This window comes from Streptomyces polygonati, from assembly GCF_042650325.1.
GTDB lineage: Bacteria > Actinomycetota > Actinomycetes > Streptomycetales > Streptomycetaceae > Actinacidiphila > Actinacidiphila polygonati.
In genome coordinates this window covers 194,715-629,742 of the sequence record NZ_JBHSBB010000014.1, presented here as the reverse complement: position 1 = coordinate 629,742, position 435,028 = coordinate 194,715, and the positions used below count along the sequence as shown (strand labels likewise).

Annotated in this window: 364 protein-coding genes, 6 tRNA genes and 7 pseudogenes (1 of these 377 running past the window's edge); 160 read left to right on the top strand and 217 right to left on the bottom strand. The window is 71.4% G+C overall.

Features of this window, described 5'->3' with window-relative positions; translation table 11 throughout:
- Positions 1–52: 52 nt before the first annotated feature.
- Positions 53–775 (bottom strand): aspartate/glutamate racemase family protein, encoded by a 723-nt coding sequence (locus tag ACFO3J_RS23375; RefSeq protein ID WP_386432442.1) that lies wholly within the window; start codon positions 773–775, stop codon positions 53–55.
- 11 nt (positions 776–786) lie between these two features.
- On the bottom strand, positions 787–2,289 hold the full coding sequence (locus tag ACFO3J_RS23370; RefSeq protein ID WP_386432439.1) for an NCS1 family nucleobase:cation symporter-1: 1,503 nt from the start codon (positions 2,287–2,289) through the stop codon (positions 787–789).
- Positions 2,290–2,526: 237 nt separating this feature from the next.
- Between ACFO3J_RS23370 and ACFO3J_RS23365 the strand changes: the two genes are divergently transcribed.
- Positions 2,527–3,213, top strand: coding sequence for a GntR family transcriptional regulator (locus ACFO3J_RS23365; protein WP_386432436.1), 687 nt, complete (start codon positions 2,527–2,529; stop codon positions 3,211–3,213).
- Positions 3,214–3,484: 271 nt separating this feature from the next.
- Here ACFO3J_RS23365 and ACFO3J_RS23360 read toward each other — a convergent pair.
- A pseudogene (locus ACFO3J_RS23360) lies at positions 3,485–4,282 on the bottom strand (aminoglycoside phosphotransferase family protein); the annotation flags it as partial.
- Between the two features lie 184 nt (positions 4,283–4,466).
- Here ACFO3J_RS23360 and ACFO3J_RS23355 point away from each other — a divergent pair.
- Positions 4,467–4,607: a hypothetical protein gene (locus tag ACFO3J_RS23355; RefSeq protein WP_386432433.1), complete on the top strand. Its 141-nt coding sequence runs from the start codon at positions 4,467–4,469 to the stop codon at positions 4,605–4,607.
- 238 nt (positions 4,608–4,845) lie between these two features.
- On the top strand, positions 4,846–6,519 hold the full coding sequence (locus tag ACFO3J_RS23350; RefSeq protein ID WP_386432430.1) for an esterase-like activity of phytase family protein: 1,674 nt from the start codon (positions 4,846–4,848) through the stop codon (positions 6,517–6,519).
- Between the two features lie 57 nt (positions 6,520–6,576).
- Here the strand turns inward: ACFO3J_RS23350 and ACFO3J_RS23345 are convergent, their stop codons facing one another.
- The 12 genes from ACFO3J_RS23345 to eccD all read right to left on the bottom strand — a co-directional run bounded on the left by ACFO3J_RS23345 (position 6,577) and on the right by eccD (position 32,090).
- Positions 6,577–8,409: an ABC transporter ATP-binding protein gene (locus ACFO3J_RS23345; protein ID WP_386432427.1), complete on the bottom strand. Its 1,833-nt coding sequence runs from the start codon at positions 8,407–8,409 to the stop codon at positions 6,577–6,579.
- A gap of 168 nt (positions 8,410–8,577) precedes the next feature.
- On the bottom strand, positions 8,578–9,834 hold the full coding sequence (locus ACFO3J_RS23340) for a ricin-type beta-trefoil lectin domain protein (protein ID WP_386432425.1): 1,257 nt from the start codon (positions 9,832–9,834) through the stop codon (positions 8,578–8,580).
- On the bottom strand, positions 9,831–10,427 hold the full coding sequence (locus ACFO3J_RS23335) for a type VII secretion system-associated protein (RefSeq protein WP_386432422.1): 597 nt from the start codon (positions 10,425–10,427) through the stop codon (positions 9,831–9,833). Before ACFO3J_RS23335 ends, ACFO3J_RS23340 begins: the two co-directional genes overlap by 4 nt.
- 488 nt (positions 10,428–10,915) lie before the next feature.
- The gene (locus ACFO3J_RS23330; RefSeq protein ID WP_386432419.1) at positions 10,916–24,202 is read right to left on the bottom strand and encodes a hypothetical protein; all 13,287 of its coding nucleotides are present in this window, start codon (positions 24,200–24,202) and stop codon (positions 10,916–10,918) included.
- 4 nt (positions 24,203–24,206) lie between these two features.
- The gene (locus ACFO3J_RS23325) at positions 24,207–24,554 is read right to left on the bottom strand and encodes a hypothetical protein (RefSeq protein ID WP_386432416.1); all 348 of its coding nucleotides are present in this window, start codon (positions 24,552–24,554) and stop codon (positions 24,207–24,209) included.
- A 69-nt stretch (positions 24,555–24,623) separates the two neighbouring features.
- Positions 24,624–25,088 (bottom strand): YbaB/EbfC family nucleoid-associated protein, encoded by a 465-nt coding sequence (locus ACFO3J_RS23320; RefSeq protein ID WP_386432413.1) that lies wholly within the window; start codon positions 25,086–25,088, stop codon positions 24,624–24,626.
- A 5-nt stretch (positions 25,089–25,093) separates the two neighbouring features.
- Positions 25,094–27,712 carry an AAWKG family protein gene (locus tag ACFO3J_RS23315; protein ID WP_386432410.1) on the bottom strand — a complete coding sequence of 873 codons (2,619 nt, stop codon included), beginning with the start codon at positions 27,710–27,712 and terminating at the stop codon, positions 25,094–25,096.
- 45 nt (positions 27,713–27,757) lie between these two features.
- Positions 27,758–28,207 carry a type VII secretion system-associated protein gene (locus ACFO3J_RS23310; RefSeq protein WP_386432407.1) on the bottom strand — a complete coding sequence of 150 codons (450 nt, stop codon included), beginning with the start codon at positions 28,205–28,207 and terminating at the stop codon, positions 27,758–27,760.
- A 35-nt stretch (positions 28,208–28,242) separates the two neighbouring features.
- The gene (locus ACFO3J_RS23305; protein ID WP_386432404.1) at positions 28,243–28,566 is read right to left on the bottom strand and encodes a WXG100 family type VII secretion target; all 324 of its coding nucleotides are present in this window, start codon (positions 28,564–28,566) and stop codon (positions 28,243–28,245) included.
- Between the two features lie 100 nt (positions 28,567–28,666).
- Positions 28,667–29,005 carry a hypothetical protein gene (locus ACFO3J_RS23300; protein WP_386432401.1) on the bottom strand — a complete coding sequence of 113 codons (339 nt, stop codon included), beginning with the start codon at positions 29,003–29,005 and terminating at the stop codon, positions 28,667–28,669.
- Between the two features lie 183 nt (positions 29,006–29,188).
- Entirely contained in the window at positions 29,189–30,670 is a 1,482-nt protein-coding gene (eccB, locus tag ACFO3J_RS23295; RefSeq protein WP_386432398.1) for a type VII secretion protein EccB, read from the bottom strand.
- A gap of 19 nt (positions 30,671–30,689) precedes the next feature.
- Positions 30,690–32,090 (bottom strand): type VII secretion integral membrane protein EccD, encoded by a 1,401-nt coding sequence (gene eccD, locus ACFO3J_RS23290; protein WP_386432395.1) that lies wholly within the window; start codon positions 32,088–32,090, stop codon positions 30,690–30,692.
- 316 nt (positions 32,091–32,406) lie between these two features.
- Here eccD and eccCa point away from each other — a divergent pair, with 316 nt between their 5' ends.
- Complete coding sequence (eccCa, locus tag ACFO3J_RS23285; protein ID WP_386433069.1) at positions 32,407–36,315, top strand: type VII secretion protein EccCa; 3,909 nt, start codon at positions 32,407–32,409, stop codon at positions 36,313–36,315.
- A 39-nt stretch (positions 36,316–36,354) separates the two neighbouring features.
- Here the strand turns inward: eccCa and ACFO3J_RS23280 are convergent, their stop codons facing one another.
- Together ACFO3J_RS23280 and ACFO3J_RS23275 are read right to left on the bottom strand one after the other, a co-directional pair.
- Positions 36,355–37,551 (bottom strand): S8 family serine peptidase, encoded by a 1,197-nt coding sequence (locus ACFO3J_RS23280; RefSeq protein ID WP_386432392.1) that lies wholly within the window; start codon positions 37,549–37,551, stop codon positions 36,355–36,357.
- A gap of 643 nt (positions 37,552–38,194) precedes the next feature.
- On the bottom strand, positions 38,195–39,541 hold the full coding sequence (locus ACFO3J_RS23275) for a hypothetical protein (RefSeq protein WP_386432389.1): 1,347 nt from the start codon (positions 39,539–39,541) through the stop codon (positions 38,195–38,197).
- Positions 39,542–39,888: 347 nt separating this feature from the next.
- Between ACFO3J_RS23275 and ACFO3J_RS23270 the strand changes: the two genes are divergently transcribed.
- Complete coding sequence (locus ACFO3J_RS23270; RefSeq protein ID WP_386432386.1) at positions 39,889–40,770, top strand: sigma factor-like helix-turn-helix DNA-binding protein; 882 nt, start codon at positions 39,889–39,891, stop codon at positions 40,768–40,770.
- A gap of 9 nt (positions 40,771–40,779) precedes the next feature.
- Here the strand turns inward: ACFO3J_RS23270 and ACFO3J_RS23265 are convergent, their stop codons facing one another.
- Together ACFO3J_RS23265 and ACFO3J_RS23260 are read right to left on the bottom strand one after the other, a co-directional pair.
- Entirely contained in the window at positions 40,780–41,211 is a 432-nt protein-coding gene (locus ACFO3J_RS23265) for a DUF6924 domain-containing protein (RefSeq protein WP_386432383.1), read from the bottom strand.
- A gap of 113 nt (positions 41,212–41,324) precedes the next feature.
- Positions 41,325–41,705: a MerR family transcriptional regulator gene (locus ACFO3J_RS23260; RefSeq protein WP_386432380.1), complete on the bottom strand. Its 381-nt coding sequence runs from the start codon at positions 41,703–41,705 to the stop codon at positions 41,325–41,327.
- A gap of 121 nt (positions 41,706–41,826) precedes the next feature.
- Between ACFO3J_RS23260 and ACFO3J_RS23255 the strand changes: the two genes are divergently transcribed.
- Complete coding sequence (locus ACFO3J_RS23255; protein WP_386432377.1) at positions 41,827–42,900, top strand: alkene reductase; 1,074 nt, start codon at positions 41,827–41,829, stop codon at positions 42,898–42,900.
- Between the two features lie 32 nt (positions 42,901–42,932).
- On the opposite strand, the gene ACFO3J_RS23250 is transcribed toward ACFO3J_RS23255, so the two are convergent.
- The 3 genes from ACFO3J_RS23250 to ACFO3J_RS23240 all read right to left on the bottom strand — a co-directional run bounded on the left by ACFO3J_RS23250 (position 42,933) and on the right by ACFO3J_RS23240 (position 47,842).
- The gene (locus ACFO3J_RS23250; protein ID WP_386432374.1) at positions 42,933–43,577 is read right to left on the bottom strand and encodes a TMEM175 family protein; all 645 of its coding nucleotides are present in this window, start codon (positions 43,575–43,577) and stop codon (positions 42,933–42,935) included.
- Between the two features lie 108 nt (positions 43,578–43,685).
- Positions 43,686–46,064, bottom strand: a complete 2,379-nt coding sequence (locus ACFO3J_RS23245; protein ID WP_386432371.1) for a HelD family protein — start codon at positions 46,062–46,064, stop codon at positions 43,686–43,688.
- A 269-nt stretch (positions 46,065–46,333) separates the two neighbouring features.
- Positions 46,334–47,842, bottom strand: coding sequence for an arabinofuranosidase catalytic domain-containing protein (locus ACFO3J_RS23240; protein WP_386432368.1), 1,509 nt, complete (start codon positions 47,840–47,842; stop codon positions 46,334–46,336).
- A gap of 252 nt (positions 47,843–48,094) precedes the next feature.
- Between ACFO3J_RS23240 and ACFO3J_RS23235 the strand changes: the two genes are divergently transcribed.
- Positions 48,095–49,000 carry an oxygenase MpaB family protein gene (locus ACFO3J_RS23235; RefSeq protein WP_386432365.1) on the top strand — a complete coding sequence of 302 codons (906 nt, stop codon included), beginning with the start codon at positions 48,095–48,097 and terminating at the stop codon, positions 48,998–49,000.
- 255 nt (positions 49,001–49,255) lie between these two features.
- On the opposite strand, the gene ACFO3J_RS23230 is transcribed toward ACFO3J_RS23235, so the two are convergent.
- Positions 49,256–50,278: a DUF4331 family protein gene (locus ACFO3J_RS23230; RefSeq protein ID WP_386432362.1), complete on the bottom strand. Its 1,023-nt coding sequence runs from the start codon at positions 50,276–50,278 to the stop codon at positions 49,256–49,258.
- Positions 50,279–50,839: 561 nt separating this feature from the next.
- Here ACFO3J_RS23230 and ACFO3J_RS23225 point away from each other — a divergent pair.
- A complete protein-coding gene (locus tag ACFO3J_RS23225) occupies positions 50,840–51,631 on the top strand; it encodes a LysM peptidoglycan-binding domain-containing protein (RefSeq protein ID WP_386432360.1) in 792 nt (263 codons plus the stop codon).
- A 74-nt stretch (positions 51,632–51,705) separates the two neighbouring features.
- On the opposite strand, the gene ACFO3J_RS23220 is transcribed toward ACFO3J_RS23225, so the two are convergent.
- The 4 genes from ACFO3J_RS23220 to ACFO3J_RS23205 form a co-directional block, all read right to left on the bottom strand.
- Positions 51,706–52,542 carry a lysophospholipid acyltransferase family protein gene (locus tag ACFO3J_RS23220; protein ID WP_386432357.1) on the bottom strand — a complete coding sequence of 279 codons (837 nt, stop codon included), beginning with the start codon at positions 52,540–52,542 and terminating at the stop codon, positions 51,706–51,708.
- The gene (locus ACFO3J_RS23215) at positions 52,539–53,276 is read right to left on the bottom strand and encodes a GNAT family N-acetyltransferase (RefSeq protein ID WP_386432354.1); all 738 of its coding nucleotides are present in this window, start codon (positions 53,274–53,276) and stop codon (positions 52,539–52,541) included. Before ACFO3J_RS23215 ends, ACFO3J_RS23220 begins: the two co-directional genes overlap by 4 nt.
- A gap of 660 nt (positions 53,277–53,936) precedes the next feature.
- Positions 53,937–55,052, bottom strand: a complete 1,116-nt coding sequence (locus tag ACFO3J_RS23210; protein WP_386432351.1) for a response regulator — start codon at positions 55,050–55,052, stop codon at positions 53,937–53,939.
- Between the two features lie 151 nt (positions 55,053–55,203).
- The gene (locus tag ACFO3J_RS23205) at positions 55,204–56,460 is read right to left on the bottom strand and encodes a S53 family peptidase (RefSeq protein ID WP_386432349.1); all 1,257 of its coding nucleotides are present in this window, start codon (positions 56,458–56,460) and stop codon (positions 55,204–55,206) included.
- A gap of 165 nt (positions 56,461–56,625) precedes the next feature.
- Between ACFO3J_RS23205 and ACFO3J_RS23200 the strand changes: the two genes are divergently transcribed.
- From ACFO3J_RS23200 to ACFO3J_RS23185, 4 genes are all read left to right on the top strand, one after another.
- Positions 56,626–57,369 (top strand): response regulator transcription factor, encoded by a 744-nt coding sequence (locus ACFO3J_RS23200; RefSeq protein WP_386432346.1) that lies wholly within the window; start codon positions 56,626–56,628, stop codon positions 57,367–57,369.
- Positions 57,356–59,428 carry a sensor histidine kinase gene (locus tag ACFO3J_RS23195; protein WP_386432343.1) on the top strand — a complete coding sequence of 691 codons (2,073 nt, stop codon included), beginning with the start codon at positions 57,356–57,358 and terminating at the stop codon, positions 59,426–59,428. The genes ACFO3J_RS23200 and ACFO3J_RS23195 overlap by 14 nt, the downstream gene beginning before the upstream one ends.
- Positions 59,429–59,529: 101 nt before the next feature.
- Entirely contained in the window at positions 59,530–59,946 is a 417-nt protein-coding gene (locus tag ACFO3J_RS23190) for a sortase-dependent protein (RefSeq protein ID WP_386432340.1), read from the top strand.
- Positions 59,947–60,033: 87 nt separating this feature from the next.
- Complete coding sequence (locus tag ACFO3J_RS23185; protein ID WP_386432337.1) at positions 60,034–60,714, top strand: class F sortase; 681 nt, start codon at positions 60,034–60,036, stop codon at positions 60,712–60,714.
- A gap of 41 nt (positions 60,715–60,755) precedes the next feature.
- Here ACFO3J_RS23185 and ACFO3J_RS23180 read toward each other — a convergent pair whose 3' ends face one another.
- The 3 genes from ACFO3J_RS23180 to ACFO3J_RS23170 all read right to left on the bottom strand — a co-directional run bounded on the left by ACFO3J_RS23180 (position 60,756) and on the right by ACFO3J_RS23170 (position 62,906).
- A complete protein-coding gene (locus ACFO3J_RS23180) occupies positions 60,756–61,580 on the bottom strand; it encodes an SAM-dependent methyltransferase (RefSeq protein WP_386432334.1) in 825 nt (274 codons plus the stop codon).
- 139 nt (positions 61,581–61,719) lie between these two features.
- A complete protein-coding gene (locus ACFO3J_RS23175) occupies positions 61,720–62,037 on the bottom strand; it encodes a DUF397 domain-containing protein (RefSeq protein ID WP_386432331.1) in 318 nt (105 codons plus the stop codon).
- On the bottom strand, positions 62,034–62,906 hold the full coding sequence (locus tag ACFO3J_RS23170) for a helix-turn-helix domain-containing protein (RefSeq protein ID WP_386432329.1): 873 nt from the start codon (positions 62,904–62,906) through the stop codon (positions 62,034–62,036). Before ACFO3J_RS23170 ends, ACFO3J_RS23175 begins: the two co-directional genes overlap by 4 nt.
- 350 nt (positions 62,907–63,256) lie before the next feature.
- On the opposite strand from ACFO3J_RS23170, the gene ACFO3J_RS23165 reads away from it, so the two are divergent.
- Positions 63,257–63,724: an ATP-binding protein gene (locus ACFO3J_RS23165; RefSeq protein ID WP_386432327.1), complete on the top strand. Its 468-nt coding sequence runs from the start codon at positions 63,257–63,259 to the stop codon at positions 63,722–63,724.
- A gap of 180 nt (positions 63,725–63,904) precedes the next feature.
- Here the strand turns inward: ACFO3J_RS23165 and ACFO3J_RS23160 are convergent, their stop codons facing one another.
- Positions 63,905–64,258, bottom strand: a complete 354-nt coding sequence (locus ACFO3J_RS23160) for a hypothetical protein (RefSeq protein ID WP_386432324.1) — start codon at positions 64,256–64,258, stop codon at positions 63,905–63,907.
- 212 nt (positions 64,259–64,470) lie between these two features.
- Here ACFO3J_RS23160 and ACFO3J_RS23155 point away from each other — a divergent pair, with 212 nt between their 5' ends.
- Both ACFO3J_RS23155 and ACFO3J_RS23150 read left to right on the top strand, forming a co-directional pair.
- Positions 64,471–64,863: a TraR/DksA family transcriptional regulator gene (locus tag ACFO3J_RS23155; protein WP_386432322.1), complete on the top strand. Its 393-nt coding sequence runs from the start codon at positions 64,471–64,473 to the stop codon at positions 64,861–64,863.
- A gap of 100 nt (positions 64,864–64,963) precedes the next feature.
- Entirely contained in the window at positions 64,964–65,530 is a 567-nt protein-coding gene (locus ACFO3J_RS23150) for a cysteine hydrolase family protein (RefSeq protein ID WP_386432320.1), read from the top strand.
- 15 nt (positions 65,531–65,545) lie between these two features.
- On the opposite strand, the gene ACFO3J_RS23145 is transcribed toward ACFO3J_RS23150, so the two are convergent.
- The 3 genes from ACFO3J_RS23145 to ACFO3J_RS23135 all read right to left on the bottom strand — a co-directional run bounded on the left by ACFO3J_RS23145 (position 65,546) and on the right by ACFO3J_RS23135 (position 70,376).
- On the bottom strand, positions 65,546–65,974 hold the full coding sequence (locus tag ACFO3J_RS23145; RefSeq protein WP_386432317.1) for an OsmC family peroxiredoxin: 429 nt from the start codon (positions 65,972–65,974) through the stop codon (positions 65,546–65,548).
- Between the two features lie 210 nt (positions 65,975–66,184).
- Positions 66,185–67,351, bottom strand: a complete 1,167-nt coding sequence (locus tag ACFO3J_RS23140; RefSeq protein WP_386432314.1) for an ATP-grasp domain-containing protein — start codon at positions 67,349–67,351, stop codon at positions 66,185–66,187.
- A gap of 421 nt (positions 67,352–67,772) precedes the next feature.
- Positions 67,773–70,376: a DUF7617 domain-containing protein gene (locus tag ACFO3J_RS23135; protein ID WP_386432311.1), complete on the bottom strand. Its 2,604-nt coding sequence runs from the start codon at positions 70,374–70,376 to the stop codon at positions 67,773–67,775.
- A gap of 568 nt (positions 70,377–70,944) precedes the next feature.
- Between ACFO3J_RS23135 and ACFO3J_RS23130 the strand changes: the two genes are divergently transcribed.
- A complete protein-coding gene (locus tag ACFO3J_RS23130) occupies positions 70,945–71,964 on the top strand; it encodes an LLM class flavin-dependent oxidoreductase (RefSeq protein ID WP_386433066.1) in 1,020 nt (339 codons plus the stop codon).
- A 244-nt stretch (positions 71,965–72,208) separates the two neighbouring features.
- Positions 72,209–73,780 carry an NCS1 family nucleobase:cation symporter-1 gene (locus ACFO3J_RS23125; RefSeq protein WP_386432308.1) on the top strand — a complete coding sequence of 524 codons (1,572 nt, stop codon included), beginning with the start codon at positions 72,209–72,211 and terminating at the stop codon, positions 73,778–73,780.
- A 37-nt stretch (positions 73,781–73,817) separates the two neighbouring features.
- Here ACFO3J_RS23125 and ACFO3J_RS23120 read toward each other — a convergent pair whose 3' ends face one another.
- Positions 73,818–76,145, bottom strand: coding sequence for an ArnT family glycosyltransferase (locus tag ACFO3J_RS23120; RefSeq protein ID WP_386432306.1), 2,328 nt, complete (start codon positions 76,143–76,145; stop codon positions 73,818–73,820).
- Between the two features lie 229 nt (positions 76,146–76,374).
- Here ACFO3J_RS23120 and ACFO3J_RS23115 point away from each other — a divergent pair, with 229 nt between their 5' ends.
- Positions 76,375–76,998: a DUF998 domain-containing protein gene (locus ACFO3J_RS23115; RefSeq protein WP_386432303.1), complete on the top strand. Its 624-nt coding sequence runs from the start codon at positions 76,375–76,377 to the stop codon at positions 76,996–76,998.
- Positions 76,999–77,084: 86 nt separating this feature from the next.
- Here ACFO3J_RS23115 and ACFO3J_RS23110 read toward each other — a convergent pair whose 3' ends face one another.
- The 7 genes from ACFO3J_RS23110 to ACFO3J_RS23080 all read right to left on the bottom strand — a co-directional run bounded on the left by ACFO3J_RS23110 (position 77,085) and on the right by ACFO3J_RS23080 (position 82,691).
- Complete coding sequence (locus ACFO3J_RS23110; RefSeq protein ID WP_386433063.1) at positions 77,085–77,252, bottom strand: FG-GAP repeat protein; 168 nt, start codon at positions 77,250–77,252, stop codon at positions 77,085–77,087.
- A gap of 2 nt (positions 77,253–77,254) precedes the next feature.
- Positions 77,255–77,779, bottom strand: coding sequence for a trypsin-like serine protease (locus ACFO3J_RS23105; protein WP_386432300.1), 525 nt, complete (start codon positions 77,777–77,779; stop codon positions 77,255–77,257).
- A gap of 179 nt (positions 77,780–77,958) precedes the next feature.
- Positions 77,959–78,501 carry a DUF6907 domain-containing protein gene (locus tag ACFO3J_RS23100; protein WP_386432297.1) on the bottom strand — a complete coding sequence of 181 codons (543 nt, stop codon included), beginning with the start codon at positions 78,499–78,501 and terminating at the stop codon, positions 77,959–77,961.
- The gene (locus ACFO3J_RS23095; protein WP_386432294.1) at positions 78,498–78,824 is read right to left on the bottom strand and encodes a hypothetical protein; all 327 of its coding nucleotides are present in this window, start codon (positions 78,822–78,824) and stop codon (positions 78,498–78,500) included. Before ACFO3J_RS23095 ends, ACFO3J_RS23100 begins: the two co-directional genes overlap by 4 nt.
- A 209-nt stretch (positions 78,825–79,033) precedes the next feature.
- Positions 79,034–80,233 carry a helix-turn-helix domain-containing protein gene (locus ACFO3J_RS23090; RefSeq protein WP_386432291.1) on the bottom strand — a complete coding sequence of 400 codons (1,200 nt, stop codon included), beginning with the start codon at positions 80,231–80,233 and terminating at the stop codon, positions 79,034–79,036.
- A gap of 181 nt (positions 80,234–80,414) precedes the next feature.
- Positions 80,415–81,476 (bottom strand): sulfite oxidase, encoded by a 1,062-nt coding sequence (locus ACFO3J_RS23085; RefSeq protein WP_386432288.1) that lies wholly within the window; start codon positions 81,474–81,476, stop codon positions 80,415–80,417.
- A 150-nt stretch (positions 81,477–81,626) separates the two neighbouring features.
- Positions 81,627–82,691, bottom strand: coding sequence for a cobalamin-independent methionine synthase II family protein (locus ACFO3J_RS23080; protein WP_386432285.1), 1,065 nt, complete (start codon positions 82,689–82,691; stop codon positions 81,627–81,629).
- Positions 82,692–82,934: 243 nt separating this feature from the next.
- On the opposite strand from ACFO3J_RS23080, the gene ACFO3J_RS23075 reads away from it, so the two are divergent.
- Together ACFO3J_RS23075 and ACFO3J_RS23070 are read left to right on the top strand one after the other, a co-directional pair.
- A complete protein-coding gene (locus ACFO3J_RS23075; protein WP_386432282.1) occupies positions 82,935–83,480 on the top strand; it encodes a carboxymuconolactone decarboxylase family protein in 546 nt (181 codons plus the stop codon).
- A gap of 178 nt (positions 83,481–83,658) precedes the next feature.
- Positions 83,659–87,621 carry a tetratricopeptide repeat protein gene (locus ACFO3J_RS23070; protein ID WP_386432279.1) on the top strand — a complete coding sequence of 1,321 codons (3,963 nt, stop codon included), beginning with the start codon at positions 83,659–83,661 and terminating at the stop codon, positions 87,619–87,621.
- Between the two features lie 9 nt (positions 87,622–87,630).
- Here the strand turns inward: ACFO3J_RS23070 and ACFO3J_RS23065 are convergent, their stop codons facing one another.
- Positions 87,631–88,413 (bottom strand): hypothetical protein, encoded by a 783-nt coding sequence (locus tag ACFO3J_RS23065; RefSeq protein WP_386432277.1) that lies wholly within the window; start codon positions 88,411–88,413, stop codon positions 87,631–87,633.
- Between the two features lie 50 nt (positions 88,414–88,463).
- A complete protein-coding gene (locus ACFO3J_RS23060) occupies positions 88,464–89,885 on the bottom strand; it encodes an NAD(P)/FAD-dependent oxidoreductase (protein WP_386432274.1) in 1,422 nt (473 codons plus the stop codon).
- A gap of 452 nt (positions 89,886–90,337) precedes the next feature.
- On the opposite strand from ACFO3J_RS23060, the gene ACFO3J_RS23055 reads away from it, so the two are divergent.
- Entirely contained in the window at positions 90,338–91,201 is an 864-nt protein-coding gene (locus tag ACFO3J_RS23055; RefSeq protein WP_386432271.1) for a lysozyme, read from the top strand.
- 14 nt (positions 91,202–91,215) lie between these two features.
- Here the strand turns inward: ACFO3J_RS23055 and ACFO3J_RS23050 are convergent, their stop codons facing one another.
- Positions 91,216–91,731, bottom strand: a complete 516-nt coding sequence (locus ACFO3J_RS23050; RefSeq protein ID WP_386432268.1) for a hypothetical protein — start codon at positions 91,729–91,731, stop codon at positions 91,216–91,218.
- Positions 91,732–92,051: 320 nt separating this feature from the next.
- Here ACFO3J_RS23050 and ACFO3J_RS23045 point away from each other — a divergent pair, with 320 nt between their 5' ends.
- A complete protein-coding gene (locus tag ACFO3J_RS23045; RefSeq protein WP_386432265.1) occupies positions 92,052–94,034 on the top strand; it encodes a S53 family peptidase in 1,983 nt (660 codons plus the stop codon).
- 145 nt (positions 94,035–94,179) lie between these two features.
- Positions 94,180–94,488: pseudogene (locus ACFO3J_RS23040) on the top strand (ANTAR domain-containing protein); the annotation flags it as partial.
- A gap of 148 nt (positions 94,489–94,636) precedes the next feature.
- Here ACFO3J_RS23040 and ACFO3J_RS23035 read toward each other — a convergent pair.
- On the bottom strand, positions 94,637–95,329 hold the full coding sequence (locus tag ACFO3J_RS23035; protein WP_386433061.1) for a chaplin: 693 nt from the start codon (positions 95,327–95,329) through the stop codon (positions 94,637–94,639).
- Positions 95,330–95,708: 379 nt separating this feature from the next.
- Here ACFO3J_RS23035 and ACFO3J_RS23030 point away from each other — a divergent pair, with 379 nt between their 5' ends.
- The 3 genes from ACFO3J_RS23030 to ACFO3J_RS23020 all read left to right on the top strand — a co-directional run bounded on the left by ACFO3J_RS23030 (position 95,709) and on the right by ACFO3J_RS23020 (position 100,128).
- Positions 95,709–97,643, top strand: coding sequence for a SpoIIE family protein phosphatase (locus ACFO3J_RS23030; protein ID WP_386432262.1), 1,935 nt, complete (start codon positions 95,709–95,711; stop codon positions 97,641–97,643).
- Positions 97,644–97,765: 122 nt separating this feature from the next.
- Positions 97,766–98,077, top strand: coding sequence for a zinc-ribbon domain-containing protein (locus tag ACFO3J_RS23025; RefSeq protein ID WP_386433058.1), 312 nt, complete (start codon positions 97,766–97,768; stop codon positions 98,075–98,077).
- Between the two features lie 173 nt (positions 98,078–98,250).
- The gene (locus ACFO3J_RS23020; protein ID WP_386432259.1) at positions 98,251–100,128 is read left to right on the top strand and encodes a CASTOR/POLLUX-related putative ion channel; all 1,878 of its coding nucleotides are present in this window, start codon (positions 98,251–98,253) and stop codon (positions 100,126–100,128) included.
- Between the two features lie 27 nt (positions 100,129–100,155).
- Here ACFO3J_RS23020 and ACFO3J_RS23015 read toward each other — a convergent pair whose 3' ends face one another.
- From ACFO3J_RS23015 to ACFO3J_RS22990, 6 genes and pseudogenes are all read right to left on the bottom strand, one after another.
- Positions 100,156–100,566, bottom strand: a complete 411-nt coding sequence (locus ACFO3J_RS23015) for a VOC family protein (RefSeq protein ID WP_386432256.1) — start codon at positions 100,564–100,566, stop codon at positions 100,156–100,158.
- 70 nt (positions 100,567–100,636) lie between these two features.
- The gene (locus ACFO3J_RS23010; protein ID WP_386432253.1) at positions 100,637–101,065 is read right to left on the bottom strand and encodes a helix-turn-helix domain-containing protein; all 429 of its coding nucleotides are present in this window, start codon (positions 101,063–101,065) and stop codon (positions 100,637–100,639) included.
- 22 nt (positions 101,066–101,087) lie between these two features.
- Positions 101,088–101,243, bottom strand: a pseudogene (locus ACFO3J_RS23005) (protein phosphatase); the annotation flags it as partial.
- A 171-nt stretch (positions 101,244–101,414) separates the two neighbouring features.
- Positions 101,415–101,609 (bottom strand): DUF397 domain-containing protein, encoded by a 195-nt coding sequence (locus ACFO3J_RS23000; protein ID WP_386432250.1) that lies wholly within the window; start codon positions 101,607–101,609, stop codon positions 101,415–101,417.
- A 101-nt stretch (positions 101,610–101,710) separates the two neighbouring features.
- On the bottom strand, positions 101,711–101,911 hold the full coding sequence (locus ACFO3J_RS22995; protein ID WP_386432247.1) for a DUF397 domain-containing protein: 201 nt from the start codon (positions 101,909–101,911) through the stop codon (positions 101,711–101,713).
- Positions 101,912–101,934: 23 nt separating this feature from the next.
- Positions 101,935–102,777, bottom strand: coding sequence for a helix-turn-helix domain-containing protein (locus ACFO3J_RS22990; protein WP_386432244.1), 843 nt, complete (start codon positions 102,775–102,777; stop codon positions 101,935–101,937).
- Between the two features lie 141 nt (positions 102,778–102,918).
- Between ACFO3J_RS22990 and ACFO3J_RS22985 the strand changes: the two genes are divergently transcribed.
- On the top strand, positions 102,919–103,581 hold the full coding sequence (locus ACFO3J_RS22985) for an ATP-binding protein (RefSeq protein ID WP_386432241.1): 663 nt from the start codon (positions 102,919–102,921) through the stop codon (positions 103,579–103,581).
- Positions 103,582–103,623: 42 nt separating this feature from the next.
- Complete coding sequence (locus ACFO3J_RS22980) at positions 103,624–103,914, top strand: hypothetical protein (protein WP_386432239.1); 291 nt, start codon at positions 103,624–103,626, stop codon at positions 103,912–103,914.
- Between the two features lie 45 nt (positions 103,915–103,959).
- Here ACFO3J_RS22980 and metE read toward each other — a convergent pair whose 3' ends face one another.
- Positions 103,960–106,317 (bottom strand): 5-methyltetrahydropteroyltriglutamate--homocysteine S-methyltransferase, encoded by a 2,358-nt coding sequence (gene metE, locus ACFO3J_RS22975; protein WP_386432236.1) that lies wholly within the window; start codon positions 106,315–106,317, stop codon positions 103,960–103,962.
- Between the two features lie 209 nt (positions 106,318–106,526).
- Between metE and ACFO3J_RS22970 the strand changes: the two genes are divergently transcribed.
- The 3 genes from ACFO3J_RS22970 (at position 106,527) to ACFO3J_RS22960 (ending at position 109,068) form a co-directional block, all read left to right on the top strand.
- The gene (locus tag ACFO3J_RS22970; protein ID WP_386433056.1) at positions 106,527–107,420 is read left to right on the top strand and encodes an isocitrate lyase/PEP mutase family protein; all 894 of its coding nucleotides are present in this window, start codon (positions 106,527–106,529) and stop codon (positions 107,418–107,420) included.
- An 18-nt stretch (positions 107,421–107,438) separates the two neighbouring features.
- Positions 107,439–107,840, top strand: a complete 402-nt coding sequence (locus ACFO3J_RS22965; protein WP_386432233.1) for a hypothetical protein — start codon at positions 107,439–107,441, stop codon at positions 107,838–107,840.
- A gap of 226 nt (positions 107,841–108,066) precedes the next feature.
- A complete protein-coding gene (locus tag ACFO3J_RS22960; RefSeq protein WP_386433053.1) occupies positions 108,067–109,068 on the top strand; it encodes a bile acid:sodium symporter family protein in 1,002 nt (333 codons plus the stop codon).
- A 162-nt stretch (positions 109,069–109,230) separates the two neighbouring features.
- Here the strand turns inward: ACFO3J_RS22960 and ACFO3J_RS22955 are convergent, their stop codons facing one another.
- Both ACFO3J_RS22955 and ACFO3J_RS22950 read right to left on the bottom strand, forming a co-directional pair.
- Complete coding sequence (locus ACFO3J_RS22955; protein WP_386432230.1) at positions 109,231–110,916, bottom strand: hypothetical protein; 1,686 nt, start codon at positions 110,914–110,916, stop codon at positions 109,231–109,233.
- A 78-nt stretch (positions 110,917–110,994) separates the two neighbouring features.
- Positions 110,995–112,014 (bottom strand): Ppx/GppA phosphatase family protein, encoded by a 1,020-nt coding sequence (locus ACFO3J_RS22950; protein WP_386432227.1) that lies wholly within the window; start codon positions 112,012–112,014, stop codon positions 110,995–110,997.
- Between the two features lie 278 nt (positions 112,015–112,292).
- Here ACFO3J_RS22950 and ACFO3J_RS22945 point away from each other — a divergent pair, with 278 nt between their 5' ends.
- Positions 112,293–114,347, top strand: a complete 2,055-nt coding sequence (locus ACFO3J_RS22945) for a TerD family protein (RefSeq protein WP_386432225.1) — start codon at positions 112,293–112,295, stop codon at positions 114,345–114,347.
- A gap of 145 nt (positions 114,348–114,492) precedes the next feature.
- The gene (locus tag ACFO3J_RS22940) at positions 114,493–114,933 is read left to right on the top strand and encodes a hypothetical protein (protein ID WP_386432222.1); all 441 of its coding nucleotides are present in this window, start codon (positions 114,493–114,495) and stop codon (positions 114,931–114,933) included.
- 28 nt (positions 114,934–114,961) lie between these two features.
- On the opposite strand, the gene ACFO3J_RS22935 is transcribed toward ACFO3J_RS22940, so the two are convergent.
- The 6 genes from ACFO3J_RS22935 to ACFO3J_RS22910 all read right to left on the bottom strand — a co-directional run bounded on the left by ACFO3J_RS22935 (position 114,962) and on the right by ACFO3J_RS22910 (position 121,916).
- Positions 114,962–116,602, bottom strand: coding sequence for a sensor histidine kinase (locus tag ACFO3J_RS22935; RefSeq protein ID WP_386432219.1), 1,641 nt, complete (start codon positions 116,600–116,602; stop codon positions 114,962–114,964).
- 4 nt (positions 116,603–116,606) lie between these two features.
- Complete coding sequence (locus ACFO3J_RS22930) at positions 116,607–117,356, bottom strand: response regulator transcription factor (protein WP_386432216.1); 750 nt, start codon at positions 117,354–117,356, stop codon at positions 116,607–116,609.
- Positions 117,357–117,531: 175 nt separating this feature from the next.
- Positions 117,532–118,374, bottom strand: coding sequence for a hypothetical protein (locus ACFO3J_RS22925; protein ID WP_386432213.1), 843 nt, complete (start codon positions 118,372–118,374; stop codon positions 117,532–117,534).
- 31 nt (positions 118,375–118,405) lie between these two features.
- Positions 118,406–119,626 (bottom strand): ABC transporter permease, encoded by a 1,221-nt coding sequence (locus ACFO3J_RS22920; protein ID WP_386432210.1) that lies wholly within the window; start codon positions 119,624–119,626, stop codon positions 118,406–118,408.
- A complete protein-coding gene (locus ACFO3J_RS22915; protein WP_386432208.1) occupies positions 119,623–120,549 on the bottom strand; it encodes an ABC transporter ATP-binding protein in 927 nt (308 codons plus the stop codon). The genes ACFO3J_RS22920 and ACFO3J_RS22915 overlap by 4 nt, the downstream gene beginning before the upstream one ends.
- On the bottom strand, positions 120,546–121,916 hold the full coding sequence (locus ACFO3J_RS22910; RefSeq protein ID WP_386432205.1) for an efflux RND transporter periplasmic adaptor subunit: 1,371 nt from the start codon (positions 121,914–121,916) through the stop codon (positions 120,546–120,548). The genes ACFO3J_RS22915 and ACFO3J_RS22910 overlap by 4 nt, the downstream gene beginning before the upstream one ends.
- 339 nt (positions 121,917–122,255) lie before the next feature.
- Here ACFO3J_RS22910 and ACFO3J_RS22905 point away from each other — a divergent pair, with 339 nt between their 5' ends.
- Entirely contained in the window at positions 122,256–122,993 is a 738-nt protein-coding gene (locus tag ACFO3J_RS22905; protein WP_386432202.1) for a hypothetical protein, read from the top strand.
- Between the two features lie 83 nt (positions 122,994–123,076).
- Here the strand turns inward: ACFO3J_RS22905 and ACFO3J_RS22900 are convergent, their stop codons facing one another.
- The 3 genes from ACFO3J_RS22900 to ACFO3J_RS22890 form a co-directional block, all read right to left on the bottom strand.
- Complete coding sequence (locus ACFO3J_RS22900; RefSeq protein ID WP_386432199.1) at positions 123,077–124,429, bottom strand: ricin-type beta-trefoil lectin domain protein; 1,353 nt, start codon at positions 124,427–124,429, stop codon at positions 123,077–123,079.
- Between the two features lie 422 nt (positions 124,430–124,851).
- Positions 124,852–127,380 carry a CehA/McbA family metallohydrolase gene (locus ACFO3J_RS22895; protein ID WP_386432196.1) on the bottom strand — a complete coding sequence of 843 codons (2,529 nt, stop codon included), beginning with the start codon at positions 127,378–127,380 and terminating at the stop codon, positions 124,852–124,854.
- Between the two features lie 646 nt (positions 127,381–128,026).
- Positions 128,027–128,512 carry a prevent-host-death family protein gene (locus ACFO3J_RS22890; RefSeq protein WP_386432193.1) on the bottom strand — a complete coding sequence of 162 codons (486 nt, stop codon included), beginning with the start codon at positions 128,510–128,512 and terminating at the stop codon, positions 128,027–128,029.
- A 550-nt stretch (positions 128,513–129,062) separates the two neighbouring features.
- Between ACFO3J_RS22890 and ACFO3J_RS22885 the strand changes: the two genes are divergently transcribed.
- Entirely contained in the window at positions 129,063–129,884 is an 822-nt protein-coding gene (locus ACFO3J_RS22885) for a GOLPH3/VPS74 family protein (protein WP_386432190.1), read from the top strand.
- Here the strand turns inward: ACFO3J_RS22885 and uvrA are convergent, their stop codons facing one another.
- From uvrA to ACFO3J_RS22855, 6 genes are all read right to left on the bottom strand, one after another.
- Positions 129,885–132,353, bottom strand: coding sequence for an excinuclease ABC subunit UvrA (gene uvrA / locus ACFO3J_RS22880; RefSeq protein ID WP_386432187.1), 2,469 nt, complete (start codon positions 132,351–132,353; stop codon positions 129,885–129,887). It abuts the gene before it with no gap.
- An 82-nt stretch (positions 132,354–132,435) separates the two neighbouring features.
- A complete protein-coding gene (locus ACFO3J_RS22875; protein WP_386432185.1) occupies positions 132,436–132,669 on the bottom strand; it encodes a DUF6126 family protein in 234 nt (77 codons plus the stop codon).
- A 60-nt stretch (positions 132,670–132,729) separates the two neighbouring features.
- Positions 132,730–134,415 (bottom strand): SulP family inorganic anion transporter, encoded by a 1,686-nt coding sequence (locus ACFO3J_RS22870; protein WP_386433050.1) that lies wholly within the window; start codon positions 134,413–134,415, stop codon positions 132,730–132,732.
- Positions 134,416–134,489: 74 nt separating this feature from the next.
- Entirely contained in the window at positions 134,490–134,840 is a 351-nt protein-coding gene (locus tag ACFO3J_RS22865; RefSeq protein ID WP_386432182.1) for an ArsR/SmtB family transcription factor, read from the bottom strand.
- A 5-nt stretch (positions 134,841–134,845) separates the two neighbouring features.
- A complete protein-coding gene (locus ACFO3J_RS22860; RefSeq protein WP_386432179.1) occupies positions 134,846–135,037 on the bottom strand; it encodes a hypothetical protein in 192 nt (63 codons plus the stop codon).
- A 176-nt stretch (positions 135,038–135,213) separates the two neighbouring features.
- Positions 135,214–135,924 (bottom strand): TetR family transcriptional regulator, encoded by a 711-nt coding sequence (locus ACFO3J_RS22855; protein ID WP_386432177.1) that lies wholly within the window; start codon positions 135,922–135,924, stop codon positions 135,214–135,216.
- 105 nt (positions 135,925–136,029) lie between these two features.
- Between ACFO3J_RS22855 and ACFO3J_RS22850 the strand changes: the two genes are divergently transcribed.
- The 5 genes from ACFO3J_RS22850 to ACFO3J_RS22830 all read left to right on the top strand — a co-directional run bounded on the left by ACFO3J_RS22850 (position 136,030) and on the right by ACFO3J_RS22830 (position 140,853).
- Complete coding sequence (locus tag ACFO3J_RS22850) at positions 136,030–137,556, top strand: aldehyde dehydrogenase (protein ID WP_386432175.1); 1,527 nt, start codon at positions 136,030–136,032, stop codon at positions 137,554–137,556.
- A 114-nt stretch (positions 137,557–137,670) separates the two neighbouring features.
- Positions 137,671–138,069, top strand: a complete 399-nt coding sequence (locus tag ACFO3J_RS22845; protein ID WP_386432172.1) for a phage holin family protein — start codon at positions 137,671–137,673, stop codon at positions 138,067–138,069.
- Positions 138,066–138,533 (top strand): DUF3618 domain-containing protein, encoded by a 468-nt coding sequence (locus ACFO3J_RS22840; protein WP_386432169.1) that lies wholly within the window; start codon positions 138,066–138,068, stop codon positions 138,531–138,533. The genes ACFO3J_RS22845 and ACFO3J_RS22840 overlap by 4 nt, the downstream gene beginning before the upstream one ends.
- Before the next feature lie 7 nt (positions 138,534–138,540).
- Positions 138,541–138,810 carry a DUF4235 domain-containing protein gene (locus ACFO3J_RS22835; RefSeq protein WP_386433047.1) on the top strand — a complete coding sequence of 90 codons (270 nt, stop codon included), beginning with the start codon at positions 138,541–138,543 and terminating at the stop codon, positions 138,808–138,810.
- 363 nt (positions 138,811–139,173) lie between these two features.
- Positions 139,174–140,853 (top strand): hypothetical protein, encoded by a 1,680-nt coding sequence (locus tag ACFO3J_RS22830; RefSeq protein ID WP_386432166.1) that lies wholly within the window; start codon positions 139,174–139,176, stop codon positions 140,851–140,853.
- A 93-nt stretch (positions 140,854–140,946) separates the two neighbouring features.
- Here ACFO3J_RS22830 and ACFO3J_RS22825 read toward each other — a convergent pair whose 3' ends face one another.
- The gene (locus ACFO3J_RS22825) at positions 140,947–142,719 is read right to left on the bottom strand and encodes a purine-cytosine permease family protein (protein WP_386432163.1); all 1,773 of its coding nucleotides are present in this window, start codon (positions 142,717–142,719) and stop codon (positions 140,947–140,949) included.
- 428 nt (positions 142,720–143,147) lie between these two features.
- Positions 143,148–144,203 (bottom strand): substrate-binding domain-containing protein, encoded by a 1,056-nt coding sequence (locus ACFO3J_RS22820; protein ID WP_386433044.1) that lies wholly within the window; start codon positions 144,201–144,203, stop codon positions 143,148–143,150.
- Positions 144,204–144,395: 192 nt separating this feature from the next.
- Here ACFO3J_RS22820 and ACFO3J_RS22815 point away from each other — a divergent pair, with 192 nt between their 5' ends.
- The gene (locus ACFO3J_RS22815; RefSeq protein WP_386432160.1) at positions 144,396–144,881 is read left to right on the top strand and encodes a MarR family winged helix-turn-helix transcriptional regulator; all 486 of its coding nucleotides are present in this window, start codon (positions 144,396–144,398) and stop codon (positions 144,879–144,881) included.
- 28 nt (positions 144,882–144,909) lie between these two features.
- Here ACFO3J_RS22815 and ACFO3J_RS22810 read toward each other — a convergent pair whose 3' ends face one another.
- The 6 genes from ACFO3J_RS22810 to ACFO3J_RS22785 all read right to left on the bottom strand — a co-directional run bounded on the left by ACFO3J_RS22810 (position 144,910) and on the right by ACFO3J_RS22785 (position 150,336).
- On the bottom strand, positions 144,910–145,362 hold the full coding sequence (locus tag ACFO3J_RS22810) for a type II toxin-antitoxin system PemK/MazF family toxin (protein ID WP_386432157.1): 453 nt from the start codon (positions 145,360–145,362) through the stop codon (positions 144,910–144,912).
- A gap of 422 nt (positions 145,363–145,784) precedes the next feature.
- Positions 145,785–146,768: an aldo/keto reductase gene (locus ACFO3J_RS22805; protein WP_386432154.1), complete on the bottom strand. Its 984-nt coding sequence runs from the start codon at positions 146,766–146,768 to the stop codon at positions 145,785–145,787.
- Between the two features lie 36 nt (positions 146,769–146,804).
- A complete protein-coding gene (locus tag ACFO3J_RS22800) occupies positions 146,805–147,818 on the bottom strand; it encodes an acetamidase/formamidase family protein (RefSeq protein ID WP_386432151.1) in 1,014 nt (337 codons plus the stop codon).
- Between the two features lie 44 nt (positions 147,819–147,862).
- Positions 147,863–148,426 carry a hypothetical protein gene (locus ACFO3J_RS22795; protein WP_386432148.1) on the bottom strand — a complete coding sequence of 188 codons (564 nt, stop codon included), beginning with the start codon at positions 148,424–148,426 and terminating at the stop codon, positions 147,863–147,865.
- 188 nt (positions 148,427–148,614) lie between these two features.
- Positions 148,615–149,964, bottom strand: coding sequence for a diaminopimelate decarboxylase (gene lysA / locus ACFO3J_RS22790; RefSeq protein WP_386432145.1), 1,350 nt, complete (start codon positions 149,962–149,964; stop codon positions 148,615–148,617).
- A gap of 15 nt (positions 149,965–149,979) precedes the next feature.
- On the bottom strand, positions 149,980–150,336 hold the full coding sequence (locus ACFO3J_RS22785) for an SAV_915 family protein (RefSeq protein ID WP_386432142.1): 357 nt from the start codon (positions 150,334–150,336) through the stop codon (positions 149,980–149,982).
- Between the two features lie 394 nt (positions 150,337–150,730).
- Between ACFO3J_RS22785 and ACFO3J_RS22780 the strand changes: the two genes are divergently transcribed.
- Positions 150,731–153,313: a sensor histidine kinase gene (locus ACFO3J_RS22780; RefSeq protein WP_386432139.1), complete on the top strand. Its 2,583-nt coding sequence runs from the start codon at positions 150,731–150,733 to the stop codon at positions 153,311–153,313.
- Entirely contained in the window at positions 153,310–153,987 is a 678-nt protein-coding gene (locus tag ACFO3J_RS22775) for a response regulator (RefSeq protein WP_386432137.1), read from the top strand. Before ACFO3J_RS22780 ends, ACFO3J_RS22775 begins: the two co-directional genes overlap by 4 nt.
- 298 nt (positions 153,988–154,285) lie before the next feature.
- Here ACFO3J_RS22775 and ACFO3J_RS22770 read toward each other — a convergent pair whose 3' ends face one another.
- Together ACFO3J_RS22770 and ACFO3J_RS22765 are read right to left on the bottom strand one after the other, a co-directional pair.
- A complete protein-coding gene (locus tag ACFO3J_RS22770) occupies positions 154,286–156,202 on the bottom strand; it encodes an amino acid transporter (protein ID WP_386433041.1) in 1,917 nt (638 codons plus the stop codon).
- A gap of 355 nt (positions 156,203–156,557) precedes the next feature.
- Positions 156,558–157,334 (bottom strand): hypothetical protein, encoded by a 777-nt coding sequence (locus ACFO3J_RS22765; protein ID WP_386432134.1) that lies wholly within the window; start codon positions 157,332–157,334, stop codon positions 156,558–156,560.
- Between the two features lie 220 nt (positions 157,335–157,554).
- Here ACFO3J_RS22765 and ACFO3J_RS22760 point away from each other — a divergent pair, with 220 nt between their 5' ends.
- Complete coding sequence (locus ACFO3J_RS22760; RefSeq protein ID WP_386432131.1) at positions 157,555–158,142, top strand: sigma-70 family RNA polymerase sigma factor; 588 nt, start codon at positions 157,555–157,557, stop codon at positions 158,140–158,142.
- Entirely contained in the window at positions 158,139–158,885 is a 747-nt protein-coding gene (locus ACFO3J_RS22755; protein WP_386432128.1) for an anti-sigma factor, read from the top strand. Before ACFO3J_RS22760 ends, ACFO3J_RS22755 begins: the two co-directional genes overlap by 4 nt.
- 85 nt (positions 158,886–158,970) lie before the next feature.
- Here ACFO3J_RS22755 and ACFO3J_RS22750 read toward each other — a convergent pair whose 3' ends face one another.
- The 3 genes from ACFO3J_RS22750 to ACFO3J_RS22740 form a co-directional block, all read right to left on the bottom strand.
- Entirely contained in the window at positions 158,971–159,336 is a 366-nt protein-coding gene (locus tag ACFO3J_RS22750) for a hypothetical protein (RefSeq protein WP_386432125.1), read from the bottom strand.
- A gap of 96 nt (positions 159,337–159,432) precedes the next feature.
- Entirely contained in the window at positions 159,433–159,858 is a 426-nt protein-coding gene (locus ACFO3J_RS22745; protein ID WP_386432122.1) for an RbsD/FucU family protein, read from the bottom strand.
- Positions 159,859–160,019: 161 nt separating this feature from the next.
- Positions 160,020–160,937, bottom strand: a complete 918-nt coding sequence (locus ACFO3J_RS22740; RefSeq protein WP_386432119.1) for a chitosanase — start codon at positions 160,935–160,937, stop codon at positions 160,020–160,022.
- Between the two features lie 159 nt (positions 160,938–161,096).
- Here ACFO3J_RS22740 and ACFO3J_RS22735 point away from each other — a divergent pair, with 159 nt between their 5' ends.
- Together ACFO3J_RS22735 and ACFO3J_RS22730 are read left to right on the top strand one after the other, a co-directional pair.
- A complete protein-coding gene (locus tag ACFO3J_RS22735) occupies positions 161,097–161,339 on the top strand; it encodes a DUF2277 family protein (protein ID WP_386432117.1) in 243 nt (80 codons plus the stop codon).
- Positions 161,340–161,368: 29 nt separating this feature from the next.
- Positions 161,369–161,809 (top strand): PPOX class F420-dependent oxidoreductase, encoded by a 441-nt coding sequence (locus tag ACFO3J_RS22730; RefSeq protein WP_386432114.1) that lies wholly within the window; start codon positions 161,369–161,371, stop codon positions 161,807–161,809.
- A gap of 76 nt (positions 161,810–161,885) precedes the next feature.
- Here ACFO3J_RS22730 and ACFO3J_RS22725 read toward each other — a convergent pair whose 3' ends face one another.
- From ACFO3J_RS22725 to ACFO3J_RS22715, 3 genes are all read right to left on the bottom strand, one after another.
- A complete protein-coding gene (locus tag ACFO3J_RS22725; protein WP_386432111.1) occupies positions 161,886–163,343 on the bottom strand; it encodes an LCP family protein in 1,458 nt (485 codons plus the stop codon).
- A 322-nt stretch (positions 163,344–163,665) separates the two neighbouring features.
- A complete protein-coding gene (locus ACFO3J_RS22720; protein WP_386432108.1) occupies positions 163,666–164,064 on the bottom strand; it encodes an anti-sigma factor antagonist in 399 nt (132 codons plus the stop codon).
- Positions 164,065–164,235: 171 nt separating this feature from the next.
- Complete coding sequence (locus ACFO3J_RS22715) at positions 164,236–165,102, bottom strand: helix-turn-helix domain-containing protein (protein WP_386432105.1); 867 nt, start codon at positions 165,100–165,102, stop codon at positions 164,236–164,238.
- A 201-nt stretch (positions 165,103–165,303) separates the two neighbouring features.
- Between ACFO3J_RS22715 and ACFO3J_RS22710 the strand changes: the two genes are divergently transcribed.
- Positions 165,304–165,765 carry an ATP-binding protein gene (locus tag ACFO3J_RS22710; protein ID WP_386432102.1) on the top strand — a complete coding sequence of 154 codons (462 nt, stop codon included), beginning with the start codon at positions 165,304–165,306 and terminating at the stop codon, positions 165,763–165,765.
- Between the two features lie 99 nt (positions 165,766–165,864).
- On the opposite strand, the gene ACFO3J_RS22705 is transcribed toward ACFO3J_RS22710, so the two are convergent.
- On the bottom strand, positions 165,865–166,101 hold the full coding sequence (locus ACFO3J_RS22705) for a DUF397 domain-containing protein (RefSeq protein WP_386432099.1): 237 nt from the start codon (positions 166,099–166,101) through the stop codon (positions 165,865–165,867).
- Positions 166,102–166,380: 279 nt separating this feature from the next.
- Between ACFO3J_RS22705 and metG the strand changes: the two genes are divergently transcribed.
- From metG to ACFO3J_RS22690, 3 genes are read left to right on the top strand one after another with little or no spacing between them, the layout of a single operon-like run.
- Complete coding sequence (metG, locus tag ACFO3J_RS22700; protein ID WP_386432096.1) at positions 166,381–168,129, top strand: methionine--tRNA ligase; 1,749 nt, start codon at positions 166,381–166,383, stop codon at positions 168,127–168,129.
- A gap of 59 nt (positions 168,130–168,188) precedes the next feature.
- The gene (locus tag ACFO3J_RS22695; protein WP_386432094.1) at positions 168,189–168,455 is read left to right on the top strand and encodes a hypothetical protein; all 267 of its coding nucleotides are present in this window, start codon (positions 168,189–168,191) and stop codon (positions 168,453–168,455) included.
- On the top strand, positions 168,452–168,847 hold the full coding sequence (locus ACFO3J_RS22690) for a type II toxin-antitoxin system VapC family toxin (protein ID WP_386432091.1): 396 nt from the start codon (positions 168,452–168,454) through the stop codon (positions 168,845–168,847). Before ACFO3J_RS22695 ends, ACFO3J_RS22690 begins: the two co-directional genes overlap by 4 nt.
- A gap of 35 nt (positions 168,848–168,882) precedes the next feature.
- On the opposite strand, the gene ACFO3J_RS22685 is transcribed toward ACFO3J_RS22690, so the two are convergent.
- The 4 genes from ACFO3J_RS22685 to aspS all read right to left on the bottom strand — a co-directional run bounded on the left by ACFO3J_RS22685 (position 168,883) and on the right by aspS (position 173,095).
- Positions 168,883–169,674 (bottom strand): L,D-transpeptidase family protein, encoded by a 792-nt coding sequence (locus ACFO3J_RS22685; protein WP_386432088.1) that lies wholly within the window; start codon positions 169,672–169,674, stop codon positions 168,883–168,885.
- Positions 169,675–169,688: 14 nt separating this feature from the next.
- Complete coding sequence (locus tag ACFO3J_RS22680) at positions 169,689–170,597, bottom strand: hypothetical protein (RefSeq protein ID WP_386432085.1); 909 nt, start codon at positions 170,595–170,597, stop codon at positions 169,689–169,691.
- Positions 170,594–171,106 carry a SigE family RNA polymerase sigma factor gene (locus ACFO3J_RS22675; protein ID WP_386432082.1) on the bottom strand — a complete coding sequence of 171 codons (513 nt, stop codon included), beginning with the start codon at positions 171,104–171,106 and terminating at the stop codon, positions 170,594–170,596. The genes ACFO3J_RS22680 and ACFO3J_RS22675 overlap by 4 nt, the downstream gene beginning before the upstream one ends.
- 222 nt (positions 171,107–171,328) lie before the next feature.
- Entirely contained in the window at positions 171,329–173,095 is a 1,767-nt protein-coding gene (gene aspS, locus ACFO3J_RS22670) for an aspartate--tRNA ligase (protein WP_386432079.1), read from the bottom strand.
- A 227-nt stretch (positions 173,096–173,322) separates the two neighbouring features.
- Here aspS and ACFO3J_RS22665 point away from each other — a divergent pair, with 227 nt between their 5' ends.
- Positions 173,323–175,356, top strand: coding sequence for an ATP-binding SpoIIE family protein phosphatase (locus tag ACFO3J_RS22665; RefSeq protein WP_386432076.1), 2,034 nt, complete (start codon positions 173,323–173,325; stop codon positions 175,354–175,356).
- A 31-nt stretch (positions 175,357–175,387) separates the two neighbouring features.
- Here the strand turns inward: ACFO3J_RS22665 and ACFO3J_RS22660 are convergent, their stop codons facing one another.
- Together ACFO3J_RS22660 and ACFO3J_RS22655 are read right to left on the bottom strand one after the other, a co-directional pair.
- Positions 175,388–176,350 carry a pirin family protein gene (locus ACFO3J_RS22660; RefSeq protein ID WP_386432073.1) on the bottom strand — a complete coding sequence of 321 codons (963 nt, stop codon included), beginning with the start codon at positions 176,348–176,350 and terminating at the stop codon, positions 175,388–175,390.
- Between the two features lie 120 nt (positions 176,351–176,470).
- Entirely contained in the window at positions 176,471–176,911 is a 441-nt protein-coding gene (locus ACFO3J_RS22655) for an SseB family protein (protein WP_386432071.1), read from the bottom strand.
- A 226-nt stretch (positions 176,912–177,137) separates the two neighbouring features.
- On the opposite strand from ACFO3J_RS22655, the gene ACFO3J_RS22650 reads away from it, so the two are divergent.
- From ACFO3J_RS22650 to ACFO3J_RS22640, 3 genes are all read left to right on the top strand, one after another.
- The gene (locus ACFO3J_RS22650; protein ID WP_386432068.1) at positions 177,138–178,964 is read left to right on the top strand and encodes an acyl-CoA dehydrogenase; all 1,827 of its coding nucleotides are present in this window, start codon (positions 177,138–177,140) and stop codon (positions 178,962–178,964) included.
- Between the two features lie 102 nt (positions 178,965–179,066).
- A complete protein-coding gene (locus ACFO3J_RS22645; protein ID WP_386432065.1) occupies positions 179,067–180,350 on the top strand; it encodes a M18 family aminopeptidase in 1,284 nt (427 codons plus the stop codon).
- A 175-nt stretch (positions 180,351–180,525) separates the two neighbouring features.
- Positions 180,526–180,771 carry a hypothetical protein gene (locus ACFO3J_RS22640; RefSeq protein ID WP_386432063.1) on the top strand — a complete coding sequence of 82 codons (246 nt, stop codon included), beginning with the start codon at positions 180,526–180,528 and terminating at the stop codon, positions 180,769–180,771.
- Between the two features lie 33 nt (positions 180,772–180,804).
- On the opposite strand, the gene ACFO3J_RS22635 is transcribed toward ACFO3J_RS22640, so the two are convergent.
- A complete protein-coding gene (locus ACFO3J_RS22635) occupies positions 180,805–182,682 on the bottom strand; it encodes an NHL domain-containing thioredoxin family protein (RefSeq protein WP_386432060.1) in 1,878 nt (625 codons plus the stop codon).
- Between the two features lie 39 nt (positions 182,683–182,721).
- Between ACFO3J_RS22635 and ACFO3J_RS22630 the strand changes: the two genes are divergently transcribed.
- Positions 182,722–183,240 carry an LURP-one-related/scramblase family protein gene (locus ACFO3J_RS22630; RefSeq protein ID WP_386432057.1) on the top strand — a complete coding sequence of 173 codons (519 nt, stop codon included), beginning with the start codon at positions 182,722–182,724 and terminating at the stop codon, positions 183,238–183,240.
- 91 nt (positions 183,241–183,331) lie between these two features.
- Here the strand turns inward: ACFO3J_RS22630 and ACFO3J_RS22625 are convergent, their stop codons facing one another.
- Positions 183,332–184,153, bottom strand: a complete 822-nt coding sequence (locus tag ACFO3J_RS22625) for a carbon-nitrogen family hydrolase (protein WP_386432054.1) — start codon at positions 184,151–184,153, stop codon at positions 183,332–183,334.
- 138 nt (positions 184,154–184,291) lie between these two features.
- Here ACFO3J_RS22625 and ACFO3J_RS22620 point away from each other — a divergent pair, with 138 nt between their 5' ends.
- From ACFO3J_RS22620 to ACFO3J_RS22595, 6 genes are all read left to right on the top strand, one after another.
- Positions 184,292–185,116 (top strand): maleylpyruvate isomerase family mycothiol-dependent enzyme, encoded by an 825-nt coding sequence (locus tag ACFO3J_RS22620; protein WP_386432051.1) that lies wholly within the window; start codon positions 184,292–184,294, stop codon positions 185,114–185,116.
- A gap of 382 nt (positions 185,117–185,498) precedes the next feature.
- Positions 185,499–187,433, top strand: a complete 1,935-nt coding sequence (locus tag ACFO3J_RS22615) for an ATP-binding protein (protein ID WP_386432049.1) — start codon at positions 185,499–185,501, stop codon at positions 187,431–187,433.
- Positions 187,430–187,903 carry a roadblock/LC7 domain-containing protein gene (locus tag ACFO3J_RS22610; protein WP_386432046.1) on the top strand — a complete coding sequence of 158 codons (474 nt, stop codon included), beginning with the start codon at positions 187,430–187,432 and terminating at the stop codon, positions 187,901–187,903. Before ACFO3J_RS22615 ends, ACFO3J_RS22610 begins: the two co-directional genes overlap by 4 nt.
- Positions 187,900–188,259: a DUF742 domain-containing protein gene (locus ACFO3J_RS22605; protein WP_386432043.1), complete on the top strand. Its 360-nt coding sequence runs from the start codon at positions 187,900–187,902 to the stop codon at positions 188,257–188,259. The genes ACFO3J_RS22610 and ACFO3J_RS22605 overlap by 4 nt, the downstream gene beginning before the upstream one ends.
- The gene (locus tag ACFO3J_RS22600; protein WP_386432040.1) at positions 188,240–188,881 is read left to right on the top strand and encodes a GTP-binding protein; all 642 of its coding nucleotides are present in this window, start codon (positions 188,240–188,242) and stop codon (positions 188,879–188,881) included. Before ACFO3J_RS22605 ends, ACFO3J_RS22600 begins: the two co-directional genes overlap by 20 nt.
- 359 nt (positions 188,882–189,240) lie before the next feature.
- On the top strand, positions 189,241–190,503 hold the full coding sequence (locus ACFO3J_RS22595; RefSeq protein WP_386433038.1) for a cytochrome P450: 1,263 nt from the start codon (positions 189,241–189,243) through the stop codon (positions 190,501–190,503).
- A gap of 43 nt (positions 190,504–190,546) precedes the next feature.
- Here ACFO3J_RS22595 and ACFO3J_RS22590 read toward each other — a convergent pair whose 3' ends face one another.
- The gene (locus tag ACFO3J_RS22590; RefSeq protein WP_386432037.1) at positions 190,547–191,881 is read right to left on the bottom strand and encodes an MFS transporter; all 1,335 of its coding nucleotides are present in this window, start codon (positions 191,879–191,881) and stop codon (positions 190,547–190,549) included.
- A complete protein-coding gene (locus ACFO3J_RS22585; protein ID WP_386432035.1) occupies positions 191,878–192,534 on the bottom strand; it encodes a GntR family transcriptional regulator in 657 nt (218 codons plus the stop codon). The genes ACFO3J_RS22590 and ACFO3J_RS22585 overlap by 4 nt, the downstream gene beginning before the upstream one ends.
- 265 nt (positions 192,535–192,799) lie before the next feature.
- On the opposite strand from ACFO3J_RS22585, the gene ACFO3J_RS22580 reads away from it, so the two are divergent.
- Positions 192,800–193,384, top strand: a complete 585-nt coding sequence (locus tag ACFO3J_RS22580; protein ID WP_386432032.1) for a COG4315 family predicted lipoprotein — start codon at positions 192,800–192,802, stop codon at positions 193,382–193,384.
- Positions 193,385–193,527: 143 nt separating this feature from the next.
- Here the strand turns inward: ACFO3J_RS22580 and ACFO3J_RS22575 are convergent, their stop codons facing one another.
- The 5 genes from ACFO3J_RS22575 to pdhA (ACFO3J_RS22555) all read right to left on the bottom strand — a co-directional run bounded on the left by ACFO3J_RS22575 (position 193,528) and on the right by pdhA (ACFO3J_RS22555) (position 197,962).
- Positions 193,528–193,752, bottom strand: a complete 225-nt coding sequence (locus ACFO3J_RS22575; protein WP_093736080.1) for a hypothetical protein — start codon at positions 193,750–193,752, stop codon at positions 193,528–193,530.
- Positions 193,753–193,940: 188 nt separating this feature from the next.
- On the bottom strand, positions 193,941–194,135 hold the full coding sequence (locus ACFO3J_RS22570) for a hypothetical protein (protein ID WP_386432030.1): 195 nt from the start codon (positions 194,133–194,135) through the stop codon (positions 193,941–193,943).
- 171 nt (positions 194,136–194,306) lie between these two features.
- Positions 194,307–195,806 (bottom strand): dihydrolipoamide acetyltransferase family protein, encoded by a 1,500-nt coding sequence (locus tag ACFO3J_RS22565; protein WP_386433035.1) that lies wholly within the window; start codon positions 195,804–195,806, stop codon positions 194,307–194,309.
- 19 nt (positions 195,807–195,825) lie between these two features.
- The gene (locus ACFO3J_RS22560) at positions 195,826–196,812 is read right to left on the bottom strand and encodes an alpha-ketoacid dehydrogenase subunit beta (protein ID WP_386432028.1); all 987 of its coding nucleotides are present in this window, start codon (positions 196,810–196,812) and stop codon (positions 195,826–195,828) included.
- Position 196,813: 1 nt separating this feature from the next.
- Positions 196,814–197,962, bottom strand: a complete 1,149-nt coding sequence (gene pdhA, locus ACFO3J_RS22555; RefSeq protein WP_386432025.1) for a pyruvate dehydrogenase (acetyl-transferring) E1 component subunit alpha — start codon at positions 197,960–197,962, stop codon at positions 196,814–196,816.
- 470 nt (positions 197,963–198,432) lie between these two features.
- Here pdhA (ACFO3J_RS22555) and ACFO3J_RS22550 point away from each other — a divergent pair, with 470 nt between their 5' ends.
- Positions 198,433–199,449 (top strand): phosphotransferase, encoded by a 1,017-nt coding sequence (locus ACFO3J_RS22550; protein WP_386432022.1) that lies wholly within the window; start codon positions 198,433–198,435, stop codon positions 199,447–199,449.
- Positions 199,450–199,515: 66 nt separating this feature from the next.
- On the opposite strand, the gene ACFO3J_RS22545 is transcribed toward ACFO3J_RS22550, so the two are convergent.
- From ACFO3J_RS22545 to ACFO3J_RS22530, 4 genes are all read right to left on the bottom strand, one after another.
- Complete coding sequence (locus ACFO3J_RS22545) at positions 199,516–201,105, bottom strand: protein kinase domain-containing protein (protein ID WP_386432019.1); 1,590 nt, start codon at positions 201,103–201,105, stop codon at positions 199,516–199,518.
- A 228-nt stretch (positions 201,106–201,333) separates the two neighbouring features.
- Complete coding sequence (locus ACFO3J_RS22540) at positions 201,334–201,924, bottom strand: bacterial proteasome activator family protein (RefSeq protein ID WP_386432016.1); 591 nt, start codon at positions 201,922–201,924, stop codon at positions 201,334–201,336.
- A gap of 148 nt (positions 201,925–202,072) precedes the next feature.
- The gene (locus ACFO3J_RS22535; protein WP_386432012.1) at positions 202,073–202,225 is read right to left on the bottom strand and encodes a hypothetical protein; all 153 of its coding nucleotides are present in this window, start codon (positions 202,223–202,225) and stop codon (positions 202,073–202,075) included.
- A gap of 1,051 nt (positions 202,226–203,276) precedes the next feature.
- Positions 203,277–204,245, bottom strand: a complete 969-nt coding sequence (locus ACFO3J_RS22530; RefSeq protein ID WP_386432009.1) for an NAD(P)H-quinone oxidoreductase — start codon at positions 204,243–204,245, stop codon at positions 203,277–203,279.
- 198 nt (positions 204,246–204,443) lie between these two features.
- Here ACFO3J_RS22530 and ACFO3J_RS22525 point away from each other — a divergent pair, with 198 nt between their 5' ends.
- Complete coding sequence (locus ACFO3J_RS22525) at positions 204,444–205,919, top strand: MFS transporter (protein WP_386432007.1); 1,476 nt, start codon at positions 204,444–204,446, stop codon at positions 205,917–205,919.
- Between the two features lie 147 nt (positions 205,920–206,066).
- On the opposite strand, the gene ACFO3J_RS22520 is transcribed toward ACFO3J_RS22525, so the two are convergent.
- From ACFO3J_RS22520 to pdhA (ACFO3J_RS22500), 5 genes and pseudogenes are all read right to left on the bottom strand, one after another.
- Positions 206,067–207,845: a molybdopterin molybdotransferase MoeA gene (locus tag ACFO3J_RS22520; protein ID WP_386432005.1), complete on the bottom strand. Its 1,779-nt coding sequence runs from the start codon at positions 207,843–207,845 to the stop codon at positions 206,067–206,069.
- Positions 207,842–208,885, bottom strand: a pseudogene (locus ACFO3J_RS22515) (DUF6457 domain-containing protein). The gene ACFO3J_RS22520 and the pseudogene ACFO3J_RS22515 overlap by 4 nt, the downstream one beginning before the upstream one ends.
- 106 nt (positions 208,886–208,991) lie before the next feature.
- On the bottom strand, positions 208,992–210,491 hold the full coding sequence (locus ACFO3J_RS22510; RefSeq protein WP_386432002.1) for a dihydrolipoamide acetyltransferase family protein: 1,500 nt from the start codon (positions 210,489–210,491) through the stop codon (positions 208,992–208,994).
- Positions 210,491–211,522 carry an alpha-ketoacid dehydrogenase subunit beta gene (locus ACFO3J_RS22505; protein ID WP_386432000.1) on the bottom strand — a complete coding sequence of 344 codons (1,032 nt, stop codon included), beginning with the start codon at positions 211,520–211,522 and terminating at the stop codon, positions 210,491–210,493. The genes ACFO3J_RS22510 and ACFO3J_RS22505 overlap by 1 nt, the downstream gene beginning before the upstream one ends.
- On the bottom strand, positions 211,519–212,619 hold the full coding sequence (gene pdhA / locus ACFO3J_RS22500) for a pyruvate dehydrogenase (acetyl-transferring) E1 component subunit alpha (protein ID WP_386431997.1): 1,101 nt from the start codon (positions 212,617–212,619) through the stop codon (positions 211,519–211,521). The genes ACFO3J_RS22505 and pdhA (ACFO3J_RS22500) overlap by 4 nt, the downstream gene beginning before the upstream one ends.
- 182 nt (positions 212,620–212,801) lie before the next feature.
- On the opposite strand from pdhA (ACFO3J_RS22500), the gene ACFO3J_RS22495 reads away from it, so the two are divergent.
- Positions 212,802–213,284: an Lrp/AsnC family transcriptional regulator gene (locus tag ACFO3J_RS22495; RefSeq protein WP_386431995.1), complete on the top strand. Its 483-nt coding sequence runs from the start codon at positions 212,802–212,804 to the stop codon at positions 213,282–213,284.
- Positions 213,285–213,389: 105 nt separating this feature from the next.
- On the opposite strand, the gene ACFO3J_RS22490 is transcribed toward ACFO3J_RS22495, so the two are convergent.
- Both ACFO3J_RS22490 and ACFO3J_RS22485 read right to left on the bottom strand, forming a co-directional pair.
- The gene (locus ACFO3J_RS22490) at positions 213,390–213,977 is read right to left on the bottom strand and encodes a TetR/AcrR family transcriptional regulator (RefSeq protein WP_386431992.1); all 588 of its coding nucleotides are present in this window, start codon (positions 213,975–213,977) and stop codon (positions 213,390–213,392) included.
- Entirely contained in the window at positions 213,974–215,497 is a 1,524-nt protein-coding gene (locus ACFO3J_RS22485) for a 3-hydroxyacyl-CoA dehydrogenase (protein WP_386431989.1), read from the bottom strand. The genes ACFO3J_RS22490 and ACFO3J_RS22485 overlap by 4 nt, the downstream gene beginning before the upstream one ends.
- Before the next feature lie 161 nt (positions 215,498–215,658).
- On the opposite strand from ACFO3J_RS22485, the gene paaN reads away from it, so the two are divergent.
- Complete coding sequence (gene paaN / locus ACFO3J_RS22480; RefSeq protein ID WP_386431986.1) at positions 215,659–217,335, top strand: phenylacetic acid degradation protein PaaN; 1,677 nt, start codon at positions 215,659–215,661, stop codon at positions 217,333–217,335.
- Positions 217,336–217,356: 21 nt separating this feature from the next.
- Here paaN and ACFO3J_RS22475 read toward each other — a convergent pair whose 3' ends face one another.
- Genes ACFO3J_RS22475 through ACFO3J_RS22465 form a run of 3 tightly spaced genes read right to left on the bottom strand, consistent with a single transcriptional unit; the run spans position 217,357 to position 220,116 of the window.
- Positions 217,357–218,127, bottom strand: coding sequence for a TrmH family RNA methyltransferase (locus ACFO3J_RS22475; RefSeq protein ID WP_386431983.1), 771 nt, complete (start codon positions 218,125–218,127; stop codon positions 217,357–217,359).
- 58 nt (positions 218,128–218,185) lie between these two features.
- Positions 218,186–219,523 (bottom strand): HTTM domain-containing protein, encoded by a 1,338-nt coding sequence (locus ACFO3J_RS22470; protein ID WP_386431980.1) that lies wholly within the window; start codon positions 219,521–219,523, stop codon positions 218,186–218,188.
- Positions 219,520–220,116 (bottom strand): DUF5819 family protein, encoded by a 597-nt coding sequence (locus tag ACFO3J_RS22465; RefSeq protein WP_386431977.1) that lies wholly within the window; start codon positions 220,114–220,116, stop codon positions 219,520–219,522. The genes ACFO3J_RS22470 and ACFO3J_RS22465 overlap by 4 nt, the downstream gene beginning before the upstream one ends.
- A gap of 279 nt (positions 220,117–220,395) precedes the next feature.
- Between ACFO3J_RS22465 and paaA the strand changes: the two genes are divergently transcribed.
- From paaA to ACFO3J_RS22440, 5 genes are read left to right on the top strand one after another with little or no spacing between them, the layout of a single operon-like run.
- Positions 220,396–221,367 (top strand): 1,2-phenylacetyl-CoA epoxidase subunit PaaA, encoded by a 972-nt coding sequence (gene paaA / locus ACFO3J_RS22460; RefSeq protein ID WP_386431974.1) that lies wholly within the window; start codon positions 220,396–220,398, stop codon positions 221,365–221,367.
- Entirely contained in the window at positions 221,364–221,672 is a 309-nt protein-coding gene (gene paaB, locus ACFO3J_RS22455; RefSeq protein WP_386431971.1) for a 1,2-phenylacetyl-CoA epoxidase subunit PaaB, read from the top strand. The genes paaA and paaB overlap by 4 nt, the downstream gene beginning before the upstream one ends.
- A complete protein-coding gene (gene paaC, locus ACFO3J_RS22450; protein ID WP_386431968.1) occupies positions 221,669–222,469 on the top strand; it encodes a 1,2-phenylacetyl-CoA epoxidase subunit PaaC in 801 nt (266 codons plus the stop codon). Before paaB ends, paaC begins: the two co-directional genes overlap by 4 nt.
- Entirely contained in the window at positions 222,463–223,065 is a 603-nt protein-coding gene (locus tag ACFO3J_RS22445; protein WP_386431965.1) for a PaaD-like zinc ribbon domain-containing protein, read from the top strand. Before paaC ends, ACFO3J_RS22445 begins: the two co-directional genes overlap by 7 nt.
- A complete protein-coding gene (locus ACFO3J_RS22440) occupies positions 223,065–224,141 on the top strand; it encodes a 2Fe-2S iron-sulfur cluster-binding protein (protein WP_386431963.1) in 1,077 nt (358 codons plus the stop codon). The genes ACFO3J_RS22445 and ACFO3J_RS22440 overlap by 1 nt, the downstream gene beginning before the upstream one ends.
- Before the next feature lie 100 nt (positions 224,142–224,241).
- On the opposite strand, the gene ACFO3J_RS22435 is transcribed toward ACFO3J_RS22440, so the two are convergent.
- Positions 224,242–224,574, bottom strand: a complete 333-nt coding sequence (locus tag ACFO3J_RS22435) for a rhodanese-like domain-containing protein (protein WP_386431960.1) — start codon at positions 224,572–224,574, stop codon at positions 224,242–224,244.
- A 137-nt stretch (positions 224,575–224,711) separates the two neighbouring features.
- Complete coding sequence (locus ACFO3J_RS22430; RefSeq protein ID WP_386431957.1) at positions 224,712–225,530, bottom strand: J domain-containing protein; 819 nt, start codon at positions 225,528–225,530, stop codon at positions 224,712–224,714.
- A 403-nt stretch (positions 225,531–225,933) separates the two neighbouring features.
- Here ACFO3J_RS22430 and ACFO3J_RS22425 point away from each other — a divergent pair, with 403 nt between their 5' ends.
- Positions 225,934–228,765, top strand: a complete 2,832-nt coding sequence (locus tag ACFO3J_RS22425) for an ATP-binding SpoIIE family protein phosphatase (protein WP_386431954.1) — start codon at positions 225,934–225,936, stop codon at positions 228,763–228,765.
- Positions 228,766–228,866: 101 nt separating this feature from the next.
- On the opposite strand, the gene ACFO3J_RS22420 is transcribed toward ACFO3J_RS22425, so the two are convergent.
- From ACFO3J_RS22420 to ACFO3J_RS22410, 3 genes are all read right to left on the bottom strand, one after another.
- Positions 228,867–229,442 carry a TerD family protein gene (locus ACFO3J_RS22420; protein WP_386431951.1) on the bottom strand — a complete coding sequence of 192 codons (576 nt, stop codon included), beginning with the start codon at positions 229,440–229,442 and terminating at the stop codon, positions 228,867–228,869.
- Positions 229,443–229,584: 142 nt separating this feature from the next.
- Positions 229,585–230,151 (bottom strand): helix-turn-helix transcriptional regulator, encoded by a 567-nt coding sequence (locus ACFO3J_RS22415; RefSeq protein WP_386431948.1) that lies wholly within the window; start codon positions 230,149–230,151, stop codon positions 229,585–229,587.
- 181 nt (positions 230,152–230,332) lie between these two features.
- Positions 230,333–230,416, bottom strand: a tRNA-Leu gene (locus tag ACFO3J_RS22410).
- Positions 230,417–230,911: 495 nt separating this feature from the next.
- Here ACFO3J_RS22410 and ACFO3J_RS22405 point away from each other — a divergent pair.
- The 6 genes from ACFO3J_RS22405 (at position 230,912) to pknB (ending at position 239,034) form a co-directional block, all read left to right on the top strand.
- Positions 230,912–231,820 carry an FhaA domain-containing protein gene (locus tag ACFO3J_RS22405; protein ID WP_386431945.1) on the top strand — a complete coding sequence of 303 codons (909 nt, stop codon included), beginning with the start codon at positions 230,912–230,914 and terminating at the stop codon, positions 231,818–231,820.
- 10 nt (positions 231,821–231,830) lie between these two features.
- Positions 231,831–232,349: an FHA domain-containing protein FhaB/FipA gene (locus tag ACFO3J_RS22400; RefSeq protein WP_386431942.1), complete on the top strand. Its 519-nt coding sequence runs from the start codon at positions 231,831–231,833 to the stop codon at positions 232,347–232,349.
- 87 nt (positions 232,350–232,436) lie between these two features.
- On the top strand, positions 232,437–233,975 hold the full coding sequence (locus tag ACFO3J_RS22395; protein ID WP_386431939.1) for a Stp1/IreP family PP2C-type Ser/Thr phosphatase: 1,539 nt from the start codon (positions 232,437–232,439) through the stop codon (positions 233,973–233,975).
- Between the two features lie 19 nt (positions 233,976–233,994).
- The gene (locus ACFO3J_RS22390; protein WP_386431936.1) at positions 233,995–235,392 is read left to right on the top strand and encodes an FtsW/RodA/SpoVE family cell cycle protein; all 1,398 of its coding nucleotides are present in this window, start codon (positions 233,995–233,997) and stop codon (positions 235,390–235,392) included.
- Positions 235,389–236,849, top strand: coding sequence for a peptidoglycan D,D-transpeptidase FtsI family protein (locus ACFO3J_RS22385; protein ID WP_386431933.1), 1,461 nt, complete (start codon positions 235,389–235,391; stop codon positions 236,847–236,849). Before ACFO3J_RS22390 ends, ACFO3J_RS22385 begins: the two co-directional genes overlap by 4 nt.
- Before the next feature lie 154 nt (positions 236,850–237,003).
- Positions 237,004–239,034, top strand: coding sequence for a Stk1 family PASTA domain-containing Ser/Thr kinase (gene pknB / locus ACFO3J_RS22380; RefSeq protein WP_386431930.1), 2,031 nt, complete (start codon positions 237,004–237,006; stop codon positions 239,032–239,034).
- Between the two features lie 130 nt (positions 239,035–239,164).
- On the opposite strand, the gene ACFO3J_RS22375 is transcribed toward pknB, so the two are convergent.
- The 5 genes from ACFO3J_RS22375 to ACFO3J_RS22355 form a co-directional block, all read right to left on the bottom strand.
- Positions 239,165–239,887, bottom strand: a complete 723-nt coding sequence (locus ACFO3J_RS22375; RefSeq protein ID WP_386431928.1) for a class E sortase — start codon at positions 239,885–239,887, stop codon at positions 239,165–239,167.
- A gap of 85 nt (positions 239,888–239,972) precedes the next feature.
- Positions 239,973–241,655, bottom strand: a complete 1,683-nt coding sequence (locus tag ACFO3J_RS22370) for a class E sortase (RefSeq protein ID WP_386431926.1) — start codon at positions 241,653–241,655, stop codon at positions 239,973–239,975.
- Positions 241,652–242,308 carry an aminodeoxychorismate/anthranilate synthase component II gene (locus ACFO3J_RS22365; protein WP_386431923.1) on the bottom strand — a complete coding sequence of 219 codons (657 nt, stop codon included), beginning with the start codon at positions 242,306–242,308 and terminating at the stop codon, positions 241,652–241,654. Before ACFO3J_RS22365 ends, ACFO3J_RS22370 begins: the two co-directional genes overlap by 4 nt.
- Positions 242,305–242,571 (bottom strand): hypothetical protein, encoded by a 267-nt coding sequence (locus ACFO3J_RS22360; RefSeq protein ID WP_386431920.1) that lies wholly within the window; start codon positions 242,569–242,571, stop codon positions 242,305–242,307. Before ACFO3J_RS22360 ends, ACFO3J_RS22365 begins: the two co-directional genes overlap by 4 nt.
- A gap of 48 nt (positions 242,572–242,619) precedes the next feature.
- Positions 242,620–243,402 carry a DUF881 domain-containing protein gene (locus ACFO3J_RS22355; protein WP_386431917.1) on the bottom strand — a complete coding sequence of 261 codons (783 nt, stop codon included), beginning with the start codon at positions 243,400–243,402 and terminating at the stop codon, positions 242,620–242,622.
- Positions 243,403–243,571: 169 nt separating this feature from the next.
- Here ACFO3J_RS22355 and crgA point away from each other — a divergent pair, with 169 nt between their 5' ends.
- Positions 243,572–243,829: a cell division protein CrgA gene (crgA, locus tag ACFO3J_RS22350; protein WP_093736880.1), complete on the top strand. Its 258-nt coding sequence runs from the start codon at positions 243,572–243,574 to the stop codon at positions 243,827–243,829.
- Between the two features lie 252 nt (positions 243,830–244,081).
- Here the strand turns inward: crgA and ACFO3J_RS22345 are convergent, their stop codons facing one another.
- Together ACFO3J_RS22345 and ACFO3J_RS22340 are read right to left on the bottom strand one after the other, a co-directional pair.
- Positions 244,082–244,948 (bottom strand): rhomboid family intramembrane serine protease, encoded by an 867-nt coding sequence (locus ACFO3J_RS22345; protein WP_386431914.1) that lies wholly within the window; start codon positions 244,946–244,948, stop codon positions 244,082–244,084.
- A gap of 134 nt (positions 244,949–245,082) precedes the next feature.
- Positions 245,083–245,616 carry a peptidylprolyl isomerase gene (locus ACFO3J_RS22340; RefSeq protein WP_386431911.1) on the bottom strand — a complete coding sequence of 178 codons (534 nt, stop codon included), beginning with the start codon at positions 245,614–245,616 and terminating at the stop codon, positions 245,083–245,085.
- Between the two features lie 214 nt (positions 245,617–245,830).
- On the opposite strand from ACFO3J_RS22340, the gene ACFO3J_RS22335 reads away from it, so the two are divergent.
- The 4 genes from ACFO3J_RS22335 (at position 245,831) to ACFO3J_RS22320 (ending at position 251,274) form a co-directional block, all read left to right on the top strand.
- Positions 245,831–246,649, top strand: a complete 819-nt coding sequence (locus tag ACFO3J_RS22335; protein WP_386431909.1) for a DUF5324 family protein — start codon at positions 245,831–245,833, stop codon at positions 246,647–246,649.
- A 715-nt stretch (positions 246,650–247,364) separates the two neighbouring features.
- Positions 247,365–248,111 (top strand): IPT/TIG domain-containing protein, encoded by a 747-nt coding sequence (locus ACFO3J_RS22330; RefSeq protein WP_386431906.1) that lies wholly within the window; start codon positions 247,365–247,367, stop codon positions 248,109–248,111.
- A 173-nt stretch (positions 248,112–248,284) separates the two neighbouring features.
- On the top strand, positions 248,285–249,586 hold the full coding sequence (locus tag ACFO3J_RS22325) for an IPT/TIG domain-containing protein (RefSeq protein WP_386431905.1): 1,302 nt from the start codon (positions 248,285–248,287) through the stop codon (positions 249,584–249,586).
- Positions 249,587–250,437: 851 nt separating this feature from the next.
- A complete protein-coding gene (locus ACFO3J_RS22320) occupies positions 250,438–251,274 on the top strand; it encodes a hypothetical protein (RefSeq protein ID WP_386431902.1) in 837 nt (278 codons plus the stop codon).
- Positions 251,275–251,304: 30 nt separating this feature from the next.
- Here the strand turns inward: ACFO3J_RS22320 and ACFO3J_RS22315 are convergent, their stop codons facing one another.
- Positions 251,305–251,757, bottom strand: a complete 453-nt coding sequence (locus tag ACFO3J_RS22315) for a hypothetical protein (RefSeq protein WP_386431900.1) — start codon at positions 251,755–251,757, stop codon at positions 251,305–251,307.
- A gap of 713 nt (positions 251,758–252,470) precedes the next feature.
- Positions 252,471–252,671, bottom strand: a complete 201-nt coding sequence (locus tag ACFO3J_RS22310) for a hypothetical protein (RefSeq protein WP_386431897.1) — start codon at positions 252,669–252,671, stop codon at positions 252,471–252,473.
- Between the two features lie 128 nt (positions 252,672–252,799).
- Here ACFO3J_RS22310 and ACFO3J_RS22305 point away from each other — a divergent pair, with 128 nt between their 5' ends.
- Together ACFO3J_RS22305 and ACFO3J_RS22300 are read left to right on the top strand one after the other, a co-directional pair.
- Positions 252,800–253,615, top strand: a complete 816-nt coding sequence (locus ACFO3J_RS22305) for a hypothetical protein (protein WP_386431894.1) — start codon at positions 252,800–252,802, stop codon at positions 253,613–253,615.
- 89 nt (positions 253,616–253,704) lie between these two features.
- On the top strand, positions 253,705–254,256 hold the full coding sequence (locus tag ACFO3J_RS22300; RefSeq protein ID WP_386431891.1) for an HD domain-containing protein: 552 nt from the start codon (positions 253,705–253,707) through the stop codon (positions 254,254–254,256).
- On the opposite strand, the gene ACFO3J_RS22295 is transcribed toward ACFO3J_RS22300, so the two are convergent.
- Together ACFO3J_RS22295 and ACFO3J_RS22290 are read right to left on the bottom strand one after the other, a co-directional pair.
- On the bottom strand, positions 254,244–254,711 hold the full coding sequence (locus ACFO3J_RS22295; protein WP_386431888.1) for an NUDIX hydrolase: 468 nt from the start codon (positions 254,709–254,711) through the stop codon (positions 254,244–254,246). The genes ACFO3J_RS22300 and ACFO3J_RS22295 overlap by 13 nt on opposite strands.
- Positions 254,698–255,471: an XRE family transcriptional regulator gene (locus ACFO3J_RS22290; protein ID WP_386431885.1), complete on the bottom strand. Its 774-nt coding sequence runs from the start codon at positions 255,469–255,471 to the stop codon at positions 254,698–254,700. Before ACFO3J_RS22290 ends, ACFO3J_RS22295 begins: the two co-directional genes overlap by 14 nt.
- Positions 255,472–255,568: 97 nt before the next feature.
- On the opposite strand from ACFO3J_RS22290, the gene ACFO3J_RS22285 reads away from it, so the two are divergent.
- From ACFO3J_RS22285 to ACFO3J_RS22260, 6 genes are all read left to right on the top strand, one after another.
- Positions 255,569–256,261 carry an HAD family hydrolase gene (locus tag ACFO3J_RS22285; RefSeq protein WP_386431882.1) on the top strand — a complete coding sequence of 231 codons (693 nt, stop codon included), beginning with the start codon at positions 255,569–255,571 and terminating at the stop codon, positions 256,259–256,261.
- 107 nt (positions 256,262–256,368) lie between these two features.
- Complete coding sequence (locus tag ACFO3J_RS22280; RefSeq protein WP_386431879.1) at positions 256,369–257,271, top strand: radical SAM protein; 903 nt, start codon at positions 256,369–256,371, stop codon at positions 257,269–257,271.
- Positions 257,264–257,902: an AAA family ATPase gene (locus ACFO3J_RS22275; protein ID WP_386431876.1), complete on the top strand. Its 639-nt coding sequence runs from the start codon at positions 257,264–257,266 to the stop codon at positions 257,900–257,902. The genes ACFO3J_RS22280 and ACFO3J_RS22275 overlap by 8 nt, the downstream gene beginning before the upstream one ends.
- Positions 257,820–258,488, top strand: coding sequence for a class I SAM-dependent methyltransferase (locus tag ACFO3J_RS22270; protein ID WP_386431874.1), 669 nt, complete (start codon positions 257,820–257,822; stop codon positions 258,486–258,488). Before ACFO3J_RS22275 ends, ACFO3J_RS22270 begins: the two co-directional genes overlap by 83 nt.
- 7 nt (positions 258,489–258,495) lie before the next feature.
- Positions 258,496–259,083 (top strand): class IV adenylate cyclase, encoded by a 588-nt coding sequence (locus tag ACFO3J_RS22265; RefSeq protein ID WP_386431871.1) that lies wholly within the window; start codon positions 258,496–258,498, stop codon positions 259,081–259,083.
- 16 nt (positions 259,084–259,099) lie between these two features.
- On the top strand, positions 259,100–259,456 hold the full coding sequence (locus ACFO3J_RS22260) for a hypothetical protein (RefSeq protein WP_386431868.1): 357 nt from the start codon (positions 259,100–259,102) through the stop codon (positions 259,454–259,456).
- 114 nt (positions 259,457–259,570) lie between these two features.
- On the opposite strand, the gene ACFO3J_RS22255 is transcribed toward ACFO3J_RS22260, so the two are convergent.
- The 4 genes from ACFO3J_RS22255 to ACFO3J_RS22240 all read right to left on the bottom strand — a co-directional run bounded on the left by ACFO3J_RS22255 (position 259,571) and on the right by ACFO3J_RS22240 (position 263,955).
- On the bottom strand, positions 259,571–261,277 hold the full coding sequence (locus ACFO3J_RS22255; RefSeq protein WP_386431866.1) for a relaxase/mobilization nuclease domain-containing protein: 1,707 nt from the start codon (positions 261,275–261,277) through the stop codon (positions 259,571–259,573).
- Positions 261,267–262,055 carry a plasmid mobilization protein gene (locus ACFO3J_RS22250; RefSeq protein ID WP_386431863.1) on the bottom strand — a complete coding sequence of 263 codons (789 nt, stop codon included), beginning with the start codon at positions 262,053–262,055 and terminating at the stop codon, positions 261,267–261,269. Before ACFO3J_RS22250 ends, ACFO3J_RS22255 begins: the two co-directional genes overlap by 11 nt.
- A 167-nt stretch (positions 262,056–262,222) precedes the next feature.
- Positions 262,223–263,605 (bottom strand): DUF3631 domain-containing protein, encoded by a 1,383-nt coding sequence (locus tag ACFO3J_RS22245; RefSeq protein WP_386431860.1) that lies wholly within the window; start codon positions 263,603–263,605, stop codon positions 262,223–262,225.
- Between the two features lie 137 nt (positions 263,606–263,742).
- Entirely contained in the window at positions 263,743–263,955 is a 213-nt protein-coding gene (locus ACFO3J_RS22240) for a helix-turn-helix transcriptional regulator (RefSeq protein WP_386431858.1), read from the bottom strand.
- A 487-nt stretch (positions 263,956–264,442) separates the two neighbouring features.
- On the opposite strand from ACFO3J_RS22240, the gene ACFO3J_RS22235 reads away from it, so the two are divergent.
- On the top strand, positions 264,443–265,681 hold the full coding sequence (locus ACFO3J_RS22235; protein WP_386431855.1) for a tyrosine-type recombinase/integrase: 1,239 nt from the start codon (positions 264,443–264,445) through the stop codon (positions 265,679–265,681).
- A gap of 81 nt (positions 265,682–265,762) precedes the next feature.
- Here the strand turns inward: ACFO3J_RS22235 and ACFO3J_RS22230 are convergent.
- Positions 265,763–265,835: transfer RNA gene (locus ACFO3J_RS22230), tRNA-Ala, on the bottom strand.
- A gap of 110 nt (positions 265,836–265,945) precedes the next feature.
- On the opposite strand from ACFO3J_RS22230, the gene ACFO3J_RS22225 reads away from it, so the two are divergent.
- Together ACFO3J_RS22225 and ACFO3J_RS22220 are read left to right on the top strand one after the other, a co-directional pair.
- Positions 265,946–266,491 (top strand): helix-turn-helix domain-containing protein, encoded by a 546-nt coding sequence (locus ACFO3J_RS22225; RefSeq protein ID WP_386431852.1) that lies wholly within the window; start codon positions 265,946–265,948, stop codon positions 266,489–266,491.
- Positions 266,492–266,524: 33 nt separating this feature from the next.
- Positions 266,525–267,916, top strand: a complete 1,392-nt coding sequence (locus ACFO3J_RS22220) for a serine/threonine-protein kinase (RefSeq protein WP_386431849.1) — start codon at positions 266,525–266,527, stop codon at positions 267,914–267,916.
- 36 nt (positions 267,917–267,952) lie between these two features.
- Here ACFO3J_RS22220 and ACFO3J_RS22215 read toward each other — a convergent pair whose 3' ends face one another.
- From ACFO3J_RS22215 to dnaA, 11 genes are all read right to left on the bottom strand, one after another.
- Positions 267,953–269,407, bottom strand: a complete 1,455-nt coding sequence (locus ACFO3J_RS22215) for a hypothetical protein (protein WP_386431847.1) — start codon at positions 269,405–269,407, stop codon at positions 267,953–267,955.
- 182 nt (positions 269,408–269,589) lie between these two features.
- A complete protein-coding gene (locus tag ACFO3J_RS22210; RefSeq protein ID WP_386431844.1) occupies positions 269,590–269,730 on the bottom strand; it encodes a DLW-39 family protein in 141 nt (46 codons plus the stop codon).
- Positions 269,731–269,864: 134 nt separating this feature from the next.
- Positions 269,865–269,938 (bottom strand) — tRNA-Ile (locus ACFO3J_RS22205).
- A 48-nt stretch (positions 269,939–269,986) separates the two neighbouring features.
- Positions 269,987–270,643, bottom strand: a complete 657-nt coding sequence (locus ACFO3J_RS22200; protein ID WP_386431841.1) for a DUF3566 domain-containing protein — start codon at positions 270,641–270,643, stop codon at positions 269,987–269,989.
- A 3-nt stretch (positions 270,644–270,646) separates the two neighbouring features.
- Entirely contained in the window at positions 270,647–273,277 is a 2,631-nt protein-coding gene (gene gyrA / locus ACFO3J_RS22195) for a DNA gyrase subunit A (RefSeq protein ID WP_386431839.1), read from the bottom strand.
- Positions 273,278–273,374: 97 nt separating this feature from the next.
- A complete protein-coding gene (gyrB, locus tag ACFO3J_RS22190) occupies positions 273,375–275,375 on the bottom strand; it encodes a DNA topoisomerase (ATP-hydrolyzing) subunit B (protein ID WP_386431836.1) in 2,001 nt (666 codons plus the stop codon).
- Positions 275,376–275,667: 292 nt separating this feature from the next.
- Positions 275,668–276,153, bottom strand: a complete 486-nt coding sequence (locus ACFO3J_RS22185; RefSeq protein WP_386433032.1) for a DUF721 domain-containing protein — start codon at positions 276,151–276,153, stop codon at positions 275,668–275,670.
- 158 nt (positions 276,154–276,311) lie between these two features.
- Positions 276,312–277,445: a DNA replication/repair protein RecF gene (gene recF / locus ACFO3J_RS22180; protein ID WP_386431833.1), complete on the bottom strand. Its 1,134-nt coding sequence runs from the start codon at positions 277,443–277,445 to the stop codon at positions 276,312–276,314.
- Between the two features lie 122 nt (positions 277,446–277,567).
- Positions 277,568–278,446 (bottom strand): phosphogluconate dehydrogenase (NAD(+)-dependent, decarboxylating), encoded by an 879-nt coding sequence (gnd, locus tag ACFO3J_RS22175; RefSeq protein WP_386431830.1) that lies wholly within the window; start codon positions 278,444–278,446, stop codon positions 277,568–277,570.
- A gap of 87 nt (positions 278,447–278,533) precedes the next feature.
- Complete coding sequence (gene dnaN / locus ACFO3J_RS22170) at positions 278,534–279,664, bottom strand: DNA polymerase III subunit beta (protein ID WP_386431827.1); 1,131 nt, start codon at positions 279,662–279,664, stop codon at positions 278,534–278,536.
- A gap of 874 nt (positions 279,665–280,538) precedes the next feature.
- Entirely contained in the window at positions 280,539–282,311 is a 1,773-nt protein-coding gene (gene dnaA, locus ACFO3J_RS22165) for a chromosomal replication initiator protein DnaA (protein ID WP_386431824.1), read from the bottom strand.
- A gap of 412 nt (positions 282,312–282,723) precedes the next feature.
- Between dnaA and rpmH the strand changes: the two genes are divergently transcribed.
- The 9 genes from rpmH to ACFO3J_RS22120 all read left to right on the top strand — a co-directional run bounded on the left by rpmH (position 282,724) and on the right by ACFO3J_RS22120 (position 289,455).
- Entirely contained in the window at positions 282,724–282,861 is a 138-nt protein-coding gene (gene rpmH, locus ACFO3J_RS22160) for a 50S ribosomal protein L34 (protein ID WP_003975051.1), read from the top strand.
- 18 nt (positions 282,862–282,879) lie between these two features.
- The gene (rnpA, locus tag ACFO3J_RS22155) at positions 282,880–283,278 is read left to right on the top strand and encodes a ribonuclease P protein component (protein WP_386431820.1); all 399 of its coding nucleotides are present in this window, start codon (positions 282,880–282,882) and stop codon (positions 283,276–283,278) included.
- On the top strand, positions 283,275–283,592 hold the full coding sequence (yidD, locus tag ACFO3J_RS22150) for a membrane protein insertion efficiency factor YidD (RefSeq protein ID WP_386431817.1): 318 nt from the start codon (positions 283,275–283,277) through the stop codon (positions 283,590–283,592). Before rnpA ends, yidD begins: the two co-directional genes overlap by 4 nt.
- Positions 283,593–283,594: 2 nt before the next feature.
- Positions 283,595–284,809 (top strand): membrane protein insertase YidC, encoded by a 1,215-nt coding sequence (yidC, locus tag ACFO3J_RS22145; RefSeq protein ID WP_386431814.1) that lies wholly within the window; start codon positions 283,595–283,597, stop codon positions 284,807–284,809.
- A 25-nt stretch (positions 284,810–284,834) separates the two neighbouring features.
- Positions 284,835–285,353, top strand: a complete 519-nt coding sequence (locus tag ACFO3J_RS22140; RefSeq protein WP_386431811.1) for a Jag family protein — start codon at positions 284,835–284,837, stop codon at positions 285,351–285,353.
- 183 nt (positions 285,354–285,536) lie between these two features.
- Positions 285,537–286,277 (top strand): 16S rRNA (guanine(527)-N(7))-methyltransferase RsmG, encoded by a 741-nt coding sequence (gene rsmG, locus ACFO3J_RS22135; RefSeq protein ID WP_386431808.1) that lies wholly within the window; start codon positions 285,537–285,539, stop codon positions 286,275–286,277.
- Positions 286,278–286,537: 260 nt separating this feature from the next.
- Entirely contained in the window at positions 286,538–287,653 is a 1,116-nt protein-coding gene (locus tag ACFO3J_RS22130) for a ParA family protein (protein ID WP_386431806.1), read from the top strand.
- Positions 287,650–288,747 (top strand): ParB/RepB/Spo0J family partition protein, encoded by a 1,098-nt coding sequence (locus ACFO3J_RS22125; protein ID WP_386431804.1) that lies wholly within the window; start codon positions 287,650–287,652, stop codon positions 288,745–288,747. The genes ACFO3J_RS22130 and ACFO3J_RS22125 overlap by 4 nt, the downstream gene beginning before the upstream one ends.
- Before the next feature lie 90 nt (positions 288,748–288,837).
- Entirely contained in the window at positions 288,838–289,455 is a 618-nt protein-coding gene (locus ACFO3J_RS22120) for a GNAT family N-acetyltransferase (RefSeq protein ID WP_386431802.1), read from the top strand.
- A 90-nt stretch (positions 289,456–289,545) separates the two neighbouring features.
- On the opposite strand, the gene trxA is transcribed toward ACFO3J_RS22120, so the two are convergent.
- The 7 genes from trxA to ACFO3J_RS22085 all read right to left on the bottom strand — a co-directional run bounded on the left by trxA (position 289,546) and on the right by ACFO3J_RS22085 (position 299,590).
- The gene (gene trxA, locus ACFO3J_RS22115; protein WP_386431799.1) at positions 289,546–289,875 is read right to left on the bottom strand and encodes a thioredoxin; all 330 of its coding nucleotides are present in this window, start codon (positions 289,873–289,875) and stop codon (positions 289,546–289,548) included.
- Between the two features lie 54 nt (positions 289,876–289,929).
- Positions 289,930–290,880 (bottom strand): thioredoxin-disulfide reductase, encoded by a 951-nt coding sequence (gene trxB / locus ACFO3J_RS22110; RefSeq protein WP_386431796.1) that lies wholly within the window; start codon positions 290,878–290,880, stop codon positions 289,930–289,932.
- A gap of 109 nt (positions 290,881–290,989) precedes the next feature.
- Positions 290,990–291,847, bottom strand: a complete 858-nt coding sequence (locus tag ACFO3J_RS22105; RefSeq protein ID WP_386431793.1) for an anti-sigma factor family protein — start codon at positions 291,845–291,847, stop codon at positions 290,990–290,992.
- On the bottom strand, positions 291,844–292,515 hold the full coding sequence (gene sigM / locus ACFO3J_RS22100) for an RNA polymerase sigma factor SigM (RefSeq protein ID WP_386431790.1): 672 nt from the start codon (positions 292,513–292,515) through the stop codon (positions 291,844–291,846). The genes ACFO3J_RS22105 and sigM overlap by 4 nt, the downstream gene beginning before the upstream one ends.
- 33 nt (positions 292,516–292,548) lie before the next feature.
- Positions 292,549–294,486, bottom strand: coding sequence for a protein kinase family protein (locus ACFO3J_RS22095; protein WP_386431787.1), 1,938 nt, complete (start codon positions 294,484–294,486; stop codon positions 292,549–292,551).
- Between the two features lie 140 nt (positions 294,487–294,626).
- Positions 294,627–297,143, bottom strand: coding sequence for a murein biosynthesis integral membrane protein MurJ (gene murJ / locus ACFO3J_RS22090; protein WP_386431784.1), 2,517 nt, complete (start codon positions 297,141–297,143; stop codon positions 294,627–294,629).
- Positions 297,144–297,211: 68 nt separating this feature from the next.
- Positions 297,212–299,590 carry a DUF6049 family protein gene (locus ACFO3J_RS22085; protein ID WP_386431782.1) on the bottom strand — a complete coding sequence of 793 codons (2,379 nt, stop codon included), beginning with the start codon at positions 299,588–299,590 and terminating at the stop codon, positions 297,212–297,214.
- A gap of 230 nt (positions 299,591–299,820) precedes the next feature.
- Between ACFO3J_RS22085 and ACFO3J_RS22080 the strand changes: the two genes are divergently transcribed.
- On the top strand, positions 299,821–301,287 hold the full coding sequence (locus ACFO3J_RS22080; RefSeq protein ID WP_386431779.1) for a CCA tRNA nucleotidyltransferase: 1,467 nt from the start codon (positions 299,821–299,823) through the stop codon (positions 301,285–301,287).
- Positions 301,288–301,453: 166 nt separating this feature from the next.
- On the opposite strand, the gene ACFO3J_RS22075 is transcribed toward ACFO3J_RS22080, so the two are convergent.
- From ACFO3J_RS22075 to ACFO3J_RS22065, 3 genes are all read right to left on the bottom strand, one after another.
- Entirely contained in the window at positions 301,454–302,749 is a 1,296-nt protein-coding gene (locus ACFO3J_RS22075) for an MFS transporter (RefSeq protein ID WP_386431776.1), read from the bottom strand.
- Positions 302,750–302,851: 102 nt separating this feature from the next.
- On the bottom strand, positions 302,852–303,934 hold the full coding sequence (locus ACFO3J_RS22070; protein WP_386431774.1) for an inositol-3-phosphate synthase: 1,083 nt from the start codon (positions 303,932–303,934) through the stop codon (positions 302,852–302,854).
- Positions 303,935–303,957: 23 nt separating this feature from the next.
- Positions 303,958–304,599, bottom strand: coding sequence for a PadR family transcriptional regulator (locus ACFO3J_RS22065; protein WP_386431771.1), 642 nt, complete (start codon positions 304,597–304,599; stop codon positions 303,958–303,960).
- A 389-nt stretch (positions 304,600–304,988) separates the two neighbouring features.
- Here ACFO3J_RS22065 and ACFO3J_RS22060 point away from each other — a divergent pair, with 389 nt between their 5' ends.
- Together ACFO3J_RS22060 and ACFO3J_RS22055 are read left to right on the top strand one after the other, a co-directional pair.
- Positions 304,989–307,790, top strand: a complete 2,802-nt coding sequence (locus tag ACFO3J_RS22060; protein ID WP_386431768.1) for a transglycosylase domain-containing protein — start codon at positions 304,989–304,991, stop codon at positions 307,788–307,790.
- Positions 307,791–307,848: 58 nt separating this feature from the next.
- Positions 307,849–309,300 carry a glycosyltransferase family 87 protein gene (locus ACFO3J_RS22055; RefSeq protein ID WP_386431765.1) on the top strand — a complete coding sequence of 484 codons (1,452 nt, stop codon included), beginning with the start codon at positions 307,849–307,851 and terminating at the stop codon, positions 309,298–309,300.
- A gap of 19 nt (positions 309,301–309,319) precedes the next feature.
- Here ACFO3J_RS22055 and ACFO3J_RS22050 read toward each other — a convergent pair whose 3' ends face one another.
- From ACFO3J_RS22050 to ACFO3J_RS22040, 3 genes are all read right to left on the bottom strand, one after another.
- A complete protein-coding gene (locus ACFO3J_RS22050; protein WP_386431763.1) occupies positions 309,320–310,360 on the bottom strand; it encodes an alanine racemase in 1,041 nt (346 codons plus the stop codon).
- Between the two features lie 36 nt (positions 310,361–310,396).
- Positions 310,397–311,518, bottom strand: a complete 1,122-nt coding sequence (locus tag ACFO3J_RS22045; RefSeq protein ID WP_386431761.1) for a lipid II:glycine glycyltransferase FemX — start codon at positions 311,516–311,518, stop codon at positions 310,397–310,399.
- A gap of 164 nt (positions 311,519–311,682) precedes the next feature.
- Entirely contained in the window at positions 311,683–311,982 is a 300-nt protein-coding gene (locus ACFO3J_RS22040; RefSeq protein WP_386431759.1) for a hypothetical protein, read from the bottom strand.
- Between the two features lie 275 nt (positions 311,983–312,257).
- Here ACFO3J_RS22040 and rpsF point away from each other — a divergent pair, with 275 nt between their 5' ends.
- The 4 genes from rpsF to rplI all read left to right on the top strand — a co-directional run bounded on the left by rpsF (position 312,258) and on the right by rplI (position 314,021).
- Positions 312,258–312,548: a 30S ribosomal protein S6 gene (gene rpsF, locus ACFO3J_RS22035; RefSeq protein WP_386431756.1), complete on the top strand. Its 291-nt coding sequence runs from the start codon at positions 312,258–312,260 to the stop codon at positions 312,546–312,548.
- A 123-nt stretch (positions 312,549–312,671) separates the two neighbouring features.
- On the top strand, positions 312,672–313,277 hold the full coding sequence (locus ACFO3J_RS22030) for a single-stranded DNA-binding protein (protein ID WP_386431753.1): 606 nt from the start codon (positions 312,672–312,674) through the stop codon (positions 313,275–313,277).
- A gap of 40 nt (positions 313,278–313,317) precedes the next feature.
- Positions 313,318–313,554: a 30S ribosomal protein S18 gene (gene rpsR, locus ACFO3J_RS22025; RefSeq protein ID WP_031512678.1), complete on the top strand. Its 237-nt coding sequence runs from the start codon at positions 313,318–313,320 to the stop codon at positions 313,552–313,554.
- A 17-nt stretch (positions 313,555–313,571) separates the two neighbouring features.
- Positions 313,572–314,021 carry a 50S ribosomal protein L9 gene (rplI, locus tag ACFO3J_RS22020; RefSeq protein WP_386431750.1) on the top strand — a complete coding sequence of 150 codons (450 nt, stop codon included), beginning with the start codon at positions 313,572–313,574 and terminating at the stop codon, positions 314,019–314,021.
- Between the two features lie 95 nt (positions 314,022–314,116).
- On the opposite strand, the gene ACFO3J_RS22015 is transcribed toward rplI, so the two are convergent.
- The gene (locus tag ACFO3J_RS22015) at positions 314,117–315,463 is read right to left on the bottom strand and encodes an MATE family efflux transporter (RefSeq protein ID WP_386433029.1); all 1,347 of its coding nucleotides are present in this window, start codon (positions 315,461–315,463) and stop codon (positions 314,117–314,119) included.
- A gap of 500 nt (positions 315,464–315,963) precedes the next feature.
- Here ACFO3J_RS22015 and dnaB point away from each other — a divergent pair, with 500 nt between their 5' ends.
- From dnaB to ACFO3J_RS21975, 8 genes are all read left to right on the top strand, one after another.
- Entirely contained in the window at positions 315,964–317,424 is a 1,461-nt protein-coding gene (gene dnaB, locus ACFO3J_RS22010) for a replicative DNA helicase (RefSeq protein ID WP_386431747.1), read from the top strand.
- A gap of 292 nt (positions 317,425–317,716) precedes the next feature.
- A complete protein-coding gene (locus ACFO3J_RS22005) occupies positions 317,717–318,361 on the top strand; it encodes a TnsA-like heteromeric transposase endonuclease subunit (protein WP_386431744.1) in 645 nt (214 codons plus the stop codon).
- Positions 318,358–320,454, top strand: coding sequence for a transposase (locus tag ACFO3J_RS22000; protein WP_386431741.1), 2,097 nt, complete (start codon positions 318,358–318,360; stop codon positions 320,452–320,454). The genes ACFO3J_RS22005 and ACFO3J_RS22000 overlap by 4 nt, the downstream gene beginning before the upstream one ends.
- Complete coding sequence (locus ACFO3J_RS21995) at positions 320,451–321,617, top strand: TniB family NTP-binding protein (RefSeq protein WP_386431738.1); 1,167 nt, start codon at positions 320,451–320,453, stop codon at positions 321,615–321,617. The genes ACFO3J_RS22000 and ACFO3J_RS21995 overlap by 4 nt, the downstream gene beginning before the upstream one ends.
- Positions 321,568–323,931, top strand: coding sequence for a TniQ family protein (locus ACFO3J_RS21990; RefSeq protein ID WP_386431735.1), 2,364 nt, complete (start codon positions 321,568–321,570; stop codon positions 323,929–323,931). The genes ACFO3J_RS21995 and ACFO3J_RS21990 overlap by 50 nt, the downstream gene beginning before the upstream one ends.
- Before the next feature lie 159 nt (positions 323,932–324,090).
- Positions 324,091–325,584 carry a S1 RNA-binding domain-containing protein gene (locus ACFO3J_RS21985; RefSeq protein ID WP_386431732.1) on the top strand — a complete coding sequence of 498 codons (1,494 nt, stop codon included), beginning with the start codon at positions 324,091–324,093 and terminating at the stop codon, positions 325,582–325,584.
- A gap of 239 nt (positions 325,585–325,823) precedes the next feature.
- Entirely contained in the window at positions 325,824–326,498 is a 675-nt protein-coding gene (locus ACFO3J_RS21980; RefSeq protein WP_386431729.1) for a hypothetical protein, read from the top strand.
- Positions 326,499–326,655: 157 nt separating this feature from the next.
- Positions 326,656–327,780: a DUF6183 family protein gene (locus tag ACFO3J_RS21975; RefSeq protein ID WP_386431726.1), complete on the top strand. Its 1,125-nt coding sequence runs from the start codon at positions 326,656–326,658 to the stop codon at positions 327,778–327,780.
- Positions 327,781–328,536: 756 nt separating this feature from the next.
- On the opposite strand, the gene ACFO3J_RS21970 is transcribed toward ACFO3J_RS21975, so the two are convergent.
- Positions 328,537–331,785, bottom strand: a complete 3,249-nt coding sequence (locus tag ACFO3J_RS21970; protein ID WP_449343650.1) for a discoidin domain-containing protein — start codon at positions 331,783–331,785, stop codon at positions 328,537–328,539.
- A 494-nt stretch (positions 331,786–332,279) separates the two neighbouring features.
- On the opposite strand from ACFO3J_RS21970, the gene ACFO3J_RS21965 reads away from it, so the two are divergent.
- Positions 332,280–333,635, top strand: a complete 1,356-nt coding sequence (locus tag ACFO3J_RS21965) for a serine hydrolase domain-containing protein (protein ID WP_386433026.1) — start codon at positions 332,280–332,282, stop codon at positions 333,633–333,635.
- Here ACFO3J_RS21965 and ACFO3J_RS21960 read toward each other — a convergent pair.
- On the bottom strand, positions 333,568–335,127 hold the full coding sequence (locus ACFO3J_RS21960) for an MFS transporter (protein ID WP_386431722.1): 1,560 nt from the start codon (positions 335,125–335,127) through the stop codon (positions 333,568–333,570). The genes ACFO3J_RS21965 and ACFO3J_RS21960 overlap by 68 nt on opposite strands.
- A gap of 150 nt (positions 335,128–335,277) precedes the next feature.
- Positions 335,278–335,838 carry a MarR family winged helix-turn-helix transcriptional regulator gene (locus ACFO3J_RS21955; protein WP_386431720.1) on the bottom strand — a complete coding sequence of 187 codons (561 nt, stop codon included), beginning with the start codon at positions 335,836–335,838 and terminating at the stop codon, positions 335,278–335,280.
- A gap of 111 nt (positions 335,839–335,949) precedes the next feature.
- Between ACFO3J_RS21955 and ACFO3J_RS21950 the strand changes: the two genes are divergently transcribed.
- Complete coding sequence (locus ACFO3J_RS21950; RefSeq protein WP_386433023.1) at positions 335,950–337,200, top strand: globin domain-containing protein; 1,251 nt, start codon at positions 335,950–335,952, stop codon at positions 337,198–337,200.
- A 27-nt stretch (positions 337,201–337,227) separates the two neighbouring features.
- Here ACFO3J_RS21950 and ACFO3J_RS21945 read toward each other — a convergent pair whose 3' ends face one another.
- The 3 genes from ACFO3J_RS21945 to ACFO3J_RS21935 form a co-directional block, all read right to left on the bottom strand.
- On the bottom strand, positions 337,228–337,731 hold the full coding sequence (locus tag ACFO3J_RS21945; RefSeq protein ID WP_386431719.1) for an NUDIX domain-containing protein: 504 nt from the start codon (positions 337,729–337,731) through the stop codon (positions 337,228–337,230).
- 95 nt (positions 337,732–337,826) lie between these two features.
- Positions 337,827–338,999: a cystathionine gamma-lyase gene (locus ACFO3J_RS21940; protein WP_386431716.1), complete on the bottom strand. Its 1,173-nt coding sequence runs from the start codon at positions 338,997–338,999 to the stop codon at positions 337,827–337,829.
- A complete protein-coding gene (locus ACFO3J_RS21935; protein WP_386431713.1) occupies positions 338,996–339,373 on the bottom strand; it encodes a phage holin family protein in 378 nt (125 codons plus the stop codon). The genes ACFO3J_RS21940 and ACFO3J_RS21935 overlap by 4 nt, the downstream gene beginning before the upstream one ends.
- A 111-nt stretch (positions 339,374–339,484) precedes the next feature.
- Here ACFO3J_RS21935 and ACFO3J_RS21930 point away from each other — a divergent pair, with 111 nt between their 5' ends.
- Positions 339,485–339,802 carry a cupin domain-containing protein gene (locus ACFO3J_RS21930; RefSeq protein ID WP_386431710.1) on the top strand — a complete coding sequence of 106 codons (318 nt, stop codon included), beginning with the start codon at positions 339,485–339,487 and terminating at the stop codon, positions 339,800–339,802.
- 211 nt (positions 339,803–340,013) lie between these two features.
- On the top strand, positions 340,014–340,229 hold the full coding sequence (locus ACFO3J_RS21925) for a DUF5326 family protein (RefSeq protein ID WP_386431707.1): 216 nt from the start codon (positions 340,014–340,016) through the stop codon (positions 340,227–340,229).
- A 59-nt stretch (positions 340,230–340,288) separates the two neighbouring features.
- On the opposite strand, the gene ACFO3J_RS21920 is transcribed toward ACFO3J_RS21925, so the two are convergent.
- Positions 340,289–341,707 (bottom strand): YibE/F family protein, encoded by a 1,419-nt coding sequence (locus ACFO3J_RS21920; protein ID WP_386431704.1) that lies wholly within the window; start codon positions 341,705–341,707, stop codon positions 340,289–340,291.
- A gap of 199 nt (positions 341,708–341,906) precedes the next feature.
- On the opposite strand from ACFO3J_RS21920, the gene thiC reads away from it, so the two are divergent.
- Positions 341,907–343,700, top strand: coding sequence for a phosphomethylpyrimidine synthase ThiC (gene thiC, locus ACFO3J_RS21915; protein ID WP_386431701.1), 1,794 nt, complete (start codon positions 341,907–341,909; stop codon positions 343,698–343,700).
- An 88-nt stretch (positions 343,701–343,788) separates the two neighbouring features.
- Here thiC and ACFO3J_RS21910 read toward each other — a convergent pair whose 3' ends face one another.
- From ACFO3J_RS21910 to ACFO3J_RS21895, 4 genes are all read right to left on the bottom strand, one after another.
- Positions 343,789–344,154 carry a hypothetical protein gene (locus ACFO3J_RS21910; protein WP_386431698.1) on the bottom strand — a complete coding sequence of 122 codons (366 nt, stop codon included), beginning with the start codon at positions 344,152–344,154 and terminating at the stop codon, positions 343,789–343,791.
- 80 nt (positions 344,155–344,234) lie between these two features.
- Entirely contained in the window at positions 344,235–345,083 is an 849-nt protein-coding gene (locus ACFO3J_RS21905) for a hypothetical protein (protein ID WP_386431695.1), read from the bottom strand.
- Positions 345,084–345,303: 220 nt separating this feature from the next.
- On the bottom strand, positions 345,304–346,413 hold the full coding sequence (locus tag ACFO3J_RS21900) for a metallophosphoesterase (RefSeq protein WP_386433020.1): 1,110 nt from the start codon (positions 346,411–346,413) through the stop codon (positions 345,304–345,306).
- Positions 346,414–346,660: 247 nt separating this feature from the next.
- Complete coding sequence (locus ACFO3J_RS21895) at positions 346,661–347,767, bottom strand: LacI family DNA-binding transcriptional regulator (protein WP_386431692.1); 1,107 nt, start codon at positions 347,765–347,767, stop codon at positions 346,661–346,663.
- Positions 347,768–348,092: 325 nt separating this feature from the next.
- On the opposite strand from ACFO3J_RS21895, the gene hisC reads away from it, so the two are divergent.
- The 4 genes from hisC (at position 348,093) to cydD (ending at position 355,492) form a co-directional block, all read left to right on the top strand.
- Positions 348,093–349,184, top strand: a complete 1,092-nt coding sequence (gene hisC / locus ACFO3J_RS21890) for a histidinol-phosphate transaminase (RefSeq protein WP_386431689.1) — start codon at positions 348,093–348,095, stop codon at positions 349,182–349,184.
- Positions 349,185–349,353: 169 nt separating this feature from the next.
- On the top strand, positions 349,354–350,871 hold the full coding sequence (locus ACFO3J_RS21885) for a cytochrome ubiquinol oxidase subunit I (RefSeq protein ID WP_386431686.1): 1,518 nt from the start codon (positions 349,354–349,356) through the stop codon (positions 350,869–350,871).
- Between the two features lie 18 nt (positions 350,872–350,889).
- Complete coding sequence (gene cydB, locus ACFO3J_RS21880) at positions 350,890–351,894, top strand: cytochrome d ubiquinol oxidase subunit II (RefSeq protein WP_386431683.1); 1,005 nt, start codon at positions 350,890–350,892, stop codon at positions 351,892–351,894.
- Between the two features lie 64 nt (positions 351,895–351,958).
- Positions 351,959–355,492: a thiol reductant ABC exporter subunit CydD gene (cydD, locus tag ACFO3J_RS21875; RefSeq protein WP_386431680.1), complete on the top strand. Its 3,534-nt coding sequence runs from the start codon at positions 351,959–351,961 to the stop codon at positions 355,490–355,492.
- Between the two features lie 52 nt (positions 355,493–355,544).
- On the opposite strand, the gene ACFO3J_RS21870 is transcribed toward cydD, so the two are convergent.
- From ACFO3J_RS21870 to mptB, 6 genes are all read right to left on the bottom strand, one after another.
- Positions 355,545–356,435: an HAD family hydrolase gene (locus tag ACFO3J_RS21870; protein ID WP_386431677.1), complete on the bottom strand. Its 891-nt coding sequence runs from the start codon at positions 356,433–356,435 to the stop codon at positions 355,545–355,547.
- Positions 356,436–357,036: 601 nt separating this feature from the next.
- The gene (locus tag ACFO3J_RS21865; RefSeq protein ID WP_386431674.1) at positions 357,037–357,570 is read right to left on the bottom strand and encodes a DUF6344 domain-containing protein; all 534 of its coding nucleotides are present in this window, start codon (positions 357,568–357,570) and stop codon (positions 357,037–357,039) included.
- A 247-nt stretch (positions 357,571–357,817) separates the two neighbouring features.
- On the bottom strand, positions 357,818–358,819 hold the full coding sequence (locus ACFO3J_RS21860) for an Ig domain-containing protein (protein WP_386431671.1): 1,002 nt from the start codon (positions 358,817–358,819) through the stop codon (positions 357,818–357,820).
- A gap of 191 nt (positions 358,820–359,010) precedes the next feature.
- Positions 359,011–359,952: a hypothetical protein gene (locus ACFO3J_RS21855; RefSeq protein WP_386431668.1), complete on the bottom strand. Its 942-nt coding sequence runs from the start codon at positions 359,950–359,952 to the stop codon at positions 359,011–359,013.
- Positions 359,953–360,050: 98 nt separating this feature from the next.
- Positions 360,051–360,710, bottom strand: coding sequence for a hypothetical protein (locus tag ACFO3J_RS21850; protein WP_386431665.1), 660 nt, complete (start codon positions 360,708–360,710; stop codon positions 360,051–360,053).
- A gap of 134 nt (positions 360,711–360,844) precedes the next feature.
- A complete protein-coding gene (mptB, locus tag ACFO3J_RS21845; RefSeq protein ID WP_386431662.1) occupies positions 360,845–362,452 on the bottom strand; it encodes a polyprenol phosphomannose-dependent alpha 1,6 mannosyltransferase MptB in 1,608 nt (535 codons plus the stop codon).
- A 265-nt stretch (positions 362,453–362,717) separates the two neighbouring features.
- Between mptB and ACFO3J_RS21840 the strand changes: the two genes are divergently transcribed.
- The gene (locus ACFO3J_RS21840; RefSeq protein ID WP_386431660.1) at positions 362,718–363,602 is read left to right on the top strand and encodes a DUF72 domain-containing protein; all 885 of its coding nucleotides are present in this window, start codon (positions 362,718–362,720) and stop codon (positions 363,600–363,602) included.
- A gap of 72 nt (positions 363,603–363,674) precedes the next feature.
- Here the strand turns inward: ACFO3J_RS21840 and ACFO3J_RS21835 are convergent, their stop codons facing one another.
- The 6 genes and pseudogenes from ACFO3J_RS21835 to ACFO3J_RS21810 form a co-directional block, all read right to left on the bottom strand.
- Entirely contained in the window at positions 363,675–364,580 is a 906-nt protein-coding gene (locus ACFO3J_RS21835) for an LLM class flavin-dependent oxidoreductase (RefSeq protein ID WP_386431657.1), read from the bottom strand.
- Between the two features lie 242 nt (positions 364,581–364,822).
- The gene (locus tag ACFO3J_RS21830) at positions 364,823–365,215 is read right to left on the bottom strand and encodes a type II toxin-antitoxin system VapC family toxin (protein ID WP_386431654.1); all 393 of its coding nucleotides are present in this window, start codon (positions 365,213–365,215) and stop codon (positions 364,823–364,825) included.
- Positions 365,212–365,493 (bottom strand): hypothetical protein, encoded by a 282-nt coding sequence (locus ACFO3J_RS21825; protein ID WP_386431651.1) that lies wholly within the window; start codon positions 365,491–365,493, stop codon positions 365,212–365,214. Before ACFO3J_RS21825 ends, ACFO3J_RS21830 begins: the two co-directional genes overlap by 4 nt.
- Positions 365,494–365,576: 83 nt before the next feature.
- Positions 365,577–365,870, bottom strand: a pseudogene (locus ACFO3J_RS21820) (transposase); the annotation flags it as partial.
- A 44-nt stretch (positions 365,871–365,914) separates the two neighbouring features.
- Positions 365,915–366,856, bottom strand: coding sequence for a MerR family transcriptional regulator (locus ACFO3J_RS21815; RefSeq protein WP_386431648.1), 942 nt, complete (start codon positions 366,854–366,856; stop codon positions 365,915–365,917).
- Between the two features lie 33 nt (positions 366,857–366,889).
- Complete coding sequence (locus tag ACFO3J_RS21810; RefSeq protein WP_386431645.1) at positions 366,890–368,839, bottom strand: alpha/beta fold hydrolase; 1,950 nt, start codon at positions 368,837–368,839, stop codon at positions 366,890–366,892.
- Between the two features lie 199 nt (positions 368,840–369,038).
- Between ACFO3J_RS21810 and ACFO3J_RS21805 the strand changes: the two genes are divergently transcribed.
- The 5 genes from ACFO3J_RS21805 (at position 369,039) to ACFO3J_RS21785 (ending at position 373,648) form a co-directional block, all read left to right on the top strand.
- The gene (locus tag ACFO3J_RS21805) at positions 369,039–370,028 is read left to right on the top strand and encodes an ABC transporter ATP-binding protein (protein WP_386431642.1); all 990 of its coding nucleotides are present in this window, start codon (positions 369,039–369,041) and stop codon (positions 370,026–370,028) included.
- 1 nt (position 370,029) lies between these two features.
- Positions 370,030–370,953 (top strand): ABC-2 transporter permease, encoded by a 924-nt coding sequence (locus tag ACFO3J_RS21800; protein ID WP_386433017.1) that lies wholly within the window; start codon positions 370,030–370,032, stop codon positions 370,951–370,953.
- Entirely contained in the window at positions 370,950–371,867 is a 918-nt protein-coding gene (locus tag ACFO3J_RS21795) for an ABC transporter ATP-binding protein (protein ID WP_386431640.1), read from the top strand. The genes ACFO3J_RS21800 and ACFO3J_RS21795 overlap by 4 nt, the downstream gene beginning before the upstream one ends.
- A gap of 13 nt (positions 371,868–371,880) precedes the next feature.
- Positions 371,881–372,756: an ABC transporter permease subunit gene (locus ACFO3J_RS21790; protein WP_386431637.1), complete on the top strand. Its 876-nt coding sequence runs from the start codon at positions 371,881–371,883 to the stop codon at positions 372,754–372,756.
- Between the two features lie 145 nt (positions 372,757–372,901).
- Positions 372,902–373,648: a rhomboid-like protein gene (locus tag ACFO3J_RS21785; RefSeq protein ID WP_386431634.1), complete on the top strand. Its 747-nt coding sequence runs from the start codon at positions 372,902–372,904 to the stop codon at positions 373,646–373,648.
- Here the strand turns inward: ACFO3J_RS21785 and ACFO3J_RS21780 are convergent.
- From ACFO3J_RS21780 to ACFO3J_RS21740, 9 genes and pseudogenes are all read right to left on the bottom strand, one after another.
- The gene (locus ACFO3J_RS21780) at positions 373,581–374,417 is read right to left on the bottom strand and encodes an HAD family hydrolase (protein ID WP_386431631.1); all 837 of its coding nucleotides are present in this window, start codon (positions 374,415–374,417) and stop codon (positions 373,581–373,583) included. The genes ACFO3J_RS21785 and ACFO3J_RS21780 overlap by 68 nt on opposite strands.
- An 80-nt stretch (positions 374,418–374,497) precedes the next feature.
- Positions 374,498–375,766: pseudogene (gene serS / locus ACFO3J_RS21775) on the bottom strand (serine--tRNA ligase); the annotation flags it as partial.
- 543 nt (positions 375,767–376,309) lie between these two features.
- Entirely contained in the window at positions 376,310–377,239 is a 930-nt protein-coding gene (gene pheA / locus ACFO3J_RS21770) for a prephenate dehydratase (protein ID WP_386431628.1), read from the bottom strand.
- Positions 377,240–377,317: 78 nt separating this feature from the next.
- Positions 377,318–378,613, bottom strand: coding sequence for an iron uptake transporter deferrochelatase/peroxidase subunit (efeB, locus tag ACFO3J_RS21765; protein WP_386431626.1), 1,296 nt, complete (start codon positions 378,611–378,613; stop codon positions 377,318–377,320).
- Positions 378,610–380,778 (bottom strand): copper resistance CopC/CopD family protein, encoded by a 2,169-nt coding sequence (locus tag ACFO3J_RS21760; RefSeq protein ID WP_386431623.1) that lies wholly within the window; start codon positions 380,776–380,778, stop codon positions 378,610–378,612. The genes efeB and ACFO3J_RS21760 overlap by 4 nt, the downstream gene beginning before the upstream one ends.
- Positions 380,779–380,785: 7 nt before the next feature.
- Positions 380,786–381,286, bottom strand: a complete 501-nt coding sequence (locus ACFO3J_RS21755; protein ID WP_386431621.1) for a copper chaperone PCu(A)C — start codon at positions 381,284–381,286, stop codon at positions 380,786–380,788.
- Positions 381,283–381,948 carry an SCO family protein gene (locus ACFO3J_RS21750; protein WP_386431618.1) on the bottom strand — a complete coding sequence of 222 codons (666 nt, stop codon included), beginning with the start codon at positions 381,946–381,948 and terminating at the stop codon, positions 381,283–381,285. The genes ACFO3J_RS21755 and ACFO3J_RS21750 overlap by 4 nt, the downstream gene beginning before the upstream one ends.
- Before the next feature lie 206 nt (positions 381,949–382,154).
- Positions 382,155–382,946 carry a YcnI family copper-binding membrane protein gene (locus ACFO3J_RS21745; RefSeq protein WP_386431616.1) on the bottom strand — a complete coding sequence of 264 codons (792 nt, stop codon included), beginning with the start codon at positions 382,944–382,946 and terminating at the stop codon, positions 382,155–382,157.
- A gap of 175 nt (positions 382,947–383,121) precedes the next feature.
- A complete protein-coding gene (locus ACFO3J_RS21740) occupies positions 383,122–383,985 on the bottom strand; it encodes a hypothetical protein (RefSeq protein WP_386431614.1) in 864 nt (287 codons plus the stop codon).
- Between the two features lie 244 nt (positions 383,986–384,229).
- On the opposite strand from ACFO3J_RS21740, the gene ACFO3J_RS21735 reads away from it, so the two are divergent.
- Complete coding sequence (locus ACFO3J_RS21735) at positions 384,230–384,670, top strand: ATP-binding protein (protein WP_386431611.1); 441 nt, start codon at positions 384,230–384,232, stop codon at positions 384,668–384,670.
- 92 nt (positions 384,671–384,762) lie between these two features.
- Here the strand turns inward: ACFO3J_RS21735 and ACFO3J_RS21730 are convergent, their stop codons facing one another.
- Together ACFO3J_RS21730 and ACFO3J_RS21725 are read right to left on the bottom strand one after the other, a co-directional pair.
- The gene (locus ACFO3J_RS21730) at positions 384,763–386,220 is read right to left on the bottom strand and encodes an aminopeptidase P family protein (protein ID WP_386431608.1); all 1,458 of its coding nucleotides are present in this window, start codon (positions 386,218–386,220) and stop codon (positions 384,763–384,765) included.
- A gap of 140 nt (positions 386,221–386,360) precedes the next feature.
- On the bottom strand, positions 386,361–387,956 hold the full coding sequence (locus ACFO3J_RS21725) for a PP2C family protein-serine/threonine phosphatase (protein WP_449343649.1): 1,596 nt from the start codon (positions 387,954–387,956) through the stop codon (positions 386,361–386,363).
- Between the two features lie 698 nt (positions 387,957–388,654).
- On the opposite strand from ACFO3J_RS21725, the gene ACFO3J_RS21720 reads away from it, so the two are divergent.
- On the top strand, positions 388,655–389,344 hold the full coding sequence (locus ACFO3J_RS21720; protein ID WP_386431602.1) for a bifunctional DNA primase/polymerase: 690 nt from the start codon (positions 388,655–388,657) through the stop codon (positions 389,342–389,344).
- A gap of 242 nt (positions 389,345–389,586) precedes the next feature.
- Complete coding sequence (locus tag ACFO3J_RS21715; RefSeq protein WP_386431599.1) at positions 389,587–389,793, top strand: hypothetical protein; 207 nt, start codon at positions 389,587–389,589, stop codon at positions 389,791–389,793.
- A 440-nt stretch (positions 389,794–390,233) separates the two neighbouring features.
- On the opposite strand, the gene ACFO3J_RS21710 is transcribed toward ACFO3J_RS21715, so the two are convergent.
- The 3 genes from ACFO3J_RS21710 to ACFO3J_RS21700 all read right to left on the bottom strand — a co-directional run bounded on the left by ACFO3J_RS21710 (position 390,234) and on the right by ACFO3J_RS21700 (position 393,287).
- A complete protein-coding gene (locus tag ACFO3J_RS21710) occupies positions 390,234–391,205 on the bottom strand; it encodes a DUF5926 family protein (protein WP_386431597.1) in 972 nt (323 codons plus the stop codon).
- A gap of 261 nt (positions 391,206–391,466) precedes the next feature.
- On the bottom strand, positions 391,467–392,030 hold the full coding sequence (locus tag ACFO3J_RS21705) for an ATP-binding protein (RefSeq protein ID WP_386433014.1): 564 nt from the start codon (positions 392,028–392,030) through the stop codon (positions 391,467–391,469).
- A 354-nt stretch (positions 392,031–392,384) separates the two neighbouring features.
- Positions 392,385–393,287 carry a glycerophosphodiester phosphodiesterase gene (locus ACFO3J_RS21700; protein ID WP_386431594.1) on the bottom strand — a complete coding sequence of 301 codons (903 nt, stop codon included), beginning with the start codon at positions 393,285–393,287 and terminating at the stop codon, positions 392,385–392,387.
- 565 nt (positions 393,288–393,852) lie between these two features.
- Between ACFO3J_RS21700 and ACFO3J_RS21695 the strand changes: the two genes are divergently transcribed.
- Both ACFO3J_RS21695 and ACFO3J_RS21690 read left to right on the top strand, forming a co-directional pair.
- Positions 393,853–395,475 (top strand): S1C family serine protease, encoded by a 1,623-nt coding sequence (locus tag ACFO3J_RS21695; protein ID WP_386431591.1) that lies wholly within the window; start codon positions 393,853–393,855, stop codon positions 395,473–395,475.
- A gap of 62 nt (positions 395,476–395,537) precedes the next feature.
- A tRNA-Ser gene (locus ACFO3J_RS21690) sits at positions 395,538–395,624 on the top strand.
- A 676-nt stretch (positions 395,625–396,300) separates the two neighbouring features.
- On the opposite strand, the gene ACFO3J_RS21685 is transcribed toward ACFO3J_RS21690, so the two are convergent.
- From ACFO3J_RS21685 to ACFO3J_RS21645, 9 genes are all read right to left on the bottom strand, one after another.
- Positions 396,301–397,719, bottom strand: a complete 1,419-nt coding sequence (locus tag ACFO3J_RS21685) for a tyrosine-type recombinase/integrase (protein WP_386431588.1) — start codon at positions 397,717–397,719, stop codon at positions 396,301–396,303.
- A gap of 65 nt (positions 397,720–397,784) precedes the next feature.
- Positions 397,785–397,955: a helix-turn-helix transcriptional regulator gene (locus tag ACFO3J_RS21680; RefSeq protein WP_386433011.1), complete on the bottom strand. Its 171-nt coding sequence runs from the start codon at positions 397,953–397,955 to the stop codon at positions 397,785–397,787.
- 159 nt (positions 397,956–398,114) lie between these two features.
- The gene (locus ACFO3J_RS21675) at positions 398,115–398,381 is read right to left on the bottom strand and encodes a DUF6303 family protein (RefSeq protein ID WP_386431585.1); all 267 of its coding nucleotides are present in this window, start codon (positions 398,379–398,381) and stop codon (positions 398,115–398,117) included.
- Positions 398,382–398,443: 62 nt separating this feature from the next.
- Positions 398,444–398,680, bottom strand: coding sequence for a hypothetical protein (locus tag ACFO3J_RS21670; protein ID WP_386431582.1), 237 nt, complete (start codon positions 398,678–398,680; stop codon positions 398,444–398,446).
- Between the two features lie 17 nt (positions 398,681–398,697).
- Entirely contained in the window at positions 398,698–398,886 is a 189-nt protein-coding gene (locus tag ACFO3J_RS21665) for a hypothetical protein (protein ID WP_386431579.1), read from the bottom strand.
- A gap of 26 nt (positions 398,887–398,912) precedes the next feature.
- On the bottom strand, positions 398,913–399,134 hold the full coding sequence (locus ACFO3J_RS21660) for a hypothetical protein (protein WP_386431576.1): 222 nt from the start codon (positions 399,132–399,134) through the stop codon (positions 398,913–398,915).
- 163 nt (positions 399,135–399,297) lie between these two features.
- Positions 399,298–401,406, bottom strand: a complete 2,109-nt coding sequence (locus tag ACFO3J_RS21655; protein WP_386431573.1) for a cell division protein FtsK — start codon at positions 401,404–401,406, stop codon at positions 399,298–399,300.
- 95 nt (positions 401,407–401,501) lie between these two features.
- Positions 401,502–402,662 carry a hypothetical protein gene (locus tag ACFO3J_RS21650; RefSeq protein ID WP_386431570.1) on the bottom strand — a complete coding sequence of 387 codons (1,161 nt, stop codon included), beginning with the start codon at positions 402,660–402,662 and terminating at the stop codon, positions 401,502–401,504.
- Positions 402,659–402,943, bottom strand: coding sequence for a hypothetical protein (locus ACFO3J_RS21645; RefSeq protein WP_386431567.1), 285 nt, complete (start codon positions 402,941–402,943; stop codon positions 402,659–402,661). The genes ACFO3J_RS21650 and ACFO3J_RS21645 overlap by 4 nt, the downstream gene beginning before the upstream one ends.
- A gap of 434 nt (positions 402,944–403,377) precedes the next feature.
- Here ACFO3J_RS21645 and ACFO3J_RS21640 point away from each other — a divergent pair, with 434 nt between their 5' ends.
- Positions 403,378–404,166 carry a GntR family transcriptional regulator gene (locus ACFO3J_RS21640; RefSeq protein WP_386431565.1) on the top strand — a complete coding sequence of 263 codons (789 nt, stop codon included), beginning with the start codon at positions 403,378–403,380 and terminating at the stop codon, positions 404,164–404,166.
- A gap of 5 nt (positions 404,167–404,171) precedes the next feature.
- Positions 404,172–404,930, top strand: a complete 759-nt coding sequence (locus ACFO3J_RS21635) for a glycosyltransferase family 2 protein (protein WP_386431562.1) — start codon at positions 404,172–404,174, stop codon at positions 404,928–404,930.
- A 59-nt stretch (positions 404,931–404,989) separates the two neighbouring features.
- On the opposite strand, the gene ACFO3J_RS21630 is transcribed toward ACFO3J_RS21635, so the two are convergent.
- On the bottom strand, positions 404,990–406,900 hold the full coding sequence (locus tag ACFO3J_RS21630; protein WP_386431559.1) for a restriction endonuclease, SacI family: 1,911 nt from the start codon (positions 406,898–406,900) through the stop codon (positions 404,990–404,992).
- Positions 406,901–407,269: 369 nt separating this feature from the next.
- The gene (locus tag ACFO3J_RS21625) at positions 407,270–408,025 is read right to left on the bottom strand and encodes a GntR family transcriptional regulator (protein WP_386431556.1); all 756 of its coding nucleotides are present in this window, start codon (positions 408,023–408,025) and stop codon (positions 407,270–407,272) included.
- Positions 408,026–408,104: 79 nt separating this feature from the next.
- Here ACFO3J_RS21625 and ACFO3J_RS21620 point away from each other — a divergent pair, with 79 nt between their 5' ends.
- The 4 genes from ACFO3J_RS21620 (at position 408,105) to ACFO3J_RS21605 (ending at position 410,645) form a co-directional block, all read left to right on the top strand.
- Positions 408,105–408,386 carry a hypothetical protein gene (locus tag ACFO3J_RS21620; RefSeq protein ID WP_386431553.1) on the top strand — a complete coding sequence of 94 codons (282 nt, stop codon included), beginning with the start codon at positions 408,105–408,107 and terminating at the stop codon, positions 408,384–408,386.
- Between the two features lie 278 nt (positions 408,387–408,664).
- Positions 408,665–409,360 carry a GntR family transcriptional regulator gene (locus ACFO3J_RS21615; protein ID WP_386431551.1) on the top strand — a complete coding sequence of 232 codons (696 nt, stop codon included), beginning with the start codon at positions 408,665–408,667 and terminating at the stop codon, positions 409,358–409,360.
- On the top strand, positions 409,360–410,112 hold the full coding sequence (locus tag ACFO3J_RS21610) for an ATP-binding protein (protein WP_386431548.1): 753 nt from the start codon (positions 409,360–409,362) through the stop codon (positions 410,110–410,112). Before ACFO3J_RS21615 ends, ACFO3J_RS21610 begins: the two co-directional genes overlap by 1 nt.
- 14 nt (positions 410,113–410,126) lie before the next feature.
- A complete protein-coding gene (locus tag ACFO3J_RS21605; RefSeq protein ID WP_386431545.1) occupies positions 410,127–410,645 on the top strand; it encodes a DUF6907 domain-containing protein in 519 nt (172 codons plus the stop codon).
- Between the two features lie 78 nt (positions 410,646–410,723).
- On the opposite strand, the gene ACFO3J_RS21600 is transcribed toward ACFO3J_RS21605, so the two are convergent.
- Complete coding sequence (locus ACFO3J_RS21600; protein WP_386431543.1) at positions 410,724–411,644, bottom strand: FkbM family methyltransferase; 921 nt, start codon at positions 411,642–411,644, stop codon at positions 410,724–410,726.
- A gap of 150 nt (positions 411,645–411,794) precedes the next feature.
- Between ACFO3J_RS21600 and ACFO3J_RS21595 the strand changes: the two genes are divergently transcribed.
- The 3 genes from ACFO3J_RS21595 to ACFO3J_RS21585 all read left to right on the top strand — a co-directional run bounded on the left by ACFO3J_RS21595 (position 411,795) and on the right by ACFO3J_RS21585 (position 414,995).
- Positions 411,795–412,370, top strand: coding sequence for a hypothetical protein (locus ACFO3J_RS21595; RefSeq protein WP_386431540.1), 576 nt, complete (start codon positions 411,795–411,797; stop codon positions 412,368–412,370).
- A 194-nt stretch (positions 412,371–412,564) separates the two neighbouring features.
- On the top strand, positions 412,565–413,992 hold the full coding sequence (locus ACFO3J_RS21590) for an AAA family ATPase (RefSeq protein WP_386431537.1): 1,428 nt from the start codon (positions 412,565–412,567) through the stop codon (positions 413,990–413,992).
- A gap of 43 nt (positions 413,993–414,035) precedes the next feature.
- Positions 414,036–414,995, top strand: a complete 960-nt coding sequence (locus ACFO3J_RS21585; protein ID WP_386431535.1) for a hypothetical protein — start codon at positions 414,036–414,038, stop codon at positions 414,993–414,995.
- 576 nt (positions 414,996–415,571) lie between these two features.
- Here ACFO3J_RS21585 and ACFO3J_RS21580 read toward each other — a convergent pair.
- The gene (locus ACFO3J_RS21580; protein WP_386431532.1) at positions 415,572–415,958 is read right to left on the bottom strand and encodes a hypothetical protein; all 387 of its coding nucleotides are present in this window, start codon (positions 415,956–415,958) and stop codon (positions 415,572–415,574) included.
- A gap of 268 nt (positions 415,959–416,226) precedes the next feature.
- Between ACFO3J_RS21580 and ACFO3J_RS21575 the strand changes: the two genes are divergently transcribed.
- Positions 416,227–416,673 (top strand): DUF6086 family protein, encoded by a 447-nt coding sequence (locus ACFO3J_RS21575; protein ID WP_386431529.1) that lies wholly within the window; start codon positions 416,227–416,229, stop codon positions 416,671–416,673.
- 121 nt (positions 416,674–416,794) lie between these two features.
- Here ACFO3J_RS21575 and ACFO3J_RS21570 read toward each other — a convergent pair whose 3' ends face one another.
- A complete protein-coding gene (locus tag ACFO3J_RS21570; RefSeq protein ID WP_386431526.1) occupies positions 416,795–417,574 on the bottom strand; it encodes an alpha/beta fold hydrolase in 780 nt (259 codons plus the stop codon).
- A gap of 261 nt (positions 417,575–417,835) precedes the next feature.
- Here ACFO3J_RS21570 and ACFO3J_RS21565 point away from each other — a divergent pair, with 261 nt between their 5' ends.
- From ACFO3J_RS21565 to ACFO3J_RS21550, 4 genes and pseudogenes are all read left to right on the top strand, one after another.
- Positions 417,836–418,144: a hypothetical protein gene (locus ACFO3J_RS21565; RefSeq protein WP_386431524.1), complete on the top strand. Its 309-nt coding sequence runs from the start codon at positions 417,836–417,838 to the stop codon at positions 418,142–418,144.
- 360 nt (positions 418,145–418,504) lie between these two features.
- Positions 418,505–419,524 (top strand): glycoside hydrolase domain-containing protein, encoded by a 1,020-nt coding sequence (locus ACFO3J_RS21560; RefSeq protein WP_386431521.1) that lies wholly within the window; start codon positions 418,505–418,507, stop codon positions 419,522–419,524.
- A 232-nt stretch (positions 419,525–419,756) separates the two neighbouring features.
- A pseudogene (locus ACFO3J_RS21555) lies at positions 419,757–420,266 on the top strand (SigE family RNA polymerase sigma factor); the annotation flags it as partial.
- Positions 420,267–420,536: 270 nt separating this feature from the next.
- The gene (locus ACFO3J_RS21550; protein WP_386431519.1) at positions 420,537–422,186 is read left to right on the top strand and encodes a long-chain fatty acid--CoA ligase; all 1,650 of its coding nucleotides are present in this window, start codon (positions 420,537–420,539) and stop codon (positions 422,184–422,186) included.
- Between the two features lie 119 nt (positions 422,187–422,305).
- Here ACFO3J_RS21550 and ACFO3J_RS21545 read toward each other — a convergent pair whose 3' ends face one another.
- The gene (locus ACFO3J_RS21545; protein ID WP_386431516.1) at positions 422,306–426,616 is read right to left on the bottom strand and encodes a PAS domain-containing protein; all 4,311 of its coding nucleotides are present in this window, start codon (positions 426,614–426,616) and stop codon (positions 422,306–422,308) included.
- 363 nt (positions 426,617–426,979) lie between these two features.
- A complete protein-coding gene (locus tag ACFO3J_RS21540; protein ID WP_386431513.1) occupies positions 426,980–427,471 on the bottom strand; it encodes a hypothetical protein in 492 nt (163 codons plus the stop codon).
- Between the two features lie 188 nt (positions 427,472–427,659).
- On the opposite strand from ACFO3J_RS21540, the gene ACFO3J_RS21535 reads away from it, so the two are divergent.
- From ACFO3J_RS21535 to ACFO3J_RS21520, 4 genes are all read left to right on the top strand, one after another.
- A tRNA-Ser gene (locus tag ACFO3J_RS21535) sits at positions 427,660–427,750 on the top strand.
- A gap of 249 nt (positions 427,751–427,999) precedes the next feature.
- Positions 428,000–428,209 carry a hypothetical protein gene (locus ACFO3J_RS21530; RefSeq protein ID WP_386431511.1) on the top strand — a complete coding sequence of 70 codons (210 nt, stop codon included), beginning with the start codon at positions 428,000–428,002 and terminating at the stop codon, positions 428,207–428,209.
- Between the two features lie 143 nt (positions 428,210–428,352).
- Positions 428,353–428,425 (top strand) — tRNA-Arg (locus tag ACFO3J_RS21525).
- A 200-nt stretch (positions 428,426–428,625) separates the two neighbouring features.
- On the top strand, positions 428,626–429,108 hold the full coding sequence (locus ACFO3J_RS21520) for an NUDIX hydrolase (protein ID WP_386431508.1): 483 nt from the start codon (positions 428,626–428,628) through the stop codon (positions 429,106–429,108).
- Between the two features lie 141 nt (positions 429,109–429,249).
- Here ACFO3J_RS21520 and ACFO3J_RS21515 read toward each other — a convergent pair whose 3' ends face one another.
- On the bottom strand, positions 429,250–429,552 hold the full coding sequence (locus ACFO3J_RS21515; protein WP_386431505.1) for a hypothetical protein: 303 nt from the start codon (positions 429,550–429,552) through the stop codon (positions 429,250–429,252).
- A 329-nt stretch (positions 429,553–429,881) separates the two neighbouring features.
- Positions 429,882–431,006, bottom strand: a complete 1,125-nt coding sequence (locus ACFO3J_RS21510) for an MEDS domain-containing protein (protein WP_386431503.1) — start codon at positions 431,004–431,006, stop codon at positions 429,882–429,884.
- Between the two features lie 198 nt (positions 431,007–431,204).
- On the opposite strand from ACFO3J_RS21510, the gene ACFO3J_RS21505 reads away from it, so the two are divergent.
- The 3 genes in view from ACFO3J_RS21505 to ACFO3J_RS21495 are tightly spaced (at most 41 nt apart) and all read left to right on the top strand, a layout consistent with a single transcriptional unit that may run on beyond the window.
- A complete protein-coding gene (locus ACFO3J_RS21505; protein ID WP_386431500.1) occupies positions 431,205–432,101 on the top strand; it encodes a response regulator transcription factor in 897 nt (298 codons plus the stop codon).
- Between the two features lie 41 nt (positions 432,102–432,142).
- On the top strand, positions 432,143–433,786 hold the full coding sequence (locus ACFO3J_RS21500; RefSeq protein ID WP_386431497.1) for a sensor histidine kinase: 1,644 nt from the start codon (positions 432,143–432,145) through the stop codon (positions 433,784–433,786).
- Positions 433,787–433,811: 25 nt separating this feature from the next.
- Positions 433,812–435,028: the 5' portion of a glycosyltransferase gene (locus ACFO3J_RS21495; RefSeq protein ID WP_386431494.1), read on the top strand. The gene runs 205 nt beyond the window's last position; 1,217 of the gene's 1,422 nt are visible here — the first part of the coding sequence; it begins with the start codon at positions 433,812–433,814; its stop codon lies off the right edge, out of view.

Here is a 435,028-nt window from a genome sequence, read left to right as displayed (position 1 = left end):
CCGCCGGTCTCCCCGGCGGCCCCGCGCCCGCCCCCGCTCCGGGCGGCGCCGCCTACCCGGCGCCCGGCGGGTGCCAGGTGCGGTGCTTCGGGAGGGGTTTGGCGTAGCCGCCGACCCGGCTGGTGGTCAGGCCGAGCGACACGAGTGACTCGGCGAGCCGGACGGCGGCGCCGACCCCGTCGACCACCGGGGTGCCCAGCGCGGCCGACACGCCGCGCTCCAGCCCGGTCATGCCCGCGCAGCCCAGGACCAGGACCTCGGCGCCGGCCGCCATGGCCCGGCGGCCCGCGGCGACGAACGCGCTCGTCGTGCGGTCGCTGTCCTCGTCCAGGTCCAGGACGGACAGCCCGGTGCCGACCACGGCGGCGCAGTTCTGACCGACGCCCGCGGTGTGCAGGCTGTCCTGGATCTGCCCGGTGGTCCGGTCCAGCGTGGTGACGACGCCGAACCTGCGGCCGAGCAGGCAGGCCAGGTGGGCGGCCGCCTCGGTGATGTCGACCACGGGTACGTCGAGCAGTTCGCGGGCGCCCTCGCGCCCGTGCTCGCCGAATCCGGCCATCACCACCGCGTCCACCGGGCCGTCCAGCCGCCGCAGCAGGTCCAGCACGGCCGCCGCGGACAGATAGCTGTCCAGCCAGCCCTCGGCCGATTCGGGCCCCCAGTCGGGGGTGTGGCCGGTGATCAGGGTGCCCGGTCCGGCGGCGGACCGGGCACCCCGCACGATCTGCTCGGTCATCGCCGGCGTGGTGTTGCAGTTGGTCACTGCGATCCGCACGGCCCGCGGCCTCAACCCGCGGCCGGGGTCGCCGTCGTAGCCGCCGGGGGCGCCGCCTCCGCCGTCGCCCGCTCGGCCGACCGGCCGCGGTTCAGGGCCAGATAGAGCGCCGCCGCGCTCGCCGTCCCGATGAACCACGAGTACGGCGCGGTCTGCGAGAACGTATGCACCAGGGCGATGACGGCACTGACCGCCGCCGTCGGCACGAAGGCGCCGACCGCCCGGAGGTTGACCCCCTTGTGGTAGTGGTACGGGCCGTCCGGACCGGCGTCGAAGAGTGCGGGGACGTCGATCCGGCCGCCCTTGACCAGGTAGTAGTCGACCATGATGATGCCGAACAGCGGGCCCAGGAAGGCGCCGAGGCCGCCGAGGAAGTAGTTGACGACGTTCGGGTTGGAGTAGAGGTTCCAGGGCGTCACCAGCAGCGCCGCCACCGTGCTGATCAGGCCGCCGGCCCGGAAGGTGATCCGCTGCGGCCAGACATTGGCCAGGTCGTAGGCGGGCGAGACGAAGTTGGCCACGATGTTCACGCCCATGGTGGCGATGGCGAAGGTCAGCGCGCCCACGACCAGCACCGCGGTGTTGCCCACCTTGGCGATGAGCAGCGCCGGGTCGGTGATCGCCGAGCCGTAGACCTTGATGCTGCCGGCGGTGACGATCACCGAAAGCAGCGCGAACGCCGATGAGTTGATCGGCAGCCCCCAGAAGTTGCCGCGCCGCACGGTGCGTTCGTCCGGGGCGAAGCGCGCGAAGTCGCAGAAGTTCAGCATCAGCGTGCCGTAGGTGGCCAGGATCAGGCCGATCGCGCCGAACCACTGGCGGACCTGCTCGGCGGTGGACACCGGATGCGGGGTGCGGGTGAGCGGGATGCTCCAGTGGGCCTTGGCCAGGATCCACACCGCCAGGGCGATCATCACCACCCAGATCGCCGGACCGCAGAAGTCCTGGAAGCGGCGGACCGACTCCATACCCCGGCTGATGATCAGCGCCTGCACCACCCACAGGGCCAGGAACGACGCCCAGCCGAGCGCGTTCAGCCCGAGGAAGCTGTGGTGCGTCCAACCGGCCAGCCCCGGCCGGGCGGTGAGCAGCAGTACGTCGATGGCGACGGAGGCCAGATAGGTCTGGATGCCATACCACATGATGGCGATCACGGCCCGGATCAGCGCGGGGATGTTCGCGCCCCAGACGCCGAAGCTGATCCGCGCCACGACCGGGAACGGCACCCCGGTGCGCTGGCCGATCCGGCCCATCAGATTCATCCCGACGAAGATGACGGCGAAGCCGACGAGCAGCGAGGAGAAGATCTGCCACGCGCTGAGGCCCAGCACGAGCAGGCCCGCGGCGAAGGTGTAGTTGCCGAGGTTGTGCACGTCGGACATCCACATGGCGAACAGGTCGAAGGAGTGCCAGTTGCGCCGGGTGGCCGGCGCGAGGTCTTCGTTGGTGAGCCGGGGGTCGGGCGAGCCGGGCAGACCGGCGCCGGGCGGGTCGGTGAGGTCGGTGACGGACACGAGTACCTCCGCGGGGTGAGCGGGAAACGGGGGAGGAGTACCAGCCGACGCGGCTTTGGTATACCAAAACCGTGTCGCTCAGGATTGCCCGCCGGAGGACTACTGGGGTGTCGTGCACGCAACAAGCGTGTTACGCGTCCCGGGGCCTCGCCGGCCGAGGTGCGGGGCGCGATACCGCCCGGCGGCCCGGATAGGCTGGTCACGCCTCGGGCGGGGCGCCGACCAGGGAGTGTGCGGATGGGGGCGGGGCGACCCGGGGGTTCACTGGGCGCGGCGCGTGAACGCGTACTCGCCGAGCTGCGCCGCGCCATCGTGGCCGGCGAACTGCGCCCCGGCGACCGGCTGGTCGAGCGGGACCTCGCCGAGCGCTTCGACGTCTCCCGGGTGCCGGTCCGCGAGGCGATCAGGGCGCTGGTCGCCGAGGGTTTCGTGGTGGCGGAATCACCCCGGCGGCTGGCGGTACGACGGCTGGCACGCGCCGACGTCGAGGAACTCTTCGAGCTGCGCGAGGCCCTGGAGGTCTACGCCGCCGGCCTCGCCGCGGAGCGGGCCAGCGCCGCCGACCTCGCCGAACTCACCGACATCCTCGGGCGGGCGGCCCGGGCCACCGCCGCGCTGGACGCCGAGAAGATCGTCGAACTCAACACCCACTTCCACGATCGTGTCCTGGCGATGGCGGGCAACTCCCTGCTCACCGCCGCCCTGGAGCCGGTCGAGGGCCGGCTGCGCTGGCTGACCCGGCAGAACGACGCCTGGCCCCAACTCCTCGCGGAACACCGCGAACTGGCCGCGGCCGTCGCCTCCCGCGACCCGGCCCGGGCCCGCGCCCAGGCCCTCGCCCACGTCCGCGCCAACCGCCTGGTCACCCTGCGCGCCCTCTTCGGCGCGGCGCCCCCGCCGGGCGGGCCTACAGGTGCTCCGTGAGCAGTGCGGCCAGGTGGTCGGCGCATGGGACGAGGGGGTCCGGGTGGGGGCCGCCGCCGAGGTGGCGGCGGTGCCAGAAGGCGGTCTGGACGGCTTGGAGGTGGGCCCAGGGTCTGTCGTTTGGATCTCCGTGGGTGGAGGAGCGGTGTCCGGTGCGTGCAGCTGCAAGGCGGAGGAGGGAGGCGACGCGGAGCGTCGTCGACCGACGAGAACGCGGCAGATGTGCGTGCCGGGCGCCGCGACGCCGCGGAGATCCGAACGACAGACCCTAGCGGTAGGTGCGGGCGGGGTCGAGGTCGGCGGCGGCGGGGAAGACGCGCAGGGTGCGGTGGACGGCGGCGGGGAAGTCACCGGCCCGCAGCAGGGCCGGGGCGCGGGACTTGAGCAGGGTGCCGGCGTCGTAGGCGGGGTCTCCGGCACAGCCCTTGGGGTCGACGGCCAGCCAGGGTTCGCGGTCGGCGGGCAGGATGTTGCCGGGGTGGAGGTCGCCGTGGACGAGGGTGTCCGGCTGGAGGCGGCCCAGCTCGCGGACGGTGGCCAGCGCGGCGGCCACCGTGCGGGGCGAGAGGGGGTGCGGCAACTCCGCCGCGTCCTTGCGGAGTTGCGCCTCCCAGGCGTCGGCCTGGTCTGCCAGCCTGGGTAGATGGGGCGGCGCGGGGACGGCCAGCCGGTGATTGAGCCGACCCGCGACGGCCGCGACCTCGTCGGCGTCCTCGACCTCCGCCAGGGTCGATGTCCCGGCCCGTTCCAGCAGCATCGCGAAACGGTCGTCGGCGCGTTCGTACAACCGGACGGCGCCGCGCCCCTCCCAGGCCGCGAAGGCCTCGGGCTCATGGACGTTGCCCGGGTGCGGGAAGGACACCTTCAGCACGGCGGCGCCCTCGGCGGACCGCCGCAGCACCGGGACGACGACGCCGACAGCCCCGTGGGTGACCCGGCCGTCCGGCACGCATCCCCAGCGCTCCATCAGGCCGTCCACGACGGCGGGCAGCTCGGCGAGCCACGCGGCCCCGCGCTCTCCCTCGCGCTCGACGGTGCTCCGCGCGAACGCCTCCGGTATCGCGATCATCCCGGCACCCTACGCGCCCACCGCGTCCCGGCGACCCGCGGCCGACCCCCATCGGCATCCTGATCCGTCGGCTACGATTCCAGCTATTTAGCCACGACAACAAGGTTGATGTAAATTGAAGAGCGAATCACAGGGCGCTATTACGGCGCGTCAATGCGTGGCGGCCGTGCTGCTCATAAGCGGCATGATCTCCATTGCGAAAAGCTCCGACACCCAGACCGCTTTCAAGGTGATCTGGATAACGGTAGGCGTCCTGTCCATGGCCTGGGAAGTCCAGCTGCTGGTCCGCCGGACGACCGTCAAGCGCCGCAGCCGCAAGAAGTAAGGCCAGGCAGACGGACATACGGCCCGGAATCGTCCCGGCCCGCGGCACCGCGCGGGCCGGGGGCGGGCGCCCGGTCGCCGCGCCCGGGACAGCTCCCCGCCATCACCCATCCCAGCGACCCCACGCTTACCAATGAAGACGCCGAAAGTCGAGAGCAAACGAAGAGCCGGTGCTTTGTGAACCGAGGGTTCACCCGGGATCGACGCGAAGTTCACCCGTGAGAGACAGGTTCAGAGGCATGACTTCACGACCCTTCTCCCGCAAGCGCACCCGGATCGCCGTCGCGATCGGTGCCACCGTCGCGGTGGTGGGCGCGGGCACCGCCGCCGCCCAGGCCCACGGCTGGCTCTCGGCCCCCTCGCACGACTTCGGCGCGACCGCCGACTCCTTCTCCGGGCACGGCACGGTGACCGGCGATGTGCTGCGGAACGACTCCGGCGCGACCGCGGTCGTACGGCACACCGACCCGTCCGACGGCACCGCGACGGTCAACGCGGACGGCACGTTCACCTACACCCCGAAGGCCGGCTTCAAGGGCACGGACACCTTCACCTACACGACGACCGACGCCGTACAGCTGTTCAAGGACACCCAGGCGAACGGCGCCCCGCTGCCCCCGCTCGGGAAGGTGGCCGGCCCGGGCGGCACCACCACGGAGATCTCCGGTGAGGGCTTCGGCTCCTCGCTCGCCCCGGTACCGGGCAAGTCGGGCTACTTCTACGGCCTCACCGACCGCGGCCCGAACGCCGACGCCCCCGACGGCAACAAGTCCGAGATGGTCACCGACTTCACGCCGGAGATCGGTGAGTTCAAGCTGGTGGGCGGCAAGGCCGAACTGCTCAAGAAGGTCACGCTCAAGGGACCGAAGAGCCTCGGCGGCGTGAACTACAGCGGCCGCCCGCCGCACGACACCAGCGAGGTGATCGACGACGTCGCCGCGACGAACGCCAACGGCGGTACGCCGACGCCCGTCGCCAAGGACCCGTACGGCTACGACTCCGAGGGCCTGGTGGCGCAGCCCGACGGCACCTTCTGGGTCTCCGACGAATACGGCCCGTACATCACGCACTTCGACGCGAACGGCTACGAGCTGGGCCGGCTCACCCCGTACAAGAACAGCCCGGACAACGCGTACCACAAGATCCTCGGCTACCTGCCGGCCGAGTTCGCCGACCGCCTGAAGAACAAGGGCATGGAAGGCCTGACGATCACGCCGGACGGATCGACGCTGGTGGGCATCATGCAGTCCGCGCTGCAGCAGCCGGACCTCGGCAGCACCAAGGCCGGCAACGTCTCGCCCACCCGGATCATCACGATCAACCTGCGCACCTACCAGTCCAAGCAGTACCTCTACCTGCTGGACAACCCGGCGACCACGGGTGACGCCAACAGCGAGATCACCGCGCTGTCCAGCACGAAGTTCCTCGTCGACGAGCGCGACGGCAACTTCGAGCCGTTCGCCCAGAAGACGCTCTACGAGGTCGACACCAATGGCGCCACCGACGTCAGCGGTCTGACCGTCGGCGGCAAGTCGCCCGAGGCCTTCGTCGGTACGGACGGCACCAACGCCGCGCTGGCCGCGCTCACCGGCGCCGGGGTGCATGTCGCGCAGAAGCAGCCGTACCTGAACGTCGGGACGCTGGTGAGCCAGCTCGACCCGACCGGCGCGTTCTTCGCGCACGACAAGGTCGAGGGCGTCGCCACCGCCGACGCGGGCAAGACGGTGTACCTGTCCAACGACGACGACTTCGCCATCGACACCATCGCGGTCGACCCCGACGGGAAGTGGACCGTGCACCAGAAGGTGCTGCCGCCCACCGGCCGGAGCGACAACGGCGAGATCCTGAAGGTCGACACCACGAAGCTGCCGGCGGTCCTCAAGACCGTCACGGTGACGATCCACGTGCGCTGACCCGCCGAGCGCCGTCGGGCCGTCCACCGCAGTGGGCGGGCCCGGCGGAGGCGCGGATCACGGGCCCTTGACCGGGCTTTCCACGCCCTGAGCGCCCTCGGTGCCGTCGAGGAAGCCGCCCGACTGGTGCTGCCAGAGTTTCGCGTAGGCGCCGTCCGACGCGAGCAGCTGCCGGTGGGTGCCCTGCTCGACGATCCGGCCCCGGTCGAGGACCACCAGCCGGTCCATGCTGGCCACCGTGCTCAGCCGGTGCGCGACCACCAGCGCGGTCCGCCCCTCCATCAGCCGCCACAGCGCCTGCTGGACGAGGATCTCGCTCTCCGAGTCCAGCGCGCTGGTCGCCTCGTCGAGCAGCAGGATCGGCGCGTCGCGCAGCACGGCCCGGGCCAGCGCCACCCGCTGGCGCTGACCGCCGGAGAGCTTGACCCCGCGTTCGCCCACCATGGTGTCGAAGCCGGCCGGCAGCGCGTCGGCGAACTCCGTGACATGCGCGACCTCGGCCGCGCGGCGGATCTCGGCGGCGGTGGCGTCCGGCCGGGCGAAGGCGATGTTGTCCCGCAGGGTGCGGTGGAACATCGCCGGGTCCTGCGGCACATAGGCGATCATGCTGCGCAGGTCGGCCTGGCGCAGCCGGCTGATGTCCTGGCCGCCGATCAGGATCCGGCCGGCGTCCACGTCCGTCATCCGCAGCAGCAGCCGGGTGAGCGTGGTCTTGCCGCCGCCGGACCGGCCGACGAAACCGATCTTCGCGCCGCTGGGCACGGCCAGTTCGAGATCCTCGAAGAGCGGCTCCGCGCCGTTGTGGGCGAAGGTCACCCGCTCGAAGCGGACATCGGCGCTCCGGGACAGCAGCGGCTCGGGCAGCGCCGGGTCGAGCACGGTCGGCGGTCTCAGCAGCAGCTCGGTGAACTGCGCGGCCTCCGTCATCGAGCTCTCCAGCCGGCGGTAGATCTGGTTGAACTCGAACATGACCCGGGTCGCGTTGGTGTAGTACGTGAACGCGACCACGACCTCCTCCACGCCGTGCCGGCCGCCGCCGAGCGCGATCGCGAGCAGCAGGCCCAGCGCGTTGGTCAGCACGGACAGCGGTGCGACCAGCGTGTCGATCCGCAGATTGCCGTAGTCCCACGACCGCAGCGTGAGCCGCCGCGACTCCGCGACACGGGACCGGTGTTCGGCGGCCTCGGCCTCCTCGGCGGCGAACGCCCTTACCGTGTCGATGTTCAGCAGGCTGTCCGCGACATGGCCCGCCACCCGGGCGATCGCCTCCTCGCGCCGGCCGACGAGCGCCTGGCGGCGGCGGATGAGGGGCGTCACGCCCAGCGCCGTCAGCCCGATCATCGTCAAGAGCCCGACCACGAGCAGCGGTTCGTACTGCCACAGCACCACCGAGCCGAACGCCAGCGGTACGAAGCTGCCCACGACCGAGAACGTCAGCGTGTCGATGAACTCCTCGAAACGGGACGCGAAGCTCAGCACCCGCTTGGTCAGCGACCCGGCGAAATTGTCGTGGAAGAACGCGGCGTCCTTGGCGAACAGCTCGTCCATACCGATCACGTACAGGTGCTCGATGCCGAGCGCGTCGAGGCGGTTCAGGCAGTGCAGGCCGAGCCGCCAGAACGTCTCGGCGAGCAGCAGGACGGCGGCGAAGCCGATGACGTACGGCAGCGCCGGGCCGACGGCGATGCCGGCGTCGCCGGCGATCCGGCCGACGAGCTTGGCGACGACCAGCGGCGCGATGTAGCCGATGCCGATGTTGCCCAGGGCCGGCAGCAGCATCGCCGGCACGGTCAGCCGGCGCAGCCGGGTCAACTCCCGCCCGTAGTACCGCAGTGCGAGGAACACCGAGCCCCGGCCCGGCGGCCTCCCGCCCCGTTCAGGTGATCCCATGCCGTCCTCACCCCGCGTGGTCCGAACCCCCGCACGCTGGGTGGCGAGGCACCCGTGTTACGGGTGGGGCAGGAACGGCAGTGTCCCGTGCGGGCGTGGGCGGCGTCCAAGCGTTTTCGCTTGATGTGGGCGTTTCCGGTCATGCCGGGGGCCGGGACACCCGTGGGGTCAGGCGCTGGCCCACTTCTGGTTGGAGGTGCCCTCGCAGGTCCAGAGCTGGAGGCCGGTGCCGTTGGCGGTGAGCTTGTCCTTGACGTCGACGCACATGCCGATCGCGGTGTTGACCAGGTCGTGGGCCTTGTTGAGGTTGAACTGCTGGGCCCAGCCGCCGTTGCAGTTGGCGAGCTGGATCACGGTGCCGCTATCGGTGGAAGCCCCGGCGATGTCCAGGCACTTGCCCATCGAACGGACCGAACCGTCCGAGGCGAACTGCCACTTCTGGCTGGCGGAGCCGTCGCAGTCCCAGATGTCCAGCGGGGTACCGTCCTTGGACTTGCCGCCGGTGACGTCGAGGCAGCGGCCGGCCGAGTAGCTGCGGATGCTCACCCCTTTGACGACCGGGGTCGTCGCGGCGTGGGTGGCGACGGTGCCGGTGCCGGTGCCGGTGCCGCCGGCGGCCGGCTTGGGCGGCGGAGCCGCGGTGGTCGCCCGGCTGCGCGGGGTGGCCGGTGTCGCGGCGTGCGTCGCCGGCGGCCGGGCCGCTCCGCCGGCCGGCTGCGCGGGCGGCGCACCGCCCGCGGCGGGCGGCAGCGCGGGCTTCGGGTGGCCGCCGGTCGCGGGGCTGGGCGGGGCCGGGACCGGCTTGCCGGGCAGGTGGGCGGGGCTGCTCGCGGCGGGGTGGCCCGGGGTGGGCGCCGCCGCGTTGAAGGAGCCGGGCGGGCCGGAGCCGTTGTCGGCGCCGAGGACGGTGTCGGCGGAGGTGCCGGACCCGGCCGTATTGGACCGGCCGCCTCCGTCCCCGCCGGAACCGGCCAGCACCAGCAGCGGCACGGCGATCAGCAGCGCGCCGAGGAAGGCGGCTCCGGCCAGCAGCTTCTTGGTCGGCCGGCCCGGCCGGGCGAGCAGCGCGGCGGCCGGGCGCGCCTCGGTCGCGGTGGCGGTGGCCGTGGCGGTCCGGGTCTCCGTCTCGGCGGTGGCGGCCGTAGCGGCCGCGGTGTCGGTGGCGGTGTCGGTCTCCTCGGGTCCGTCGTCGTCGGTCGCGGCTGCGTCGGTTCCGGCGGCGTCCGCTGCGGCCTCGGCGTCGGCCTCGACCGCCTCGGGCTCCTCGTCGGCGCCGGGCCCGCCCAGGACGGCCGGGGCGAGCGGCGGAGCGACAGCCGGGGCGACAGGCGCCGCGGGCTGGGGCGGTGCCGCCGCGGGTGCGGCGGTGGCAGCGGCTTCGGATGCTGCGGCGGTGACCGCCTGATCGTTCCGGGCGACCGTCATGATGTCCTTCCAGTGCCGGGGTTGAGGTGATCGGTGATGAGGGAGGTGGCCCCGGCCGGCGGTCCCGCCGGGGCCGCCGCGGCCAGGACCTCGTCAGGTGTGACCACCAGACGTGCCGGGCCCGCGGGATTGACGCAGATGGGGGTGCCGGACGCCGCCAGGTCGCGGGCGAGCGCGAGCACGGAGACGGTGTCGTGGGCGAAGCCGCCGGCGAACACCTCGTGCGGCGCCGCGGAGAACACCGGCACCACCGGCAGGCCGTCGGCCCCGGCCGGCGCGAGCGGCCCGCCGTCCGCCGACCGCAGCACGGTGACCTCGGCGGCGGCCAGCGCTCGCAGCGCGGCGGCGGGCGGACCGTACCCGGTGACGGCGGACTGCACCGCCGCGTCCACCGGGTCGGTCGGCGCCGCCCAGCCCAGGGCCCGGGGTGACGGCCGGTACTCCTCGTTCGGCTGCCACTCCTCGACCTCACCGGTCGGCCCCGACCGCCACTCCCCCACCACCGCCCACACGGGCGGAGCCGCATCGGCCGTCCACGCCGGATCCACCACCCCCAGCCAGTGATCGGGCGCGAGCCGCGCGGCGTCCCGCACATCGTCCGGAGGCTCCGGAGCATCGGTGCGCTCGGCTCCCCCCGAGCGCCGGGAGGACCGGACGGGGCCGGCGGGGCCAGCGGCTCCGGCCAACCCGGCCAGCTCGGCCCTCCCGCCGAACTCGGCAGCTTTGGCGAACTCAGCGGCCTCAGCGGACCTGGCGCCTCCGGCAGACCCAGCCGAGCCGCCGGCTCCGGCGAACTCAGCGGCACCGGCCAACCCGGTGGGCTCAGCGGCACCGCCGAACTCAGCAGCTCCGGCCGATCCGGCCCACCCGGCGGGCTCAGCGGGCTCAGCCAGCGCGGCGGACCCCGACCCGGTCGGCTCGGCCGACCCTGCGGGCTCGGCAGCTCCGGCGGCTTCAGCCGGCCTGACCGGCGCAGCGAAACCGACCGACCCGACCGACCCGGCGGGTCCCGCCGGCCCGGTGGGCTCAGCGGGTCCCGACCCGGTCGACTCGGTTCGGGGGCGGGCCCCCGGCGGGATCATCACAGCGCGGCCTTCCGCAAATAGGCGAGGATCTTGGTCAGGTCGTCGGCGGTGAAGCCCTTGTCGAGCTTGCGGAGATCCGCCGGTTTGGGCTCCGTCCGTCCCCGGCCGAACAGCCACGGCGGTCGTTCGTGACCCTTGGCGGTGTTGGCGCGGCCGGCTTTCTCGGTGGCCTCGTCCCTTTCCGTTCCTGATTTCTCCAAGGACTTGTCCGGTGACTTGGGGAAATCGCGCAGGAACTTGCCCGAGCGGGTCGGCGGGGAGTCGACCACGAGCCGTTCGTAGCCGGGCGCCAGGCCGCCCAGCCGGGTGTGATCCGTGTTGTTGTGGCGGTGCCACTTCTCCATCCGCTGCGCTCCCACGCTGCCGGGCTCCTCCATGTAGCGGACGGTGTGGCCGGCCATCGCCAGGGCCTCCAGGTTGCCGCTGCGGAAGCCCAGGTGGCGCAGGTCGCCGGAAGCGGCGTGCAGGTACTCGTACAAGCGCAGTTGGCCGATCCGGGTGTCGCCGCCCCAGGTCGCGATGCCCTGCGGGTCGTCGTTCCAGAAGTCGGTGAGATCATGCACGTCGAGCCCCTGCCCGGACAACTCCCGCACCATCTCCGGGTACTTGGCGGCGTGCGCGGGGTCGGCGTGCCGGTCGCCGGCGATCAGCACCAGCGGCCGGGCGGCCGGGTCGTCGCCCGCTGAACCGCCGTCCGCGCCCGCCTGGTTGAGCGCTTCGAGGATCTGCCGTACGCCGTGGTAGCTGGTGTCGTGCTCGACATGCACGTCCCCGCGCTTGCCGCTGAAGCGGGACCACACCACGATGGTCCGCCGCCCCTTGGTCACGGTCACCCCGCGCGCGGCCAGCCAGTCCTGTACGCGCTGGTGGTCCTCCGGGCCGAAGTGGGCGCCGTCCAGTCCCCAGCCGGACCGCACCAGCCCGCGCACCTCGGGCGAGAACCGCTCGGCGACCCAAGTCGTGCCGGAGCCGACCGGGATGAGCAGCCTGGTCTCGATCTGCTTGTCGTTGAGCCCGGCGGCCTCGGCCGTCAGCAGCTCCTTGGTCTTGGTGAGGGCCGCCGCCTTCATCGCGGTGTTGTCCAGCGACGGCGCCTGGACGACATGGACCCGGCCCGAAGGGACCCCGCTCTCGCGGTAGAAACGGGCCATGCCGTCGCTCTTGTCCCGTGTGTCGCTGCCGGAGCCGCCCACCAGCACGACGTGGAGCGCGGGGTCGCCGAGCAGCGCGGCGGCGATGCCGAACTGGTCGCCGGTGGCGTAGCCGGGCTGCCACAGGACGCGCGGCTTGCCGTGCCCGGAGGTGTTCGCCGCGGGCTGGCCCTGCTCCTTGTGGCCGCCCTTCTGCTTCGTGTCCTTCTGCTCCTTCTGCCTCGTGCCCTGCTGGTCGCCGCCCTGCTTCTTGTTCTTCTGCTTCTTGGCCTTCGGGTCCTCCGCCAGCTTGGCGAACAGCGCGGCGCGGTCGGCGGCGGGCAGCTTCAACTCCCCTATTTCCACGGTCGCCTTGGGGTTCAGCTGCCAGGTCGCCCCCGCGCCCGCCTCGTACGCCATCCCCTCCACGTCCGCCAGCCGCACCTTCCGTTTCAGGAACGCCGGGTCGTCCTCGGGGGCGGCGGGCGGGCGGCCGGGGCGGGTCTGTCGGGCCGCCAGGTAGTCGCCGCCGCGGCGGAAGACCACCACGTCGGCGCTGGCCGGCCCGGTGACCGGCCGGTGGGTGCGGAAGGTGCCGTCCTCGCCGACGACGGTGACCGAGATACGGCGGCGGTCGGCGGTGAGCGCCACCGCGGCGGCCTCGGCGGCGCCGTCCCAGAGCCGGGCGGTACGCAACTGGGCGCGGATCAGGGCGCGTTCCTGACGGTCGGTGAGCGCGAGGCCGGGCGGCAGCAGGCCGCCGCTGTCCTGGAAGTGGTCGGCGTCCGCGCCCTTCAGCGTGACGCCGGCCTGCTTGACCTCTTCCACGGTGAAAGGGGCGGTCCGGTTCAACCGGGCGCCTTCGGGCGGCGCGTATCCGCTCACGAGGCGATCCGGGTCGGCGTCGGCGCCGAGAACCGCCCCCCAGAAGCCGTTGCCGTCGCCGGCCGGCTCGACCAGCTCGTACTCCGCGCCGTCCGGGCCGGTCAGCCGCGCCGGGTCGGGCCCGCGCCCGAAGTGGTCGGCGTCCGGCTCGGCGGCGCCTTCCTCCCAGGGCGCTGTGCGGTACGCGGGGCGGGCGCCGGCGGGTGCGGGTTTCGCGGCGGCTTCGGCGGCGGCGGGCGGGGGCAGCTTGCGGTCGTCCGGCAGGTCGGGGTCGCCCTTGGGCACCGCCAATACGTAGTGCCGGTCCTTGACGTGCAGCACCAGGTGCGGACGCGACGCCTCGTCGTCGGCCGGGGCGGCGGGCCCGGCGCCGTCACCGAGCGGATCGGGCCCGAAGACCTGGAACGAGCCGTCCGCGCGGACCACGCTGACCGTGACCCCGTACGTCCTGGCCGCCAGCGCCGGGAGCAGGTCGGCGGCGCCGTGGTCCCAGCCGCCGCGACCGTCGGTGCCGCCGGGCCGCCGGATCTGGAGCGCCGCCAGCTCGCCGCGTTCGCCGTCGCCGAGGACCTGGTGCAGCGGCATATGGCCGCCGGAGCCGACGAACTCCCGCAGCTCCGGCGACCCTTCAAGAAGCGGCACGCCGGCCGCGACGGCCTCCAGGGCGCTGAAGGTGTCCGTGGTGTCGGGTGCGGTGAAGGGGATCAGGTCGGCGTTCTCGGCGGAGTCCAGGGCGGTCGCGAGCCGCCCGCGCAGCCCGGTGACGAGGGCGGCCCGTGAGGTCGTGTCGAGGTCGTCGGGCAGGCCGTCCGGGGTGCGGGCCAGCCCCTCGGCGAGCGCGTGGAAGAAGCCGTCGCCGTCGGCGGGCGCGGCCAGCAGCTCGTACTCGGTGCCGTCCGGGCCGGTCAGGGTGCCGGCGCCGCCCGCGTATGTGTCCCGTTGAGGGGCCGGCTTCTTCGCCGCGGGCTTGAAGTCGACCGCGGGCGGCTCCGGCACCGCGTCCCGGCCGTGCGGCCCGGGCGGCAGCCGGTGCCAGCGAGTCAGCCGGTCGGCGCCGGCCCGCACCGCGTGGAAGGTGGCCGCGGCGGCCTCCGCGGTCGCGAGCAGCGCCGGGAGCGACTCGACGGCGAGGCGGTGGGCCTGCTCGGCGGCTTCCCGGTCGGCCTGGGCGCGGGCGACGGGCGCGGGGATCTCCGGCGGATCGGAGGCGTCGCCGTCGGCGCGGCCCGGCGCCGCGCCCGCGCCGTCGAGCCCGGCGGCCTTCCTGGCCTCCGTCAGCGCGCCCTCGCTCGCGGCGAGCCGGGCGCGCAGCTCCGGCACCGCGCGCCGCTTCTTCCAGTACGCCTTGTCCGCCTCGACCCATGCCTTGCTCGCGGCGACGCTGTGCTTCCAGGCGTCGGCGACCCTCGGCGGGAAGCCGTCGTCCGTGATGAGGCCGAGCTGCCGGGCCACGTCCTCGCGCACCCAGGCGAGGACCTGGGTACGGGTCTCGACCGCCTGCGGGCCGGGCTTGACGTAGCCGAACGGCCCGAGGGCGCGGCCGAGCCAGGAGCCCACCGCGCTGTCCTTGAAGGACCGTTCGATCTCGGCGACGCCCAGCCAGTCGGTGGGGATCGCGAAGAGGAAGGACCGGCCGGTCTTGGGCTTGATGTCGAGCTGGGAGCCGTCGGCGCCGGCGTACTTCACCGCGTTGGTGTCGGTGGCGTTGGCCAGGGTGCTCTGGCCGCCGGGCAGCGCGTAGCCGGCGTCGGGGGAGTAGATGACCGGCTGGGCGCCGAGGCCCGAGTCCTGGCCGCCGCTGCGGCCGGCGGTGACATCGCTGCTGTCGGTGGTGCGCTCCGCGCTCTCCATCGAGCTGTCGGGCGCGACCGTGAGCAGCGTCGCGCCCGCGAAGTCCGGGCGGGAGTAGAGCCGCAGCTCGCCGTAGGCGCCGCCGGCGAAGCTGTCCTCGGTGAGGCCGGCCACCTCGTAGCCGTCCGTACCGCTGCTGTCGGCGAAGAACGCGGCCAGCGAGGCGTCGGAGGTGCCGTCGCGCAGGGCGAGCGCGGCGGCGGTGCCGGGCCGGGTGAGGCCGGTGTCGCGGGCGTGGGCGAGGGCGTCGTCCAGCGGCGAGGCGCCGGCGGCGCCGTCGGGCGCGGCGGCGGTACGGGGCCGGGTGGATCCGGGGCCGCCGGTCGCGGCCGGCGGCCGGCCGGTGAGGGAGCGGTCCCGGTCGGGGACCGGGAGGCGGGAGTGGCCGTACGACGTGGCCACGGCCAGGTCGGTCGCCTCGTGGATGTGCGTCAGTCCGGCGATCCTGCGGACCTGGAAGCCGTTGACCGGCGCGGTGAAGGCGCCGCCCTTGGCGGTGCGCCAGGCGGCGATCGCCCGCTCGTCGACCCTGCGGCGGTCCCAGAGGGTGACCCGGCGGGGTCCGGGGTCCACCACGGGGTCGCCGAGCGGGTCGGCGGCGGGCGCCGGGGCGGGGGCGGTGCCGTCGGTGGCCGTCGTGGCAGGCGCGGCCGGAGCGGGCGGGGCGGGCGGCGGGAGTTCCGGGGTGACCAGGCTCAGCGGCACCTGCTCGCGCAGCGTGCCCACCACGCCCTCCTCCCGCAGCGGCTCGTCGTCCCCCACGGTCAGCGTCAGCCGCAGCCGGTAGTCGGTGAGGAATTCGGCGTGCGGCTCGTTGGGGTAGAAGATGTGGGACTTCAGACGGGCGCTGCCCCGGGTGGTGGCGGTCTGCCGGGTACTGCTGCCGGACTCGCCGTAGACCGGTCCGGCGCCGCGGACCACCTCCTGGCCGGTGCGCACCATCTCGTTGACACCGACGCCGACCGCCTGGGTCACTGCGGTGCTGACACCCTCGTCGCGGACCTCGTTCGCGGCCCGGTTGTCCTTGAACACCACACTGTGGTCCAGGCCGTCGAACACCGTCCCGGTCTCGATGAGTTCGATCCTCAGCGCGCCCGTACGGCCCCCGATCCGCACGCTGCGGCGGCCGATGCCGCCGAGCCGGGTCCGGCCGGCGGCGCCGGTCGAGGTCATCTGGCCGCGCAGCGCCTTCAGCACCCGCGGGGTGACCATCGCCTGCACCCGCTCCCGGCCGGCCTCGTCCACGCCCTGTTCGCGCAGCCGCGCGTCGAATCGCGCCAGTACGGCGGTGGCGTCAAGGGTGTTGACCGGATACGCGCCGAACGGGTTCTCCCGCAGCCAGCGCGGCCGGCTCCAGCCGTGCGCGGTGTAGCGGGGGACCTCGCCCAGGCCGTCCTTGAGCAGGTCCAGCCGGTGCACGGCCTTCTCCGGCAGATGGCCGAGCCAGTCGGCGGCGAAGCGGATGCGCCGGCCGGCCCAGCTGGCACGGTTCCAGGTGAACACCGAGGCCAGCGGCGCCAGCAGGCCCTCGGACCGCACCGAGCCGAGCACGTCGTGCTCGGTGTCGCCGACGATCAGCATCTTGTAGCCCTCGTCGACCCGGTTGATCTCATTGGTGACGGTCCGGGTCACGTTCTGGGACGTGGCCCGCGCCCGCCCCCAGCGGCCGAGCAGTCCGTAGGAGCCGGCCAGCGACGGCCCGACCGGATGCGAGTGGCCGTAGCTGGCGCCGCCCTGCAACGTGAAGGTCTGGGTGGTGGTGACGGTGCCGGACGCCTGGGTGTCGGACCCGAGGGGCTGCTCGGTCTCGATCTTGACCGCCGGGGAGGCCACCCGCGGGTCGCGGACGCGCATCCGGTGGACCAGGGCGCCGAGCCGGTTGCGGTAGGGGCCCTTGCCGAAGAGCCCGGCGATCCGGGTACCGGCCGGTCCCGACGCCTGGTCGAAGTCGGCGGTCAGATACGGCGGTTCCAGGGGACGCAGCATCGCGTCGTGGGCCGGGGCGCCGCTCTGCGCGAAGTGCCAGGAGGAACCGGAGGCGTCGGCCATCACCTCTTCGGCGATCTCCCGCAGCTCCGGGTGGCCGCCGACACTGAGGGTGGCCACCGGCTGGTCGCCGAAGACGTCGGGCGGATGGTCCTCGTTCGCCCCGCCGGTCTTGCCCCGGGCCAGCGCCCGGACCCACCCGGCGTCGAGCCGGGTGCGCGGCGGGACGGGGCGGGGGTGCGGCGCCGGGCTGTCCGGGGTGTGCTCGTCGGGCACCGCCAGCACCACCCGGCCGGTCACCGGGGTCCCGGCGGACCCCCCGATCAGATCGGCGGCCGGCTCGGGCCGGACGAAGAGACCGGTCCCGAGCAGGCCGAGCGTGGCCAGTCCCCGCCACAGGTTCCGGGGCCGCGAGTAGCCGCCCAGCTGCGCGGTCAACTCCAGCTTGTAGCTGTGCAGATGGGACGGCGCGGCGCTGATGGTCAGCGGCTCGAACGAGGCGGTGGAGCCGTAACCGGTACGCCGCGCCCGCTGCCGGCCCCAGCGCGGACCCGCCTGGACGGTGCCGAGGTGCAGCGGCGCCTGGGCGGCGTCGCGGTGGCTGTCGCGGACGGACACGCTCACGTCGAAACCGGCGTCGTAGCCGCGCACCACGTTCTGGCTGCCGTCCAGCCGGTCGGTGCCGGGCGCGCCCGAGCGCAGGATGAGGTCGTTCTGCGTGCCCTCGTAGCGCCGCTCGGTCAGGCGCGCGTCGACCCAGATCCAGCGGTGCGCGCGCCGGAGGAGGCCCGGCCCGGTGAGGTTGATGCGCAGCCCGGTGGTCATCGTCCCTTCGAGGTTTCCCGCCATGCTGTGGTGGGCCAGGGTGTTGACGATGTTGAGCACGTTCTGCAGCGCGATCCTGCGCAGTTCGGGGTCGCGCCAGCGCGGGTTGTTCGCGTCGCCGAGCTCCTCCAGCGGCGCGATCATGTCGGGGTGGCGGGCCGCCGCGGCGCGGATCACCTGGTCGGTGAACTCGTCGAGCAGCGTGCGGGGTTCACCGCCTTTCGGGCCGCCGCCGGAGGCCGCCGTCTTGACCCGGGACCCGTCCTCGTAGGTGAACGCCTCGGGGCGGGCCATCCCGAGGACCGCGGGGCGGTCGGGGGTCAGATAATCCGGGGCGTTGGGCGGCACGCCCTGCTTGCGCAGCGCCGTGCCGTCGTCCCAGCCCGCGTGGCGGCGTGCCTCGGTCCGGGTCATCCGGTCCAGGCTCCAGGTGTCGAACTCCCGGGCCTCGGCGTCCCCGGTCATCCGCACCCAGACCTTCTTGCGGACCAGATACAGGTCGGTCGGCACCTTCTTGGCCCGGCCGACGATCTTCCGGCCGCCCGCGCCGCCGAGCACCGTGCCGTGCGCGACGCTGTGCAGATAGCGGCCCGACACACCGATCAGACCGCGCAGGGTGATCGGGAAGTTCGGGCCGAACATCTCGAAGCTCGGCCCGGCGGAGGCGCTGATCTCCTGGCTGTAGGTGGTGGTCAGGGTGCGCTCGCCGCGGACCGTCTGCTGGAGGGTGTTGCGCATCTCCGCCGCGGTGGTCTCGGTCAGCAGCACGGCCGCGCCGGGCTCCACCCGCTCCACCACGAAGGCGCCGAGCGGGGTCCGGCCGGCGTCCTCCTTCAGCAGCTGCCGGGTCGGCACCTTGCCGCGGTGCAGCCGCTCCGCCATCCGCCCGAAGCTCTCGGAGGTGAAGAAGCCGGAGATCTCGGCGTGGGCGGTACTCCCGGGCTCCGCCCCGGCCCGCTTCAGCGCCCACGCCCGGATGCCGGCCACCGGGCCGTACCCCTCGGTGTGCACCAGCCGGTAGTCGGTCTGCGGCCCCATCGACAGGCGCTCGGGCGCCCGGCCGGGGGTGCCCGGCTTGGTCTCGCTGTCCGCGAGCCGCGCGGTCAGGCCATTGCGCACGGCGAAGGCGAAGTGGGACTCGCCGTCGGTGAACGGCCGGTGCAGCTGCCCGGCGGGCCTCCTGCCGGGCAGCCCCTCCATCCACACGTCGTACTGCACGTCGTCAAGGTGCAGATGGGAGCCGTCGCCCATCCGCGTCTCGACCTGCGTCTGGGTCTGGTTCTGCAGGTTGTACTCATAGGTGCGCGTCCGGCCGGCCGCGCCACCCACCCTGCCGTAGCCGGCCACGCCCGAGGGCGGTCCGATCGGTACGTTGACGCCCGCCTGGCGCGACTGGCCGGCCGTCATCGAGGACCCGGCGGTGGTCTGACTGCGGTGCCCCGCCTCGACCTTGACCGGGTGCACGCTGTCGTCGGTGAAGCGCTGCCAGCGTCCGTGCGGCCGGGTCCGCACCCGCAGCACCCGGATGTTGCCGGCGGTGTCGGTGAAGGGCGGTGAGGAGTAGCCGTCGCCGTGGAAGGACTCGGGCCGGGTGCGCAGCGCGCGGGACAGGTGCTGCTGGATCTCCGTCGGCGCCGATGTCCGGTCGGCGACCTCCCGGACCACCAACGCCCGGCCGCGCAACGTCACTTCGCTGTGTCCGTAGCTGAAACCGTCCAGGGTGCCGGTGTCGTCGCCGGTCAGGTAGGAGGGCAGCCGGCTGCCGTCGTTGAAGACCACGGAGGCGCCGGCGGCGGGCGGCGGGCGCAGCGAGCGGTCCATCCGCGGCGGGCGGTGGATGTCGAGTTCGTCCTCGACGCGGGTGGGGAGGTCGGCGAAGTGGACGCGTTTGGCGGGCTTTTCGGCGGGCTTGGGCGGGGTGTCCTTGGGTGAGGTGTCTTTCGGTGGGGTGTCCTTCGGCGGGGTGTTCTTCGGCGGGGTGTTCTTCGCCGCCCCGTCCTTGGAGCCTTCGCCCTTCTCACCCTTCGCGCCCTTCGCGGGACCCTCTTTCGAGCCGTCCTTGGAGCCGTCCTTCGACGGCTCACCCCCTGCCTTCACCCGGGAGGCCGGGTCGGTCAGCCAGGTCAGCGTGGCGGGGGAAATGCCGCTCAGGGACGCCACATACCCCTCGCTGGAGTTCGGCGAGAGCCTGCGGACGAGGTCGACGAGTCGCCGGCCGCGCGGGTCGGCGGGCGGCGTCGCAAGGTCGGGCGCGTTCGGGGTGGGAGTGACCGCGGTGGCGCGGGTGACGACATCCACCGCCGAATAGTGGTCGCGGCCGTTGTAGTGCACGTAAAGGGTGTCCCGCGCGCCCTCGTTGAGTGCGTAGTCCGCGCCGCGGAGCTGGTCGACGACCGTGATGTTCACTCCGAGGTGCAGGGCCAGCGCGTCCGGGACACGGTCGTAGAAGGGGGTGACCCAATAGGAGCTGTCCCGCAGCGCGTTGGTCACCATCTCGCCCACGCGCCGGCCCCGCACCGCCGACAGCTCGGGCCCTCGGCCGACGCCGGGCCGGGCCCAGCGCGGGTACGCCGTCTCCAGCAACCGCCGCCACAGTTCGTCGGCGTCCCGGCCTGGCCGGTTCAGCTCGTCGACGAGGCGGGTCCGCTGCTGGGCGGCGAGGTTCTGCTGCCGCCGCCGCAGGAAGGCGCTCATGACGGCCGGGTAGTCGACATCGGCCCGGGCGGCGGCGATGAGTTCGGGGAACAGCTCACGGACGACGGACACCGGCAGGTCGGCGACGGCCGCCCGGTCCCGCGCCGGGAGGGGCTGGCGCAACAGGCGCCTGCGCAAGGCGGTGTTGACCAGCGTCTCCACGACGGCGGCCTGGTCCGCCTCGCTGAGCTCCGGCAACTCCTCGGCGCCGAAGAGGGTGGTGAGCTGGTCTCCGCCGAGATCCTCGGCCAGGACTTCCAGGGCGAAGGGCTCGTGCTCGTCGGGGTGCTGATCCCGGTGGGCCGCGAACGCGGTGGCCGCCGCGTTCCGCAGCTCGCTGATCGTGGACGTCCGCACGGGTGAGCCCGGCAGTTGGCGGCGCGCCCCCGCGATCACGGCGGTGAACAGGCAGTCGCCGTCGCCCGCGACGTTGAGCACGTCCAGCCGCTGCCCGCCGGGCCGGTTCAGCGTGGCGACGACCGGCCGCTCCTTGGCCGCGACCTCCGAGTCCCGGTGTTCGCGCAGGCCGTCCGACGTGGTGCCGCCGTCTTCCTCCGGTGGGGCGGGTGCCGGGGTGGGGGTCGCCCCGGCGGTGCCGGGCGGGCCGGACCCGGCCGGTGGTGTGACGGTGAGCCGGTCCAGCGCGGCCCCCGGATCGCCGGTACGGGCGGTGTCCGCCGCGTGCAGGACCGCGTCGAAGTGCGCGGGGCCGGGGGTGGCGGTGCCGGGCGCGCCGAGCAGGTCCCGGGTCATCCGGCGCAGCAGCTCGGCGGTCATCCGGCCGTCCGCGTAACGGGGTCGGCCGCCCTCGGTGCCGTTCCAGCGCAGGGCGTCCAGCGCCGCCAGGCCCCGCAGCCGCGCCGTGTGCTCCGGCGCGGCCTCGGCACCGGTCCCGTAGGTGTCGCGCAGGGTCCGTACCAGCTGGAGCGTCCGGTTGGCCGTCCAGGGGTCGGCGGAGCCGTCGCTCTCGTGCAGTCCGGCGGTCCTGGCCAGCGCGTCCAGTGCGGCGCCGGCCGGCTCCGGGGTGAACGTCCGCCAGGCACCGGGCTTTCCGTCGCCGTCCGGGTAGAGGACCGGCCGCATCCGGCCGGTGCTGTCCAGGGCGGTGCCGGCGTCGGTGGTCGGCGCGTAGACGGTCCGGCCGCTGAGGTTGGCCACGTGCTGGGCGACGGGCAGCCCGCCGTGGACCGGACTGCCGCCGGTGGAGCAGGAGTAGAGCACGACGGGCCGGTCCGGCTGGCCCAGCGCGGCCTCGCGCGCCAGATACCGGGCCAGTTCCCTGCCGCTGACCTCGGCGGTCGTCCCGTCCCGCAGCGCCAGGGTCACCCGGGTCGCCGACCCGTGGCCGGCGAAGTACGTCACGGCCCGGCCCCGCCATGGCACGTCGCGCGGCCCGCCGGCCAGCGCGTTCCGGTCGGCGCGGTGGTCGGAGTACGTCGTCCCGGCCGTCACCGCGCCGAACCGGCCCTGCCGCACCGCCCAGTCGGCGTCCCGGTACGAGCCCCGCCCGGCCTCCTGGCTTCCGTCCTCGGTCCGCAGCGGCTGCCGCGCGACCAGGTCGTCCGGGACGGTGGTCCCGGTGAGCGTCCGCAGGGAGTTCTCCCGGCCGACGGCAGCGTCGACGGAACGGTCGACGGGACGGGTGACCAACCGGGTGGGCGGCGGGGCGGCGGGCAGCGGCGAGGAACTCGTCGTCGACGCGGGGCCGTTGCTCAACAGGCTCGCCGTCGCCAGCGGGAGAGCGGGTTCAGCCGCCAACTCCCGCCTGGGGAGGGGCTCGACGGCGGCAGCGGCATCGCCGGTCCCGGGACCTTCGGCCGGTCTAGCGTCCGCGTCCGGGTCCGGCTCCGTCACCCCGGTCGAGGAGACCGTACGCAGCGGCCCGGGCGCCGGGGACGCAAGGGGCTCCTCCGGCGGCGCTGTTGCCGTCGTGGCCGCGGTCGGCTCCCGCTCGCCGCCGGTGGTCGGCAGCGGGGCCGGGAGGTCGGGGCCGGGGGCCCGGAGGGTCTGGTCGGGGCCGGTTTCGCGGGTCGGGCCGTCGCTCGTGGCCCGGGGGAGGGGACGCGGTCCGCCGGGCGCCGGCGGCTCCGGCCGCGCGTCGAGCCGGGGGGCCGGGCCCGGTCCCGGCGGCCGGGGCGCGTCAAGAGGGTGCGGCGCGCTCGGTGGGACCAGCCCGCCGTCGGCGCCGCCGTTCGTCGCGCCGTCCGTGTCGGTCGGGTGCTGCTCCGTACCGTCGCCGCGGGCCCGGGTGCCGTTGTGCTCGGGCGCCGGCTGCGGAGCGGCGGTGTGCGGGGACGCCGGGCCGGTGGCCGCCGGGTCCGCGCCCTCGGTGGGGACGTCCGAGCTGGCGCGGTCCGGGTCGGTGCGGGTGCGGTCGTGGGTGGTGGCCCGGGTGGTGGCGTGGGTGGTGTCGGTGTCGCCGTTGGTCCCGCCGCGCCCGGTGGCGGGGTGCGTGGCGCCGCCGCCGCTCGTCGTGGGGCGGCCGGTGAGCGGATCCGGGGTGCCCGGTCCGGAACCGGCCCGCGGGTCCTGCGGGTTCGGCTCGTCACTCGCGTCGCCGTTCGCCTCGGAGGAGGACCCGTCGGCGGTCCCGTGCGCGGTGCGGCTTGTGCTCCCGTTCTCACGGCCGACGCCGGCGCCGGCGCCCGCCCGCACACCGCTCCCACCGCCCGTGCCCGTACCCGTACCCGCGCCCGTAACCACCCGCGCACCCGCACCCACACCCGCACCGACACCCAGCCCGGCGCCCGACTCCGTCACGTCGCGGGAGCCGCCGTCGTGCCGGCTCCCCGTGCCGCCGCCTCCCGGGCCGTCCGCGCCGCCGTCCTCCGTGGTGTTCCGCTCGGAGGGCGGCAGGTCGGTGGCGTTCTTGAAGCCGAGCCCCTTGCCGATCCCGTCGCCGAGGTGCTCGGCGCCCTCGTGGAGGTGCGACTCCACCGCACCGCTGAGGCCCGCGCCGAGGAACGTACTCCAGCTCGTCGACCAGTTGCCGGTGAGCAGACCGCTGGTGACGAACTCCCCCATCGCCTCCGCGCCGCCCTCGACCACGAAGTCCCCGCCGTCGTGGGCGGCATCGCGCGTGATGTTCCGGACCGAGAAGCGCGACGGGTTGGTGACGCTGCCGGTGATCTTGCCGCTGACCGTGTCGGTGACCTTGGTGGTGACATCGCGGGTGATGTCCTTGGTGACCGCCGAGTTGAAGAAGTCCTTGCCGAAGAACTTCGCGATGTTCTTGGTGATGTCGGAGAAGGCGCCGTGGAAGAGGGCGGTGACCGCGCCGAAGAGGCCGTCCTGGGCGATCTGGCCCCAGTCGAAGTGGTTGGGGCGGCGTCCGTCGGGGCCGAAGGCGATCATCGCGAGCCGGACGGCGAAGGTCTGGAACGCCTCCTCGAACGCCTCGCTCAGCGTGGGCAGCACATGGGTGCGGCTGAGCAGCGTGTCCAGGATGGTGAGCACCACCACCCGGCTGCGGGCCTTGGCCGTGGCCACCTGCGTCTCGCTGGCGCCGCCGGTGAAGATCGACAGGATGGTGGCGATGGCGAGTTCGATCAGCAGCCGGACGACCTCGGCGATGATCTGCCACTTGGACTCGGTGATCTGCGACGAGGTCTGCACCCTGCCCTGGGCGATGGTGTCGAGCTGGTCGGCGAACTCGCGCAGGTAGTTGGTGCCGCCGTTGTCGACGAACAGCCGCATGGAGCGTACGTAGTTCTGGCCGACCTGCGGCGGCAGGGAGCGGCCGACCGAGACCACGGACGTCTCGATGAGGTCGGTGAGTTCACTGACCCGCCGGCCCAGCCGCTGGTACGGCAGCCTGCTGGCGTACGCCATGTCCTCGTCCGCCTGGATCATCCGTTCGCCGATCAGCACGAACAGCAGGTTGTTGACGGCGGTCGAGGCGTGGATGGCCATCGGATCAGTGCCTTCCGGATGACCCGTTCGAGGACTGGCTGTGGATGGCGTCCAGCACGTTGTTCTGGGTGCCGAGGATGTTGTCGAGGTTCTTCACCGTGCCGGCCGCGACCTCGCTGACCGCGTCGGACAGCGCCTGGCCGGTCTCACCGGACAGCTGGCGCTCCTTCTTCTCCTGCGGGATGGTCTGCTGGGCGAAGCTGTCGTCGGTGCCGGGCCAGTCGCGGGTGAGATTCACCTCCGCCGCGAAGTCGCGGACCATCTCCTGGGCCAGGGTGCTGATCTGGTCGATCTGCCGGACCCCGGCCGCGATCCGGGCGGGTTCGGCGAAGTACGCGTCCGAGTCGGTCATGGGAGCCTCCTGTCGGTGGGGCGTGTCGGTGGGCGCCTGCCTGGGTGGTGCCGCCGGTGCCGGTCGGCGTCAGTCCTCGTGGATCTCGTCGCGCAGCCGCCGGCCGCCGGGCCGCCGGGCGGGCGGCCCCCCGTCGGCGGCGTCCGGGCCGTCCTCGTCCAGCACCCCGGGGCCGAAGATCCGGGTCCAGTCCACGCTGAAGCCGGGGAGCTCCGGCACCGACGGGCTGGCCCGGGTGAGCGGGTCCAGGACGCGCATCACCCGCCGGGCCATCCGCTCCCGTGCCTCGGCGGCGGCTTCCAGCACCGCGGACGCCAACTGGGCGGCGCTCATGGTGCGGTGGCGCTCGTCGAGGAAGCGCAGGCCGGCCAGTTCGCCCTGCGGACCGAGGGTCACCTCCACCGAGCGGTCGCGCGACCGTACGGTGTAGGTGGCGGCGCGCAGTTCCTCCTCGGCGGCGGCCGCCGCGGCCTCGGTGGCCTCCAGCTCGGCCATCGCCTGGGCCAGGCGGGCCGACACGGCCTCGCGGTCCATGGCCATCAGCCGATCACGGCCGGGGCGCCGCCCTCCTCGCTGCCCCAGACATCCTCTTCCTCGGCCACCCAGCTCGCCCGTACGGGCTGCGCCGCGCTCTCGGTGGCCGGCCGCTCGCGGTCGCCCCGGCCCCGGCCCCCGGAGCCGGTGGTGGCGATACCCCGCGGCAGCACCATCTCGGCCTCGTCCTCGGCGGACGCACTGGTGCGGGGACGCCGGCGGGCCCGGGCGGTGCCGTCGCCGTCGGTGAGCACGTTGCGTACCCGCTCGCCGCTGCCGCCTCCCTGGCCGCCGCCGGTCCCTCCTCCGCCCATGCCGCCCATCCCGCCGCCCATCGGGTTGAGCGGTGTGGCCCCACTGGCGGGGCCCGCGGTGGCGGCGGCGCCTTCCAGCAGGGCGCTGGGCGAGCCGAGCGCGCCGTCGGTGCTCAGCGGGTTGTCGTAGGTGTCGAAGGGCGTGATGGCGGCCGGTCCGCCCTCGGTGGCGAGGGTGTTGAGGGCGCCGGGGCCGGCCGAGACGGTGTCGAGCGGGTGCGGGAATCCGGTCGGCAGGTCGGGTACGTGCAGCGTGGTGAGCTGGTGCTGGAGGTTCGACAGGCCGTTGTTCAGGTTCCCCAGATTGCCGAGGTCGCCGAGGTCGTTCAGGCCGGTGAAGGGATCGCTCGCACCGGGGTTGAGCTGCGAGCTGGTCACGGTGCCGTCGGGGTGGGTGGTGGTGGTCGCCCCGGTCACCGGGTTCACCGTGGTGACGGTGCCGTCGGGGAACTTCGTGGTGAGGGTGCCGTCGGCGTTGAGCGTGGTGGTGCTGCCGTCCGGATTGGTCACCGTGTCACCGGGGTTGAGGTTCTTGGTGGTGGTCTTGCCGCCCGGCGAGGTGGTGGTGAACTGGCCGGTCGCCGGGTTGAAGGTGCTGGTGGACCCGTCGGGGTAGGTGGTGGTGAGCGAGCCGTCGGGGTTGAGCGCCGTGACGCTGCCGCCGGGGTTGCTCAGCGGGCCGGTGAGGTCGCCGAGGTTCGGGTTGAGGCCGCTCGGGGTCAGGTCGCCGAGGTTCCCGCCCGGGTCGTTCGGGCCGCCGCCCGGACCGTTGAGATCGCTCAGGTTGTTCAGGTTGCTCAGCGCGCCGAGGTCCGGGTTGAGGTCCGAGGGATCGCCGCCGCCGGGACCGCCGAGCAGGTCGTTGAGGCTGTTCCCGAGGTCGCTGCCCAGGTCGTTGCCGAGATTGTTGAGACTGTTGAGGTTGTTCCCCAGGTTGTCGCCCAGGTTGTTGAGATTGTTGCCGAGGTTGTTCAGATTGTCGTTCAGGCCGTTGTTGAGGTTGTTGAGCGCGTCGTTGAGGTTGTTCTGGTTCTGGTTGGCCTGGTCGTTCTGGACGTCGAGCTCGTCGCTCTGCAGGAACTGCGTCAGCGACTCGGTGTTCTTGGTCTCCAGCGGGCTGTCGAAGTCGTCGGCGATGGTGCCCCAGTGGTTGCCCAGGTCGGAGATCGCGGTCTGTGAGACCAGCTTCAGGGCGTTGTCGAGGTAGGTGTTCCACTGGGTGACGGCGTTCAGCCCGACGGTCTTCCAGGTGGTGCCGATGTCGTTGATGCTGCCGCCGTAGCCGGGAGCGTCGACGGTCTCCTTGAACTGGGCGGTGGTGCTGTAGGAGTCGCCGTCGCCGGTACTGGTGACCATCACGTACGGGATGTTGTTCTGCAGCACCCACGCGGAGAGCTTGTCGAGCTCCTCCAGCAGCGCCCGGTGCGGGTCCTGCTCGCCGTTGGCCGCCCAGGTGGTCCAGCCGCTCTGCAGATTGACGGCCTGGGTGGCGAGCTGGCTCTGCGCCTGCACCACCGAGTCGCCGAGCTTGGACGTCGGGGTGTAGCCGAATCTGCTGGTGTGGGTGGAGGTGAAGTTCAGCCCGCCGAGCTGGGTGACGTAGCTGTCGTAGTTCTTGTGCAGCTGGTCGATCAGGTGCCAGAAGAGCCCGGCCGCCTCGCCGCGCCAGGAGGCCTGTTCGGTGCCGAGCGACTGCTGCCAGCCCTTGAGGGTGTTGGCGTGGTCGGCGAAGAACTTCTTGGCCCGGTCGAAGGCCATCGCGGTGCGGTCGAAGGACTTCAGGTCGACGGCGTCCGCGTCGGCGACACTCGCCCCGCTGTAGGAGACGCCCTGGGTGGTGCCCGAGGAGAGCAGCGTGTCGATGGCCACCTTGGAGCCGCTGATGTACTGCGACATCGGGCCGGAGTCCCACTCGTCGCCGTAGTGGCCGGTGAACGGGCCGCCGGAGGAGAGCTCGCCGCCTCCCAGCAGCCTGGCCCGGCCGTTGCCGTCCACGGGCACCCCGATGAAGACGATCCGGGCGCGGTGCATGGTGAGGCTGGCGTAGTCGTGCCGGCCGTCTCCGCCCGCGGTGTAGAAGACGAGGTCGTAGTCCTCGCCGTCGTGCTTCATCCAGCCGCTGAGCGCGGAGAAGTCGTCCGCGGTGACCGCGCGGACCGCCTCGGTCTGGATGTCCATCCGGAACAGCGGGATGCCCTCCTTGCTCTTCAGCTTGTCGAAGAGCGTCTTGCGGCTGGGCATCGGGTAGCCGGTGAACAGCGAGACCGCTTTGCCGAAGTAGTCGTCTGCGTCGTACGTGTTGGCGGCCATGCAGGTGTCTCCGCGGGTGTGCTGGTGGGCCGGCGACCGGTCGCGTCAGCTCGGCTGGTTGTTGGCTCCTGAGGTGCCCAGGTCGCCGTCGACGTCGGAGAAGATGTCGAGCAGCTTCGCGCCGGCGATGCTGTCCAGGCTGCCGCCCTGGGTGTCGAGCAGGGTGGTGATGGTCGTCCGCAGATCGGTGTCGATGTCGGCGAACAGCGTGCCCTGGTCCTTCAGCACCTTGTCGACGGCTGTCGCGTTGGTCTTGATCTTCCCGATCAGCGTCTGGCCCTTGGTGGTGTCGTCGGCCGCCATCGTGCCGATCGCGAGGATCGGGTTCTGCTGCAAAGTGGTCGGGGTGGTCTCGCCCTCGACGAGACTGCGCAGCGCCCAGGCACCGTTGGGGTCGTCCTGCCGGATCGCCGTCAACTGGGTGATGAAGTCGTGCAGGTCGCCGTCGACGAAGGCCTGCAGCGCCGCCTTGTCGAGGTGGGTCAGATCCGCCATCGCTGCCTCCTGGGATGTCCGTGACCGGCGGGCGGTCAGCGGCCGATGTTGACCTCGGACCACATCTGCGAGAGCTGGTTCTCGCTGTACTGGTACTGGCCGGAGATGTCGGTGAGCAGACCGGCGTGGCTGCTCAGCAGGGTCTCCATGTTCTTGACCGCCTGGTCCCAGGCCGCCTGCTTCTGGCGGTAGGTGTCGGCGTCGTTGCCGTACCAGGTCTTGATCAGTTCGTTGAGCTCGGACTCCAGCGACGACAGCGTGTTGGCGATCGCCTTGGTCTGCTGGACCATGTCGTCGGCGGCGTTGTTCATGTGGTTGTAGTCGACGTAGATGTAACCGTCGCTCAGGTTGTCGGACACGGTGCGCTCCTGGTCTCGTCGGCTGCTGCTGGGCGGGTGTGCTGCTCGGGACGGGTACGCGTACGGGGGCTCTGGCGGTCGCGGTGGCGGTGGCGCCGGGTCAGCCGGAGAGCTGGTCGAAGGCCGACTGGGACGAGTTGTAGGCCTGGTTGATGGCGTCGTTGGACGAGCCCTGCTGCTTGTTGTGCTCGGTCAGGCTGGTGTTGAGCTTGTCGATCACGTCTTCCAGGTTGCGCAGGATGACGTTGGCCTGGCTGTCCCACTGCGTCAGCAGCGCGCCGAACTGGCCGCCGTCGCTGCCCTGGTAGCCCTGGCCGAGGGTGGCCCGGGTGTTGTCGACGTCCTGGCGCGACTTGAGGATGCCGTTGAAGGCCATCTCCAGTGCCTGGATGCCGTTGCGCGTGGACTGCTCACTGGACTGCTGGCCGTTGCCCGCCATGGTTCCCGCCTTTCGTGGGTGAAGCGTGGACGCGGATGGTGCCCGGAGAAACGTTGAGAACGTGGAGAACTCGGCGAAGGGGAGAGTCGGGGAAAGCGTAGGTCGGCTGTGTTGCCGTACCATCAACTCGCCTTTTTTATAACCCGGTTGGCGATGAAGCGTCGTCTTCGGTCAATGTCCCCTTCACCGTTTCGCCGCCGACGGGCCGCTGACCGGCGCCGCGCAGGCCGGTCCGGTGGTGGCGGCGCCCGCGCCGGCCGCGCTCTGCGGGCTGAGGTCGGGGCCGCTGGGCAGCATCGCCAGCAGGGGGGACGGCAGCGCGGTCGCCTCGGCGCCGGAGAAGCCGAGCGCGGCGACGGCGGCGCGGGTCGGCAGCCGGTATTTCTCCCCGTTGTCCGCGACGAAGTAGGTGGTGTCGCCGGCCGGGGCGCCGTCGGCGCCCAGTGCCCGCACCAGCGCGCCGCGCCCCGGGGTGACGACCACGCCGTCCACCGGCAGGCAGGCCGCCGAGGCGGGTACGTCGCCGCTGACGGCCACCGGGCCCAGCGCGGCCAGCGGCAGCAGCACCGTGGACACCCGGGTGCCGTCCGGCCCGGGAAGCGCCTGCGCGCAGGCCGCCTGCCCGTCGGGGACCGCGGCCGCTTTCGGCGGGGTGGCCGGAGCGCCGGTGCTGGCCGGGGCGCGGCCGGCGGCGCCCGGGGCGAGATGCTGCCGTACCTGGTCCGCGCCGATGGCGACGGCCGACGGCGAACCGTCCCGATAGGCGGCCCGGGTCGCCGGGTCGCCCAGCGCGAGCGTCGCGTCGGTGGCGGTGACGGGCACCAGGCCCTCCCGGCGCAGCTGGTAGTAGGTGGGCGCGCCGGAGCCGGACACGCTGTAGCGGAAGACCTGGCCCACCCGGCCGGGCGCGGAACCCAGCGCCGGACCGGCCGTACCGAGCCCGGGCACCCGGGGTGCGGCCAGGTCGGGGCCGGCCACCAGCGTGTCGAGGAAGGCCGCCGACACCGGGCGCGGGGTCACCGCGCCGTAGCCCAGCGAGATGGCCGCGCCGCTCTTCTCGTCCAGCCGCAGCCTGCTGCCCTGCCAGACCAGGTACGTCGTCCGGTCGGGTCCGCGCACCAGCAGCCCCTGCCGGACGCCCACCGGCACGCCGTCCGCGCTCCGCGCCACCCGCAGCGTGGTCACCGCGGCCCCGGACGCCGTCAGGGTGGAGCACACCTGCCAGGGTCCCCGGTCCAGGTCGCCGGCCGGCGGCACCGACTCCGGGGCGCCGGGCACGCCGAGCGGCGGCCCGATCGGCGTGCCGCGCAGCGATGTGCCGCGCAGGTCCCGCACCTTCAGCTCGGAGCCGGCGATCAGCAGCGCGGAGGCGTAGTTGCGCACCGGCCGCAGCGCGCCGCCGGCGTACAGGTAGCGGGCGCCGGTGTCCTTGTTCACCACGAGGGTGCCGGCCGACCGCCAGGAGTCGTTGCCGCCCGGGACGATCAGCCCGTAGACCAGCGCGCCGGCGGCCACCAGGACCGCGACGATCACCCCGGCGAAGGCGCCGCGGGTGGTGCGGCCCAGCGGGGTCTCGGGTGCGTCGGGGTCGGCCAGCAGCATGCCGGCGGCCAGCCGGCTCATCACGAAGGAGTGGGCCTGGACCTGGTCCCGCTTGCTCTGCATCGCGGTGCGCCCCTTCCCGTCAGCCGTTGATGGCGCGCAGCGCGGCCAGCGCGCCCAGCAGCCACAAGGTGAGCGGCAGCAGCGCCGCGGCCAGCAGGTACTGGATCATCTCGGCGGCCCGGCCCCAGTAGGGGACCATCCGGCGGCCGGGCACCGTCCAGGACGCGATGATCAGCGCCGCGGCCAGCGCCAGCAGCAGCGCCACCAGCAGCTGCCGGTCGCCGCCGCCGGTGCGCGCGCCGGCCGCCAGGCACAGCGCCACCGCCCCGATCGCGCCGGGCACCACGAGCGCGAGCCGCTGCCAGACGTGCACCATGCCCCGGCCGTGCAGGAGCAGCAGCGCGGACAGGGCCAGCGCGGTGAGCAGTTCGGGCAGGCTGGGCCGGATCGCCAGCGGGAGCAGGCAGCCGGCGCAGATCGCGCCGATCGCCCCGTACAGCGCGGTCATCCAGTGGCCCGCCAGCTCCGCGCGGACCTCTATCTCACGGCCCTCGTACGGCTCGATGCCCTCCTGGAGCTGGTGCGGCCCGGTGGGCAGCGGCGGCATCCGCAGGCCGGCGAACCAGAAGGCCAGCATCGGTACGAAGCCGCCCAGCACCACCACCGCGGCGGCCACCACGCAGGCGGCGCTGTCGGCGGACACGTCCGCCGCCACCATCAGCGTCCCGGCCAGGGCGGCGGCGAGCGCGACGACCGCGGCCGACAGGAACATCGGTACGGCGACCGCGGCCACCGCCAGCGCGAGCACCGCGGCCCCGGCGCCGGCCGCGCCGGCCGCCAGCAGCCGGGCGCCCAGCACATGGTTGGCCTGCGGGCCGCCCAGGTCACCGCCGGGCAGCAGCCAGCCGGTCAGCGCCAGCGCGGGGACGGTCAGCACGCCGAGTGTCGCCGCGGCCCCCGCGTCACCGGCCGCGCGGCTGGCGGAAGCCGCGCCGGCCAGCAGCAGCAGCCCGGCGACGGCGGCCACCGCGGCCCGCCGCTCCGGGTCGGCGCCTGGCCAGGCCAGCAGCACCAGCGCGGTGATCACGGTGGCCGCCGCCAGGCCGCGCAGCAGCCGGCGGCCGGCCTCCGGGCTCCAGCCGTGCAGCCGTTCCCTGGTGATGTTGGCGATGCCGTCCACCAGGTCGTCCATCCGCACCTCGGGCAGCGCGTCGCGGTGCGGCCGCAGATAGAGCACCTCGCCGTCCCGCAGGTCCAGCGAGGCGAGGGTGCCCTCGTCGTCCAGCGGCGCGCCGCCGAGGCGCTGCAGCACCCAGCCGCCGTGTTCGAGGCCGCTCTCCTCGGTCTCCTGCCCCGCGTACCGCAGCAGGGTCGGCAGCAGGTCGGAGACCGGCACGTCGGCCGGGGCCGCCAGATCGATCGACCGCGCGGGTGCCCGCACCGTGAGGCGGCACAGACCCGCCACCGAACTGTCAGCCATCGTGGTCGCTCACGCTTCCCGCCGTCGTCACTCGCCCTTTGGGCAGGGGCCCTGGTCCGGGTGGCACACTACTGATCGCAGATGGATCGTGCGTTAACTGCTGGTGCCCGTATGCCGGTTGAGTCCGGCGGTGGGCGCCGATTCCTGTTCGTCCCGTCGTTCCGTCGTACCGCCGTCCGGCTGTCCCCCCCGCGGTCCGGCGGTCCGGCTGCTCCCGCCGTCCGGCTGTTCCCGCTGTCCCGCTGTCATGAGACCGAGGTACGCGTCTGTGAGCGTGGTCCTGTTCCGCCGCCCGGCGCGCCGTCCCGGTCCCGAGATGCCCGGCGGCGAGATGTCCCTCCAGGAACCGCCGACGCTGCCGGAGACCGTGCCGGACTCCTCGGGCGTCTGGACGTATCTGCCGATGGCGATGATGTCGGTGTCGATGATGCTGGTCATCATCCGGCCCGGCGGCACCGGCAACTCGCTTGGCTATCTGGCGCTGGGCATGATGGTGATGGCGTCGGCGGCCATGCTGGTCGGCCAGCTCGTCCGCAAGGGCAGCGACCGCAAGCAGCGGCTGCGCGGCGAACGCCGGGACTATCTGCGGTACTTGACGCAGACCCGGCGCAAGGTGCAGCGCGCGGTGATCGACCAGCAGCTCGCGCTGGCCTGGCGCCACCCCGACCCGGCCACCTTGCGGTCCATGGTCCGCACCACCAGGCTGTGGGAACGCCGGCCGGAGGACGACGACTTCGCCGAGGTCCGGGTCGCGGTCGGCGACCAGCAGCTGGCGATGCGGCTCACCCCGGTGACCACCAAGCCCGTCGAGGACCTGGAGCCGCTGTCCGCGCACGCGCTGCGCCGCTTCCTGCGGGCGTACAGCACGGTCCCCGACCAGCCGATCGCGGTGTATCTGCGGTCCTGGTCACGGGTGCTGCTGCGCGGCGACGAGGACGCGATCCGCGGCGCGGTACGGGCCATGCTGTGCCAACTGGCGCTGTTCCACCCGCCGGAGGAGCTGTGGATCGCGCTGTGCGTGTCCGACGGGCGGCGCGCCGACTGGGACTGGGTGAAGTGGCTGCCGCACACCCTGCACCCGCACGACAGCGACGGCGCCGGGCCGGCCCGGATGGTGACCGCCGCGGTCGGCGAGCTGGAAGACCTGATGGGCCCGGATCTCACCGACCGGCCGGACTACGACCCGGAGGCGGCGCCGGCCCGCGACGAGCCGTTCACCGTGATCGTGCTGGACGGTGCCCCGGTGCCCGGCGGCCACCGGATGGACGGCCCCGGCTACCGCAACACGGTCGTCCTCGACCTCTCGCAGGCGCTGAGCTGGCGCCCCGGCCGCACCACGCTGCGACTGGACATCGAGGCGGACGCGGTACGGCTGGTGCGCACCGACCGCAGCCGCAAGGAGCAGTCCACCCGGCTGGGCCGCCCCGACGCGACCGGCCCGCGGGCCGCCGAGTCGCTGGCCCGCACCCTGGCGCCGTACCGGATGAGCCTGACCACCGACGCCGAACCGCTGTCCACCGACGTGCAGTTGACGACGCTGCTGGGCATACCCGACCTCTACCGCCACGACCCGGCGGCGCTGTGGCGGCGCGCGACAGGCTCGGCCCGGTTGCGGGTGCCGATCGCGGTGGGTGCGGACGGGCGGGCGGTGGAGCTGGATATCAAGGAGTCGGCGCAGGGGGGTATGGGTCCGCACGGGATGCTGATCGGTGCGACGGGTTCGGGCAAGAGCGAGCTGCTGCGCACGCTGGTGCTGGGGCTGGCGTTGACGCATTCGTCGGAGACGCTGAACTTCGTGCTGGTGGACTTCAAGGGGGGTGCGACGTTCCTGGGTCTGGACGAGCTGCCGCACACGTCGGCGGTGATCACCAACCTGGCGGACGAGGCGGCGCTGGTGTCGCGGATGCAGGACGCGCTGCACGGTGAGCTGATCCGGCGGCAGGAGCTTTTGCGGGCGGCGGGGAACTACACCTCGGCGCTGGAGTACGAGCGGGCCAGGGCCGGCGGGGCGGCGCTGGCGCCGCTGCCGAGCCTGTTCGTGGTGGTCGACGAGTTCAGTGAGCTGCTGGCGGCGCACCGGGAGTTCATGGACCTGTTCGTGATGATCGGCCGGCTGGGCCGCTCGCTGGGGGTGCATCTGCTGCTGGCCTCGCAGCGCCTGGACGAGGGGCGTATGCACCAGCTGGAGTCCCACCTGTCCTACCGGGTCGGCCTGCGGACCTTCTCGGCCATGGAAAGCCGGGGCGTCCTGGGCGTGCCCGACGCCTACGAACTGCCCTCCCAGCCCGGCAGCGGCTTCCTCAAGAGCGGCATCGAAGCCCTCACCCGCTTCCGCGCCGCCTACGTCTCCGGCACCTACCGCCACCGCGCGGCGGCGTCGTCGATCGTCGCCAGCCAGGTCGTCCCCTGGACCACCGACTGGGTGGTGCCGCGGCTCCCGTCGGCGGTCCCCGAGCCGGTGGCGGAGGACGACGGGGCGACCCTGCTGTCGGTGGCGCTGGACCGGCTGCGCGACGCCGGACCGCCCGCCCACCAGGTGTGGCTGCCGCCGCTCGGCCTGCCGCCCGCGCTGGACACCCTGCTGCCCGGCATCGCCCCGGCCGGCGACCTCGGCCTGCGGGCCGCGGACCGGCCGGGCGCGGGCCGGCTGCGGGTCCCGGTCGGCATCGTCGACAAGCCCTTCGAGCAGCGCCGCGACCCGCTGGTGGTGGACCTGTCGGGGGCCGGCGGCCATGTCGCGGTCGCGGGCGGCTCGCAGAGCGGCAAGTCCACGGTGGTCCGCAGCCTGATCTCCGCGCTGGCGCTCACCCACACCCCGCGCGAAGTGCAGTTCTACTGCCTGGACTTCGGCGGCGGCACCCTGTCCGGCCTGGCCGGGCTGCCCCATGTCGGCGGGGTCGCCGCGCGGATGGACAGCGAGCGGATCTCCCGTACCGTCGCCGAGGTCGGCGCGGTGATGGCCCACCGCGAGCAGCTCTTCCTCGACCACAACATCGACTCGATGGCCTCCTACCGGCGCCGCCGCGCCGCCGGGGAGTTCGCCGACGAGCCGCACGGCGACGTCTTCCTCGTCATCGACGGCTGGTCCACCGTCCGCCAGGACTTCGACACCTTCGTGCCCGTCTTCAACCAACTGGCCGCCCGGGGACTGAACTACGGCATCCACCTGGTGGTCACCACCACCCGCTGGGTCGAGTTGTCGGCGCAGGTCCGCGACCAGGCCGGTACGAAGCTGGAGTTGCGGCTCGGCGACACCATGGACTCGGTGGTCGACATCCGCAAGGCGGCCTCCGTACCGCGCAGTCCCGGCCGCGGCCTGACCACCGACGGCAAGCTGCACTTCCTCGCCGCCCTGCCCCGCATCGACGGCCGCCAGGGCGCGGAGGACCTCAGCGAGGGCGTCACCGCGCTGGTCGAGCGGGTCCGGGCGCACTGGCACCACCCGGTGGCGCCGCAAGTGCGCATGCTCCCGCACCGGTTGCCGGCCGCCGAGCTGCCCGCCCCCGAACTCACCGACGGGCTGCGGCTGCCGCTCGGCCTGGACGAGGAGGGGCTGGCCCCGGTGTGGCACGACTTCAGCCGCACCCCGCACCTGATGGCCGTCGGCGACACCGAGAGCGGCAAGACCAATCTGCTGCGGCTGATGGCCAGGGCGATCACCGACCGGTACGCGCCCGAAGAGGCACGCATCCTCGTGGTGGACTACCGCCGCGACCTCCTGGACGCCGTCCCGGCGGAGTACCGCCTCGGCCACGCCGTCTCGCTGGACGCGCTGCGCGAGCTCGTGTCCGGCTCCGCCCGCGCCCTCAAGACCCGTGTGCCCGGCGCCGACATCTCCCCCGCCCGGATGCGGCTGGCCGACTGGTGGTCGGGGCCGCAGCTCTTCGTGCTGGTCGACGACTACGACATGATCGGCGGCGGCAACGCCTTCGACCATCCCTTCAGCCCGCTCTTCGACCACCTCGCCCTCGGCCACGAGGTCGGCCTGCACATCGTGGTCACCCGCTCCGCGACGGGCGCGGGCCGGGGCCTGAACGACCAGCTCCTGCGGCGCCTCGACGAGGTCAACACGCCCGCGCTGCTACTGTCCTGCCCGCCGTCCGAGGGATACGTCTTCGGGAACATCAAGCCGCGGAACCTGCCGGCCGGCCGGGCGCTGCACATCGCGCGGCGCAAGGCGCGGCTGATGCAGACGGCCTTCCAGGAGCCGCCGGAGCGCGGCTGATCCCGGGCCGGCGGCCGGCCCAGACCACTGGCGGCCGGCTCAGGCCACCGGTGGCATCCGCCGCAGGCGGGTGCGGGCACGGGCGCGCGGGAAGGTGGCGGCGATCCACGCCGTGGCCAGGACGAGGGCCAGGGCGAGGCCGGCCAGGAGTTCGGCGCGGTGGGCGGCGCGCGCCGGGCCGGGGTCGGTGGACAGGACCACGGCGGGGGCGGCGGGGGCGGTCGGCGCGCCCGCGGCCCGCGGGCGGACCGCGTTGACCGCCGCGTAGGGGTCGAGCCGCGGGATGTCGTCCGGGTAGGCGGTGGCGGTGAGCCGGGCGGCGGTCTGCGCCGCGCTGAGCTCCGGGTGCAGGGAGCGGACGAGCGCGGCGGTGCCCGCGACATACGCGGCGGCGAAGGAGGCGCCGGAGCCGAGGTAATGGCCCTTGCCCGCCGGGCCCACGCCGACGACACCGTCACCGGGGGCGGCCAGGTCCGCGCTCAGCGGTACGACCGCGCCGCGCGGCCGGGCCAGGGCGGCGTCGTCGTCCACGACGGACAGCACGGCGGGGAGCGCGGCCGGGTAGTAGGCGCGAGGGGCGGCGGGCGTGCTCCCGGCGCCGCTCGCGGTCGGGTCCGGCGCCGCGGCGGCGACCACGAGCGCGTCGTGCCGCCCGGCCTCCGCGACCGCCGAGGCGAGCGCGGCGGAGGAACCCTCCAGCGCCAGCGACACCTCGATCACCTTCGCGCCGGCCCGCGCGGCGGCCCTGATCCCGGCTGCCACGGACGCCGCGGTCGCCGCACCGCGCTCGTCGGTGCCGCGCACCGCCAGCACACGCGCGCCCGGCACGACCCCGGCGAACCGCACCCCGGCGGTCGGCGCCGCCGCCACGATGCCGGCCGCGAACGTCCCGTGCCCCACGCAGTCGTGCCCGGCGCCGCCGACCGCGGTGACGCGGCCCTTGAGCGCGGGCGCCGCCGTCGACACCCCGGTGTCCACCACCGCGACCAGCACCCCGGCGCCGTCCCCCGCCCGCCGTACCAGGTCGAGTCCCAGCGCCCCCTGCTCCCACGGCATCGCGGCGGCGACCGACTTCGACGCCCCCGTGCACGCGGCCCCGTCGGCCAGCCGCGCGGGCACCACCGGCAGACTCACCCCGCCCTGCGGCACGGCCGTCACCGGTCCCGCCGCCACCAGCACCGCGACCACCGCACCGAGGACCGCCCCGGCCCCCCGCACCGCACCTTCGCCCGCCACCGACCCCGCCTCTCCCCGCACCACCACCCCCGGCCGCCCCCATCATGCCGCCCCCTCCCCCTCCCCGGGCCCACCAACCCCATCGCGCCATGGGCTCGTTGGGAGCCGTTCGCACGAAGGCGGCCGGCCGAGCGGCCGGCCGGGATCAACGGCTCCGGAAAGCGCGGCACCCGCTGACCGGGGCCCGGCAGGGGACATGGAGGGGCACGGTTCAGCGGCTGAGGGCGGCGCCGAGGCCGGTCGGGGCGCCGGTCGGGGCGCCGGTCCTCCGGTGCGCACCCGCTGCCGGCCGGGGCGGCGGAGTCCGCGTTCGCCACCCGGTACCTGCTGCCCGACAGCGCGGTGCGGCCGCGCGAACGCCGAGCGCGGCGCGGACGGGCAGCCCTGCCCGCTGGCCACCCGGGGGATGGGGCGGGGCGGGTGGCGCCAGCAGTCCGGCGGGAGAACCGCCGCGCCCCCCGACGGCCGGAAGCGCCTGGGTGACGCCGTGTTTGCTGGGGGCGCTTCGGAGTCGCCCACGAAGACTCCGAGTTCATGGGGAGTTCTTCGACACCTGTGTCCCGCCACCCGGCGGCGCGCGCGACGGGTGGCGGGACACGGGCGGTGGCCGCCCCCGCCCTGGAGGGGCGGGGGCGGCGGGGAGTTACTTGGTGATGGTGACCGACGCGGTCGCGGAGGCCGCGCCGTGCACGGCGTCGCCGGCGTAGTCGATCCGGTAGACGGCGGTGCCCTTGACCGTCGGGATGTCGGCGGCCTTCCAGGCGCCGTTCGCCTTGACCGGGACGGTGGTGACGACCGTCCCGCCGGGGTTGGCGGAGTCGGTCCGGGTGAGGGTCACCGTGCTGCCGGCCGTGATCGCCGTCTGCGAGGTGAGCTTGCCCTTGAGGGTGAGCGCCTTGCCCTTGCGCGCGGTGGCGGGCGCGGTGATCGTGACCGTGCTGGGCGAGTCGGGCGCCCCGATCACCTGGAGGGAGATCGGGCCGTCGAAGCCGTTCGTGGTCAGGGCGAAGAGCACTGTGCCGGTCGGGTCCCAGGCCAGGCCGGCCGGCAGCAGTTCCTGCCCCAGCTCGTAGCTGTGCTCCGGAGTTCCCTGCCCCTGGGCGAAGACGTAGACGTCGTCGTCGTAGTACGCGTCGACGCCGGCCGCCACCGTCCCGTCCGGGGCGACGGCCACCGCGTCCGGGTAGGGCCCGGTCGGGTAGGTGCCGTCCGCCGACAGGTCCGCGAGCTTGAAGACCTGCTGGAAGTACGGCGCCCCGCTGGCGGTGATCAGGTCCTTGCCGTCCGGGGTGATCGCCATGTCGGCGATGTCGCCGGTGCCGCCCGAGGCGGTGCCCGGATCCCAGACGGAGACCTTGGTGACCTTCGTGCCGGAGGAGACGTCGTAGACCGTGACGGTCGGCGGGCTGACGCCGTCGTCCGCGGCCACGAGCACGCCGGGCGCCGACGGCGAGGCGGCCAGCCGGGGCGCGTTGTAGTACTCGTACGCCGTGGTGGGGTCCAGGGTGACCCGCGGCTGGGCCGCGGACAGGTCGATCGAGCCGATCCGGCCGCCGCCGGACTGGCCGTACCCGAACCACAAGGTGTTGCCGACCAGCGCCAGGTGGGCCGGGTCGGTGCCCGCCCCGGTGGCGTAGCGGGCGGACTCGGTGAGTGTCGCGGTGTCGATCGCGGCGATCGCGTCACCGCTCTGCAGCGCCACGTACAGCGTGCCGGAGTCGGACGACAGCGCCAGCCCCTCGGCGCCGTACTCGCCGGTGATCTGCCCGACGACCGTGCCGGCGAAGTCGGTCACCACGATCTTGCTGGCCTGCGGGTCGCTGATCAGCAGATGGTGGTGCACTCCGTCGACGACGACGCCGGAGTAGGAGCTCAGCGGCAGCACCGCCGTCCCGTCTGCCGAAGCGGGTGCCGCTCCGGCGGCGAGCAGTGAGCCCGCGGCCGCCGCTACCGCGACAGAGACCCCCAGGAACTTCCGTTGCAAGGACATGTGTGTCCCCGCCCCCTTCCCTCACAACGCGGCGGAGGGTTCCCCCGCGCGACCCACAACGTAACCCAGGCCACCGACAACTCCCTTATGAATAAAAGGAGTTGAGCATTCCGTCGACGCCCGGGAACGTTCGGGCGGACGGTCGGTGACCGGCCGCGGCACGCTGCGCCGCGCGCCGGGGCGCCCGCGTGTCACAAAAGGCCGGGCGATCGCGTCACTAGGTCGGGAAACACGTTCGGGACGCGGAAGGTGATGGGCATGCGGGTGTTCGTGACGGGCGGGACCGGGGCGCCGGGGCGGCGGCCGGTGCCCCGGCTCGTGGCGCGGGGCTTCGAGCGGGCATCGGCGTGACGCGCACCGAGGAGTTCGAGGAGCTGCGGCCGCTGCTGTTCTCGATCGCGTACCGGATCGTCGGCAGTGCCGGCGAGGCCGAGGACGCGGTCCGGGAGACCTGGCTGCGTTACGAGATGTCCGCGAGCCGGCCCGTCCCGGCCAGGGCGTTCCTCTCGGCGGTGGTGACCCGGGTCTCGATCGACGTGCTGCGCTCGGCCCGGCTCCGGCGTGCGGGGCATCAGGAACATCAGGAACATCAGGAATACGGCGGACCCCGGTCTCCCGACCCGCTGCCGGCGGCGGCGCTGCCGCTGCTCGACCGGCTCAGCCCGCTCGAACGCGCGGTGTTCGTGCTCCGGGAGGTGTTCGGCTTCGGCTTCCCGGAGATCGCCGCCGCCGTGGGCCGGCCTGAGGAGGCGTGCCGCGGGCTCGCGGTGCGGGCTCGCCGCCATATGGCGGCGGGCGGGCGCCCGTTGAAGGCCGACGGCGAGGAGCGGGAGAAGCTCGCCGAGCGGTTCTTCGACGCCTTCCGGGCGGGCGACATCGACGGGCTGCGGGACCTCCTGGCCACCGACGTCCGGCTGGTCGACGACGGCGGCGGCACGGCGCCGCGGCCGGCCGGGTACGTCACCGGTCCCGAGCACGCGGCCCGTGCGCTCGCCGCGCTCCATCCGCTGTTGACCGGGGCCGGCGTGGCGGCGGAGCCGCACGAGGTGGACGGCCGGCCGGGCGCGGTCTTCCACCACCCGGACGGCCAGGTTCTCGGCGCCCTGGTGCTCGACATCCTCGACGGCCGGGTCCGGACGGTCCGTACGCTCGTCCACCCGGGCGGGCCCGGGCGCGGGGGTCCCGTCGCCGACGCCCGGGCAGGCGACCGCGGGGCGGACCGCGGGTGAGGCGCGGGATCAGAAGAACTCGTGGGGGGCGAAGTCCTCGAAGTCCATGTTGCCGAGCGAGAGATTGCAGTGGATGTCGTGCGGGGTCTGCCGCGGCTCGGTCCGGAACTCGCGGCAGTCGTCCTCGGGGTCGGTGTTCACCGCCAGCAGTTCCCGCAGGTCGCTCTCCATCGTGACCCGGTCGGCCAGGAACACGACCGACCAGCCGCTCTCGCCGCCGTCCTCGCCGCCGGTGAGGGCGGCCAGCACGTCTTCCGCGCTCGCCTCCGCCCACTCCGGGTCGTCGACGTACACGACCTGCTGGACGGACTCCTCGCCCTTCGGGCCCCAGGGCTCCGCCAGCGCCGCCCGCACGGCGTCCCAGGCCCGCTGGTCGCGGTAGTCGGTCCTGACGACCAGGAGATCGGGGTAGTACTCGTCGGTTGTCGGCAAGGTCCGCATGGCTCCGCTTCCCTGGACGGGCGACCACCCCGCGGTGGTCGTTCGCCGGGGAGTCTACGAGCGGGGTCCGACAGTGCTTCCGGGCGCGGTCATCCGCTCGGCCCGCGCCGGGTTCACGAGCCGGCCGCCGCGGTCGTCAGGCTCTCCCGGTAGGTGCGGGCGATCGCCATGAGCCCGTCGAGGGCGTCCCGGGTGCGGACGAGGTCGGCGATGTGCGCCGAGAGCCGGTCGCGCTCCTGCGCCATCCGCTCCAGCGCGGCGTCGGAGTTCGCCTGGCTGGGCGCGTCGGCGCACGGCAGCAGTTCGGCGATGATGCGGCTGGACAGACCCGCGGCGTACAACCGCTGGATGAACCTGACCCGTTCGACCTTGTCGTCGGTGTAGTGCCGTTGCCCGCTGGAGCTGCGGACGCTGAAGATCAGCCCCTGCTCCTCGTAGTAGCGCAGGGACCGGACGCTCACCCCGGCCCGCGACGCGAGTTCCCCGATGCGCATGGTGTCCTCCCGGCGGTGGTTCGCGGCACACAGAGCTTGCCTCTGACGTCAATGTCAGGTTCTAGCGTAGCGCTGTGCCCGGGATTCCGGGCGCGACGGACCACCAAAAAGGAGTCCTGCGGTGCCAACCCTTTTCCAGAGCCTGCGACTTGGCGAACTGACGCTGCCGAACCGGGTCGTGATGGCCCCGATGTCACGGGTGCGGGCCGCCGCCGGCGGCCTGGCGACACCGTCGATGGCGACGTACTACGCGCAGCGGGCGACGGCCGGGCTGATCGTGACCGAGGGGGTGCAGCCGAGCCTGATCGGGCAGTCCAACCCGGGAACACCGGGGCTGCACACCGATGAGCAGGTCGCCGCGTGGCAGCCGGTGACCGCCGCCGTACACGCCAACGGCGGGCGGATCTTCGCGCAGATCATGCACGGCGGACGTGTCTCCCATCCCGACACCACCGGCATGCGGCCGATCGGACCCTCCGAAGTCCCCGCCGTCGGCGATGTGTTCACCCCCACCGGCCCCCAACCGGCCCCGACACCGCGCGCGCTGACCACCGCCGAGGTGCCCGAGCAGGCCCGGTCCTACGCCGAGGCCGCCCGCCGCGCGATCGAGGCCGGCTTCGACGGGGTCGAGCTGCACGGCGCCAACGGCTATCTGATCTCGCAGTTCCTCTCCTCCAACGCCAATCTGCGCGAGGACCGCTACGGAGGCCCGGTCGCCCACCGGATCCGGTTCGCCGTCGAGGCGGTGGCCGCCACCGTGGACGCCGTCGGCAAGGCCAGGACCGGCATCCGCCTCTCGCCGGGCGGGGCGTTCTGGGGCGTGGAGGAGACCGACATCCCGGAGCTCTACGCCGCGCTGCTGGCCGAGCTGGCCCGGCTCGACGTGGCCTATGTCCATCTTGAGGCCACCGTCGACGAGCAGCTGCTGCTCGGGCTGCGCCGGGCGTGGCCGGGCGTGCTCGTGATGAACCCGGTGTTCCCGATGGGACCCAAGCAGACCGGCCGGGCCGAGGCCGATCACTGGCTGGGGCTGGGGGCCGACCTCATCAGCTTCGGCCGCGGCTTCATCGCCAATCCCGACCTGGTCGAGCGGCTGCGCATCGGACTGCCGATCGCCCCCGTGGACGAGGCCACCTACTTCCAGGGCGGTGACACGGGCTATCTGACCTACCCCGCGTATCAGCACGCGGGCTGACACCGGGCCCGCGCAATTCCCCTGACGGTAAGTCAGGCGTCCTGGACGCCCTGGCGGCGGGCGCGCAGCGGGCGGTACACCCGGTTGGCCAGCAGCGGGCCGGCGATCCACAGCACCCAACCGTAGGGGGTGGCGAAGAAGACCGGGATGGACAGGCCGAAGCCGAGGATGATGCCGTACAGCTCGTCCTCCCGGCGGGCCGCGGCGGGCGGGCGGAATCCCTCGGCGCGCAGCTGGCCGGTGGTCAGGTGGTACGAGATCGCGAGCAGCGCGAGCCCGGCCAGCACCTGGAGGAGCGCGTAGAACCCGTACCGCAGGGCGTGCGCGCCGAGGCTGTCGCCGCCCTCCGTGGTGAGCATCTTCGTGGCGAGGGGATTCACCACGATCGTCAGCAGCCAGAACATGTTGATCAGCCGCAGCGGCGTATCGACCCGCTCGACGGCGCGGAATATGCGGTGGTGCCCGCCCCACGACGCGGCGATCACCATGAAACTGATCAGGAACGCCAGATAGTGGCCGTCGTTCTCCCGGACCGACTTCCAGAACTCCGAGGCGTCGCGCCCGGCGGGAACGGGGAGTTCGAGCGCGAGCAGGGTGATGGCGATCGCGACCACCGCGTCGGAGAAGAGGATCAGCCGATCGGTGCCGCGCGCCTCGAAGGCCTCTTCGTTGTCCACGGTGCGTCTCCCCTGGTGGCGTGGTGGGTGGGAGCCGCTCGTCCGGCTCCCACCGACGGCGGCCCAGTAGACCACCGCCCGCCTCGCCGGGTACAGCCGGGGTTTCGTTCAGCGGGGGTCCAGGCCCGCCAGCATCGGCGGCAACTCCCGGCTGTGGATGACCCCCAGGCTCTTCGTCCCCCGGGTGAGGGCGACATAGAGGTCGTTCACACCGCGGTTGTGCGCCGCCAGGATCTCCGCGGGTTCCACGACGAGGACCGCGTCGAACTCGAGTCCCTTGGCCTGGGCGGCCGTCATCAGGGCGACCGGCGAATCCAGCGCCGACGGACCGTCGGCGCGGGTGACACCGTCCAAGGCGGCGAGCCGGTCGATCAGTTCGGGCCGCCAGCCGGGGGCGTGGACGATCACCATCCTGCCACCGCCAAGCACCGCGATCTCCTCGCGGACGGCGCCGAGCAGCGCCGGTCCCGGGTCGTCCTCGGGGATCAGCAGGCTCCAGGGGCGGGTCCCGCCGTCGCGCACCGCGCTGGGAGCGGTGAGCGCCGGGTCGATCGCGCGCAGCACCCCCTCGGTGACTCGCATGATCTCGGCCGGGGTCCGGTAGTTGATGGTGAGCTCGACCGTGCGCCAGCGGCCCGCGGTGTATTCGTCCAGCGCCTCGCCCCAGGAGCTGAGCGCGGCCGGGGCGCCGCTCTGCGCCAGGTCGCCGACGATCGTCATCGAACGGCCGGGGCAGCGGCGGGTCAGCAGCCGCCAGGCCATGGGGGACAGCTCCTGCGCCTCGTCCACGATCACATGCCCGAAGCCCCAGGTCCGGTCCTCCGCCGCGCGCTCGGCCAGCGGGCGCAGCGACTCCTCGCCCCGGTACTGGCTCGCCAGCATCTCCGCGTCGATCTCGACCAGCCCCGCGCCGAAGTCCTCCAGGACGACCTTCGCGAACTCCAGGTCCCTGGCCTCGGCGGCGGCGTCGGCCCGCCGGGACGCGGTGCTGCCGGGCAGCGGGCCGAGCAGTTCGGCGGCCTCGTCGAGCAGCGGGACGTCGGCGACGGTCCAGACGGCGGCCGGCCCGTCCGGGCCCGGGCGCTCGCGCAGCAGCGCGGCGCGCTGCTCCTCGGAAAAGCCGGGCATGGCGCTCGCCAGCAGCTCCGGGGAGCCGAACAGGGCGGTGAGCAGCTGCTCCGGGGTCAGCAGCGGCCACAGCTTCTGGGCCAGCGCCTGGAGTTCGGGCTCGTGGACGAGCGCGTCGGCGAGGTCGGCCACGTCGTCCAGGTCCATGGTCCCGCCCCGGCTCCTGGCGATCCGCAGCGCCAGCTCCGAGGAGAGCCGCTCGACCAGATCGGACCGGGCCGCGTTGTGGGTTTCGCCGGAGCGGCGCGCGGCGGCCTGGGCCCGCTCGCACAGGGCCCGGCCGACCTCCAGCTCGTCCGGGTGGGCCGACCTCCTGTTCACGGTGATGGTCCACGACGTCTCCGGCAGCAGCCGCGAGTCCTCCAGCGCGGCGGCGAGCACCCCGGCCATCCGGGCGTCGCCCTTGACCGCCTCCGCCTCGGGCGTCTCCGTGTCGGCGCCGGTCACACCCGGGTAGAGCGCGCCGATGCTGCTCAGGACGACCTCGCTCTCGCCGAGCGCCGGGAGCACCTGGTCGATGTAGCGCAGGAAGGTGGTGTTCGGCCCGATGACCAGCACACCGCGCTTGGCCAGCCGGTCGCGGTGGGTGTAGAGCAGGTAGGCGGCGCGGTGCAGGGCGACCACGGTCTTGCCGGTGCCGGGACCGCCCTGCACGACCAGCACGCCGCCGAGCGCCGAGCGGATGATCCGGTCCTGCTCGGCCTGGATGGTGGAGACGATGTCGCCCATCCGCCCGGTCCTGGCCGCCGTCAGCGAGGCGAGCAGCGCGGCCTCGCCGCTGAGCTCGGAGTTGTCCCGGCCTTCCAGGGCATTCACACCGAAGGCGTCGTCGTCGAAGTCGACGACGGTCCGGCCCTTGCTGCGCAGGTGCCGCCGCGCCACCACCCCGTCGGGCGCGGCGGGCGTCGCCCGGTAGAACGGCTCGGCGGCCGACGCCCGCCAGTCGATGAGCAGCGGCTCGTGGTCCTCGTCCGCCAGCGCGATCCGGCCGATGTACCGCCGCTCGCCGTCGGCGCCCTCGATCCGGCCGAAGCAGAGCCCGTACTCAGCGGCGTAGAGCTCCGACAGCCGCCGGGTGTGGTGGATCTCCAGCATGTCGCGCTCCATCCGGGACTGGAGCGTGCCGCCCCGGTCCTGGAGATGGATCTCGCGCAGCCGGGCCGTGGCGAGTTCGCGCTGGGCCTCGAAGCGGTCGTACAGCCTGCCGACGTAGGCGTTCTCCGCCCGCAGCTCCGCGGCCCGCCAGTCCTCGGCGGACCCGGCGCCGGACGGCGACGAGGGTGACGAGGGTGACGAGGAGGACCGGGGCGACGACGGGGACGACGGTGACGACGACGGAGGGGCCAACGCTTGCTCCATGGACTCAGGACCCTCAATTGACCGGGCAATTGATCGGGCACTCGATCGGACAACGGGGTGAGGAGGACAGCGGGACGCGGCAGTGGGCGGCTTCCGGCCTCGGCCAGCGATTCTGCGGTACGACGGGGGTCTTGCCGCAAGCCCCCCACTACGATATATATTTATTCTGGCGAGGAGTGAGTACACCTCCGTTCCCGGGAACAGCACCGCGAGGGGCCGCCGCGGTGCGACGGCCCCGCAGGGCTCGGTGAGAGGCCCTCAGCAGCGACTCAGTGCAGAGCGAACTTCTGGGCCGCCGTGCCGTTGCAGTCCCAGATCTGCAGCCGCGTGCCGTTGGCGGTGGCGCCGCTCGGTGAGTCCAGGCAGCGGCCGGACTGCGGATTGAGCAGCGAGCCGTCCGACTGCTGGTTCCAGACCTGGCCGCCGACCCCGTTGCAGTCCCACAGCTCGACCTTGGTGCCGGCCGCGGTTCCGTTGCCGTTGATGTCCAGGCAGCGGCCGATCGTGCTCAGCGAGCCGTTGGCGTTGTGCGTCCAGAACTGGTCCTCGGCCCAGGACTGGCAGTTCCACAGCTGGACGGCCGATCCGTTCACCCCGGTGTCGTCGGCCGCGACGTCGACGCACTGGCCGCCCGGGCCGGTGATCTGCCCCTGCGGGCCGTTGGGGACGTTGGTCTCCCCGGAGTAGCCGACCGAGACGACATTCGCCTGGACGGAGTTCTCGACGGCGTCGGTCGGGTAGCCGGCGACCATCACGCCCTCGAAGAACGTCCCCATGTTCCAGTTGCTGTTGTCACCGCCGGTGCCCAGGATGATGCCGCCCTCCTGATGCATCGGCTGGTAGCCGCCCCGCGTCGGCAGCGCGCCGTTCCACCAGGTGGACAGCCCGCCGGACTGGGAGTTGCCGCCCTTCAGCGCGTACGTCGTCTGCCCGTTGTTCTTGAGCACCGCCGTGACGAACGCGCTCTTGTTGCCGGCGTTGGCGGTGTTGGAACCGTTGTCGCCCTGGAACATGCCGTTCTCCATGTCGGCCTCGACCCATGGACCGGTGCCGTTGCACGGCGCGAAATAACAGGTGGTGGCGATGCTCACCGCGTCCATGTGGCCGTTGCCGGTGTCGGCGGGCGTGCTCTCGGCGTTGCCGTAGTCGAAGCAGCAGGCGGAGCCGACATGGGTGCCGCTGGCCACCATGTAGGCGCCCTCGGCCTGGCCGTTCACCGCCACGCCGGAGGCGGCCCCGGTGGAGCGGTAGCCGACTCCCGGCGAGATCCAGATGCCGTAGACCTTGTGGCCGCCGGCGGTGACCGAGAGCTCGCTCGCGTCCGCGCCGCGGTCGGCTCCCATGCCGGCCGTGCCCGCCGGCCCGGGGGTGAGGTTGTTGTGGCGGGCGGTCTGGTCGTAGATCTTCGAGATACGGCAGGTGGTGTTCGCGCAGAAGGAGTCCTGCTGCGCGGCGTTCGCGTAACCGCCCTGGGCCAGCAGCCCGATGTCGGCGGTCCCGCCGTTCGAGGCACGGGTGACCTGGTACAGCGGGCCGTTGTAGGAGGAGAAGAGCGCGCGGGTGGTGCTGTGCGCGGCCACGCAGGGGGTGCCGGCCGCGGCGTAGAGGTCGCAGGGCAGCGAGCCCGCTGCCTGGGCCGCGTTCGGGAGGCTGAGGATGGCGCCGAGGAGCAGCCCGAGGGCCGCGACGGCGGACAGTAAGGCCCGTCGGTAGCGAAGAGCGGGTGGTGCCGCGGCGCCCTGGGCGTCTGGTGCGGCGGCAGATCTCGTTGCGCGCATGGTGTGCTCCTGGATGGGGGGAGGGAGCTGTGACTCGTCCGGGCGGCAGTGCCGTTCCACTGCCCGACGACTGGCACGGAAGCTACGCGCGCTGGTCGATTGCGTCAATATTTGTTGCTTTCATTTTTTCCAGCCTCCCGATGCTGTCTGGATCTGTTGCTTTCCCGGCGCCAACGCGGTCGACTCCTCGTCCGGACACCGCTGTTGCGCTAGCCTCGCGCTCACACCGTCCGCGGGAGAAAGCGGAATTCCGTGCCCGAGCCACTCGGCCCCACGTCGCTGGCCTGGCGGTATTTCAGCGACTGGCGGGGCATGCTGCTGAGCCTGTGGGCCGGGTCGATGCAGAACATGCATCCCGGACTCGGCGCCGGCGTCGAGGAGCACTCGCGGTTCTTCGACGAACGCTGGGAGCGGCTGTTCCGCTCGCTCTACCCGATCGCCGGCGTGGTGTACGACGGCCCGGACGCGGCCCGCACCGCACGCGCGGTGCGGGACTACCACCGCACCGTCAAGGGCACCGACCGCCATGGCCGTCCCTACCACGCGCTCGACCCCGACACCTTCTTCTGGTCGCACGCGACCTTCGTCATGGTGCCGGTGCTCGTGTGCGAGTACTTCGGCCGCCCGCTGACGGAGGGCCAGAAGGAGCAGCTCTACGCCGAGAGCCTCCAGTGGTACCGGCTGTACGGCGTGAGCGACCGCCCCGCCCCGGCGGACTGGCGCGGCTTCCGTGCCTACTTCGACCGGATGTGCGCCGAGGTGCTGGAGGACAACTGGGCCACCCGGGCCGTGCTGGACCTCCGGCGCATCGGCAAGCCGCCCGCGCTGGGATGGCTGCCGGACGCCGGGTGGCGCGTGGTCCGCGTCCCGGTCACGCGGTCCTTCGTATGGCTCACCGTCGGGATGTACCCGCCGGTGGTACGGGCCCGGCTGGGCTACCGCTGGTCGCGGCGGAGCGCGCTGGCGCTGCGGCTGCTGGGCCGTACGGTCGCGGCCGGCTGGCGGCTGGTGCCGTTCGAGCGGCGCTACCACCCGCGCGCCCGCGCCGCCTGGCGACGGGCGCGCGGCCTGTCCGTCCCCCCGGTGGAGACGCCGCGGCGGAACCTGCCGCCGGTCGGACGCCGCGACGACCCCCGGCACTACGCGCCCGGGGGATAAGCGGCACACCCGCAGGCGCGTCCGGCCCGGGACCGGCTCCCGCAGGTGAATAGCGGTGTGAATAGGGGGACATGCCGAGCGCACCGTGGGCGAGTGTCCACCGGCACCGGGGAGGACATCCCGAATTCCGGTCCGGACGCGGCCGGTTCGATTCCCGGCATGCGCCGCGCGGAAAAGGCCCGGGTCGTGGACCCGGGCCTTTGTCTTCGTCCGGCAGGGCCTTTCGCGGGCCTCACTCGTGTTCGCCGGCCACGCTCATTCGGGGACGACGTAAGGGAATTCCCCGGTCCGCGCCTGTTTGGCGACGGAGGGGGTGAGCCCGGAGGGGACGGCCATGTTCGTCACGAGGGAGAGCATCGCCTCGGGGGCGTTGTCCGCGTGGGTGCGGCCGTTGCGGGTGGCGAAGCCGTAGCTGGCGGGGGTGGCGACGACGTAGGGCAGCACGTCGGGGAACAGCTGACGGGACACGGTCTCGCCGTAGCCCTGCGGGTCGGCCGAGGTGCCGGTGGCCGCGACGACCGCGGCGACCTGGCCGGCGATGAGCCCGCCGACCGCGGCCAGGTCCTCGGAGGGGTGCCGGGTGTTGGCGGGGTTGGAGAAGTCGGTGTCGCCCGGCCAGAAGATCGGCCACATCATCGGGTGCCCGGCGCGGTTGATCTGCCGCCAGCCGCCGGCGTCGGTGGCCAGCTTCGTCGCGCACCACACTCCGGTACGGGCGCCGGGCCGCAGCTGCGGGTGGTCGTGCGGGATCTCCAGCACGATCGTCTCGACCGAGGTGCCCTTGAAGGTGTTCTCCGCTTTCTGCGGGCGCCAGGACGACAGGTCCACCGCGGTCCCCTTCGCCACCGCCTCATTGATGATGCCCAGCAGGTTCAGGTCGATGTAGAAGGGGTCCGCGATCCGCCCGGCCCAGACCCGGGTGCCGCCCGCGGCGACCGTCTCGCCAGTACGGCCCTCCAGCACCGCCTCGCCCTCGGCGGAGTCCCCGCGCGCCTCGTCACCGGTCAGGACGTGCAGGCGCAGGGCCTGCCGGCCGCCGACGCCGGGCTCGCCGAAGGAGAACCGGTAGGTCAGGGTCTCGACGTCGGCGCCGTCGAAGTGGACCTTGAACTCGTAGCGGGCCTCGGGGTGGAAGCCCGGCTCGGCGAAGACGCCGGTGATGTTGGAGTTGACGTCCATGACGAACACGGTGCTGCCCTCGCCGGGGAACACGAACAGGTCGTCGATGTACAGCTGGCCGTTCTGTGCCGCCAGAGGCGTGTCGAGATGATGGGACATGAAGGGTCCGTTCGTGTCGCGGTCTCGGTTTTCGGGGGCTGGTGGTCCGGTGCCCGTGCAGAGAGATCCTTCCCAGCGGGGCGGGGCCGCCGTACCGGCCAATCAGGTACGCCCGCCCGGGGCGGGGGCCGGGCAGGCCCGGGGGGCGGGGCGCGCGGCCGGAAAACCGCACGCTTTATGTCCGATTTATTCAGGTAAAAGATAAATGGGCACCCGGCGTACCGCTGCCTTCCGAGGGCTTTTCCGGCCCTTGTCCGCCGTTTCCACGACCCCTGGAGCGTCCTTTTCGGGCCGTTGGGTGTGATGCGCGGCATAGGACGTACATCACCTACGAAGGCGGGTAGTGCCGTATCGGCTCGCCGACCGCCCGGATTTCCAGCCGGAATTGGGCAGGGCGCAAAGGCGGCTACTAACCGGCTTAGCACAGAGGGCAATTGTCCAGGCATTTATGGGCTGCTAACAATGTGCTCGCCGCAGAACACCGCTAAACGAAATGCGGGTCGGATTGACGAGGGGGGGGCCGGCACCTGCGGACAAGCAATCCTGGAAGAGGTCCGCACCATGTCCAAGCACGTCTCCAGCCGCTCGATGAGGCCGCGCCTGCTCTCCACCCGCAGCGCCGTCGTCGTCGGCACCTTCGCCGCCCTGACCTGTGCGGTCGTGACCGGCACGGCGCAGGCCGCGAGCGCCCCGCCGAGTTCGCCGAGTTCGCCGTCGACGGCGGGCACGAAGCCCGCGTCGACCACCACCCCCACGTACAGCGTCGTGTCCGGCGACACCCTGTTCGGCATAGCCCGGTCCCACAAGACGCCCGGTGACTGGCCGGCCATCGCGTCGGCCAACAAGATCTCCAGCCCGTACACCATCTACCCGGGCGAGGTCCTGACGCTGCCGACCGGTTCGCCCGCCGCGTCGTCCGGCACGTCGTCCGCCACGTCCGCCGGCACGACGGTCTCCACGGCCTCGGCGAAGACGTCGGCCGCGCCGACCACCGCGTCGACCAGCACGTCCGCCGCGAGCAGCCAGTCCTACACGGACGACCTGGACGGCTGGATCAAGCACTCGCTGGCGATCATGGCGCAGAACGGCATCCCGGGCAGCTACGACGGCATCCAGCGCAACGTCATGCGCGAGTCCGGCGGCAACCCGAACGCCATCAACCTGTGGGACTCCAACGCCGCGGCCGGCCACCCCTCCATGGGCCTGCTGCAGACGATCCAGTCGACGTTCGACGCCTACCACGTGCCGGGCACCTCGATGAACGTCTACGACCCGGTCGCCAACATCACCGCCGCGTGCAACTACGCGTACCACGTCTACGGTTCGATCGACAATGTGAACGGCCCCTACTAAGCCGGCCCTGGCACCCACGAGCCGTACGTCCGCCGACCTGCGTCAGCAGGTCGGCGCACGTCGTGTACGGGAGATCACCGGGCGCCCTCCGACCGCGCCCCGGAGGCCGGGTCCGGCCCCGACACCGCGGCGTAGGCCAGAGCCGCCAGCGAGCGGCGGTCGTGGCCGGCCGGGAGCAGCGCGGGGTGCGGGGTGACCCGCACCGACAGGCCGCGGGCGGCGGCGACGCGGCGGAAGGACGCCACGAAACTGCCGTCGCCGACGTAGGCGGGGAGCGTGCTGGGGGCGCCGTCGCACTCATAGCTGAGCGTGACCGGCCGCACCGGGGCGCCCGCGTCGATCGCCGCCTGGAAGGTGGCCCGGCGGAAGGGTCCCCCCGGCGCCGAGCACCAGGTGGTGCCCTCCGGAAAGACGACCACCGACTCCCCCGAGCGCAGCAGCGCGCCCAGTTCCCGCACGGTGTCCGGCAGGCCCCGCAGGCCGTCGCGGTCGATGAAACGGGTGCCCGCCCGGCGTACCAGCTCTCCTATCACCGGCCATTGCCCCACCTCCCGCTTGGCGAGCAGCGTGGCGGGCTGCACCGCCAGCAGCGCGAGCGCGTCCAGCCAGGAGATGTGGTTGGCCACGACGAGCGTGCCGGTCCGGCCGTCGGGCGCCGGCGCCGAGAGCCGCTCCGTGTCGCACCGCAGCGAGACGTCGAGGTCGGCCAGCAGCGTGCGGGCGCGCCGTCGCAGTTCCTCCCCCTCCCCCAGCCGCTTCCCGGCCGCCGCCGCTCCGGCGAGGGTGGCGACGAAGGCCGCGTAACGCCGTCCCGTCACGGCCCGGCCCACCCCGGCGCCCGCCGCCGGCCGGTCGTCGGTGACGCACGCCTCCGTGCAGGGGGAGACCGCGGCCCAGGCGCTCGCGCTCACAGGTCCTCGCCGAGGTAGTACCGCCGGTAGCGCTCGTTCATCCGCTCCAGGTCCAGCAGGACGAAGAAGTCCGCGTCCCCGAAGTCCCGGTCGTGCGCGGGCGCCCCGCACATCCAGGCGCCGACCCGCAGATAGCCGCGCAGCAGCGGCGGCAGCGAGGAGGGACTGGCCGCGCCGGTCAGCGTGCGCGGGGGCGTCCAGGGGTCGCGGGGGCGGACCCGCAGCTCGGGCGGGCATGCGTATTTCGTGGTGCCCAGCAGCCAGGCGTTGGCGGCGGTCTGGCCGCCGTCGTCCAGCGGCACCGAGGCGCAGCCGGCCAGGTAGCGGTGGCCGGACAGCAGGACGTAGCGGGCCAGCCCGGACCACATCAGGTTGATCACCGTCCCGTCCCGGTGGTCCGGATGGACGCAGGCTCTGCCGGTCTCGACCAGGGAGTGCCGCAGGCCGTTCAGCGCGCCGAGGTCGAACTCGCCGTCGGAGTAGAGGCGGGGGGAGCGGCCGGGCGGCAGCAGCCGGTAGGTGCCGACGACTTCCCCGCTGGTGCGCTCGGTGACGACGAGGTGGTCCACGAACTCGTCGAACTCGTCGATGTCGTGGCCGGGGAGCGGGGTGTGCAGGACGGCGCCCTTCTCCTCGGCGAAGATCTGGTAGCGCAGCCGCTGGGCGGCGCGGATCTCCTCCTGGGTGGAGGCGATGGAGGTGACGTAGGAGCGGGTCGGCAGTGAGGTGTCCATGACAGAGTCACAACTTCCGGTGGTCGGATCCGGCGTGGCGGGAAATCGCGGGCGGAGCCCGCGCCCATTGATGCCCGGGCCCGGTGCCCACCCGCCGACCGCCCGATGTCCGTCCGATGAACGCCGCAAGGGCGCCGTCCTTCGCGGCGCCGCCGCTCCCGCGGACCGGCCTGTCGACCGGGTGCCGCGCCCTCGGAAAACGGGGGAACGCCCCGCGCCGGCGGCCATCCGCTGCCTCGCCGGCGACGCGGCGGATGGCCGCCGGGCGAACATCGCGCGAACGCCACGGGCTCCGCCTCGCGGCTCCGTCCCATCAGGCGCGGGGCGGCCGCGCTGACCGACTCACCCCGTCGCGGCCCTCTCCCGCCTGGCGGCAGGTCGGCCGAGCCCACGCCTCACCGCCTCGCAGCTTCATCCCAGCAGACGCGGAGCCGCCGCACCGGCCGGCTCACCCCGTCGCGGCCCTCTCCCAACACGCGCAGGGGCCGTCGAACAGGCAGGCTTTCTCCGTCCCGGCTCTCTCCCGCCAGGCGCGGAGCCGCCGCACCCACCCGCTCACCGCATCCCGGCCCCCTCCCAGCAGGCGGCGGGCCGCCGCACGAGCGCCTTACCGCGTCGCGGCTCTCTCCCAGCAGGCGCGGAGCCGCCGCACCCACCGCCTCACCGTGTGCCGCGGGCCTCCAGGTACAGCTGGACGAACGCTTCGACCTTGGCCCGGATGATCCAGGGGTCGTACGGCTTGACGAGGTAGTCGACGGCGCCGGCCGTGTAGCCGCGGAACATGTGCGAGGGGTCGCGGTCCATCGCGGTGAGGAAGATGATCGGGATGTTGCGGGTGCGGGCCCGGCGTTTGATGTGGATGGCGGTCTCGTAGCCGTCCATGTCCGGCATCTGCACGTCGAGCAGGATGACGGCGAAGCCCGTGCTGTCCAGCAGCACCTTGAGCGCGGCCTCGCCCGAGTCGGCGGTGACGACCTCGTGGCCCAGCCCGGCCAGTACGGCGCCCAGCGCCAGCAGATTGGGCCGCTGGTCGTCAACGGCCAGGATTCGCGCCGGAGTCCGGCCGGGCGCGACCGCCACCGCCGCGGCGCCGGAGTCGTCACCGTCCGGCGGAAGCGCGGTCAGCGGCTCGTCGACGAGGGCGAGTTGGCGCTCCAGGACGTCGCAGCGGGACTCGGCGAGCATCACCCGCAGCCTGGCCTCCTCCAGATCGGCCTCCAGCGTCTTGACCTGGTCCTTCAGCCGCTGGCGCTCGGCCCGCAGATCCTCGGCGCTGTCCGGTTCGGTCATCAGCGGTTCGTGGCGCGGGCGTTCGGCCGCCCACCGGGTCTCCAGCACGTCCAGCCGTACTTCGAGGTCGGCGATACGGTGCTGGCGGTCCAGCAGCGCGCCGCCCAGCCGGTCCTCCCGTTCGGTGGCGCGGCGTGACTCGCGGTCGGCCTCGGACAGTTGGCGCCGCAGGATCTCCACTCCGTGCGCCGGGCGGATGGTGGCCCGGACCGCGCGCCGGTGCAACTCGCCGACCCGGTCGACGGTCAGGGGTGTGGCCGGGGCACCGTGATCGGTGGCGAGGTCGGCGAACAGGTCGGCGACGAACTTCCACGGCGGTACGCGAACGCCGCTCAGATAGCGCGAGACCGTACCGGCGTCGCGGTAGTGCCGGGCGGCGTAGCGGCGCACCGACACCTCCAGCCCGGCGAACAGCGTACGCAGCGCCTGGGCGAACTGCCGGCAGTCGTCGTTCAAGTCCTCGGCCAGCGGCCGCAGTTCGCCCATCGGGCCACCTCTCACCGGCGGCGGTCGCCGCGCGTGACTGCCGCGGCTGATCACCCCGGCGCCCACCAGAGTGCCCGCCCGCGCCACCGTTGCGGCGCCGCAACGGCACGACGGCAGCGGACGGGCAACGGCGACGACGGCCGCCCCCGGCTCAGCCCTGGAAGGCCGTCACACCGTTGGGGGTGCCCAGTCCGGTCGGGCCGTCGTAGCCGGGACCGGCGTTGCAGAGATACGTGCCGCAGGAACCGTTGGACCCGCTGACCACGTCGTTGAGCGCGCCCGGGTGGGCGTAGGGGAAGGACGCGGGGGAGGAACCCGCCGACGGAACGCCGGCCAGCGCGTAGACCGCCGCGATGATCGGCGCGGAGACGCTCGTACCGCCGAAGACCTCCCAGCCCGGGTCGCCGCCGTAAGTGCCGTACACCGCGACCCCGGTGTCCGGGTCGGCCACCGCGGCGACGTCGGACACCGTCCGCCGGGCGCACAGCGGGTCCGTCTGCCAGACCGGCTTGGCGTCGTAGGACGAGCAGCCCGAACCGGTGCCGTACCAGGCCGTCTCGGACCAGCCGCGCGGCAGCTTGGACCTGATCAGCGTGGTGCCGCCGACCGCGGTGACATACCGCGAGGCCGCCGGGTACTCGACGCCGGCGCTGCCGTCACCCGAACTGGCGGTGATCGCCACGCCCGGGTGGTTGAAGTAGGCGCTGTCGTAGGAGGGGTCGGCGGACGACTCGCCGCCGCCGTAGCTGTTGGAGACGTACTTCGCGCCGAGCGAGACCGCGGTGTTGACGGACGCTCCGAGATTGGCCACCGAGGCCGAGTTCGCCTCCACCAGCAGGATGCGGCACTGCGGGCAGATCGCGCTGACCATGTCCAGGTCGAGGGCTATCTCCTCGGCCCAGCCGGCGTCGGGTCCTGGCAGCGGGCCGTTCTGGCCGATCTTCCGGAAGCAGCCGTTGGCCGTGGTGCAGGCGGGCAGGCCGAAGGCGAGGCGGTACGTCTTCAGGTCCGCTTCGGCGTCGGGGTCGTCGTAGGCGTCGACGATCGCGACTGTGGCGCCGGCACCTCCGGTGGTGGGCAGGGCGTAGGCGCTGTGCAGATCGGCCGGACCGTAGCCGGCCGGGGCCGCCGCCGGACCCACCGAACCGGTCGACCGGGCAAGCGTGTTGACGCCGCCGGTGACCTTCAGCGCCAGGCAGGCCATCATGCCCGGTCGGGTGGCGCGGGCGCAGGAACGCGCGGTGGTGAGGGGGCCCGCGGCGGTGGCGCCGCCTGCCGCGGGGCCGCTGTGCGCCGTGGGCGCGGCGCCCGCCGCCGGCGCCAGGGCGAAGCCCGACAGGGCCAGCCCCGCCACGGCGGTGAGGGCGAGTGCGCCGCGGCGGACCGCCGGGGAGAAGGGGATGCGCAAGCTACTGCCTCCTGTAACGGGTGGCGGAGACGTGCGAGTTGCGTGATCGCTTCGCCGCCTGCTGTGCGCAAAGCGGTGAAAGCGACGGTATTCTGACAAGCTCACGTCAACAAGAGGGCCTGCGGGCCGCCCCGTCCGGAGCCCGTGCTGGCTACGATCGTCGGCGTGTGCGCAGACATCATGGTCGCCGAAGACGACGCGAAACAGGCCGAATTGGTGCGCCGCTATCTGGAGCACGAGGGGCACCGGGTGACGGTCGTCGAGGACGGCCGCGCGGCGCTGGACGCGGTCCGGAGCGCGGAACCCGACCTCCTCGTCCTCGATGTGATGATGCCCAGGGCCGACGGCCTCGACGTGGTGCGGATCCTGCGCGCCGAACGCCGGGAGGTGCCGGTGCTGATCCTGACCGCCCGCAGCGCCGAGGACGATCTGCTGCTCGGCCTCGATCTCGGCGCCGACGACTACATGACCAAGCCGTTCAGCCCGCGTGAGCTGATGGCCAGGGTGCGTACGCTGCTGCGCCGCAACCGGCGGTCGGGCGGCGCGGCTCCGGGCCCCGGGTCCGCCGCCGCCGAGGACACGGCACTGGCGGTGGGCGCGCTCCGCGTCGATCCGGCCCGGCACGAGGTGTCGGTGGGGGGAAGACCGGTGGTGTGCACACCCGGCGAGTTCCGTATCCTCGCCGCGATGGCGGCCGAGCCCGACCGGGTCTTCACCCGGCAGCGGCTGCTGGAGGAACTGCACGGCTTCGAGAAGTACATCAGCGACCGCACCGTGGATGTGCACATCCTCAATCTGCGCAAGAAGATCGAGCACGTACCGCGGCGGCCGGCCCGGCTGCTCACCGTCTTCGGCGTCGGCTACAAGCTGACCGACCCCGCGAAGAACGTGCGCCGTGCCTCGTCGTGACGCGCGGGCGCGGCTGCCGCTCCGCAAGAGCCTGCTCGGCCGGCTGCTGACCATCTCGGCGCTGGTGGCCTCGTGTTCGGTCGCGGCCACCGCCTGGCTCGCGGTGCAGACCACCTCCGGCGCGATCCGCCAGGAGCAGGGGCAGAATCTCAGCGCCGACGCCAAGATCTACAACACCCTGCTGGGCTACGCGGCCACCCACCCCGGCTGGGAGGGCATCGGCGACGAGGTACGGAAGCTCGCCCGCCAGTCCCAGCGCCGGATCGCGCTGACCACCCAGGACCGGCGGCCGATCTTCGACTCGGCCGCGGACCCCGCCGGCTCCGGTGCCGGCGGGGTCGCGGCCGCCGCCCCGCTGCCGTCGCAGGCCTCGGCGGTCGTCGACCCGCTGTCCGTGGACACCGCGCTGGTGCCCGACGCCGCCTCCGCCGGCGCGGACCGCGTCGATCCGCGCGCCGTCGGGCCCTTCCTGCTGCCCGCCAAGGAACGCGCGGACCTGCGGCAGGCCACCGCCAGGAGCGTGGACTGCCTCAACAGCGAGGGCATCGCGGCCGACATCGTGCAGAGCCCCAGCGGGCGGCCCGACATCACGTTCGTCAGCAACTACACCGACCGGGCGATGGAGGTGAAGTGCCTCGCGAGCGAGCCGGTCACTCCGACCCCCACCGAACAGAAAGCCCTGCACGCCCTCGACCAGCTCGCCGACGCCTGCCTGAAACGGCAGGGCCGTTCGGGCGTGAAGCTGAATGTGGACCTGTCCTGGGACCGGGGCTACGGGCAGACGGCCGCCGAACTCGCGTGGCCGGGTGCCTCCCCCGGCTCGCCGGGCTCCGCCGGGCCCCCCGGGTCCTCCCGGTCCGCCGACGCCGCGGCCGAGAAGGCGGCCTCGCTGCGGCAGATGGCCGCGGCGAGGATGGCCAAGGAGAAGGCCGCCGGGCAGCTCGGACAGCTGCCGGAGGCCCGCAACAGCGCCGACGACCGGGCCGTCGCCGCCTGCGTCGACAGCGCCCGCCGCGAACAGCTCACCGCCTATGTCGCGCCGCCCGCGCTGCTGTTCATCGACTACTCCAGTGCCGTCAGCGTGCCCGGATTCGATCTCTCCCCGGCCAACACCGCGCGCATCGCCGCCGTCACGGCGCTGGTCCTGGCGCTCACCGTCGGCGCCTCCGTGATCGCCGGCGTCCGGCTCGTACGCCCGCTGCACGCGCTCACCGGCGCCGCCCAGCGGATGCGCGACGGTCTGGACTCGGCGCCGGTGCCCGTCGGCTCCGACAACGAGATCGGACGGCTGGCCGCCACCTTCAACGACATGGCCTCGCACCGCGCCCGGCTGGAGGAGCAGCGCAAGGTCATGGCCAGCGACGTCGCGCACGAACTGCGGACCCCGCTGAGCAACATCCGCGGCTGGCTGGAGGCGGCGCAGGACGGTCTGGCCGAGCCCGACCCGGCCTTCGTCTCCTCGCTGCTGGAGGAGGCGGTGCAACTCCAGCACATCATCAACGACTTGCAGGACCTGGGGGCGGCCGACGCGGGGGTGCTGCGCCTGCACCGGGAGCCGGTACGCGTCGACGACCTCCTCGGCCAGGTCGCCGCGGTCTACCAGGGGCCGGCCGAGACCGCGGGCGTCACGCTGACGGTCTCCCGGCCGGCGCCCGGCAGCCCCCGGCCGCCGCTCTTCGACGCCGACCCGGTGCGGCTGCGCCAGGCGGTCAGCAATCTGGTCTCCAACGCGCTGCGCCACACGCCGCCCGGTGGCAGCGTGACGCTGCGCTCGTACGCCACCGAGGCCGGTGACGAGGTGGTCGTGGAGGTCGCCGACACCGGCAGCGGTATCGCGGCGGACAGCCTCCCGCATGTCTTCGACCGCTTCTGGCGGGCGGAGAAGTCCCGCAGCCGGAGCACCGGCGGCAGCGGCCTCGGCCTGGCGATCGTCCTCAAACTCGCCGAGGCCCACGGCGGCACGGCGGGCGTGGTGAGCACCGAGGGGGAGGGATCGACCTTCACCGTACGGCTGCCGACCGCGGCCGGCGGCCCTGATGCGATCACCACGACTTCCTGACAGCTTCTTCATATCCGGTCGCCAGTCTTGGGCCGTGCCCGGAACCTGGTGTGCGTCGGCATCCAGGTACCACCAAGGCCGGGCCGGAACTGGAGCCGTACATGTCCCGTCATCTCCGCCTGCGTCTCGCCGTCCTGACCGCTGTCGCGGTCGGCACGCTGCTCGCCCCGGCCACCGCGGCCATCGCCTCCGACACGACCCCGACGCCGGGCTCGACGGCCGCCGCCGCCCAGCAGAGGGCGGACGCCGAGAAGAAGGCCGAAGCCGCGAAGAAGGCCGGGAGCGGCGAGAGGACCAAGGAAGCGGCCCTGCGGGCCAAGGAAGTGGCCGCCGCCCAGGCCGCCAAGAAGGGCTTCCCACGGGGAGCCGTCGCCGCGGGTGAGGAGCCCGCCTCGGACAACGGCGGCGGCACCGGCGTCGGCGCACTCGCCGGTTCGGCCACCGCCGCCCTGCTGCTCGCGGGCGCCGGCACCACGTTCGTCCTGCGCCGCCGCTCGGCGGAGCGGGGCAACGGCTGACCAGGCCGTCCGACCCGGCGCCGGTGGCGCCGCCCGCCGCCGGGCGGCGCCACCGCGTCCTCATCCCGTCCCGCTCTGGAGCCCGCCGTGTCCCCTGCGCGTCATCCGGTACGGCGCTTCGGCACCCTGCCGACCCTCGCCCGCCTCGCCCTCGCCGCCCCCGCGGTCCTCACCGCGCTGGCCGGCTGCTCGGCCGCCCCCGAGGCGACCACCGCGACGACCCCTCCGGCCGTCGTCCGGGCCGCGGCCGTCCCGCCCGGCACCCCTTCGTCCGCGACAGCTCCGCCCGGGACACCCTCGCCCGGGGCCTCCGCGACCCGACCGCCCGCGGACCCGACCCGGGTCAGCATCCCCTCGGTCGGGATCTCCAGTCCGCTGATGAGGCTCGGCCTCAACGCGGACGGAACCGTCCAGGTCCCACCGGCCGACAAGGGCATGACCGCCGGCTGGTACACCGGCGCCGCCGTCCCCGGTGAGGTGGGCGCCGCCGTCATCATCGGCCACAACGACACCCGCTTCGGCAAGGCCGTCTTCCACGACCTGCGGAAGATCGCCGAGGGCGCGGACATCGACGTCACCAACACCCGCGGCGTCACCGAGCACTTCACCGTCACGGCCACCGAAAGCGTCAGCAAGAAGTCCTTCCCGACCCCGCAGGTCTACGGCCCCACCACCGCCCGCGCTCTCCGCCTGATCACCTGCGACGGCGACTTCGACGCCAACGGCCACCCGGTGAACAACCTCATCGTCTTCGCGACCCTGACCTGACGGCCGGCCGGCGGTGCTGCCCGGACGGAATGCCCCCTCGGCTACGGCTTGATGCCCACCCCGGACCACAGACTGACCGTCGCGTCCGTGATGACCTCCTCGTCGACGTTGTTCACGGCGACGTCGGGGCGCCAGCGGTGGCCGACCGATATGCCGGGCTCCAGCAGGTCGAGGCCCTCGAAGAAGCGGCTGACCTCGGTCTTGGAGCGGAACTGGACCGGGGTTCCCGCGCCGTTGTAGATCTGGGCGACCTTGGCCCAGGTCGGCGCGTCGAAGTCGGGGGTGCAGTGGCTGATGGCCAGGGCGCTGCCGGAGGGGAGGGCGCTCATGAGGCGGCGGACGAGGCCGTACGGGTCCTGGGCGTCGGTGATGAAGTGCAGCAGCGCGTTGAGGCTGAGGGCCACCGGCTGCGTCAGGTCCAGGACCTCGGCCAGTTCGGGGGCGTTGAGCAGCACATCGGGGTCGTTGGCGTCGGCCTCGATGTAGGTGGTGCGGCCCTCGCGGGTGCTCCGCATCAGGGTCTCGGCGTACTTGAGGACGAGCGGGTCGTTGTCGGCGTAGACCACCCTGGCCTGGGGGACGACGGCCTGGGCCACCTGGTGCAGATTGGGCTCGGTGGGGATACCGGTGCCGATGTCGAGCCACTGCCGGATGCCGTGCTCCCGGGCCAGGACACGGGTGGCCCGGTGCATGAAGGCGCGGTTCTCCCGGGCGCACACGAAGATGCCCGGATAGACCGACGCGACGCGCTCGGCCGCCTGCTTGTCGACGTCGAAGTGGTCCTTGCCGCCGAGGTAGTAGTCGTACATACGGGCCGAATGCGGCTTGCTGGTGTCGATGTCCCGTGCGGCGTGGGAACCGGTCATCGTGTCCCTCCAGTCCTGGTGCGTCGATCTGCGCGGAGCCGCCGTCCGTGCGGCGGGCGGCTCGTGGGGTGCGTGGAGCAGGCGGTGTTACGTCGAGCAGGCGGTGCTTCGTGGTACCAGTGGTGCCGGTGGTGCCGCGTCAAGCGGGCGGGTGCTGCGCCGCTTGACGGTGCGCTCTTCGTTTCGCCGTTCTGCCGCCGCACGGCTGGGGGACGGTCATGTGGTCGGCGAGGCCGTTCTTGACCCCGGTGACGAAGGCCCCGATCTCCTCGGGCGTGTAGATCAGCGCGGGGCCGGCCGGATCGGTCGACTGCCGCACCGCGACCCGGCCGTCGGCCAGCCGCTTCATCTCCACGCACTGGCCCCCGCTGGTCCCGCTCCAGGGGCGTTCCCAGCCTGTCTCGCCCAGCTCGGAGGCGGGCATTCCGTTGTAGACACCATCGTCGATGATCGTCATGTGTACTCCTTCCGCATGCGGTTCAAGAGCGTCTTGCTGTCACTTGACGAGGTCAGCAGGGACATCCGGTTGTGCGCTTCGAGATGGGCGACCACGTCGGGACGCTGATCGAGGTAGACGGCCCCCGACAGGAGCTCGGTGTAGACGACGTCGGGCAACTCGGGGGCGTCGAACCGGAAGTAGGTGAAGGAGGCGAACGCGCCCACATGGGCGCCCACCGAGAACGGCAGGATGTCGATGGTGACATTGGGCAGTTCGGCCGCTTCGAGGAGCCGGTCGATCTGCTCGCGCATCGTGTCGGCGCCGCCGATCAGCCGGTGCAGCACGGCCTCTTCCATCACCACCCACAAGGTGGGCGCGTCCTGCTTGTCCAGCAGGCTCTGGCGGCGCAGCCGCAGCTCCACCCGGCGCTGGAGCTCCTCCTCGCTGTCGCGGGGGAAGCCGGCCCGCAGGATGCCGCGGGCGTAGGCGTCCGTCTGCAACAGCCCGGTGACGTAGTGGGGTTCGTAGGTGCGGACCGTCCTGGCGTCGCTCTCCAGGCTCACATAGGCGGTGAACCATCCCGGGACGACATCCCGGTAACGGTGCCACCAGCCGGGCTGGTTGGCCTGCTCGGCCAGGTCGATGAACTCGTCGATCTCCCGCTGGTCCGCGCCGTAGATCTGCAGGAGCTTCTCGACGTAGGGGATCTTGAGACCGACCTCCGCCTTCTCCATCCGGCGGATCGTCAGGGACGTCACCCGCAGGACCTTCGCGGCACCCTCCAGTGACACCCCGGCGCCCTCCCGCAGATCCGCCAGCCGCCGGCCGAGGATCATGCGGAGGACGGTGGGAGCGCTGGTGCCGCCGACCGGACGGGCTTCGCTCACGACCTACCTCCTGAGTGTCTGTCACCAGCACAGAACCATAGGCGAACTGCCGTATGGCAACAGGCAGATACGTACGAGATGAAATTATCAGAGAGACGGTTGCGGGTTGAAGAGCCCAGCTAGCATAGTGTCAGCTTGATAGATCCCGTGGGCCACAGCCATGGACTCCATCACCAGTAGCAACAATGCCCCCAGGGTTCGGCGCGGTTCGCGAGCGGGCCGGCCTCGGCGGCATCCGCACGCCCTCGCACCGACCTGCACCGCCCCAGCACCGCTCCGCGCCCGACCAGTACCGCCCCGCTCCGAACTCCCCACGCCCAGCACGCCCGTCCGCTGACGGAAGGCGAACCGTGCCCCTTGCCGCGTCGTATCCCCTGCCCTCCCCGCAACTCCCCACTGGGGCACCCCGGGACAGAGTCCACTGGCTCGAACTCCCGGCCAGACGGGAGAGCGTGAGCGCCGCCCGCGCCGCGGCGGCCGCGCTGCTGCGCGCCTGGGAGGTGCCCGAGGAGACCCGCGACGACGCGGTCCTCGTCCTGTCCGAGCTGGCCACGAACGCCGTGTGCCACACCCGCAGCGCGCGGTTCCTCTGCTGCGTCGGGCTCACCCCGGACAGCTCCGTGCACCTGGAGGTGCACGACCACGACACGGTCAAGCACAGCCTGGTCCCCGGCAGCCCGGCGGTGGACGACGAGGGCGGACGGGGTCTGTTACTCGTCCAGCACATGGCCGCCGGCTGGGGCGTCGAGCGATCGCTGCTCACCGGGGGCAACGCGGTGTGGGCCAGGCTCGGGGGACCGCGGTCCGTCCGCCGCTGACACGCGGCGCGCGGGCGGCACGGGGGTGCCCGGCGAGCGCGGCACGGACGGGCGGGACGGCCGGGTACGGGCGGGGACGGCCCGGTCCGGCCGGGACGGCGTAAAGCGAGGGCGCGGCGGCTGCCGGCGGCGTCGCTGGCCGCCGCCGGCGCCGGAACATCCGGTACTACGGGGCGGGTGCTACGGAGCCGCCACCACCGGCGCCTCGGCGGCCTCGGCCGCGGCGGGGGCGGGCTCGTCCGCGGCGGGCTCCTTCTCCAGGTTGGCGATGAACTCGTCGCCGAGCACCTCGCGGGCCGCCTCCAGGTGGTCCAGGTCCATGTCCCCGTGCTCGGCCGCGTGACCGTCCAGGGCGAGCAGGATGCGCTCCACCGGCACGTGCGACCCGTTCAGGCGCTGCTCGGCGTAGACGGCCACACCGAGCTTGAGGAAGAGTTTCGCGGCGCGGCGGTGCTCGGCGAACTCCTCGACGGCCTCCTCGCTCGCCTCCCAGCCCTTCGCGGTGACCTCGACTATCTTGCTGATGAAGCTCATGGCGCACTCCTGAACATGCTGGTTGGATGCCTCGAAAGCCTGCTGCCGGGTGGCCCGCTCAGCGCCGCCGGTCCCGTACGCGGCGACCTTATGGCAAGCGGGCGGCGGCAGGGATCTTCGGCACGGCCGACTTCCTGATTCCTGCTTCCTGATTCCTGACGCGAGGCACGGAACGCGGAATGCCGACCCCCGGCGCCGACGTTGATGTCCCAATGAGCGATTCATCCCGTGATGACGGTTTTCCGGAGAGCGAGCGCGCGTCCGTCCGCGAGCGGCTGGCGGCCGAGCGTGCGAGTACGAGCACGCGGATCGCGGCGCTGGATCACGACTTCGAGTCGATCGTCGAGGCGAACGCCCTGGTGGCGGTCGACGACGAGCACGACCCGGAAGGATCGAGCACCGCCTTCGAGCGGGCCCACGTGGCCGCGATGCTGGCGCGGGCGCGCGAGCACCTGGCCGAGCTGGATGTGGCGCTGGAGCGGCTGGAGCGCGGTGACTACGGCCGCTGCGAGGTGTGCGGCGAGCCGATCCCGGTGGAGCGCTTGGCGGTGCGCCCGGCGGCGACCACCTGTGTGAGCTGCGCGGCGGCGGCCCGGCCCGGCTGAGCGCCGGGCGGGGCGGGGCGGGCGCGGTTCCCGGAGCCCGTTGTCAGAGGGGCCGCATAGCATCGTCGGCACGACGATCCGGACCCGCTGGGAGGGACCCATGACCACGCTTGCCGGCCGACCGAAGACCGCCGTGCTCGTCATCGACGTGCAGAACGGCGTGGTGGAGAAGGCCTACGACCGGGACCGGGTGGTGGCGAACATCGGCGAGCTGGTGGCGAAGGCGCGGGCCGCCGGGGTCGAGGTGGTCTGGGTGCAGCACAACAGCGAGGAACTCCCGACCGGGAGCGAGAGCTGGCAGTACGTACCCGAGCTGGTCCGGGGCGAGGGCGAGGCGCTGGTGCAGAAGGCGTACGGCGACTCCTTCGAGGAGACCGAGCTGGAGTCGGTGCTCGCCGCACGCGGCGTCGGACGGCTGCTCGTCGCGGGCGCGCAGACCGACGCGTGCGTCCGCTCGACGCTGCACGGCGCGATAACCCGGGGCTACGACGCGACGCTGGTGGACGACGCGCACACGACCGAGGACCTGTCGGCGTTCGGGGCGCCGCCGCCCGGCCAGGTCATCGCGCACACCAATCTCTACTGGCGCTATCAGCAGGCTCCCGGCCGGACCGCCAGCACGGTCAGCACCGCGGACGTCGACTTCGCGGGGGACTCCCGCGCCTGAGCCGGGGGCGGGGGCTCAGGAGGAGAGCGCCGAGCTGACCGTGATCGTCGTGCCGGTGAGGATCTGGCTCACCGAGCAGTTGACCCGCGCCTCCTCGGCGGCGGCGTTGAATCCGGCCTCGTCGATGCCCGGCACCTGGCCCTCCGCCGTGAGGTGGATGCCGATGATGCCGCTGCCCGGCTGGAAGCTGACCGCTGCCGAGGTGTTGAGCCGGGTCGGCGGGGTGCCGGCCTTGCCGAGCTCGCTCGACAGATGCATCGCGAAGCAGCTGGAGTGGGCGCCGGCGATCATCTCCTCGGGGCTGGTCTTCCCGTGCGGGTCCTCGGTGCGGGAAGACCAGGTCACGGGGTAGTGGCCGACTCCCGAGGAGTCGAGGGTGATCTCGCCGGAGCCCTGGAGCAGGTCGCCTTCCCACTCGGTGTGCGCGGTGCGCGTGGTGGCCACGAGGAATCCCTTCGCTGTCCGGATGACGTCCCCCCGATCGTCCGCCCCCGCGCCGCTCCCGGCATGCCGGAGCGAGCGCCCCGGCCCGGGCCGGGAGACGGACGGCGGCGGGACGGGCCGAGCCGTCCGGACCCGCGCGTCGAATACGGCGGGCGCCCGCCGGTTCCGCCGCCCGGGTGAGCGCCCCGCACCGGGGCGTCCGCGCCGGGCTCATCCCACCGTCGCCGTCGCCTCCTCCACCAGAGCCTCCTGCACGAGCGCTTCCCCCACGAGCGCCTCGGCCGGCGCGGGCTGGCGTTGCGGGCTGAGGCGGCTCCGGTCGAGTCCGGTGAGCGCGCGCACGGGCTCGTGGGGCGGGATCGGGTCGGGGAGCGGGACAGGGCGGTCGGCCCGGGGCGGGACCGGCGTGACCTCCACCTCGGTGGCGGATTCGGTGACCGCTATCCGCAGGCCCAGCCGGGGCTGGGGCAGCGGGCCGGTGTCGCCGCGCAGCAGGAGGCGTACGGCGGCCCAGGGCAGGTTCATCCCGGTGAAGGCGGTCTGGAAGATGCCCGCGGAGGCCCTGGGGTTGGCCTCCAGGAGTACGGGCTCACCGTCGCGGTGCCGGAGCTGGACATTGGAGAGGTAGGCGAGTTCGAAGTGGGCGACCAGGCGACGGGCGATCGCGGTCACCGCGGGGTCGTCGAGCAGCAGCCGGTAGCGGCCCTGCTTGGACCGCGCGACGGCGGCGAGCGTGGCGCCGCCGGGCGCGGACAGGCAGTCGACGCTCACCTCGGGCCCGTCGAGGTAGGGCATCACCAGGAACTCGGGTATCGGCTCGCCCTCGTCGGCGGCCCGCTTCAGCGCGTCCGTCACCGCTCCCACCGAGGCCAGCGGTACCGGCGGCGCCAGCAGGTCGCGGATGCGCAGCGGCCGGTCGTCCAGGATCCGGAAGCCGAAGGCCGAATACTCCCCGGCCGGTTTGAAGCAGACCCGCTCCCCGTCCGCCGACAGCTCGGCGACCGCGTCCCGGAAGCCCTCGGCGTCGGAGACGAGCCGCCACGGCGGTACGGGCACGCCGGCCGCCCGCGCCGCCTCGTACGTACGGCTCTTGCTGGTCAGTACGTCGATCGCGGCCGGGGGTGAGCACATCAGGCTCGTGCCGATCTCGGCGAAGGCCCGGGTCCGTCCGGCGAGCGCGGCCAGGCGTCTGGGCGGGATGAGGACGTCGATGCCGTGCCGGCGGCAGAAGTCGAGGGCGAACGCGGCGTACTCGTCGTCGCCGACGTGCCGGGGCTCGACCTCGCGCACCTCGCACGCCGAGAGGGCCGGGGCGTCCCGGTCCACGTTGGTGCCGTAGATGTGGACGCCCACGGCGTCCGGGTTCTCGCGCAGCATCCGCATCACCTGGGTCGAGGCGACCCCGGCGCTGCTGAGCCATATCCGTAGCGCTATCGCGAAGCTCCTTCGTCATCGGTGCGGACCGGGGAGGCGGTGCGAAGCCATGCCGGCGAGGACCGCCGAGTGCCCCCGGGAACCGTCCCGGGACGGTCGGGAACCGACACGGCGACGAAGCGCCTACGGTCATTGCCGATCATGTGTGGAGCGGATCGTAGCCTGAAACCATGACGGGGGGATTTCATGGACGTTCGGGGAGCGTCGCGAAACGACGCCCCGCCGTTCTTCCTGGTCGGCGGCCCGGCCGTTTCCGTCCGCCGGCCGGCTGACCGGGACCGCCGGACGCGGGACCACCCGCCCCCGGGGAGAGCCGGGGACGGGTGGTCGTCGGAGGGGCCGGATCAGCGGGGGCCGGGGAGGGTCAGGAGCGGTCGCCCCCGACCAGGACGCAGAGCAGCGAGCAGGCGACGGCCGAGGAGGGGGCCGAGGTGGTCGGCGGTGTGCCCTGCGGGGAGTGGGCCGCGGTGAAGGTGGCCGTGGCGGTGTTCTTCAGCGGCAGGGCGAGCAGGAACGCGTTGCAGTAGACCTGCCGGGTGGCTCCCGCCGGGAGGGTGAAGGTACCGGCCGCCGTGTGGCAGGCCGGGGTGTTGTGGTCGTCGACGGTGACCTGCGCGGCGTCGACCGGGCCCGCGTTGGTGACCGTGATGCGCCAGTAGGCGGTGCCGAGGAGCTGGAGCAGGCCGACCGGGCTGGTCTTGGCCCAGGGTCCGGCGCCGCCGGGCCCGCAGGCGTGCGGCGAGGAGACAGTGCAGATCTCCTTGTTCACCGTCACCCGGGGCTGGCATGCCGCGCCCGGGTCGATGTCGAGGGAGACGGTGCCGGAGGTCAGCGCTCCCGTGCTGTCGGCGCCGGTCGCGGTGTCGGCGACCGCGGTGGTGGCGCAGTCGGGGGCGACGACCGTGCGCAGGCAGACCTGCGGGTCGTCGCCCTGGAAGGAAGCCGTCAGGGCGGGGTGGTTGGTGGCGGTGAAGTCGCCGGTACCGGTGAGGACGAGCTGGACGGTGACGGTGATCGCCGGGTGGTCGGTGGCGGAGACGCCGGACAGGTCGATGACGCCGGACGGCGGCAGCGCGGGAGTCGCGACGACCCCGCCGCCGGGATCGGTCACCGACACGGTCGAGGCGGTCAGGTCCGCGTGCGACAGGTCGAAGTCCGTGAGCCGGGCCCGCGTGTAGCCCTGGACGTGTCCCGGCCCGCCGTCGCAGTAGAAGGCCGAGGGCCGCAGCTCGACCGTGGCGCCGCTGTGCACACAGGGCGAGGCGCCGGTGGCCGGGTCCATCGAGAACAGGACACCGGCGTCGCCGAGGCCGATGAGGCACCGGGTGGTGGCGTCGTAGGAGTAGCCGTAGTCGCGGGTGACACCGCCGTTGACGGCCGGGTGGCCGGCCGCGGCGGGGAATCCGGCGCACGGCTGGGCGTGGGTCCAGCTGTAGCAGACGGTGTTGCCGGGCAGCGGTCCGCCCCAGACCGCGAAATAGCTGCGGGTGTCGCCGGCCGCGGTCACCACTTCGGGGTCGAAGACGAGGACACCGCCGGGCAGACCGTCCAGGCCGGTCGCCGCGGCGGGCGCCGGGCCGCCGTCGAGCGCGTAGCAACGGGTGGCGGGCGCCGCGCCGCTGCTGTCGGCGCTGCACACGCCATTGGGGTCGCCGGCCGTGTCGTAGGAGGCGAAGGCGTTGTACGTGTAGGAGTTCGCGTCGGGGCCCGCCGGGTGGGGCGTGGTCCAGCCGGCGCACGCCTGGCCGGTGGCCGGGTCGAAGCAGCCGAGCGCGGGCGGCCCGGTGATCGTCGAGCCCGAGGTCTGCGGCGCCGACGAGGCGTAGACCCTGCCGCCGATCAGCACCAGGGAGCCCATGTAGAGCGAGTACGTGGCGCCCGGCTGGTCGTGGTTGGGCGGCACGATCGCCGCGTAGGGCTGGCCCGCGCAGGGCGTCCGGGTGGCGACGGTCAGGCACAGCACCTGGCCGGTGCTGGCGACTCCGTAGAGATCGCCGCCGGTCATGACGAGGCCGGCCAGGCCGTTGGCGCTGGACGGCGCGCCGCCGGAGGCGAGCAGCGCGGTGAAGCCGCAGTTGGCCCGCGCGTCCAGGTCGAGGCAGCCCACGCCGACGGCGCCGGCCGCGACCGCCGGGTAGTAGACGACGCCGGGCCGGGCGGGATCGACGACGTACTGCGGGGTGAGCGTGGTGAAGATGTCGCCGGTGGCGCCGCTGCCCAGCGGCCCGGACGCGGTGTTGAGCGGACGCGGCCAGGGTCCTCCGGCGCAGGGCTGGCCGGCCGACAGGTCGTTGCAGACCACGAGCGGGGCGGCCGGCCCGGTGTGGTGGTAGATGTTCCAGGCCTCCACGTCCCCGGCGGCCGTGCGGTGCAGGATCGGGGTGAAGCCGTCGCCGCCGGTGGAGCGGGCGCCGGCCTGGACCGGTGGCAGCAGGTCAGCGCGCACGCTGGTGCCGTCGGCGGTCGCCTCGGGGTTCGACGCCCGGACGGCGGTGGTGGCGGCGCCCTGGTCGACCGGGGTGAAGTCGCTCCCGTCGCTGGACCACGAGGGCGTCCAGCCGGGCGGGACCTTCAGCGAACCGGGTACGTAGGACTGCGCGGTGCCGGCGCCCAGTACGGGATCGGTGATCGTGGCGGGGGCCGGGGCGCCCTGCCCCGCGTTGTGGTAGCTCACCGCCCAGTTGACGGTGTCGCCGTGCTCGGCGGGCGACTGGCCCGGGTGGGTGAGGTTCCGCGCGGTCTTGGAGAGGGTGGACGTACCGGCCGCCGCGGTGATGGGGGTGACGGCCGCGCGGGCGGCGGCAGGCTGGGCGACGGTACGGGCGGTCGCGGGTTGAGCGGCGGCGCTGCGGGCGGTCGCGGGCTGGGTGGTGCCGGCCGCGACGGCCAGCAGGACGGCGGTCGCGGCGAGGGCCGCCCGGCGCGAGGACGGCCGGGATAATCCACCGGAATGCAAAGGTCGGGCCATAGATTCTTCCTACCTTCATCTCGGGGCAGGTGGGCGTCATCACCAGCACGCCGCGCAATTACCGTAGAGACGGCCATCGGATTAGTCATCAGATACGACCACACCGATGAAGCACTGATCGACATTGGATCATTTCTGCAACAACCCTTTGCCCCGTGAAGCTTCCTGGCATTCCGCTGGCGATTCCTGCCGCCCGCCACCGGCACGCGCGGGGCTCGCACCAGCGCGCTCCGGCATTTCCGCGCGCTTCCGGCCGGGGTTTCAGAGAACGACGCAAAGGGTAATTCCCGCCCCGGAGCCGGAAACCCCGCCGAATTCAATACCGGGTACCCGGCATGCTTTCGGGGGCCACGGAGGCCTCAGCGGAGGCCTCCAAGGCAACGCACGGCCCGGATCACCCGGACGGCCCGGACAGCCGCGCCCGGCGGAATCCCCCGGTCCGGGTCGGCAGGTCGGGCCGGGGAGCGACCTGCCATCATCTGGACTGCTCATCCGGGCCGGTCGTCCAGGCCGTTCGTCCCGGGCTGCCGGCATGCGGCGGAGGACGCCGTGGACGATGGAGGATCCTGTGCCGCTGACCTCGCGACCCCTGCGGAAGCTGGGGTTCCTGACCATCGGGCTGTTCGACGAGGCCGATCCCCGGCGGGGGCACGAGTCGACGCTGGAGATCATCGAGCTGGGTGAGCGGCTCGGCTTCGACAGCGCGTGGGTGCGGCACCGCCACCTGCAATACGGCATCTCCTCACCGGTCGCCGTGCTGGCCGCGGCCTCGCAGCGCACCAGCCGGATCGAGCTGGGCACCGCCGTCATCCCGCTGGGCTGGGAGAATCCGCTCCGGCTGGCCGAGGACCTGGCGACAGTCGACATCCTGTCCGGGGGCCGGCTGAATCCGGGGATCAGCGCCGGCCCGCCGATGCACTACGACCGGGTCAAGCACGCGCTCTACCCCGAGACCGCCGACATCGAGGACCTCGGCTACGAACGGCTGCGGCGGCTGCTGGACTTCGTACGCGGCCAGGCCGTCACCGACTTCAGCGGGACCGAGGGCTTCGAGGTGTTCTCCGACCGGGTCCAGCCGCACTCGCCGGGCCTGGGCGGCCGTATGTGGTACGGCGGGGCGAGCCTGCGGTCGGCGCAGTGGGCCGGTGAGCACGGGATGAACTTCCTGACCAGCAGCGTGGTCAAGGCCGAGGAGGCCGAGGACTTCGCCGAGATCCAGCTCGCGCACATCCGTACCTTCCGCGGCTATCACCCGGACGGCGACCGCGCCCGCGTCTCGCAGGGGCTCGTCGTCATCCCGACCGACACCGCCTCGGCGGAACAGCGCTCGAAGTACGAGGAGTTCGCCGCCCGCCGGCTGCCGCGTACCGCCACGCCGCAGGGGCCGGCCCGGATGCTGTTCGCGCCCGACCTCGTCGGCCCCTCCGAGCTGATCGCCGAACGGCTCCACGCGCACGCCGCGTTCCGGGAGATCGACGAGGTCGCCTTCGCGCTGCCCTTCACCTTCGACCGCGAGGACTACATCCAGATCCTCACCGACATCGCCACCCGGCTGGGTCCGGCCCTCGGCTGGCGGCCCGCGGCCTGACCCTCGCCGCCGTCCCGCTCCTGACGCGGCGACAGGAGACGGACGGCGGGCGGGAGGCGGGCGGACCGCGGGCGGACGGGCGACGGCGGCGGCGGCGACGGCGGCGGCGACGGCGGCAAGAGGAGGAACGGGCGCCGGTCGTGCGTGCGGGAGCTGGGCGATGGGAAGACCGAAGGGATCGAGCGGCCCCCCGCACGGCACCGTTCACCCCTTTCGTCCCCGCCTCGTATGAAGGGACTGTGCCATGTCCGCCATCACGACCCCGACCGACCGGCCCGGAGACCCCGACGACCGCGTCGAACTCCCCGACGGTGCCGCTCCGGCAGGCCCCTACGCCAACAAGGACCTGCTGCCCGTCCCGCTCGCCCAGCGCCGCTGGACCACGTACAACTTCGCCGCCCTGTGGGTCGGCATGGCCCACAACATCGCCTCCTGGACGCTCGCTTCGGGCCTGGTCGCCCTCGGCATGGACTGGAAGCAGGCGGTGCTGACGATCGCCGTGGCGAATGTCGTCGTGCTGCTGCCGATGCTGCTGACCGGGCACGCCGGGCCCAAGTACGGCATTCCCTTCCCGGTCTTCGCCCGCGCGGCCTTCGGAATCCGCGGCGCCAACCTGCCCGCGCTGGTCCGCGCCGCGGTCGCCTGCGCGTGGTTCGGCATCCAGACCTGGATCGGCGGCTCCGGCATCTTCCTGCTGGCCGGGAAGCTCTTCGGCGACTGGTGGGCCGGCGCCGGGCACATCGGCGGCTACCCCTGGACCCAGTGGCTGTCGTTCCTGCTCTTCTGGGTGGTCCAGATCGCCATCATCGCGCGGGGCATGGAGACGGTGCGGCGGTTCGAGAACTGGGCCGCCCCCTTCGTCCTGGCCGGCGCGCTCGCCCTGCTCGCCTGGATGACCGTCAAGGCCGGCGGCTTCGGGCCGCTGCTCGACCAGCCGTCCCAGCTGGGCTGGGGCAGCGGCTTCTGGAAGGTCTTCTTCCCCAGCCTGATGGGCATGATCGGCTTCTGGTCCACCCTGGCGCTGAACATCCCGGACTTCACCCGCTACGCCGCGACCCAACGCGCCCAGCTGTGGGGCCAGTCGCTGGGCCTGCCCACCACCATGACCGCCTTCGCGCTGCTGTCGGTCCTGGTGACCTCCGGCTCCCAGGCGGTCTACGGCACCGCCATCTGGGACCCGGTGGCGCTGGCGGCGAAGCTGGACAACTGGGCCGGGGTCCTCTTCGCCCTGGTCACCATCCTGATCGCCACCTTGTCGGTGAACATCGCCGCGAACACCGTCTCCCCGGCGTTCGACCTGTCCAACATGGCGCCGCGCAGGATCAGTTTCCGCACCGGCGCGCTGATCACGGCGGGCGTCGGCGTCGTCATCCTGCCGTGGAAGCTGATCGCCAGCCCGCAGGCGTACATCTACACCTGGCTCGGCACGGTCGCCGGTCTGCTGGGCACCGTGGCGGGCGTGCTCATCGCCGACTACTGGGTGATCCGCCGCACCCGGCTCGACCTGGCCGACCTCTACCGCGCCGAGGGCCGCTACTGGTACGACGCCGGCTGGAACTGGCGGGCGGTGCTGGCCTTCGCCGTGGGCGGCGTCCTCGCGATCGGCGGCTCCCACTCGGCCCCCGGCACCGGCCCCTTCCCGGCGGACGGCCTGATCCCCGTGCTCAAACCGCTCGCCGACTACGGCTGGGCGGTCGGCCTCGCCACCGCCCTCGTGCTCCACACCGCGCTGACCCGGCTCGCCCCTGACCCGCGCGCCCGGGCGGCGGAGGAATCGTTGTCCCGCGAGCCGGAAGGCCTGAGCCCGAGCAGCTGACGGCGCGGGGCGGCGGCGGGAGGCCGGGACGGACGCGTCAAGCGTGCTGGTCCGCGCCTCCCGCCGTCGCCCGGGAGCAGACGTAGAGCTGGGCGGGCCGGAATCCCGCACGGGAGCAGTGCGCGCGCACCCAGGTCGCGGCGGCGTGCCCGGCGGCGGTGGCGGGGCCGCCGAGCAGGAAGAAGCGGAGCCGGCCGGTGGCGACCAGGTGACGTACTCCGTCCGGCGTGGGCGTGGGCGCCGCGCCGGTGAAACCGCCCATGGGCAGGACCGGCGCCCCACTGAGCAGGATGAAGGGCGAGGCCTCCCGCCAGCTCGTCGTCGCGAAGAGGAAGGCGGCGCCGTCCCGGTGGGCCCGGGTGTAGGCGAGCAGGCGCAGCTGGTCCGCGCTGAGGGCCCGGGGCGTGGTGTATCCGGTGACCGGCCACCGTGCTTCCGCCAGCCAGGAGGCCAGGGAGCGAGCGCGGGCGGACCGCGCCGCCCGTGCCGCCGCCGCCCGCCGGCCCGACCCGGACCCCGATCCCGACCTCAGCCCCGCCGACGGGTGGCCGCTATGCCGCCCGCGCCCCGTCCTCCCGGCGCCGCGCCCGTCCGACGAACTCACCACCGGGCCCGGCGAAGAAGCCGCGACCCCCTTCGTGGACCCCTCGGCGAGGGCGCTGCCCGCGCCCGGCCGGTGGTGGTGCCCCGCGACCTCCGCCGGGGTCAGCGGTCCGGCCGCGCCCATCCCGGAGTGCCCGTACGTCGTGTCCAGCACGGAGGACGCCCAGGACGCGGACGGCAGCAGCATGCCCACGATCGCCACCCCGAGTCCCAGCGCCGCCAGTCGCCGCCGCCGGGCTCCGTCGCGGAACAGCAGCAGCGCCGTCCCGGCCACCCCCAGCGCGAGGGCGACCGGGGCCAGCCACGGAAGGAACGCGGGGAACCGGTGCGCGATGAACGCCGACCAGGCCACCGTCGCCAGTACGGCCGCGGGCAGCGCCCACGCCCGGGCCCAGGTCCGGGCCCGCCGCCGGACGCCCTCCCGTTCCTCCGCCGGGGAGTCGGCACGCCAGCCGCGCCACAACTCCGCCGTCCCGCCGCCGAACAGCGCCGCGACCGGCACCGCCAGGATGCCCAGGTAGTAGATGTGCGTGCCGACCGCCCCAGCGCTGAACACCAGGAAGAACGCCGCCGCCCACGCCCCCCACAGCAGGAAGCCGGCCCGCACCGTGTCCGTACGCGGTCTGCCGCGCCGCCGGACCGGTCCGTACACCGCCGCCAGCGCCGCCGCCGGATACAGCCACCCGGTCTGCGAGGCCAGCGGCGCGCGGAGCATCTTCGCCCAGTCGCCGGTGGGCGCCGCGGCTCCGCCCTGCGACGCCGGCATCCCGGCCATCGAGGACGTGCCGACGCTGCCGGTGGACGCGGCGCTGATACCGAGGGAGGAGAAGCGGTTGAGGAAGTTGTAGCCGACCACCTGGCTGATGGCCGAGTTGTCGGTCGTACCGTCCACATACGGGCGGTCCCCGGCCGGGGTCAGGGTCACCAGCAGCACCCAGGACGCCGATACGGCCACGCAGACCGCGCCCGCCACCGCCAGGTGCGCCAGCCGGCGGCGCGCGGTGGCCGGAGCGGCCACCCCGTAGGCCAGTGCGAGCGCCGGCAGCACCGCCCACGCCTCCAGCATCTTGGCCTGGAAGGACAGTCCGACCCAGATCCCGGCCGCCACCAGCGACCGCAGCCGGGCCTCGCGCGCCGCCCGCAGGGTCGCGTCGGCGGCCAGCAGCAGGAGCAGTGTGAAAGCCGGGTCCTCGACGTCGGTACGGAACATCCCGGTGATCACCGGTGTGGCGGTGAAGGCGAGGGCCGCGAGCAGCCCGGCCCGGAAGCCGGCCCAGCGCCGTACCGCGCGGTGCAGCACCGCCACGCTCAGCACGCCCTCGACCACCTGCGGCAGGGTCAACGCCCAGGGATGGAAGCCGAAGAGCCGTACGGACAGCGCCTGCGGCCACAGGAAGCCCGGCACCTTGTCGAGGGTGATGGAGTTCCCCGGGTCGAAGGAGCCGTAGAAGAAGCCCTTCCAGCTCAGGCTCATGCTCCGGGCGGTCTCGGAGTAGAAGGAGTGGTAGGTGCTGTGCTGGATGTCCCAGACGAACAGCAGGGCCGCCACCGCGAGGATGACCAGCAGCGCGGGCCGTGCCCAGGCCGGCTCCCCCTCGGGCGACCGCCAGGGGCGGGGCCGGGGCCGTCGCCAGGATCCCCGCCGGGACTTCTGCCACCGGCCTCGCCACGGCCGCCGCCAGGGCCGTACGTCCCGGGCGGGAAGCGGTTCACGGCTGCGCCCGGCCGCCTCCGGGGAGGTGGGCGCGTTGGTGCTGGCCATCAAAAAAGTCCTTCCGGGCTCCGTTCTCCGTACCAGATGGACTAGATGGCGGAATGGCCCGCCGGGATGCCCGCCGACCGGTATCCGGCCAGTGGTCGGCCGAGATGTGACCTCCCCGTTGCTTGCGCCGGGCCCCGCCGAGGCCGCCGCCGGACCGCTTCGGCTTCCGCTTCCCTCCCGCCTGCGTGTGCGCGACCGGGGAAGGAGCGGGGCGATTTACGGTGGTTCGATGCGACTCGTAGCGTGGTGGGCCCTGGTCTCTTCGCCTTGCGCCCCCGTCGTACTGGTCGTGGGCTGGGAGACCGGCGCGACGCTCGAAGGGTCCCGCTACGACCCCGTCACGCAGACGATCAGCGTGCTGGCGGCCGAAGGCCGCACCGGCTACTGGGTGCTGACCGGGACGCTGGTCGCGGTGGGCACCTGTTATCTGCTGACCGCCTGGGGCCTGCGCGCCGCCGGGCCGCGCGGCCGCCTGGCGATGGCCGGCGGCGGACTGGCGGCGATCCTGCTGGCGCTGTTCCCGGCGCCGCGCTCGGGGGGCTCGCTGCCCCACGGCTTCGTGGTCGGGATCGGGTTCTCGCTGCTGGCGCTGTGGCCGGTGCTGGGCCGGGACGGCCGGGAGAACGCGCCGTGGGGGCTGCGGCCAGCAACGTCGATCACGGCGAGTTCGCTGATATGGGTCGGCGCGCTGTGGTTCGGGATCGAACTGTGGACCGGGGGCGCCGTCGGCGTCGCCGAGCGCGCGCTGACCACCGCCCAGGCGCTGTGGCCCGCCGTGGTCGTCGGCACCTGCGTGGCCCGTCAGCGGTCCGCCGAACAGCCGGGCGAGCGGTCGGACGAACGCGCGACGTGAGGGGGCGGTCGCTCCGGGCGGGCCGCCCGGCCGCCGCCGCGTGCGGCGGCGGACGGGCGGCCTGGGTGGTCCGGGGGTCCGGCCGGTCAGCCCAGCAGGTCGTACATGTTCCAGTCGGTCCCGATCCGGACCGGGGCGGCGAGCGTTCCCGGGCCGGACCGGCCGGTGCCCTTGAAGAGGTAGAAGGACCCGGAGGGCACGCGGGCCAACAGGTCCGGGTGGCCGTCGCCGTCGTAGTCGCCGACGGCGACCAGCTTTAAGCCGTGGCCTGGGTGCCGGACTGGTAGAGGGCGGCGTCGTTCGCGGTGGCCACCGGCAGGTTCAGGAAGTTGTCGGCGAAGGTGAAGGGCGTGCTCAGCGTCAGCACCGCAATGTCGTTGTCGGCCGTGACGGCGCCCTGGTGGTAGGACGGGTCCACCCACACCGAGCTGATGTCCGAGTGGTAGCCGGTGCCGTAGGCGTTCGTACCGCTGACCCCGGTCAGCGAGCCGTCACGATCGCAGTAGGCCGAGGTGAGCACCTTGTCCGGCGCGATGAGGACGCCGTCGCACGGATAGACCGTGGAATGCGGCTGACCATCACTCAGGCCCACCAGCCACGTATGCGCGTCCAGGCTGGGCGGACTCCCCCCGATGACGCGCGGCTCCGTGCTGTCGCCGGCGCCGGCGTCCGCGTGCGCCGGCCCGGCCACGACCAGCCCTGCGGCGCACAGGGCAACCACGCCGAGCGGGACGACAGCGCCGAGAGCTGACCGACGTCCACCCCTGCGTAAGACTTTCATGGGACTCCTGTCATGCGGGCCTACGCCCGACACCGCCGCGATCCAACGGCCGGGCTCGAACAGGTGCGTGGCCACGCAATGACAGGACTCCCCGCCACGCCCGGAGGTTGTACGTCACCCGCCCCGCCCAACGCGCCCCGGCCGACGGATGGTTGTGGTCGGCCGGGGCGACTGGGGGGTCAGGCGGTGTGATGCTGAGCCCAGTCGCTACGCGCGGCGATGAGCGTGGGCCGGATCTCGTGGTCGAGGCGATCGGCCTGAGCCCGTAACGCGGCTGCCAGTCCGGTGATGCCGTCCGGGGTGAGGCCGTCGATCATGTACTCCGGCAGGACTTCGATGTTGACCACCGGCAGGCGCAGGGCCGCGTCATCGTCGTACGGGTTGCAGGTGATGGAACCCCGGAACGCTTCGAACTCGTGGTCGCGGTAGCCTCCTTCGCCCAACGCGGTGCAGACCCGCAAGGGCTGACCGGCGAAGTCGCTGTGGTGGCTGAGGTCGGCCAGCCGCAGGGAGAGCTGATCGACGGGTACCCCCGTCTCGCTCGGATCGTCCCCGGCCCAGCCGGGCAGATAACCGGTCAGCGTGAGTCCGCTGGCGGTGGTGATCGTCCAGGTCCGGCCGGGCGGCACCGGCTCCCGAGAAGCGGCGAACGGCTCGGGCACCGCGCGGCTCGCACGCGGCGCCCCGGCCTCCACGGCACGGTGATCCGTCGCGGCCGTCACCGGCGGATCTCCCGATCGATCGCCGCTTCAGCCGCAGCAGACACCGCATCGTCATCCAGTTGGGGGAGACGACCACCCCGGCTCCGGGCAATCCGCAGGACGTCCCACAGCGCCTCGCTCATCCGCGTGACGATCACCCGAAGCTCCGTCTCGGCGGGCCCGTCCTCCTCCAACATCTTCCGCACGAAGCCCAGAAGATCCTCCGCCATCCCGAGCTGCACCGCCTCAAGATTGTCCGCCAGCCGCGACAGGTACGAACCCTCGCCGTCCGTGCTCAGGTAACACGCCTTGCCGTCTTCTCCGGACCACGGGAGCAACCGCATCAGCACCCCACCCCAGCCGCTGCCCCCGGCCGTCCGAACCCGCGCCCGATAAACTCACGCATGTCAGCCTGCTTTCCTCAGGTCGGCCACGCCCCCGGGCCGGTCACACGGTCGCGGGGGACTGTCAACCCTCAGCCTGCCAACGCAACAAGGCCCCGATATCCCTCAGGTAGGGACGACCAGGGCCTTGACTCTGCGCACTTGTCCCGCTACACACCGCTCCACAAGGCGAACTCACGCAAAGGATCACTCGCCCGCTGCCGGAACCGCAGCAGCGTCCCCACCGTCTCGCGCACCGAGTGGTGATAACGGACCAACTGCGGAGAGGCATCCCGCGCCTCCACAAGCGATGCGAACGCCTCATCCGGCCGCGCCGTCCACGCCTGGGCATGCGCGCGGTCGATCCAGAAATGAGCTGCGCGCGTCGGAGGGTAGTCATCCGGCAGACGGACCCTGTCGGCGACATCGAGCGCGACGTCGTAGTCGTTCTGGTCAGCGGCGGCCGAGATCTCGTGCAGCCGGACGTTGAGCGGACCGAAGGCTAGGGCGTAGTCCCGGGTCTCTCCGGTCACTTCGGCCAGCTCGGCCGCCTCACCCAGCCAACTCGCAGCGCCAGTCTTGTCGCCCTGCCGCGCCGAGAGCGTCGCAGCGCGCAGTTGCAGAGTGCCACGGACCGCTCTGGTCGCGCGGTCACCGTCGTCATCCAGGTCCCGCAGAGCGTGCCTCATCAGGGACACACCCCGGTCCAGGCGCGAACTGTCCGCAGCTATCTGCGCGCGCTCGTACCTTTCCACGGCGACTTGCCGAGGATCGCCGGACTGCGGAGCCGCGACAGCCATACGGGCCAGGGCGAGGCGTGCCAGGTCCATATATCCCGTGCGGTACGCGACGATCGCAGCCGTGCGGGAGATCTCGGCCTGTGCCGCGTAGGCCCGCTCGCGGTCCCGGCCCGCGGGGTGGAGCTGCGTCACGACAGCCAGTTCGGAGATGAGCCCCGGGAGCCGGTCGGCGATTTCCTTGAATGCGGCCTTCACCCGCAGTGCGTAGATGCGCCGCACATCGCCTTCCAGGACATCGAGCGTGCGCGGTGGTGGTCCGTCGTCCGGCGGCATGTCCCAGTCGTCGAATGCCGTGCTGATGGGCTGGAGCAGCGCGTCGAGCTGATCGCGATGAAGGGTTTCCATATAGGGCTGGCCCCGGAGAACGGACACGCTCACCCCGAGGACGCGGGCCACGGAGGAGAGCACCGATTCACTGGGCGGCTGGTCCCCGTTCTCGATGCGGGAAAGCTGACTGGTGGAGACGTGAGCACGTCGCCCCAGTTCAGCGAGGGAGAAACCACGGATCAGGCGGAACTCGCGGATACGGGCCCCAACGCTGTCCGAGGACGTGTCGCTGGTGTAGGGCATGCTGACTCCCGTTGCGTCTGACACCCGCAATGTACCCCCCACAGGTACCTGCGGTGCATCCTTCGATCCGCGCGGGCGGGAGCCGCAGCCCCCGCCCTGGTGAGCGGCGCGTCGCCGTCTGCCTGGCGGCGCGCCGGGGAGCCTGGGGCCCGGGTGGGGGCCTCGGGGTGGCGGCCGGACGTCAGGGCCGGCAGGCCAGGCGCAGGCGCGCCCAGGAATTGTTCGCGTAGCCCTTCGGGTTCCAGAGGTGGGCGGGGGATTCGGGCTGGGCCGCGCCGGTGGAGTCCCAGGCGCGGGCGGTGATGAGGACGGTGCCTTCCGGGAGGTCGAGGCGGGTGCGCCAGTGCTGCCAGGTCCAGGGGCCGTTCTGCGGGTCGAGCTCCGCCTGGGTCCAGGTGGCGCCGTTGTCGAGGGAGACGTCGACGCGGGCGACGGCGCGGTCGTCGCCGGCCAGGGCGTAACCGGTGATCAGGGTGGGGCCCGGCGGGAGCCGGGTGTCCGCCTCGGGCGAGAGGATGTCGCAGTTCAGGGCGACCGGGCCGAGCGAGATGCCGTCGCCGGGGCCGGCCGCGGACGGGTCGGCCTCCGGGGGGAGAACCCGGTAGGCGGTGGCCTGGAAGTAGTTGGCGGAGGGATCGGCCTGCGCGGTGATCCGCTCCAGCCACTTGACGCTGCGCGCACCGATCCAGCCGGGCACCACCGCCCGCAGCGGGCCGCCGTGCACCCGGGGCAGCGGCCTGCCGTCCATCGCCCACGCCAGCAGCACCTCGGGACCGACCGCCTTGGCCACCGGGATCGAGCCGCCGTACGGCTGGGGCGGGTGGGCGAGCTGCGAGACGTCGGGGGCGGCGAAGGCGACATGGCCGGCGCCGGCCCGCAGACCGGCGGCGGCCAGTACGTCGGCGAGCCGCACACCCGTCCAGCGCGCGGTGGAGGTGGCGCCCGGGCCCCACGGGTCCTCGCCGGGGATGTCGCGGACCTCGATCAGGCCCGCGCGCCGGTTGCCCGCGCATTGCAGGGTCGCCACCACCTCCGTCTCGGGGAAGCGGGCGCGCAGCTCGTCCAGTGACAGGGCGAGCGGCCGCTCGACCAGGCCGTCCACCGCCAGCCGCCAGGACGCGGGGTCGATCCGCGGGATCGGCCCGTGGTTGCGGCTGTAGAAGGCGTCCAGCGGCGTCTCGCGGTCCCGGAGCGCGGCCCTGGGCGATTCGGCGTTGAACGGCTCCCGGTCGTGGACGACCATTCCGTCCCGTTTACCCCATAGATTCACGCTTGACCCGTACCCCGGAAAGCGGGGAAGCATCGCGGCGGCGACCGCACCTTCCCCGAATGCCGTCCGGCCGAGGACCGAGGACCGGGAGCCGGTGTGGACCCGGGTCGGACGGTCGGACGGTCAGATACCGAGCTGCTGAGCCGCCAGCGCCGTGCCCTCGACCCTGGCCGCGATCTTCGCGAAGGCGACCTCGCGGGAGGTCGACGCATCGTCCGCGAAGGGCGAGAACCCGCAGTCGTCGCAGGTGCCGAGCTGCTCGGGCGCGATGAACTCCGCCGCCAGCAGCACCCGGTCCCGCACCGTCTCGGGCGTCTCCACCTTCGGGTCGATGGGGTCGACGACACCGACGAACAGCTTCTGCTCCGGACGCAGGTGCTGCCCGGCGATCTCCAGCACCCGCCGGGGGTCCGCTTCGCTGGCGAGCTGGATGTATACGCGGCCGGCCTTGATACGGAACAGGTCGGGCAGGAGTTCCGCGTAGTCCACGTCGAGGCTGTGGGTGGAATCGAGATCGCCACCCGGACAGGTGTGCAACCCGATACGCGCCCGCTCCTCTTCGGAAAAACGTTCGAGCAATTGGTTGTTGAGATCGACGAAGGAGTGGAGCAGTCCCTTGCTCGGGTCCAGCTTGACCGAAAGCCGCCCTTCGGTGAAGTCGATCTGCACGGAGTGCGCGCCCGCGTCAAGGCACTGGCGTACGTCCGCTTCGGCCTCGTCCAGCAGATCGCTCAGGAATTCCTCGCGCGTATAGCCCGGAATTCCGGCCTCGGGGTAGAGGAGGCTCAGCGCGGACGGAGCGATCACCGCCTGCTTGACGGGCACGTTCGCGTACCGCTGGGCGGCGCGCAGATAGCTGTCGGCCCGCACCGCGTAGCGGAACGGACCGGAGACCAGCCGGGGCAGCTGCCGGGTGTGGCCGTCCGCGAACGGCAGGGTGATGCCGTCGGCGGCCACTTGGTCCGACCCGTCCAGCGGGTAGGTCGCGAAGCTCGACTTGGTCTGCTCGCCGTCGCTGACGACCGGCGAGCCCGTCGCCTCCAGCCGGGTGATCGTGTCGCGCAGCGCGCGGTCGGCCACCGCCGCCAGTTCGTCCGAGGAGAGGGTCCCGGCGCTGTTGGCCGCGAACGCGTCGATCAATTCGGCCGGCCGGGGAATGCTTCCGATCTGCTCTGTCAGAAGGCTCATGACGACCACGCTAGCGAGCGCGAAGACCGCCCGGCAGCCGATTCGAGGAATTCGGACACCGGCCGGAGACCCCGGCCGGACACCCCGGGCGGACGCGCCGGGTGAGCGCCCCCGCCACCTCGGCTTCTTCTGAATTGCCCAGTCCCTCGCCGGAAGGCGGCGAACCCTCGTCCGTGCGGACCCCGTTGGGTAATGTGCGGCAATAATCCGATGACCGGACCACCGACCGAGGAATGTGGTGTCATGGCGCACATAGATCTGGGAGTGGACGAGCGGAAACTTCCGGGAATCAATGGCCTGATGACCTTCCGGCCCGAGACCGCGAAGCCGCTCAACATGCTCGCGGAGCAGCTGCTGCGCGGCGAGCACTCGCTGACCGCCGGCGAGCGCGAGCTGATCGCCGCCTACGTATCGGGCCTGAACGAGTGCCAGTTCTGCTGCTCGTCGCATTCGGCCTTCGCCGCCGCGCAGTTGGAGGGGGGCATGCACCTGGTGGACCAGGTGCGGGCCGATGTCGTGCAGGCGCCGGTGACAGCGAAGATGCGCGCGCTGCTCCAGATCGCCGGCACCGTACGCGACGACGGCCGCAAGGTCACCACCGAACTGGTGGACGCGGCGCGGGCCGAAGGCGCGACCGATGTGGAGATCCACGACACGGTCCTCATCGCGGCGGCCTTCTGCATGTTCAACCGGTATGTCGACGGGCTCGGCACCCTGGCGCCCACCGACCCGGAGGTGTACGCGAACGCGGCCCAGCGCATCATCTCGGTCGGCTACGGCGCCGCCTGACCCCCGGCGGACGAGCGCCGTGGCGCCGGGCGGGAGCTGTGGCGCCGCGGCGCCGTCCGGCGCGGCGGCGCGTGCGTAACGGCCGCGTCCCGGAACGGCCGAACCCCGGAACGGCCGGGCCGCCGCTGCCAGGATGGCTGCTGGAACAGAGCCATCCTGGGGGCTGGAGGTCCGTGCCGTGGTCGATATCCCGGTCGACGTCTTCGTCAACTACCGCACGCTCGACGCGCGTTACGGGGCGGCTGCCTGCTACGAACTGCTCGCGGAGGCCTTCGGCGCCGAGCGGGTCTTCCGCGACTGCGTCACCATGCTGCCGGGCGAGGTCTATCCGGCCGCGATCCGGCTGGGGCTGGAGCAGTCCCGGGTGCTGCTCGTACTCATCGGGCCCGACTGGCTCGCCGCCGACCCGGCGGCCACCGACGGCGGACGCCTGGTGGACCGGGAGTCGGACTGGGTGCGGCGGGAGATCCGGCGGGCGCTGGCGCGCGGGATAGCCATCGTTCCCGTACTGCTCGACGGTGCCGCGCCGCCCGTCGCCTCCGAGCTGCCCGCGGACATCGCCGAACTCGCCTACCGCCAGGCTTCGTTCATCGACCACCGCACGCTCGGTGAGGATGTCCGGCGGCTCGCCGGGCTGATCACCGAGCTGGTGCCGGAGCTGCTCCTTCCCGACCTCTTCGAGGCACCTCAGGAACTGCCCGCCGACCCGCTGCCCAGCATGCTGCTGCGGGCCGAGTACGGCGTCGTGGAGTTCGTCCGCGACGACGACCAACTGCCGACGCTGGTCAGGTGGTTGGAGAGCGCCGACCGGTTCGGGGTACGGCTGCTGACCGGCCCCGGCGGCCAGGGCAAGACCCGGATCGCCGGCCGGCTGATCGAGGAGGCGGCGGCGGGGGGATGGGCGGCCGGTTTCGTACCCGAGGAAGTGCCGGCCCGGGTACTGGCACGCGTCCACCGGCTGAGCGCGCCGCTGCTACTGGTGGTCGACTACGCGGAGGGACGTACCGCGCAGCTCGCCGCGCTGGCCGCCGAACTCGCCGCGCGGTCCACGGGGCCCGAGCAGGGTCCGGTACGGATGCTGCTGCTGGCCCGCTCGGCCGGCGTGTGGCAGCAGTTCCTGCGGCGCAGCGCCAACGACCGGGTGGCCACCGCCTTCATGGACATGGCCGAGCAGCCCCTGCCGTCCGTGGTGCCCGCGCCGGACCGGCGCCGGGCCGAATACGACCGCGCGCTGGCCGCCTTCGCCGCCCGGCTCGGACGGCCGGCCGCCCAGGCGTCGCCGCCCCCGGCGGATCTCGCGGCCCGCCGGTACGACCGGGTGCTCGACATCCACGCCGCCGCTCTGGCGGCGCTGCTCGACGGCTCGGGCGGCGGGCCGGGAGGCGGTCCAGGAGGCAGCTCGGGAGGCGGGCCGGGCAGCGGCCCCGGCCCCGGCCCCGGCCCGGGAGAGGGCCCGGCGAACGGCCTGGGCAACACCCCTCGACCCACCACCCCCGCCCGGCGCGATCCCATCCTGCGGGTCCTCGACCACGAGCGCCGGTACTGGACCGCCACCGCGCCCGCCTTCGGGCTGCCGGACCCGCACCCCGGGCGGCTCGACCAGGCGGTGACCGCGGCGACGCTGTTCGGCGCGCGGGACACCGCCGGCGCCCACGCCCTGCTCGCCGCGCTGCCGACCTTCGACCGGCAGGGCCACGACACCGTGGACCGCTACCGCCGCTGGCTGGGCGCCCTCTACCCGGGCACGGCGGCGGCTCTCAACCCGATCCGCCCGGACCGGCTGGGCGAGGACCTGGTGGTGGCGACCCTGCTCGACCACCCCGAGCTGTGCGCCGCGGTCGCCGGGCCGCTGGACGGCCTCCAGATCACCCGCGCGCTGACGGTGCTCGGCCGGGCCGCCGCGCGCCGCGCGGGCGTCGAGGACGCCATGAGAGCGCTGATCACCGCGGACCCGCTGGCCCGCCTGCCGATCGCCATCGCGGTGGCCACCCGGACCGAGGACGACACGCTCGTCGGCGTCCTCACCGAGGTCACCGCGGGCGGCGCCGACCTCGGCCTCCAGGAGGCGATGGTCGAGCATCTGCCGGAGGAGAGCCTGGCGTTGGCGGTCTACGCCGTGGTCAGCACCCGCGCCGCACTCGCCGCGCTGCTCGCGGGAGAGAGGGCCGAGGGCGCGGAGGGCTCGGCGGGCTCGGCGGGCGCCGAGGGTGAGAAGGAGGAACCGGACGACGCGGCCGTCGCCCAGTTGAAGCACAATCTCGCGCTGCGCCTCGAAGCCGTCGGGGAGTTCGACGACGCGCTCGTCCAGGCGTCCGGCGCCGTCGAGCGGTTCGACCGTCTCGCCGCCGACGACCCGGACTTCGCGGACGACTTGGGCAACGCCCTCAACACGCTGGCCGGCGCGTACAGCCATCTCGGCTTCGTGGAGGAGGGGTTGGAGCAGGCGGTCCGCGCTGTCGAGCTGCTGCGCGAGCGGGCCGAGTCGTCCGCCGAGGCACGCGCCTTCCTGCCCACCGCCCTGACGTCCTACGGGAATCTGCTCGGCGACTGCGCCCGGCACCAGGAAGCCGTCGCCGCGATCGAGGAGGCCGTACGGCGGCAGCGGGCCGCCCTCGCCGAGGCGGCCGACGACCAGGAGCAGGTGGAGTCCCTCTACCGGCTGGCCGGCGGCCTGGACAACCTGGCGAACGCGCTGAGCGGTGCCCACCGCCACACCGAGGGGCTGGCCGCGTCGATCGAGGGCGCGCGGGCCTACCGCGAGCTGGACGCCGCCAGCAGCGACCGCTTCCGCGGCGAACTCATCCGCGCGCTGGGCAACTTGTCCGGCGCGTACGCCGAACTGGCCCGCTGGGCGGAGGCGTACGAGGTGACCGAGGAAGCCGTCCGGATGGCCCGCGAGCTGGTCGCCCGGCACGGCGACGTCCATCTCACCCGGCTCGCCGACACCCTCAACAACAGCGCGGCCGTGCTGCGCAACATCGCGCGGGAAGAAGGCGCCGGCGGCGACGGTGACGACGGCGAAGAGGCCGTGAAGCGCATCACGGAGGCCGTCTCGATCTACCGCCGGCTGGCCACCGCGCTCCCCGGCACCCAGTTGTCCGGACTCGCCGGCGCCCTGCACAACCTGGGCAACGCGCTGAGCGGGACGGACCGACCGGTGGCGGCGCTGGACGCGTACGACGAGTCGGTCGACATCTACCGCAAGCTGTCCGATCCCCGCCCCGACGTCTTCGAACCGGACCTCGCCGACGCCCTCGTCTCCATGGCCGACCTGCTCCACGACGAGGGCGACAGCGAGGAGGCACTGCGGCTGGCGGGCGAGGCCGCCGCGATCCTGCAACGGCTGGTGGACGGCGGGCGCGCCGAGTTGGACCGCAAGCTGGGCAGCGCCCTGCACCTGCTCGGGCTGGTGCTCTTCGACCTCGGCCGCTACGGCGAGGCCGCGCGGGCCCAGCGGCGGGCCGCCCGCTGCTACGCGCAACTCGCCGAGCGGGCGGGCGCAGGTGTCGGCGACGGCGCGCACGACGGCCTCGAACGCGCGGACTTCGCGGCCCAGCGCGCCTCCGTCCTGCACGGCCTGGCCCGGACCCTGGACGTGGACGGGCGCCTCGACGAGGCCGACGCCGCCTTCACCGCCGCCGCCCGGCAGCTGTACGACCTGGCGGAGGCCGGGGGGAATCCCGGGGAGTACGACGAGGAGCTGTCCGCGATCCTGCACAACCACGCGGTCTGCCTCAGCGCCCTCGACCGGGGCACGGAGGCGGTGGTGCTGGTGACGGAGGCGGCGCGGATCCGCCGGAGCCTCGCCGACGACGAACGGCCCGCGACCCAAGTCGAATTGGCGGAGTCGCTGAACAACCTCGCCGACACCCTGCACGACCTCGGCTGCCGCGAGGAGGCGGTCGCCCAGGCGCGGGAGGCGGTCGAGGTCTGCGCCCGGCTGTACGCGGAGGGCCACGCCGGCACCGCGCGGCTCTCGGTGTACGCCCTCGCCACCCTGACCACCGCCCTCGGCCGTGAGGACATCGCGGCGGCCCGCGCCGCCCTGGAACGGGCCCGGCAGATCGCGGAGGCGTCGGCGGACGAGGATCTGGCCGAGGTCGTCGGCGACGCCATGGCGCAGCTGACGGACGGCACGTGACGGGCCGGATCAGTCCTGGCTGCCGTCCACCGGCTCGGACAGCACACCCATCAGGTGCCGCACCGTCGGGGCGAGGAAGGGCCGTATCGAGCTGCTGTCCACCAGGTAAGGGCGCTCGGGGGACCCGTCGGCGTCGGTGGGCATCCGGCCCGGGGCCGTCCAGGTGTTGATGGCGTCGACGGTGACGGAGATGACGGCGCCGCCGAACAGCACGCTGAGCGACTCGTGGGTCCTGCCGTCGTCGGCGTAGGCGAGGTCGCCCAGCCCCGGGTAGGGCCTGGTCACGGAGTTGGCGTCGGGATAGAACACCGTGTCGCCGATCTCCTTCGAGGCGGCCGCGGAGGCCCGGGGGTCGTAGGTGGCCTCGAACTCGGCCCGGGGGTCGGTCTTCTTGTGCAGGTCCACCGTGACCGAGACCGCGTACGCGGTGGCCCAGCCGTCGCCGGTCGGCAGCGAGGAGGCGAAGGAGCAGGCGATGTGGTCCAGGGCCGGCCCCTCGCGTATCTCCGGCTCTTCCGCCGCGATCCTTCCGCTGGTCACATTGTCGGTGAGGGGCTCCATGATGGAGGGGGTGCAGAGGGTGCCGCGGATGTGGAAACCGTGCAGGTCGGGGAGCGCGGTGCGACCGTAGCCGACGCCCTGCAGCGCCGCCCCCCAGACCGCCGAGGCCAGTACGGCGCCGCCCAGCCCCCACACCCAGGGCCGTGGCTTCGGCCGGGCCAGGCCCGGCGAGTGGCGGTCCTCGTCGCTCAGCAGATCCGCGGGCGGCGCCGACTCCGGCCCCTGCGTCATCTCGGGCTCGGATATCACGTTGGTCCCCCCATCACCACGTACGTCCCACTCTACGGTCGGGCGGGCGGGTCGGACAGGGCGTCCAGTTCGGCCGCGGTGAAGGGCGGGCGCGGCAGCGGGACAAAGCGGACGGGCGCCAGGGCGGAGGCGAGTACATCCGGTCTGACCAGGGCGTTCTGCGGGGAAGACAGGCTCATGACGTCGAACAGGGCGCGTCCGACGGCGGCCCGGTGGGTCGCGGTGAACATGACCCGGTCGGTGTAGCGGCTCATCACGGCCTCGGCCGGTCCCGGCGGTTCGCCCTCCGCACCGGGATAGCGCAGATCCTGACTGCTCGCCATCGTCCAGGCCGCGGTCAGCGCCCGGGCGGCGGCGGTCTGGACCCGCCGGGCGAGTCCGGGCCCGGGCCGCCGCCGGGTCTCGTCACGCAGCGCCAGCGCGTGGTGGGCGGCCACCGACATGCCGTGGCCGTACAGCGGGTTGTACGTGGCCAGCGCGTCGCCGACGACGACCAGGCCCTCCGGCCAGGCGGGCATCTTCTCGTACAGCCGGCGCTGGTTGACGGTGCTGTGCGAGAGGGTCACGTCGGTGAGGGGCTCGGCCCGGGCGATGAGTTCGCCGATGACCGGGTGGCGCAGGCCGCGGGCGAAGGCCTCGAAGGAGCCGGGGTCGGCGGTGGGGCGCCCGCCCCGGGTGCCGGACAGGGTGACCACCCAGCGGCCGCCCTCGATGGGCAGCAGGGTGCCGTTCAGACCGGGGACCGGCTGGCGGGGGTCGGCCTGGATGTTGACGACCGGGAAGTCCTCGGTGCCGGCCGGGGCGCGGAACAGCCTGGTGGCGTAGCCGAGCCCGGAGTCGACGACCTGGGTGCGTACGGCGGGCAGTCCCAGTGCTTCCAGCCACCTCGGGGTGGCGGAGGCGCGGCCGCTCGCGTCCACCACCAGGTCAGCCTCCAGGACGCGTTCGGCGCCGCCGCCGACCCCGGCGCCGCCGACAACCACACCGGAGATCCGGGCCGCGGTGCCGTGCGGCCGCAGCGCCGAGGTGGCGGGCAGCACGCGGACCGCCGGGCGGGCCGCCGTCAGGTCGCGGAGCACCCAGTCGAGCAGGTCGCGGCTGCACGAGAGGAAGAACTGGTGCTCGGGGAAGCGGGTGAGCCAGCCGCCCGAGGTCAGCATCACCAGGTCCGCCGGTACGGCGATCCGGCGGGCGCCGGCCGCGAGCAGCCGCTCGGTGACGCCGGGCAGCAGCTGCTCGACGGCCCGGATGCCGCCCGACCAGAGCAGGTGGGCGTGGCGGGCCTGGGGGACGCCCTGCCGCGGCTCCGGCCCGTCGGGCACCGCGTACCGCTCGACCACGGTCACCTCGGCCATCGTCGTGGCCAGGGCCGCGGCGGCGAGCATGCCGGTCAGGCTGCCGCCGATCACCACCGCTCGTCCGCCCGCCGGGCCGCGCCCGCTGTCCGATGGCATGTGACCTCCCGATGAGCGCCCGAGGGGCGCCCGATGAGCAGGGCCGGATAAGGGATCGGGGACGAGTGGACCACCCGCGAGGGCGGCCCCGGGTCACCGTCGCACCGGGGAGGGGGCGGCCACAAGGACGCACTCCGGGCCCGAGCCGGACGGCTCACGGGTCGGCCGGGCGCTCGGCGCCCGCCCACCGCCCCCGTCCCTTCACCCGATGGTATGAAACGCGCTCCGACGGCAGGACCTTGCTCACCTGCCGCTACGGCGGCGCACCGCAGGCCGGCGCGCCTGACCCGGCGTCAAGGGCGCGGCGACCGCCCGCGCGTCCACCACCGGCACATGCCGTCGGTCTGATCCAATAGCGGCTACCAGGTCCCTTTCCTGATGGTTTCTCCGTACATAAGGTCCAGAGCTGTCATGCACGCGCCAAGGAAAAACCGCACCCCTTGGAGGTACACATGCACCACGCCGGACACATCTCACGCCAGCGCCCGAGAGCCCCGCGCCGCCTGCTGCTCAGCCTCGGCGGCACACTGACCGCCCTGCTGGCGCTCCTCGCCGCGGTCCCCGCCGCGGCCGGCGCCGCCCCCGCCGACCACAAGCGTCCCGCCCACCCCGAGCACGACTGGATGGGCTCGACCGTGGCGGCCCACGAGGGCCGGGTGGGCACCACCACCACGACCACCGCCCGCCCGCAGACCCTCGGCTTCGACGTCAGCAACTGGCAGGGCACCCTCAATTGGGCGAGTGCCTACAAGAAGGGCGGCCGGTTCGCGTACATCAAGGCCACCGAGGGCACCACCTACAAGGACCCGAAGTTCAACGCGAACTACACCGGCGCCTACTCGGCCGGCTTCATCCGCGGCTCCTACCACTTCGCCACCCCGAACACCTCCGGCGGCAAGACCCAGGCCGACTACTTCGTCGCGCACGGCGGCGGCTGGTCCAAGGACGGCAAGACCCTGCCGCCGATGCTCGACATCGAGTACAACCCGTACGGCGCCTCCTGCTACGGGCTGAGCCACAGCGCGATGGTCAGCTGGATCCAGGCCTTCATCAAGGAGGTGCACACCAAGACCAAGCGCTGGGCGACGATCTACACCAGCAGCGGCTGGTGGACCTCCTGCACCGGGAACAGCAAGACCTTCGCGGCCAACAACCCGCTCTTCGTGGCCCGCTACGCCTCCACCGCGGGTACGCTGCCGGCCGGCTGGCCCTTCTACACCTTCTGGCAGTACGCCGACAAGGGTGCCCTGCCCGGCGACCAGGACTACTTCAACGGCAGCGCCACCCAGCTGCGCAACCTCGCCAACAACACCTGACCCCCACGTCCGGCTCAGTGCGCCAGCGCGACGATCAGCACGGCCACGTGCGCGGCGGCCACGCCCCCGTAGAAGACGTTCAGCGTGACGGAGAAGGTCGCCCGCAGGCGGCTGTGCTGCCCCAGATAGGGCCGGACGTTCATGGAGAAGGTCTCCACGGCGCTGTCGGGGCGGCGCACATCGTCGTAAAGCGCGCGGAACAGCCGCTCCTGGTGCAGCACATAGCCGTCCAGATACCAGAACGCGAGCAGCGGGATCAGCGCCGCCCCGGCGACCACGGCGTCCGCTCTGCTCGCGGCGAAGGCGAGCAGCGCCCCGGCCAGCGTCAGCGCCCATCCCTTCACCAGGAACGAGTTGTTGCCGAGCCGGGTCAGCACGCCCTGGATGAACTCCAGATGCTTGACCCGGTCGGCCCCGAACGACGGCTCGGACAGCGCCCGGCGCCCCGGCGCCGGAACCCCGCCGACCGCCCCGCCGACCGCCCCGCCGACCGCCCCGCCGGGGAGGGTTGATCCTTCGTCAGAACGCACAACCACGACATTAGGGCCGCCGGAGCCGGGACGTGGCCGAAGGGCGGAATCCGGCCGGGCGGCCCGCTCGGCGGACTCGCATACATCGCCCGGGTCTGCGACGAAATGAGGCCGACGAAATCCTCTCCTTTCGGCAAAGGCCCCGGTGCGACGGCTGGCCGCTATTCCACGATCACCGAGTGGCGGGCACACTACAGCGCAGCGCTCGCCACGAGCGTCCAGCGCACGGCTTGACTCTCCCTACCGACCTTTACGTTGGAGTCGTCATTACCGACATACGAAATCCCCGAGCCCTACGGGCCCGCGCGACCGTGGTCGCGGTGGCCTCGGCGGCCCTGGTGTCCGGATCGCTGATGCTCGCCGTACCGTCGCAGGCATCCGGCCCCACCCCCGCCGCCAAGACCATCGCGGGAAGCCACCCCTCCTGGGCCACGGCGTCCACCGACGCGGGCGCCATCTCCGGCGCCACCGAGGTCACCGGCACCGTCTATCTGGCGGGCCGGGACGCCTCGGGGCTCACCGCGTACGCGACCGCCGTCTCGGACCCGAGCAGCGCGAGCTACGGCCAGTACCTGACCCCGGCCGCGTACCAGGCGCGCTTCGGCGCCACCGCGGCGCAGATCAGCGCGGTGCGGAACTGGGCGACCGGCTCCGGGCTCACCGTCCTGAGCGCCGACCAGCACGCGCTCCAGGTCAAGGGCACCAACGCCGCGCTCACCAAGGCGTTCGGCACCGGTGTCCACCAGTACCGGGTGGCCGGCAAGCTGCGGCACGCGCTCGCCCACGACGCGGTGATCCCGGCCGCGGTCTCCTCGGCGATCCTCGGTGTCAACGGCTTCACCTCGGGCGGCGCCAATGTCGTCAAGCCGGACTCGGTCAAGGTCAGCGGCGGCGCCGCCGGCACCGCCGCGACGACCTCCGGCAGCACCCTGCCGACCACGGCGACCTGCTCGGACTACTGGGGCCAGAAGCTGGCCAAGGGCGCTCCGCAGGGCTACACCAAGGCGCCGGTCCCGTTCGACCAGTGCTCGTTCTACCCCTCGCAGCTGCGCAAGGCCTACGGCATCACCGCCTCCGGTCTGACCGGCAAGGGCGCCACCATCGCCATCGTGGACGCGTACGGCAGCTCCACCATGCTGGCGGACGCCGACCAGTACTCGGTCAACCACGGTGACAAGCCGTTCAAGGCCGGGCAGTACAGCGAGATCGTGGACCCGACGCAGTGGACCGACCAGGACCTGTGCGGCGGCCCCGAGGGCTGGGCACCGGAAGAGGCGCTGGACGTCGACATGGCACACGGCCTCGCGCCGGACGCCAAGGTCGTCTATGTGGGGGCCAACTCCTGCAACGACGATGACCTGTTGAGCGCGATCAGCACCATCGTGGACCACCACCTGGCCGATGTCGTCTCCAACTCGTGGGGCGAGATCATGCACACCACGGACCAGGCCGACGTCAGCGCGTCGGAGATCGCCGCGTACGAGCAGGTGTTCAAGCAGGCCGCGGCCGAGGGCATCGGCATCGGCTTCTCCGCGGGCGACTGCGGCGACAGCGGCCCGACCGCCGCGGCCACCGGCGCCAACTGCCAGCCCGACACCTCCCGCGCACAGGCCAACTGGCCCGACTCCGACCCGTGGGTGACCTCGGTCGGCGGCACCGCCCTCGGCCTGGACAACAAGAGCGGCGCGTACGGTTTCGAGACCGACATGGGCACCCAGCGCTCCGCGCTGTCCGCGGACGGCACCAGCTGGACGCCGTTCCCTGCCCCGTTCTACTTCGGTGGTGGCGGCGGCACCAGCGAGGACTTCGCCCAGCCGTGGTACCAGCGCGGTACGGTGCCGAGCGCGGTGTCGCACACGCTGATGACCGGTGCGCGCAGCAGGACCGCGCAGCGCGTCACCCCTGACGTCTCGATGAACGGCGACCTCTACACCTCGGTGCTGGTCGGCATCTCCGACGGCGCCCCGTACAGCGAGGGCGGCTACGGCGGCACCAGCGTCTCCTCGCCGGAGTTCGCCGCCGTGCAGGCCGACGCGATGCAGGCGCGGCACCACGCGGTCGGCTTCGCCAACCCGACGATCTACGGACGCTCCGGCCTGTTCACCGACGTGGTGGACCAGCAGGCGCGGCACAGCACCATCCCGCTGACCAACGTCACCGACTTCGGTGTCGTCAACGGCGTGCTGAACGTCCGGCTGATCGCCTTCGGCCAGGACACCTCGCTCAACGCGGTGCGCGGCTTCGACGACGCGACGGGTGTCGGCTCGCCGACCGCGTCGTATCTGAAGTCCTTCCGGCGGTAGGCGACTTCAGGTCGGTTCCGGGCCGCCTCCGGCTCGGAACCGGCCCCGCGGGGCCCGGCGGGGATCGCTCCCGCCGGGCCCCGCCGCGTACCCGCCCGGCGTTCCCGCCCCACCGGAGCGATACGGCGGCTGTGCCGGGAAGGCGATGTCCGAGACCCCGGCCGGGGCTCCGGGCCCAGGCCCGGCAGGGCCCGGCGCTCTCCCCGACCGGCGGGACGGCTCCCGACCACCACCCAACCGAAGGTGCACGCCATGGATGAACGCCTCCTGGCCAAGACGTTCGTCGAGCTGGCGGACAATCTGGTCGCCGACTTCGATCTGCTCGATTTCCTGCGTCTGCTCACCGACCGCTGCGTCGGCCTGCTCGGCGCGGGCGCGGCGGGCGTTCATCGAGCAGGCCAAGGGCAAGCTCGCCGAGCGGCTGGGCGTCGACATGGAGCAGTCGTTCACGACGCTGCGCGGCTACGCCCGGGCCCACAACCTCCGGCTGTCCGACCTGGCCCGCGCCATCATCGCGGGCACCGAGCCGCTGACCGACCTCGCCGTACGAGGGCCGTGGCCGGCCCCGGAGCGTCGCCGATCCGGGGCCGGCGGGGTGCTGCTTACTTGCAGGCGTCGGCGGCGACACCCTGCGCGGTCTGCGCGGTGTGCTCACCGGCGGGCATGCCGGTCATGCCGGTCATGCCGTGCTCGTCGCCGGCGCCGCGCGGGTCGGCCGCGGCGTGCTGGTCGGCGGCGGCGTGCTCATCGCCCGAACCGCGCTGCTCGCCGGTCAGGCCGTTCATACCGCTCATACCCGTCAGACCGGTCAGGCCGCTCGCGCCGTGCTCGCCACGCTCGCCGCGCTCGTCGTTCGCGCCACGCTCGTCGCTCGCACCGTTCACGGCGCCCATGCCGGTCGCGCCACTCATGCTGTTCGCCCCGGTAGCACCGGTCGCGCCGGTCGCACCGCGCTCGTCACGCCCGCCGCGCTCCTCGTTCGCGCCGCGCGGGTCGCTCTGCCGGGCGTGCTCGTCGTTCTTGGCGTCCAGGCCCGCGACCGGCTGCGCCGTGCCGACACGGTTGCTGACGTTGGCGCAGGTGTTGCCGAAGGTCGGGTTGAGGATGCCGATGATGTCGATCGAGTTGCCGCAGAGGTTGAGCGGGATGTTGATCGGGAGCTGGATGACGTTGCCCGACAGGACGCCCGGCGAACCGATCGCGGCACCGGTCGCGTCGGAGTCAGCGGCGGCGACGCCGCCGGAAAAGGCGATGATCCCACCGGCCAGCGCGGCCAGCACGGCTCCCTTGTGCATCAGCTTCACGAGATACTCCTTGTGGATGGCACATCCGTCGGCGGCCGGTACACGATCGGCCACCGTCCGATCACCAAGCGTTCGCAGCCGACGGCCGGAAGTAGGGGCGCCGCATCCGTAAGTCGCCTGATCGGACGCGTTTTCGGCGGCTCGATAGCCCGTACGAGCGACACCCGATGTCGCGGATTGGCCCTGCCGGGTGGTTGGCGGTGGGGGTTGGGGCGGGCCACGGCGGGGGATCGTCCCCAGGTGTGCTCAGCCCGTTGAATCATGGTCGGCCCGTGGACTGGGTTACGGTTGCGGCAGGAGTTTTTGCACTGCACGGAGAGCCTTCGGACGCGCGGCGCGCGGTTGCGGCCAGTTGTCTTGAGGAGGGTCCATGGCGCAGGACAGCGGGACCCACGCGGCCCGGGAGCGGGCCGGGCTCGGTGATGCCCGGCGGCTCGGCGCGCTGGGGGACGCCGGGCTGAGCGCCGAGCCCGACGCCGGTATGGAACGCTTCGCGCGGCTGGTCTCCAAGCTGATCGACGTACCGGTCGCGCTGGTCTCGCTGGTGGAGACCGACCGCCAGGTGTTCCCCGGTCAGATCGGCCTCAGCGAGCCGTGGGCGTCCAGCCGGCAGACGCCGCTGTCGCACTCGCTGTGCCAGCATGTGGTCGCCTCCGGCAGCCCGCTGGTGCTCCCCGACGTCCGCGAGGACGAGCGGACCTGGGCCAGCATGGCGATCGGCGGCATGGGCGTGGTCGCCTATGCCGGAATGCCGCTGACCGACACGGCCGGCAATGTGCTGGGCTCCCTGTGCGCGATCGACACCATCCCCCGCGAGTGGACCCGGCAGGAGCTGGCCAACCTCGACGACCTGGCCGCGGCCTGCTCCGCCGAGCTGCGGCTGCGCATCTCCTCGCGCCACGCGCTGGAGGCCCGGGCCGCGGCCGAGGTCGCCCAGGCCGAGGCGCTGGACGCGTCCGGTCGCGCGCGGCTGGCGCTGGAGCGCTCGGAGCTGCAACTGCGGGCCGCCGAGGTGCTCGCGGACGCCCAGGGCGTGGTCGACCTGCGCCGCCGGGTCGGCGAGCTGATCACCGGCGACCTCAAGCCGGTCTACGTCGGGGTCTCGCTGATCGAGGATCAGGGCGGGCGGCGGCTGGTCGACCCGGACATCGACAGCGGGACGGCGACCACCGATGGGCACCACGCGTTCCGCGACAACTGGCCGACCGCCCGGGCCGTACGCGAGAACCGCCTGGTCACCGTGCACGGCGAGGCGCAATTGCTGGCGCAGTACGGCGAGCAGGCGCTGGAGGTCTGGCGCGATCTCGGCTTCGAGTCGCTGGTGTGCGTGCCGCTGGCCGGTATGCGGCGCGTGCTCGGCGCGCTCGCCCTGGCCTGGGGGAGCCACCACGACCTGGAGGTCGGCGAGCGGGCGGTGCTCAGCGCGATCGCCGGCTACACCGCGCAGGCCGTGGAGCGGGCCGTCTTCGTCGACGAGCGGATCACCGTGGCCCATCAGCTCCAGCGGGCGATGCTCACGGAGCTGCCGACCGTGCCCGGCCTGGACCTGGCCGCCGCCTATATCCCGGCGGCCGTCGGCGAGATGGTCGGCGGCGACTGGTACGACGCCTATCCGCTGCCCGAACTGGACCCGCACTACGACGAGGCGGAGCCCGCCGACCGGCAGCCCCCCTACGAACCGGCCGGACCGGGAGCCGGCGAGGGCGACGGCCCGGGTACGAAGGCGGTGCCGATGGCCCTGACCGTCGGCGACATCACCGGCCACGACATCGACGCCGCCGCCGTGATGGGCCAGGTGCGCAGCATGCTCCGGCAGGCCACCTGCGACCACCCGGGCCAGGGCCCCGCGCACGCCATGACCGCGCTGGAGTACAGCTGCCGCACCCTCGGGCTGCCGGCCAGCGGTACGGCGGTGCACGCCCATATCGCGCCCGCCGACGGCGCCTGGGAGCTGACCTGGACCAACGCCGGCCATCCCTCGCCGCTGCTGGTCCACCCCGACGGCCGGGTGCGGATCCTGGAGGAGCACGACGTCCTCGTCCACCCGGCGCTTCCCGTCCTCCCCCGGCACGACCACCGGCTGGTCATGCCGCCAGGATCAACCCTGCTGCTCTACACCGACGGCCTGATCGAGCACCGCGGCCGCGATTACGACGCCTCCACCCAGCGCGTCGCGGAGATGCTGAGCGCGGGCGCCGGCCGGCCGCTGCCGGAGCTGCTGCGCGAGATCGCCGCCGACGTCGCGGGCGAGTCGGCCGGCGACGACGTGGCCATGCTCGCCGTCCGCGTCCCGGCCCGCGCCTGAACTCCCGCCCGGCGGGCCCCGGGCGGCCTCCCGCTCACGGGGCTCTCAGCGGCGTACGGCACACTCTCCCCGACAGCGGGCCCGCACGACGCGGGGCCCGGCAAGCAAGGGGCGGACTCATGTTGATCATTTTCGGTACCCGCAGGTATCTCCACCAGCTGGCGATGCTCACGCTGGTGTGCGCGAACTGCGGCAATCCCGCGGCGCACGCGCTCAGGAAGCGGGTCGTCAAATTCACCCTCTTCTTCATCCCGCTGTTCCCGGTCAGCACCACCTACTCGACGCAGTGCACCTTCTGCGGGACGCAGAACAAGCTGCCGAAGGAGCAGGCCGAGCAGCTGCTGGCGCAGAGCGGCGCGCAGGGCCTGCCGCAGCAGGGGGGCGCTCCGCTGACCGAGCCGCAGCCGCAGGGGCGGAACCCGTACCAGAGCTGAACGCGGAGCAGGACCCGCCGCCGGCTCGCACCGCCGCCCCCACAGCGCGAAGCTCCGTACACGCGCTCGATCCATCCCGCGCGGGAGTGGTGCCGACCGGCGCGGCCACGGCGGCCCGCGCGGCGCACTAGCGTGGCAGGCGTGCCGACCGGCCGACGCTTGGGGGCTTCCGTTTGGCTGAGCGCACGACGTCGCCGCTGCCGCGACTGCGGTACTGGTTCGACAACGTCATGGCCCGCGGTACGCCGGCGCTCCTGGGCTGGGTCCTCTCGCTGTGCCTGCTGATCGTGGTCCCGGTGAGCGCGGGCCTGGTGTGGGCCGACCCGCACACACCGACCACCCGGGCCGGCCAACTCGCCGCGATCTGGCGGTGGGTGGGCCGCACCCTGCGGCTCGGCGGCGCGGTCGGCACCCCGGCGTACGTCCTGCTGACCGTGCTGCTCGCGCTGGTGACGCTGCTCTTCGTCTCCACCCTCGTCAGCCTGATCACCAACGGGCTCAACGAGAAGGTCATGGCGCTGCGCCTGGGCCGCTCCACCGTGCTGGAGGAAGGACACACCGTCCTGCTGGGCTGGTCCGAGCAGGTCTTCCCGATCGTCTCCGAGCTGGTGGCGGCCAACGCCAACCGGCGCGGGGGCGTGGTCGCCATCCTGTCCCCGAAGGACAAGGTGGGGATGGAGGACGAACTCCACACCAAGGTCGGCCGGACCGGCACCACCCGGGTGATCTGCCGCAACGGTTCGGTGACCGACCCGGCCGTCCTGGCCCGGGTGAGTCCGCGCACCGCCGACGCCGTGCTGGTGCTGACGCCCGGCGGTGAGGGTGACGACGCGCTGGTGGTCAAGACGCTGCTCGCCCTCGACGCGGCGGCGGTGGGCGGCGACCGTACGGTGGTGGTGGCCGCGGTGCGCGACAGCCGCCACCAGCTGGCCGCCTCGCTGGCCGCCGGCCCCGGCGGCCGGGTGCTCGACATCGACGAGATCACCGCCCGGCTCATCGTGCAGACCTCGCGCCAGCCCGGACTGTCCCTGGTCTACCAGGAGTTGCTGGATTTCGCGGGCGACGAGTTCTACGCGGTGTCCGAGCCGGCCCTGACCGGCCGCTCGTTCGGCGAGGCGCTGCTGTCGTACGCGACCTCCTCGGTCGTCGGCCTGGTGGCGGCCGACGGCACGGTGCGGGTCAACCCCGCACCGGCGACGGTGATCCGCGCCGGCGACCGCCTCGTGGTCATCACCCGGGACGACGACACGGCGGTCCGCGCGCCCGCTCCCGCGCACGTGGACGAGGCCGCGATCACCGTCCCCGGCGACCGGATACCGCCGCCCGACCGGCTGCTGCTGCTCGGCTGGAACCGGCGGGCCCCGACCGTCATCGAGCAACTGGACCAGTATGTCGGCCCGGGTTCCCGGCTCGACATCGTGGCCAGCGGCGACGAGCCGATCGTGCACGCGGCCACCCGGCACCTGCGCGTCAGCTTCCGCAGCGGCGACACCACCGAGCCGCGGACACTGAGCGACCTGGACGTACCGTCGTACGACCGGGTGATCGTCCTCGGCTCCGACCGGCCCGGCGCCGAGGACCCGGCCGCCAGCGATGTACGGACCCTGGTCACGCTGCTCCATCTGCGGGCCCTGGAGGAGAGCACCGGCCGGGAGCTGTCCCTGGTCACCGAGATGTCCGACGACCGCAACCGGCTGCTGGCGCCGGTCCGCGAGGGCACCGACTTCATCGTCAGCGGCCGGCTGATCAGCCTGCTGATGGCCCAGATCTCGCAGAACCGGCACCTGGCCGACCTGTTCGACACCCTCTTCACCGCCGAGGGCAGCGAGATCTACCTCAAACCGGCCGCCGGTTACGTCCGCCCCGGCGCGCTCGTCAGCTACGCCACCGTGGTCGAATCCGCCCGCCGCCAGCACCACTGCGCCATCGGCTACCGCCTGCACGCCCAGTCCGCGACCGGCCCCTCGTACGGCGTCCGGATCAACCCCGACAAGCGGGAGAGAGTGCGGCTGGGGGCGCTGGACCGGGTGATCGTGCTGGCGGAGCAGTGAGCGGCGGTGGGCATGCCTTCAGCGCGCTCACGCCTTCGGCTGGGTGAAGCGGATGCTGTTGCCGAAGGGGTCGCGCAGGCCGCAGTCGATCCCGTACGGGCGCTCGGTGGGCTCCTCGGTGAACTCCACGCCCCGGCCCAGCAGCGTCTCGTACGTCTTGCGGCAGTCGTCCGTGGTGAAGATGAGATGGCCGCCCGTGGCGCCCTTGGTGAGCAGCGCGCGGACCTGCTCCGCCGTCTCCTCCGACATCGCCGGCGGGCCCGGCTTCTCCAGCAGGATCTGGCGCTCCGGATGACCGGGGACGCCGACGGTGAGCCAGCGCATGAAGCCGAGGTCGGCATCGGCGCCGACCTCCAGACCGAGTGTGCCCACGTAGAAGTCGAGGGCCCGGTCCTGGTCGAGGACGTATATCTGCGAGTGCGTGATGGCGTTGAACATGCCCGCCACGCTACTGGCCCGGCCGCCGCGGGACTTATCCAAAACCGCTCGGTTGCGGGGACCGGGACGGTCAGGCGCTCGGCCGGGTCCAGGCCATGGTGAAGCAGGTGGGTACGTTCGCCGCCGCCGGCCCGGCTTTCGCTTGTGCGCCCGCTTCCGCTTCCGCTTCCGCGCGGTAGGTCCTCGGTGACCGGCCGACGATGGCGCGGAACGTACGGCTGAAGGTCCCTGGGCTGCCGAAGCCGACCTGGAAGCAGATGTCCGTCACCCGGAGGTCGGTCTCCCGCAGCAGCGACATCGCGCGCTCGACCCGGCGCCGCTGGAGATAGCGGTGCGGGCTCTCGCCGAAGGTGGCCCGGAAGGTGCGGCTGAAGTGCGCCTCCGAGACATGCGCGATCCGGGCCAGCGCCGGTACGTCCAGCGGCCGCGCGTAGGCGCGGTCCATCGCGTCCCGCGCCCGCAGCATCCGGCGGTTGGTCTCCTCCACCGCACGGCTCACGTTGTCCCTCCGGGGTGATCTGTCACAGGTGGACGATGACCAGGGCGACGTCGTCGCGTCCGCCGCCGCTGACGCCGAGGTCGGCCAGCAGGGCGTCGGCCATCCGCTCGGGGTCGGGGCGGGCGTGCCGGGCGAGGGAGTCGGTCAGGCGCCGCAGGCCGTTGTCGATGTCCTCGCCCCACACTCTCCCCAGCACTCGCCGCCCGGTCCTCCTCCCCGCAACTATGAGTCCGCCCAGCCCGGACACGGCCCCAGCGCGCCCTGCGGGAGTGTCGCCCCGCCCGGCAGGGCGGACACGGCAGGGGCCCGACCGCCGCGAACGGCCGGGCCCCTGGTCCCGCCCCGCTCTTCAGCGGTCGAACTCTCCGGCTTTGACGCTGTCCACGAACGCCGACCATTCCCCAGCGGTGAAGCGGAAGAAGCCGTCACCCGGACTCTTGGAATCCCGCACCGCCCGACCGCCATCGGCCAGATCGGCTATCTCGACACAGTTGTTGTTGCTGCCGCTGTAGCTGGACTTGCGCCAGTTGGTGGGGGTGTCCATCTCTACCTCTTCGCTTTCATATGGCCGAGCATGCCCCACCGGGTGATCACTGGCGGCGGAGAAGGACAGGCTGCCGCGCCCCAGCGGCCCTACCAGGGTCGTCAGCGGTCGAACTCGCCGGCCTGGATGCCCCGCTTGAACGCCGACCACTCGCCCGGGGTGAAGATGAGCGCCGGACCGTCGGGGTCTTTGCTGTCGCGCATCGCTACAGCGCTCTCCATAAATGCCACCTCGACGCATTCGCCGTTGCCCTGGCTGGCGGCGGCCTTGCGCCACTGGGCACGGGTGAGGTCTATGGTCATGCCCGCACCATCCTTTCCGTGGTTCACAGTTCGGCGACCAGCTTCTTGATCAGGGCTTGGCTCTGGGCCACGCTCATCGCGCAGGCCCGCAGGTTGTCGAAGATGAGGCCGTACCGCTGAGCGTCGCCCTCACGGTCCGGGTACGGGTCGCTGTCACCCTCGACATAGATCACGTCGGGGTCAGCGGGGTGGTCGTATTGGAGGATGACGAACGACCCGACGAGTGTCCCGGGGTGGGCTCCGGCAGAGAACGGAATCACTTGGATGATGATGTTCTGCCGGGCGCCCAGTTCCAAGAGCGTTTGCAGCTGAGCCTTCATGACCTCTTTGCCCCCGACCAAGCGCCGGAGCGCGGCCTCGTCCAGGACGGCGCGCAACTCCAAGGGGTCGGGGCGGGTCAGCACGCCTTGCCGCTCCATACGGACCTCGAGCTGTTGCTCCAGCGCGTCATCCCTGGGGTCGGTCAGCGTCTGCCGATTGATGGCTTCCGCGTACGCCTCGGTCTGGAGCAAGCCGGGGATGACGTGTTGGTAGGTCAGAAGCGTCTTTGCTTCCGCCTCAAGGCCGATGTACGTCGAGTACGGGATGTCTGAGTAGAGCTGCCACCAGCCCTTGCGCTTTGCTTCGCGGTTGAGTTTGGCCAACTCATCCTGGCGCTCCTGGTCCTTGACCCCGTACAGCTCCAGCAGCTTGGTCACGTCGGCCGGGGTCACCGGACTGCGTCCCAGTTCGACGCGCGACAGCTTCGAACTCGACCACTTCAACCGCTTGGCGGCTTCATCCCCCGTGAGTCCGGTGACTTCCCGGAGCGCGCGAAGCTCCAGGCCAAGGCGCCTGCGGCGCACCACCGGACTGGTTGTCGTCATGCGCACCAGTGTCGCCACAATCCGGCGTCGTAGCAACTGACCGTGGGATTGCATGAAGCGATGCTATTGCGTAATCTTGTTCACTAGCACAAGCTCGTGCAAGCAACATAACCACCGACCCCGGACGCTGGGGGCAAGATCGTGTCGAACTACCCGCCCGTGTGGAGCAGCCCACCACCGCCGCATCTGTCCACGACTGCCGTTCCGCCCGAACCGCTCCCGCCGCCCTTCTGGCTTGACCGCCTGGAGCTGCCGCTTGAAAGCATCGCGGCGTCGGAAGCCAGGCGGCATGCCTCACGCACTCTGCGGAACTGGGGCCTTGGCCCGGCCATCATCGAAAACGCCGAACTCATCGTGTCCGAGCTGGCTGCGAACGCCGTGCGGCACAGCAGGCCGCCGAAGGGCAGTGGCCGATTCGCGCTGACACTGTGCCGGCTGCCGGCCGTACTCCAGATCTATGTGTACGACGACGACCCCCGGTCGCCCCTCGCGCAGCAGCCAACCGACGACGAGACGTGCGGACGGGGGCTGCTCCTCATCCGTGAGCTGACCGACCACTGGGGCTGTCTCTATCCCCGCGCCGAGGAGGGCCCAGGTAAGGCAGTCCTGGCCGAACTCCGCTTAGGTCCGGTCACTCCCGATAAGCACGGTGACACCTGGGATACCCGATCGATGCCTCCCATGCCGGCCGACCCCGCGGTCCGAGCCCGCATCACCGCCGCCTGCCAGGCAGTCATTGCCGGTGGGCCCTTCATCTACGGCGATGCTCCCGCCGCCCGATCGACACCGTCTGCCCAATGGTGACGGCTCATGAACTGCCCGGCGACAACAGAAAGGCCCCGCGCCATGACCGACAAGGCCGTCGCGGCCAACCACTTAACCCCGACAATCCGCGCCGCCGAGAAGATCGCGGAAGCGCTCGACCTCCCCACCGTCTCCACCACCTCCACGGCCGCCGCCTTGAACGAGGCCGTCGCCGCCGCCGACGAGCTGGCCGAAGCCCTCGGCATCGCCGGGTTCGCGCTGCCGTCGCTGCACGGCGACTTCACCCTGACCGACCGGCCACTCGTCCACCTCGGCAGCGCCTCCGCCGAGCTGGTGCGCCTGCTGGCGGCCTGGATCCGGGAGCGGGCCTGACTTCGGGCGGGAGGCGCGAGCCGGGGAGGCGCGGACGGGCCCCCGTCAGGTCGGGTGGAGTTCCGTGCGGATGCGGTGGGCGGCGGTGACCAGGTGGGTGAGGGACTCCCTCGTCTCGGGCCAGTCGCGGGTTTTGAGGCCGCAGTCGGGGTTGACCCAGAGGCGGTCGGCGGGGATGGCGGTAAGGCCCTTGCGGAGGAGGTCGGCGATCTCGTCGGTGGTGGGGACGCGGGGGGAATGGATGTCGTAGACGCCGGGGCCGGCGGCGCGGGGGTAGCCGGCGGTGGCGAGTTCGCCGGCGACCTGCATGCGGGAGCGGGCGGCTTCCAGGCTGATGACGTCGGCGTCAAGGTCGTCGATGGCCTGGAGGATGTCGCCGAACTCGGCGTAGCACATGTGGGTGTGGATCTGGGTGTCGTCGCGGGCGCCGCCGGTGGTGAGGCGGAAGGCTTCGGTGGCCCAGGCCAGGTAGTCCGCGCGGTCAGCGGTGCGCAGCGGCAGCGTCTCGCGCAGGGCGGGTTCGTCGACCTGGATGACGGGGGTGCCGGCGGCTTCCAGGTCGGTGACCTCGTCGCGCAGGGCGAGGGCGACCTGGCGGGCGGTGTCGGCGGGCGGCTGGTCGTCGCGGACGAAGGACCAGGCCAGCATGGTGACGGGTCCGGTGAGCATGCCCTTGACCGGCCGCCGGGTGAGGGACTGGGCGTAGGTGGTCCAGCGCACGGACATCGGTTCGGGGCGGGAGATGTCGCCGGCCAGGATCGGCGGGCGTACGTAGCGGGTGCCGTAGGACTGGACCCAGCCGTGCCGGGTGGCCAGATAGCCGGTGAGGCGCTCGGCGAAGTACTGGACCATGTCGCTGCGTTCGGGCTCGCCGTGGACCAGGACGTCGAGTCCGGCCTGCTCCTGGAAGGCGATCATCTCGGCGATGGCGGTCTCGATGCGCTGCTCGTAGCCGGCTGTGCCGGTGCGGCCGGTGCGCAGGTCGGCGCGGGCGGCGCGCAGGTCGGGGGTCTGCGGGAAGGACCCGATGGTGGTGGTCGGCAGCGGCGGCAGCCCGAGCCGTGCGCGCTGGGCGGCGGCACGCTCCTCGTACGGCCGGGAGCGGTGTGCGTCGGCGGCGGTGACAGCGGCGGTACGGGCCCGCACCGCCGGATCACGGGTGATCGCGGAACCGGCCCGGGAGGCCAGATCGGCCCGGTTGGCGGTGAGTTCGGCGCCGATCGCGGTGGCGCCGTGCGCCAGGCCCCGGGCCAGGACGACGACCTCGGCGGTCTTCTGCCGGGCGAAGGACAGCCAGCGCAGGATCAGCGGATCGATGTCCTTCTCCGCGTCGGCGTCCAGCGGTACGTGCAGCAGGGAGCAGGACGGCGCGACCTCGACCCGGCCGGCCAGCCCCAGCAGGGTGCCCAGCAGGGACAGCGACGCGCCCAGGTCGTTGATCCAGATGTTGCGGCCGTCCACCACCCCGGCCACCAGCCGCTTGCCGGGCACCCCGCCGACCGCCGCCAGGTCGTCGAGATTGGCGGCGCCGGGGCCGGTGAAGTCCAGCGCCAGACCCTCGACCGGGGCCTTGGCCAGCACGGGCAGCGCCTCACCGAGCCGCCCGAAGTAGGAGGCGACCAGCAGCTCGGGCCGGTCGCTGCGCCCGCCGAGGTCACGATAGGCCCGGGCGACCGCGTTCAGCTCGGCCGGGGTGCGGTCCTGCACCAGTGCGGGTTCGTCGAGCTGCACCCACCGCGCCCCTGCGGCCCGCAGCTCGGCGAGCACCTCGGCGTAGACCGGCAGCAGCCGGTCCAGCAGGGTCAGCGACTCGAAGTCCGGGTCAACGCCCGGGGCGGGCTTGGCCAGCAGCAGATATGTGATGGGGCCGACGAGCACCGGCCGCGCGGCCAGCCCGAGCGCGACCGCTTCCCTGAGCGCCGTCACCTGCTGGGCCGGGTGTGCGGAGAACCGCGTATCGGGGCCCAGCTCCGGCACGAGGTAGTGGTAGTTGGTGTCGAACCACTTGGTCATCTCCAGCGGCGCCACCTCCTGGGTACCGCGCGCCATGGCGAAGTAACCGTCCAGCGCGTCCCTTTCGACCGCCGCGCGGTGCCGCGCCGGGATCGCGCCCACCATGACGCTGGTGTCCAGCACATGGTCGTAATAGGAGAAGTCGCCGGTCGGCACCTCGCCGAGACCGGCCTCCGCGAGCCGCCGCCAGTTGGCCCGGCGCAGGCCGGCCGCCGTCTCCCGGAGGGCATCGGCGGTGACCCGGCCCTTCCAGTACCCCTCGACGGCCTTCTTCAGCTCCCGGTCGGCGCCCTGCCGGGGGTAGCCGTACACGGTGGCCGGCAAAGGGGGCGCGGACGAGGCGGACGACGAAGCGGACGACGGCGCGTCGGTCGGGGGCTGGTCGGTCATGGAGGGCTCTCCTTCGCGGGTCCGAAAGGTAAATCCGAATATCAACATTGCGATCATCGAATTCGGTTCAACACAACACCTTGGCATAACTCAATAGAGTTAAGCTGACCATGGAGATTTGGTGAATCCCCAAAGTTCGGCAAAACTGGGTAAAGCCTCGGAATATGCCGTTGCTTCATGCTATGCGCATGCCACATCAGGGAGAACTCGTGCAGTACGGAAGCGCCCTGCGGAACGACATCTCGTCCGCCGCGACCACCCCCCTCATCGGCGTCTACGACATGTATTCGGCCTCCATCGCGGCCCAGCACTACAACGGTTTCTTCGTCTCCGGATTCGGATTCGCCGCCTCCCACTACGGGCTGCCCGACATCGGTTTCATCGCCTGGCCGGACATGGCGGCGTTCGCCGAGCGGCTGCGGATGGCCTTCCCCACCCACCACCTGCTGGTGGACATCGACGACGGCTATGTGGACCCGGAGGTCGCCTGCCACGTGGTGCAGCGGCTGGAGAAGGCCGGTGCCTCGGGCGTCATCCTGGAGGACCAGAAGCGGCCCCGGCGCTGCGGGCATGCGGACGGCAAGATCACGCTGCCGCTGGATGAATACCTGGAGAAGCTGAATCTGGTGCTGGCCAGTCGTACGGACCTGGTGGTCGTGGCGCGCACCGACGCCACGGAGGACGAGGACATTCTGCGGCGCGCGACCGCACTGGCCAAGACGGACGCGGATGTCGTCCTGGTCGACGGCGTGCGCAGCGTGGAATGGGTCCACCGTATCCGCGAGGTCATCGGCGACAAGCCGCTGCTGTTCAACCAGATCGCCGGTGGCAAGTCGCCGCGCCTGTCGCTGACCGAACTCACCGAGTTGGGCGTTGACGTCGCCATTTACAGCACGCCGTGCCTGTTCGCCGCGCACACCGCGATCGAGGACGCGATGGTGAAGCTGAAGGAGGCCGACGGCCGGCTGCCCGACGCCTCGGGCGCGGGCGCGGTCGGTGTCGCGGTCTCCACGCAGTTGCTGGAGCGCAACATCAGCCGGCACCACGGCGCGACCGTGCTGCGACAGCCGTCGGAGCCCGTACGGCAGCCCGTCTCCGTCTGAGCCCGGGCCTTCAGCGCCATGGGCAGGCACAGGCGGCAGCGGAGCTCCGCGTCGCAGGGGCCCCTCGGGCTCTCGGCCGCGCGCCGGGCGGGCGTCGCCGCGGTGATGGCCGCGGGCGTACTGGCCGGCTGCGGTTCCCTCCAGTCCGCCGTCGCGGACACGAACTGCGGCTGCGGCGACCAGGAGGAAGTGGATCCGCCGGCACCGTCGCACGGCTCGAACACCGGGCTGCTGATCATCGACAACTCCAACGCCGACTCCTGGCTGGAAGTCGACCGGACGCTCAACACCCTGATCAGCAGCAAGGGAACGGCCGGCAGCGACCACGACGGGGACGGCGGCGATGTCGACGTCAGCCGGGAGCCGCCCGGGGCCCCCGGGACCCCGGCGCAGCCCACCACATCGGAAGGAGACGACTGAGGTGTCCGTAGTGCCCCGGTCGCACGGGCGGCAGCGGCTTCGTGCCCGGCCGCAGTCGAAGGACAGGTCCCCGGCGTCCGCGGGCGAACGGAAGGCGTCCGGCCCGGTCCTGGGCCGGACGCCCCGCCGCGGGATCTCCGGCCGCCGGCCGCAGCGGCCGGCCCCGCGCCCGGATTCCCGCCCGGACCCCCGCCCCGATCCGCGCCCGCCGCTGGCGCGCCGCTTCCTGCGCCGGATCGGCAGGGCGGTCGATCCCTATCTGGCCGCGCTCGTCGGGACGGTCGTGCTGGCCGCGCTGCTTCCCGCCACGGGCGGCGCGGCCGTGGCCGTCGGCCACACCGCCGACATCGCCATCGGCCTGCTCTTCTTCCTCTACGGCAGCCGGCTCTCGGCCCGCGAGGCACTCGACGGGCTGCGGCAGTGGCGGCTCCACCTGGTGGTCGTCGCCAGCACCTTCGTCCTCTTCCCGGCCCTCGGCCTGGCGGCGGGCGCCCTGGCGCCCTCGCTGCTCACTCCGCAGCTCTACACCGGGCTGCTGTTCCTGTGCGTGGTCCCCTCGACCGTCCAGTCGTCGATCGCCTTCACCTCCACCGCCCGCGGCAATGTCGCGGCGGCCATCTGCGCGGGCACGTACTCCAGTCTGCTGGGCATGCTGCTGACCCCGCTGCTGGCGGCCTGGCTGATCGGCTCCACCGTGCGCTTCTCGGCGGACGGGCTGCTGGCGCTGGGCACCCAGCTGATCGCGCCGTTCCTGGCCGGGCAGTTGCTGCGCCGCTGGACCGGCGGCTTCATCGGCCGGCACAAGCGCTCACTGGGCCGCCTGGACCGGGTGTCCATCCTGCTGGTGGTCTACACCGCCTTCAGCAAGGGCATGGCCGAGGGCATCTGGCACCAGGTCACCGCGCCGCGCCTGGCCGTGCTCCTGCTGCTGGAGGCCGTGCTGCTGGCCCTGGCCCTCGGTACGACCTCGGCGGCCGCGCGCCGGCTCGGCTTCGGCGAGGAGGACCGTATCGCGATCGTCTTCTGCGGCTCGAAGAAGAGCCTGGCGACCGGTCTCCCGATGGCCGCCGCCCTCTTCGGCCCCCGGGCCGGCCTGGCAATCCTGCCGCTGATGCTCTTCCACCAGATGCAGCTGGCGGTCTGCGCCTTCATCGCCACCCGCTGGTCCCGCCGCCCCTCGGCCCAGCAGCCCCCGCTCACCGTCGGAACCGCCCCGACCGAGGCGTGAGCGGTGGACGCGGGGTCCGGCCGAGGCCGATGCCGCGTCCGTGTGTCGGCGATCCCGACATACCCGCACCGGCCGCGCACCCGCTGCGAGCACTGATCCCTCGGCGTTCGCAGCGGGGCGGCCGTACGGGGTCGGCCATGCCTGCGGGGAGTGGCCGACGCCTCAGTGCAGGACGTCGACGTACAGGAGCTTCGTCGCGGTGGAGAAGTGCTTGGAGTCGGGCCGCAGATAAGCGCCCCAGGTGCCGTCGCCCCAGGCCGCGGTGGAGAACATGAAGTGCCCGGCAGCGTCGGTCGAGCCGTACCAGGTCCGGGTATATGCCGGCTTGCCGGTGGAGCGGTAGACCAGGGCGACGCTCGCGTGCTTGTACGGCACCCAGCCCTTCGGCGTCAGCTCCCTTACGCTGACGAAGGTCAGCACGTTGCTGTCCGCGTTCTGCGGCCGGGTCGGCTGCCGACGGACGATCGCCACCCGGGTGCTGACGCGGGTCAGCCGGTGGGCGGGGGTGACCAGGCCCAGCATCTGCGCGCTCTCGGCGTGGACGACCCGGTAGTAACCGTCGGGATGGTGCCGGTCGGTCCGCAGCAGGAACGAACTGTAACCGCCGTGAGCCGCGCCGGTGGTGATGTGCGCGACGTCGCCCCAGCCGCTCTTGCCGTTCGGCGAGTACTGCAGCCACAGCGACTGGCCGGACGCGTCGCCGGTCAGCCGCCCGGTGGTCGTGACCACCGCGTGGTCGTCGATCGACCAGGCCGGCAGCGTGATCGACCCCGGCGTCGGCACATGGACGGTGGCGACGTTCTGCACCACCGGCGGCAGGTACGGCGTCGGGCGGACATAGGTGTGCAGCGTCGTGGTCCGGGCCGCGACCACTGGGTACGAGAAGCCGCCGTCGGCGCCGGTCGTCGTCTCGCCCAGCTTGTGCAGGACCATGTAATGGCCGTTGTCCGGATCGAGCGTGCTGGTGACCACCGGCACTCCGACGAACGGCTTCCAGCCAGTTGCGGTGAGCCGCTCGACCTTCCCCTTGACGGTGAAGGAGGCGCCCTTGTGCAGGCGGGTGACGCTGGGGGCGGAGCTGATCCGGTACGTAGCGGGTACGGCCGGCACATCCGGTGCGGTGACCGTGGTCGGCACCGACGTCTCGTCCCCCGACGCCCCTGTGGCGGTGGCGTTGGCGCCCAGCAGGGTGCCGCGGACCATGACGGGCAGCCGGAAGTCGCCGTTCTGGTCCGTGGTCACGACCGTGTTGTGAGGCCACCAGTCCCACGGCGCGCCGAGTTCGGACCACATGAGCCGGACGGACTGGCCGTGGCCCGCGGGCACAACGCGACCGGTCGCCGGGTCGAACGCGTCGAGGTGGCCGCTGAGAACCACGGCGCGGTTGTCGTAGTCGGTGCTGGTCCGGTCGGTGGTGAAGCTGGCGACGTAGTCGTGCATCACGTAGTTGAGCCGAGCGGTGAAGTAGTTCTCGGCGTCCGACCAGTGCACGACAGTGCCGTCCGCCAGCTGGTAGTCGATGTCGACCGGATACGAGCGGTAGGCGGTGCCGGCCGGCAGCCGTACCGGATCAGCGGTGGTGGCGCCGTCGAAGTCGGTGATGCTGAGCAGGGTCGAGGCGTCGGCGGCAGTCGAGGAGAGCACGTCGACGTCCAGCAGGCGAGGCTGAGCGCCGCCGGTGAACTGGACGGTGAGCCGGCCGTCGTCGCCGGTCACGACCTCCCTGACGGTCTCGGCCGGTGCCGTGTCCGCGAAGACAGCCGGCGCCGCGGCGACGGCGGACGCGGCGGACATGATGAGGGCAGCGCTGCCGAGAACGGCACGCCGCCGGGTGCGCGCGATGCGCATGGTGTGGACCCCCCACAGGTCAAAGCGGCACCCCGCGGACCGCGGTACGCCGGAGCGGCAGCCTAGTTGACGCGGGAGCTAGCTGCGGACCACCCGTCGTGGGCGGCGGGCCACCGCGGCAGGGGGCGGGGAGAGCGGGCGGGAGCGCGGGGATTGGGGGGCGGTGCGGGGGAGGGCGCCGAGGTGTTCGAGGAGGATGCCGTCGCGCAGGGCCCAGGGGCAGACGGTGAAGCGCTGGACGTGCAGCAGGTCCATCACCGTCTCGGCGACGACCGCGCCGGCCAGGATCTGGTGGGCGCGGGCCTGGGAGACGCCGGGGAGCAAGGTGCGTTCGGCGGCGGTCATCCGGGCCAGCCGGGGAATCCACTTGGTGAGCGCCGCGCGGTCCAGGGTGCGTACGGCGTACGGGCCCGCCTTGGCGGCGGGCGCGCCGGTCAGCCGGGCGAGCTGGGTGAAGGTCCTGGACGTGGCGACCCGCAGCTCGGGCGCCGGCTCGGCGGCGACGATGGCGGCCGGGCCGGCGAGCGCGGCGCGAATATGACGCTGGAGGGAGCGGATGTCCCCCTTGCCGTACGGCGGTTGGACACGCGGCAGGTGCTGCCGGGTCAGCCGGCCCGCGCCCAGCGGGAGGGACACCGCGAAGGAGGGCTCACCGCCGCGCCCGTAGGCGATCTCCAGCGAGCCGCCGCCGATGTCGGCCAGCAGCATCGGCCCGGCCGACCAGCCGTACCAGGAGCGCGCGGCGACGAAGGTCAGCCGTGCCTCCTCCTCGCCCGTCATCGTGGCGAGCTGGACGCCGCAGGCGGTACTCACCGCGCGTAGAACCTCGTCCCGGTTGGCCGCGTCGCGCACCACCGAGGTCACGAACGGATAGAGAGTGTCCACCCCGTGCGCCTTCGCCGCGGCCACCGCCTCCGTCACGGCGTGCACCAGCCTGCGGACGGCCTCGGGGCCGACGGTCCCGCCGCGGTCGGTGCCCTCGCCGAGCCGCACCGGCTGCTTGACGGTGGCCACCTCCTGCGGAGGCAGACCGGGCACCAGATCGACGATCCGCAACTGGGCGGACTGCGAACCGATGTCGAGCACTCCACAACGCATGGACACCGAATACCCGGAATTCGGGAAATCAGTCGAAGGTACGTTCGTAAGGAGTATCACCAGGGGATCGTACGGCCACCGATCCCCCCGTGGCGGGGCACGCCGGCACCGAGGGGGAGCAAGCCGGCGCAGAGCCGCGGCAACCGGCCCCAGTACGGCAATCGGGACGAAGGGGCATCGAATCCGCGTGGGCGGCGGTATGGTGCGGGCTCCACCTGCGGGGGTGCGGGCGGGGTCACACGACGGGCAGGGCGAGCACGGCGGGGCGGGGCGGGCGTATGCGGGAAATGACCAAAGGGATGAATGTCGGGCTGGCCGCGCTCAGCGAGGACGCGGGGGCGGTGATCGCAGGACTCGGCTGGAGCAGCGCCAGCGGGGACGGGGACGCCGATGTGTCGGTGCTGCTGCTCGACGCGGACGGCAAGGTCCGCGACGAGGAGGACTTCTACTTCTACAACCACCCCTCGGCCACCGACGGCAGTGTGCAACTGCTGGGCAAGACACCGACGGCCAACGGCAGCGAGGACCGGATCAGCCTCGATCTGACCGCGACCCCCGACGCGATCGAGCGGATCGTCCTGGCGGCCAGCCGTTACGGCGGCTCCGGCTTCGGGGACCTGGACGATCTGCGCTTCACCCTCGCCGACCGGACCGGGGAGACCCTGCTCGGTTTCTCCGTCCAGGACGCCGAGGCGATGCGGGCGGTCATCTTCGGCGAGCTGTACCGGCGCGACGGCGGCTGGAAGTTCCGGGCCGTCGGCCAGGGCTACGCGTCCGGACTCGCCGGGCTGGCCACCGACTTCGGCATCGACGTGGACGACGACGGCGAGACGGAGCAGGACGGCGCCCTCACGGAGGGTCTCACCGAGCGCCTCACCGAGGGTCTCGCGGAGAGCCTGACGGGCAGCGCCGTAGAGAGCCCCGCGGGCGGCCGGGCAGCGCTCCCGGAGGCGGCTGCCCTCCCGGCCAAGCTGCTCACCGTGCCCGCCCAGGCACCGGCCCGCGCCGGGGAATCCGTACCGCCGACGCCCCAACGCCCCCGTACCGCCCGCAAAAAGGTCACCCTCCCGGCCCTGGCCCGCAAGTCCCTCGCCGAGAACGACTCCTGGCGCCCGGCCCGGCTCTTCCCGGTCGGGACGCTGAAGAGCGACCATGAACGCGAGACCAGGGCCACCTCGGTGCTGCTCGCCGTGATGGCTCAAGTGCCCGAGTTCGGACGGCGGTTGACGGCCGGCTTCGGCGCGCCGGCCGGCCGGATGGAGACCTTCACCGAAGTCCCGCTGCGGCACGGCGACGCCCCGCGCCGACCGGACGGCCTGATCCGGGTCGAACGTGCCGGCAAGTTGTGGACCGCGCTGGTCGAGACAAAGACCAACGGCAACGCGCTGCGCCAGACCCAGGTGCAGGACTACGTGGACATCGCCGCGCGCCGGGGCTACGAAGCGGTGATCACCCTGTCCAACGACGTGGCCCTGGAGGGCAGTCCGCTGGTCGAGGTACGGATCGACGGGCGCCGCAAGCACAAGGTGGCGCTGTGGCACCTGTCCTGGGCCGAGGTGACCCACCAGGCGCAGATGCTGATCCGGCACGAGGGCGTCGGCAACGCGGCGCACGCCTGGCTGCTCCAGGAACTGCTGCTCTACCTCCAGCACGACAACTCCGGTTGCCATGGCTTCCAGAACATGGGTCCGGCCTGGGTGCCGGTGCGCAACGCCATCGACAACGAGACGCTGTGCGAGGGCGACCCGCGGGCCGTCGAGGTGGTGGAGAGCTGGGAGCGGCTGATCCGCCAGGTCTGCCTGCGGCTCGGCGGCGAACTCGGCCAGAAGGTGCTGCCGGTGCAGAAGGCCAGGCGCGGCAGCGACCCGCACTCCCGACGGGCGGCGCTCGCCGACCAGTTGTGCCGGGACGGCGTGCTGCACGCCGAGGTGAAGATCCAGGACACCCCCGGCGTCCTCGCGCTCGGCGCCGACCTGCGCACCGGCAAGCTGCGGACCTCCATCGAGATCCCCGCGCCCGAAGTGGGCTACCCGCTCAGCTGGGTGAAGCGGCTGGTCCGCCAACTCGCCGACGCACCGGCCGATGTGCACGTGGAGACGATGGTGGACGGGCCGGCCGGCGGTCCGCGCGGCACCCTGGAGCGCCTGCGCCCGGAGCCCGCCGACCTCCTCCCCAGGCCGCCCGCCGCCATCACCGGCTTCCGGCTGTCCCTGTTCAAGGGGATGGGCAGCACCCGGGGCAACGCCGAGTCCGGCTTCATCCGGAGCGTGGACGAGGCGGTGGACCGTTTCCACGCGACCGTCGTCGTCGCGCTGGAGCACAAGGCGAGGTGACCGGCCGCCGTCGCCCGTACGCCGTACGCGGGAGGGCGTACGGGTACGGGCGGCGTAGGTGTGCGGTGACGGGCGGACACGGTGGGGGCGGGTCGATAGTGTTCGCCGCCAAACGTCGCCGTGGCGTGCTCTGGGGGAGAGAACCATGAAGCGTAAGGCCTCGATCGCTCTGCTGTTACTGCTGACCGTGTGCGGGTGCGGTTCGAGCGGGTCGGGATCGGAGGTGCGTCACGCGCCGGCGCCGGGTGCCGCGACGAGTACGGTCACCGCGGCGACGAGCGGTACGGCCACCACCGGCGCCAAGGAGTCCGACGACACCGCGTCCGACGACAAGAACCCGGTGGACGGCGCCCAGTTCTGCGCCTTCCTGACGCAGGAGGAGCCCAAGCTCAAGAGCGCCGGGTCGCAGCCGGGCGCGGAGGCCGAGTTCGCGATCGACCTGGCGAGCTGGATCGACGAGCATCCGGGCCAGAAGCCGCGCACGGCGGCGGACCTGGACAGCGCGTCGCAGCGGTCGTGCCCGAAGGTCCGCACGGCGGCGGTGGCGGACCTGGGTGCGAGCAGCTTCGAGGACTCGCTCGGCTGATCCGGGCAAGGCCCGGCGCTGACCGGCCCTACGAACCCGCCGAGGGCAGCCGGACCCGGAAGGTCGCGCCCTGCCCGGGTGTGGTGTCGAGTTCGACCTGCCCGCGGTGCGCGGCGATCAGGGCGGCGGCGATGGACAGGCCCAGGCCCGCGCCGCCGCCGCGCTGGCGGCTCCGGGAGGCGTCCACCCGGTAGAAGCGTTCGAAGACCCGGGCGGCCTGATCGGGTGTGAGGCCGGGGCCCGCGTCCGCCACCTCCAGCACGCCGTGGCCGTCCAGCGTGCCGACGCCGATACGGACCGGGGTGCCGGGCGGGGTGTGCGCGACCGCGTTGCCCACGAGGTTGGCGACCACCTGGCGCAGCCGGGCCTCGTCGCCGAGGACGGGGGCCGGGCCGGGCGGGGTGCCCGGGCCGCCGGGGCCGGTCAGCGACACCGCGCGGGAGGGGTCGAGCGCGGTGGTGTCGTGCAGCGCGTCGACCGCGAGGGTGCGCAGGTCCATCGGGGCGAGCTGCACCGGCCGCTGCTCGTCCATCCTGACCAGGGTCAGCAGGTCCTCGACCAGCCCGCCGAGCCGCACCGCCTCGCTCTCGATCCGGGCCATCGTCCGCTTGACGTCCGCCTCGTCGGGCAGCGCGCCCATCCGGTACAGCTCGGCGAAGCCGCGGATCCCGGCCAGCGGGGTGCGCAGCTCATGGCTGGCGTCGGCGACGAAGCGCCGCATCTGCTCCTCGGAGGCGGCACGGGCCGCGAACGCCGACTCGATCTGGGCGAGCATGCCGTTGAGGGCGGAGGAGAGGCGGCCGGTCTCGGTCCGCGGCGAGGCGGCCGGCATGCGGTGGGACAGCGGGCGGCCGGCCGCGATCTCGGCGGCGGTCGCCTCGATCTGCCGCAGCGGACGCAGCCCGGCCCGGATCGCGAACCAGGCCGCCACGCCCAGCAGCGCCGCCACCACCGCGCCGATCAGCAGGAAGCCGGTGCTCAGCCGGCTGGTGGTGGAGGCCACGTCGTCCAGCGAGGCCGCGACCACCACCCCGGCGGGCAGCGCCGAGACCACCGTGCCGTTCCGGGTCAGCGCGCCGGAGGACAGCCCGGACGGCACGCTCACCGGCTCGATCAGCACCCGCCACCGCCCGCCGCCGTGGTCGCTGGACACGTCGAACGGCTTGTCCAGGTGCGCGCGCAGCGCGGTCGCGTCCATCGACGGCCACAGCGGACGCGGGTCACCGGCCGCCACCGGGAGCCGGAACTGGTCCGACACCCGCCCGTCTGCCGCCGCGAAGGCCACCACGAACTGGCTGGGCAGCCATGGCCGTGTCCCGCCGCTCCCGGAACCGTTCGACCGGATGAAGCGCGGCGCCGGAATCCCCTCGGTGCCCAGCCGCCGGGCGAGCGGCTGCCCGTACCGCTGGAGCTGCTGGTCCACCCGCTGCTCCAGCCGGCCGCGCACCGAGCCGAGCACGACGGTGTCGCTCACCGCGAGGCCGAGCAGCACCAGCACCAGGGACAGCAGGACGAGCCGTGAGCGCAGCGAGATCGCGGACGGGCGCAGCGGCGGCGCGGCCGGCCGGAAGCGGGGCAGGGAGAAGCGCGGGAGGGAGAAGCGGCTCAGCCGGAAGCGGGCCCCGGGGAGCCGGGCCGGCGACGGTCGCGGCAGCGAGAGGCGGGACATCGGATCAGCCCTGCGCCTGGGCGCCGGCCGGCCGCCGCAGCACGTAGCCGACCCCGCGCACCGTGTGGATCAGCTTGGCCGCGCCGTCCGCCCCCGAGTCCACCTTCCGCCGGACATACGAGATGTACGACTCCACGATGCTCAGGTCGCCGCCGAAGTCGTACGCCCACACATGGTCGAGGATCTGCAACTTGGACACCACCCGGTCGGTGTTGGCCATCAGATACGCCAGCAGCTTGAACTCGGTCGGCGACAGCGAGACGGGGTGCCCGGCGCGGGTCACCTGGTGGCCCACCGGATCGAGGACGAGATCGCCCGCGACGAGCCGGCCGTCGTCGGTGGGGCCGCCGGTCCGGCGCAGGATGGCCCTGATCCGGGCGATCAGCTCCTCCAGACTGAAGGGCTTGGTCACATAGTCGTCGCCGCCGGCCGTCAGCCCGCTGATCTTGTCCTCCACGCCGTCCTTGGCGGTGAGGAAGAGCACCGGCAGCCGGTCGGGGACCCCCGCCGCCGTACGGGCGTGCGGCCCCGACTCCTCGCGCAGCCGCTGCACGACCGCGAAACCCGACATGTCGGGCAGCATCACGTCGAGCACGACCAGGTCGGGCCGTTCCCGGGCGACCGCGGCCAGCGCGTCCGCCCCGGAGGCGGCGGAGACGACCTTGAAGCCGACGAACCGGAGCGAGGCGGACAGCAGTTCCCGGATGTTCGGCTCGTCGTCCACGACCAGCAGACTGGCCTCGGGCGTGTCCATGGAACTCCTTCCTGGGGCCGTGACGGCGTCGGTACATGAGCCGCGCGAGCGGCGGAAGCGGCACGGGTACGGCACGGACAGGGCGCGCAGACGGCACGGATATGCCGGACGGGCGTACGGCGCCGCGGCGAAATGTCGGCCGCTGCACCGTACGCCCTGGAAGGTAAGCGCGGAATCAGTTCCCGCCGCCGGTCCCGCCGGCCGTACCGGTGCCGCCCGCCGCGCCCGCGGCTCCGCCCCGGCCGCCGAAGCCCGCGAAGCCGCCGCCCGCCGGGCTGCCCTGGGTGACGGTGGTCGCCTTGATGTCGCCGTTGGACTGCTGGCTGCCCCGGACGGTGACCGACTGGCCCGCCTTGAGGTCGGAAACCTTGCCGTCCTTGGTCTCGCTGACCTTGGTGGAGCCGGCCGTGGTGACCTTGACGATGTTGCCCTGGGCGTCGGTGACGTAGATCGTGCTGCCGTCGACGAGCTTGACGGTGCCGAAGGTCACACCGCCGCCAGCGCCGCCGGCCGCACCCGCGCCGGCTCCCGCGCCGCCGGCGGCGCCGGTCCCGGTGCCCGCGCCCGCCCCGCCCGCGCCCGTCCCACCGGCGCCACCGCCGAAGCCCCCGAAACCGCCGAACGAACGACCGCCGGTGGCCCCGCCCGCGCCGGTACGGCCGGCCGCGAGCTGGGCGAAGGGGTTGGACCGCGCCCCGCCCAGGTGGTTCTTCTCCACCAGCGCGCCGCCGGCGAAGGCGCCCGCCGCCACGACGCACGCCGACAGCAGCAGCGTCAGCCACGGCAGCTTGCGCCGCGGCGGCGCGGCCAGCTCCGCCGAGATGTCCCGGGCGTCCGGCGGCTCGGCCAGGATGTCCTCGGGCCGCTCGGCGGGCGGGCCGCCCGGGCCCTGGACGATCTCGCCCCGCTCCAGGATCCCGATCCCGCTCTCGTCCTGCTCGGGAACCATCGGCAGCAGCTCGGTGGCCTCCTCGCCGGTGTCCCGCTTGACCAGTTCGCCGCCTCGGCGTCGCCCCATGCCCGCCACTCCCTTGTGTGTCCTCGTCCGCTCACTCATGCCGCAGCGCCTCGATGGGCCGCAGGCTCGCCGCGCGGTTGGCCGGGTAGCTGCCGAAGAACAGCCCGATGGCGACGGCGATGGCGAAGGCGCCCCACACCGAGTCCGGGATGATCACCGGTTTGATACCGACGATGGTGAAGCGCGAGCCGATCAGCCCGGCCACTACTCCCAGGCCGCCGCCGATCAGCGACAGCAGCGTGGACTCGGCCAGGAACTGCCCGAGGATGACGCCCTTGGGCGCGCCGATCGCCTTGCGGATGCCGATCTCCCGGGTCCGCTCGGTGACCGTCACCAGCATGATGTTGGTGATGCCGATGCCGCCGACCAGCAGCGAGATCGCGGCGACCGCGCCCAGCAGGACCGTGAAGGTCTTGTTGGTGTCCGACTGGGTGCTCAGCAGGGATGCCTGGCTGCTGACCCGGAAGTCCAGCGCGCTGGCGTTCTTGATGCCGTGCGTGCCCATCAGGATGGTGGTGATCTCGTTCTGCGCGGGCGTGGTGGCGTCCGCCGACTTCGCCTCGACCAGGATCTGGCTGACCGGGCCGAAGCCGCTGAACGCGTTCTGCACCGTCGGCAGCGGCGCGATCACCGTGTCGTCCGGGTCCTGGAAGCCGGTGCCGCCCTTGGTCTCCAGTACGCCGACCACGGTGAACGGGGTGCCGCCGATGACCAGCTTCTTGCCGACCGGGCTGACCGTGCCGAACAGATCGGTGGCCGTGGTCGAGCCGATCACCGCGACCTTGCGGGAGTTGAGCACGTCGTCCGCGCTGAAGTAGTCGCCCTTGCCCTGCGCGACCTTGCTGTTGGACGCCTTGAAGTACGCCGGGTAGGTGCCGACGATCTGCGGGACGGTGTGCGAGGTGCCGTCGTAGACCGCGGTCTGCGAGGTGGTCACCTCGGGCGCGACCGAGTCGATGTCGGGGGCGTCGGCGGGATTCGCCAGCGCCCGCGCGTCGTCCACGGTCAGCGGCTTGGTCGATGTCGCGCCCGACCCGCCGCCGCCGAAGCCGCCGCCGGAGGAGATCGTCAGCGAGTTGGTGCCCAGCTTCTCGATGGAGTCCTTGACCGACTGCGAGGAGCCGTTGCCGACCGCCAGCAGGATGATCACGGCCGCCACGCCGATGAGCACACCGAGCATGGTCAGCCCGGAGCGCACCTTGTTGGCCGACAGCCCGCCGACGGCGAACCGCAGCGTCTCGAAGGGGTTCACCGCACGCCTCCCGACAGGGCCTGCGGGTGGTGGGTGGCGAACCCGGCCGGGTCGCGCAGCGCGGGCGGCGGCCCCTCGGCCGGTCCCTGCCGTACGTCGGCGACGACCTGGCCGTCCACCAGCCGGATGACCCGCTTGGCGTGCCGGGCCACTTCGTCCTCGTGGGTGATCAGGACGACGGTGCGGCCCGAGTCGTTCAGCCGGTCGATGATGGCCAGGACATCCTCGGTGCTGCGGCTGTCCAGATTGCCGGTCGGCTCGTCGGCGAGCAGCATCGCCGGGGCGGTGACCAGTGCGCGGGCCACCGCGACCCGCTGCTGCTGGCCGCCGGACAGCTCGTTGGGCCGGTGGTCCACCCGGTCGGCCAGGCCGACCAGGGACAGCGCGGCCAGCGCGCGGCGGCGCCGTTCGGCGGTCCGCACCCCGGCGTAGGCGAGCGGCAGTTCGACCTGGGCGAGCGCGGGGGTGCGCGGCACCAGGTTGAACGACTGGAAGACGAAGCCGATCTTGCGGTTGCGGACCAGCGACAACTGGTGCTCGTCCAGGCCGCCGACGTCGATGCCGTCCAGCAGATAGCGGCCGGAGGTCGGCACGTCGAGGCAGCCGAGGATGTTCATCAAGGTGGACTTGCCGGAGCCGGAACTGCCCATGACGGCCACCATGTCGCCCTGTTCGACGATCAGGTCGACGCCGGGGGACTCGCCGGTCCGCGGGTCGATCGCGCCGCCGAGGGCGCGGACGGCCGCGTCGCCGTGGCCGTAGGTCTTGAGCAGCGAGCGCACCTCGATGACCGGCGCCCTGCCCCAGGGGCCCTCCTCGCCAGGACCGGCCGGCTCCCCGGCCGCTCCCGGGGGGCCCTGGCGGCGGTGGAGTCCGGGGCGGGCCCGGCCCAGCCGCTCGGTGAAGGCCTGCTTCACGTTCATCCGCGGCCACCCCCGCCGCCGGCGAAGCCGCCGGTACGGAAGCCGCCACCGCCGCCGCCGAACCTGCCGCCGCCGCCCGCGCCGATGCCGCCGGGGAACGCGCCGCTCGGGAAGCCGCCGTTGCCGGCCGAGGCGACCTGCGGGATCTGCACCTGCTGGCCCTGGCGCAGACCGCTGGTGATCTGGTCGGCGCTGTCGCCCTCGACACCCACGGTGACATTGGTGCGGGTCGTGGAGCCGTCGGCGTTGACCACCAGGACCGTACGGTTGGCGCCGGTGCCGGAGACCGCGGCGGTCGGCACGCTGAGCGCGTTCGTCGCCTGGCCGGTGGTCACCTGGATGCTGGCGCTCAGGCCGGTGCGGAGGTTGGACGTGTCGGAGGTGATGGCGAGGGTGGCCGCGTACTGCACCGCGCTGCCGCCGCTCGCGCCGCCGCCGGAGCTGGAACCGCTGCTGACCGGGAGCGAACTGATCGACAGCACCTTGGCGTCGAGCACCACGCCGGCCTCGGCGTTCAGCGTGACGGTGGCGGTCTGGCCCGCCTTGATCTTGAGGGAGTCGGCCTCCGAGAAGTCGGCCTTCACCTGCATGCCGGACGGGTTGGTCAGCACGATGAAGCCGGTGGGCGCCGAACTCGTCGACGTGCTGGCGCTGCTGGCGCCCGAGCCGGAGCCCGATCCCGAACTGCCGCCCGCGCCGGCGCCGTTGCCGTTCGTGCCGGAGACCGTGTCGCCCTTGGCGCTGGCCACCGAGGCGACCGTGCCGGACACCGGGGCCTTGAGCACACAGCCGTCGACCGCCCGCTGAGCGGCGTCCACCGCGTTCTGGGCCTGGGTCAACTGGGCTTGCGCCTGGGCGAGTTGCGCGGGGTCGACCGTCGGGGTGGGCGACGGGGTCGGGGTCGGCGTGGCGCCGCGGCCCTCCCCTGAGTCGCTGCCGGAGTTACCCGAGTTGCCGGTGGACGGCGGGAGTTCGCCCGCCTCCACCTTGGTCAGATTGGCCTCGGCCGCGGTCAGCGAGGCCTGGTCCTGCTGGAGCGTCTCGTCCGCGGTGGTGGGATCGACCCTGGCCAGTATCTGGCCCTTCTTCACCTTGTCGCCCGGCTTGACGTCCACCGCGGTGAGCGTGCCGCCCGTGGTGAAGTCGACGCCCGCGTCGCTGGGCGAGGCCAGCGAGCCGGAGCCGGAGACGGTGGCCAGCACTGTGCTCGTGGAGACCGTCGCCACGCGGCCGGTGCCGGCGGCCGCGGAGCTCCCGCTGCCGTCATCGTGCACCGCCGCGTAGGCACCACCGGCGCCCGCGAGGACCACCACGCCGAGCACGGAGTTGATCAGGACGGCCCTGCGCCGCCGTGGGAGCACCTTCATGCCGCGCATCCTGGCCGCCGAGGCCTTTGAAGTCCTGGGAGAACCCTGGGAGTTCGCTGGGAGTGGGAGCGGGTGTCCCGGCCCGCCGAAGGGCGGCGAATCGGGACCGAACGGGCATAGCGGGCCGGAATCCGGGACTCCGGTGGCCTGCGGGGCGCGATGTTCCCCGGGAACTCACAGCTCGGTCCCCGACAGTCCCCACCTGTGTGCGGTTCAGTCTGGGCCGTCGCCTGCCGGCACGCGCCAGCTCTCCCGCTGCGCGCGTGCGCGACTGCGGCGCGTTTCGAACCGGCCGGGCCCCTTCGGGCCGGCCGCAGCTTTCCGAGGGGACGTACGGACATGACCTGGACCACCACCAGCAAGGCCGCCGGGGCCACCGCCGGGGCCACCCGGGCCCGTACCGCGCTGCGGGCCGGCCTGTCCGTGACCGTGCTCGCCGCGTCGGGAGCGCTGCTGCTGACCGCGTGCTCGTCGTCCTCCGGCTCGTCGAACGCCTCGGGTACGCCCTCGGGTTCGGCGTCCGCGGCAGCGTCGCCGGGGGCCTCGGGCGCCGCGGACGGGGCCGCGGGCGGGGCGAACAACGCGGCGGCGATGGACAAGTACCGCCAGTGCCTGTCGCAGCACGGCGTCAACCTCCCGACCTTCACCCGGCCTTCGGGCGGCGCGCGGCCCTCCGGTTCGCCGGGCGCCGGCGGTCGCGGGGGTTACGGCGGCTACGGCGGCGGGCGCGGTGGCGGCGGCTTCCCCGGCTTCGGCGGCGCCTCGCCCGACGCGGCCACCCAGAAGGCGATGACCGCCTGCGCGTCGCTGCGCCCGCAGTTCGGCGGCCGGGGCGGGGCCGGCGGCGGCGCCAACAGCAGCGCCTTCCAGGCCTTCACCAGCTGCCTCAAGGACCACGGCGTCACGCTCCCCACCCCCTCCCCCGGCGCCACCAACCGCCCCGGCGGCGGTGGCTTCGGCGGCTTCCGAGGCATCAACACCTCGGACCCCAAGACGGCGAAGGCGTACACCACGTGCAGTCCGCTGCTGCCCCAGCGGCCCGCAGGCGGGGCGCCTTCGTCGAGCCCGTCCGCCTGACCCCACCACCGGCCCGGCCCCCGGCCGGGGGGGGTGAGCCCTCCCGCTCCGGGGACCGGGCCGGTCAGGTCAGGACGATCGGGTCAGGACGGGAGGTGCCACTGCTGGTTGGCGCCGCCGGTGCAGTCCCAGATCTCCACCTGGGTGCCGGGGGTGGTGGACCAACCCGTGTCGTCCAGGCACTTGTTGGACTGCGGGTTGTACAACGAGCCGTTGGACTGCGGTATCCACACCTGCGAGCCGGTGTTGTTGCAGTCGTAGAGGTCCACCGGGGTGCCGTTGGCGGTGCCTCCCGCGTAGACGTCCAGGCACTTGCCCAGCACGTGCAGGGTGCTGCCGGCCTGGACGACGGTCCACTGCTGGGCGGTGGTTCCGTTGCAGGTGTAGACCTGGACCGGGTTGTAGTTGGCGTTACTGCCCGCGCGGTCGTCCAGGCACAGGCCCGCGTAGCCGGTGATGGCGCTGCCGCCGCTGGGCGGCGGCGGGTTGGTGCCGCCCCCGCCGCCGGTGCTGTAGGCGGCGACGTAGCCGACGCTCATCGTCCCGCCCGAAGTGGTCGCCGAGCTGGGCGAGTTGCAGCCGCACACGCCGTTCGGGAAGCCGCCGCCCATGGCGAGGTCGAAGATGATCGTGAGGTTGTGGTCGAAGGCCTGGCTCCAGGTGGACGCGCCCACCTGGCCCTCGGTGACGGTGAAGTAGGCCGCGCCGTCGAGGTAGAAGGTGATCGACTCGGCGGAGGTGTTCGTCCGGTCCAGGATCATCGAGTACGTGTGGAAGCCGCTCTGACAGCCGCCGCAGCCGCGCAGGCCGCTGCCGATCCCATTGCCCTCGTTGCACACGCCGCCGGGATACGTACCGCAGTGGATGGTGCCGGCCACCTGGGACAGCGCGTTGACGTCCTCCATGATGTCGATCTCGCCGTTCTCGGGCCACTGCCCCGGCCCGAGCATCCAGAAGGCCGGCCAGTAGCCGAGCCCGTTGCCCGGGCCAGGCTGCTGGATCGACGCGCTGACCTGCAACTTGCCCCCGGCCGGCGCTCCGACCACCGCGCTGGGCGTGTGGATCCGCCCCGAGGTCCAGTTGCTGCCGCCGCCGAGCGCGGTGATGTTCAGGTGACCGTTGCCGTCGAGGTGCACATTGCTGGTCGAGTTGGTCATCGTCTCGATCTCGCCGGTCCCGAAGTTCGACCCGGGGCCGGTGTCGTACGTCCACTTGGACGCGTTCGGCGCGCTGCCGGACGCCCCCGAGAAGTCGTCACTGAAGACCGTGCTCCAGCCCGCCGGCGGCGCGGGCACGGTCACCGCCTCGGCGCCGGGCGTCCCGGCCGCGAAGACGGCGAGCGCGCCGAGCACGACCGGGAGCGCGAACCGGCGCCATCGCCCGGCCAGCGGGGCGAGCCGCGAAGCGGCCCGTCGGGGGGTGGAATGATCAGTCACGTGATGCTCCTGACGATCCGTCAGAACGGGGTGGGGGGACAGCAGCACGGTGGCCGGCCACCACAACCGCGGACAGCGGCGCCCGGCGCGCATCAGGACCGCACAGCCGGCCGGGCCGTACGGTCAGGTGGGTGGTGAGTTCTGATCGGTAGCGATTGAACTCGTGGACATGCCAAGCCGTCAAGGCAAACGCACCGGCACCCGTACAGCTACGCGCCCGGCACCACCCGCCCGCAGCAGCGGACGCCCGACCCCAAAGGGGCGCGAGGAACTGCGCGCCCAGCCACAACGCACCGCCAGCCACCCACCGACCGCACCCACCACCACCTCCCCCGGCAGCGCGGACCACCGACGGCATAAGCCGCCGGTGGTCCGCACAAGGCCCGCGGCAGCACACCGCGGAGGCCGGCCGCGGCCGGCGTTCAGCTCACCCGGGTCACAAAGACCTGCTGGGTCGCGTCCCGCTGCGCCCGCCCCGCCCCGCGGTCACTCGTGAAGACGACAACCCCGCGATGCGCCGCAGGCCACGTGTTGTTGCCGCGCGTCGTGACCTGCTGGCCCGCCGACCAGCCGGACTTCAGGTCGAGCGTGGCGGTGAAGATCTTCCAACGCCAGTCCGTCGCCCGGGAGTCGTACCAGACCGCGCGTACCGAACCGTCCGCGTCCTGGCTCAGCCGGGCCCGCTGGCTCATCGCGTCCGGGGCCAGGGCCACCTGCTCGAAGGGCGTCCAGGTCGTACCGCCGTCGGCCGAACGGCTGGCCCGCAGCTGGAGGTTGGCGCCGGAGCTCTGCAGCGTGCCGCTCTCCCAGATCGCCACGAACGTACCGTCCGCGTCGACCGCCAGGCCCGGGTGCCGGTCCGCGCGGTCGGTGACCGCGCTGACCTGCACCGGCAGGCCCCAGCTGCGGGCCGGCGCCTTGCGGACCGCCGCCAGGATCTGCCAGTTGTCGGGGTCGGTGCCGCCGCTGGCCGGCTGTCCGGCGGGCGGGGTGTGACCGGTCCACAGCGGGTCCGGGTCGTAGCGGTCGTCCTGCCAGCTGATCACCGCGTGCCGGTCGGCGCCGACCGCGACGACCGGGAAGAGCGACGCGGGGAAGCGCGGCGAGCGCGCGTCGGTCGGTACGCCGGCGCTGATCGTCTTGCCCGCCGCCGAGATGTTGACCGCGGCCCGGTCGATGCCGACGATCTGCGCGTACACGTCGAAGGCGCCGTCGGTGTTGTCCGACCAGGCGACCAGCGGGTGCTTGGCGTCGATCAGCGCGAGCGCCGGGTTGATCGCGCGGCCCTGGCCCTTGCTGAGCCGCTGCGGCGCCTTGAAGGAGTTACCGCCGTTGGTGCTCTGCGCCAGCAGGATCACCGGCTGGTGCGGCTGCTCCCTGCCGAGCTCGTCCTGCCACACCACCCATACGTGATCGCCGGCCGCGGCGACCCGCGGGAAGCGGGCGGTGGCCGAATCACCGGACAGCGTCAGCGACTTGGCGACCCGGCCCTTGTTGTCGAGGCGGTGGTAGACCACCTGGGTGGCCTGGTCCCGGTGGACCTCGGTGACGACGTGCGTGACCTTGCCGTCCACCGCCACATCGGGGAATCCGGTGAAGCCGCCCTGCTGACCGCTGACCAGGGTGGCCGGGTCGGCGCTCGTGTCGGCGGCCGGAAGCGCGATCTCGGGCTTCGGGACGGCCGGGGCGCCGACCGACAGGAAGATCGGCGAGGTCGCGCCGCGCAACTGGTCCGGCAGCGTGGGGTCCGCCTCGGAGCCGGAGGCGGACCCGGGAGAGCGCGCCTCGACCCGGTACCACGTCTGGTCCGTACCCTTGAGGACCAGCGGGAGTTCGTACGTCTCGTTGGCCTGCTGCGGAGTGAAGGTGGCGATCGGACCGGCCGACCGGCCGGGAGCCGCGTACACATGGATCGTGGTGCCCAGGCCCGCCTTGACCTTCACCCGCAGCGCGGCCTTCTTGGGCAGGCGCGCGGAAACGACGATCTCGTCGCCGCCCATCGCCTCGAAGACGCCGTCGCCGTCGGCGTCCGCCTCGATGGTGAGGAAGGGGCCGGTGATGTTCTGGGAGACCGTGGTGTGGCCGGCCCGGAAGCCGTCGAGGATCGCGCGTACGGAACGCTCGGCGGCGAAGACGTGCGTGGTCGGCTCGCCGGGCGCGTCGACGTCCCACAGCTCGCGGAAGTGGCAGTCGCTGGCCGCCGACACACCGAAGCGGAAGCCGGCGTTCCAGCGGTTCTCCGCGTAGTCGACCTCGGCGTCCGGGTCGCTCGCGACGTTCAGCACCTCGACCAGGTCCGCGCCCTGGACGCTGGCGTTGTCGTTCACGCCGGCCGCCGGGGTGTACTCACCGTCGTCGGGGTGCGCCTGCGACCAGACCGCGTCCTGCGCGTGCACGTCCCAGACGGACTGCTGCACGTGGCGGAAGCTCGCGGACCCGGGCGGGTTGGCGCCGTCCACGACGACGTCCACATTGCCGAGCACGATGGCGTGCGGGGAGCCGTTGGCCTCCTCACCGGGGAGCAGCAGCAGCTTCGACGACTTCCACTGGGGGTCCCAGACCTGGTCGTAGGTACGGTGATCGGTCAGCGGCATGAAGTCCAGGCCGGTCTTCTCGCCCTCGCCGATCTGGTCCCCGACGGGGAGATTGCCCGGCAGGGTCTGCTTCGACGTCTGCCGGGGCCCGCTGCCGTCCGACGAGTGGTCGTCGTGCACATGGGTGTCCCCCGCGAGCCACTGTCCCTTGGGCGGCTTGGGCCCCTTGGCTCCCTTCGCCGCCGCGGCCTCCTTCGCCCCCTGGCCGCCGGTCCCGCTGGCCGCGTCCGCGGTGCCCACGCCGACCCCGGCCACCGCGACGGCGGCACCGGCCACGGTCACGAATCTCCGGCGGGTCAGCTCCCCCGACTCGGCCGCCTCGTCCCCCGGACCGCTGGTGTCCCTCGGTGTTTCCATCTGCGCGCGCCTTTCGTCCACCACCCCCTCGCGGAGCGGTGCGAATCATTAGCGACGCTAAGGAACTCCGTGTGCCACGAAATGAACCCACTCCGAAGCATTCATGCTGATCACCCGAACATCACGGGCCGCAACGCGGCCGCCACTCGTCGGCGCCCGGCGCCGCGTCCATGCTCGCCCAGCCCACGGCCTATCCGTCCGAAACCCGAAATTCATCGCGCCGAGCACCGGACGACCGGCCAAGCCCTCCACAGGGAGACCGGGGTCTGCCTACCCCGGAGAATCCACGGGGTGAGCCAGCTACTCGGTGTCCTTCGGATGCCGAGGCGATGCGTACACCAGGATCACCGTCGAGGTCTCGGGGCTGACCAGGTAGCGAACGCGACCACCGCTGGTGATCTCGTACTCCCACTGCTCCAGCTCTGAACCCTTCCATTCCCTGGTGGCGTGCCTGCCACGGAGTTGGGCTGGCGGTTCCAGTTCGCACGGGAGACCGGATCACTGCGAAGCGCTTCCAGGCACCGATGGGCATTCGGTAGCGCGACACGACACAACTCCTCCCAACCAGTCGCTGCCTCTGTCGTCCCGTGGATCACGTTCCAGCCACTCAGTGGCGGAACACTGACGCGGTCGCCTTTCTTCGGGCTCACTCGTGCACTTCCACCGGGCCGAGGTCCCCATCACCCAACGGACGCAGAGCTTCCCTGAGCTGCTGAGGGTCGGCGTTGATTCGGGCGGTCGCCCGCCACGACACGATCGCCCGGTGAACCGCCTCCCTCGCCCCCAGCTCGGCTGCGTCGGACAGCGCGTCCAGGAGTTCCACGGTGAACGCACGCACCTCTTCGTCATCCAGGTGCCGCACCCAGGGGAAGACCTCCGGAAGCGCGAGAAGCAGTGACCGAGCACCATCGCTTTGCTTCATGAGAGCGAGGAACAACCGCGACGCCGTCGTCAGGTTCTCCTCGGTGCGCTCGGCGTGTGCGGCCGTGGTCAACACCATGTCGGGCGCGTCCCGGTGTGTGACGCGCAGACTTCCCAAGGCAGCGGCCCTGGCAGCTACGGCTTTCGGATTCCGGGACAGATCGGTGAACGAGACGGTTTCGGAGTCTGGCTCCACATGGGCAATGCTCATACTCAGACCATACTCTGACTACGCTCTGATTTCTAGCGACAGCTGGGCATAGCCGATCAACCGAACAGGATCGGAGCACCCGACCCGAGCCGGCCGCGTCGAAGCTCTGCGTACTCCGTAGCCCCTCGGGCGAAACGTGGGAGCCCACTTCACGGCAGGCCCTCTCGGGAGTATCCGATGCTTCTCAGCGCTGGGTGGTCACTCGTCGGCCGAGCGGCCGAGGGCCTTCCGGACCTGCTCGGACAGTTCCTCCGAACGTCGACCCCCGCCCTGGTTTTCGCGGCCGGCGAATTCCGTGCGTTCGTCTGTGGCGTGATAACCGGTGAGTTCAACGAGGTGTAGTGGCCCCGGTTGCCTTCCGGGATCAAGAGCGCCCGCCCCCTCCCGGGACGGGCGCTCCTTCGTGTACGGCGGCGGCGCGCGGCCGACCCGTGGGCCGCGCGGGCGCCGGGCCGGTGGTGGGATCGCTCCTCCGCCCAGTTGGCCGCCCGGCCCCCCAACACCCCCCGAAGCCCCCGCCGCAGGCGGGTGGGCGCCTATCGTTGGCGGGGTGGAGACACTCGGCGAGGACATCCTGTTGTTGGCCATCCGCCCGAACGGGACGATCGGGGCGTCGGCGGAGATGCGGTTCGCGCTGTCGGGGTCCGAACTCGTGCGTCTCGCCGGGGAACGCCGGATCGAGATCGTCAAGGACCGGATCGTGGTGCTCGATTCGGCGCCCACCGGTGACGCGCTCCTGGACGCGGCGCTGCTCAGCATCGGGTCGTCGCGGCGGCCGCCTCGGCCGAAGGCGTGGGTCGCGCGGGAGCGGAAGCGGCTGGTGGAGACGTATCTGGAGCGGCTGGCGGCGGCCGGTGTCGTGCGCGCGGAACGGCGGAAGGCGCTGGGGCTGTTCCCGGTGACCCGGTGGGCGGTCGTCGACGTGGGGCGGCTGGCGGGGGTGAGCGCGCGGCTGGACGGGATCGCCCGCTCGTCCGGGCCGGTCGGCTCAGCCGAGGCCGCCCTCGGCGGACTGGTGCACGCGATCGGTCTGGACGCGTTGCTCTACCCGGGCTGGGACGGTCGGGCCGCCCGGCGCCGTCTGAAGGAGATCGCCCGCCGCGACCGTACGGCCAAGGCGGTGCGCGCCGCCGCGGACGGAGTCGGCGACGCGGCGTCGCACATCTCCACGGCCGCCGCGAGCGCCGCCGCGACCGACGCCGCCGTCGGCGCGGCCACCGACGCGGCGATCCGCGCCTCCGTGCAGGCGGCCACCGATGCCGCGGTCAGCGCGGCGGTCGACTCGGCGGTCGACTCGGCGATCTCCGCCTCCGTCGACGCCACCCACCACGCCGCCACCCATGACAGCGGGGGCGGGGGCCACCACCACTGATCAGGAGCGCGCGAGCCGGGCCGCGAGATAGGGCGCGGTGGCGCTGCGGCGGGCCCTCGCCACCTTGGCCGGCGGGCCCGCCGCGACCACCCGCCCGCCCGCGTCGCCGGCGCCCGGCCCGAGGTCGATGACCCAGTCGGCGGTGGCGATCGTGTCGAGGTCGTGCTCGACGAGGACGACCGTGTTGCCCGCGTCAACGAGCCGGTGCAGCTGTCGCAGCAGCAGCGCGATGTCCGAGGGATGCAGCCCCGCCGTCGGCTCGTCGAGCAGGTAGAGCGCGTGCCCGCGGCGGGCTCGCTGCAGTTCGGTGGCCAGTTTGATGCGTTGCGCCTCACCACCGCTGAGTTCCGTCGCGGGCTGCCCCAGCCGCAGGTACCCCAGTCCCACCTGGCGCAACGTCTCCAGGCTGCGGGAGGCGGCCGGGACGGCGGACAGGAACTCGGCGGCGGCGTCGACGGACAGCCCCAGCACTTCCGCGATGTTCTTGCCGCGGTAGGTGACTTCCAGCGTCTCGGCGTTGTACCGGGCGCCCTCGCAGGTCGGGCACGGCGCATAGGTGCCGGGCAGGAACAGCAGTTCCACCGCGACGAATCCTTCGCCCTGGCAGGTCTCGCACCGCCCTTCGGGCACGTTGAAGGAGAACCGCCCGGCCGAGTAGCCGCGCGCCCTGGCCTCGTCCGTCCCCGCGTACAGCTTGCGCACCGCGTCGAACATCCCCGTGTACGTGGCCAGGTTGGACCGGGGAGTTCGGCCGATGGGCCGCTGGTCGACCCGGACCAGCCGGTCGAACGACTCGACCCCCGACGCTTCCTGGACGTCGATCTCCAGCCGCGCCTCGTCGGCCTCCTCGGGTACGAGTCCGAGGTGGCCGCGGACCACCTCGGCGAGCACCTGCGTCACCAGCGTCGACTTTCCGGAACCGGACACGCCCGTCACCGCCGTCAGTACACGGAGCGGTACGTCGACGGACACATCGCGCAGATTGTGGCGTGAGACGCCGCGCAGGTGCAGCCAGCCGTGCGGTGCGCGCGGGCGGTGATCGAGCGGCTGGGCGCGCCCGAAGAGGTACTGGCCCGTGGCCGACTCCCCGACCCGCTCAAGACCGGCGACCGGGCCGCTGTACAGCACGCGCCCGCCGCCCTCGCCCGCGCCGGGGCCGATGTCGACCACCCAGTCCGCCCGCCGTACGACATCCATGTCGTGCTCCACGACGAACAGCGAATTGCCCGCCGCCTTGAGCCGGTCCAGCACGTCCAGCAGCGGTTCCGCGTCAGCCGGGTGCAGCCCCGCGGAGGGTTCGTCGAGGACGTAGACGACGCCGAACAGCCCCGAGCGCAGCTGGGTGGCGATCCGAAGGCGCTGCGCCTCGCCGGGCGACAGGGTCGTCGAGCGGCGCCCGAGGCTGAGATATCCGAGGCCCAGGTCGAGCAGTACGTCGACCCGCGCGACGAGATCGCCGCAGATCCGGACCGCGGCCTCGGTCGTCTCCCCGGAGCGGGCGGTCGACGTGGTGGCGTCGGCGTCGGACCGCCCCACGACGGGCCGCAGCAGCGCCACGACCTCGGTGAGCGGCATCGCGTTGATCTCGGCGATGGAACGTCCGGCGAAGGTCACGGCGAGCGCCTCGGGCCGCAGTCCGCTGCCGTGGCACTCGGGGCAGGGCACACTCCTGACGAACCGGAGCGCCCGTTCGCGCATCTTGTCGCTCTTGGAATCGGCGAGGACGTGCATGACGTGCCTGCGGGCGCTCCAGAACCTGCCCTGGTAGCCGTAGTCGACGCGGTCCTCCTCCGGCTCGATGTACACCGAGGGCTGCTCGTCGGTGTAGAGCAGCCAGTCCCGGTCCTTCTTCCTGATCCTGCGCCACGGCCGGTCGATGTCGATCCCCAGGCCGCTCACGACACTGCGCAGGTTGGCGCCCTGCCAAGCGCCCGGCCAGGCGGCGATCGCCCCCTCGCGGATGCTCAGCGACGGGTCCGGGACCAGCAGGTCCTCGGCGACGTCGTGCACGACGCCCAGTCCGTGGCACTCCGGGCAGGCGCCGGCCGCGGTGTTGGGTGAGAACGACTCGGCCTCCAGCCGTGCGGCCCCGGGCGGATAGGTGCCGGCGCGGGAGTACAGCATGCGCAGCAGATTGGACAGCGTGGTGATGGTGCCGACCGTCGAGCGCGAGCTGGGCGACCCGCGTCGCTGCTGCAGGGCCACGGCCGGCGGCAGTCCGGTGATCTCCTGCACGCGCGGTGCGCCGACCTGTTGCAACAGCCTTCGGGCGTACGGTGCTACGGACTCGAAGTAGCGCCGCTGGGCCTCCGCGTAGAGCGTGCCGAACGCGAGCGAGGACTTGCCCGAACCGGAGACGCCGGTGAAGGCGACCATCGCGTCCCGCGGAACGTCGACATCGATGTTCCGCAGGTTGTTCTCACTGGCGCCCCGGACATGCACGAAGGGGTCGGTCGCGTCCTTGTTCACCGTTCCTGATTACCTGATCGCGCCGGGAGCCGCGCGACAGGCGCCGCCACCGGGCCGAGGGTCCGTCGTTCGCGGTGCCGGGTCACTTGTGCGCGTGGGAGCCGATATAGAAGAAGAGCCATATGACGCCGGCCAGTACGTGCGTCCCGGCGACGTAGAAGATGACGCGCAGCCGGGTGGCCTTCTCCTTCCACTGCTCGGTCTCGCCGGTGACGACCGGCGGTGCGGCCGGCGCTGACCAGGACCCGGCCCCGGAACCGGACCCGGACGCGAAACCGGACTCGGACCCGAGTTCCGGCGTGGCCTCGTCACTCATGCGCGCTGCTCCCGTCATCGGTCACGCCCGTACACCGCGGCGGCCACGCCGCCACCTCGCTCACCGGACCGTCCCGGCCTGCTCGGGGCGGGGCGCCGCGTGCGGCTGCGGCTGCGGCTCGGAGGGGGGCGGGGCGGGCAGCAGGCCGGCGCCGTGGAGGTGGGCCCGGGCGAAGGCGATGGCCTCCGGGGTGCTGGGGAAGACGCGGCCGGTCGCGTGCAGTCGGTCCAGGACGCCGAGCGCGGCCAGGCGGTCGCGGTGGTCGTCGCGTACGCCCGAGACCAGGACGAGGGCGCCGCGCCGGGCGAGTCGGTCGATCGCGTCTCCGAGCACCTTCGCGCCGGAGGAGTCCAGCGCGGACACCCGCGACATCCGCAGGATCACCACCCGCACATCGGCCTGCTCGGTGAGTTCCAGCAGGAAACGGTGGGCCGCGGTGAACAGCAGCGGCCCGTCGATCCGGTAGGCGACGATGTGTTCCGCCAGCAGCTCCTGCTCCTGCTCGTGGTGGTCGCCGGGCGGCAGGTCCGCGTGCAGGGGGACCTGCTCCAGCCGGGCCTCCCGGGTGACCTGGCGAAGGGCGAGGACGCCGGCCGCCAGCAGCCCCGTGAGCACGGCGTTGACCAGTGTGGAGGCCAGGGTGACGGCGGCGGTCAGCCCGATGACCAGCGCCTCGCCGCGACCCGAACGGGCCAGCGCCCTGAGCGAGCCGACCTCGACCATCCGGATCGCGGTGGCGATCAGCACTCCGGCCAGCGCCGCCAGCGGGATGCCCGCGACCAGCGGGGCCGCGGCGAAGACGATCACGGTGAGCACGGCGGCGTGGATCAGCGCGGACAGGCGGGAGACGGCGCCGGTACGGACGTTGACCGCCGTACGAGCGATGGCGCCGGTCGCCGCCACGCCGCCGAACAGCGGTGCGGACAGGTTGGCCAGGCCCTGCCCGAACAGCTCGCGGTTGCTGTCGTGCCGCTCGGAGACGCTCATCGCGTCGGCGGCCGAGGCCGACATCAGCGACTCCAGCGCGGCGAGCGCCGCCACGGCCAGCGCCGAGGGCAGCAGCGCGGGCAGGTGCGCCGACTCGAAGAAGGACAACGAAGGCGCGGGGATGCCGGCGGGCAGGTGCCCGATGGTGGCCACGCGCAGCTGCCCGACCCGCACCAGCAGGGTCGCGAGCACGACCCCCACCAGGGAGAACGGCACCGAGGGCCGCAGCCGCGCACCGAGCAGCATCAGCAGTACGACGCCGGCGGCCATCGCCGTCGCGGTCCACTCGGGGTGGGCGGCGAAGTCTCCGACCGCCTTGGCCGCGATCACCGCCGGGTTGTCACCCGAGGGAGCCTTGACGCCGAGGGCGGCGGGGACCTGCTGCAACCCGATGACGGCGGCGATGCCCAGGGTGAAACCCTCCACCACCGGCACCGGCACATAGGACATCCAGCGGCCCGCCTTGGCCAGCGCCAGCGCGATCAGGAGGGCTCCGGCGAGCAGACCCACCGTCAGGACGCCGTTCATGCCGTACCGGTGGACGATCGGGATCAGGACCACGGTCATGGCACCGGTCGGGCCGGTCACCTGGAGGTTCGAGCCGCCGAAGACCGCCGCGACCGTCCCGGCGATCACCGCGGTGACCAGGCCGGCCTCCGCCCCCGCACCGGACGAGATGCCGAAGCCGAGGGCCAGCGGCAGCGCGACGACCGCCACCGTCAGCCCCGCCACCAGGTCCTTGCGCGGGGAGCGCCCCATGGTGGCCAGAGTATGGCGGTTCGGCAGCACCGAGCGGAGCCTGTTCAGCGCGGCGGCGCCGATCTGCCCGGCGTTCACGCGACCTGGTCCGCCGCGGCGTCGGCCTCGCGGAGTTCGGTCAGCAGGTCCTGCTGGTCCGCCAGCAGCTCGGTCAGGATCCGGCGGGCGGCGCGCACCAGATCGGCGACGTCCGTGCCGGCCAGCGCGTAGACGACGGTGTCGGCCTCGCGGGTGGAGATCACGATGCCCGAGCGCCGCAGCACCGCGAGCTGCTGGGACAGATTGGAGCGCTCGACCTCGATGTTCGCCAGCAGATCGCGTACCGGCTTGGGACCGTCCTGGAGCAGCTCCAGCACCCGGATCCGCACGGGGTGCCCGAGCATCCGGAAGAACTCGGCCTTGGCCTGATACAGCGGGACCGGCACGGCCCTCAACTCCCTGTCCGTTTCTCGTCCCGCCCGGCCGGGGGGACTTCGACGCCCTTGTCGAAGGCGGACCGCAACGCGTCCTCCAGCTCGTCCAGCGCCGCCCCGAGCCCGGCGGAGGCCGACCCGGCCGCCTCCTCCAGCGCGATCCGGGCAGCACGGACCCGGGCGACGACCTGCTCGGCGAATTCGTCCAACACGACTCCACTGCGGGGAAATTGCCTGCCCCTCGTACGGGGGAGCGGCGCCTTCCCGCCGGCCTCCGGTACGTACGGCCTCGGCCCACCATGTCACTAATTGAAGAAATCTTCAATTGATGCCGCTGCTGCCGCGGGGGCGCGGCCGGGCCTGCCCGGGGGTGCCCGCCGCCCAGTCAGCTGGTCCGGGGCTCGGCCTGGGGCTGGGGCTGGGGCTGGACCAGCAGGCCCAGGATCGTCGCCTCGGTCAGATCGCGCAGCCGGTAGGGGAAGTCGACGGCGGCGTGGGCCAGGCGCGGGTCCTGGGCGTAGAGCCGGGCCAGGGTCGGCGGCGGGTTGCTGGTCTGCCAGAGGGCGGCGGCCAGCGCGGTGACCGCGGCGACCAGGTCGGCGGCCTGCTGGGCAGCGAGGGCGGGCAGCGCCGAGGCGAGGACGGTGCGGATCTCGTCGACGGCGGCGAGCGCGGTGAGCTTGAAGGTCCGGACGGCGTCCAGCGAGACGTTGCGCTCCAGGTGGAGGGGGGCGTGGGCCAGCAGGTCGCAGAAAAGCGGCCGGTTGACGAGGGTGGCGGCCACCCGCGCCGCCACGACCTGCGGCGGCACCGGGCCGGACGGAAGGCTCAGGCGCAGTTCGTGCGCCCACTCCTGCCAGCCCTCAGCGGTGATCTGGAGGAAGACCTCTTCGCGGGTCTCGAAATAGCGCAGCACCGCGGACTTGTGGACGCCGGCCTCGGCCGCGATGTCGGTGAGGGTCACCGCGCGGACGCCGTCCCGCAGGCCCAGCGTGCGGGCGGCGTCCAGGATCGCCCGGTGCCGCTGCTGCTTGTGCTGCGGGCTGCGGGCGCGCTGGAAGGCGGGCTGCGCGGGCTGCTGGGGCGGATTCGTCATCTTCTCACTTTAACGCAACGAGGTTGCATTGTTAGCGAAACGATGTTTTATTAGTGGAGGGCTTCGAGGATCCGAAGACCCATGCATCCGAGAGGACGAGGAACCATGACAAAGACAAAGACGAAGAAGACGACGACGAAGACCGATGCGGCGGGCGGCTCACCGCAACGTCGGCCGGCGGCGACCCCGTACGCGTACGACCGGCTGCTGATCGGCGGGCGCTGGCGGGCCCCTGCGGGTGACCGGGTGATCGAGGTGCGCTCCCCGCACGACCACCGCCTGGTCGGCCGTACGCCCGAGGCGACCGCGGCGGATGTGGACCTTGCGGTGGCCGCCGCCCGGCAGGCGTTCGACGACGGACCCTGGCCGCGGATGACACCGGCCGAGCGCCGGACCGTCATCGACCGCTTCAAGACGCTGCACCGCGAGCACGCCGACGAGCTGGCCGATCTGACCACGGCCGAGAACGGCTCGGCGCGCTGGTTCACCCGGATGTACCAGCCAATGCTCACCGACCGGATCGACGACTTTCTCCGGCTGTCCGCCGCCCTGCCCTGGGAGGAGGACCTGGTGGACGCGGCGGCACTGCGCACCATCGTGCGCCGCGAGCCGGTCGGCGTGGTGGCGGCGGTGATCCCGTGGAACGCCCCGCAGCAGTCCGCGCTGGTCAAGCTGATCCCGGCGCTGCTGGCGGGCTGCACGGCGATATTGAAGCCGTCGCCCGAGACCGCGCTCGACGGCATCAGGCTCGGTGAGATCTTCGCCGCGGCCGGGCTGCCGGACGGCGTGCTGAGCGTGCTGCCCGCCGACCGGCAGGTCAGCGAGTATCTGGTGGCACACCCGGGGGTGGACAAGATCGCCTTCACCGGCTCCACCGCGGCCGGCCGCCGGATCGCCTCGGTGGCGACCGGGCAGCTCAAGCGGGTCAGCCTGGAGCTCGGGGGAAAGTCGGCGGCGATCGTGCTGGCGGACGCCGATCTGGAGGCGATGGCCGAGACACTGCGCTTCGCCAGCTTCGGCAACAACGGCGAGGCGTGCATCGCCTTCACCCGCATCCTCGCGCCGCGTGGGCACTACGAGGAGGTCGTCGACGCGGTCAGCGCCCTGGTCCGGTCGCTGAAGGTGGGCGACCCGGCCGACCCGGAGACCTTCGTCGGCCCGATGATCCGCGAGGGCCAGCGCGACCGGGTGGCGTCGTACATCGAACTCGGCATCGAGGAAGGCGCCCGCCTGGTCATAGGCGGCCCCGGCGCCCCGGAGGGCCTGGAGCAGGGCTGGTACGTGCGGCCGACCGTCTTCGCTGACGTCGACAACGCGATGCGCATCGCCCAGGAGGAGATCTTCGGCCCGGTCGTCGCCGTCATCCCCTACGAGGACGAGGAGGACGCGGTGCGGATCGCCAATGACTCGCCGTACGGCCTGAGCGGCGGGGTCTTCACCGCCGACCGGCAGCGCGGCGTGGAGATAGCCCGCCGGGTGCGCACCGGCACCTTCACCGTCAACGGCGCGGGGCGGCACTGGGACGCTCCCTTCGGCGGCTTCAAGGGCAGCGGTTTCGGCCGGGAGTACGGGCCGCACGGCCTGGAGGAGTACGTCGAGCTGAAGTCGATCGCCACCGGCATCAGGGCCTGATCCGGTCCGGTTCCGTTTCCGTTCGCCCGCTGTGGAAAGCCGAGGGGCATGAGCGGGTCCGTCCACGGGCGCCCCGCCTTCGCACGGAAGACGGCAACGACGGAGGTGACGGCCGTGACGTACGTGGACGACGAGACCGACCGTTCAGTGGGCGCGCTCGTGAAGCAGGGCAGCGAGCAGCTTTCCCAGCTGGTACGGCAGGAGATCAAGCTGGCGCAGGCCGAGCTGACCAGCAAGGGCAAGCGGGCCGGCTTCGGCGGCGGGCTGTTCGGGGCGGCGGGGCTGTTCGCCTTCTTCGCCACGGCGGTGCTGATCGTGACGGTGATCGCGGCGATCCCGCTGGCGGTCTGGGCCGCGTCCCTGATCGTGGCCGGCGGGCTGCTGGCGCTCGCCGGGATCCTGGCGCTGATCGGGCGGTACGAGATCAAGCGGGCGGTGCCGCCGGTCCCGGGCGAGGCGGCCGGCAGCGTGCGGCAGGACATGGAGACGCTCAAGGAAAGGGCGAAGCGATGACGCAGGGCGATCACCGGACCCCCGGGTCCGCCGGCCGGCACACCGATCCGGCTCTCGTCGAGCTGGAACGGCAGATCGCCGAGACCCGCGAGCAGCTCGGCGAAACGGTCGAGGAGCTGGCCGCCAAGGCCGATGTCTCCGGCCGCGCCAAGGCCAAGGCCCAGGAAGCGGCCACCCGCGTCCGCGCCACCGCCCATGAGGCCACCGACCGGGTGACCGCCGCCAAGGACAAGGCGGTCGCCAGGGCCGAGGCGGTCAAGGACGAGGCGGCGGGCCGGGCGACGGCGGCCACCGGGGCGGCCAGCGGCGCCGTGCACGGCGCCGGTTCCAAGGCGGGCGCCAAGCTCAACCACATCTCCGACGACCAGTGGCGCGGCACCTACCTCCCGGCGGTCGTCGGCGTCACGGTGGCGGCCGGGGTGGGCACGGTGCTCTGGATGAGGTACCGCGGCGGGCGTGGGTGAGCGACGGATGAAGGCGGTGACGGTTGTCTACAAGCCGGTCGGTCTGCTCGTCGGCATCGCGGGCGGCATGCTGGCCGGCGCGGTCTTCTCCCAGGTCTGGAAGCTCGTCACCCACGACGACGACGCGCCCGACATGCTGGACGAGGACCGCGGCTGGGGCGAGGCGCTCGCCGCCGCGGCGCTGCACGGCGCGATATTCGCGGTGGTGAAGGGGGTCGTCAATCGCGCCGGAGCGAGTGGCGTCCGCCGGCTGACCGGGAGCTGGCCCAAGGGCTGAGGTTCCCTGCGGGGCTCTGACCAGCGGGGGCTCCGGGGGTACGGCGCCCCTGCGGGCCCGGGCCCGCCCCCGCCGTAAGCGGGCTGCGTGCCCGCCCGGTCGGCACGGCGGCACAGGCGGGCACAAACGGCCCGCACCGCGTGGTCGGCGGAGGGCGAACCGCGGCCGCTGCGGGTCCGGCCGCAGGACCGGAACTCCCGGGGGAGCGGGGGCGGTTCGGCCGGAGGCTCGCACTCCGGATCTTGTTGCCGCTTTGGTATCCCCCGGTCGCATACATGCCAGACAGCGAGGTTAGGCTGCTTCCTCCAGCGCGCCGCTGTCTGCGGGCGCTGCTCTGACCTGTGGGGGGTCCATACGATGCGCATGCTGCGCACTCGACGGCGCGCCGTTCTCTGCGCGACCACCGTCATCATGTCCACCGGGCTCGCCGTGGCCATCGCACCGACCGCCTTCGCGGACGGTTCGCCGACGACCACGGTGACCCGCGTCGTCACCGGGGACGACGGAAAGCTCGAAGTCGACCTCTCCGACAACACCCCGCTCACGTCGCTGCAGATCAGCGTCCGCTCGTCCACCGCTGACGACGCCTCGACGCTGCTCACCGTCAACGATTTCAGCAATGACACCACCACCGCGCCCGTACAGCTGCCGGCGGGCACCGCCTATGACAGCTACCCGGTCGACGTCGACTACACCCTGGCCGACGGCACCACCGAGCACTGGTCCGGCGCCGCCCACGGCGCCGACGGCCTGCTGAACTACCGCAAGCACATCTTCGTGTCGGACGTCTCCACCGACCGGGCGACCACCGACTTCGACCACCGCACGGTCTACATCCTCGGCCAGGTCAAGGAGTTCGACCCGGCGACGTCCAGCACCATCTCCGCCGGCGCGGGCGCCGACGTGGTGGTCAACTGGGCCGAACAGCACGACCCGTCGGACTGGGTGAATCGGTCGACCCACGTCACCACCGACGAGAGCGGCGCCTTCCAGCTACCCGTGACACCGGGCGGCATCCTGCAGGACGGCACCGCCGGAATCGGCAGTACCCCGCTGGACACGACCGCGGTGGCGACACCGCACAGCGTGCCCTCGGTGCCGGCCTACACGACCTCGTACCGGATCACGTCCGCCCCGAGCAGCGTGCAGCCGCACAAGGGCACCAAGATCACGGTCAAGGGCAAGGTCGAGCGGCTGGTCAACAACGTCTGGAAGCCGTTCGGCGGCGCGCCGGTCGTCACCACCACGACCGACCCGGACTGGTACACCTACACGGTGCCGCACCAGCTGGCCACCACCACGGCGGCGGCCGACGGCAGCTTCTCGTACGCGATCACCGCGAACGCGACCACCACGCTGCACACCTACCTGAAGCCGTCGTCGTACCTGCCGCCGGTCACTCAGGACCTCGACACGATCAATGTGCCGACGGCGACCTCCATCACGCTGGCGGCCTACTCGATCAACGAGGACGCCGAGGTGACGACCACCGGTCGGCTGACCGGCAACTGCGCCTACCAGTCGCTGTGGCTGCAGTACTCGCCCAACGGCAAGACCTCCTGGCTGAACATCTCACACCTCACCACCAGTTACGCCAACGGCGGCAACTACTGCTCCTTCGCCATGAAGGGCGGCGGCGGCTACGACGGCTACTACCGCGTCATCCACGCCGAGAGCCCGCAGCTGCTCGGCTACGCGCAGCCCGCGCGCCGGCTGAACCGCATCCGCACCCAGATGTCGGGCAGCGTGACGCCGACCCGCCCGGCGTACGCCACCACCAAGCTGACGGCCAGCGGCACGGTCATCCAGCTGACCAGCAAGGGCTGGGTGCACTACAACCACGCCTACGTGGTGCTGGTGTACAAGCCCAAGGGTGACCCGCAGTGGTACTGGGTCAAGAAGGGCTACACCAACGCGGCCGGCCGCTACAGCTTCAGCACTCCGGCCTACGGGGACGGCACCTGGGCCGCCTACCTCGCGACCGACTCGAAGCACTTCTACAGCGAGACGCCGAACTACGTGAGTGTCAACGTCGTTCACTGATCTTCCGCTGACGTCTTCCGCTGACGCACCACTCAGCCGCTCACCGGCCGGGGCCCGCAACGGGCCCCGGCCGTTCGCGTGCCGCGGCGAGGATCAGCCCTCAGCCGTGGGAGCCACCGGACCAGCCGGACCCCCCGCGACTCCCGGGGCTTCCGGTGCGGCCGACGCCACCGTCGGCATCCCGAGGTCGACCCGGCCGGCCGCGGCCCCCGCCGGGGACTTGCACATGTCGTGGCAGCCCTTGTCCAGGCTGCAGCACAGCGAGCAGATCGCGCCGGAGTGGAAGGGACAGCCCGCCATGTCCGGGCGTTCGAACTCCTCCTGGCAGACCACGCAGGCCATCGTCACCGCCGAGAGCAGCCCACTGTCCAGCAGCAGCGGCTCCTCCTGGTCGTCGATCCGGGCGATGTAGTACTTGCCCTTGGTCAGCACCGCGAATAGCGGCGACAGCACCATCGCCACCGCCAGCGCGATGAACGGCGAGAACGCCTTGCCGTAGGCGCCGAAGGCGTGGAAGTACGCGGCGATGGAGATGCCGGAGGCGATCAGCATGGAGCCGAAGCCGACCGGGTTGAAGTTGTACAGATGGGCCCGCTTGAACTCGATGTACGAAGGGCTCAGCTTCAGCGGCTTGTTGATGACGAGGTCGGCGACGACCGCGCCGATCCAGGCGATGGCCACATTGGAGTAGAAGGCCAGCACCGTGTTGAGGAAGCCGAAGACGCCGAACTCCATCAGGGCCAGCGCGATGCCCACGTTGAGGAAGATGTAGACCACGCGGCCCGGGTGGCGGTGGGTGAGCCGGGAGAAGAAGTTGGACCAGGACAGTGAGCCGGAGTAGGCGTTGGTCGTGTTGATCTTGATCTGGGAGAGGATCACGAAGAAGGTGGCCAGGCCCAGCGCGATCGGCGCGGCGAAGGTGTGCAGACCGGAGACGTACTGCTGGATGGGCTCGTTGGCCTTCGACAGCCCGACGCTGCCGGCGATGTAGAAGGCGAGGAAGGCGCCGCCGAGCTGCTTGGCCGCGCCGAGGATCACCCAGCCCGGTCCGGCGCTGAGCACCGCGGCCCACCACTTCTTCGCGTTCGCGGCCGTCTTGTCGGGCATGAAGCGCAGGTAGTCGACCTGCTCACCGATCTGGGCGATCAGCGACAGCGCCACACCCGCGCCGGCGCCGACCCCGAGCAGGCTGAGCGAGGAGCCGGTGGGCGAGTTGCCGGCGAAGTGGGTGAACTGGTTGAACTTCTCCGGCTTCTGGATGGCTATGGAGACGAACGGCGCCACCATCAGCACCAGCCACACCGGCTGCGTCCAGACCTGCATCTTCGACAGCGCGGTCATCCCGAAGAACACCAGCGGCAGGATGATCAGCGAGCAGATCAGATAGCCGACGGCCAGCGGGATATGCAGGCCCAGGTCCAGGGCCTGGGCCATGATCGAGCCTTCGAGCGAGAAGAAGATGAAGGTGAAGCTGGCGTAGATGATCGAGGTGAGCGTCGAGCCGAGATAGCCGAATCCGGCACCCCGGGTGAGCAGATCCATGTCGATCGAGTACTTCGCCGAGTAGTACGAGATCGGAATTCCGGTGAGGAAGATGGTGACCGCTGCGGCCAGAATGGCGACCAGTGCGCTCTGGAATCCGTTGGAGATCACGATGGAGCCGCCGATGGCGAAGTCGGCGAGGTAGGCGATGCCGCCGAGCGCGGTGGTGGCGACGACGTAAGGCGTCCAGCGCCGGAAGGACTTGGGCGCGTAGCGCAGGGAGTAGTCCTCCAGCGTGGTGTTCTGCGTCCAGCCGTTGTAGCGGCGGGTGGTGGCGCCGTCGTCGGCGCCGGGGGGCGCTTTCGTGTCGATGGTCTCCGTCACGGGTGATCCCTCTTCCGCCCACAGGTTTTCGCCCCCGGACGCCCCGGGTGGCGTTGGAAGAGTCCCGCCGATTTGTTTCTCGGCAGTTTCCGGTCCTTTAAATTGCTGGACCTCGGAGGGGATTCGCGCGACGCGCGTAGAATAAATGCCGGGCAGAATTCAGAATTACCCGCCGAAAAACGGGTCCGGCGAAATCACCGGGCCGGCCCGGCCGATCATGCCGTCCGGACGGACCGGATGGGCCGGGCCCTCGGACCGCCCGCGGCCGATCCCCCCGCCCGGCCCGCAGGGAGCAGCGACAGAGGCGGCACCGGCAGGCGGCCGGAAGAATGCTTCCCCTAGAAAGTATTTCCGGGGGAAGGTAATGTCAACGCCCAGGCGCAGCAGGGCCGTAGCCGTACCTCGGGCAGCAACCCCCGGAGGGGAGTTCAGAGTTGGGCGACGACATCGAAGTCGAAGGTGTCCGCCCGCGCGAGGTAGACCCGCTGGTCCAGGTGGTTGCCGCGCAGCCGCAGCACACCGCGCGGCCCCTCGTACGCCACCGGTCCGCGCACCGCCCGCATCGCCGCGACCTTCGTCGAACCGGCCTGCTCGGCCAGCGCCGCAAGCAGCATCAGCCCCTCGAAGCAGGACTCGCCGAGGCTGCCCACCACGGGCGCGGACACCCCGAAGCGCCGGGCGTAACGGCGGTTGAAGTCCAGGGACTCGGCGGTGGCCAGCGTCTCGAAGTAGCCGGAGGCCGCCCACAGTCCTGCGGTGGCCTCGGCGCCGGTGGCCAGCAGCATGTTCTCGTCCATGTGCGTGCTCAGCCGCAGGCAGCGCTCATGCAGCCCGTACGCGGCGAACGCCCGGTTGAAGCGCACCGCGTCCCCGCCGACCAGCAGCATCAGCACCGCGTCGGCGGAGCACTGCTCGATCCGGCGCAGCACCGGGCCGAAGTCGGCGGTGCCCAGCGGCAGGAACGCCTCCCCCAGCATCCGGCCGCCGCACTCGCGGGCGTAGGCGCGGGCGGCGCGGGCGGTGGAGCGCGGCCACACATAGTCGTTGCCGACCGTGCACCAGCGCCGTACGCCGGTGGACTCGGCCAGCAGCCGCATGGCGGGCAGCAGTTGGCGCAGATCCGTCTCGCCGGTCATGAAGACGCCGGGCGTGCGCTCGCCCCCTTCGTACTGGGCCGTGTAGACGTACGGCACCAGGTGCGCGATGCGCGGAGCCAGCGCCTTGCGTACCGCCGAGATGTGCCAGCCGACCACCGCGTCCACCGCGCCGAGCCGCACCAGCGCGCCCACTTCGGCGGCGACCCGCTCGGGATCGCCGCCGCCGTCCACCGTCACCAGCCGCACCTCGCGGCCCAGCACGCCCCCGGCCGCGTTGAGTTCCTCGGCGGCCAGCAGCGCCGACAGTTCGCAGGAGGGGCCGAAGATGCCGCCGGGGCCGTGCAGCGGCACGACCAGGGCCACCGTCAGCGTGTCGTCGGCGCCCAGCCGAACGGCGCCCGCGGGCGCGGTGGACCGGGCGGGTCCTACCGGTCGTCTGTCCGGGTCATCCGATCCCGGGATCAACAGGCCACCTCCGGGAGGGAGTTACGGGCGGGGGATCGTAGACCCGGCCCCGGCTCCCTCGCCAAGACCCCTAATGTGGCCGAACAGTAGACCTGTGGAAGGACACCGGCAAACATGCCCACCGAGCCGTCGCACCAGCGGCCCCCCGAGCCGCCGTACGACCTCGCGCACCTCCTCAGCCACGCCGAGCGCCGACTGGTGCGGCGGCTCGCCGCGGTGCTGGCGGCGGAGGGCTGCGCGGTGGAGCAGTGGCGGGTGCTGTCCGCGGTCGCGGACGGCGCCGGGCACCCCATGACGGAGATCGCCGAGTACGCGCTGCTGCCCGCGCCGAGTCTCACCAAGCTGGTGGACCGCATGGTCGCCGACAACCTCGTCTACCGCCGGCCCGACCCGGGCGACCGCCGCCGGGTGCTGCTGCATCTCGCGGCGCGCGGCCGGATCCTCCACCAGCGCGCCGCCCACCGGGTCGCGGAGGACCAGGCGGCGCTGCGCGCCGCCCTCCCGGCCGACCCGGACGACCTCGCCCGCGCCCTGGCCGGCCTGGCCGACGCCCTCGACTCCCCCGCGGCGCCCGCCGCGAGCCGCCGCCCGGCCCACTGACCGGGCGGACGGCGGCCCCCCGGGGCGTTCAGGACCAGCCGTACAGCTCCTTGATCCGGTTGACCACCAGATTGAAGCGGCCCCGGTCCAGCGCGCAGGCCTCGCGGCGCATGCCCCGCTCGTGCAGCCGCATGACGCGGTCCACGGCCACCCAGGAGTCGCGCCCGGCGCGGTCCCAGGGGCCGGCGCCTATCGCGACCCAGTCGCGCTCGTGGTTGTGCTCCTTGCTGGAAAGCTGGACCGCCAGCAGGGTGCCGCCCGTCTCCCGCGCCACCACCAGGACCGGCCGGTCCTTGCCGCGCCCGTCCCGCTCTTCGAACGGCACCCAGGTCCACACGATCTCGCCCGGGTCGGGGTCGCCGTCGTGCGCCGGGGCGTATTCGGTACGGACCTGGCCCACGGCGTGCGGGTCGGCCTCGGTAGTGGCGTACGGGCCGCTTTCGCCCGGGAATTCGGCATGTTCATCGGTGAAGGTCGTCACCCGCACGACGGTAGGGCCTCCGGCCCGCGGTTCGCACGCCAGGGGTCCGGCCACCGGCCGGTGGATGGCTTGTCGCGCAGTTCCCCGCGCCCCCTGCGGGGGCCGTCCTGCCCGACGAGGCCGCCGCCCGTCCGCCCCACCACCGTGGTCACTCGCGCAGTTCCCCGCGCCCCTGTTGGGCGCCGCCGGCAGCACGGCACCGCTCTGTGGGGCACCCCTGGCTACCGGTCGGCGAGGTCGTGCCCCGAAAGGGGCGCGGGGAACTGCGCGACAAGCCACCCAACCCGCCGCACACCGGCGACGGCCCCAATCGGGCAGGACGTGCCCCGAAAGGGGCGCGGGGAACTGCGCGAGGAGTCACGGCGGCGCGGTACCCGGGGGCGGGCCGGAGGGGTCACCCCCGTAGCCGCCGTCGGCGACCGCTACCAGCGGGTGTGGACCTGGGCGCGGATGCGCCGGTCGTAGAGGTCCCGCACGGCGTCCAGCGTGGCGCCGTCGAGCGCGTCGAGGCCGCCGGCCTCCGCGTTCGACCGGGCCTGGGCCACCGAGCGGGCGCCCGGGATGACCGAGGTGACCCCCGGCTGCTGGATGATCCAGCGCAGCGCCGTCTGCGCCGGTGTGACCCCCCGCGGAGCCAGCGCCGAGAACTCGGCCGCCGCTTCGAGACCCGTCTCGTAGTCGACGCCGGAGAACGTCTCGCCCTGGTCGAACGCCTCACCGTGGCGGTTGTAGGTGCGGTGGTCGTCCGCCGCGAACACCGTCTCACGGGTGTACTTCCCGCTGAGCAGCCCGGAGGCGAGCGGCACCCGGGCGATGATGCCGACGCCGGCCGCCTGTGCGGCGGGCAGCACCTGCTCCAGCGGCTTCAGCCGGAACGGGTTGAGAATGATCTGCACGCTCGCCACCCCCGGCCGGGCTATCGCCGCCAGCGCCTCCGCGCAGGTCTCGACACTCACCGCGTAGTGCGCGATCCGCTTCTCGGCGACCAGCGTGTCCAGCGCGTCGAACACCTCGTCCGACGTGTAGACGGCCGTCGGCGGACAGTGCAGCTGCACCAGGTCCAGGGTGTCCACGCCCAGATTCGCCCGCGAACGGTCGTTCCAGGCACGGAAGTTGTCCAGCACGAAGTTCTCGGTGAGCTGCTCGGCGCGACGGCCCATCTTCGTGGCGACGAAGATCTCCGCGTCCGGCCGCTCCCGCCGGTAGCGCCCGATCAGCTGCTCGCTGCGCCCGTCGCCGTACACATCGGCGGTGTCGAAGAAGGTCACACCCTCCTCGACCGCCGCGTCCAGCACCGCGAGCGCGTCCTCTTCGCGTACATCGCCCCAGTCGGCGCCCAGCTGCCACGTACCCAGCCCGACGACGGATACGGTACGTCCCGTCCTGCCCAGAATTCGCTGCTCCATGACGCCGATGCTACGTCCCCCGGTCGGGGGACCCGGCTACCCGGTCAGGACGGCCGCCGTCTCCCGCAGCCGCTGGTGCAGGTCCCGGTGCGCGGTGCCCGGCGGCAGCCACTCCTTGCGGATCTTGGACAGCGCCGTGTAGTTGGTGTCGCAGACGTTCGCCAGCGGGGATTCCCCGGCCTGGGTGAGGAACTGGTAGGCGTCCAGCTCCGCGAAGCCGTAGTCCCGCTCCAGCCAGCGGACCATGTCGAGCTGCGCGATCCGGAAGGCGTCCTCCAGCGGGCGGGCGGAGCCGGTGGACATGATGTACGTGTCGGACTCCAGCCGGGGCCAGGGGGTGGCGACGCCCTTGAGCAGCTCGACGATCACCACCGTGTTCATCGCGCACTCCACCGCGACCCCGCAGGTCTCGCCCTCGCCCTGCCGGGCGTGGCCGTCGCCGAGGCTGAGCAGCGCGCCCTCGACGTTCACGCCGAGGTAGCAGGTGGTGCCGGCCCGCATCTCGGGGGTGTCCATGTTGCCGCCGTGCGCGTCCGGCACGAGCGCGGAGCGCACTTCCAGATTGGCGGGGGCCACCCCGACCGTGCCGTGCATCGGGTCCATCGGCAGCTCGATCCGCAGCTCGCCCTCCCGGGTGGTGAACGCGCAGGTCCGCCGCTCGCGGTCCAGGTCCCACATCCACACCACCTCCGGCAGCGGCGGCTGGAGCGAGGCGGTGGCGTGCGTCGAGGTCAGCGCCCCGAACAGCGGGACGGTGGTGGAGGCCGCCCACTCCCGCGCGGGCTCCACCGACACGAAGTGCACGGCGACGGTGTCGCCGACCTCCGCGCCCTCCACGTAGAACGGCCCGGTCTGCGGGTTCAGGAAGGGGAATTCGCACACCTCGGACACCAGGTCGCGGGCCGAGCGCACCCGCCCCGCGAAGCAGTCCTCGGTGAAGAGGTCGAGTACGGTCCCGGGCGCTATCCGCGCGACGGGCGCGGCGCCGCCGAAGGTCCAGGCGTACGAGCCCGGCTCGGGGCGGACGGTGAGGATTCTGGGGTCGGCCATGCCCCGGGAGCCTAGCCCGGGGACGCGTTCACGGCACCGGGGCCTCAGGACCCCAGTCCCGTGCTCTCCAGGAGCCGGCGGGCCTCGGCGGTGTCGATCTCCGCGGCGAGGACGTCCAGCACGGCGGTGTCCCGCAGCAGCCCGGCCCGGTGGGAGCGGCGGGCGCCGCGGTCGAGTTCGTGCCAGAGGAAGGGGTTGCCGGACAGCACGCGCGGCGGGATGTCGGCGCGGGCGCCGAAGACGTCCCGCAGGTGCAGGCGGCGGTCGATGCCGCCGTCCAAGCGGGCGTCCACCAGCATGTCGGTACGCACCCGGTGCTTGCGCAGCGGTCCGCGCACGGCCAGCCAGCCGGTCCCGGCGGTGACCCGGGACGGCAGCAGCACCCCGAATACCAGGGCCGACAGGCCCGTCCAGAGCGCGGCGCGCGGCAGCGTCAGAGTGCCCGCGACCGCGTCGAGGACCGTGGCAAGGCCGAGGGCGGCCCCCGACGAGGCGAGCGCGGTCCGCAGGTGGCCCGTCCAGTGCCGGTCGTACAGGTGGCCCCGCCCCTGGCCGTTCCGCGCGGGGGAACGGCTGGGGGTAGTGGCGGAAGGAAATCCGCGTCCCATGCGATCAAGGCTAGGCAGGCCGCCGGCCCGGCGGAGGTCCTTGACGCCCCTCTGACGCGGACCCCCGCCCTCTTGACACGACCCTGACGCGACCGGCCGACCGGCCGACCGGCCGACCCGCCGACCCGCCCGGCCCGCCCGGCAGCCCGCTGCTCAGCGGGCCGCCGGGGCACCGGGTCGTCCCCCGCTCACTCGCCGACGTCCCGCGCGCTCATGTCGGAGAGCGACTCGCGGCGCACCAGCAGGCGGGCCGTGCCGTCGCTGACGGCGATCACGGGCGGGCGGCCGACCATGTTGTAGGTGGAGGCCATGGACAGGTGGTAGGCGCCCGCCACCGGGACGGCCAGCAGGTCACCCGGGTGGATGTCGTCGGGCAGGGGTACGTCGGCGGCCAGGATGTCGCCCGCCTCGCAGTAGCGGCCGACGACGTCCATGGCCGTAGTGGCGGCGGTCCGGGCCCGGCCGACCAGCCGGGGGGCGTAGCGGACGCCGTAGAGGGCCGGGCGGGGGTTGTCGCTCATACCGCCGTCGACGGCGACGAGGGTACGGCCGCCGGTGTGCTTGACGGCGAGGACCCGGTAGAGGGCGACGCCCGCCGGGCCGATGACCGCCCGGCCGGGTTCGAGGGTGAGCCGCGGCACCGGCAGGGCGGCGCGGGCACAGCCGTCGGCGAGTTCGGCCCGGACCCGGGTGGCCAGCGCGGTGATGTCCAGGGCGCTCTCGCCGGGCCGGTAGGCCACCGCGTGGCCGCCGCCGAGGTCCAGTTCGGGCAGCACGATGCCGTACTGGTCGCGGATGCGGGCCATCAGCCCGATCAGCCGGCGCAGCGCGGCGAGATACGGCTTGACCGTGGTGACCTGCGAGCCGATGTGGCAGTGCAGGCCGGTCAGGCGCAGGCCCGGCTGGCCGAGCACGCGGTCCACGGCGTGCTGGGCGGAGCCGTCGGTGAGGGACAGGCCGAACTTCTGGTCGTCGGTCCCGGTGCGGATCGAGGGGTGGCCGCCGGCCACCACGCCGGGCACCACCCGCAGCATCACGCGCTGCGGCTCGTCACCCGGCGGGACCAGCGTGGCCAGCCGGGCGATCTCGGTGGCACTGTCGATGACGATCCGCCCGACCCCCAGCCGGACCGCGGTGCGCAGGTCCTCCGGGCTCTTGGCGTTGCCGTGCAGCAGGATGCGGTCCGGCGGGAAGCCGCTGGTGACCGCGAGCTCCAGCTCACCCGCCGAACACACGTCCAGGCCGAGGCCCTCCTCGCGTATCCAGCGGGCCACCGCCCGGGACAGATACGCCTTGGCCGCGTACACCACGTCGGCGTCGGGGAAGGCCGCCCGGTACATCCGGCAGCGGGAGCGCACCTCGTCCTCGTCGAGGACGTAGAGCGGGGTGCCGAAGCGGTCGGCGGCCTCGGCCAGCGGCACCCCGCCGACGGAGAGGTCCCCGCCGGGCGCGGCATCGGTGGAGGCGGGCCACACCGACAGGTCGTCCTCCGGCGGGAGGACGGAGCTGGCCGGCGGTGCGGAAGTGACTATGGACATGACGCCTTCTGGTTCCTAGGCGATGAGCTGGTGGCGGGGCGCCCGGGTGCCGGGCGCGGGCGCCGGGGCCGCGGTGGCGCGGGCGGCCGGCGCGGACAGCCGCGGGTCGATCCGCAGCGTCGTGATGCCCAGCGGCGCGGCCAGCGCCCGCAGCGCGGGCTCGGACAGCCTGATCCACTCCTGGGCCGGGCCGAGCGTACGGACCAGCCGCTGCTCGGTGGTGAAGGCGACCGCGGTACGGCCGCCGAGGGCGGTGCGGAAGAAGCGGGCCGCGGAGCCCAGGGGTCCCGACCGGACGGGGACGTAGAGGCAGTGTCCGGCCGGGACTGGTTGAAGGGGCTCGGGGTCCTCCGCGAGCTGGCTCGGCGACATGTGCGTTCTCCTCACGACGTGGCCCCGGTCGTCGCCGGGGCCTGCGGCTCTTCGGGAAAACGCTAAGCCCGGCACCCGCCCCTTCCGGGTGGTCGCTGACGCGGGCTTGACGCCGTGGCTTGATCCCTGACGGGGGCTTGACGCGCGAGCCCCGCGCCCCCGCCCGGCCCGCCGCGTCACCCCCGGGGCGCCGAGGACCGCCCGCGCCGTCAACAGCGCGTCAACGTGGCGGCGACCGGTGCAAGGAAAGCGTTAACGTGCTGGTCAGGACGGCCCCCGGCCGGTTTGCCTGGAGGGGCTCACCGGCCCCGCCGGTCCGCATCACCCGCCGTACGGACGGCCGCGCTGCCGGCCGTACGGCGGCGCACGCCGCTCGACGCTCGGAGACGCGCCCATGTCCGAACCCCGGCCCGGCCGGCTGAAGGTGTTCCTCGGCGCCGCTCCCGGCGTCGGCAAGACGTACCGGATGCTGGACGAGGGCCGCCGCCGGGCCGAGCGCGGCACCGACGTGGTGGTGGCGTTCGTGGAGTGCCACAACCGGCCGCACACCCTGGAGAAGCTGAACGGTCTGGAAGTCGTGCCCCGCCGGGAGCACGAGTACCGCGGCGCCCTGCTGTCCGAGATGGACCTGGACGCGGTGCTGGCCCGCGACCCCGATGTGGCGCTGGTGGACGAGCTGCCGCACACCAATCCGCCCGGCAGCCGCAACGCCAAGCGCTGGCAGGACGTGGAGACGCTGCTGGCGGCCGGTATCGACGTGGTCACCACGGTGAACATCCAGCACCTGGAGTCGGTCAACGACGTGGTCGAGAAGATCACCGAGGTGCCGCAGCGCGAGACCGTGCCCGACGAGGCGGTGCGCCGCGCCTACCAGATCGAGCTGGTGGACATGCCCGCCGAGGCGCTGCGCCGCCGGCTCGCGCACGGCAACGTCTACGCCCCCGAGAAGGTCGACGCGGCGCTGGCCAACTACTTCCGGATCGGGAATCTCACCGCGCTGCGCGAGCTGGCGCTGCTGTGGGTGGCCGGCCGGGTGGACGAGGCGCTCCAGAACTACCGCAGCGAGCACGGCATAGGGGGCGTCTGGGAGACCAGGGAGCGCGTCGTGGTGGCGCTGACCGGCGGTCCCGAGGGGCAGACGCTGATCCGCCGGGCGGCCAGGATCGCCGACCGCTCGGCCGGCGGCGACCTGATGGCCGTGCACGTGGCCCGCAGCGACGGCCTGGCCACCGGTTCCTCCCCGGTCGCGCTGGCCCGGCAGCGGCAGCTGGTGGAGAGCCTGGGCGGCAGCTACCACTCGGTGGTCGGCGACAATGTGCCCGGCGCGCTGCTGGACTTCGCCCGCGGCGCCGGAGCGACGCAGCTGGTGCTCGGCTCCAGCAGGCGCGGCCGGCTGGAGAAGCTGCTGACCGGGCGCGGCATCGGTGAGACCACGGTGACCAGCTCGGACGAGATCGATGTGCACATCGTCACCCACGAGCGGGCCGGGCGCGGCCGGCTGCTGCCGTCCCGCCGCCGCACCCTGAGCACCTGGCGGCTGATCGCCGGGCCGGTGGCCGGCCTCGTCCTGCCCTTCGCGCTGGCCGCGGTCCTCGCCACCAGCCGGGGCAGTCTCAACCTGACCAGCGAGGCGCTGCTGTTCCTGCTGATGGTGGTGGGGGTGGCCTGCGCCGGCGGGGTGGTGTCCGCGGTCGTCGCTTCGGTGACCGCCTCACTGGTGCTGAACTACTGGTTCATCCCGCCGATCGGGAAGTTCACCATCGCCGAGCCCAACAACATCCTGGCGCTGGCGGTGTTCGCGGTCGTCGCCGGTACGGTCGCGGCGATCGTGGACCGCTCGCTGCGGCTGTCGCGCCGGGCGGCCCGCGCCACCGCGGAGGCCGAGACGCTGTCGTCGCTGGCCGGCAGCATCGTGCGCGGCGGCCCCGGCGGCCCCGCCGTCGACGTGCTGCCCACACTGCTGGAGCGGGCCCGGGAGACCTTCGGGATGGACAGCGCGGAGCTGGCCTCGGCGCCGGTCGAGGACGACTCGGCGGTGCAGGTGCCGGCCGGCGCCGGGTCGGTGCTGGTGCTGCGCGGGCGGTCGCTGCCCGCTTCCGACCAGCGGGTGCTGGCCGCCTTCGCCGCGCATGTGTCGGTCGCGGTGGAGCGGGCCCGGCTGGCCGAGGCGGCGGCCGAGATAGAGCCGGTGAAGGCCGCCGACCGGATGCGTACCGCGCTGCTGGCCGCCGTGAGCCACGACCTGCGCACCCCGCTGGCGGCCGGCTGGGCCGCGGTCAGCTCGCTGCGCAGCCAGGACGTGCACTTCTCCGACGAGGACCGCGACGAACTGCTCGCCACCGCCGAGGAGTCGCTCAGCCGGCTCAACCGGCTGGTGGACAACCTGCTCGACATGAGCCGCCTCCAGGCCGGCGCGCTGTCGCTGGACCTGCGGGCCACCGCCCTGGAGGAGGTGCTGCCGGCGGCCCTGGAGTCGCTCGACGCCACCTCCGACGTGGACGCGCAGGGCCTGGAGCAGGCGCCGGCCGTCCGGGCCGACCCGCCGCTGCTGGAGCGGGTGATCGCCAATCTGATCAGCAACGCGGTCCGGCACGCGCCGCCGGGCAAGCCCGTGGTGCTCACCGCGAGCGCGCTCGGCGACCGGGTGGAGCTGCGGGTCGTCGACCGCGGCCCTGGCCTGTCGGAGCACGACCTGGAGCACGCCTTCGAGCCCTTCCAGCGGATGGGCGACACCGACAACACCACCGGGCTCGGCCTCGGCCTGGCACTGGCCCGCGGCCTCACCGAGGCGATGGGCGGCACCCTGACCCCCGAGGACACCCCGGGAGGCGGGCTGACCATGGTGCTCTCGCTGCCCGCGGCGGCCGACCCCGGTCCGGACCCGTATGAGCCGCCGGCCGTGCGCGCGCCGGAGCCCGCCCCGCAGCCCGCCCTGGAGCCGGAGCTGGAACCCGTGTACGACGAGGACCCGCGATGAGGCGCGTGCTGGTGGTGGACGACGACGCGCCGATGCTGCGGGTGCTCGGCACCGCGCTGCGGGCCTACGACTTCGCGGTGGTGACCGCCTCCGACGCGGGCACCGCGCTGGACCTGGCGGCCCGCCGCTCGCCGGAGGCGGTGCTGCTCGACCTCGGCCTGCCGGACCTGGACGGCCTGGACATGCTGCGGTCGCTGCGGGCCTGGAGCAGCGTCCCGGTGCTGGTGGTCTCCGGCCGCACCGGAATCGGCGCCCGGGTGGCGGCGCTGGACGCCGGCGCCGACGACTATCTGACCAAGCCCTTCGCTCTGCCCGAGGTCGCCGCGCGGCTGCGGGCGGTGCTGCGCCGCCCGGCCCGGCTGCGCGAGGAGGAGCAGGTGGAGCTGGGCCCGTACACCGTCGACCTGGGCGCCTACACGGTCACCGGCCCGGAGGGCGGCCTGGTGCACCTCACCCCCACCGAGTGGCGGCTGCTGGCGATCCTGCTGCGCAGCCCCGACCGCCTGGTGACCGGCCGCGAGCTGCTCACCGAGGTCTGGGGTCCGCAGCACGTCAAGCGCACCAACTACCTGCGCATCCACATGGCCGCGCTGCGCCACAAACTGGAGCCGGTCCCCGCCGCGCCCCGCCATCTGATCACCGAACCGGGACTCGGCTACCGCTTCCAGCCGTGAGCGGTCGGCCGGGCGGCGGACGGAGCGGACGGGAGCACGTCAGCGGTACGTCAAGAGGGCGGCCGCCGTCATATGGGCGGCGTCAACAGCGGCGCCGGGCCGGCTCTCCGGGGTGAGGCTGGTGGTGTCCGGAGCCACGGTGGCCGGTACGGCGGCAGGTGAGGGAGCGGGCGATCCGTCGCAGCCGCGGGACCACCGTGGAGGGGCCCGTCAGGGGTCCCGCCGGGGCACCGCGACCTTCCCAGCGGCGGCCCCGGCCCGGACAGGCCCCACCGGCCCACCGGCCCTTCGCGCCGGATCAGCCGACGTGCACCCGCGGCCGCTTGGCGCGGTCCGGTTCCGCCTCCCGCAGCACTTCCCGGGTGACCGGGGCCACCTCGCCCTGGCCGAAGAGGAAGAAGCGCAGGAAGTTGGCGAACGGGCTGCCCTCGGTCCACTCGAAGTAGATGTGCGGCTTGGAGCCGGTGGTGTCCCGGACGTGCAGCAGCAGCGCCGCCAGCGCGTTGGGCACGGACGCGCTCACCAGCGAGAGCACCCGGTAGCGGTCGTGCAGCACCTGCCCGCGCACGATCACCGCGGACTCGAACTCGGACGCGTCCAGCACCGTCACCTCGACGAAGACCAGGTCGTCCTCGGGCGGGATGTCGTTGTCGTGCCGGATCTGGAGCAGCTTGTCGCGGTATTCGGCGGCGTCCCGCTCCCCGGGCTCGTTGGCGATGAAGCGGACCCGGCGGCTGGCGATGTCCCGGACGAAGCGGGCCGCCATGTCGTCCAGCTCCACGCTCGTCACCCGCAGCTCGAAGGCCCGGGCCAGCCGCGACAGCAGCGACACCAGCACGATGCCGGCGATGAAGCAGGCGCCGATCTTCACACCGTCCGGGCGCTCCAGGACGTTGACCACCGTGGTGTACGCGAAGACCACGGCTATGAACCCGAAGGCGATCGTCCAGTTGCGCTGCCGGGCCTTGCGGGCGGAGATGGTGACCGCGATGGCCGCCGAGCTCATCAGCACCAGCACGCCGGTGGCGTACGCGCCGCCCTGCTTGTCCACGCTGGCGTCGAAGATCCAGGTCACCAGGAACGCGATCAGGGTGAAGACCAGCACCATCGGCCGTACCGCCCGCGCCCAGTGGGGCGCCATCCCGTACCGCGGCAGATAGCGCGGCATCAGGTTGAGCAGGCCGGCCATCGCCGAGGCGCCGGCGAACCAGAGGATGGCGATGGTGGAGAAGTCGTAGACCGTGCCGAATCCCGAGCCGAGCTCCTGGTGGGCCAGGAAGGCCAGTGCGCGCCCGTTGGCCTGGCCGCCGACCTGGAACTCCGCCTTCGGGATCAGCACGGTGGTGATGAAGCTGGTCGCGATCAGGAAGACGCTCATGATCAGCGCGGCCGTGGTCAGCAGCTTCTTGGTGTCGCGGACACGGCCGGTCGGGCGGCCCTCGGTGTCGGTGGGGTCGCCCTTGACGTGCGGCATGACGGCGACGCCGGTCTCGAAGCCGGACAGGCCGAGCGCCAGCTTCGGGAAGATCAGCAGGGACACACCGATCATCACGAAGACATTGCCGCGCTCCACGAACAGGCCGTGCTTCCAGTCGGTCACCAGCTGCGGGGCGGTGATCACATGCCACAGTCCGTCGCCGACCACCACCACGTTCAGCGCCAGATAGAGGCCGACCAGCACCACCGCGACGCCGACCGCCTCCAGGAAGCCCTTCAGGAACACCGCGCCGAGCAGCGCCACCAGCAGCAGGGTGATGAGCAGCTGATGGCTGGCCAGGGCGCCGGTGAAGTGCGGGTTCTCCACCAGGTGGGTGGAGGCGTCGGCGGCCGACAAGGTGATGGTGATCAGGAAGTCGGTCGCCGCGAAGCCCAGCAGCGCCAGCACGAACAGCTTGCCCTTCCAGAAGGACAGCAGCTTCTCCAGCATCGCGACCGAGCCCGCGCCGTGCGGGCTGTCCTCCGCGACCCGCCGGTAGACGGGCAGCGCGCCCGCCAGCGTCACGATCACCAGCACCACGGTGGCGATCGGGGAGAGGAAGCCGGCCGCCAGCGCGGCGATGCCCGGCTGGTAGCCGAGGGTGGAGAAGTAGTCCACGCCGGTGAGGCACATCACCCGCCACCAGGGCTGGCCCTGCTCCCCGAGGGGCTCCTCCTCCGCCGGTCCGCCGGGTTCACCCGGCACCGGTTCGGTCTGCCCCGGCTGGTTCTTGGCCATGTCGGACAGGCCCTCCAGCAGCCAGGCCCGAAGGCCGCCGGTCGGGGCGGTGGTGGACAAGTTCGGGCTCCTGTCGTACGGCTGCCGGGGGCGGCATCCGGGGGGATGAGCCGGAAATCCGGCCGTCGTCAAGATGGCGGGGCTGAGCGTATGCAAAGCGTATGCACGCTGATCAGGGCTTCCGCCGAATCCCTAGCGCTTTCTTAACGTGTGACCTCCGACTCCTCCGGGGTGACATGCGGCGTTCACCCGGTCGGCGCCGCCCGGACGCCCGGGGCATGCCGCGGGGGCACGCGCCGGTGCGCGTGCCCCCGGGGTCGGTCCGGTCGGGCGGTGGGTGTCGGGCGTCCGGGCGCTACGCCTTCGACTCGGCGCCGGTCTTGGCGTCGGTGTCCGGCTCGGTCCCCGTCGTGGCGTCGGTCTTGGCGTCGGCCGCGTCGTCGGCCACGTCGTCGGTCCTGGCGTCGGCGGGGGTCTCGGCTTCGCTCTCGGCCTCTTCGGCCGCCACGGAATCCGCCGTCTCCGGCTCCGCTTCCTCCTTCGCGCCGTCGTCCTCGAAACGGGCGTCGAGCACCGCTTCGAGTTCGGTCGTCCACTGCTTCAGGACGCTCCGGGACGGGGCGTCCACGTCGGCCTGGAACCAGCGGCGGGTGGAGGTGTAGACGGTGACGGAGAAACGGCGGCCGAAGCGGGGCGTGTCGATCTCGACCGCGCCGATCTCGTCCCAGCCGAACTCGGCCTCCTGGTCGTCGAGGCGGAAGACGACGCCGGACCGGTCGGCGATGATCGCGCCGCGCCGGTCGGTGGCCTCGAAGGTGGGAAGGCCGTCCTCCTGCTCGATGTCGTCGGACTCGTCCTCGGCGTCGGGCTCGTCCACGGACAGCCGGGCACCGTCCGCGGCGTCCGCGCTGTCGGCCGTACCGGGCGGGACGGCTCCGGCCGATGTCCCCCTCGGGGCGGACTTCCCCTTGGTGAGGGTGGTTTCGGGGACCTCGGGCGGAATGTCCGCCGTCGGTTCCGTCCGCGCGTCGAGCCCCTCGGCCGGGGGCGGGGGCGTGAGGCCGGGGATAAACGCAGGATCGATCCCTGCGGGTGGCACCGGCGGGCTGGTCGAACCTATGCGCTGCTCCACGCGGGGCAGTATGGCCGATAAACCTGTGCCGTCAAGTGGCGGCCCCCCATCTCGGCGCCCGGGCACGGGCATTCGGGGTTCCCGACGGCCGCCCGCGAGGGCTCGGCGCGGCCCGGACGCCGGGCCATGCGGGACAATCGGAAATTGCTGCCCCCGCCCACCCATCCGGATGCCGCGCGGCACCGAATCACCCTTGCCGCGTTACTGCCCGGAGGTGTCGATGCGTGTCACAGCACAGGACGGCCCGGCGCCGGTGCCCCGCCTGGGGGCACTGGAGTCGTTGCTGGAAAGCGTGTCCAGGGGTGACCAGAGCGCGTTCGAGACCCTCTACACGGCGGTGGCCGGGTCGGTGCTCGGGCTGATCAGGCGGGTGGTGCGGGACCCGGCGCAGTCGGAGGAGGTCGCGCAGGAGGTGCTGATCGAGGTGTGGCGCTGCGCGGCGCGCTTCGACGCGGGTCAGGGCAGCGCCATGGCGTGGATCATGACGCTGGCGCACCGCCGGGCGGTCGACCGGGTGCGGTCGGCGCAGGCGTCCACCGACCGGGAGCAGAAGGCCGCCCAGCGCGACCACCGCCCGGCCTTCGACGAGGTGACCGAGCAGGTCGAGCGGCGGCTGGAGCGCGAACAGGTCCGCCGCTGCCTGGGCCAGCTCACCGAGTTGCAGCACGAGTCGGTGACCCTCGCCTACTACCGCGGCTACACCTACCAGGAGACGGCCGAAGTGCTCGGCGTGGCCCTGGGTACGGTCAAGACCCGGCTGCGGGACGGACTGATCCGGCTGCGGGACTGCCTGGGGGTGACGTCGTGACCATCGCCGACCTGCACACGCTGACCGGTGCCTACGCGGTCGGCGCGCTGCCCGACCGGGAGGCGGCGGAGTTCGGCCGCCACCTGGCCCGGTGCGAGGCCTGCGCGCAGGAGGTGCGCGAGCTGCGGGAGACCGCGGCCCGGCTGGCGCTGGCGGTGGCGGAGGTGCCGCCGGCCGGGCTGCGCGCCCGGGTGATGGCGGCGCTGCCCGAGGTACGGCAGCTGCCGCCGGAGCCGCTGCGGCGTGCCGTGCCGCTGCGGGACCGCCGGTGGGGGCGCCGGCTGCCGTATCTGGCCGCCGCCGCCTGCCTGGTGGCCGCGGCGGTGGCGGCCGGTCTGGCTGTGGACGCCCGGCAGGACGCCGACGCCCAGCGGGGCCGTACGGTCGTCGCCGAGCAGCGGGCGCGGGCGGTGGGCGCGCTGGCCGCCGCGCCGGACGCCGCCTTCCACACCCGGCCGCTGAGCGGCGGCGGCACCGCCACGGTGGTGTCCTCCGCGCGCCTCGACCGGGCCGCCGTGCTCTTCCGCGGCCTGCCGGAGCTGACCGGCTCCCGGGTCTACGAGCTCTGGTACAGCCGCGACGCCACGATGGTGCCGGCCGGCTTCCTCGATCCCGCCGATCCCTCGGGCTCGGCGCTGCTGCGCGGCGGCCCGGACGGCGCCGACGGGGTCGGCCTCACAGTGGAGCCGCACGGCGGCTCCAGGACCCCGACCGGCACACCGCTGGCCGTCGTGCCCCTCTGACCGTCTCTGACCGTCACCGCCCGGCCCCGAACCGGGCGGGCTGTACCGGTACCGGCCGGGGTATACCGGCCGGGCCCCGCTCGGCTCAGAAGTCCGCGATCTCCTCGGCGTACACCGTGGCGAGCGGCTGCGGGCCCACGTACTGCTGGCAGTTGCAGGTGCCGGGCTCGAAGCGGACCGGCTTGCGGTCGGCGTCCCAGGCGGTCGGGACCTCGACCACCTCATGGCACTTGCCCTGCTTGTCGTGCTTGGCGAGGTGGTGGGTGCAGCCGCAGACCGGTTCCGGCGGCCGGCCCGCCGCTTCGAGCGCGAGACGGTCACGCTGCTTGACGGCGAGTCGCTCCATCACACGCTCGTGCCGGGTGCGCATCGCGCTGCGCGCGCTGTCCGCGATCGTGGTGAAACCGCCGACCGCGAAGAGCCCGATCAGCCACCACATCCATCCTTGCATCCCGGCATCTCCCCCGATTTCAGACCGGTTCACCGGCACCTTTTGACGCGTACAGCGTAGGCGAAACCGCGGTTGGGCAGCAGTCGGGCGGCGGCGTCAGTCGGCCCGGACGCCGATGGTCAGCAGGAGGTTGGCGTACGTGCGCCGGTCGCCGGTCGCGATGACGAGGGCGGTGTCGGGTCCGCGGGCGGCGTCGTAGAAGGCGAAGCGGTCCAGGCCGTCCAGGGTGCGGCCGGGCAGGGCGGCCCGGAACTCGGCGAAGACGGCCGGTTCGGGCTGTCCGGGCTGCTCCGGCGGCGTCATCACGGCGGCCGCCTCGATCGGGATCGCGTCCACCAGCGCGTCCAGCACTTCCGTGACGAGCATGCGGTCCGGCGAGAGATTGAGGTAGACCCGCTCGGCGGCCGGGTGGGCGCCGGTGGTGTGCGGATAGTGGCCGTCGCTGATCAGCACCCGGGAGCCATGGCCCGCCGAGGCCAGCGCGGCCAGAATCGTCGGGTGGGTCAGCCGGTAGCGCAGCATCGGCGAGGCTCCTTGCGGGGGATCGTGCGGGGATCTTGCGGGGATTGGTGTCCCGCGAACAGCGAGACGTCCGATCTCTACGGATCACCGGCAGCGTAGAGACCGGACGTCGTCCGCGTAAAGCGGCGGGTTGCCGAGCCCCGGCAGGCGCCGGGCGGCTGTTACGGCAGGGTCAGGATCTGGTACGAGTCGCCGTAGGTCTTCCACTTCAGCGGCGGGTCGAGGTTGAGATTGCCCGCCTTGAGGAAGACCCGCTGCTCGGTGTCCACCCGGCTGGTGTCGTCGTGCGCGGCCTCGGTCAGCATCGCGGCCTTGCGCGCGTCGAGGTAGGCGTTGAGATACGTGGTCTCGTCGCCGCCCTGCGCGGGGGTCTTGGCCTTCTTCATGGCCGTCTTGCGGATGCCGCCGAAGCTCACCGAGTCGTCGCCGGGGCCGTGCATGACCATGGCGTCGTAGTAGATGAACTGCCCCAGCGTGCCCAGGCCGTCCGTCTTGGCCTGGTTGACCGCCGGGTTGAAGTACACGCTGTCGCGCTCGTCGTTCTGCGCCTGCTGGAAGACGGTGTCCTTGGCGGCGGTCTTCCAGTCGTTGACGAAGGCGGTGCCCAGACCGGTGTGCGAGTCGGTGCCGTTCACCTTCTGCAGCGCCGGGATGTACTTCGCGAGGATGTTGCCCGGCTTCAGGTCCTGGTAGTGCTGGACCACCTCCAGCATGTCGCCGGTGCCGGAACAGAAACCGATGATGCCGGCGGTGTAGCCGCGGCCGTCGCCGATGTCCTCGATGTACTTGTACTGGGCCTTCCAGTCCAGGGAGGAGTTCTCGGCGGAGCTGACCAGCTCCATCGCGATCTCCTTCTTGTGCGAGTCGGCCAGACCCGTGCCGGTGGCGTTCGGCCGCGCGGCGGCGGCGTGCGCGCCGTGCGCGACCGTGGCCGCGCTGCCGGGAGCGGCCAGCGCCAGCGAGGCGCCGCCCGCGGCCAGTACGCCGGCGGCGGTGATCAGCGCGATGCGGCGGGCGGCCCGGGGACTGCGGTGTTGCCGGGGTGCACCGGACGGGATGGTGTGGGGGGAAGGCTGCATGTGCGTCTCCGTTCAGGGGGAGGCTCAACTGCCCAGTTAGGAAAGCTTCCTAACCAATGCGGAGTATTGAAGCATCACCGGGCCCGCACGCCAAGGGGGGCCGGGGAGCGACCCCCGGCTCCCCTTCGCCAGCGGGCCGGGAGCGACGACACTGGGGGTATGTGCCGAAGCATCAAGACCCTGCGCGCGCCGATGACCCCCGAGGTCCACGACGAGGACATCCGGGCCGCCGCGCTCCAGTACGTCCGCAAGATCTCCGGGTTCCGCGAGCCCGCCGCCCACAACCGCGAGGCCTTCGACGCGGCGGTCGAAGCGGTGGCCGCCGCCACCGCCGACCTGCTGGACACCCTGGAGGTCCGCGGCGCGACTGCGGCCCGGCGGACACCCGCCAAGACCGGCTGACCGCCCGGACACCGCCTAGCCTGGCGGTCATGGAGCTCATGACCGCCACCCAGTGGCGCACGTTCGTGTCCACCGGTACCCGTACCGGGAAGTTCGCCGTCCAGCGCAAGGACGGACGCCCCCATGTGACGCCCGTCTGGTTCGTGCTGGACGAGACCGATCCGGACGACGTCCGGGTGATCGTCAACACCGGGCAGGACTCGCTCAAGGGCAAGGCGCTGCGCCGCGACCCGCACTTCGCACTGTGCGTGGACGACCAGGAGCCGCCCTACTCCTTCGTGCTGCTGGAGTGCACCGCCGAGCTGATCGAGGACCTGGTGGAGCTGGAGGCGTGGGCCACCAGGATCGGCGCGCGCTACATGGGCGAGGAGCGGGCCGCGGAGTTCGGCGCGCGCAACGCCGTACCGACCGAGTATCTGATCCGCGCCCGGATCGACAAGGTCACCGCCCACGCGCATCTGGCCGATTAGCGCCGCTCAGCGCCGGAGGGCCGCCGGGGTCGCCGGGGGTTGGCCGGGGGTCGCCGACCGTAGCCGGCGGCGACCCTCACCCGTAGGACAGCTTCGAGCAGGGGTCGGCGTCCGCGCTGCGGGCCTGCTGGGTGAGGGTGGTCGGCAGCGGTTTGGGCGCGGCCGTGGCGGCGGTCTTCGCGAAGTCCTGGCCGACGACGAGATTGATGCCGGAGATGTTCAGCGGCTCCAGCTGGGCGCCCGGGAAGAGCTGGGCGAGCGTCTTGGCGTGGGCCGCGTCGGCCGAACCGTACTCGACGACGGTGGTGGCGTGGTCCTGGCTCTTCGCGGTGGTGGTGCCGCTGACCGTGAAGTCCTTGGCCTTCAGCTGGTCGGCGGCCTTGCCGGCCAGGCCGTCGGTGGTGGTGCCGTTGAAGACCTTGACCGTTATGCCGGCGCCGCTGACCGCCGGGGTCGCGGCGGGCTTCGGGGCGGGCTTGCCGGAGGCGTTGACGCCTTCCAGGGTCCGGTCGGCGCGCAGCTCGGCGAAGAGGTTGTCGACGTCGGGGTGGACCAGGTCGATCCGGGCGCCGGCGTACTTCCAGGGGGCGGTGATGAACTGGATGTTCTTCAGGTCGATGTTCTTCAGCGACAGGCCGAAGGACATCAGCTTGGCGGCGCTGCCCAGCCCCGGGTCCACCGTCAGCGACTTGGTGGCCGCATTGGCCAGCGGCAGCAGCGTGGTCGGGTTCATGCCCTCGCCCTTGACCTTGCTGATCAGCGCGGACAGGAAGGCCTGCTGCCGCAGCATCCGGCCGACGTCGGAGTTGTCACCGACCCCGTGCCGTACCCGTACGTAGTCCAGCGCCTGCTGGCCGGACAGATTCTGCATGCCCTTGGCCAGCACGATCTTGCCCTGGTAGCCGAGGTTGGGGTTCATGTCCCCCTGGTAGATGTTGTTCGGCACGCAGACGTCGACGCCGTGCACCGCGCTGGTCATGGCCGCGAAGCCGGCGAAGTCGACGACCATGGTGTGGTCCACGCGCAGCCCGGTCAGCTTCTCGATGGTGTTCTGGGTGCAGGCCGGGTTGCCCTTGGCGGTGTCGCCCATGGAGAAGGCCGAATTGAACTGGGCGTTCGGCTGGTCCGGCGACCACTTGCCGTCGGGCAGCAGGCAGGGGGGTATGTCGACCAGCGAATCGCGGGGTATCGAGACGCCCACCGCGTGCTTGTGGTCGGGATAGACGTGCAGCAGGATCGTGGTGTCCGAGCGGCCGATGGGGCCGGAGGCGGACCCGCCGAGCTTGCCGTTCTCGCCGGCCCTGGAGTCGGAGCCGATGAGCAGGACGTTCTCCGGCTTGTCGCCGTTGGCGTCCGCCGGGGCGGGGGTGGGGCGGTTCTTGCTGAGCCCGGCGGCGTTGAAGGTGTCGATATTGGCGTTCAGCTTCAGGTAGATCGCACCCGCGCCACCGGCCAGCAGGACGACCAGGGACGCGACTATCCCGATCACCCACCGCTTACGGCTGCGCGCGCGTTTGCGCCCACGAACGCCCATTTCCCAACCTTCGGTCCAGTGGCCCCCCACGCACGACGAAGCCCAACGTTTACCAGGTGTTCCGGGCGAAATGTATGACGGCGGTCACATCAACCGCTCTTCGCCCAGGCTGGCCACTGTACGCCGCCGGAATATGGACCACCGGTTACCGGGAATGTGAGAAGAGTGACGCAGCGAGCGGTCTTTCCGGCATTTACGAATTCAATACCCAGTCAACTCACAGGAACTGAACGGGGAGTTCCGCATTCACCGGCACGCGCCGACACCTGCCGCGCCGACCCAGCGCCGAGCCGCACCGCACCGCACCGACCTCAGGGGAGAGCTACGCCTCCAGCGCCTGCTCCAGCGTGCGGACCGGGTGGAAGACGCCCTCCAGGCCGGTCAGGGTGAGCAGTTTGCGGGTCGGCTGATGCGCGCAGACCATGCTGATCCGGCCGCCGCGGTCGACGATCCGGCGGCGGGCCCGTACGAGCAGGGACAGCCCGAAGCAGTCGATGAACTCCAGCGGCCGCAGATCCAGCACCACCTCCAGGGGCGCGGGCCACTGCGCCGCCGCCTCCAGGTGGGTGTCCACGTACTCCGCGGTGCCGAGGTCCAGCTCGCCGCGGAGTTCCACCACGACGACGTCCCGGACCCGGTAGGTGCGCGCGTACGCGGACGGCTGCGGGACCGCGTGGTCGAACCTGCGCGCGCGCTCGGGCGGCTCCCCCTGGTGATACACCCCGTGCTCCCCCTCGTTCCCCGTTCGTCACCCCTCGCGTGACGTGCGGTTACCGTAGCGGCGACGCGGTGCCGCGCGCGCGGCGGCTGGGGAGTTGGGGGGTTGTAATTCACCCGGAGGGATGAAGATCACAAAGGTTTGACCGGGAATGGCCGGTAATCGCCTAGAGGGTCACAGCTCGTCACGACAGGCGATCAGCCAGTCCAGCGACTGGGCGGGCGGCAGCGCCAGCGTGTCCAGCGCGTTCATCGCCTTGGTGTACTCCACCACCTCGTCGTGCTTGTCGATGTAGAGCGCCCCGGTGAGCTGCTCCAGGTAGACCAGGTCGGGCAGATCCGACTCGGGGAAGCTGAGCAGCGTGAAGGCGCCGCCGCCCGCCGCGTGGCCGCCGGTGGCGAAGGGGAGGATGCGCACGTCGACGTTGGGCGCCTCGGCCGCTTCCAGGAGGTGCCGGATCTGACCGCGCATCACTTCACGGCCGCCGAACGGCCGGCGCAGGGCGCCCTCGTCCATCACCGCGACGAAGTGGGGTGCCCGCTCCGATACGAGGAGCTTCTGCCGTTCCAGGCGTAGGCCGACTCGTCTTTCCACCCAGGGTCCGGCCGCCTCGGGGTGACCGAGTCTGATCACCGCCCTGATGTAGTCCTCCGTCTGCAGAAGACCGTGCACGAACTGCACCTCGAAGGTGCGGATGAGAGCCGCCGACTCCTCCAGGCCCACATACGTCTGGAACCAGGTCGGCATCACCTCGCCGTAGCCGTGCCACCAGCCGGCCGCGTTGGCCTCCCGGACGAGTCCGAGCATCGCGAGCCGCTCGCCGCCCTCGGTGACGCCGTACAGCGTCAGCAGGTCGGCGACGTCGCGCTCCTTGAAGCTGACCCGGCCCAGCTCCATGCGGCTGATCTTGGATTCGGAGGCCCGGATCGAGTAGCCCGCGTCCTCCCGGGTGATGCCACGGGACTCACGCAGCCGCCTCAACTGCGCCCCGAGCAGCATTCGTCGCACGATGGACCCGCCTCCCGGCTGCCCTGCGCTCATAGGTCACGCTCCGCCCTTGGTTCATCAGCAGTCTGCCACTAATGGACTGCGCGCAGTACCCATTCAGTCACTCTCCATCGTCACGTGCATCATTCCTTGCAGATGCACGTGCAGACGCTCTTGCATGACCGGGTACCGATCCATGAGCATGGTGGGCGTGGAGATACCTCGGGGGCACGTATGAGGACAGAGGCCGTTGCCGTGCTGGAACCGTTATGGCAAGGCGTGCTCGCGCCCGAGCGACTCGCCGCCACCAACGGGGCCACGTGCGAGCTGCGGGCCCACCTCGAATCGGTGCGCGAGGCACGCCGGTTCACCCGCCTCACGCTGCAGCGCTGGGATCTGACCGGCCTGCGGGACTCCATGGAACTCGTCGCTTCGGAACTGGTGACCAACGCGCTGCGCTACGCGGTGCCGGCCGGCGCCACCGGAGCGCCGGTACGGCTGAGTCTGGTGCGCTGGACGTCCCGGGTGGTCTGCGCGGTGCGCGATCCGAGCGCGGCGGCGCCGATCGCCAAGGACCCGGACTTCGTCGCCGAGACCGGCCGCGGACTGCACCTGGTGGACTCGTTCAGCGAGAACTGGGGCTGGCATCCGCTCACCGGCACCGGGAAGGTCGTCTGGGCGCTTTTCCTCGCGCCGGCGCCGGGCGGAGCCTGTTAGGGCACGCGGGGCGCGTCGGGACCGAATCCCCGACGCGCCAGGACGCACGCCGCTGCGTTTCGTCCCGTATTCAGCCGGATCAGCTGTCCGACAAGGCCGCTACGTCGCGAGATGGTCGAATTCGCCGGCCTTGACGCCGATGATCATCGATTCGATCTCAGCCCGGGTATATATGAGCGCCGGCCCGTCCGGAAAGCGCGAATTGCGCACCGCGACGTCACCGTCGGGCAGCGCCGCGAACTCCATGCACGTGCCATTGGCATTGCTGTGACGGCTCTTCTGCCAGACGACTCCCGTAAGGTCTTCTGCGGCCATTCCATTGTGCGCCCGGCGCATCAGCCACTCCCATAAGTGCCTTGTCTGGTACCGGAGATGATAACTCGTAATCCGGGCACGTGCATGTGCACGTGCATGCGCATGTGCAGTTACACGCGGTGAGCTTCGGGGCTGACCTGCGGACCGGGCCGGAAGGGCGGTCAGGGCATGGCCGGTGCGTAGTCGGGGCGTAACCGCAGGTCGAAAAGGGGCGGCGTATACACCCGTACGGTCCGATACGATATTGACAGTCCGTAGAGGAATTACTCACTCCGCGCAACGAATTGGGAGCAGCCTGCAATGGCTCGTCACCTCATCACCTCAGCCCTGCCCTATATCAACGGGATCAAGCACCTGGGCAACATGGTGGGGTCCATGCTCCCGGCGGACGTGTACGCGCGGTATCTGCGCCAGCGCGGCCACGAAGTGCTCTACATCTGCGCCACCGACGAGCACGGCACCCCGGCGGAACTCGCCGCCAAGGAGGCCGGACTGCCGGTGGACGTCTTCTGCGCCCAGGCGCACGACGCGCAGCGCGCCATCTACGAAGGCTTCGCGCTGTCCTTCGACTACTTCGGCCGCAGCTCCTCGGCGCAGAACCGGGAGATCACCCAGCGCTTCGCCCGCCGGCTGCACGAGAACGGCTTCATCGAGGAGCGGGCGATCCGCCAGGTCTACTCGCTGACCGACGAGCGCTTCCTGCCCGACCGCTACATCGTCGGCACCTGCCCGCACTGCGGCTACGACAAGGCGCGCGGCGACCAGTGCGAGAACTGCACCCGGGTGCTGGACCCCACCGACCTGATCGACGCGCGCTCCGCGATCAGCGGGAGCAGCGCGCTGGAGGTCCGCGAGACCACGCACCTCTTCCTCCTCCAGTCGAAGCTGGCCGGTGAGGTCGAGGCGTGGATCGACGCCAGCAGTTCCGACTGGCCGACCCTGGCGTCCTCGATCGCCCGCAAGTGGCTCACCGAGGGCCTCCAGGACCGGGCGATCACCCGCGACCTCGAATGGGGCGTCCCCGTCCCCGCCGACACCTGGCCGGAGCTGGCCGCCGACGGCAAGGTCTTCTATGTGTGGTTCGACGCGCCGATCGAGTACATCGGTTCCACCAAGGAGTGGTCGGACGCGGCCCCCGAAGGCGAGCAGCGGGACTGGCGCTCCTGGTGGTACGACGCCGACGGCGCCGACGGAGCGGACAACGCGGTGCGCTACACGGAGTTCATGGCCAAGGACAACGTCCCCTTCCACACGGTCATGTTCCCCGCGACCCAGCTCGGCACGCGCGACCCGTGGAAGAAGGTCGACTACGTCAAGGCCTTCAACTGGCTGAACTACTACGGCGGCAAGTTCTCCACCTCGCAGCGGCGCGGCATCTTCACCGACGCGGCGCTCGACCTGCTGCCGGCCGACTACTGGCGCTACTTCCTGATGGCCAACGCGCCCGAGTCCGACGACACCTCCTTCACCTGGGAGCTGTTCGCGTCCTCGGTGAACAAGGATCTGGCGGACACGCTGGGGAACTTCGTCAACCGGGTGCTGTCCTTCTCCCGCAAGCGGTTCGGCGACGAGGTCCCCGGGGGCGCGGCCCCCGGCGCGGTCGAGGTCAAGCTCGGCGAGCAGATCGCCGGGCTGCTGGCCGAATACGAGGGCCACCTGGAGGCGGTCCAGTTCCGCAAGGCCGCGCAGGCGCTGCGGGCACTGTGGAGCGCGGGCAACTCCTACCTGGAGGAGAAGGCGCCCTGGCTGGAGATCAAGACCGACCCCGAGGGCGCGGCGCTCACCCTGCGCACCGCGATGAACCTCATCCACCTCTACGCGATCATCTCCGAGCCCTTCATCCCGGCCTCCGCCGCCGCCATGCGCGCCGCCTTCGACCTCCCCGGCGACAACGCCCCCTGGGCCACCCCGGACGAGGCCCGCACCCTGTCCACCCTCCCGGCCGGCACCCCCTTCACCCTCCCCCCGGTCCTCTTCGCCAAGATCACCGAGGAGGACCTGGCGTCCTACGTGACCCGCTTCGGCGGCGACCCGGACGCGACGGCGTAGCGGGGGCGCGGAGCCTGCGGCCCCGGAACGGAGACCACCATGCATGTAGAATTGCATGCATGGTGGCCCTCCAGATTCGCGACGTGCCCGAAGACCTCCGCGACAAGCTCGCCGCCATAGCGAGCGAACGCGGTCAGTCGCTCCAGGCCTACCTCATCGACCTCGTCAGGGACGAGGTCAGGCGCCGGGACAACTTGGCGGTGCTGCAGCGGTTCTCCGGTGCGTCCTACGGCACCGCGCTCGCGAAGAGCGATGTGCTGGACACGCTGGACGCGGGGCGGGCCGAGCGGGACAGCGGGCTGGGAGTCCAGGGAGGCGGGCGGTGATCGTCGTCGACGCCTCCGTCTTCGCCTTCTCGCTGCTCGACGAGGGGCGGACCGGCGCCGAGTGCCGGACCGCCCTCGCGGCCGACGACCGGTGGATCGCCCCGCAGCACTGGACTGTGGAGGTGCTCTCCGTGATCCGCGGAAACCTGCTCGGCGGCAAGATCGCGCCGGATCACGCCGCCGACGCCGTGGCAGCCCTCTCCCAGTGGGACCCGGTCGTTCCGCTGACCCGTGTCCTGCTGCCCCGGATGTGGGAACTGCGAGGGAACCTCACCGCCTATGACGCGGCCTACGTCGCGGCGGCCGAGGCGTACGAGTGCCCGCTCCTCACCGCCGACGGCCGCATGGCCAGGGCCTCCGGTATCCGCTGCACTGTCGAAGTGCTCGGCTGACGCGGCGGTCCCCGCAGCCGGGATGCCGCGAAGCGTCACCGCGCCAGGTCCGCCGCGTCGCCCATGACCACCACCGGGTGCTGGGCCGGGTTGAGGGTGCGCAGGAGGGTCTTCATGGCGGTCGGGGGGAGGGAGACGCAGCCCTGGGTGGGGCCGCCGTGGTCGACGTGGAGCCAGATGCCGCCGCCGCGGGAGTCGCCGAGGGGGCGCGTCCAGTCGCGGGGGGAAGTACCGGGCTCGCGGTTGTAGTTGATGGCGATGACGTAGTCGAAGGCGCCGCGCAGGGACTCGCCGTGGAAGCCGGTGCCGCCGACGGTGAAGCCGATCGGGGCGTGGTCGTAGCTGAGCTTCGTACCCGGGTCGGTGAGCCGGCCGCCCGCGTCGGTGAGGGTGAAGACGCCGATCGGGGAGCGGAGGTCACCGGTGTGGTGGTCGTCGGTCCAGCCGCGCAGCGCGTTGTGGGCCTGCCAGGTGGCGGCGGCCGGCACCCAGCCCGCGGTGTCGTCGTAGCGGTAGAAGGTCACTTTCGAGTTCGCGGAGTCGCGGCCGTCGCCGGTGACCAGCACCGCCTGCCGGGCGCCGGCCGGGATCTCGGCCAGTGTGCGGGGGCCCACACCGGGCAGCGCGGCCGGGACCGGCGCGTGAGAGGTCACAGGCAGCGGCGCCGAGCGTCCGGCCCTGCCCCCCACCTGGGTGCTCAGCGGGCCCTGGTCGGCCACCCGCGAGGGCCGCGCTCCCGCGGCTGATCCGGCGCAGCCGGCCAGCAGAGTCGCGGAGGCGGCCAGCAGGACGGCGGCGATGGTGCCGCGGCGGCGGGCTATGCGCATGTCGGACGGGCCTTTCAGCTGAATTCGGCGGTCAGGAGCATGTCCCGGACGCGCGCCGTTAGGGAGGGGGTGGGACCGGCCAGGCAGACCGTCGCCTCGATCACCACGTCGGAGCCGGCACCGTCGACGATCAGCGAGCCCCACTGGGTGGTGCCGCCCACGGTCCGGCAGGCCTCGACCGGTGGCTCGGCGCTGAGCTGCCGCGCCATCTGCCGGAATTTGTCGGCCATCAGCCCGTTGTGCCTCACCTGGAGCATCATCAGCACGCCGCTCCCGGGGTGAAGCCGGTACGCGAGCGGGGTGCAGAAGTCGTCCAGCGCGTGGGCGCAGCCGTTCTCGGGCAGGCCGAGCGGTTGGGAGGAGACGAAGTCGGTGTCGGCGCCGGCCGGCTGGAGGCTGGACCAGCCCGCCGGCAGCCGCAGCGACAGCCCGGTCAGCCCGGGGAAGCCAGTGCGCCGGTACGGGTACGAGATCGGGGTGGTGGGCGTGGGCGGGTCGGTGGCGAGCCGTCCGGGCGCCGTGCCACTGGCCGACGGGCCGGCCGGGACGCTGTCCGAGGCGGGAGGCGCGAGCGTGGTGACGCGCGCCCCGGTCGCTGCGACGGTGGGCGCGGCGGACGTGTCGCCGCCGGTACGCACACCGGGCAGCAGCAGGCCGGCCGCCGCGACCACCAGCACGGCGGCCACCGACAGCCCGGCGGCGCGGCGCCGGGTGCGGCGCCGGACCCGTTCCCGCACCCGCTCCAACCGCTGCGCCGGGGAGGGCAGGTGCGGAACGGCGCGCTCCAGCAGGACGCGCAGCTCGTCCTCGCCGGGGAGTTCGCCGGTGACCTTCCAGGAGCCGTCGCCGGCGCCCGCCGCGGTCGCGTACCCGTCGTATCCGTCGTACGCGTCGTGCGTGTCGTATCCGTCCCGGCCGCTCATCGCCGCTCACCTCCTCCCCGTACGGCCGCGGTGGCCGGCAGCCGGTCCCGCAGTGTGCGCAGCGCCTTGGACGCCTGGCTCTTCACGGTGCCCTCCGAGCAGCCCAGCACCTGCGCGGTCTCGGCCACGCTCAGGTCCTCGAAGAAGCGCAGCACGACCACCGCCCGCTGCCGGGGCGGCAGGGACCGGATGGCCGCGGCCAGCGCCTGCTCCAAGTCGACATCCGCGAAGGGGTCCGCGATCGCGGCCCGGTCCGGCAGGTTGTCGCCGTGCGGCACCTCCCCGCGCCATTTGCGGCGCCACCACGAGGCATGCGTGTGGACCAGGGCCTTGCGGACATACGCCTCGGGGTTCTCGTCCGCGATCCGGCCCCACTTGGGCCAGACCCTGGCCAGTACGGTCTGCAGCAGATCCTCGGCCAGGTGCGCGTCGCCGGTGAGCAGCCAGGCGACCCGGAGCAGCCTCGGCCCGCGAGCCGCGACGAACTCCTCGAATCCGGCTGTGCCCACCGCCCACCTCTTCTTCTCCCACAGTGCTCCAACGCGACGGGACGGCCACCGGGTTGCCTCACCCCGGCCGGCCTCCGCAAACGCGCCGCCCGCAAACAGAACACCGGCGGAGCCGAAAGGCGGCGCCGCCGGTGTTCGAAAGGCTGGAGGGGCTGGAGGGACTGGAGAAGGTGGAGAAGCCGGAGGGGCGGTGCGGGGCCGGGGACCCGGGAAGGCCCCTGGTCAGCTTTTCGGGTTGGGCTTGCGCAGCGACAGGTGCAGCTCCCGCAGCCGCGCCTCGCCGACCTCCGAGGGCGCCCCCATCAGCAGGTCCTGCGCGTTCTGGTTCAGCGGGAAGGCGATGGTCTCGCGGATGTTGGGCTCGTCCGCCAGCAGCATGACCATGCGGTCCACGCCCGGGGCGATCCCGCCGTGCGGCGGGGCGCCGAAGTGGAAGGCGCGCAGCATGCCGCCGAACTCGGCCTCCACGGTCTCCCGGCTGTATCCGGCGATCTCGAACGCCTTGTACATCACGGCCGGTTCGTGGTTGCGAATGGCGCCGGACGACAGCTCCACGCCGTTGCACACGATGTCGTACTGCCAGGCCAGGATGTCCAGCGGGTCCTTGGTCTCCAGCGCCTCCAGGCCGCCCTGCGGCATGGAGAACGGGTTGTGCGAGAACTCGATGCCGCCGGTGTCCTCGTTCCGCTCGAACATCGGGAAGTCGACGATCCAGCAGAAGCGGAAGACGTTCTCCTCGAACTGGCCGGTGCGGCGGGCCGCCTCGACCCGGACCGGGCCCATGATCTTGCTGACCTCGTCGAACTCCCCGGCGCCGAAGAAGATCGCGGTGCCCGGCTTGGCGCCGACCGCGCCGGTCAGCGCCGCGATGTCCTCCTCGGTGAGGAACTTCGCGATCGGACCGGTGAGCGCGTTGTCGTCGCCGACGCGGACCCAGGCCAGGCCCTTGGCGCCGAGCGAGACCGCGTACTCGCCGAGCGAGTCGAAGAACTTGCGCGGCTGGTCGGCGGTGTCCGGCACGGCCAGCGCCCGGACGTGCTTGCCGGCGAACGCCTTGAAGCCGGAGTCGGCGAACACCGCCGAGACGTCGACCAGTTCGAGCTGGGTCCGCAGGTCCGGCTTGTCGTTGCCGTACTTGACCATCGACTCGCGGAACGGGATGCGCGGGAACGGCGAGGTGACGGTGCGGCCGCCGCCCAGCTCGGTGAACAGGTCCGTCATCACCTTCTCGATGACGCCGAACACGTCCTCCTGCTCGACGAAGCTCATCTCGACGTCGAGCTGGTAGAACTCGCCGGGCGAGCGGTCGGCGCGGGAGTCCTCGTCGCGGAAGCAGGGCGCGATCTGGAAGTAGCGGTCGAAGCCGGAGATCATCAGCAGCTGCTTGAACTGCTGCGGTGCCTGCGGCAGCGCGTAGAACTTGCCGGGGTGCACCCGGGAGGGCACCAGGAAGTCGCGGGCGCCCTCGGGGGAGGTCGCCGACAGGATCGGGGTCGCCATCTCGTTGAACCCCAGGGCGGTCATCTCGCGGCGCAGGAAGGAGATGACCTGGGTGCGCAGCATCAGGTTGCGGTGCATGCGCTGGCGGCGCAGGTCCAGGAAGCGGTTGGTGAGCCGCATCTCCTCGTTGGCGTTGTCCTCCGGGAAGACCGGGAAGGGGAGCGGGTCGGCGGCGCCCAGCACCTCCAGGGACGTCACCTCGACCTCGACCTCGCCGGTGGGCAGCTCCGGGTTGATGTTCTCCCGCGAGCGGGCGACCACCTGCCCGTCGACCCGGACCACCGACTCCTTGGACTGGCTGCTGAGCTGCTCGTACACCGCCGAGCCGGGGCGGACCACGAGCTGGGTGAAGCCGTAGTGGTCGCGCAGGTCGACGAAGAGGATGCCGCCCAGGTCGCGGCGATTGTGCAGCCAGCCGGACAGGCGGACGTCGGTGCCGACGTCGGTGGCGCGCAGCTCACCGCAGGTGTGGGACCGGTACCGATGCATCTCTCGTCCAAGTCGTCAGGTCGTCAGCTGTCAGGTCGCCGGGGGGAGCGCCCGCCCGGCAGCGCCGCCCGGGCCACCTGGAAGGCGAAACCGGGGATCGGTGCCGGAGAGCGTTACCACTGAGCCCGCACAGCTTACCGGCGCCCCGGCCGCCTCCCCCATCGGTTATCACAGGCTCCGCCCGGGTACGCTCGCCCATATCATCCCAAGCCTCATAAACTGGCCGAATGCGCACCGAGGACGTCCTGGCCGCCGTGGGGTACGGCATGTGGCAGTGGGACGAATCGACCGGCGAGGTCACGGTCGACGACCGCGCCGCCGGGCTGCTCGGACTGTCCGGCGGGGGCGGCGTCCACCGGTCGTCCGAAGTGCGTGCCTGTCTGCACGCCGCCGACTATGTGACGCTGGTCAGCGCGATCTCGCTGGCGAGCGCCGAGGGCACGGTCGCCGAGTCGCTGCTGCGGGTGGTCGGCGCCGACGGCGCGGTGGACCGCACCGTCCGGGTCCGGCTGCGTCCGCAGGGCACGCTGCTCAGCGGCAGCGTGCACGAGGTGCGCGGCCGGCAGCAGGGCGCCGCGCCCACCCGTGACGTGCGGCGCTCCCGGGAGGCGTTCCTGCTGGACGCGGGGCGCGCGCTGGCCGAGGCCGATTCCACCGCCGATGTGCTGCGGGTGGCGGCCGGCCTGTCGATGCCCGGCTTCTCGCCCGACGGGCTGGCCGTCTTCGGCCGCGAGGGCGACCACCTGACCGTCATCGGGCACTACGGGCAGAAGATGCCCGACACCTTCCCGCCGGAGATGCCGCTGACCACCGGCTATCCCGCCACCGAGGTGATCCGCACCGGCCAGGCCGTCTATCTGCCCACCCCCGAGGCGTACGAGCAGGCGTATCCGACCACCTGGCCGCTGGTGAAGATCTTCGGCCGGTCCTCCTGGGCGTTCCTGCCGCTGACGGTGGCCGGCGCCACCATCGGGGTGTGGATGGCGGCCTTCCGCGAGCAGGTGGAGTTCACCTCCGACGAGCGGTCGGTGCTCACCACCGTGGCCCGGATGATGGCGCAGGCGCTGGCCCGGGCCGGGCTGCACGAATCCGAGCGGGCGCTGTCCGACGGGCTCCAGCAGACGATGATGCCGGCCAGCCGGCCCGCCATCGAGGGCATGGCGGTGGCGGCGCGCTATGTCCCGACCGGCGGCGGCCTCCAGGTCGGCGGCGACTGGTACGACGTGATCGACCTGCCGTCCGGCCGCACCGCGATCGTCATCGGCGACGTCCAGGGCCATGACGTACGGGCGGCCGGCCTCATGGGACAGCTGAAGATCGCCCTGCGGGCGTACGCGGCCGAGGGCCACCGGCCGGACGCGGTGCTGTCCCGGACCTCCCGCTTTCTCGAAGGCCTGTCCGACGACGGCGACCCGGCGGACGTACGGTTCGCGACCTGCCTGTATCTGGAGGTCGATCCCGGAGCCGGCACCCTGGAAGTGGTGCGCGCCGGGCATCCGGAGCCGTGCGTCCGGCTGGGCGACGGCACCACCATCGTCCGCCGCACCGACGGCGGGCCGCCGCTGGGCGTGGAGCCGGACTCCGACTACCCGACCACCCGGCTCTCCCTCGAACCCAATGAGGTGCTGCTGCTGTGCACCGACGGCCTGATCGAGACCGGCGGCCACGATCTGGAGACCGGCTGGGACCGCCTGAGCGGGGTGCTGGAGGCCGGTCCCTCGGAGGATCTGGAGGCGCTGGCCGACTCGCTGATCCAGGCCGTGCACGGACCGCCGTCGCACAGCGCCACCGGACCGCTCGCCGACCGCCGCGAGGACGACATCGCCCTGGTGCTGCTGCGCCGCGACCCGGAGGGCCCCACCGCGGCCGTCCCGGTGCGCCGCACGGTGCTGACGGTGCCGCAGGCCGACCCCGGCCTGATCCGCGGCGCGCGCGACGACATCCGCGCGCTGCTCCACGACTGGGTCTCCGAGGACCAGTTGGAGACCGCGGCGCTGCTGGTCTCCGAAGTGGTCACCAATGTCCTGGTGCACACCGACGAGGACGCGACCTTGATCGCCCAGGTCACCGGCCTGGCCGGCACCCGCCGCCTGCATGTGGAGGTCGGCGACCGCTCGGACGACATGCCGCACCGCCGCTCCCCCGGCGAGCTGGCCTCCAGTGGCCGCGGCCTGCTGCTGATGGAGGAGCTGGCGGACGCCTGGGGGGTGGACCCGCGCGGGGAGGGGAAGTCGATCTGGTTCGAGCTCTACGAGGCGTAGAGCCCGTGGCGGCCCGGGCCGGGCGGGGCGCTCAGCGGCCGAGCGGCGAGTCCGCGGGGATCGAGCCGAGCCGGCCCGCCTGGAAGTCCTCGAAGGCCTGGGCGAGTTCGGCGTGGGTGTTCATCACGAAGGGGCCGTACTGCATCATCGGCTCGCGGATCGGCCGGCCGCCCAGCAGGACGACCTCGAAGTTGGGCGAGCGGGATTCCTGGGTCTCGTCGGCACGGATGGTGAGGGCGTCGCCCTTGCCGAAGACGACCGACTGGCCCATCCGGAAGGGGCGGGACGCGGGGCCGGCGAAGCCGCGGCCCGCCATGCCGTAGGCGAGGGCGTTGAAGTCCTCGCGCCAGGGCAGCGTGACCTCGGCGCCCGGGTTCAGCGACAGGTGCAGCATGGTGATCGGGGTGTGGGTGGCGCCGGGGCCCCGGTGCCCGCCGAGGTCGCCGGCGATCACCCGGATCAGGGCGCCGCCGTCGCCGGAGGTGAGCAGCTTCAGGCCGCCGGCCCGGATGTCCTGGTACTTGGGCGGCATCATCTTGTCGGCCTTGGGGAGGTTCACCCACAGCTGGAGCCCGTGGAACAGGCCGCCGCTGGTGACCAGCGACTCCGGCGGGGTCTCGATGTGCAGCAGCCCGGAGCCGGCCGTCATCCACTGGGTGTCGCCGTTGGTGATCGTGCCGCCACCGCCGTGCGAGTCCTGGTGTATGAAGGTGCCGTCCATGATGTAGGTGACGGTCTCGAAGCCGCGGTGCGGGTGCCAGGGCGTGCCCTTGGGCTCTCCGGGCGCGTACTCCACCTCACCCATCTGGTCCATCATGATGAACGGGTCGAGGTGCCGGTAGTCGATGCCCGCGAAGGCGCGGCGGACCGGGAAGCCCTCGCCCTCCAGGCCGCTCGGCGCGGTGGTGACGGTCAGGGCCGGACGCACCTGGGCATCGGTCGCTGCGGTCACCCGCGGCAGGGTCAGCGGGTTCTCTACGGTCACGGCGGGCATGACGGCCTCCTTGGGTGATGCTCTGCGGTCAATGTAGTTGAAGGCTGAACATCTAGCAAGGTGTGACTATTCCGTCACCCACCGGACAGGCTCGCCGGGACCCGGCCCCGGCACCGGGGATCAGCCGTACATCCGCCGCATGGTGAAGTCGATCATCTGCTCCACGGCCTTGGCGTCGAACACCATCCGGTGCTGCCCGTCGATGTCGAGCACGAAGCCGTAGCCGGTCGGCAGCAGGTCGAGCACCTCGGCACCGGTGATCACGAAGTACTTGGACTCCTTGCCCGCGTAGCGCCGCAGCTCCTTGAGGGTGCTGAACATCGGGATGACCGGCTGCTGGGTGTCGTGCAGGGCCAGGAAGCCGGGATTCTCACCGCGCGGACAGTAGACCTTGGACGTGGTGAAGATCGCCTGGAAGTCCTCGGCCGCCAGCGATCCGGTGGTGAAGGCCCGTACCGCGTCGGACAGCGACGGCGGGGAGGGCTCCGGATAACCGGTGGCCGCCTCCTGGTAAGGGGGTGACGGCTCGGGATAGCCGCCGCCCATGGGTGCGGCACCCATCGGGCCGCCGGGTCCAGCGTTCACACTCTGCTCGTGGCCGTACACCCGCCCAGCCTAACGAAGGGCGGGCCCGGGAAGAGGAAAGCGTCACATCGGGCCGGCGGGGGTTGCGCCTTATTACCGACGGGTAGCATGATTTCGTCAGGCAGCACCGCGCGCCACCCCTCGCCTCCACCTCACCATCTCTCCTTCTTTGAGACAGCAGCAGCGATACGGAGCCGTCCTCATGGGCCACTACAAGTCGAACCTCCGCGACATCGAGTTCAACCTCTTCGAGGTGCTCGGGCGCGACCAGCTCTACGGCACGGGTCCGTTCGCGGAGATGGACGTGGACACCGCGAAGGAGATCCTCGGCGAACTGGCGCGCCTGGCCGAGAACGAGCTGGCCGCGTCGTACGCCGACGCCGACCGCAACCCCCCGGTCTTCGACCCGGCGACCGGCACCGCGCCGGTCCCCGCCTCCTTCAAGAAGAGCTACCAGGCGTTCATGGACGCCGGTTACTGGCGGCTCGGCCTGCCCGAGGAGATCGGCGGCACCACCGCGCCGCGCTCCCTGATCTGGTCCTACGCCGAACTGGTGCTCGGCTCCAACCCGGCCATCTGGATGTACTCCTCGGGCCCCGCCTTCGCCGGCATCCTCTACGACGAGGGCACCGAGGAGCAGCGGAAGATCGCCGCCCTCGCGGTGGAGAAGGAGTGGGGCTCCACCATGGTGCTCACCGAGCCGGACGCCGGCTCGGACGTCGGCGCCGGCCGCACCCGCGCGGTGCGGCAGGAGGACGGCAGCTGGCACATCGAGGGTGTCAAGCGCTTCATCACCTCGGGCGAGCACGACATGGCGGAGAACATCATCCATTACGTGCTGGCCCGCCCCGAGGGCGCCGGCCCCGGCACCAAGGGCCTGTCGCTGTTCATGGTGCCCAAGTTCGAGTTCGACGTCGCCACCGGCGAGCTGGGCGCGCGCAACGGCGTCTACGCCACCAACGTCGAGCACAAGATGGGCCTGAAGGCGTCCAACACCTGCGAGCTGACCTTCGGCGACAAGCACCCGGCCAAGGGCTGGCTGATCGGCGACAAGCACGACGGCATCCGGCAGATGTTCCGGATCATCGAGTTCGCCCGGATGATGGTCGGCACCAAGGCCATCGCCACCTTGTCGACCGGCTACCTCAACGCGCTGGAGTACGCCAAGGAGCGCGTCCAGGGCCCGGACCTGGCCCAGTTCACCGACAAGGCCGCGCCGAAGGTCACCATCACCCACCACCCCGACGTACGCCGCTCGCTGATGACACAGAAGGCGTACGCCGAGGGCATGCGCGCGCTGGTGCTGCACACCGCCTGCGTCCAGGACGCGATCCAGGTCGCCGAGGCGGCCGGCGAGGACGCGACCGCGCTGCACGGCCTCAACGACCTGCTGCTGCCGATCGTGAAGGGCTACGGCTCGGAGAAGTCCTACGAGCAGCTGGCCCAGTCGCTCCAGACCTTCGGCGGCTCCGGCTACCTCCAGGAGTACCCGGTCGAGCAGTACATCCGCGACGCCAAGATCGACACGCTGTACGAGGGCACCACCGCGATCCAGGGCCAGGACTACTTCTTCCGGAAGATCGTCCGCGACCAGGGGCAGGCGCTGACCGCGCTCAGCGAGGAGATCAAGAAGTTCCTCGCCGAGGCGACCGGCGGCGAGGAACTGGCCGCCGCCCGCGAGCAGCTCGCCAAGGCCGCAGTGGACCTGGAGGGGATCGTCGGCGCCATGCTGACCGATCTGGCCGCCACCGAGCAGGATGTGCGCTCCATCTACAAGGTGGGCCTCAACTCCACCCGGCTGCTGCTCGCCTCGGGCGATGTCGTCATCGCCTATCTGCTGCTGCGGGGCGCGGGCGTGGCCGCCGACAAGCTGCCGGACGCCTCCGCCAAGGACAAGGCCTTCTACACCGGCAAGATCGCCGCGGCGAAGTTCTTCGCCACCGAGATCCTGCCGGGAGTGGGGGTGCAGCGGGCCATCGCGGAAGCGGTCACGCTCGGTGTGATGGACCTGCCCGAAGAGGCGTTCTGACCCGCTGAGCCGCCCGCGCGGCGTCCCGCCGGCTCCGCGCGGCACGACGGTGTTCCGTCACCCCCGAGGTGGCGGAACACCGTCTTTCCTATGCTGGCGGGTATGAGCCACCAGCCGCGTACGTTCGACCGATCCCACACCGCCGACCTGGCCTCTTTCGTGCAGGCCGGCCCCTCCCCGTATCACGCCGTGGCCACCGCGGCCGACCGGCTGGAGCGGGCCGGATTCCACCGGGTCGCCGAGACCGAGGCGTGGGAAGGCGGCAGCGGTGGCCGGTACGTCCTGCGGGGCGGCGCCCTCATCGCCTGGTACGTGCCGGAGGGCGCCCAGCCGCAGACGCCGTTCCGGGTGGTCGGCGCGCACACCGACTCGCCGAATCTGCGGGTCAAGCCGCGCCCCGACATGGGCAAGGCCGGCTGGCGCCAGGTCGCGGTGGAGCTCTACGGCGGCCCGCTGCTCAACAGCTGGCTCGACCGCGACCTGGGCCTGGCCGGCCGGCTGTCGCTGCGCGACGGCACCACCCGGCTGGTGAACATCGACCGCCCGCTGCTGCGCGTCGCCCAGCTCGCCATCCACCTCGACCGCTCGGTCAACGACGGCCTCACCCTCGACAAGCAGCGCCACCTCCAGCCGCTGTGGGGCCTGGGCGACGCGGAGGACGGCGACCTGATCGCCTTCGTGGCCGCCGAGGCCGGGGTGGCCGCCGACGACGTCACGGGCTGGGACCTGATGACCCACGATGTGCAGCCGCCCGCCTTCCTCGGCCGCGACGGCGAACTCCTGGCCTCCCCCCGGCTGGACAACCTGCTCTCGGTCCACGCCGGCCTGGCCGCCCTGACCGCGGTCACCGACGCGGCGCACATCCCCGTACTGGCCGCCTTCGACCACGAGGAGACCGGCAGCGAGTCCGACACCGGCGCGAACGGCCCGCTGCTCGGCAACATCCTGGAGCGCTCGGTGCGCTCCCGCGGCGGCGGCTACGAGGAGCGCCTGCGCGCCCTGGCCGGCACCGTCTGCCTGTCCTCCGACGTCAGCCACGCCGTCCACCCCAACTACCCCGAACGCCACGACCCCACCCACCAGCCCCGCGCCAACGGCGGCCCCCTGCTCAAGACCAACGTCAACCAGCGCTACGCCACCGACGGCGCCGGCCGCGCCGTCTTCGCCGCCGCCTGCGAACGCGCCGGCGTCCCCTTCCAGCACTTCGTCTCCAACAACGCGATGCCCTGCGGCACCACCATCGGCCCCATCACCGCCGCCCGCCACGGCATCACCACCATCGACGTCGGCGTCCCCATCCTCTCCATGCACTCCGCCCGCGAACTCTGCGGCGCGGACGACCCCCACCTCCTGGCCACCGCCCTCCACTCCTTCCTGACGAACTGACGGGTTGTCGGGCCGACGGCTGACGTGCCGTCGGCGGCGCCCGGCGCGTGGCGGGGGTTGGCGGCGCGGGCGGGGCGCGGTTGGTGGGGTGAGGGGCTGATTGGATGTCAAGGGGGCGGGAAGGCGGGTGGTTGACACCAGCAGTCGGGTAAGTCGACCAACGGAGGCGGGCACTGTGGGTATCGGAGGCTGCATCATCCTGATCGCGGTCGGAGCGATCGTCACATTCGCCACCGACTGGCACGCGAAGGGCGTGAACGTCGATCTGATCGGTCTGATCATGATGGCCGTCGGCATGATCGGGCTGGCGGCGTACGTGAGCATCTTCAAGCGGCGGCGGATACCGCCGACGGCGGACGGCGATGTGCCGCCCGTCGTCGAGGAGCGGTACTACCCCGGAGAGCGTTACAACCGGTACTGAGTCCGGTACGGAGTCCGGACTCAGCCGGGACGGTCAGCCGGCCGCCGTGTCCATGCCCGCCAGGACCAGGGCGAGCCGGGGGTCCCCGTCCGGGGTGAGCCGGACGGGGACCCCCCAGTCCTGCTGATGGACATGGCAGGCCGGGTACGGATTGGGGTTGTCGGAGTCGTCGACGTCGCAGGACGCCGCCATCGCCGAGACGTGCAGGACGCCCTCGGGCACCGACGGGTCCAGCACCAGGTCGCGGTGGAGGTCCGTGCCGCGGCCCGCGCCCTCCGCGAGGAGTTCCGGCGGGGTGGCGCTGACCAGCAGCCGGGTCGAGGGACCGTAGCGATCGTCCAGTTTCTGGCCGGGCGGCGCGGAGAAGACCACATCGAGGCGGAAGGGGCCGGCGGTGACGCCGGTGGCGTCGCGCCGGGTGCGGTGGGCGACCGCCTCCACCCGTACCGCCTCCTCGGGCAGGTGCATCCGGGTCAGCCGGTGCGCGGCCGACTCCACCACCACGATGTCGCCGTCCACCACGGTCGCGTCCGAGGGCTCGCGCAGCTCGGTGGCCAGGGTGGAGACCTCCCCGGTCGCCGGATCGTAGCGCCGCAGCGCGTTGTTGTACGTGTCGCTGACCGCGACCGAGCCGTCCGGCAGCGCGGTGACGCCCAGCGGGTGCTGGAGCAGCGCCTGTCCGGCCGCGCCGTCGCGGTGGCCGAAGTCGAACAGGCCGGTGCCGACCGCGGTGCGGATGACGTAATCGGCGCCGCCGGTGCCACCGGAGCCATCGACGCTATCGGCGCCGTCCGCCGCCCGCTCGGCCCAGCGCAGCGCCGAGGTCTCGGAGTCGGCGATCCACAGCCGCGGGCCCGCCGCCGACAGCCCGGACGGCTGGGCGAACCACGCGTCGCGCGCGTGCCCGTCGACCAGGCCCTCGTTGGTGGTGCCGGCCGCGACCTCGACCCGGTCGCCGGCGGGGTCGTACGTCCACAACTGGTGCACGCCGGCCATCGCGATCCAGACCCGGTCCTCGAACCACGCCACGTCCCACGGTGAGGACAGGGCCACCTCGCGGGCCCGACCGGAGGCCGGCGAGCCCTGCATCCACTGCTTGCCGGTGCCGGCGACGGTGCCGACCTCGCCGGTCGCCGGGTCGAAGCGGCGCAGCGCGTGGTTGACGGTGTCCGCGACCACGACCGTGCCGTCGGGCAGCAGCGCCAGGCCCTGCGGTTCGCTGAACCGGGCGGTCGCGGCGTCGCCGTCGAGCAGGCCGCGCTCGCCGGTGCCGATCCGCCGGACGACGCTCTCGCCGTCGGCGGCCAGCTCCACCAGGGCGTGCCGGGTGGAGTCGGAGACCAGGAAGTGCCCCGAGCCGGGCAGGGCCAGCACCTTGCCGGGGAAGCGCAGATCGGTGGCCACCGGCTCCGGCGGCACATAGGGGCCGTCGCCGCGCCGCAGCGTGCCCTTGGCGGCGTGCTCATGCTCCAGGGCGGTGACGAGCTTCTCCAGCGCGTGCGCGTGGCCCTCGCCGGCGTGCTGGGCGACGACATATCCCTCGGGGTCGACGACGACCAGCGTGGGCCAGGCCCGCACCGCGTACTGCTTCCAGGACGCCAGCTCCGGGTCGTCCACCACCGGGTGACGCACTCCGTAGCGCTCCACCGCGTCCACCACCGCGCCGTGCTCGGCCTCGTGGGCGAACTTCGGTGAGTGCACGCCCACGATCACCACGGTGTCGCGGTGGCGCTCCTCCAGCTCGCGCAGCTCGTCCAGGACATGCAGGCAGTTCACACAGCAGAAGGTCCAGAAGTCCAGGATCACGATGGATCCGCGCAGGTCGGCCAGGGTGAGCTGTTTTCCGCCGGTGTTCAGCCAGCCGCCCGCGCCGATCAGTTCAGGGGCGCGGACACGTGCACGTGCAGTCATATCCCCATCCAACCGCATCACCCGGGGTAGGCATTCCCCATGAAATATGTGGTGCGGGAGAAGATGTTCGCCATCGGCGACGACTACTGGATCGAGGACGAGCACGGTCGGCGCGCGTTCTACGTCGACGGAAAGGTGATGTCGCTGCGCGGCACCCTGGAGATCCAGGACGCGAGCGGCGGCGTGGTGGCCGTCATCCACAAGAAGCTGGTCAGCCTGCGGGACACCATGCTCATCGAGCGCGAGGGCGAGACGCTGGCCACCGTCAAGAAGAAGCGGCTGACGCTGCTGCACGACGCCTACCGGGCCGAGCTGGCCTCCGGAGAGGAGCTGGAGGTCCGCGGGGACCTCATCGGCAAGGAGTACGACATCGAGTACGAGGGTGGGGGTTCCTCCGCCGAAGGCAGGGGGAGGCTGGCCCGGATCTCCCGCAAGTGGTTCACACTGCGGGACGCGTACGCGATCGACGTGGAGCGGGAGGACGCGGACGCGGGCATGCTGATCGCGGTCGCGGTGTGCGTGGACCGGCTGGTGGAGAAGGAGCACGGCGAGGAGTAGAGGAGTAGCCGTCACGCGGGGACGGCGGACCGGGGCGCGTACGGAGCCAGCCGTGGGCGCCCCGGTCCGCCGGGGACGTACGGCCGGCGGTTCAGCTCCCCGGCAGCGGCGCCGCCCCCGGCGACGGCTCGGGCAGCCCCAGCACCCGGTCCCGCAGCACCGGGAAGTCCACCCGGGTGGACGTCACCCGTGCGGGGTCGAGGTCGACGGTCAGCAGCTGCTCGCCGGGGCCCGCCTCGGCGAGCACCTCGCCCCACGGGTCCACCACCATGCTGTGCCCGGCCTGCTCGATCCCGGCGTGCGTGCCCGCCGTTCCGCAGGCGAGGACGTACGCCTGCGACTCGACGGCCCGCGCCTGGACCAGGATCCGCCAGTGCGCGAGGCGCCGGGCCGGCCAGCCGGCCGGCAGCACGATCACCTGCGCGCCCGCGTCCACCAGCAGCCGGAAGAGTTCGGGGAAGCGCAGGTCGTAGCAGGTGGCCAGGCCGAGCACGGCGTCCGGCAGCCCGGCGGTGACGACACGGTCGCCGGCCGCCATCAGGACGGCCTCGCCCTGGTCGAAGCCGAAGCGGTGGATCTTGCGGTAGACCGCCCGCAGGCCGCCGTCGGGCGCGAAGAGCAGCGAGGTGTTGTAGAGCGGCCCTGCCGGGTCCCGCTCCACGATCGAGCCCGCGTGCAGCCACACGCCGGCCGCCCGCGCGGCGTCGCTCATCGCCGCCGCGGTGGGTCCGCCGTCCACCGGCTCGGCCCGCGAGGCGAAGGAATCAGCGGCGAAGGCGCCGACCGGCCACAGCTCGGGCAGCACCACGAGGTCCGCTCCGGACTGGGCGCGGACCAGCGCCGCCACCCGTTCCCTGCGGTCCCCGACCGTTTCCTCCGGGTCCACGTCGATCTGCACAAGCGTTGCGCGCACCGGGTCACCGCCCATACGTTGGGTCGTCAAGTCGGGCCTACCATCGTCACTCGAAAGCACTGCGTGGGCGCCCGCGCGCAGCGTAACTTAGGCGCCAACCACCACGACCGCGCACCGAATGTCGAGGGGTCCCGTCCCGTGACCGTCCACAGCAAGCTCCAGCCGTACATCGACGCCTGGACCCACTCCATAGAATCCATCAACGAAATGGTCTCGCCGCTGACCGAGGGGGAGTGGAGCCGGCCCACGGACTGCCCCTACTGGTCGGTGCGCGACATCGTCTCCCACATCATCGGCTTCGAGTGCGAGCTGCTCGGCGACCCGCGCCCGATCCACAGCCTGCCCAGTGATCTGCGGCACATCACCAGCGAGACCGCCCGCTACACCGAGGTCCCGGTGGACATCCGCCGCCACCACACCGCGCCCGAGATGACCTCGGAGCTGGAGTACACCATCATCCGCCGCTCCCGTCAGCTGCGGAACGAGACGCGGCAGCCGGACCACGAGGTACGCGCCATCGGCGGCGGCGAGATCACCCTCGAAGAGCAGCTGTGGGCACGGGTCTTCGACGTATGGGTGCACGAGCAGGATCTGCGCCGCGCGCTCGACAAGCCGGGCAACCTGGCGTCCGCCGCGGCCGTGCTGTCCCGGGACCACGTGCTGCGCGCGCTGCCGAAGCTGGTCGCGCACGACGCGGGCGCCAAGCCCGGTTCGGCGGTGGTCTTCGACGTGCACGGGCCGCTGGAGTTCATGCGGACGGTACGGGTCGACGCGGAGGGCCGCGGCAGCATCGACTCGGCGGTCTCGCTCGGACCGGCGGTGACCTTCGTGGTGGACTGGGAGACGTTCGTGCGGCTGCTGGCCGGCCGGGTCAGGCCGGCCGCGGTCTCGGACCGGCTGAAGATCGAGGGCGACCCGGGACTGGCCGAGGCGATCCTGTCGCACATCGCGGTGACCAAGTGAGCCCGGCCGGCGTCCCGGCGGGGCGAACACCCCGGGTGTTCGATTAAGTCCGAATGACGTCCGAAAGACCAGTGGCGTTGCGGCCGTCCGGCGTCATACGGACGGCCGCTTCTCACTTTGGTGACACGCGGTGTCGGCGCGGCCGGTGATGGCACGAGCTGTGATGATCCGGTGACGGTCCGGCGACGAAAGAACGGCATTCTGCCCGAGAAGGCTGAGTTGGGCGAGTAAGGTGTGGCGCAATAACACGCACCCGCACTGCTCGTACGTCAACGTCCCCGGCACGGCGGTGGGTTGTCGGCCTCCCGCCATGAGGTACCGATTGATGTCAGCCCAGAGTTCGCCGTTATCGCCCTCTTCCCCCGCTCCCGGCCGGCGCCCCGTGCGCACCGCCTGGGCCTTCGTGTTCCCGCTGGCCGCGGTGATCGCGGCGGCCGCGGCCTGCGGCTGGGCGGCGACCCGCGCGGCCACCGCGGACCGCCCGCTGATCACCGCGACCGGTGGGGCGGGGGCGGTGCTGCTGGGCATCGTGGTGGCGCTCGCTCTCTCCCGTCGCCGGCTGGCTCGTGAACTGCGCTTCCAGGTCGCGGAGTTACGGGCCGAGGCGTTCCAGGAGGCCGAGCGGCAGGCGGAGCTGACCCGGCTCGCCTCCATCGATCTGGAGGCCGCCCAGCGTGCCGCCAGAGCCACCGAGGTGCAGCGCAGAACCGCCGCCGAGGCGCAGTTGTCGCTGCGGGCCGCGCTGAAGGCGGAGACCGCGCGGGCGGCGGCGCTGGAGGGCGAGACGGCCCGGCTGACCGAGGTGACCATCCCGCTGGCGGTGGACCGGCTGCGGGCCGGCGGTTCGGCGGACACCGTGATGTCCCGGCTGCCGCAGCCGACCGGTCCGGCGCACCAGCGGCTGCTGGGGGTGCTGATCCGGGAGATCGCCAAGAGCGAGCGGATGCGGGCGGCCGGGATGGCCGCCTGCGCCAGCGCGGCCAGCCGGATGCAGGCGCTGACCACCGGCATGCTGGCCGATCTGCGGGAGATGGAGGACCGCCTCGGCGAGGAGGTGCTGGGCGACCTGCTGCACCTCGACCACTGCACCGCCCAGACCGGCCGGCTGGCCGACAGCGTGGCGGTGCTCACCGGTTCGCGGTCCGGCCGCCGCTGGACGAAGCCGATCGTGATGGAGAGCGTGCTGCGCGGCGCGATGGGCCGGATAGGCGCCTACCAGCGGGTGCGGCTGCACTCCACCAGTACGGCGGCGGTCGCCGGTTACGCGGCCGAGGGCGTCATGCACGCGCTGGCCGAACTCATGGACAACGCCTGCAACTTCTCGCCGCCGACCGAGGAGGTGCACGTCTATGTGCAGGAGACGCACTCCGGGGTCGTGATCACCATCGAGGACGCCGGCCTGGTGATGCCGGACGCGACGCTGCTGCGGGCGCAGAAGCTGGTCTCCGGCGACCCGCTGGACCTGCGGGCGCTGTCCGGGACCCGGCTGGGTCTGGCGGTGGTGGGCTGCCTGGCCCGCAAGCACGGGCTGCTGATCTCCTTCCGGCCGTCCTCGCGGGGCGGCACGGGCGTGGTGGTGCTGATCCCGCCGAAGATCCTCACCCAGTCCCCGGCCGAGCACGCCGCGGACTACCCGGCGGATGAGGGCGGTTACGGGACCGGCGAGGGCTACCAGACCGAGGGCGGCGAGCGGTACGCCCCCGGGGACGGGGCCTCGCCGCAGGAGCACTCCCCCGCGCACGCCCGGCCGGCCCAGAGCTGGCAGGCGGCGGCCGTACCGCTGCCGAAGCGGGCCCGCGGGCAGACCCTGGCCGCCTCCCAGCACGGCGATCTGACCGCCGACCCGTCGGCGGCCTGGCTCGACCCCTCCCCGGAGGAGGCGGCCCGCGCGGCGCGCTCCCGGGCCGGGGCGGGGGCCAGGTTCAGCGCCTTCCGGGATGCCGCGGCCGGCCGCAGCGTCCCCGAGGGGCGGACGAGCCAGGGCGCCGGCCAGGACCCGGGCCAGGCGGCGGACCAGGGCCCCGGCGCGGCCGCTCCCGCCGGCCGTACCGCCTCCGGCGAGGGCACCTTCGCCAGCACGTTCAGCGCCGGCCGCCGCTACGCCGCCGAGGTGGACCGCGACGCCGACACCGACTATCTGACCGACGCCGACTACGCGGCCGACTACGCCGCCGGCGGCGGCTACGGGTCCGGCGGCACCGGCGTCCACCGGGGCTTCGGCGGACATGACGGAGCCGGCGAGTTCGGCGGGCAGGACGGGGGCGCGGGCGACACCGTACCGACCGGACCGCCGCCGGGAGGGGACAGCGTCACATGACCACCACCGACCAAGGCGACCTGGACTGGCTGCTGGAGACGCTGCTGGCGAAGACGCCGGGCGCCCGGCACGCCCTGGTGCTCTCCCGGGACGGCCTCAAGCTGTGTCTGTCGTCGGGGCTCTCGATCGACCGGGCCGACCAGCTCGCCGCGATCGCCTCCGGCATCCAGGCCCTCGCCCACGGCGCCTCGATGGAGTTCGGGGACGGCAGCGGCGGGGTGCGGCAGTCCATGACCGAGTTCCACGGCGGCATCCTGTTCATCGTGGAGGCGGGCGAGGGCGCCCATCTGGCGGTGATCGGCGAGGAGTACGCCGACGCCGGTGTGATCGGCCACCACATGAACGAACTGGTCGAGCAGATGGGCAACCGGCTGCGTTCCGATCCGCGCACCGGGGCCCGCGGCGCCTCCCCCGCCGCCGACGGCGCCGGGAGCGGGACCGACCGCACGCGCGGGAAGCGGCAGGCATGAACCGGGGGCCGGTCGACAGCGGCGAGCCTGACCGGCTCTACACCCTCACCGGTGGCCGCAGCCGCGCGCACGAGTCGCCGTTCGACCTGGTGACGATCGTGGTCGCGGAGAGCGAACCGGCCCTGGGCATGCAGTCGGAACACGTGCGCATCCTGCGGCTGTGCCGCCGCCCGACCGCCGTGGTGGAGGTGGCGGCCTATCTCGGGCTGCCGATCACGGTGGTGAAGATCCTGCTGGGCGATCTGCGGGACGCGGGCCGGATCAGCTCCCGGCATCCGCGCAGCGCCCTGTCCGGCGACCGGATGCCGCCGCCGGAGACACTGAAGAAGGTGCTGCGTGCCCTCCAGAACCTCTGAGCACTACGGGCAGCCGTCCTGGGACGAGGCAGGCGGCAGCGGGCCGCCGCTGCGGGAGACCGCCAGCGACGGCCTGAAGATCGCGATCGTGGGCGGATTCGGCGTCGGCAAGACCACGCTGGTCGGCGCGGTCAGCGAGATCCGGCCGCTGAGCACCGAGGAGACCATGAGCCGGGCGGGCGTCGGCATCGACGAACCGGCCGGGCCAGGCGCCAAGCAGAGCACCACCGTCGCCTTCGACTTCGGCCGGATCACGCTGGACGACGAAATGGTGCTGTATCTGTTCGGCGCGCCCGGCCAGGAGCGCTTCTGGTTCCTGTGGGACCGGCTGTTCTCCGGCACGATGGGCGCGGTGGTGCTCGTCGACACCCGGCGGATCGCCGACTCCTGGTACGCCATCGACCGGCTCGAACACCACGGGCTGCCCTTCATCGTGGCCCGCAACAACTTCGGCCCGCCGCAGCACTCCCTGGAGGATCTGCGCGAGGCGCTGTCACTGCCGCCCGGGATTCCGCTGATCGACTGCGACGCGCGCCGGCGGGACTCCGCCAAGCGGGTGCTGATCACCCTGGTCGACCACCTGCTGACCTACGCCTCACCCGCCTGGGAGTCCGCGCTGTGACGTCGTATCAGGGGCACGGGCAGGGGCCCCAGGGACAGCAGGGCCAAGGACAGCAGGGCCAGGGGTATCAGGGATACGGCCAGGGCGCCGCGCCGGGCGCCCCCGCGGAGGGGGCGGGCAGCTGGGCGATCCCGGCGGCGCCCGAGGAAGCGGCCCCCGGCGAGCCGGACACCGGCCCCTACCCGCACCCGGGCGGCCCGCCGACCCCGTATCCGGGGGTGCCGCTGACGCCGTACCCCGGTGCGGCGGCGGCCGCGCGGCAGAGCGCCTATCAGGCCGCGGTCCGCCCCCAGATTCCCGCCCCGCAGCCCAGTCACCCCGGCGGGCGGGCCCCGGGCGCGCCCGTACCGGCGACCGGCATACCCCCGGAGCTGAATCCGGCGCTGCCGCTGCACCCGGACGCGGCCCCCGTACGGCTGCACTCGCCGGCCTTCCAGCGCGACCCGGCCGGGCTCTACGCGATGCTGCGCCGGGTGCACGGTTCGGTGGCGCCGGTGCTGCTGGACGCCGATCTGCCGGCCTGGCTGGTGCTCGGCTACCGCGAGGTGCACTACGTCACCGGCAATCCGGAGCTCTTCGCGCGGGATTCGCGGCGCTGGCACTCCTGGGACCGGGTGCCGCACGACTGGCCACTGCTGCCCTTCGTCGCGCACAACGCCTCGGTGCTCTTCACCGAGGGCGCCGAGCACCGCAGGCGGGCCGGGGCGATCTCCGACGTGCTCGGCGCCGTCGACTCCTTCGAGCTGCGCTTCGAGGCGGAGCGGGCCGCCGACGCGGCGGTGGACTCCTTCGCGGGCGCCGGACGGGCCGAGCTGATGGCGGACTACGCCGGGCAGGTGCCGCTGCGGGTGCTGGCCGGGCTCTTCGGGCTGCGGGACGACGAGACGGCGGAGCTGGAGCGGGACACGGTCACCGTGCTGGGCGACGGTCCCGAGGCCGGGATGGCCTACGCGCGGATCCGCGGCACCATGGAGCTGCTGCTGGAGCGCAGGCGGCACCGGCCGGGAGCCGATCTGCCCTCCCGGCTGCTGGCCCACCCGGCGCGGCTGACCGACGAGGAGATCGTCCAGGACCTGATCGCCATCATGGCCACCGGGCAGCAGCCGACCGCCAACTGGATAGGGAACACGCTGCGGTTGATGCTGACCGACGACCGCTTCGCGGTGTCGCTGTCCGGCGGCCGGCGCAGTGTCGGGCAGGCGCTCACCGAGGTCCTGTGGATGGACACCCCGACGCAGAACTTCATCGGGCGCTGGGCCACCCGCGACACCCAGCTCGCCGGGCGGTACATCCGCGCCGGCGATCTGCTGGTGCTGGGCCTGGCGGCGGCCAACACCGACCCGCAGGTCTGCCCGGTGGCCCCGCCCGGCCGGGTCTCGGCCCGGGGCACCGCGGCGACCGGCGGCAACCAGGCGCATCTGTCCTTCAGCCACGGCGAGCACCGCTGCCCGGCGCCCGCCCCGGAGATCGCCGAGGTGATCGCCACGGCCGCGATCGAGGTCCTGCTCGACCGGCTGCCCGACCTGCGCCTCGCCCGCCCGGTGGAGGACCTCTCCTGGCGCCCCTCGGTCTGGCTGCGCGGCCCGGCGGCGCTCCCGGTGGAGTTCACGCCGCTGATCTGACGGCCCCTGGCGTGCGGGCCGCCGTCGATGCCCCGTAGGACGGTCAGTCCACCGGTGCCGGGGCCGTACGGTGGACGGTCGCGACCCGGCTGACCGCGATCCGCTCGCGTTCCAGGCGTTCGCTGCTGCGGCGCAGCCGGAGGATCTGGGCGGTGCCGAAGGCCTGGAGGACGAAGACGCTGCTCCAGGCCACGCGGTAGTCGTCGCCGGTCGCGTCGAGCAGCACGCCGATGGCGAAGAGGGTGAGCACGGACGCGGTGAAGCCGCCGATGTTGACGATGCCGGAGGCGGTGCCGAGGCGCTCGGGCGGGTTGGCCGGGCGGGCGAAGTCGAAACCGATCATCGAGGCCGGACCGCAGGCACCGAGGACCACGCACAGCAGCACCAGCACCCACAGCGGGTCCTGGCCGCCCGGCCAGGTCAGCACCAGGGCCCAGGCGGCCGCGGTCGTCCCGATCACCCCGAGGGTCAGCGGCATCCGCAGCCCGTGGTGGCGGCCGATGAGCTGGCCGAAGAGCAGCCCGAAGACCATGTTGGCGACCACCACCAGGGTGAGCATCCCGCCCGCGGCGCCCCGGGACATGCCCTGGTCCTCGACCAGGTAGGGCAGCCCCCACAGCAGCAGGAACACCATCCCGGAGAACTGCGTGGTGAAGTGCGTCCACATGCCGAGCCGGGTGCCGGGCTCCCGCCAGGCGTCGGCGATCTGGCGGCGGATGTAGGCGGGCCCGGCGTGTTCGACCGGCGCGGGCTCGTACCCCTCCGGATGGTCCTTCAGGAAGAGGGCCACCAGGACCAGTACGAGGGCGCCGACCAGGGCCGTGCCCAGGAAGGTCGGGGTCCAGCCGGCCGAGTGCAGCAGCCGGGACAGCGCCACGGTCGAGACGAGGTTGCCGGCCACGCCGAACAGCGCGGCGCCCTGACTGATCATCGGCCCGCGCCGGGCCGGGAACCACCGGGTGCCGAGCCGCAGCACACTGACGAAGGTCATCGCGTCCCCGCAGCCGAGCACCGCGCGGGCGGCCAGCGCCATCCCGTAGGAGTGCGACAGCGCGAACGCCCCCTGCCCGGTGGTGAACAGCACCGCCCCCAGCATCAGCACCCGCTTGGTGCCGAGCCGGTCCACCATCAGGCCGACGGGTATCTGCATGCCGGCGTAGACCAGGACCTGGAGGATGGAGAAGGTCGACAGCGCGGAGGCGCCGATGTGGAAGCGGTCGGCGGCGTCGATGCCGGCCACGCCCAGGCTGGTGCGGTGCACGACGGCGACGAAGTAGACGGAGGTGCCGACGCCCCAGACGAGTACGGCCCGCCGGCCGCCGGGCGGGTCGCCGGGAAGCGCGGGTCCCGCGGCCGCCCTGCCCCCCAGCGCCGTCATGACTCGCCCCTGGCCAGGGTCTTCACCCAGGACACATGGCGGTCCACGATCTCGGCGGCGGTCAGCGCGGCCCCGCCGCGCAGCGCCTCCAGTATCTCGGTGTGCTCCGCGATGTTCTTGGCGACCCGGCTCGGCTCGGCGTGCATGGTGGCCACGCCCATCCGCAGCTGCCGGTCGCGCAGCTGGTCGTAGAGGTGGGCGAGGATACGGTTCCCGGCCGCGCGCACGATCTCCGCGTGGAAGGACCGGTCGGCGGCGGCGAACGCCGCCAGGTCACCGGTCGCGGCGTGCCCGCGCTGCTCGGCCAGCGATTCCTCCAGCCGGTCGATCAGCCGGGCCGGCACCGCGCCGACCACCTTGGCCACCGCGTGCTGCTCCACCAGCAGCCGGGTCTCGACCACATCGGCGATCTCCTGCGCCGAGACCGGCAGCACCAGCGCGCCCTTCTTCGGATACAGCTTGAGCAGCCCTTCGGCCTCCAGCCGCAGCAGCGCCTCGCGCACCGGAGTCCTCGACACCCCGACCGCCTCGGCCAGATCCCCCTCGGTGAGCAGCGTGCCGCCCTCGTAACTCCGGTCCAGTACCCCGGCCTTGACATGCAGATAGACCCGCTCGGCGGCGGGCGGTGACTTGGTTGCGGCTGCAGCGCTCATGATGCACACATCTTAGATACATCACGTATCCCGCCAACACCCGCCATCCGCCATCCGGACGATCAGCGAGGCCCGGCGCCGGGGCTCCCGCTCCTACGGGGGTGCCGGACAGGGTGGGTTGGTCCGAATGGATGGTGTGCGGGGGCCGGGCGCGTGGGTGGGGGGGCCGGTGGGGGACCGGGGTTGGAGGCTGGGCGTTCGTGGCGCGGGGTCCGGTCGGGGGCCCCGGGCACGTTCCGGAGCAGGTTCACCCTGGAGGCCTTGAATGAAGCGCACTGCCACGACCGTCGGCTGGAGCGCCGCCGCGCTGGTGCTCGCGACCGCGATGAGCGGGTGTTCGGCCGGTGCGAAGGATGCCGGGCCGGCTTTCGCGACGACTCCGGCGGCGCCCACCGCGACCGTCGCGGCCGAGCAGCGGACGGCGACCTCCGGGGGCGGCTATCTCGGCGGGGGCTCCGCGAGCCCGAGTGCGAAGCCGACCAAGGCGGCCACCGTGTCGACCAAGTCGGTCGGCAAGCTCGGCACGGTCCTGGTCGACGGCAAGGGGCACACGCTGTACCTCTTCATGAAGGACACCAGGAACAAGTCCGCGTGCACGGGAGCCTGCCCGGCCGCCTGGCCGCCCCTGCTCACCTCGGGCAAGGCCAAGGCGGCCCAGAAGGCCATGAGCGGCCTGCTGGGTACCACCAAGCGGTCCGGCGGCACCCAGGTGACGTACAACGGGCACCCGGTCTACACCTACGCGGTCGACACCAAGGCCGGCCAGGCCAAGGGCCAGGGGCTCAACCAGTTCGGGGCGCTGTGGTTCGTCCTCGACCCGGCGGGCGACCGGATCACCACAAAGCCCTGACCCGGGCGGACGCGGTCGCGGCACCCTGCCGGCGCACACCAGCGGCGGTCCGGCAGGAGTCCCGATGCGTCGTACGGAATCAGAGCGTCAGAGCGTCGAAGCGGCAGAAGGTCGGAGCTTCGACGCGTGAGCGGATCTGGGCGTCAGAGCTTGTTCATGCCCGAGTAAGGGCTGACCACACGGGTCTGTCGGTCGCCGCCGAAGTCGACGAGCATGGCGATCCCGTCCTCGACGCCGATGATCCTGCCCAGGCCGTAGCGGTCGTGTGAGACGCGGTCTCCCAGCTCGAATCGCTTGGCCGGCGGGGCAACCGGGACGTTGAAGGGGCTTGTGGGGAGGTGGCGCCGGGGCGCGGCAGGTTTCGTCATCGTGCTACCAGTATGCGCTGAGGACGCCCGGAGCGGTCGGGCCCGGAGGCAACGATGCCGATTCGATTCGGTGCGGCGGCCCCCCGGGACCCGCCGGGACCCTTGTGCGGACTGCCCTCTTCCCCGCCCGGGCCGCCGCCCGGCACCGCCGGAACACGGACCGCGGTGCCCGCGAGCGGCTCGGCCGATCAGGGGCGGAACGTACTGACCAGGTCCGCGGTCGAGCTGACGGTGGACTGGATGCTGGGCGCCAGGCTGCTGGAGGCGAGCACGAAGCCGAGCAGCACGCAGGTCACCGCGTGGCTGGCCTTGAGGGCGCGGTGGCGCATGAGCATCGCCGTGAGCAGGAGAAGCAGCAGGACGGCGGAGACGGAGACGACCATACGGCGATGGCAGCACAAAGCCGTCCGTAATGGGTCATAACACGCGGAAGAGGAGGGTCCGGACGTTTGTGCTCCGGGCCCTCCTCACGGGTCACACCGGGACCGGGACGGGGACCAGTGGCGGGACCAGTACCGTACGGCCGGTCCCGCCGGTCCTGCCGGTCCCGCGGATCACGCCCAGCTGAGCAGCCGCTTGGGCTGCTCCAGGATCGCGGCCACGTCCGCCAGCACCTTGGAGCCCAGCTCCCCGTCCACCAGGCGGTGGTCGAAGGACAGCGCGAGCGTGGTGACCTGCCGTGCCTTCACCTTGCCCTTGTGCACCCACGGCTGGAGCTTGACCGCGCCGAAGGCGAGGATCGCGGACTCGCCCGGGTTGAGGATGGGCGTGCCGGTGTCCACGCCGAAGACACCGACATTGGTGATGGTGACGGTGCCGCCCTGCATCGCGGCCGGCGAGGTCCTGCCCTCCCGGGCGGTGGCCACCAGCTCTCCCAGCTCGGCGGCCAGTTCGGGGAGTGTCTTGTCGTGCGCGTCCTTGATGTTGGGGACGATCAGGCCGCGCGGGGTGGCCGCGGCGATCCCCAGGTTCACATACGACTTGTGGACGATCTCCTGCCGCTCGTCGTCCCAGGCCGAGTTGACCTCCGGATGGCGCCGGACGGCCACCAGCAGGGCCTTGGCGACCAGCAGCAGCGGGCCGACCCGGAGACCGGCGAAGGCCGGGTCCGCCTTGAGCTCCCCGACCAGCTTCATCGTCCGGGTGATGTCGAAGGTGACGAACTCGGTGACGTGCGGGGCGGTGAAGGCGCTGGCCACCATCGCCTGGGCGGTGGCCTTGCGGATGCCCTTGATCGGGGTGCGCGTCTCCCGCGCGGCGGCATTCACCGCACCGCCGGGGGCGGGCGCGTCCGCCGACTGCAGCAGGGCCGGCGGCGCGGCGGCGGCCCGGATGTCGTCCCGGGTCACCTCGCCGTGCGGCCCGGTGGGGATCACCGTCGCCAGATCGATGCCGAGCTCCTTGGCGAGCTTGCGCACCGGGGGCTTGGCCAGGGGCCGCTCCACGGAGGGCGCGGGCCCGGACTTCGGGGCCGCGGGCAGCGCGGGCTCGGGCCGCACGGGCTCCGGCGGTACAGGCTCCGGCTGAACGCCCTCCGGCTCCACGGACCGGGAAGCCGGCCGTGGCGGTTCGGGCTCCCGCGGTCCGGGCGTCGCGTGGCCGTTGACCCCGCCCGGCCCGCCCAGCGGCTTGCGCGCCCGCCGGGTCGTGGCGGCCTGCGCCACCCCGTAACCGACCAGCACCGCCTCCCGCTTGGCGGCTGGCTCGGCGGTCGCGGGCTCGGGCTCCACCGTGACCGGCCCGCCGCTGTCCGCCCGCCCGCCCGGGGAGGCGTCCGCGGACCCGCCGCCCGCGCCCTCCCCCGGGTCCACCACGATGATCGCCGTCCCGACGTCCACCGTCGCACCCTCGCCGAAGCGGATCTCGCTGACCACCCCGTCGAACGGGATGGGCAGCTCGACCGCCGCCTTGGCCGTCTCCACCTCGCAGATCACCTGTCCGTCGGTGACGGTGTCACCGACCGCGACGTACCACTTGAGGATCTCCGCCTCGGTCAGTCCCTCACCGACGTCCGGCATCCTGAATTCGAGAAATCGCCGCGCCTGTGCGGTCATGGTCGTCACAACCCTCTCCTCAGAACGCCAGCGCGCGGTCGACGGAGTCGAGTACGCGGTCCAGGCCCGGCAGGTACTCGTCCTCCAGGCGGGCCGGCGGGTAGGGCGCGTGGAAACCGCCCACCCGCAGGACCGGCGCCTCCAGGTGGTAGAAGGACCGCTCGGTGATCCGCGCGGCGATCTCCGCGCCGGCCCCGTAGAACACCGGCGCCTCGTGCACGACGACCAGCCGGCGGGTCTTCTCCACCGACGTCTGGATGGTGTCGAAGTCGATCGGCGAGAGCGACCGCAGGTCCAGCACCTCCAGGTCGCGGCCCTCGTTCGCGGCGGCCGCGGCGGCCTCCAGGCACACCTTGACCATCGGGCCGTACGCGGCGAGCGTCAGATCCGCGCCCTGCTTGACCACGACCGCCTTGTGCAGATCGCCGGGCACCGCGCCGACATCCACCTGGCCCTTGTCCCAGTAGCGGCGCTTGGGCTCGAAGAAGATCACCGGGTCGTCGCACTCGATGGCCTGCTGGAGCATCCAGTAGGCGTCCGAAGGATTCGCCGGCGAGACCACCTTCAGGCCCGCGACATGAGCGAACAGCGTCTCCGGCGACTCGCTGTGGTGCTCGACCGCGCCGATGCCGCCGCCGTAGGGGATGCGGATGACGACCGGCAGCTTGATCTTCCCCAGCGCCCGGGCGTGCATCTTGGCGAGCTGGGTGACGATCTGGTCGTAGGCCGGGAAGACGAAGCCGTCGAACTGGATCTCCACCACCGGGCGGTATCCGCGCAGCGCCAGCCCGATCGCGGTGCCGACGATGCCGGACTCGGCCAGCGGGGTGTCGATCACCCGGTCCTCGCCGAAGTCCTTGTAGAGGCCGTCGGTGATCCGGAAGACGCCGCCGAGCTTGCCGACGTCCTCGCCCATGATCAGGACCTTGGGGTCGTTCTCCAGCGCCTTGCGCAGCGACTCGTTGAGGGCCTTGGACATGGCCATCGTGGGTGCCGTCTCGCTCATGTCAGTGCCCCTTCCCGGATTCGCCCGTGGCGTCGTCGAACGAGTTCAGGTAGGTCGCGAACTGCGCCCGCTCCTCGTCGACGAGGGTGTGCCCGTCGGCGTACACATGGTCGAAGATCGCCATGGTCTCCGGGTTCGGCATGTTCCGTACGCCGTCCCTGACCCGCTTGGCGAGCGCGTCGGACTCGGTGTCGAGACCGGCGTAGAAGTCCTCGTCGGCCAAGTGCTGCTGGTCGAGGTAGGTGCGCAGCCGGGCGATGGGGTCCTTGGACGCCCACTGCACCCGCTCGTCGTCGTCGCGGTAGCGGGTCGGGTCGTCGGTGGTGGTGTGCGCGCCCATCCGGTAGGTGAAGGCCTCCACCAGCATCGGGCCCTGCCCGCTGCGGGCGTGCTCCAGGGCCGCCCGGGTGACGGCCAGCACCGCGAGCACGTCGTTGCCGTCGACCCGGACCCCGGGGAAGCCGTAACCGGCCGCCCGCTGGTAGATCGGCACCCGCGACTGCTTCTCGGTCGGCTCGGAGATCGCCCACTGGTTGTTCTGGCAGAAGAACACCACCGGCGCGTTGTACACCGAGGCGAAGGTGAAGGCCTCCGCCACGTCGCCCTGGCTGGAGGCCCCGTCACCGAAGTACGCGATGACCGCGGCGTCCGCGCCGTCCTTGGCGATGCCCATCGCGTAACCGGCGGCGTGCAGCGTCTGCGAGCCGATCACGATGGTGTAGAGGTGGAAGTTGTTCTCGTTGGGGTCCCAGCCGCCGTTGTTGACGCCGCGGAACATGCCGAGCAGGTTCAGCGGATCGACGTCGCGGGTCCAGGCGACACCGTGCTCACGGTAGGTGGGGAAGATGTAGTCGTCCGGGCGGGTGGCCCGCCCGGAACCGATCTGGGCCGCCTCCTGCCCCAGCAGTGAGGCCCACAGCCCCAGTTCGCCCTGCCGTTGCAGGGTGATCGCCTCGGCGTCGAAGCGGCGGGTCAGCACCATGTCGCGGTACAGCCCACGCAGTTCTTCCGGCGTCAGGTCGATGGAGTACTCGCTGTGCTCGACGCGCTCGCCCTCGGGGGTCAGCAGCTGTACGAGCACGGGCTCGTCCCCACGGCGCTTCGCGCCGCCGCGGGTCGGCCTCCGCGCGGCAGTGCTCTTCACGCTCACGTTCGCTCCTCCGTCTGTCCGGCCCCCGGGGTCTGCCGGGAAGCCAGTGCGGCTCACCTGGTCCGACGTGACGCACGGGGTGTGTGCGGCATGGCCGAGCCAGGCGTCATGACGCCCCGGCGACGGACCTGCAAGAAGAGACGTTACCTACAAGTTCCGCAATCGCGCGAAGCCGTCCCACCTGCGGTTTTGCTTTGATTTCCTACTAAACCGCATTCCCGCAGGCCACCGGGACAATCGCACCGTATCCCGGATGCGGAAAGTACGTAAGAGGGGCGGCGATCACTTGCGTGAGGCGGCGGACGCCGGATTCGGACGGCGGGTGCACGGCGGGCCGGGAGGCTGCCGGGACCGGGCGCCCGGGGCCGTTCGGGGTGCTCAGGCCGGGTCTGCGGGGGTGCCTATCAGGTCCGGGTGGGTGGGCGCCAATCCGTCCGAGGGGGGTCGGCGGGTGATCTACGCTGAGCCGCGTGACGGGCACGGCATCGGCGCCGCCGCTGACGGTTCTGCTGCGCCGCTATGAGGACGCGGGAACCCCTCTCACCTGCGAACCCGTCCCCCGCGGCTTGCTCAATCGCGGCTGGCGGGTGACGACCACCGGGGGGCGGTTCTTCCTCAAGCAGTACGTCGCGGCGGACACCGCGGAGCCCGCCGTGATCACCCGCCAGCATCACGCCACCCGGCGCCTGGCCCGGCTGGGCCTGCCCATCGCCGCCCCGCTGCCGGACGACCGCGGCGACACCGTGACGCTGGCCGGCGGCACCGGTTACGCCCTCTTCCCGTGGATCGACGGCCGCCACCGCGAGGGCACCGATCTCAGCCGGGCGCAGTCCCGGCGGCTCGGCGCGCTGCTCGGCCGGGTGCACACCGGCCTGGCCCGGATCCAGCCGCCGCCCCCGGCCGGCCGGCACCTCAGTGCCGACCCCGACCGTACCCACGCCCATATCGACCAGTTGCTGGCCCTGGTCCGCGCCCACCGTCCCTACGACGCCTTCGACGCGCTGGCCGAGCACCGGCTGCGCGAGCGCCGGGCGCTGCTGCGGCAGTACGCGCACCGGCGCCCGCCGCCCGCCGAGAGCGCGGTCAGCGGCTGGGTGCACGGCGACTTCCACCCGCTGAACCTGCTCTACCGGGGCGACGAACCGGCCGCCATCGTGGACTGGGACCGGCTCGGCGTCCGCCCGCGCGCCGAGGAGGCGGTCCGGGCCGCGGCGATCTTCTTCGTGCACCCGGTGACCGGCCGGCTGGACCTGCGGAAGGTACGGGGCTACGCGCGGGCGTACCGGGACGGCGCCCGGGTGGCCGTGGCCGAGGTGGCCGCCGCCGTGCACCGGGTGTGGTGGGAGCGGCTGAACGACTTCTGGATGCTGCACTGGCGCTACCAGCGCCGCGACCCCCGCTCCGACCCGCTCTTCCCGGCCGCCTCGGCCCTGGCGGTGTGGTGGACGGAGGAGTACGAGGCGGTGCTGGACGCCTTCACCGGGTGAGGGGTGGGAGCGACGGCTCGATCTCGGGGCGCCGGCTTTCCGGCGCCCCGGCCGGCCGGGCGGGCGTCAGTTGTACGGGTGACCGCCGAGGTGGTTGCGGGCCGCGCGGTTCACGCCGGGGGTGTCGGTCGGCGGCGCGCCCGTGTCCGTGGGCGGGTCGGTCTCCGTCGGCGGGTCGGTCTCCGGCGTCGTCGGCGGCGGTGTCGTGGCCGGCTTGCTGGTGGGCGGCGGTGTGGTGGCCGGTGTGGTGGCCGGCGTCGTGGCGGGCGTGGTCGACGGCTCGGTCGTGGTGGCCGTCGTGGACGGGGTCTTCGTCGGCTTCTCGGTCGGCTCGGAACTGGCAGCGCCGGTGTCGGCCGGCTCGGTGCTGGGCGCCGGGCTGGGCGCCCCGGTGGTGTTGTCCTGGGTGACCGTCGGCGAGGGGGTGTCGTCCTGGGGGGTGGCCTTGCCGCCGGAGCCGAGGTTGGCCAGGACGAAGCCGAGAACGATGACCATCACCGCGACGATCCCGAACAGCACCGGCTTCAGCCAGCGGTTCTCGCGGCGCGGCGGAAGCCCGCCGTAACCGTGCACGTCGTCGGGGCCGCCGGTGCCGGAGACGCCCGCCAGCAGCGGCAGGCCGAACTCGGCGGTGGTGCCGGAGCCGGTGTGCGGGCCGCCCTGGGCGATGACGGTGGGCGAAGTGCCCGGACCCGGCGCGATCGCGGTGACCGCCCCGGTGTTCCACCGGCCGCCGCTCCAGCCGCCCTGGTCGTGCAGCGCCTGGTGGGCGTACCCGACGACGCCGCGCATCTCCTCGGCGCTCTGGAAGCGGTCCTCGGGCTGCTTGGCCAGCGCGCGCAGCACCATGCCGTCCAGCTCGGGGGGCACCCGGTTGTTGACCTGGGAGGGGATGCGGGGCTGGTCCTGCACATGCTGGTACACCACGGACAGCGGGGTCTCGCCGGTGAAGGGCGGACGCAGCGCGAGCAGCTCGTAGAGCAGGCAGCCGGTGGCGTACAGGTCGCTGCGGTGGTCGACGGTCTTGCCGAGCGCCTGCTCGGGGGACAGATACTGCGGGGTGCCCATGACCATGCCGGTCTGCGTCATGGTGCTGGCCGCGCCGTGCAGGGCGCGCGCGATGCCGAAGTCCATCACCTTGACCTGGCCGGTCGAGGTGATGATCACATTGGCGGGCTTGATGTCACGGTGCACGATGCCGTGCTGGTGGCTGTAGGCGAGTGCTTCGAGCACACCGGAGACGATCAGCAGCGCCTGCTCGACGGGCGGCGGCGTCGTGCCGTTCAGCAAGTCCTTGATGGTGTGGCCCTCGACCAACTCCATCACGATGTACGGGACGGTGCCGGTGGCGGTGCGGTCCTCACCGGAGTCGTAGACGGCGACCACCGCGTGGTGGTTCAGCCCGGCGACGGCCTGGGCCTCGCGGGTGAAGCGGGCCTTGGACACCGGGTCCTCGGCCAGGTCGGTGCGCAGCAGCTTCACCGCCACGGTCCGCCCCAGCCGGACGTCCTCGGCGGCGAACACCTCGGCCATGCCGCCCCGGCCGAGCTTTCCGCTCAGCCGGTAGCGGCCGTCGCCCACCAGGGAACCCTCGCCCCACTGGCCGGAGCTCTCCGACGCCCCGGTGCCGGCCGTCGTCTCGTTCCGGTCGACCATCAGTCCTCGCCGTCGTTCGTCCATCGGTCGTTCGGCAGCCTTGCCTCTGGTGCGCCACCGTACCGCTTTTCGGGGAGGGCAATCCCCTCCGTCCACAGGCTCGGCACAGCCCAGGGGCCATGTCCCGCTGGGCGCCGGGACCCGGAGGAGGCGGGCGGCGCCCCTCGGGGGTGCCGCCCGCCTCCTCCGGTTCACAGCTGATGGGCTGCGAGGAGAAAGCCCGCCGATCTACAGGTAGGGGCCGGAGCGGGCGTTCTGGGGGCCGTCCTGCTCCTCCTCCTGCTGGAGCACACCGGGCGGCAGCGCGCGGCGCATCTGCTCCAGCTGGGCACGGGCCGCCATCTGCTGCGCGAACAGCGCGGTCTGGATGCCGTGGAAAAGACCCTCCAGCCATCCCACCAGCTGCGCCTGGGCGATCCGCAGCTCGGCCTCGCTGGGCACGCTCTCCTCGGTGAACGGCAGCGACAGCCGGTCCAGCTCCTCCACCAGCTCGGGCGCGAGCCCGGCTTCCAGCTCCTTCACGGAACTGGCGTGGATCTCCTTGAGCCGGACCCTGCTGGCTTCGTCCAGAGGTGCCGCCCGCACTTCCTCCAGGAGCTGCTTGATCATGCTGCCGATCCGCATCACCTTCGCCGGCTGCTCGACCATCTCCGTCACCGGGATCTCGCGCGCCCCATTGCCCTCGCCGTCTCCCTTGGGAGACCCGCTCAGGGCCATTCCGTCCGGCCCGACGACCAGGACCTGCTGGTTCTGCGAGTTCTGCGCGTCGTGCGGGTGCTGCGCGTTCTCCGGCGACCGTTCGTTCATCGGCATCTCCATACCTCCATTGTCCCGCACCTCGTGCAACGCCTCATCCGGGCGGGGGAATTCGCCGCGCGGGGGTTTGACCAGGGCGGGAAGGGGTCGCGGGGGTCAGACTGCGGGCCTCGGTGGTGGGCCTCGGTGGTAGGCCCCCGGCCGCTCCCGGTCAGCGCGCGCCCGGGCGGCGCAGCCGCAGCCCGAGGAAGCCGAAGCCGAGGCCGACCAGGACCAGCCCGACGCCCATCGGCAGCACCCGCATCGCCCGCCGGGTCGGCGCGTAGGCGGAGGCCGCCGGCCGCCCGGCCAGGTCCCGCCCCACCGAAGCCGGCGCGCGGGCCGGAGCCGTGGCGGCGGGGGTGGGCGCGGGACCGGCCCCCCGGCCGGCGGCCGACAGCCGGCTGTCCTCGGCCGGCGTCGGCGAGAGCCGGTGCCGGGCCCCATGGGCGTGCCGGAGGTGGGTAACCGGGCCGCTCCGGCGGGACTTTCGTCCGGCGGCGGAGTCGCCGGACCGATACGGTCCGCCCGCTGCCCCGGCACTGGACGCGCCCGGTCCGGGGGCGGGCGGGGCCGGCGCGGCGGATTTCGCGGTCGGGCGGGCGGGAGCGGGATGGGTCGCCCCGGGCGGCGGGGGCGGGGCGAGGGGCCGGGAAGGCGGGGGTGCGGGCTTGAGGGGCGGCGCGGGGTGGGTGGCCGCTGCGTCCGGACCGGCCGTGCCGGGGTGGGGATCGGGATCGGTGGGGGCGCCGGGGCCGTGCCCCTGGCCTGCGCCCGGCACCGGGGCGGGACCCGGAACGTCACCCCGGGCGGCGGGGCCGGGCTCGGCGCCCGGGCCGGAGCCGGGGCGGGCGCTGGGGTGAGGGCTGGGGCGAGGGCTGGGGCGGGCGCCGAGGCCGGAAACGCCCCCGGTGCCCGAACCGGGACCGGGCCGCGCCTGCCCGAGGGGGTTCCGGGAGGGGTCCCGCGGGGGGTTCCGAGGGGTGTTGGGCGGGAGGAACGCGGCCGGGGCGAGAGCGGCGGGATCAGTCCTCGGGCCGCCCGGGTCCGGCGCCCCCGCCACTCCCGGCGCCGGGCGTGCCGTTGCGGCCGAGGCGGGAGCCGCCGGTGCCAGCACCAGGCCCGCGACCAGCAGCAGCGACCCCGCGCGGCCCGCCGCACGTATCGCGTTCCGACTGCCCGCCGCCCACCGCACCCACGCCGCCTTCCGCCGGGACCTCGTGTGCTCTCAGCGTCACACGCATGGGCATTTCCGGCATCCCGGGCGGGGGCGCACAGCGCGAGCCCGGACGATCAGCGGCCCGGGGGCGGGACGTCCCGAACACCCGCGCCGCCCCCGGCAGTTGCGGCGGTCAGACGGTCAGACGGTCAGACGGTCAGACGGTCAGCAGCACCTTGCCCAGGTGCCCGCCGCTCTCCAGCAGCCGGTGCGCCTCGGCCGCGTCCGCGAGCGGGAAGGCCCGGTCCACCACCGGCCGTACGACACCGTCCTCGATCAGCGGCCAGACGTGCTCGCGCACCGCCGCGATGATCGCCGCCTTCTCGTCCAGCGGCCGCGACCGCAGACCCGTCGCGGCGATCGCCGCGCGCTTGGCCATCAGCTTGCTGAGGTTCAGCTCCGCCTTCGCGCCGCCCTGCATCCCGATGACGACCAGCCGGCCGTTCACCGCGAGCGCCTCGACGTTCCGCGCCAGGTACTTCGCGCCCACCACGTCCAGGATGACGTCGGCGCCGTGCGAACCGAGTTCCGCGACGAAGTCCTGGTCGTGGTAGTTGATCAGGACGTCCGCGCCGAGCCGGCGGCAGGCGTCCAGCTTGCCCTCGCTGCCGGCGGTGACCGCGACCCGGGCGCCGACCGCCTTGCCGAGCTGGATCGCCATCGTCCCGATCCCGCTCGTCCCGCCGTGCACCAGCAGCGTCTCACCGGGCCGCAGGTTCGCGATCTGGAACACGTTCGACCAGACCGTCGCGGTGACCTCGGGCAGCGCGGCGGCCGACGCCAGCTCGACGCCCTTCGGCACCGGCAGCAGTTGGCCGACCGGCACGGCGACCTTCTCCGCGTAACCGCCGCCCGCGAGCAGCGCGCACACCTCGTCGCCCACCGACCAGTCACCGCTCACGCCCGGACCGAGCTCCACGATCCGTCCCGAGCACTCCAGACCGGGATAGGGCGACGCACCGGGCGGCGGCGTGTAATTGCCCTGCCGCTGGAGTACATCCGCCCGGTTCACCGCCGAAGCCGTGACCTCCACCAATACCTCGTCCGCACCCGGCCGGGGGTCGGGCACCTCGGCCAGGACGAGTGCTTCGGGGCCGCCCCGGTCGGTAATCGTGATCGCACGCATAGCACCGACCGTACCGCCGGAAGGCGAATCTCCATGAGTCCGGACGGTGTTATAGGGGGTGCCCGGGTGTGAGGGGGAGCCCGGGGGGAGCCCTTCCTACGCGGCGCGGCCCCCTCGCGGCCCCCTGGCGGCCCCCTCGCGGACTCCCCAGGTGCCGCCCCGCTGACGCCGGCCATGCCGACCGGCGAAACTGGGCACATGAGCGAGACCGTGCCGCAGCCCCTCGACGCCCGACAGCGCGCCGTCGCCCTGCTCGTCGCGGGCTGCTTCTTCATGGAGAACCTGGACGGCACCATCGTGTCCACCGCGGCCCCGCGCATGGGCGCCTCGCTGGGGGTCTCGGCGACCGCGATCGGCCTGGTCATCACCGCCTATCTGCTCACCGTCGCGGTATTGATACCGCTCAGTGGCTGGCTCACCGCCCGCTACGGCGCCCGGCGCGTCTTCCTCTGCGCCATCGCCCTCTTCACGCTGGCGTCCCTGGCCTGCGCCGCGGCCTCGAACCTGGGCGAACTCGTCGCGCTGCGGGTGGTCCAGGGCGCCGGCGGCGCCATGATGGTGCCGGTCGGACGGCTGATGGCCATGTCGGGCGTGGCCAAGCCCGATCTGCCGCGGATCGTCTCGTACATCGTGTGGCCCGCGCTGCTGGCCCCGGTGATCGCCCCGCTGCTGGGCGGCGTGATCACCACCTACGCGAGCTGGCGCTGGCTCTTCCTGATCAACATCCCGCTGGGTGCGCTCGCCTTCACGGTGGCCTGGCGGCTGATCGAGGGCGGCCCGGTGGCCGGGGTGCGGGCGCTGGACTGGCCCGGGGTGCTGTGGACCTCGGTGGGGCTGGGCGCGCTGACGTACACCGGTCATCTGCTGTCCCAGGACGGCGGCTCGTGGCCGGTGACGGCGGCCTTCGCCACAGCCTCGGCGCTGATGCTGGGGATGGCGGTACGGCATCTTCGGCGGGCGGATCATCCGCTGATCGACCTGGGGACGCTGCGGGTCCGGTCGTTCCGGGCGTCGGTGTCGGGGGGTTCGTCGTTCTGGGTGGCGGTGAGCACGGTGCCGTTCCTGCTGCCGCTGCTGTTCCAGGAGGTGTTCGGCTGGAGCGCGGTCGCCTCGGGCACCCTGGTGCTCTTCGTCTTCGTCGGCAACATAGGCATCAAGCCGGCCACGGGATACATCTTCGGCCGGTTCGGCTACCGCTCCCCGCTGGTGGCCTCGGGCCTGACGCTGGCCGGCACCATGGTGGCCTGCGCCTTCCTCACCGCCGACACCCCTCGGTGGCTGATCGCCGCCCTGGCCGTGCTCAGCGGCGCCGCCCGGTCACTGGGCCTGACCGGCTATTCGACCCTCGCCTTCGCGGACATCCCGCAGGACCGGATGCGCGACGCCAACACCCTGAACGCCACCGCCAATCAGATGGCCGCCGGTCTCGGTGTCGCCGCGGCCACCGTCGCCGTACGGCTCGGCGCCCCGCTCACCCACGCCCTCCTCGGCCGCACCTCCCCGGCGCTGTCCTACGGCGCCGCCTTCTGCCTGCTCGCCCCGGCCGCCCTGGCCGCGACGGCGGGCGCGGCCCGGCTGCACCCCGGCACGGGGGATTCACTCCGGCGCCGTACGGACGGGCCGACCCGCGAGCGGGCGAGGACCCGGCCGCGCGACCGGACCCGGACGACATGACGGGCGGCGTCCGGCTGTCGTACGGGTGAGGCTGTCGTCTTCGTACCGGTGAAAGGCGCGTCTTCGCACGGGTGAACCGGCCGTCTTCCGACGGGTGGAGGGCGCGTCTTCGTGAGGGTGAGCGCGTCGCGTCGGGCGGGGGCCGCGTCAACCGCCGCTCCCCCAGGCGGGGCCCAGCATCCCGGTGTCGAGCACGGCCGTCTCCTGTCCGGCCCGGGCGCCGCCGGGCGGGATCACCGCCATACCGTCGGCGCCGGCCAGGCCGCGCAGCATCGCCGAGCCCGCGAAACCCAGCGGCCGGGCGGCGGACTCGTCGTCGAAGACCACCGGGACGAGCCGGGTGTCCACCGGATGCCCGGCCACGTCGGCGGTCAGCGCCGCCGCGTACGGGGCCGGCCCGGGCCGACCCGCCAGCGTCCGCAGCAGCGGCGCGGCCAGCGTCAGCACCCCGGACACGGCGGCCAGCGGATTGCCGGGCAGTCCGATCAGGAACGGCCCGCCGCCGGGCGCCGGGGATCCGGCACGGCCCGCGATACGGCTCCCGGCACGGCCCCCGGTATGGGTGCTGCCCGGCAGTTCGGCGAGCAGCATCGGATGGCCGGGCCGTACGGCGACCCCGTCGACCAGCAGCTTGGCCCCGATCGCGGCCAGGACGGGGTGAACGTGATCGACCGGGCCGCCCGCCGTCCCGCCGGTGGTGATGATCAGATCCGCGGCGCCGGCCGTGATCGCGTCGCGCAGCGCGCCGGGGTCGTCCACCAGGCGCCGTACCGATGTCACCTCGGCGCCCAGCGCGCGCAGCCACGAGGGCAGCATCGGGCCGAGCGCGTCCCGCACCCGGCCGTTCCGGGGCAGCCCGTGGTCCAGCAACTCGTCGCCGAGGACCAGCACCTCGACTCTCGGCCGGGCGGTCACCGTCAGCTCGTCGTAACCGGTCGCCGCCGCCAGCCCCAGCACGGCCGGTGTCACCACGGTGCCGACGGGCAGCAACTCCTCGCCGCGCCCGCACTCCTGGCCGCGCCGCCGCACCTCCTGGCCGGGACGCGGCGCGAACCTCGGCTCCCGGACCCACAGCCACGCCCCGTCGCCGCGCTCCTCGGTCCTGCCGTGCTCGCTGCGCAGTACGGCCACGGCGCCCGGCGGCAGTACGGCGCCGGTGGCGATCGGGGCGGCCCGGCCGTCGCGCAGCGGCGGCGGTGAGCCCTGGCCGGCGAGCAGCCCGCCCTCCAGCAGCCAGGGGGCCGAGCCGGCCACCGCCCAGCCGTCCATCGCCGAGGAGTCGAACGACGGCAGGTCGGTGAGCGCGGTCAGCGGCTCGGCCAGCGCGGCCCCGAGCGCTTCCTCACCCAGCGGCATCACGCGGGCGCCCAGCCGTCGGCCCGCCTGCCGGGCGATCCGGCGTGCCTCGGACCAGGTCACATCGGCGGTCCGGGCGTCGCGCCGCCGCTCGGCCGGTGGAGGGGGCTTGCGGCCTCCGGTTGCCACGCCTTCCGGATCGGCGACGCGGTCGGCGCGGCCCGTGCCGCCGGTACGGCTGTTGGTGCGGCTGCTGGTGCGGCGCTCGGCCGGTGGTGCCGCAGCGGGGCCGGCACCGCGGTCCGCCGGGCCGTTCCCGCCGCGGTCGGCTTCGCCGCGCCGCGCGGGCGGGCGTGGTCCGGTGTCGGCGGACTCCTCCGCACCGTGCAGAAGGGCGACCGCCACCGGGTCCAGCGGCGCCGGGGGAGGGGGTGTGTGCGGGCGCGGGCGCGATCCGGCAGGTCGGGACGGGCGGGCGGGAGCCGGCTGCGCGTCCCCGAGGCCGAGGGCGACGACCAGCGGGTCGGTGGCCGGCGGACGGCTCCGATCGGCCTCGGCGCGCGGGTCGTTGGCCAGCGCGAGGGCGTCGTCGAGCGCGCGGTCGGCCGCGTCACCGGCCTTGCCGCTCATCCCGCCGGGTCCGCTTCGCCGCCCGATTCCTCGGCCCAGCGCTGCGCCAGCGCCACCGCCCTGGCCGCCGCCTCCCGCACCGCGTCCGGGCCCCCGCCCGCGCTCGCCGCCGCGTAACCCACCAGGAAGGTGGTCAGCGGAGCGGCGGGCCGGGCGACGCCGTGCGCCGCGTCACGGGCGAGGTCGAGCAGGACGGAGATGTCCACGTCCAGCTCGATACCCAGTTCGGTCTTGGCTGCTGAGATCCATTCATCCAACACAGGCCCTATGCTCTCCGATCCGTGTCCCGTCGGCAGGCAGGCTCACCCCTCGGACGCGGCGTCCAGCCGGGCCCGCGCCACCGCGACGTCCTCCCAGGTGTCGCAGTCGAAGGACGCCACTCCTGTCGGGTCGGCGATCCTCCGCACCGCCAGCTCCCCGGTCAGCAGCCGCAGCGGCAAGCCGGTCAGGCCGCCGTGCTCGGCGCCGAGCAGGGCGAGTTCGCGTCGCAGCGCTTCGATCCGGTAGGCCGCGGCCAGCGGCTGATCCCGGCCGTCCGGGTCCGTCAGCATCACTCCTTCCCACTCCGTCCCGTTCTCCTCCGCCACCCGCCGACCCGCGCGCCGACCGGCCCGCCGCTCCGGGTCGGCGGTGAGCGTGTCGGCCAGCGCGTTCACCGTGCCGGCCGTCAGGAACGGCAGGTCGGCGGCGAGCACCAGCACCACCTCGGGGCGCCCTCGCCCGGCGGCCGCCGCGCCGCCCGCGCCCGCGGTGCCCGGCACGGGTGGGCCGGACGGTGCGCCGCCGGGGCCCAGCGCGGCGAGACCGGCGGCGAGCGCGGGCAGCGGGCCGCCGCCGGGCGGCTGCTCGCGGGTCCACCCCACCGGCCGGGCGGTCGGGCGGCGCGGCCCCACCACGACCGTGCTGTCCGCGGCCGCGCACGCGGCCAGGACCCGGTCCAGCAGCATGCGGCCGCCGATCGGCACGGCGGGCTTGTCGGCGCCACCGAGCCTCCTGGCCGCGCCGCCGGCCAGCACCACCGCGTCGAAACTGCTCGTCATGCCGGCGAGTATCTCCCGGCCACCGGGCGCCGCGACGTCCCCGTGCCTGGGATCGGGATCGGGGCCGGGATCGGGGCCAGGATCGGGGCCAGGCACGGGATCGGGATCACACGGCCGCGAGGAGCACCGCCGGGCTCTCCACGCAGTCGGCCACAAACCGCAGGAAGCCGCCCGCGGTGCCGCCGTCGCACACCCGGTGGTCGAAGGTGAAGGACAGCTGCACCACCTGCCGCACGGCCAACTCCCCCTGGTGCACCCACGGTTTGGGCACGATCCGGCCGACTCCGAGCATCGCCGCCTCGGGGTGGTTGATGATCGGCGTGGAGCCGTCCACCCCGAACACCCCGTAGTTGTTCAGCGTGAACGTCCCTCCGGTCAGCTCCCCCGGTGTCAGCGACCCGTCCCTGGCCGCAGCGGTCAGCCGGCCGATCTCCGCGGACAGCCCGGCGGTGGTCCTGGAGTGGGCGTCCCGTACCACCGGCACCACCAGACCGCGCTCGGTCTGCGCGGCGAAGCCGAGGTGCACGGCTGGCAGCCGTACGATCTCGCTCCTCGCGGTGTCCACCATGGCGTTGAGGTCCGGGTAGCGGCCCAGGGCCGCGGTGACGATCCGGGCCAGCAGGGCCAGCACCGATATCCGTTCGGCACCCGCGGCCTGCCCGGCGGTGTTCATCGCCGCCCGCGCCGCCATCAGCTCGGTGGCGTCCGCGTCCACCCAGCAGGTGGCGTCCGGGATCTCCCGGCGGCTGCGGCTGAGCTTGTCCGCGACCGCGCCGCGTATGCCGCGCAGCGGGATGCGCTCGCCGCTCTGCTGATCCGACGCCGTGGACCTTCCCACCGCTGCCGGGCCCGGCAGCGGCGCGCGGGTCCGGGTCGGGGCCTCCCCGCTCGTCCGTTCCAGCGCCCGCTCGACGTCCGCCCGCAGGATCAGCCCCTCCGGACCCGAACCGCTGACCGTCCGCAGGTCAAGGCCCCGCTGCCTGGCCAGCCGCCTGACCAGCGGCGACACCACGGCCACCGGACCACCCTCCGGAAAGCGGTCCGGCTGTCCGGACGGCCGTCCGTCCGGTCCTCCGTCCGGGCCGCGGTCCGCCGACCCCCCGGGGGCCTGGTCGGCGCGGCTGTCCGGACGGGCGTCCACCGCGTGGCCGTTCGCCGACGGCACCGCTCCGGATGCCGCCGCCTCGACGCGAGCCACGGAATGCGCCGTGCCGACCGCCCGCACCCGGTTGCGCCGCCGGGCCGCCGGACCCGTGCCGTAACCGACCAGGACATTGCCGGAGCCCTCGTCGGCGGAGTCGGCGACCGCGCCCCCACCGGCGCCGTCGCCGTCCTCCGGACCGCCGCCCGGTTCACCGGCGGAGCCGACGGCCACCGTCACCAGCGGCCGGCCCACCGCCAGGGTCTCGCCCTCTTCCCCGAAGCGGGCGGTGACGACGCCTCCGTAGGGGCACGGCACTTCCACCACGGCCTTGGCGGTCTCCACCTCCACCACCGGCTGGTCGACGGCCACGACCTCCCCGACCTCCACCAGCCAGCGGACGATCTCCGCCTCGGTGAGTCCTTCACCAAGATCGGGCAGGGTGAACTCCTTGACGGCCGCCATCACCCCTCCTCCCACTGCAGGCGCCCCACGGCGTCGAGAATTCGGTCGACACCGGGCAGATGGTGCCGCTCCAGCATCGGCGGCGGGTAGGGGATGTCGAACCCGGCGACCCGCAGCACCGGTGCCTCCAGGTAGTGGAAGCACCGTTCGGTGATCCGGGCCGCTATCTCCGCGCCCGCGCCGCCGAATCCGGACGACTCGTGCACGACGACCGCCCGCCCGGTGCCGCGTACCGCCGCCGCCACCGTCTCCTCGTCGAAGGGCACCAGGCTGCGCAGATCCACCACGCCCAAGTCCCAGCCCTCCTCCTTCGCCGCCTCGGCCGCCTCCAGACAGACCGGCAGCGAGGGGCCGTAGGTGATCAGGGTGGCGCTGCGTCCGGTGCGGCGCACCACGGCCCGCCCGATCGGCGCGACCTGCGTCGGCGCGCGCGGGGACCAGGCGGCCTTCGACCAGTAGAGCCGCTTCGGCTCCAGGAAGACCACCGGGTCGTCGGAGGCGATGGCGGCCCTCAGCAGGCCGTAGGCGTCCTCCACGGTGGCCGGGGTGACCACGTGCAGCCCCGGGGTGTGCGCGTAGTACGCCTCGGAGGAGTCGCTGTGGTGCTCCACACCGCCGATACCGCCGCCGTAGGGGATGCGGATGGTGATGGGCAGCGGCAGGGCGCCGCGGGTGCGGTTGCGCATCCGGGCGACATGACTGACCAGCTGCTCGAAGGACGGATAGGCGAAGGCGTCGAACTGCATCTCGACCACCGGCCGCAGCCCGTACATCGCCATGCCGACGGCGGTGCCGAGGATGCCGGCCTCGGCCAGCGGCGTGTCGGTGCAGCGCTCCTCGCCGAACTGCTCGGCGAGGCCGTCGGTGATCCGGAAGACGCCGCCCAGGGCGCCCACGTCCTCACCGAGCACATGGACCGCGGGGTCGGCGGTCAGCGCGTCGCGCAGCGCCTGGTTGAGGGCCTGGGCCATGGTGGCGGGCTTGCTGGCGGAGGCGCGAGAGCGGTCGGCCGCCGGGGTGGCGGTGGTCATGACCGCTGCTCCGCTTCCAGCTCGGCCCGCAGTTGGGCCTCCTGCTGCCGCAGCTGCTGCGTGGGCTCGGCGTAGACGTGCGCGAACAGCTCCGTCGGGTCGAGTCGCGGGTCGGCGTTCATCCGCTCCCTCAGGCCCGCGGCCATCGTCTCGGCTTCCTCCGTGGCCGTCCGGCGCAGGGCGTCGTCCAGCAGACCGCGCTCCGTCAGCTCGCGCTCCAGCAGGGTGATCGGATCGTGCTCACGCCAGGCGGCGACTTCGCTGTCGTCGCGGTAGCGGGTGGCGTCGTCGGCGTTGGTGTGCGCGTCGATCCGGTAGGTGACCGCTTCCACCAGCGTGGGCCCGCCACCGCCGCGGGCCCGGTCGACGGCGTCGGTCAGCACCTCGTGCACGGCCGCCGCGTCGTTGCCGTCCACGATCCGGCCGGGCATGCCGTAGCCGACCGCCTTGTGGGCGAAGCTCGGGGCCGCGGTCTGCTTGGCCAGCGGGACGGAGATGGCGAAGCCGTTGTTCTGGACGAGGAAGACCACCGGCGCCCGCCACACGGCCGCGAAGTTCAGCGCCTCGTGGAAGTCGCCCTCACTGGTGCCGCCGTCGCCGACCAGGGCGAGCGCGACCACGTCGTCGCCGCTGAGCCGGGCGGCGTGGGCCAGGCCGACCGCGTGCGGCAGCTGGGTGGCGAGCGGCGTACTCAGCGGCGCGACCCGCTCGGCCCGGGAGTCGTAGCCGGTGTGCCAGTCCCCGCGCAGCAAGGTGAGTGCCGCGACCGGGTCCACACCGCGGGCGACCACGGCGAGGGTGTCGCGGTAGCTGGGGAAGAGCCAGTCCTGGGGCCGCAGGGCGAGCGCGGCGCCGATCTCGCATGCCTCCTGGCCGGTGCTGGACGGATAGACGGCGAGCCGGCCCTGCTTGGTCAGCGCGGTCGCCTGCTGGTTGAAGCGCCGACCGCGGACGAGCTGCCCGTACAGCGTCCGCAGCAGGGCGGGATCGAGCCGGGCGGCGGCGGGGGTGCCGAGCAGCCGGTACGGCTCCGGATCGGGCAGCAGCGGCGCGGCATCGGTGCGGTGGCGCCAAGCAGGGGTGTCCAGCACGGTCATCGCGAGCACCTCCTCGTGGTTCGGCGACCGGGGTCCGGTCGGGTGCGAGCGGGTTTCGCTCTCCCAACCGATTGTTCGGTCGCCGGAGGCATTTTGGCTACGGGGTGGTTTCGCCTGTGGACAAACGGTTCTGCACAGCCTCAGATGGAGCCAGTACGTCCATGGTATGGAGCTTCCGGGGGATGGCGAGCGAACAGATGGCCGACGAGGAACCAACGGTCCGACCTCTGGACCCGATCGACCGCACGATCCTGCGGCTGCTCCAAAAGGACGGACGGGCCTCGATACGCTCCGTGGCCGAGCGGGTACACGTGTCCCGAGCCAACGCCTACGCCAGGATCAATCGGCTGATCGAGGACGGAGTGATCCGAGGTTTCACCGCCCGGGTCGACCACGAGCGGGCCGGCCAGGGAGCGTCCGCGTACATCACGCTCAAGATCGTCCAGAACTCCTGGCGGACCGTCCGGGAAAAACTTGTCACCCTTCCGGGTGTCGTGCATATTGCCCTGGTAAGTGGGGATTTCGACGTTCTTCTCCTGGTTCACACCGTGGACAACCGCAGCCTCCGCGAGCTGGTCCTGACCCGGCTGCAGTCGATCGAAGAGGTGCTCAGCAGCCGGACGCTGCTGGTCTTCGAGGAGACCGACCTCGTCGTCGGCGAATAGGCCCACCCGGCCACCGCGTCCGTCCAGCGCCATCCGGGTGACCGTCAGGGTGAGAAGTGCGGGTCACCGGTCGGGGTGCCCGTCCGAGTGCCCGGACGGCACCGACTACGTCCGCAGCCCGTCGAAGGCCAGCCGCACCACCGCGTCCCCGACCTGGGTCCCGTCCAGCGCGCCCTTGCCGTCCGGCCGGTACCACTCCACGATCGAGTTGATCATCCCGAACAGCAGCCGGGTCGCCAGCCTGGGCTCGACGTCCGCGCGGAGGTCGCCTTCGGCCACCGCGGCCTTCAGCAGCGCGGAGACCCGCTGATCGAACTCCCTGCGGCGCTCCATCGCCCACCGCTCCGTCCCGGTGTTGCCGCGCACCCGCAGCAGCAGGGTGACGTAGGGGAGTTCCTCCATCAGCACCCGCGTCGTCCGCCGGGTGACGTGTTCCAGCCGCTCGACCGCGCGCCCGTCGCAGGATTCCGGCTCCTCCAGGATGCCGAAGAGGCCCTCCAGCGCACGCCCCACCGCCCGGTTCAGCAATTCCTCCTTGCCGCGCACATGGTGGTAGATAGAGGACTTGGAGATGCCCGCCGCCTGCGAGAGGTGCTCCATGGAGGTGCCGTCGTAGCCGCGCTCGTTGAAGACCTCGACCGCGACGGCGAGCAGCGAATCGGGCGTATAGGTGTCGCGCTTGGACATGGTCATGAGGAGACCACACCTTCCGCCGCGGCCGCACGCCGTCTCAGTTCCGGGCAGGGCGCGTAACGGCCGGTGGGATACCAGAAGTGCAGCCCGTCGAGGAGATCGCGCACCCAGGGCGCGGTCAGCCGCTCGCCCCACTCCAGCGGGCCCAGCGGGTAGTTGACGCCCTGCCGCATGGCGGTGTCCACGTCCTGCGCGGAGGCCACCCCCTTGGCCACCGCGTCGGTCGCCAGGTCCACCAGCATCGCGACGGTCCGCGCGACGACCAGGCCCGGCAGGTCCCCGACCACGCTCACCTTCTTGCCCATCGCCTGGAACAGACCGACCGCCTGCTCGACGGCGTCGGCACGCACCCCGGCGGACGCCGCGATCCCGATCCGGGTGGCGGCCCGGTAGTCCGGCGCCAGGTCGAATTGAACGCCCGGCCGGCCCGGCGGGCGCCCGTCGGCCAGCCGGAGTGACGTCCCGGCGTGCAGCACGATGACGCCGTGGCCGGGGCGGGGATCGTGCGGATACGGCTCCTCGCGCACCTCGATCCCGGCCTCCCCGGCCAGCGCCACCAGTTCGCCGGCCGGTCCCAGGTCGCCGCGCACGGTGATGAGCGGGGGCGCGGTCATGGGCTCGGCGGTGTGGGGCTCGGTCGGCGCCGCCGCGCCCGCGTCGTAGGAGAACCAGCCGCGGCCGGACTTGCGGCCGAGCCGCCCGGACTCGACCAGCCGGCGCTGGGCGAGGGAGGGCGTGAACTTGGGGTCGTGGCTGAAGGCCTCCCACACCGAGCGGGTGACGGCCTCGTTGACGTCCTGGCCGATCAGGTCCATGAGCGCGAAGGGCCCCATGGCGAAGCCGCCGCACTCGCGCAGCAGCGCGTCGACGGTGGCGGGGTCGGCGGCCCGCTCCTCGTGGACCCGCAGCGCCTCGGCGTAGAAGGGGCGGGCGACGCGGTTGACCAGGAAGCCGGGGGTGTCGGCGCACCGTACCGGGACCTTTCCCCAGGCGGCGGCGGTGTCGTACGCCAGGGTGACGGCCGCCGCGTCACTGGCCGCTCCCGCGACCACCTCGACCAGCGGCAGCAGCGGCGCCGGATTGAAGAAGTGCAGCCCGACGAGACGGCCGGGCAGCCGCAGGGCGCCCGCGACCGCGGTGACGGACAGCGAGGAGGTGTTGGTCGCCAGCAGGCAGTCGTCGGCGACGGTCTCCTCCAACTCGGCGAAGAGCCGCTGCTTGGCTCCGAGGTCCTCGATCACGGCCTCCACCACCAGCCGGGCGCCGGCCAGCTCCCCGACGTTCTCGGCGGGGGCCAGCCGGGCCAGTGCGGCCGTGAGGTCCCCGGCGCCGAGCCTGCCTTTGGCCACCAGCCGTCCCAGCCGTCCCGCGACGGCGTCCACGGCCGCCCCGGCCCGGCCCGGCACCGCGTCGTGCAGCCGTACACGGTGGCCGGCCAGCAGCGCGACCTGCGCGATCCCCTGGCCCATCGTTCCCGCGCCGACGACGGCCACGACGCCGCTGCGGTCAAGTGCGCTCACGGTTTGCCACGCCTCCTTGCCGGGTTGTCCCCGAATCGTCCGTTGTGCCGATGTCCCGAAGTTGTCCACAGGGCGGCGACGCCCTCCTTGTCCCGACCGAACATTCGGTTAATCTAGCGGTGTCCGCATCAGTCGTCCCAGCTCGACGAGGAGTTGGTCCCATGTCCGCCGATCTCTCCACCGTGCACTTGATCGAACGTCATCGCGCCACCCTCGACAAGGCGCTGGAAGCCGTCAGGACGCGTGAGTACTGGTCGCCCTACCCCGAGCAGCTGAAGGCCTACCCGGAAGCCGAGGCGGGCAAGGCGGCCTTCGAGGCACTGCTCGGCCACCAGTTCGAGCTGGATCAGCCCGGCACCGACGAGTGGACCGGCAGCGAGCGGTCGCCGTACGGAATGGAGCTGGGTGTGCGCTATCCGCACCCCGACCCGGACCGGCTGCTGCCCGCGATGCGCGCCGCCCTCCCCGCCTGGCGGGACGCCGGCCCCGAGGCCCGCGCGATGGTCTGCCTGGAGATCCTGTCCCGGATCAACGCGCGGACGCACGAGTTCGCCCACGCGGTGATGCACACCTCCGGCCAGGCCTTCACGATGGCCTTCCAGGCGGGCGGACCGCACGCCCAGGACCGCGCCCTGGAGGCGGTGACATACGCCTACGCGGAGCAGATCCGCGTCCCGGACAGCGCGCAGTGGATCAAGCCGCAAGGCAAGCGCGAGCCGCTCGACCTGCGCAAGACCTTCACCGCGGTGCCGCGCGGCGTCGGCCTGGTGATCGGCTGCAACACCTTCCCGACCTGGAACGGCTATCCGGGGCTCTTCGCCTCCCTCGCCACCGGGAACGCGGTGCTGGTCAAACCCCATCCGCAGGCCGTGCTGCCGCTCGCGCTCACGGTGGCCATCGCCCGCGAGGTGCTGGCCGAGGCCGGCTTCCCGTCCGACCTGGTGTGCCTGGCCGTCGAGCGCCCCGGGGAGGGCCTGGCCAAGACCCTGGCCCTGCGGCCCGAGGTCCGCGTCATCGACTACACCGGCTCCACCGGCTTCGGCGACTGGCTGGAGGCCAACGCCCGGCAGGCCCAGGTCTTCACCGAGAAGGCGGGAGTCAACAGTGTGGTCGTCGACTCCACCGGCGACTACCGCGGCATGCTCGCCAACCTGGCCTTCTCCCTGTCGCTGTACAGCGGTCAGATGTGCACCACCCCGCAGAATCTGCTGATCCCCCGGGACGGCATCGAGACCGACGCGGGACCGAAGTCGTACGACGAGGTGGTCGCCGATCTCGCCGCCGCGGTGGACGGGCTGCTCGGCGACGACACCCGGGCCAACGCCCTGCTCGGCGCCCTGGTGAGCCCGGAGGTCAAGGGGCGGCTGGAGGCGGCACCGGATCTGGGCGAGGTCGCCCTCGCCTCCCGTTCCCTGAAGCACCCCGACTTCCCGCACGCCGTGGTCCGCACCCCCGCGGTGATCAAGCTGGACGCGGCCAAGCCGGACGCCGAGGCCGCCTTCATGGCGGAGTGCTTCGGCCCGGTCTCCTTCGCGGTGGCGGTCGACTCGACGGCCGACGCGGTGCAGCTGCTGCGGCGCACGATCCGGGACAAGGGCGCCATGACGGTCGGCGGATACACCACCTCCCCCGAGGTCGAACGGCAGCTGGAGGAGGCCTGCTGGGAGGAGAGCGCCCAGCTCTCGCTGAATCTCACCGGCGGGGTCTACGTCAACCAGACCGCCGCCTTCTCCGACTTCCACGGCTCGGGCGGCAATCCGGCGGCCAACGCGGCCCTGTGCGACGGGGCGTTCGTCGCCAGCCGCTTCCGTACGGTGGAGGTGCGGCGCCCGGCCTGACCGCACCGCACCCGCCGCGGCTCAGGCAAGCCCCGGCACCAGCGGGGAGCGGGACGTGGCGGCCCAGTGGTAGAGCGCCATGCCCACACTGGTGGCCAGGTTGTAGCTGGACACCTGGGCCCTCATGGGCAGCGCCACCAGCGCGTCGGCCCGGGCGCGCAGTTCGTCGGAGACTCCGTGCCGCTCGGAGCCGAAGACGATCAGCGCGTCGTCGGGCAGCGCGGTGGCGCGGATGTCCTCGCCCTCCGGGTCGAGGACCCAGAGCGGCCCGGGCGGCAGCTCGGCGGCGTCACGGTGCTCGACGGCCGTGGCGTAGTGCAGGCCGGCCCCGGAGCGTACGGCGTTGGGGTGCCAGGGGTCGAGGTCGCCGGTGGTGACGACCCCGGTGACCGCGAAGCCGGCCGCGAGCCGGACGACCGCGCCGACATTGCCGAGATTGCGGGGCTGGTCCAGCACGACGACCGGCGCCAGGCGGGGCAGCCGGGCGAGATCGGCCAGGTTCGCCCCGCGGTCGCGCCGGGCGGCCAGCCCGGCCACCCCGGTGGGGTGCACCCGGGTGAGCAGGTCGCGCAGCGCCCCGGCCGGGATCTCGCTGAGCTGATCGGCCAGACGTCCGGTCAGGTCCGGGGCCAGCTCGGCGGCCAGCCGCAGCGTGGCCGCCTTGTCCGCGGTGACCGCGGCCCGTATGTCCGCGCCGAAGCGCAGCGCGTGCTTCACGGCGTGGAAGCCGTCGAGCAGCACCGCGCCCGGGGCGGCCGCGCGCCAGCGCCGTACGGCCTCGTCCTCGATCATGGCGGCCAGCCTACGGTGCGGTCGGGCGGCCGGTCGGGGCACGCGATCCGGGCGCCGATCAGGGCACGGGAGCGGCCGGCGGCTCCCCGAGAGCGGGCTCGTCGCCGACCGGCGAGCGCTGCTCGGGGACAGCGACCTCGACGGCCTCGGGAGCGGGCCGCACCAGGCGCGTCACCCGTCGTCCGGCCCAGCGCAGGAAACCGGTGGGCAGGAACACCGCGTCGGCCGCGATCATCGCGAGCGAGAAGAAGGGCAGCCCCAGCACGATCGCGATCGACGCGTGCTCCAGGATCATCGCGCACAGCAGGACGTTCTTCACCCGGCGGTTGAACAGCGTGAAGGGGAAGGCGACCTGGACGATGACGGTGCCGTAGGTGATCAGCATGACCATGATGTCGCTGCCGGCCAAGGCGTGCGACAGCGCGGGCCAGGGGCTGAAGTCGTCCAGGTGGAGCGGGTAGTACAGCGCGGTGCCGTCCTGCCAGCGGCTGCCCTGGATCTTGTACCAGCCGGCCGTGGAGTAGATCAGGCACACCTCGGCGGCGATGACGAGCATGGCGCCGTTGTGGACGATGTTGCCGACGAAGTCGAGCACCGTGCGGGGCTCGCCCGGCGCGTACCGCCGCACCGCCCACCACACGGCCTGGCCGATCCAGCAGCCCCAGAAGATCAGCCCCCACCCGGAGCTGAGCTTCCCGCCGAGGGAGGCGGCGACCAGGGCGGCGCCGAGCACCGTCCACAGGGCGATGCCGATGGGGTCGAGGTCACCCTGGCCGGTCCGGCCGGTCGCGTCCGCCGCTTCCGGGGTCGGCGGCTCGGCGGCGGCTTCGGCGCGGGCCGCCCGCCGCAGCGCCCGGCGGTGGTCGAGGGACCAGACCTGTCCGCAGCGGGTGAAGGCGAGATAGATGGCCATGATGTGGACGACGTTGTCACCGCCGTCCCCCTCGAACACGCTGCGGTTCTGCAGTGACAGCACCCCGACCATGAACAGCAGCGCGGAGGTCCGGGTCCGCCAGCCCAGCAGCAGCGTCGCGCTCGCCACGATCGCGAGCGCGTAGACGATCTCGAACCAGGCCCGGCTGTCGCTCCACATCACCACGCTGAACGCGTGGTTGCCCGCGATCAGGCGCTTGGCCAGATCGAAGCTCCAGGGACTTCCGGGGCCGTAGAGCTCGTCGCGGTGCGGGAATTCGCGCAGCAGGTACAGCAGCCAGGTCAGCGAGAAACCGATCCGGACGATCGCGCTCTGATACGGGCCCAGCACGGTCTCGGTCGCGCGGCGCAGACCGTGGGCGATGGACCGGTCCAGGCGGAGGCCGAAGGCGGCGAACGGCGACCCGCTGTCCGCGGTGAAGGCGGCCTGGGAGTCGGGGGCGTGACTATGGGGGGCGCTCACGAGGCGTTCTCCTGCCCGGCCGGCGTGGTGTCCACGGACCACCACGGAAGCGTGCGGTACTCGGGGCTCGTGCTGGTCGCGCCGGCGATCCACGGCGGCTGCTGGACCTGGGTGGTGGCGGCGCGGGCCTGGATACGGACCACGTCGCCGCCGTTCAGCCGCCGGCCGAAACGGTCCTGCAGGATGTTCTGCAGATACGCGCGGCTCATGTCGCTGCGATCGCCCGCGTTGGGCTGCTCCTGCTGGTCGTGCGTGTCGGTGTAGTAGCCCCAGGCGCGGCGGAGTTCGTTTTGCTGCGTGTGGCTGGGCAGCGGGTCGTGCCGCATGGCCGCGATGTCCTCGCCGGTCATGTCGACCCAGGCGGTGGTCTGGACGGCGCCACCGGGCCTGCGGACCTCGGCCCGCGCCTCGACGTGGATGTTCTGCTGCAGCGGATCGGGAGCGAACAGCTTCCAGTTCTGCTCGAACTCCGGATAGATGTAGTCGCTGACCGCCGCGGCGTGCTCCTTGCTGAGCGTGTTCGACGGCGCGACATGCAGGAACACCATGGCCAGGTGGAACAGCGCCCCCACCGTCACGGCCCCCACCGCCACGGCCACGACTATGCGTCCGGGAAGCGAGAGTGCGGCCACCCGGGGCGGCGGCCCTTGCGTTGACTCCATCGTCTCTCCGATCTCGCCAGCTGCCCGGCAGCCTGCTGCCGCGCAAGCACGCTACCCATCCAGGGACCCGGCGGTGACCTTACCGAGTTATCCACAGGCTGAGGAACGGCTTGACACCCACCTCTTGCGCGCTCGACCATGAAGGGAACCGAACGATCGGTCGGTCGGTCGATTCGTCGTCCGACTCAGGCGAGGAAGAGGGAGGGTCCGATGACGACCACGGCGCAGCCCCCGGCGACCGCGGCGGCGGAGCAGGACGCCATGTCGGCGGCCTTCGACGCCGCGGTGGCCGCCGACGCGAGAATCGAGCCCCGCGACTGGATGCCGGACGCCTACCGGGCCACGCTCATCCGCCAGATGGCCCAGCACGCGCACTCGGAGATCATCGGTATGCAGCCGGAGGCCAACTGGATCAGCCGGGCGCCCTCGCTGCGCCGCAAGGCGATCCTCATGGCCAAGGTCCAGGACGAAGCGGGCCACGGCCTCTACCTCTACAGCGCGGCCGAGACGCTGGGCGTGAGCCGGGACGAGCTGCTGGACAAGCTGCACACCGGCCGCCAGCGCTACTCCTCGATCTTCAACTACCCGACGCTGACCTGGGCGGATGTCGGCGCGGTCGGCTGGCTGGTGGACGGCGCCGCGATCACCAACCAGGTCCCGCTGTGCCGCTGCTCCTACGGCCCCTACGCCCGGGCCATGGTGCGGATCTGCAAGGAGGAGTCCTTCCACCAGCGGCAGGGGTACGAACTGCTGCTGGCCCTCAGCCGGGGCACCCCCGCCCAGCACGCCATGGCCCAGGACGCGGTGGACCGCTGGTGGTGGCCGTCGCTGATGATGTTCGGCCCGCCGGACGACGAGTCCTCGCACTCCGCCCAGTCCATGACCTGGAAGATCAAGCGCCACTCCAACGACGAGCTGCGGCAGCGCTTCGTGGACATATGCGTCCCGCAGGCCGAGGTGCTGGGCCTGACGCTGCCGGACCCCGAGCTGCGGTGGAACGCGTCGCGGGAGGCGTACGACTACGGGCCGATCGACTGGACCGAGTTCCAGGAGGTGCTGCGCGGCAACGGCCCGTGCAACGACCAGCGGATGGAACAGCGCCGGGCGGCGCACGAGGAAGGCACCTGGGTACGGGACGCGGGCGTCGCCTACGCCGCCAAGCACGGGGAGGCGGCGGCATGACCGGGGACCGGACCGGGCGGAGCGGCGGCGAGTGGCCGCTGTGGGAGGTCTTCGTCCGCAGCCGCCGCGGGCTCAGCCACACCCACGCCGGCAGCCTGCACGCACCCGACGCGGAGATGGCCCTGCGCAACGCCCGCGACCTGTACACCCGACGGGCCGAGGGCGTCTCGATCTGGGTGGTGCCGTCCACCGCGGTGACCGCCTCCTCCCCCGACGAGAAGGACGCGTTCTTCGCGTCCTCCGCCGACAAGCCGTACCGGCACCCGACGTTCTACGAGATCCCGGAAGGGGTGAAGCACCTGTGAGCTCCATCGAGACAGCCGAAACAGCCGAAACAGCCAAGACAGTCGGACCGACCACGGCCACGGCCCCCCGGGCCCCGGCGCTGACCGGCGCGAGCGCTGCCGCCGCACGCGCACTCGGCGACGACGCCCTGGTGCTTGCCCAGCGGCTGGGGGAGTGGGCGGGGAAGGCTCCGGTGCTGGAGGAGGACGTCGCCCTCACCAACATCGCGCTCGACCTGCTCGGACAGGCCCGCACCCTGCTCTCGCTGACCGGCGACGAGGACGAGCTGGCGTTCCTGCGCGCGGAACACGAATTCCGCAATGTGCAGCTGGTGGAGCGCCCCAACGGTGACTTCGCCGAGACCATCGCCCGCCAGCTGTACTTCTCGGTCTACCAGGAGCTGCTCTACGCCGAACTGGCCGGGTCCGGCGGCGAGCTCGCGCCGCTGGCGGCGAAGGCGGTCAAGGAGGTGGCCTACCACCGGGACCACGCCGAGCAGTGGACCCTGCGGCTCGGCGACGGCACCGAGGAGAGCCACCGCCGGATGCAACGGTCGCTCGACGGCTTGTGGCGGTACACCGGCGAGCTCTTCGACCCGCTGGAGGGCCTTCCCGCCTCGCCGCCCGCACTGCGCGATCGCTGGCTGGAACGGGTGACGGCGACCGTGGAGCGGGCGACGCTGGCGATACCGGAGGGCCGGGACCGGACTCCGTGGTCGGCGGGCGCGGGGCGCCAGGGTGTGCACACCGAGCCGTTCGGGCGCCTGCTGGCCGAGATGCAGTATCTGCACCGCGCCCACCCGGGGGCATCGTGGTGACCGCCGACGCACCCGCCGCGACCGCGCTGGAGCGCGAGCTGCTGCGGCTGGCCGGCGCCGTACCCGACCCGGAGCTCCCGGTGGTCTCGCTGGCCGAGCTGGGCGTGCTGCGCGGTCTGCGGGTCCTCGGGCCCGGACGGGTCACCGTGGAGCTGACCCCGACCTGGACGGCCTGCCCGGCCATCGACACCATGGCCGCGGATGTGACCGAGGTGCTGAAGGCGCACGGCATGGCCGAGGTCGAGGTGCGGACGGTGCTCGCACCCGCGTGGTCGACCGACGCGATCAGTCCGGAGGGCCACCGCAAGCTCGCCGCGGCCGGAGTGGCACCGCCGCGCCGCCTTCCCCCCGGCGCGGCCCGCACGGACCGGTCAGCGGCCGCGGGCGGCCCGGTGGCGGGCGGTCCGGTGGCGGGCGGTCCGGTGGCGGGCGGTCCGGTGGCGGGCGGTCCGGTGGCGGTGGACCTGGCGATCCGCTGCCCGCGGTGCGGCTCGACCGACACCCGGCTGCTGAGCCGCTTCTCGTCCACCGCCTGCAAGGCGCTGCGCCGCTGCGAGTCCTGCCGCGAACCGTTCGACCACTTCAAGGAGGTGTGATGTTCCATCCACTCCGGGTGACGGAGGTCCGCCCGCTCACCGATGACTCGGTGACCATCTCCTTCGAGGTGCCCGAGGAACTGCGCGCCGCCTACCGCTACGCGCCGGGCCAGCACATCGCCGTCCGGCGGCGGGTGGCGGGCGCCGAGGTCAGGCGCACGTACTCGCTGTGCGATCCGGTGCCGGCCGAGCCGGCAGCGGGTGAGCCGGGTTCCGGGCCGCGTCGGCTGCGGGTCGGTGTGCGCTGGGTCGAGGACGGCGAGTTCTCCACCTACGCCCTCAAGGAACTGCTGACCGGGGAAGTGCTGGACGTGATGACCCCGGCCGGGCGGTTCGTGCTGGAACCGCGCCCCGGGCGGTTCGCGGCGGTCGTCGGCGGCAGCGGTATCACCCCGGTGCTCTCGCAGGTCGGCACCCTTCTCGCGCGGGAGCCACAAGCCTCCTTCTGCCTGATCCGCAGTGACCGCACAGCCGCGTCCACCATGTTCCTGGAGGAGGTGGCCGATCTGAAGGACCGGTGGCCCGACCGCTTCCAGCTGGTGTCCGCCCTGTCCCGGGAGGAGCAGCAGGCCGGGCTGCCCTCGGGCCGTCTGGACGAGGAGCGGCTCACCGCACTGCTTCCGGCGCTGCTGCCGGTGCCGGCGGTGGACGGCTGGTATCTGTGCGGGCCGCTGGGCCTGGTCGGCGCTGCGGAGCGGGCGCTGCGCACCCTGGGCGTGCCGCGCTCCCGGGTCCATCAGGAGATCTTCCATGTGGACGAGGCGCCCACGAGCCCGGTCACGGCCGGGCCGATACCCGGCGGCGCCACCGTGCGGGCGACGCTCGACGGGCGCGGCGGCAGCTGGCCGTCAGCGGGCCGGGAGTCCCTGCTGGAGACGGTGCTGCGCAACCGTTCCGACGCCCCCTACGCGTGCAAGGGCGGGGTGTGCGGGACCTGCCGGGCGAAGCTGATCGCGGGCGAGGTTCGGATGGACCGCAATTTCGCGCTGGAACCGGAGGAGACGGAGGCCGGCTATGTGCTGGCCTGCCAGTCGCATCCGGTCACACCCGAGGTCGAGGTCGACTTCGACGCCTGACCAGGTGCGCCGTCATCACGGCGGACGCCCGCCGGACGGCGTCGGACGACGCCGGACGAGTCAGACCGGTGAGCCCGGTGCGGCGGGCTCACCGGACCGCTCAGAGGACGTAGCCGTCGGCGCCGTTGTCGTCCACCACCGGGCGGCCGCCGGCCTCCCAGTCGAGCATGCCGCCGCTGACGTTCACCGCGTCGACGCCCTGGCCGATCAGATACTGGGTGACCTGGGCCGAGCGTCCGCCGACCCGGCACACCACATGCACCCGGCCGCCCTCGGGCAGCTCGGCCATACGGGAGACGACTTCGCCCATCGGGATGTGGACGGCGCCGTCGGCGTGCCCGGCGGCCCACTCGTCGTTCTCCCGGACGTCCAGCAGGATCGCGTCGGCCGGTACGGCGGCGGCATCCACCGCGGGCAGCTGGGAGCGGAACATAGGGACGCGGCCTCCTGGGACACGGGCTGGAGCGACGGCCCGCACCGGAGGCGAACCGTTCACAGGGAACGTGGAAAAGCTACCTCAGCCGTCCGGGGTCCGACCGCCGGTCGGTGGTACCCACGAGCGGCGGAGCCTCAGCCACCGGACGTCTGGCGGACCAGTTCGGCGAGCCTGGCCTCGCGCTGGGAGACCTGGGTGAGCAGTTGCTCGGCGATCTCGTTGAGCAGCGCGTCGGGGTCGTCGGGCGACAGCCCCATCATCTGCCCGATCGCGCTGTCGGCCAGCTCCGCGGCCAGCGCGGCCAGCTTCTCCTTGCGCTCGGCCAGCCATTCCAGCCGGGCGTAGAGCACCTCGGCCTCCCCCGGCAGCTCCTCCTCCGGCACCGGCCCGGCGTCCCACTCCTCGGCCAGCGCCCGGAGCAGATCTTCGTCGGCGTAGGCGTACGCCTCGTTGACCCGGGCGATGAAGGTGCTGCGTCGGTCCTTCTCGGCGTCGTCCTGGGCGAGGTCGGGATGGGCCTTGCGGGCGAGCTCCCGGTAGAGGCGCTGGGCCTCCTTGCCGGGCCTGACCCGGCGCGGCGGGTTCGGGTCCTCCACCGGCCGGACTCCGTCCGAGCCCAGCAGTCCGCCGAAGAGCTCCTCCACCCCCGGCATCGGCATCACCAGCGCCCTGGCCTCCCAGGCCCGCTCGATGTCCGCCCGGTCGCCGCTGTGTGCCGCGACGGCCTCCGCGACCAGCGCGTCCAGCTCGTCGAGCCGGGCGTACATCGGGCCGAGCCGCTGGTGGTGCAGCCGGGAGAAGTTCTCCACCTCGACCCGGTAGGTCTCCACCGCGATCTCGAACTCGATGAGGGCCTGCTCGGCGGCGCGCACCGCCTTCGCCAGCCGGTCCTCGGCTCCCGACGCGGGCGCGGAGGGGGCGGCGGAGGACTCGGTATCGGAGGTGTTCGTCACTCGGACAGCCTAGGCCCTGCGCAGCCGATACCTCTCAAACGCCAAGCCCGGGGGCGTGCGGCCACCGGTCCGGCCGGTCCGAACAGCCAGGACACCGTCGACCGGGGTGCGGCGGCCCGCCGCGCAAGGACCAGGACGTCGCAGGGCACAGAGTCTTTCCCGCCGCCGCATGTTCCACGTGGAACAACGCTTCGGACCACCCGGACCCGGCCACGGCACCCGCGCGCGCCGATCGGCGCCGGCGGTTCCGCCGCGCCTTCCTGACGGGTCGTCCGCGTCAGCCGACCACCCGTCATCATCCCACTGCGGAGGGGAAATCGGGGAATGCGGTCGACTCTGCCCAGGGTTTCGTGCTTGCCTGGACCCGAAACCCTACTCAGCGCCGAACCGCAGGTGCACGACGTTGGATGAGATCACCCGGCAGGCCGCAGTCCCCGACGCAGAGCGTCACACCGACCGTCCGGTCGGCCCTGACCACCGCGAAGAGCCCGAGCCGCACGAGCAGCCCGGCCTCCCGGCGGGGAACGGCTCGCACGAGCAGCGGCGGAGCCCGTCCGGCAACGGCCGATCCGCGCCCCGGCGCGTTTCCGCCCCCTCGCCCACAACGGGGCAGGCCGTCGCCTCCGTACCGGCACCGGCCGCGCCGCCGTACGGGCCGGCCGAGCCCGTACCGGGAGTGGCCGCGCTGGTGCGCCTCGCCGTGCTCTGTGTCGACCCCGACGGCCGCATCTCGTACTGGAACCGCGGCGCGGAGGAACTCTTCGGGCACCGCTGGGAAGGCGTCTTCGGCCACCGCGCCTCCGGACTGCTCTCGGCGACGCCCCCGATCGCCGCCACCGCCGCCGTACGGTCGGCGGCGCAGCACCAGGACACTCTCGACCTCTTGGACGACCTCACCAACCCGGCCTGGGCCGGCGCGCTGGCGGCCACCGACCGGGACGGCGTCCTCAAGGACGTCCTGTGGTGGACGTACCGGATCGTCGAGCCCGGCGGCCGGAGCCTGCTCGCCATCGCGACGCATGCCAAACCGCTGCGGACCGGCGGCCTGCGGGTCGCCCTCGGCGGCCGGCTGCTGCCCTACACCGCGGAGGGTCCGCAGCGGCAGGACATCTCGGTCGCCGCCGTGCTGACCCCCGCCGCGGACCCAGCGCGGGGTCAGGCGATGGCCGCCCGGCTGGTCGGCGTGCTGCCCGGTGTCAGCCCCGGCCGGCTGGACCGCCTCGTACGGCAGATCGCACCGCTCGGACATCCCGGTCTCGAAGTCGAGGGAGGGACACGGCTGCCGGTCATTCCGCACGACTACGCGAGGTTCGCGGTCGCCGCACAGCCGGCCGCGCCCTCGGTGCGCCGGGAACTGCTGCCGCCCCCGCACCCGCACGGGCCCACCACCAGCGGCACCGCGTCGCCGGTCGCCGACCTGTCCAGTGCCTCGGCGCTCACCGCGGTGCCGCTGCCGTCGGTGGCCTCGTTCTCGGCGCCGCGGTCGTCACCCTCCTTCACGACCGTGCCGCCCGGCCGCGGCGACCCGGCGTCCCCGCAGCAGGCCACGCCGGTCGGCCGCCCGGTGGCGGGCAACGCGCTCGACGAGCAGCTGGCGCTGCTGCGCGAGACCGGCGCAGTGGTCGGCTCCACCCTCGATCTGCACACCACGGCCCGCGAGCTGTGCACGGTGACCGTCCCGCGCTTCGCCGACTTCGCGGCCGTGCTGGTGGTGGACCAGCTCTTCTCCGACACCGAGCCGCCCAACGACGACCGGCCCGGCCAGAAGGTGCTGGTCCGCCGGGTCGCCATCGCGCACGAGGGGCCGATCGGGGTGTGGGAGACGGCGCTGCCCGAGGGCGAGCTGCTGATGCTGTCCGCCGACGAGATCGTGCCGCGGCTGGGCGACCCCGTACTGGTACCGGTCGTCGACCCGACCCTCGCCGACGACATCGCGGTCGACCTCGGCGTGCCCGCGCTGGGACCGCTGCTCGGCGGCCACTCGATGATCGTGGCGCCGCTCACGGCGCGCGGCACCGTACTCGGCCGGGTGTGCTTCCTGCGCGGTCCCGGCCGCCGCCCGTTCGACGCACGGGACGCCGCCACCGCCACCGAAGTGGTGGCCCGCAGCGCCGTGCACATCGACAACGCCCGGCTGCACCGCCAGGAGTCGCGCGCCGCCGCCACCCTGCAGCGCTCGATGATGCCGACCCGGCCGCCCCGCATCCCCGGTGTCCGGATCGCCCACCACTACATGCCCGGCGACCGGCAGGCCCAGGTCGGCGGCGACTGGTTCGACGCGATCCAGCTGCCCGGCGGCCGGGTCGCCCTGATCGTCGGCGACGTGATGGGGCACGGACTCCAGGCAGCCGCGGTGATGGGCCAGTTCCGCACCGCCGTCATCACCATGGCGGCCCTCGACCTGCCGCCCGCGCAGCTGCTGCGCCACCTCGACAACCTCGCCCACCGGCTCAGCCCCGAACACCTCGCCACCTGTGTGTACACCGTCTACGACCCGATCCTGAGAACGCTGACGCTGGCCAACGCCGGTCATATCCCGCCCGTGCTGTCGGCCGGTTACGACGGGCACAGCGAGCTGCTGGAGATCCCCGGCGGCGCGCCGATCGGGGTGGGCGGAGTGCCGTTCGAGACGGTCGAGGTCCTGGTGCCGGACGGCAGCTGGCTGGTGCTGTGCACGGACGGCCTGGTGGAGGTGCGCGGTCAGGGTATAGACGCCGGACTCGCCGCGCTGTGCGCCACCGTGATCGAGCCGGAGCAGACGCCCGAGGACGTGTGCGCGCAGATCCTGGCCCGGGTGCATTCCGAGGACCGAAGGGACGATGTGGCGCTGCTCGTCGCCCGCTTCGAGGGGATCGCGCCGCAGGACGTGGCGAGCTGGACCCTGCGCCTGGACAACGGCGAGGTGGCCGCGGCTCGTGAGCTGACCCGCCGCCAGCTCGCCCAGTGGGGCCTGGAGCGGCTGAGCGACACGACGGAGCTGCTGGTCAGCGAGCTGGTGACCAATGCCATCAGGGCGGCGTCCTACGAGGTGGAGCTACGGCTGATGCGGGTCGGCAAACTGCTGGTCGAGGTCAGCGACGACAACCACAACCTGCCCCATCTGCAGCGCGCCGACGCCGACGACGAGCGGGGACGCGGGCTGGCGCTGGTCTCGCATCTGTCCCGCCGCTGGGGGACCAGTCGTAAGGCGGTCGGCAAGGTGGTCTGGTTCGAGCTCCCGCTGCCCACCGCCTGACGCGTCCAGCGGCGCGGGAGGCGCAACGCACGGAGCCGCGACCCGCCGACGATGTCTCCGTCGGTGGTCGCGGCTCCGCCGCACTCGCCCGGTCCGCTGCGTCAGAGGTTGACGCCGAAGTCCTGCGCGATACCGCGCAGCCCGGAGGCGTAGCCCTGGCCGACGGCGCGGAACTTCCACTCGGCGCCGTTGCGGTAGAGCTCGCCGAAGACCATCGCGGTCTCGGTGGAGGCGTCCTCGGTGAGGTCGTAGCGGGCGATCTCGGCGCCGCCGGCCTGGTTGACGACGCGGATGAAGGCGTTGCGGACCTGGCCGAAGCTCTGCTGCCGGGTCTCGCCGTCGTAGATCGAGACCGGAAAGACGATCTTGTCCACATCGGCGGGGACGGTGGCCAGGCTCACCTTGATCGCCTCGTCGTCGCCCTCGCCCTCACCGGTGAGGTTGTCACCGGTGTGCTCGACCGACCCGTCGGGGCTCTTGAGATTGTTGAAGAACACGAAGTGCTTGTCCGAGACGACCTTGCCCGACGTGTCCAGCAGCAACGCGCTCGCGTCGAGGTCGAAGTCCGCACCGGTGGTGGTGCGTACGTCCCAGCCCAGGCCGACGGTGACCGCCGTGAGTCCGGGGGCCTCCTTCGTCAGCGAGACATTGCCGCCCTTGGAGAGGCTGACACCCATGGTGGATCTCCCTGCTCGGTTCGGCGCGGGCCGCGCCATTTGACGATTCCTTTGCCCATTGACTCCAACGGACACCAGCCTGCCCCGGTTCCCCGCCGCGTGCCACCGTTCCCCGCGTCGGGGGCGAATGCTTGACGCTCCCTTAATCGGTCTTTTCTCCCGAATCGGGCGCGCGCCGGGAAAGCGAGTGCTCCGCGGCCTCGACCTGCCGCACCGCCCAGCGCGCCCACTCCTCTTGCATCACCATGAGCCGCACGCCGTACTCGAGGGCGAGCCGGCCATAGAGCGACGCCGGGTCGTCCCCCCAGGACACCGACGCGTCCAGCTCTTCGAGCGCGGCATGGCCGGCCGCGGCGTGGGCGGCTTCGAGACCGAGATACACGGTGGCCTCCACCGGGGTGAGGACGCCGAGGAAGAACACCCGAAGGAGGGTCTCGCTGCGGCGGTGGCGCTCCGGCTCGGTCTGCGTCAGCCAGCGCCGCAGCTCCGCCAGGCCCTCGGCGGTGATCGCGTACTCCTTCCGCCCGCGCGGGCCCTCCGCGGACACCGTCAGCAGGCCGGACGCGGCCAGCTTGCCCAGCTCTCCGTACACCTGGCTCTGCGTGGCGGGCCAGACATTGGCGAGCGAGGTCTCGAACAGCTTCATCAGGTCGTAGCCGCTGGCGGGACGTTCGGCGAGCAGCCCGAGGACCGCGTGGCGAAGACTCATGCGGACAGCCTACCTTCCACTCTTGACAGGTCAAGAGTGGAAGGTCTAGCTTTGACATGTCGAAGTTGGAATGACCATGGGGGCGGCTTTCACGGCGGCGACCGCCACCATGGTCCGAGAAGCGGGAAAAACAGAAACCCCCGTCCCGGATCTCTCCGGGACAGGGGCTCTGTCAACTATGTGCGCGAGGGGGGAGTTGAACCCCCACGCCCTTTCGGGCACTGGAACCTGAATCCAGCGCGTCTGCCTATTCCGCCACCCGCGCATGGGTGTTGTCGTTTGGCTCTTGCACACGAGGCGGACTGGCCGGTCCTGTTGGTGTGGGAGCGCCTCCCGACATGCAGAAGATTAGCACGCCGTCCGGGGTGGAATCACATGTGTTTGGCCTTGAGCGGAGCAGGCGGGGGTACGAGGAAGCGGAGTGCCCGGAAGGCACCGGACCGGGCGCCGGAGCGGCGGACGGAGCGGCCGCCGGACCGGGCGGCGGGGCAGGGCGGGACGGAGGAGCGTGGCGGTGCGGGACACTGGTGGCGACGGATGGGGCACACGGCCGGACGGGGACCGATGAACCGGGCACCGAGGACGGATGCCGCATCTACCATCGCTGTGGGCAGGGGTCGGCAGACACGGCACGGTGTGAGAGTTGACACTGCCCTGTCCAGCAAGTTCGGGGAACCAGCTGTTTTTCCCACGCGTGGATACGATCAGTAAGCAGTATCGGAAATGACTCGAAGAAAGGCCCCGAGGAGGGAGGTGCCCGGTGGGTGTACTGAAGCGCTTTGAGCAGCGACTGGAGGGCCTGGTGAACGGGACCTTCGCCAAGGTGTTCAAGAGCGAGGTGCAGCCCGTGGAGATCGCGGGCGCGCTGCAGCGTGAGTGTGACAACAACGCGACGATCTGGAACCGCGAACGCACCGTGGTGCCGAACGACTTCATCGTGGAGTTGAGCACCGGCGACTACGAGCGGCTGAGCCCGTACGCGGTCCAGCTCGGCGACGAACTGGCCGGCATGGTCAAGGACTACGCCAAGCAGCAGCGCTACACCTTCATGGGCCCCGTCAAGGTCCATCTGGAGCGGGGCGACGACCTGGACACGGGTCTGTACCGGGTGCGCAGCCGCACGCTGGCGTCCAGTGAGTCCCAGAGCCCTCAGCACCAGCAGCAGAGCCCGCCTCCGGCCGCGTACCAGCCGCAGAATCCGCCGGGCTACCAGCAGCGTCCGGCCTATCCGCAGGGCGGCCAGGGCATCGCCCCGGTCAGCGCCCCGCCGATGCCCCCGGCGCCGCCTCCCGGCGCTCTCACCCAGGGCGGTGGCGGACCGGCGGCCGGTCCCGCCCCGGTCACCCGGCTTCCCGGCACCGGCTACCCGGCCGGTTCCGCCGCGGCAAGCGTTCGCCGCTGGATCGAGATCAACGGAACCCGCCACCAGATCTCCCGCTCCACCCTGGTGCTCGGCCGGTCCACCGAGGCCGATGTACGGGTGGACGATCCGGGCGTATCACGCAAACACGCCGAGATCCGGGTCGGTACGCCCTCCGTCGTCCAGGACCTCGGGTCCACAAACGGCATCGTGGTGGACGGACAGCACACCCAGCGCGCTACGCTCCGCGACGGCTCCCGCATCGTCGTGGGGAGCACCACCATCGTGTATCGGCAAGCCGAAGGGTGAAGCGGGGGCAATGTCAGAGCTGACCCTGACGGTCATGCGGTTGGGTTTCCTCGCCGTTCTGTGGCTGTTCGTGATCGTCGCAGTCCAGGTCATCCGCAGCGACCTGTTCGGGACCCGGGTGACCCAGCGCGGCGCGCGCCGCGGTGACACCCAGTCCCGTCCACCGCAGCAGCGCCAGCAACAGGCGCCGCCGCCCGCACGCCAGCAGCCCCAGGGCAACCGGCAGCGGCGCGGCGCACCCACCAAGCTGGTGGTCGCCGAGGGGTCGCTGGCCGGCACCACGGTCGCGCTCCAGGGCCAGACCATCACCCTGGGCCGGGCGCACGACTCCACGATTGTGCTCGACGACGACTATGCGTCCAGCAGGCATGCCAGGATCTACCCGGACCGCGACGGCCAGTGGATCGTCGAGGATCTCGGATCCACGAACGGCACCTATCTGGACCGGAACCGGCTGACCACGCCCACACCGGTCCCGCTGGGTGCGCCGATCCGCATCGGGAAGACCGTCATCGAGCTGCGGAAGTAGTCGGACAATGGGCGAGCGGAGCCACGACACGCGAGCGAGAGGGTGGGCGGCGTGCGGATGTACCCGGAGCCGACGGGGGAGGTACGCATGTCTCTGAGCCTGCGTTTCGCCGCCGGTTCGCACAAGGGCATGATCCGCGAGGGGAACGAGGACTCCGGCTACGCCGGCCCCCGTCTGCTCGCGATCGCCGACGGAATGGGCGGCCAGGCCGCCGGTGAGGTCGCCTCCTCCGAGGTCATCTCCACCATCGTCACCCTCGACGACGACATCCCCGGTTCCGACATCCTCACCTCATTGGGTACCGCGGTGCAGCGGGCCAACGACCAGCTGCTGCACATGGTCCAGGAGGACCCGCAACTGGAGGGCATGGGCACCACCCTGACCGCCCTGCTGTGGACGGGTCAGCGCCTCGGCCTGGTGCACGTCGGCGACTCGCGCGCCTACCTGCTCCGGGACGGCGTACTGACCCAGATCACCCAGGACCACACCTGGGTGCAGCGGCTGGTGGACGAGGGCCGCATCACCGAGGAAGAGGCCACCACCCACCCGCAGCGCTCCCTGCTGATGCGCGCGCTGGGCAGCGGCGAACACGTCGAGCCCGACCTGTCCATCCGTGAGGTGCGGGTCGGCGACCGCTATCTGATCTGCTCCGACGGTCTGTCCGGAGTGGTCAGCCACCAGACCCTGGAAGACACCCTCGCCGGCTATCAGGCCCCGCACGAGACCGTGCAGGAGCTGATCCAGCTCGCGCTGCGCGGCGGCGGGCCCGACAACATCACGTGCATCGTCGCCGATGTCCTCGACACCGACGACGGCGACACGCTGGCGGCCCAGCTCAATGACACCCCCGTGGTGGTCGGCGCGGTGGCCGACACCCAGCTGCCGCTCCAGGACGCCCGTCACCTGCAGACCCCGGCCGGCCGCGCCTCCGAACTCGGCCGCACCCCGCACCAGGCCGGCCCGGCGGGCGCCTTCGGCCCGCCCGGCAGCGGCGACGAGACCGCCGGCGGTGTGCTCGGCACCTTCAACGGCTATGACGACGACGACTTCGACAAGCCCGCCAAGGGCCACCCCTGGATCAAGCGCAGCGTGGTCAGCCTGGTCGTTCTCGCGGTGATCGGCGGCGGCGTGTACGGCGCCTACGCCTGGACCCAGACGCAGTACTACGTGGGTGCCAAGGGCGATCACGTCGCCGTCTACCAGGGCATCGACCAGAAACTCGCCTGGCTGAAGCTGTCGAAGGTCCACAAGGACCGTCCCGACATCGAACTCAAGTACCTGCCGACCTACCAGCAGAACAGGCTCCAGGACACCATCGCGGTCAGCAGCCTCGGGCAGGCCGACGACAAGGCGGACGAGCTGGCCCAGCAGGCCACCGTCTGCAAGAAGGTCGCCGACATCAAGGCCGCCACGCCCCCCAAGCCGAGCACGCCCAAGACCGGCGGTTCGGTCGGCGCCACCGGGCCGACCGGCAAGAAGCCCGGCGCCACAACCGGTACGACGACCGGCACCACGACCGGTACGAAGAAGCCCACCGCAAGTCCCACCCCGACGACCGCCCCCACCCCCTCCCTGACGCCGGAAGAGAAGAACCTGGCCGGGGAATGCGGTACGGGCCAGCAGTAGCAGGAGGGGTCGGCTCGCCATGAGCGCCAGCAATACCACCACCATCACGTCCATCGGCGCGCCCAACCGCCGCAACACCGAGCTGGCGCTGCTCGTCTTCGCCGTGGTCATCCCGGTCTTCGCGTACATCAACGTGGGCCTGGCCAAGAACGACGCGGTGCCGGCCGGCCTGCTCGGCTACGGCGTCGGCCTCGGTGTCCTGGCCGGCGGCGCGCATCTGCTGGTGCGCAAGTTCGCGCCGTACGCGGACCCGCTGATGCTGCCGATCGCCACCCTGCTCAACGGCCTCGGCCTGGTGCTGATCTGGCGGCTGGACCAGGAACCGTCCATCACCACCCCCGCGCTGGGCGGCGCGATGGCCCCCAAGCAGCTGATGTGGTCGGCGCTGGGCCTGGCGCTGTTCGTGATCGTGCTGGTCTTCCTCAAGGACCACCGCATCCTCCAGCGGTACACCTACATCTCGATGTTCGCGGCGATGATCCTGCTGGTGCTGCCGGTGTTCTTCCCGCCGGTCTTCGGCGCCCGGATCTGGGTCACCATCCCCGGCGTCGGGTCGCTGCAGCCCGGCGAGTTCGCCAAGATCGTCATCACCGTCTTCTTCGCCGGCTATCTGATGGTCAAGCGGGACGCCCTGGCGCTGGCCAGCCGCCGCTTCATGGGCCTGTATCTGCCGCGTGGCCGCGACCTCGGCCCGATCCTGGTCATCTGGGCCATGAGCATGCTGATCCTGGTCTTCGAGACCGACCTCGGCACCTCGCTGCTCTTCTTCGGCCTCTTCGTGATCATGCTCTACGTCGCCACCGAGCGGACCAGCTGGATCGTCTTCGGTCTGCTGCTCAGCGCGGCCGGCGCGGTCGCCGTCGGCTCCTACGAGCCGCACGTCCAGGTCCGCGTCCAGAACTGGCTGCACCCGCTGGCCCTCGACCACGGCGGGGTCACCGAGACCGCGCAGTCGCAGTACGCCTTCGGTTCCGGCGGCATCTTCGGCTCCGGCCTCGGGCAGGGCTACTCCCGGCTGATCGGCGGCATCGCCCCCAAGAGCGACTACATCCTCGCCACCGTCGGCGAGGAGCTGGGCCTGGCCGGTCTGATGGCCGTCCTGCTGCTCTACGCCTTGCTGATCGAGCGCGGCATCCGTACCGCGCTGGCCGCCCGCGACCCGTTCGGCAAGCTGCTCGCCATCGGGCTGTCCGGCGGCTTCGCGCTCCAGGTGTTCGTGGTGGCCGGCGGCGTCACCGGGCTCATCCCGCTGACCGGTATGACGATGCCGTTCCTCGCCCAGGGTGGCTCCTCGGTGATCGCCAACTGGGCGCTCGTCGCGATCCTGCTGCGGATCAGCGACACCGCCAGACGGCCGGCGCCCAGCCCGGCCCCCTCCCCCGACGCCGAAGCGACCCAGGTGGTGCGCAGCCCGTGAACAAGCCCCTGCGACGGGTCGCGGTCTTCTGCGGCCTGCTCGTCCTCGCCCTGCTGGCGCGCGTCAACTACGTGCAGTTCGTCGAGGCCGGCCAGCTCTCCAGCGACACCCACAACCGCCGGGTCGCCATCAACCAGTACGCCCAGCCGCGCGGCGACATCATCGTCGACGGCAAGGCGATCACCGGCCACACCACGACCACCGGCAGCGACTTCAAGTACAAGCGGACCTACGTCGACGGTCCGATGTGGGCGCCGGTGACCGGTCACGCCTCGCAGGCGTTCGGCACCTCCTTCCTGGAGGGCGTCGACGACAAGTTCCTCACCGGCAACGACGACCGGCTGTTCTTCAACCGCACCATCGACCTGCTCACCGGTAAGCAGAAGCAGGGTGGCAACGTCGTCACCACCCTGAACGCCAAGGCCCAGGAAGCCGCCTTCAACGGCCTGGGCAGCAAGAAGGGCGCGGTCGTCGCGCTCGACCCGCGGACCGGCGCGATACTCGCCGAGGCGAGCACCCCGTCCTACGACCCCTCGACGATCGCCGGCAACTCCACCACCGACGAGAAGAACTGGGTGGGGCTCCAGCAGAAGAACGACGCGGACGACCCGATGCAGAACCGGGCGCTGCGCCAGACCTACCCGCCGGGTTCGACGTTCAAGCTGGTCACGGCCGCCGCGGCGCTGCAATCCGGCGCGATCACCGATGTGAACAAGGCGACCGACTCCCCGGACCCGTACACGCTGCCGAACACCAGGACCAACCTGATCAACGAGGGCAGCATCCCCTGCAAGAACGCCACGCTGACCAACGCCCTCAAGTACTCCTGCAACACGGTCTTCGGCAAGCTCGGCGCCGACATGGGCCTGAAGACCATGGTCGACGAGGCCGAGCAGTTCGGCTTCAACAAGGAACAGCTGGTGCCGGTCCGGGCCGACGCCAGCAACTTCGACACCAAGATGAGCCCGGACCAGGTGGCGCTCTCCTCCATCGGCCAGTTCGACACCGCGGCCACCCCGCTGCAGATGGCCATGGTGGCCGGCGCGATCGCCAACAACGGCACCCTGATGAAGCCGTACGAGGTCGACAAGCTGGTGGCACCCAACCTCAGCACCATCGCGCAGACCAGTCCCAGCAAGCTCAGCCAGCCGCTGTCGCCGGAGAACGCGCAGAAGCTGCAGAAGATGATGGAGACCGTGGTCGGCTCCGGCACCGGCACCAACGCCCAGATCCCCGGCGTCACCGTCGGCGGCAAGACCGGCACCGCGCAGCACGGCGTCAACAACGACAAGAGCCCGTACGCCTGGTTCGTGTCCTACGCCATGACCGATCAGGGCTCGCCGGTCGCGGTGGCCGTGGTGGTCGAGGACGGCGCCGCCAACCGTGACGACATCACCGGCGGCGGGCTGGCCGCGCCGATCGCCAAGAAGGTGATGGAGGCCGTCCTCAACAAGTGAGGAACCAGCTCGGACCCGGACAGGTACCGGTCAGGTATCGGCGGGCGGCCAGGGCGCGGTCGCACCATGTACGCCCGGTAGCGTATGCCCGAGCAGGCACAGGGCAATGGTTAACGGATTCGGTTGAAGATCGGGTTTGAGAGAGGGCAGAGCTATGGAAGAGCCGCGTCGCCTCGGCGGCCGGTACGAGCTGGGCTCGGTGCTCGGCCGCGGTGGCATGGCCGAGGTGTATCTCGCCCACGACACCCGGCTCGGCCGTACCGTCGCCGTGAAGACGCTCCGGGTGGATCTTGCCCGCGATCCGTCCTTCCAAGCCCGGTTCCGCCGTGAGGCCCAGTCGGCCGCCTCGCTCAACCACCCGTCCATTGTCGCCGTCTACGACACCGGCGAGGACTACGTCGACGGCGTCTCCATTCCGTACATCGTGATGGAGTACGTGGACGGCTCCACCCTCCGTGAGCTGCTGCACTCCGGCCGCAAGCTGCTGCCCGAGCGGGCCATGGAGATGACCGTCGGCATCCTCCAGGCGCTGGAGTACAGCCACCGCGCGGGCATCGTCCACCGCGACATCAAGCCGGCCAACGTCATGCTGACCCGGACCGGCCAGGTCAAGGTCATGGACTTCGGCATCGCCCGCGCCATGGGCGACTCCGGCATGACGATGACGCAGACCGCGGCCGTCATAGGTACGGCCCAGTACCTCTCCCCCGAGCAGGCCAAGGGTGAGCAGGTCGACGCCCGGTCCGACCTGTACTCCACCGGCTGCCTGCTCTACGAGCTGCTGACCGTACGCCCGCCGTTCATCGGCGACTCACCGGTCGCCGTCGCCTACCAGCACGTACGGGAAGAGCCGCAGCCGCCGTCGATCTACGACCCGGAAGTCACGCCGACGATGGACGCGATCGTCCTGAAGGCGCTGACGAAGGACCCGAACTACCGCTATCAGTCGGCCGACGAGATGCGTGCCGACATAGAGGCGGCCCTGGACGGCCAGCCGGTCGCCGCCGCCGCCGCGATGGGCTCGGTGGGCTACGGCTATCCGTCCCACGGTTACGGGGACAGCGCCGCCACCACCGCGCTGCCGTCCCAGCCGGACGCCCAGCACACCTCGATGCTCCCGCCGATGCGCGAGGACGACGGCGGTTACGGCTACGACAACCGCCCCGGCCGGCGCCGGCAGAAGAAGAGCAGCAACACTTCCACGGTGCTGCTGGTCATCGCCGGCATCCTCGTCCTGGTGGGTGCGATCTTCCTCGGCAAGGCGCTGTTCGACGGCGGCTCGCCCAGCGCCGGCGCCACCGTGCCGAGGTTCCTCGGCCTGACATTGGCCGATGCCAAGGCCAGGGCCGCCAATGTCGACCTCACCCTCGTTTCGAGCGCGGACACCTTCTGCGACAACGTCGACAAGGGCGCGATCTGCAAGCAGATCCCGGCGGCCGACGCTCCCGTCCCGCCCAACAAGACCATCACGGTCGCGCTTTCCAAGGGCCCGGCGCCGAAGGCGGTGCCGGACGTCACGAACGACCCGTTCGACGCCGCGAAGGCCCAGCTGGTGGCCCAGGGCTTCAATGTGGTCGAGAAGATCAAGACCACCACGACGGATCCGAAGGACAGCGTGCTGTCCATGAAGCCGGAGGCCGGCACCAAGCTGGCCGCCGGTGCCACGGTCACCCTCACGGTCGCCGAGCCGCCGGAGCAGAAGCCGATTCCGAACGTCCAGCGGGAGCCGCTCGCCCAGGCGCAGACGCAGCTCGCGGCCGCGGGCTTCACCAATGTCGTCAAGGCGCCGCAGGACCAGCCCTCCTCGGATGTACCGGCCGGCAGCGTCCTCAGCCAGACTCCGGCCCCCGACCAGGGCGACCAGCCGCTCGACACCCAGATCGTGCTGACCCTCTCGTCCGGTCCGCAGACCCAGGCGCCGCAGCAGACGATGCCCGGTGATCTCCAGGGCAAGACCGTCGGGGACGCCAGGGCGGAACTGCAGGCCCTGAATCTCAACCTCCAGGTCCAGCCGGTGAACAACGCGCCCGACGACGCGGTCGTCGTCGGCACCAACCCGCCGCCCAACACCCCGCTCAACGAAGGCCAGAACATCACGCTCTTCGCCATGGGCGGCAACCCGGGCGGCGGCAACCCCGGCGGGGGCAACAACCCCGGTGGCGGGGGCAATCCGGGCGGCGGCTGAGCCGGTCGCCACCGGCGCTCGGTGGCACACGTGAGAAGGGGGCGGCCCGCACATGATGTGCGGGCCGCCCCCTTTCTCGCCGTCGCCGTCGCCGTCGCCGTCCGTCCCCCCGGACCGCTTCCGCGATCCGCTACGACCGCAGCTCCACCGGCGGTGTCCGCGCCGGGTCCACCTTCTGCGTGCGGACCAGCTGGCCCCAGACGATGTAGCGGTAGCGGGAGGTGTAGACCGGGGTGCAGGTCGTCAGGGTGATGTAGCGGCCCGGCTTGGTCTTGCCGGACTCCTTCGGGACCTGGTCGGTGACGGCGACGTTGTACTTCGAGGTCTGGTCGAGGATCTTGTAGACCTTGTAGACGTACCAGGTGTCCTTGGACTCGAAGACGATCGGGTCGCCGGTCCTGATCTTGTCGATGTTGTGGAACTTCGCGCCGTGGCCGTCGCGGTGGGCGGCGAGGGTGAAGTTGCCTACGGTGTCCCAGGGCATGGCGGCGGGGGTCGGGTCGGTGTAGTAGCCGGCCACGCCCTCGTTGAGCACCTTGGTCGAGGTGCCCTTCTTGACCAGCACCTCGTAGTTCTTGCCCAGCGCCGGGACGTGCAGGAAGCCGATGCCGTCGGCGGTGTCCAGTCCCCTGGCCGGGACATCGGCGCCGTGACCGCCGGTGGAGGTCTGGGCCCACTGCTGGCGGACCTTGTTCCCCGCCTGCTTCTCGTGGCGGTCGGCGAGGACATTGGTCCACCACAGGGAGTAGACGACAAAGAGGGCCAGCACGAGTCCGGCGGTGATCAGGATCTCGCCGATGAAGCTGATGGTGGCCGCGACGGGCCCCCGCCCCTCGGGCTTGCTGCTCGTCACGCTGTTCCGTTCTCCGTCTCTGCGTCACTCGTGGCGGCCGGGTCACCGGTGGGGCCCGGCCGTGCGGCTCCCGTCGGTACCGGTACTAGCCCTGGACCAGCGCGTCGGGCTTGCCCTTGCTGCGCGGCCGTTCCTCGATGAGCTTGCCCCAGACGATCAGCCGATTGGTGCTGGTGTATTCGGGGGTGCAGGTGGTGAGGGTGAGATAGCGGCCGGGCCCGGTGAAGCCGGAGCCGGGCGGGACGGGCTGCAGCACGGCGATGTTGGTGGGCGGCGTGGACGCCAGCGCACTGGTGATCTCGTAGGTGTAGTACGTGGTGGCCGTCTCCACCACCACCTTGTCGCCCGGGACGAGGCGGTTGATGTACCGGAACGGTTCGCCGTGGGTGTTGCGGTGGGCGGCGACCGCGAAGTTACCGCTCTTGTCCCACGGCATCGCGGTGTTCAGCGAGCCGTCGTAGTGGCCGATCATGCCCTTGTCGAGCACCGACGTCTTGTCCACGCCCTGCGCGATGGGCGCCTTGACGTCCAGCTTCGGGATGTACATGATCGCGAAGCCCTGGCCCGGCGAGAAGGTGCCGGCCGCCCGGCTCGGACCGGTCGTGGTGGTCTGCCACTGCTGTTCCAGCTTGTTGGAGGCGCTGTTGGCCTGCTGGTGGGCCCGTACGTTGGTCCACCACAGCTGGTAGGTCACGAACAGCAGCATGATGACGCCGGTGGTGATGAACACCTCACCGACGATGCGGCTGATGACGACCGACGGGCTGTCCTTGGCGGCCTTCGCGGCCCGGCGGGCCTCGATCCGGCTGAGCGGCGCGGACGGCTCCGCCGCCGAGGTGGCGCCGACCGCGGGTCCCGCGCCCGGGCCGCGTCCCCGCGCCCGGTGCCCGCCGCCCTGCCGCGCGGCCTTCCGGCGCGCCGCCCGGCCTCCGTCGGCGGGCGTGGCCGGCGCCGGTGGCACCGGAGGCATCAGCCGGGTGCTGTCCTCGGCCCCGGCGAGCTGCTGCCCGTCCGGCGCCCCGAACGGTGCCGGGTACGGCGGCTCCGCCGGTCGCGGCGCCTCCTCGGCCTCCGGCTCGGCGGCCAGCGGCAGCCGCAGCATCGGAAGCTGCGCCGTCTCGGCGACGTCCTCCGGCTCCAGGGCCCGGGGAGGGCGTACCCGCTCGGTGCGTACGAAGGCCTCCCGTACGACGGGCTCGGGCGCCACGAAGGGCTCCGCTCGTACTGGCTCCGGCCGGTCGGGCGGTACGGGCCCGGGTGGTTGGGTCTCCTGCCCTACGGACTCCCGCCCCGGGAACTCGGGCCGTACGGGCTCGGGTCCTGCCAACCCCGGTCCTGCTGACCCCGGTGCCGCGGGCCCGGTCCAGGCCGGCGCGGCCTGCTCCCCCGGCTCCGGCGCCCCGAACCACGGTGTGGCGCCGGGGGGCGCCGAGGGCAGGTCCGAGGTGAACGGCCTGGCGTAGAAGGGCGGGGCGGGCGGTGAGAAGGGCCGGGCGGCGGGGGACTGCTCCCTTGCCCCGGGGCGGACCGGCGGCGCCTCCTGCCGTGCCTGCGGGTCCTGGTGGACCGGCGGAGCCTCGACCGGCGCCTCCCCGCGTACCTCCGGCGGGCCGGGCGCGGTCGGCTCCTCGTCCGGGACGGCCGGCGGGCGGTCGGGCAGCGGGTCGTTCAGGGGGTCGTTCAGTTGCTGCACGACAGCGGCGAACTGCCCGGTGTCCTCGTAGGACATCGGGCCGTCGGCGGCACGCTCCGGGCGGAGCGTGGTCACGCCCCGGCCCTCCCCGTATGGCTGCCCGCCCCGACCACCGGGGCGAGCCCGCGGGAGCGGCCCACCGCGCCCGGATCACCGCATTCGGCCAGCCAGTTCGCCAGCATCAGGTGTCCCCATTCGGTGAGCACCGACTCCGGGTGGAACTGCACGCCCTCGACGGCGACGTCCCGGTGCCGCAGTCCCATGATGATCCCGTTCTCCGTCCGGGCGGTGACCCGCAACTCGTCCGGCAGGGTGTCCTCCTCGACCGCCAGCGAGTGGTAGCGGGTGGCGGTGAAGGGGGTCGGCAGACCGGCGAAGACGCCGGTACCGTCGTGCGTCACCGCCGACGTCTTGCCGTGCATCAGCTCGGGCGCCCGCCCGACCACCCCGCCGTAGGCCACCGCCATCGACTGCACGCCGAGGCAGACGCCGAAGACGGGCACCGCGGTTTCCGCGCAGTGCCGCACCATGTCCACGCAGATCCCGGCTTCCTCCGGGGTGCCGGGGCCGGGGGAGAGCAGCACGCCGGCGAAGCCGTCCTGCGCGTGGGAGAGTTCCACCTCGTCGTTGCGCAGCACCTCGCACTCGGCGCCGAGCTGGTAGAGGTACTGGACCAGGTTGAAGACGAAGCTGTCGTAGTTGTCGACCACGAGGATGCGAGGACTCATAGGACCGCGGCCACCCCACTGACGGCGTGCAGACCACTGCTGCCGTTGCTGCCGTCGTTGTCGACGGTCACCTGGTTGAACGGCAGCAGCGGCTCCGCCCACGGGAAGACGTACTGGAACAGCAGGTAGACGACGGCCAGGATCAGCACGAGTGAGGTGAGTGCCCTCACATACGCGTTACCCGGCAGATGTCGCCAGATCCAGCCGTACATGCGCTGCCTTCCTTCCGAGTCCCCGGAACAGAGTAGAGGGCGATCGCCCATGAGGGGGGTTCTGCTGGTCAAAGCTTCGGCATCGGTTCACCTGCTGGTTCAGGGCGGGCTCACAGGTTTCGCATAGTGGAGGTCGACCGAGCCGGCGTAGCCGGGCAGCGTCGTCGACTTCCGGGCCGTCACGGTCCAGCCGAGGCCGTAGGCCTGGACATACTCCAGGTAGTTCCGGATGGCGGGGCTGGCGTCGAGAGCCTGCTGCAGCTTCTTCCGGTCGCCGACGGCGGTGACGCGGTAGGGCGGGGAGTAGACCCGGCCCTGGAGGATGAGGGTGTTGCCGACGCAGCGGACCGCGCTGGTGGAGATGAGCCGCTGGTCCATGATCTGGATGCCCTGGGCGCCGCCCTGCCAGAGGGCGTTCACCACCGCCTGGAGGTCCTGCTGGTGGATGACGAGGTCGTTGGGCTGCGGGTCGGGGACGCCGGGGATCAGCGGTACGGCGTTGGGCGGGGCGTCGTTGAGCGTGACCTGAAGGGCGGAACCGGTCAGCGGATCGGTGCCGGCCGCCGCGCCGAGCGCGTCGATCCGCCGGCTCTCGGCCGGGGACAGTCCGCTGCCCTGCCGGGTGAGCCGGTCGATGTCCTGGCGGTCCGCCGCGACCTGCTTCTCCAGTCGCTCATTGTCACCGCTCTTGCCGCGGACGTTGTCGGAGAGCTTCGGCAGCGGGTCGTCGCTGCGGATGTCCACACCCTTGGCGGTGTCGAAACTCGTCCAGAAGATCAGTCCGGCGAGCGCGAAGACTCCCGCACTGAGTACGCGCAGCGCTACCGTGCGGGGGACAGGCCGCGAAGAAGGGGTGGGGGAGGTGCCACCGGTCCCGGTCACCAAATACCCTGTCTCCTTAACAACCCGAGGAAGCACTACGCTAACGGACGCCCGGAAGCGGCGGTGCCGCCCCGGTACCTCATCCATCCTCACTCCACCCGCACTCATCCGCCCGGCTAAGCCCACGACACCCGCGCGGTCACGCAGCGCATCGACAGGAGAGTCCCTCGTGCCGAAGTCACGGATCCGCAAGAAGGCCGACTTCACCCCGCCTCCGGCCAAGACGGCCACCGCCATCAAATTCGGCAACCGCAGCGGCTGGGTGGCCCCGCTGATGCTGGCGTTCTTCATCGTCGGACTCGCCTGGATCGTGTTGTTCTACGTGACCCAGGGCAGTCTGCCGGTGGACGCGCTCGGCAACTGGAACATCGTGGTCGGCTTCGGCTTCATCGCGGGCGGGTTCGTCGTCTCGACCCAGTGGAAGTAGCGGTTGTCCACACGGTTATCCACAGTGGGGAAAAGGTCGGAAGATCTGTGGATAACCTCTACGAGGTTGACGCCGGTACGACCGGCGACGAGACCGGTGGCCCGGCTGGGGCCGCCGGTCTTTCGTTGATCTTGCAGGGAAAACGCGGATCGGCGACCGTCCGCACAGCCGTTCCACCACGTTGTACACAGGCCGCACAGGTCCACCTACACGTTGTGGATAACGTCTGATCAACGCCAGTGGACACGGCCGCTAGGACGTGACTTGGGCCACAGCGATCGCGCTGACCACGACCGAGGCGACCAGCACCGCGGCGCAGGTCCCCCACTGCACCAGCGTGCGGCGGTCACGGGGCGCGTAGGCCAGGCCGACCGCGATCAGGGTGCCGCCGATCAGGCCGCCCGCGTGGCCCTGCCAGCTGATACCGCTCCAGGTGAAGCTGAAGATGATGTTGAGCACCAGCAACGCCAGGATCGGGCGCATGTCGTAGCGCAGGCGGCGCATGAAGATCGCGGTCGCGCCGAACAGCCCGAAGATCGCCCCCGAGGCGCCGATGGTGTTCACGTCGGGCGCCAGCAGCAGCACCGCGGCCGAGCCGGCGAGAGCCGACACCAGATAGAGCGCGAGATAGCGGCTACGGCCCAGGAGTCTCTCCAGCGGGGCGCCGATCCACCACAGCGACAGCATGTTGAAGAGGATGTGCGCCGGTGGAAAAGCCCGCTCGTGCACGAACGCCGAGGTCAGCACGCGGTACCAGTCGTCGGGCCCATGGGCGACGCCGACGCACACCTGCTGACCGGTCACGTCGGTGCCGCAGGCCGCGTACAGCCCCAGGTCCCGGAGCAGCCGGTCGCCCAGCCGCAGTTCCAGCAGGAACACCGCGATGTTCAGACCGATCAGGATCTTGGTGATCAGGACCGGGTCGGCGGCCACCGTCCCGCCGGCCACCGTACGCGGCTGGACACGCGCCCTCGCCTCCCGGCCGACGCACTCCCTGCACTGGAAACCGACCGACGCGTTGACCATGCACTCCGGGCAGATCGGCCGGTCGCAGCGGGTGCAGCTTATGCCCGTCTCCCGGTCCGGGTGCCGGTAGCAGGAGACCAGCTGCTGGTCCATGTGACGTCCACTCCCCTGGTGACGACGCGCTGTGTGCGCTCACGCGCCCCGCCCACTGAATACGTGCGGACGGGGCGCGGTGTTCCCGAAAGCGTACGGGATGGGACGCTGCCGGGAGCGGGAGGAGGCCGGTGTCAGGCTCCCCGCTTCTCCACCACGACCGTGTCGATCACCACATCCTCCAGCGGGCGGTCGGTGCGCGGGTTGGTCGGCGCGCCGATGATCCCGTCCACCACCTTCTTGCTGGCGTCGTCCGCGATCTCCCCGAAAATGGTGTGCTTACGGGTCAGCCACGTGGTGGGGGCGACCGTGATGAAGAACTGTGAGCCGTTGGTGTGCGGCCCCGCGTTGGCCATGGCCACCAGGTAGGGCTTGTCGAAGGCCAGGTCCGGGTGGAACTCGTCACGGAACTCGTACCCCGGGCCGCCGGTGCCGTTCCCCAGCGGGTCACCACCCTGGATCATGAAACCGGAGATGACGCGGTGGAAAACGGTCCCGTCGTAGAGCTTGCCGTTGGACGGCTTGCCGGTGCGCGGATCGGTCCACTCGCGGGTGCCCTCGGCGAGCCCGACGAAGTTGTCCACGGTCTTGGGGGTGTGGTTCGGCAGCAGCCGGATCACGATGTCGCCGTGGTTGGTCTTCAGGGTGGCGTAGAGCTGCTCGGCCACGATTTACCTTCCATAGTCCTCGCTGACGGGGACAAATCCTTTCACGGCCCGGTCGTCACGCGCCGGGTTCCCCCGGATCACGGTCCGGACGTTCTCGCGGAAGGGGCCCACTGACCCGGATGGCTTGCCGCACATGCCGTACTGCCCCCGGGCAGGCATGATTTCAAACCGGGTGGACAGGCGGAAACCGTACGCCACCGAGGAGGAGGTTCCTGTGACCCGCATCGAAAGCGTGCGCCACGCGGCTGACGTGACCAAGGACAGCGTGCGGCACGCCGCGGAGGTGGCGGCACCGTACACGAGCACGGCCAAGGACGGTGCCGTGCACTACGGCAGGCAGGCCGGTGTCTACGGCAAGCACGTCGGAGCGATGGCGAAGCAGCAGTACGACGCGAAGCTGGCCGACCGCGTCGAGCAAGTGGTGGAGCAAGTCCGTGAGCAGGCGGCCGCGGCCGTACCGCCCAAGGCCGTCGAGGCGGTGGAGACGGCGGCCAAGCGCACCCGGAAGGGCGCGAAGGCCGCCGCCGTCTACACCGCGCCGGTGGTCGGCACCGCCGTGGCGGCCACCAAGGCCACCAAGGCGGCGGCCGGGCCCGCCAAGGACGAGGTGGTGCTGCGTGGCGGCGCGGCACTGCACGCCCTGCGCGGTCAGGTGTCCGCCGCGGACATCGACCGGCTGGTCCGGCGCCGGACGCGCCGGGCGAAGACCGGCCGGGTCTTCCGCGGGCTGGTCATCGTCGGGCTGGCCGGCGGCGCCGCTGTCGCGGCGTTCAAGTGGTGGAGCAGGCAGTCGAATCCGGACTGGCTGGTAGAGCCGTCGCAGGCGACGGACCCGCTGGAGGACGCGGACCGCGCGGCGATGAACGGCAGTGGCACGCTCACCGTGGTCGATCCGCTGGAGGAGACGCTGGCCGACGAGAGCGGGGTCCCGCTCAACGGCTCGGACCGGGTGGACCGGGTCGACGGCCAGGGGCTCGACCCGGAGGTGGAGGCGAAGCAGGCCGACGCGGACCACCGGGACGACGACCGCTGAGCTCGTTCTCAGTTCTCGGCACGACCGTCTGGCGGCTGGGGCGGCGGGAACCCGAAGGGGGTTCCCGCCGCCCCAGCCGTCTTTCCCGGCCGGCGTCTCCCCCGCTGATGCGGAGGGTCATGTTCCACGTGGAACATGACCCTCCGTCAGTGCGGCGCACTCCAGCGCCCCCGGCGTGAAGTACACAGGGGCGCACACCAGTTGCCGATCGGCTCATAACGTGCGCCTCCTTCGCGCCTGCGCTCCGACAAATGGGTGAGTTTTCGCCAGAGTGATTGCCCTTCCATCCCCTGGATGGCTCAATGAAGGCATCCAAACCGGTGGGCCGCCCATCCCTCTCCGGGGGAGCGCGGCAGCTGGCCCCGATCGCCGACTGTCCTTGCTTTGCACGGACCCAGACAGCGTTTGACGCCGTCCTGTCGCGATGGGCACCCCCGTAGAGGGTCATTTGGATTCGTCAGCCGGTGTCGCTTTCCGACACCGGCTGATGTGGCCTCCGGCACCGTAAACGAGCCAGCGCCTTTCCCCACTCCTCCGTGACGCCCCCACGCGCGGCGGACCAGTGAGTCGGCGTCTTCGAGCGGGACTTCTCCCACCGGGACGGCAGGCATGTCACCGCCGTTCCGCTGTGTCCCACCCACATCCCGGGCGACATCCCGGCGACGTCCCGGAAGGGCCACAGACCGATCAGAGCGGTACAAGCAGGAGGACGACCATGCCTATCAGCCCGAACCAGGGATCCACCGGCGGCGGCACGACCGTCACCATCACCGGCACCAACCTCACGGGGACCAGCGCGGTGCACTTCGGCGCCAAGCTCGCCACCGCCGTCACCAACGTCTCGCCCACCCAGGTCACCGCTGTCTCGCCGTCCGGCTCCGGCACGGTCGGCGTGACCGTGACCACCCCCGGCGGCACCAGCAACCCGATCTCGTTCTTCTACGTCGGCGCGCCGTTCAAGTCCGGCCTCAGCTCCTCCTCGGGGAGCACCGCGGGCGGCAACACCATCACCATCAGCGGCACCGGCCTGTCGACGGCCACCAGCGTGGCCTTCGGCGCCAACTCGGCCGTCCCGACCGTGGTGTCGGACAGCCTGATCAGTGTCGTGGTGCCCGCGGGCGCCGCGGCCGGACCGGTGGGGGTCAGCGTGACCACCGCCGGGGGCACCAACAACGGCCTGTCGTACACCTACATCGACGTCCCGACCATCACCGCGATCGCACCGGACTCCGGCCCGACGTCCGGTGGCACCGCGGTGACCATCACCGGCACCAACCTCGCCAGCACCGAGCAGGTCGCCTTCGACGGAGCGCCGGCGCCCTTCTCGGTCATCAACGCGACCACGGTGTCGGCCGTCACCCCGCCCGGAGCCGCCGGCGCGGTCGACGTCACCGTCTCCAACCCGGCCGGCACGGCCACGGACGCCGACGCCTACACCTACGTGGCGGGCCCCGGCATCTGACCGGCCGTCGGTCCGGGGCCGGGGATCGCGCGATCCCCGGCCCCGGGCGGACCCCGGCCCGGCCTCCACGCCACACCGACCACCACCATTGACCACCGTCACCGGGAGCGCGACTCCCGGTGACGGTGGCCCCTGCGCACAACCTGCCCACGAGCCCCACGAGGAGAACAGCCGTGGAGATCCCGGAGAACCCACCGTCCACCGCCGACCGGTCCCTGGCGCCCCTGGTCGCCCCCGTCATCAACGTGAGCAGTCCCGCCTCCGGACTGGCCGGCACCACCGTCACCCTGACCGGCAGCGGCTTCACCGGTGTCACAGCGGTCACCTTCGGGGGCACCCCCGCGAGTTCGTTCACCGTGGTCTCCGCGACCAGGATCACCGCGGTCGCGCCGGCCGGTTCCGGCACCGTCCAGATCGTCGTCACCACCACGGGCGGCACCAGCAACGGCATCGGCTTCACCTACACCGTCGCCACCCCGGTGATCGCTTCGGTGGCGCCGAACCAGGGGCCGGTGGCGGGCGGCAACACCGTCACGCTGACGGGCAGCGCCTTCACCGGCGCCACGGCCGTCCGCTTCGGCACCACGGCCGCCGCCTTCACCATCGTGTCGGCGACCCAGGTCACCGCCACCGCCCCCGCGGGCGCGGGTACGGTCGGCGTCACCATCACCACCCCCGGCGGTACGAGCAACGCCGTTTCCTACACCTATGTCTCCGCCCCGGCGCTCACTTCGGTGACCCCCAATCAGGGGCCGCTGGCGGGCGGCAACACCGTCACCCTGACCGGCACCAACCTCACCGCGGCCACCGCGGTCACCTTCGGGGGCGCCCCAGCCGGTTCCTTCACCGTGGTGTCGGCGACCCAGATCACCGCCACCCCGCCCGCCGCGCCGGCCGGACCCGTCGCGGTCGTCGTGACCACCCCGGGCGGCAGCACACCGGGCGACGTCTTCTACTACTACCTGACCGCACCGGTGCTCACCGGCGTATCCCCCGCCTCCGGCCCCACCGCCGGCGGCAACACCGTCATCCTCACCGGCACCGGTCTCGTCACGGCCACCGCGGTCCACTTCGGCGCCACCGCCGCCACCTTCACGGTCGTCTCCGACGTCCAGATCAACGCGGTCGCCCCGGCCGGGGCAGCCGGCAGCACCGCCCTGACCGTCGTCACCCCCGGCGGCACGAGCAACGCCGTCCCCTACGCCTACGCCGCCGCCCCGGGCCTCACCGCGATCGCCCCCAACCAGGGCCCGCTGGCCGGCGGCACCATCGTGACCCTCACGGGTTCGAACCTCACCGGGGCCACCGCCGTCCTCTTCGGCTCGACCCCCGCCGCCTTCACCGCGGTCTCGGACACCCAGCTCACCGCCACCGCCCCACCCGGCCCGGCCGGCCCGGTCTCCGTCACCGCCACCACCCCCGGCGGCACCACCCCCGCCCTCCCCTTCACCCGCCTGTCCCCACCCGGCATCTGACCCCCACCCCAACACGCCGGCGGCCCCTCCACCCGAACCGGGCGAAGGGGCCGCTGACCTGTGAAGGGAAACGTGGAGCCTAGGGGATTCGAACCCCTGACATCTGCCTTGCAAATTCTTCCGGGGTAGGTTCGTGAGCTGGGGGATGAGGGTGGTGGGGCGCTGACCTGGGGAAACTTCCGCCACTGGTTGCCACTGGTGGTGGCGGTCTTCGCGGGGCATGTGTGCTGGATGCGTGCCGCTGAGGGAGGCTCCACGTGATGCCATCTACTTTCCCTGTCCCGGCGCCCAAGCGGCGTTGAGGAGTAAGCGGCGGAAGGCATGAGACCCGTGTCTGGTCTGCGGCGGAGCGCCGAATGACTCTGTCACGCGATCCCACATTGTCATGCGTCAGCCTCAGACGGAGGTCTACGGGCGCGCTGCGGATGTCGCTGGAGCTGCAGCTTCTGCCGAATCTGACCGAACGAGACCGCGCTGCGGGTGGACGGCGCAGCGTGCGCCCAACGACTCCTGCCGGACGCCGTCGATGGGGCGAACATCAGCCGTGGTCTCCCCAAGGTCGCAAGACGCGTGGAGTAAGGGAGCAACAGTGAACCTCTGAATCGAAAGTGATCCTTTTCTCAAACGCGAAAGATCCACACTGCAAATCCGCTGTTCACCTGCTATGACATCGCGTTCAGGACTTCCTATGTAGTCGTCATAGATGTCATAGGTGTTTATAGGTCATGGCCTGGTCGGCACACGACCCTGCCTCCCGTAGGGCAACCACGTTGGTGTGCAAGCCCGTTGGACAGGACCATGGGGCCATGAACCGAACTTTCTCTGCCCCCATCGAGGCGGAGGGTCTTCGTATGACCCAGCAGGAGACAATCGAGTGGCTGCTGACACGCTCCCAGCGCTACAGCGAAGCCGTTCCGATCCGCCGCGCCTTCGTACAAGACACGGAACCCGTGCGCGGCCTGGTAACGAAGCCGGGACCACTGCGAAAGCTGATACGCAGCCCCCGCGCTCTTGACCTGCTGCTCATCACCTATGCCGTCACTGCCGGCGGCGACTTCGCGGTCACCGAGAGATCAGAAACGTGGGGCCGTGCGGCTGGCATCAGCTTCGACACTACCGGCTCGGCCAGTGCCGCGGTCTCCCGCCAGTGGGCAAGGCTGGAGAAGGTCGGGCTCATCAAACGCAGCACTGACGGCCGCAGGACGCAGATCACCAAGCTGCTCGAGGATGGCCTCGGGAATCCGTATACGCTCCCCTCCGGTAGCGAGACGGGCTCGCGCAAGGACGTCTATTTCAAGCTGCCTTTCGCCTACTGGTACGACGGTCTCCACAACCGCCTGGATATGCCCGCGAAGGTCGTGATGCTGATCGGCATGAGCCAGCGAAAGGCCCGGTTCGCGCTTCCCCAGACCCAGGCGTTCGCCGACTGGTACGGCCTGTCGGCGGCCACCGTGCGCCGGGGCATCGAGGAGCTGTCCACGGCCGAACTCCTGGATCAGGTCGGCAGCGAGCCGTACATCACTGGCGAGACAGCCACCGGCTGGGGAGTACGAACCTTGTACGCGTTCCGGCCGCCCTATCACCTGAACGTCAACAAGACCGACCGAGAAAGCGCGGTCGCCAACGCGGCCGTGTCAGACGACGGCCAGCCCGTCAGCGCGACACCCACGCTGCTGGACTTCTCCTGATGGGCGGTAACGCCCGATGCATGCGGGTGGTCAGAACGGCGGCTCGTCCGGGTACGACGTGCGCGCGGGAGTCGCCCACGGATCCGTCACTCCCCATCCCGAGCGCCGGGGAGCAGGTACCGGCCGCGGGGCGTCCAGGGCCTCATTCCACAGATCACGGAGGCTCTTGCGGTGCGAGGGCCCCTCGTCGTACCCACCTTCCCAGCGCTCAACATCCGGGTCGATCCCCGCCCGCGCGCACAGCACCGTCAGCGTGGCATCCACTACCTGCCAGCTGATAGGGACGGTCTTGCCTCGCAGCATCCTGCGGATGGTCTCCCGGCTCGCGGTGAACGTATCGAACCGCGCCTCGATGTCTTCGGTGATGAGCCGCAATGCTGGGCGGCCTGCCTCCCGGTAGTAGAAGAACAACTCCTCCACGAACTTGCGCTGCGGGCTGGCCGGCAGTTCCGACTCATCCGGCATTTTCAGGACTTGTGCCATCGCACCTCCCCCGTTCGTCATGGCTACGAAAGTCTACTGACGACAACTCTTGGCACATGTAAAACCCGCAATGACCCACGATGACAACCGATAAACCCGCACTGACCAGCACAAACCCGAGTAGCCAACTACTCCGGCTGTGCTTTCAGACTGGTACCGAGGCACCTCAGCGGCATCAAAAGCCCATCGGTGAAAACGCCACACGGCGCCGCCACCGGGCTCTGTGTGCCGACGAACACGCCCAGCGGCGTCAGCCATCGCCCGGAAAAGGCGACGGCCCCCTGTTCCAGCAGGGAGCCGCCCATTTGAGGGAACCGACCGAACCGAACCAAGGAGGATGACCCGATCAGCACCGACAACGACCCTACGGCCCAGAAACAGCGCCGGGAACCCGAGCAACAGCCTCCTGTGTCCAAACCCGCCAGCCGATCTGCCTCTCGCAAACTCGCCGCGCTGGCCGAGGAGACCGGGCGCCAGATGATACAAGGCGCCGCCACAGCCCTCGGCAGCCTCATGATCACTGCATTCACGTACTGGATCAACCACCGATGAGCTGAGGTGCCGGTCACGCCTCCATAGCGGGACCGGCACCCTCAACGCTCTCGACCGTGAACAGCGGCCGCCCCCGGGGGAGGCTGCAGCATTGTCCGATTCAGCCGACTGCCCGCGTGCGATCTCTTGAGGCAGCACGACACACATGACTTCCCTTCTGGTCACTTCAAGGCACCCAGGCTGCCGAGAATCAGAATGAAAAGGGTGAGCGAGACACCACAAGCTGCGCCTCCGCGCACGATGCAGCTTGGCATTCGCGCGCCTTCTGCTCGGGTCAGAATGCCGGCCAGCAGACCCACGTTGATCGATGCGAGCATCGCCACCAAGACGAGCAGCACCCTGATGCTGAACGACAGATGCAACGTGAACCTCCGCTGGACGTACGGGTGGGGTGAACGGCTTGAGCATCCACGTCCGGCTTCGACTACGGCTATGATTCCCAACTACCTGAGAACTACTCAGGACTATGCGGCACTACGAGAGGTGAAGCATGGGGAGACGGCCGAAGCCACTCAACCCGAACGACCCCCTTCACGCCTTTGCCATCGAACTCATCGGGCTCCGAGACGCTGCTGGCCCCGCCGGTAGGATCAAGGCCACCTGTGACCAGGTAGGGGTCACCCGCACTACCTACTACGCTTGGCTGGCGGGGAAGCAACTGCCTGGCCGAGACGTCCTGGAGCTCACTGTGAGAGCGTGGGGCGGTGACCCGGCTTACTGGCTGGCGTGTCGCCGGAAGGCGGAAACCGCCCTAGCCGAGGCGGCCTTACAGCGCCTCCAACAGGCCAGAATGCGGCAGGCGGTACAGGACGCCCGCGCGTATGAGGTCAGTAGGCGAGCGCTACCACCGCAAGCTGGCCAATCCTCCGAGCCCTCAATCCCTTCAAGCGGTGATCGTGCACGGCGCCGACGCGTCGACGAGGCACGTCGGGCCCTCAGTTTGCTGGGGTTCGATGCCGAACGCTCCAACGAGCGCTCCGCCCTGGTGCTGCTCGCACTGTTGGAGCTCGGTCCGGAAGCCGAGTGGCAGGAAGCTGAGCGGCCCATACTGCGCACGGTGCAGATCATGCAGTGGCTTCGTGACGCATACGGCAAGGACTACAAACCCAACACACGGGAGACTATCCGCCGATTTACGCTGCACCAGTTTGTTGAAGCGGGACTTGTCGTGCAGAACCCCGACCAACCAGATCGCCCAGTTAACTCGCCCAAGTGGTGCTTTCAGGTCTCTCAGCGAGCTCACGCGCTGCTGTGCTCACATGGGACATCTGAGTTCGTCCACCGCGCACAGGCCTACCGTCAGTGATCAATGTGTGGACCGGCCACGCGGTACGTGATGAAGGGTCATGCCACTGCCGCGACGACGAATCGATACGTGATCACTACGGAGGCTTCATGAGCTGGGCGTGGCGGATCGCCGAAGCCGAGCTGGCCACATCCCTGCCTCGGAGATGGGCACATTCGCAGGGTGTCGCCGCGCGGGCAGCCCAACTGGCAGGGGTGGCGGGAGATGGTGCCCCAACGCTGGCGGCGTCTGCCGTCCTGCACGATGTGGGGTACGCGCCCCGGCTGGCGGTCACCGGGTTCCATCCGTTGGACGGGGCACGGTTTCTGCGGGACGAGCACGGGGCCGATGAGCGGGTGACGCGGCTCGTGGCAAATCACTCGTTGGCGTTGTTGGAGGCGGAGGAGCGGGGGCTGCGGGAGGTGTTGGAGGCCGAGTTTCCGCTGCCGGAAGACCAATTGCTGGTGGATGCGCTGGTGTACTGCGACATGACGACGACGCCTGACGGGGAGCCGACGACCGCGCGGGAGCGGGTGGCGGAGATCGTCGGGCGGTATGGGGCGGACAGCCTTGTGGGGCGGTTCATTCGGCGGGCAGAGCCGGAGATTTACGCGGCGGTGGCGCGGGTGGAGGCGGCGATGGGGGACGCTCAGCCGAGGTAGGGGTAGGTGCCGGCGAGGTAGTCGCCGATCTGCTGGCGCATGCTCGCGTGGATGTCGTACGCGTCCAGGTCGTCGGGCTGGACCCAACGGACGCCGTCGGCCTCGTCGTTGATGGTCGGCTCGCCGCCGACCGGGCGACCGATGTAGGTGTTCTCGTACTGCTGGCGGATCTCGCCGTCGGTGTAGGCGACGATGTGGTGGGGGTTGGTGTAGACGCCGAGGAAGCCGGTGAGCTCGGCGATGATGCCGGTCTCTTCCAAGCATTCGCGCACCGCGCACTGGGCGGCGGTCTCGCCGATGTCCTGGGCCCCGCCGGGCAGCGCCCATTGGCCGGTGTCGCGGCGGCGCTGGAGGAGGATCGCGCCGGATTCGTCGACGACCAGGAGGTTGCTGGCGGGGATGAGGGTGTTGGCCTTGGGGGCGTCGGGATCGTTGTAGTACTCAGTCCTGCCCATGCGCGGCGGTCCCTTCGTGGTCGGGCGTCCAGGGGCGTGCGCCGGCCCAGACGGCGTCGAAGCTGTGAGCGTACGTGTCGAACCAGCCGTTGGTCTCTGCCCACTTGAGGTGGAGGACGGGGTTGGCGCTGGCGGGCTGGCCGTAGATGTGCGGGTTGGCCAGCAGGGTGTCGTCGTAGCGGAAGAGCGAGGTGTAGAGGGTGGTGTCGTGCAGTCGCACTTCGCAGCCGGTCACCGTTAACAGCGAGCGGTAATACGTCAGGGATGCGCGGATCTTGGCGGCCAGGGTGTCGCCGATGCCTTCTTCGCGGCCCCGGATGGTGACTGCCTGGCCGCTCGGGTCGCCGAAGCACAGCCGTACGCGGACGCCGTCGGCGGCGCGGGCGGCGAGCATGCGGGCGACGTGCGGGTTGCTCTGGGCGAAGAAGGTGCCGGAGAAGACGAGGACGTCGATCTGTTCCTGGGCTTGTTGGAGCAGGCCGAGCCAGGTCTCGCGCGGGACGCTGGCCCGGTTCGGGTACGTGCCGAGCAGTTCCGTGCCCTGGGCGCCGGCCGCCGGCCTGCTCAGGGCCTGTGGGGCGGGCCAGAGGAAGGTCTCCTCCACGCGGAGGTGCTGGGCGACGCGGTGGCGGTGCCGGGGGTGGGGGATGCGTCCGCCGAGCCAGCGGCCGACGGTCTTGGGGTCCACTTCGCACGCCTCGGCGAGCAACTCGGGAGTGACGCCGCGCTGGGCGAGTACGGAGTGGAGTCGCTCGTTCACAGAAGCCATACAAGTGCAGGGTGCGGCAGGTGAGCAAGCCCGTTTGGTCGAACGTCGGCGGAATCGATGGTTCCCGATGGGCACCTAGGCTGGCCGTATGGCGCTCATCGTCCTGTGGGACATCGACCACACGCTCATCGACAACGCCGGTGTGAGCAAGGAGATTTACGCCGCCGCGTACGAGGCGGTGACGGGAAGCCGTCCGGTTGAGCCGGCGGTCACCGAGGGGCGTACGGACCGCCTGATCATGCGGGACATGTTCGGCCGGAACGGTGTGGCCGAGCCGCCTTGGCCGGACGTTGAAGCCGCGCTGATCCAGGCGGGAGCGGAACGGCTCGGAGCGCTTCAAGTTCGTGGAATAGCGCTGCCCGGAGTGCAGGACGTGCTCAAGGCGGCTGCCGCACAACCTGGTTGGGTCTCTTCGGTGCTGACCGGCAACATCGCCGCCAACGCCCGTGTGAAGCTCTCGGCGTTCGGCCTGGACGCGCTCCTGGACCTGCCGGTCGGGGCGTACGGCGCCGACGCCGAGGAACGGCCGCATCTGGTCGGCGTCGCCCGACGCCGTATTCACCGCGACCGCAACCTGTCCGCCGGGACTCCCGTCGTCCTGGTCGGCGACACGCCCCGGGACGTCGAGGCCGCCCTAACCTCGGGCGCGCACATCATCGCCGTGGCCACCGGCGTCGACAGCCCCGCCGCACTCGAAGCCGCCGGCGCCCCCGTCGTCCTGCCTGACCTGTCCGACACCGACCGCGTCCTTCGCCTCCTGGAGGACATCGCGCGGTCCTGAAAACGTCCCAGGACGTCCTTGGCGCGTCCCTTTACGCGGTGACGCGGTCCCGTGCCGCCCGGCCACGATCAGGGCCTCAACCAGGCACCACGCCCAGGGAGGTCGCCATGATCACGGAGATCACCGGCATCAAGACGATCCGGATGCTGTACCTGCAACTGCTCTACCGCTGCAACTTCGCCTGCCAGCACTGCTTCCACGGTGAACGCCTCCAGCACGCCGACGCGTTCACGCTCGAAGAGGCCATCACGCTGATGCGGCTGATGCACAAGGAGTACGGCACCGAGGCGGTCAATCTTCTCGGCGGCGAGCCCTTCGTCTACAAGGACCTGCCCGAGGTCGTCCGGTACGCCAAGCAGGAGCTGGGCCTGCACGTGGAGATCTGCACCAACGGCTACCGCATCGAACGCCGCCTCACCGAGATCGCCCCCCACCTCGACCTGCTGCGGATCTCGCTGGAGGGCATCGGCGCCACCAACGACGCCATCCGGAAGTTCGGCAGCTACCAGGGCGCCCTGTCCGCCCTGGCCCACGCCCGCGACCTTGGCATCCCCACCGGCGCCACCATGACCGTCAACGCCCGCAACATCGACGAAGTCCTGCCGCTCGCCCGCACCCTCCAGTACTACGGCGCAAGGCAGTTGAAGCTCCACCACCTGCGTCCGGTCGGCAACGCCGCCCACCACCCCGAACTCCTCATCACCGGCACCGCCGCGTACGGCCGCCTGCGCGAGCAGCTCCGCGCCGCCGACGACCTCACCATCGAGATCATCGTGGACGAGGACCTTTCGGAAGACGGCGCACCCGAGGTCTGCGAACCGCTCAGCGCCGCCGCCATCCCCCGCATCGAGGCCGACCCGCGCGGCGCGCTCACGATGTCCTGCAAGGCGGTCGGGAAGGACGCGCATGCCTTCTGGTACGACAAGGAAGCCGGGCACGTGGTCCACCGGCCCTCCGCCACCGACGAACTCGCCCTCGCCGTGCCCGGCGTGGTCTACGCCCGTGCCTGAGCAGCCGCTCTTCGAGAGCCTCGAAGGATTACGCGGCACCGGGAAGTCCACCGTCGCCCCGCTGCTCGCGGAAGCCCGAGGCGCCGCCCTCGTCCCCACCGTGCCCGCGCTCTACCACCCGCTGCGCCGGGAGATCGACGCACGGGACAACGTCGAGGCCCGGATGGCGTTCTACCTCTCCGCCCTGTTCGCGGCCACCGACGACATCCGCGCGCATCTGTCCGCCGGCACCCCCGTCGTCGTGGACAGCTACTTCGCCCGCTGCCTCGCCAACCACCGCGCCTACGGCTCCCGCCTCGGCATCACCCTGCCGCCGGATCTGCCGGAGCCGGTCACGTACAGCCTCGTCTGCGACGAGAACGAGCGCCGGCGCAGGCTCGCCGCCCGCCACAAGCCGACCTCACGCTGGGACGGCCTCGCCGAAGAGGTCGCCGAGCAGATCACCCACGCGTACGCCCCCTTCCCGATGCATCGCGTGAACACCACGGGCCGCACGCCCGCACAGGTCGTCCACGCCATCCTCGACGTCACTGCCCAAGGAGTCAGCGGTGCAGACCCTGAGCCGGTGGGAGCACACCCTCACCTTCTTCCCCCAGTTCCGCGCGGCCCTGTCGGAACACGTCGGCCCTGATGCCACCGTGCTGGTGATCGGTGCGAGCGACGGCAGGCTGGTTCTGCCGCTGGCCGCAGCCGGCCACCGTGTCACCGCGATCGAACGAGACCCAGTCGCTCTTCGGGGTGGACTCGTCCGCCTGCCCGACGGCACCGAGGCTCACGCCCCCGGCCTGACCGAGCGGCTTCAGCAGGAAGAGCTGTCCGCCCGCGTGGACATCGTGGAAGGGAACTTCCTCGACGCCAGCCTGCCCGCCGACGCGCAGTACGACGCCGTCTGGACGAGCTGCTCCTGGCATTACAGTGCCAACCACGACCGGCCACTGGCCGACTTCATCACCCGCATGCAGGGCCTGGTGCGCGTCCACGGTCTGTTCGGCGCCGAGTTCATGATGCCCGTCACCGCCCGGCAGCACCTGAGCGAGCATTACACGTCCCCCGAACGACTCAGCCCGCTCTTCTCAGACGGCTGGAACATTCAACTGACCCTGCGGTCAGGCCAGTACGTCGAACGCCCGCACATCGGTCAGCCCCACCCGCACACCCACCGCATGGGCCTGCTCCTGGCGACCCGCACCAACCCCGTGACCCCTGAAAGGGCATGAAGCGATCATGAAGCACGAGTACGAAGCGAAGTTCCTCGCCGTCGATGTCGCCGGACTCCAGGCCAAGCTCGCGGCCCTGGGCGCCGTCCAGGCGTTCCCCCGCACCCTGCTCACCCGGAAGATCTTCGAGAGCGACGTCCTCGACGGCTCCCAGTGGGTGCGCCTGCGCAACGAGGGCACCCGCACGACCCTCACGCTCAAGCAGGTCACCGACGCCACGTCCATCCACGGGACGACCGAGATCGAGACCGAGGTCGGCGACCTCCACGCCATGGCCGAGATCCTCACCAACCTCGGCCTGCACGAGGTCCGTTACCAGGAGAACTTCCGCGAGGAATGGCAGCTCGGCGACGTCGCCTTCGACTTCGACACCTGGCCCGACCTCCCCACCTTCCTGGAGATCGAAGGCCCCGACGAACCGTCCGTCCGCGACGCCGCAGCCCGCCTCGGCCTCGACTACACCGCCGCCCGTTTCGGCAGCGTCGACACCATCTACAAGAGCGAAGCCAGCCGCGACATCCTCGCCGAACCCACCCTCCTCTTCGCCGACGCCAGCAAGAGCGCGGAGCCCACGGCAGCCTCGCAACGTCAGTGATTGCCGGAGCACAGCCGTGCTGACGGAGCTCTCCCTCCAGCATCGCGTCATCCCCGGGATCGCCGCCTTCGCCCGCGGCGGCCTCCCGGAACCAGCGACGACCGACGACGGCAACGACTGGAACGACGGCTACTGCTGGCTGTTCTGCGGCCAGCAGTGGACCCGCGTCCTATGGATCGGCCCGGCGAACGTCGCCGGAGCCCAGGCCCCGATGTACGCCTGCAGTCCCTGCATCATCGAACTCCAGGAACGGGTCTGGCAGGCCATCCTCCTCGCCGATGGTCCAGCCGAGCCCAGATCAGTCCCACCGTCGGAGCCGGGACGCTTGCCAGCAAAGACCGGCGGCGCGCGGCACCGACGTCGCCGGGTCTAGCTGCGGAAGCCGTTCACCTGGCCGCGGATGCAATAAAGATGGGTCCGGCCTCATGGAGGGGTCCACCAACGCGGTGGACCCCTCCGAGCTGCCCGGCGGTCGGTTGGTGGCGACCTACGACCTCCTGGGTGTCCGTCGGTCAGGCGCGGCGGCCGGTCGCGACGCCTGTACGTGTGCCGAGGCTGCTGGCGTACCTCCGGCGGTGGTGCTGCGGGCTTGGGCTGCCTGGGCGCGGCGGTTCGGGGTCGCGGTGAGGCGCCAGTTGATGACTTCGGCGGGTGATTGGGCGCTGTCGAGTTCGCGTCCGGCTGCTACCTGTCGGAGGAGGTTCGGGACGTGGTGACCTGCGGTTTCGGCTTGGGCGAGTGTGGTCGCCAGTGCGGGCCAGGCGGGGTCGGTCAGGATGCGGTCTGCCTGGTCGGGGATGGTCTGACGGACGGCGGTCTCGAATCGCTGGGCGATCTCTGGGCGCGGGGTGCGGTGGGCGAGGTCGGCCAAGACCGGCGCTGCGGCTTGCTGATAGCCGGCGCGCAGGTGGGTGACAGTGGCGTGGGCGGCGGCTGCCTGTTGCTGGTAGCCGCGCTGTTCGTACCAGTGGGCGGCGGCGATGGCCAGTTGGAGGAGAGCGAAGATGACGGCTACGGCGAGGCCGCCGGGGTCCGACGGGGCGTGGACGAGGTTTTTGGCCGTTGCTCGCATGGCTGCTGCGGAGATGTGGTCGGCGCGGATGACGGAGCGGCGGGCGCGGTTGAACTCGGCTGCCGCCGCGCGGAGTTCAGCCCGAGTGTCTGGCAGGGCACTGCGGGCAGCGGTGTGCAGGAGATCTCCGAGCGCGGCGAGATGGGCCTGCGCCGCTGCGTCGTCGCCGCTGTCCAGGACCGTGGCGGTGTCGTGCAGGGCTTCGTACGCGTGCGCCCAGGGATTCTCGGGACGCGGCCGGGCGACGGGGTATCCGGCGGCCTGCTGGGTGGTGAGGACTTCCCGGATTCGGTTGAGGGACAGGTCGGGGGCGAGCGTGGAGCCGCTGAAGTAGACCGGTTCGCCAGCGGTGTTGGTATCGCCGGGGGCGGCGAGGCTGTAGCCGGTGACCTCACCGGTCTGCGGGCCGATGCGCTTCTTGGCCTTGATGCCGAGCGTGCTCAGGACGGTGAAGAACTCCTCCTCGCTGCGGGCGGACGCCAGGACCGCGTATGCCTGGTCGCGCAGCCATTCGCGGCTGGTGACCGCCGCGCCCATGCGGTCGGCTTTGGCCCGCTCGGCGCTGGTGGGGTTCTCGGGGGCTGTCATGTCACCGGACTTGAGCTGCCGCAGCCCGAACTCCTTCTCGATCTCCCGGCACGCCTTCTGCGCGCGGGCGCCGTCCCTGTGGGTGTTGGGGCGGCGGCCGTCCTCGCGGACGCTGGTGGCCATGATGTGGATGTGGTCCCCCGCGTGTCGTACGGCGATCCACCGGCAGCCGGAGTCATCGTCTCGGGGAGCGATGCCGGTGGCCTCAACGACGCGGCGTGCTACCTCGGCCCACTCCTCGTCGGTGAGGTAGTGGTCGCCGGGGGCGGTGCGGACGGGGCAGTGCCACACGTACTGCGGCACCTTCTTCCCGGTTCGCTGCTCGCGCACGCGCACCGGCTGGTCGAGATATTTCGCGAGGTCGGTGAGCGCGTCCTGGCGCTCGCTCAAGGCGAGGCGGCCGGGGTCGGGGAGCCCGGGGAGGGCGAAGGCGGCGACGATGTGCGGGTCGGTGTGCTCGTCGCGGCGGCCGGGCCCGAAGAGGTAGGCGAGCAGGCCGCGGGTGCGCTCTCCGGTGGAGACGTCAGGCACCATGACGGCACCCCGCGATGGTGTGCTGCAGGGCGCGGCGGGCCGCTCGGGCGGCGGCGTCCAGTTCGTCCAGGACCTCGTCGGCACGGTCTGACAGCAGGCCCATGTGAGCGGCACGGGTGATCTGGTTGAGGTTGATGCCGATGCGGTGGAACTCCCGCTGCATCTTCCCGAACCGGACCATCAGGTCCTGGGTGGCCTGCGGCGACGGCAGCGGCGGGATCCCGGAAGGGCGCTGGTCGGGCAGGTAGGCGTGGGCGAACGCCAGCGCTGCGTCCATCAGGTAGGCGGAACGGGACCGCTTCGCCTCCCGTGCCGCCTGGTCGATGAACTCACGCTCGGCCGGTTCAGCTGAACACGTCAGCTGCACGGTGCGCTTGAGGCCGGAACGCGGCCGGTACAGCACCTCGCTCAACGGTCGGCGGGTGATGCCGTCCGGGTCGGGCTCGTCATCGGCTGGCGCGCAGCGCACAGCATCGGCTCGGTCGTTGGCGTCGCGGTCGGGGGGTTGTTCCTGGTCCTGGTGGAGGCCGCGCTCGGCCTCCCCTGACTTGGTCTGGGCCCCGTGGGCCCGGTCGGTGCCGGCCCCCGTGGGGGCGGGTTCAAGCGCGAAGTCCGCATCGCCCCCGGCGATGTGGACTTCGCTCCAGCTTGCTCCGTCTGAGTGACCGCCTGCGTTACCCATGAGCGTCCGACCGATCCGCGCGAAGACTCCGGGCTTGGAGCGACGATCGTCTTCCAGGGTTCCGGGGACTCCCGGGTTGTTGTCGGGCTGGTTCATGGTCGTGCTCCTGGGTGTGGGCATGGTGGTGTGCGACCCGTCCCACCCGTTGCATGGCTGGTCAGCCAGGTACGGGTGGATCTCGTGATGCGGGTCGACTCGTCACGGGGAAGTGACCCGTCCCCGCGCTGACCTGCGCGGGGACGGGTGGTACGGGTGGAGGAGGGTTACCGCCCGGCCGGGGACGCCGGTTCTGGCCGGGGGCAGTAGCGGGCCCAGGCGTCGGCGAACTGGTTGCGGGCGAAGCCCCGCCGCTGGGTGTCGCCGGGGAAGCGGCGGTTGGCCGAGCTGATCCCGTAGTCCTTCAGGAGGAGTTGGAGGCCGCGCGGGGTGAGGCCGCTGCTGCCGTACTCGCGCCACGGGCCCTCCGGGTCCGCGTTCAGGGCGCTCAGCAGGGACTCCGTCGACAGCGCGTCCGGATCGCCCAGCCCCGCGAACACCGCGCGGACGTCCGCCAGGATGCGGGTCTTGAGGCCCGTGTCCTGGTCCTGGCCCTCCTCGTGCGCGGTCATCACCCGGCAGGCGTGGCGGGCCCGCTGCGGCCAGCCGCCTTCGGCGAGGTCGGCGACGGCCACCAGCGGCTCCCAGGTGTCGGCCGCCCGGTCCTCGACCGGCATCACCGGCTCCATGCCCGCCGCCGCATCGGTCAACGGCACCAGCCATCCCGCCAACCGGTCACGAAGGGCGTGCAGCAGCGGGGTGTCGTAGCGGGAGCGGAACGACCGGACGGTCTCGCCCGGTCCGCGCCTGCGCATCCGGACCACGACTGCGCGATCCATGATCATGTCCGGCAGGTCGCCGATCCCGGCCAGCGCCGCCATGGCGAACGTCGCGAACTTGGTGGGCTTGTGCTCCGGTCCGACGACCCGGGTGGTGGGCCGGTTGCGCTGGTGGCCTGAGTTGAGCAGGCCCCGCATCTCCTCGTTCTTCTCCGCGACCTTCACGCTGCCGAAGATGGTGTCGGCCTCGTCCACAAGCAAAGTGGGCGGATGGTCGGTGATCGACCGGAAGATCGCCACCGGGGTCGAGTTCACTGTGATGAACGGGTTGTGGACGGTGTCGTGGAGCACGTCCAGCAGGCGCGACTTGCCGCACCGCTTCGCAGGACCGACCACCGCCAGGCGCGGCGCGTGCTGCCATGCGGGCTGGAGGTGGGTGGCCGCGACCCACAAAGTGACCGCATCCAGGGCTTCGGTGCTGGGCATGACCACGTACCGGGAGATGACTGACCGCAGCTCGGTCAGCAGGTCAGCGCCCTCCGTGGCCGGGACAACGGCCCCCGGATCGACCGGACCGACCGGCTGACCGGGGTCAGTGACCGGCCCCCTGTCAGCAAGCGCGGTCACCCAGTCACCACTCCCGGTCACCTGACCGGCTGTCGCGGTCAGCCGGTCACCTGGTGACGGGGAGCCGACCGCCCGGGTCGGCTGTGTGCTGGGGTCGGCGGGAGGCAGGGGCGTGGTGGCGCGTTGGGCCTGTCCGGGAACCGCGACCGGCGGCCAGGTTGTTTTCGGGGATGCGCCGCTGACGGCGCGGGTCGTAGGCTGCATGGTGAATCTCCTCGACCGGCGATGCCGGGCTGGCAGGCCCGACACCGCCTGGGTTGATCGTTGAAGGCGTACAGGGGAGTTCGCTCGGCCCTCGACGTCTCAAGCGCCGGGGACCGCACTGCGCTCGGCGCCCGCTGTCAGGCCGCCAGGCCGACGGCCTGCTGATCGACCCACGCCTCGACCTCCGCCCACCGGTAGCGCAGGTGGCGGCCGAGCTTGTGGACCTTCGGCCCGACGCCCCGGTGTCGCCACTGGTAGAGCGTGGCGACTGGAACTCCGAGGTAGGCCGACAACTCCGCCGGAGTGGCCAGCGGGCGGCGGTCATTGAGGGTCTTCTGTGCGCTAGGCATGGTGCTCGCCTTTCGGGTGTGCGGATGGCCATTCGCAGCCAACATAGCCACGAGCCGGGTGAACCATCCAGCGGGATTGTGACCGAAAAAGACGGCCGGACCAAATAGGTCTCCCCACCTCGGACAAAATCCCCATAAACCGAATCGGTGCAGCGCCCCCAACCTGGCACCATATCCTCACCCTACAGACGACCACCGCACTAAAACACGGCCCCACCAGCCATGTTCGCAGTCTTGGACAGGGCAACACTCAATAACACGAATCAGCGGAAAAAAGCTCCGGACCATATCACCGCCGCCGCAGTAATGGAATCAGCACCTGCCACACACAAGCCAGAGGCATCTATCACGGAATTACGGCTTGCCCAAACCGCCAACCCCAAGGGAACCTCCCACGACGTTCGCCAGCCCCACCCCGAGGGGCAAAGGAAAAGGGAGATCCAGTGGACAAGAACCCCGCCCCTCCGAACTACCGGACCGGTGCCTGATGGCCCGCGTCTGGATCGAGGACCGCGCCGGCCACACCGCGTACCAACGCGCGGTCGCCAACGCCAGGCAAGCCGGACGCACGCCACCCGGCCGCTGGCGCGTGCGCTGGTACGGCCCCGACGGCAAACCGAAGATGAAGGTCTTCGACCTGAAGGTGAAGGCGGACGACTTCGGCTCCCAGCTCCAAGCCCGACTGGGCGACGGTTCGTACCGCGACCCCGCCGCCGGCCGGGTGCCATTCGCCGTAGTCGCCGAGTCGTGGTTCGAGAGCCAACTCCACCTCAAGCGCTCCAGCCGGGCCCGCTACCGGATCGCGCTGGACACGCACGTTATCCCCAGGTGGGGATCCACCCCTGTGGACAGGATCCAGTACGACGACATCGCCGCCTGGCTGTCCGAACTGGCGGCGGGCAAGACGACCAACGGACGCCCCCAGGCGGCTCGCTCGATCCGCAAGACCTACGTCGTCCTCAGCCGCGTCCTCGGCTTCGCCGTCAAGTCCCGCCGCCTCGCCTTCAACCCGGCCACCGGCGTGCCGCTCCCCGCCATCAACCCCGCCGACCACGTCTACCTCGACGAGGTCCAGGTCGAAGCCCTCGCCGACGCAGCCCCGGAATACCGGGCCTTCATCCTGCTGCTCGCCTACACCGGCCTCCGCTGGGGCGAAGCCTCCGCTCTGAAGGTCGGCCGCATCGACCTCACCGCCCGTCGAGCACACATCGTGGAGGCATTCGGCCTCGACTGCGGCAAGCTCTACCTAGACACACCCAAGAACCACGAGCGCCGGTCCGTACCCCTCAGCGCCTTCCTCATCGAGGAGCTGAAACCGCACGTCGAAGGCCGCGACCCCGACGAACTCCTCTTCACCGGCCCCCAAAGCGGCGCCCTGCGCGCCAGCAACTTCGTCCGCCGGGTCTTCGACCCGGCCGTCCAAGCAGCCGGCCTCGGCTACCTCCGCGTCACCCCCCACAAGCTCCGCCACACCGCCGCCTCGCTCGCCATCGCCAGCGGCGCCGACGTCAACGTCGTCCAGACCATGCTCGGCCACAAGTCCGCCACCATGACCCTCGACGTCTACGGTCACCTCTTCCCCGACCACCTGGACGAGGTGTCCAAGAAGATGCACAAACGCCGTGCGCGCGTCCTCGCAAAGGCCAAGGCGAAGGCCGAGAAGGCTGCGCAGAAAGCCCAGCGAGCGGCGGCCGAACTGGCGACGCTGGAGCAGGCTGCGGGCTGATGTGTGCCAGATGTGTGCTGGACGCCAGCGGCCCCCTCACCCGAACCGGATGAGGGGGCCGCTGACCTGCGTAAACGATTGTGGAGCCTGGGGGATTCGAACCCCCGACATCTGCCTTGCAAAGGCAGCGCTCTACCAGCTGAGCTAAGGCCCCGCTTCGGCACCAGCGTACCGGGTCGGGGGGCAGGGGCCGAGCCGGGATCGGGGTACGTAGGATGGTTTGCGATTTCGCGGCCGCAAACGGGAGGGCGCATGGAGACGTCGATGCCGGATCACGGCGCTCGGGCGCGGGAGGCGATGGAGCTTCAGCGGGGGTGGTACGGGGAGCCGTTGGGGGATCTGTTCCGGCGGGTGATCGCCGATCTGGGGCTGAATCAGGTGCGGCTGGCGGGGGTGCTGGGGCTGTCGGCGCCGATGCTGTCGCAGCTGATGAGCGGGCAGCGGGCGAAGATCGGGAATCCGGCGGTGGTGCAGCGGTTGCAGGCGTTGCAGGAACTGGCGCTCCAGGTGGCCGAGGGCGGGATCGGCGTGATGGAGGCGTCGGAGCGGATGGCGGAGATCCGGGAGTCGACGGGGACGTCGGTGCTCAGTACGACGCATTCCTCGTCGGGGGCCGGGACCCCCGCCCCGGCCCGGCAGGTGGTGCGGGGGATCCAGGCGGTGCTGCGGTCGGTGGCGTCGGCGGGGGAGATCGAGGCGGCGGCCCATTCCCTCGCGCCCGCGTACCCGCACCTGGCAGAGTTCCTCCGTGTGTACGGCGGCGGCCGCACCTCCGACGCCGTCGCGCACTACGAAGCGCATCAGGACTGAAGGACCCGACGGCTGAGGGGGCGGGCGGCAACCATGGGTGAGGTCTTCGCGGGCCGCTACGAGCTGGTGGACCCGATAGGACGCGGCGGGGTCGGCGCGGTCTGGCGCTCGTGGGACCACCGGCGGCGGCGCTATGTCGCCGCCAAGGTGCTCCAGCAGAGCGACGCCCACGCGCTGCTGCGGTTCGTCCGTGAGCAGGCGACCCGGATCGACCACCCCCATGTGCTGGCGCCGGCCAGTTGGGCGGCCGACGACGCCAAGGTGCTGTTCACCATGGACCTGGTGCGCGGCGGTTCGCTGGCGCACCTGGTCGGGGACTACGGCCCGCTGCCGCCGCACTACGTGGTCGTCCTGCTGGACCAACTGCTGGCCGGGCTGACCGCGGTGCACGCCGAGGGAGTGGTGCACCGCGACATCAAGCCCGCCAACATCCTGCTGGAGGCCACCGGCACCGGCCCCCCGCACGTCCGGCTGTCGGACTTCGGCATCGCCATGCGCAAGGGGGACGCGCGGCTGACCGAGACCGATTACGTGGTCGGTACGCCGGGCTACTTCGCGCCCGAGCAGTTACTGGGCCACGAACCCGACTTCCCGGCCGACCTGTACGCCGTCGGCCTCGTCTCGCTCTATCTGCTCGGCGGTCAGAAGCCGGACGCGGACGCCATCAAGGAGCGCTTCCTGGCGACGGGCACGCCGCCGGCCCCCGTGGGGGTGCCCGAGCCGCTCTGGCAGGTGATCGGGGCCCTGCTCCAGCCGGACCCGCACGCCCGGTTCCGTACCGCGACCGGGGCCCGGAAGGCGCTGGCCGCCGCGGTCGAGCTGATCCCCGAGCCGGCCGCCGACGAGGAGCCGGTGGAGATCTTCGACCAGATCGGGCCGCTGCCGGACGGTTTCGGCCCCGAGGGCCCGCTGGCCGCAGCCGTCCGCCAGCCGCAACCGCCGCCGCAGCCACGGCAACCACCGCGCCCCCAAGCCCATCCCCAGGCACCGGTCCAGGCACCCGCCTCCGACCCCCCGGGCGGCTTCGTCCCGCACCCGCCCCGGCCCGCGCCCCCGCGGCCCAAGGGCAGGCACGCCGCCCCGCTCCCGGCCCACGAGCCGCTCACCCACACCAGGACCCACGCCGAGCGGGCCGCCCTCGACCCGCGGCCGGCCGTAGCGGGCCCGCACCCCGCCGCGCCCGCTACGCCACCGCCACCGCCGGCCACCCCGGCCGTGGTGTCCCAGCCGCTGCCCGCCCTCCCGGAGCACCCGCCGGCCGTCCCCGCCCTGCCGCAGCCGCGGCCGCTCCCCGGCGCCGCGTCGAGCCGGGTGCCGGTCGTCGCCCACCCGAGACCGGGCCCGCCCGCCAAGGTGGCGGTCTCGGTCCTCCTGCTGGCCGCGCTGTGCTTCGCGGTGGGCATCCTCGCGCTGCTCGCCTCCTGACGGAGACTCATCGCTCCCCTTGGCGGCCCCGGGGGTTCACCGGGGGGACGGCGGCGCTATGGCGTCGGCCGCTCCGGGGCGGTCCTCCGCAGCCGCCCCGGGAGCCGCCGCCCGGCCCGCCCACCGCCGCGCGGCCGCGTACCAGGCGGCCAGCGCGAGCAGCAGCACCGTACCCGCGCCGAAGGACGTGAAGGCCACGAGCCGCAGCGGGCCCGAGGCGGTGGAACCGCCCCCGGGGGCCGTCCCGTCCGCCGGGGCCGCGTCATCGCCGCCGACGCCGATGCCGCCCGGCCGCGGGTCCGCGGCGTAGGGCGGCGGGGGCTGCACCGCGCCCTTGACGTCGATCCGCAAGGTGACCGGCTCAGCGCCGGTCACCAGCTTCGCTACGTCGGGGTGGACGGTGACCGCGAGGTAGTACCAGCCCGAGTACCGCACCCGCGCCACCCGGTCGTCACCGGCCGCGCGGTTGGCGTACGACACCGGTGCGAGCTGCTCGCCGATCGAGACCGAGGCGCCCAGGTACGACCGGCCGGAGCCGATGACGAACTCCCGTACCGGGCTGTAGACGGCCAGCCGCATCGCCGAGGCGATGAAGGTGGTCGGGTCGGTGTCCTGGGCGTTGGAGAAGTCCGCGAAGGCGGTGAGCTGCTGGCCCCAGCCGACCGGGACCTTGTAGAAACGGGTCTCGCCGGGCAGCACCTCGTCCTTCCAGATACCGGTCGTCACGGCCGCCGCGGTCTCGAAGCCGGCCCCGCCGTCCGTCTGTCGCGGGGTGCCGGCCAGGAGCGGAGTGGGCGAGGCGGAACCGAAGTCGGGCGCGGGTGTGGCCCGGGCGCCCCCCTTGAGCGGCGGCTCGGCGACGTAGCGCAGCTCCAGCGGCCAGACGGCCGGGTCGGAGGTCTCGTCGGTGGTCCGGTGCACTTGGAGGATGTAGGCGCCGGCCTGCTGGCAGGCGTAGCCCACGCCGACCAGCCGCGACACGGCGGTCCCGATCGGCCGGACGTCCCCTTCGTCCTGGAAGTGGGCGTCCTGGCTGTCGCAGCGGGAGCCGCTGGGGCTCTGCAGCTTCAGCTCCAGGCCGTCGCCGTACGCGCCTCGTGAGCCGGTCGGGGGGACGGCGAAGGCCGAGACGGCGGCGGAGGATCTGGCGTCCAGCACGAGGCCGTAGAACTTGGTCTCGCCCGGCTTGATGCTGTCCCGGTAGGTGACGGCGGCTTTCATCCGCGGCGCGTCAGCGGTGGTCTCCGCGCCGTGCAGCGGCTTGCCCAGGAGCTGCCATGTCGCCGGGACGCCGGAGGGGCTGGTCGTGGCGGCCGGCGGGCTCGACACAGGGGGCGTCCCGGAGGCGCCGCCGGACCCGGTCGGCGTGCCCGTCCCTCCCGTCCCTCCTGGCGTGCCGTCGGCGAACGCCCGGCTCTGGCCCTGCCCCTGGCCCTGGAACGCGGCGAGCGCCAGTAACGCCGCCGCCACGGTGATCATCGAGCGCTTCACAGCCCACCCCTGTCCGTACGGGTCCGTATCCGGCTCACATCGCGCACGGCAAACGCTCCCACACCAGCGACGGCCCTCACCGGAAAAGGCAAAAGCCCCGACCGCACACGGCGGCCGGGGCCTTCTTCGACGCTTCTGACACTCACGACGCTTCCGACGCAGCACGGCGTCTCAGCGGCTTCTCACACGTTGGCGCCGGAACCCGTCGGGACCGCGTCAGTGGCTTCCGTCCACAGATCCTGCTCGGCGCGGTCCGCCTGGATCTGCCGATACACGAACAGCCCGGCGACGGCGGCCAGTGCGACCAAAAGAAGCTTCTTCAAGGCGTGACCTCCTCCTTCTACGTGGGGACAGCTTCTGACCCGCCCGACTATACACAGCGGCCGAGACCGAACGGTGACCTGCTGTCCCTGACGCAAAAGACCCCCGGCCGCCGGGCCGGGGGTCTTGATGCGAGTGGGGCTACCAGGACTTGAACCTGGGGCCTCTTCCTTATCAGGGAAGCGCTCTAACCGTCTGAGCTATAGCCCCTCGCTGCACCGAAAGATTAGCGCACCGATGGCCGTGCCCCAAAATCGGTTACTCGTCCTCGGCGAGGGTCAGCTCCACGCCTCCGACGAAGCCCGCCGACAGGTTGTAGATGAAGGCGCCCAGCGTGGCCAGCGCGGTGGCCAGGACCACATCGATGACCGCGATGACGGTGGTGAAGGTCATCACCCGGGACAGGGACAGGAAGGACACCAGATCGAATCCGCCCTTGCCGCCCTGCTCCGAGGTGGTGGCCTCGCTGATCGTCGAACCGACGGTGGTGAAGACGCCGATGGTGTCCAGCACCATCCACAGCACCGCCACCGCGACGATCGTGCAGATCCCCAGTGCGATGGAGAGCAGGAAGCTCACCTTCATCACCGACCACGGGTCCGCCTTGGAGATCCGCAGCCGCGCCTTGCGGGTGCGCGGCACGGTGCGGGCCGCCGGCCGCGGCCGGCGCACCCCGGCGGACGCGGGCGCGCCGGACAGGCCCGGCACTCCGCTCACCGGCCCGACCGGCCCTTGGCCGCCGCCGGGCGCACCCGGTGGCGGTGGCGGCGTGTACGCCGACGGCGGCTGATGCGGCGGCGGCTGACGGGTGTCGGTCACGGTGTATCCCCCCTCTTGAGGGCCGCTGAGGTTGGCCGAGCCAGGGGCACCTCCGGTCGACCCGGCCCCACCCGCGGCGCCCGTGGCTCCACTCACGGCTTACTCCTCCGGTTCACCGGCCGCGGGCGATTCGCCCTCGGCCGCAGTGTCGAGCTCTCCCTCGCCGACCACCAGGGCCACCGCGGGATCGTCCTCAGCCTCGGCGTTGCGCGCGATGCCGACGACGGCGTCCCGCTTACCGAGGTGAATCAGTTGGACGCCCATGGTGTCACGGCCCGTCTCCCTGACTTCATTCACCCGTGTACGGATCACGCCACCGCTCAGCGTGATGGCGAGGATCTCGTCGCTCTCCTCGACCACCAGCGCCCCGACCAGTGAGCCGCGGTCCTCCACGATCTTCGCCGCCTTGATGCCGAGTCCGCCGCGGCCCTGAACACGATATTCGTCGACCCGGGTCCGCTTGGCATAGCCGCCATCGGTGGCTGTGAAGACGAACGTACCGGGCCGCACCACATTCATGGAGAGGAGTTCGTCACCCTCGCGGAAACTCATACCCTTGACACCCGAAGTCGCCCGGCCCATCGGCCGCAGCGCCTCGTCCGTCGCGGTGAAGCGGATGCACTGCGCCTTGCGGCTGACCAGCAGCAGATCGTCCTCGGCCGACACCAGTTCGGCGCCGATCAGTTCGTCCGATCCGACCGGGCTGGTCTCGGTGCCCTCGGATTCCCGCAGGTTGATCGCGATCACGCCGCCGGCCCGCGGGGAGTCGTAGTCCTTGAGCGCGGTCTTCTTCACCAGGCCGGACTTGGTGGCGAGCACCAGATACGGCGCGGCCTCGTAGTCCTTGATGGCCAGGATCTGGGCGATCTTCTCGTCCGGCAGGAAGGCCAGCAGGTTGGCGACGTGCTGACCGCGGGCGTCACGCCCCGCGTCGGGGAGTTCGTAGGCCTTGGCGCGGTAGACGCGGCCCTTGTTGGTGAAGAACAGCAGCCACTGGTGGGTGGTGGTCACGAAGAAGTGGTCGACGATGTCGTCCTGCTTCAGCTTGGTGCCCCGTACGCCCTTGCCGCCGCGCTTCTGCGACCGGTAGTCCTCGGTCTTGGTGCGCTTGACGTAACCGCCGCGGCTGATGGTCACGACGATGTCCTCTTCGGCGATCAGATCCTCGATGGACATGTCACCGTCGAAGGGCACCAGCTTGCTGCGCCGCTCGTCGCCGAACTTGTCGACGATCGACTGGAGCTCCTCGCTGATGATCTGCCGCTGCCGCTCCGGGGAGGCCAGGATCGCGTTGTACTCGTTGATCTTCGCCTGGAGCTCGTCGTGCTCGGCGATGATCTTCTGCCGCTCCAGGGCGGCCAGCCGGCGCAGCTGCATCTCCAGGATGGCGTTGGCCTGGATCTCGTCGATCTCCAGCAGGCCCATCAGGCCGGTGCGGGCGGTGTCGACGGTGTCGCTGCGCCGGATCAGCGCGATGACCTCGTCGATCGCGTCGAGCGCCTTGAGCAGGCCGCGCAGGATGTGGGCGCGCTCCTCGGCCTTGCGCAGCCGGAAGCGGGTGCGCCGGACGATGACCTCGATCTGGTGGGTCACCCAGTTGCGGATGAACGCGTCCAGCGACAGGGTGCGCGGCACACCGTCGACCAGGGCCAGCATGTTGGCGCCGAAGTTGGTCTGCAGGTCGGTGTGCTTGAAGAGGTTGTTCAGCACCACCTTGGCGACCGCGTCGCGCTTGAGCACGATCACCAGGCGCTGGCCGGTGCGCGACGAGGTCTCGTCGCGGACGTCCGCGATGCCGCCGATCCGGCCGTCCTTCACCAGGTCGGCGATCTTCTGCGCCAGATTGTCCGGGTTGGTCTGGTACGGCAGCTCGGTGACGACCAGGCACTGCCGGTTCTGGATCTCCTCGACCTCGACCACCGCGCGCATCGTGATGGAGCCGCGACCGGTACGGTACGCCTCCTCGATGCCCTTGCGGCCCACCACCAGGGCGCCGGTCGGGAAGTCCGGGCCCTTGATCCGCTCGATCAGCGCGTCCAGCAGCACCTCGGGTTCGGCGTCCGGGTTGGCGAGGAACCACTGGGCGCCGTCCGCGACCTCGCGCAGGTTGTGCGGCGGGATGTTGGTGGCCATGCCGACCGCGATGCCGGCCGAACCGTTGATCAGCAGGTTCGGGAAGCGGGCCGGCAGGACCGTCGGCTCCTGGTTGCGGCCGTCGTAGTTGTCCGTGAAGTCGACGGTGTCCTCGTCGATGTCCCGGACCATCTCCATGGCCAGCGGCGCCATCTTGCACTCGGTGTACCGCATGGCGGCGGCCGGGTCGTTGCCCGGTGAACCGAAGTTGCCGTTGGAGTCCACCAGCGGCATCCGCATCGACCAGGGCTGCGCGAGGCGGACCAGCGCGTCGTAGATCGAGGAGTCACCGTGCGGGTGGTAGGTGCCCATCACGTCGCCGACGACGCGGGCGCACTTGTAGAAGCCCTTCTCGGGGCGGTAGCCGCCGTCGTACATCGCGTACAGCACGCGGCGGTGCACCGGCTTGAGGCCGTCCCGTACGTCCGGCAGGGCGCGCGAGACGATGACGGACATCGCGTAGTCGAGATAGCTGCGCTGCATCTCGGTCTCGAGCCCGACGGGCTCGATGCGCAGCCCTCCGGTCGCGTTGCGCTCGTCCATCTCGGACGCCGGGAGGTCGGGCACCGGGGGAATGTTGGAAGTCTCGTCGGCCATCGCTGTCAGATTGTCCTTTCACACGGCTCACGTAGCTCACCCGGCCCATCCGGCTCAACGGCCGGAGACAGCCCGGGCGGCCACCGTCGGGGCCGGTTCAGATGTCGAGGAAGCGGACGTCCTTGGCATTGCGCTGGATGAAGGTGCGCCGCGCCTCCACGTCCTCGCCCATCAGCACCGAGAACAGGTCGTCGGCCTGCGCCGCGTCGTCCAGGGTGACCTTGCCGAGCACGCGGTGATCGATGTCCATGGTGGTGAGCCGCAACTCCTCGGCGTTCATCTCGCCGAGGCCCTTGAAGCGCTGGATGGAGTCCTCGCGGATCCGCTTGCCGCCCTGCTTGCCCAGGGCGACCAGGGCGTCGCGCTCGCGGTCGGAGTAGGCGTACTCCCAGTCCTCGCGGCCCCACTTGATCTTGTAGAGGGGCGGGCGGGACAGATAGACGTGCCCGGCCTCGACCAGCGGCCTCATGAAGCGGAAGAGGAAGGTCAGCAGCAGGGTGTTGATGTGCTGGCCGTCGACGTCGGCGTCCGCCATCAAGATGATCTTGTGATAGCGGAGCTTGGCGATGTCGAAGTCCTCGTGCACACCGGTGCCGAAGGCGGAGATCAGCGCCTGGATCTCGGTGTTCTGCAGGATCTTGTCGATCCGCGCCTTCTCCACGTTGAGGATCTTGCCGCGGATCGGGAGGATCGCCTGATACTGCGGATTACGGCCGGACTTGGCCGAGCCGCCGGCCGAGTCGCCCTCGACGATGAAGATCTCGCACTTCGTCGGGTCGTTGGACTGGCAGTCGCTCAGCTTGCCGGGCAGCGAGGCGGACTCCAGCAGCCCCTTGCGACGGGTCAGATCCCGGGCCTTGCGGGCCGCGACCCGGGCGGTGGCCGCCTGGATCGACTTGCGGATGATGTCCGACGCCTCGTTGGGATTGCGGTCCAGCCAGTCGGTGAGGTGCTCGTGCACGACCTTCTGCACGAAGGTCTTCGCCTCGGTGTTGCCGAGCTTGGTCTTGGTCTGCCCCTCGAACTGCGGTTCCCCGAGCTTGATCGAGATGATGGCGGTCAGACCCTCGCGGATGTCCTCGCCCGCCAGGTTGTCGTCCTTCTCGCGCAGGAACTTCTTCTCGCGGGCGTACCGGTTGACCAGACTGGTCATCGCCGCGCGGAAGCCCTCTTCGTGCGTGCCGCCCTCATGGGTGTGGATCGTGTTGGCGAAGCTGTAGACACCCTCGCTGTACTGGGTGTTCCACTGCATCGCGACCTCGACCGAGAGCAGCCGCTCCTTGTCCTCCGCCTCGATGTCGATGACGGTCGGGTGGATCAGCTCGCCCTTGCGCGCGTTCAGATACTTCACGTAGTCGACGAGGCCGCCCTCGTAGTGGTACGTGACGGTGAGCGGCTTGCCCTCCTCGTCGACGTGGTCGGCGCGCTCGTCGGTCAGGGTGATGCGCAGTCCCTTGTTCAGGAACGCCATCTCCTGGAAGCGCCGCGACAGCGTCTCGAAGGAGTAGTCCGTGGTCTCGAAGATGTCCGGGTCGGCCCAGAACGTGACGGTGGTGCCCGTCTCGTCGACCGCCTCGTTCTTCGCCAGCGGCGCGGTCGGAACGCCCAGCTTGTAGTCCTGCGTCCAGCGGTAGCCCTCGGTGCGGACCTCGACGGCCACCCGCGTGGACAGCGCGTTCACCACGGAGACACCGACGCCGTGCAGACCACCGGAGACGGCGTAGCCGCCGCCGCCGAACTTGCCGCCGGCGTGCAGCACGGTCAGCACCACCTCGACGGCGGGCTTGCCCTCGGAGGGGACGATGCCCACCGGGATGCCGCGGCCGTTGTCGATCACACGGACCCCGCCGTCGGGCAGGATCGTCACGTCGATCAGGTCCGCGTGACCCGCCATCGCCTCGTCGACGGAGTTGTCGACCACCTCTTGCACAAGGTGGTGCAGGCCCCGCTCACCGGTCGAACCGATGTACATGCCGGGGCGCTTGCGCACCGCGTCGAGGCCCTCCAGCACGGTGATCTGGCTGGCGTTGTAGGACGTGTTGGACTTCTCGTTGGGGTTGCCGGAATCGGCCACGAAGCGCCCTTTCTGGCACAGCACGAGCCGTCTCCCGCGACGGGGGGCGGCTGCGTCGTTCGACATGTTCCGCTGGGGTACCCCTGCCGGTCTGCCAGGGGAGGGCGGTCTGCTTAGCAGTCTACCGGTAGCGGCGACATGAATGGGGCTATGGCGGTACCTGAGTTCCCATGTACCGACCCAACCCTCCGTCGCCCGACTCCCTACACGCGGCCCCAGGGCCGAAACGGCTCACGCGGGCCTCCAGGGCTTCCGGCTGTCAACCCACGGCTACGCTGAGCAGGGGCACTCCTGTCCCGTCCGTCACCGCAGCCGCTCACCCGTACGTGTCACCGGGTCCGCGGCTGCCCGGAGCCCGCAGCCGGCCGTAGGAACGGGCGGGCGCGGCCGGGCCCAGCACCTTGATCAGCTTGACCGTGCCATGGCCGAGATCCGCGTTCAGCCTGGCCACCAGGGTGGGCGCCAGCAGCCGCAGCTGGGTGGCCCAGGCGGTCGAGTCGCACGTCACAGTGAGCACGGACTCGTCCTCGTCGTAGCGCTCGGGCGCGCAGTGCAGGGCCACATCGGGGCCGACGATCTGCGACCAGCGGCCCATCACCCCGCCCACCGCGGCCGGTGCCTCCCAGCCCCGCTCGGTGATCAGCCGGCTGATCGCGGCGCCCAGCGGCAGCGGGTCCCGGCCGTCGGCGCGGGCGCCGCTGCGCAGCCCGCCGCGCCTGGCCTGTTTCTTCTGCACGGCCGCGGCGCCCCTGGCCCGGGCCTGCTCCTTGGCGGCGCGCAGCGCGACCCGTGCCAGGTCCACCCCGGCGGGCTCGGCGCCGCGGTCGGCGGGTGCCGCCGGACCGGCCGGCGGCGGGCTCGCCGCGGTGTCCGGCGCGGGGCTCCCGACCGGGAGCGCGCTCGCGGCCGGGCTCCCGGCCGGTGTGCGGGCGCCCGGGACGCCCCGCGATTCCTGCTCGCTCACAGCCGCTCCACCGTCCCGTTCTCCACCGAGAACCGCGTCCCCACCAGCACGCCCGGCACATCGTCGTCCACCGCCGCGGTGACCAGCACCTGCTCGCCGGGCGCCACCAGCTCGGCCAGCCGCTCCCGGCGCCGCTCGTCCAGCTCGGCGAACACGTCGTCCAGCACCAGCACCGGCTCGCCGCCGTCCGCGCACAGCAGTTCGTACGACGCCAGGCGCAGCGCCAGCGCGTACGACCAGGACTCGCCGTGGCTGGCGTAGCCCTTCGCGGGCATCGGGCCCAGCCTGAGCACCAGATCGTCACGGTGCGGACCCACCAGCGTCACACCGCGCTCGATCTCCTGGCGCCGGCTCTCGGCCAGCGCCTCCAGCAGCCGGCCGTACAGATCCTCCCGGCCGGTCACCCCGGCCAGCCGCTCGTCGCCGATCGAGCCGCGGTACTCCAGGACGACCGGGCCGCCGCCGGGGGCCAGCTGCTCGTAGGCCTTGTCGGTCAGCGGCTGCAGGGCGGCCACCAGGTCGAGCCGCTGGGCCAGCAGCTCCGCGCCGACCCGGGCCAGATGCTGGTCCCAGATGTCGAGGGTGGACAGGTCGGCGCCCTTGCCGCCGTGCCTGCGGGCCAGCGCGGCGGTCTTCAGCAGGGTGTTGCGCTGCTTGAGCACCCGTTCGTAGTCGCCGCGCACCCCGGCCAGCCGGGGCGCGCGGGCGGTGATCAGCTCATCCAGGAAGCGGCGGCGCTCACCCGGGTCGCCCTTGACCAGGGCCAGGTCCTCGGGGGCGAACAGCACGCTGCGGACGATGCCCAGTACGTCGCGCGGCCGGACCTGGGTGGAGCGGTTGATCCTGGCCCGGTTGGCCCGGCCCGGGTTGATCTCCAGTTCGACCAGCTGCTGCCGGTCGCCCTGCACCACCTGGGCGCGTACCACCGCGCGCTCCGCGCCGACCCGGACCAGCGGGGCGTCGGAGGCGACCCGGTGGCTGGCGAGGGCGGCCAGATAGCCGATGGCCTCGACCAGATTGGTCTTGCCCTGGCCGTTGGGGCCCACGAAAGCGGTGACGCCCGGGTCGAGAGGGACCTCGGCCCGGGCGTAGGAGCGGAAGTCGGCGAGCGACAAGTGCGCTACATGCATCGCGTGCTGTGGCGCTGGGCGCGCCGACCTCCCTGCTCTGACGTGCGGTACGGCGGTCCGGACCGGCCGCGGTCACCTGGACCGGCCGGCCCGGTCGCGGCCGGTGTCCGGCCGCGGTGGCCTTATTCGGCCGCGGTGACCGCGTGGCCGCCGAACTCGTTACGGAGCGCGGCGATCATCTTCATCTGCGGTGAGTCCTTCTGGCGGGACGAGAAGCGGGCGAAGAGCGAGGCGGTGATGGCCGGCAGCGGCACCGCGTTGTCGATGGCCGCCTCGACCGTCCAGCGGCCCTCGCCGGAGTCGTCGGCGTAGCCGCGCAGGGCGCCCAGGTGCTCGTCCTTGTCGAGGGCGTCCACCGCCAGGTCCAGCAGCCAGGAGCGGATGACCGTGCCCGACTGCCAGGAGCGGAAGACCTCGCGGACGTCGGTGACCGACTTCACGGCCTCCAGCAGCTCCCAGCCTTCGGCGTAGGCCTGCATCATCGCGTATTCGATGCCGTTGTGGACCATCTTGGCGAAGTGGCCGGCGCCGACGACGCCGGCGTGCACGGCGCCGGAGTCGCCCTCCGGCTTGAGGGCGTCGAAGATGGGCTGCGCCTTGGCGACATCCTCGTCGCTGCCGCCGTACATCAGGGCGTAGCCGTTGGCCAGGCCCCAGACGCCGCCGGAGACGCCGCAGTCGACGAAGCCGATGCCCTTGTCGCCCAGCTGCTTGGCGTGCTTCTCGTCGTCCGTCCAGCGGGAGTTGCCGCCGTCCACCACGAGGTCGCCGGGGGAGAGCAGCTCACCCAGCTCGTCCAGGGTCGACTGGGTGGGAGCGCCCGCCGGGACCATGACCCACACCACACGGGGGCCCTGCAGCGAATCCACCAGCTCCTTGAGGCTGTGGACATCGGCGAGATCGGGGTTCCTGTCGAACCCGATGACGGTGTGGCCGGCGCGGCGGATGCGCTCGCGCATGTTGCCGCCCATCTTGCCGAGACCGATGAGACCGAGCTCCATCACTGATCCTTCGTTTCGAGGCGTACGACGCGCGCCTGAGCGGTGCCTGACGTGAGGCTGAGCCTACGTCGGCTCCTGTCCGGCGGCTCAGCCGGACAGCCGGACCGGCATGATCAGGTACTTGTACGCGTCGTCCGCCTCGGCGTCGGCCGCGGGACGGCCGCTGAGCAGCGCGGGCTTGGTGGAGGTGGTGAAGGAGAGCTGGGCCACCGGGGAGTCGATCGCGCTGAGGCCGTCCAGCAGGAAGGTCGGGTTGAAGGCGATCGAGATGTCGTCGCCCTCCAGCTTGGCGTCGACCCTTTCCACAGCCTGTGCGTCGTCGCTGGAGCCGGCCTCCAGGGTCAGCACGCCCTGCTCGAAGCTCAGCCGCACCGGGGTGTTGCGCTCGGCGACCAGCGAGACGCGCTTGACGGCCTCGACGAACGGCGGGGTGTCGATCACCGCGACCGAGGCGAACTCGGTCGGGAACAGGGTGCGGTACTTCGGCAGGTCGCCTTCCAGCAATCGGGTGGTGGTCCGGCGGCCGGCGCCCTCGAAGCCGATCAGGCCCTCACCTGCTCCGGAGCCGGCCAGCGCGATGGAGACGGTGTCACCGCTGGTGAGCGACTTGGCGGTGTCCAGCAGCGTCTTGGCGGGCACCAGGGCGACCGCGGAGATGTCGGCCTGCTCGGGCTTCCACAGGAACTCGCGGACCGCGAAGCGGTAGCGGTCGGTGGCGGCCAGGGTCACCGTGTCGCCCTCGATCTCGATCCGCACACCGGTGAGCACCGGCAGGGTGTCGTCCCGGCCGGCCGCGATCGCCACCTGGGCCGCGGCCGCGGCGAACACCTCACCGGGGACGGTGCCGGAGGCGACCGGCATCGCGGGCAGCGCCGGATACTCCTCCACCGGCAGGGTGTGGAGGGTGAAGCGCGAGCTGCCGCAGACGACGGTGACCCGTACACCGTCGGTGGAGATCTCCACCGGGCGGTTGGGCAGGGCGCGGGAGATGTCGGCGAGCAGCCGGCCGGAGACCAGGACGGTGCCCTCCTCGTCGATCTCGGCATCGACCGAGACGCGGGCGGAGACCTCGTAGTCGAAGCCGGACAGGCTCAGCCTGCCCTCCTCGGCCTTGAGCAGCAGCCCGGCGAGGACGGGCACCGGGGGACGGGCCGGGAGGCTGCGGGCGGCCCAAGCCACTGCCTCGGCAAGTACGTCGCGCTCCACCCGGATCTTCACCGGAACCGCCTCCTGCTTGTTGCTGACTGTCGGGGAACAGTCTGACGCACAGGACTGACAGTCGGTGCGGGTTGGCGTCAAGCCGCGACACAGCCGGGGGGCGGCACCGGGCCGAGTTGTGCACAGCCCCCGCTTCGAAGCAGTTTCCCCGGTATCTACGTGTAGTCGTAGTAGTAGGGGCTGTGGATACCGTGGATAACTGGTTCCGTCCCAGGTCAGGCGGTGTTTTTTGTCCACCGGGCCTGTGGATGGGGCCGGTGGACAAACAGGGCCCGCTGTGGACGGCCGGAAGTTGTGCACACCCGGTCCACAGGGCACCCCGGGTTCTCCCCAGCGCCGTCCCCAGAAATACCCAGGTTCTCCCCAGGCCAACCCACCACCTTGGTGTGACGCCTTTCACTCTTGCGAGGGACAGAGCGCATTTCCTTACCGAACAGTGGACAAAGGTGTGGAGAAGTGGCTCCAAGCTGTGCACAACAGCGGCCATCCTGTGGGCGAGCGGTGGACAACTTTGAGCGGCCGCCCGGAGCCGACTTTTTGTCCACAGGCTGTGGATATCGGTTGCCCACATATCCCCACCCCGCTGAGCAGGACGGACAGCTCCGGGGGCAGGCCGCCTGTGGACACTTTCGGGACAACTCCGGTGTCCCCAGGGTGTGGACACAGAGATCGTCCTCCATCTGTGGAGAACTCGCCGTCGGTGACATGGAATCGAACAGCGGCTCCACGAAAGGGTGAACAACAAGCAGCGCCCCGGGAGTCGATCCCGGGGCGCTGAGTGGTGGTGAGGGCGTATTCATGTCATGCCGAGGCCGTACTGAGGCCGTGACGAGGCGGTGTCGGGTGGCGTCGAGGCCCGGCTGGGAAGCCGGACTCAGCTCTTGATGCGGTTGGTCAGCTCGGTCACCTGGTTGTAGATGGACCGCCGCTCGGCCATCAGCGAGCGGATCTTGCGGTCGGCGTGCATCACCGTGGTGTGGTCGCGTCCGCCGAAGAGCGCGCCGATCTTGGGCAGCGACAGATCGGTGAGCTCGCGGCACAGATACATGGCGATCTGCCGGGCGGTGACCAGCACCCGGCTGCGCGAGGAGCCGGACAGGTCGTCCACCGCCAGCCCGAAGTAGGCCGCCGTCTCGGCCATGATCGCGGTGCCGCTGATCTCCGGCACCGAGTCGTCGCCGCCCGGGATCAGGTCCTTGAGCACGATCTCGGTCAGCTGGAGGTCCACCGGCTGCCGGTTGAGGCTGGCGAAGGCGGTGACCCGGATCAGCGCGCCCTCCAGCTCGCGGATGTTGCGGGAGATCCGCGAGGCGATGAACTCCAGCACCTCGGGCGGAGCGTTCAGCTGCTCCTGGACCGCCTTCTTGCGCAGGATCGCGATCCGGGTCTCCAGCTCGGGCGGCTGGACGTCGGTGATCAGGCCCCACTCGAAGCGGTTGCGCAGCCGGTCCTCCAGGGTCACCAGCTGCTTGGGTGGCCGGTCGGAGGACAGCACGATCTGCTTGTTCGCGTTGTGCAGGGTGTTGAAGGTGTGGAAGAACTCCTCCTGCGTCGACTCCTTCTGCGCCAGGAACTGGATGTCGTCGACCAGCAGGATGTCCATGTCCCGGTACCGCTTGCGGAACGCGTCCGCCTTGCCGTCCCGGATCGAGTTGATGAACTCGTTGGTGAACTCCTCGGAGCTCACGTATCTGACCCGGGTGCCCGGGTAGAGGCTGCGCGCGTAGTGCCCGATCGCGTGCAGCAGGTGTGTCTTGCCGAGTCCGGACTCGCCGTAGATGAACAGCGGGTTGTACGCCTTGGCCGGCGCCTCGGCGACCGCGACCGCCGCGGCGTGCGCGAAGCGGTTGGAGGCGCCGATGACGAAGGTGTCGAAGAGGTACTTCGGGTTCAGCCGCGCGGTCGGTTCGACGGCGCCGCCCGACGAGCCGGAGCCGCCCGGGGCGCCGTGGCGGCCGTGCGAACCGGACGGCCCGCCCGGCGGCTGCTCGGGACGGCCCGGCTGCGGCCCCTGGCCCTGCTGCTGGTAGCCGCCGGGCGGCGGCGCGTACGGCTGGTGGCCCTGGTGCGGCACCGTCGGGTAGCCGTCATGGGTCTCGGCCCGGTAGCGCTGGTCGCGCGGCGGCTCGTAGGAGCCGGGCTGCCCGTCGTAAGGGTCCCGTCTGCCGTCGTAGGGCTCCCGCTGGCCGCCGTAGCCGTCGGGGTCGCGGTCCTGGAAGCCCCCGGGCGCCGGCGCCCCCCAGGTGCCCAGCCCGGGCTGCTGCCAGTCCCGCTGCTCGGGATAGGCGGGGCGCATCCGGGGGCCCTGGTCGTAGGGGTCCTGCGGGGCGGCGGGACCCTGGGGCTCGGGCCGCTCCTGCGGCGGCTGCTCCTGGTCGCCGCCGGAGGCCACCGCGATGGCGATGCCCACGGGGTGACCGAACTCACGGCTGAGCACCTCGGTGATCAGCGGCAGCAGTCGGCCCTCCAGGACGCTCTTGGCGAACTCGTTGGGCGCCGAGAGCACCGCGGTCCCCGCCACCAGGGCCAGCGGCTGGGTCCGCTTGAGCCACTCCGCGTCCTTGGGCTTCAGGTCCTCGCTGTCCACCAGGAGTTTCTGCAGGACCCGCGGCCATACTGCGGCAAGATCGGCACTCACGTCGGCCACAGTGCACGCTCTCTCGGTGTCTGGTTGTGCTGAGAAACTCCCGCGAAAGTGTGATCGTCGGGACGGGCGGGAAGTGATCAAGGTTCGGTACCAGGTGGGTACAGAGTCCGGTCCCGGGTCTGGTCACGGTAGTCAGGGCGCACTGCGCGGTTCAAGTCGTTGTCCACAGGCTGTGTACAAATGGCGGGGCCCGGCAGCCGGGTTTGACCGGATGGCCTAGCCGCACGTACCGTATCGAGGTCGAGTTGTCGATGGCTGCTGCCGCCTGCCTACCGATGGGCGAAGATCTCCCGGATACGTATCGGGGGATCGTTGAAGCGGTACACCCGACTGGTCCGCGAGTTTTTCGTGGGCGAACGGTGACAGCCAGGCGACTCCCCGTCGGACCCACGATTCTCCCTGGAGCCCCCGAGTGAGCAAGCGCACCTTCCAGCCGAACAACCGCCGTCGTGCGAAGACCCACGGCTTCCGTCTGCGTATGCGCACCCGCGCCGGCCGCGCGATCCTCGCGACCCGCCGCAGCAAGGGCCGCGCACGGCTGTCCGCCTGATCGTCCAGGTCCCATGCCGTGCTTCCCACCGAGAATCGGCTGAGACGCCGGCAGGACTTCGCAGAAGCGGTTCGCCGCGGACGCCGAGCGGGTCGACCGCTGCTGGTGGTCCACCTGCGTCGTGACACCACGCACCCGCACGTGCCGGGGGAGCGCACTCCCCCGGCACGTGCGGGTTTCGTCGTCAGCAAGGCGATCGGCGGCGCGGTGGAACGCAATCTGGTCAAGCGCAGACTGCGTCATCTTGTCCGCGAACGTCTGCTCCGGCTGCCCCCCGGTAGCCTGGTCGTAGTACGCGCACTGCCCGGAGCCGGCAGTGCGGACCATGCACAGCTGGCCCTCGATCTGGACGCCGCACTGTCGCGGCTGCTGGATCGTGACACCCATGGCGAGGCCGAGGGGAGGGTGGCTCGATGAAATATCCGCTACTGGCACTGATCAAGTTGTATCAGTGGACGATCAGTCCGCTGCTGGGACCGGTGTGCCGGTATTACCCCTCCTGCTCCCACTACGGGTACACCGCCATCGACCGGCATGGCGCGCTCAAGGGCACCGCCCTGACCGCGTGGCGCATCCTGCGGTGCAATCCCTGGTCGTCGGGGGGCGTGGACCATGTCCCGCCGCGTAAACGACCGCCATGGCACGATCGGCTGCGCCGCTACCTGCGGGGCGGCTCCGACGGGCCCGTCACCCCCGAGCCCACCGGACCCTCTCACGCCCAAGGAGCCTGACTGTGGGGATCCTGAACCCCCTCTATGACGCCGTCTCGTGGATCATCGTCCAGTTCCACGCCTTCTACGGCCTGATCTTCGATCCGAACAGCGGCTGGGCGTGGGGTCTGTCCATCGTCTCGCTGGTGGTCCTGATCCGGACGGCCCTGATCCCGCTGTTCGTCAAGCAGATCAAGTCCACCCGGAACATGCAGGTGCTCCAGCCGAAGATGAAGGCGATCCAGGAGCGCTACAAGAACGACCGCCAGAAGCAGTCCGAAGAGATGATGAAGCTGTACAAGGAGACGGGTACCAACCCGCTCTCCTCGTGCCTGCCGATCCTCGTCCAGTCGCCGTTCTTCTTCGCCCTCTACCACGTGCTCAGCAACGTGGCCAAGGGCAATCAGGTCGGCGTCATCCACCGGAATCTGGTGGAGAGCGCGCAGAGCGCGCACATCTTCGGCGCCCCGCTGCCGGCCAAGTTCCTGGACAGCGCCGCGACGCTGCACAGTCTCGGCACCACGCAGACCGAGGTCCGCATCGTCACCATCATCATGATCGTGCTGATGTCGTTCTCGCAGTTCTACACGCAGCGCCAGCTGATGACCAAGAACGTGGACATGTCGGTGAACACGCCGTTCATGCAGCAGCAGAAGATGCTGATGTACGTGTTCCCGCTGGTCTTCGCGGTCTTCGGCATCATCGCCCCGGTCGGCGTCCTGCTCTACTGGCTGACCACCAATGTGTGGACGATGGCCCAGCAGCTGGTCGTCATCCGACGGAATCCGACCCCGGGCAGCCTGGCCTTCAAGCAGCGCCAGGAGCGGCTGCGGGCCAAGGGCAAGCTGGTGGAACCGCCGGAGGAGATCAAGGCCAAGGAGGCCGTCGAGGCCGCGCGAGCGAACCGCACCCAGCCCAAGCGCCAGTCGAAGTCCCAGCGCACCGGTGGTCCCGGCGCGGGCGGCGCGGCGGGCGGCGGCACCAGCGGCGGCGGAGCGGGCAGCGGTGACACAGGCGGCCCGCAGGACGCTCCCCCGGCAGGCGGCTCCTCCCGGGCGAACGGCTCCGGCACCCCCAAGGCGCCCAGTACGGGGTCCGGCGCCCCGAAGTCCGGCGGCGGCGCCAAGACGCCCGGTGCGCCACGCGCGGGTGCGCCACGGGCCGGAGCCGGCAAGGGCGGCAGTCCCCGGGCGGGCGGACCCAAGTCCAAGTCGAGCAACGCGTCGAAGAAGAAGTAAGCGGAAGTAAGAGGAGATGCCAGGCGTGAGCGACGTCAACACCACCACGGCAGCCGACAGCGGCTCGTCCGCGACCCTGACCCGCCTGGAGCAGGAGGGTGAGATCGCCGCGGACTACCTGGAGGGGCTGCTGGACATCGCCGACCTCGACGGTGACATCGACATGGACGTCGAGGGCGAGCGCGCGTCCGTGTCGATCGTCGGGGACACCGCCAGCCGCGAGCTGAACAAGCTGGTGGGCCGGGACGGCGAGGTGCTGGAGGCGCTCCAGGAGCTGACCCGGCTCGCGGTGCACCGGGAGACCGGTGAGCGCAGCCGGCTGATGCTGGACATCGCCGGGTTCCGGGCCCGCAAGCGGACCGAGCTGGCCAAGCTGGGCGCCGGCGCGGCCGCCGAGGCGAAGGAGACCGGGCAACCGGTCAAGCTGGACCCGATGACCCCCTTCGAGCGCAAGGTCGTGCACGACGCGGTGGCGGCGGCCGGGCTGCGCAGCGAGTCGGAGGGCGAGGAACCCCAGCGCCGGGTGGTCGTCCTCCCGGTCTGACCCGCGGCCCGATCACCCCTGATCCTCCCGCTCATGCTGTCCGCTCTGTCGGCCCCGTCTGTTCGCAGGCGGGGCCGAAGCTTGTAAGCCTGATCGTGTACGTGTGGTGCATCCCACGCCGGGTGTCCTGATCGTCGGGACGCGTCCGGCGGCTGGTGCAGAACCGAGGAAAGGACAGCCCCCGTGACCGAGGCAGCAGCGGAGCTTCCGGCGCCGCCGGAGCAGGCCCGGACGGTCTTCGGCGACCGGTTCGCCGACGCGCTGCGCTACGCGGAGCTGCTCGCGGACGTCGGGGTGCGGCGTGGACTGATCGGACCCCGAGAGGTTCCCCGGTTGTGGGAGCGGCATCTGCTGAACTGCGCGGTGCTCTCCGAGGTCATCGACGAGGACGTGTCGGTCTGCGATGTGGGCTCCGGGGCCGGGCTGCCCGGGATCCCGCTGGCCCTGACCCGGCCGGATCTGCGGATCACACTGCTGGAGCCGCTGCTGCGCAGGACCACGTTCCTCGAAGAGGTGGTCAAGCTGCTCGGTATCGGGAACGTGACGGTGGAGCGCGGCCGGGCCGAGGAGATGATCGGCAAGCTCCCGCCGGTGGATGTGGTGACCGCGCGGGCGGTGGCGCCGCTGGAGCGGCTGGCCGGCTGGGGGCTGCCGCTGCTGCGGCCGCACGGCGAGATGGCGGTCCTCAAGGGCGACACCGCCGAGCAGGAGCTCAAGGCGGCCCGCGCGGCGCTGAGCCGGCTGGGCGCGGTGGACGCCACGGTGGTCCAGGTCGGCCAGGGCATCGTGGAACCGATGTCCACCGTGGTCCGGGTGCTGGTCGGGGAGAGCCCGGGCGGTGTGCGGGCCGCGACCCGCAGGGCGAAGGCCGCCCGGGCCGGTCGGGTGCCGCGCGGCGGATCGGGTGGCCGGCGTCGGCGCTGAGCGCTGGCGCGGGTCTGCCGGCACTGGGCCATAAAAACGCCCAAAACGACATAATCCGGAGTGTCTACGGAGATAGCGGCGCGGCGCTGTGCATCGTGTTCCACGTGAAACGTCGCTCGCTGCTTCCCGGAGTGCTCAGCCGCGGCCGTGCCGCGGCCGAAGCCCGGGCCAATAAACCCGTTAAGACGACCGCGGCTGTGGATAGTTCTCGGGATTTATCCACAGGCGACCGGGCCTCGCTGGTTCAGCACCCCTCGGGCATGGCAGGCTCTTCTCATTGCGAGCCTGAAGTCGAGGAGAGTGAGTCCTTGCGGTCCGACGCCAACATCGCGGGGCCGATGGCCGATCCGGTCCCCGGTCCCCGCTCAGCTGATTCAGCCGGGGGACCCTATCCGGGGCCCCCGGGGTTCGGAGGTGATGTTTCACGTGAAACATTGCCTCCCATGGATGACACCCCCATCGGTCGCGCCGCCCAACTGGCTGTCGAAGCGCTGAACCGTACCGGTGAGGGACTGCCCCGGCCCGCTCAGACCCGGGTGATGGTGGTCGCCAACCAGAAGGGCGGGGTCGGCAAGACCACGACCACGGTGAATCTGGCCGCCTCCCTGGCACTGCACGGCAACCGGGTGCTGGTGATCGACCTCGACCCGCAGGGCAACGCGTCCACGGCGCTGGGGATCGACCACCACGCCGAGGTCCCGTCCATCTACGACGTGCTGGTGGACAGCAGGCCGCTCTCCGACGTGGTGGTGCCGGTCGTCGATGTGGAGGGGCTGTTCTGCGCTCCCGCCACCATCGACCTGGCGGGCGCCGAGATCGAACTCGTCTCCCTGGTGGCCCGGGAGAGCCGGTTGCAGCGGGCTCTGGAATCCTATGAGCAGCCGCTGGACTACGTCCTGATCGACTGCCCGCCCTCCCTGGGCCTGCTCACCGTGAACGCCATGGTGGCCGGCGCCGAGGTGGTCATCCCGATCCAGTGCGAGTACTACGCGCTGGAGGGACTGGGGCAGCTGCTGAAGAACGTGGACCTGGTCCGGGCCCACCTCAACCCGAAGCTGTTCGTCTCGACCATCCTGCTGACGATGTACGACGGCCGGACCCGGCTGGCCGCACAGGTCGCCGAGGAGGTCCGGACGCACTTCGGCAAGGAGGTACTGCGGACCAGCATCCCGCGCTCGGTCCGCATCTCGGAGGCGCCCAGCTACGGCCAGACCGTGCTGACCTACGACCCCGGATCCAGCGGTGCCCTCTCCTATCTGGAGGCGGCCCGGGAGATGGCGCTGCGCGGATTGCCGGGCAGTGTGGCCGTCGAGTACGACCCGCAGGGCGAGCACAGTGAGCACAACCCGCACAGCATGTCGGAGGGCATCCAGTGAGTGATCGACGCAGAGGGCTCGGCCGTGGTCTCGGCGCGCTGATCCCGGCCGCGCCGCAGTCGACCGGCACATCGCCGTCGTCAGCATCCGTTCTGACCTCGGAACGCGGTGTGGCCGCGGCCAAGGTGACCGGTCTGGTGGACCGCGGCGAGCCCGAGTCCGCCCCGCCGGTGGTGGACATCCCTGTTTCACGTGAAACAGAACCGGATCCGTCCCCGCCGAGCGCACCGGTGGAAGGTGCCTACTTCGCGGAGCTGGAGCTGGACGTCATCACGCCGAACCCGCGCCAGCCGCGGGAGGTCTTCGATGAGGACGCGCTCAATGAACTGATCACCTCCATCAAGGAGGTGGGTCTGCTGCAGCCGGTCGTGGTGCGGCAGATCGGCACCGACCGCTTTGAGCTGATCATGGGCGAGCGCCGCTGGCGGGCCTGCCGTGAGGCCGGCCTGGAGCGGATTCCGGCGATCGTCCGGGCGACCGACGACGAGAAGCTGCTGCTGGACGCCCTTCTGGAGAACCTGCACCGGGCGCAGTTGAACCCGCTGGAGGAGGCCGCCGCCTACGACCAGCTGCTGCGGGACTTCGCATGCACCCATGAGCAGCTGGCCGACCGGATCGGCCGGTCCCGCTCCCAGGTCTCCAACACCCTGCGGCTGCTGAAGCTGTCGGCTCCGGTGCAGCGGAGGGTGGCGGCCGGGGTGATCTCCTTCGGCCACGCCCGGGCGCTGCTGGGGCTGGATGACGCCGAGGAGCAGGACAAGCTCGCCAACCGGGTCGTCGCCGAAGGGCTCTCGGTACGGTCGGTCGAAGAGATCGTGATGATGATGAACGGGGATACGAAGGCGCCCCGGAAGACGGCGGCCCCCCGCGCCGGTCGGCGGGTGGCACCCGCACTGACCAATCTCGCCTCGCGCCTGTCGGACCGGTTCGAGACCCGGGTGAAGGTCGATCTGGGCCAGAAGCGGGGAAAGATCGTGGTCGAGTTCGCCTCGATAGAGGATCTGGAACGCATTCTCGGCGCCATGGCTCCCGGCGAGGGCAAGGTGCTGGAGACCAGGCTCGAAGAGGAACCCGAGGACGACGACGAGGAGTGAGGGGCGGGCACCCCGGTGAGCCGCCGGGGTGCCCGAGGACTGCCTGCCCGAGGGCTGTTTGGTTCGCCACAGAAATGGGGTCTTGGCCACATGGGACGTCGGCTGGTACCGCTCACTCTGGACAATCTCCCGGACTTGCCCAAACCCTGCCGTCGCTGCGTGTTCTGGGAGCTGGACCCGGTCAGCGGCGAGGCGGCCGTCCAGGCGGGCAAGCCCGAGCTGGAGAAGGAAGCCTGGATCTCCGCCGTGCTGCTGGAGTGGGGCTCCTGCGGCCGGGTCGTCTATGTGGATGAGGCGCCGGCCGGCTTTGTGCTCTACGCCCCGGCCGCGTATGTACCCCGCTCGACGGCCTTCCCGACCAGTCCGGTCTCGGCGGACGCCGTGCAGCTGATGACCGCCCGGGTGCTACCGGGCTATCAGGGGCAGGGCATCGGCCGAGTACTGGTGCAGACCGTCGCCAAGGATCTCGTCCGGCGCGGCTTCAAGGCGATCGAGGCGTTCGGCGACGCCCGCTGGGACGCACCCGGGTGCGTACTGCCTGCCGACCATCTCACCGCGGTCGGCTTCAAGACGGTCCGTCCGCACCCGCGTTTTCCGCGACTGCGGCTGGAGCTGCGTTCCACGATCTCCTGGAAGGAAGACGTGGAGATGGCCATCGACCGGCTGCTGGGAGCCGTTCAGAAGGAGCCGGCCCTGCGACCGCTCTAGTGGTGTCCGGGGAGCGGGCGACATGACGACGGCGGCGGCCGGTCGGTGTTCCACGTGGAACACCGACCGGCCGCCGCCGTCGATGCGTTCTCAGCCGATGAAGTCGGCGAGGTCACGCTCCAGGGCGGCGCGCGGCTTGGCGCCGACGATGGTCTTCACGACCTCGCCACCCTGGTAGACGTTGAGGGTCGGGATGGACATCACGCCGTACTTGGCCGCGGTGACCGGGTTCTCGTCGATGTTGAGCTTGACGATGGTGATCTCGTCCGGGTGGGCCGCGCCGATCGCTTCCAGCGAAGGAGCGATCTGGCGGCAGGGCCCGCACCACTCGGCCCAGAAGTCCACCAGGACGGGCTTGTCGCTGGCGAGCACTTCCTCGGCAAAGGTCGCGTCGGTCACGTGCTTGGTGTTGCCGGCCACGGCAGTCTCCTCAGGGTCGGATGCGTTACGGAGGGGGTGAGGGGCAGAAGCGGTTCAGGCGGTCTTCTCGGTGTCGGCGAGCGCCGCGAGATACCGTTCGGCGTCCAGCGCGGCGGAGCAGCCGGTACCGGCCGCGGTGATCGCCTGACGGTAGGTGTGGTCCACGACGTCACCGGCCGCGAAGACGCCCGGGACGTTGGTGCGGGTGCTGGGCGCCTGCACGGTGAGGTAGCCCTCGCCGTCCAGGTCGAGCAGGCCCTTGAAGAGCTCGGTGCGCGGGTCGTGGCCGATGGCGATGAACAGCCCGGTCACCGGCAGCTCGGAGGTCTCGCCGGTCCTGGTGTTCCGCAGGGTCAGTCCGGAGAGCTTGCCCTCGCCATGGATCTCGGCCACTTCGCTGTCCCACACGAAGGAGATCTTGGGGTCGGCGAACGCGCGCTCCTGCATCGCCTTGGACGCCCGCAGGCTGTCCCGGCGGTGCACGATCTTCACCGACTTGGCGAACCGGGAGAGGAAGGTCGCCTCCTCCATCGCGGTGTCACCGCCGCCGATCACCGCGATCTCCTGCTCACGGAAGAAGAAGCCGTCACAGGTGGCACACCAGGAGACACCGCGCCCCGAGAGCAGGTCCTCATTGGGGAGGTTGAGCTTGCGGTGCTGCGAACCGGTGGTGACGATGACGGCCTTGGCACGGTGGACGGTGCCGGCCGAGTCGGTGACGGTCTTGATGTCACCGCTGAAGTCGACGGCGGTCACATCGTCCGGGATCAGCTCGGCACCGAAGCGCTCGGCCTGGGCCCGCATGTTGTCCATCAGATCCGGGCCGAGAATGCCTTCGCGGAACCCCGGGAAGTTCTCCACCTCGGTGGTGTTCATCAGCGCGCCGCCGGCCGTGACCGAGCCCTCGAACACCAGCGGGTTGAGAGACGCGCGCGCCGTGTAGAGCGCCGCGGTGTACCCCGCAGGCCCCGAGCCGATGATGATGACATTACGGACGTCACTCACGGGTGTCTTCCTCGTCTCTGCGAACTGCTGTGGGAACCCTCGCCGGACTCACGTCCTGCCTAACGGATCCTACGGGCCCGGCATTCCCCTGGCAGCGCGCCGCCCGGGGTCAGCGCGGATAGCTGCCCCGGAAGAGCAGCGTGCCCGGGCTGGAGGCCGTACAGGAGGCATCCACGACGTAGGCGTCCACCCGGGACGTGTCACCGGGGTGCGGCAGGAGCACCAGATAGGAATCGGTGCCCCGGAACAGATAGCGCTCGGCGGCCACCGGCGGCTGGGACCGCTGCGTGCCTCGGAGGACACAGGACGGCAGTGCGGCCGCTCCCTGTCCCCCGCTTCCGGTGCCGCTCGGTCCGCTCAGCATCGGGGAGTCGCTCCCCTTGCCGAAGGGAGCGGCGGTGCCGGGAGCCGGCGCGGCCAGCAGCTGGCGCACCTGATCGGCGACCGGATCGTCGACCGCCCGCCCGTCGGCCTTCTTCGCGCTGCTGGCGCTGCTGGCGCTGTCCTGATTGATCGAACCGCCGCCACTGTGGACCGCTTCGTACAGGGCGCCGGTGAGGAGAGCCACCGCGGCCACCGACGCGGCCACCAGCAACCGGCCCCTCCAGCGGCGATCACGCGGCTCAAGGCGGGTGAGGGGCGATGTTTCACGTGGAACACTCGCCATCGAGGATGTTCCACGTGGAACACGCTGTCCCGGCAGCGTGGCATCGAGGAGGGCCTCAGCGGCGAGGGCCGCGTCGATCCGCCCGGCGATGTCAGCCGGCATCCGCTGCGGTCCCGGCAGTGTCCCCAGCAGGCCGCGGATCTCCAGCAGGGAGTCCAGCACGTCCGTACACAGGGAGCAGTCCGCGATGTGCTCCCGCACCTCGTCGGCGCGTTCCGGCGGAAGCAGCCCCTCGGTCAGATCGGAGATCTCCGAGACCTCGGGATGCGGGTCCGTTTCCGAACCCGTCGTCGCTGTCATCGGTGGCCACCTCCGCCCTGTTCCGTCCCCGTCTCTGTGACGGATGTCCCCTCCGTCCGGTTCCTTCCCCTGCCGTCCAGCGCGTTATCCATGCCGTCGGCCCGCAGATGGGCGAGCAGGGGAAGCAGCCGGGCACGCCCGCGGGCACATCTGCTCTTCACGGTGCCGGTCGGGACCTCCAGCAGTTCGGCGGCCTCGGCGACGGGGTAGCCCTGCATGTCGACCAGGACCAGGGCGGCCCGCTGGTCGGCGGGGAGAGTGGCCAGCGCCGCGAGCAGCTCCCGGTGGAGTTCTCCGCGCTCGGCCGGTGCCTCGGCCGACTCGTGCGGCTCCATCAGGGCCTCGAAGTTCCCGTCGTCGGCGACCGGGGCGGTGCGGCGGGAGGCGGTCCGGCGGGCCCGGTCCAAGCAGGCGTTCACAGTGATGCGGTGCAGCCAGGTGGTGACCGCCGACTGGCCGCGGAAAGTGTGGGCGGCCCGGAAGGCCGACACCAGCGCGTCCTGCACGGCGTCCGCCGCCTCCTCACGGTCGCCGAGGGTGCGCAGCGCCACCGCCCACAGCCGGTCCCGGTGCCGGCGGACGAGCTCCCCGAAGGCATCCGGCTCGCCCGCCACGTGGCGGGCGAGCAGTTCGGCGTCGTCGGCGTCGCCGAACGCGTTTCCCTCCACGGCCAGACTCCCCCCGTCCGCCCTGCGCCGGTCTCAGCCGCTGACGCTCATCTCGGCGATCTTTCCCCGGAACTCGCTGCCGGACGGCGGCAGCTTGGTCAGCCAGACCAGCAGATAGCGGGAGTTGACCTTGGCATCGGGCTTCAGTGTGACCTCGGTACCATCCGCCGAGGCCACCTTGGTGAAATCGGCGAGTTCGGTCGGCATCGTCGTGCTGTTCCGCGAGGCCGCCATCAGCTCCACCGAGGTGTCCCCTCCGATGAAGTCGATCTTCACCCCGCTCACGTTGTGGGCGGCGCCCAGATCCAGGATGACTCCGACGCCGGACTTGAGACCGCCGAGGTCGGGCCGGCTGTAGTACTTCTGGGTCTGCCAGTAGGTGTTCGGGTCGTGGTCGTAGACGTTGTCGATCGTCGAGTGGCTCTCGCTGCCATCGCCCTCCGGATCGAAATCCTGGGCACCGACGATCTTGACCGGTCCCACCGGCGGCGGGGTCGTGCTCTGCCCGGACTTCTGGCCGGACGGAGGGGTGCTTCCGGACCGGTTCTCGTTGGACTGCAGGGCGTCCGCCAGCTGCCAGCTGCCCAGACCGATCGCCACGATCACCAGGACGGCAACAGCCCACTTCAAGGCCTTGCCGGTACGGCCGGGCAACGCGGGCGGCAGCGCCTCGGCGGTGTTCAGCGCTGTCCGGGCGGTGCGACCGGGCGCGGGCGGGGGCTGCTGGAAGGCGGTCGGCCGGTAGACCGGTGCGCCCTGCTCAGGGGGCCGGATACGCGGAATGCCGGCGACGGCCTTCGCCAGCTCCTCCGGGGTGGTGCAGGGCGACTCCTCCCGCGAAGCCGTCGCGCCGTCGTTCACCAGAGCGCGCATGGCGACCTCGGACAGGCCCCGGTGGACTCCGGCACGGACCTGGTCGGGAGCTACCAGGCCGACGCCCTTCGGCAGCCCGGTCAGGCCGTGGGCGTCCTCCTCGTACGGCCAGCGCTGGGTCAAGGACGCGTAGAGCAGCGCGCCGATGGCCTCGGTGTCCTGCCGCTGCGGCCCGTCGGAACTCAGCCCGCGCAGGGCCGCGGCGACCGCCAGGCCGCGAATGCGGTACTGCCCGGAGACGGTACGCAGCACCGCGCCCGGATCGAGCCGCAGATGCGCCAGCCCCTCGCGGTGGGCGGCGGCCATGCCCTGGGAGACCTGACTGGCCATCTGGTACGCCTCGTGCGGCTCCAGCGGACCGGCCATGAGGAGATCGGCCAGCGAAGTGGCGTCGGGCAGCCATTCGTGGATGACGTACACCAGGTCGTTCTCCTCGACGGCGTCGAGGACCTGGACGAAGCGCGGGTCGCCGAGCAGTGCGGCGGAACGGGCCGCCGCCATCACCTGGCGGGCCCGGTCGTGGTCGGCGGGCAGGATGTGGATGCCGACCGCCCGGCGCAGCTTCTCGTCGACCGCGCGCCAGCTGCTGAAGCCGTCCACCCGGGTCACGCACTCGGCCAATTGGTAGCGGCGGGCGAGCTTGTGACCGCTGTGCAGCTCCGGCGGTGTGGTGCGGGTGGGCTGGAGCCGTGCGGTCACGGCGGTGGAGCCGGCGCTGTCGGCGGCGGCTCCGGCGCCGGTCTTGGCAGCGGTCTTGGCAGGGGCCTTGGCAGGAGCCTGCACCGGGTTCCCGGCCGGGGCGCTGGTGTCCACGGCGCCGGTGTTCTTCTTGAGATCCTGGCCGGCACCGTTCGCCGCGGCGGATGTGCGGGGCACCCCGGCCTTCCCGGTGCCGGTGGCCGCCGGATCGTCGGCGGTGGGCATGGTGGTGGTCGGCTGCTCCTGAGCCGCGGCCTCGGCCGCGCCTCCGTCGGGTGTGCCGTCGGTCTGGTCGTCAGTCGTCGTTCCGCCGGTTGTGGCGCCGCTCAATTGCGCGGCGGGCTGCGTCTCGCCGCCCTCATTGGCCACTCCGACGGCGGCCGTGCTCCGATCCGCCACCGTCGTTCCTGCCTCCCCATCCATTGCGCGATCTCACGTCGAGCCGATGACAATTGTGCCCACACTCCACCGCTATGCACGACACACGGAGGGCCGTGATGGTTGCGCGGCAAGGCGTCCGGCGTGGTGCGCCGCCGTGATCAGCGACCGAGCCGGCCTCGTACCATACCGATCATCGCTGTCATCTCCTCGATCCTCATCCGCTTCGCGGCGACCACGAACAGACCGAGCAGCAGGGTGCCGCCGACGACGAGGGCGGCCAGTGAGCCGACCGCGCCACTGCCCAGGGCGCCCCGGACGGCGTAGACGGCGATTCCGGCGACGGCGGCGGCCGGAATGCAGGCGCCGACCAGCCGGGCGTAGGTCCTGATGACCCGCCGGCCGTCCAGGTCGCCGTTCAGCCGCCCGCGCAGCCGCTTGGCGGCTACCCCGACGCCCACCGCGTACGCGAGGCCGTAGGCGAAGCCCATGCCGACCACGGCCCAGCGGGCGGGCAGCACCAGGAAGCAGATACCGGCCGCCGCCGCGTTGACCGTGGCCACGATCACCGTGTTGTAGAAGGGGGTGCGGGTGTCCTCGAAGGCGTAGAAGCCGCGCAGGATCACGTACTGCACCGAGAACGGGATCAGGCCGACACCGAAGGCCATCAGGATGAAGCCGATGTTCTGCGCGGAATCGGCGCCGGTGCTGGCGTAGAGCAGGCCGCACATCGGGACGCCCAGGGCGAGGAAGGCGAAGCCGGCCGGCACCATGGCCACCGCCGAGGTACGCAGGCCGTAGGAGATGTCGTCGCGGACCGCGGTGACGTCGCCGTCGGCGGCGGCCCGGGAGATCCTCGGCAGCACCGCCGCCATCACCGAGACGGTGATGATGGCCTGCGGCATCTGCCAGATCAGCAGCGCGTTGTTGTAGGCGGTGATGCCGGTGCCCTGGTAGCCGTCCTTGTCGGCGTTGGAGCCCGCCCAGGTGGCCAGCTGGGTGACCGCGATCAGACCGGCCTGGTTGGCCAGCACGAAGAAGAAGGTCCACTTGGCGAGCTTGGCGGCCTTCCCCAGGCCGTGCCCGCGCCAGTCGAAGCGTGGTCGGAACTTGAAGCCGGCGTCGCGCAGATAGGGCAGCATCGCCAGCGACTGCACGACCAGGCCGAGCACCGTGCCCAGGCCCAGCAGCCGGGCGCCTTCCGGGGTGATCGTGGTGGCGTCCATCCGCGTGGTGCTGTAGGAGCCGTAGACCCAGATGAACATCAGGAAGGTGAAGATCACCACGATGTTGTTGAGGACCGGCGTCCACATCATCGCGCCGAAGCGGCCGCGGGCGTTGAGCACCTGTCCCATCACGACGTGCACGCCCATGAAGAAGATGGTCGGCAGGCAGTAGCGGGCGAAGGTGATCGCCACGTTGTAGGTGTCGGGGTTGTCGGCGATCTTCGCGGACATCAGCTTGATCAGCAGCGGCGCCCCGAGCACGGTGACCGCCACGATGCCGCCGAGCAGCACCATCACGACGGTGAGCAGCCGGTTGGCGTACGCCGAGCCGCCGTCGTCGTCGTCCTTCATCGCGCGGACGAGCTGCGGGACGAAGACGGAGTTGAGGCCGCCGCCGATGGTGAGGATGTAGATCATCGTCGGCAGTGTGTTGGCCACCGCGTAGGAGTCACCGAGGGTGGCGACACCGATCGCGGCGGCGATCACCAGGGTGCGGACGAAGCCGGTCACCCGTGAGACCAGGGTGCCGGCCGCCATCAGGGCGCTGGACTTCAGGACGCTGCCCGCGCGGCCGCCGCCGGTCGCGGAGGAGGCGGCCGGGACCGCCGCGGTCGCGTCCAGCGGCGCCTCACCGGGCGTCCCGACGGCCGGACCGGGGCCGCCGCCGGGGCCGACGGGCGCGCCCAGCGGGCCGGCCTGGCCCACGGGCTGCACCGGCTGGCCCTGCGGCTGCTGGTACGGGTAGCCGTACCGCGGATCGCCGTAGCCCTGCTGGCCGTAGCCCTGCGCTCCCTGGCCGTACCCGGCGTCGCCGTACTGCGGGTCGATGTACGCGGCGAACTGGCCGGTCTGGTAGAGGCCCTGCCCGTAGGCGGGCTCCTGGTAGGTCGGCTCCGAGTAGCCCGTTCCCGTGTTGTCCGCGGGGGCCTGCGGATACGGCTGCGGATAGCCCTGCGGGTAGCCGTAGGGCTGTTGCTGGTAGCCCTGCCGCGGGTACTCCTGCTGGGGCTGCTGCGGATAGCCGCCCTGCTGGGGGTAGGGCTGCTGCTGGGCCTGCTGGCCGTAGTCCTGCCGGGGGTCCGGTGCGGGAGGCTGCTGCTGCCGCGGGTCCTGGGGCTGCCCGGGGCCCGCGGCAGCGCCGGCCTGGTCGCGGAAAAGGTGCCCGTAAGGGTCGGCCGGCGGCTGCTGATCCGGTCGGCCGACCAGATCGTCCACGCCGACGTACTGGGTGTCCGCGTCGTCCCCGTAAGGCATCTGCGGATAGCCGGAGCGCTGCCAGTGCTGGCCGCCGTCCGGTGCGGGCGGCGGCGGAGGGTGGGCAGCCCGGTCGTAGAGAGCCTCGTCCACCGGATCCTCGGCGGTCGGCCCCTGCTGCTGATAGGGGTCGTAGGCGTAGGTGTTCTGCAGATATGGGTCGGGTGGCGTGGGACGCTGCTCGGGCTGGGGAGGCATCTGACCCGCAGAGTCGCGATCACCGTCATACGGCGCGTTCATCAGTGCCCCACCTTATTGTCCGCCGGCTATCCGTCCACCTTCTCACTTGTCGAGGACGGCTCCGGACTTCGCCGTGCGGTGTCAGCCGCAGGGTCACCCGCCTGCTCGGCTTCGGCGTCTTCCGCGTCACCGTCGTCCGGGGAGTCCGGGTCGTCCCCGTCGCTCCCGTCCTCGCCGTCGTCGCCGCCCGAACCGCCGTTCCTCTCGTCGGCCGCCGCCTGGCGTTTGCGTTGACGGTAGATCCGTACCCCCGCGAGCACCAGCAGCAGGAGCCCGGCGGCGATGATGAGCATCACCAGATCGGTCACCTTGGTGATCTTGATGTTGAACTGTACGGGGGCCTGTGGCGCGTCGTACGCGGCCCCGTTCGCGGTGTAGAGACGAGCGGTGATCTGCACCTTGCCGTTGGCGCTGGCCTTCGTCTGGAACTTCAGCGTACGGCTGTGCCCGCCGTCGACCGTGATCAGCTGCAGCGGGTTCTTGATCTCCAGCCGGATATTGGAGTCCGAGGTCAGCTTCAGCGTCAGGCCGGTGATCGGCTGGCCCAGGTCGTTCTTCACCGTGACCGGGATGGTGCCGCTGCGCCCGGACAAGGTGAGCGGCGTCTTCTGCAGGACGTGCACCGCGCCCATCAACTCATGGAGGTACTCGCCGATCGAGGCGCGGAAGCTGGTGGAGTTTCCGATGCCCGCCGGATCGGCCGGATCGGGGACGCCCTGCGGGGTCAGCCGCCAGTCGGTGGACATCGCCCGCAGCATCGCGTTGCGGAACGGGACGGTCACCCGGTCCTTGATGGTGAGAATCCCCACGAAGCCGTTGAGCTCGTCCTGCGTTCCCCCGAGCCTGGCGAAGGCCTGCGTGGACAGCTCCGTACGGCGCAGCGACTTCGGGTAGGCGGATGCCGAGGGCACCTTGTGCGCGGCCTTGGGGTCGGGGGCTGACTTGGCGGCGTCATCGAAGGTCACCGTCTCGGCCCAGGGACTGCCGTCCACCTCGCTGATGCCGTCCGCCATCGCCTGCGCCTGCGAGACGGACGGCATCCGCTGCGGGGCGACCAGCAGATCGCGTTGCTGGTGCGGGGCCTGCATGGTGATCAGCAGGGTCTGGGCGACGAAGTTCTGCACCGCCGCCTGGTAGTTCCCGGCGTACAGCATGTTGCCGTTGAAGGCGTTGGACAGCGACGCGTCGGCGACCATCGCGGTGGTGCCGCCGCCGATCGGCCGTGGGGCCGTGGGGGTGTAGTGGACCGGGCCGTCGGGGAAGGTGTCGCTGCGGGCGATGATCCGGCTCGCTCCGCTGTTGTGGGCCACCGACACGATGGAGGGGTCCAGGGCGCCGTTCAGCGGCCAGGCGACGTCGTCGTCGGACTTGACGCCGAGGATCGTGTCGGTGGTGATCTTCCCGAGGGTGAGGCCGGTCTTGACGCGGTCCACGGCCTTGAGGGGGCCGGCGCCTTCCTTGGCGGAAGCACCGGTCGCGTCGGCGTGGTGGGCGATCGAGGCGATGTCGCTGTCGCCGAACGGCAGGGAGATCACCTGGGCGCCGGTCACCGCGGTCCGCAGCGAGTTCAGCCAGTTCTTGGCGTCGGTGGTGCCGGTGCCGAGGGTGGTCCTGAGGATGTTCCCCGACGCGTCTTCCTCGGCCACCACCCGGTAGGGCTTCGTCATCGCCTCCACCGAGGCGAGCAGATCGGGGTCCACGACCCAGGTGACCTGAAGGTTCTTGGCGAGATCCACCATCTCCTGGAGCCGCCCGCCGGGCCTGAGCTCGGCGGCCAGCTTGTCGTCGACAAAGATCGGGCTCTGCTGGGAGTCGGTGTCGCCCTGGGGAGCGATGTGCGGTGTGTCGATCAGCGGCCACAGGTAGCTGATCCGGGTCGGCTTGGCGTCCCCCTCCTGATACCAGGGCAGGAAGGTCCGCGCGATGCCGAGGACGTGCTGATAGGACTCCACCGCGGTCTGCCCGTCGATGGTGACGGACAGCTGGTAGACGCCGCTGCTGCCGAGCGCGAAGGCGCTCACCGGGACCTTGAGGCTGAAACTGGTGGTGATCCCGGGGCCGAGGTCGGCGACATGGCTGGTGTGTCCGTCGAGATCGGCCGAGCCGTCCAGATAGACGTTGTAGTCGCCGCGGTCGAGGACGTCCTTCATGGCGCTGCGGGTGGTCAGCGGGCCGCCGCTGCCGATCCGCACCCCGATGTGCGCGTCGGTGATCTTCGTCTTGCTGTTGTTCACGACGGTGCCGGAGACGGTCACCGAGCCGCCGGAGGTCGGTACGGCCGGGTCGAGGCCGTTCAGGCTCAGCGCGGCGGTGTGGGAGCCGCTGGCCGTCCGCGCCTGCGAGTCGGTCGCCTGGACGCCTTGCAGCAGCCCTGTGAGGACGGCGGCCCCGGTCAGGAGCGCCATGAACCGCGGCAGACGCCGCCGTCGGCTCGACGGGGCTCTTCCCGCTGCCTGTGCCGCCTCGCCCACGCGTTTGCCCGTCCCTCGTCGTCATCGTTCGTCGCTCGTCCGTCGGATGTGCGTGCTGGCATGTTAACGAGCGGCGCTGTGGCAAAGTGCTGCGGAGTCCAGCATGCGGCAGCCCGGGAAATCCCGGCACCGAGGGGCGCCGCGGACCCGTACCCTTTTGCGTTGTGCCGAATGCCAACAATGCCGCCCAGACCCAGCAGGCCCCTCATCACGTCGAGCCCGTGGCCGAGGATCTCGGTCGCCGCTTCCGTGACGCCGGATTCCGGCTCGCCCTTGTCGGGGGCTCGGTCCGGGACACCTTGCTGGGCCGGCTCGGCCACGATCTCGATTTCACCACCGACGCCCGCCCCGAGCAGGTGCTGAAAATCCTGCGGCCGTGGGCGGACGCGGTGTGGGAGGTCGGTATCGCCTTCGGCACCGTCGGCGCCCGCAAGGATGTCCACGCGGACGCGGCGGCGCCGGCCGGGACAGCCGGACCGGAGACCAGAAGCTTCCAGGTCGAGGTCACCACCTACCGCTCGGAGTCCTACGACCGGACCTCGCGCAAGCCCGAGGTCTCCTACGGCGACACCATCGAGGACGACCTCGTCCGCCGGGACTTCACGGTGAACGCGATGGCGGTCGCACTGCCCGGCATCGACTTCATCGACCCCTACGGCGGCCTGGACGATCTGGCGGCCCGCGTGCTCCGCACCCCCGGCACCCCGGAGGCGTCCTTCTCCGACGACCCGCTGCGGATGCTGCGGGCCGCCAGGTTCGCGGCGCAGCTGGACTTCGAGGTCGCCCCCGAGGTGGTCGCCGCGATGACGGAGATGGCCGACCGGATCGGGATCGTCTCGGCCGAGCGGGTCAGGGACGAGCTGAACAAGCTGATCCTGTCCGACCACCCCATCAAGGGACTGCGGCTGCTGGTGGACACCGGGCTGGCCGACCGGGTGCTGCCCGAGCTGTCGGCGCTGCGGCTGGAGCTGGACGAGCACTTCCGGCACAAGGACGTCTACGAGCACAGCCTGACCGTGCTGGAGCAGGCCATCGACCTGGAGAAGGACGGCCCGGACCTGACCCTGCGGCTGGCCGCGCTGCTGCACGACATCGGGAAGCCGAAGACCCGGCGCTTCGAGCAGGACGGCCGGGTCTCCTTCCACCACCACGAGATGGTGGGGGCGAAGATGACCAAGGCCAGGCTGACCCAGCTGAAGTACCCCAACGACCAGATCAAGGACATCTCGCGGTTGGTCGAGCTGCACCTGCGCTTCCACGGTTACGGCAGCGGTGAGTGGACCGACTCCGCGGTGCGCCGCTATGTACGGGACGCCGGTCCGCTGCTGGAGCGGCTGCACAAGCTCACCCGCTCGGACTGCACGACGCGCAACAAGCGCAAGGCGGAGGCGCTGTCCCGCACCTACGACGGCCTGGAGGAGCGGATCGCCGAACTGCGCGAGAAGGAGGAGCTGAACGCGATCCGTCCCGACCTCGACGGCAATCAGATCATGTCGATCCTGGATGTTCCCCCCGGCCCGGCGGTCGGGAAGGCCTACCAGTTCCTGTTGGAACTGCGACTGGAGAACGGCCCACTGGGTGAGGACGCGGCCGCCACCGCTCTGCGGGAATGGTGGTCGGCGCAGAACTGAACCACGCCGCCGGCGATGTTCCACGTGAAACATCGCCCCATGTTTCACGTGGAACATCGCCGGCGGCCGTCGGCCGAGCGTCGAAGGGGCTGGATGTTCCACGTGGAACATCCAGCCCCTTCGGATCGCGCCGGGTCCATCACCCGGGGGGCCGGGTGGCCCGGCGCTACGTGCTCAGGCCGGTGTCCGGTGTCAGTCGTTCGACGCGCAGCACCGCGACGGCCACCGCCCCGTAGATCAGTGACAGCGCGATGATCAGCGTGGACGAACGGCCGTCCGGCGGCAGGATCAGCGCGGCGACCGCGGCGGCGCCGACGAAGGCGACATTGAAGGCGACGTCGTAGAGGGAGAACACCCGGCCGCGGTATCCGTCCTCTATCCGGGTCTGCACCACCGTGTCGGTGGCTATCTTCGCGCCCTGGGTGGTGACGCCGAGCGCGAAGGCGGCCAGCATCATCGGGGCCGGAGTGAAGGTCAGGGCGAGCGGGGGCAGCAGGACCGCCGAGGCCGCGGAGCAGCCGGTGATCCAGCCCGCGACGCCGAACCGGGAGGACGCCCACGGGGTGATGACCGCCGCGGTGAAGAAGCCGGCGGCCGAGATGCCGACCGCGAGGCCCAGCAGCGCCAACCCGGAGTCCTCGTCGGAGGAGTCGGACCAGGCGTGGCGACAGAGCATCAGCAAGGTGACGGTGAGGGCGCCGTAGCAGAATCGCATGGCCGTCATCGCGGACAACGCCTGCCGGGCCGCCGGGCGTTGCCGTAGATACGCCAGGCCGTCGGCGAGGCCCCGGGCGGTGGAGGCGAGCGCGGCGCCCAGGCGCGGCCCGTCGTCCGTGAGATCGGGCCCCAGCAGTGCGCGCCCGAGGGTGAGCGCGGACAGTCCGGCGCACAGATAGAGCCCTCCGCCCAGCAGCACCGTGGCCGCGTCGGCGCCGGCGCCCGAGGGGAGGAAGAGATGCACCAGGAAGGCCGCGCCGCCGCCCACGGTCGCCGCGAGGGTGCCGGCGGTCGGGGTGAGCGAGTTGGCGGTCACCAGCCGGTCGGGGTCCACCACCCGGGGCAGCGCGGCGGACAGTCCGGCCAGTACGAAGCGGTTGACGCCGGTGACGGACAGCGCCGACAGATAGAACAGCCAGGCCGGCACATGCAGCAGGATCAGCGCGGCGGTGCCGCAGCACAGCACCGCTCGCAGCAGATTGCAGTACAGCAGTACCTGTCGCCGCCGCCAGCGGTCCAGCAGCACTCCGGTGAACGGCCCGAACAGCGAGTAGGGCAGCAGCAGTACCGCCATCGCGGAGGCAACCGCGCCCGGCGAGGCCTGCTGTTCGGGGGAGAAGACGACATAGGCGGCGAGCGCGACCTGGAAGACGCCGTCGGAGAGCTGGGACAGCAGGCGTACCACCAGCAGCCGACGGAAGTCGGGCAGCCTCAGCAGGACCCGGAGATCGCGCGCAACGGACATGGACACAGCCTCACACGGCAGGGAAGGCCCCGGGGAAGCACCCCGGGGCCTTTCACCTGTACCCGAATCAGTGGATCATGCGGATCGCACCGACCCGGCGGATCAGCGCTCGACCTCGCCGCGGATGAACTTCTCGACGTTGTCGCGGGCCTCGTCGTCGAAGTACTGCACGGGCGGGGACTTCATGAAGTACGAGGAAGCGGACAGGATCGGGCCGCCGATGCCGCGGTCCTTGGCGATCTTCGCCGCACGCACCGCGTCGATGATGACACCGGCGGAGTTCGGGGAGTCCCAGACCTCCAGCTTGTACTCCAGGTTCAGCGGGACATCGCCGAAGGCGCGGCCTTCGAGGCGCACATACGCCCACTTGCGGTCGTCCAGCCACTGGACATAGTCCGACGGGCCGATGTGGACGTTCTTGGCGCCGAGGTCGCGGTCCCGGATCTGGGAGGTGACGGCCTGCGTCTTGGAGATCTTCTTGGACTCCAGGCGCTCGCGCTCCAGCATGTTCTTGAAGTCCATGTTGCCGCCGACGTTCAGCTGCATGGTGCGCTCCAGCACCACGCCGCGGTCCTCGAAGAGCTTGGCCAGCACGCGGTGCGTGATGGTCGCGCCCACCTGGGACTTGATGTCGTCACCGACGATCGGCACACCGGCCTCGGTGAACTTGTCGGCCCACTCCTTGGTGCCGGCGATGAAGACCGGGAGCGCGTTGACGAAGGCGACCTTGGCGTCGATGGCGCACTGGGCGTAGAACTTCGCCGCGTCCTCGGAGCCGACCGGGAGGTAGCAGACGAGGACGTCGACCTCGCGGTCCCGGAGGATCTCGACGATGTCGACCGGGGTCTCGTCGGACTCCTCGATCGTCTCGCGGTAGTACTTGCCGAGGCCGTCGAGGGTGTGGCCGCGCTGCACGGTCACCCCGGTCTGCGGCACGTCGGCGATCTTGATCGTGTTGTTCTCGCTGGCACCGATGGCGTCCGCGAGGTCGAGACCGACCTTCTTCGCGTCGACATCGAAGGCGGCGACGAACTCGACGTCACGCACGTGGTAGTCGCCGAACTGCACGTGCATGAGACCAGGCACCTTGCCGTCCGGGTCGGCGTCCTTGTAGTACTCGACACCCTGCACCAGCGACGTGGCGCAGTTGCCTACGCCAACGATGGCTACGCGAACCGAACCCATACCGGTTGCTCCCTGTTTGATCGTCACGCGGTTCCCCGGTCCCCGGGTCGTCCGCCGTTCTCTTGGTTGTTGTCGTGGTCGTGGTCCCGCTCGGCGGTCCGCTGCTCGACGCGGCCGGCCCGTTCGGTCTCGATCAGCTCGTTGAGCCAGCGGACTTCGCGCTCCACCGACTCCATGCCGTGCCGCTGCAGTTCGAGCGTGTAGTCGTCGAGCCGTTCGCGGGTGCGTGCCAATGAGGCGCGCATCTTCTCCAGTCGTTCTTCCAGACGGCTGCGCCGTCCTTCCAGGACGCGCATCCTGACGTCTCTCGACGTCTGGCCGAAGAAGGCGAAACGAGCGGCGAAGTGCTCGTCCTCCCAGGCATCGGGGCCGGAGTTGGCGAGCAGCTCCTCGAAGTGCTCCTTGCCCGCGGCCGTCAGCCGGTAGACGATCTTCGCCCGGCGGCCGGCGAGGGGAGCGGCAGGCGGATCGCTGTCCGCCGTCTCCTCGATCAGCCACCCCTGGGTGACCAGCGTCTTCAGACAGGGATACAACGTCCCGTAACTGAAGGCGCGGAACACCCCGAGCGAGGTGTTGAGCCGCTTGCGCAGCTCATAGCCGTGCATCGGGGACTCCCGAAGCAGACCGAGAATCGCGAATTCGAGGATTCCCGAGCGCTTGCTCAATCCCTCGTCCCCTCGTCCGCGTACCGAGCGGCCTGCTGCCGCTCGCCCCGGTCCGGCTACCGTGTTGACAGTGTTTCAGCCCGATGTATCGAGCCGATACATCGTGACGATAGAACGGCCCGAGACATCATGCAAGGCGAGTAGCGGTGACCGGTGTCACACTCTCAAACCTGTGAGCCCCCAACTGTCCGATATGCGGTGAAGGTTCGCGTCCCGCTCCTTTTGAGCGTGCGTACTCTGTTCGGCATGCGTAGCACCGGGAACCCTGGGACGCCGGCACGCGTCTTGATCCTCGGTGCAGTGCGACCTGACCCAGTCGCGCTCAGGGGGACCGACCCGAATGTCATCGTTGCCTTCAGGCCATCCCGCCTGTCGAGGAGTAGCTGTTCATGAGCGAGCACCGTCGCAAGCCGCCGCCGCAGTCGCCGCCGCCCCCCGGCGGCGGCCGCGCTGCCGCCCGGCGCGGGGGGCAGCAGCCGACGCCCCCGCCGCCCGGCGCGCGGCAGGCCGCGGGCGGTCCCGTGCCCGGTGGGCAGCCGCCCGCGGGCCCGGCCGCAGGCGTCCCGTCGGCCGGTGGTCCCCCGGGCGGTCCTCCGCGCGGTGGTGAGCCGTATCAAGGGCGCGCCGCCGCCCGTCGGGCCGCACAGGGCCGCGGTACCCGGCGCAGGCCCGGCGCCGGCGGTGGCCCCGGTGGTCCCAACGGCCCGGCGGGACCCGGCGGTCCGGTCGGCCGCGGCACCCGCGGCCCCGGCCGCCGGCCGGCCAAGAAGCGCTTCATCGACTACCCGCGCTTCGGCAAGGACGGCTGGCGCCGCTGGATGCCGTCCTGGCGCCAGGTCACCGCGCTGTTCATCGGCTTCGTCGGTTCGCTCGTCGGTCTGATCGGCATCGCCTACGCCATGGTGGGCGTCCCGGACGAAAACCTCGCGGCCACCTCGCAGAACAACGTCTACCTCTGGGCCAACGGCGACCAGATGATCGCTACCGGCGAGGGTGCCAACCGCCAGATCATCGGGATCGACTCCATCCCCAAGGCCATGCAGGACGCGGTGATCTCGGGCGAGAACAAGACGTTCGAGACCGACGCGGGTGTCGACCCGATGGGTATCGCCCGCGCCCTGTTCAACATGGCCAAGGGCGGCGAGACGCAGGGCGGGTCGACCATCACCCAGCAGTACGTCAAGAACACCCGGCTCAACCAGGAGCAGACCTTCTCCCGGAAGTTCAAGGAACTCTTCATCTCCATAAAGGTCGGCGCGACCATGAAGAAGTCCGAGATCATGGCGGGTTACCTCAACACCTCGTACTTCGGCCGCGGCGCCTACGGCATCCAGGCGGCGGCGCGCACGTACTACGGGATCGACGCGGACAAGCTCAACCCCAGCCAGTGCGCCTTCCTCGCCGCCCTGCTCAAGGGGCCCACGTACTACGACCCGGCGGGCGCCACCAGCATCGACCCGAGGGCGACCCCGGCGAGCAACAAGGCGAACTCGATGATCCGCTGGACCGCGATCCTCGACGCCGAGGTCAAGCTCGGCCGGATGACCCCGGCCGAGCGCGCCAAGTGGACGAAGTACCCGATGCCGCTGCCGATCAAGACCAACACCCAGATGTCCGGCCAGATCGGCTACCTGGTGACCCTGGTCAACCAGTACATGCTGAACAACAAGATCCTCACCCAGGCCCAACTGCAGCAGGGCGGCTACTCGATCCGCACCACCTTCGAGAAGCCCAAGGTCGACGCGCTGGAAGCGGCGGTCAAGAAGGTCCAGACGGCCAACATCAAGCCGGGCGGCAGCCACAAGAACGCCCAGGGCGAGGACGCCGACAAGTTCGTCCAGTTCGGCGGGGCCTCACTGAGACCGTCGGACGGGGCGATCCTCGCCATCTACGGCGGTACGGACTACACCAAACACTTCACCAACAACGCCGACGAGACCGGCGCCCAGGTGGGTTCGACCTTCAAACCCTTCGTGCTGGCCGCCGCGATGACCCACGGCATACGGGATCCGCACGGGGACCCGGTGCAGTCGGACGACGAGCGCCAGAAGGTCTCCCCGGACAGCGTGTTCAGCGGCAAGAACAAACAGCAGATCATGGACTACAACGGCAAGCCCTGGTACGGCCGTGACAAGAACAACAAGCCGTTCCCGTGGTTCCAGCCGAACGACGACTCCGACAACTACCCCCGCGTCACCCTCCGTGTGGCGCTGGACAAGTCGCTGAACTCGCCGTACGTCCAACTCGGCCAGGACGTGGGTACGGACAAGGTGTCGGAGGCCGCGATCGCGGCCGGTCTGGTCCCGGACAGCAACAACGGCCTGCTGGACTACAAGAACAGCGTCACGTACTCGATCGGTACGTCCTCGCCCAGCGCGATCCGGATGGCCGACGCCTACTCGACCTTCGACAACCACGGTGTGCAGAACGAGCCCTACTCGGTGACCAGCGTTCAGCACGACGGCAGCCCGTACTGGACCCACCACGACAAGCCCAAGGTCGCCTTCCAGGCCCCGGTGGCCGACACCATCACCGGCATGCTCACGGACGTGGTCAAGAAGGGCACCGGCGAGACGGCGCAGCTGCCCGACGGCCGGATCGCCGCCGGCAAGACCGGTACCACCGACGACAACAAGTCGGCGTGGTTCGACGGCTACACCCCGCAGCTGTCCACCTCGATCGTGATGTTCCGCCGCGACGACGCCAGCAAGGTCGACAAGAAGACCGGCCAGGCGATCATCAACCCGTTCCTGTCCATGTACGGCACGGCCGGCCAGACCACGATCCACGGTAATTCCTATCCGGCGCAGATCTGGAAGGACTACATGAGCGTGGCTCTCGACGGCCAGCCCAAGCTCGGCTTCGACAAGCCGTCGCAGAAGGTCGGCGAGATCGTCTACGGCAATGTGCCGAGCCCGACGCCCACGCCGACGGAGACGACCCCGACGCCCACCACGGCGCCGCCCACGACCACGCCGATGACGACGCCGCCGACCACGCCGGTCACGACGCCCCCCACGACCATGCCGGTCACTACCCCGCCCACCCCGCCCTGCCTCCCCTTCGACCCGCAGTGCCACCCCAGCAGCAGCCCGACCGATACGCCGACCGACACCCCGACGGACACCCCGACCACCACACCGGGACACACGCTGCCGGGACGCGGACCGAAGTCGCCCGGGGTCGGCTGACAGCCCGGGGGCCACGGGGGGCTCTCGCCCGCACAGTCCGGTACGGCAGGATGTCGTCATGACGAGCGTGCGCGACCGTGCAGAGGACGACCGGCGAGAGCTTCCCGTGCGCCCCACCGATGAGGATCCGCTGGCCGCCGCGGCCAGCGACCTCATCGGCGGCCCGGCCGGCCGCTGGGCCATGATCGGCGGACACCGGTGGTGGAACCCGCTGCGGCTGATGGTCCTGGTCGTGATCGGCATGTTCGCGCTCGGCATGGCGCAGAAGGCGTCCTGCTACTCCAGCGGCTGGTTCCAGGGCAGTGACGTGCAGTACATCCACGCCTGCTACTCCGACATCCCGCATCTGTACGCGCAGCGCGGCTTCGCCACCGACCTGGTGCCCTACTTCGACCGCATCCCCGACTCGGTGAGCGGCTCGTCGAGCATCCACTACCTGGAATACCCGGTGCTGACCGGCCTGTTCATGGAGGTCGCGTCCTGGTTCACCCCGCACGGCACCGCCCAGCACAGCGCGCAGATCTACTGGATCGTCAACTCGGCGATGCTGATGATCTGCGCGGTGGTGCTGGTGGTGTGCGTGTCGCGGACCAGCCGGCGGCGCCCCTGGGACGGCCTGTTCATCGCCCTGTCCCCCGCGCTGGCACTGACCGCGACCATCAACTGGGACCTGTTCGCGGTCGCCCTGGCCGCCGCCGGGATGATGCTGTGGTCGCGCGGCCGGGTGGTGCCGGCCGGTGTGCTGATCGGCCTGGCGACCGCCGCCAAGCTCTATCCGGTGCTGCTGCTGGCGGCGCTGTTCATCCTGTGCCTGCGGGCCGGCCGGATGCGGCAGTGGTCGGCGGCGATGAGCGGCGCGCTCGTCGCCTGGCTGCTGGTCAATCTGCCGGTGATGCTGCTGGCACCGAACGGCTGGGCGCAGTTCTACACCTTCAGCCGGGACCGGACCACGGACTACGGCTCCTTCTGGCTGATCATCATGGAGCGCACCGGCAACCCGCTGTCCGGCGTGAACGCGTACGCCACCGCGCTCATGCTGCTGCTGTGCGCCGGTATCGCCGCCCTGGCGCTGTACGCCCCGCGCCGCCCCCGGGTCGGGCAGATCGCCTTCCTGGTGGTGGCGGCGCTGGTGCTCTGCAACAAGGTCTACTCACCGCAGTACGTGCTGTGGCTGCTGCCGCTCGCGGTGCTGGCCCGGCCGCGGTGGCGCGACCTGCTGATCTGGCAGGGCGCCGAGGTGCTGTACTTCCTGGGCATCTGGATGCGGCTGGCGTACGTCACCGGGACCAAGCACCACGGCCTGACCGCCGACGCCTACCACCTCGCCGTCGCCGCGCACCTGCTCGGCGTGCTCTACCTGGGCGCCCTGGTGGTGCGCGACATCCTGCTGCCGGAGCACGACGTGCTGCGGCAGGGCGGCGAGGACGACCCGGCGGGCGGTGTGCTGGACGAGGCGGACGACGTGTTCGTCCTCGGCACGCTGCCGCACGAACCGAGGCACGCGGCCTGACCTCCGGGTCCCGCCGCCCTTACGCGGACTGGCGGTCCACGACCCGGTCGAACTGGGTCGTGGTGTGCCGCAGGTGCGCGACCAGCTCGTCCCCGACCGCCGGCGGCGCCACATCGCTCGGCAGGAACAGGATCGACACCTGCATGTGCGGCGGCTCGGCGAACCACCGCTGCTTGCCGGCCCACACGAAGGGCGACAGATTGCGGTTGACGGTGGCCAGTCCGGCCCGTGCCACGCCCTTGGCGCGCGGCATCAGCCCGTGCAGCGCCTTGGGCGCCTCCAGGCCCACACCGTGCGAGGTGCCGCCGGCCACCACCACTAGGTGCCCGTCCGCCGCCGACTTCTCCTGCCGGTAGCCGTACCGCTCGCCCTTGGCGATCCGGGAGACGTCCAGCACGGCGCCGCGGTACTCGGTGGCGTCGTGGTCACCGAGCCACAACTGGGTGCCGATCCGGGCCCGGAACTTCGTCTGCGGGAACTGCTGCTGGAGCGTCGCGAGCTCGGTCGCCTTCAGATGGCTGACGAACATGGTGTGCAGCGGCAGCCGGGCGGCCCGCAGCCGCTCCATCCAGCCGAAGACCTCCTCCACCGCCTCGCTGCCGTCGGTGCGGTCCAGCGGCAGGTGGATGGCGAAGCCCTCGAGGCGTACGTCGTCGATCGCGGTGTGCAGCTTGCCCAGGTCGTCCTCGGCCACGCCGTGCCGCCGCATGGAGCTCATCACCTCGATCACCACCCGGGCGCCGACCAGCCCGCGCACGCCCTCCACCGAGGACACCGAGCGGATCGCCCGGTCCGGCAGCGGCACCGGCTCCTCACCGAGCCGGTACGGCGTCAGCACCAGCAGATCGCCGCCGAAGAAGTCCTTGATCCGGGCCGCCTCGTACGTGGTGCCGACGGCGAGCATGCCGGCCCGCAGCCGGGTCGCCTCGTCGGCGAGGCGCTCGTGGCCGAAGCCGTAGCCGTTTCCCTTGCAGACGGGCACGAGGCCGGGGAACTGGTCCACCACGGACTGGTGGTGAGCACGCCAGCGTGCGGTGTCGACGTACAGGGTGAGCGCCATGACCTGGTCAGGACCTTCCTTGTGCGAGTCGGCCGGTCAGCGGCGCGACATGTAGATGTCGAGTGCCTTGTGGAGCAGTTTGTTGAGCGGGAAGTCCCACTCGCCCAAGTATTCGGCAGCCTGGCCGCCGGTGCCCACCTTGAACTGGATCAGGCCGAACAAATGGTCGTTCTCGTCCAGGGAGTCGCTGATGCCGCGCAGATCGTAGACGCTCGCGCCCATCGCGTACGCGTCGCGCAGCATCCGCCACTGCATCGCGTTGGACGGACGCACCTCGCGCTTGTGGTTGGCGGAGGCGCCGTAGGAGTACCAGACGTGGCGGCCCACGGTGAGCATGGTGGCCGCGGACACCGCCTCGCCCTCGTGCACCGCCAGGTAGAGCCGCATCCGGTTGGGGTCCTCGGCGTTGAGCCGGGTCCACATCCGCTGGAAGTACGACAGCGGGCGCGGGCGGAAGTGGTCGCGCTCGGCGGTGATCTCGTACAGCTGCTGCCAGACCGGCAGATCGTCGTAACCGCCCTGGATCACCTGGACGCCGGCCTTCTCGGCCTTCTTGATGTTGCGGCGCCACAGCTGGTTGAAGTTCTTGAGGATGTCGTCCAGGGAGCGGTTCTCCAGCGGCACCTGGTAGACGTAGCGCGGCTGTACGTCGCCGAAGCCCGCGCCGCCGTCCTCGCCCTGCTGCCAGCCCATCCTCCGCAGCCGCTCGGCCACTTCGAAGGCGCGCGGCTCGATGAAGGTGGCCTCGACGTCGCGCAGCCGCTTGATGTCCTGGTCGGCGATGCCGGCCTTGATCGCGGTGGCGTCCCAGCGGCGGATTATCACCGGCGGGCCCATCTTCACGGTGAAGGCGCCCTGCGACTTGAGGTGGCTCAGCATCGGCTGGAGCCACTCGTCGAGGTTGGGCGCGTACCAGTTGATGACCGGGCCCTCGGGCAGATAGGCCAGGTAGCGCTTCACCTTGGGGAGCTGCCGGTAGAGGACGAGGCCGGCGCCGACCATCTGGCCGGACTTGTCGTCGAACCAGCCGAGGTTCTCCGACCGCCACTCGTTCTTCACATCGGCCCATGCCGGCACCTGGCAGTGGCTCGCCGACGGCAGGCTCTGGATGTAGGCCAGGTGCTGCTCGCGGCTGATGGTCCTCAGGGTCAGGCTCATACGGGGCGCTCCCCATGCTCAGACTGCGGGCTTTACTGGCCCGAAGCCTACTGCGAGGGGGGAGCGCCGCCGCTACTACCTGGGTCACCGCGCGTGGTACGCGGTGGCGGCCCGGTCGCTGCCGGTCGCTGCCCGGTCGTGCGCCGCGGGGCGGGCGCGGGCGGCTACCAGAAGGCGCCGTGCGCCATGCCGATGTAGAAGCCGACCCCGCACATGGCGAGACTGAGGATCAGTGCGAAGCGTTCCGACGTGGTCACCGAGATGTACTGGCCCCAGCCGCCGGACACGATGCCCACCAGGCCCGTCCAGACACTGACCGCGTGCAGACTGGGGAAGCCCGCGAAGACGGTCGAGATGGTGCCGAGCACGCAGGTCACCGTGACCAGCGAGTTGACCAGCGGATGACGTCGGTCGTCGCTGTTGAGCCAGACGTTGTGCAGGATCTCGGACGCGTTCTGTGCCATGGGGCACCTCCGTGACGGAGTGGAGACGCGGGACAGCGCCGTACACACTGTCCAGATTGCGGGCATATGGGGCTTGATTTCAACCGGGGGGACCCGCCCGGGTAGTCTGTACGGTCTGCACCGGTTGTTCGCGCGGGCGAGGGCAGGCCGATCGGGGATCGTCAAGATCACCGGCCGGCTGTGTCAGTGGCCCGCGCTACCGTTGCGACGCAAGCCAAACCCTCCTGCCACGGAAACGCCGTGGCCGCCTGAGTCCAAAGGAGGTGGGTTCCACTATGCGTCACTACGAGCTCATGCTCATTCTCGACCCCGATCTTGAGGAGCGCGCTGTCTCCCCGCTGATCGAGTCCTTCCTCGCCGTCGTCCGCAGTGGCGGCGGCAATGTGGAGAAGGTCGACACCTGGGGCCGTCGTCGTCTCGCCTACGAGATCAACAAGAAGCCCGAGGGCATCTACTCGGTCCTCGACCTCAAGGCCACGCCCGAGGTCGTCAAGGAGCTCGACCGTCAGCTCAACCTGAACGAGTCGGTGCTGCGGACCAAGGTCCTCCGTCCGGAACTGCACTAGTCACCATCGGCTGGTCACCAGTCGTCCGCGACTGGTCCGGAGTTCGAGTAGCGGCCGGCACGGCCGGCCCATCAGCACAGCCAGCAAGGCCAGCACAGCCATAGCCAGTCGAGAGGTCATCCCATGGCAGGCGAGACCGTCATCACGGTCGTCGGCAATCTCGTCGACGACCCCGAGCTGCGCTTCACCCCGTCCGGTGCGGCGGTCGCGAAGTTCCGCGTCGCGTCCACTCCCCGCACCTTCGACCGGCAGACCAATGAGTGGAAGGACGGCGAAAGCCTGTTCCTGACCTGCTCGGTCTGGCGGCAGGCGGCCGAGAACGTGGCCGAGTCGCTCCAGCGCGGCATGCGCGTCATCGTGCAGGGCCGTCTGAAGCAGCGGTCGTACGAGGACCGTGAGGGCGTCAAGCGGACGGTCTACGAGCTGGACGTCGACGAGGTCGGCGCCAGCCTGCGGAGCGCGACCGCCAAGGTCACCAAGACCAGCGGCGGCGGCCGCAGCGGTCAGCCGGGCGGCTACGGCGGTAGCGCCGGCGGCGGCCAGGGTGGTGGCCAGGGCGGCGGCTCCTGGGGCGGCCAGGGCGGTGGCGGGGCTCCCGCCGACGATCCCTGGGCGACCAGCGCGCCGGCCGGCGGTGGCCAGGCGGCAGGCGGTGCGGGCGGCGGCGGTGGCTGGGGCGGCGGCTCCGGCTCCTCCGGCGGCGGCTACTCGGACGAGCCGCCCTTCTAGGGCGGACCCACAAACTTCTTGATCGCATAGGAGAATCACCATGGCGAAGCCGCCTCCGCGCAAGCCGAAGAAGAAGGTCTGCGCGTTCTGCAAGGACAAGACCGTGTACGTGGACTACAAGGACACGAACATGCTGCGGAAGTTCATTTCCGACCGCGGCAAGATCCGTGCCCGCCGCGTCACCGGCAACTGCACCCAGCACCAGCGTGACGTCGCCACGGCCGTGAAGAACAGCCGTGAGATGGCGCTGCTGCCGTACACATCGACCGCTCGCTAAGGAAGGGTGACCACAGCATGTCCAAGATCATCCTTACCAACGAGGTCAGCGGCCTGGGTGCCGCCGGCGACATCGTCGACGTCAAGCCGGGCTACGCCCGCAACTACCTGATCCCGCGTGGCTTCGCCATCGCGTGGACCAAGGGTGGCGAGAAGGACGTCGAGCAGATCCGCCGCGCTCGCCGCATCCGCGAGATCCACTCGCTGGAGGACGCGAACGCCGTCAAGGCGCAGCTGCAGTCCGTCCGGGTCAAGCTGAGCACCCGGGCCGGCGACACCGGCCGCCTCTTCGGGTCCATCACGCCCGCCGACATCGCTGCGGCGATCAAGGCGGCCGGTGGCCCCGCGGTGGACAAGCGCCGGGTCGAGGTCTCCGCGCCGATCAAGACGCTCGGCGCGCACAAGATCTCGGTGCGACTGCACCCCGAGGTCGCGGTCATCGTCGACCTGGAGGTCGTCGCCGCGTAACGCGGTATGTGTTCCACGTGGAACATTCGGTGGAAACAGGCTGAATGTTCCACGTGGAACGCTGCGGGGTCGTCCCTTCAGCGGGAGGCGCCGGTTCAGCGGGAGGCGCCGGTGACGATCCAGCGGCCGGAGCGGGCCCGCAGCCACAGCGCGGCGAGCCGGGTGCCCATCATCAAGGTCATCGCCCACCACAGGGCGGTCAGGCCCGCGCCGAGGGCCGGTACGGCGAAGGCGAGCGGGGCGAAGACCGCCAGCGTCACCAGCATCGACCAGGCGAGATACGGCCCGTCGCCGGCCCCCATCAGGACCCCGTCGAGCACGAAGACCACCCCGCAGACCGGCTGCATGACGGCCACCACCAGCAGCGCGGACATCAGCGCGTCCCGTACCGCCGGGTCGGAGGTGAACAGCGGCCCGATCAGCGGCCGGGCGGCCACCACCAGGACCCCCAGTACGACCCCGCAGGCCATCCCCCACTCGATCATCCGCCGGCACGCCGCCCGGGCTCCTTCGGCGTCCTCCGCGCCCAGGTACCGGCCGATGATGGCCTGTCCGGCTATGGCTATGGCGTCCAGCGCGAAGGCCAGCAGCGACCAGACGGTGAGGGTGATCTGGTGCGCCGCGATCTCGCTGTCGCCGAGCCGGGCGGCCACCGCGGTGGCGATCAGCAGGACCGCGCGCAGGCTGACCGTACGCACCAGCAGCGGGACGCCCGCGCGGGCGCAGGCCCTGATGCCCGCCGCGTCCGGACGCAGGGCGGCCCACCACCCCGCACCGCCCGCGTCCGCGGTCCGCTGCCGGGTGTGGCGGCGCACTCCGCGCACCACCACCCAGAGGTAGACGGCGGCCATGCCGTTCTGGGCGATGACCGTGCCCCAGGCGGAGCCGGCGATGCCGAGGCCGGCGGCGTAGACCAGGGTGGCGTTGAGAGCCGCGTTCGCGGTGAAGCCGCCCACGGCCACGTAGAGCGGGGTGCGGGTGTCCTGGAGGCCGCGGAGCACCCCGGTGGCCGCCAGCACCATCAGCATCGCGGGGATGCCCAGCGAGCTGATCCGCAGATAGGTGGCGGCGTACGGGGCGGCCGTGCCGGAGGCGCCGAAGAAGTCCACCAGGGCGGGCGCGGCCGGCAGCACGACGGCGATCACGCCGGCGCCGAGCAGCAGCGCCAGCCAGATGCCGTCCACCCCCTGACGCAGGGCCGCGGCAAGATCGCCGGCGCCGACCCGGCGGGCGACAGCGGCGGTGGTCGCGTAGGCGAGGAAGACGAAGATGTTGACGGCGGTGGTCAGGAGAGCGGCGGCCACACCGAGACCGGCGAGCTGCGCGGTGCCGAGATGGCCGACAACCGCACTGTCCACCATCACGAACAGCGGTTCGGCGACCAGCGCGCCGAACGCGGGCAGCGCGAGGGCGACGATCTCCCGGTCGTGGCGGCGCCGCACGGATCCGGGAAGGCGGGCGGGGTCCTGTTGCTCGGAGGGTTCGGCGACCGGATTCACAGGCACAGCCTAATCGTCCACAAGTAAGAGGTGAAGATGGTATTCGATCATTACGACTGACTGCGTAGAGTGATCTCCTCCGCGTTGTTTGTGGCGATCTTGAGCCGCCCGGAAAAGTTTTTCTCCTGCACAGGCTATGGATGAAGAAACAGCAGGTCAGTGCCGGTGTCGCTGGCTGATTGTCAGCTTGTCCACAGCACTGTCCCAAGGGCTGTACACAGGTTCGGGGCAGTTCTCCACAGGTATGCGGCCGTCGTCCACACCCCCTGTGGATAACGGGGTTGGTCCGGGTGCCCGCTGGCCCTACGGTGGAGCCTTCCCGACGTCCCCGACGCGTCCGCGTACGGAGGCCGGGTGGCGCGTTTGTCGCAGCCGTGCCGTGAAAGAGTGGCACGCACGCGTCGGTCCGGAAGGACCGGTCGGACGGGAGGGAGGTGACGGTAATGAGCCAACCCGAGCCCGCCGACGACCGCTGGGTCGGCCTGCCGTCCGACGAGCCCGCAGCCGTCAGCCCCTTCCGCAAGAAGAACGCGCACGACGACGGCCAGGGCTCCGGCCGTTACTCCGAGGGCGGCGGCGGATTCGAGCGGGTGCCCCCGCAGGACCTGGACGCGGAGCAGTCCGTGCTCGGCGGCATGCTGCTGTCCAAGGACGCCATCGCCGACGTGGTGGAGGTGATCAAGGGCGCCGACTTCTACCGGCCGGCGCACGAGACCATCTACAACGCGATCCTCGACCTCTATGCCAGGGGCGAGCCGGCCGACCCCATCACCACCGCGGCCGAACTCACCAAGCGCGGCGAGATCGCCCGGGTCGGCGGCACCCCCTATCTGCACACGCTCGTCAACGCTGTGCCGACCGCCGCCAACGCCGAGTACTACGCCGAGATCGTCCACGAACGGGCCGTGCTGCGCCGTCTGGTGGAGGCGGGCACCCGCATCACCCAGATGGGATACGCGGCCGACGGCGACGTGGACGAGATCGTCAACAACGCCCAGGCCGAGATCTACGCGGTCACCGAACAGCGCACCTCGGAGGACTACCTCCCGCTCAGCGACATCATGGAGGGCGCGCTCGACGAGATCGAGGCGATCGGCTCCCGCAGCGGCCAGATGTCCGGCGTGCCCACCGGCTTCACCGACCTGGACTCGCTCACCAACGGCCTGCACCCCGGTCAGATGATCGTCATCGCCGCCCGCCCCGCCATGGGCAAGTCGACGCTGGCACTGGACTTCGCCCGCACCTGCTCCATCGCCAACAAGATGCCCAGCGTCATCTTCTCCCTGGAGATGGGGCGCAATGAGATCGCCATGCGCCTGCTGTCCGCCGAGGCCCGCGTCGCCCTGCACCACATGCGCTCCGGGACCATGACGGACGACGACTGGACCAAGGTCGCCCGCCGGATGTCCGACGTCACCGAGGCCCCGCTCTACATCGACGACTCCCCGAACCTGTCGATGATGGAGATCCGCGCCAAGTGCCGCCGCCTCAAGCAGCGCAACGACCTGCGGCTGGTGGTCATCGACTACCTCCAGCTGATGCAGTCCGGTGGCTCCCGCCGCGCCGAGAGCCGCCAGCAGGAGGTCTCCGACATGTCCCGGAACCTCAAGCTCCTCGCCAAGGAGCTCGAAGTCCCGGTCATCGCCCTCTCCCAGCTCAACCGTGGCCCCGAACAGCGCACCGACAAGAAGCCGATGGTCTCCGACCTGCGCGAATCCGGCTCGATCGAGCAGGACGCCGACATGGTGATCCTCCTCCACCGCGAAGACGCCTACGAGAAGGAGTCCCCCCGCGCCGGCGAGGCCGACCTCATCGTCGCCAAGCACCGCAACGGCCCGACCGCCACGATCACCGTGGCCTTCCAGGGCCACTACAGCCGCTTCGTGGACATGGCCCAGACCTGAGCCGCGCCGGTGTAGGTTCCGCGCCTGAGTGACCCTTTCCGCGTCGCCGTGTCCCCTGATTGGCCCTTGGGACAGATTTCACGGAACGGCAGATCAGTGCGTTCGCTCGATCGAGTGAAGGGTGGTGACTGCCAAGACAGCGGGTGGTCGTGCTCGCCATGGTGAATGCACCAAGGGCGTAGCCGCGTTGGGGGTGGGACCGCTTATGTCGGACTCCATAGCCGTAACCTCTTCGGACATCCACGTCAGGGGACTGGGTGGGGACATCACGGTGGAGTGCCCATTCGACGCGGTGGATCTCGAAGATCTGCTGGCGGCGGGGCCGTGGCGGACCTTGCGTTGGTATAAGGGGCAGAAGCATTTCTCGGGGTCGTTCTGGTCGGCCACCGAGGGCGCACTGGTGATCTACGAGTCCTTGCTGGAACTGGCCTGGCTGCTGGAGGCGGACTTCGACTGGTCGGTTTCCAGAATCATCGCCCAGCCGTTCCTGATGACCGCGCGGATCGACGGTACCGAGCGCAAGCACATCCCCGACTTCCTGTTGATGACCACCTCGGGTCCCTTGGTGGTGGACGTGAAGCCGGCGAAGCGATTGTCGCGGCCGGAAGTGGCGTTCACCTTCGCCTGGAGCCGGCAGGTCATCGAGTCGCGGGGCTGGGAATACGTCGTGCGGAGCGAGCCCGACTCCGTGCGGCTGGCGAACATCCGCATTTTGGCGAGGCATCGTAGGGCGTGGTTATTCGCTTCGGAGATCGTGGACAGGGTCGAGGTCGCGGTGACGGACGGGATGACGTTCGCGGACGCGTGCGGGTCGGTGCCAGAGCTCGATGAGTCGCTGGTGCGTTCGGCGGTTCTGCGCTTGATGTGGGCCGGGCGACTTATGACGGATCTGGACAAGCCCCTGACCTCTGCCAGTCTGCTGCGGAGGCGGCCGTGAATCGCGGGACGGTGCGGCTCCAGGTCGGGTCGCGTCTGGTGTACGACGGCGAGGCGGTAGAGGTCGTCGAGTTCGCGCCGACCGTCGCGGGCAACGAGGTGGTACTGAAGGACCGACGGGGTGGTCTGCGACGGGTCGCGGTGAAGGAACTGCTGTTCTCGGATCGGGCGAGCGTCGTGTCGGAGAACCCGGGTGCCTCATCGAGTGACCTGGAGGACATCGCCTCGGTTCTCCTCTCGCGGCTCAAGCCTGCCGAGCGGGGACTCTTGGCGGATCGTGCGGGTCACGTGCGAGAGGCGTGCAGCGGGTACAGGTCCGGCAGCGCTGAGCTGGCCGGTCAGGGGGAGCCGAGACCCCAATATGATCCGAATCTGCCGAAAGTGGTCCGCTATCAGGCGAAGGCGGATGAGCTCGGCGTCTCCTTGCGTACGGTCAAGCGCTGGGTGGCCGCTGTCGAGGCGCACGGGGAGGCGGGGCTGGCGCCGCGCGCCCGCGGCACTTCGGTGCTCGACCGCTGTGACCCGCGCTGGGTGGAGACAGCGCTCGAAGTGATGATCGAGCACACTGACCAGTCCAAGCCGATGCGAAAAACCGTGATCGAACGTGTACAGGCGCTTCTCGCGGCGCGGTTCGGTGAGGGCGTGGTAGCCGTCCCGGCGCAGACCAAGGCTTACGAAGCGCTGGAGGAGCTGGAGGAGCTGGAGCGGCAGCATCCGACGTTTCGTCTGAGCACCAAGCGCAACCGGGACATCGCTGAGCGGCCGCGTACGGTCTTCGGTCGGTTGCGGCCGACCAGACCGGGCGAGTACGTGCTGATGGACACCACCCGGCTGGATGTATTCGCGCTTGACCCACTGACATTGCGGTGGGTCAACAGCGAGTTGACCGTAGCGATGGACTGGTACACCCGCTGCATCGTGGGGGTCCGGCTTACGCCGGTCTCCACCAAGTCCGTGGACGCGGCGGCTGTGCTGTTCCAGGCCTACCGCCCGCTCAAACCTGCGGCGCACTGGCCGCCGCAGGCCGTGTGGCCTGAGCACGGAATCCCGCGTTCTGTCCTGCTGGACCGGGCTGCTATCGACGGGCCGATGGCGAAGTCCGCGACTCCTGCGCTGGTGCCGGAGACGGTGGTCGTCGATCACGGGAAGATCTACGTCTCTGAGCACCTTCGCAGCGTGTGTGATCGTATGGGCATCTCGATCCAGCCTGCGCGGCTACGTACGGGCAGGGACAAGGGGCCTGTCGAAAGGTTCTTCAAGACCCTGCGACAGGGCCTGCTGCACGCCTTGCCCGGCTACAAGGGACCGGACGTCTTCTCGCGCGGGGAGGCGGTGGAGCGGCAGGCGTACTACTACCTCGACGAATTGCTTGAGCGGATCGTGGTGTGGATCGCGGCGACCTACCATCGCACGCCGCACTCAAGCCTGGTCGATCCGGGGGTCCCGAAGTTGCGGATGTCCCCTGTGCAGATGTTCGAGCACGGTATGGCTCGCGTGGGATACATCGAGGTCCCACGCGACAAGCACCTGGCGCTGGAGTTCCTGCCGACAGTGTGGCGCACCATCCAGCCCTACGGCGTGGAGATCGGCAAGAGGCGCTACAACGGCAGCGGTCTCTACCACGACGGCCGGCCGAGCCCCTATCTGGGCGGTCGCTGGCCCATCCAGGTCAACCCCGACGACATCGACCACGTGTACTTCCGCGACTTGGACGGGGAGCCACACGAACTCGTCTGGGAGCACGCGGCAGCCCGTGACTTCCCGCTCAGCGAAGACGCCCTGGAGTTCGCCCGCAGTCTGGCCGCCCAGAAGCATCCGTATCCCGACGACCGCCTGGCGGTGGCCGAGTTGCTGGAACGTTGGCAGATCGGGTTCGGCACGACGCTGGCTGAACGACGCATCGTCCTGCGGGCGATGCGCGAGCAGACAGCCTTCAACCTCCAGCCGCATCAGCGGGCCCCGCACCAGGCTGAGCTGCCCGGAGAGGAGTTTGAAGGCGATGACGATGTGGCCGACACCGAGGACTTTGCCGACGAAGAGCCGGTGCCAGGCGACGACGAGGAGTTCTACGCCGAAACCCTGGAGGACCTGTGACCACGCCCGGAGCCGGGAGCACGGAGGACCCGGACTGGAAGTCCTTGCCTCTCGACGACCTGACCTTGACCAGGAAAGAGGGCTTTGCGGCATTTGCTGAGGCTGTGGACCCTCAGCGCCCGCCCGATATGACCATGGCAGCGCTGCAGGCCCTGTCGTCAGAGGCTAAGGACGAACACAACCTCGCCCGCCGTGCCTACCTGGCCAATCTGCGCCCGATCAAGACTGCTCAGGCCGATGCTCTCGTCGGGGACTTGGCGGACATCCTTGAAGCAGGGCTGGACCAGCCGTACTGGGAAGCCAAGGGCATGGCCGCTGTCGACGCTTTCCCCGGGTTGGGCAAGACCACCGTCGGACTCTCGTTCGCCAAGCGCGTGCACAACGACATGATCCGCCAGCAGGGGAGGCTCACCGCCGGTGGTCACGAGCGCTGGCCAGTGATCAGGGTGGGCATGATGGGCGACACCAAGGTCAAGGACTTCAACTGGGCGATGCTGGAGTACTTCGCCCACGCCGGCCGAAGCAGCGGCACAGCGAACTCGTTCCTGGCCCAGGCACTCGACTGCGCCGTTGCCTGTGAATCGAGGCTGCTGCTCGTCGACGACCTGCACTTTCTCAAGTTCCGTTCCAAGAACGGGGCCGAGCTCGCCAACCAGTTCAAGACCATCGCCAACGAGTTCCCCGTGATGATCCTTTTCATCGGGTACAACCTTCGAGAGAAGGGCCTGTACGAGGACCCCCAGCTCGGGCGCAGGATCACCCCGCTCCGACTGGCCCCGTTCACGATCGAGAACGAAGCTGCGCGCCGGCAGTGGAGGAGCTTCCTGCTCACCCTGGAACAGCGTCTCGTGCTGGCCCGCAAGTACCCAGGCATGCTCGCCGACGATCTGTCCGACCACCTCTACGCCCGCTGCAGCGGTCACATCGGCTCCCTGATGACACTGATCAAACGCGCGTGTCTCCGGGCCGTTCGCACCGGCGAAGAACGTCTCACCCTCGACCTGATGACCCAGGTCAAGCTCGACCAGGCCGCCGATGAGCAGCGGGCCCGGTGGGAGGAGATGCTCGCGTCCGGCAAGAAGACCAGCAAGCCGAAGCGGACCAGGAGGCAGCGTGGAGGTCGTTCGGACACTGCCGATCCGGATGGCACCGCTACCGGGTGAGTCGCTGGACTCCTGGCTTGAGGCGCTCGCCCGTCGGCTGCATACCCGCTACGGCGGCCTCCTGTCCCACCTCGGACTCGTCAACCAGCCCAAAGAGAGTGGCCGCAGCAGCGCGGTCAACTGGACCGTCGCGCTGAGCGACGAAGAGGCCTCGGGCATAGCCCACGCCACGGGCGTGAACCGCGAGGCGATCCACGCGCTGACGCTGGCCCGCTTCGGCGGGCGAGCGGTGCTGATCGACCACGAGAAGCGCCAGGTCAACCGGCACCGTTTATGGGGCCGCGGTGCCGGGTCGCGCTACTGCCCCGACTGTCTGGCCGAAAGCTGCGGACGATGGCAGCTGAACTGGCGCCTGGGCTGGTCGTTCGCCTGCGTGCGCCACCGCCTCCTACTCGCGGACGCCTGCCCAGCCTGCGGGCGCCTTCCCCGGCGCTACCCGTTCTCCCGCCACAGCGTCCCGCTGCCGGGAGTGTGCGGATTCCGGCCCTCGCGAGAGCTGCACCCAGTAGCGCCTGGATGCAGTCAGGACCTGGCCCGAGCTGAGATCCTCCGCCTGCCCGAGGAGCACCCCGCGCTCAAGGCCCAGAGCCTGCTCTCCCAAACGATCGAGGCAGGCACAGCCGACTTCGGCCAGTACGCTCATCTCCCTCAGCCGTGCGCTGTGGCACTCTCCGAGGTGCGTGCGGTTGCGGGCCGGATGCTGACCTCCTTGGACGCCGAGGGCCTGGCCGCCCTGGTCCCGAGCGACGTCCTTGACGCTCACCTCCGCCCAGTGCCTGGCGCGCGGCCCCCGCGGCAGGAACGGGAGCGGGCTGGCTTCATGGCGCCGCCGACAGCAGCGATGACAGCGGTCGGCGTCATCGCTGCCTTGCGGGTGCTGGGTGAGGAGGATCTCGCCACGGCCGCACGGACCCTGCGACCGCTGACCAGCACGGTTAGAGACGGGTTCGAGAAGAGCACTGCCACCACCGTGGGCACTTGGGGCCGCGGCACTGGCCCGGTCCTGCGGAAGGTGCAGTTGGCAGCTCTCGCAGCTTCGATGCGCCCCAGCGATCAACTGCGCTACCGGACCGTCGCGGACCCGGCGCCCCCGCCCGTCGCCAGGCAACGGCAGCGCCTCCGCCGCCGCGCAAGCCAGCTTCCCGCAGCCATGTGGCCACAATGGGCCGTGCGCCTCAGTCCCACCCACGGAACCTATCCGCGGGTGCTGGCCCCCGCGCTGGCCGCCGCCACACTGCTGGTCGGCAGCAGAATCTCGTTCGACGAAGCCGCGGCAATGCTCGGTCAGACCACCGATGCCCTGGCCCTGTCGCGCATGCTCCAGATGCTGGAGCAGACCCCGCGCTGGGACGCCACCGCCTCAGCCCTGACCCGCCTCGCCGACCACCTGGACGCCCGTCCCTCTCCCATCAACTACGAGCGCCGCCGCAGCCTGGACTACACCGACCTGCTGCCCGCCGAGACATGGGCACAGATCTGCCGGGACACCGGCCAGCACCCAGGCACCGGACGACGACTCCGCATCGCCCGATGCATCGTGTTCACCCAGATCAGCGGCACCCCTATCGAGCATGCGCCCGAGTTCCCCACCGCCGGCCAGGATGTGTTCCGCGCGCAAGCCGAGCGCTTCACGGAAGTGTGGACCCCGCAGATCCGGCAGGGCTTGCGCGAGGCCACCCGTGCCTTCCTTCACCGCCATGGCATACGGCGAGAACCCCTGACCTGGCACCCCCCGACCAACCTGCTCGACGACCTCGACCTGCCTGGGCGCGACGCCGACGGCATCGATATCCAACGCCTACACGACCTCGTCCGAGGACGCCGCAGCCTGACTCGCGCCGCAGCTGCGACGCTGGGCCTCAGCATCGAGGCCGTGCGCCTTGCGCTGGAAGAGCATCCTGCGCCGGCCCAACCGCTCACGCCGTCGCAGGCCCGCGCCCTGGGACGAGTCAGCCACGCCATCCGTCGGGTCCTCACCGAAGAGGAACTTCGGCGCCGATACCTCGACGAGCGCCAGTCGGCGAAGGCCATCGCGGACGACCTGGGCGTCTCGCGGCAAACCATCACCCGTCTCGCCCGGGAGTACGGGATCCCGCTGCAGCGAGGACGCCGCAGCCACCACCCTGCCGACCGAGAGTGGCTCTTCGATCAATACGTCACGTGCCGCCGGCCGCTTCCCGAGCTCGCACATGAGATGGGAGTAAGCACTGCCACCATGAACCGGTGGGCCCACGATCTCGACATTCCGCTCCGCCCTCGCGGAGGTGCCAGCCATCGCGAAGCCCTGCGCCCGGATACCGGAAGTCCGAGCTGAATCACGAGCAACTGGGCGATCATGTCGAGGTGACCACCGCCGACCCCACCGAGTTCTTCACCAGCCGTGCCACCGTCTACCGCGCCCTTGAATGCCTGCAGAACGCATCCGCGTCGTCGATCTTCGGCGGGCAGTGACGTGCTGCCTTACGTCTATCAGGTGACGAAGTACAACCCCGCCGACCGCGACCAGCACGGGCACTACGCCGGCACTGAGCCCGCGACGAGCGACCACGGGCCGGTGGAAGCCGCCTATCTTCAGGCCGTCGCCGCCTTCGCCAAGGACATAGGCGTCCAGCAGTTGGCCGTTCGCGAGCCACAGCTCGGAGGCTTCGCTCACTTCGGTCTGGAGCCACCGGTCGACGGCTACGGCCTGGCCGACCTCTTTCCCGCTGGCCTCGCCGGTTTCCACGACGGTGCATCGGTGTCGATCGCCCTCGGCCTGGAACTTGTACGGGGCATGCTCCGCGACAACGGCGCCTGGTGCCGCCTGGAAGCGGAGGGAGAGTTCACGGTGCACGTCGGCTGGGACCAGTACCTCTACCTCGGCAGCAGTCGGTCCTGCGAAGGCGCGCTGACCCGTGCCCGCGCGCTCGGCCTATTCCCGGAACGCCTGGACGCATCGCCCTACGACTTCGCCCCCGACGATCCTGCCTACGTGCAGCGTCCGGCCGACGCTGACTTCTGGGCCCGCCTGCACTGGACCGTCAGCGCCCACCGTGCCGTGTTCCTGGAGGAGGTTTTCGCCGGCAACGCCTCCCGGTGGCACCGCCTGACCCGCGACAGCATCGAGACCGTGCGCTCCCGGCTGGTCCCACGATCGCGGTTGGCGGTCTGGCCGGACCTGCTCACCGACGTCGCCACGGCCGTGGCCGCTCTGACCGACAAGGACTTGGTGGAGGTCGTCTGGGAGGACGAGGACGGTCAGATCACGAGCACGGTCGTGGACGAGACCCAGTTCGAGGCAGTGACCTCCCAACTCGCCGGCGCGCGTGCTGCCGGTGTCGTATCCATGTCTGCCGGTGAGGATCTCCCGCTGTTCACCGCTGTGCTGCCGGACAGCGACGGTGTTCTGCGCGCTCGCTGGCAGACCGAACCGACGCCCAGCGACCGGGACTGGGCGTTCCTGAAGACCCTGCGGCGCGGCCAGGTCGTCACCGGCACCGTGACATCCATCGCCAGCTTCGGTGTCACCTTCGTGGACATTGGCGGCTTCACCGCGATGATCAACATTCCGGAGCTGTCCTGGCGTCCCTTCAACCACCCGTCCGACATTGTCAGCGTCGGCCAGCAGATCACCGCCGAAGTCCTCGACGTCGACATGGTCCGGGAACGTGTGCCGCTGTCGCTGCGAGCAGCGCAGGAGGACCCGTGGCCGCAGGCCGCGCAACGACTTGGACAGGTGGTCACCGGACCAGTCACCAAGATCCTCCCGTTCGGCGTCTTCGTCCGCATCGAAGACCGAGAGGACGGCTTCCAGGGGCTCGTGCACACCAGCGAGCTGGACCAGTCGCCGGAGGACGTCATCGAGGTCGGCGACACCCTCACCGTGAAGATCATTGAGGTCGACATCGCGCGCCGTCGCATTTCCTTGTCGCATACCCAGGCCGGTACAACCCGCTTTGAGGGCGGCATTGAGGCTGGATCGGCATGAGGGGCCAGGAGGCCGAGCTCGACCGGGACATAGCCGCGCTCTTGGCGGCCATGGCGTTTACCGAGATACGGCATCTGGCCGGGAGGCCACAGTGCGGGGAGCAGGACACCTCCCATGACGAGGTTCTGGACCGCATCAGGTTCCTGGCCAACTTGAGCCACAACCTTCCGGGTGTCGCACGGCCACGGGCCAGGAGGCCCTCCCGCCAGGGCAAGCCCATCGGGAGCTTCGATCAGGCGATGACCGAACGGCCGATGAGCTGGGTGTGGAATTCCGCCGGCCCGGACGCCCGTGCATGGATGCTGCGTCACATCGAACAGGCAGGCCGAAGCTGGACGCCACCCCCGCCGCTGCCGCAATCCCGGAGGGCCCCGTCGCCGATGACGCCGCGGCAACGGGTGGGCCTTCTGCTCAGACGCTGGCCGGTCATGACCCCCGCCGGGCGGCAGCCGCTACCCGTAGAAGCGAACGTTCTCAAGGCCCTCGACACCGAAGCGGTCTGCGCCTTGAACGACGAGGCCCTACGGCTTCGGCTCGGCCTGGGCGGTGGGGGATCGTGGTTCCGGTCCCATCTCGCCCCCGACGGCGTCCATTATTTGCTCCCGGATCCGGCGAACTACTACTGGCCCGGTACTCCGAACGGCCGCGGCGGCGAGATCGATTGGTGGCAGTGCGCAATGCTGCTGCAGATGTCCAACGGCGAGCAGGTCCGAGGCATGGTCGCCGTACTTCCGGAGACCTTCGTGGCTTTGCCCTCGACATTGCTCCGGAAGGATCAGCTGCGACTCGTCCACCGAGTCCGCTCCATTGAGCGAGACACCTCCCAATGGGGCCGCGACCACGAGGCCGAATGCGCCCCGCAACTTTGTGGCTTCGTCCCCGAAGCAACCGATAGTGCCCCGACGACCACATGACCGCAGCGTGGTCGCATCGCGGCTGAGAGCCACTTTCACTCGGCGGCAGCTTCGGGAGCGCAGGGCCGAGGCAGCTGGCCAACGCGCCTTTACATGCCCACACACCCAGGGGGAATTATGAGGTGAAGCGGAGCCATCGAGTGCTTAGGCTCAGGCCGTGGTTGATCAGATACAGAAGATCGTGACGAAGCTGCCGGATCTCAAAAACGTCACTGGCGTGTGGGCTGTGGCCGACGGCTGGGTCGCGCAAGGGGACGCTGTCTCCGCCGCTGACCTCGGTATCGCTCTCGCCAAGACGTACGGGTCCAGGGAGCACATGTGGCAGTACAGAAGTGTCTTCGACCACGTGCTTCGGCTACTGGCCACCACAAGGGGTCCTGAGAACGCCACCCAGGCAGTGCGGTTGGTCTCATCAGCTACGGACGCCGGCAGGGAACTGGACCGTTACGCGGCCTCGTTGCTGGCTTCTGGTCACGAGGCGACGGACTTGAGTGTGGTGTTCACCGGCCGTGCTTCGGAGGAGCTTCGAGCGTGCCTGGTCCACGAGCTGGTTCTCAGGGGCGTGGTCGTTGAGGAAATCCCGGCGATCGCGGGCTGGGCGACGTCGCCGCATTGGAGTCATCACCCGCTGCGTTGGCTGCCCATGACACTGTCCGATGTCGAAGGATCTGTCGATCTGCCGAGCTACAGCACCCGTGGCAGCAGTCACTCGATGCCGTACGGACCGTCCGAGAGCAACAAACTGGCGGTGGCTGCCCACGCGGACGTCCCATCGTTGGTGGATGCGACGACAGATGCGGTCGCCACTGCCATGGCCGCAGCCGTGGCGAACTGGGCCGAAGAGTCCAACGGGCGCATCGAGGGGAAAGCTTTCGACCTCGCCGCACCTTTGGACTCCGCCTTGGTCCCGACCGCGCTCTTGACTCTGGGGCTGGATTGTCTGCGAGGTGTGGGAAAGAAGGCTCCCCTGTCCGTCGCGGTCCGTTCAGCGGCTGACGTATGGCGAGTGCTCTTCGCGGCAGCATCCACGGGTGGGGCGTACAACTCCGGTTGCCGAGGCGCATACGGCCGCTTGGCGGCCTGGCAGTCCTTCGCCGCTCTGGCGGGATACCCGGAAGGCGCTCCATTTGACGAGGTCGAAGCCCGGGCAGCGGACTGCACGTGGTACGGGTTCGAGGCCAATACGAAGTGGTTCGAGCAAGTGGCCTGGGACGTCGGTCTCGCCGCTCTCACTCCAGACCGCCGACGACTGCTCGTGCTGGCTGCGACCGATACCGACTGAGTCGCCCGAAGCTCGCGCGCTCGGGAGCTGGATTGCCCAGCACTGCCTGGCTCAGTGGGTTTCCAGGGGGTCCGCCCGGCCGAGCAACTCCACGAGCGGGGTACCAGTCCGGGCAGCGACGATGCGGCGGCCGCGGAGCTGGGCGCGGGTCCGGGGGCGGAATTTCGGATCTCGTCCGCAACCACACGGTTCGAAGCCGTCGTAGCGCAGCCCGGCGTTGAGAACTGCCGAGACGACCGACCATGCCTTCCGATTACTGCGGCGGGGTGGCGCGAAGTCGTGGCCGGCGCACAGCAACGGGCCTGAACAGCGCGGGCACGAGTGTCCGCCATCGCGAGGATGCCGCTTGAAGCTGATTCGGCACGAGACGCAGGCGTAGTGCAGCTTGTACTGGGCGAAGGCGTATCTGCACACAGGCCGACTGTAGCGATGACGCTTCGCCATCGACCAGGGGATCCACCTCCGGGGGTGGAGTAGGAGACGCGACTGCGCTTGTCGTCCGTCTCGCCACGATGTGGAACCCATGTGCAGGCCTTGGACTGCTCGGCTCCAAGCTGGCTGGGAAAGGGACACGCGAACGCGGAACGGTCAGAGGGACACGATGCGCGGAATGCACGAAGTCCCAGGCTGCAGCGTCGGCGTGTGACACCGAAGTCGGGAACCTACAGCGCCGGCGGATGCCGTCGGCCGCGCGCCGGGCACGGGGGCGCCCCCGGACCGTAGTCGGTCCGGGGGCGCCGATAGGGGAGGGCAGGGTCAGGGGGTGGCCGTCCAGACGAAGGTGGCCGAGCCGCCGGCGCCCGCCGCGTTCTTGGCGGTGACCGTCACGGTGTAGGTGCCGGCCTTGGTGGCCGCGCCGGTGAAGCGGCCGGTTGAGCTGAGGGAGATACCCGGCGGGAGGCCGGCCGCGGTGTAGGCGAGGCCGGTGGAGTTCGGGTCGAAGGTCCAGTCGATCGGGGCGTGGACGGGGCCGCTCATGGCGTGCGGGTTGGGCACGGTGAGCGGTGCGGCGGTCGCGGCCTGCCCGGCGGCGGACGCCTTCGGGGTGATGGTCGCGGCCATGGCGGCGTTGACGGTGGTCGGCACATTGAGCGTGCCGGTCACCGGGAGGTTCCGCGAGGAGTCGCCCACCAGGATCTGGTAGTTGCCCGCCGCGGTCGTCCAGTTGTTGCTGCCGGTGTTCCAGTAGGCCAGGTCATGGGTGCTGACGGTGAAGGTCAGCGTCTGCGCCTGGCCCGGGCTGAGTGTCACCCGCTGGTAGCCGCGCAGCTGATGCACCGGCTCACCGGTGGACGCCGGGTCCCCGACGTAGAGCTGGGCGACCTCGGTGCCGGCCCGGGCCCCGGTGTTGGTGACCGTGACATGGACCGTGGAGTTGCCCCCGGACAGCGCCCCGACCTGGAGGTTGCTGAATCCGAAGCTGGTGTACGACAGGCCGAAGCCGAAGGGGAACAGCGGGGTGATGTTCTTCGCGTCGTACCACTTGTAGCCGACGTTCAGGCCCTCGCTGTACTGGACCTGGCCGTTGGTGCCCGGCCACTGCGCCGGGGTGTTGGCGGGCACGTCCGCCAGCGACTTCGGGAAGGTGACCGGCAGCTTGCCCGACGGGTTGACGTCGCCGAAGATCAGCGCCGCCATCGCCGTGCCGATCTGCTGGCCCGGGTAGAAGGCCTCGAAGACGCCCGCGACCTGGTTCAGCCACGGCATGTTGATCGCCGAGTTGTTGTTGAGCACCACGATGGTGTGCGGGTTCGCCGCGGCGACCTGGGCGATCATGTCGTTCTGGCTGGTCTGGCTGCCGCCGTTGTTGGGCAGGTCGAGCGTGGTGGTGTCGTGCTCCTCGTTGCCGTAGTTGTCGCTGGCGTAGACGATCGCCACGTCCGAGCTGCGCGCCAGGGTGACCGCCGAGCTCAGATTGGTGGCGTCGTTGTACTGCACGGTGGTCCCGGTGCCCGCCACCCGGTTCTGGATGCCGGTGATCGGCCACACCGTCCCCGAACTGGTCACGGTGGCACTGCCGCCGCCGATGGACTGGACACCCGCGCCGCCGTCCCAGCCGATCACCGCGATCGAGTGGGTGGTGGAGGTGGACAGCGGCAGGACGCCGTTGTTCTTGAGCAGGACCGCGCCCTCCTCGGCGCCCTGGAGGGCGACCTGGACGTGCGCGGGGGTGGTGACGGTCGCGTCGTGCGAACCGCTGGGCGCCTTGTCGAACAGGCCGAACGCGAAGAACTGGGTGAGCAGCCGGCTCACCATCGTGTTCAGCGTGGTCTGGCTGACCGTGCCGTTGGCCACCGCCTGGGCGAGGAAGTCGGCGAAGAAGTAGCCGTTGGGCATCTCCACCGTCAGGCCCGCGTTCGCCGACTCCACCGTGGAGTGGGTGCCGCCCCAGTCACTGGTGACGAAGCCGCCGAAGTTCGCCTGCTGGTACAGACCCGTGTTGAGCAGGTCCGGGTTCTGGCAGGCCGGCACGCTGTTGACGATGCTGTAGGCGCACATCGCGGCGGCCGGTGAGCCCTGCTGGATCGCCGCCTGGAAGGCGGGGAGATACAGCTCCTGCATCGTCCGCTTGTCGACGATGACGGTGCCGGCCGGATTCTCGATGTTGTAGACGGCCACATGCTTCATCTCGGCCATCACACCCTGGCTCTGGATGCCGCGGATGTCGGCGGCGGCCAGCCGGCCGTTCAGGTACGGGTCCTCGCTGAAGCTCTCGAAGGAGCGGCCCCAGCGGGGGTCACGCACGATGTTCAGCGTCGGGCCGAGGGCTACCTGCACGCCCTTGCCGGCGAATTCGGCGCCGATGGCGGCACCGTACTGCTGCTCCAGCGCGTCGTCGAAGGTGGCGGCGGACGCGTTGCCCGACGGCATCTGGGTCACGCCGCCGACACCGTCACCGACACCGGCCGGACCGTCCTGCAGACCGATGTTGGGGATGCACAGCGACGGTATGCCGGTGATGTTGCCGATGTACGGCGTCGCGCTGTTGTTGCCGTGCAGGATCGACACCTTCTGGGCGGTGGTCATCTGCGCCATCACCTGCCCGACGCGGGTCGCGACCGGTGCGGTCGAGCCGACCCAGGGGCAGTTGCCGTTGCCACCGCTCGGCGGCGGGGTGGTGCTGGTGCCGCCGGGGGTCAGCACGGTGAACTCCCACAGCGAGTAGCCGTACGCCGTGGCCCGCACGGTGCCGTACATCCGCACATAGCGGCCGGTGCCGGTGAAGGAGAGGTTCTCCACCCCGCCCGGTCCGTTGGTGGTGGAGTACACCGTGTTCCACGTGGAACCGTTGTCCGAGACCTGGATCTGGTACGCCTTCGCGTACGCGGTCTCCCAGGTCAGCTGGGCGCCGCAGATGCTCTGCGACGAGCCGAGGTCGACCTGGACCCACTGCGGGTCGGAGGCGGCGCTGGACCAGCGGGTGCCCGCGTTGCCGTCGAAGGCCGCCGACGCCGGGGTTCCGGCGTTCTCGGTCGAGGACGCGGTGGCCGGCTTGCCGAGCGCCGCTGTGGTCGTACCGCAGGTCGCCGGCGGGGTCGTACCGCCGCCGGAGCCGCCGTAGACCTGGAACTCCCAGAGCGAGTAGCCCCATTGAGTGGCGCGCTGAGTGCCGTACATCCGCACATAGCGGCCGGTGCCGGTGACGTTCAGGGTCTGGTTGCCGCCGGCGCCGGTGGTCGTGGAGTAGATATCGTTCCACGTGGAACCATTGGCCGAGGTCTGGATCTTGAACGCGGTGGCGTAGGCGGTCTCCCAGTTGAGTACCACCTGGGTGATCGGCTGGCTCGACCCCAGGTCGACCTGGAGCCACTGCGGGTCGGAGGCAGCGCTGGACCAGCGGGTGCCGGTGTCGCCGTCGACCGCCGCTGCGGCGGTGAAGGCGTCCTGCACCGAGGAAGCGGTGGCCGGCTTGCCCTGGGAGAGCAGCACGGCGGTGGCGGCGTGGGAGGAAGTCGGCACCAGTGAGAGGTAGGCCGACGCGATCAGCACCAGGGCGAGCAGCATGATCGCCTGGGGGGATCGGAAACGTTTACGGATGGTGGAGAGCCCGAGTGGGGTGACCCTCATGTGTGCTCCTACAGGTCGGAACGGCTCATAGCGTGGGGGAACCGATACCGCGGCAGGTGCGCCGCGGCCTGTACGGGGAAGCAGTGGCCGCTGAGACCGCCGCTGAGAGCGCTCTCTGGCCGAAGGGATGTCTACGCCCGCCCCAGGGGGGTGTCAACCGTTTCGACCGGGCCGCCGCGCGGGCGCGGTATCCGGGCTCGCGCGCCACCGTCCCGTCCGCTTCCCGGAGTACGGTTCTCGCGGCTCCCGATCACCTCCGCCCGCTCGGGCCAGGCGGATGATCGTGGCGACGAACCGGCGGAGACACGGGCGCCCGGCGCCCCGTATCCGCACCCTGCCGAGCGAGAGGCGTACGACGAGTGACCGCTGAGCCCCAGCCCCTTTCCCCGACCTCATCCCCTGCCGCGCAAGCTCCGGACGACGGCGCCGAGTTGCTGCCGGGCACCCGGCGGGCGCTGCTGCACCGGGTGGCGGTGGGGCAGTCGGAGGGCCGTACGCCGTCGCTCGTCGGGGCGGTGGTACGCGACGGCCGGCTGGTGTGGAGCGGTTCGCGGAGCATGATCGAGGGCCATGCTCCGGACGCCGACACCCAGTACCGGATCGGGTCGCTGACCAAGACCTTCGTAGCCGTGCTCGTGATGCGGCTGCGTGACGAGGGACTGCTGGAACTCACCGATCCGCTGGACCGGCATGTGCCGGAAGCCGGCGCCGGGGCCGGGGCGCTGACCATCGGTCAACTGCTCGCGCACACCTCCGGGCTGGCCTCCGAGACGCCCGGCCCCTGGTGGGAGCGGACCCCGGGCACCTTGCGGCCCGAAGTCGCCGATGTGCTGGGCCCGGCACCGGTCAAGCACCCGGCCGGGAGCCGCTACCACTACTCCAACCCCGGCTTCGCCCTGCTGGGCGCCCTGGTGGAGCGGCGACGCGGTATGCCCTGGGGCCAAGCCCTACGGGCCGAGGTACTCGACCCGCTCGGGATGGACCGGACGACGCTGCTGCCGCAGGCGCCGGCCGCCGGGGGCTTCGCCGTCCACCCGTGGGCCGATGTGATGAGGCCCGAGGTCGTAGCGGAGACCGGACGGATGGCGCCGGCCGGACAGCTGTGGTCGACCGCGGCCGATCTGGCCCGCTGGGCGGCTTTTCTGGCGGCGGGGGACCAGCGGGTGCTGGCCGCGGCGACGGTGGAAAGGATGCGGCAGCCGGCCGCGCCGCCCGAGAACACCGACCCTGAGGGTGGCTACGGCCTCGGTATGCAGCTGCTGCGCCGCGGCGGCCGGCGTCTCGCCGGGCACACCGGGTCGATGCCGGGTTTCCTCGCCGCGCTGTGGGTGAGCGCCGAGGAAGGGGTGGGCGCCCTGGCGCTGGCCAACTGCACCTCGGGGCCGGCCGTCAGCGCGATCGCGGCGGATCTGCTGGCGATCACCGCGGACGCCGAGCCCGGTCTCCCCACTCCGTGGCGACCCGCGGACCCGGTCGACCCGGCGCTGCTCGAACTCGCCGGTCCTTGGTACTGGGGGACTTCCGCCTTCGCACTGCGGGTACGCGGCGGTGGTGAGCTCCATCTCGCGCCGCTGACCGGCCAGGGCCGTGGATCAAGGTTCCACGTGGAACATGACGGCACCTGGACCGGCCGGGAGGGCTACTACGCGGGTGAGACGCTGCGGGTGGTGCGGCAGGTGGACGGCTCGGTCAGCCATCTCGACATCGGCTCCTTCGTGTTCACACGCCGGCCCTACGATCCGTCGGACCCGGTGCCGGGCGGCTTCCCCGGCTGGTGGGGCCGCTGACGGGGGTACCGCCGTCCGGCCCGCCCGGTGTCCGCAGCATGACCGCGGCCAGGAGGGCGGCGGCAGCCAGCAGTCCGGCGGCGACCAGGAAGGCCAGGTGATAGCCGCTGGTCAGCGCTTCGGTAAGGGGTTGACCAGCGGCGATCCGGCGATTGGTGCGGGCGGTGGCCAGCGAGGCGAGCACGGACAATCCGAGCGCGCCGCCGATCTGCTGAGCGGTGTTGAAGACGCCGGAGACCAGCCCGGAGTCGGCGGGAGTGGCGTCCGACATGCCGAGTGTCATCAGCGACGGCAGGCCGAGTCCGAAGCCCGCGCCGAACACCAGGATCGCGGGCAGGATGTCGGCCGCGTACGACACCCCGGTGGCAGGGGCCCTGGCCAGCAGCAGGAAGCCGCAGCCGAACAGGACGATGCTCGGCAGCAGTACCGCCCGCTGGCCGAAGCGCGCGCCGAGCCGGGCCGAGAAGAACAGCGAGAGCACCCCGATGACCAGACCGGTGGGCGCCAGGGCGAGGCCGATCTCCACCGGGTCGTAGCCGGCAACGCGTTGCAGATAGAGCGAGCTGAGGAACTGGAAGCCGAAGCCGCCCGCGATCAGCAGGGCGATCACCAGATTGGCACCGCTGACCAGCCGGGAGCGGAACAGCCGCAGCGGCATCAATGGTTGCGCGGCCTTACCCTGCCGGACCAGGAAGGCGGCCAGCAGCAGGGCGGACAGGGCACCGAAGGCCGCCGTGCGGGCGGACGTCCAGCCGATTTCGGTGGTCTTGACGATGGTGTACACGCCGAGCATCAGGGCGGCCGTGACCAGGACGGCGCCGGGCACGTCGGTGCCGCGCAGCGCGTTCCGGTCGTCGCCACTGCTCCGGGCCGTGTCCCCCTCGTGCGCTGAGCCGGTGCGCTGCCGCGGCCGGTCGTCGGGCAGCAGGCGGAGGCTGAAGACGGCCGCGCCGACGCCGATCGGCAGATTGACGAAGAAGATCCAGTGCCAGTTGATGGCCTGGGTCAGGACGCCGCCGGCCAGCAGGCCGAGCACCCCGCCGGCGGACTGCGTGAAGCTGTAGACGCCCATCGCGCGGGCCCGCCCTTGGGCGTCGGGATAGAGGGCGATGACCATCCCGAGGGCGACCGCCGAGACCATCGCGCCGGCCGCGCCTTGGAGGAAGCGGGCCGCGACCAGCAGCCCGGCGGAATCGGCGATGCCGCACAGCAGTGACGCGGCGGTGAAGGCGACAAGGCCCGCCACCAGGATCCGGCGGCGGCCGAGCAGATCGCCCAGTCGGCCGGAGAGCAGCAGCAGCCCGCCGAAGGCGATCAGATAGGCGTTCACCACCCAGGCCAGATCGGACTGGGAGAAGCCGAGGTCACGCTGGATGGACGGCAGCGCGACGTTCACGATCGTGCCGTCGAGGATGATCATCAGGGTTCCCGCGCTGAGCACCGCGAGTGCCGCGTTGCGGGAACCGGAACGGGGACCGGGAGTGGTCGGCATGAGGTCGCCTCCTGGCGGATGGGGATGCCAGAAGTGACCGTAGCAGAAGGTTTTGTTGGAGACTATCTCGTACGGGCTTACTTGCTGAGGAGGGAGCGTGGCCGAGTCCGTTCGTCCCCTGGCTTTCGATGGCCCGCCCGAGCCGCGGGCCTACGCGCGGGCCTGCCGGGGGCGTCGTACCGGCCGGCCGCCGCCGGGGCTGTCCGCCGGGGTGGACAGATGCCCGGTCGCCAGCCGGTTCAGCGCCGCGACGAAGCCCGCGCGCTCCGCCGCCGGGAGCGCGCCGAGCACGTCCTCGTGCACGTGGTCCACGATCTCCTGACCCGCTGTGGCGACCTGTGCGCCCTTGGGGGTGACCTTGATGATCCGGGCCCTGCGGTCGGTCGACGACGGCACCCGCTCGGCGAGTCCGTCCCGTTCCAGCTGGTCGACGGTGACCACCATCGTGGTCTTGTCGAGATCGGAGATCTCGGCCAGCTGCGCCTGGGTCCGCTCGGCCTGCATCGCGTGCGCCAGTACGCAGTGGGCGCGCGGTGACATCCCGATCTCCGCGAGGGCCGCCGTCATCTGCGTGGTCAGCACATGCGCCGTGTGCTGGAGCAGGTAGGAGAGGTCGGCGGCGCCGCCGAGCGCGGTCGACGGGTCTGCGGTGGCGGGGTCGGTGGTCGCGGTGGTCGCGCCGGCCGGCGCGGCGGAGGTTTCCACGGTCATGCGTCGAGCGTAACAAGATAGGTCTGCTACGGGATTGTTCGGTAGCGGACCTATTCTCGGGCGGTGATCGTCCGCCCTATCCGTCGCCACGTTCAGTGTTCCACGTGAAACATCGCGGACTCGCGGCGGAATGGTACGCGCCCGGTCCGGTCCGGAGCGGGTCCTTCCGGCAATTCGCCCGCCTGGTCCGCCGGGCGTGGCACGCTCGACCGCATCATGGACGCCAAGCCTCCGTCGCCGGACGCCTTTCTGATCCGGCGCACCTTGCAGGAGATCGCGCCGATCGCGGACAAGGCGACCTCGTACTTCTACGCACTGCTCTTCGTCCGCCATCCCGAACTGCGCGACTTGTTCCCGGTCGCGATGGACACCCAGCGGGACCGGCTGCTCAAAGCGCTGCTCACCGCCGCCGAGCGGATGGACGACACCGCCGGACTCACCGCGTACCTGTCCGGTCTGGGCCGCGGACACCGCAAGTACGGCACCCGGGCGGAGCACTATCCGGCCGTCGGGGAGGCGCTGCTCGGCGCGCTGGCCCGTTACGCGGCACCGGTCTGGACCCCGCAGACCGAAGCCGCCTGGGTGCGGACGTACACCGCGATCTCACAGATCATGATCGACGCGGCCGCCGCCGACGAGCGGAAGGCCCCGGCCAGTTGGTATGCCGAGGTGGTCGGCCACGATCGCCGCACCTCGGACGTGGCGGTGATCACCCTGCGGCCGGACCAGCCGTACCCCTTCGTGGCCGGGCAGTACACCACCGTCGAGACCCCGTGGTGGCCGCGGATCTGGCGGCACTACTCCTTCGCGGCGGCGCCGCGCGACGACGGGCTGCTCACCTTCCACATCCGGGCGATCCCGGCCGGCTGGGTGAGTTCCGCCCTGGTCCATCGGGCGGTCCCCGGCGATGTGATCCGGCTCGGCCCGCCGACCGGCTCCATGACCGTGGACCACTCGACCGACGACGGCCTGCTCTGCCTGGGCGGCGGTACCGGCATCGCCCCGATCAAGGCGCTGGTCGAGGACGTGGTCCAGCATGGACGCAGCCGCGATGTCGAGGTCTTCTACGGGGCGAGGCACACCCATGACCTCTACGACCTGGACACCATGCTGGCGATGCAGCGCGAGCATCCCTGGCTCTCGATCCGCACCGTGGTCTGCGACACCCCGCGCGACGCGCTGACCGGGCCGTTTCCCGAGGCGGTACGCCGGCACGGGCCCTGGGAGGCCTACGACGCGTATCTGTCAGGGCCGCCCGGGATGGTCCGCAGCAGTGTGGACACCCTGGTCCGCATCGGGGTGCCGGCGCACCGGATACGGCACGACCTGGGGCACGGGCCGCTGGTGACCGTGGAGCACTGAGCAGAGCCCGCCCCGACCCACCCGGGATCAGCGCAGTTCGGGCCCGAGCAGCCCCAGCACTCCCTCGATGTTGGCATCGAGATAGTGCCGCAGGGTCAGCGGGACGATGTCCACCGAGGCGAGGCCCATCCGGCTGAACGGCACCTTCACCACGTCGTAGTCACCGTGGGGCTCGTCGACCTCGGGGCCGTGCCGCCGCGAGAGGTCCATCGACTCCAGCCGGCAGACGAAGAAGAACTGCACCTTCACCCCGTGCGAGCCGTCGTCCGCGAGGTGCTCGGTGGTGTCGACGAAGGCGGGGACCGGATCGCTGATCTTGGCGCCCAGTTCCTCGTCGATCTCGCGGTGCAGCGCGGCGAGGATGCCGTTGTCCTCTTCCTCGACCCCGCCGCCGGGTGTGAGCCAGTAGGGGGCGATGCCAGGCTTGGTGCGCTTGATCAGGACCAGCCGGTCACCGTCGATGAGAATGGCGCGGGCGGTGCGCTTGACCACCGGGCGGGTGGTGGCGCCGGAGTGTGTGTCCGGATGCATGCCAGAGGTCTGCCGCGACGGAGCCCGGGGCAAACATGCCCACGGCGCCCGATCGGAGCCTTCGCCTCCGCCTCGGGTACGTCCCCCGGTACTGGTCAGGAGGCGGCTTCGTCCAGCGCCCGCAGCACATCGGCCAGGATGTCGTCCTGGTCCTCGACACCGACCGAGAAGCGGATGAAGCCGGGTGCCACGGCGTCGGCGCCCCACCGGGCCCTGCGCTCGGCGGTGCACTGCACGCTGCCGAAGCTGGTGGCCTCGGCGGTCATCCGCAGCGCGGCCAGGAAGCGTTCGGCGTGCGCCCGGTCGGGCAGGGTGAACGACACCACGCTGCCGAAGCGGCGCATCTGCGTCGACGCCGCCTTGTACGCGGGGTCGGTGGGCAGCCCCGGGTGCCGTAGCGCCGTCACCTCCGGCCGCTCCGCCAGGGCGTGGGCGAGCGCCAGCGCGTTGACCGCCTGCCGGTCCACCCGCAGCGCGAGGGTCGCCAGCGAGCGGTGCGCCAGCCATGCCTCCATGGGGCCGGGGATCGCGCCGACGGTCTTGCGCCACTTCCGCACTCCGGCGGCCAGTTCGGCGTCGCGGGTGGTGACGTAGCCGAGCAGCAGGTCGCCGTGTCCGGTGAGCGCCTTGGTGCCGCTGGCCACCGAGAAATCCGCGCCGAGTTCGAGCGGGCGCTGCCCGAGGGGGGTGGCGAGTGAGTTGTCGACGGCCACCAGCGCGCCCGCCGCGTGGGCCGCGTCGGCCAGCCGCCGGATGTCGCACACGTCGAGCCCGGGGTTGGACGGCGTTTCCAGCCACAGCAGCCCGGCGCCCTCCAGCACGGCGAGCTGGGCGTCGTCCGCCGTGGGCGCGAGCCGTACCCGCACGCCGTAGGACTCCAGCCGCTCCTGGAGCGAACGCGTCGTCTGATAGCTGTCCGACGGCAGCACGACGACCTGCCCGGCGCGTACCTGCGACAGGAGCACCGCGGCGACCGCGGCCATCCCCGAGGCGAAGGCCAGGGTGCGGGCCGATGGGTCGCCGGGCGCCTCCAGCTCGGAGATCGCCTGCTCCAGCCGGTCCCAGGTGGGATTGTCGTCACGGCCGTAGGTGTACGGGCCGGTGGCCTCACCCGGGAGGTGGAAATGCGATACGAAGGCCGGGCCCGGCAGCGACGGCTGGTAGGCGGTGGCCGGCGGCCTTCCGGCGTGCACGCTGCGCGTGCTGTCCCCCGTCGCCTCCCCGGCCCCGGCGTCTCCCGCCGCGGTCTCCCGCGCCCGGGCGCTCATTCGTCGTCCGGGAGGGCCATGGCCAGCGCCCACGAGACGACGCTGATGATGAGGCCGCCGAGCACCGCGGTCCAGAAGCCGTGCACATGGAAGTCGAGGCTGAGCTTGCCCGCCAGCCACGAGGTGAGCAGCAGCATCAGGGCGTTCACCACCAGGGTGATCAGACCGAGGGTGAGGATGAACAGCGGAAAGGACAGCACCTTGACCACTGGCTTCACCAGCCAGTTCACCAGGCCGAAGACCAGGGCGACGAGAATGAGGGAGAGCGCCTCGCGCCAGGCGGAACCACCCGGGAGGGTGATACCGGATATCAGCCAGGTGGCCACACCGAGGGCCCCGGCGTTCGCCAGGGTCTTGACGATGAAATTCTTCATGAGTGCGATCGTCGCATGCGCGATGACCTGGGCAAGAGACCGGGCAGAACCGTAGCGGGATCGGGATCGGGTCGGACCCCGATCGGGACCGCGCCAGCGTGAGGAGTGGTAATGAAGGTGTTCCGGTTGGACGATCTGGACGCGGAGCGGGCCGCCAATCAGGGCGCGTACCTGCGCTTCTTGAAGGAGCGCAATATGTCCGCCGGGCTGTACGCGCTCAAGGCGGGTGAGAGCGATCCGCAGGGGCCGCACGCCCAGGACGAGATCTACCTGGTGGTCAGCGGCCGGGCCGCGATCACCGTGGGGGAGGAGACCACGGCGGTCGCCCGCGGCAGCGTGGTCTACGTGCCGGCCGGGACCGCGCACCGCTTCCACCACATCAGCGAGGACCTGCGGGTCATGGTCGTCTTCTCGCCGCCGGAGGCATAGGGACGTCCCCGGAAGCAGGGCCGGTCCGGCGGCCGCGGAACCCTAGGGGGCGGTTCAGGGTCCTCTCCGGTCCGGCAGGTCTCCGCGCGCGGCCACCGTGGCTTTACAGTCGAAGCAGTGGGGCGCCGGCGTGTACGGCACCCGGCGCATCGGAATCACCGGCGGAAGGCCGTCCGGGAACGCGTAGCGACCTAGGAGTGTTGAGACGGTCATGGAGAAGTTGCTGAGGAACCTGCCGTGGTGGGTGAAGTGGATCGGCATTCCGGTCATCGCACTGGTCGTCTTCGGTTCACTGATCGCGAGCCTGGTCAGCATCGTGGTGGGCCTGCTGTTCAAGGTGCTGGTCTTCGTGATCCTGGTCGGCGCGCTGGTGTTCGTGGTGAAGCGGGTCACGTCCGGCGGCTCGGGATCCAAGCGCGACTGGTGACCGCTTGACCTCTGGTGACCGTTCGAATCCGGTCGGGGGACCCGGACGGTGTGCCGAGGTCACCCGCCCCCGGTCGGCTGACGTGTCCCCTTGGCCCGGCGGTGCCCGTTTGCGGGGCGGGCGCCGGGCGCGGCGCCCGGGCCGCCCGCGACGGAGCCGCCGTCCCGTGGACGGCGGTCGGCGCTGACCACCAGGGCCGCGAGCAGGGTGGTGAGCGGTACGGACGCCACCAGCCCGATGCTCCCGACCAGAGTGCGGACGATCTCCTCCGCCACGAGTTCGCTGTCGGCCACCCGCAGCACACCACTGCGGGCGATCGAGAAGAGCAGCAGCAGTGGGAGCGCGGCGCCCGCGTAGGCCATCACCAGCGTGTTGACCACCGAGGCGATGTGGTCGCGGCCGATCCGCATGCCGGCCCCGTAGAGCTTGCGCCAGTTCGCGCCCGGGTCGGCGTCTTTCAGCTCCCACACCGCGGCGGTCTGGGTGACGGTCACATCGTCCAGCACACCGAGCGATCCGATGATCACCCCGGCCAGCAGGACTCCCTTGATCTGGATGCCCGGGTAGAGATTGTGGATCAGACCGGTCTCGTCCGAGGTGTTGCCGGTCAGGCGCGCCCAGGAGATGAAGACCGAGCCCAGCAGGCCGATCAGGAACAGCGAGCACAAGGTGCCCAGGACGGCCACCGAGGTGCGGGCGTTCAGGCCGTGGCAGAGGTAGAGGGCGATCAGCATGATCGCGCTGCCGCCCACCACCGCGACCAGCAGCGGGTTGTCGCCGTGCAGTATCGCCGGGAGGATGAACAGCGTCAGGATCGCGAAGGAGATCCCCAGCGCGATCAGGGCCGTCAGACCCCGCAGCCGGCCGACGAGGACGACGGCCAGCGCGAAGATCCCGGCGAGCAGCGCGAGCGGGACTCCGCGGTCCACATCGGTGACCGAGTAGCGCATGCCGGGCGGCGCGTTGGGCGCGTACGCGAGGACGACGCCCTCGCCCTCGGTGTAGCGGCGGGTCTGGTCGGGCTGGACGATCTCGGTGTAGGTGCTGCCACGGTCGGGACCCGAGGTGACCTCGATGGTGGCTTTCTGGCAGGGGGCGCTCGTGGCGCTGCCCGTCGTTGCGCCGCCGGAGCCGCCGGCCGGATCGGTCGTGGACGGCGCCGCGTTGACCGAGGCGCACGAGACGTCGACCAGCCGGGCGACCTTGCCGTCGCGGGTCTGCTGGTCGAAACCGACACCGCTGCGCGCGTGGCCCGGCGCGCCGCCCGGCCAGAGCAGGACCAGACCGACGACCACCGCGGCGCCGAACGGCAGCAGGATCGCGGCGATGACCTTGCGCAGATGCCGCGAGACCGGCGGTACCGGGCCGTGGCCGTGACCGTGCGCGTGACTGAGCCCGTGGCTGTGACCACGGCTGTCGCCGATGCCGCTGTCTTCGCCGTCGTTGCCGCCCCGCGGGCGGGCCTGGGGTGAGTCCACCGGCAGATCATCGCAAGACGCCCTGGTGCGTGTCCGCACTCAGCCGCTAACGTGGGCTCACCTTTGCAAACGCGGGAGCTCGGAGCACCGGGCTGAGAGGGCGCTGACCCGTCGGAGCGGCCGGACACGGCCGCGACGCGACAGCTGCGCCGACCGCTGAACCTGTTACCGGGTAATGCCGGCGTAGGGAGTGGGTCAGATGACCATGCAGGATGCCCGCACGCGTGAAATCGGCTGGCACAAGTCGTATCTCACCGGATCACGGCCGGACCTCCGGGTGCCGGTCCGCCAGGTGCACCTCACCAGCGGCCAGGACGTGACGCTGTACGACACATCGGGTCCGTACACCGACCCGTCGCTGGAGACCGACGTCCGGCGGGGGCTGGCGCCGGTCCGGGAGGACTGGATCACCGGGCGCGGCGACACCGAGGAGTATCCGGGCCGGCCGGTGCGTCCCGAGGACGACGGACTCAAGAGCGCCTCGCCGGGCGCGGGACTGCGCAATCTCGACGCCGTCTTCCCCGGCCGGCCGCGGCTCCCCCGCCGCGGGCTTCCCGGGCAGCCGGTGACCCAGCTCGCCTACGCCCGGCGCGGCGAGATCACCGCGGAGATGGAGTACGTCGCGCTGCGGGAGGACGTCCCGCCGGAGGTCGTCCGCGACGAGATCGCGGCCGGCCGCGCGGTACTGCCGGCGAACGTCAACCACCCGGAGATCGAGCCGATGATCATCGGCAAGAGGTTCCTGGTGAAGGTCAACGCCAACATCGGCAACTCCGCGGTGACCTCCTCCATCGAGGAGGAGGTGGACAAGATGACCTGGGCGACCCGCTGGGGCGCCGACACGGTGATGGACCTGTCCACCGGGCGGAACATCCACACCACCCGCGAATGGGTGCTGCGCAACTCCCCCGTGCCCATCGGCACCGTCCCCCTCTACCAGGCGCTGGAGAAGGTGGACGGCCGCGCCGAGCAGCTGAGCTGGGAGGTCTACAAGGACACGGTCATCGAGCAGGCCGAGCAGGGCGTGGACTACATGACGGTGCACGCCGGGGTGCTGCTGCGGTACGTACCGCTGACCGCCCGCCGCAAGACGGGCATCGTCTCCCGCGGCGGCTCCATCATGGCGGCGTGGTGCCTGGCCCATCACCGGGAGAACTTCCTCTACGAGAACTTCGAGGAGCTCTGCGACATCCTCGCCGCCTACGACGTCACCTACTCCCTCGGCGACGGCCTGCGCCCCGGCTCGGTCGCGGACGCCAACGACGAAGCCCAGTTCGCGGAGCTGCGGACCCTCGGTGAACTCAACACGATTGCCAAGCGGCATCACGTACAGACCATGATCGAGGGCCCGGGCCACGTACCCATGCACAAGATCAAGGAGAACATCGACCTCCAGCAGGAGATCTGCGAGGAGGCGCCGTTCTACACCCTCGGCCCGCTGACCACCGACATCGCGCCCGGCTACGACCACATCACCTCCGGCATCGGCGCCGCGATGATCGCCTGGTGGGGCACCGCGATGCTCTGCTATGTCACGCCCAAGGAGCACTTGGGGCTGCCCGACCGCGACGACGTGAAGACCGGGGTGATCACCTACAAGATCGCCGCGCACGCCGCCGACCTGGCCAAGGGGCACCCCGGCGCCCAGGCCTGGGACGACGCCCTGTCCGACGCGCGGTTCGAATTCCGCTGGGAGGACCAGTTCAATCTGGCTCTCGACCCCGACACCGCGCGCTCCTTCCACGACGAGACGCTCCCCGCCGAGCCCGCGAAGACCGCGCACTTCTGCTCGATGTGCGGGCCCAAGTTCTGCAGCATGAAGATCTCGCACGACATCCGCCGCACCCACGGCGGTGCGGACGGCGGTACGGGCGGTGATGCGGACGGCGAGGCCGCGGGCGTCACCGAGCCCGACATCGCGGCCGGCATGGCGCAGAAGTCCCGTGAGTTCGCGGCGGCCGGCAACCGCGTCTATCTGCCGCTGGCCGACTGAGCCCTCACCCGACCCGCCCGACCGGCCGACTCGGGCCCATCGCGCCGTGCCGGGAATCCGCGAGGACTCCCGGCACGGCGCCGCTCGTTCAGTTCACCGGGACCGGGGGCGCCTGGCCCACCGTGGTGAAGCTGTGCCAGGGGCCCTGGCCGGGGATGGTACCGATGGAGATCGTGGTGCCGAGATAGGCGCTCGACGCGCCACCGGGGTTGTCGCAGTTCATGCCCGTGTGGAGCACGATGTCGATCCCGGTGGTGTTGGTGACGTTCGACAGGCCGCGGCGGGCGAACCGGTGGCAGGCGCCCTCGATCTGGGGCGGGTTGGCGATGGTCTGCGAGAAGTGGGGGCCGTTGGTGCCCCTGATCAGCCCGCCCGAGGAGTCGGAACAGGCCGAGGCGGCGAGAACGAGCGGGGCGATCGTGCACAGAGCTGCGAGCGGACGACTCAGGCGCATGGGCTTCTCCCGTTCTGACCAGGTACGGAAGCAGTCAAACAACGCCCGGCACCGGGGGCGACCCGGCGCGGCCATCCGGACTACTCCGGCGCGTGCTCCGGGCCGCCCCAGTCGGGGCTGCTGAAGTCGGGAGAGGAGAAGCGCGGAGCGGTCGGCCGGGGGTCCTGGGGGGAGGAGAAGTCCGGCCGGGAGTAGCCGAGATGCGGCATGCGCGGGCCGGTGGCGGGCGGCGCCGGGGTGGCCGGCCGGGGAGTGGCGGCGTCCCGGAGCGAATCGTCGAGGAAGGGCAGCATCCCGAGCGAGAGCAGTGCCTCGCGCCAGCGCGCCCGCGCCTGGGTGACCTCCGGCGACAGTGAGTCAGGGCCGTCGTGGATCGCCCCGGAACCGTCGCGCAGGGCGGTCAGCAGCAGTCCTATCCCCCCGAGCAGGACCGACGCACCGGCGACGGCGGCGAAGAACCAGCCCGCCGTCCGCAGCGGTGAGGCGATGGCCGGCTCCGGCGAGACGGCGTGCATCGCGTAGCCGATGAGCAGGAAGATGACCGCCGCGGCGCCGGACAGCAGCGGAGTGAGCACCGCGAGCACCGCGATGAGGCCGGCGCCCGAACCCGACCGGTCCGCGACACCCATGGCCGCGTAGCCGAAGGCCCGGTTGTCGCGGGTGCGGGCCGCCTCACGCGCCGCGTCCCGCGTCTCCTCGCGGACCGCCAGATACGCCTCGTACTCCGCGGCGGCCGCCGCGTTGATCTCATCGGTCGCGGCGAGGGCCAGCGTCCGCAACTGCTCGGCGTTCAGCGGCAGGCCGGGGTCGCCGGGGGTCGGCCCGGAGCCACCGCCGCCCATGTCGTCGAGGACGATACGCAACGCGTCGTCGAGGACATGCTCGAAATCCTGGCGGTCTTCGTTGAGCAGATGTGGAGCGCTGTTCATGTGTGCATCCCCCGATGCTCCGACTCCCCTGACTCGGCGGTGTTCCACGTGGAACAAAACCGGCCGACCGGACGCCCGGAGAGCGGTGGACCTACGGATACAGCCGATGGTAGGGCGGTGGGGCAGACCCTGACAGGGTGCGACCAGGAAATGTGCGATGGCCGAAACTGCCGTGCCGGGCCCTGTCGGGCGATCAGTCGGGTCCCGGCACGGCGCGGCCTCAGCCCAGCAGCGGAAGCTGGGCCACGAGCAGCCGGCCGTCCATGGTGACGCCGCCGTCCATCGCGACCGCGAGGCTCTCGGCGTAGACCATCGGTCCCCGCACCGCTTGCGCGAGCTCCTCGCCGTCCACCGGTACGTATTCACCGCCGACCTCGCCGAGCAGATACGGGATCGGGCTGTGGCCGTGCACCACCCGGCTGCCGCCGTAGGCGCCGAGGAGTTCACGGGCGGCCTTGGCGCCGTCGTCGCCGCGGAAGGCGAAGCGCTTGGTGAACTTGCGGAACAGCTCCCAGCATTCGTCCGCGTCGCCGCGCTGCAGCACACCGGTGACCGCGTCGTTCATTTCCTCGATACTGGCGCCGTACTCCAGATACGCGGTGGTGTCGGAGTGCAGCAGCAGGTGATCGTCGGTCAGGTGGGCGGCGTCCAGCCGTGAGATCCAGGTCAGATGACGGTCCTCCAGCCGCTCCATGTCGGAGGGCTGGCCGCCGTTGAGCCGCCAGGCGGCCAGGAAGGAGGCGGTGCCGCCGGTGGAGTTGACCGGCACGTCGCCGAAGCGGTGGGCGCCGAGCAGCAGGAGTTCGTGGTTGCCCATCAGCGCGCGGCAGTAGCCGCCGGCCGCCGCGGCCTCGGCGGACAACTGCATCACCAGTTCGATGACGCCGATGCCGTCCGGGCCGCGGTCGGTGAAGTCGCCCAGGAACCACAGGCGCGCGCTGCCGGCCGACCAGTGGCCCTGCTCGTCGACCAGACCTGTCTCGTGCAACTCCGCCAGCAGCTCGGCCAGATAGCCGTGCACATCGCCGACCACGTAGAGCGGGCCGGGGCGGTCACCGTTCTCGGGCGCGGCGGAGATCACCGGCAGATCGTGCTCGGTCGGCGTGTAGTCCATCGACACCTCGGGCGACACCCCACTAGAAACTGCCGTCGCGTCCGGCCCGTACCCGGCGGTTCGCGGCGGATAACCGTCGGGCGCCCGGTCGAACCGCGGTGAACGGTCGACATCCGGCGCCGCCCCGTAGCCGGGCGCGGGCTCGTAACCGGGCTCATACCCGGCTCCGGGGTCATACCCCTGACCTGCCCCCTGAGTCATCGACCCCTCCACGATCGCGCCGCCATCCGCCCATCATAGGAATGACGCTGGCGCGTTGTGACATACCCAGGCACCTGGTTTTCAGAAGGTTCAGACAAACTACCCCTTAGTCCCCGTCCGCCGGCCCCGCGAAGCTCCCCGGTGGTCATCCGGCGGTGTTCGAACACCTTTGCCCGGCCCACGTCGAACACCGCGGCCCGACGGAAGCCGGACTCCGCTACGTGCCGGAGCCCGGATCGGGCCGGGGGAGTGCGCCGCCGGTTCACCCCTCGCCGTGGGCGGGTCCGCGCGGCGGGCTGACCGTGGTGCGGTGCGGCCGGCGCTGCGAGGACGCCCGGACGATCAACTCGGTGGGCATCACCTGCTGCACGGGGTGGGTGGGGCCGATGCCCTCGATGGCGTCGATGAGCAACTGCACCACCGCGGTGCCGATCCGGCGCGGCTGGAGGGAGAGCGTGGTGATCGGCGGATCGGTGCCGGCGTAGCCGCCGCTCTCGCTGCAGCAGACCAGCAGCAGGTCGTCGGGGACCCGCAGTCCGTAGCGGCGGGCGGCGGCGAGCAGATCGGTCCCGTTGGGGTCGAACAGCCCGTAGACGGCGTCCGGCCGGTCGGGGCGGGCGAGCAACCGGTCCGCGGCCACCGCGCCGGCGCAGGGGTCGTGGGCGGGATACGCCTCGTAGACCGGCTCCTGGCCGACGCGTTCGCACCATTCCAGATACGCGGTGGTGGACAGTCGGGTGTAGGTGTCCGTACTGGTGCCGGTGAGCAGGCCGATCCGCCGGGCGCCGGCCGCGGCGAGGTGGTCGAGGATGCCGAGCACGGCCTCCTCGTGGTCGTTGTCGACCCAGGCGTGCACCGGCAGGCTGCCGGCCGGACGGCCGTCGCTGACCACCGGTACGCCCTGCCGGACCAGTTCGGTGACCACCGGGTCCTGGTCGGAGGGGTCGATCACCACGGTGCCGTCCAGCGCCACGTTCCCCCATACGTCGTGCCGGGAGGAGGCGGGCAGGATGACCAGGGCGTAGCCGCGGGCGAGCGCCGCCGAGGTGGCCGCCCTGGCCATCTCGGCGAAGTAGGCGAACTCGGTGAAGGTGAACGGTTCTTCGCCGTATGTCGTCACCGTCAGACCGATCAGGCCGGACTTGCCGGTGCGCAGTGTGCGGGCCGCCGCGGACGGCCGGTAGCCGAGCCGGTCGGCGACCTCCCGGACATGGCGACGGGTGGCGTCGGGCAGTCGGCCCTTGCCGTTGAGCGCGTCGGAGACAGTCGTGATCGAGACTCCGGCGGCAGCGGCGACGTCCCTGATCCCCGCCCGCTCCAGCCGGCGTCCGACGGGCCGGCTCGCCTGGTGTTTCCCTGCTGCTGTCATGGCGTGCCGATAGTAGGGCGGTGCTGGTCCATCCAGCCTGGGTCGGGCCGGCCCCTAAGAAGAACGGTTTCTGCAAGATCGAAAGCCGTATGCAATGTGGAATATGCAGGCGGCAGGGCCTGGCGCTCGGCCGATACGGTCCCGCTCGCCGTGATGACCCGACCATTGGCCCATGGCGGCTGGTCCCGGCAACTCACTCCTACGGGGGACGCGCGCCACCGCGCACGCCACCCGAGCACGTCATACGGTCCTCGGCGGGCGCTCTCGCGGGTCCGGTGCCTCGCCACATCTCCCCAGCGGGTCCCGCCGCTCGTAGGGTGTGGCCATGAGCACCCCCAAGCTGCGCGCGGAACTCGACGGCATCCCGGTCTACAAGCCGGGCCGACCCCCGGTGGCCGCCGAGGGCGTGCCCGCCTACAAGCTGTCCTCGAACGAGAACCCGTATCCCCCGCTGCCCGGTGTCATGGAGGCGGTCACCGCCGCCATGGGCGCCTTCAACCGCTACCCGGACCTGGCCTGCTCGCAGCTGACCGCGGAGCTGGCCGAGCGCTTCGACGTGCCGGCCGGTCATGTCGCGACGGGTACCGGCTCGGTCGGGGTGGCGCAGCAGCTGGTGCAGGCGACCGCGGGGACCGGCGACGAGGTGGTCTACGCCTGGCGGTCCTTCGAGGCGTACCCGATCATCACGCGGATCGGCGGCGCCCGGCCGGTGCAGGTGCCGCTGAACGCCGCCGAGGCGCATGACCTGGACGCGATGGCGGACGCGATCACCGCGCGGACCCGGCTGGTCTTCGTCTGCAACCCCAACAATCCGACCGGCACGGTGGTGCGACGGGCCGCGCTGGAGCGCTTCCTGGACCGGGTGCCGGCCGATGTCCTGGTGGTCCTGGACGAGGCCTACCGCGAGTTCAGCACCGACCCGGACGTCCCCGACGGGATCGATCTCTACCGGGACCGTCCCAATGTGGCGGTGCTGCGCACCTTCTCCAAGGCGTACGGCCTGGCCGGGCTGCGGGTCGGCTTCGCGATCGCCCATGAGCCGGTCGCCGACGCGCTGCGCAAGACCGCGGTGCCCTTCGGGGTGAGCCAGGTCGGGCAGGACGCGGCGGTGGCCAGTCTGCGGGCCGAACCGGCGCTGCTGGAGCGGGTGGCGGGCCTGGTCGTCGAGCGCTCCCGGGTGGTCGAGGCGCTGGCCGCGCAGGGCTGGACGGTGCCCGAGACCCAGGCGAACTTCGTCTGGCTGCGGCTGGGGGACCGCACGGAGGCCTTCGCCGCCGCGTGCGAGCGGGCCGGGGCAACCGTCCGGCCGTTCCCGGGCGAAGGCGTACGGATCACCATCGGTGAGACCGAGGCGAACGATCTGCTGCTGCGCGCGGCCGAGAAGTTCCGCAAGGAGCTGCCGTCCGACCTGCTCTGAGCCGTTCCGGCCGCAGCTGAGGTCACTGACCTCGCTGACCAGCACTTTCCCACCCTTTCGCCCCCTGACCACCCCCCGGTGGCAGGGGGCGAACTGCTGTGCTGGATACTGCTTGTGAATGAGTTCACATTCACAAGTGGAACTCGTATCACCGGAAAGGAGACGTATCGTGCAGCTCGCAGTGGGCCCACTGGACGTCGCCAGGTGGCAGTTCGGTGTCACCACCGTCTACCACTTCCTCTTCATACCCCTGACGATCTCGCTGTCCGCGCTGACCGCGGGGATGCAGACCGCGTGGGTGCGCACCGGCAAGGACACCTACCTCAGAGCCACCAAATTCTGGGGCAAGCTCTTCCTGATCAACATCGCCATGGGCGTGGTGACGGGCATCGTCCAGGAATTCCAGTTCGGTATGAACTGGTCGGACTACTCGCGCTTCGTCGGCGACATCTTCGGCGCCCCGCTCGCCTTCGAGGCGCTGATCGCCTTCTTCTTCGAGTCGACCTTCGTCGGCCTGTGGATCTTCGGCTGGGACAAGCTGCCCCGCCGGATCCATCTGGCCTGCATCTGGATGGTCTCGCTCGGGACGATCCTGTCCGCGTACTTCATCCTGGCCGCCAACTCCTGGATGCAGCACCCGGTCGGCTACCGCTACAACCCCACGACCAAGCGGGCCGAACTCACCGACTTCTGGGCCGTGCTCACCCAGGACACCGCGCTCGCCCAGTTCTTCCACACCATGTCGGCGTCCTTCCTCACCGGCGCCGCCTTCATGATCGGCATCGCCGCCTACCACCTGGCGCGCAAGCAGCACATCTCGGTGATGCGCTCCTCGCTGCGACTGGCCCTGGTGACCGCGGTGGTGGCCGGCGCCCTCACCGCGATCAGCGGCGACACCCTCGGCAAGGTCATGTTCAAGCAGCAGCCGATGAAGATGGCCGCAGCCGAGGCGCTCTGGGACGGCCAGAAGGGCGCGCCCTTCTCGATCTTCGCGGTCGGCGACGTCGACAAGGGCCACAACGAGGTCGCGATCGATCTGCCGAACCTGCTCTCCTTCCTCGCCGACGACTCCTTCACCAGCTATGTGCCGGGCATCAACGACGTGAACAAGGCCGAGCAGGCGAAGTACGGCCCCGGCGACTACCGGCCGAACATCCCGGTCGCCTACTGGGGCTTCCGCTGGATGATCGGCTTCGGGGTGGTCTCGATCGGAGTCGGCGCGGCGGGGCTGTGGCTCACCCGCCGCAGATTCTGGCTGGCGCCCGAACACCGCACGGACGACGACGAGGTGCCGCGTCTGATGCTCACCCGTGGCATCCGGATCGGCGACGGGCCGGCCCGCTGGTACTGGCGGATCGCGCTGTGGACCATGGTCTTCCCGCTGCTCGCGAACTCCTGGGGCTGGATCTTCACCGAGACCGGCCGCCAGCCCTGGGTGGTCTACGGCGTGCTGCGCACCAAGAACGCGGTCTCCCCCGGCGTCTCCACCGGTGAGGTGATCACCTCGCTGACCGTCTTCACCCTGCTCTACGGCCTGCTGGCCGTGATCGAGGTGCGACTGCTGGCCAAGTACGCCAAGGCCGGCCCACCCGAACTCACCGACGACGACCGCCGGTCCCCCACCAGGATCGGCGGCGACCGGACCGACGACGCGGACGCCGACCGGCCGATGGCCTTCTCCTACTGAGGCCCTGAGGAGCGCGAGATGCATCTGCACGACGTCTGGTTCGTTCTGATAGCCGTCCTGTGGACGGGCTACTTCTTCCTTGAGGGGTTCGACTTCGGGATCGGCGTACTGACCAAACTGCTGGCCCGCGACCGCACCGAGCGGCGCGTGCTGATCAACACCATCGGCCCTGTCTGGGACGGCAACGAGGTGTGGCTGCTCACCGCGGGCGGCGCCACCTTCGCCGCCTTCCCGGACTGGTACGCCACCCTCTTCTCCGGTTTCTACCTGCCGCTGCTGATCATCCTGGTCTGCCTGATCGTGCGCGGGGTCGCCTTCGAGTACCGCGCCAAGCGGGAGGACGAACGCTGGCAGCGCAGCTGGGAGCACGCGATCTTCTGGACCTCGCTGCTGCCCGCCGTGCTGTGGGGGGTGGCCTTCGCCAACATCGTGCGCGGAGTGAAGATCGACGCGAACAAGGAGTACGTCGGCGGGTTCTTCGCCCTGCTGAACGGCTACGCCCTGCTCGGCGGCGCGGTCACCCTGACGCTCTTCACCTTCCACGGGGCGGTGTTCGCCTCACTGAAGACGCTCGGGCCGATCCGGGAGCGGGCCAGGGCGACGGCCACCCGGCTGGGAGTGGTCGTGACCGTCCTGGCGACGGTCTTCCTGATCTGGACGCAACTGCACACCGGCAACGGCCGGAGCCTGGTCGCGCTGATCGTGGCGCTCGCCGCACTCGTGGCGGCGCTCGGTGCGAACGTGGCCGGTCGTGAGGGCTGGTCCTTCGCCTTCTCCGGCGTGACGATCGCGGCGGTGATGGCGATGTTCTTCCTCACTCTCTTCCCGGATGTGATGCCGTCCTCGCTCGATCCGGCCTGGAGCCTGACCGTCGGCAACGCGTCGGCGACGCCGTACACGCTGCGGATCATGACGTGGTGCGCGGGCATCGCCACCCCGTTGGTGCTGCTGTACCAGGGCTGGACCTACTGGGTGTTCCGCAAGCGGATCGGCACCCAGCACATAGCGGAAGCCGCGCACTGATGTCCCGGCGGGAAGCAGCGATGTTTCACGTGGAACACGATCGCGGCGAAAGGGGATGTTCCACGTGAAACCTGTCGATCCGCGACTGCTGCGCCATGCTCGCGCCAGCCGCGTCTTCCTGGCCGGCTCGGTGCTGCTGGGGCTGCTCGGCGCGGGGCTGATCGTCGCCCAGGCGGTGCTCATCGCCGATGTGGTGGTGGGCGGCTTCCAGCACGGTGACGGGGTCCGCGCGCTGCGCGGCGATCTGCTGGCCCTGGCCGCGGTGGCCGCCGGGCGGGCGTTCGTCGCCTGGCTGACCGAGCTGTGTGCCCACCGGGCCGGGGCGGCGGTGAAGTCGCAGCTCAGGCTGCGGCTGCTGGAGCGCGCCACCACCCTCGGGCCCGGCTGGCTGACCGGCCGGCGCAGCGGGGAGCTGACCACGCTGGCCACCCGCGGGGTGGACGCGCTGGACGACTACTTCGCCCGCTATCTGCCGCAGTTGGGGCTCGCCGCCGTGGTGCCGCTCGTGGTGCTCGCCCGGATCGCCACCGCGGACTGGGTGTCGGCGGCGATCATCGTGGTGACGCTGCCGCTGATCCCGCTGTTCATGGTGCTGGTCGGCTGGGCCACCCGGGAGCGGATGGACCGGCAGTGGCAGCTGCTCGGGCGGCTGTCCGGCCACTTCCTCGATGTGGTCGCCGGGCTGCCCACGCTCAAGGTCTTCGGCCGGGCCAAGGCTCAGACGGACAAGATCCGGGAGATCACCGGGGACTACCGGCGGGCCACCCTGCGCACCTTGCGGATCGCCTTCCTGTCCTCGTTCGTGCTGGAACTGCTGGCGACCATCTCGGTGGCGCTGGTGGCGGTCGGTATCGGGATGCGCCTGGTCCACGGCGAACTGGATCTGCGGACCGGGCTGATGGTGCTGATCCTCGCGCCCGAGGCGTATCTGCCGCTGCGCCAGGTGGGGGCGCAGTATCACGCCGCCGCGGAGGGACTGGCCGCCGCCGAGCAGGTCTTCGAGGTGCTGGAGACGGCGCCGCGGTCCGCGCCGGGCGCTGTCCCCGCTCCCGATCTGCGGACCGCGACCATCACCGTCGAGGACCTGGCGGTGCGTGCGGACGGTCTGCTGGGCGCGACCAGCTTCACGCTCACCCCCGGTGAGACGCTGGCTGTCACCGGACCCAGCGGCGTCGGCAAGTCCACGCTGCTGGGCGCGCTGCTCGGTTTCGTGCCGCCTTCCGCCGGGCGGATCCTGGTCGACGGGATCGATCTCGCCGACCTCGACCCGGCTTCCTGGCACCGCCAGATCGCCTGGGTGCCCCAGCGCCCCTATCTCTTCGCCGGCACGATCGGCGACAACGTCCGCCTGGCCCGGCCGGGGGCGACCGACGCCGAGATACGGCAGGCCCTGACCGCGGCGGGGGCGGCCGCCTTCGCCGCCATCGACGATCCGATCGGCGAGGACGGCGCCGGCCTGTCCGCCGGCCAGCGCCAGCGCCTCGCGCTGGCCCGCGCGTTCCTGGCCGACCGCCCGCTTCTGCTGCTGGACGAGCCGACCGCGCACCTCGACGGAGCGACAGAGGCGGAGGTCATAGCGGCGCTGGCGACACTCGCGGCGAGCCGCACGGTCGTCGTGACAGCCCACCGCCCGGCCCTCCTCCCGCTGGCCGACCGGGTGCTCCCGCTCTCCGCCGAGCCCCTTTCCTCCCTCTCCTCCATCCCGCTTTCCGCCGAGCCCGCGCGGGCACCTGACGCGGCGGACGACCCGGAGACATCGCGGAACGACCCGCCGAACGACGCGCGGACCCACACGTCCCCGGCCTCCCGGACGCGCGGAAGCCGCCCGGGCTCGGGCCGGGTGGCCGGGCTGGTCCGCGGTGCGGGCTTCCGGCGCCGGTTCGCCGGCGCGGCGGTGCTCGGGGTACTCGCCCTGGGCTGCGCGGTGGGCCTGATGGGCACCTCCGGGTGGCTGATCAGCCGCGCCTCGCAGCAGCCGCCCGTGCTGTATCTGATGGTGGCCGTGACGGCCACCCGGACCTTCGGCATCGGACGGGCCGTGTTCCGCTACGGGGAGCGGGTGGTGGGACACGACGCCGTGCTGCGCGCCCTGGCCGAGGTACGGGTCTCCGTCTTCCGTCGGCTGGAGCTGCTGGCACCGGCCGGCCTGCGGCGAGTACGGCGCGGCGACCTGCTGTCGCGGCTGGTCGCGGATGTGGACGCTGTGCAGGACTACTTCCTCCGCTGGCTGCTGCCCGCGGTGGTCGCCGGCGTCACGGCCGTCGCCGCCGCGGCCTTCACCGGGTGGCTGTTGCCGTCCGCCGGGGTGATCCTCGCGACCGGACTGCTGGCGGCCGGCGCCGCGGTGCCCGCGCTCGCCGCGACGGTGGCCCGCCGTACCGAAAGCAGGCTCGCGCCGGCCAAGGGCGAGCTGTCGGCCCGCGTGCTCGGCTTGTTCACCGGCACCGCCGAACTGACGGTGGCGGGCGCGCTGCCCGGCCGCCGGGCCGAAGCCGCCCGGGCCGACGGCGCGCTCAAGGCGATCGCGGCCCGCTCGGCCGCGGCCACCGCGCTGGGCGCCGGGCTGACCTCGCTGATCACCGGCCTGACCGTGACCGCCTGCGCCTGGGCCGGCGTGCGCGCGGTGACCGGCCACGACCTGCGGGGGGTGGTCCTGGCCGTCGTCGTACTGCTGCCGCTGGCCGCCTTCGAAGCGGTCACCGGTATGCCGCTGGCCGCTCAGCAGCGGCAGCGCAGCGGGCGCGCCGCCGACCGGGTACGGGAAGTACTCGCCACACCCCTGCCGGTCACCGAGCCGGACGCGCCGCAGACGGCGCCCGCGACGCCGTATCCGCTGGTGGTGAGCGGGCTGACGGCCCGTTACCCCGGACAGGAGCGGCCCGCGCTGCACGACGTGGACCTGACGCTGACGCCCGGCCGCCGGATCGCGGTGGTCGGTCCTTCCGGAGCCGGCAAGACCACGCTGGCGCAGGTACTGCTGCGGTTCCTGGACGCGGAAGCGGGTTCGTACACGCTCGCCGGGCAGGACGCGGCGGCGCTCGACGGCGACGACGTCCGGCGGCTGGTGGGCCTGTGCGCCCAGGGGGCGCACGTCTTCGACAGCACCGTCCGGGAGAATCTGCGGCTGGCCAGGCCGGCGGCCGACGACGGCGAACTGCTGGCCGCGCTGACCGCCGCCCGGCTCGACATCGACATCGACCTGGACGCGGCCGTCGGCGAGCACGGCGCGCGGCTGTCCGGCGGTATGCGGCAGCGCCTGGCCCTGGCCCGCGCGCTGCTCGCCCGCTTCCCGGTGCTCATCCTGGACGAGCCCGCCGAGCACCTCGACATCGCCACGGCCGACGCGCTGACCGCCGATCTGCTGGCGGCCACCCGAGGCCGCACCACGCTGATCATCACGCACCGGCTCGCGGGCCTCGCGGACGGAGCGGTCGACGAGATCGTGGTGCTGGCGGCGGGACGCGTCGTCCAGCGCGGGACATACGAGGAACTGGCCTCGGTGCGAGGACCGTTCCGCGACACGCTGGAGCGGGAACGCGACGCCGACGCGCACCTGGCCGCGCCGGGCGGACGCGGTATGGCGGGGCTGGCCGCGTGAGGTCTCCGGGTCCGGCGGCCCGCCCGGGAGACCCCGGACGGGTCGGCAGACCCTAGCGCCGGGCGGCGATGATGCGCTCGATGACGCGGGCGACGCCGTCGTCCTCATTGGCGGCGGCGTGGCGGGTGGTGGCGGCGAGCACCTGGGGATGGGCGTTGGCGACGGCGTAGGACGTACCCGCCCACCCCAGCATCGCCAGATCGTTCGGCATGTCACCGAAGGCCACCACCTCGGCGGCCGTCACCCCGCGCTCGGCGCAGCACTTGGCCAGGGTGGTGGCCTTGCTGACCCCGGCCCCGCTGATCTCGAGCAGCGCGGACTCGCTGGAACGGGTGATCTCGCCGTGCCGGCCGGCGACCGACAGGGCCGTGGCAAGGAAGTCGTCGGGGTCCATGCGCGGGTGCTTGGCCAGCAGTTTCAGCAGCGGCTGCGCCGGGTCCACGGCGAGCAGGGCCTCCAGCGGCAGAATCTCGACGGGCGTCGTGGAGCCGGGACGGTCCGGCTCGATGAGCGGGTAGGCGGGCTCACGGTGGATACCCCCGGTGCGCTCAACCGCGAAGGTGGTCCCGGGCACGGCTTCGCGCAGCGCGTACGCCACCGCGAGCGCCTCCTCCTCCGGCAGCGGGAACGCCTCGATCAGCCGGTCGGCCCGCAGGTCGTACACCGCGGCGCCGTTGGCGAGGATCGCGATCCCGTGCCCGGCCAGATGCGGGGCGACCACGCCCATCCAGCGCGCCGGGCGCCCGGTGACGAAGAAGACCTCGATCCCGGCCGCCTCGGCCGCCTCCAGCGCGGCGACCGTGCGCGCCGACACCGTCTTGTCGTCGCGCAGCAGGGTGCCGTCCAGATCGGTGGCGATCAGTCGGGGCGCGGGATCGGCGAAGGTCTTCTCGTACGGTGCGGGATGCGCTGCGGGCTCGAATGCTGAGGTCACGATGCCCATCCTCCCGCACCGCACCCCTGCCCCGGACGGCGCCGCCGGGTGGTCGGGGCGATCGGGGTGATCGGGGGCGGACAGCGCGGCTGGACGCGACCGGTGCGGGGCCGGAGGGAGCGGGGCGCGGGGTGGTCACGCGCCGGCCACCGCATCGGGCGCGGGGCGGGTCCTGCTCCTGGCGCTGCTGCCGTACGCGGGCACGTACGCGGGCACGTACGCGGGCACGTACGGCTGCGCGGCACTGCCGCACTCGGTGCACAGCCTGGAATCCGGGGAGCGGCCGGGGGGCCGCGCCCGGGTGGGCGGGTGCCTCGGCGACTGCCGGTACTGGTGTGGGTCTGGTCTGTGGTGGTGCCTGGCCCGGGGTCGCCCGAGGTGATCGGGTCCGGTCCGGTCGGGCCGTCGCTCGTCGGTTTCTGCCGGTACTGCTACTTCTGCCGGTACCTCTGCGGCTTCGACTTCTGGTTCATACCGGTCCGCCGGTCGCGGGCCTCGATGCGACGGTCGTCGTAGCCGTCTTCGCCATGGTGCCCTGAGTTTTCAGAGTGTTGATCGGGCCGATGTCAGCCGCGTGAGCCGTGAGCCGTGAGCGGTGAGCGGTGGGCTTTCAGCGGTCCACCGAGGCGTTCCTTGGGGCCGGGGCAGGGCCGAGGGAGGCAGCGGCGGCGTTCGCCCGGGTGGTCACGCCGCCTGCGGCGTGCGCGGTGGGGCTCGCGATCGGGCTGGCGTCAGGGTTCGTGTGCTGGCTCGCGGCCGCCTGGGCGAGTGCCACGGCAGCGCTGATGTCCTCCGCCAGGTCCCCGGCGCGTACGCTGCGGGCGCTCGGCGACGAACCGTGGGCCTCGGCGCAGATCCGCTGCTTCATCGTGGGCGGCAGCGTACGAGCCCGGTGCCGGCGCATCGGTTCGTACCCGCGCGGCGCCGGGATCCTGGGTACGGACCGCGCCCCGAGCGGGACCTCGTCCGAACGACCGGCGGCCTGCGCCTGGGCGCGCCCCTGACCGCTCGCCTCGGTCCGCGCCTCCACGCGGCCGGCGGCGGCCCGGGAAGCCGGGGTGCTGAACCCCAGCGCGGCGATGCACTTCAGCAGCACGCTGAGCAGCGCGCCCCAGAACGTCCTGATCTCTACAGCAGCAGCCATGACCTGACGACCTCTCGCTTTCCCATGATGCGGATAACCGACAAGTCCGATCATGCGGAAGCGAGCACAGATTTCACGGAGCCGCACCTTGAGTTCGCCGATATACACATCAACGCCACCCATGTGTACCAACCGGGCGCTTCCGCACCGATCAGCTGCCCGCCCGGAGAGCCGCGGAGGCCCGGGAATCCCCGGGTGAGGGACTCCGGTCGCCCTCCCTCACCCGGATGCTCCCGGCCTCCTCAGCTCACCAGGCCTTCTTCTTGAAGTTGTTGACGGTGAGGCTGAGGGCCCGCGTCACCGTGTTCGCCTTCGGCAGGGAGTGGTCGCCGAGCTGAACGGTGAAGCTGGAGGTGCCCGCTGAGCTGGGCTTACCGGAGATCGCCCCGGTCGAGGTGTTCAGGGCGAGCCCGGCCGGTAGCGTGCCTTTCACCACGGACCAGGAGTAGGGGGTGGTGCCCCCGCGCCCCACTACCTGCGCTTGGTAGGCGGCGCCCAGATTGCCGTTGCCGAGTTGCGTGGTGACGATGCCCAGCGCCGTCGGCGTGACCGCGGGAGTCGCGGTGGTGAAGCTGAGGGTCTGGCCCTGGGTGGTGGTGACAGCGCTGCTGGTGGTGATCCGGAAGTAGTACCGCGTGTTCGGGGCCAGGCCGGACAGCGTCGTCTGGACGAGTCCCGGCTGGGTGCCGGTCCCGAAGTCCTGAGCAGGGGTGCTCGAACCCAGCGCGGTGGTGGTTCCGTACTCGAACGCGTACGTGGTGTCCGCCCCCGACGGGACCACGACGCCGGTGAGGGTGGCACCGGTCGCGGTGATACCCGTGGCGGGTGAGCTGACGCCGTTGGCGCACACCGGCCCGGCGGCCGAAGCGTCGGCTTCCTGGCCGTTCAGAATCCAGGCGACCGCGGGAAACACCTTCGGGTCGAAGGTCACCGAGAAGACCTGCGGGTAGTTCCCCTTGTCGAAGACGGTCGGCTGGCCTTGGCTGGGACTCACCGGGAAGAGCTGGTTGTTGTCCCCGATCGGGATGGTGCTCTGCGTGCCGGTGGTGTTGTCGTAGCCGAAGTAGGCGGTGACGACTCCGGTCGGATCAGCGGTCACGCAGTTCAGGTACGGCGCGAGCGTGCCGGCCCCGGCCGCCGAGGCGGAGCCGGCCACCAGCGCGGCGCCGGTGACGGTGACACCGACCAGCGCGAGAGCGCACAGGCGCCGCCGGTGGCGGCGTCCGAAAGCGGGTAGAACTGTGGTCACGATGCCCCCCTGGGCAGAGCGCGACGACCGTTCCCACGGGATGCGACGCGGATCCGCATCCGGTCCGATGGACGGTCATCGCACAGAAGTTTGATGTGATCATCCTCCGGGGCGGCTGGGTGCCGGTCAATTCCCGTGCAGGTCAACAGAGTTACCCGGTCAGGCAAGGCCGGGTCCTGCGCCCTTCCCGCTCAGCGGCTGACCGTCTGGATCTCCCGGACGCCGATCTCCTGCGGGGTCCCGAAGGCGCCCGGCGGGAGCGCCTTCGGAGCGGGCTGCCCGGTGCCGGTCCAGCTGACGTCCCAGGTGACGGTCGCGGTGAGCCGATATGCCTGGCGGGAGGGTGCGGTCGAGCGCAGGTACGTCACCCCGCAGGGAGGATCGCCCTCCGCGCCGGGGGTGTACGGCGTACCGAGGCGGTTCCCGCGGAACGGGCAGTTCCCGGAGGCCGGGTGGAGCCGGGCGTCGGCCGTGCCGGGGTCGAGGTGCAGGCTGACCGGTTCGGCGGTGGTGGTGGCCGAGATGCCGTAAGCGGGCAGGTAGGCGGTCACCGCGACGGGGTGGACGGCGCCGGTGTCGAGCCAGACCCAGGTCGGCAGATTCACCGTCTGCACGCCGTCCGGGTCGGTGCTCGCGGTGGCCCGCGGGATGAGGATCCGCTCATACGCCAGCTCGGCGAGGGTCTCCGGTGTCAGGGCGTCGCGGTGTCCCGCGGGCACGGACCCGTCCTCGCTCACCCAGAAGGGTTCGTCGGTGCAGGAACTCGCGCCCGGGGCGCTCTCTTGTGATCGGGGTGTGTAACCGGCCCAGAAGTAGCCGTGGCCGGCTTTGGCCAGGTTGAAGTTGGTGTACGGCTTGCCGTTGACGAAGCGGTCGCGTTCGCCGTTCTTCCACTCCTGGCTCGGCGAGTCCTCCGCCCACACGGCCTCGGAGGAGGCCTTCAGCTGCGCCGGTGTGTACATCGGCTGATACCAGCAGGCCGGCGGCCTCCAGCCCCCGATCGGGGTCAGCGGCCCGACGCCGGCGCTGCTGGCGGCGGCGCCGTTCTTCGAGGAGTCGTACTGGACGCCGGCGGTGGCGGAGATGGTACCGGCGAGTGGGTCGGCGGCGCCGGAGGGCGCGGCGGCGCCCACGGTGCCGTTTCCGCCACGGTCATCGGCGACAGCCGGACCTGCCAGCAGAGCGGATCCCGCTGCTAGGACCAGAACGCCGACCGTGACGCTTCCTCGTCTCAGGGTCGGCACTGCCGGGCACCCCTGTCCGACACCACGTTGTCCGTCTGCCAGACCCCCTGCGCGTTCAGCGTGAGGTGCGTGTTGTAGAGCACGTAGCTGTCGGGTGATGTCGGGGTGTGCTTCGTGGGCTTCTTCGGATTCGTGATGTGGGACTGGCTCTCGTCCGAGCAATAGACCACGGAGGCCGTGTCGCCGCCGAGAAGACTGACCTTCCGGGCGAAGAAGCGCGTACTGCCCGCCCACTTGTCGCCCTTGGCGATGTAGCCCTGGACGTACGCGACGGCCAGCTCCGTCCCCCTGCCCGTGCTGTAGAACGCCAGCTCCTTCGTGCTCGCCGTCCCCCGGAAGATGGCGTCGTCCATCGAATCGACCCACCGCTCGTTGTCGGCGAGCACCGCGTCCTTGGCGGGGTCGCCGGTGTACTGGTCCTCGAAGACGTTCTTCGCATAGGACGGAAAGGTGATCGTCGGCCGACCGGCCGAATCCGTCGGCGCCGGGAAAGCGGTGGCAGGCGTGGACGGGGGCGCCGAGGCAGACCCGACCCCCTGGATCTTGTCCGAACTCGCCCCACCGCCGCTGCCGCTGTCACAACCGGACAGCAGGGCGACGGCGGCAGCCACCACCGTGATCGCGGCGAGCGCGATGGGTACCCGCATGGTCAACGAACTCCTGTTTCGGTCACTTGGGCACCGACAGTACCCAAGTCCCGCATTTCGTAGGAAAGGGAGCGGGCTGAGGGAATCCGTTGAGTTGACGCGCCGCACGGTCCTGAGGCCGGTCGGCTCCTCCCTCAGGCGTCGCGGGCCGGTCTGCGCAGGCGTCTGATGTATCCGGTCGGGCGCCGGCTGCCGAGAAAGGAAGGGGACGGGTATCTGTCGCGCTCGCCGGGGCGGCTCGGCGGAGGCGGGAGAAGGGGCAGCGGAAGCGGCGGGGAAATGGACCGGCGGTGGGTCAGGGCGAGGCGCCAGGTGGATCCGGCGACCGGGTCGAAGCGGTAGAGCGTCACCAACGCGACGGCCGCTCCCGTGAAGCAGCAGGCGGCGTAGGCCGCACCGGGGGCCTGGCCGCGCAGGAACACGACGAAGACCAAGGCGATCGAACCCGCCGCGAGCCGTGTCCTGGCCCGCCCGCCGGGGGCCGTGACGGCGATGGGCAGCAGCCCCCACAGGAAGTACCAGGGCTGCACAGCCGGGGCCAGGACCACCACCGTCAGCAGTGCCACGCCGAGCGCCCGCTCGGGACCGAGTCTCGGCATCCGCCACAACCAGAACGGCATGGCGATGAGTGCCCCGGCGACCCCCGCCAGCCGGGTGGCCGCCTCGACGGTGTGCGGAGCCGCCAGGCCCAGCGGCTCCACGAGGGCGCCGAGCACGTTGCCGAGGTCCGCCGTGAGGGACAGCACCCCGGGAGAGTCCGCCGGAGTGCTCAGCGCCGAGAGCCAGCCGTAGCCGTAGCCGAGCACCCAGGTGGCCACCACCACGGTCGCGGCGGAGGTCGTCGCCACGACGGCCGCGCGTCGCAGCAGCCCGCTGCGTCCGCCGAACTGCTCGGGTATCAGGAAGAGCAGCGCGAACCCGGCCGGCACCTTCACCAGCATGGCCAGCGTGATGAGGACCGCCCCCCAGGCCAGCCGCCCGCTACGGGCAAGCACCAGGCCGGACAGCATCAATCCCAGCATCACCGCGTCGTTGTGGGCCCCGCCCACCAGATGCACCAGCACCAAGGGGTTGAGCACCGCCAGCCACAGGGCGCTGGCCTCGCACACCCCGGCCGCCGCAGCCAGGCGGCGCACCGCCCATACGACCAGGGCGAAGCCGCTCACCGCCAGCAGCCGCATGCCCACCAGCGCCGCGAAGACGTGCTCGCCGGTCACCCGCAGCACCTGGGCGGCCAGCCACACGAACACCGGACCGTACGGCGCCGGGGTGTCCCGCCAGAGCCAGTCCACCCCCGCGCTGATCGGCCCGGGGAGCACCGACGGCCCGCCCGCGTAGACGTCCCATCCCCGTGCGGCCATCGCGCCCTGGGCCACATAGCTGTAGACGTCCCGGCTGAACATGGGCGCGCCGAGGGCCAACGGCGCCGCCCACCACCAGAGAGTGACGAGCATCTCGCGCGGGCTGACGGCCGAACCGGAAGCCGAAAGCTGCCCCAGCCGCCACCAGGAGGTCACCAGGACGATCAGGCCGGCATAGCCGACCACCGCCGCGGCCAGGGTCTGCGCCGACTGCGGCGCGAACCAGTGGGACAACGGGTGATACACCGGCAGCGCCCCCGCCCAACCGCTGGCCAGGCTCAGCGCGACGGCCCCGCCGGCGCCCAGCCATCGGTGCCGGAGCGCCTCGTCGGACGCCGCCTTGAGCGTCTCGGCACCGCGTATCTCCGGAGAATCATCCATCGACGTCCTTGCGATTGAACGGCGGAACGCGTCCTCCACCGGTCCCGGCTCCGGTGCGCGCCGGAGCCGCTGTACTTCGCCATGTCGCGTCGCGTCGCCGGATCACCCGAGCACACTCGTCCGGTCGGTCCACAGCGGGAACAACAGCCGAAGATCCGGCGGCAGGCCGACGAACTCGCCTTCAGGCCCCGCCCACGGGCGTGTCCCACGATGTCCCGGTGGTATGTGGGGCCTTGGTGGCGTCGCGCCGGGGAAGGCGGGCGGAATGGGAGAGATCCGGGTCGGCACCTGCTCGTGGACGGACAAGGCGCTGGTGTCCAGCGGCTGGTATCCGGCGGGCCACCGCGACGCCGAGGGCAGGCTGCGGCACTACGCCTCGCGGTTCCCGGTGGTGGAAGTGGACGCCACCTACTACGGCCTGCCGAGCGCCCGCAACAGCATCCTGTGGGCCGAACGCACCCCCGAAGGCTTCCGCTTCGACGTCAAGGCCTTCTCCCTGCTGACCGGCCATCCGACGCGGCCGGGCGCGCTCCCGGTCGAACTGCGCCCGGCCCTTGCCCGCCAGCAGCGAGGCGGCGTCGATCCCGGTCTGCTCGACGAGGTGTGGGACCGGTTCAGCGGCGCCCTCGAACCCCTGCGCCGGGCCGGTCGCCTGGGAACCCTGCTGTTCCAGTTCCCGCGGCAACTCGCGCCCGGGAGGCCGGCGGCGGCGGTCCTGCGGCAGTGCCGTGAGCGCGCCGCGGGCTGGCCGGTGGCCGTGGAGTTCCGGCATCCCGGCTGGTGGCGGGAGGACCATGTCGCCGCGACCACCGCGCTGGTGACGGAACTGGACATGTCGGCGGTGGCCGTCGACATGGTGCAGACGCTCCCCACCTCCGTACCTCCGATCGCGCGGGTCACCACGCCCGCGCTCGCGGTGGTGCGCTTCCACGGCCGCAGCAGCGCCTGGGGCACGGGCACCAAGGAGGAGAGGTTCCGCCACTCCTACACGCCCGGGGAACTGTCCGAGTGGACACCGCGCATCCGCGCGTTGGCCGACCGGGCACAGGAGGTGCACGTCCTCTTCAACAACTGCTGCGCCGACGCCGCTGTCCGCGCGGCGGAGTCGATGGGCGAGCTGCTCGGTGTCCGCGCACCGGCCGTGAGCTGAGGCGGGTGCGGCCATCCGTGCGGCGCCACGGGACCGGCCGGGGTGCGGAGCCGGTGACGACGGCGGAGCGAATCAGCTGAGCTGGGGCGGAGCTTCGGTGGCGATCCGCTCGAAGACATCGGGGTCGTGGCCGAAGATCGTGTCGGCCACCGGCCAGTGCAGCACGATCTCATCGATGCCCGCCTCCGCGTGGCGTCCGGCGAAGTCCACGAAGGCATCGACCGAGGTGAAGGGCTCGGCGTACGCGGGGGTGAAGCCGGTGAGGAAGATCTTCGGCACATCGGCCGGGTCGCGGCCCTCGGCGGCGAGGGCGGCGGAGACACGCTCGACCTGGCCGCGGACGGCGGCGAGGGACTGCTCCGGGGTGCCCTCCTCGAACACGCTCGGGTCCCCTGTGGTCACCCACGCCTGGCCGTACTTCGCGGCGAGTCGCATGCCGCGCGGGCCGGTGGCGGCCACCGCGAACGGCAGACGGGGGTCCTGCACGCAGCCGGGGATGTCGCGGGCCTCGATCGCGGAGTAGAAGCGGCCGTCGGAGGTGGTGTCGTCCTGGACGAGCAGCCGGTCGAGGAGCTCCACGAACTCGGCGAACCGGTCGGCGCGCTCCTTCGGCGACCAGGGCTGCTGTCCGAGCACCTCGGCGTCGAACCCGGTCCCGCCGGCCCCGATCCCGAGCGTCAGCCGCCCGTCGCTGACGTCGTCCAGCGTCATCAGCTCTTTCGCGAACGGCACCGGATGGCGGAAATTGGGGGAGGTTACGAGGGTGCCCAACCGCATACGCTCCGTCACACCGGCCGCGGCGGTCAGCGTCGGGACGGCTCCGAACCATGTCCTGTCCCGGAACGGGATCCGCCACGACAGGTGGTCGTAGGTGTAAGCGGCGTGGAACCCCAGCGCCTCGGCCCGCTTCCACACCTCCCGGCCCTGCTCGTTCCAGCGGTAGATCGGCAGGATCACAGTGCTCAGACGCAGGCTCATGCGGGCGAGCCTACGGGGCCGTATTTCCAGCTGACAGGACGGTCTTGCCGTCCGCCACTCGTGGCGTCCACCCGCCGGATCGCGGTCCGCACCGAACTCCCTGCCCGCGCACCGGTCGGCGGCCGCTTCCCCGTTGTCCGCTTCCCGACCAGGACGACCTCAGTCGAGCCTCGTTCATGGATGATGGGCTGACCTGCAGGTACTCCGATAAGAACTGTGTCTGTGCGTGCAGACGTCAGGTGTCAGATCGCCTCGACTGCGACGCGGGAATGGCAGAGTCGACGCAGGTCGTCCACATCGCTGGTCACGACCGTCACATCGCCGTGTTCTGCGTGTGCGGTAGCAGCCAGCATCGCGTCGATGGCGTACTTGTGCCCGTGAAGTCCCTCCGTCGCCAGGAGCTTGCTCGCGGCGCGGGCGATCTCTTCCGTGATCGGTCGTACTTTGGTGAGGGAGACCGCGAAGTCGAACGCTGCCTGGACAACCTTGGGATCGCGCGCCTCGACCAGGGTTGCCGCACTGGTCACGACCAGCAGATCGAGAGTTCGAGCTACATCCAGCCAAACCGTCATGTCATGGTGCCGCCGGGACAGCTTCGACAGGGCTTCGCTGTCCAGGACGAGAGTGCCGCTCACGCAGCGTCCGCCGGCGTGGTCTCGCCACGGTGTGCTGCGTGATGCGCCCTGATTCTCTCCGCCCGCGCCGCTACCTCGGCCTGGTCAACGGGACCGTGCTCAGCTTCGTACTCCGCGATGTACTCGTCCACAGCCTCACGCTGGAGCTGACGCTGTACGGCTTCCTCAATGTACGCGGACACACCCTGCTTGCCCGCGCGCGAGCGAATCGCCTCCAGCGTCTCCGCGCGCAGTGAAACGCTGGTGACCCGGGTTTTTCCGGAGCGGGGAGCATCCATGACACCCAGTGTAGTACATGATGTGTGAATCCATCCTCGCCCATAGGCTCGGGCTATGCGACTGAGCACCGTGATCCTGTCTTGTCGTAGATGACCGGCCGTCCGCCGGCTGAGCCCTTGTTCGTGGGGTTGGCCTGCTGGTCGACCTTGTCCGGGATCACCGCGGTGATGTACGGCGGCGTAAGTAGGCCCGGTTGCTCTCGGAGGAGTAGGCCCTGTCCGCTGCGACGGCCGGTGGCCGGGTGCGGAGGCGGCCAACCGGGCCGCGTACACGGATCTTGTCAAGCACGGCCGGGAACTGGGGGGCTGTCTCCAGCTTGTCCGGGACCCGGGCCGCGCGAGAGCGGTGCGTCGCAGGAGTCGCTGGCCGCCGTATGCGGGTAGGTGGAGCGGTTGACGGCGGCGCCGGTCGGGCAGGGGGTCAGTCCCGGAGGGTGAGTGCGTCCATCCGGCGGGCGGCGACTTCGCGGTCGGTGGCGGCCGCCACGAACGCGGGCGTCCGGTCGGCGCCGACCAGGGCGCGGACGGCGGCGACGGTGGCCTCGGGCAGCGGGACCGGGACGGTGGCGTCCTCGCCGGAAGGCCTGGCCGGGCCCGGGGCGGGCTCGGCGGGCGGGAGGGCGTCGCCGAGGTGCCGGCGGATGTGCTCGGTGGCACGCGTCCGCATCGCCCGGGCGAGTTCCGCGTCCACCGTCTGCTGGGCCAGCGGGCGCAGCCGGCGGATCAGTTCGGCCGCCTCCTCCGCCTCGGCGTCGGTCGGCGGGTGCCGCAGGAACCGTTGGAAGACGTACTCGGTGGTGAACTCCAGAAATCGCTCCGAGATGTGCTCCACCTGGGAGCGCAACTCGCCGAGATGGCCGGCGATCGCCGGCAGCGGCACCCCGGCGGCGTGCAGTTCGGCGGCCACCGCGAGTTCCTGCGGGCTCGGCACCAGGAACTCGTCGTCGCTGCCGGGCACCGGCTCCAGTACGCCGAGCCGCAGGGCCTCCCGTACGGCCGCCGGGTCGCTCACCCCGCCGAACGCCGCCACCAACTCGGCCAGACCGATCCGGGCCGGCCGTTCGTCCGACCAGGGCCGGTCCACCTCGTGCACCAGGCCGAGCACTCCGCCCAGACCAGTGCCGGTGTCCCAGGCGGCCAGCAGCTCCTTGATGTTGGCCAGGGTGTAACCGCGCTCCAGCAGGTCGGCGATCTGCCGCAGCCGGGCCAGGTGCGTGTCGCCGTACACATTGGCCCGGCCGCGGCGCTCAGGTCTCGGGAGCAGCCCGCGGTCGGTGTACGCCCGGATGTTGCGGACCGTGGTCCCGCTCGCGTGGGCCAGGTCCTCGATCCGGTACGCGCGCTGCTCGGCGGCGGTGCTCACGCCTTCACTCCTCGGTCGCCCGGATGCACTCGGTCAGGAGGCCGCGGCGCTGCCCGTCGGCTTGGCGGTGGCGGCCTGCGCCGCCGGGGATATCGCCAGGTACTCGACGGCCTTGCGCAACGAACCCTCCTGCGACGGATGGTACGACCGGCGCAGGTAGCGGGGCGTCGCGGCCGCCAGCGAGGCCCACGACGGCAGCAGCCCGCGGCGGGCCGCGGCCCGGTGGTCCCGGAAGCGGTACTTCTCCTCGGTGGCCCCCGGGTCGTGCCGCATCATGTACCGGGCGCCGCTCACCCACAGGTAGAACAGCATCGGCCCGGCCACCGCCATCCCTTCGGCCCGGCGCAGATAGCGGGCCGCGCCCTTGCCGCCGGCGTGCTGATACATGTCGAAGGCGACCGCCCGGTGCTCGACCTCCTCCGCCCCGTGCCAGCGCAGCAGATCGAGCATGACCTCGTCGGCGCCGATCCGGTCCAGGGCGTCGGCGTCCAGGATCCAGTCGCCGAGGACCGCGGTGAAGTGCTCGATCGCGGCGATCAGCGACAGCCGGAACCGCAGCCACGCGCGGTCCTGGACGGGCAGGCCCCAGGGCGGGGTGCCGCCGAGCAGCGCGTCGAACATCCACTCCACCTGCCGGGTGTAACTGCTGGTGTCGAGGTGCTGCTGCGCCAGGTGGTCCAGGACGTACGCGTGCTGGACGCTGTGGGTGGCCTCCTGCCCCATGAATCCCTTGACGTCCTTCAGCAGCGCCTCGTCGCTGACGAGTGGCAGGGCCTCCTTGAACACCTTGACGAACCACCGCTCGCCCGCGGGCAGCAGCAGATGCAGCACATTGATGACGTGCGTCGCCGTCGGCTCGTCCGGAATCCAGTGCAGCGGGGTCCGCCCCCAGTCGAAGGAGACCCGGCGCGGTGTGATCGGGTGGCTCACGGACTCGGCGTCTTCCGGTGTCCCGGTGACGAAATCGCCGATCCAGCGGGCCAGTTGCTCCGGCCGGGAGCGCGGCACCCAGTGCTTGGCCGGCAGGACGCGGCGGGTGAGGTCCGGCACCCACCGGTCGAGGTCGTCGTAGAGCCGCTCGGACAGGAAGGCGTCATCGGTCGGGACGATCAGCTGCACCGGCACCCGGGCGTAGGCGTCGGTGCGCGGACTGCCCAGCCGCCGGCGGACGTTGTCCCGGTAGAGCCAGGCGCCATGGGCGGCGTCCTCGGGCAGCGAGGCCGTCGGGTAGCCGTCGGCGGGCAGTTTCTCGCTGCGGGCCAGCAGTTTGGGCCATCGCCTGCCGAGCGGGCCGCGCCAGACGAGTTCCGGCAGCAGCGGGGTGTGCAGCGCGTACACATACCAGGACTTGAGGCCCTGGCCGAGGACGTGGGCGGCGCCGCGGGGGGTGGGATGCCGTGTCCGGCGGCGGATCCAGTGACCGAAGTGGTCCAGGGACGGTCCCGAGATCGAGGTGAACGAGGCGAGCCGGCCGTCGGTGGCGGCGACCGTGGCGAACTCCCAGCCCTGCACCGACCCCCAGTCGTGGCCCACCAGATGAACCGGCCGGTCCGGGCTGACCGCCTCGGCGACCGCCAGGAAGTCCGCGGTCAGCTTCTCCAGGGTGAAGCCGCCCCTGAGCGGCTCGGGCGCACCGGACCGGCCGTGCCCCCGCACGTCGTAGAGCACCACATGGAAGCGACCGGCCAGCAGCCCGGCGACTTCCGACCAGACCTCTTTGCTGTCCGGATACCCGTGCAGCAGCATCACCGTCGGCCGGAAGGCCTGGGCGGTCCCGGCGTCCCCGGCGCGGTCCTCCGCGCCTGGGGCATCGTCCACGACCCCGAACTCCGCGACGCACAGCCGCACTCCGTCCGCCCCCGTGACGAACCGCTCCCGGACCCGCCCGCCTCCTGCGGGAACGCCGCCCCCGTCACCGGCGCCGCTTCCAACACGGCCACCACTCACGGCACCGACACCATCCGCACTACCCACACCACCCATTGCCGCCCACCCGGCCCTTCCCCCGCACCCGCCACAACGATGACATCACTCAATGTGACAGCGAGGGCTGACAGTTTCAAGACCCCCGTCACCGGCCTGTGGAAAACTCCGCCGACCCCTACGGGAACGTCAGCCCGGAGAAGTAGCCCGATCCGCGACCCCCGGGGGACGACCGGGTGTGGTGCGTACCACTACGGTCATGCACGTGACAGTGATCGCTACCGAAGGCCTGAGCAAGCGGTACCCACGGGTGACCGCGCTCGACCGGCTGACCGTCGACATCACGCCGGGAGTGACCGGTCTGGTGGGCGCGAACGGCGCCGGTAAATCGACCCTGATCAAGATTCTGCTGGGGCTCTCCCCGGCCACCGAGGGTCGTGCCGCCGTGCTCGGGCTCGACGTGGCCACCGCGGGGGCCGAGATCCGCGCTCTGGTCGGCTACATGCCCGAGCACGACTGCCTGCCGCCCGATGTCTCGGCGACCGAGTTCGTCGTGCACATGGCCCGGATGTCCGGGCTGCCGCCCACCGCGGCTCGTGAACGAACCGCCGACACGCTGCGGCACGTCGGCCTCTATGAAGAGCGGTACCGCCCGATGGGCGGCTACTCCACCGGTATGAAGCAGCGGGTGAAGCTGGCCCAGGCCCTGGTGCACGACCCCGAGCTGGTGCTGCTGGACGAGCCCACCAACGGCCTGGACCCGGCCGGCCGGGACGAGATGCTGGGCCTGATCCGCCGCATCCACACCGACTTCGGCATCTCGGTACTGGTCACCTCCCACCTGCTCGGCGAGCTGGAGCGCACCAGCGACCACATCGTGGTGATCGACGGCGGCCAACTGCTGCGTGCCTCCTCCACCAGCGACTTCACCCAGGCGACCGGCTCTCTCGCGGTCGAGGTGACCGACCGCGAGCAGGAACTGCTGGCACTGCTGACCGCCGGGGGCCTGACCGCGCAGGCCGGCGGCCACCTGCTGATGGTCGACATAGCGGACGAGGAGACGTACGACCTGGTCCGCGACGCGGTCGCCCGGCTCGGCGTCGGCCTGGTGCGGATGGAGCAGCGCCGCCACCGCATCGCCGAACTCTTCACCGATGTCCCCACCGACTACCCGACCGGGCCCATGAACGGCCTCCCCAGCGGCCACCCGAGCCAGGACCAGGAAGGAGAAGGCCGTGACGCAACCTGACGTGGCCACGACGCCGCCGCCGGGCGCCTCGCCCACTCCCCACGCCCCCGCCGACGTCATCCACAACATCGGCTACCGCGAGTACGACGGCCCCCGGCTCGGCCGCGGCTACGCCCGCTGCTCGCTGTACAGCCAGAGTCTGCGCGGCGCCTACGGCCTGGGACGCAGCGCCAAGTCCAAGGTGCTGCCGATGATCCTGCTGGGTGTGATGTGCGCCCCGGCCCTGATCATGGTGGCGGTGGCGGTGTTCGCCGACATGAGCAAGCTGCCGGTCCAGTACACCCGCTACGCCGTGATCATGCAGGCCGTCATCACCCTGTTCGTCGCCTCGCAGGCCCCGCAGGCCGTGTCCCGCGACCTGCGCTTCAAGACCACCCCGCTGTACTTCTCCCGGCCCATCGAGCGCGTCGACTACGTGGCCGCCAAGTACGCGGCGCTCACCACCGCGCTGTTCCTGCTGACCGCGCTCCCCCTCCTCATCCTCTACGTCGGCGCGCTGCTGGCGAAGCTCGGCTTCGCCTCCCAGACGTCCGGGTTCGCGAAGGGACTGCTGTCCGTGCTCCTGCTGTCCCTGCTGTTCGCCGGCATCGGCCTGGTGATAGCAGCCGTGACCCCGCGCCGCGGCTTCGGCGTCGCCGCGATCATCGCCCTGTTCGTGATCAGCTACGGCGCGGTCTCCGCCGTCCAGGGCGTCGCCGCCGCCCAGGAGAACCCCCACGTGATCGGCTGGCTCGGCGTCTTCTCGCCGATCACCCTGATCGACGGCTTCTCCAACTGGTTCCTCGGCGCGACCTCCGCCTTCCCCCAGGCCTCCGGGCCGCCCGACGGACTGGCCGGCGCGGTCTACCTGCTCGTCGTCGTCGGCCTGATCACCGGCTGCTTCGGTCTGCTGATGCGCCGCTACGGCAAGGTGGGCCTGTCATGACGACGATCAGCATCGACAAGGTCTCCCGCTGGTTCGGCAATGTGGTGGCCGTCAACGACATCACCATGAGCATCGGCCCCGGGGTGACCGGACTGCTCGGCCCCAACGGCGCCGGCAAGTCCACCCTGATCAACATGATGGCGGGCTTCCTGGCGCCCTCCACCGGCGCGGTCGCCCTCGACGGCGTCGCCATCTGGCGCAACGAGCAGGCGTACCGCGAGATCGGCATCGTGCCCGAGCGGGAGTCGATGTACGACTTCCTGACCGCCCGGGAGTTCGTCGTCGCCAACGCCGAGCTGCACGGACTGCCCGAACCCGGCGCCGCGGCCCAGCGGGCGCTGGCCACCGTGGAGATGGAGTACGCCCAGGACCGGCGGATCGAGACGTACAGCAAGGGCATGCGGCAGCGCGCCAAGATGGCGTCCGCGCTCGTCCACGACCCGTCCGTGCTGCTGCTCGACGAGCCGTTCAACGGCATGGACCCCCGGCAGCGCCTCCAGTTGATGGAGTTGCTGCGCCGGATGGGCGCCGACGGCCGAACGGTGCTGTTCTCCTCGCACATCCTGGAGGAGGTCGAGCAACTCGCCCACCACATCGAAGTCGTGGTGGCGGGCCGGCACGCCGCGTCCGGCGACTTCCGCAAGATCCGCCGGCTGATGACGGACCGCCCGCACCGCTATCTCGTGCGGTCCAGCGACGACCGCGCTCTCGCGTCCGCGCTGATCGCGCACGCGTCCACCGCGGCGATCGAGTTGGACCGCACCGAAAAGGCGCTGCTCGTCCAGGCCGTCGACTTCGCCGGCTTCACCGAGTTCCTGCCCCGGATCGCCCGTGACCACGGCATCCGGCTCTTCACGGTCTCGCCGTCCGACGAGTCCCTGGAGAGCGTCTTCTCCTATCTGGTCACGGCGTAAGGAGCCGACACTGATGCCCGCCAACACCGCCGGCGCCGATCCGGCCGCCGCGCCAGGACCCGCCCGTTCCGATACTCCCGCCGGCCCCGGCCGTCCGGCCGGTCCCACTATCGGTCCGTACGCACCGATCGGTGCCCGCCCACCGCTGAGCAGGGCCTCCGGCCTGCCCTTCTACCACCCCACGGTGGCCCGGCTCACCTACCGCGGCCTGCTCGGCCGCCGCCGGGCCCTGCTGCTGTTCGCGCTGCCGCTGCTGCTGCTGGTCATCGTGGCCGCGGTACGCGCGCTGACCGGCGCGGACGACGGCACCGCGGCCGGCCTGCTGCAGGGATTCGCGCTGAGCGCGATGGTGCCGCTGGTCGGCGTCATCGCCGGCACCGGCGCGATCGGGCCGGAGATCGACGACGGCGCGATCGTGTACCTGCTGGCCAAACCGGTCAAACGGGGCACGATCATCGTCACCAAGCTGCTGGTCGCGATCGGTGTCACCGTCCTCTTCTGCGCGGTGCCCACCCTGCTGGCCGGATACATCCTCGACGGCTCCAGCCAGCACCTGGCGGTCGCCTTCGCGATCGCGGCGGCGGTGGCCTCCATCGCCTACTCCGCGATCTTCCTGATGCTCGGGGTGCTCACCCGGCACGCGGTGGTGGCCGGACTGGTCTACGCGCTGCTGTGGGAGTCGGTGATCGGCAATTACGTACCCGGCGCCCGTACGCTCAGCGTCCAGCAGTGGTCGCTCGCCATCGCGCAGAAGATCGCCGACGGGGACCAGGTCAGCTCCGATGTGGGGCTGACGACCTCGGTGGTGATGCTGCTGGTCGTGACGGCCGCGGCCACCTGGTTCGCGGGCCGCAGGCTGCGCACCCTGAAGCTGGCCGGCGACGAGTAGCCCGCACGGGCGGCGTCGACGCGGGGGCAGCGCCCGGTAAGGGATACGCACCATGGGAGCCCGGTCCTTACCGGGCTCCTTTCCCCGCCGCCCGTGAGCCCGCTCGCCCGGCGGGCTCACGGATCGTCGGATAAGACTGACAGGGATGGCCCCGAAGATACCGGAGGTCGAGGAGACCTCCCCGCCCCCGCAGGGCCGCGCGTTCCCCCCGGCCGCCAGGCGCCGCCGGTACACCCCGGGCGACGTGCGGCGGTTCCTCACGGGCTGGGTGCCCTCCTCGCCCGGCACCCACCTGTGGCTGGCGGTGCTGGCCGCCACCACCTGTGTGGCCGCGGGGCTGCCGTCCCACCTGCGGTCGTATCTCCTGCACAGCGTCAGCACCAACCTGGACGAACTGGGCCATCACCCGATCAGAGTCCTGATAGCCAGCGCCCTGTGGATCGAGACCCCGTCCGGCTTCGTCTTCTACGCCGTCCTCTTCGAGCTGCTGCACGCCACCGCCGAGCGCTGGCTGGGCACCGCCCGCTGGCTGCTGGTCGCCGCGCTGGCCCATGTCGGGGCCACCCTCGTCAGCCAGCGGGCGGTGTTCTCCGGGATCCGCGCCGAGCGGCTGCCGCGCTCACTGGAGCACACCATCGACATAGGGGTCAGCTACGGCCTGGCCGGCATCGTCGGCGTGCTGGCCTACCGGGTGCCGTGGCCCTGGCGCTGGGGATATCTGGCCGCGGTGCTGGCCTTCTTCGCGTATCCGGTGATCAGCCGGGGGACCTTCACCGATCTGGGCCATCTGACGGCCCTTCTGATCGGCCTGTGCTGCTGGGCGGTCACCCCTCCAGGGCGAACAGCCGGCGCAGCACCAGCGCGATCCCGTCCTCGTCGTTGGAGGCGGTGACCTCGTCGGCGACCGCCTTGACGGCCTCGTGCGCGTTGCCCATCGCCACGCCGTAGCCCGCCCAGCGGAACATCGGCAGGTCATTGGGCATGTCGCCGAAGGCGATGGTCTCGGCGGCCGTCACTGCGAGCCGCCGGGCTGCCAGCGACAGGCCGGTGGCCTTGGTCAGTCCCAGCGGCAGCAGCTCCACGATGCCGTGGCCGGCCATGGTCACGCCCACCAGATCACCGGCCGCCGCCTGCGCCGCCTCGACCAGCGCGTCGTCGGACAGCCCGGCCGGGTGCTGGATGTAGATCTTGTTGAGCGGCTCGGCCCAGAGCTCCTCGGGGTCGGAGATCAGGGTGACCGGCAGCTCGGGGTGGTAGACGTAGCCGTCGCTGATCAGCACCTCGCCGACCAGGCCGTCCCGGCTGGCGGCCACCGCGAGCGGTCCGGCCTTGGCCTCGATCCTGGCCAGCGCCAGCGCCGCGACCCGCCGGTCCAGCGTCACCGAGGTCAGCAGCCGGTGCGCGCCCGCGTCGTAGACCTGCCCGCCCTGAGCGCAGACGGCCAGTCCCCGGTATCCGAGGTCGTCCAGGATGTGCCGGGTCCAGGCGACGGACCGGCCGGTGACGACGATGTGCGCCGCGCCCGCCGCTGTGACGGCGGCGAGCGCGGCGCGTGACTCCGGCGAGACGGTGGCGTCCCGGCGCAGCAGTGTCCCGTCCAGGTCGGTGGCGATCAGCCGGTAGGGCAGTGACCTGGGGGGCGGGTTGTCGCCCTGGTTCACTTGGCGGCGGCGGACGTACCGGCGGTCGCGGCGGTGGAGTCGAGGCCCGGGGCGCCGGACGACGAGCCGGCGCCCGACCCGATCGGCTCCAGCACCTCCCGGCCGCCGAGATACGGCCGCAGCACCTCGGGTACACGGACCGAACCGTCCGCCAGCTGGTGGTTCTCCAAAATCGCCACGATCGTGCGCGGCACCGCGCACAGGGTGCCGTTGAGCGTGGCCAGCGGCCGGGTGCCGTCGCCGTCACGCAGCCGGATGTTCAGCCGGCGGGACTGGAACTCGGTGGTGTTGGACGTCGAGGTCAGCTCGCGGTACTTGCCCTGGGTCGGGACCCACGCCTCGCAGTCGAACTTCCGCGACGCCGACGAGCCGAGGTCGCCGGACGCCAGCTCGATCACCTGGAAGGGCAGCTCCAGAGCGCTCAGCCACTGCTTCTCCCAGGCGAGCAGCCGCTGGTGCTCCGCCTCGGCGTCCTCCGGGGTGGTGTAGACGAACATCTCCACCTTTTCGAACTGGTGGACGCGGATGATGCCCCGGGTGTCCTTGCCGTACGAGCCCGCCTCGCGCCGATAGCACGGCGAGAAGCCGGCGTAGCGCAGCGGCAGCCGGCCCGCGTCGATGATCTCGTCCATGTGGTAAGCGGCGAGGGGGACCTCGGAGGTGCCGACCAGATAGAGGTCGTCCTTCTCCAGGTAGTAGACATCCTCCTCGACCTGGCCGAGGTAACCGGTGCCGGCCATCGCGGCGGGCTTGACCAGGTTGGGGGTGAGTATGGGGGTGAAGCCGGCCGCGACGGCCTGCGCGATGGCCGCGTTGACCAGCGCCAGCTCCAGCAGCGCGCCCACGCCGGTCAGATAGTAGAAGCGCGAGCCGGACACCTTGGCACCGCGCTCGGTGTCGATGGCGCCGAGCAGCTCGCCCAGCTCCAGGTGGTCCTTGGGATCGAAGCCCTCGGCGGCGAAGTCGCGCGGGACGCCGTGCTGCTCCAGGACGACGAAGTCCTCCTCGCCGCCGATCGGCGACTCGGGGTGGACCAGGTTGCCGAGCTTGAGCAGCAGCCGCTGGGCCTCGTCGGCGGCTTCGTGCTGCTCGGTGTCGGCGGCCTTCACGGCGTCGGCCAGTTCCTTGGTGCGCTTGAGGAGTCCGGCCTTCTCCTCGCCCTGGGCCTTGGGGATCAGCTTGCCCAGTTGTTTCTGCTCGGCGCGCAGTTCGTCGAAGCGGGTACTGGACGACCTGCGCCGCTCATCCGCGGAAATCAGCAGGTCGACCAGTGCGACATCCTCTCCACGGGCGCGCTGGGAGGCTCGCACACGGTCGGGGTCCTCACGAAGCAAGCGAAGGTCAATCACGGTCACAGGTTACCGGGGAGCGGGTCGGGACGCGAGGTGTTTAGCGGCGGAATAAGTAGAATGTCCACTTCGCCGGAAAAGTTCAGTAGGTTCGTAAAATAACCGAGAGGGGAGGCGGTCAACGGTAATGGGCCGATCCCTCCTCCGGGTCAGCGGACCTGTGGAGAACTGGAGTTGACCGGGTGCCCGAGGGCCGTTCGCGGCGCTTTGCTGTGTGAGTTATCCACAGGCAGGCCGTGATTTCCGCACCTTGTCCACAGGGTGTGGGGAAGTTCTGTGGAGAAGAGCGAAGATCATTTCCCGGGGCCGATGTTCGACCATGGATTCCCCAATCAAACCGGCCTCACACTCTCTTTGGAGTGAGAAGTGTTCCCTCGGAAGGATTCACGAGGGGAATTGGGGTGACGTGGAGTGAGCTGTATCACTCTGCGCCCCGTTGGTGTCTGTGTACCAATTTGTCGACTTGGCCCGGTTGCTCTGTCGACTTGTCCGCAAGTTACCCACAGGCAGTGGATCAAGCCTGTGGATAACCCGGTGGACAACTCAGCCGCGGCCGTCCAGCGTGCGGCTCAGCCAGTCCGCGGCCTCGCTGAACTCGGTGTCGGTAGTGCCAGGAGTCACCCGCACCCCCACTTCGTCGGCCCGGGGATACGAACCGAGGAATCGTACGTTCAGACAGCGCCGCCGCAGACCCATCAGCGCCTCACCCACCCGCCGGTCGGTCAGATGGCCCTCGGCGTCCACCGAGAAGCAGTAGCGCCCCAGTCCCTCACCGGTCGGCCGGGATTCGATCCGGCTCAGGTTCACGCCGCGGATGGCGAACTCCTGGAGCATTTCCAGCAGTGCGCCAGGATGGTCGTCCTGCAGCCAGAACACCGCGGAGGTCCGGTCCGCGCCGGTCGGGGAGGCCAGCCGGGACGGCCGGCCGACCAGGACGAAGCGGGTGGTGGCGTTCTGCGCGTCCCGGATGTCGGTGGCCAGCGGCTCCAGCCCGTACATCGGTGCCGCGAACTCGCCCGCGAACGCCCCGTCGTAGCGCCCCTCCTGCACCAGCCGGGCGCCGTCCGCGTTGGACAGCGCGGATTCCCACTGGGCCTCCGGCAGATTCCCGGCCAGCCAGTTGCGCACCTGTGCCTGTGCGGCCTGGTGTCCGGTGACGGTCTTGACGTCCGCCAGCTGGGTGCCCGGCCTGACCAGCAGGGCGAAGGCGATCGGCAGCAGCACCTCGCGGTAGATCATCAAGGGCTCGCCGAACGCCAACTGGTCCAGGGTGGCGGTGATGCCGCCCTCGACCGAGTTCTCGATGGGGACGAGCGCACCGCCCGCGTCCCCGTTGCGCACGGCGTCCATCGCCGCGGGCACCGACACCATGGGTGTCAGCTCGCGGGTGGCGGACTCGGGCAGGGTACGCAGCGCGGCCTCGGTGAAGGTGCCTGCTGGTCCCAGATATGTGTAGCGGCTCGCCGACGACATGCCGTCAGCCTAATGGCCCGTAACGGACGAGTCGCCCACTGTTCCACGTGAAACATCGCCGGCCGGACCGCGGCCGGCTCACCCCTCCAGCAGCCGCTGCCCCACATACTCGCCCGGCCCGGCCCCGCCCGGCACCGCGAACAGCCCGCTGGCCTCGTGCCGCAGGAACCGCGACAGCCCGTCCGACCCGTCCAGCTTGCGCTGCACCGGTACGAAGCCCCGCAGCGGATCCGCCTGCCAGGCCACGAACAGCAGCCCGGCGTCCGGGGCGCCGTCGGTGCCGATGCCGTCGTGGTACGAGAACCCGCGCCGCAGCATCGCCGCGCCCCCGTTGGAGGCGGCGGCGGCCACCCGGATATGGGCGTCGCCCGCGATGGCGAACGAACGGTCGCCGGTGATGGCGGCCAGATTCACCGGAGTGGTCGCGCCGCCGCCGGACAGCGGCGCCCCGTCGGACTTGCGGCGCCCGATCACCTGCTCCTGCCGCGCCACCGACAAGTGGTCCCAGGAGTCCAGCAGCATCCTGATCCGCCGCACCACCGCGTAGGACCCGTCCGCCATCCAGGCCGGGGAGGAGTCGCCGCCGCCCGCCGGGACGAAGACCTTGCGGTCGAAGTCGGCGTCGGTCGGCTTGGGGTTGTTGGTGCCGTCGATCTGACCCATCAGATTGCGCACCGTCATCGGGCGCTCCGTGGCGCCGGGCGTGCGGTTGAAGCCGTTCATCTGCCAGCGCACCGAGGCTGTCCCCTGGGCCGCCTTCTGCAGCACCCGCAGCGCGTGGAAGGCGACCAGCGCGTCGTCGGCGCCGATCTGCACCCACAGGTCGCCGTCGCTGCGCCGGGCGTCGAGCGCGTCGGCGGGGAAGTCCGGCAGCGGGGCCAGCGCCTGCGGAAGCCGGCCGGTCAGGCCGGTCCGGCCGAAGAAGCTGCGGCCGAAGCCGAAGGTGACGGTCAGCGAGGACGGCCCGGCGTCGTCGGCCACCTGGTCGTCGTACGCCGCCGGGGTGGTCGGGCGTCCCTGGCCGCCCGGTCCCTGCCCGGTCATCTCCCGCGCCGCGTCGGACCAGCGGCGCAGCAGACCGGCCGCGGCCCGCCGGTCGGCGGCCGGCGCCAGGTCGAAGGCGACCAGATGCGCGCGGGCCTGCGCGGGTTCCACGATCCCGGCCTGCCGGGCGCCCTCGAAGGGGATGCGCCCCGCGCCCACACTGCTCAGCGCGGTCGGCTCGGTCCGGGCGGCGGCCGCGACCGCGGCCCCCGACCCGCCGCCGACCAGGAGTCCCGCGGCCCCGGCGGCGCCGAGCAGGCGCCGCCGGGTGACGGGTGGCGCGGGCACGGCCGAAGCGGCCGCTGTTTCTTCGTCGTTCACCGTACTCACTGGCTGACCTGCACGTTCTTGGTCTGGGTGATCTCGTCGATGTCGGAAGTGCGGACGGTCACCTGGAGTTGCCAGGTGCCCGGCAGCGGGAGCTGGACGCCGGTCGCGCTCCAGCTCCCGGTGCCGGTGTGCTTCAGCGGGACCTGGATGGGCCCGAGATGCTGGGCGGGGAGGGTGAAGGCGAGCCGGACCTCCGGCACGTCGACCGGGGTGTCGCCCGGGTCGGTGAGCCGCAGGCCGATCTCATTGGGGGTACCGGCCCGGCCGGGGGACAGCGTGAGGCCCGCCGTGCCCTTGCCCTTCGGACCACCGGTGTCGTACGGGACGGTCAGTGTGATCTGCCCCGGCACCCCGGGCGCCGAGGAGGACCCGGCGGCAGGCCCGGCCGACGAGGACGCGGCCGGCGCGGCCGCCAGCCCCTTCTGCTCCTCCGCCGCACGGCCCGGCTGGGAACCGGTGAGCAGCGTGGTGACCGTCAGCAGCGCGGCCGCCACCACGACCTCGGCCAGCACCGACCGGCGCAGCGCGCTGCGCGCCGGGTCGGCGTCCCGGACCTTACGGGCCTGCGCGGCGCTGCGGGCGGCCTGCTGCCGGCGCAGCTGCGCGGCCCGGGCGGCGGCCCCGGGGCCGCCGGACCCGGTGGTCCCGCCATCACCGGCCGCGGTGGGCCGGCGGCCCACCGCCGTTGGGCCGGCGCCCTCCGCGACGGCTTCCTCTTCGACCGAGACGGCGTCCCCGGCCGAGGCGGCGTCCATCGTCACCGGCTCGACCGTCACCGGCTCGACCGCCACCGCGTCCACCTTCACCGCGGACCGGTCCGCGACGGCCGCCTTACCCGGCCGGGACGACACCGTGGCCGAGGCGCCCGCGACGCCGATCGACTGCGTCCAGCGGCGGGAGAACCACGCGACCCCGACCAGCACGCAGACCAGTCCGATCTTGATCAGCAGCAGCCGCCCGTAGGAGGTGTCGGTGAACGCCTTCCAGGTGCCGATCTGCCGCCACGCCTGATACGTACCGCTGGCGATCAGCGCGCTGACGGCGCCCAGCGCCAGCGCGGAGAAGCGGCGTACCGCGAACCGCTCGACGGTGCCCGCCGTCGAGGGCGCCCACAGCGCGGTCAGCAGCGTGACCAGACCGCCGAGCCAGACCGCCATGGACAGCAGATGGACCACGTCCACCGGCATCGCCACCTTGGGCTGGATACCGACCGAGGCGTGCTCGGCCATCGCCCAGGTGGCCGCGATACCCACCGCGACCACCCCGCCGCCGATACCGAGCCCCCAGGCCAGATCGGCGCGTTCGCCCGGGTCCTCGCGCTTGGCGTAGCTGCCGAAGAGCACCGCGAGGAAGACCGCCGCCGCCGCGAGCAGCAGCAGCCGGGAGATGAGGGCCGCGCCGGGTCTGGTCTCCAGCTGGTCGCGCATCACCCCGAGGTCGAAGGCCTGGCCGAGACCCTTTCCGTTGACGTACGGGCCGCGCAGCATGATCAGCCCGATGGTGGCGACCACCATGGCCACCCAGCCGGTGACCGCGATCCGCTGCATGGGCCGCAGCAGGGCGCCCTTCGGCCAGCACACCGACAGGAACACCGAGCCGCCGACCAGCAGCGCGAAGCCGATGTAGGCGAGATAGCGGCCGATGCCGTACAGCACGCTCGCCGAACCGTTGCCGGCCGCCGCCTCACCCGAGACGCTGACCGTCGTCCTGGAGGGGGCGCCGATGGAGAAGGTGAAGGCGCCGGCCACCGGGTGGCTGTCCTGCGAGATCGCCCGCCAGGCCACCGTGTACGTGCCCCCGGTCAGCCCCGGCTTGAGCGCCACCGTGGACGTGGCGCCGGCGTCCTTGCCCACGGCGTGGCCGGGAGTGCCCACCGCGACGTTCGCACCGCGGGGATCGAGCACCCGCAGGCTGTCGGCGGACAGCAGCACCCCCTCGGAGAAGTGGAGCACCACCCGCTGCGGCGCCGTCGTGACCACCGAGTTCTCGGCCGGTTCGGTGCCGATCAGGGCGGCGTGCGCGGACGCGGGCGTGGCGGTGCCCAGCAGCAGGCCGAGCAGCGCGCCGAGGCCGACCGCGAGCGCGGCGAGTCTGCGGAGCACCGGGCGGGGCGTACGGCCGTATCGCCGTACGGGCGCCGGGAGCGCGTACAACCGTGGATCCATCGGCTTCTCAGCCCTCCGGGTGGTACGTCGTCGGTCGCACCGGCACGGTGACGGTCATCGTGGCGGGCGTGGCATGCGCGAAGTGCAGGACCAGTGTCACCTTGTCGCCGACCGGCGGCTTGCGGGTGAGGGTTTCCAGCATCAGGTGGTCGGCGCCGGTGCCCAGCGTGAGCCGGCCGCCGGCCGGCACGGTCAGCGAGGGGACCTGGTACATGGTGGTGCCGGTGGTGGTGTGCAGGGTGACGTGCGCGGCCAGCGGTGAGCTCACCGAGACCAGCTGGGCCGGTGTGCCGCCGGTGTTGGTGACCGTGAAGTACGCGGCCGCCAGGTCGGTGAGCAGCGGCTGGGGTATGTAGCCGCCGCTGACCGAGAGCCTGGCCGGGCTCCCGGGCCGTGCCGAGGCGTTCGCGCCGGACGAGGAGCCGGCCAGGATCACCCCGGCCACCGCCGCGAGGGCCACCGCGGCCGTCCCCCCGAGCGCGCCCGCCAGCGCGCGCCGCCGGCTCACGGGGCCTCGCTCCTGATGATCTTCGGCAGGTCGTGCTGGAACTGCTCGGCGGTGGTGCCCGACATGTAGAGCACATGGCCCTTGTTGTCCTTGGGCCAGTAGGCCAGCACCTCGGCGCCGTGCGTGACGGTGATGCTGCCGTCCTTCTCCTTCACCGGCGGGTCGATGCCCACGCCGACCGAGCGCGCGGCGGCCTGGATCGCCGGGAATCCACCGGTCAGCCCGATGAAGCTCTTGTCCATCGCGCCCAGCCAGGCGTTCAGCCGGGCCGGGGTGTCGCGCTCGGGGTCGGAGCTGATGAACACCACCTGGAGCTTGGCCTGATCGGCCTTGGACAGCCGGGACTTGGCCAGCGCGATGTCGCTCATGGTGGTCGGGCAGACGTCCGGGCAGTGCGTGTAGCCGAAGAAGAGCAGCATCGGGTGCCCGGCGGTCTGCTTCACCAGGTCGAAGGGCTTGCCGTGGTTGTCCGTCAGCGTGATCTGCGGCTTGGCGAACGGGGTGTCGAGCAGCGTGCCGGCCTGCTGCGTGCCGGAGACGGCGGCGACGTTCCCGGCGTCGGCGGCGGCGGACCCGCCGGACCCGCCGCAGCCGGTCAGCAGCAGGGCGCAGGCGGCGGTCAGCGCGGCGGCGGCGCTGCCGAGCTTGAGTGTGGTGCGCATGAGGACGGTTCCTTTGTACGAGACTTCAAAGCTTCGGCGCTTCGGCGATTCGGGGGCCCTCCGGGGCGGAGGGCGGTTCAGGGGCCCCGGAGTTCGAGGAGCCCCGCGACCGGGCGGCCCGTAGCGGGCACGGGCCGCCCGGCCCTGACGGCGGATCAGGCGCCTGATGCCGAGGACCGGCATCAGGCGCCATGTCCGGTCACGGATCAGACAGCGGGTCCCGAAGGCCCGTCCGGGGCGCCGCCGGTCGCGGCACCCGCCGGGTTGCGGCGCCGCCCGGCGAACACGCCGAAGCCGACGCCGATCACCCCGACGACGATGCCGACGATGCCCAGCGCCCTGGCCGTGCCGTCGCTGCTGTCGGCGGCGGACGTGACGGGGACCAGCGGACTCGCGGTGTCGGCGGACGGTGCCGCGGCCGCCGTGCCCGTGCCCGCGCCCGCGGCGTCACCGGAGGGCTCGGCCGCGGTCAGCTTCAGGGTCGGCGCCGGGTTCTGCGGCTCCGGCTGGCCCGCCTGCGGGATCTCGATCCAGCGGACGACGTCACCGTTGTCGTACGTCTGGAGGGCCTTGAACGACAGCGAGTCGACATCGGCGGGCAGCGGTCCGAGCGAGACCGGGAACTGCTGGAACTGCCCCGGTGCGATCTTCCCGCCGCTCCAGGTGATCTTGGAGACGGCCTGGTCGACCGTGCCGTCGTCGGTCTTCATGGGGGTGGCCAGCTTGGTCGTGGTGACCTGGGCCGTCCAGCCGGGCACCGGCTCGATGGACACCGAAGCGATCGGGTGGTCGGTCGGCAGATTGACCTCCACCTTGACGGTGTTGGCGCTGTCCTCCTCGTCGGGGACCTTGAAGGACACCGTGCTGTAGGCGCCCTTGGCGGCGGTGTCCGGTGTCACGGTGACATGCGCGAAGGCCGGCACGGCGGCCAGCAGGACGGCGGTACCGGCGAGTGCGGCGACGGTCGCGGCACGGCCGCGCATACGAGAGCTGCTCATGGCAGTGGCTTCTCCACGGTGAGGTGGTGCTGACGGTGTCGTGGGACCCGCGCACCGCGGCAGGCGGTGGCGGGGACGAGGGCCGCCGCGGCGCCCCGCGCACCGGGCGCGGATACGGGTCGGCGGCCTGCGGCCACGCGCGCCGTCGGCCCACCGAGGGGACCGGGAAGACGCGTCAGGCCGCGAGCACGACCACCGGGGGCGCTCGTCCGGCCAGGCAGTGCCGCAGCCAGACCGTGCGGTGCCGGGCCCCCGCTTCCCGCGTCGCGCGGCGGGTACGCGGCCCGGCGTACGGCACCCGGGCGGCCAGCGCCGACAGCAGCGCCCAGGCGCGGCGCAGCACGGCGGGCGACAGCGCGGACAGGCTCGACACACCGCGCACCGACAGCCGGATCAACCGCCACAGCGCGGCCTCACCGCGCCGCAGCAGCCAGCCCGCCACCAGGGCGGCCAGCAGGTGGCCGAGCAGCATCGGCAGCGAGCACATCGACATCAGCGACGGCAACGACGTCATCGAACGGGCCACGGCGGAGGCCTGACCCGTCCCGGGCAGCTGCGGCCGGGCGCCGAGCGTCGCCGGGTCCAGCCCGGCGTTCACCACCACCTGGCGGGCGGCGGCCGGGGTCAGCCGCAGTCCGTGGTTGTCGCACACCAGCCGGGCGGCCACCGCCATCAGTCCGAGCCCGCCCGAGCCCGACCCGGAGCCGGCGACGGTGCCGGCCGCGGTTCCGGACATCGACGCGGACATCGATCCGGACATCGTCCCGGACATGGCGCCCGCCATCATGCCCGGCATCGTGGCGCACATCTGTCCGACGTTGAACACCGCGTGCAGCACGAGCTGCCCCGCGGCGAGCAGCGCCGCGATCCCCGGCAGTGTCCGCTCCCGCCCGGCCAGCGGCGCCACGACCGCGAACACCGCGAGCCAGCCGAGGACGAGCGACCAGCCCGGCACCGTACGACCGGAGGCCATGGTGTGCCCGGCGGCGGCCAGCACGACGCAGACCGCGGTGAACACCGCGGCCCGCGACATTCGCATACCGGCGCCCGCGCGCACGGAAGGGGCGGGAGGGACCATGACGGCGGACATCCTCTCACCGCGCGTTCCCGGTGGAAACACCGGGTGCCCGGCTCGCGGTGGTGTGTTCCGGTCGTCCCTTTACACCCGTACGCCGGGGTGTCGCATCCGCCGAATGAGCGGTATCACGTCAACGCCATGCTTACCGAGGCCTCTTCGCGGCAATACGTAACCGTATGTCGAGCCGCAGCCAGGAGGCTGGAGCATGAGCATCTGGTGGTCACTCCATTTGCGGCGCGAGGCTGCGAGCGTTCCGCTGGCGCGGAAGCTGCTGCTGGGGACGATGGAGAGCGCCGGGGTCGATCCCGACATCTCCTTCGATCTGTCGGTGGCGCTCTCCGAGGCCTGTGCGAACGCCGTCGAACACGCCGGATCGGCCACGGGTTACAGCGTCACCGCCCAGATCGACGGCGACCGCTGCCGGATCGAAGTGGCCGACTCCGGGCCGGGTTTCTCCCGCGACCGCGTCCGCCATCCGGCCCGGCCGGCCCTGCGGGGCCAGTACGCCGAGCACGGACGCGGACTCTTCCTCATCGAAGCGCTCGTGGACCACGTCCAGTTCCACGACCGGCCGGGGCACGGCACGGTCGTAGCGTTCGACAAGGTCCTGAAATGGCGTGCGGACGCCCTCCTCAGAGCGTCCTGAGGCCCCGCCGCGGGTCTCGCGGGGCCCCACCGCCTCACCGCCTCACCGGATCAACGGATCAGCGGATCGGCCGTGCGGCGCGGCTCGCCGGATCAGCCGCGCAGCGCGGCCATCCACGCCTCCACCTCGTCGGCCTGCCGCGGCAGGCCGCCTGAGAGATTGCGGGCGCCGTCGTCGGTGACGACGATGTCGTCCTCGATCCGCACCCCGATGCCGCGGTACTCCGCGGGCACCGTCAGGTCGTCCGGCTGGAAGTACAGGCCGGGCTCCACGGTGAGCACCATCCCGGGCTCCAGCGTGCAGTCCACATAGGACTCGGTACGCGCCTGGGCGCAGTCGTGCACGTCCAGGCCGAGCATGTGGCCGGTGCCGTGCAGCGTCCAGCGGCGCTGGAGGGCGAGTTCGAGCACCCGCTCGACCGGGCCGTCCAGCAGCCCCCACTCCACCAGCCGTTCGGCCAGCACCCGCTGGGCAGCCTCGTGGAAGTCCCGGTAGGCGGCGCCCGGCTTGACCGCCGCTATGCCGGCCTCCTGGGCGTCGTACACCGCGTCGTAGATCTTGCGCTGGAGCGGCGAGAAGCGGCCGTCGATCGGCAGCGTGCGGGTGACGTCGGCGGTGTAGAGGGTGGTGGTCTCCACGCCGGCGTCCAGCAGCAGCAGCTCGCCGGGGCGGACCGGACCGTCGTTGCGCACCCAGTGCAGGGTGGTGGCGTGCGGTCCGGCGGCGCAGATGGAGCTGTAGCCGATGTCGTTGCCCTCGACCCGGGCCCGCAGGAAGAAGGTGCCCTCGATCCAGCGCTCCGAAGTGGCCTCGGCCTTGTCCAGCACCTTCACGACGTCCTCGAAGCCGCGGGCGGTGGAGTCGCACGCCTTCTGCAGCTCGCCGATCTCGTACGCGTCCTTGATCAGGCGAAGTTCGGACAGGAAGATCTTCAGCTCGGTGTCCCGCTCCGCGGTCACCTTGTCGGCGAGCGCCGCCTCGACGCTCTCGTCGTGGCCGCGGACCACCCGGACCGGACCGGTCGCCGCGCGCAGTTCGTCGGCGACCTTGCGGACGTCCTTGCAGGGCAGCCCGAGCAGTTGCTCGCCCTCGGCGAGGCTGCTGCGCCGGCCGACCCACAGCTCGCCCTGGCCGTCGAGCCAGAATTCGCCGTTCTCCCGGTCCGAACGCGGCAGCAGGTAAGCCGTCGCCCGATGGCCGCCGTCCGCCAGCGGTTCGAGCACGAGCACGGCGTTCTGCGTCTGGTCGCCGGTCAGGTGGACGTACTCGGTGGAGGCGCGGAAGGGGTATTCGGTGTCGTTGGACCGGGTCCGCAGCCGGCCGGCCGGTACGACGATCCGCTCACCGGGAAAGCGGGCCGACAGCGCGGCGCGGCGGGCGGCGGCGTACGGCGCCTGCTCGATCGGGTCGAGACCGTGCCGCTCCGTATCGGCCCAGCCGGACTTCATGACGGCGGCCAGCTCCTCGGATACAGCGGGGTACAGCCTGTTCTTGCGCTGCTTGATGGGCTTGTCCTGCACCGCGTCCTGCGTGTCCTGGGCCTCCGCCACGTCCTGCCTCCTCGTCGTGCCGCGATCGAACCTCCCGCCCATCGTATGTGGGCTCGCGGGGCGTGGAAGGCGGGCCGCGGTGTCGGCGGGATCACACCGGTGGCCCGGGTGTTTTCCGGCCGAATCACCCCTGCCCCCGCTCACTCGAAGCGGGTCACCAGCAGCACCAGGTCCTCCACGCCGCCGGCCCGGTCCAGGCCGTCCGGCAGCAGGGTGCGCAGGATGTGGTCGGCGAGCAGTTCCGGGTCCTCGCGCACGGTCCGGGAGGCGCTCTGGGCGGCGGAGTGCAGCCGGGCCACGGCCCGGTCGGCGGATTCGCCGGTACGGTGCAGCAGGCCGTCGGTGTAGAGCAGCAGGCTCTCGCCGGGCCGGGCCCGCACCTCCACACTGGGCGCCTCCCAGCAGCTGAGCATGTTCAGCGGCGCGGACAGCGAGGTCTCCACGTACTCGCAGCGGTGGTCCCCCACCAGCAGCGGCGGGCAGTGCCCGGCGCCGGCCAGGATCAGCTTGTGGCCGCCGCCGGCCGCCGCGGTGGCGTAGGCGAACAGCGCGGTCGCCGAGCGGGCCGGTTCGGTCAGCCGCATCAGCAGTTCCAGGTCGGACAGCACGGCCACCGGGTCCTCGCCCTCCATCACCGCGTACGCCCGCAGCGACGCGCGCAGTCGGCCCATCGCGGCGACCGCGCCCGGCCCGGCTCCGGTCACCCCGCCGACGGCCAGGCCTAGTCCGCCCTCGGGCAGCGGCAGCGCGTCGTACCAGTCGCCGCCGCCGCGCGGCCCGGTGTGATGGCGCACAGCCATCCGCACCCCGGGCGCCCGCGGCAGCCGGGCGGGCAGCAGTTCGGCGGCGAGCGACGCGGCGGCTCCCCGGGCCCGGCTCAGGTCGAGGCAGCGGGCGATGTGCTCGGTGGCGAAGCGCAGATAGAGGCCGGTCAGACGGCGCTGGCGGTCGGTGGGTTCGGCCGGCTCGTCGTAGAACCAGACCGCCGTGCCGAGCCGGCCGCCGGCCGCGGCGAGGCCGAGCGCGTAGCTGGCGCCCAGGCCCAGTTGGGCGGCGACCTCGCGGTGGCGGGGGGCGAGGGAGGGGTCGTGCCGGAGGTCCGGCAGCAGGGTCTCCACGGGGTCGGGGAGGTCGCGCGCGTGCCGGAGGCCGGTGGGGGGTGTGTCCGGCGCGACGGCCTCGAAGGCGGCTTCGGGCGTCGTGGCATCGAGGGCGGCATCGAGGGCGGCTTCGACGGAGGCTTCGACGGAGGGGGTCTCGGGCGGTCGGGGCTCGGGGGACGGGGTCTCCCCGGTGCCGGTCCGGTCGGCGCGGGCCTGGTCGGTGCGGGGTGGGCCGGAAGAGCGGTGCGCGGCTTCGGTGAGGCCGACCGGGGGGACCGTCTCCAGGGTGCCGAGGTCCCCGTGGCCCAGGCCCAGCCCCACCGTGATGTCCGGGCCGAGGCCGTCGGACGGCTCCAGCGCGATCAGTCCGCGCCCGGCGCCGACCAGGGCGGCGCCGGCTCGCAGCACCTCACGCAGCGTGTCGTCCAGCCCCCTCGTACGGGCCAGGTGCTCGGTCAGCTCATGCAGCAGGGAGAGGTCGCAGACCGAGGCGGCGAGGCGGTCCTGGACCGCGAGACCGTGGTCAGGGGTGCCGCGCGGCGGCAGCACGCCGGGGGGCGGCCCGGTCGGTCCGGCCGATCCCGCTGTCCCGGTGGCGCCGGTTGCCCCGGTCGCGCCGCTCGCTCCGGTCACGGTGCCCGGGACGGCGGGTTTCGGGGCGGCGACAGTGTGCGCCGTTCCGGAAGCGGATGGCTCGCTTCCAGCCACTTTTCTCACGTGGGCCGGGCTCATGGCCGAAGACTTGCGGTCGGCGGCCGACGAGCGGGGCAATCAGCGTTTTTCGTCCGCGATGCGCGGAGCATCTGCGTGAATAGCATCGCAAACCCCCAAGTCGTGCTGCGCCGCTATCAAGGAACCCACTTCTACACGCACAATTGCGGGCATGTCCAGGATTGTCCTGATGGAAGGAAAGGTGTCGGAACCGGGCCGGAACCTTGCGGAGGGACGGTCGGTCACCGTAGGTTGACACGTACGTTGGCCGGAAATGACCACCCCCGCTTCATGCGCGCTGTCGACTGATCCCAGCCAACAGCGCGTCGTATCGCGGGTGGTGGGTAGGAACCCGAAGTCCGGCTCAAGCGTCGTAGTACGTGAACAGTTGACGGCCGACCCGACCCCGAGTGGCGAATGGGGTTGCTGCGCCCGACGAGGGGCCACGAACGGTGGTCCGCTCAGGGCACCGAGAGCAAGAAGCGCCAAGCGCACGCCACCCTCCGCCATGTTCCACGCTCGGCTGGCGGCGTGATGCGCTGCCTCGTATGCGGTGTGCTCGACAGTTACGTTGTGTAATGGGCAGATCCATGGGCGTTAACGGAAAGGAACGAGCGCTGATGCGCGAGATCCTCGGAAGGCGACGCAAGGTCTCACTCCAGCGAAAGGGGCGGACCGCGTTGCTCAACGCGGTGCTCACTTACGCCGAGCAGTGGAAATGGCGCGTGGTGCCGGGCGTCGGTTACGACCGGCGTGGCAACTGGCGGGCTGGTGACGAACAGACGTGCGCCTGCCCGCGGCCCAACTGCCCGGTGCCCGGTGCCCATCCGCTCGACCCCGGACTGCTCGCCGCCACCCACGATCCCCGGATGGTCCGCTGGTGGTGGACCAGCCGGCCGGAAGCGCCGGTCGTCCTGGCGACCGGTGACCAGGTCTCCGCGGCGAGCGTGCCCGCGGCAGCCGGTGAACTGGCGCTGGCCGCCATCGAGAAGCTCGGTGTCCGGCTCGGCCCGGTGATCGCCACCCCCACCCGCTATGTGTTCCTGGTGGCCCCCTACTCCCTCGCCGAGCTCGGCGAACTCCTCGACAGCCAGGACTGGGTGCCGACCTCGCTGCGCTACCACGGTGACGGCGGCTATGTGCCGCTGCCCGCGGTCGTCGGCGCGGGGACGGGTCAGCCGCGCTGGGTGCGGGAGCCGGTGGCCGGACCGGACGAGAGCTCGCCGTGGCTGCCCGGGATCGCCTCGCTGGTCGACGCGCTGGTACGGGCCGGGCGGACGGCGCCGGACGGGGACCGGCTCACCTACTGAAGCAGGATCGTACGGACATACCGGCCCACCGTCGTACCGGCATACGGGCGTACTGGTGGTCGGACCGGTCGGTTGCGTCGTGTCGTACCGATAGGCGCACATATTGTCGTACGGACGGATGTATACGTTCGGGGGCGGGGCGGCCGAGTTGCCGGAACGCCCCCTTCCGTAACGCTACGTTCGGCCTCGTCGCAACCTTCCGGGCAACCTTCGAACAGAGGTTTTGAACAGAGGTGGGGCATGTGAAGTCGCATCAGCCGTCGGACGATCAGGCCCGGGTGCGGGCCGAGGGCTTGCGCCGGGTCGCGGTGGCGAGCGTCGCCGCACTCGCGCTCGTACTGCCGCTGGCGGTCGCCACCGCGCACGGCGACGGTCATCGGGGGCGCGCGGGACACAGTGCGGAGTACCGGCAGCTGGGGCGTACGGCCACGGATGCGTCGGCCGACTGACGGCCGGCCAGCTGACGGCGGACCGGCGTCCGGCCGAGGGCCGACCGGCGGGCCCGCGGGGCTCGTCCGGGCAGGAAAAGGCCCGGTCGCTGGCGACGGGGGATGCACCAGCGACCGGGCTGTTCAAACGGTAACAAGACTTCGTCCGATCGCAAATTCCCTGATCCGTGGGCTGTCTGATTCCCCTGGGGTTTCTGGGTAGTTGTGATCGGGATCACCGACCAACCGCTCAGTCGGCACCCCCGTTCGGGGGTGCCCCTTTTTTGTCGGCATGGGGCCGGTGCTGAGTCACCGTCGGGGGCCGGTGCCGGGCCGGTGCCGGGCCGGTGCCGGACCGACAGCGATTCGCTGCCGGGGCCGCCGGGCGGAGGGCGACCGCCCCCGACCGCGGCCCCCGACCGGCGGCCCGGCTCGGTTCAGCCGAGCCCGGCCCAGCCGGCTCAGCTCAGGGTGATCTGCCGGTTGGTGAAGCCGCTGCGCGCCTTGCGCTCCTCCGCGGTGAGCGGCCCGGTGCGGGCCAGCGTCTCGGCGAGCCGCTCACCGAAGGCCGTGGCCGGCTTCTCCACCTCGTCCGCGCTCATCCCGATCGGCAGGTCCCAGACCGGCACCACCAGTCCGTGCGCCCGGAAGGAGCCGACCAGCCGCGTACCGTCGCCGAGCGAGGACGCGCCCGCCGTGTGCAGCCGGGCCAGCGCGTCCAGCAGCGCCTCCTCCGGGTGCGGCATGACCCACCGCAGGTGGTTCTTCTCCGGGGTCTCGCACCAGTAGGCCGCGTCCACCCCGGTCAGCCGCACGGTCGGGATCGCCGCCTGGTTCGCCTGCTCCAGAGAGGCGGCGACCTCGCCGGTCGCCGCCTCGGCGTTCTCCAGCCAGAACTCGAAGCCGGTGTGCACCTCCGGGACGAAGGGCGCGGTCAGGTCCAGCAGGTCCTGGAGCCGGGGACCGTCCGGAGCCGGGCGGCGGCCCTCCACCGGGTTGCCGGGCTCGGCGACAAGAGCGCGCCGCAGCGTGTCGGCGAGGTCGCGGCTGACGTCGCCGGAAGTGGCCTCGTTCTGCAGGCCGAGCAGCACGGCGCCGGTGTCGCGGCGCAGCCCCGGCCAGGCCATCGGGAGGACAGTGCCCAGCGTCACCGAGGACACGCCCTCGGGCAGCCCGTCCTTGAGGGCGAGCGGTACGGTCGCGGCCGGCACGAGTTCGCGCAGGGCGACCCAGTCGCACTCGCCGGGCAGACCCTCGAACGGGCGGCGCACCAGCTCGGTCACGGCGTGCGCCGCCTCGCGGCCGTGGCAGGCCTTGTAGCGGCGGCCGGAGCCGCACGGGCAGGGCTCGCGCGCGCCGACAACCGGAACGGCTTCGTCCGACGCGGCCCTCGGGCCCTTGCTCTTGGTGGCGGTCACGCGCTTCTTGGCCATGGCTCGGTCTCTCCCGTTCCGGCGGTGTTCCGGCCGCGAGCCTAGCGGCAGGCGGACGCCGCGCCGGACCACGACGGGCGGGGCGCTCGAGCCGTTACCGGGGCGCGATCGGGGACGACCGGGGTGGGTCCGGGCGCCCGGAGCGCGGATCGCGCTGCCCTGGGCTCGGGTCGCGCGGCCGGTCCGGCCACCCTCGGGGCGCCGGTCCGGCAGCCGGTCCGGGCGCCGCCATGACTGCGATCGACCGGACTTCGGCCGACCTCAGCCCAGATCGTCGAGCGATTCCGCCAGGTCCAGCGGGAGTTCGAGCGGTATGCCCATCGGCAGGCCGATGCCGGTGCCCGCCGATTCACCCCGCCGGGCGTGCCGTCCCCGGACCGGGAGCAGCGCCCACACCGTCACCTCACCCGGCGCGTCCCGTACCCCCCAGCGCAGCGCCAGATTGCCGACGATGCCGAGTCCGCGTCCGCCGTGCGCGGTCAGCGAGGGGCTGGCCGGCCGCGGCCGGGTCGGCCCGCCGCCGTCCGTGACCTCAAGGACCAGCAGTCCGTCGGCGCCGATCGACCACGCGGCCCGTATCCCGGCCCGGTCGCGATCGTCCGGATCACCGAAACCCGGGCGCTCGCCGAATCGCGGCCGGTCGCCGTAATCCGATGGGTCGCCGGCGCCCAGCGGGCGGGCATGCCGGCAGGAATTGCTGAGCAGTTCGGAAAGGATCAGGACCGCGTCGTCCGTCACCGATTCCGGAACGTCTTGTGCGTACAGATCCGTACGCAGTCTTTTGCGTGCTTCCGCGACGCCCGTCGGACCATGGGATAGGGCCATGGTCGTGGACGTCGGCACTTCTTGCGCCACCATCAACGACACCCCCGGAGACCTCCTTCACCCCACGCCACAAGGTCAATGCCCTCTGTGACTCGACCGGAAACAGGCCAACCAGATCTATTGACGTACTCCGTACGCGCGTACGTGAAATGCGCATGCCACGGGCACGATCCGGCGCGAAGGTGCCGGGGGGCCTCCGCGCGGCCGAGCCGGGGTACGCCCCACGGGCGAGCGGCGGCGGGGCCGCAGTGGGTCGCCGCGGTGGGCCCACGGCGGTGGGCCCGCGGCGGACCCGGCGGGGCTGGGTGAAGTCCGCGCCGGTCCCGGAACGCCCCGGCGACCAGGCCCGGGAGCTCAGCGGCCGAGTTGGGACAGGACCTGCTTCGGCCGGTTGGTGATAATGGCGTCGACCCCGAGCCGTACGCACAGCTCCACGTCCGCCGGATCGTCCACCGTCCAGACGTGGACCGGGTGCCCGGCCTGGTGCAGCCGCGCCACGTACCCGGGGTTGGCCCGCACGATCCGCATGCTGGGCCCGGCGATCCCGACGCCCGCCGGCAGCCTGCCGTCGCGGTGGCGCGGGGAGACGTACTGCATGAGGAAGACGGTCGGCAGGCCGGGCGCGGCCAGCCGGACCCGGCGCAGCGAGCGTGACGAGAAGCTCATCACCCTGACCTGGGAGGGTTCGCCGGCCGTCGCGCGGTCGAGGCCGAAGCGGCGCAGCAGGTCGAGCAGCCGCTCCTCGACCTGGCCGGCCCAACGCGTCGGGTGCTTGGTCTCGATGGCCAGCTCCACCCGGCGGTCGGTGTCGACGACCAGTTCCAGCAGGCGCCGCAGGGTCAGTACGCGGCTGCGTTCGTCCGCGTCCCCGTCCTCTGCGTCCGCCGTGTCCGCCGGCCCGGCGGCCAGGGGGGTGCGCGCCGTGGCGGACAGAAGGTCGCGCTCGGGGGTCTCGGGGTCGGCGTGCTGGCCGCGCCAGGAGCCGAAGTCCAGCGCGGCGAGGTCGGCCAGTTCGAGCGAGGAGACGGCGCCGCGGCCGTTGGACGTGCGGTTCACCCGCCAGTCGTGCACGCACACCAGGTGGCCGTCCGCGGTGAGCCGTACGTCGCACTCGAGCGCGTCGGCGCCGTACTCGATGGCTTTCCGATAGGCGGCGAGCGTATGTTCTGGTACGTCCTCGGAAGCGCCCCGGTGGGCGACGACCTGGATGGGTCGTCCCGTCGGGTACGTGTCGGGGGCGGCGCGTGCGAACGTCACCGGGCCATGGTGCCACCGTGAACCTGTCGGGGACGTGAACGGGTTTGTGAACAGCTGCGGGAACGAGCCCGTGAACGTGGCGGTGAAGGTGCCGTGGACCGGTCGGTGAAGCGGCCGGTGAACGGTTTCGCGGACCGGCTCGTGAAACCGGTCGGTGAAACCGGTCGTGGACCGGCCGACCTGCGGTCCCGTCGCGACCGGTTCGTGACACGAGCCTCGCACAGCTACCGCTTACGGCGGTCCGACAGGCCGTGGGAAATGCTGTGCTCAGTCGAAATGCTTTGTCCTGACCCTGAGGAGAATCGCTGTGAGCACCGAGAACGAAGCCGGGTCGTCGCTGCCGGCTGCGGAGTCGGCGGCAGGCGCACACGAGGGTGCCGCGCCCGACGGTGCCCCGGCGGCCGCTGCGCCTTCCGCTTCCCCGTCCCCTTCCGCTCCTTCCGCCCCTTCCTCTTCGTCCGAGGCTCCTGTCCCGCCCGCGGCGCCGCCGGTCGCGCCGCGGCATCCGGTGGAGGACAGCGTGCCGGGTGCCGGCTCGGCGCCTTCGGAGGAGTCGCGGACCGAGGTGCTTCCGACGCAGGAGCCGTACGCCGCCCCCCGGCCCGTCCTCTCGTCGCCCGCTCCCACGCAGGCGCCGCCTCCGGTCGGGCCGCCGTCGCCCTACGGTGCGCCGCCGAGCGCGCTGGCGTCCTCCGGCTACGAGCCCGGCCGGCCCGCTCCCGCTCCGTCTCCGTACGAGCCGCCGCGTCCGGCGCCGTACCCGGCTCCCGCCCAGCCGCCGGTCCCGCCCCCTTATGAGGCGCCGCGTCCGGCCTACGGGGCGGAGGCGATGAGCCAGGGTCAGGAGCAGCCGGGCCAGCCGGCCGGGTCCGGCGAGCCGGTCCGGGATGAAACCCCCACAGCGGACCCCTTCGCGGTGCCGGCCACTCCTTCCTACGCGGTGCCGCCCGCCCAGCACGGCGGCGGCACCTTCGGCGGCGGCTCGGGCCCGGGCTTCGGCTCGGGGTCCGGCTCCGGCGGGGGCGGGTGGGGCGCGCAGTTTCCCGCCGCCCCGGTCGAACCGGGCAGCGGGTCCAAGCGGCGCGGGGCCGGCCTGCTGATCGTCGCGGTCGTGGTGGCCGCGCTGGTCGCGGGCGGCGTCGGCGGCGCCATCGGCTACAACGCCGCGAAGAACAACGACAACTCCGGCTCCACCACCGTCTCCGCCCCCAAGGACGCCGCGGCGCTCAACCGCGCCCCCACCTCGGTGGCCGGCATCGCCAGCAAGGCGCTGCCCAGCGTCGTCACCATCAAGGCCAGCGGCAGCCAGGAGAGCGGCACCGGCACCGGGTTCGTCTTCGACACCCAGGGCCACATCCTCACCAACAACCACGTGGTCGCCCCGGCGGCGAACGGCGGCAAGCTCACCGTCACCTTCTCCAACGGCAAGACGTACGACGCCGACGTCGTCGGCCGCGCCCAGGGCTACGACGTGGCCGTGGTGAAGCTGAAGAACCCGGGCGGCGTCAAGCTCACCCCGCTGCCGCTCGGCAACTCCGACGACGCCGCCGTCGGTGACGCCACCATCGCCATCGGCGCCCCCTTCGGCTTGTCCGGCACCGTCACCACCGGCATCGTCAGCGCGGTCCACCGCCCGGTGGCCTCCAGCGACGGCGAGGGCTCGGCCGCCTCCTACATGAGCGCGATCCAGACCGACGCCTCGATCAACCCCGGCAACTCCGGCGGCCCCCTCCTCAACGCCAACGGCGCCGTCATCGGCATCGACTCGGCGATCCAGCCCGGCGGCACCAGCGAGCCCGGCACCCAGGGCGGCAGCGTCGGCCTCGGCTTCGCCATCCCGATCAACCAGGCCAAGCGCGTCGCCGGCCAGCTCATCAAGACCGGCCAGCCCGTCTACCCGGTCATCGGCGTCAGCCTCGACACCACCTTCACCGGCACCGGCGCCAAGATCTCCACGGACACCAGCACCGCCATCACCGCGGGCGGCCCGGGCGCCCAGGCCGGCCTCAAGCCGGGCGACGTCATCACCAAGTTCGACGACACCCTGATCGACAGCGGCCAGACCCTGATCGGCGAGATCTGGCAGCACCAGCCCGGCGACAAGGTCACCCTCACCTACACCCGCGGCGGCTCCACCCAGACCACAACCGTCACCCTCGGCAGCCGCACCGGCGACTCGACCAACTAACCCGTTAAACTAACCCCCGCGCGGCCTTCCCTCCCTTCCACCGACCGGGAAGCGCCCCGCGGGGAGGCTTGCCCGAGCGGCCTAAGGGAACGGTCTTGAAAACCGTCGTGGCAGCGATGTCACCGTGGGTTCAAATCCCACAGCCTCCGCACAGGTGGGCGTACTAGCAGGTCAGAGGGGTGCCCCGAACTTCGGGGCACCCCTCTGCGTTGTGGCCGTCTCGCCTCCGGCCGCCCGTATCCCGCCGTCGACCACTGCGTGTGGACCAGGCGTGGACCGGGCTTTGCCCCGGCGGTCGCCTTCAAAGACGCCTGTGCCGCCCTTCAGTGGCTTCGGTTGTCGCCGATATGGATGCGAGTTGGTCCCTGTCCGTTCGGGTGTGACTCGCGACGCGCTCATGTGTACTGCGTCTAACAAGCAGGGCGGCGATGTCATGGCAGCGGCTGATGAGGACAAGGACGACCAGTGCCCATGCCATGGTGTGGTCCTGCAGTTGGCCTGAGGTGATGGCCACGGCGCTGGTCGTGGTGACGGCTCCGCTGCCGATCGGCGACCGCCTCAGCCATCGTGGGACCAGCAGCTTGAACTCTTGGCTCTCGCTCATCTGTTGCGCCTGACTGGAGGGCTGCCGGGGACAGCGCACGATCCGTTACCCGGAAGCCCCGGGCGAGCACATAAGTAGCTTAGCGCACCACCTTAGAATCGTAGGTGTTTTCGGCATCTTACCTTTGAAGCATTGCGTACGTCATGCCTTGAGTGCTGTGTCACCGCCTCTGCCCGCGTGGTCCTGCTCGGCGTCTGGTGACCCTGGCCGAGAGTTGTTGATCAGTTCGCGCCTCCTGCAAGTGCTCGCGCGATCCGCTCGTTGTCCTGCTGCTGGCGGCCGTTGATGACCTTCGCGTAGAAGCGGTAGAGGACGGCGACGCTGTGGCCGGCGCGGCGGGCGACCTCGGTTGCTTCGACGCCGGAGCTGAGCCAGAGGGAGACTCCGGCGTGGCGGAGGGAGTACGGCACGTTGGCGAGGGGGCTTGCTGCGTCTTCAGGTGAGAGAGCCTTCTGTCGGGCCGCCTTCCAGATGTCGGTGTACTCGGTGGAGCGAACCCGCCCTCCCCCGGCCGCGCGGAAGAGGCGACCGTCCGGCGCGGTGCCGTACGCCTTCCTGTGCTGGCGCAGCAAGCCCACGAGTACGGGCGGTATCGGTACCGAACGCGTGGCCTTCCGGGCCCGGCGCTTGAGGCCGCGCTTCTCGTAGGACTGGCCGTCGTCCGTCCAGCCGGCCCCGACCTCGGGGCGACTCTCGGCGAGGATGAGTTCGCCCCACTCGGTTTCGGGTGCGCCGTCTTCCGGCGAGTCCGGGAGTATGCAGTCGTGGTCGCCGAGGGCAGCCACCTCTGCCGGCCGCATGGCGGCGTAGTAGAGGCAGCCGAAGAACGCTTCCAGGTGCTCGCCACGCGATCCCTGCTCGCGGACGGCGGCGATCAGGCTCCGCGCCTGTCGCGGGCTCGGAACGAACCGGAAGTCGATTTCGTCGTCGGTGTCCGGAGGCCGCCAGTCCACCTTGCCCAGCGGAAACGAGGTCAAGACCTCGCGCTCCACCGCGTAGCGCAGAGCGTTGCTGAAGACGGTGTACTTCCGGTGGATGGTGGTCTCCGCTGCCTTGGCCCTGTCCTTCCTGAGCGACAGTGCGTCCAGCGCGGCGCGTAACTGGGTGGCCTTGTCGAGTTCGCTCGCGTCAACCGACTTGCGTGCCAGCCATTCCAGCGCGGCGGCCACTTCGGCGGGAGCCGTCTCCACCTCGTTTCGAGGCTTCAGCTCCCCGGTTTCGGTGTCCCTGGTGAACCGGAAGGCCCAGGCGTATAGAGCGAGCCGCAGGGTGTCGCGGCTCGGGGTGCCGCGGGAGTCGCGAACGAGGACCGGCGTGATGGTGGCGAGGGCTTCGGCGATGCTTGCCCGGTGTTTGGCGGAGGCGTTCGGCCACTTCATCCTGGCGTAGGCGCACGCGTGGGCGAACCAAGTCGGTGACTGGAGTTGACGGAACTCGGATGACGGCAGGCCGGTCGTCACGTCGAACTGCTCCCGGTCGCGCAGGGCTTTCAGGAGTTCCGCCCGCCGTCCGTCCGCCTGCTCCTTCACTCGGTAGCTCTTCGAATGCGGCTGGGGACCTACCTTCCAACGGAGTTGGTAGGGGTTTGCTCGGTCCGGGCGCTTGCGGATGCCCCAGATCTTCACGTCATAGGTGAGCATGATGAATCTCCAACAGGGCGGAGATGCGCCCCCCGGGTGAAGGGGACGCACCCCCGGCAGCGAGATCAGACGGTGTGTTCCTCGTACTGCTCAAGCCACTTGTCGAGGTCGTCGCGGCGGACACGGAGCTGACCGTTCGGGAGCTTGATGCACCTCGGCGCTCTGCCACGGGCGCGGAGCCGGTAGAAGGCGGCGCGGGACATGCCGAGTTCGTCGAGGACTTCGGGAAGTTTCAGGTTTCGACGTGCCGACGCCGTCTGATACCCGTTCGGGCGGCGGCTGGGCGAGGGCGACGAGGCGTGCTGCATCCTGTTGGGGACCTCCTGTGCCTTGTGCGGGATGGGAGGACCGGAGCAGCGGATTTCGTTGGCGCGAGGGCCGCTGCTCCGGGCTGTTCAGGCGTCCGGCGTGTGAGGTGCGACGGTGGTGGTGGCGATGAGCGAGACCGTGCCGTCGGGGTCGCCCTCGAAGGTGGTCTCCATCCATTCCCAGGTGTGGTGGTCGTCCGCGACCGGGGCATAGCCGAGAGAGCTGAGGGCGGAGCGGCGGGCGGCGGGGCTGGGGATGCCGGCGCCGATGGGGAAGGGGACGTGGGGCCAGCGGGCTTCGTCGGGCAGCGCGACGAAGACTTGCCATTCGCTGCCGTCCCACGAGGTGATCATGTGGGCTTTGAGCGGGCGGGTCAGGGGCAACGGGCCTCGATTCGCGGTGGCGGGCGCTGTGGTCAGAGGAGGTGGCGGAGTACGGGGGCGCCGGGCGCGGTGGTGAGGAGCGCGGTGCGCAGGTCGGTGCCGACGGCGGCGAGGCGGTGTTCGATGGCCTGCCAGGAGCGCGGGTCGATGGCCATGAGGGCGGCTATGGCGGTGGGGCCCTGGCCACGTTCGAGGGCGGTGAGGATGTCGCGGAGTTCGGCGACGGCCATGAGGGAGATCGGCGGTCCCGCCTCGGGCTCGGTGCACATGGGCGTTCCCTTCGGGGTCAGTTGCCGGGGACGGCGTCCTTGAGGGCGGTCATGATGTGGTCGATGGAGGGTGCGGCGCTGCTGCGGGCGAGGTAGTAGCCGAAGAGCAGGGCGACGACGGCGGCGCCGGCGCTCAGCGCGCGATAGCGCATGAGCAGGGTGACGAGGACGCCGAACAGGACGAGCGCGGAGACGCTGAAGGCCATCGGGGCTTCCTTTCGGGCGGGCACGGTCAGCGGTTGCCTTCGCGGTGGAGGCGGGTGGCGACGTTGTATATGCGACGGCCGGCGCGGACCCGCTGCCCGTACCCCCGGCAGCGGCGGCAGTTCCGGCCGCGGACGATCCGGCCGCGCCGGTTCTGGCTGACCTTGAAGCCGAAGCCGTGGCACTTGCGGCAGGCCCCGACCGGGCTGAGCGCGCAGAGCGCGGCGTAACAGAGAATCGCGACGATCACGAGCGGTATGGCAGTGGTGAGTGAGGGCATGCAGAACCCTTTCCAGAGCGGAATGAGGGTGTGCGGGAGTGGAGCCGCTAGCGGCTAGATGCCAGGTCAGGGGGCCTTCGGGCCGCTAGCAGGGGTGCTAGACCTAGCGGGGGCTGCTGCTAGCCCGAGCGGCCTACGCGGCGGCGGTCCCGGCATCTCGCTGAGCGATGGCCGCGAGCACGTCGGTACGCCGGAGGCCGCGCCGGTTGGCACCCTTGCCATCCTCTGTGGTGCCCCAGACCTGGACGGTGCGGATGCCGTACGGCCGCACCGCGGCGGCCAGTTGCTCCGGGGTCCACTGGCCGTAGACCTCCGGGCGGAGTTCGGCGAGGCGGGTGATGATGTCCTCGCTCCACGCTTTCGCCTTGCCGGAGGGGAACGCGGCGGCGAGGTCGGCGAGGAGGTCGTACGTCGGCCCGGCGCTGGCTTCGGATGCCTCGCCGAGCGCGTGGCCGGTGAGTGTGTCGGCCTTTTTCCGCAGCGCGTGGATACGTACGGCGAGAGCGTCGGCGGTGGGTGCGTTGACCTCTACGCACCGGACGATCCGGGCGTCGGCGCCCTCGCCGACGAACCAGCAGATGCCCTTGTCGCCCCACGCGAGGGTGTTGGCTCGGATGCCGCGCTTGTACGAGCCGGTACCGAGGACCATGTCGTTCTCGATCTGGCCCATGACCTTGAGGCACCACCGGACGGTGGCGTTGGCGGAGATCCCGGTCGGCAGGGACTTGGAGTCGGGGCGTTGAGTGGCCAGGAGCAGGGTGATCCCGAGGGCGGGCCCGCGCTTGACCAGGTCGGTGCAGTGCTCTTCGAACTCGGCGCCGAGCTTGGGGTGTTCGAACCACTTCTGGCACTCGTCCACACCGACCACGATGGGGTGGAGGCCGAGTTTCCTCATGTCCGCGAGGGCGGAGGTGACCTTGGACTCCGGGCAGAGGTCTTTCGGGAGTTCGCGCAGCACCTTGGCCCGGCGCCTCAACTCGGCGCGCAGCTCCCGGAGATCGGCGAGGGCGTAGGCGATGTCCTCTTCTTCCTCGCCTGCCCGGTAGCGGTGGGCGACCCGGGCGAGGGCAGACAGGTCGCCGGTTCCCTTGAGGTCGTAGGCATGGATCTCGGCGCGCAGGTCCATGGCGGCGATCAGGAGGACCAGGCGGAGGAGGAAGGTCTTGCCCATCCGGGGGACGGCTCCGACGATGCCGGAGACGTACATCAGGGACTGTGCGACCCAGCGTCCGCGCTGGTCGGTGGCGAACGGCTGGGCGGTGAAGAGGTCGAGCGGCTTGGCGTCGAGAAGCGGCCAACGCGGCTGCCGCGTCTGGGACATGTCCTGGTCGCCGGTCCAGAGGCGGAGGCGGCCGGTGTGCTCGTTCGGTACGGCTTCGGGCCAGACGCAGCCGAGCGGCCGGCGCAGTCCGGAGGCCAGTCGTTCGCGGCGGTCGATCACGTCGGTGACGGTGACGCCATAGGGGAGATCGCCCTCCGCGAGCCAGCCGGGGCCGTCGCGGGTGATGGGTGCGGTGAACGCGAAGCCCGGACCGCCCTTGGACTGGGCTTGGTTGATAGCCGGAATGCCGAGCGAGCCGAGGGCGCGGAGCACGATCTCGCTGGTGAGCTTGCTCGCCTTCGGGATTTCCACCGCCCTGTGGATGATCGGATCGTCGGCGGGTTGCCCGAGCCGGCCCAGGGCCAGGGCGACCACCGCGCCGCACGCCGCCAGCATCCAAGCCGGTGCGAGGACGTAGAACACGAGGGCGGTCACCGTGCCGAGGATCGAGGCTGCGACGGCGAGGGCCGTACGCCAGCGAACCCGGCGGTCCCGCTGGCGCGAGAGCTTCAGGTACTCCTCTATGTCCTCGTGGGAGACAGCCGTCCGCCGCAACGGCTCCCCCTCGGCGTCGGCGACCCATCGCAGCGAGCCGCTGACGAACCGGGCGACGCCGTAGGGCACTTGGAGGGTGAGGCGGAGGGTGTACCAGGGCGCGCGGAGCGCGTGATAGGCGCCGACGTGGCCCGCGTAGGCCCCGACGCCTTTCGCGGCGGAACGGAACTCTCGCGTCGATCGCGCCCATGCAGGGATGACCGGGCGCCGCTTTGAGCCGCGTACGCGATCGAACAGGCCGGGGCCCGACGGAGCACCGGGCTTGTCCACCATGACGGTGGTGTGCGGGTCGGCGGGCGGTGCTTCCTTCTTCCCGGGCGTCGCTAAGGACGCGGGCCCGGGGTCGTCTTCGATGCCGTGCTTCACGTGCACTTCCTTCCTGGCTGGAGGGATGTCGGGGGCCGGCCCGATCCGCTAAAGCAGCGGCCGGGCCCCGGTACGGGATGAGTGCGGGGCGGTCGTCAAGGCTTCGCCGGTCCGGCGTTCACCGGACGCGGTCCCCGTTCGGTGTCGAGGCGTACGAACACGCTGTGGACGTAGCTGGGCGCGCGGGTCGCTCGGCGCGCGGTCTCGCGGACGCTCAGGCCGGCGGCCCAGCCGCGTTCGATGGCCGCCAGCGCATCCGCCGTGCCGAGCTTGCCGGGCGGCGGATGTTCAGGTGATCGGTCGCCGTTGTCCGGGGTGTTCACGGGCGGGAGGTCAGTGAACAGCAGCCGGGGGTAGCGGCGGACATTCGCCGCCGCCCGTTCCATCTGATTGCGCACCTGACCGGCCAGCGCCGAGGCAGCGGGGTCGGTGGGCGGAGTCCAGGGGGACGGAAGGGCGATCGTCGCGAGCGAGGCCGCGTTCCGCCGGGCGGCGAGCTGATCGAGAAGCTTGCCGCGCTGTTCGGGGTCGGTGCCGACGGAGGCTCTGGCCACCGCCACGGACAACCGCCGGGCGATTCGGCGCCCGCGTCGACCGCCTCGCCGCTGCGGCGTGAACTCGGCGAGCCGGGCAGCGAGGGCGACGGCCCGTACGGTCGCCCGGTCCCGCGTGATCTGTGCGGCGTCGCGCTGCCGCTCGGCGATACCGAGCCGGGAGAGGAGCCGTTCGCGCAACTCCCCTGCCACCAGCGCCCCGAAGCCGTTGGACGAAGCACCGGGCTTGTGGTGCCGCAGTTCGATGCCCATGGCGAGGTGCCAGAGCATCGCCGCCATCACCGGGCCGACGAAGGCCCGGACCGTACCGCCGACCGGTCCGGACTCGGCGTACGCCGGGATGATCTGCACTCCGGTGATCGCCCAAACCAGAACGCCAGGGACGCCGGGCGCGGCGTTCGGGCCGTTCAGGTTCTGCCGGGCCATCAACGCCGTGGCGAACAGCGCGAGTTCGGCGGCACCGAACATCGCGGCCCGTTCGACCGTGCCGGCGATGTCGAGATAGTCAGCGGCGAACCGCCAGGACGTATCGGCGCTGTAGGCCGTACAGCCGACCGCCGCCAGCGCAGCGACCCGGATCGCTGGGGTGCCGCTCCTGAGCTGCCGGAGGGCGATCCACCCAAGGCAGACGGCCAGGGCGAGCAGAACAGCGAGGACGTAGGCGCCTCGGACACCGGGAGCCGCGGGAAGGGAGAGGCTCACGCTGCCTCCCGCGCCCAAACGGCCCCGGCCGTGCGCCAGTCGGCGCGCAGCAGTTCAGCACCGCCGAGCCGTATCGCGTACAGCGCGTCCTGCATGGCGATGTCGTCCGCCGCGCCCTCCTCCAGCAGCTCCGCGAGCACTTCGCGGGCTACGGCCAGGCGCGCGGTCCGTTGCTCGGGCGTCTCGCGCGGCGGACCACTGAACAAGTCGCCGAAGTGGCCCGGGAGTTCGGCTAACTCGAAGTCGTCGCCGCTTCTGCGGCGATCCGCACACGTACACATGACTCTCCTGGTCCTGGAAGCGACGGAGGGGATGGGGGTCGGCAGCGGCTCGGCGATGACCCGAGCAGGCGGGGAAACCCTGGTCACGCCCACGTCACCGATGCCGAAGGGTGACGGCGGGGTCCGCTCGTCACGACGGGACGAGCGGTCATGACCCCCGGCACCGCCAGCCGTCGAGACAGCGGTGGCCGTGCCGGGATCAAAAGCACTCGTTCGTTTCGGGCACTCTGTTGAGTTTTCAAGGGACGGGCGCTGCCTTCGAGATCGCACTGCGAACCCTCCGGGCGCTTCTCCAGTCGTTCGACTCCTCAAGAGATCTTGTTATCAGGTCATCTTGAGGATGAGACGACTATGAGGCATAACTCAGCAGCTCGTCAAGACTTCTTGAGGACTTGTATGCTGGGGCCGACCGATGATCAGGATGGTGAGCCCCGATGGCCAAGGCGTACGAACGCATCGCTGACAATCTGCGTCAGCGCATCAGCGCAGGTGAGTTGAGCCCAGGCGACCGCCTGCCGGCCGAGACAACGCTCGTGGAGGAGTACGCCAAGAGCCTCCCGACGATCCGCCAGGCGCTGGGCGTCTTGCAGGCGGAGGGCCTGATCGAGAAGCTCCACGGCCGCGGCAACTTCGTCCGCCGGCCGCGTACGCCCGTGCTGCGCACCAACCTGCGCCACCAGTGGGAGAAGGACCGGGCGCGCGACCCCGCATCGGAGCGAGCACAGACCGGGGCCACCGAACACGACACCGGCCTCGAACTGGGCGACCTCGTCTTTCACGCGGCCTATCACGAGGTCGCGGCGGAGCCGGAGATCGCCAAGGCGCTCGGCGTCCCGGTCGGAACGGCTCTGGTGGAGCGGATCTACCGCACCCGGTACCGCGTGGAGCCGGCGCCCTTCACCCTCGTACGGTCCTACCTCGTCCGCGACATGGTCGCCGCGAACCCGGACCTCCTCGACGAGAGCAAGGAGCCGTATCCGGGGGGAACGCAGAGCCAACTCTTCACCATCGGGATCGAGTTGGACCGGATAGAGGAACTGGTCACCGCCCGCCCGCCGACCGTGGAGGAAGCAGAGGAGCTGGCGACGCCAGCGGGCTCCGCGGTCATCGTGCTGCGCAAGACGTCGTACGACACCGACGACCGCCCGGTCGAACACTCCGAAGTGATCCTGCCGGGCGACCGCACCGAAATGCTCTACACCACCCACCTGGACCGGTGGTGACCGGCGTGCCGGCTCGCCGCATCGACGTCATCACGGCCGTCCATCCGCCCGCCGCGCCGTTCCTCGCGGACGCGTACGAGTCGCTGTGCGCGCAGGAGCTTCCGGGTGGGTGGGAGTGGCACTGGATCATCCAGGAGGACGGCTACGGGGACGCGGTGGCGCCCCACGTCCCCGACGACCCCCGCATCACCTTCCACCAGGGCCGACCTGGCGGGCCTGGCGTCGCCCGCACGATGGCGTTGGCTTTCGCCTCGGGGCCGTACGTCAAAGTCCTGGACGCTGACGATCAGTTGACCCCGGGTGCTCTCGCCCGTGACCTGGCCCTCCTGGAAGCCGACCCCGCCCTCGGCTGGGCGACCTCCCGCGTCCTGGACCTCCTCCCGGACGGCTCAACGGCCGGCTTCGACCAGGACCCGGAGGACGGCCCAATCGAGCGCGGAGCGGTGGTCACCTTCTGGAAGGCCAACAACTTCCGCGCCCAGGTCCACCCGGCCACCCTCTTCATCCGCCGCGACCTCCTGCTAGCCCTCGGCGGCTGGATGGCCCTCCCCGCCTCCGAGGACACCGGCCTCCTCCTCGCCCTGAACACCGTCTCGCAGGGCCACTTCACCCGCGAATACGGCCTCCTCTACCGCAAATGGCCCGGCCAGGCGACCGCCCAGACCCACCACACCGACGAAGCTGAATGGGGTGCTCGTATAAGTGTTGTGCAGGCGAGAGTACTGGCTCTGTCCGAAGCTCGGAGGTACTGCGCGCCGCTATAAGGCAGGATACTGACCTAATGCTTTCATAAGGCGGGGTGCACGGCAGCCCGAACTGATTCTCATTTTACGTTCTTGATAGCCCAGCGAAGCCGGCGGTCAATCCGGAGATCGGATATTAGATCATCGAAGTGACGTGCACTTTGTGGATGTCGAATAATTGCTTGGGCGACTGAACTGGCAGTCTCACCCTTCAGTTCCCGCAGCCATTCGGTGATCGCATCTTGAGATTCCCACTGATCGCGCAGACTGCTCCAGTAGAACATGCCCGCGCAACACTCGTCGAGAAGTTCAAATTCCCCAGAACTGGCGGCGCGCTGAGCGATGCTGAAAAACCATGGGATAAGTTGATTCGCCTCGTATTCTGGCAGATCCTTACGTGCTGCGAAAAGACTAGACATCGCACGAACAATTTCAACCGCGCGCTCGGGATCTGTCAACAGTCCCGGTATGATTTGGAGCACATCGATTTTGACTAGAAAGTCAGAATAAAGGTTAGAATCGTCAGTGTGATGGACTGCAAGGTCCAGCATTTCCTCGACGGCACCGGTTGATTCTTGGAGAATTCTCTCCGTGAGACTTTCGGCTATCCGGACTGCCGAAACAGCGGGCGAATCGACTTCGCGGATTGCAAGATCGAGAAATTCTTTGACTGACGCGGGCCTTGAATCCGGGTTTCGTTTCGTCGCTATTCGTACTACGGAGCGCCATGGACCCGACTTGGGAACGAGCGGGATATTGGCCTGTGGATTCTGTCCCGTGACGGCCCAGCCGACCAATTGGCCTAGACTGTAGATATCTGCCCGTGCGTCTGCATGATGTGCGTCATCTTGCAACTCTGGAGCAGCAAAACCGTCAGATCCCATAGCTATACCGGCTTTGGTGTGCTGAGGGTCGGTTGTCTGGCCATGGGGCCGGCGTACGATTCCCCAATCGGCAAGTACCCATCGGCCGTCAAGTAGCAAAATATTAGCTGGCTTAATGTCGCGATGAACGTAATCTCTATCGTGTGCTTCCGCAAGTACTGAGCATATTGATTGGAGAAGGGCCAGGAGTGCAGGGGTTTGCTGGAGATCAAAGTGTCTTTCTTGAGCGGTCCCCTGGGCGCGGGGCATGACAAACCAAGTGTAGTCTTGACTGAAGTCAAGAATGGGCATCGCATGCGGATGCCCGTTGAGCATGCAACCAACCTCAATTTCTCGCTTCATTCGAGCTACCCGATGCGAGAATGCTGACCGAATTTTCTTGAGTGCTACTTTCCTTCCAGTGGGTTTGTGGGTTGCCCAAAATACCTGCGCTTGACCTCCTTCTATGGGCCTAACTTCACAGGCATAGTCGCCGCGGCTGCCATGCGATGTAAGGGCCAGCGCATACGGTTGTGTTAGGTTTAGGCTCGCCGGTATTCTTTGCCCGTGCTCCACCCAATCAACCGTGAGAATGTTGTCCGGTCTATCGTCGTGTTCAAAATTCTCAGAACCTCCTATCGAAGCTTCGGCGCACACGCGCAAAAATGCCGTAAGGGCCAAGCGGGCTTCGTGAGTTGTGTAAAATTCGAGCTTCGCTAGATGTTGTTTCAGAATGTCAAAGTATGGCTTAGCTCGCGACGACAGGCGCTCGATTTCGCTGTAGTGGGAGTAGCGAAAGAACGGCTGATTATTGAGGGGTTCTCTTCCTGCTGAATTTAGGTCTAGCTTGACTTTGGTCGCCATTGGCACTAGTGCGTGATGGGCTACAAGCCTCAGGGAAAATGATCGCTCACTGTAATTTTCCTTTATTGAAAGAGGATCTACCGTGGCATCGCATGATCGAGCAAGCAACGCGGCACCCAGAGCAGGTGTATACGTACGTGGTGCCTCTTCACTTCTCAAAATTCGGGCCAGCTCTGACCACTCGTAAGGTAGCGAAACATCGCTGAGGCATTCGATGTATGCCTCGGCCAGTGTTTGACGGGCATTATCCAGGTTGATCAGCAATTTAGCCCCTAAACCACCAAGGCACACATTTGTGCAGTTTTGGACGCCCTGCTGCGGTAGGACGCGTTTGTATTCTAGTAGAATCTGGACCCGCGGCTGTCGCCGCTGATAAGACCGCCATATTGGTCGCTTTGGTACGGCGATGGAGCTGCTCTCGGAGGTGCCGCTGGTGCGGGAGGCTTCGTCGGGGTCGCCCACGGCACTGATGGTCGACAGGGTTGCATTAAGGCATTGAAGGGCGGCGGATGATCAGGAGTGGTGCCTGATTCTCCTGAGCGGGCCATTTGCGACACCTGCACGTGTTGCTGTTCATCGGTCAACTCATGGGGCGACAACTCGGTTGCAGGCTTCGCCGCTATCTCCACTGAGCTATTGACTAACCGGGACCTCGTACACAATCTCGCAGGTAGCCGCCGGTACCACGATGTCCGCCGTCTCCACCGGCCGTCCGTCCTCGGCGTAGTACGTCCGCTCGATGTGCGTGGCCAGGGTGCCTTTCTGAACCCCGAGCAGCGCCGCTTCCTCGGCGGTGACCGCCCGCGGTGAGGGCTGCTCTACCGCGCGGCTCACCCGCACCCCGATCTCGGCCATCCGCCGGACGACCCCGATGCCCGCGTGCGGTCCGCCCTCCGGCAGGACGATGAGGGTGCCGGCCGTGAGGGCGTACGGCTCCCAGCTGGTCGAGAGCTGGACCGGTTTGCCGTCGGCGAGGAACTCGTAGGCCGTGCGCACGCACAGCTCACCCTCGGCGATGCCGAGTCGGGCCGCGATGCCCGCAGGCGCCGGCACCTTCGCGTCGGTGCGGCTCTCCCACGTGCCCCGCTTGCCGAGCGCCGCCATGTCCGACTGGAAGGGCGAGCCGCCGACCTGCTCGCGGTATATCGATCGCACCATCCTCAGTCGCGAGCGCGGCTCGGCGACGTACGTACCCGATCCCGCACGCCCTTCGAGGGTGCCGACGGAGATCAGCAGCTCCTGAGCGCGGCGGATGACGTTGTCGCCGACGCCGTACTGCTGGGCGAGTTCGGCGCGGGAGGGGAGGCGGTCCCCGGGTGCCCAGTCCTGGTTCGCGATGCGCTCGCGGAGCACGTCGGCGATGCGGAGGTACGGCGGCTGATCAGGCATGTGGACAATCTAGTCCACTAGCTCTAATCTAGTTAACTAGCATCACCGAGGGTGCCCGAACGGCAACGGAGGACGCCTTGTGCCACTGCGCGACGCACGTATCGCCGACATCTCGGCACGCCTCACCGCCGTCGGACTCGCGCCGGAGCTGAAGGAGTACGCCAACCGCACGTCGATCGAGGCGCGGGTGCCTGACTCCTTCCCGGCCGAGTCCTGGCCGGAGGTGCTGGCCGTGCTCGAAACCGCCGACGGATTCGGCCTCGCCGACAGTGCGGCCCGCGGTCGTTCGCTGTGGGCCACCATCCGCAAGAGCGCGCCTGCGGCCACACCCGCCGCCTGGACGCCACACGATCAGCCATAGGAGCTGACCACCGTGTTTGACTACTTCCGCAGAATCGCCCGCTGGATCGCGCGGCAACTCGTTCCCGCGCCGGGGCCCCACCACCAACGACCGCCGGGGGCAGACCCGTTGGATACGCCGGGGAATCCCGCGCCGGCCAGGGCCTTACGGCCATTGCGCCCGCCGGCGCTGCCCCTCCGGCCGGATGACCACCCGCTCGTCCGCCCGTACGTCCTCAACGCCGAGGAATGGGCCCGGCGCCGTAAGGACGTACGGCCACGAGCGACGGTCGCCGCCGCATGACCGCCCGCCACCAGCACGTCGCCGACGACCTCCGCCGCCGCATCGTCGCGGGAACGCTCCCGGTCGGCGAACGTCTCGCCGCCGAGACCCAACTCGCCGCCCACTACCGCGTCAGTACCCCGACCCTCCGCGACGCTCTCGAAGTGCTCCGCGCGGAAGGGCTGATCGAGAAGTTCCAGGGCCGCGGCAACTACGTCCGCCGCCCACCCGAACGGCTCAGCTATCCAGGAGCCGGCGGCACCGAAGACCTCCACGTGACCGTCAGCTCCACCGACCTCACGGCGTCCGACGACCTGGCCGCCCGTCTCCGGACCGAGCCCAACGCCTCGGTCACCGAGTACGTATGCCTGAGCCACCGCGCCAACTCCCCGCAGAGCCTGGCGCACCTCTACGTTCCCCACGCCGTAGCCCGTATCCAGGCCCCCGCGATCGGGGCGTCGCCCTGGGGCGACGACATCGTCAGCGCGGTCGGCGGTCTTGGGGCAACCAGCACCGACCAGGTCACCGCCCGGTTTCCCACCGCGGCGGAAGCACAGTCGTTGCGCATCGGCGCCCGTACGCCCGTCCTCGCCGTCGAACGCACCATCGCCGCAGTCGACGGCCTGGTGGTCGCGTACGAACTCCTCGTACTTCCCGGCGACCGTGCGGAGGTTGCCCTCGCAACCCGGATCGACAAGAAAGCGGAAACGTGATGACCGAAGTCTCCACGACGCACGGGTTGAAGCCTCCCGAATCCGATCAAGCTTCCGCGCTGCGTCTTCTCCCCTGGATGAACCTGGAGGGCCGACCCGCCTACCTGAGCACCAACGGCGGCTTCCTCTCCGGTCTCGCCGACGAGATCGAGGAACTCCAACTCGGCTCGGCAGTGGACGTGTTCGACGCCGTCCATGGCGTCCTGGACAACCCCCACGCGAGCCCCGAAGAGCTTCGCTTCGCCGCTCGGCGGCTGCACGAGTCGCTTGGCGATACGTTGCGGGTGGCTCTGAGCCGGGGGTTGCGCGGCCTGTCGCCAACCGGCGAGGTGGCACCGGTCGTAGTGGAGAGGTGGGCGTACAACCCCCAATCCGTCGGAGAGGCCCGACACGAGTTGCGGCGCGCGCTTGAGGCGTGGGGGCTCGACGCGTTGGCGGAGACCGCCGAACTCGTCCTGTCCGAACTGCTCACCAACGCCGTCCGCCACGCTCGCCCCTCGCTGGAAGGGGAGATCGAGACGCGTTACGAGCGCGGGGAGGGCGGGGTACGCATCGAGGTGCACGACGCCAACGAGACCTGGCCGCTGCTCCAAAAGCCCTCAGAGGAAGGGGAGTCGGGGCGCGGGCTCGCTCTGGTCGACGCGCTCACCGCGTCGCGCTGGGGGGTGAGCGAACGTGAGGGGGCCGGAAAACTCGTTTGGGCGATCGTCGCGGATGCCGGCGCTGACGAGCCGTTCGCCGTGGCCGGATGAGGGGTGCGCATCGTATGAGCAACTCCGCTACGGCACGTTCCGGCGTGGACTCGCCCCCGGACACTCCGGTCACCGAGATTGTGCCGCCCGCCGGCACCTGGACCATCGCCACCGCCTCCGGGTTCACCGCGAGCGGCTACCTTCCCGCCTGGGCCACGGCCGATCCCAGCGAGACCGGGGTACCGCTCGACCTGCTCCAGATCCGTTTGGCAGACCTCAACCACTACGCCCTCTTCGACGGCCAGCCCATGCAGGTCCGTTCACCGGGCTGCGCCTGTGCGCCAGGCCGAGTGGGGGAGTCGGAGATCTTCCGGGGAAGCGTCGACTGCAACCCCTACGCCGAAGACCCTGAGCCATCCGTTCCGGTCGCCAACATCGCCATCATTGAGGACTTCTGGATCAACGGCCTCGATCCGGACGGCGTCGCCGAGATCGCCGCCAAGTTACGCGCCCAGGCGGACCGCCTCGACCACGACATACGCCCACAGCTCCTCGCCGCCCGCGCCGACTGGGCCGCCCACCACACCACCTGAACCCGGGTGTCCACCACCGCGCCCCGGTCGCCCGCGTCCCTCGCGGGCGGCTGGGGCGTCTTGCCGTGCGGCCCAGAGCTAGGGCAGCGTCTCGGCATCGACGCGCGAGAAGATGAGGTCGCTCTCGCCGGTGACCGGCCCGCGCCAGCGGATGGGTACGGCTGAGGTGCCGTTCAGCGCGGCGGGGTAGCTCGCGGCGGCGTACTCGTTGGCGAGCCGGTAGACGTGGAAGCCGGCGCCCCGCATCGTCTCCAGCAGTTCCCCGACGGAGTCGCCGAGCTGGGCCATCCGTTCTGGCGTGACCTCTACGGTGATCTCCGCGTCGGGCCGCAGCCTGTCGAGGAGCGGTGCCATCCCGCGTACGACGCTGCCTTCTGCCCCTTCGACGTCGACTTTGATGATCCGGGCGTTCGCGATCTCGTCCTCGTCCAGGACGTCCGGGAGCGGGAACGCCTCGATCTCGAAGGTGGACTCCGCAGGGCCGTCGTAGGGGACGATGCTGTTGGCGCCCATGTTGTTCGAGCTGGCGAGTATGAAGGTGAGCGTCTGCCGCTTGTCGGAGACGGCGGTGTGGACGGCGCGGATGTTGGTGCAACCGTTGAGGCGGGCGTTCTGCTCCAACCGGTCCTGGAAGGCACGGGACGCCTCGATCGCCACGACCCTGCCCTCGGGGCCGACGAGCTGCGAGGCCAGCACGCTGAAGTAGCCGATGTTCGCCCCGACGTCGATGAAGGTGTCGCCGGGCCGCAGCCGTCGCCGTAGCCACTGCGTCATCCGCGGTTCCCACACGCCGAACAGATACACGTACCGCTGGATCAGGTCTTGCGTGTCGACGGCGAACCGGGGCCCGACGGCCGATTCAGTCACCCGGCGCCGTGGCTCGTCCCGTAGCCGGGGGTTGAGGAAGTCGGCGAGCGGTGCCTTGGCCAGCGTCCCGGGCGCGTTGCGTACATACCACCGCCCGAGGGTGACCAGGGCCTCTGAAGTGGGGTTGCTCATCCCATCGCCTCTCCGTCGGCTGCCACGCGCACCGTAGCACCGCGCGCTTTTCCCGCTCCCACGAGCCAGAACCGGGAAGCGAGCCCCAAGTGTCCGCCGATCCTCTTAAAATCCTCAAGAGGTCTTGACGGCTCCGGGGCGGGGGATGGCTTGGACAGTTCCGAGCAGCTCTTAACGATCGTCGCCGTGCTGCTGGGCGCGCTGACCACCTACGTCACCAACTACTGGACCGAGCGCCAGCGCATCCGCCGTGAGCTGCTCACCCGCTGGGATGACAAGAAACTCGACGCCTACGAGGGCTACATCGACCGCGTGCGCGCCAGCGTCTTCATCGCGGTCGAGCTGTACGAGCACACCGAGGACATCCGCCGCAGCGATGACCCCGAATCCCAGATCCGCGCCCGCCTCACCGAAGCCGCCCACTTCCGCGGCCGAGCCTTCGAACGGGTCATGCTCCTGGGCGGCGACGACGTCGTAGAGGCCGGCCACAACCTCAACGCGGCTGCCCTCGAAGTCGACTGGCAAGCCACCGGCAAGCTCTCAGGCACCCTCGAAGCCTGGCGCGACCGCAACCGCGCCGTCTTCCGCGCCATCAACGCCTTCCACCAGGCCGCCCGCGACGACCTCGGCGTCAGCGGCACCGTCGCAGGCGACACCCACCCGGAACGGGACCTTCTGCTCCCGTCAGCACGCACGGACAACCGCGTCGAGGGTGATTCCGAGTAGGTCGAGTTCGCCGGCGCGCGTGGAAGGCAGCCGACGTTGCTTGAAGTCAGGGCTATTGACAGCTCGCGTACCGCTCCAGAGCGTCAATCGTCTGCGCTCAGATTCCTTGTTTTCACCACATCGAGCAGATCTACCGTGTACGTTGATTTGACAGAATGTACCTATGTCATGTCCTTTACGAGCTTGGAGCAGCCATGAGTTCAATCAATACCGCCTTTATTTCATCTGTTGGTATCGAAGATTTGTTCGGCGTTTATACGTACGACCTCGACTTCTCCGGCGAAGGCGAGAATGAATCGCGAGGCCGACGACTGACACTCCTATATGGAAATAATGGAAGCGGAAAGACAACAATCCTTAAGCTCTTGTGGGACACACTTTCTGCCGATCCTTCTAAGGGACACCGGGAAGGGTTGGCAAAGACGCCATTTCGGTCACTGGAGATTAACTTGACCAGCGGTGACAAGATCAGCGTTAAGAAGCGATCGGGGCTAACCGGTTCGTTTACTGTGACGGTCGCTAACCAAGATTCTGAAGAGATCAATCAAAACTACCTAGCTACCCAAAGCGGGGTCGTAGCTATTCCAGAATCTCTCTGGGCGGAAGCGGAACTGATGGACGCGACAGATCGCCATATTCGTATGCGACTGATGCGTGCAAAGCACTCGATGAAAAATGATTCGGACGAATTGGATTTCAGCGATAAATTTGTCATTTACTTGAGCCAATTGCAAGCGGTCCCCTATATGCTCGCCGATGACAGGCAGATCTATGGAGACGCTATAGAAAGTACATCGGAGGAAGATGAAGAATGGCAGTTCGAAGATGAAGACAATCCGTCGGCCACCACTCTAAAGGGAGTTACCGCAGAACTAAATCATGCCATCGAACGGGTCGACGATATGGTCAAGGACCAGGTAATTAAAGGCGGACAGCGAGGCTCTAGAAGTTCTAACGATGTTTATTTGGGGATTCTGGGGAGGGTGGCAGAGACGGATCCCTCCAAGGATGAAGAAGTTACCAAGGAGCTTCTTATCGGCAGGATTGATGAGGTCGCGGCGCGGACCCGTGTCTACAGCCAGTACGGGCTCCTTCCGAGGATTGACAGAGACCAGTTCATCAGCGCGGTGGAGGGGGTGCCTGACTCGAAGCTCGCTGTGGCGGAGGCAGTCTTGGAACCATTCTTGAGTGCACAGACAGCGCGCCTGGACGCCTTGAGCGGCGTATTCCATCTGGTGCAGACGTTCACAAACGAGATGAACAGGTTTTTTGCAAATAGCGGGAAGAGGATCACCTATCGAACTTCTGGTGGAATTCAAGTGCGATCGAAGTCGCAGCGCTTGAGTCCTGAGCAACTCTCATCAGGAGAGCGCCAGATTCTGTTGCTACTGCTGAACACTATTTTGGCCCGTGAGAATACCAAATTGTTTCTGATCGATGAGCCAGAAATTAGCCTCAACGTTAAATGGCAGAGGCAGCTGATGGATGCACTCTTGGCGTGTACGGAGGGAAGCTCGGTCCAGTTCATCGTTGCTACGCATTCCATCGAGGTAATTACAGGTCATCGAAAATCATTGGCGCGCATGATTCCAAAGAAGAAGCGACTGATTGAGGAAGAGTAGTGGTTTGTACCCGTCTATCAATCGAGGAAGGAGAATACCGGAAATGTGGCGTGGTGGTTCGGAAGACGAGATGGAGCTTCGCCAGCCCGCAGAACTTGCAACCCTTTATGAACTGGAGCCCGACATTCGAGATATTATAGTTGAAGGATACAATGATAAATCGTATGTCGACTGGTTTCTCTCGCATGTTGATAATCACGGTCTACTCATCAGAACCTACCCGGTCGGTGACCGTGTTTATATTACGGATTCGGATGTGTCTGATGCGGGTTACCTTACGGGCGCTCGCGGGCGTGTCATCTATCTAGCGCAGTTGCTTGTTGATATCGCACCTGACTGCCATTCTGCCTTGCTTATCGCCGATGCTGATTATGCAAGCATTGGGCTGGATTCGAGTCCACGAATCCCGGGGCTGCGTTACACCGATTATGCCTCCTTGGAGTCTTATGCCTTGACGGAAAAGGTGCTGGAGAAGATGTTGCGCGTAGTATTCTCGGCCCCGGACTCAATAACGGGCAGAGATCTGATTGCTGAGATTCGACCTGGACTGGAGGCCATGTTTCTGATCAGCGTATGTCTTAGAGAGACCAACGTCGGGGTTTCCGTCTCTGCCAAAGCTGTGGACCATGTGCCACTCGGAGTTGAGTGTCCTAAGGACGCGGTAGTCGAGATATTTCGGACTTCGCTGCGGGAGAATATTAGGGCGCACAAGCCAGCTGATCTGTGGAACCGCTTCGTGGAGCTCCGAAAGCTAATCCTTGAGGATATCCGTTCATTTTCCCGAGGCCATGATATCGCCGTCTTCATTGTAAAATTCCTCAAAAGAAAATGTCCGCGAGTTTTCACCAAAGAAGATGGCCGCAGACGAGGATTGCAAGACTCCTCCCTACTTGAATTGGCATTGATGTCTTGTCTAGAGTACGACGAAATTCGGAATGAAGCGCTCTTTCTTCATATTGAACAATGGTTGGATGCAGATGTTCGGAGCCAATCAACAGGGTGAGCAGAATTGCCACGATTTGGATGGCTGAGTTAACGATCGGAAAACGTCTGAGTTGGAGACGCCTCAGATCGGATACGATGAACTAGCGATGGGCAATATATGGGCCAAAGTGGTGATCTCGGAGTGTTGGCTATGGCTGAAAGCGCAGATGGCTCTCTCGACACCTTGCAGCCTCATCGTCTTCGGTGACCCGATGAGGCCACATGGGAGGCTGCTGTGCGGAAGCCCTGCCCACGCAGACCTGGCGCCTTGGACCACGTGTGGACCGCAACACCGCCCAGGAGCTGAAAACAAGGGAAGCAGCAGGTCAGCCAGCCTCGGTTCCTCGATGTCCCGCCCGTCTTGAAAACCGTCGTGGCAGCGATGTCACCGTGGGTTCAAATCCCACAGCCTCCGCGGTGGTCAACGTAGTTGCACGTCAGAGGGGGTGCCCCGAGCTTCGGGGCACCCCCCTTTCTCTTTCTCGCCCTGCGGCGCCGTGGCCCATTGGCGCTGAGGGACGCCGATGGGCCGCGCTGACCTGGGCGGTCGGACCCCGCCCGGCGGTCTGCGGGGGCGGGGGCTGCGGGGGTTCGGTCAGCGCCAGGACTCGGCGGGGACGTCGCTGGTCGGGTCGAGGTCGTCGCTTTCTCCGTTCGGGGCGAGTTCGGAGAGGTAATTGTCATCGTGGCAGCCCGAGTTCGCGAAGAACTTGCGCGTGTCGGTGGTGAGGTTGACGGCGGACTGCGCGGCGGCGATGTTCCCGCACACGCTCGGGGGCTTGGGGTCCGTGTGGACCTTGAGCGTTCCCTGGTAGCCCTCTTCGGACCAGAAGCAGACGCCGTGCAGCGCGCCCGCTGCTTTGATCGCCTCCCTGCAGGTCTCCCGGGGGGTGGCTGCGCGGGCGTTGAGGGTCGGCGCCATGGCCGCGGCCGTGAGCGTCAGCGAGGCCGCCAGCAGCGCCTTGGCGAATCGAGTTGTCACCGGATCACCTATCTCTGTTGTGGGGCGGACGAACGTTGCTTGCCCACGGTGACAGATTTGTAACTCAGAGTAATGATTCGGCTGACGGGAGACCACCCGAACGGGGGCGGACCCGCCCGACGAGGCGCGGCGCATTGGTTCGTCGTCGCCGTGGGGGCCGTGGGCGGGCCGGGATTCGGTGGCTGGGCAACGGCCGTTATACCCGGGTGCCTACGACCCGGGCGATCTTCTGGCCTGTGCCGACGCGGCTGAGCAGGGGGGATCGGCGATGAGTATGTACTTCGACATCGGTGACGAGACGCTGTGGAACCCGTCGAGCGGTGCCGGCCGCCTCTTCCTGCGGCAGGTCGAGGTCTTCGCGGCGGAGCTCGAATTGCCCTCGGGGAGCGGCCAGGGCAAATACCCGGGCGACCCGGACACGCTTGAGGTCGATCCGGCCGTGTACGAGGAGTTCGCACGCCGCTTGGTCGCGTGGCACTGCCGGGCGGGCCACTCGGTGATCGTCGCTCTCTCCGAAGGGTTCGTGGCGACGGCGGTCGCACTCGCGCGGCGCGCGGGAATCGAGGTGGAGCTGTCCGGATCGGGGGACGGCCATGCGCCCGGGGGCGTCCGGCGCGACGTACAGGTCCCCGGCGATCCCCGGACCGCCTCAGCCGCCGCCTTCACCGCGCTGGACGCGCGGGCGCGGGAGGTCGACCGCTGGATGGCCCGCTGAGCCGGTGGGCCCAGGACCTGTCCCTCGCCGACCTGCGACCGTTAACTCGTAGGTAATGCAAGCCTCTTGACCGGCCCATGGATCGGGCCGTGCCAGGGATCCCTGTCGCGGGATCGGGGGGTCAGTCGCGCTCGCCCAGGAAGGGCAGGAGTTCCGACAGGGTGGTGCGGGGGTCCTCGATGAGGGAGGCGTGGCCGCCCGGGATTCGGACGAGGCGGGCGGCCGGGATTCCGGTGGCGATCTCGTAGGAGTGCGCGGGGGCGACGAAGCGGTCGCCGGTGGGGGTGAGGACCAGGGTGGGTACACGGATGCGGGGGAGGTCCTGGCGGACGTCCAGGCGCAGGGCCAGGGCGATCTGGGCGATGGTGCCGAGCTCCGGCCGTTGTTCGCGGACCTGCTGGAGGACTTCCTGGAGGCCTTCTTCCGTGAGTGCGGCGAAGTAGTCCTCGGAGAAGGAGAGCATGGCGATGAACTTGCTCGCGTCCTCGTCGCCCCTGCCGTACATCGAGGCCAGCAGTTCGAGGTTCAGCCGCAAGGTGGGCCGGGGGTGGGCGAAGCCGCAGACCGTGGCCAGGCGGGTGACGAACTCAGGGTGGCGGGCCGCGGCGCGGACGGCGAGCGGGGCACCGAGGGAGGCGCCGACCAGGGCGAAACGTTCGAGGCCCGCGTCGCGTGCCGCGCTGATGATCTGATCCGCGATGGTGTCCGGGTCGAGAGGAGTGCCGTCGGGCGGCAGGGGACTGCCGGCCGAGCCCGGCAGGTTGGGGAGCACGACGGTGTATTCGGCTGCGAGGTCGCCCAGGACGCTGCCCCAGGTGCCGAGACCGCTGCTGCCGGTGCCGTGGATGAGGACGAGGCCGGCTCCCGCACCGTGGACATCGAATGCCAATGAATCGGTCATAGGGCACCAAGTTACGCGTGGACGGGGTAGCCGGGCCTGATGCGCCGCGCAGGGGGGCGCTTTGGTGCGTCTCCGCTGAAACGGGCGCACGGTGGGTTTATCGACAGATCGTCACGCTTGCGAGCGAAAAGGATCATGCGAGGGTATTCCGGGCCGACCCCATGGGCAACTCTCTTCCTGGCGACGCCGAGTGCATCACGGTGGAGCGGTTGGCCAGCCGCTCGCCGGACCGAGATAGTCCGTTTTGTGGGAGGGAACACCATGGCAAGCATCCGTACTGCCCGCGTCCTGGCCGCCGTCGCGGCGCTGCCCCTGGCGGCGGTGCTGTTCGCCGGCACCGCCTCGGCCGATGACGGCGCGTTCGCCGGTGTCAACTCGAGGGCGACGGTGGTGAGCAACTCCGGTGGCAATGTGGTGGGCGGGGCCAATTTCGGGAATGTGACATCGAACCAGCAGGCGGCCAACGGCCCGGGGGCGTCCAACCAGAACAGCACGGCGAGCGTGGTCGGCTCCGGCTTCACCGCCATCCAGCAGGACAACGTCAACATCGCTTTCACGCCGCTCTGGTGACGGCGCCGGGCCCGGTGGCAAGGGCTTGGTGACGTGATGTGACGCCGTGTCACCATCCTGGGGCGGTGGCGCGGAAGGCGGGCGCGCGGCGGCGGGCAGCAAGGCCGCCGCGCGCCCGGCGTTCCGGAGGATTCCCGGGAGATTCCGGGCGGGCCGTGGGGGAGGCGGGGGAAGTGCGGCGCAGTTCGTCCACAGGCTGTGGATAACTTTTGCGAACTCCGGCGGCCAAGGCGGGTGTCCCGGCGGGACCCCGCCAAGCTCGCGCCAAGTCCTCCATGCTCCCGGATCAACGGTGTGGCAGACGAGTGGGTAGCGGCGTGTCTCCGTCCGGGAGCCCCTGGGCCGTCGTTCACTCACGGAATGAGCGAAAGAAGTACGTTTATTCGTTTTGTTCTTTCCGGAGTGCTCACGCTGGTCGGCCTGCTGCTGCCCGCCGGGACGGCGACCGCGACGGGCCCCCAGCCGTCGAAACGCTCCGTGGCCGGTGCCTCCGCCGAGCCCGCTCCGTCGCCGCGGATCTCGTCGGGCATCCCGTCCGGTCACCGACCCGTCCCGCACCGTCCCGTCCGCCATCGGACCACCCGGCACAGAACCACCGGCCTCTGGGCCACCCGCCACAGAACCACCGGCCACCGAGCCCTCGGCCGCTCCCTCGGCGGCCGCACCTTCAGCGGCGACGGCTTCGACACCTGCCGGGCCCCCGACCTCGCCACCATGGACGCCTGGCGCGCCCACTCCTCCTACCGCGCCGTCGGCATCTACTTCGGCGGCCGCGCCCGCGCGTGTACGACCCAGACCCAGCTCACCCCGGACTGGGTACGGCAGACCACCGCGTCGGGCTGGAGCCTGCTGCCGATCTACGTCGGCTCGCAGAGCCCCTGCGTCACCGGCTCCAACAAGAACCCGTACCTGATCGACACCAGGGACCCCGCCGCCCATGGCGCCTCCGAGGGCGCGGACGCGGTGCGGGCCGCCGGAGCGCTCGGCCTGAGTCCGGGCAGCGCGCTCTACTTCGACATGGAGTCGTACGACATCAGGGACGCGTCGTGCAAGGCCGCCACCCTGGCCTACATCCAGGCCTGGGACCGGCAGCTGAGCGCCGCCGGCTATCTCTCCGGCTTCTACAGCAGCGCCGACTCCGGCGTCGCCCACCTGGAGAGCGCCCGCCGGGCCGGGGCCGCGGACCTGCCGGACGCGATCTGGTACGCCCGCTGGGGAGTGAGCGCGAGCCTGGTGAACGAGCCGTCGCTGGCGGCCGCCGCCTGGACCCCGCACGCCCGGATCCACCAGTACCACGGCAGCGTCAGTGAGACCCACGGCGGAAAATCGCTGAGCATCGACCGCGACCTGATCGACGCGCCCGTCGCCGTAGTGGGCTGACACCGGCTCCCACCTGGGCGGACGGCGTCGCCGACCGCCCGGCGCGGCCGACATCCGGTAGCACCCCCCGGGCGTAGCAGGGGGCGATACCAGGTGCATCCCCTGCGGGACACCCCCGTCCGGCTACGCCCTCGGAAGGTGGGGAAAGCCCCCCGCCTACGACCTGAGAGTGATCCGTGGTCGGCACCTGCGGCCGATCCGCCGGACGTACGTCGGCTTCTAGCGTGGAGCCATGACCACGCCTGTGTGCACCAGCGCCAATACGACGCAGTTCACGGCCTATGTCCGCACCAAGGGCCCGACGCTGCTGCGCACCGCGCGCTCCCTGACCCCCAACCCCGCCGACGCCGAGGACCTGCTGCAGACGGCGCTGACGAAGACGTATCTCGCCTGGGACCGTATAGACGACCACCGGGCCGTCGACGGCTATGTCCGCAGGACCCTGGTGAACACCCGGACCTCGCAGTGGCGCAAGCGCAAGGTCGACGAGTTCAGCACCGACGAGCTGCCGGAGCCGGCCGGCACCGGTCCCGACCTCACCGAGCAGCAGGCCCAGCGCGACGCGCTGCTGCGGGCGATAACCCGGCTGCCCCCGCGGCAGCGCGCCATGGTCGTGCTGCGCTACTACGAGGACATGAGCGAGGTGCAGACCGCCGAGCAGCTCGGGGTCTCGGTCGGCACCGTCAAGAGCGCGGTGTCGCGGGCGCTGGGGAAGCTGCGCGGCGACCCGGAGCTGGCGCTGCTGCACGGCGACGAGGCCGACCCGGAGGAGGGCGCCGGTGCCGGAGCCGGGGTGAGCGCCGCTACGGGTGCGGGCCCCAGTGCGAGCAGCGGTGCGGGCGAGGCGCTGACCGCGGCGTGAGCCCTGGTTCCCCGGCGCCGGCCGGACAGCCCCAGGTCCCCACCAACCCCGCCGCGGCGGTGGATCGTGCCGCGCGGGGTAGTGACATACCAGCCGGTATGCCAGCACAATCACGGGCAACCGACCTCGTCGATGCCGCCGGAGGCCCGTGTGCTCAGCACGATGCAAGACACGCCGCTGCTTGTCAGCCGCATTCTGGAACACGGCCGGACCGTGCACCATCGGTCGAAGGTCACCACCTGGACCGGGGAGGGCGAACCCCGGCGCCGCACCTTCCGGGAGATCGGCGACCGCGCGTCCCAGCTCGCCAACGCCCTGCGCGACGAACTCGGCGTGACCGAGCAGAGCGTGGTGGGGACGCTGATGTGGAACAACTGCGAGCACCTGGAGGCGTATCTCGCCCTCCCCGCCATGGGCGCGGTGCTGCACACCCTCAATCTGCGGCTCCCCGCCGGCCAGCTCGTCTGGATCGTGAACCACGCCGCCGACCGGGTGATCCTGGTCAACGGCACATTGCTGCCGCTGCTCGCCCCGCTGCTCCCCCGGCTGGAATCCGTCGAGCACCTGGTCGTCGTCGGCCCCGGTGACCTCAGCCTGCTCGACGGCCACCGTCCCGCGGTTCACGCGTACGAGGCGCTGCTGGCGGGACGGCCGACCACCTACGACTGGCCCGAGCTGGACGAACGTGACGCCGCGGCCATGTGCTACACCTCCGGCACCACCGGCGACCCCAAGGGTGTGGTCTTCTCGCACCGCTCGGTCTATCTGCACTCGCTCCAGGTGAACACCACCGAGTCGATGGGGCTGAGCTCGCACGACACCTCGCTGCCGGTCGTCCCGATGTTCCATGTGAACGCCTGGGGACTGCCGCACGCCGCCTTCATGAGCGGTATCAATCTGCTGATGCCGGACCGTTTCCTCCAGCCCGGCCCGCTCGCCGAGATGATCGAGAGCGAGCGCCCCACCCACGCCGCCGCGGTGCCCACCATCTGGCAGGGCCTGCTCGCCGAGCTCACCGCCAAACCGCGGGACGTCAGCTCGATGCGGCAGGTCACCATCGGTGGTTCGGCCTGCCCGCCGGCCCTGATGAAGGCGTTCGACGAGCAGCTGGGCGTACGGCTCTGCCACGCCTGGGGCATGACCGAGACCTCCCCGCTCGGCACCGTCGCGCAGTCGCCGGCCGGGGTGAGCGGCGAGGAGGAGTGGGCCTATCGCATCACCCAGGGCCGCTTCCCCGCCTCCGTCGAACCCCGGCTGATCGGCCCGGACGGCTCGGTGATGCCGTGGGACGGCCGGTCGGCCGGCGAGCTGGAGGTGCGCGGACCGTGGATCGCGGCGGCTTACTACGGCGGCGCCGGGAAGGAACCGCTGCGGCCCGAGGACAAGTTCAGCCCGGACGGCTGGCTGCGGACCGGCGATGTCGGGGTGATCTCGGACGACGGTTACCTCACCCTCACCGACCGTGCCAAGGACGTCATCAAGTCGGGCGGCGAGTGGATATCGTCGGTCGAGCTGGAAAACGAACTGATGGCCCACCCGGACGTCGTCGAAGCGGCGGTGGTCGCGGTGCCCGACGAACGCTGGGGCGAGCGCCCGCTGGCCACCGTCGTGCTGCGCGAGGGCGCCACCGCGGACTACCGGGACCTGCTCGCCTTCCTGCGGGACCGGATCGCCCGCTGGCAGGTGCCGGAGCGGTGGGCGATCGTGCCGGCGGTGCCGAAGACGAGCGTCGGGAAGTTCGACAAGAAGGTCATACGCAAGGCATACGCGGACGGGGAGTTGGACGTCACGACGCTCTGACCCCCGCCGGACCGGTCGCCTTCCCGGGCCCGGTGCGGCCGATGTCCCAGGGGCCGGCGGCTCGCCCCCGGGCGCGGGACATCGGCCGCACCGCCGTCCCAGGGTGCGGGTTCAGGTTCTCAGGTGCCGATCTTGCCCAGCAGGTCAACGATCCGGGACTGCACATCCGTGCTGGTCGAGCGCTCCGCCAGGAACAGCACCGTCTCGCCGGAGGCCAGCCGCGGCAGCTCGGCCGGATCGATGTCGGCGGAGGTGTAGACGACCAGCGGTGTGTTGTTGAGCCGGCCGTTGCCCCGCAGCCAGTCCACGATGCCCTGCCTGCGGCGGCGGATCAGCATCAGATCCATCACCACCAGATTCGGGTGGACCTGCGCCGCCTTCGTCATCGCGTCCGTCTCTGAGTCGGCGTGCGTGACCTGCATACCGCGCCGCTCCAGCGTCGCGGCGAAGGCTTGTGCTATCGGCGCGTGGCTCTCCACCAGCAGTACGCGTGGCGGGTGCTGCTCGCTGTCGCGCGGTGCCAGGGCCTTGAGCAGTACGGCCGGGTCGGCGCCGTAGGCGGCCTCCCGGGTGGCCTGGCCGAGGCCCGCGGTCACCAGCACCGGTACGTCGGCGGCGGCCGCCGCCTGGCGCAGCGACTGCAAGGCGGTACGGGTGATCGGGCCGGTCAGCGGGTCCACGAAGAGCGCGGCGGGCGGTTCGGCGATCTGCGCGTCCACTTCTTCGCGCGATCGTACGATCACCGGACGATAGCCCCGGTCGGTCAGCGCCTGCCGGGTGGAGATGTCCGGCTCGGGCCACACCAGCAGACGGCGCGGCTCGTCGAGCGGCTCCTCCTGGTGATCGTCGGTCACGTCGACGGCGCCATTGGGGCCGTCCAGCAACTCCGGGCCCTCGGCGGCGCCTTCCGCGGGGGCGCCTATCGCGTACGAGCGGCCCGGCGCGTGCGGCGGGAGGGGGTTCGACTGCGGGGTGGCGAGGCGCGGCGGGGCGATCTCCGGGCCGGGGGGCGGGGAGGGCGGCTGCGACTGCTGCTGCGGTGGAGGTTGCTGCTGGGCGTGCTGCGCGCGATGAGGGTGCTGCGGCTGCGGGGCCGGCGGGGCGGGCTGGGCCTGCGGGGGTTGATGCGGCTGCGTCGGGGGCTGCATCGAGGGCGGCGTGAGCGGCTGCATCGACGGCTGGACCGGCGGTTGCGGCTGCTGGTGTACCGGCTGCTGGGGCCCGTCCGGCGCGCGGGTCGGCAACTGGCCGCTGTCCGGGTCCGCCTGCGGATGCTGCCGCGCCTGCGCCTCGCCGCCCGGGCTGTGCAACTGGCTCGGCACCTGCGGCAGGATGTGGCTCTGCTGGGGCTGGCTGTTCTGCGGCGGGGCGAGCCTGCGCCGCCGGCCCGAACCGCCGGCCGCGACCTGGGCCGGGAGGCCGTGCGGATTCTGCGCCTGTACGGATTGGGTCGGCGTCTGCGTCTGCCCGGGGTGCGGGTCCATCGCGAAGGGCACGCCCTGGCCGAGTGTGCGGACGCTTATGGCACGGCCGTGGCTCTGGTGGGACGGGTCCTGGGAGCGGGAGGGTGTGCCGGCCGTGCCGTGCGCGTTCGCGGGCGCGTTCGGCGGGGTCGCGGCGTCGGCGTTCGTCCCGTTCGGGGTGTCCGGCGCGCCGCTCGCCGCGGGTGGGCCGGCGGGGGCGGCGGAGTTGGCGGCCGAACTCAGCGGGGCGGAGGGCCCGACCTGGGGCCATGAGGGCTGGGCGGGCAACTGGGCGGCGGGCAGCGCCGGACGGCCCGGGGGCTGGTCCGGGGTGGCGGAACCGGGGGTGGGCCAGGTAGGGGCGCCGCCGGGCGCCTGGGGCGGTTGCTGCGGGCCGGACTGCGCGGGGTGCGGGGGGTGCGGGGGGTGCGGGGCCTGCGGGGGTACGGGGGCGGGGCCGCTGTCCGGTGCGGCCGGTTCGAGGGCGCGGCGGGCTCGGCGGCCCGTCCCTTCGGGCTCGGTCGGCGCGGCGGACGCGGCGGCGGGGAGGGCGGGTTGGCCCCCGCCGCCCGGGGTGCCCATGGGGTCGGGCTGCGGGGCGGGAGGCGCTGCCGGACCCGAGGGACTCGCCGGGCCGAGCGGAACGCCGGGGACGCCGGGGGCGCTGTGCTGGCCGGGCTGTTGGCCGGATTGCTGACCGCCCGGGGCGCCCGCGCGGTCGGGCTGCTGGTTTCCCGGGGTGCCCATGCCGTCGGGCTGGAGCCCGCCGGGGTTGACCGCGCCGAGCTGGCCGCTCTGCCCGAAGGGATCGCTGGGGTCGGGCCGCTGCTGCTCCGCCTGGCCGAAGGGGTTGCCGGGGGCGCCGTGCTGACCGCCGGGGTTGCCCTGCTGAGCGGCCGGGTTGCCGTGCTGGCCCCCTTGCCCGAACGGCCCGCCCGGGTTCCCCCGCTGACCCGCGGGGTTGCCCTGCCCACCCCGCAGGTCGAGTTCACTGCCGGGATTGCCCTGCCGGCCGCCGGCCCCGGCCTCACCCGCCGGAGTGGCCGCCTGGCCCCGTGCCCCGCTCCGGCCGCCCGCGTCCGCCGCCGGCAGGGCGTTGGGGCCCGGGCCGATCTCCCGGCGTCGTTCGGGCTCCGCGCGGTCCTCCGCCGGGGTCTCGCCGCGCTCCTCCGAACGGGCCCGGCGAGCCCTGCGCCCGGTCGGCTGGACGCTCTCCGCCGCGGCGCCGGCGCCAGCGCCAGGGCCGCCGCCCGCTCCCGCTCCCGCCGCGGGCGTTTCCTCCGGCCGCCGCAGCGCGCGCCGCCGCCCGGTGGGAGCCTCGCTCTGATCCGCCGTCGCCGGAATCGCCCAGGGCGCGACCACCGTCTGCGTATCGTCCGCCGTCGACCGTCCCCGCGTACCGGAGGACGTACCGGCGCCCGGCGACGTACCCGTTTCCGTACCGTCCGAAGGCCCGCGTCCCTCCGAGTCCGTACCCTCCGCCGCGGCCCTGCGCCCGCCGCCGGAACCGGACCCCGGGCCGACCGGGACCTCCAGCACATACGCGCTGCCCTGCCCCGGCACCTCGTGCGTCTGCAGCACGCCGCCGTGCCGCTCCACGATCCCGCGCGCCAGCGGCAGATGCACCGGGTCGCCGCCCGCGCTCGGCCCGCGTACGTCGATCCGCACGACATCGCCGCGCTGGGCCGCCGCCACCACGATCGTCGAATCGCCGGAGAAGGCGATCGCGTTGCCCGCCGAGTCCACCCCGGCCACGTCGGCGATCAGGTGCGCCAGCGCCTGCACCATCCGCGGCGCGTCCACCGACGCCTGGATCGGCGGCGCGTGCACCGCGTACTGCGCCCGGCCGGGCCCGATCAGCTCCACCGCGCCGTCAACCGCCGCGCCGATCACGTCGTCCAGCCCGGCCGGCGCCCGGTTGAGCTTGTCCTCGCCGCGGTCCAGCCGCTGGAAGGCCAGCACATTGTCGATGAGCGTGGTGATCCGGGCGTATCCGGCGGAGAGGTGGTGCAGGATCTGATTGGCCTCGGGCCACAGCTGCCCGGCCGGGTCCGCCGCCAGCCCGGTCAGCTCGCCGCGCAGTTCCGCCAGCGGCCCGCGCAGGGATACGTCGAGCAGTGCCCGCAATTGCATCCCGCGCGCCGCCAGCGCGTCGTACTGCGTCCGGTCGGTGAACGTCATCACCGCGCCGACCAGCTGCTCCCCGTCCCGTACCGGCGCCGTCGTCAGGTCGACCGGCACCGCCTTGCCGTCCTTGCGCCAGAGCACCTGGCCGCGCACCCGGTGCTTGCGCCCCGAGCGCAGCGTGTCGGCCAGCGGCGTCTCCTCGTAGGCCAGCGGCGACCCGTCGGGGCGGGAGTGGTGCACCAGCGGGTGCAGCTCCTTGCCGCCGAGGTCGGTCGCCCGGTGCCCCAGGATCTGCGCGGCGGACGGGTTGACCAGCACGATCTTGCCCGCGGTGTCCACGCCCACCACGCCCTCGGCGGCGGCCCGCAGGATCATCTCGGTCTGCCGCTGCTGCCGCGCGAGTTCGGCCTCGGTGTCCACCGTCCCGGACAGGTCGCGGACCACCAGCATCAGCAGTTCGTCACCGGTGAAGTGCGGGATCCCGTCGCCGAAGTCGTCGTACGGGGTCCGGCCGTCCTCCAGATTCGCGCTGGTCACCTGCACCGGGAACTCGGTCCCGTCGGTGCGGCGCGCGGTCATCCGGGTCGGCTTCGTCCGGGTGTCCTCCTCGGCCTCGCGCGGGCTGCGCATCGACCCCGGGATCCGCTTCGGGTCGAAGGAGGGCAGCAGGTCCAGCAGCCCCCGCCCCACCAGCGCCGTACCCGGCGTCTCGAACGTCTCCAGCGCTATCGCGTTGGCGTTGACCACCGTGCCGTTGGCGTTGACCAGAAGCAGCGCGTCCGGGAGGGCGTCGAGTATCGAGGCGAGGCGAGCAGCGCCTCGGGATGGCCTGCTGCTCACGGACGCGTCCTCCTTGTTACCGCATGTGTTGCCACGCTGCCCTGCGCTCCCGGGGCGGCCCCGCGCGCGTCCCTTTCACGCGGCGCGGTCGGCTGTCGTCACGGGCGGCCCATCTTGCCGCCACCCCCGGGACATGTCACTAGCCGAGTGTACGGGTCGGGCCCCGTGCCGGTGGCTCGGATGCCCATGTGCGGCTGCCCGCTTCGGCGTTGGGGGTCGCGCGGGAGGTGGCGGGGGTGGGTGTGGCGTACGTCACGGGGGGCGCGGGACGCGTCAGCGGGGCGCTGGCTGGGGGCTGTCGGGAGGTTGGCGGGGGTTCGGCGGCCGGATGCGCCGGGCGTCCTTCGAGGTCTGCCAGGGGTTTCAGCCTTTGAGTTCCCTGTGCGGCGACTCCTGGCCGGGAGCGGGGAGCACCGGCACCATCCGCGACCAGCGGGCCACCTCGCACCCGTTCGTCCGTCGGTACGACTCGGCCACGACCTGCCCGGCCCATCGCCCCCTGACCTCGGCGCTCTGCGGCCCTCCGTAGATCATCGAGCACAGCTCGCCGCCCGCGACCGGACCCACCGGCCCACCGATCTCCCGCAGCCGCCGGCACGCCTGCGTCCAGCTGGTCCTTCCCCCGCAGACGACGTGGTACGTCCGGCTGTGCCCGGAGCCGTCGTCGTACGTGATGACGAGGTGCCCGCCGGGGGCGGACCACGGCAGCCCCACCGCTTGGGCGGCGGCGCCGGGCGTGGCGGCGAGCATCAGGGCGGCCCCGAGGATTCCGAGGACCCTGAGGACGACGCTTCCGAGGGGGGCGCGGTGGGGGGTGCGGCGGGGCGTGGGGCGAGCGGTGCGGGTGGAAGACATGTCCCCTCCCTACCGGGTGAGGGCCCCGGCGCCCCGGCAGTCACTCTCCCGTGGGCGCGGCGAACTCCCGGCGAACCCCTTTGCCCTGCCCAGTCACCGGCTTGTACCGTAGTCTGCGATTGGTCGCGGCCCTCCAGGCTGTGTCATCATTTCCCCGCGCGCCCACTCACCACCCGGGCACGCACCCAGGAGGCGTCGCCTAGTCCGGTCTATGGCGCCGCACTGCTAATGCGGTTTGGGCTTTACCGTCCATCGAGGGTTCAAATCCCTCCGCCTCCGCTGTCCGATCAGGGAGTTCGTACCTTCGGGTCCGGGCTCCCTGAGGTGTTTCCCGGGGGCCGTTCGGCTGCCCCGGCCGGCCTGGCCGCTTCCATCGGCGCCCGGCGCCCCGCGCGGTGAGGCCCTCGCCGCGCTGTCGGCGAGGGCCATGCCATCGCACAGCCATGTGGATGGGAGGTTTCACCGTATCGGCAGGCACTGACAACGCCTCCGCATGCGGGACACCGCGGTCGGCGGCAGGGTGGACGCATGGACACTCCGCAGCCCCGCGTCGTCGTGGAACCCGTCGTCGGCGCCGGCCGCACCGTACGGATCGACGCGGAGACCCTCGGCATCGCCTACGGCCCGGCCGACGTGATCGAGTTCCTGCGCCGCGCCGGCCTCGACCCGGACTCCGTCCTCCTCGACGACCCCACCCTCATCGACTGGCACGGCGGCGGCCCCGCCACCTGGGCCTGACGCCTCCCGCCCCACCCACCCCCGAAAAAACAGCGTCTCCCCAGCTCACCCCGCCTCCGCCTTATCGATTTCACCTCCCGCGCCACCTCATGTAAAGTTGTCCACGCAGCGCTGACCGGCCCAAAAACGCCGCAAAGCACCTCGCACTCGTAGCTCAACGGATAGAGCATCTGACTACGGATCAGAAGGTTGCAGGTTCGAATCCTGCCGAGTGCACAGCAGGTCGGAGCCCCCTCGGGATTATCCCGAGGGGGCTCTTTCGTGCCATACAGGAGCGTGTCGGAGCCGGACCGGGCGCGCCCTCTGGCGAAAGACCGCGCCGTCGTTGGTGGGGTCCGGCGCGCCGAGATGGTCGGAGCGGACCGTGCCTTTGTCGCTACGGTGGAGAAGCCCAGCCATCCGGAGGGATCAGGGACGTGCCGATCGACCGCCCGCACTCTGTCAGCGTCGCCGGAGTCATCGTTGATGACGCCGGGCGGGCACTGCTGATCCGGCGTCGGGACAACGGCCACTGGGAACCGCCGGGCGGTGTCCTGGAGGCCGGGGAGACCATCCCGGACGCGCTCCAGCGCGAGGTGCTGGAGGAGACGGGCATCACGATCGCGCTTCCCGCGACCCTGACCGGTGTCTACAAGAACATGACCGGACTGATCGTCTCGCTCGTCTTCCGCTGCGAGGCGATCGACGGCCGGCCCGCCACCGGCAGCGAGACCAGCGCGGTGCGCTGGGTCACCCGAGAGGAAGTCGGCGAACTCGCGGACGAGGCATATGCGATCCGCGTCCTGGACGCCCTTGACCGCCTCGACGCCGCATCCCCACCCGCTGTGCGTGCGCACGACGGCGTGAGACTCATCCAGCGCGAACCCGCTGCCCCGGGCGGTCCACCAGCACGAGGATGACTGCCGCGCCCGCCGCCGGACGCACGACGCCCGCGCTGACAACCGTTGACGGACCGCTCGCCTACGGGCGGGGCACTTCGCGGGCCGCGGTAGGTCCGAAGCTTCCGAGAGATGCTCGTCAGGCAGGCGGCAAGAAGGGCGTCAGCCCTCCGCGTTGGCCTCCAGGCAGGTCAGGTCGATGTCGTCGAGGACCGCTTCGAAGGTGCGGCCGGAGAGTTTGGCGTCCTGTTCGATGAGGACGGCGGCCCAGCCGGTGAGGCTCATGGTGAGGATGCGGAGGCCGTCGGGGCCGTGTCGGGCGAGGACGCGATCGGCGGTGGCCAGGGCTTCCTCCGGGATGTGTTCGGCGGGTTCGAGGCCGACGACCCGGCGGAGCAGGTCGACGGTCGTCCGGGAGATCTCCGGGGTGAGCGCCGAGAGCCGGCGTTCCTCTTCCTTGTCCACCTGGGGCTCCCCTCGACTACGAAGCGTGCTGGCTCCATCACAGCAGAAGGGGAGGGGTGGTGGCGGCGCATTCCGGGTTCTGGCCGGTCGACGGGTCGTCCCCGAAGGGGTGTTGAGCGGGGGCGGCCAACTGCCGCCGCAGGCGGGCGACATCGCGAAGTCCCTTGCGCGGCGGGCGCCGAGGGCTTCGCGACACGGGTCGGATCAGGCGGAGTCGGTCGGCAGGGGCGGGCGCGGCCGGGCGCACCGAATCCAGGGGTCCAGGCTCCGGCCGGCGGTTGACGCGGTGAGCGTGGTTGACGCGGTGGGCGCGGCGGCGCCGGTCGGGCTCAACGGGGCGTATCCCGTGATCTGCGGGCGGAGCGCCCGGCCGGCCGCGTGCGTACCTCGACGATCGACTGGTCGCCGCCGGCCGCGCCGCACAGTTCCAGCAGCCGGTACTGCGCCGTCGTGCACTCCAGGGTCACACCGCCGAGCCGCAGCAGCGTCCGTACGCAGTAGGCGTCGACGAAGGCGAGGCCGGTCAGATCGATCGTGGTCAACCCCGCCTCCCGGACCGCCTGTTCGAAGGGGATCCGGGTGGCCAGGTCCGCGTCGCCGGCCAGCCGCAGCACATTGCCGTCCCGGGAGGAGTGCAGTCCGCCCGGCACCGGCATGACGTTCAACGGGTGGGCGGCCAGCACCTGTTCCAGCCGCCCGTCGAGGCGTCCGGCCGTGCTGCCCGGCTTGTCCCCGACCGGCGCGTCCAGAGCGTTCGGCGTGCGCGCCTCATGGCTGTGAGCGCTCCGCCAGCCCACGCCGCCCCCGGGCTCGTCCACGAAGGGGTCCGCCACGGGCACTGTCCACGGTCTCGTCAGGTCCAGCGCCGAACCCGCCTTCCCCGCCGGGGAATCCGCCCCGTGGGACGACCCCCCGAACGCCCCGCGGTCGTACTCGCACACCCCGGTGAAGCCCAACTTGGCCAGCAGCGGCGTCAGTCCGGCCTCGTATGCCGCCAACTGCCCGCCGTCCACGTCCGGTCGGGCCGCCCAGCTCATGTCGCCGGTGGCCCGCAGCCCGGTGAAGCCGCGAGCCCATGTCTCGCGGATCACCGTCACCCAGTGCGCGTTGCGAGCGGCCGCGTCGAAGCCGCGGCCGGGTTCGTAGCCGGGCACGGTCCCGACCACCTCGACCCGCCCGCCGCCGTCGGCCGCGTCCACCGGCACGCCGAAGGAGGCCAGCCGGTCCAGTGCCTCGTCCTCGACCGTGTCCGGGTCGGTGAAGAAGATCACCCGTTCGCCGCGGGCCAGCCCGTCCGTGGCGAAGGCGGCACGCAGCGCCCATCTGTCCTCATGGCTGTCGAACCACAGGCATGCGTGATCGCCTGGGCCCAGCCGCTCGACGGCGACCATCCGGGGCGCCCGCGCGCCGGACGTGCCCGGGGGTGCCTCCTCGTCGCAGGTCTCTCCCGCCATAGCGACGAACATACGCCGGGACGTGGGCCTCTCAGCACAGCCGACCGCTTCTTCCCAGGTCATGACCGGAACTGGCCCTCGGCGACAGGAAATGTCCGCGCGCCGGACCCTGCTCGACCGATCTTCCCGCGTGGATTCTCAGACGTTTCACAGAAACGGCCAAGATTTCTTTCATAGCGGGCCCACAGGGTGAACATCATGCCTTCCACCTCATCGCTCACCGGTACCGAAAGCCCCCAGAGCCGCCGGACCCCGGCGGCCGCCGCCCCGGCCCCCGCCCCGGCCCCCGCCCGGCCCCAGGGCCGGAGCCAGGGCCCGGCCCACCCGGCGACGGCCCCCCAGCCGGCGGCCCCGCAGTCCGCCGTCCCCCAGTCCGCGACCGACCTCGCCCGCCCCGACGGTTCGCCGGTCCGCGTCCTCGTTGTTGACGACGAGACTCCGCTCGCCGATCTGCTGTCGATGGCCCTGCGCTACGAGGGCTGGCAGGTCCGCACCGAGGCCGACGGGGCGAGCGCCCTGCGCGCGGCCCGCGAGTCCCGGCCCGACGCGGTCGTCCTGGACGTGATGCTGCCCGACATGGACGGCCTCGAAGTGCTGGCCAGGCTGCGCCGCGAGACCCCGGACGTGCCGGTGCTGTTCCTGACCGCGAAGGACGCGGTGGAGGACCGGATCGCCGGGCTCACCGCGGGCGGCGACGACTACGTGACCAAGCCCTTCAGCCTGGAGGAGGTCGTGGCCCGGCTGCGCGGGCTGCTGCGCCGCTCCGGCGCCGCCGCCGCGCGCAACGAGTCGCTGCTGGCCGTCGGCGACCTCGTGCTCAACGAGGACAGCCACGAAGTCAGCCGCGGCGGCACCAACATCCACCTCACCGCGACCGAGTTCGAACTGCTGCGCTACCTGATGCGTAACCCTCGCCGCGTGCTCAGCAAGGCTCAGATACTGGACCGCGTCTGGAGCTACGACTTCGGCGGCCAGGCCAATGTCGTCGAGCTCTACATCTCCTACCTGCGCCGCAAGATCGACGTCGGCCGCCCCCCGATGATCCACACCCGGCGCGGCGCCGGCTACCTGATCAAGCCGGGCGAACCGGCGTGATCCGCCGGGGCCGTCCGGGCCGGGGCCGGACCGGGCCGAGGGTGCGCCGCCGCTGGTCGCTGCGCCGCCGTCTCGTCCTGTCCTGCGTGGCCCTGGTCGCCGCCGTCTGCGCGGTGATCGGCTCCGTCACCATCTTCGCGCTGCACGATTTCCTGTACGGGCAACTCGACGGCAAGGTACTGGAGTCGGCGGTACGGACGGCGATGCCGTTCGCCCACGGCCAGGGCGGCGGGCGGGGCGCCCCGCCGGCCGGACCGCCGAGCGGCAGGCCCGGTCCGGCTCGCATCGGCTCGTTCGACCAGCTGGGCTTCCTGGGCGGCGGCGGACAGCCCGGTGAGACGGTCGGCGCCGTCCTCGATCCGAGCGGCACGGTCGAGCGCGCGGCGGTCAGCGCCGCCAGTTCCGGCAGCCCCGTCCTCGCCCCGCGCGACCTCAGCGCGGCCCAGGCCGCCGCCTTCTCCCGGGTCCCGCTGGACGGCAAGCCGCACACCCTGCACATCCCGGGGCTCGGCGACTACCGGGTGGCGGCCGCGCCGGCCGAGGCGGACGGCATCACCCTGGTCGGACTGTCCACTTCGGGCGCCGAGGACACCTTGTCCACCCTGCTGTGGGTGGAGCTGTCCGTCACCGCGGCCGGACTGATCGGGGCCGCGCTGGCCGGCGCCGCTCTGATGCGGATCTCCCTGCACCCGCTGCGCCGGGTCGCGGCGACCGCTACCCGCGTCTCCGAACTCCCGCTGCACAGCGGCGAGGTGACACTGCTCGAACGCGTGCCCGCCTCCGACACCGACCCGCACACCGAGGTCGGACAGGTCGGCGCGGCCCTCAACCGCATGCTGGGGCATGTCGGTTCGGCGCTGGCCGCCCGGCAGGAGAGCGAGACCCGGGTCCGGCGGTTCGTCGCCGACGCCAGCCACGAGCTGCGCACCCCGCTCGCCTCGATCCGCGGTTACGCCGAACTCACCCGCCGCGGGCGGGAGTCGATCGGTCCCGACACCCGGCACGCGCTGGGCCGGATCGAGTCCGAGGCCGCCCGGATGACCACCCTGGTGGAGGATCTGCTGCTGCTCGCCCGGCTGGACGCGGGCCGGCCGCTCGACCTCGCCGAGACCGATCTGTCGCCGCTGGTGGTCGACGCGGTGAGCGACGCCCGCGCGACCGGCCACGGCCACCACTGGCGGCTCGACCTGCCCGACGAGCCCGCCGCCGTCAGCGGCGACCCGCAGCGGCTGCACCAGGTCCTCACCAATCTGCTGGCCAACGCCCGCACCCACACCCCGCCGGGCACCACCGTCACCGCCCGGGTGCTGCGACTCGGGGTGCGGCCGGGGGCGCCAGTGCCGGGCCCGCAACCACGACCGGGGCAGCACCCGGAGCCCGCCGCCCCGCCCGCCGTACGGGAGCGGCCCGCCGTCCTGCTCCAGGTCGAGGACGACGGCCCCGGCATTCCGCCCGAGCTGTGCCGGCACATCTTCGAGCGCTTCGCCCGCGGTGACGCCTCCCGGTCGAGGAACGCCGGGAGTACGGGACTGGGGCTCGCGATCGTGCACTCGGTGGTCAGCGCGCACGGCGGCGAGGTGACCGTGGAGAGCGTCCGGGGCCGTACGGTGTTCACCGTCACGCTGCCTGCCACGCTGCCCGTCGCGCGCTCACAGCCGCTGCCCAGCCTCGCCACACCGTCATGACAGCGGGACTGCCGATGGTCGCCGTATGGATACGAACCTCGGCGAACTGCCCGCCCGGCAGCACCTGCCGGTCACGGCCGCCGCACCGCGTCCGGCGGCCGAGGCCCTCGACCCGGCGGCCCACGACCCCGCGGCCCCCGCCCAAGGGACAGCGGGCCGCGCGGTCCGGGCCGCGCCCGCCCAGCACGCCTTCGACCGCGGCAGCGCCGACGCGGGCGTGCCCGCCCCCGTCCTCGATGTCGTCATCCCCGTGCACAACGAGCAGGACGACCTGGAGCGCTGCGTACGCCGGCTGCGCGCGCACCTCGCGGCCACCTTCCCGTACCCCTTCCGGATCACCGTCGCGGACAACGCCAGCACCGATCTGACGTCCGCGCTCGCCAAGGCGCTGGCCGCCGAACTGCCCGAGGTCGAGTCCTTCCGGCTGGAGCAGAAGGGCCGCGGCCGGGCGCTGCGCACGGTGTGGACCGCTTCGCAGGCGCCCGTACTGGCCTATATGGACGTGGACCTGTCCACCGACCTCAACGCGCTGCTGCCGCTGGTCGCGCCGCTGATCTCCGGCCACTCCGATCTGGCGATCGGCTCCCGGCTGGCCCGCTCCTCGCGGGTGGTGCGCGGCGCCAAGCGCGAACTCATCTCGCGGGCCTACAACCTGATCCTGCGCGGCTCGCTCGCGGCCCGTTTCTCCGACGCCCAGTGCGGCTTCAAGGCGATCAGGGGCGATGTGGCGCAGCGGCTGCTGCCGATGGTCGAGGACACCGGGTGGTTCTTCGACACCGAGATGCTGGTGCTGGCCGAACGGGCCGGGCTGCGCATCCACGAGATACCGGTGGACTGGGTGGACGACCCGGACAGCAGCGTGGACCTGGTGCGGACCGCCGCCGACGATCTGCGGGGTGTGCTGCGGGTCGGACGGGCCCTGGCCACCGGGCAGTTGGCGCTGGACCGGCTGCGGCGGCCCTTCGGGGACGATCCGCGCGACCGCGAACTGTACGGAGTACCGGTCGGGTTGGCCCGGCAGCTGGTCGGCTTCTGCGCGATCGGCGCGCTCAGCACGCTGGCCTACCTCGGCCTGTACTCCTTCTTCCGGCAGGGCCTCGGGCCGCAACCGGCCAACGCCCTCGCGCTGTTGCTGTCCACGCTGGCGAACACCGCCGCCAACCGCCGGCTGACCTTCGGGGTGCGCGGCCGGGACCGGGCGGTACGCCATCAGGCCCAGGGTCTGGTGGTCTTCGCCATCGG

Coding starts and splice junctions, on each gene's coding strand:
- ACFO3J_RS21980 (WP_386431729.1), top strand. CDS start 325,824: ATGACCGAACGGCCGATGAGCTGGGTGTGGAATTCCGCCGGCCCGGAC.
- recF (WP_386431833.1), bottom strand. CDS start 277,445: ATGCATGTAGCGCACTTGTCGCTCGCCGACTTCCGCTCCTACGCCCGG.
- hisC (WP_386431689.1), top strand. CDS start 348,093: ATGAGCACCCCCAAGCTGCGCGCGGAACTCGACGGCATCCCGGTCTAC.
- ACFO3J_RS22435 (WP_386431960.1), bottom strand. CDS start 224,574: ATGTTCCGCTCCCAGCTGCCCGCGGTGGATGCCGCCGCCGTACCGGCC.
- eccD (WP_386432395.1), bottom strand. CDS start 32,090: ATGGCTGACAGTTCGGTGGCGGGTCTGTGCCGCCTCACGGTGCGGGCA.
- ACFO3J_RS23000 (WP_386432250.1), bottom strand. CDS start 101,609: ATGGACACCCCCACCAACTGGCGCAAGTCCAGCTACAGCGGCAGCAAC.
- ACFO3J_RS23150 (WP_386432320.1), top strand. CDS start 64,964: ATGACCACGCTTGCCGGCCGACCGAAGACCGCCGTGCTCGTCATCGAC.
- ACFO3J_RS21810 (WP_386431645.1), bottom strand. CDS start 368,839: ATGGGTGGTGTGGGTAGTGCGGATGGTGTCGGTGCCGTGAGTGGTGGC.
- rpsF (WP_386431756.1), top strand. CDS start 312,258: ATGCGTCACTACGAGCTCATGCTCATTCTCGACCCCGATCTTGAGGAG.
- ACFO3J_RS22490 (WP_386431992.1), bottom strand. CDS start 213,977: ATGACCATGTCCAAGCGCGACACCTATACGCCCGATTCGCTGCTCGCC.
- ACFO3J_RS22660 (WP_386432073.1), bottom strand. CDS start 176,350: ATGCCCGCCGTGACCGTAGAGAACCCGCTGACCCTGCCGCGGGTGACC.
- paaB (WP_386431971.1), top strand. CDS start 221,364: ATGACCGGGGACCGGACCGGGCGGAGCGGCGGCGAGTGGCCGCTGTGG.
- ACFO3J_RS22730 (WP_386432114.1), top strand. CDS start 161,369: ATGGAGCTCATGACCGCCACCCAGTGGCGCACGTTCGTGTCCACCGGT.
- ACFO3J_RS22990 (WP_386432244.1), bottom strand. CDS start 102,777: ATGACGACAACCAGTCCGGTGGTGCGCCGCAGGCGCCTTGGCCTGGAG.
- ACFO3J_RS22235 (WP_386431855.1), top strand. CDS start 264,443: ATGGCCCGCGTCTGGATCGAGGACCGCGCCGGCCACACCGCGTACCAA.
- ACFO3J_RS22875 (WP_386432185.1), bottom strand. CDS start 132,669: ATGAGTGACGAGGCCACGCCGGAACTCGGGTCCGAGTCCGGTTTCGCG.
- ACFO3J_RS23155 (WP_386432322.1), top strand. CDS start 64,471: ATGAGCGATTCATCCCGTGATGACGGTTTTCCGGAGAGCGAGCGCGCG.
- ACFO3J_RS22105 (WP_386431793.1), bottom strand. CDS start 291,847: ATGACAGCGACGACGGGTTCGGAAACGGACCCGCATCCCGAGGTCTCG.
- ACFO3J_RS22400 (WP_386431942.1), top strand. CDS start 231,831: ATGTCAGAGCTGACCCTGACGGTCATGCGGTTGGGTTTCCTCGCCGTT.
- ACFO3J_RS23080 (WP_386432285.1), bottom strand. CDS start 82,691: ATGAGCCTTCTGACAGAGCAGATCGGAAGCATTCCCCGGCCGGCCGAA.
- ACFO3J_RS22680 (WP_386432085.1), bottom strand. CDS start 170,597: ATGAGCGGCCGGGACGGATACGACACGCACGACGCGTACGACGGATAC.
- ACFO3J_RS22560 (WP_386432028.1), bottom strand. CDS start 196,812: ATGAGCGAGACGGCACCCACGATGGCCATGTCCAAGGCCCTCAACGAG.
- ACFO3J_RS21895 (WP_386431692.1), bottom strand. CDS start 347,767: ATGACAGCAGCAGGGAAACACCAGGCGAGCCGGCCCGTCGGACGCCGG.
- ACFO3J_RS22955 (WP_386432230.1), bottom strand. CDS start 110,916: ATGCGCATCGCGCGCACCCGGCGGCGTGCCGTTCTCGGCAGCGCTGCC.
- ACFO3J_RS22655 (WP_386432071.1), bottom strand. CDS start 176,911: ATGGGTGCCGCACCCATGGGCGGCGGCTATCCCGAGCCGTCACCCCCT.
- paaA (WP_386431974.1), top strand. CDS start 220,396: ATGACGACCACGGCGCAGCCCCCGGCGACCGCGGCGGCGGAGCAGGAC.
- ACFO3J_RS23365 (WP_386432436.1), top strand. CDS start 2,527: ATGGGGGCGGGGCGACCCGGGGGTTCACTGGGCGCGGCGCGTGAACGC.
- ACFO3J_RS22300 (WP_386431891.1), top strand. CDS start 253,705: ATGAGCTGGGCGTGGCGGATCGCCGAAGCCGAGCTGGCCACATCCCTG.
- ACFO3J_RS21670 (WP_386431582.1), bottom strand. CDS start 398,680: ATGTGCACCGAGCCCGAGGCGGGACCGCCGATCTCCCTCATGGCCGTC.
- ACFO3J_RS21705 (WP_386433014.1), bottom strand. CDS start 392,030: ATGGCCCTATCCCATGGTCCGACGGGCGTCGCGGAAGCACGCAAAAGA.
- ACFO3J_RS23345 (WP_386432427.1), bottom strand. CDS start 8,409: ATGGGATCACCTGAACGGGGCGGGAGGCCGCCGGGCCGGGGCTCGGTG.
- ACFO3J_RS22695 (WP_386432094.1), top strand. CDS start 168,189: ATGGTGGCCCTCCAGATTCGCGACGTGCCCGAAGACCTCCGCGACAAG.
- ACFO3J_RS23230 (WP_386432362.1), bottom strand. CDS start 50,278: ATGTCCCATCATCTCGACACGCCTCTGGCGGCACAGAACGGCCAGCTG.
- ACFO3J_RS22565 (WP_386433035.1), bottom strand. CDS start 195,806: ATGACCGCACAGGCGCGGCGATTTCTCGAATTCAGGATGCCGGACGTC.
- ACFO3J_RS21930 (WP_386431710.1), top strand. CDS start 339,485: ATGAAGGTGTTCCGGTTGGACGATCTGGACGCGGAGCGGGCCGCCAAT.
- ACFO3J_RS22120 (WP_386431802.1), top strand. CDS start 288,838: ATGGGACGTCGGCTGGTACCGCTCACTCTGGACAATCTCCCGGACTTG.
- ACFO3J_RS23320 (WP_386432413.1), bottom strand. CDS start 25,088: ATGGACCGCGAGGCCGTGTCGGCCCGCCTGGCCCAGGCGATGGCCGAG.
- ACFO3J_RS22635 (WP_386432060.1), bottom strand. CDS start 182,682: ATGACTGCACGTGCACGTGTCCGCGCCCCTGAACTGATCGGCGCGGGC.
- ACFO3J_RS22850 (WP_386432175.1), top strand. CDS start 136,030: ATGACAAAGACAAAGACGAAGAAGACGACGACGAAGACCGATGCGGCG.
- ACFO3J_RS21970 (WP_449343650.1), bottom strand. CDS start 331,785: ATGCTGCTCGCCCTGGTGCTGATCGCGTCGGCCTACCTCTCACTGGTG.
- ACFO3J_RS23065 (WP_386432277.1), bottom strand. CDS start 88,413: ATGACGCAGGGGCCGGAGTCGGCGCCGCCCGCGGATCTGCTGAGCGAC.
- ACFO3J_RS22735 (WP_386432117.1), top strand. CDS start 161,097: ATGTGCCGAAGCATCAAGACCCTGCGCGCGCCGATGACCCCCGAGGTC.
- ACFO3J_RS22505 (WP_386432000.1), bottom strand. CDS start 211,522: ATGACCACCGCCACCCCGGCGGCCGACCGCTCTCGCGCCTCCGCCAGC.
- ACFO3J_RS23055 (WP_386432271.1), top strand. CDS start 90,338: ATGCACCACGCCGGACACATCTCACGCCAGCGCCCGAGAGCCCCGCGC.
- ACFO3J_RS22685 (WP_386432088.1), bottom strand. CDS start 169,674: ATGCGCATAGCCCGCCGCCGCGGCACCATCGCCGCCGTCCTGCTGGCC.
- ACFO3J_RS22785 (WP_386432142.1), bottom strand. CDS start 150,336: ATGTCGCCGAGCCAGCTCGCGGAGGACCCCGAGCCCCTTCAACCAGTC.
- murJ (WP_386431784.1), bottom strand. CDS start 297,143: ATGCCTCCCCAGCCCGAGCAGCGTCCCACGCCACCCGACCCATATCTG.
- ACFO3J_RS22070 (WP_386431774.1), bottom strand. CDS start 303,934: ATGGGTTCGGTTCGCGTAGCCATCGTTGGCGTAGGCAACTGCGCCACG.
- ACFO3J_RS21790 (WP_386431637.1), top strand. CDS start 371,881: ATGCCCGCCAACACCGCCGGCGCCGATCCGGCCGCCGCGCCAGGACCC.
- ACFO3J_RS22305 (WP_386431894.1), top strand. CDS start 252,800: ATGGGGAGACGGCCGAAGCCACTCAACCCGAACGACCCCCTTCACGCC.
- ACFO3J_RS22950 (WP_386432227.1), bottom strand. CDS start 112,014: ATGCGTTGTGGAGTGCTCGACATCGGTTCGCAGTCCGCCCAGTTGCGG.
- ACFO3J_RS21685 (WP_386431588.1), bottom strand. CDS start 397,719: ATGCTCACCTATGACGTGAAGATCTGGGGCATCCGCAAGCGCCCGGAC.
- ACFO3J_RS22940 (WP_386432222.1), top strand. CDS start 114,493: ATGAAGCGTAAGGCCTCGATCGCTCTGCTGTTACTGCTGACCGTGTGC.
- dnaB (WP_386431747.1), top strand. CDS start 315,964: ATGAGCCAACCCGAGCCCGCCGACGACCGCTGGGTCGGCCTGCCGTCC.
- ACFO3J_RS22740 (WP_386432119.1), bottom strand. CDS start 160,937: ATGCAGCCTTCCCCCCACACCATCCCGTCCGGTGCACCCCGGCAACAC.
- ACFO3J_RS23315 (WP_386432410.1), bottom strand. CDS start 27,712: ATGGCCGCCAACACGTACGACGCAGACGACTACTTCGGCAAAGCGGTC.
- ACFO3J_RS22285 (WP_386431882.1), top strand. CDS start 255,569: ATGGCGCTCATCGTCCTGTGGGACATCGACCACACGCTCATCGACAAC.
- eccB (WP_386432398.1), bottom strand. CDS start 30,670: ATGCAGAGCAAGCGGGACCAGGTCCAGGCCCACTCCTTCGTGATGAGC.
- ACFO3J_RS22965 (WP_386432233.1), top strand. CDS start 107,439: ATGGGCAGGCACAGGCGGCAGCGGAGCTCCGCGTCGCAGGGGCCCCTC.
- ACFO3J_RS23325 (WP_386432416.1), bottom strand. CDS start 24,554: ATGACCGACTCGGACGCGTACTTCGCCGAACCCGCCCGGATCGCGGCC.
- ACFO3J_RS22525 (WP_386432007.1), top strand. CDS start 204,444: ATGAGCGAGACCGTGCCGCAGCCCCTCGACGCCCGACAGCGCGCCGTC.
- mptB (WP_386431662.1), bottom strand. CDS start 362,452: ATGGATGATTCTCCGGAGATACGCGGTGCCGAGACGCTCAAGGCGGCG.
- ACFO3J_RS21645 (WP_386431567.1), bottom strand. CDS start 402,943: ATGTGTACGTGTGCGGATCGCCGCAGAAGCGGCGACGACTTCGAGTTA.
- ACFO3J_RS22075 (WP_386431776.1), bottom strand. CDS start 302,749: ATGTCCGTTGCGCGCGATCTCCGGGTCCTGCTGAGGCTGCCCGACTTC.
- ACFO3J_RS22780 (WP_386432139.1), top strand. CDS start 150,731: ATGTCCGAACCCCGGCCCGGCCGGCTGAAGGTGTTCCTCGGCGCCGCT.
- ACFO3J_RS23190 (WP_386432340.1), top strand. CDS start 59,530: ATGTCCCGTCATCTCCGCCTGCGTCTCGCCGTCCTGACCGCTGTCGCG.
- ACFO3J_RS21865 (WP_386431674.1), bottom strand. CDS start 357,570: ATGGCTGCTGCTGTAGAGATCAGGACGTTCTGGGGCGCGCTGCTCAGC.
- gyrA (WP_386431839.1), bottom strand. CDS start 273,277: ATGGCCGACGAGACTTCCAACATTCCCCCGGTGCCCGACCTCCCGGCG.
- eccCa (WP_386433069.1), top strand. CDS start 32,407: ATGCCCGGCGGCGAGATGTCCCTCCAGGAACCGCCGACGCTGCCGGAG.
- ACFO3J_RS21850 (WP_386431665.1), bottom strand. CDS start 360,710: ATGCGGGTACCCATCGCGCTCGCCGCGATCACGGTGGTGGCTGCCGCC.
- ACFO3J_RS22605 (WP_386432043.1), top strand. CDS start 187,900: ATGAACCGGGGGCCGGTCGACAGCGGCGAGCCTGACCGGCTCTACACC.
- ACFO3J_RS21840 (WP_386431660.1), top strand. CDS start 362,718: ATGGGAGAGATCCGGGTCGGCACCTGCTCGTGGACGGACAAGGCGCTG.
- ACFO3J_RS22295 (WP_386431888.1), bottom strand. CDS start 254,711: ATGGGCAGGACTGAGTACTACAACGATCCCGACGCCCCCAAGGCCAAC.
- ACFO3J_RS22575 (WP_093736080.1), bottom strand. CDS start 193,752: ATGACGAAACCTGCCGCGCCCCGGCGCCACCTCCCCACAAGCCCCTTC.
- ACFO3J_RS22750 (WP_386432125.1), bottom strand. CDS start 159,336: ATGCAAGGATGGATGTGGTGGCTGATCGGGCTCTTCGCGGTCGGCGGT.
- ACFO3J_RS23210 (WP_386432351.1), bottom strand. CDS start 55,052: ATGGGCGAACTGCGGCCGCTGGCCGAGGACTTGAACGACGACTGCCGG.
- ACFO3J_RS22280 (WP_386431879.1), top strand. CDS start 256,369: ATGATCACGGAGATCACCGGCATCAAGACGATCCGGATGCTGTACCTG.
- ACFO3J_RS22590 (WP_386432037.1), bottom strand. CDS start 191,881: ATGACGGCGCTGGGGGGCAGGGCGGCCGCGGGACCCGCGCTTCCCGGC.
- ACFO3J_RS21925 (WP_386431707.1), top strand. CDS start 340,014: ATGGAGAAGTTGCTGAGGAACCTGCCGTGGTGGGTGAAGTGGATCGGC.
- ACFO3J_RS22495 (WP_386431995.1), top strand. CDS start 212,802: ATGGCGAGCGAACAGATGGCCGACGAGGAACCAACGGTCCGACCTCTG.
- ACFO3J_RS22580 (WP_386432032.1), top strand. CDS start 192,800: ATGAAGCGCACTGCCACGACCGTCGGCTGGAGCGCCGCCGCGCTGGTG.
- ACFO3J_RS21935 (WP_386431713.1), bottom strand. CDS start 339,373: ATGAAGAATTTCATCGTCAAGACCCTGGCGAACGCCGGGGCCCTCGGT.
- ACFO3J_RS21570 (WP_386431526.1), bottom strand. CDS start 417,574: ATGACCGATTCATTGGCATTCGATGTCCACGGTGCGGGAGCCGGCCTC.
- ACFO3J_RS21760 (WP_386431623.1), bottom strand. CDS start 380,778: ATGGATCCACGGTTGTACGCGCTCCCGGCGCCCGTACGGCGATACGGC.
- ACFO3J_RS23095 (WP_386432294.1), bottom strand. CDS start 78,824: ATGCGGTTGCTCCCGTGGTCCGGAGAAGACGGCAAGGCGTGTTACCTG.
- ACFO3J_RS23090 (WP_386432291.1), bottom strand. CDS start 80,233: ATGCCCTACACCAGCGACACGTCCTCGGACAGCGTTGGGGCCCGTATC.
- ACFO3J_RS21945 (WP_386431719.1), bottom strand. CDS start 337,731: ATGCATCCGGACACACACTCCGGCGCCACCACCCGCCCGGTGGTCAAG.
- ACFO3J_RS21825 (WP_386431651.1), bottom strand. CDS start 365,493: ATGGATGCTCCCCGCTCCGGAAAAACCCGGGTCACCAGCGTTTCACTG.
- ACFO3J_RS21835 (WP_386431657.1), bottom strand. CDS start 364,580: ATGAGCCTGCGTCTGAGCACTGTGATCCTGCCGATCTACCGCTGGAAC.
- ACFO3J_RS21740 (WP_386431614.1), bottom strand. CDS start 383,985: ATGCGAATGTCGCGGGCCGCGGTGTTCACCGCGGTCTGCGTCGTGCTG.
- ACFO3J_RS22130 (WP_386431806.1), top strand. CDS start 286,538: ATGGCAGGCTCTTCTCATTGCGAGCCTGAAGTCGAGGAGAGTGAGTCC.
- ACFO3J_RS21805 (WP_386431642.1), top strand. CDS start 369,039: ATGCACGTGACAGTGATCGCTACCGAAGGCCTGAGCAAGCGGTACCCA.
- ACFO3J_RS23105 (WP_386432300.1), bottom strand. CDS start 77,779: ATGAAAGTCTTACGCAGGGGTGGACGTCGGTCAGCTCTCGGCGCTGTC.
- ACFO3J_RS22650 (WP_386432068.1), top strand. CDS start 177,138: ATGGGCCACTACAAGTCGAACCTCCGCGACATCGAGTTCAACCTCTTC.
- ACFO3J_RS22225 (WP_386431852.1), top strand. CDS start 265,946: ATGCCGGATCACGGCGCTCGGGCGCGGGAGGCGATGGAGCTTCAGCGG.
- ACFO3J_RS21910 (WP_386431698.1), bottom strand. CDS start 344,154: ATGCGCCTGAGTCGTCCGCTCGCAGCTCTGTGCACGATCGCCCCGCTC.
- ACFO3J_RS22905 (WP_386432202.1), top strand. CDS start 122,256: ATGACCTGGACCACCACCAGCAAGGCCGCCGGGGCCACCGCCGGGGCC.
- ACFO3J_RS22800 (WP_386432151.1), bottom strand. CDS start 147,818: ATGGCCGACCCCAGAATCCTCACCGTCCGCCCCGAGCCGGGCTCGTAC.
- ACFO3J_RS22815 (WP_386432160.1), top strand. CDS start 144,396: ATGCCCACCGAGCCGTCGCACCAGCGGCCCCCCGAGCCGCCGTACGAC.
- ACFO3J_RS21710 (WP_386431597.1), bottom strand. CDS start 391,205: ATGGCCAAGAAGCGCGTGACCGCCACCAAGAGCAAGGGCCCGAGGGCC.
- ACFO3J_RS22060 (WP_386431768.1), top strand. CDS start 304,989: ATGAGCGAGCACCGTCGCAAGCCGCCGCCGCAGTCGCCGCCGCCCCCC.
- ACFO3J_RS23115 (WP_386432303.1), top strand. CDS start 76,375: ATGCGACTCGTAGCGTGGTGGGCCCTGGTCTCTTCGCCTTGCGCCCCC.
- ACFO3J_RS23120 (WP_386432306.1), bottom strand. CDS start 76,145: ATGGCCAGCACCAACGCGCCCACCTCCCCGGAGGCGGCCGGGCGCAGC.
- pknB (WP_386431930.1), top strand. CDS start 237,004: ATGGAAGAGCCGCGTCGCCTCGGCGGCCGGTACGAGCTGGGCTCGGTG.
- ACFO3J_RS22420 (WP_386431951.1), bottom strand. CDS start 229,442: ATGGGTGTCAGCCTCTCCAAGGGCGGCAATGTCTCGCTGACGAAGGAG.
- ACFO3J_RS21560 (WP_386431521.1), top strand. CDS start 418,505: ATGAGCGAAAGAAGTACGTTTATTCGTTTTGTTCTTTCCGGAGTGCTC.
- gnd (WP_386431830.1), bottom strand. CDS start 278,446: ATGGAGCTCGGTCTCATCGGTCTCGGCAAGATGGGCGGCAACATGCGC.
- ACFO3J_RS21625 (WP_386431556.1), bottom strand. CDS start 408,025: ATGCCTGATCAGCCGCCGTACCTCCGCATCGCCGACGTGCTCCGCGAG.
- ACFO3J_RS21940 (WP_386431716.1), bottom strand. CDS start 338,999: ATGAGCGCCCGGGCGCGGGAGACCGCGGCGGGAGACGCCGGGGCCGGG.
- ACFO3J_RS22870 (WP_386433050.1), bottom strand. CDS start 134,415: ATGGGGCGCTCCCCGCGCAAGGACCTGGTGGCGGGGCTGACGGTGGCG.
- thiC (WP_386431701.1), top strand. CDS start 341,907: ATGACCATGCAGGATGCCCGCACGCGTGAAATCGGCTGGCACAAGTCG.
- ACFO3J_RS22530 (WP_386432009.1), bottom strand. CDS start 204,245: ATGCGTGCGATCACGATTACCGACCGGGGCGGCCCCGAAGCACTCGTC.
- ACFO3J_RS22945 (WP_386432225.1), top strand. CDS start 112,293: ATGCGGGAAATGACCAAAGGGATGAATGTCGGGCTGGCCGCGCTCAGC.
- ACFO3J_RS21960 (WP_386431722.1), bottom strand. CDS start 335,127: ATGCCGACCACTCCCGGTCCCCGTTCCGGTTCCCGCAACGCGGCACTC.
- ACFO3J_RS23175 (WP_386432331.1), bottom strand. CDS start 62,037: ATGACGATCATCGACGATGGTGTCTACAACGGAATGCCCGCCTCCGAG.
- ACFO3J_RS22805 (WP_386432154.1), bottom strand. CDS start 146,768: ATGGAGCAGCGAATTCTGGGCAGGACGGGACGTACCGTATCCGTCGTC.
- ACFO3J_RS21675 (WP_386431585.1), bottom strand. CDS start 398,381: ATGATCACCTCGTGGGACGGCAGCGAATGGCAAGTCTTCGTCGCGCTG.
- ACFO3J_RS23180 (WP_386432334.1), bottom strand. CDS start 61,580: ATGACCGGTTCCCACGCCGCACGGGACATCGACACCAGCAAGCCGCAT.
- ACFO3J_RS22250 (WP_386431863.1), bottom strand. CDS start 262,055: ATGAACCAGCCCGACAACAACCCGGGAGTCCCCGGAACCCTGGAAGAC.
- ACFO3J_RS21590 (WP_386431537.1), top strand. CDS start 412,565: ATGAGTTCAATCAATACCGCCTTTATTTCATCTGTTGGTATCGAAGAT.
- ACFO3J_RS23245 (WP_386432371.1), bottom strand. CDS start 46,064: ATGGAGCAAGCGTTGGCCCCTCCGTCGTCGTCACCGTCGTCCCCGTCG.
- ACFO3J_RS23340 (WP_386432425.1), bottom strand. CDS start 9,834: ATGACGGTCGCCCGGAACGATCAGGCGGTCACCGCCGCAGCATCCGAA.
- pdhA (WP_386431997.1), bottom strand. CDS start 212,619: ATGACCGTGCTGGACACCCCTGCTTGGCGCCACCGCACCGATGCCGCG.
- cydB (WP_386431683.1), top strand. CDS start 350,890: ATGCATCTGCACGACGTCTGGTTCGTTCTGATAGCCGTCCTGTGGACG.
- ACFO3J_RS22510 (WP_386432002.1), bottom strand. CDS start 210,491: ATGGCGGCCGTCAAGGAGTTCACCCTGCCCGATCTTGGTGAAGGACTC.
- ACFO3J_RS23350 (WP_386432430.1), top strand. CDS start 4,846: ATGACTTCACGACCCTTCTCCCGCAAGCGCACCCGGATCGCCGTCGCG.
- ACFO3J_RS22725 (WP_386432111.1), bottom strand. CDS start 163,343: ATGGGCGTTCGTGGGCGCAAACGCGCGCGCAGCCGTAAGCGGTGGGTG.
- ACFO3J_RS23225 (WP_386432360.1), top strand. CDS start 50,840: ATGTCCAAGCACGTCTCCAGCCGCTCGATGAGGCCGCGCCTGCTCTCC.
- ACFO3J_RS22630 (WP_386432057.1), top strand. CDS start 182,722: ATGAAATATGTGGTGCGGGAGAAGATGTTCGCCATCGGCGACGACTAC.
- ACFO3J_RS22360 (WP_386431920.1), bottom strand. CDS start 242,571: ATGGGCGATCGCCCTCTACTCTGTTCCGGGGACTCGGAAGGAAGGCAG.
- ACFO3J_RS22365 (WP_386431923.1), bottom strand. CDS start 242,308: ATGAGTCCTCGCATCCTCGTGGTCGACAACTACGACAGCTTCGTCTTC.
- ACFO3J_RS22085 (WP_386431782.1), bottom strand. CDS start 299,590: ATGGCGCTCCTGACCGGGGCCGCCGTCCTCACAGGGCTGCTGCAAGGC.
- lysA (WP_386432145.1), bottom strand. CDS start 149,964: ATGTCCATAGTCACTTCCGCACCGCCGGCCAGCTCCGTCCTCCCGCCG.
- ACFO3J_RS23015 (WP_386432256.1), bottom strand. CDS start 100,566: ATGTTCAACGCCATCACGCACTCGCAGATATACGTCCTCGACCAGGAC.
- ACFO3J_RS22855 (WP_386432177.1), bottom strand. CDS start 135,924: ATGACGAATCCGCCCCAGCAGCCCGCGCAGCCCGCCTTCCAGCGCGCC.
- ACFO3J_RS21720 (WP_386431602.1), top strand. CDS start 388,655: ATGCGCGAGATCCTCGGAAGGCGACGCAAGGTCTCACTCCAGCGAAAG.
- ACFO3J_RS22240 (WP_386431858.1), bottom strand. CDS start 263,955: ATGCCTAGCGCACAGAAGACCCTCAATGACCGCCGCCCGCTGGCCACT.
- metG (WP_386432096.1), top strand. CDS start 166,381: ATGGCTCGTCACCTCATCACCTCAGCCCTGCCCTATATCAACGGGATC.
- ACFO3J_RS21575 (WP_386431529.1), top strand. CDS start 416,227: ATGAGTATGTACTTCGACATCGGTGACGAGACGCTGTGGAACCCGTCG.
- ACFO3J_RS22665 (WP_386432076.1), top strand. CDS start 173,323: ATGCGCACCGAGGACGTCCTGGCCGCCGTGGGGTACGGCATGTGGCAG.
- ACFO3J_RS23135 (WP_386432311.1), bottom strand. CDS start 70,376: ATGGCCCGACCTTTGCATTCCGGTGGATTATCCCGGCCGTCCTCGCGC.
- ACFO3J_RS23310 (WP_386432407.1), bottom strand. CDS start 28,207: ATGGCGGATCTGACCCACCTCGACAAGGCGGCGCTGCAGGCCTTCGTC.
- ACFO3J_RS23035 (WP_386433061.1), bottom strand. CDS start 95,329: ATGCACAAGGGAGCCGTGCTGGCCGCGCTGGCCGGTGGGATCATCGCC.
- ACFO3J_RS22415 (WP_386431948.1), bottom strand. CDS start 230,151: ATGAGTCTTCGCCACGCGGTCCTCGGGCTGCTCGCCGAACGTCCCGCC.
- yidD (WP_386431817.1), top strand. CDS start 283,275: ATGAAATATCCGCTACTGGCACTGATCAAGTTGTATCAGTGGACGATC.
- ACFO3J_RS22610 (WP_386432046.1), top strand. CDS start 187,430: ATGACCACCACCGACCAAGGCGACCTGGACTGGCTGCTGGAGACGCTG.
- ACFO3J_RS21615 (WP_386431551.1), top strand. CDS start 408,665: ATGACCGCCCGCCACCAGCACGTCGCCGACGACCTCCGCCGCCGCATC.
- ACFO3J_RS22055 (WP_386431765.1), top strand. CDS start 307,849: ATGACGAGCGTGCGCGACCGTGCAGAGGACGACCGGCGAGAGCTTCCC.
- ACFO3J_RS22475 (WP_386431983.1), bottom strand. CDS start 218,127: ATGATCGAGGACGAGGCCGTACGGCGCTGGCGCGCGGCCGCCCCGGGC.
- ACFO3J_RS22395 (WP_386431939.1), top strand. CDS start 232,437: ATGTCTCTGAGCCTGCGTTTCGCCGCCGGTTCGCACAAGGGCATGATC.
- ACFO3J_RS22520 (WP_386432005.1), bottom strand. CDS start 207,845: ATGAGCGGCAAGGCCGGTGACGCGGCCGACCGCGCGCTCGACGACGCC.
- ACFO3J_RS23075 (WP_386432282.1), top strand. CDS start 82,935: ATGGCGCACATAGATCTGGGAGTGGACGAGCGGAAACTTCCGGGAATC.
- ACFO3J_RS23215 (WP_386432354.1), bottom strand. CDS start 53,276: ATGGACACCTCACTGCCGACCCGCTCCTACGTCACCTCCATCGCCTCC.
- ACFO3J_RS21600 (WP_386431543.1), bottom strand. CDS start 411,644: ATGAGCAACCCCACTTCAGAGGCCCTGGTCACCCTCGGGCGGTGGTAT.
- ACFO3J_RS21665 (WP_386431579.1), bottom strand. CDS start 398,886: ATGGCCTTCAGCGTCTCCGCGCTCGTCCTGTTCGGCGTCCTCGTCACC.
- ACFO3J_RS21640 (WP_386431565.1), top strand. CDS start 403,378: ATGGCCAAGGCGTACGAACGCATCGCTGACAATCTGCGTCAGCGCATC.
- ACFO3J_RS22330 (WP_386431906.1), top strand. CDS start 247,365: ATGCCTATCAGCCCGAACCAGGGATCCACCGGCGGCGGCACGACCGTC.
- metE (WP_386432236.1), bottom strand. CDS start 106,317: ATGACCGACCAGCCCCCGACCGACGCGCCGTCGTCCGCTTCGTCGTCC.
- rpsR (WP_031512678.1), top strand. CDS start 313,318: ATGGCGAAGCCGCCTCCGCGCAAGCCGAAGAAGAAGGTCTGCGCGTTC.
- ACFO3J_RS22980 (WP_386432239.1), top strand. CDS start 103,624: ATGACCGACAAGGCCGTCGCGGCCAACCACTTAACCCCGACAATCCGC.
- ACFO3J_RS21610 (WP_386431548.1), top strand. CDS start 409,360: ATGACCGAAGTCTCCACGACGCACGGGTTGAAGCCTCCCGAATCCGAT.
- ACFO3J_RS21510 (WP_386431503.1), bottom strand. CDS start 431,006: ATGGCGGGAGAGACCTGCGACGAGGAGGCACCCCCGGGCACGTCCGGC.
- ACFO3J_RS21870 (WP_386431677.1), bottom strand. CDS start 356,435: ATGGGCATCGTGACCTCAGCATTCGAGCCCGCAGCGCATCCCGCACCG.
- ACFO3J_RS23160 (WP_386432324.1), bottom strand. CDS start 64,258: ATGAGCTTCATCAGCAAGATAGTCGAGGTCACCGCGAAGGGCTGGGAG.
- ACFO3J_RS22795 (WP_386432148.1), bottom strand. CDS start 148,426: ATGGGACGCGGATTTCCTTCCGCCACTACCCCCAGCCGTTCCCCCGCG.
- ACFO3J_RS22045 (WP_386431761.1), bottom strand. CDS start 311,518: ATGAGCCTGACCCTGAGGACCATCAGCCGCGAGCAGCACCTGGCCTAC.
- ACFO3J_RS22910 (WP_386432205.1), bottom strand. CDS start 121,916: ATGAAGGTGCTCCCACGGCGGCGCAGGGCCGTCCTGATCAACTCCGTG.
- aspS (WP_386432079.1), bottom strand. CDS start 173,095: ATGCATCGGTACCGGTCCCACACCTGCGGTGAGCTGCGCGCCACCGAC.
- ACFO3J_RS21565 (WP_386431524.1), top strand. CDS start 417,836: ATGGCAAGCATCCGTACTGCCCGCGTCCTGGCCGCCGTCGCGGCGCTG.
- pheA (WP_386431628.1), bottom strand. CDS start 377,239: ATGTCGTCGGCGAGCCGCTACACATATCTGGGACCAGCAGGCACCTTC.
- ACFO3J_RS23060 (WP_386432274.1), bottom strand. CDS start 89,885: ATGCCATCGGACAGCGGGCGCGGCCCGGCGGGCGGACGAGCGGTGGTG.
- ACFO3J_RS22220 (WP_386431849.1), top strand. CDS start 266,525: ATGGGTGAGGTCTTCGCGGGCCGCTACGAGCTGGTGGACCCGATAGGA.
- ACFO3J_RS22930 (WP_386432216.1), bottom strand. CDS start 117,356: ATGGACACGCCCGAGGCCAGTCTGCTGGTCGTGGACGACGAGCCGAAC.
- ACFO3J_RS22935 (WP_386432219.1), bottom strand. CDS start 116,602: ATGTCCCGCCTCTCGCTGCCGCGACCGTCGCCGGCCCGGCTCCCCGGG.
- ACFO3J_RS21905 (WP_386431695.1), bottom strand. CDS start 345,083: ATGAACAGCGCTCCACATCTGCTCAACGAAGACCGCCAGGATTTCGAG.
- ACFO3J_RS23240 (WP_386432368.1), bottom strand. CDS start 47,842: ATGCGCGCAACGAGATCTGCCGCCGCACCAGACGCCCAGGGCGCCGCG.
- ACFO3J_RS21745 (WP_386431616.1), bottom strand. CDS start 382,946: ATGAGCAGCTCTCGTATGCGCGGCCGTGCCGCGACCGTCGCCGCACTC.
- ACFO3J_RS22320 (WP_386431902.1), top strand. CDS start 250,438: ATGACCCAGCAGGAGACAATCGAGTGGCTGCTGACACGCTCCCAGCGC.
- ACFO3J_RS22540 (WP_386432016.1), bottom strand. CDS start 201,924: ATGGAGATGCCGATGAACGAACGGTCGCCGGAGAACGCGCAGCACCCG.
- ACFO3J_RS22775 (WP_386432137.1), top strand. CDS start 153,310: ATGAGGCGCGTGCTGGTGGTGGACGACGACGCGCCGATGCTGCGGGTG.
- ACFO3J_RS23030 (WP_386432262.1), top strand. CDS start 95,709: ATGGCGCAGGACAGCGGGACCCACGCGGCCCGGGAGCGGGCCGGGCTC.
- ACFO3J_RS22745 (WP_386432122.1), bottom strand. CDS start 159,858: ATGCTGCGCTACCGGCTGACCCACCCGACGATTCTGGCCGCGCTGGCC.
- ACFO3J_RS22345 (WP_386431914.1), bottom strand. CDS start 244,948: ATGGACCAGCAGCTGGTCTCCTGCTACCGGCACCCGGACCGGGAGACG.
- ACFO3J_RS22925 (WP_386432213.1), bottom strand. CDS start 118,374: ATGGGGCGACGCCGAGGCGGCGAACTGGTCAAGCGGGACACCGGCGAG.
- ACFO3J_RS22390 (WP_386431936.1), top strand. CDS start 233,995: ATGAGCGCCAGCAATACCACCACCATCACGTCCATCGGCGCGCCCAAC.
- ACFO3J_RS22760 (WP_386432131.1), top strand. CDS start 157,555: ATGCGTGTCACAGCACAGGACGGCCCGGCGCCGGTGCCCCGCCTGGGG.
- ACFO3J_RS23265 (WP_386432383.1), bottom strand. CDS start 41,211: ATGCGGACCTTGCCGACAACCGACGAGTACTACCCCGATCTCCTGGTC.
- ACFO3J_RS22895 (WP_386432196.1), bottom strand. CDS start 127,380: ATGGAAACACCGAGGGACACCAGCGGTCCGGGGGACGAGGCGGCCGAG.
- paaN (WP_386431986.1), top strand. CDS start 215,659: ATGTCCGCCGATCTCTCCACCGTGCACTTGATCGAACGTCATCGCGCC.
- ACFO3J_RS22585 (WP_386432035.1), bottom strand. CDS start 192,534: ATGAGCGCTGCAGCCGCAACCAAGTCACCGCCCGCCGCCGAGCGGGTC.
- ACFO3J_RS22440 (WP_386431963.1), top strand. CDS start 223,065: ATGTTCCATCCACTCCGGGTGACGGAGGTCCGCCCGCTCACCGATGAC.
- ACFO3J_RS23085 (WP_386432288.1), bottom strand. CDS start 81,476: ATGGTCGTCCACGACCGGGAGCCGTTCAACGCCGAATCGCCCAGGGCC.
- ACFO3J_RS23260 (WP_386432380.1), bottom strand. CDS start 41,705: ATGCGCATCGGGGAACTCGCGTCGCGGGCCGGGGTGAGCGTCCGGTCC.
- ACFO3J_RS21750 (WP_386431618.1), bottom strand. CDS start 381,948: ATGCGCACCACACTCAAGCTCGGCAGCGCCGCCGCCGCGCTGACCGCC.
- ACFO3J_RS21795 (WP_386431640.1), top strand. CDS start 370,950: ATGACGACGATCAGCATCGACAAGGTCTCCCGCTGGTTCGGCAATGTG.
- ACFO3J_RS23330 (WP_386432419.1), bottom strand. CDS start 24,202: ATGGCCATCCACGCCTCGACCGCCGTCAACAACCTGCTGTTCGTGCTG.
- ACFO3J_RS22545 (WP_386432019.1), bottom strand. CDS start 201,105: ATGGTCGACCGGAACGAGACGACGGCCGGCACCGGGGCGTCGGAGAGC.
- ACFO3J_RS21605 (WP_386431545.1), top strand. CDS start 410,127: ATGAGCAACTCCGCTACGGCACGTTCCGGCGTGGACTCGCCCCCGGAC.
- ACFO3J_RS22840 (WP_386432169.1), top strand. CDS start 138,066: ATGACGCAGGGCGATCACCGGACCCCCGGGTCCGCCGGCCGGCACACC.
- ACFO3J_RS22050 (WP_386431763.1), bottom strand. CDS start 310,360: ATGGCGCTCACCCTGTACGTCGACACCGCACGCTGGCGTGCTCACCAC.
- ACFO3J_RS22645 (WP_386432065.1), top strand. CDS start 179,067: ATGAGCCACCAGCCGCGTACGTTCGACCGATCCCACACCGCCGACCTG.
- ACFO3J_RS22265 (WP_386431871.1), top strand. CDS start 258,496: ATGAAGCACGAGTACGAAGCGAAGTTCCTCGCCGTCGATGTCGCCGGA.
- ACFO3J_RS23140 (WP_386432314.1), bottom strand. CDS start 67,351: ATGCTGCGCGAGAACCCGGACGCCGTGGGCGTCCACATCTACGGCACC.
- ACFO3J_RS21530 (WP_386431511.1), top strand. CDS start 428,000: ATGGACACTCCGCAGCCCCGCGTCGTCGTGGAACCCGTCGTCGGCGCC.
- ACFO3J_RS22570 (WP_386432030.1), bottom strand. CDS start 194,135: ATGGTCGTCTCCGTCTCCGCCGTCCTGCTGCTTCTCCTGCTCACGGCG.
- ACFO3J_RS23300 (WP_386432401.1), bottom strand. CDS start 29,005: ATGGCGGGCAACGGCCAGCAGTCCAGTGAGCAGTCCACGCGCAACGGC.
- ACFO3J_RS22835 (WP_386433047.1), top strand. CDS start 138,541: ATGAAGGCGGTGACGGTTGTCTACAAGCCGGTCGGTCTGCTCGTCGGC.
- rplI (WP_386431750.1), top strand. CDS start 313,572: ATGTCCAAGATCATCCTTACCAACGAGGTCAGCGGCCTGGGTGCCGCC.
- ACFO3J_RS22995 (WP_386432247.1), bottom strand. CDS start 101,911: ATGACCATAGACCTCACCCGTGCCCAGTGGCGCAAGGCCGCCGCCAGC.
- ACFO3J_RS23355 (WP_386432433.1), top strand. CDS start 4,467: ATGATCTCCATTGCGAAAAGCTCCGACACCCAGACCGCTTTCAAGGTG.
- ACFO3J_RS22705 (WP_386432099.1), bottom strand. CDS start 166,101: ATGCGCCGGGCGCACAATGGAATGGCCGCAGAAGACCTTACGGGAGTC.
- ACFO3J_RS23275 (WP_386432389.1), bottom strand. CDS start 39,541: ATGTCCTTGCAACGGAAGTTCCTGGGGGTCTCTGTCGCGGTAGCGGCG.
- ACFO3J_RS21735 (WP_386431611.1), top strand. CDS start 384,230: ATGAGCATCTGGTGGTCACTCCATTTGCGGCGCGAGGCTGCGAGCGTT.
- ACFO3J_RS22030 (WP_386431753.1), top strand. CDS start 312,672: ATGGCAGGCGAGACCGTCATCACGGTCGTCGGCAATCTCGTCGACGAC.
- ACFO3J_RS22830 (WP_386432166.1), top strand. CDS start 139,174: ATGCTGCGCACTCGACGGCGCGCCGTTCTCTGCGCGACCACCGTCATC.
- ACFO3J_RS21540 (WP_386431513.1), bottom strand. CDS start 427,471: ATGTCTTCCACCCGCACCGCTCGCCCCACGCCCCGCCGCACCCCCCAC.
- ACFO3J_RS22915 (WP_386432208.1), bottom strand. CDS start 120,549: ATGAACGTGAAGCAGGCCTTCACCGAGCGGCTGGGCCGGGCCCGCCCC.
- ACFO3J_RS22255 (WP_386431866.1), bottom strand. CDS start 261,277: ATGGTGCCTGACGTCTCCACCGGAGAGCGCACCCGCGGCCTGCTCGCC.
- ACFO3J_RS22315 (WP_386431900.1), bottom strand. CDS start 251,757: ATGGCACAAGTCCTGAAAATGCCGGATGAGTCGGAACTGCCGGCCAGC.
- ACFO3J_RS22715 (WP_386432105.1), bottom strand. CDS start 165,102: ATGAGCGCAGGGCAGCCGGGAGGCGGGTCCATCGTGCGACGAATGCTG.
- ACFO3J_RS22040 (WP_386431759.1), bottom strand. CDS start 311,982: ATGGCACAGAACGCGTCCGAGATCCTGCACAACGTCTGGCTCAACAGC.
- ACFO3J_RS21785 (WP_386431634.1), top strand. CDS start 372,902: ATGGCCCCGAAGATACCGGAGGTCGAGGAGACCTCCCCGCCCCCGCAG.
- ACFO3J_RS23125 (WP_386432308.1), top strand. CDS start 72,209: ATGTCCGCCATCACGACCCCGACCGACCGGCCCGGAGACCCCGACGAC.
- ACFO3J_RS22890 (WP_386432193.1), bottom strand. CDS start 128,512: ATGAGCATTGCCCATGTGGAGCCAGACTCCGAAACCGTCTCGTTCACC.
- ACFO3J_RS21585 (WP_386431535.1), top strand. CDS start 414,036: ATGTGGCGTGGTGGTTCGGAAGACGAGATGGAGCTTCGCCAGCCCGCA.
- ACFO3J_RS21505 (WP_386431500.1), top strand. CDS start 431,205: ATGCCTTCCACCTCATCGCTCACCGGTACCGAAAGCCCCCAGAGCCGC.
- ACFO3J_RS22245 (WP_386431860.1), bottom strand. CDS start 263,605: ATGCAGCCTACGACCCGCGCCGTCAGCGGCGCATCCCCGAAAACAACC.
- ACFO3J_RS22770 (WP_386433041.1), bottom strand. CDS start 156,202: ATGGCCAAGAACCAGCCGGGGCAGACCGAACCGGTGCCGGGTGAACCC.
- ACFO3J_RS21955 (WP_386431720.1), bottom strand. CDS start 335,838: ATGACCGTGGAAACCTCCGCCGCGCCGGCCGGCGCGACCACCGCGACC.